At 48.2% G+C, this 365,186-nt stretch carries 363 protein-coding genes, 13 tRNA genes, 3 rRNA genes, 2 pseudogenes, 8 riboswitches and 1 other annotated feature (1 of these 390 running past the window's edge); of the genes and pseudogenes, 223 read left to right on the top strand and 158 right to left on the bottom strand.

Annotated features, from left to right (window positions below):
• The first annotated feature begins 321 nt into the window (after nucleotides 1-321).
• From rpmH to EXIG_RS15465, 8 genes are all read left to right on the top strand, one after another.
• Nucleotides 322-456 (top strand): 50S ribosomal protein L34, encoded by a 135-nt coding sequence (gene rpmH, locus EXIG_RS15500; protein ID WP_012371910.1) that lies wholly within the window; start codon nucleotides 322-324, stop codon nucleotides 454-456.
• Between the two features lie 167 nt (nucleotides 457-623).
• Nucleotides 624-974, top strand: coding sequence for a ribonuclease P protein component (gene rnpA, locus EXIG_RS15495; protein WP_012371909.1), 351 nt, complete (start codon nucleotides 624-626; stop codon nucleotides 972-974).
• Between the two features lie 102 nt (nucleotides 975-1,076).
• Complete coding sequence (gene yidC / locus EXIG_RS15490; protein ID WP_012371908.1) at nucleotides 1,077-1,931, top strand: membrane protein insertase YidC; 855 nt, start codon at nucleotides 1,077-1,079, stop codon at nucleotides 1,929-1,931.
• Nucleotides 1,932-2,078: 147 nt separating this feature from the next.
• Entirely contained in the window at nucleotides 2,079-3,461 is a 1,383-nt protein-coding gene (gene mnmE, locus EXIG_RS15485) for a tRNA uridine-5-carboxymethylaminomethyl(34) synthesis GTPase MnmE (RefSeq protein ID WP_012371907.1), read from the top strand.
• Between the two features lie 42 nt (nucleotides 3,462-3,503).
• Complete coding sequence (gene mnmG, locus EXIG_RS15480) at nucleotides 3,504-5,390, top strand: tRNA uridine-5-carboxymethylaminomethyl(34) synthesis enzyme MnmG (RefSeq protein WP_012371906.1); 1,887 nt, start codon at nucleotides 3,504-3,506, stop codon at nucleotides 5,388-5,390.
• 5 nt (nucleotides 5,391-5,395) lie between these two features.
• A complete protein-coding gene (gene rsmG / locus EXIG_RS15475) occupies nucleotides 5,396-6,112 on the top strand; it encodes a 16S rRNA (guanine(527)-N(7))-methyltransferase RsmG (RefSeq protein WP_012371905.1) in 717 nt (238 codons plus the stop codon).
• Between the two features lie 27 nt (nucleotides 6,113-6,139).
• The gene (noc, locus tag EXIG_RS15470) at nucleotides 6,140-6,997 is read left to right on the top strand and encodes a nucleoid occlusion protein (RefSeq protein ID WP_438940145.1); all 858 of its coding nucleotides are present in this window, start codon (nucleotides 6,140-6,142) and stop codon (nucleotides 6,995-6,997) included.
• Between the two features lie 41 nt (nucleotides 6,998-7,038).
• Nucleotides 7,039-7,803 carry a ParB/RepB/Spo0J family partition protein gene (locus tag EXIG_RS15465; protein WP_012371903.1) on the top strand — a complete coding sequence of 255 codons (765 nt, stop codon included), beginning with the start codon at nucleotides 7,039-7,041 and terminating at the stop codon, nucleotides 7,801-7,803.
• An 84-nt stretch (nucleotides 7,804-7,887) separates the two neighbouring features.
• Here EXIG_RS15465 and yyaC read toward each other — a convergent pair whose 3' ends face one another.
• On the bottom strand, nucleotides 7,888-8,505 hold the full coding sequence (gene yyaC, locus EXIG_RS15460) for a spore protease YyaC (RefSeq protein ID WP_041262072.1): 618 nt from the start codon (nucleotides 8,503-8,505) through the stop codon (nucleotides 7,888-7,890).
• Between the two features lie 184 nt (nucleotides 8,506-8,689).
• Between yyaC and EXIG_RS15455 the strand changes: the two genes are divergently transcribed.
• The 21 genes from EXIG_RS15455 to tnpB (EXIG_RS15360) all read left to right on the top strand — a co-directional run bounded on the left by EXIG_RS15455 (nucleotide 8,690) and on the right by tnpB (EXIG_RS15360) (nucleotide 28,593).
• Nucleotides 8,690-9,619, top strand: coding sequence for a mechanosensitive ion channel family protein (locus tag EXIG_RS15455; protein ID WP_012371901.1), 930 nt, complete (start codon nucleotides 8,690-8,692; stop codon nucleotides 9,617-9,619).
• Nucleotides 9,591-9,779: a DUF951 domain-containing protein gene (locus EXIG_RS15450; RefSeq protein WP_012371900.1), complete on the top strand. Its 189-nt coding sequence runs from the start codon at nucleotides 9,591-9,593 to the stop codon at nucleotides 9,777-9,779. The genes EXIG_RS15455 and EXIG_RS15450 overlap by 29 nt, the downstream gene beginning before the upstream one ends.
• A gap of 250 nt (nucleotides 9,780-10,029) precedes the next feature.
• Entirely contained in the window at nucleotides 10,030-11,130 is a 1,101-nt protein-coding gene (gene ychF, locus EXIG_RS15445; RefSeq protein WP_012371899.1) for a redox-regulated ATPase YchF, read from the top strand.
• 123 nt (nucleotides 11,131-11,253) lie between these two features.
• The gene (rpsF, locus tag EXIG_RS15440) at nucleotides 11,254-11,541 is read left to right on the top strand and encodes a 30S ribosomal protein S6 (RefSeq protein WP_012371898.1); all 288 of its coding nucleotides are present in this window, start codon (nucleotides 11,254-11,256) and stop codon (nucleotides 11,539-11,541) included.
• A 23-nt stretch (nucleotides 11,542-11,564) separates the two neighbouring features.
• Entirely contained in the window at nucleotides 11,565-12,092 is a 528-nt protein-coding gene (locus EXIG_RS15435; RefSeq protein ID WP_012371897.1) for a single-stranded DNA-binding protein, read from the top strand.
• Nucleotides 12,093-12,139: 47 nt separating this feature from the next.
• On the top strand, nucleotides 12,140-12,370 hold the full coding sequence (rpsR, locus tag EXIG_RS15430) for a 30S ribosomal protein S18 (protein ID WP_012371896.1): 231 nt from the start codon (nucleotides 12,140-12,142) through the stop codon (nucleotides 12,368-12,370).
• 137 nt (nucleotides 12,371-12,507) lie between these two features.
• Nucleotides 12,508-14,493: a DHH family phosphoesterase gene (locus EXIG_RS15425; protein ID WP_012371895.1), complete on the top strand. Its 1,986-nt coding sequence runs from the start codon at nucleotides 12,508-12,510 to the stop codon at nucleotides 14,491-14,493.
• Nucleotides 14,490-14,933 carry a 50S ribosomal protein L9 gene (gene rplI / locus EXIG_RS15420; RefSeq protein WP_012371894.1) on the top strand — a complete coding sequence of 148 codons (444 nt, stop codon included), beginning with the start codon at nucleotides 14,490-14,492 and terminating at the stop codon, nucleotides 14,931-14,933. The genes EXIG_RS15425 and rplI overlap by 4 nt, the downstream gene beginning before the upstream one ends.
• Nucleotides 14,934-14,952: 19 nt before the next feature.
• Nucleotides 14,953-16,305, top strand: coding sequence for a replicative DNA helicase (gene dnaB, locus EXIG_RS15415; protein ID WP_012371893.1), 1,353 nt, complete (start codon nucleotides 14,953-14,955; stop codon nucleotides 16,303-16,305).
• 218 nt (nucleotides 16,306-16,523) lie between these two features.
• Complete coding sequence (locus tag EXIG_RS15410; RefSeq protein ID WP_012371892.1) at nucleotides 16,524-17,816, top strand: adenylosuccinate synthase; 1,293 nt, start codon at nucleotides 16,524-16,526, stop codon at nucleotides 17,814-17,816.
• A 247-nt stretch (nucleotides 17,817-18,063) separates the two neighbouring features.
• On the top strand, nucleotides 18,064-18,774 hold the full coding sequence (gene yycF, locus EXIG_RS15405) for a response regulator YycF (RefSeq protein ID WP_012371891.1): 711 nt from the start codon (nucleotides 18,064-18,066) through the stop codon (nucleotides 18,772-18,774).
• Between the two features lie 2 nt (nucleotides 18,775-18,776).
• A complete protein-coding gene (gene walK, locus EXIG_RS15400; protein ID WP_012371890.1) occupies nucleotides 18,777-20,627 on the top strand; it encodes a cell wall metabolism sensor histidine kinase WalK in 1,851 nt (616 codons plus the stop codon).
• Nucleotides 20,624-21,940, top strand: a complete 1,317-nt coding sequence (locus EXIG_RS15395) for a YycH family regulatory protein (RefSeq protein WP_012371889.1) — start codon at nucleotides 20,624-20,626, stop codon at nucleotides 21,938-21,940. The genes walK and EXIG_RS15395 overlap by 4 nt, the downstream gene beginning before the upstream one ends.
• A gap of 6 nt (nucleotides 21,941-21,946) precedes the next feature.
• Entirely contained in the window at nucleotides 21,947-22,783 is an 837-nt protein-coding gene (locus EXIG_RS15390; protein WP_012371888.1) for a two-component system regulatory protein YycI, read from the top strand.
• A 10-nt stretch (nucleotides 22,784-22,793) separates the two neighbouring features.
• On the top strand, nucleotides 22,794-23,585 hold the full coding sequence (locus EXIG_RS15385) for an MBL fold metallo-hydrolase (protein ID WP_012371887.1): 792 nt from the start codon (nucleotides 22,794-22,796) through the stop codon (nucleotides 23,583-23,585).
• Nucleotides 23,586-23,691: 106 nt separating this feature from the next.
• A complete protein-coding gene (locus EXIG_RS15380) occupies nucleotides 23,692-24,984 on the top strand; it encodes a trypsin-like peptidase domain-containing protein (RefSeq protein ID WP_012371886.1) in 1,293 nt (430 codons plus the stop codon).
• 364 nt (nucleotides 24,985-25,348) lie between these two features.
• Nucleotides 25,349-25,510, top strand: coding sequence for a CxxH/CxxC protein (locus EXIG_RS15810; protein ID WP_012371885.1), 162 nt, complete (start codon nucleotides 25,349-25,351; stop codon nucleotides 25,508-25,510).
• Nucleotides 25,511-25,582: 72 nt separating this feature from the next.
• Nucleotides 25,583-26,062 carry a 23S rRNA (pseudouridine(1915)-N(3))-methyltransferase RlmH gene (gene rlmH, locus EXIG_RS15375; protein WP_012371884.1) on the top strand — a complete coding sequence of 160 codons (480 nt, stop codon included), beginning with the start codon at nucleotides 25,583-25,585 and terminating at the stop codon, nucleotides 26,060-26,062.
• A 116-nt stretch (nucleotides 26,063-26,178) separates the two neighbouring features.
• Nucleotides 26,179-26,622 carry a hypothetical protein gene (locus EXIG_RS15370; protein ID WP_012371883.1) on the top strand — a complete coding sequence of 148 codons (444 nt, stop codon included), beginning with the start codon at nucleotides 26,179-26,181 and terminating at the stop codon, nucleotides 26,620-26,622.
• A gap of 118 nt (nucleotides 26,623-26,740) precedes the next feature.
• Nucleotides 26,741-27,091, top strand: a complete 351-nt coding sequence (locus tag EXIG_RS15365) for a hypothetical protein (RefSeq protein ID WP_052294393.1) — start codon at nucleotides 26,741-26,743, stop codon at nucleotides 27,089-27,091.
• Between the two features lie 329 nt (nucleotides 27,092-27,420).
• Nucleotides 27,421-28,593 (top strand): IS200/IS605 family element RNA-guided endonuclease TnpB, encoded by a 1,173-nt coding sequence (tnpB, locus tag EXIG_RS15360; RefSeq protein ID WP_041262068.1) that lies wholly within the window; start codon nucleotides 27,421-27,423, stop codon nucleotides 28,591-28,593.
• A gap of 71 nt (nucleotides 28,594-28,664) precedes the next feature.
• Here the strand turns inward: tnpB (EXIG_RS15360) and EXIG_RS15355 are convergent, their stop codons facing one another.
• Both EXIG_RS15355 and EXIG_RS15350 read right to left on the bottom strand, forming a co-directional pair.
• Entirely contained in the window at nucleotides 28,665-28,907 is a 243-nt protein-coding gene (locus tag EXIG_RS15355) for a hypothetical protein (protein ID WP_012371879.1), read from the bottom strand.
• 15 nt (nucleotides 28,908-28,922) lie between these two features.
• Nucleotides 28,923-29,555, bottom strand: coding sequence for an HNH endonuclease family protein (locus EXIG_RS15350; RefSeq protein ID WP_012371878.1), 633 nt, complete (start codon nucleotides 29,553-29,555; stop codon nucleotides 28,923-28,925).
• A 690-nt stretch (nucleotides 29,556-30,245) separates the two neighbouring features.
• On the opposite strand from EXIG_RS15350, the gene EXIG_RS15340 reads away from it, so the two are divergent.
• From EXIG_RS15340 to EXIG_RS15315, 6 genes are all read left to right on the top strand, one after another.
• Complete coding sequence (locus tag EXIG_RS15340; protein WP_012371876.1) at nucleotides 30,246-30,464, top strand: hypothetical protein; 219 nt, start codon at nucleotides 30,246-30,248, stop codon at nucleotides 30,462-30,464.
• A 28-nt stretch (nucleotides 30,465-30,492) separates the two neighbouring features.
• Complete coding sequence (locus tag EXIG_RS15335) at nucleotides 30,493-30,672, top strand: hypothetical protein (protein ID WP_012371875.1); 180 nt, start codon at nucleotides 30,493-30,495, stop codon at nucleotides 30,670-30,672.
• Nucleotides 30,673-30,797: 125 nt separating this feature from the next.
• Complete coding sequence (locus tag EXIG_RS15330; RefSeq protein ID WP_012371874.1) at nucleotides 30,798-31,994, top strand: DUF4317 domain-containing protein; 1,197 nt, start codon at nucleotides 30,798-30,800, stop codon at nucleotides 31,992-31,994.
• 255 nt (nucleotides 31,995-32,249) lie between these two features.
• Nucleotides 32,250-33,356 carry an alpha/beta hydrolase gene (locus EXIG_RS15325; RefSeq protein ID WP_012371873.1) on the top strand — a complete coding sequence of 369 codons (1,107 nt, stop codon included), beginning with the start codon at nucleotides 32,250-32,252 and terminating at the stop codon, nucleotides 33,354-33,356.
• Nucleotides 33,357-33,360: 4 nt separating this feature from the next.
• Nucleotides 33,361-36,135, top strand: coding sequence for a glycoside hydrolase family 3 protein (locus tag EXIG_RS15320; protein ID WP_012371872.1), 2,775 nt, complete (start codon nucleotides 33,361-33,363; stop codon nucleotides 36,133-36,135).
• Nucleotides 36,136-36,195: 60 nt separating this feature from the next.
• Nucleotides 36,196-36,720, top strand: a complete 525-nt coding sequence (locus EXIG_RS15315) for an SF0329 family protein (protein WP_012371871.1) — start codon at nucleotides 36,196-36,198, stop codon at nucleotides 36,718-36,720.
• A gap of 58 nt (nucleotides 36,721-36,778) precedes the next feature.
• On the opposite strand, the gene EXIG_RS15310 is transcribed toward EXIG_RS15315, so the two are convergent.
• A complete protein-coding gene (locus EXIG_RS15310; RefSeq protein ID WP_012371870.1) occupies nucleotides 36,779-37,774 on the bottom strand; it encodes a tRNA dihydrouridine synthase in 996 nt (331 codons plus the stop codon).
• Between the two features lie 224 nt (nucleotides 37,775-37,998).
• Between EXIG_RS15310 and EXIG_RS15305 the strand changes: the two genes are divergently transcribed.
• Genes EXIG_RS15305 through EXIG_RS15295 form a run of 3 tightly spaced genes read left to right on the top strand, consistent with a single transcriptional unit; the run spans nucleotide 37,999 to nucleotide 39,530 of the window.
• Entirely contained in the window at nucleotides 37,999-38,484 is a 486-nt protein-coding gene (locus EXIG_RS15305; protein WP_012371869.1) for an LURP-one-related/scramblase family protein, read from the top strand.
• Between the two features lie 17 nt (nucleotides 38,485-38,501).
• On the top strand, nucleotides 38,502-39,011 hold the full coding sequence (locus tag EXIG_RS15300) for an LURP-one-related/scramblase family protein (RefSeq protein ID WP_012371868.1): 510 nt from the start codon (nucleotides 38,502-38,504) through the stop codon (nucleotides 39,009-39,011).
• Nucleotides 39,012-39,530 carry an NUDIX hydrolase gene (locus tag EXIG_RS15295; RefSeq protein WP_012371867.1) on the top strand — a complete coding sequence of 173 codons (519 nt, stop codon included), beginning with the start codon at nucleotides 39,012-39,014 and terminating at the stop codon, nucleotides 39,528-39,530. It begins immediately after the preceding gene.
• Nucleotides 39,531-39,632: 102 nt separating this feature from the next.
• Here EXIG_RS15295 and EXIG_RS15290 read toward each other — a convergent pair whose 3' ends face one another.
• Nucleotides 39,633-39,995, bottom strand: a complete 363-nt coding sequence (locus EXIG_RS15290; protein ID WP_012371866.1) for a hypothetical protein — start codon at nucleotides 39,993-39,995, stop codon at nucleotides 39,633-39,635.
• Between the two features lie 239 nt (nucleotides 39,996-40,234).
• Nucleotides 40,235-40,789, bottom strand: a complete 555-nt coding sequence (locus EXIG_RS15285) for a histidine phosphatase family protein (protein WP_012371865.1) — start codon at nucleotides 40,787-40,789, stop codon at nucleotides 40,235-40,237.
• A 218-nt stretch (nucleotides 40,790-41,007) separates the two neighbouring features.
• Nucleotides 41,008-41,083: riboswitch (glycine riboswitch) on the top strand.
• A gap of 162 nt (nucleotides 41,084-41,245) precedes the next feature.
• Here EXIG_RS15285 and EXIG_RS15280 point away from each other — a divergent pair.
• Nucleotides 41,246-42,613 carry an amino acid permease gene (locus EXIG_RS15280; protein ID WP_012371864.1) on the top strand — a complete coding sequence of 456 codons (1,368 nt, stop codon included), beginning with the start codon at nucleotides 41,246-41,248 and terminating at the stop codon, nucleotides 42,611-42,613.
• A 321-nt stretch (nucleotides 42,614-42,934) separates the two neighbouring features.
• Here EXIG_RS15280 and EXIG_RS16125 read toward each other — a convergent pair whose 3' ends face one another.
• Nucleotides 42,935-43,456: a cryptochrome/photolyase family protein gene (locus EXIG_RS16125; RefSeq protein WP_234944552.1), complete on the bottom strand. Its 522-nt coding sequence runs from the start codon at nucleotides 43,454-43,456 to the stop codon at nucleotides 42,935-42,937.
• 26 nt (nucleotides 43,457-43,482) lie between these two features.
• Nucleotides 43,483-44,205, bottom strand: coding sequence for a cryptochrome/photolyase family protein (locus EXIG_RS16120; protein WP_234944551.1), 723 nt, complete (start codon nucleotides 44,203-44,205; stop codon nucleotides 43,483-43,485).
• Nucleotides 44,206-44,442: 237 nt separating this feature from the next.
• On the opposite strand from EXIG_RS16120, the gene EXIG_RS15270 reads away from it, so the two are divergent.
• Nucleotides 44,443-45,936, top strand: a complete 1,494-nt coding sequence (locus EXIG_RS15270; protein WP_012371863.1) for a malate:quinone oxidoreductase — start codon at nucleotides 44,443-44,445, stop codon at nucleotides 45,934-45,936.
• Between the two features lie 62 nt (nucleotides 45,937-45,998).
• Here EXIG_RS15270 and EXIG_RS15265 read toward each other — a convergent pair whose 3' ends face one another.
• The 7 genes from EXIG_RS15265 to EXIG_RS15235 all read right to left on the bottom strand — a co-directional run bounded on the left by EXIG_RS15265 (nucleotide 45,999) and on the right by EXIG_RS15235 (nucleotide 54,187).
• On the bottom strand, nucleotides 45,999-46,541 hold the full coding sequence (locus EXIG_RS15265; RefSeq protein WP_012371862.1) for an ECF transporter S component: 543 nt from the start codon (nucleotides 46,539-46,541) through the stop codon (nucleotides 45,999-46,001).
• A gap of 277 nt (nucleotides 46,542-46,818) precedes the next feature.
• Entirely contained in the window at nucleotides 46,819-48,348 is a 1,530-nt protein-coding gene (ahpF, locus tag EXIG_RS15260; RefSeq protein ID WP_012371861.1) for an alkyl hydroperoxide reductase subunit F, read from the bottom strand.
• 14 nt (nucleotides 48,349-48,362) lie between these two features.
• Nucleotides 48,363-48,926, bottom strand: coding sequence for an alkyl hydroperoxide reductase subunit C (ahpC, locus tag EXIG_RS15255; protein ID WP_012371860.1), 564 nt, complete (start codon nucleotides 48,924-48,926; stop codon nucleotides 48,363-48,365).
• A 220-nt stretch (nucleotides 48,927-49,146) separates the two neighbouring features.
• Entirely contained in the window at nucleotides 49,147-50,547 is a 1,401-nt protein-coding gene (gene gnd, locus EXIG_RS15250; RefSeq protein WP_012371859.1) for a decarboxylating NADP(+)-dependent phosphogluconate dehydrogenase, read from the bottom strand.
• Between the two features lie 19 nt (nucleotides 50,548-50,566).
• Nucleotides 50,567-51,913, bottom strand: coding sequence for a GntP family permease (locus tag EXIG_RS15245; protein ID WP_012371858.1), 1,347 nt, complete (start codon nucleotides 51,911-51,913; stop codon nucleotides 50,567-50,569).
• A 23-nt stretch (nucleotides 51,914-51,936) separates the two neighbouring features.
• A complete protein-coding gene (gntK, locus tag EXIG_RS15240) occupies nucleotides 51,937-53,478 on the bottom strand; it encodes a gluconokinase (RefSeq protein WP_012371857.1) in 1,542 nt (513 codons plus the stop codon).
• Nucleotides 53,471-54,187, bottom strand: a complete 717-nt coding sequence (locus EXIG_RS15235) for a GntR family transcriptional regulator (protein ID WP_012371856.1) — start codon at nucleotides 54,185-54,187, stop codon at nucleotides 53,471-53,473. The genes gntK and EXIG_RS15235 overlap by 8 nt, the downstream gene beginning before the upstream one ends.
• A 182-nt stretch (nucleotides 54,188-54,369) precedes the next feature.
• On the opposite strand from EXIG_RS15235, the gene EXIG_RS15230 reads away from it, so the two are divergent.
• From EXIG_RS15230 to EXIG_RS15210, 5 genes are all read left to right on the top strand, one after another.
• Nucleotides 54,370-55,278, top strand: a complete 909-nt coding sequence (locus tag EXIG_RS15230; protein ID WP_012371855.1) for a ketopantoate reductase family protein — start codon at nucleotides 54,370-54,372, stop codon at nucleotides 55,276-55,278.
• 199 nt (nucleotides 55,279-55,477) lie between these two features.
• Nucleotides 55,478-56,896 carry a polysaccharide pyruvyl transferase family protein gene (locus EXIG_RS15225; protein WP_012371854.1) on the top strand — a complete coding sequence of 473 codons (1,419 nt, stop codon included), beginning with the start codon at nucleotides 55,478-55,480 and terminating at the stop codon, nucleotides 56,894-56,896.
• A 108-nt stretch (nucleotides 56,897-57,004) separates the two neighbouring features.
• A riboswitch (SAM riboswitch) is annotated at nucleotides 57,005-57,106 on the top strand.
• 85 nt (nucleotides 57,107-57,191) lie between these two features.
• Nucleotides 57,192-58,592: an amino acid permease gene (locus EXIG_RS15220; protein WP_012371853.1), complete on the top strand. Its 1,401-nt coding sequence runs from the start codon at nucleotides 57,192-57,194 to the stop codon at nucleotides 58,590-58,592.
• Nucleotides 58,567-59,499 carry a homocysteine S-methyltransferase gene (mmuM, locus tag EXIG_RS15215; protein WP_012371852.1) on the top strand — a complete coding sequence of 311 codons (933 nt, stop codon included), beginning with the start codon at nucleotides 58,567-58,569 and terminating at the stop codon, nucleotides 59,497-59,499. The genes EXIG_RS15220 and mmuM overlap by 26 nt, the downstream gene beginning before the upstream one ends.
• 67 nt (nucleotides 59,500-59,566) lie before the next feature.
• Nucleotides 59,567-60,286, top strand: coding sequence for a hypothetical protein (locus tag EXIG_RS15210; RefSeq protein WP_012371851.1), 720 nt, complete (start codon nucleotides 59,567-59,569; stop codon nucleotides 60,284-60,286).
• A gap of 143 nt (nucleotides 60,287-60,429) precedes the next feature.
• On the opposite strand, the gene EXIG_RS15205 is transcribed toward EXIG_RS15210, so the two are convergent.
• The gene (locus EXIG_RS15205) at nucleotides 60,430-60,852 is read right to left on the bottom strand and encodes a MarR family winged helix-turn-helix transcriptional regulator (protein ID WP_041261769.1); all 423 of its coding nucleotides are present in this window, start codon (nucleotides 60,850-60,852) and stop codon (nucleotides 60,430-60,432) included.
• A 199-nt stretch (nucleotides 60,853-61,051) separates the two neighbouring features.
• On the opposite strand from EXIG_RS15205, the gene EXIG_RS15200 reads away from it, so the two are divergent.
• Together EXIG_RS15200 and EXIG_RS15195 are read left to right on the top strand one after the other, a co-directional pair.
• A complete protein-coding gene (locus EXIG_RS15200; RefSeq protein WP_012371849.1) occupies nucleotides 61,052-61,507 on the top strand; it encodes a CBS domain-containing protein in 456 nt (151 codons plus the stop codon).
• Between the two features lie 15 nt (nucleotides 61,508-61,522).
• Nucleotides 61,523-62,761, top strand: coding sequence for an MFS transporter (locus tag EXIG_RS15195; RefSeq protein WP_012371848.1), 1,239 nt, complete (start codon nucleotides 61,523-61,525; stop codon nucleotides 62,759-62,761).
• A gap of 70 nt (nucleotides 62,762-62,831) precedes the next feature.
• Here EXIG_RS15195 and EXIG_RS15190 read toward each other — a convergent pair whose 3' ends face one another.
• Nucleotides 62,832-63,254 (bottom strand): DUF1801 domain-containing protein, encoded by a 423-nt coding sequence (locus EXIG_RS15190; protein WP_012371847.1) that lies wholly within the window; start codon nucleotides 63,252-63,254, stop codon nucleotides 62,832-62,834.
• 95 nt (nucleotides 63,255-63,349) lie between these two features.
• Between EXIG_RS15190 and EXIG_RS15185 the strand changes: the two genes are divergently transcribed.
• Nucleotides 63,350-63,706, top strand: a complete 357-nt coding sequence (locus tag EXIG_RS15185) for a hypothetical protein (protein WP_012371846.1) — start codon at nucleotides 63,350-63,352, stop codon at nucleotides 63,704-63,706.
• Between the two features lie 38 nt (nucleotides 63,707-63,744).
• On the opposite strand, the gene EXIG_RS15180 is transcribed toward EXIG_RS15185, so the two are convergent.
• Both EXIG_RS15180 and EXIG_RS15175 read right to left on the bottom strand, forming a co-directional pair.
• Entirely contained in the window at nucleotides 63,745-64,902 is a 1,158-nt protein-coding gene (locus tag EXIG_RS15180) for an ArgE/DapE family deacylase (protein WP_012371845.1), read from the bottom strand.
• 170 nt (nucleotides 64,903-65,072) lie between these two features.
• Complete coding sequence (locus EXIG_RS15175; protein ID WP_012371844.1) at nucleotides 65,073-65,894, bottom strand: SDR family oxidoreductase; 822 nt, start codon at nucleotides 65,892-65,894, stop codon at nucleotides 65,073-65,075.
• Between the two features lie 146 nt (nucleotides 65,895-66,040).
• Here EXIG_RS15175 and EXIG_RS15170 point away from each other — a divergent pair, with 146 nt between their 5' ends.
• Nucleotides 66,041-66,913, top strand: coding sequence for a hypothetical protein (locus tag EXIG_RS15170; RefSeq protein ID WP_012371843.1), 873 nt, complete (start codon nucleotides 66,041-66,043; stop codon nucleotides 66,911-66,913).
• A gap of 83 nt (nucleotides 66,914-66,996) precedes the next feature.
• Entirely contained in the window at nucleotides 66,997-68,862 is a 1,866-nt protein-coding gene (gene htpG, locus EXIG_RS15165; protein ID WP_012371842.1) for a molecular chaperone HtpG, read from the top strand.
• 80 nt (nucleotides 68,863-68,942) lie between these two features.
• On the opposite strand, the gene EXIG_RS15160 is transcribed toward htpG, so the two are convergent.
• The 3 genes from EXIG_RS15160 to EXIG_RS15150 all read right to left on the bottom strand — a co-directional run bounded on the left by EXIG_RS15160 (nucleotide 68,943) and on the right by EXIG_RS15150 (nucleotide 72,096).
• The gene (locus EXIG_RS15160; RefSeq protein ID WP_012371841.1) at nucleotides 68,943-70,526 is read right to left on the bottom strand and encodes a Na+/H+ antiporter NhaC family protein; all 1,584 of its coding nucleotides are present in this window, start codon (nucleotides 70,524-70,526) and stop codon (nucleotides 68,943-68,945) included.
• Nucleotides 70,527-70,631: 105 nt separating this feature from the next.
• A riboswitch (Lysine riboswitch) is annotated at nucleotides 70,632-70,807 on the bottom strand.
• 67 nt (nucleotides 70,808-70,874) lie between these two features.
• Complete coding sequence (locus tag EXIG_RS15155) at nucleotides 70,875-71,615, bottom strand: uracil-DNA glycosylase family protein (RefSeq protein ID WP_012371840.1); 741 nt, start codon at nucleotides 71,613-71,615, stop codon at nucleotides 70,875-70,877.
• Nucleotides 71,616-71,763: 148 nt separating this feature from the next.
• Nucleotides 71,764-72,096, bottom strand: coding sequence for a heme oxygenase (locus EXIG_RS15150; RefSeq protein WP_012371839.1), 333 nt, complete (start codon nucleotides 72,094-72,096; stop codon nucleotides 71,764-71,766).
• A gap of 84 nt (nucleotides 72,097-72,180) precedes the next feature.
• Between EXIG_RS15150 and EXIG_RS15145 the strand changes: the two genes are divergently transcribed.
• From EXIG_RS15145 to EXIG_RS15125, 5 genes are all read left to right on the top strand, one after another.
• Complete coding sequence (locus tag EXIG_RS15145; RefSeq protein WP_012371838.1) at nucleotides 72,181-72,813, top strand: methyltransferase; 633 nt, start codon at nucleotides 72,181-72,183, stop codon at nucleotides 72,811-72,813.
• 40 nt (nucleotides 72,814-72,853) lie between these two features.
• Entirely contained in the window at nucleotides 72,854-73,735 is an 882-nt protein-coding gene (locus EXIG_RS15140) for an ABC transporter ATP-binding protein (protein WP_012371837.1), read from the top strand.
• Nucleotides 73,732-74,538, top strand: a complete 807-nt coding sequence (locus EXIG_RS15135) for an ABC transporter permease subunit (RefSeq protein ID WP_012371836.1) — start codon at nucleotides 73,732-73,734, stop codon at nucleotides 74,536-74,538. The genes EXIG_RS15140 and EXIG_RS15135 overlap by 4 nt, the downstream gene beginning before the upstream one ends.
• A gap of 144 nt (nucleotides 74,539-74,682) precedes the next feature.
• Nucleotides 74,683-75,756 (top strand): dual-specificity RNA methyltransferase RlmN, encoded by a 1,074-nt coding sequence (gene rlmN, locus EXIG_RS15130; protein ID WP_012371835.1) that lies wholly within the window; start codon nucleotides 74,683-74,685, stop codon nucleotides 75,754-75,756.
• A gap of 133 nt (nucleotides 75,757-75,889) precedes the next feature.
• Nucleotides 75,890-77,335, top strand: a complete 1,446-nt coding sequence (locus EXIG_RS15125; protein ID WP_012371834.1) for a DEAD/DEAH box helicase — start codon at nucleotides 75,890-75,892, stop codon at nucleotides 77,333-77,335.
• Nucleotides 77,336-77,360: 25 nt separating this feature from the next.
• On the opposite strand, the gene EXIG_RS15120 is transcribed toward EXIG_RS15125, so the two are convergent.
• The 5 genes from EXIG_RS15120 to EXIG_RS15100 form a co-directional block, all read right to left on the bottom strand.
• Complete coding sequence (locus EXIG_RS15120) at nucleotides 77,361-78,680, bottom strand: NAD(P)/FAD-dependent oxidoreductase (RefSeq protein WP_012371833.1); 1,320 nt, start codon at nucleotides 78,678-78,680, stop codon at nucleotides 77,361-77,363.
• 75 nt (nucleotides 78,681-78,755) lie between these two features.
• Nucleotides 78,756-79,391, bottom strand: a complete 636-nt coding sequence (locus EXIG_RS15115) for a nitroreductase family protein (protein ID WP_012371832.1) — start codon at nucleotides 79,389-79,391, stop codon at nucleotides 78,756-78,758.
• A 55-nt stretch (nucleotides 79,392-79,446) separates the two neighbouring features.
• A complete protein-coding gene (locus EXIG_RS15110; protein WP_012371831.1) occupies nucleotides 79,447-80,082 on the bottom strand; it encodes a nitroreductase family protein in 636 nt (211 codons plus the stop codon).
• 15 nt (nucleotides 80,083-80,097) lie between these two features.
• Nucleotides 80,098-80,553 carry a MarR family winged helix-turn-helix transcriptional regulator gene (locus EXIG_RS15105; RefSeq protein WP_012371830.1) on the bottom strand — a complete coding sequence of 152 codons (456 nt, stop codon included), beginning with the start codon at nucleotides 80,551-80,553 and terminating at the stop codon, nucleotides 80,098-80,100.
• Between the two features lie 149 nt (nucleotides 80,554-80,702).
• Nucleotides 80,703-81,389, bottom strand: coding sequence for a YczE/YyaS/YitT family protein (locus EXIG_RS15100; protein ID WP_012371829.1), 687 nt, complete (start codon nucleotides 81,387-81,389; stop codon nucleotides 80,703-80,705).
• Between the two features lie 137 nt (nucleotides 81,390-81,526).
• Between EXIG_RS15100 and EXIG_RS15095 the strand changes: the two genes are divergently transcribed.
• From EXIG_RS15095 to EXIG_RS15070, 6 genes are all read left to right on the top strand, one after another.
• Entirely contained in the window at nucleotides 81,527-82,306 is a 780-nt protein-coding gene (locus EXIG_RS15095; RefSeq protein ID WP_012371828.1) for a DUF817 domain-containing protein, read from the top strand.
• A 90-nt stretch (nucleotides 82,307-82,396) separates the two neighbouring features.
• The gene (locus EXIG_RS15090; protein ID WP_012371827.1) at nucleotides 82,397-83,665 is read left to right on the top strand and encodes a DUF2325 domain-containing protein; all 1,269 of its coding nucleotides are present in this window, start codon (nucleotides 82,397-82,399) and stop codon (nucleotides 83,663-83,665) included.
• A 70-nt stretch (nucleotides 83,666-83,735) separates the two neighbouring features.
• Nucleotides 83,736-84,374 (top strand): DUF975 family protein, encoded by a 639-nt coding sequence (locus tag EXIG_RS15085; protein ID WP_012371826.1) that lies wholly within the window; start codon nucleotides 83,736-83,738, stop codon nucleotides 84,372-84,374.
• A gap of 108 nt (nucleotides 84,375-84,482) precedes the next feature.
• Nucleotides 84,483-84,588, top strand: a riboswitch (SAM riboswitch).
• A 71-nt stretch (nucleotides 84,589-84,659) separates the two neighbouring features.
• Nucleotides 84,660-85,718, top strand: coding sequence for an LLM class flavin-dependent oxidoreductase (locus tag EXIG_RS15080; RefSeq protein WP_012371825.1), 1,059 nt, complete (start codon nucleotides 84,660-84,662; stop codon nucleotides 85,716-85,718).
• Nucleotides 85,715-86,662: an ATP-grasp domain-containing protein gene (locus EXIG_RS15075; protein ID WP_012371824.1), complete on the top strand. Its 948-nt coding sequence runs from the start codon at nucleotides 85,715-85,717 to the stop codon at nucleotides 86,660-86,662. The genes EXIG_RS15080 and EXIG_RS15075 overlap by 4 nt, the downstream gene beginning before the upstream one ends.
• Nucleotides 86,663-86,764: 102 nt before the next feature.
• A complete protein-coding gene (locus tag EXIG_RS15070; RefSeq protein ID WP_012371823.1) occupies nucleotides 86,765-87,223 on the top strand; it encodes a hypothetical protein in 459 nt (152 codons plus the stop codon).
• Nucleotides 87,224-87,270: 47 nt separating this feature from the next.
• Here the strand turns inward: EXIG_RS15070 and EXIG_RS15645 are convergent, their stop codons facing one another.
• Together EXIG_RS15645 and EXIG_RS15060 are read right to left on the bottom strand one after the other, a co-directional pair.
• Nucleotides 87,271-87,669, bottom strand: coding sequence for an NUDIX domain-containing protein (locus EXIG_RS15645; protein ID WP_012371822.1), 399 nt, complete (start codon nucleotides 87,667-87,669; stop codon nucleotides 87,271-87,273).
• 86 nt (nucleotides 87,670-87,755) lie between these two features.
• A complete protein-coding gene (locus EXIG_RS15060) occupies nucleotides 87,756-89,381 on the bottom strand; it encodes an ABC-F family ATP-binding cassette domain-containing protein (RefSeq protein ID WP_012371821.1) in 1,626 nt (541 codons plus the stop codon).
• A 301-nt stretch (nucleotides 89,382-89,682) separates the two neighbouring features.
• Here EXIG_RS15060 and EXIG_RS15055 point away from each other — a divergent pair, with 301 nt between their 5' ends.
• Nucleotides 89,683-90,555, top strand: coding sequence for a prohibitin family protein (locus tag EXIG_RS15055; protein ID WP_012371819.1), 873 nt, complete (start codon nucleotides 89,683-89,685; stop codon nucleotides 90,553-90,555).
• A 102-nt stretch (nucleotides 90,556-90,657) separates the two neighbouring features.
• On the opposite strand, the gene pepT is transcribed toward EXIG_RS15055, so the two are convergent.
• Nucleotides 90,658-91,893, bottom strand: a complete 1,236-nt coding sequence (gene pepT / locus EXIG_RS15050; RefSeq protein WP_012371818.1) for a peptidase T — start codon at nucleotides 91,891-91,893, stop codon at nucleotides 90,658-90,660.
• Between the two features lie 107 nt (nucleotides 91,894-92,000).
• On the opposite strand from pepT, the gene EXIG_RS15045 reads away from it, so the two are divergent.
• Nucleotides 92,001-92,996, top strand: coding sequence for a zinc-binding dehydrogenase (locus EXIG_RS15045; protein WP_012371817.1), 996 nt, complete (start codon nucleotides 92,001-92,003; stop codon nucleotides 92,994-92,996).
• Between the two features lie 93 nt (nucleotides 92,997-93,089).
• Here EXIG_RS15045 and EXIG_RS15040 read toward each other — a convergent pair whose 3' ends face one another.
• Nucleotides 93,090-94,277, bottom strand: a complete 1,188-nt coding sequence (locus EXIG_RS15040) for a class I SAM-dependent rRNA methyltransferase (RefSeq protein ID WP_012371816.1) — start codon at nucleotides 94,275-94,277, stop codon at nucleotides 93,090-93,092.
• 340 nt (nucleotides 94,278-94,617) lie between these two features.
• Here EXIG_RS15040 and EXIG_RS15035 point away from each other — a divergent pair, with 340 nt between their 5' ends.
• Nucleotides 94,618-95,025: a (deoxy)nucleoside triphosphate pyrophosphohydrolase gene (locus EXIG_RS15035; RefSeq protein ID WP_012371815.1), complete on the top strand. Its 408-nt coding sequence runs from the start codon at nucleotides 94,618-94,620 to the stop codon at nucleotides 95,023-95,025.
• Here EXIG_RS15035 and EXIG_RS15030 read toward each other — a convergent pair.
• The 5 genes from EXIG_RS15030 to EXIG_RS15010 all read right to left on the bottom strand — a co-directional run bounded on the left by EXIG_RS15030 (nucleotide 95,000) and on the right by EXIG_RS15010 (nucleotide 101,271).
• A complete protein-coding gene (locus EXIG_RS15030; protein WP_012371814.1) occupies nucleotides 95,000-98,158 on the bottom strand; it encodes a DUF3427 domain-containing protein in 3,159 nt (1,052 codons plus the stop codon). The two genes, EXIG_RS15035 and EXIG_RS15030, sit on opposite strands and share 26 nt — an antisense overlap.
• 144 nt (nucleotides 98,159-98,302) lie before the next feature.
• Nucleotides 98,303-98,749, bottom strand: a complete 447-nt coding sequence (locus tag EXIG_RS15025; protein ID WP_012371813.1) for an OsmC family protein — start codon at nucleotides 98,747-98,749, stop codon at nucleotides 98,303-98,305.
• A gap of 105 nt (nucleotides 98,750-98,854) precedes the next feature.
• The gene (locus EXIG_RS15020) at nucleotides 98,855-99,787 is read right to left on the bottom strand and encodes an aldo/keto reductase (protein ID WP_012371812.1); all 933 of its coding nucleotides are present in this window, start codon (nucleotides 99,785-99,787) and stop codon (nucleotides 98,855-98,857) included.
• A 12-nt stretch (nucleotides 99,788-99,799) separates the two neighbouring features.
• On the bottom strand, nucleotides 99,800-100,690 hold the full coding sequence (locus tag EXIG_RS15015) for an aldo/keto reductase (RefSeq protein ID WP_012371811.1): 891 nt from the start codon (nucleotides 100,688-100,690) through the stop codon (nucleotides 99,800-99,802).
• Between the two features lie 95 nt (nucleotides 100,691-100,785).
• On the bottom strand, nucleotides 100,786-101,271 hold the full coding sequence (locus EXIG_RS15010) for a cupin domain-containing protein (RefSeq protein WP_012371810.1): 486 nt from the start codon (nucleotides 101,269-101,271) through the stop codon (nucleotides 100,786-100,788).
• Nucleotides 101,272-101,414: 143 nt separating this feature from the next.
• Here EXIG_RS15010 and EXIG_RS15005 point away from each other — a divergent pair, with 143 nt between their 5' ends.
• The 3 genes from EXIG_RS15005 to EXIG_RS14995 all read left to right on the top strand — a co-directional run bounded on the left by EXIG_RS15005 (nucleotide 101,415) and on the right by EXIG_RS14995 (nucleotide 104,199).
• Nucleotides 101,415-101,696 (top strand): putative quinol monooxygenase, encoded by a 282-nt coding sequence (locus tag EXIG_RS15005; protein WP_012371809.1) that lies wholly within the window; start codon nucleotides 101,415-101,417, stop codon nucleotides 101,694-101,696.
• A gap of 164 nt (nucleotides 101,697-101,860) precedes the next feature.
• Nucleotides 101,861-103,267, top strand: coding sequence for a YfcC family protein (locus EXIG_RS15000; RefSeq protein WP_012371808.1), 1,407 nt, complete (start codon nucleotides 101,861-101,863; stop codon nucleotides 103,265-103,267).
• Between the two features lie 110 nt (nucleotides 103,268-103,377).
• On the top strand, nucleotides 103,378-104,199 hold the full coding sequence (locus EXIG_RS14995; RefSeq protein ID WP_012371807.1) for a DUF1028 domain-containing protein: 822 nt from the start codon (nucleotides 103,378-103,380) through the stop codon (nucleotides 104,197-104,199).
• 46 nt (nucleotides 104,200-104,245) lie between these two features.
• Here the strand turns inward: EXIG_RS14995 and EXIG_RS14990 are convergent, their stop codons facing one another.
• Nucleotides 104,246-105,883 carry a glycosyl hydrolase family 28-related protein gene (locus EXIG_RS14990; protein ID WP_012371806.1) on the bottom strand — a complete coding sequence of 546 codons (1,638 nt, stop codon included), beginning with the start codon at nucleotides 105,881-105,883 and terminating at the stop codon, nucleotides 104,246-104,248.
• Nucleotides 105,884-106,029: 146 nt separating this feature from the next.
• On the opposite strand from EXIG_RS14990, the gene EXIG_RS14985 reads away from it, so the two are divergent.
• From EXIG_RS14985 to EXIG_RS14970, 4 genes are all read left to right on the top strand, one after another.
• A complete protein-coding gene (locus EXIG_RS14985; protein WP_012371805.1) occupies nucleotides 106,030-106,788 on the top strand; it encodes a hypothetical protein in 759 nt (252 codons plus the stop codon).
• 65 nt (nucleotides 106,789-106,853) lie between these two features.
• Nucleotides 106,854-107,360 (top strand): hypothetical protein, encoded by a 507-nt coding sequence (locus EXIG_RS14980; RefSeq protein ID WP_012371804.1) that lies wholly within the window; start codon nucleotides 106,854-106,856, stop codon nucleotides 107,358-107,360.
• Nucleotides 107,361-107,645: 285 nt separating this feature from the next.
• Entirely contained in the window at nucleotides 107,646-108,629 is a 984-nt protein-coding gene (locus EXIG_RS14975) for a YhdH/YhfP family quinone oxidoreductase (protein ID WP_012371803.1), read from the top strand.
• A gap of 71 nt (nucleotides 108,630-108,700) precedes the next feature.
• Nucleotides 108,701-109,567: a hypothetical protein gene (locus EXIG_RS14970; protein ID WP_012371802.1), complete on the top strand. Its 867-nt coding sequence runs from the start codon at nucleotides 108,701-108,703 to the stop codon at nucleotides 109,565-109,567.
• Nucleotides 109,568-109,665: 98 nt separating this feature from the next.
• Here the strand turns inward: EXIG_RS14970 and EXIG_RS14965 are convergent, their stop codons facing one another.
• Nucleotides 109,666-111,201 carry a M4 family metallopeptidase gene (locus EXIG_RS14965; protein ID WP_012371801.1) on the bottom strand — a complete coding sequence of 512 codons (1,536 nt, stop codon included), beginning with the start codon at nucleotides 111,199-111,201 and terminating at the stop codon, nucleotides 109,666-109,668.
• Between the two features lie 318 nt (nucleotides 111,202-111,519).
• Between EXIG_RS14965 and EXIG_RS14960 the strand changes: the two are divergent.
• A pseudogene (locus tag EXIG_RS14960) lies at nucleotides 111,520-113,070 on the top strand (IS1182 family transposase); the annotation flags it as partial.
• A 124-nt stretch (nucleotides 113,071-113,194) separates the two neighbouring features.
• On the opposite strand, the gene EXIG_RS14955 reads toward EXIG_RS14960, so the two are convergent.
• Together EXIG_RS14955 and EXIG_RS14950 are read right to left on the bottom strand one after the other, a co-directional pair.
• On the bottom strand, nucleotides 113,195-113,626 hold the full coding sequence (locus EXIG_RS14955; RefSeq protein WP_012371800.1) for a GyrI-like domain-containing protein: 432 nt from the start codon (nucleotides 113,624-113,626) through the stop codon (nucleotides 113,195-113,197).
• A 21-nt stretch (nucleotides 113,627-113,647) separates the two neighbouring features.
• The gene (locus EXIG_RS14950; RefSeq protein WP_012371799.1) at nucleotides 113,648-115,141 is read right to left on the bottom strand and encodes an HD-GYP domain-containing protein; all 1,494 of its coding nucleotides are present in this window, start codon (nucleotides 115,139-115,141) and stop codon (nucleotides 113,648-113,650) included.
• 282 nt (nucleotides 115,142-115,423) lie between these two features.
• Here EXIG_RS14950 and EXIG_RS14945 point away from each other — a divergent pair, with 282 nt between their 5' ends.
• The 5 genes from EXIG_RS14945 (at nucleotide 115,424) to EXIG_RS14925 (ending at nucleotide 121,078) form a co-directional block, all read left to right on the top strand.
• Complete coding sequence (locus EXIG_RS14945; RefSeq protein ID WP_012371798.1) at nucleotides 115,424-117,808, top strand: immune inhibitor A domain-containing protein; 2,385 nt, start codon at nucleotides 115,424-115,426, stop codon at nucleotides 117,806-117,808.
• 265 nt (nucleotides 117,809-118,073) lie between these two features.
• The gene (locus EXIG_RS14940) at nucleotides 118,074-118,274 is read left to right on the top strand and encodes a cold-shock protein (protein WP_012371797.1); all 201 of its coding nucleotides are present in this window, start codon (nucleotides 118,074-118,076) and stop codon (nucleotides 118,272-118,274) included.
• A gap of 126 nt (nucleotides 118,275-118,400) precedes the next feature.
• The gene (locus EXIG_RS14935; RefSeq protein WP_012371796.1) at nucleotides 118,401-119,366 is read left to right on the top strand and encodes a ring-cleaving dioxygenase; all 966 of its coding nucleotides are present in this window, start codon (nucleotides 118,401-118,403) and stop codon (nucleotides 119,364-119,366) included.
• Nucleotides 119,367-119,443: 77 nt separating this feature from the next.
• A complete protein-coding gene (locus EXIG_RS14930; RefSeq protein WP_012371795.1) occupies nucleotides 119,444-119,743 on the top strand; it encodes a DUF3817 domain-containing protein in 300 nt (99 codons plus the stop codon).
• 102 nt (nucleotides 119,744-119,845) lie between these two features.
• Entirely contained in the window at nucleotides 119,846-121,078 is a 1,233-nt protein-coding gene (locus EXIG_RS14925) for a DEAD/DEAH box helicase (RefSeq protein WP_012371794.1), read from the top strand.
• 52 nt (nucleotides 121,079-121,130) lie between these two features.
• Here EXIG_RS14925 and EXIG_RS14920 read toward each other — a convergent pair whose 3' ends face one another.
• The 3 genes from EXIG_RS14920 to EXIG_RS14910 form a co-directional block, all read right to left on the bottom strand.
• The gene (locus tag EXIG_RS14920) at nucleotides 121,131-121,544 is read right to left on the bottom strand and encodes a DUF2231 domain-containing protein (RefSeq protein ID WP_012371793.1); all 414 of its coding nucleotides are present in this window, start codon (nucleotides 121,542-121,544) and stop codon (nucleotides 121,131-121,133) included.
• A 74-nt stretch (nucleotides 121,545-121,618) separates the two neighbouring features.
• Nucleotides 121,619-122,791, bottom strand: a complete 1,173-nt coding sequence (locus EXIG_RS14915; RefSeq protein WP_012371792.1) for a sensor histidine kinase — start codon at nucleotides 122,789-122,791, stop codon at nucleotides 121,619-121,621.
• Entirely contained in the window at nucleotides 122,784-123,461 is a 678-nt protein-coding gene (locus tag EXIG_RS14910; RefSeq protein WP_012371791.1) for a response regulator transcription factor, read from the bottom strand. Before EXIG_RS14910 ends, EXIG_RS14915 begins: the two co-directional genes overlap by 8 nt.
• Before the next feature lie 110 nt (nucleotides 123,462-123,571).
• Between EXIG_RS14910 and EXIG_RS14905 the strand changes: the two genes are divergently transcribed.
• From EXIG_RS14905 to EXIG_RS14895, 3 genes are read left to right on the top strand one after another with little or no spacing between them, the layout of a single operon-like run.
• On the top strand, nucleotides 123,572-123,892 hold the full coding sequence (locus tag EXIG_RS14905; RefSeq protein ID WP_012371790.1) for a hypothetical protein: 321 nt from the start codon (nucleotides 123,572-123,574) through the stop codon (nucleotides 123,890-123,892).
• Between the two features lie 13 nt (nucleotides 123,893-123,905).
• The gene (locus EXIG_RS14900) at nucleotides 123,906-124,796 is read left to right on the top strand and encodes an FAD:protein FMN transferase (RefSeq protein ID WP_012371789.1); all 891 of its coding nucleotides are present in this window, start codon (nucleotides 123,906-123,908) and stop codon (nucleotides 124,794-124,796) included.
• Nucleotides 124,784-125,359, top strand: coding sequence for a ferric reductase-like transmembrane domain-containing protein (locus tag EXIG_RS14895; protein ID WP_012371788.1), 576 nt, complete (start codon nucleotides 124,784-124,786; stop codon nucleotides 125,357-125,359). Before EXIG_RS14900 ends, EXIG_RS14895 begins: the two co-directional genes overlap by 13 nt.
• Before the next feature lie 14 nt (nucleotides 125,360-125,373).
• On the opposite strand, the gene EXIG_RS14890 is transcribed toward EXIG_RS14895, so the two are convergent.
• The 4 genes from EXIG_RS14890 to EXIG_RS14880 all read right to left on the bottom strand — a co-directional run bounded on the left by EXIG_RS14890 (nucleotide 125,374) and on the right by EXIG_RS14880 (nucleotide 128,614).
• Nucleotides 125,374-126,159: an alpha/beta hydrolase family protein gene (locus EXIG_RS14890; protein ID WP_012371787.1), complete on the bottom strand. Its 786-nt coding sequence runs from the start codon at nucleotides 126,157-126,159 to the stop codon at nucleotides 125,374-125,376.
• Nucleotides 126,160-126,323: 164 nt separating this feature from the next.
• Nucleotides 126,324-127,880 (bottom strand): ABC-F family ATP-binding cassette domain-containing protein, encoded by a 1,557-nt coding sequence (locus tag EXIG_RS14885; protein WP_012371786.1) that lies wholly within the window; start codon nucleotides 127,878-127,880, stop codon nucleotides 126,324-126,326.
• Nucleotides 127,881-127,907: 27 nt separating this feature from the next.
• Nucleotides 127,908-128,081: a hypothetical protein gene (locus tag EXIG_RS15985; RefSeq protein WP_012371785.1), complete on the bottom strand. Its 174-nt coding sequence runs from the start codon at nucleotides 128,079-128,081 to the stop codon at nucleotides 127,908-127,910.
• Between the two features lie 86 nt (nucleotides 128,082-128,167).
• On the bottom strand, nucleotides 128,168-128,614 hold the full coding sequence (locus EXIG_RS14880; protein ID WP_012371784.1) for a hypothetical protein: 447 nt from the start codon (nucleotides 128,612-128,614) through the stop codon (nucleotides 128,168-128,170).
• Nucleotides 128,615-128,756: 142 nt separating this feature from the next.
• On the opposite strand from EXIG_RS14880, the gene EXIG_RS14875 reads away from it, so the two are divergent.
• From EXIG_RS14875 to EXIG_RS14860, 4 genes are all read left to right on the top strand, one after another.
• On the top strand, nucleotides 128,757-129,086 hold the full coding sequence (locus tag EXIG_RS14875) for a hypothetical protein (protein ID WP_012371783.1): 330 nt from the start codon (nucleotides 128,757-128,759) through the stop codon (nucleotides 129,084-129,086).
• On the top strand, nucleotides 129,083-130,309 hold the full coding sequence (locus EXIG_RS14870) for a glutathionylspermidine synthase family protein (protein WP_012371782.1): 1,227 nt from the start codon (nucleotides 129,083-129,085) through the stop codon (nucleotides 130,307-130,309). The genes EXIG_RS14875 and EXIG_RS14870 overlap by 4 nt, the downstream gene beginning before the upstream one ends.
• Entirely contained in the window at nucleotides 130,309-130,944 is a 636-nt protein-coding gene (locus EXIG_RS14865) for an NAD(P)H-binding protein (RefSeq protein ID WP_012371781.1), read from the top strand. Before EXIG_RS14870 ends, EXIG_RS14865 begins: the two co-directional genes overlap by 1 nt.
• A gap of 235 nt (nucleotides 130,945-131,179) precedes the next feature.
• Nucleotides 131,180-132,673 (top strand): peptide MFS transporter, encoded by a 1,494-nt coding sequence (locus EXIG_RS14860; protein WP_012371780.1) that lies wholly within the window; start codon nucleotides 131,180-131,182, stop codon nucleotides 132,671-132,673.
• 233 nt (nucleotides 132,674-132,906) lie between these two features.
• Here the strand turns inward: EXIG_RS14860 and EXIG_RS14855 are convergent, their stop codons facing one another.
• Nucleotides 132,907-133,416 (bottom strand): hypothetical protein, encoded by a 510-nt coding sequence (locus EXIG_RS14855; protein WP_012371779.1) that lies wholly within the window; start codon nucleotides 133,414-133,416, stop codon nucleotides 132,907-132,909.
• A 63-nt stretch (nucleotides 133,417-133,479) separates the two neighbouring features.
• On the bottom strand, nucleotides 133,480-134,751 hold the full coding sequence (locus EXIG_RS14850; RefSeq protein ID WP_012371778.1) for a purine/pyrimidine permease: 1,272 nt from the start codon (nucleotides 134,749-134,751) through the stop codon (nucleotides 133,480-133,482).
• Between the two features lie 159 nt (nucleotides 134,752-134,910).
• Here EXIG_RS14850 and EXIG_RS14845 point away from each other — a divergent pair, with 159 nt between their 5' ends.
• A complete protein-coding gene (locus EXIG_RS14845) occupies nucleotides 134,911-135,513 on the top strand; it encodes an alpha/beta hydrolase (protein WP_012371777.1) in 603 nt (200 codons plus the stop codon).
• A gap of 178 nt (nucleotides 135,514-135,691) precedes the next feature.
• On the opposite strand, the gene EXIG_RS14840 is transcribed toward EXIG_RS14845, so the two are convergent.
• The 5 genes from EXIG_RS14840 to EXIG_RS14820 form a co-directional block, all read right to left on the bottom strand.
• Nucleotides 135,692-136,627, bottom strand: a complete 936-nt coding sequence (locus EXIG_RS14840) for a carbohydrate kinase family protein (protein ID WP_012371776.1) — start codon at nucleotides 136,625-136,627, stop codon at nucleotides 135,692-135,694.
• On the bottom strand, nucleotides 136,624-137,466 hold the full coding sequence (locus tag EXIG_RS14835) for a PRD domain-containing protein (RefSeq protein ID WP_268741718.1): 843 nt from the start codon (nucleotides 137,464-137,466) through the stop codon (nucleotides 136,624-136,626). Before EXIG_RS14835 ends, EXIG_RS14840 begins: the two co-directional genes overlap by 4 nt.
• A gap of 108 nt (nucleotides 137,467-137,574) precedes the next feature.
• Entirely contained in the window at nucleotides 137,575-138,987 is a 1,413-nt protein-coding gene (locus EXIG_RS14830; RefSeq protein WP_012371774.1) for a sucrose-specific PTS transporter subunit IIBC, read from the bottom strand.
• Between the two features lie 173 nt (nucleotides 138,988-139,160).
• On the bottom strand, nucleotides 139,161-139,964 hold the full coding sequence (locus EXIG_RS14825) for an endonuclease/exonuclease/phosphatase family protein (RefSeq protein WP_012371773.1): 804 nt from the start codon (nucleotides 139,962-139,964) through the stop codon (nucleotides 139,161-139,163).
• Between the two features lie 84 nt (nucleotides 139,965-140,048).
• Nucleotides 140,049-141,704 (bottom strand): PTS transporter subunit IIBC, encoded by a 1,656-nt coding sequence (locus EXIG_RS14820; RefSeq protein WP_012371772.1) that lies wholly within the window; start codon nucleotides 141,702-141,704, stop codon nucleotides 140,049-140,051.
• Between the two features lie 253 nt (nucleotides 141,705-141,957).
• Between EXIG_RS14820 and EXIG_RS14815 the strand changes: the two genes are divergently transcribed.
• Nucleotides 141,958-142,242 carry a helix-turn-helix domain-containing protein gene (locus EXIG_RS14815; RefSeq protein ID WP_012371771.1) on the top strand — a complete coding sequence of 95 codons (285 nt, stop codon included), beginning with the start codon at nucleotides 141,958-141,960 and terminating at the stop codon, nucleotides 142,240-142,242.
• A 48-nt stretch (nucleotides 142,243-142,290) separates the two neighbouring features.
• On the opposite strand, the gene queF is transcribed toward EXIG_RS14815, so the two are convergent.
• From queF to EXIG_RS14770, 9 genes are all read right to left on the bottom strand, one after another.
• The gene (gene queF / locus EXIG_RS14810; protein ID WP_012371770.1) at nucleotides 142,291-142,779 is read right to left on the bottom strand and encodes a preQ(1) synthase; all 489 of its coding nucleotides are present in this window, start codon (nucleotides 142,777-142,779) and stop codon (nucleotides 142,291-142,293) included.
• A gap of 11 nt (nucleotides 142,780-142,790) precedes the next feature.
• Nucleotides 142,791-143,507, bottom strand: coding sequence for a 7-carboxy-7-deazaguanine synthase QueE (gene queE, locus EXIG_RS14805; protein WP_012371769.1), 717 nt, complete (start codon nucleotides 143,505-143,507; stop codon nucleotides 142,791-142,793).
• Nucleotides 143,504-143,959: a 6-carboxytetrahydropterin synthase QueD gene (gene queD, locus EXIG_RS14800; protein ID WP_012371768.1), complete on the bottom strand. Its 456-nt coding sequence runs from the start codon at nucleotides 143,957-143,959 to the stop codon at nucleotides 143,504-143,506. Before queD ends, queE begins: the two co-directional genes overlap by 4 nt.
• Complete coding sequence (gene queC / locus EXIG_RS14795; RefSeq protein ID WP_012371767.1) at nucleotides 143,956-144,612, bottom strand: 7-cyano-7-deazaguanine synthase QueC; 657 nt, start codon at nucleotides 144,610-144,612, stop codon at nucleotides 143,956-143,958. Before queC ends, queD begins: the two co-directional genes overlap by 4 nt.
• A gap of 168 nt (nucleotides 144,613-144,780) precedes the next feature.
• The gene (gene bshB2 / locus EXIG_RS14790; protein ID WP_012371766.1) at nucleotides 144,781-145,437 is read right to left on the bottom strand and encodes a bacillithiol biosynthesis deacetylase BshB2; all 657 of its coding nucleotides are present in this window, start codon (nucleotides 145,435-145,437) and stop codon (nucleotides 144,781-144,783) included.
• Nucleotides 145,437-145,802 (bottom strand): YojF family protein, encoded by a 366-nt coding sequence (locus EXIG_RS14785; RefSeq protein ID WP_012371765.1) that lies wholly within the window; start codon nucleotides 145,800-145,802, stop codon nucleotides 145,437-145,439. The genes bshB2 and EXIG_RS14785 overlap by 1 nt, the downstream gene beginning before the upstream one ends.
• Nucleotides 145,803-145,863: 61 nt before the next feature.
• Nucleotides 145,864-146,679 carry a bifunctional hydroxymethylpyrimidine kinase/phosphomethylpyrimidine kinase gene (locus EXIG_RS14780; RefSeq protein ID WP_012371764.1) on the bottom strand — a complete coding sequence of 272 codons (816 nt, stop codon included), beginning with the start codon at nucleotides 146,677-146,679 and terminating at the stop codon, nucleotides 145,864-145,866.
• A gap of 131 nt (nucleotides 146,680-146,810) precedes the next feature.
• Nucleotides 146,811-147,815, bottom strand: a complete 1,005-nt coding sequence (locus tag EXIG_RS14775) for an inorganic phosphate transporter (protein WP_012371763.1) — start codon at nucleotides 147,813-147,815, stop codon at nucleotides 146,811-146,813.
• Between the two features lie 16 nt (nucleotides 147,816-147,831).
• Nucleotides 147,832-148,449 carry a DUF47 domain-containing protein gene (locus EXIG_RS14770; RefSeq protein WP_012371762.1) on the bottom strand — a complete coding sequence of 206 codons (618 nt, stop codon included), beginning with the start codon at nucleotides 148,447-148,449 and terminating at the stop codon, nucleotides 147,832-147,834.
• Nucleotides 148,450-148,790: 341 nt separating this feature from the next.
• Between EXIG_RS14770 and cbpA the strand changes: the two genes are divergently transcribed.
• The 5 genes from cbpA to EXIG_RS14745 all read left to right on the top strand — a co-directional run bounded on the left by cbpA (nucleotide 148,791) and on the right by EXIG_RS14745 (nucleotide 155,097).
• Nucleotides 148,791-149,429, top strand: a complete 639-nt coding sequence (cbpA, locus tag EXIG_RS14765) for a cyclic di-AMP binding protein CbpA (RefSeq protein WP_012371761.1) — start codon at nucleotides 148,791-148,793, stop codon at nucleotides 149,427-149,429.
• A 57-nt stretch (nucleotides 149,430-149,486) separates the two neighbouring features.
• Complete coding sequence (locus tag EXIG_RS14760; RefSeq protein WP_012371760.1) at nucleotides 149,487-150,257, top strand: pyrroline-5-carboxylate reductase family protein; 771 nt, start codon at nucleotides 149,487-149,489, stop codon at nucleotides 150,255-150,257.
• A 190-nt stretch (nucleotides 150,258-150,447) separates the two neighbouring features.
• Nucleotides 150,448-151,005: a TetR/AcrR family transcriptional regulator gene (locus tag EXIG_RS14755; RefSeq protein WP_012371759.1), complete on the top strand. Its 558-nt coding sequence runs from the start codon at nucleotides 150,448-150,450 to the stop codon at nucleotides 151,003-151,005.
• 44 nt (nucleotides 151,006-151,049) lie between these two features.
• Nucleotides 151,050-154,217, top strand: coding sequence for an efflux RND transporter permease subunit (locus EXIG_RS14750; RefSeq protein WP_012371758.1), 3,168 nt, complete (start codon nucleotides 151,050-151,052; stop codon nucleotides 154,215-154,217).
• A gap of 217 nt (nucleotides 154,218-154,434) precedes the next feature.
• Nucleotides 154,435-155,097 (top strand): C40 family peptidase, encoded by a 663-nt coding sequence (locus EXIG_RS14745; protein ID WP_012371757.1) that lies wholly within the window; start codon nucleotides 154,435-154,437, stop codon nucleotides 155,095-155,097.
• Nucleotides 155,098-155,159: 62 nt separating this feature from the next.
• On the opposite strand, the gene EXIG_RS14740 is transcribed toward EXIG_RS14745, so the two are convergent.
• A complete protein-coding gene (locus tag EXIG_RS14740; RefSeq protein WP_012371756.1) occupies nucleotides 155,160-156,125 on the bottom strand; it encodes a LacI family DNA-binding transcriptional regulator in 966 nt (321 codons plus the stop codon).
• A gap of 12 nt (nucleotides 156,126-156,137) precedes the next feature.
• Nucleotides 156,138-156,395 carry a hypothetical protein gene (locus EXIG_RS14735; protein ID WP_012371755.1) on the bottom strand — a complete coding sequence of 86 codons (258 nt, stop codon included), beginning with the start codon at nucleotides 156,393-156,395 and terminating at the stop codon, nucleotides 156,138-156,140.
• Between the two features lie 172 nt (nucleotides 156,396-156,567).
• Between EXIG_RS14735 and EXIG_RS14730 the strand changes: the two genes are divergently transcribed.
• The gene (locus tag EXIG_RS14730; RefSeq protein ID WP_012371754.1) at nucleotides 156,568-157,026 is read left to right on the top strand and encodes a MarR family winged helix-turn-helix transcriptional regulator; all 459 of its coding nucleotides are present in this window, start codon (nucleotides 156,568-156,570) and stop codon (nucleotides 157,024-157,026) included.
• A 116-nt stretch (nucleotides 157,027-157,142) separates the two neighbouring features.
• On the top strand, nucleotides 157,143-157,775 hold the full coding sequence (locus EXIG_RS14725) for an NAD(P)H-dependent oxidoreductase (protein ID WP_012371753.1): 633 nt from the start codon (nucleotides 157,143-157,145) through the stop codon (nucleotides 157,773-157,775).
• A 50-nt stretch (nucleotides 157,776-157,825) separates the two neighbouring features.
• Here the strand turns inward: EXIG_RS14725 and EXIG_RS14720 are convergent, their stop codons facing one another.
• On the bottom strand, nucleotides 157,826-158,548 hold the full coding sequence (locus tag EXIG_RS14720; RefSeq protein ID WP_012371752.1) for a WecB/TagA/CpsF family glycosyltransferase: 723 nt from the start codon (nucleotides 158,546-158,548) through the stop codon (nucleotides 157,826-157,828).
• Nucleotides 158,549-158,628: 80 nt separating this feature from the next.
• On the opposite strand from EXIG_RS14720, the gene EXIG_RS14715 reads away from it, so the two are divergent.
• Nucleotides 158,629-159,288 carry a uracil-DNA glycosylase gene (locus EXIG_RS14715; RefSeq protein ID WP_012371751.1) on the top strand — a complete coding sequence of 220 codons (660 nt, stop codon included), beginning with the start codon at nucleotides 158,629-158,631 and terminating at the stop codon, nucleotides 159,286-159,288.
• A 54-nt stretch (nucleotides 159,289-159,342) separates the two neighbouring features.
• Here the strand turns inward: EXIG_RS14715 and EXIG_RS14710 are convergent, their stop codons facing one another.
• A complete protein-coding gene (locus EXIG_RS14710) occupies nucleotides 159,343-160,149 on the bottom strand; it encodes a Cof-type HAD-IIB family hydrolase (RefSeq protein ID WP_012371750.1) in 807 nt (268 codons plus the stop codon).
• A 125-nt stretch (nucleotides 160,150-160,274) separates the two neighbouring features.
• Here EXIG_RS14710 and EXIG_RS14705 point away from each other — a divergent pair, with 125 nt between their 5' ends.
• From EXIG_RS14705 to EXIG_RS14680, 6 genes are all read left to right on the top strand, one after another.
• Complete coding sequence (locus EXIG_RS14705) at nucleotides 160,275-161,537, top strand: hypothetical protein (protein WP_234944550.1); 1,263 nt, start codon at nucleotides 160,275-160,277, stop codon at nucleotides 161,535-161,537.
• Between the two features lie 24 nt (nucleotides 161,538-161,561).
• The gene (locus EXIG_RS14700) at nucleotides 161,562-162,254 is read left to right on the top strand and encodes a response regulator transcription factor (protein WP_012371748.1); all 693 of its coding nucleotides are present in this window, start codon (nucleotides 161,562-161,564) and stop codon (nucleotides 162,252-162,254) included.
• Nucleotides 162,251-163,636, top strand: a complete 1,386-nt coding sequence (locus EXIG_RS14695) for a sensor histidine kinase (protein ID WP_012371747.1) — start codon at nucleotides 162,251-162,253, stop codon at nucleotides 163,634-163,636. The genes EXIG_RS14700 and EXIG_RS14695 overlap by 4 nt, the downstream gene beginning before the upstream one ends.
• A gap of 97 nt (nucleotides 163,637-163,733) precedes the next feature.
• Complete coding sequence (locus tag EXIG_RS14690) at nucleotides 163,734-164,111, top strand: DUF1499 domain-containing protein (RefSeq protein ID WP_012371746.1); 378 nt, start codon at nucleotides 163,734-163,736, stop codon at nucleotides 164,109-164,111.
• Nucleotides 164,108-165,535: a dihydrolipoyl dehydrogenase family protein gene (locus EXIG_RS14685; protein WP_012371745.1), complete on the top strand. Its 1,428-nt coding sequence runs from the start codon at nucleotides 164,108-164,110 to the stop codon at nucleotides 165,533-165,535. The genes EXIG_RS14690 and EXIG_RS14685 overlap by 4 nt, the downstream gene beginning before the upstream one ends.
• 3 nt (nucleotides 165,536-165,538) lie before the next feature.
• Nucleotides 165,539-166,072, top strand: a complete 534-nt coding sequence (locus tag EXIG_RS14680) for a DUF420 domain-containing protein (RefSeq protein ID WP_012371744.1) — start codon at nucleotides 165,539-165,541, stop codon at nucleotides 166,070-166,072.
• 68 nt (nucleotides 166,073-166,140) lie between these two features.
• Here the strand turns inward: EXIG_RS14680 and EXIG_RS14675 are convergent, their stop codons facing one another.
• The 3 genes from EXIG_RS14675 to EXIG_RS14665 form a co-directional block, all read right to left on the bottom strand.
• Nucleotides 166,141-166,914, bottom strand: a complete 774-nt coding sequence (locus tag EXIG_RS14675; protein ID WP_012371743.1) for a flagellar motor protein MotB — start codon at nucleotides 166,912-166,914, stop codon at nucleotides 166,141-166,143.
• On the bottom strand, nucleotides 166,889-167,674 hold the full coding sequence (motA, locus tag EXIG_RS14670) for a flagellar motor stator protein MotA (protein ID WP_012371742.1): 786 nt from the start codon (nucleotides 167,672-167,674) through the stop codon (nucleotides 166,889-166,891). The genes EXIG_RS14675 and motA overlap by 26 nt, the downstream gene beginning before the upstream one ends.
• 98 nt (nucleotides 167,675-167,772) lie before the next feature.
• Entirely contained in the window at nucleotides 167,773-168,012 is a 240-nt protein-coding gene (locus tag EXIG_RS14665) for a hypothetical protein (RefSeq protein ID WP_012371741.1), read from the bottom strand.
• 160 nt (nucleotides 168,013-168,172) lie between these two features.
• Between EXIG_RS14665 and EXIG_RS14660 the strand changes: the two genes are divergently transcribed.
• On the top strand, nucleotides 168,173-169,564 hold the full coding sequence (locus tag EXIG_RS14660; protein WP_012371740.1) for a TrkH family potassium uptake protein: 1,392 nt from the start codon (nucleotides 168,173-168,175) through the stop codon (nucleotides 169,562-169,564).
• Nucleotides 169,565-169,627: 63 nt separating this feature from the next.
• Here the strand turns inward: EXIG_RS14660 and EXIG_RS14655 are convergent, their stop codons facing one another.
• From EXIG_RS14655 to EXIG_RS14645, 3 genes are read right to left on the bottom strand one after another with little or no spacing between them, the layout of a single operon-like run.
• The gene (locus EXIG_RS14655) at nucleotides 169,628-170,371 is read right to left on the bottom strand and encodes a sugar nucleotide-binding protein (RefSeq protein WP_012371739.1); all 744 of its coding nucleotides are present in this window, start codon (nucleotides 170,369-170,371) and stop codon (nucleotides 169,628-169,630) included.
• The gene (locus EXIG_RS14650) at nucleotides 170,368-171,453 is read right to left on the bottom strand and encodes an SDR family oxidoreductase (RefSeq protein ID WP_012371738.1); all 1,086 of its coding nucleotides are present in this window, start codon (nucleotides 171,451-171,453) and stop codon (nucleotides 170,368-170,370) included. The genes EXIG_RS14655 and EXIG_RS14650 overlap by 4 nt, the downstream gene beginning before the upstream one ends.
• Complete coding sequence (locus tag EXIG_RS14645; protein WP_012371737.1) at nucleotides 171,450-173,594, bottom strand: PAS domain-containing sensor histidine kinase; 2,145 nt, start codon at nucleotides 173,592-173,594, stop codon at nucleotides 171,450-171,452. The genes EXIG_RS14650 and EXIG_RS14645 overlap by 4 nt, the downstream gene beginning before the upstream one ends.
• 217 nt (nucleotides 173,595-173,811) lie before the next feature.
• On the opposite strand from EXIG_RS14645, the gene EXIG_RS14640 reads away from it, so the two are divergent.
• Together EXIG_RS14640 and EXIG_RS14635 are read left to right on the top strand one after the other, a co-directional pair.
• Nucleotides 173,812-174,336, top strand: coding sequence for a restriction endonuclease (locus EXIG_RS14640; RefSeq protein WP_012371736.1), 525 nt, complete (start codon nucleotides 173,812-173,814; stop codon nucleotides 174,334-174,336).
• 172 nt (nucleotides 174,337-174,508) lie between these two features.
• Nucleotides 174,509-174,985 (top strand): LURP-one-related family protein, encoded by a 477-nt coding sequence (locus EXIG_RS14635; RefSeq protein ID WP_012371735.1) that lies wholly within the window; start codon nucleotides 174,509-174,511, stop codon nucleotides 174,983-174,985.
• Nucleotides 174,986-175,033: 48 nt separating this feature from the next.
• Here the strand turns inward: EXIG_RS14635 and EXIG_RS14630 are convergent, their stop codons facing one another.
• Entirely contained in the window at nucleotides 175,034-175,654 is a 621-nt protein-coding gene (locus EXIG_RS14630) for a DUF1836 domain-containing protein (RefSeq protein WP_012371734.1), read from the bottom strand.
• A gap of 115 nt (nucleotides 175,655-175,769) precedes the next feature.
• On the opposite strand from EXIG_RS14630, the gene EXIG_RS14625 reads away from it, so the two are divergent.
• A complete protein-coding gene (locus tag EXIG_RS14625; RefSeq protein WP_012371733.1) occupies nucleotides 175,770-176,417 on the top strand; it encodes a diacylglycerol/polyprenol kinase family protein in 648 nt (215 codons plus the stop codon).
• A 1-nt stretch (nucleotide 176,418) separates the two neighbouring features.
• Here EXIG_RS14625 and EXIG_RS14620 read toward each other — a convergent pair whose 3' ends face one another.
• The 7 genes from EXIG_RS14620 to EXIG_RS14590 all read right to left on the bottom strand — a co-directional run bounded on the left by EXIG_RS14620 (nucleotide 176,419) and on the right by EXIG_RS14590 (nucleotide 183,837).
• Nucleotides 176,419-177,282, bottom strand: a complete 864-nt coding sequence (locus EXIG_RS14620; RefSeq protein WP_012371732.1) for a tetratricopeptide repeat protein — start codon at nucleotides 177,280-177,282, stop codon at nucleotides 176,419-176,421.
• 108 nt (nucleotides 177,283-177,390) lie between these two features.
• On the bottom strand, nucleotides 177,391-178,515 hold the full coding sequence (gene ald / locus EXIG_RS14615) for an alanine dehydrogenase (protein ID WP_012371731.1): 1,125 nt from the start codon (nucleotides 178,513-178,515) through the stop codon (nucleotides 177,391-177,393).
• 120 nt (nucleotides 178,516-178,635) lie between these two features.
• Nucleotides 178,636-179,853: a PucR family transcriptional regulator gene (locus EXIG_RS14610; protein ID WP_012371730.1), complete on the bottom strand. Its 1,218-nt coding sequence runs from the start codon at nucleotides 179,851-179,853 to the stop codon at nucleotides 178,636-178,638.
• A 204-nt stretch (nucleotides 179,854-180,057) separates the two neighbouring features.
• Complete coding sequence (locus EXIG_RS14605; protein ID WP_012371729.1) at nucleotides 180,058-180,912, bottom strand: sulfite exporter TauE/SafE family protein; 855 nt, start codon at nucleotides 180,910-180,912, stop codon at nucleotides 180,058-180,060.
• 107 nt (nucleotides 180,913-181,019) lie between these two features.
• A complete protein-coding gene (locus EXIG_RS14600; RefSeq protein ID WP_012371728.1) occupies nucleotides 181,020-182,576 on the bottom strand; it encodes a solute symporter family protein in 1,557 nt (518 codons plus the stop codon).
• Nucleotides 182,573-182,899: a DUF485 domain-containing protein gene (locus tag EXIG_RS14595; RefSeq protein ID WP_012371727.1), complete on the bottom strand. Its 327-nt coding sequence runs from the start codon at nucleotides 182,897-182,899 to the stop codon at nucleotides 182,573-182,575. Before EXIG_RS14595 ends, EXIG_RS14600 begins: the two co-directional genes overlap by 4 nt.
• 293 nt (nucleotides 182,900-183,192) lie before the next feature.
• A complete protein-coding gene (locus tag EXIG_RS14590) occupies nucleotides 183,193-183,837 on the bottom strand; it encodes a TVP38/TMEM64 family protein (RefSeq protein ID WP_012371726.1) in 645 nt (214 codons plus the stop codon).
• Between the two features lie 239 nt (nucleotides 183,838-184,076).
• On the opposite strand from EXIG_RS14590, the gene trhO reads away from it, so the two are divergent.
• The gene (gene trhO / locus EXIG_RS14585) at nucleotides 184,077-184,994 is read left to right on the top strand and encodes an oxygen-dependent tRNA uridine(34) hydroxylase TrhO (protein WP_012371725.1); all 918 of its coding nucleotides are present in this window, start codon (nucleotides 184,077-184,079) and stop codon (nucleotides 184,992-184,994) included.
• A gap of 60 nt (nucleotides 184,995-185,054) precedes the next feature.
• Here the strand turns inward: trhO and EXIG_RS14580 are convergent, their stop codons facing one another.
• Complete coding sequence (locus EXIG_RS14580; protein ID WP_234944549.1) at nucleotides 185,055-185,843, bottom strand: alpha/beta hydrolase; 789 nt, start codon at nucleotides 185,841-185,843, stop codon at nucleotides 185,055-185,057.
• A 6-nt stretch (nucleotides 185,844-185,849) separates the two neighbouring features.
• Nucleotides 185,850-187,526, bottom strand: a complete 1,677-nt coding sequence (locus tag EXIG_RS14575; protein WP_012371723.1) for a GGDEF domain-containing protein — start codon at nucleotides 187,524-187,526, stop codon at nucleotides 185,850-185,852.
• A gap of 125 nt (nucleotides 187,527-187,651) precedes the next feature.
• Nucleotides 187,652-187,873, top strand: a binding site (T-box leader).
• A 56-nt stretch (nucleotides 187,874-187,929) separates the two neighbouring features.
• Between EXIG_RS14575 and argS the strand changes: the two genes are divergently transcribed.
• Both argS and EXIG_RS14565 read left to right on the top strand, forming a co-directional pair.
• Nucleotides 187,930-189,612: an arginine--tRNA ligase gene (gene argS / locus EXIG_RS14570; RefSeq protein ID WP_012371722.1), complete on the top strand. Its 1,683-nt coding sequence runs from the start codon at nucleotides 187,930-187,932 to the stop codon at nucleotides 189,610-189,612.
• A gap of 30 nt (nucleotides 189,613-189,642) precedes the next feature.
• Nucleotides 189,643-190,248 carry a hypothetical protein gene (locus tag EXIG_RS14565; RefSeq protein ID WP_012371721.1) on the top strand — a complete coding sequence of 202 codons (606 nt, stop codon included), beginning with the start codon at nucleotides 189,643-189,645 and terminating at the stop codon, nucleotides 190,246-190,248.
• Nucleotides 190,249-190,319: 71 nt separating this feature from the next.
• On the opposite strand, the gene EXIG_RS14560 is transcribed toward EXIG_RS14565, so the two are convergent.
• The 3 genes from EXIG_RS14560 to EXIG_RS14550 form a co-directional block, all read right to left on the bottom strand.
• Nucleotides 190,320-190,913: a metallophosphoesterase family protein gene (locus tag EXIG_RS14560; RefSeq protein WP_012371720.1), complete on the bottom strand. Its 594-nt coding sequence runs from the start codon at nucleotides 190,911-190,913 to the stop codon at nucleotides 190,320-190,322.
• Between the two features lie 63 nt (nucleotides 190,914-190,976).
• Entirely contained in the window at nucleotides 190,977-191,390 is a 414-nt protein-coding gene (locus EXIG_RS14555; protein WP_012371719.1) for a carboxymuconolactone decarboxylase family protein, read from the bottom strand.
• 96 nt (nucleotides 191,391-191,486) lie between these two features.
• Nucleotides 191,487-192,362, bottom strand: a complete 876-nt coding sequence (locus EXIG_RS14550) for a LysR family transcriptional regulator (RefSeq protein WP_012371718.1) — start codon at nucleotides 192,360-192,362, stop codon at nucleotides 191,487-191,489.
• A gap of 114 nt (nucleotides 192,363-192,476) precedes the next feature.
• On the opposite strand from EXIG_RS14550, the gene EXIG_RS14545 reads away from it, so the two are divergent.
• Complete coding sequence (locus EXIG_RS14545; protein ID WP_012371717.1) at nucleotides 192,477-193,259, top strand: 3-hydroxybutyrate dehydrogenase; 783 nt, start codon at nucleotides 192,477-192,479, stop codon at nucleotides 193,257-193,259.
• Nucleotides 193,260-193,305: 46 nt separating this feature from the next.
• On the opposite strand, the gene EXIG_RS14540 is transcribed toward EXIG_RS14545, so the two are convergent.
• Entirely contained in the window at nucleotides 193,306-193,800 is a 495-nt protein-coding gene (locus tag EXIG_RS14540) for a YajQ family cyclic di-GMP-binding protein (RefSeq protein ID WP_012371716.1), read from the bottom strand.
• Nucleotides 193,801-193,960: 160 nt separating this feature from the next.
• On the opposite strand from EXIG_RS14540, the gene pulA reads away from it, so the two are divergent.
• On the top strand, nucleotides 193,961-195,973 hold the full coding sequence (gene pulA / locus EXIG_RS14535; RefSeq protein ID WP_012371715.1) for a type I pullulanase: 2,013 nt from the start codon (nucleotides 193,961-193,963) through the stop codon (nucleotides 195,971-195,973).
• A gap of 208 nt (nucleotides 195,974-196,181) precedes the next feature.
• Nucleotides 196,182-196,664: a hypothetical protein gene (locus tag EXIG_RS14530; RefSeq protein ID WP_012371714.1), complete on the top strand. Its 483-nt coding sequence runs from the start codon at nucleotides 196,182-196,184 to the stop codon at nucleotides 196,662-196,664.
• 62 nt (nucleotides 196,665-196,726) lie between these two features.
• On the opposite strand, the gene EXIG_RS15805 is transcribed toward EXIG_RS14530, so the two are convergent.
• Complete coding sequence (locus EXIG_RS15805) at nucleotides 196,727-196,903, bottom strand: YycC family protein (RefSeq protein ID WP_012371713.1); 177 nt, start codon at nucleotides 196,901-196,903, stop codon at nucleotides 196,727-196,729.
• 115 nt (nucleotides 196,904-197,018) lie between these two features.
• On the opposite strand from EXIG_RS15805, the gene EXIG_RS14525 reads away from it, so the two are divergent.
• The 3 genes from EXIG_RS14525 (at nucleotide 197,019) to EXIG_RS14515 (ending at nucleotide 201,200) form a co-directional block, all read left to right on the top strand.
• On the top strand, nucleotides 197,019-197,813 hold the full coding sequence (locus EXIG_RS14525) for a hypothetical protein (protein WP_148206650.1): 795 nt from the start codon (nucleotides 197,019-197,021) through the stop codon (nucleotides 197,811-197,813).
• Nucleotides 197,814-197,875: 62 nt separating this feature from the next.
• Nucleotides 197,876-199,981: an MMPL family transporter gene (locus EXIG_RS14520; RefSeq protein ID WP_012371711.1), complete on the top strand. Its 2,106-nt coding sequence runs from the start codon at nucleotides 197,876-197,878 to the stop codon at nucleotides 199,979-199,981.
• 103 nt (nucleotides 199,982-200,084) lie between these two features.
• A complete protein-coding gene (locus tag EXIG_RS14515; protein ID WP_012371710.1) occupies nucleotides 200,085-201,200 on the top strand; it encodes an NADH-dependent flavin oxidoreductase in 1,116 nt (371 codons plus the stop codon).
• Between the two features lie 50 nt (nucleotides 201,201-201,250).
• Here EXIG_RS14515 and EXIG_RS14510 read toward each other — a convergent pair whose 3' ends face one another.
• The 9 genes from EXIG_RS14510 to EXIG_RS14470 all read right to left on the bottom strand — a co-directional run bounded on the left by EXIG_RS14510 (nucleotide 201,251) and on the right by EXIG_RS14470 (nucleotide 210,742).
• Entirely contained in the window at nucleotides 201,251-201,823 is a 573-nt protein-coding gene (locus tag EXIG_RS14510) for a 3'-5' exonuclease (RefSeq protein ID WP_012371709.1), read from the bottom strand.
• Between the two features lie 110 nt (nucleotides 201,824-201,933).
• Nucleotides 201,934-203,331: an MATE family efflux transporter gene (locus EXIG_RS14505; RefSeq protein ID WP_012371708.1), complete on the bottom strand. Its 1,398-nt coding sequence runs from the start codon at nucleotides 203,329-203,331 to the stop codon at nucleotides 201,934-201,936.
• A gap of 159 nt (nucleotides 203,332-203,490) precedes the next feature.
• Complete coding sequence (locus tag EXIG_RS14500; protein ID WP_012371707.1) at nucleotides 203,491-204,570, bottom strand: site-2 protease family protein; 1,080 nt, start codon at nucleotides 204,568-204,570, stop codon at nucleotides 203,491-203,493.
• 79 nt (nucleotides 204,571-204,649) lie between these two features.
• A complete protein-coding gene (locus EXIG_RS14495) occupies nucleotides 204,650-205,915 on the bottom strand; it encodes a sensor histidine kinase (protein WP_012371706.1) in 1,266 nt (421 codons plus the stop codon).
• Nucleotides 205,912-206,595, bottom strand: a complete 684-nt coding sequence (locus EXIG_RS14490) for a response regulator transcription factor (protein WP_012371705.1) — start codon at nucleotides 206,593-206,595, stop codon at nucleotides 205,912-205,914. The genes EXIG_RS14495 and EXIG_RS14490 overlap by 4 nt, the downstream gene beginning before the upstream one ends.
• Before the next feature lie 11 nt (nucleotides 206,596-206,606).
• Nucleotides 206,607-207,503, bottom strand: coding sequence for a hypothetical protein (locus tag EXIG_RS14485; RefSeq protein WP_012371704.1), 897 nt, complete (start codon nucleotides 207,501-207,503; stop codon nucleotides 206,607-206,609).
• A gap of 99 nt (nucleotides 207,504-207,602) precedes the next feature.
• Nucleotides 207,603-208,154 carry a maltose acetyltransferase domain-containing protein gene (locus EXIG_RS14480; protein WP_012371703.1) on the bottom strand — a complete coding sequence of 184 codons (552 nt, stop codon included), beginning with the start codon at nucleotides 208,152-208,154 and terminating at the stop codon, nucleotides 207,603-207,605.
• A 123-nt stretch (nucleotides 208,155-208,277) separates the two neighbouring features.
• Nucleotides 208,278-209,162: an SDR family oxidoreductase gene (locus EXIG_RS14475; protein ID WP_012371702.1), complete on the bottom strand. Its 885-nt coding sequence runs from the start codon at nucleotides 209,160-209,162 to the stop codon at nucleotides 208,278-208,280.
• A 227-nt stretch (nucleotides 209,163-209,389) separates the two neighbouring features.
• A complete protein-coding gene (locus EXIG_RS14470) occupies nucleotides 209,390-210,742 on the bottom strand; it encodes an FAD-dependent oxidoreductase (RefSeq protein ID WP_012371701.1) in 1,353 nt (450 codons plus the stop codon).
• A 420-nt stretch (nucleotides 210,743-211,162) separates the two neighbouring features.
• On the opposite strand from EXIG_RS14470, the gene EXIG_RS14465 reads away from it, so the two are divergent.
• Entirely contained in the window at nucleotides 211,163-211,777 is a 615-nt protein-coding gene (locus tag EXIG_RS14465; protein WP_012371700.1) for a YitT family protein, read from the top strand.
• An 84-nt stretch (nucleotides 211,778-211,861) separates the two neighbouring features.
• Nucleotides 211,862-212,422, top strand: coding sequence for a GNAT family N-acetyltransferase (locus EXIG_RS14460; protein WP_012371699.1), 561 nt, complete (start codon nucleotides 211,862-211,864; stop codon nucleotides 212,420-212,422).
• A 361-nt stretch (nucleotides 212,423-212,783) separates the two neighbouring features.
• Here the strand turns inward: EXIG_RS14460 and EXIG_RS14455 are convergent, their stop codons facing one another.
• The 9 genes from EXIG_RS14455 to EXIG_RS14415 all read right to left on the bottom strand — a co-directional run bounded on the left by EXIG_RS14455 (nucleotide 212,784) and on the right by EXIG_RS14415 (nucleotide 221,639).
• Nucleotides 212,784-214,100 carry a hypothetical protein gene (locus tag EXIG_RS14455; protein WP_234944548.1) on the bottom strand — a complete coding sequence of 439 codons (1,317 nt, stop codon included), beginning with the start codon at nucleotides 214,098-214,100 and terminating at the stop codon, nucleotides 212,784-212,786.
• 62 nt (nucleotides 214,101-214,162) lie between these two features.
• On the bottom strand, nucleotides 214,163-215,080 hold the full coding sequence (locus EXIG_RS14450) for an FTR1 family iron permease (protein WP_012371697.1): 918 nt from the start codon (nucleotides 215,078-215,080) through the stop codon (nucleotides 214,163-214,165).
• 12 nt (nucleotides 215,081-215,092) lie between these two features.
• Nucleotides 215,093-215,830, bottom strand: coding sequence for a hypothetical protein (locus EXIG_RS14445; protein WP_012371696.1), 738 nt, complete (start codon nucleotides 215,828-215,830; stop codon nucleotides 215,093-215,095).
• Nucleotides 215,827-216,558 (bottom strand): glycosyltransferase family 2 protein, encoded by a 732-nt coding sequence (locus EXIG_RS14440; RefSeq protein WP_012371695.1) that lies wholly within the window; start codon nucleotides 216,556-216,558, stop codon nucleotides 215,827-215,829. The genes EXIG_RS14445 and EXIG_RS14440 overlap by 4 nt, the downstream gene beginning before the upstream one ends.
• Nucleotides 216,555-217,988, bottom strand: a complete 1,434-nt coding sequence (locus EXIG_RS14435) for an alkaline phosphatase family protein (RefSeq protein ID WP_012371694.1) — start codon at nucleotides 217,986-217,988, stop codon at nucleotides 216,555-216,557. Before EXIG_RS14435 ends, EXIG_RS14440 begins: the two co-directional genes overlap by 4 nt.
• A 5-nt stretch (nucleotides 217,989-217,993) precedes the next feature.
• Nucleotides 217,994-218,833, bottom strand: a complete 840-nt coding sequence (locus EXIG_RS14430; RefSeq protein WP_012371693.1) for a lysylphosphatidylglycerol synthase domain-containing protein — start codon at nucleotides 218,831-218,833, stop codon at nucleotides 217,994-217,996.
• Nucleotides 218,830-219,750 (bottom strand): NAD-dependent epimerase/dehydratase family protein, encoded by a 921-nt coding sequence (locus EXIG_RS14425; protein WP_012371692.1) that lies wholly within the window; start codon nucleotides 219,748-219,750, stop codon nucleotides 218,830-218,832. Before EXIG_RS14425 ends, EXIG_RS14430 begins: the two co-directional genes overlap by 4 nt.
• A gap of 25 nt (nucleotides 219,751-219,775) precedes the next feature.
• Nucleotides 219,776-220,960 carry a hypothetical protein gene (locus EXIG_RS14420; RefSeq protein WP_012371691.1) on the bottom strand — a complete coding sequence of 395 codons (1,185 nt, stop codon included), beginning with the start codon at nucleotides 220,958-220,960 and terminating at the stop codon, nucleotides 219,776-219,778.
• 151 nt (nucleotides 220,961-221,111) lie between these two features.
• Nucleotides 221,112-221,639, bottom strand: a complete 528-nt coding sequence (locus EXIG_RS14415) for a type III secretion system chaperone family protein (RefSeq protein ID WP_012371690.1) — start codon at nucleotides 221,637-221,639, stop codon at nucleotides 221,112-221,114.
• A gap of 198 nt (nucleotides 221,640-221,837) precedes the next feature.
• Between EXIG_RS14415 and EXIG_RS14410 the strand changes: the two genes are divergently transcribed.
• The 3 genes from EXIG_RS14410 to EXIG_RS14400 all read left to right on the top strand — a co-directional run bounded on the left by EXIG_RS14410 (nucleotide 221,838) and on the right by EXIG_RS14400 (nucleotide 226,536).
• A complete protein-coding gene (locus tag EXIG_RS14410; protein WP_012371689.1) occupies nucleotides 221,838-224,285 on the top strand; it encodes a CoA-disulfide reductase in 2,448 nt (815 codons plus the stop codon).
• A 225-nt stretch (nucleotides 224,286-224,510) separates the two neighbouring features.
• Nucleotides 224,511-225,956 carry an alanine/glycine:cation symporter family protein gene (locus EXIG_RS14405; RefSeq protein ID WP_012371688.1) on the top strand — a complete coding sequence of 482 codons (1,446 nt, stop codon included), beginning with the start codon at nucleotides 224,511-224,513 and terminating at the stop codon, nucleotides 225,954-225,956.
• Nucleotides 225,957-226,074: 118 nt separating this feature from the next.
• Nucleotides 226,075-226,536 carry a hypothetical protein gene (locus tag EXIG_RS14400; protein WP_012371687.1) on the top strand — a complete coding sequence of 154 codons (462 nt, stop codon included), beginning with the start codon at nucleotides 226,075-226,077 and terminating at the stop codon, nucleotides 226,534-226,536.
• Nucleotides 226,537-226,640: 104 nt separating this feature from the next.
• Here the strand turns inward: EXIG_RS14400 and EXIG_RS14395 are convergent, their stop codons facing one another.
• Nucleotides 226,641-227,453, bottom strand: a complete 813-nt coding sequence (locus EXIG_RS14395) for an aldo/keto reductase (protein WP_012371686.1) — start codon at nucleotides 227,451-227,453, stop codon at nucleotides 226,641-226,643.
• Nucleotides 227,454-227,610: 157 nt separating this feature from the next.
• Between EXIG_RS14395 and EXIG_RS14390 the strand changes: the two genes are divergently transcribed.
• Nucleotides 227,611-227,811 carry a hypothetical protein gene (locus EXIG_RS14390; protein ID WP_012371685.1) on the top strand — a complete coding sequence of 67 codons (201 nt, stop codon included), beginning with the start codon at nucleotides 227,611-227,613 and terminating at the stop codon, nucleotides 227,809-227,811.
• 41 nt (nucleotides 227,812-227,852) lie between these two features.
• On the opposite strand, the gene EXIG_RS14385 is transcribed toward EXIG_RS14390, so the two are convergent.
• On the bottom strand, nucleotides 227,853-229,160 hold the full coding sequence (locus tag EXIG_RS14385) for a Na+/H+ antiporter NhaC family protein (RefSeq protein WP_012371684.1): 1,308 nt from the start codon (nucleotides 229,158-229,160) through the stop codon (nucleotides 227,853-227,855).
• A 78-nt stretch (nucleotides 229,161-229,238) separates the two neighbouring features.
• A riboswitch (SAM riboswitch) is annotated at nucleotides 229,239-229,342 on the bottom strand.
• 68 nt (nucleotides 229,343-229,410) lie between these two features.
• Nucleotides 229,411-230,364 (bottom strand): metal ABC transporter solute-binding protein, Zn/Mn family, encoded by a 954-nt coding sequence (locus EXIG_RS14380; protein WP_012371683.1) that lies wholly within the window; start codon nucleotides 230,362-230,364, stop codon nucleotides 229,411-229,413.
• A 177-nt stretch (nucleotides 230,365-230,541) separates the two neighbouring features.
• Between EXIG_RS14380 and EXIG_RS14375 the strand changes: the two genes are divergently transcribed.
• Complete coding sequence (locus EXIG_RS14375) at nucleotides 230,542-231,501, top strand: alpha/beta hydrolase (protein ID WP_012371682.1); 960 nt, start codon at nucleotides 230,542-230,544, stop codon at nucleotides 231,499-231,501.
• Between the two features lie 51 nt (nucleotides 231,502-231,552).
• Nucleotides 231,553-232,143 carry a histidine phosphatase family protein gene (locus EXIG_RS14370; protein WP_012371681.1) on the top strand — a complete coding sequence of 197 codons (591 nt, stop codon included), beginning with the start codon at nucleotides 231,553-231,555 and terminating at the stop codon, nucleotides 232,141-232,143.
• Here EXIG_RS14370 and EXIG_RS14365 read toward each other — a convergent pair.
• A complete protein-coding gene (locus EXIG_RS14365; RefSeq protein ID WP_012371680.1) occupies nucleotides 232,140-232,625 on the bottom strand; it encodes a YwpF family protein in 486 nt (161 codons plus the stop codon). The genes EXIG_RS14370 and EXIG_RS14365 overlap by 4 nt on opposite strands.
• Before the next feature lie 142 nt (nucleotides 232,626-232,767).
• Between EXIG_RS14365 and EXIG_RS14360 the strand changes: the two genes are divergently transcribed.
• Entirely contained in the window at nucleotides 232,768-233,097 is a 330-nt protein-coding gene (locus tag EXIG_RS14360; RefSeq protein WP_012371679.1) for a hypothetical protein, read from the top strand.
• Nucleotides 233,098-233,117: 20 nt separating this feature from the next.
• On the opposite strand, the gene EXIG_RS14355 is transcribed toward EXIG_RS14360, so the two are convergent.
• On the bottom strand, nucleotides 233,118-234,569 hold the full coding sequence (locus tag EXIG_RS14355; RefSeq protein WP_012371678.1) for a nicotinate phosphoribosyltransferase: 1,452 nt from the start codon (nucleotides 234,567-234,569) through the stop codon (nucleotides 233,118-233,120).
• Nucleotides 234,570-234,585: 16 nt separating this feature from the next.
• The gene (locus EXIG_RS14350) at nucleotides 234,586-235,119 is read right to left on the bottom strand and encodes a cysteine hydrolase family protein (RefSeq protein WP_012371677.1); all 534 of its coding nucleotides are present in this window, start codon (nucleotides 235,117-235,119) and stop codon (nucleotides 234,586-234,588) included.
• Between the two features lie 164 nt (nucleotides 235,120-235,283).
• Here EXIG_RS14350 and EXIG_RS14345 point away from each other — a divergent pair, with 164 nt between their 5' ends.
• From EXIG_RS14345 to EXIG_RS14335, 3 genes are read left to right on the top strand one after another with little or no spacing between them, the layout of a single operon-like run.
• Nucleotides 235,284-235,559 carry a 4a-hydroxytetrahydrobiopterin dehydratase gene (locus tag EXIG_RS14345; RefSeq protein ID WP_012371676.1) on the top strand — a complete coding sequence of 92 codons (276 nt, stop codon included), beginning with the start codon at nucleotides 235,284-235,286 and terminating at the stop codon, nucleotides 235,557-235,559.
• Nucleotides 235,549-236,043, top strand: a complete 495-nt coding sequence (locus tag EXIG_RS14340) for a hypothetical protein (RefSeq protein WP_012371675.1) — start codon at nucleotides 235,549-235,551, stop codon at nucleotides 236,041-236,043. Before EXIG_RS14345 ends, EXIG_RS14340 begins: the two co-directional genes overlap by 11 nt.
• 33 nt (nucleotides 236,044-236,076) lie before the next feature.
• A complete protein-coding gene (locus tag EXIG_RS14335; protein ID WP_012371674.1) occupies nucleotides 236,077-236,340 on the top strand; it encodes a hypothetical protein in 264 nt (87 codons plus the stop codon).
• Nucleotides 236,341-236,403: 63 nt separating this feature from the next.
• Here the strand turns inward: EXIG_RS14335 and EXIG_RS14330 are convergent, their stop codons facing one another.
• Entirely contained in the window at nucleotides 236,404-237,150 is a 747-nt protein-coding gene (locus EXIG_RS14330; protein WP_012371673.1) for a rhomboid family intramembrane serine protease, read from the bottom strand.
• Nucleotides 237,151-237,218: 68 nt separating this feature from the next.
• Between EXIG_RS14330 and acpS the strand changes: the two genes are divergently transcribed.
• The 29 genes from acpS (at nucleotide 237,219) to EXIG_RS14190 (ending at nucleotide 253,392) form a co-directional block, all read left to right on the top strand.
• Entirely contained in the window at nucleotides 237,219-237,605 is a 387-nt protein-coding gene (gene acpS, locus EXIG_RS14325; RefSeq protein WP_012371672.1) for a holo-ACP synthase, read from the top strand.
• The gene (gene alr, locus EXIG_RS14320) at nucleotides 237,577-238,650 is read left to right on the top strand and encodes an alanine racemase (RefSeq protein ID WP_012371671.1); all 1,074 of its coding nucleotides are present in this window, start codon (nucleotides 237,577-237,579) and stop codon (nucleotides 238,648-238,650) included. Before acpS ends, alr begins: the two co-directional genes overlap by 29 nt.
• Before the next feature lie 140 nt (nucleotides 238,651-238,790).
• The gene (locus EXIG_RS14315; protein WP_012371670.1) at nucleotides 238,791-239,015 is read left to right on the top strand and encodes a hypothetical protein; all 225 of its coding nucleotides are present in this window, start codon (nucleotides 238,791-238,793) and stop codon (nucleotides 239,013-239,015) included.
• Nucleotides 239,016-239,018: 3 nt separating this feature from the next.
• Nucleotides 239,019-239,369 (top strand): type II toxin-antitoxin system PemK/MazF family toxin, encoded by a 351-nt coding sequence (locus EXIG_RS14310; protein WP_014971520.1) that lies wholly within the window; start codon nucleotides 239,019-239,021, stop codon nucleotides 239,367-239,369.
• Between the two features lie 189 nt (nucleotides 239,370-239,558).
• Nucleotides 239,559-239,885 (top strand): STAS domain-containing protein, encoded by a 327-nt coding sequence (locus tag EXIG_RS14305; protein ID WP_012371668.1) that lies wholly within the window; start codon nucleotides 239,559-239,561, stop codon nucleotides 239,883-239,885.
• The gene (gene rsbW, locus EXIG_RS14300) at nucleotides 239,882-240,364 is read left to right on the top strand and encodes an anti-sigma B factor RsbW (protein WP_012371667.1); all 483 of its coding nucleotides are present in this window, start codon (nucleotides 239,882-239,884) and stop codon (nucleotides 240,362-240,364) included. Before EXIG_RS14305 ends, rsbW begins: the two co-directional genes overlap by 4 nt.
• Nucleotides 240,330-241,127: an RNA polymerase sigma factor SigB gene (sigB, locus tag EXIG_RS14295; protein WP_012371666.1), complete on the top strand. Its 798-nt coding sequence runs from the start codon at nucleotides 240,330-240,332 to the stop codon at nucleotides 241,125-241,127. The genes rsbW and sigB overlap by 35 nt, the downstream gene beginning before the upstream one ends.
• 68 nt (nucleotides 241,128-241,195) lie before the next feature.
• Nucleotides 241,196-243,316, top strand: coding sequence for a Tex family protein (locus tag EXIG_RS14290; protein ID WP_012371665.1), 2,121 nt, complete (start codon nucleotides 241,196-241,198; stop codon nucleotides 243,314-243,316).
• Nucleotides 243,313-243,753 carry a SprT family protein gene (locus tag EXIG_RS15800; protein ID WP_012371664.1) on the top strand — a complete coding sequence of 147 codons (441 nt, stop codon included), beginning with the start codon at nucleotides 243,313-243,315 and terminating at the stop codon, nucleotides 243,751-243,753. Before EXIG_RS14290 ends, EXIG_RS15800 begins: the two co-directional genes overlap by 4 nt.
• Before the next feature lie 149 nt (nucleotides 243,754-243,902).
• Nucleotides 243,903-243,977: transfer RNA gene (locus tag EXIG_RS14285), tRNA-Asn, on the top strand.
• Between the two features lie 8 nt (nucleotides 243,978-243,985).
• Nucleotides 243,986-244,077: transfer RNA gene (locus tag EXIG_RS14280), tRNA-Ser, on the top strand.
• Nucleotides 244,078-244,125: 48 nt separating this feature from the next.
• A tRNA-Glu gene (locus EXIG_RS14275) sits at nucleotides 244,126-244,200 on the top strand.
• A gap of 4 nt (nucleotides 244,201-244,204) precedes the next feature.
• Nucleotides 244,205-244,280, top strand: a tRNA-Val gene (locus tag EXIG_RS14270).
• Between the two features lie 34 nt (nucleotides 244,281-244,314).
• Nucleotides 244,315-244,390, top strand: a tRNA-Asp gene (locus EXIG_RS14265).
• A gap of 4 nt (nucleotides 244,391-244,394) precedes the next feature.
• Nucleotides 244,395-244,466 (top strand) — tRNA-Gln (locus EXIG_RS14260).
• Between the two features lie 6 nt (nucleotides 244,467-244,472).
• Nucleotides 244,473-244,548 (top strand) — tRNA-Lys (locus tag EXIG_RS14255).
• A 29-nt stretch (nucleotides 244,549-244,577) separates the two neighbouring features.
• Nucleotides 244,578-244,663, top strand: a tRNA-Leu gene (locus EXIG_RS14250).
• Nucleotides 244,664-244,667: 4 nt separating this feature from the next.
• Nucleotides 244,668-244,744, top strand: a tRNA-Arg gene (locus EXIG_RS14245).
• A 19-nt stretch (nucleotides 244,745-244,763) separates the two neighbouring features.
• Nucleotides 244,764-244,840, top strand: a tRNA-Ile gene (locus EXIG_RS14240).
• A gap of 133 nt (nucleotides 244,841-244,973) precedes the next feature.
• Nucleotides 244,974-246,535, top strand: a 16S ribosomal RNA gene (locus EXIG_RS14235).
• Between the two features lie 168 nt (nucleotides 246,536-246,703).
• Nucleotides 246,704-249,618, top strand: a 23S ribosomal RNA gene (locus EXIG_RS14230).
• Between the two features lie 47 nt (nucleotides 249,619-249,665).
• Nucleotides 249,666-249,781: ribosomal RNA gene (gene rrf, locus EXIG_RS14225) — 5S ribosomal RNA — on the top strand.
• The 16S, 23S and 5S rRNA genes sit together here with 12 tRNA genes alongside, the layout of an rRNA operon.
• Before the next feature lie 166 nt (nucleotides 249,782-249,947).
• Nucleotides 249,948-250,024, top strand: a tRNA-Met gene (locus tag EXIG_RS14220).
• Between the two features lie 33 nt (nucleotides 250,025-250,057).
• Nucleotides 250,058-250,134 (top strand) — tRNA-Met (locus EXIG_RS14215).
• A 106-nt stretch (nucleotides 250,135-250,240) separates the two neighbouring features.
• Nucleotides 250,241-250,687 carry a tRNA (adenosine(37)-N6)-threonylcarbamoyltransferase complex ATPase subunit type 1 TsaE gene (gene tsaE / locus EXIG_RS14210; protein WP_012371663.1) on the top strand — a complete coding sequence of 149 codons (447 nt, stop codon included), beginning with the start codon at nucleotides 250,241-250,243 and terminating at the stop codon, nucleotides 250,685-250,687.
• Nucleotides 250,684-251,337 (top strand): tRNA (adenosine(37)-N6)-threonylcarbamoyltransferase complex dimerization subunit type 1 TsaB, encoded by a 654-nt coding sequence (gene tsaB, locus EXIG_RS14205; protein ID WP_012371662.1) that lies wholly within the window; start codon nucleotides 250,684-250,686, stop codon nucleotides 251,335-251,337. The genes tsaE and tsaB overlap by 4 nt, the downstream gene beginning before the upstream one ends.
• On the top strand, nucleotides 251,330-251,785 hold the full coding sequence (gene rimI / locus EXIG_RS14200) for a ribosomal protein S18-alanine N-acetyltransferase (RefSeq protein ID WP_012371661.1): 456 nt from the start codon (nucleotides 251,330-251,332) through the stop codon (nucleotides 251,783-251,785). Before tsaB ends, rimI begins: the two co-directional genes overlap by 8 nt.
• On the top strand, nucleotides 251,782-252,792 hold the full coding sequence (gene tsaD / locus EXIG_RS14195; protein ID WP_438940144.1) for a tRNA (adenosine(37)-N6)-threonylcarbamoyltransferase complex transferase subunit TsaD: 1,011 nt from the start codon (nucleotides 251,782-251,784) through the stop codon (nucleotides 252,790-252,792). Before rimI ends, tsaD begins: the two co-directional genes overlap by 4 nt.
• Before the next feature lie 30 nt (nucleotides 252,793-252,822).
• Nucleotides 252,823-253,392 carry a hypothetical protein gene (locus EXIG_RS14190; protein WP_012371659.1) on the top strand — a complete coding sequence of 190 codons (570 nt, stop codon included), beginning with the start codon at nucleotides 252,823-252,825 and terminating at the stop codon, nucleotides 253,390-253,392.
• Between the two features lie 47 nt (nucleotides 253,393-253,439).
• Here the strand turns inward: EXIG_RS14190 and EXIG_RS14185 are convergent, their stop codons facing one another.
• Nucleotides 253,440-254,105: a haloacid dehalogenase type II gene (locus EXIG_RS14185; RefSeq protein ID WP_012371658.1), complete on the bottom strand. Its 666-nt coding sequence runs from the start codon at nucleotides 254,103-254,105 to the stop codon at nucleotides 253,440-253,442.
• Between the two features lie 159 nt (nucleotides 254,106-254,264).
• Here EXIG_RS14185 and EXIG_RS14180 point away from each other — a divergent pair, with 159 nt between their 5' ends.
• Complete coding sequence (locus EXIG_RS14180) at nucleotides 254,265-254,918, top strand: TVP38/TMEM64 family protein (RefSeq protein WP_012371657.1); 654 nt, start codon at nucleotides 254,265-254,267, stop codon at nucleotides 254,916-254,918.
• A 166-nt stretch (nucleotides 254,919-255,084) separates the two neighbouring features.
• Nucleotides 255,085-256,176 (top strand): IS200/IS605 family element RNA-guided endonuclease TnpB, encoded by a 1,092-nt coding sequence (gene tnpB, locus EXIG_RS14175; RefSeq protein WP_012371656.1) that lies wholly within the window; start codon nucleotides 255,085-255,087, stop codon nucleotides 256,174-256,176.
• A gap of 117 nt (nucleotides 256,177-256,293) precedes the next feature.
• Here tnpB (EXIG_RS14175) and EXIG_RS14170 read toward each other — a convergent pair whose 3' ends face one another.
• Nucleotides 256,294-256,758, bottom strand: coding sequence for a flavodoxin (locus EXIG_RS14170; protein WP_012371655.1), 465 nt, complete (start codon nucleotides 256,756-256,758; stop codon nucleotides 256,294-256,296).
• A gap of 97 nt (nucleotides 256,759-256,855) precedes the next feature.
• A complete protein-coding gene (locus tag EXIG_RS14165; RefSeq protein ID WP_012371654.1) occupies nucleotides 256,856-257,176 on the bottom strand; it encodes a winged helix-turn-helix transcriptional regulator in 321 nt (106 codons plus the stop codon).
• A gap of 183 nt (nucleotides 257,177-257,359) precedes the next feature.
• Here EXIG_RS14165 and EXIG_RS14160 point away from each other — a divergent pair, with 183 nt between their 5' ends.
• Together EXIG_RS14160 and EXIG_RS14155 are read left to right on the top strand one after the other, a co-directional pair.
• Nucleotides 257,360-257,758, top strand: a complete 399-nt coding sequence (locus EXIG_RS14160) for a DoxX family protein (protein WP_012371653.1) — start codon at nucleotides 257,360-257,362, stop codon at nucleotides 257,756-257,758.
• 21 nt (nucleotides 257,759-257,779) lie between these two features.
• A complete protein-coding gene (locus tag EXIG_RS14155) occupies nucleotides 257,780-258,373 on the top strand; it encodes a flavin reductase family protein (protein WP_012371652.1) in 594 nt (197 codons plus the stop codon).
• A gap of 74 nt (nucleotides 258,374-258,447) precedes the next feature.
• On the opposite strand, the gene EXIG_RS15640 is transcribed toward EXIG_RS14155, so the two are convergent.
• Both EXIG_RS15640 and EXIG_RS14145 read right to left on the bottom strand, forming a co-directional pair.
• Complete coding sequence (locus EXIG_RS15640; protein WP_012371651.1) at nucleotides 258,448-258,840, bottom strand: hypothetical protein; 393 nt, start codon at nucleotides 258,838-258,840, stop codon at nucleotides 258,448-258,450.
• Nucleotides 258,840-260,741 (bottom strand): ABC-F family ATP-binding cassette domain-containing protein, encoded by a 1,902-nt coding sequence (locus tag EXIG_RS14145; RefSeq protein ID WP_012371650.1) that lies wholly within the window; start codon nucleotides 260,739-260,741, stop codon nucleotides 258,840-258,842. Before EXIG_RS14145 ends, EXIG_RS15640 begins: the two co-directional genes overlap by 1 nt.
• Nucleotides 260,742-260,897: 156 nt before the next feature.
• Here EXIG_RS14145 and EXIG_RS14140 point away from each other — a divergent pair, with 156 nt between their 5' ends.
• The 11 genes from EXIG_RS14140 (at nucleotide 260,898) to EXIG_RS14090 (ending at nucleotide 269,562) form a co-directional block, all read left to right on the top strand.
• Entirely contained in the window at nucleotides 260,898-261,557 is a 660-nt protein-coding gene (locus EXIG_RS14140; protein ID WP_012371649.1) for a redox-sensing transcriptional repressor Rex, read from the top strand.
• Complete coding sequence (locus EXIG_RS14135) at nucleotides 261,557-261,763, top strand: twin-arginine translocase TatA/TatE family subunit (protein WP_012371648.1); 207 nt, start codon at nucleotides 261,557-261,559, stop codon at nucleotides 261,761-261,763. The genes EXIG_RS14140 and EXIG_RS14135 overlap by 1 nt, the downstream gene beginning before the upstream one ends.
• Nucleotides 261,764-261,770: 7 nt before the next feature.
• Nucleotides 261,771-262,550, top strand: coding sequence for a twin-arginine translocase subunit TatC (tatC, locus tag EXIG_RS14130; protein ID WP_012371647.1), 780 nt, complete (start codon nucleotides 261,771-261,773; stop codon nucleotides 262,548-262,550).
• A gap of 107 nt (nucleotides 262,551-262,657) precedes the next feature.
• A tRNA-Ala gene (locus EXIG_RS14125) sits at nucleotides 262,658-262,730 on the top strand.
• 245 nt (nucleotides 262,731-262,975) lie between these two features.
• The gene (locus EXIG_RS14120) at nucleotides 262,976-266,719 is read left to right on the top strand and encodes a S8 family serine peptidase (RefSeq protein WP_012371646.1); all 3,744 of its coding nucleotides are present in this window, start codon (nucleotides 262,976-262,978) and stop codon (nucleotides 266,717-266,719) included.
• A gap of 168 nt (nucleotides 266,720-266,887) precedes the next feature.
• Nucleotides 266,888-267,046 (top strand): hypothetical protein, encoded by a 159-nt coding sequence (locus EXIG_RS15980; protein ID WP_012371645.1) that lies wholly within the window; start codon nucleotides 266,888-266,890, stop codon nucleotides 267,044-267,046.
• 92 nt (nucleotides 267,047-267,138) lie between these two features.
• On the top strand, nucleotides 267,139-267,588 hold the full coding sequence (locus tag EXIG_RS14110; protein WP_012371644.1) for a hypothetical protein: 450 nt from the start codon (nucleotides 267,139-267,141) through the stop codon (nucleotides 267,586-267,588).
• A gap of 14 nt (nucleotides 267,589-267,602) precedes the next feature.
• On the top strand, nucleotides 267,603-268,079 hold the full coding sequence (locus EXIG_RS14105) for a hypothetical protein (RefSeq protein WP_012371643.1): 477 nt from the start codon (nucleotides 267,603-267,605) through the stop codon (nucleotides 268,077-268,079).
• 20 nt (nucleotides 268,080-268,099) lie between these two features.
• Entirely contained in the window at nucleotides 268,100-268,561 is a 462-nt protein-coding gene (locus EXIG_RS14100; protein ID WP_012371642.1) for a hypothetical protein, read from the top strand.
• Between the two features lie 18 nt (nucleotides 268,562-268,579).
• A complete protein-coding gene (locus EXIG_RS14095) occupies nucleotides 268,580-269,053 on the top strand; it encodes a hypothetical protein (protein WP_012371641.1) in 474 nt (157 codons plus the stop codon).
• A gap of 23 nt (nucleotides 269,054-269,076) precedes the next feature.
• Entirely contained in the window at nucleotides 269,077-269,562 is a 486-nt protein-coding gene (locus EXIG_RS14090) for a hypothetical protein (protein ID WP_012371640.1), read from the top strand.
• A gap of 252 nt (nucleotides 269,563-269,814) precedes the next feature.
• Here EXIG_RS14090 and EXIG_RS14085 read toward each other — a convergent pair whose 3' ends face one another.
• The 4 genes from EXIG_RS14085 to EXIG_RS14070 form a co-directional block, all read right to left on the bottom strand.
• Nucleotides 269,815-270,822 (bottom strand): FecCD family ABC transporter permease, encoded by a 1,008-nt coding sequence (locus EXIG_RS14085; protein ID WP_012371639.1) that lies wholly within the window; start codon nucleotides 270,820-270,822, stop codon nucleotides 269,815-269,817.
• A complete protein-coding gene (locus EXIG_RS14080) occupies nucleotides 270,819-271,826 on the bottom strand; it encodes a FecCD family ABC transporter permease (protein ID WP_041262054.1) in 1,008 nt (335 codons plus the stop codon). The genes EXIG_RS14085 and EXIG_RS14080 overlap by 4 nt, the downstream gene beginning before the upstream one ends.
• A gap of 63 nt (nucleotides 271,827-271,889) precedes the next feature.
• On the bottom strand, nucleotides 271,890-272,801 hold the full coding sequence (locus tag EXIG_RS14075) for an iron-hydroxamate ABC transporter substrate-binding protein (RefSeq protein WP_012371637.1): 912 nt from the start codon (nucleotides 272,799-272,801) through the stop codon (nucleotides 271,890-271,892).
• Nucleotides 272,802-272,805: 4 nt separating this feature from the next.
• The gene (locus EXIG_RS14070; protein ID WP_012371636.1) at nucleotides 272,806-273,597 is read right to left on the bottom strand and encodes an ABC transporter ATP-binding protein; all 792 of its coding nucleotides are present in this window, start codon (nucleotides 273,595-273,597) and stop codon (nucleotides 272,806-272,808) included.
• A 184-nt stretch (nucleotides 273,598-273,781) separates the two neighbouring features.
• Between EXIG_RS14070 and EXIG_RS14065 the strand changes: the two genes are divergently transcribed.
• Both EXIG_RS14065 and EXIG_RS14060 read left to right on the top strand, forming a co-directional pair.
• A complete protein-coding gene (locus EXIG_RS14065; protein WP_012371635.1) occupies nucleotides 273,782-274,840 on the top strand; it encodes an NAD(P)/FAD-dependent oxidoreductase in 1,059 nt (352 codons plus the stop codon).
• Between the two features lie 155 nt (nucleotides 274,841-274,995).
• Nucleotides 274,996-276,291, top strand: a complete 1,296-nt coding sequence (locus tag EXIG_RS14060) for a cation:dicarboxylate symporter family transporter (RefSeq protein WP_012371634.1) — start codon at nucleotides 274,996-274,998, stop codon at nucleotides 276,289-276,291.
• 277 nt (nucleotides 276,292-276,568) lie between these two features.
• Here EXIG_RS14060 and EXIG_RS14055 read toward each other — a convergent pair whose 3' ends face one another.
• Both EXIG_RS14055 and EXIG_RS14050 read right to left on the bottom strand, forming a co-directional pair.
• The gene (locus tag EXIG_RS14055) at nucleotides 276,569-276,802 is read right to left on the bottom strand and encodes a DUF4305 domain-containing protein (RefSeq protein ID WP_012371633.1); all 234 of its coding nucleotides are present in this window, start codon (nucleotides 276,800-276,802) and stop codon (nucleotides 276,569-276,571) included.
• Nucleotides 276,803-276,823: 21 nt separating this feature from the next.
• The gene (locus tag EXIG_RS14050) at nucleotides 276,824-277,516 is read right to left on the bottom strand and encodes a CPBP family intramembrane glutamic endopeptidase (protein ID WP_012371632.1); all 693 of its coding nucleotides are present in this window, start codon (nucleotides 277,514-277,516) and stop codon (nucleotides 276,824-276,826) included.
• 220 nt (nucleotides 277,517-277,736) lie between these two features.
• Here EXIG_RS14050 and groES point away from each other — a divergent pair, with 220 nt between their 5' ends.
• The 3 genes and pseudogenes from groES to EXIG_RS14035 all read left to right on the top strand — a co-directional run bounded on the left by groES (nucleotide 277,737) and on the right by EXIG_RS14035 (nucleotide 280,537).
• Complete coding sequence (gene groES, locus EXIG_RS14045) at nucleotides 277,737-278,021, top strand: co-chaperone GroES (RefSeq protein WP_012371631.1); 285 nt, start codon at nucleotides 277,737-277,739, stop codon at nucleotides 278,019-278,021.
• Nucleotides 278,022-278,040: 19 nt separating this feature from the next.
• Nucleotides 278,041-279,678: a chaperonin GroEL gene (gene groL, locus EXIG_RS14040; RefSeq protein ID WP_012371630.1), complete on the top strand. Its 1,638-nt coding sequence runs from the start codon at nucleotides 278,041-278,043 to the stop codon at nucleotides 279,676-279,678.
• Between the two features lie 313 nt (nucleotides 279,679-279,991).
• A pseudogene (locus EXIG_RS14035) lies at nucleotides 279,992-280,537 on the top strand (ATP-binding protein).
• Between the two features lie 359 nt (nucleotides 280,538-280,896).
• Here the strand turns inward: EXIG_RS14035 and EXIG_RS14030 are convergent.
• Nucleotides 280,897-281,496 (bottom strand): hypothetical protein, encoded by a 600-nt coding sequence (locus EXIG_RS14030; protein WP_012371629.1) that lies wholly within the window; start codon nucleotides 281,494-281,496, stop codon nucleotides 280,897-280,899.
• A 123-nt stretch (nucleotides 281,497-281,619) separates the two neighbouring features.
• Between EXIG_RS14030 and EXIG_RS14025 the strand changes: the two genes are divergently transcribed.
• Nucleotides 281,620-282,195, top strand: a complete 576-nt coding sequence (locus EXIG_RS14025) for a GNAT family N-acetyltransferase (RefSeq protein WP_012371628.1) — start codon at nucleotides 281,620-281,622, stop codon at nucleotides 282,193-282,195.
• A complete protein-coding gene (locus tag EXIG_RS14020) occupies nucleotides 282,182-283,123 on the top strand; it encodes a HEAT repeat domain-containing protein (protein ID WP_012371627.1) in 942 nt (313 codons plus the stop codon). Before EXIG_RS14025 ends, EXIG_RS14020 begins: the two co-directional genes overlap by 14 nt.
• A 69-nt stretch (nucleotides 283,124-283,192) precedes the next feature.
• Here the strand turns inward: EXIG_RS14020 and EXIG_RS14015 are convergent, their stop codons facing one another.
• Nucleotides 283,193-284,992 (bottom strand): LTA synthase family protein, encoded by a 1,800-nt coding sequence (locus EXIG_RS14015; protein WP_012371626.1) that lies wholly within the window; start codon nucleotides 284,990-284,992, stop codon nucleotides 283,193-283,195.
• A 185-nt stretch (nucleotides 284,993-285,177) separates the two neighbouring features.
• On the opposite strand from EXIG_RS14015, the gene EXIG_RS14010 reads away from it, so the two are divergent.
• The 5 genes from EXIG_RS14010 (at nucleotide 285,178) to wrbA (ending at nucleotide 292,784) form a co-directional block, all read left to right on the top strand.
• A complete protein-coding gene (locus EXIG_RS14010) occupies nucleotides 285,178-287,337 on the top strand; it encodes a hypothetical protein (RefSeq protein ID WP_012371625.1) in 2,160 nt (719 codons plus the stop codon).
• 216 nt (nucleotides 287,338-287,553) lie between these two features.
• Nucleotides 287,554-288,645, top strand: a complete 1,092-nt coding sequence (gene tnpB / locus EXIG_RS14005; protein WP_041262052.1) for an IS200/IS605 family element RNA-guided endonuclease TnpB — start codon at nucleotides 287,554-287,556, stop codon at nucleotides 288,643-288,645.
• Nucleotides 288,646-288,893: 248 nt separating this feature from the next.
• Nucleotides 288,894-290,927: an acyltransferase family protein gene (locus EXIG_RS14000; RefSeq protein ID WP_012371623.1), complete on the top strand. Its 2,034-nt coding sequence runs from the start codon at nucleotides 288,894-288,896 to the stop codon at nucleotides 290,925-290,927.
• A gap of 114 nt (nucleotides 290,928-291,041) precedes the next feature.
• Nucleotides 291,042-292,076: a DUF2332 domain-containing protein gene (locus EXIG_RS13995; protein WP_012371622.1), complete on the top strand. Its 1,035-nt coding sequence runs from the start codon at nucleotides 291,042-291,044 to the stop codon at nucleotides 292,074-292,076.
• 105 nt (nucleotides 292,077-292,181) lie between these two features.
• Nucleotides 292,182-292,784 (top strand): NAD(P)H:quinone oxidoreductase, encoded by a 603-nt coding sequence (gene wrbA, locus EXIG_RS13990; protein WP_012371621.1) that lies wholly within the window; start codon nucleotides 292,182-292,184, stop codon nucleotides 292,782-292,784.
• A 57-nt stretch (nucleotides 292,785-292,841) separates the two neighbouring features.
• Here wrbA and EXIG_RS13985 read toward each other — a convergent pair whose 3' ends face one another.
• Together EXIG_RS13985 and EXIG_RS13980 are read right to left on the bottom strand one after the other, a co-directional pair.
• Complete coding sequence (locus tag EXIG_RS13985) at nucleotides 292,842-294,203, bottom strand: Ig-like domain-containing protein (protein ID WP_012371620.1); 1,362 nt, start codon at nucleotides 294,201-294,203, stop codon at nucleotides 292,842-292,844.
• Between the two features lie 227 nt (nucleotides 294,204-294,430).
• Nucleotides 294,431-296,869, bottom strand: a complete 2,439-nt coding sequence (locus EXIG_RS13980; protein WP_012371619.1) for an ATP-binding protein — start codon at nucleotides 296,867-296,869, stop codon at nucleotides 294,431-294,433.
• A gap of 250 nt (nucleotides 296,870-297,119) precedes the next feature.
• On the opposite strand from EXIG_RS13980, the gene EXIG_RS15975 reads away from it, so the two are divergent.
• Nucleotides 297,120-297,293 (top strand): hypothetical protein, encoded by a 174-nt coding sequence (locus tag EXIG_RS15975; RefSeq protein WP_012371618.1) that lies wholly within the window; start codon nucleotides 297,120-297,122, stop codon nucleotides 297,291-297,293.
• A 52-nt stretch (nucleotides 297,294-297,345) separates the two neighbouring features.
• Here the strand turns inward: EXIG_RS15975 and EXIG_RS13975 are convergent, their stop codons facing one another.
• Nucleotides 297,346-298,359 (bottom strand): zinc-binding alcohol dehydrogenase family protein, encoded by a 1,014-nt coding sequence (locus tag EXIG_RS13975; RefSeq protein ID WP_041262048.1) that lies wholly within the window; start codon nucleotides 298,357-298,359, stop codon nucleotides 297,346-297,348.
• A 180-nt stretch (nucleotides 298,360-298,539) separates the two neighbouring features.
• Between EXIG_RS13975 and EXIG_RS13970 the strand changes: the two genes are divergently transcribed.
• Entirely contained in the window at nucleotides 298,540-298,977 is a 438-nt protein-coding gene (locus EXIG_RS13970) for a hypothetical protein (RefSeq protein ID WP_012371616.1), read from the top strand.
• A 174-nt stretch (nucleotides 298,978-299,151) separates the two neighbouring features.
• Here EXIG_RS13970 and EXIG_RS13965 read toward each other — a convergent pair whose 3' ends face one another.
• From EXIG_RS13965 to EXIG_RS13950, 4 genes are all read right to left on the bottom strand, one after another.
• Complete coding sequence (locus EXIG_RS13965; RefSeq protein WP_012371615.1) at nucleotides 299,152-299,649, bottom strand: PCYCGC motif-containing (lipo)protein; 498 nt, start codon at nucleotides 299,647-299,649, stop codon at nucleotides 299,152-299,154.
• Nucleotides 299,650-299,742: 93 nt separating this feature from the next.
• Nucleotides 299,743-300,660 (bottom strand): metal ABC transporter substrate-binding protein, encoded by a 918-nt coding sequence (locus EXIG_RS13960; protein ID WP_012371614.1) that lies wholly within the window; start codon nucleotides 300,658-300,660, stop codon nucleotides 299,743-299,745.
• Nucleotides 300,657-301,517, bottom strand: a complete 861-nt coding sequence (locus EXIG_RS13955; protein WP_012371613.1) for a metal ABC transporter permease — start codon at nucleotides 301,515-301,517, stop codon at nucleotides 300,657-300,659. The genes EXIG_RS13960 and EXIG_RS13955 overlap by 4 nt, the downstream gene beginning before the upstream one ends.
• Nucleotides 301,514-302,257 carry a metal ABC transporter ATP-binding protein gene (locus EXIG_RS13950; protein ID WP_012371612.1) on the bottom strand — a complete coding sequence of 248 codons (744 nt, stop codon included), beginning with the start codon at nucleotides 302,255-302,257 and terminating at the stop codon, nucleotides 301,514-301,516. The genes EXIG_RS13955 and EXIG_RS13950 overlap by 4 nt, the downstream gene beginning before the upstream one ends.
• A gap of 233 nt (nucleotides 302,258-302,490) precedes the next feature.
• Between EXIG_RS13950 and mgtE the strand changes: the two genes are divergently transcribed.
• Nucleotides 302,491-303,843 (top strand): magnesium transporter, encoded by a 1,353-nt coding sequence (gene mgtE / locus EXIG_RS13945; protein WP_012371611.1) that lies wholly within the window; start codon nucleotides 302,491-302,493, stop codon nucleotides 303,841-303,843.
• An 87-nt stretch (nucleotides 303,844-303,930) separates the two neighbouring features.
• Here the strand turns inward: mgtE and EXIG_RS13940 are convergent, their stop codons facing one another.
• The 6 genes from EXIG_RS13940 to EXIG_RS13925 all read right to left on the bottom strand — a co-directional run bounded on the left by EXIG_RS13940 (nucleotide 303,931) and on the right by EXIG_RS13925 (nucleotide 307,360).
• Nucleotides 303,931-304,563: a hypothetical protein gene (locus EXIG_RS13940; RefSeq protein ID WP_012371610.1), complete on the bottom strand. Its 633-nt coding sequence runs from the start codon at nucleotides 304,561-304,563 to the stop codon at nucleotides 303,931-303,933.
• A gap of 14 nt (nucleotides 304,564-304,577) precedes the next feature.
• Nucleotides 304,578-304,904 (bottom strand): potassium channel family protein, encoded by a 327-nt coding sequence (locus tag EXIG_RS13935; RefSeq protein WP_012371609.1) that lies wholly within the window; start codon nucleotides 304,902-304,904, stop codon nucleotides 304,578-304,580.
• The gene (locus EXIG_RS16115) at nucleotides 304,901-305,398 is read right to left on the bottom strand and encodes a GGDEF domain-containing protein (RefSeq protein ID WP_234944619.1); all 498 of its coding nucleotides are present in this window, start codon (nucleotides 305,396-305,398) and stop codon (nucleotides 304,901-304,903) included. The genes EXIG_RS13935 and EXIG_RS16115 overlap by 4 nt, the downstream gene beginning before the upstream one ends.
• A 60-nt stretch (nucleotides 305,399-305,458) precedes the next feature.
• Nucleotides 305,459-306,160, bottom strand: a complete 702-nt coding sequence (locus tag EXIG_RS16110; RefSeq protein ID WP_234944547.1) for a PAS domain-containing protein — start codon at nucleotides 306,158-306,160, stop codon at nucleotides 305,459-305,461.
• Complete coding sequence (locus EXIG_RS16105) at nucleotides 306,099-306,428, bottom strand: hypothetical protein (RefSeq protein ID WP_012371608.1); 330 nt, start codon at nucleotides 306,426-306,428, stop codon at nucleotides 306,099-306,101. Before EXIG_RS16105 ends, EXIG_RS16110 begins: the two co-directional genes overlap by 62 nt.
• A gap of 92 nt (nucleotides 306,429-306,520) precedes the next feature.
• A complete protein-coding gene (locus EXIG_RS13925; RefSeq protein ID WP_012371607.1) occupies nucleotides 306,521-307,360 on the bottom strand; it encodes an SDR family NAD(P)-dependent oxidoreductase in 840 nt (279 codons plus the stop codon).
• 131 nt (nucleotides 307,361-307,491) lie between these two features.
• Between EXIG_RS13925 and EXIG_RS13920 the strand changes: the two genes are divergently transcribed.
• The 3 genes from EXIG_RS13920 to EXIG_RS13910 are packed head-to-tail and all read left to right on the top strand — an operon-like array spanning nucleotide 307,492 to nucleotide 309,751.
• Nucleotides 307,492-308,247 carry a DeoR/GlpR family DNA-binding transcription regulator gene (locus tag EXIG_RS13920; RefSeq protein WP_012371606.1) on the top strand — a complete coding sequence of 252 codons (756 nt, stop codon included), beginning with the start codon at nucleotides 307,492-307,494 and terminating at the stop codon, nucleotides 308,245-308,247.
• 2 nt (nucleotides 308,248-308,249) lie between these two features.
• Nucleotides 308,250-309,290 (top strand): Gfo/Idh/MocA family oxidoreductase, encoded by a 1,041-nt coding sequence (locus EXIG_RS13915; RefSeq protein ID WP_012371605.1) that lies wholly within the window; start codon nucleotides 308,250-308,252, stop codon nucleotides 309,288-309,290.
• Nucleotides 309,287-309,751: a heme-degrading domain-containing protein gene (locus EXIG_RS13910; RefSeq protein ID WP_012371604.1), complete on the top strand. Its 465-nt coding sequence runs from the start codon at nucleotides 309,287-309,289 to the stop codon at nucleotides 309,749-309,751. The genes EXIG_RS13915 and EXIG_RS13910 overlap by 4 nt, the downstream gene beginning before the upstream one ends.
• Nucleotides 309,752-310,002: 251 nt before the next feature.
• Here EXIG_RS13910 and EXIG_RS13905 read toward each other — a convergent pair whose 3' ends face one another.
• The 4 genes from EXIG_RS13905 to EXIG_RS13890 form a co-directional block, all read right to left on the bottom strand.
• Entirely contained in the window at nucleotides 310,003-310,482 is a 480-nt protein-coding gene (locus EXIG_RS13905; protein WP_012371603.1) for a DMT family transporter, read from the bottom strand.
• A gap of 15 nt (nucleotides 310,483-310,497) precedes the next feature.
• The gene (locus EXIG_RS13900; RefSeq protein ID WP_012371602.1) at nucleotides 310,498-310,926 is read right to left on the bottom strand and encodes a DMT family transporter; all 429 of its coding nucleotides are present in this window, start codon (nucleotides 310,924-310,926) and stop codon (nucleotides 310,498-310,500) included.
• Nucleotides 310,927-310,996: 70 nt separating this feature from the next.
• Nucleotides 310,997-311,314 carry an ArsR/SmtB family transcription factor gene (locus tag EXIG_RS13895; RefSeq protein WP_012371601.1) on the bottom strand — a complete coding sequence of 106 codons (318 nt, stop codon included), beginning with the start codon at nucleotides 311,312-311,314 and terminating at the stop codon, nucleotides 310,997-310,999.
• Between the two features lie 36 nt (nucleotides 311,315-311,350).
• Complete coding sequence (locus EXIG_RS13890; protein ID WP_012371600.1) at nucleotides 311,351-311,800, bottom strand: GNAT family N-acetyltransferase; 450 nt, start codon at nucleotides 311,798-311,800, stop codon at nucleotides 311,351-311,353.
• Nucleotides 311,801-311,958: 158 nt separating this feature from the next.
• Here EXIG_RS13890 and rpoE point away from each other — a divergent pair, with 158 nt between their 5' ends.
• Nucleotides 311,959-312,495, top strand: a complete 537-nt coding sequence (gene rpoE / locus EXIG_RS13885; protein ID WP_234944546.1) for a DNA-directed RNA polymerase subunit delta — start codon at nucleotides 311,959-311,961, stop codon at nucleotides 312,493-312,495.
• A gap of 254 nt (nucleotides 312,496-312,749) precedes the next feature.
• Complete coding sequence (pyrG, locus tag EXIG_RS13880) at nucleotides 312,750-314,345, top strand: CTP synthase (RefSeq protein ID WP_012371598.1); 1,596 nt, start codon at nucleotides 312,750-312,752, stop codon at nucleotides 314,343-314,345.
• 79 nt (nucleotides 314,346-314,424) lie between these two features.
• On the opposite strand, the gene EXIG_RS13875 is transcribed toward pyrG, so the two are convergent.
• Nucleotides 314,425-314,934: a DUF2529 family protein gene (locus tag EXIG_RS13875; RefSeq protein ID WP_012371597.1), complete on the bottom strand. Its 510-nt coding sequence runs from the start codon at nucleotides 314,932-314,934 to the stop codon at nucleotides 314,425-314,427.
• 93 nt (nucleotides 314,935-315,027) lie between these two features.
• Here EXIG_RS13875 and EXIG_RS13870 point away from each other — a divergent pair, with 93 nt between their 5' ends.
• From EXIG_RS13870 to glpX, 5 genes are all read left to right on the top strand, one after another.
• Nucleotides 315,028-315,402, top strand: a complete 375-nt coding sequence (locus EXIG_RS13870) for a response regulator (protein ID WP_012371596.1) — start codon at nucleotides 315,028-315,030, stop codon at nucleotides 315,400-315,402.
• A gap of 132 nt (nucleotides 315,403-315,534) precedes the next feature.
• A complete protein-coding gene (gene fba, locus EXIG_RS13865) occupies nucleotides 315,535-316,389 on the top strand; it encodes a class II fructose-1,6-bisphosphate aldolase (protein ID WP_012371595.1) in 855 nt (284 codons plus the stop codon).
• Between the two features lie 164 nt (nucleotides 316,390-316,553).
• Complete coding sequence (gene fsa, locus EXIG_RS13860) at nucleotides 316,554-317,201, top strand: fructose-6-phosphate aldolase (protein ID WP_012371594.1); 648 nt, start codon at nucleotides 316,554-316,556, stop codon at nucleotides 317,199-317,201.
• A 27-nt stretch (nucleotides 317,202-317,228) separates the two neighbouring features.
• Nucleotides 317,229-318,476 (top strand): UDP-N-acetylglucosamine 1-carboxyvinyltransferase, encoded by a 1,248-nt coding sequence (gene murA / locus EXIG_RS13855; RefSeq protein ID WP_012371593.1) that lies wholly within the window; start codon nucleotides 317,229-317,231, stop codon nucleotides 318,474-318,476.
• Nucleotides 318,477-318,507: 31 nt separating this feature from the next.
• Nucleotides 318,508-319,473, top strand: a complete 966-nt coding sequence (gene glpX, locus EXIG_RS13850) for a class II fructose-bisphosphatase (RefSeq protein ID WP_041261747.1) — start codon at nucleotides 318,508-318,510, stop codon at nucleotides 319,471-319,473.
• Between the two features lie 595 nt (nucleotides 319,474-320,068).
• On the opposite strand, the gene EXIG_RS13845 is transcribed toward glpX, so the two are convergent.
• Both EXIG_RS13845 and EXIG_RS15795 read right to left on the bottom strand, forming a co-directional pair.
• Nucleotides 320,069-320,839, bottom strand: a complete 771-nt coding sequence (locus EXIG_RS13845; RefSeq protein ID WP_012371591.1) for an SDR family NAD(P)-dependent oxidoreductase — start codon at nucleotides 320,837-320,839, stop codon at nucleotides 320,069-320,071.
• A 72-nt stretch (nucleotides 320,840-320,911) separates the two neighbouring features.
• A complete protein-coding gene (locus EXIG_RS15795; RefSeq protein ID WP_012371590.1) occupies nucleotides 320,912-321,595 on the bottom strand; it encodes a C40 family peptidase in 684 nt (227 codons plus the stop codon).
• A gap of 361 nt (nucleotides 321,596-321,956) precedes the next feature.
• Between EXIG_RS15795 and rho the strand changes: the two genes are divergently transcribed.
• Nucleotides 321,957-323,321 carry a transcription termination factor Rho gene (gene rho / locus EXIG_RS13840; RefSeq protein WP_012371589.1) on the top strand — a complete coding sequence of 455 codons (1,365 nt, stop codon included), beginning with the start codon at nucleotides 321,957-321,959 and terminating at the stop codon, nucleotides 323,319-323,321.
• 97 nt (nucleotides 323,322-323,418) lie between these two features.
• Nucleotides 323,419-323,664: a type B 50S ribosomal protein L31 gene (locus EXIG_RS13835; protein ID WP_012371588.1), complete on the top strand. Its 246-nt coding sequence runs from the start codon at nucleotides 323,419-323,421 to the stop codon at nucleotides 323,662-323,664.
• Between the two features lie 35 nt (nucleotides 323,665-323,699).
• Here EXIG_RS13835 and EXIG_RS13830 read toward each other — a convergent pair whose 3' ends face one another.
• The gene (locus tag EXIG_RS13830; protein ID WP_012371587.1) at nucleotides 323,700-324,350 is read right to left on the bottom strand and encodes a DedA family protein; all 651 of its coding nucleotides are present in this window, start codon (nucleotides 324,348-324,350) and stop codon (nucleotides 323,700-323,702) included.
• 177 nt (nucleotides 324,351-324,527) lie between these two features.
• On the opposite strand from EXIG_RS13830, the gene EXIG_RS13825 reads away from it, so the two are divergent.
• A complete protein-coding gene (locus tag EXIG_RS13825) occupies nucleotides 324,528-325,148 on the top strand; it encodes a thymidine kinase (protein ID WP_012371586.1) in 621 nt (206 codons plus the stop codon).
• A gap of 63 nt (nucleotides 325,149-325,211) precedes the next feature.
• On the opposite strand, the gene EXIG_RS13820 is transcribed toward EXIG_RS13825, so the two are convergent.
• Nucleotides 325,212-325,970, bottom strand: a complete 759-nt coding sequence (locus EXIG_RS13820) for an alpha/beta hydrolase (RefSeq protein ID WP_041261745.1) — start codon at nucleotides 325,968-325,970, stop codon at nucleotides 325,212-325,214.
• 62 nt (nucleotides 325,971-326,032) lie between these two features.
• Nucleotides 326,033-326,136: riboswitch (SAM riboswitch) on the bottom strand.
• A 248-nt stretch (nucleotides 326,137-326,384) separates the two neighbouring features.
• Nucleotides 326,385-326,488: riboswitch (SAM riboswitch) on the top strand.
• An 85-nt stretch (nucleotides 326,489-326,573) separates the two neighbouring features.
• On the opposite strand from EXIG_RS13820, the gene EXIG_RS13815 reads away from it, so the two are divergent.
• The 9 genes from EXIG_RS13815 (at nucleotide 326,574) to EXIG_RS13775 (ending at nucleotide 336,866) form a co-directional block, all read left to right on the top strand.
• Complete coding sequence (locus EXIG_RS13815; protein WP_012371584.1) at nucleotides 326,574-327,605, top strand: methionine ABC transporter ATP-binding protein; 1,032 nt, start codon at nucleotides 326,574-326,576, stop codon at nucleotides 327,603-327,605.
• Nucleotides 327,595-328,245 carry a methionine ABC transporter permease gene (locus EXIG_RS13810; protein WP_012371583.1) on the top strand — a complete coding sequence of 217 codons (651 nt, stop codon included), beginning with the start codon at nucleotides 327,595-327,597 and terminating at the stop codon, nucleotides 328,243-328,245. The genes EXIG_RS13815 and EXIG_RS13810 overlap by 11 nt, the downstream gene beginning before the upstream one ends.
• 36 nt (nucleotides 328,246-328,281) lie before the next feature.
• The gene (locus tag EXIG_RS13805; protein ID WP_012371582.1) at nucleotides 328,282-329,103 is read left to right on the top strand and encodes a MetQ/NlpA family ABC transporter substrate-binding protein; all 822 of its coding nucleotides are present in this window, start codon (nucleotides 328,282-328,284) and stop codon (nucleotides 329,101-329,103) included.
• 27 nt (nucleotides 329,104-329,130) lie between these two features.
• Nucleotides 329,131-330,342 (top strand): M20 family metallopeptidase, encoded by a 1,212-nt coding sequence (locus tag EXIG_RS13800; protein WP_012371581.1) that lies wholly within the window; start codon nucleotides 329,131-329,133, stop codon nucleotides 330,340-330,342.
• Nucleotides 330,343-330,499: 157 nt separating this feature from the next.
• A riboswitch (FMN riboswitch) is annotated at nucleotides 330,500-330,644 on the top strand.
• A 155-nt stretch (nucleotides 330,645-330,799) separates the two neighbouring features.
• A complete protein-coding gene (gene ribD, locus EXIG_RS13795; protein WP_012371580.1) occupies nucleotides 330,800-331,846 on the top strand; it encodes a bifunctional diaminohydroxyphosphoribosylaminopyrimidine deaminase/5-amino-6-(5-phosphoribosylamino)uracil reductase RibD in 1,047 nt (348 codons plus the stop codon).
• Nucleotides 331,831-332,460 carry a riboflavin synthase gene (gene ribE / locus EXIG_RS13790; RefSeq protein ID WP_012371579.1) on the top strand — a complete coding sequence of 210 codons (630 nt, stop codon included), beginning with the start codon at nucleotides 331,831-331,833 and terminating at the stop codon, nucleotides 332,458-332,460. The genes ribD and ribE overlap by 16 nt, the downstream gene beginning before the upstream one ends.
• The gene (locus EXIG_RS13785; RefSeq protein ID WP_012371578.1) at nucleotides 332,457-333,641 is read left to right on the top strand and encodes a bifunctional 3,4-dihydroxy-2-butanone-4-phosphate synthase/GTP cyclohydrolase II; all 1,185 of its coding nucleotides are present in this window, start codon (nucleotides 332,457-332,459) and stop codon (nucleotides 333,639-333,641) included. Before ribE ends, EXIG_RS13785 begins: the two co-directional genes overlap by 4 nt.
• Before the next feature lies 1 nt (nucleotide 333,642).
• Nucleotides 333,643-334,101 (top strand): 6,7-dimethyl-8-ribityllumazine synthase, encoded by a 459-nt coding sequence (gene ribH / locus EXIG_RS13780; RefSeq protein ID WP_012371577.1) that lies wholly within the window; start codon nucleotides 333,643-333,645, stop codon nucleotides 334,099-334,101.
• A 128-nt stretch (nucleotides 334,102-334,229) separates the two neighbouring features.
• Entirely contained in the window at nucleotides 334,230-336,866 is a 2,637-nt protein-coding gene (locus EXIG_RS13775; RefSeq protein WP_012371576.1) for a putative bifunctional diguanylate cyclase/phosphodiesterase, read from the top strand.
• Nucleotides 336,867-336,924: 58 nt separating this feature from the next.
• On the opposite strand, the gene EXIG_RS13770 is transcribed toward EXIG_RS13775, so the two are convergent.
• Together EXIG_RS13770 and EXIG_RS13765 are read right to left on the bottom strand one after the other, a co-directional pair.
• Nucleotides 336,925-337,563 carry a DUF4352 domain-containing protein gene (locus EXIG_RS13770; protein WP_012371575.1) on the bottom strand — a complete coding sequence of 213 codons (639 nt, stop codon included), beginning with the start codon at nucleotides 337,561-337,563 and terminating at the stop codon, nucleotides 336,925-336,927.
• A 10-nt stretch (nucleotides 337,564-337,573) separates the two neighbouring features.
• Nucleotides 337,574-338,875: an alkaline phosphatase gene (locus EXIG_RS13765; protein WP_376778101.1), complete on the bottom strand. Its 1,302-nt coding sequence runs from the start codon at nucleotides 338,873-338,875 to the stop codon at nucleotides 337,574-337,576.
• Between the two features lie 311 nt (nucleotides 338,876-339,186).
• Here EXIG_RS13765 and EXIG_RS13760 point away from each other — a divergent pair, with 311 nt between their 5' ends.
• A complete protein-coding gene (locus EXIG_RS13760) occupies nucleotides 339,187-339,996 on the top strand; it encodes a DUF6612 family protein (RefSeq protein ID WP_012371573.1) in 810 nt (269 codons plus the stop codon).
• 192 nt (nucleotides 339,997-340,188) lie between these two features.
• Nucleotides 340,189-341,547, top strand: a complete 1,359-nt coding sequence (locus EXIG_RS13755; RefSeq protein WP_012371572.1) for an alanine/glycine:cation symporter family protein — start codon at nucleotides 340,189-340,191, stop codon at nucleotides 341,545-341,547.
• A gap of 59 nt (nucleotides 341,548-341,606) precedes the next feature.
• Here the strand turns inward: EXIG_RS13755 and treC are convergent, their stop codons facing one another.
• The 7 genes from treC to EXIG_RS13720 all read right to left on the bottom strand — a co-directional run bounded on the left by treC (nucleotide 341,607) and on the right by EXIG_RS13720 (nucleotide 350,796).
• Nucleotides 341,607-343,250 carry an alpha,alpha-phosphotrehalase gene (gene treC / locus EXIG_RS13750; RefSeq protein ID WP_012371571.1) on the bottom strand — a complete coding sequence of 548 codons (1,644 nt, stop codon included), beginning with the start codon at nucleotides 343,248-343,250 and terminating at the stop codon, nucleotides 341,607-341,609.
• A 23-nt stretch (nucleotides 343,251-343,273) separates the two neighbouring features.
• Entirely contained in the window at nucleotides 343,274-344,713 is a 1,440-nt protein-coding gene (gene treP / locus EXIG_RS13745) for a PTS system trehalose-specific EIIBC component (protein ID WP_012371570.1), read from the bottom strand.
• 223 nt (nucleotides 344,714-344,936) lie between these two features.
• Nucleotides 344,937-347,651 (bottom strand): sensor domain-containing protein, encoded by a 2,715-nt coding sequence (locus EXIG_RS13740; protein WP_167315857.1) that lies wholly within the window; start codon nucleotides 347,649-347,651, stop codon nucleotides 344,937-344,939.
• Between the two features lie 204 nt (nucleotides 347,652-347,855).
• The gene (gene treR / locus EXIG_RS13735) at nucleotides 347,856-348,566 is read right to left on the bottom strand and encodes a trehalose operon repressor (protein ID WP_041261741.1); all 711 of its coding nucleotides are present in this window, start codon (nucleotides 348,564-348,566) and stop codon (nucleotides 347,856-347,858) included.
• A 46-nt stretch (nucleotides 348,567-348,612) separates the two neighbouring features.
• A complete protein-coding gene (locus EXIG_RS13730; RefSeq protein ID WP_012371567.1) occupies nucleotides 348,613-349,575 on the bottom strand; it encodes an ABC transporter permease subunit in 963 nt (320 codons plus the stop codon).
• On the bottom strand, nucleotides 349,568-350,434 hold the full coding sequence (locus EXIG_RS13725; RefSeq protein WP_012371566.1) for an ABC transporter ATP-binding protein: 867 nt from the start codon (nucleotides 350,432-350,434) through the stop codon (nucleotides 349,568-349,570). The genes EXIG_RS13730 and EXIG_RS13725 overlap by 8 nt, the downstream gene beginning before the upstream one ends.
• A complete protein-coding gene (locus EXIG_RS13720; protein ID WP_012371565.1) occupies nucleotides 350,428-350,796 on the bottom strand; it encodes a GntR family transcriptional regulator in 369 nt (122 codons plus the stop codon). The genes EXIG_RS13725 and EXIG_RS13720 overlap by 7 nt, the downstream gene beginning before the upstream one ends.
• Nucleotides 350,797-350,939: 143 nt before the next feature.
• On the opposite strand from EXIG_RS13720, the gene EXIG_RS13715 reads away from it, so the two are divergent.
• From EXIG_RS13715 to wecB, 15 genes are all read left to right on the top strand, one after another.
• Nucleotides 350,940-351,434 (top strand): P-loop nucleotide/nucleoside kinase family protein, encoded by a 495-nt coding sequence (locus EXIG_RS13715; RefSeq protein ID WP_012371564.1) that lies wholly within the window; start codon nucleotides 350,940-350,942, stop codon nucleotides 351,432-351,434.
• Between the two features lie 116 nt (nucleotides 351,435-351,550).
• Nucleotides 351,551-352,609, top strand: a complete 1,059-nt coding sequence (gene prfA, locus EXIG_RS13710) for a peptide chain release factor 1 (RefSeq protein WP_012371563.1) — start codon at nucleotides 351,551-351,553, stop codon at nucleotides 352,607-352,609.
• Nucleotides 352,609-353,457, top strand: coding sequence for a peptide chain release factor N(5)-glutamine methyltransferase (prmC, locus tag EXIG_RS13705; RefSeq protein WP_012371562.1), 849 nt, complete (start codon nucleotides 352,609-352,611; stop codon nucleotides 353,455-353,457). The genes prfA and prmC overlap by 1 nt, the downstream gene beginning before the upstream one ends.
• Entirely contained in the window at nucleotides 353,454-354,452 is a 999-nt protein-coding gene (locus tag EXIG_RS13700; RefSeq protein ID WP_012371561.1) for an L-threonylcarbamoyladenylate synthase, read from the top strand. The genes prmC and EXIG_RS13700 overlap by 4 nt, the downstream gene beginning before the upstream one ends.
• Nucleotides 354,453-354,469: 17 nt before the next feature.
• Nucleotides 354,470-354,985, top strand: a complete 516-nt coding sequence (locus EXIG_RS13695; RefSeq protein WP_012371560.1) for a low molecular weight protein arginine phosphatase — start codon at nucleotides 354,470-354,472, stop codon at nucleotides 354,983-354,985.
• 5 nt (nucleotides 354,986-354,990) lie between these two features.
• Nucleotides 354,991-355,431 (top strand): ribose 5-phosphate isomerase B, encoded by a 441-nt coding sequence (gene rpiB / locus EXIG_RS13690; RefSeq protein WP_012371559.1) that lies wholly within the window; start codon nucleotides 354,991-354,993, stop codon nucleotides 355,429-355,431.
• Nucleotides 355,432-355,971, top strand: coding sequence for a TIGR01440 family protein (locus EXIG_RS13685; protein ID WP_012371558.1), 540 nt, complete (start codon nucleotides 355,432-355,434; stop codon nucleotides 355,969-355,971).
• 110 nt (nucleotides 355,972-356,081) lie between these two features.
• The gene (gene glyA / locus EXIG_RS13680) at nucleotides 356,082-357,341 is read left to right on the top strand and encodes a serine hydroxymethyltransferase (RefSeq protein ID WP_012371557.1); all 1,260 of its coding nucleotides are present in this window, start codon (nucleotides 356,082-356,084) and stop codon (nucleotides 357,339-357,341) included.
• A gap of 101 nt (nucleotides 357,342-357,442) precedes the next feature.
• Complete coding sequence (locus tag EXIG_RS13675) at nucleotides 357,443-358,111, top strand: response regulator transcription factor (RefSeq protein WP_012371556.1); 669 nt, start codon at nucleotides 357,443-357,445, stop codon at nucleotides 358,109-358,111.
• Nucleotides 358,108-359,472, top strand: a complete 1,365-nt coding sequence (locus tag EXIG_RS13670; protein ID WP_012371555.1) for a sensor histidine kinase — start codon at nucleotides 358,108-358,110, stop codon at nucleotides 359,470-359,472. The genes EXIG_RS13675 and EXIG_RS13670 overlap by 4 nt, the downstream gene beginning before the upstream one ends.
• A gap of 76 nt (nucleotides 359,473-359,548) precedes the next feature.
• The gene (locus EXIG_RS13665; protein ID WP_012371554.1) at nucleotides 359,549-360,580 is read left to right on the top strand and encodes an ABC transporter permease; all 1,032 of its coding nucleotides are present in this window, start codon (nucleotides 359,549-359,551) and stop codon (nucleotides 360,578-360,580) included.
• Nucleotides 360,577-361,221 carry an ABC transporter ATP-binding protein gene (locus EXIG_RS13660; protein ID WP_012371553.1) on the top strand — a complete coding sequence of 215 codons (645 nt, stop codon included), beginning with the start codon at nucleotides 360,577-360,579 and terminating at the stop codon, nucleotides 361,219-361,221. The genes EXIG_RS13665 and EXIG_RS13660 overlap by 4 nt, the downstream gene beginning before the upstream one ends.
• A 158-nt stretch (nucleotides 361,222-361,379) precedes the next feature.
• On the top strand, nucleotides 361,380-362,324 hold the full coding sequence (locus EXIG_RS13655; protein ID WP_012371552.1) for a hypothetical protein: 945 nt from the start codon (nucleotides 361,380-361,382) through the stop codon (nucleotides 362,322-362,324).
• A gap of 70 nt (nucleotides 362,325-362,394) precedes the next feature.
• On the top strand, nucleotides 362,395-363,024 hold the full coding sequence (gene upp / locus EXIG_RS13650) for a uracil phosphoribosyltransferase (protein WP_012371551.1): 630 nt from the start codon (nucleotides 362,395-362,397) through the stop codon (nucleotides 363,022-363,024).
• A 128-nt stretch (nucleotides 363,025-363,152) separates the two neighbouring features.
• Nucleotides 363,153-364,289: a non-hydrolyzing UDP-N-acetylglucosamine 2-epimerase gene (gene wecB, locus EXIG_RS13645; protein WP_012371550.1), complete on the top strand. Its 1,137-nt coding sequence runs from the start codon at nucleotides 363,153-363,155 to the stop codon at nucleotides 364,287-364,289.
• A gap of 328 nt (nucleotides 364,290-364,617) precedes the next feature.
• Here wecB and EXIG_RS13640 read toward each other — a convergent pair whose 3' ends face one another.
• A protein-coding gene (locus tag EXIG_RS13640; protein WP_012371549.1) for a pentapeptide repeat-containing protein crosses the window boundary here: on the bottom strand, nucleotides 364,618-365,186 show its 3' portion. 223 nt of this gene lie beyond the right edge of the window; 569 of the gene's 792 nt are visible here — the last part of the coding sequence; its start codon lies beyond the right edge, outside the window — the gene reads right to left on this strand; it ends in the stop codon at nucleotides 364,618-364,620.

Raw genomic sequence — 365,186 nt, 5'->3', positions numbered from 1 at the left:
TTTAAAAAATACTATTGTAGACAAAGTGATGAGTTATCCACGGAAAGTGTGGATAGTGTGGATAAGTCTGTGGATAGTTTGAAAAAGGGATTGTTTGATTCGTTTTCCATTCCATCCGATCGATCAATCGTATCGTATGATATGAAACCGACTGGGGAATCCTATTTTCACGAATTCCGTTATGTGTTACTGAAAATGCTTGTGATAATTCTTATGAACTTTCATTGACAAGGTCACTTTTGCTTTATATAATGTACAAGACTGCCTTAAAGTAGAAAACGATGATTTTTATAGAGTAATTTTTAAAGGAGGTGCAGACTAATGAAACCAACTTTCAACCCAAACAACCGTAAGCGCAAAAAAGTTCACGGATTCCGTGCGCGCATGGCAACGAAGAGTGGCCGCCGGATCTTGGCTGCTCGCCGTCTTAAAGGCCGCAAAGCCTTGACTGTATAATCGAGCAATGAGGAGATCACTTCTGGCGCTGCCTGAGGTGATCTTTTTTTTGTAGTTTTGAAGGATGTTCGTGCTTTTGTCACAAGACCACTCTCGCAGAGCAGGTTTATTCTATGATATGATGAAAGACGACGAATTTCGTGATGACAGGATGGAGTGTGATCAAGGTGAAGAAGGAATACCGCGTCAAGAAAGACAAAGAGTTCCAAGCGGTGTTTACTCGAGGAGCCTCTGTCGCAAATCGACAATTTGTCGTATATGCACTAAAGAAAGAGCAGCAAACTCACTTTCGGATTGGTTTATCGGTGAGTAAGAAAATCGGGAATGCCGTGGTTCGCAACCAAGTCAAACGTTATGTCCGTGAAGCGTGTCAGCTTCATGAAGCCTCGCTTGCCCCGAATTATGATTTTGTGATCATCGCACGCAATCCGGCTGCGAAGATGACTGCTCAAGAAGTTGCTGACAGTTTACGCCATGTCTTTAAACGATCCGGTGTCTGGAAGCGACAGGTAAAATAAACGTGTAGTATATCCTGTTGATTTGTAGCGGCCACTCGCCTGCTTCTATATATAGATAGAACTTCGAGGACCGACCACGTGTAAACATTACTAGGAGGAATTATGAACAAAAGAACTAAGATTTGGCTGACTCTCGGATTGATGTCCGTACTCGCGGTCGTTCTATCCGGTTGTACACCTGGAACATATGGAACAGGTGAACCGATTACTGGTGACACAGAAGGTTTCTGGAAACATTATTTTGTTTGGCCGATGGCTTGGCTCATTCGTGAGATCTCGCATTTCTTTAATGGAGATTACGGAATCGGAATCATCGTTACGACGTTGCTTGTTCGTCTCGTCATCTTGCCGTTGATGATCAAACAGACGAAGAGCATGGGTGGAATGCAGGTCATTCAACCGGAAATGGTCAAGTTACGTGAAAAATACAGTTCGAAGGATCAGGAAACACAGCAAAAACTGCAACAGGAAATGATGAAGCTGTACCAAGAGCACAATGTCAATCCGCTTGCCGGCTGTTTACCGATCTTGATTCAAATGCCGATTTTGATTGCCTTCTATAACGCAATCATTTATACACCGGCGATTTTCCAACATACGTTCCTCTGGTTCGATCTTGGAAAACCGGATCCGTACTTCATCTTACCGATCCTGTCTGCTATCTTTACGTATCTGCAGCAGAAACTCTCGATGGCGGGACAAGATGACAATCCACAGATGAAAATCATGTTATACGTCTTCCCGATCATGATCTTCGTCATGGGTGTGACGTTACCATCTGCCCTGTCACTGTACTGGGTCGTCGGTTACATCTTCTCGATCATCGTGACGATTGCCATCATGAAGCCAATGCGTGAGAAAATCAAAGCGCAGACGGAAGCAACGATTGCTTCAAAACGTGAACAAGAAGCAGCAAACGCAACTCCTGCTCCGAAAAAACCGAAAAAGAAGCGTTAACAATAAGTGAGAGCGATACTCCGTTTTACAGAGTGTCGCTCTTTTTCTTTTGCGCTATTTCGTGTATAGTTGTCACGTTATACCCATTTATATATTCCTGAACATTCACTATAGAAAAGATTGCAGAAAACGAGGTGTGAACAACTGATGATGGAATTTGACACGATAGCCGCCATTTCGACGCCGATGGGTGAAGGCGCAATCGCAATTGTCCGTTTATCCGGTCCAAAAGCAGTCGAAACGGCCGATCGCGTCTACCGCGGCGCTAACCGGTTGACTGACGTCCCGACACATACGATTCATTATGGAAAATTGGTTGAACAGACGACAGAACAAGTCGTCGATGAAGTCATGGTCAGTGTCATGCGGGCACCAAAAACGTTTACGCGGGAAGATGTCGTCGAACTGAATTGTCACGGCGGAATCGTTGCCGTCAATCGCGTGCTCGAACTGATTCTCGAACAGCCGGACGTTCGTCTCGCAGAACCGGGTGAATTTACGAAACGGGCCTTTTTGAACGGTCGGATTGACCTGTCACAAGCAGAAGCCGTCATGGATTTGATTCGTGCGAAAACAGACCGAGCGATGACAGTCGCAGTCGGTCAAATCGAAGGACGGTTATCAAAACTGGTCCAGGATTTACGCGAACAATTGTTGCAGACGATTGCTTCGATTGAAGTCAACATCGATTATCCGGAATACGATGCGGAAGAAATGACGCAACAAATCGTCCAGAAAGATGCAGGCGAAGTCCGCCGGATTCTAACGGAACTTCTGGCGACGGCACGACAAGGGAAAATCCTCCGGGAAGGCTTGTCGACTGCCATTATCGGACGTCCGAACGTCGGAAAATCGTCTTTGCTCAACACATTGGTGCAAGAAGCAAAAGCAATCGTCACGGATATCGCCGGGACGACGCGGGATACGATCGAAGAATACGTCAATGTCCGCGGTGTGCCGCTGAAATTGATTGATACGGCCGGCATCCGGGAGACGGAAGATATCGTTGAACGGATGGGTGTTGAGAAATCGCGGCAAGCCTTAAACTCCGCCGATTTGATTTTACTCGTCTTAAACGGAAATGATGCATTGACGGAAGAAGATGTCCTGTTATTTGAAGCAATCCGGGGCATGAATGCAATCATCATCGTCAATAAAAGTGACTTAACACAAGCAATCGATCTGACGCGTGTCAGTGAGCTGGCGGACGGACGTCCCGTCGTGACAACCTCCCTGCTCGAAGAAGCGGGCGTCACGGATCTTGAAGCTGCGATTGCATCCCTCTTCTTTGAACAAGGTGTTGAAGGACAGGACATGACATACGTCTCGAATGCCCGTCATATTCAATTGATCAAACAGGCAAGTCAAATGATTGAAGATGCACTCGGAGCGGCGGAAGCGTCAATGCCGATCGATATGGTCCAAATCGATTTACGCCGGGCGTGGGATACACTCGGTGAAATCAACGGGGACACAGCGCAAGACAGTTTACTCGATAAATTATTCTCACAATTTTGTTTAGGGAAATAAACGTTGTCAGGTTGTTGATTTTTAAAAGGAGGAACCACAGTTATGGCTTATCAAGCAGGCGAATTCGATGTTATCGTCATCGGAGCCGGTCATGCAGGGATTGAAGCATCTCTTGCAGCCGCCCGTATGGGTTCAAAAACCGTCATGTTGACGATGAATCCGGACATGGTCGGATTCATGTATTGTAATCCGTCCATCGGCGGACCGGCAAAAGGAATCGTCGTCCGCGAAATCGATGCCCTCGGCGGAGAAATGGCACGGGCGATTGACGCGACGTACATTCAAATGAAAATGCTCAACACATCAAAAGGTCCAGCAGTTCGTGCACTTCGGGCACAGGCGGATAAATTCGAATACCAAAACCGGATGAAAAAAGCACTTGAAGATGAACCGAATCTGTTGTTACGTCAAGCACTCGTCGAGCGGTTAATCATCGAAGACGATACATGTGTCGGCGTCGTCACGAATACAGGAGCCGAGTACCGGGCAAAAGCGGTCATCATCACGACCGGAACTTTCATGCGCGGGAAAATCATCATCGGTGAATTGTCGTATGAGAGCGGTCCGAATAACCAGATGCCGTCAGTCAACTTGTCTAAACACCTGGAAGAACTCGGTTTCGAGCTCGCCCGTTTCAAAACCGGTACACCACCCCGGATCGACGGGAAAACGATTGATTATTCAAAAACGGAAATTCAACCGGGTGATGCTGTCGCATTGCCGTTCAGTCATGAAACAACACAGATGATTACGGAACAGATTCCGTGCTGGTTGACGTATACGACTGAATATACGCACCAATTGATCGACGCGAATCTCCATCGCTCTCCGATGTTCTCCGGAATGATTAAAGGAACGGGTCCGCGTTATTGCCCGTCGATCGAAGATAAGGTCGTCCGCTTCAGTGATAAACCGCGTCACCAGATTTTCCTTGAGCCGGAAGGCCGCGACACGGAAGAAGTCTACGTCCAAGGACTGTCAACAAGTCTGCCGGAAGACGTTCAACACGATATTTTACGGTCGATTCCAGGACTTGAAAAATCAGAAATGATGCGTCCCGGTTATGCGATTGAATACGATGCCGTCGTTCCGACACAGCTCTGGCCGACACTGGAAACAAAACGGATCGCCGGACTGTTCACAGCCGGACAAATCAACGGTACAAGCGGCTACGAAGAAGCAGCCGGACAAGGCATCATGGCCGGAATTAACGCGGCCCTGAAAGTCCAGGAACGAGATCCGCTCATTCTGTCCCGTTCACAAGGGTATATCGGTGTCATGATCGATGATCTCGTCACAAAAGGAACAAACGAACCGTACCGTTTGTTGACGTCACGTGCCGAATACCGGTTATTGTTGCGTCATGACAATGCTGATTTGCGTTTATCGGATATCGGATACGATCTCGGATTGATCAACGAGACACGCCATGCGAAACTGGCTGAGAAAAAAGAAGACATCCAACGGGAAATGAAACGACTCGAAAAAGTCGTCATTAAAGCAACGAGTGAAGTTAACGAGCGCTTGACGGAAATCGGTGTTTCGCCGTTGAAAGAGGCACTACATGCCATCACGTTACTGAAACGTCCGGAAATCACCTATGCGATGATTGCCGACATGACACCGCCGCCGGTCGCTTTGTCTGAGGAAGCAGCGGAGCAGGTCGAAATCCAGGTCAAATATGCCGGTTACATCGACAAACAGCTTGATCAAGTCGAACGGATGATGCGGATGGAGAAAAAACGGATTCCGGAACGTCTCGATTACGATGTCATCAGTGGTCTCGCAATTGAAGCCAAACAAAAACTAAACCAAGTGCGTCCGCTTTCGATCGGACAAGCATCACGGATTTCAGGTGTCAATCCATCTGATATCTCGATTTTGCTTGTTTATATCGAGCAAGGCCAATACGCATTGACTGCGGAGTGAAGAGAATGAACCAACAGCAATTCGTAACCGCATTAGCGGAGCAAGGATTAGAAGTCTCGGACCATCAATTGCAACAGTTCCGGAAGTATTATGAACTGCTTGTCGAGTGGAACGAAAAAATGAACTTGACGGCCATCACGGATGAGGAAGGTGTTTACCTGAAACACTTTTATGATTCAATCACGGCAGCATTCTATTTTGATTTTACAAAAGTCGAAACTGTTTGTGATGTCGGTGCCGGCGCCGGTTTCCCGAGTCTGCCGATCAAAATCATGTTCCCGCATCTGAAAGTGACGATTATTGACTCACTCAACAAACGAATCGGGTTCCTGAACATGCTCGCAACAGAGCTTGGACTCGAAGGTGTCGCTTTCCACCACGGACGTGCCGAAGAATTCGGGAAAAATAAACAGTTCCGGGAACATTTTGATGTCGTGACGGCGCGTGCCGTTGCCCGGATGTCCGTTCTTGCGGAATACTGTTTACCGCTTGCCCGGGTCGGCGGCCAATTCGTCGCGTTAAAAGCAGCGAAGCTCGGTGAAGAACTCGAAGAAGGCGCGACAGCCTTGAAGGTGTTAGGTGGAAATTTGCGGGAAAGTTTCCAATTCCAATTGCCAGGTGAAGAAAGTGAGCGTAATATCGTAATTGTCGATAAAAAACGATTAACACCCGGGAAATATCCGCGTAAAGCGGGGACACCGGCAAAAGATCCACTGGGTTAAACACCGTTTCACGTGAAACGATGACTGATGAAGGCGAGGTACACCAACGTGAAGAATGCAATTGCCAAACTGCTCGGTAAGGGAGGACAACCCGTTTCCCTAGAGCTAGATCCACAAGATACTGTCCGTGAGTTGAAGTTAACGGAACTGGTCGCCAACCGGTTCCAGCCGCGGACCGTCTTTGACGCGGAACGGATTACCGAACTAGCGACCACGATTGAAGAACATGGTTTACTGCAACCGATTGTCGTCCGAAAACAAGGCGAAGGATATGAAATCATCGCCGGCGAACGCCGTTTTCGGGCAGTTCAATCGCTCGGATGGGAGACAATTCCCGCTATCATTAAAAAGATGACAGACGAGACGACGGCTGCCCTCGCACTCATCGAAAATCTACAACGTGAAGAACTGACACCAATCGAAGAAGCGGAAGCGTACGCGCGGTTGCTTGCGATGCAGGAAATCACACAGGAAGTGCTGGCACGCAGACTCGGACGGAGCCAGTCAACGATTGCGAACAAGCTTCGTTTGCTGCGGTTACCGGAAACGGTCCGGGAAGCCCTGAAACAACGGAAAATCACGGAACGCCATGCCCGGGCTCTCCTGCCGTTAAAAGCAGCTGATTTACAGCTTCAGGTTTTGGTTGAAATCATCGAACGCGAATGGAATGTCAAAGAGACGGAACAACGTGTCGAACGGTTATTGACCCCAAAAGTTCCGAAAAAGCGTCACAAAAGTTTTGCCCGGGATACACGGATCGCTTTAAATACGATCCGTGATTCTGTCGATATGATTGAACGGACCGGTTTGACGGTCGAAAAAGAAGAAGTTGATTGTGAAGAATATGTCGAGGTGCGGATCCGCATCGTGAAGGCACGTCCGTAAACTAGCGGTCGTGCCTTCCGCTACGTTTAGGAGAGATACGTATGAATGAAATACCGATTGGAGCCATCCGGCCGAACCCGGGGCAGCCACGCAAACAGTTCCACGAGAAGGCACTGACTGAACTGGCCAATTCCTTGACGCGGCACGGAATGATTCAACCGATTGTCGTCCGCCCGCGCGAGGGATTTTATGAAATCATTGCCGGGGAGCGTCGTTATCAGGCAGCAAAACAAGCGGGATTCAGTCGTGTTCCGGTCTTGATTATTGAAGCGAACGAAACCCGTGTCATGGAACTGGCACTGATTGAAAACATTCAGCGTGCGGATTTGAGTGCAATTGAAGAAGCCATGGCCTATGCCGAGATGTTAGAGGAATTTAACATCACACAGGCAGAGCTTGCGAACCGTGTCGGAAAAAGCCGTTCCCATATTACGAACAGTCTCCGTTTATTACAGTTACCGGTTGAGGTCCAACAAGCCGTCATGGAAGAACGGTTATCGATGGGTCATGCCCGGGCCTTGTTGGCGTTAAAACATCCACTGAAGATCGAACGGATGGCGGAACGCGTCATGCGTGAAAACTGGAATGTCCGGCGCCTCGAGCAAGAGTTACGTGAAAAAAAACAAGTCCGTCCAGCCGTCAAACAGTCGACGGAGCTGGATTTCATCGAAGAAACGTTACGGGAACGAATCGGAGCGACTGTCCGGATCAAAACCACAAAACAAGCCGGGAAACTCGAAATTGATTTTACGGACGAGGCCGATCTGAATCGGATTCTCGAACTGCTTTTACCGGAAGAAGAGTAACAGCAAAGGATCCATTCCAGTGTCAGACTTGGAATGGATCCTTTTTTGACAGGTGCAAAATAAAAGAAAGGAAAAAAGTTGCCCTTAAATCGAGCGTGGTGTGAAGGAGATGGTCGTACGTGTCGTTTCAGCCGCAAGCTTCGTATCGAGCAAGGCAAAACTGTCGGCGACGAGTTCCGCCAACTCATAAACGAGGTGGAGCCGTGTATTTTGAAGAATCATCATTTCCATAAAGCCGCTGACGTTCACGACTGCTTTAATATTAAAATCACCGACAGCCGGTAATTCTTTTTGGACACCGGCACCAGGAGCAAGCGGACCTTCGGAGAAGAAGACATGACCGACACTAGACAGACGGCCGAGACAGGCGTCGATGGCGATGACAAGCGGACGGTAGTGTGTCGTTTGAATCGAATGGATCGTTTCCGCTAGATTCAAGGCATGAACTGGTTTGGCTAATGTCCCGTAGACATGCATGTTCGAGGGACGATTTTTTTCTAAAAAAGTCCCGACGAGCGGTCCGAGTGAGTCGCCGGTTGAGCGGTCGGAACCGATACAGACAAGGACGACAGGACGATTTTCTTTCATGGCACTGACTTGTTCATGCAACTGTTCAGCCAGCCGTTCCTTGGCGAATGGTTCCGTATATTCTAAAAAGAAAGAATAGGGCTTTTTTTCGTGAGAATGAAAACGGAAATTCATCTGGATCATCCTTTCTTCTCCTGGTGTCAGCATCCTGGTGTCATGGTGAGAGTGAAGGCATTCTGTAATGATTTTCCTTTCCCGGTTTTTGTGAAAATCTAACGTCGAAATTGGTTCTTTGGTTGAAAGTCATTTAAAATCACGTATACTGTCGTAATAGAGAGAAGTCGAAAGGATGGAGAGAATGGCTACCAATAAAGACATACAGGATTCAGTCGCTCAAGTGGATAGGATTTTTGCACAAGTCATGGACGCAGACATGTGGATCCGCTTTGGGCTCAAGCTGTTGATCGCCCTGATTATCATCGCCGGTTTTTATATACTGATGCGTATTTTAACGGGCGCGGTTTCACGACTATTTACGATTCGAAAGATTAATGAACACGATTCCCTGGCGCAACGCCAAAATGAAACGTTGCTGAAATTACTTCAAAATGCGATCCGTTACGTTCTTGGTATCGTCATGCTTCTGACGGTCCTCAGTCAGTTCGGGATCAACATTACGGGATTGGTCGCCAGTGCCGGTATCGCTGGTCTTGCCATCTCGTTTGGGGCAAAGAACCTGGTTCAGGATATCATTACCGGGGCCTTCATCATCTTTGAGCGTCAGTTCAAAGTCGGTGACTTCGTCCGTGTTGGTTTGATTGAGGGTGTCGTCACGGAACTCGGAATCCGGACGACGAAGTTAAAAGGATTGAATGGAGAAATCCATATCATTCCGAACGGACAAATCCTGCAGGTGACGAACTTCTCCGTCGACAACAGTTTTGCGTTGGTCGATGTGCAAGTTTCGTACGAAGAAGATTTGGAACGGGTCGAACAGGTCTTGCATCAAATCGCGAATGCGACGACTGAAAAATATACAGATATGTTTATCGAGCCGATTCAAATGCTTGGCGTTCAGACACTTGGACCTTCGGAAGTCGTCTATCGTCTGATGGCGGAAGTGCCGCCGATGCAACATTTCCAGGCCGGACGATTGATCCGGAAAGAACTCAAGCAAGGACTCGAACTGGAGGGAATTAAGATTCCGTATCCACGGATGGTCATGATGAATACAGAACAAGGGAATGGTGGTCAAGCCGATGATGCCAAAAACGTACAATCTTCATGATTATGTCGAAATGAAAAAACAACATCCTTGCGGAACGAACCGTTGGCAAATTATCCGTGTCGGGATGGATATCCGGATTAAATGTCAAGGATGTGGCGCCAGTATCCTGATGCCGCGCCGTGACTTCGATAAGCGTTTGAAAAAAGTTTTACCTGAGTGAATATAGACAAATCCCTGGCGACCGTTACCGGTTGCCGGGGATTTTTTACTAAAAATAAAACGATTGCGTTGAATTACGGCCAAACCTGCGTGAAACAATCTTGTCTGTAAAAAAAGAAGACGCATCTCCTTGCTTAAAAAAATTGAACTATCTATAATTGTGAAAGATGTGCTGACGTGGTGTAATCATTCTACCCACTGCGGCCGCTAGCACGGATTTCCTAGGAAATACCGAAAAGGAGGAATTCCAAGTGGGATTAACAGCCGGAATCGTTGGCTTACCAAACGTAGGAAAATCAACACTTTTTAACGCAATTACACAAGCAGGTGTCGAGGCGGCGAACTATCCGTTCGCAACGATCGACCCAAACGTCGGTGTCGTCGAGGTGCCGGACGCGCGTCTTCGTAAATTGACGGAACTCGTCAATCCGAAGAAAACAATCCCGACGGCATTCGAATTCACGGATATCGCCGGAATCGTCAAAGGCGCTTCAAAAGGAGAAGGGCTCGGAAATAAATTCTTGGCCAACATCCGTGAAGTGGATGCGATTTGTCAGGTCGTCCGTTGTTTCATCGATGAGAACATCACACACGTTTCAGGAAAAGTCTCACCGATCGATGATATCGAAACAATCAACCTTGAATTGATTCTTGCGGATCTCGAATTGGTTGAAAAACGAATCCAACGTGTTCAAAAACAAGTCAAGTCACGCGATAAAAATGCAGCGGGTGAACTCGAAGCACTTGAAATCGTTTTGGCATTACTGGAAGACGAAAAGCCGGCACGTCTTGCCGAGTTAACGGAAGATCAGGCAGCAATCGTCAAGCATTTCCAATTGTTGACGATGAAACCGATGCTGTATGTCGCAAACGTCGGCGAAGATGAAGTCGCAGACGCAGACAGTAACGAAAACGTCCGTCTCGTTCGTGAATTCGCAGCAAAAGAAGGCGCGGAAGTCATCATTATCTGTGCCCGGATTGAAGAAGAGATTGCTGAACTCGAGCCGGAAGAACGCCAAGAGTTCCTCGTTGACCTCGGAATCGAAGAATCGGGTCTTGATCAGTTGATCCACGCAGCATACAACACGCTTGGTCTTGCGACGTACTTCACAGCAGGCGAAAAAGAAGTCCGTGCCTGGACGTTCAAAAAAGGTATGAAAGCGCCGCAATGTGCCGGTGTCATTCATTCGGACTTCGAACGCGGATTCATCCGGGCGGAGGTTGTCGCTTACGAGGATTTGGCAGCAGCCGGAAACATGGCAACTGTTAAAGAACAAGGGCGCTACCGTTCTGAAGGAAAAGAATATGTCTTCCAAGACGGCGATGTCGTCACATTCCGCTTCAACGTTTAAGCGAAGCGAACGAATGGTTATTGCATAAACCAAAATACTTTGATAGTATTAACAAATGTGAGTAATGAATTATTGCTCCTTGCTCGATGAATCGAGCCGCCAGTCCAAGAGGAGGTGACAGATATGCGTAAATACGAAGTACTTTACATCATCCGTCCAGAAGTTGATGAGGAAGCACGAAAAGCTCTAGTTGAGCGTTTCAACAAAGTCCTCACTGACAACGGTGGTACAGTTGAAAAAACAACTGAAATGGGTAAACGTCGTTTTGCTTACGAAATCAATGATATGCGTGAAGGTTTCTACGTTCTTCTTAACGTGACTGCTGAACCAGCAGCTACTAAAGAACTTGACCGTCTCATGAAGATCAGTGACGATATCGTTCGCTTAATGATCACAAAAGATGAGAAATAAGCTGAAACAGGAGAGTGATTCTGATGATTAACCGCGTCGTTTTAGTCGGTCGGTTAACTCGTGACCCTGAAATGCGTTATACGCAGAGCGGGATTGCGGTAACGCGATTCACACTCGCTTGTGACCGTCCGTTTACAGGACAAGATGGGAAGCGAGAAGCTGACTTCATCGATTGCGTCGTATGGCGCAAGCAAGCAGAGAACGTTGCTCAGTATTTGAAAAAAGGGAGCCTTGCAGGAGTTGAGGGTCGCCTTCAGATTAGTAGCTATGACGATAAAGATGGTCAACGTCGTTATCGTGCAGAAGTCGTCGCGGATAGTGTTCGATTCCTTGAATCACGCAATGCAAGCCGTTCTTCCGATAGTGATAGCTACTCTTCGAATTCAAATACAGGTGGAAACGGAAATGCTGCAGGATGGGGTTCACAGCAACAGCAGAACAACTCTTCCTCGCCAGCACCCGCTTCATCTTCATCGAATTCGGGCTTCGGCGCTGATCCGTTCAGCGGCGGCAGTTCGATCGATCTTTCAGACGACGATCTTCCATTCTAATGGAAACGTCGGACTGAAAAATTTACTCTAAAAAGGAGGTTAATCACATGGCACGTCGTCCAGGTGGAAAACGTCGTCGTAAAGTATGTTACTTCACGTCGAACCACATCACTCATATCGATTATAAAGACGTAGAACTTCTCAAACGTTTCATTTCGGAACGCGGTAAGATTCTTCCACGTCGTGTGACTGGTACTTCAGCGAAATACCAACGTCCACTTACAATCGCAATCAAACGTTCACGTCAAATGGCTTTAATTCCATACGTAGCTGACTGATTACGGTCCAGCGCTTTTCCTTTTCGAAGGAAAGGCGCTTTTTTTCGCTTCGCTTTCAACCGGTCCGCCTTTTCGGTTATAATATACAAGTTACCGAATTTTTCATACGAGTATATTTAGTATACAAGGAGGACGCGATGGGGTTAGGTCAGCAAGTATCACCTGAGCGAGAACAGCGCTTTTTTCGCTTCGTTCCGTATCTGTTAATCGTGGCTCTACTTTTTGTCATTGCCGTCGATCACCCAATCATCGCAGCGGTTGGAGCCGTCTTGACGACGGCACTGTTTGTCCTTCATCTGCTGGAGGAACGACGTGGTCGGAAGTCTTGGGAAAGCTACGTCGCCGGTATATCGATTCAAGTCGAAGACACCGGTCAAGATGCTTTGACGAACATGCCGATTGGAATTTTACTTTATGATGAAGAAGCACGTGTCACCTGGTTCAATGATCCGATGCGTGAAATTTTCGGAGATCTGGCCATGGGACACGTTTTGACGGATCTTGATCCTTTGTTCGTGGAAATGATCGGTGTCGATGAAGATCAAGCGACACTTGAAATCGGCGAATCGGTTTACCGTGTCTTTTCAAACAGCGAAAACCGGACCTTCTACTTGTTCGACATGACAGAAGAAGCCCAGGTCGAGCAGCAACTGGTCGATAATCAAACGGTGATCGGCGTCATCTATCTCGATAACTATGACGAGATGACACAAGGGATTGAAGATCAGCTTCGCAGCGAATTGAACAGCCGCGTCACCCAATTGTTGAATCACTGGGCCGCGGATCACGGCACGTATATCAAACGGACTGCTTCCGACCGTTACTTCATTGTGACGACGGAAGAGAACTTACGGATTTTGGAACGGTCGAAATTTACGATTCTCGATACCGTCCGGGAAGAAACGAGCCAACGCGGTGTCCAGTTGACGCTCTCGATCGGAATCGGATGCGGCAGTGATCCGATTCCGGCACTTGGTTTGATGGCTCAATCGAGTCTCGATCTGGCCTTAGGTCGCGGGGGCGATCAGGTCGTCATCAAACGGGACGGGAAAGTTCGTTTTTACGGCGGAAAAACCAATCCGACCGAAAAACGGACCCGTGTCCGGGCCCGTGTCATTGCCAATTCCTTGCGTGATTTAATGCAGGAATCAAGCCGTGTCCTTATCATGGGACACCGGAATCCGGATATGGATTCCCTCGGCTCCTCGATTGGAATTTTAAAATTAGCCGAGATGAACGATAAAGAAGCTCATATCGTTCTACCGGAAGCCGATATCGGACAAGGGATCCGGCGGATGATGAATGAAATCAGCCAGGAACCAAAACTCGAGACCCGTTTCATCAATGCATTCCAGGCCGATCAGTTGATTGATGATCAGGCACTTCTGATTATCGTCGACACTCATAAACCGTCGCTCGTCGTCGTCCCGGCATTGCTGGAGCGTTTTGAACGCCTGGTCGTCATCGATCATCACCGGCGGGGCGAAGACTTTATTGAAGAACCGGTTCTCGTGTATCTCGAACCGTATGCGTCATCGACGTCAGAACTGGTCACGGAACTGATTGAATATCAGCCGACGAATCAGAAACTGGCGATGCTTGAAGCGACGGCCTTACTTGCCGGAATCATCGTCGATACGAAAGGCTTTACGTTACGGACCGGTTCCCGGACGTTCGATGCGGCATCGTATTTACGTTCGCAGGGCGCCGATACGGTCCTCGTGCAAGAGTTTCTCAGTCAGGACCTCGAGACGTACGTCGAGCAGTCGCATATCCTCGAGCGGACAGAAGTCTACGCTGCCGGGATGGCGATTGCGACGGCCGAGCCCGGTGTCATTCATGATCAGGTCCTGATTGCCCAAACGGCAGATCAGCTGTTATCGCTCCAAGGCATCCGTGCCGCGTTCGTCATTGCGGAATTACAGGACGGAAGGACGGCGATCAGTGCCCGTTCACTCGGTGAAGTGAACGTTCAATTGATTATGGAGACACTTGGCGGCGGCGGTCATTTAACGAATGCAGCGACACAGATGACCGAATCGGTCCTGACCGTCGCAACCGAATTAAGAAAAGCGATTGACCACTATTTAGAAGATGAGACAAAAGGAGAGGAAACAGAATGAAAGTTATTTTCTTACAAGATGTAAAAGGCCAAGGTAAAACAGGAGACGTCAAGGACGTCGCTGACGCATACGCAAACAACGTATTGTTCAAAAAGAAATTGGCACGTCCGGCTACAACGGGAAACCTCAAGCAGCATGAAGCACATGAGCGTAAAGCGGCAGAAGAAGCGAAACAAGCATTACAAGATGCGCAAGCATTAAAAGAAAAGATTGAAAAAGAAACGATCATCGTTTCAACAAAAACAGGTGAAGGCGGTCGTGTCTTCGGTTCTGTCACAAGCAAACAGATTGCAGATGAGTTGAAACAGATGGGGTACAAGATCGATAAACGTAAAATCGAACTCGAGCACCCGATCAAGACACTCGGCGTCACGAAAGTACCACTGAAACTGCACAATGAAGTCACAGCAACGTTAAATGTCCAGGTTAAAGAAGCGTGAGTAGAAAAGGGGACCGGTGATGAGTGATGTAATGCAAAATACGCCCCCCCAGAGCATTGAGGCGGAACAAGCCGTCCTTGGGGCGATCATGATCGATGCGGATCGACTGATCAGTGCGTCCGAACGATTATTGCCACAAGATTTTTATCGTGCGGCCCATCAACGGATTTTCGAAACGATGCTTGTGTTGTCGGATCGCGGAGAAGCCATCGATCTCGTAACCGTTACGGCGGAACTGAGTACGCTTGGCATCCTCGAGGAAGTCGGCGGTTTGCCGTATCTCGGTGAACTGGCGGAAGGAGTTCCGACTGCCGCAAACATCAATTATTACGTCAATGTCGTCGATCAAAAGTCGACCTTGCGCCGATTGATCCGGACCGCCAATGAAATCGTCACGGATGGTTATGAACGGCAAAATGAGGTCGACGTCCTGCTCAATGAAGCGGAACGGAAGATTCTCGAAGTATCACAAGGAAAAGGCAGTGCCAGTTTCATTCCGATTTCGGATGTCCTGACGAGTGCCTATGCGACGATTGATAAATTGCACAAACAGAGCGGCGAGACGACCGGAATTCCAACCGGCTTCCGTGATCTCGACAAAGTGACGGCCGGATTCCAGCGCAATGATTTAATCATCGTGGCCGCCCGTCCGTCTGTCGGGAAGACGGCGTTTGCCTTGAATATCTCGCAAAACGTCGCGACCCGTGCTGATGAGAATGTCGCCATCTTCAGCCTTGAGATGGGTGCGGAGCAGCTCGTCATGCGGATGCTCTGTGCAGAAGGCAATGTCGATGCCCAGCGTCTCCGGACCGGACAGCTTGAGGACGAGGATTGGGGCAAGTTATCGCTTGCGATGAGCAGTCTGTCACAAGCCGGCATCTACATCGACGATACACCGGGTATCCGTGTCAACGACATCCGGGCGAAATGCCGCCGTTTGAAGCAGGAACATGGTCTCGGGATGATCATGATTGATTACCTGCAGCTGATTCAAGGGAACGGCCGTTCAAGCGATAACCGGCAACAGGAAGTCTCTGAGATTTCCCGGTCCTTGAAGTCGCTCGCCCGTGAACTTGAAGTCCCCGTCATTGCGTTATCGCAGCTGTCACGGGGAGTTGAGAGCCGGCAGGATAAACGGCCGATGATGTCCGATATCCGGGAATCCGGAGCAATCGAGCAGGATGCCGATATCGTCGCTTTCTTATACCGCGATGATTATTACAACAAAGAAACGGAAGATGCGAACACGATTGAGATCATTATCGCGAAACAGCGGAATGGTCCGACCGGTACCGTCAAACTCGCTTTCCGGAAAGAGTTCAACAAGTTCGTTGACCTCGAACCGAATAATTCGTATGCCCCACCCGCCTAAACGGGTTCAAAACGCCTCTGTCTTCCGGGACAGAGGCGTTTTTTCAATCATTATGTTTGAATATCTTGAAGAGAAAGGAAAAAAACGAATTAAAAACGTCTTTTAAACGAACGAAAAAGAAATGTAACATTTAATTGTTCGGTATTTGGTTGACTTCTTTTTTTTTCCGCGTTACACTTAGTCGTGGTTTTGAATCGTACGTGGAGGTGGATGAGAATATGTCATCAGTAGTAGTAGTCGGAACACAATGGGGCGACGAAGGAAAAGGAAAGATTACCGATTTTCTTTCGAAAAAAGCCGATGTCGTTGCTCGTTATCAAGGTGGAGACAATGCCGGACATACAATCGTATTTAATAATGAGACGTATAAGTTACACCTGATTCCATCTGGAATTTTTTACTCGGACAAGAAATGTGTCATCGGGAACGGACTCGTCGTTAACCCGAAATCGCTCGTCAAAGAACTGAAGTATCTGCACGATCGTGGTGTTTCAACGGATAACTTACTGATTTCGAATCGTGCGCATGTCATCTTGCCGTACCACCAGTTGCAGGATCAGCTCGAAGAAGAAGCAAAAGGCGATGCAAAAGTCGGAACGACGCTCAAAGGAATCGGACCGTGCTACATGGATAAAGCAGCACGGATCGGAATCCGGATGGCTGATTTACTCGACAAAGAAACATTCGCTGAAAAATTAAAAATTGTCCTCGAACAGAAAAACCGGATGTTCACGAAGATGTATGACGCGGAAGCGATTGCGTTTGACGATATCTTCGAAGAATACTACGCGTACGGTCAAGAGTTCGCGAAGTATGTCTGCGATACATCGGTCGTCGTCAACGACAGCCTCGATAAAGGGGAAAAAGTCCTCTTTGAAGGCGCACAGGGCGTCCTGCTCGACCTCGACCACGGAACGTACCCGTTCGTCACGTCATCGAACGCATCAGCCGGTGGTGTCGCTTCAGGTGTCGGCGTCGGTCCAGCCCGGATCGATCACGTCGTCGGTGTCTGTAAAGCGTACACGTCACGTGTCGGTGATGGTCCTTTCCCGACAGAACTGTTTGACGAAATCGGTCATCAGATTCGTGAAGTCGGCCGTGAATACGGTACGACGACAGGCCGTCCGCGCCGTGTCGGCTGGTTTGACTCGGTTGTCGTGCGTCACTCACGCCGCACAAGCGGTTTGACGGATCTTTCACTCAACTCGATCGATGTCCTGACAGGAATCGAAACACTTAAAATCTGTACGTCGTACGAATTCAACGGCAAACAGATTGATGAGTATCCGGCAAGCTTCCGTGATCTCGAAGCATGTGTCCCGGTTTATGAAGAGTTACCGGGTTGGAAAGAAGACATCACGCATATCCGTAAGTTTGAAGATCTGCCGATCAATGCACAGAACTACGTCAAACGGATTGCAGATTTGACAGGGATCTCGCTTGTCACATTCTCTGTCGGACCGGGTCGTGAACAAACGGTCGTTCTCCGTGATTTATACGAAGAAGCTTAATGTTTTAAAGACGGCAACTCCGGATTTTTTGAATCTGGAGTTGCTTTTTTCATCTCTGATTAAGCGAAATCATTCACAAGATCGATGGAACGGGCGTATAATGAAGATAATGTTTCACGTGGAACGCATGACGTGAACGTATGATGAAGTCAACAGAGTGGCGTCGGGAGTTTCCGTCGCCACCTTTCTATATGCCTGAAAAACAGGTAAAATAGATTGAATAGAAATTATTAAGGGGGAACACCCAGTGACGGAACGTAAAATCCTCGTCGTCGATGACGAGCAACCGATTGCCGATATATTAAAATTTAAATTAGAAAAAGAAGGTTATAGTGTCGCCGTAGCAAATGATGGAGTGGAAGCACTCGAGAAAGTCGAAGAGTTCAATCCCGATTTGATTTTGCTGGATATCATGTTGCCCTTGATGGATGGCATGGAAGTTTGCCGGGAAGTCCGGAAAACTTCAAAAGTTCCGATCATCATGCTGACAGCAAAGGATTCCGAAATCGATACGGTCCTTGGCCTTGAGCTTGGTGCCAATGATTACGTCACGAAGCCATTCAGCTCACGCGAATTATTAGCACGCGTGAAGGCACATTTGCGGAACGTCAATACCGTCGAAGCGGCACCTGCCAATGCAGGACCGGGTCCGCTCAAAGTAGGAGAACTGTATATCGATACGAATTCTCATACCGTTACACGACAAGATCAAAAAATCGAGCTGACGCAACGTGAGTTTGAACTGTTGCATTACTTGGCAAAAAATATCGGGCAAGTCATGACCCGGGAACACTTGCTTCAAACAGTCTGGGGATACGACTACTTCGGTGATGTACGGACCGTCGACGTCACAGTGCGCCGTCTGCGTGAAAAAGTCGAAGACAACCCGAGTACACCAATCTATATCATGACCCGCCGCGGTGTCGGCTACTATCTCCAAGACGGGGAGAATGAATAACGATGTTAAAAGGAACGAACTTCTTTAAATCGATCCAGTGGAAGCTTGTCGTCATTTATGCGTTGTTGATTTTAGTCGCGATGCAAGTCATTGGGGTTTACTTCGTTCGTTCTCTTGAAAAACAGTACATTACGAACTTCTCAAAATCTGTTGAAGACCGGGCCGGACTTGTCGCGTACAATGTCGGGAAGGAATTCGATAAGACAGGCGATGATGAGGCCTCCAAACGGCAGTTGTCTGAATCTCTTGGACAGCTGCTGTCTGAGTTTAGTAGTGGCTCGACGTCAAGGAACGATATTCTCGAAGTACAAATCATTGATCAGGACTCGATCATTCAAGCGACATCCGACGAAGACAATCAGTCAGCGGTCGGACAACGGGCAACAAATTCACTGATAAAAAAAGCACAGGCCACGAGTTCGTCTCGTGTCGATACCGTCCTTGATCCGACGACGGAAGACAAGATCCGCATCTTTGCCGTCCCTGTCACCTCCGAGCGGACCGGGGCGACGACCGGCATGATTTATGTCCGGGCGTCGATGGAGTCGATCTATTCTCAAATGCAACAAGTCACACGGATCTTGGCAACGGGGACAGTGATTGCACTTGTCATCACCTCGATTCTCGGTGTCCTGTTATCGCGGACAATCACCCGTCCGATTTCGGACATGCGGCGTCAAGCGATCGAGATGCGGCGCGGGAACTTCTCGCGGAAGGTTAAAGTATATTCCGACGATGAAATCGGTCAGTTGGCACGTTCCTTCAACGAACTGACGGATGAATTGCTCGAAGCGAACGCGACGACGGAAGCCGAGAGGCGGAAATTGACGAGCGTCCTCGAAAATATGACGGATGGCGTGATTGCGACAGACCGGACATTACGGGTTATCCTGATGAACGACCAGGCGAAGGATATCGTCGGTGTCGATGAATCTGGTATCGTCGGGACGAACTTAAAGGATCTCCTCGCACTTGGAGACGACTTCATGATTCCGGAAGACGGAACGATGCCGCCCCGTCTGCTCGATTTCAGCAGTGAGGATGAACTGTTCCTTGTCCGGGCCTTCTTCTCGCCGGTCAAAAAGCACAGTGGTCCGATTACCGGGATGATCATCGTCCTGCATGACGTCACGGAGCAGGAACAGGTCGAGCAGGACCGACGCGAATTCGTCGCGAACGTCAGCCACGAACTCCGGACACCGCTGACGACGATGCGGAGTTATCTGGAAGCCCTGGCGGAAGGCGCATACCAGGATGAAGAACTGGCACCTCGTTTCCTTGAAACGACACAAAACGAAACGGAGCGGATGATCCGCCTCGTCACCGATCTGTTGCAACTGTCGAAAATGGACAGCAAGGAATATAAGATGAACAAAGTCCGCTTTGATTACATTCAATTCTTAAACGATATTCTGGACCGTCACGATATGACAAAACCGGAACGGATTCGGTTCCGGCGCAAGATCATGAAGCGGAAAGTCTACATCCGCGGGGACCAGGATAAATTGATCCAGGTCGCGGACAATATCCTGACGAATGCCATCAAGTATTCACCGGAAGGCGGTACGATTACCGTTCGGACGATGTTACGGGCAAAACGAATCGTCATCAGCATCAAAGATGAGGGTGTCGGGATTCCAAAAGCGAACTTACAGAAAATCTTTGAACGTTTCTACCGGGTCGATAAAGCACGGGCCCGGAAGATTGGCGGAACCGGACTCGGTCTCTCGATTGCCAAAGATGTCGTTTCGGCGCATGGCGGTGACATTTGGGCAGAAAGCGAATGGGGACGCGGCACGACGATTTACTTTACGCTTCCGTATGAGGTGATCGAAGAGGTGGATATCGGATGACGAAACAGCGACTGAAATCCATCGCGTTGATTGTTCTGGTCAGCGCTTCGATTGTCCAGACGGCGATGTTATGGACGTATCATCCGAGCAGTGAGTCGATTGAGCAGGAACAGGTGTCGTTCAATGAAATCGATGCCTCGAAGACGGTCGAAGGAAATCAGCTGATCAATCCGGAACTTGTCGTCTACTCGGACGGTGAAAGTGCCTATCAGACCCAGATCATCGGTCGGACGATTCTGAACCGGATCGGCGCCTCGTTTGATGTCGGTGTGCTAGTTTTGACCGATAAGGCATCCAACATTCCGGTCAGTAAGCGGAGCGTCGAGATGATTTTCCCGACGCCTATCAGTTCGAAGATGCTCGAGGAATTACTCGGAGAAAAACAAATTGCGATGTCTGAACCGATCAAACGGCTTTATCTGCTCGATTATGAAGGACCGATTCTTCGGCTGGAGTCGACGACCGGGCGATTTAAAGACTTTAAGTTAATCGGCGATGAAACGGTCTTAAAACGGTTATTCGCCTATGACAAGAAAAAACCGATGACGAAAGTCGAGCTCAAGGGCGGTGACTATACGTATGTCCCGAGCGGTGCAACAAAACTGGAAGAAGTCTTCGTCTACGATGACATCGCACAGGATCCGAAACCGCTGAGCCGGATCGAGAGCGCGTTCTTTACGGAAAACTCGAACGTGCAGCAAATCAAAAGCCGGGATGATCTCGACGTTCTGACGGACGGTGTCAGTGTCTCGACCTATGACCGGGATTACAATGCGTTCCGTTTCAATACGTTGTCGCCGAACACCCAGACCTCGTCCATCGATTACAGTACGATCGTGAGTTATATCAACATCCATGGCGGATGGCTCGATCCTGTAACGCAACGCAGCGGCTTCCGGTATTACTTTGATCAGATGTCGAAAACGGATGAAGAACAGGCGGCGACGTTCCGCTTGTATTTGAACCGGTATCCGATCTTCGGTGAAACAGGACCGTTGCTCGAACAACCGGACTTCGATCTCGCGACCATCAAGGTCACGTTCGAAGAAAATCAAATCCGTTCGCTCAGCCGCAGCATGATTCGGGCGGATCGGAAGTTGTTGCTTCGGGAAACGACCTTGCCGTCGATTGATCAAATCGAAAAGCAGCTTCAATCCGCTGATCTGTTGGATGAGATTTCCGGCATCCGGATGGGGTATGAGATGACGTACGAAATTGAAACGAGTCGTTATGCCTTGTTTAAGCCGGCCTGGTTCGTCAAACACAACGGGAAATGGACGACGGTCGATCAAGCTATCGGAAAAGAGGGGTAAGGATTCATGGATTGGAGTAAAGCAAAAACGTTACTGATTTTGACGTTCCTGATCCTGAACGCCTATCTTGCCGTTCAGTTGATGGACCGAATGATCGATCCCCGAATCGTCACGACGAACGCGGACGGGAAAACTGTTTTGAAAGAACGAAAAATTGATGAAAAGAAACTGCAGACCGTCTCGAAAGACATCGGTTATTTGACGGCGGAAGTCGATACGAGTTCATTGGCGCCGAAATCAGGTTCACCGATCCAGGATGCCGTCACGTCTGTCAAAAATCAAATCGAGTGGTCGGTTCGTCTGACGAAACCGTTCCCGCTCGAAGCGAAAGCGATGCGTGATTCGGCGACATCGTTTGTCCAGTCATCGGCTGCGTACGGGACCGACTATACGTTTTGGAAATATGACAGTAAACATAACGAGATGACGTTCGTTCAGACATACAAGGAGCAACCGTTGTACTCGACACCGCAACAGTCGCGAGAAGATGACGCGATGATCGGTCCGTCCCTGCTCGTACTGCAGTTGAACGAGCAGAAGGAAATCATCAGTTACAAACAACGTCACTTAAACAAAGTCGTCCGTCAGGCACAGGATGTCACGTTATTATCGGCGAGTGAATCCGTCATCCAACTGTCGGAGCAGGGTCTGTTCCCGGCTTCGAAACGAATGACGAGCCAAAAACTCGGGTACTTCTGTCTCGTGACGGAAGGGACGAAATCGGTACAGATTTTACCGCCGACGTGGCAGATTGAACTGAACGGAGAAGAACTGTATTTCGTCAATGCAATCGACGGCGGAGTCCAGACCATCGAACGGCTTGATACCGTTTCAGAGAAATGAGGAATGCACGATGAGCCTACACTACAGCGTCCTTGCCAGTGGCTCGACGGGGAATGCCCTCTATATCGAAAGTGAACAGACCCGCCTGCTCGTTGACGCCGGCCTGACCGGGAAAGCGATGCTCGCGCTGTTTGACCAGATTCACCGGTCACCGGAAAAAATCGACGGCTTGTTCGTCACACACGAACATTCCGATCATATTAAAGGTGTCGGCATCATGGCCCGGAAGTACAACATTCCGCTCTACGCGAATGAAAAAACGTGGGCGGCGATGGAAGCGAAGATCGGCAAAATCGATCCCGCACTGAAGTTCCTGTGGGAAGTCGGCGAGGTCAAACAGTTCGGTGACATCGAGGTCGAATCGTTTAACGTCAGTCATGACGCGGCCGATCCGATGTTTTTCCAGTTCGCCCATGAGGGAAAACGGCTGGCTCACATCACGGATACAGGTTACGTCTCGGACCGGATGAAAGGTGTCATCCGCGGCGCCGATGCCTATATTTTTGAAGCGAACCACGATATCGGGATGCTTCAGATGGGGCATTACCCGTGGAGCGTCAAACGGCGAATCCTCGGCGATTACGGTCACGTCTCGAACGAAGACGCAGCGATCGCGATGAGCGAAGTGCTCGACGACCGGACGAAACGGATCCATATGGCCCACTTGAGTAAGGACAACAACATGAAGGAGCTGGCCCGGATGAGTGTCTCCCAGACGCTCGCGAGCCGCGATGTCGACCTCAGCAAGATCCAGTTGCTCGACACCGATCCCGTCATTCCGACGCCGCTTTTGAAGCTCTGATTATGGGAAATTACTGAATATGCTCAAAAGACCCCCACATTTGGCTAACTCGCCACGTGATGGGGGTATACTTGTGTAAAGAGAGTTTAGAAGGAGGCGTGTGTCGATGGATCGACCAGAAGAACCACGGAACGAATCAGATCAGCCTTACGCATCGACCGATGAGACAAACGGCTTTCCGCCGCGACGACCAAGTGAAGACGAGCCGGTCAGTCCTTATCGTGAATCATATGAAGAAGAACCACCTGCACCAAAACGCCGCGGCGGCGGGAAAGCCTTTTTTGTAGGCCTGATCGGCGGAATCATCGGTGCGCTGTTGATTGCCCTGATTGCTTGGCCGTTCGTGCGTGACGAAATGACAAGTCCGACGCCGGTCTCAAATGCGACGCCGGAACAGGCGGCAACGAAAGCAACGGAATCGGAAAACGATATCGTCAGTGCCGTCGGTCAGACGAAGGAAGCGGTCGTCAGCGTGACGAACCTGCAAAGCTCGTTCCAGGGTGCCGATCAGGAGACCGGAGCCGGATCGGGTGTCATCTATAAAAAAGACGGCAACAAAGCGTATGTCGTGACGAACTATCACGTCGTCGAAGGTGCAAGCCGGTTGTCGGTCACATTGTCTGACGGAACGGCACTCGAAGCGAAAGTGCTCGGGGAAGATCCAACATACGATTTAGCCGTGTTGTCGATTGATGCATCAAAAGTGACACAAGTCGTCAAACTCGGGGATTCGGATACGTTACGTGCCGGGGAGACGGTTCTTGCGATTGGGAATCCGCTCGGCATCTTTGCGAACTCGGTCACACGTGGTGTCATCAGTGCCCAGGAACGGACAGTGCCGGTTGATACGAACAAGGACGGGCAGCAGGACTTCAACACCGAAGTCATTCAGACCGATGCCGCAATCAATCCGGGTAACTCAGGCGGAGCGCTCATCAATACGTCCGGTCAATTGATCGGCATCAACTCGATGAAGATTGCCGAAGCAAGCGTCGAAGGGGTCGGTTTTGCGATTCCGATCAACGAAGCGTTGCCGATCATGCGTGATCTCGAACAAAACGGTGAAGTGATTCGTCCGCAACTCGGGATTCAGATCCGGGATGTTCAGGAATTCCCAAGCGGGTTCCGGGAAGATCGTCTGAAACTGCCGAGTGACGTCAACCGCGGAATTGTTGTCGTCGGTTTGACGAAAAACAGCGGAGCGGCAAAAGCCGGGATGAAAGAAAATGATGTCATCGTTGAGATCAACGGCAAAGACATCCGATCGTTTGCCGATCTAAAAAGTGTCCTCTATCGTGACGCTAAAGTCGGCGACAACGTCAAAGTGACGTTCTACCGGGGCGGCGAGAAACAGACACTTGATGTCAAACTGTCGGCGCAAGCAGCGACGGTACAATAACAGATTCAGATCAACTACTCGTATACGTGCGGGTAGTTTTTTTTGCGTAGAAAAGATAGTGTTTCCGGTTCTCATCGTATCTTGCTGGCACGCGCTTTCCTCAGACGAGGAACAAGCCGCGGGCTTCTTGCCTGTCGGCGTCGAGTCCCTGGTCTCGTTTTCCTCTGACAGCGCGGGCGAGCCGTGCTTTTTCCTGTAGGAGTCGCGTGCAGCGGATACGATGAAGGAATTGGTGGTGAAGGGAAGCGGATCAAGGAAGTAACTCCAAAGAGGAGCTGTGGATAACTTTTTTCGGCCGGAGAAGTCAATTTTTGTTATACTGGTAGCGGATAAATGTGGATAACTTAAAAGGAGGAAAAGACCTGTGGATAAATATGTCTGTTTAGAACACGTCGAGTTAGCGCTCGACGAAGTAGTCGATGAAACGGAAGAGTACCCGATTTTGGAAGAGGTACCGGCAGAGAAAAACGTCACATGTGAGTACTGTGACCAGCCCGCGACATATCTTGTGTCAAGCAAAAAATAATTATCAACATGTGGACATGTGGATAACTCTGTGGATAACTCCTGAATTTTCTGTCAGAAAGCGAGAACAATGATGCAAATTACCATTATCACGGTCGGAAAGTTAAAAGAGAAGTACTTGAAGCAAGGGATTGCCGAATATACGAAACGTCTTGGCGCCTATTGTTCGATTCAGGAAATCGAGGTACCGGACGAAAAAGCACCGGAACAATTAAGTGACGCCGAGATGCAGCAAGTGAAGAAAAAAGAGGGCGAACGGATTTTAGCGAAGATTGGACCGGACGTTCACGTCTACGCACTTGCTATCGAAGGAAAGCAACGGACGAGTGAACAGTTTGCGACAGAACTCGACCGACTGGCGACGTACGGCAAAAGTAAAATCGCGTTTGTTATCGGCGGATCGCTTGGTCTCGCACCGGAAGTCATGCAACGGGCAAACGATACGATTTCCTTCTCGAAGATGACATTTCCCCATCAATTGATGAAGATGATTCTCTGTGAACAGATTTATCGGGCGTATCGGATTAATCGGAATGAGCCGTATCATAAGTAAGTTCAGTCAATACAAAAGACCATGTCAAATGCTGTTACGCAATTGAGATGGTCTTTTGTATAGCATAGCTTTTCTGACAAGAAGAGATGATCAAAAAAATGCAAAGGAGGTAACCTATGAACTGGAATGAACTAAAAGAGGAATCAGAAATCGTGGAGTTACTTGAGGACTTTGGTTATTTTCATGATGGCTGTTTGAAGGAGATGCATATGTGGACCGAAACGTATATTGATGAGAATCTGACGATGGCTGCTCCAAGCGGATTAGATACAAACGTCAAACTGTTATTTCAACGTCAGTTTAAAAACCCGTCTGCGATTGAATTATGGTTTGAAGGTGTAACAGCAATTTATATCCTTCCGACAGCAGAAAATTTCGCCTCGATACTTTTTGAGGCTGTCATTTTAAAACAGAATGATACTTATTATTGGTCAGATGATATTGATTTTGATCCGAGCAATATCGAACATAACGTAAGTTGGATATCAGCTAAAAAACTTAGATGGAGAGAAAGAAATGATTGGATGGGAAAACAGCATCGATATGAGAGTAAGGAATAAAAATGAAGAACCTTTTGTTTTAGGATTTCATCAATTACATTTAGGTCATATTCAAAATCAATATCAATACCAAATAAAAGTATGCTTGAAAAAATAACCGGTGAGGTGAGAAGACATCATGTCATGGAAACACCAGATGTATTTACATATTTATGCTCAGCATACCAATCATCAAGAATCCTTTATTGTTGGAAATAAACAAGCATTATTGAAATTAAGAGATTTGATTGATGAAGCGCTGGTTGAAACTACGGCTGCTGAAGGCGGATTTTTCTCATCAGATGATGAAGGGTACGAAGTTTACATTGGTCTGGTCAAAAATGAGGAAGTGTTTCAGTCATTGGAAATGCCCTATACGGAGCAGTTTGGGGATTGGAATGATCAAAGACATTTTATCAATTTGAAAAATGATCCTAATGCACCTTATGATCCGATGATACTTTTTAATGAAACAAAACAAAAAAAATAGTATCGATTCTGCTAATTTGATTATTAAAGTAGGATTAGTTTTTCTACGTTTTTCTTTTTAGTTGATAGCGCTACGATCCATCTAAATGTGGAGACAATGAAAAAGATGGACAATTGCGGTATATGTCCAACAGAATGTCTTATTCAATCCAAAACACATGTAAGACTGACAGCGAGGTCAATTCTACATGTGTTTTTTATAGGACATTCAATTTTTTATCAAAATTAGGCGATCTATCTCCCACTTTCACTTCTAAACGAAGTGAAAGTGGGAGAGGAATCGCCAGCCTGCTTTTCGGGTATATTTTCCTTTAAAGGAGGTGAAAAATGGTGTTGAAGCACAAGGCCTACAAATTCAGAATCTACCCCACAAAAGAGCAGGAAATCCTGATCGCGAAGACGATCGGGTGTTCACGCTTCATCTTCAACCACTTCTTGGCGAAGTGGGATGAAATGTACAAGACCACTGGAAAAGGACTGTCCTACGGTTCTTGTTCCAAAGAAATTCCTTTGTTAAAGCAGGAGTTCGACTGGTTGAAAGAAGTGGATAGTACCTCTGTTCAGATCAGCGTCAAACATCTTGCTGATGCGTTTGACCGCTTCTTCAAGAAGCAGAACGAACGCCCTCGATTCAAGTCGAAGCGCAATCCCATCCAGTCGTACAAGACCAACATCCAAGGCAAAAACCAGCTTCCTGAAGTCTCGATTGGATGCAACAAACTCAAACTTCCGAAGCTGAAATGGGTACGTTTCGCCCATTCGAAACACATCACAGGCCGTATCTTGAACGCCACGATTCGACGTAACGCTTCAGGCAAATATTTCGTCTCCCTGCTCGTCGAGCAGGAGATCAACGAATTGCCGAAGACCGGTTCATCTGTCGGCGTCGACGTTGGACTCAAGAACTTCGCCATCCTGTCGGACGGCACGGTATATAAGAACGACCGTTACTTCCGTTCGCTTGAGAAGAAACTGGCGCGCGAACAGCGTAAGCTCTCCTGTCGTCAACGCATCGCCCTGAACAAGAAAATCACGCTTTCTGAGGCGAGAAACTATCAGAAGCAGAAGCGGAAGGTCGCCCGTATCTATGAGAAGATCGCCAACAAGCGCACTGACTTCCTGCACAAGGTATCGACCGAGATCGTCCAAAACCACGACGTCATCGGGATCGAGACCTTGCAGGTGAAGAACATGCAGAAGAATCGCAAGTTAAGCAAGGCCATCTCGGACGTCAGCTGGTCCGAGTTCTTCTGCATGTTGGAGTACAAGGCGAAATGGTACGGGAAGACCGTCGTAAAAGTCGGCAAGACCTTTGCTTCCAGTCAACTGTGCTCCAGTTGCGGACATCAACACAAAGACGTGAAACATCTTGGCTTACGGGAATGGACATGCCCGAGTTGCGGCATCCATCACGACCGGGATGTGAACGCAGGACTGAATCTCAAACAAGAAGCCGAACGTATCTTAGCTTCTTCAACCGTCGGGACGACGGGGTTAGCCTGATAAATTTTCGACCGTTAGGTCGGATAACTCAGGAATCCTTCACCTCTAAGTGAAGCGTAGGTGGAGGTAGTTCAAGTTCGTTCTAACACAGTCGCTAACATCCGGTGCACGACTTCGTGATCGCGGACATCATGCAGCTGATAATCCTTGCCGGGTAATGTGTAAACGTCGGTTGAGCCAACATAGGAGATGGCGAGTTCGAGTGTGCCGTCTTCCTGGCAGGTCGTCCGTAATTCCAGTTCGCCGCTGATGACGCCGACTTCATTCGTCATCACACCGTGCGTGGCGGTAAACGTAGAGGTTTTCGTTTCCATCGAATCGACTCCTTCTTAGTATGTACAGGTGTTCAGCATCGTTTGCAGTGCTGTTTTTTCAGAGGATTGGAGACTTAAGCCCCAACGACTTTTTGTATTAATCCACATCTTCGAGTAGGCACAGCTTGCGCCGGCACGAGTTGGTTTCCATGTCGATGGATCCTGGTCACCCTTCGAACGGTTTGAGCTTGCGGAGACGGCAATCAATTGCGGACCGTTGAGGTCGTTTGCGAATGCCTGACGTGTCGTTGTCGTCCAGCTGCTTGCACCTGAACGCCATGCTTCCGCGAGCGGCACGACATGATCGATGTCGAGATCGGACGGGTTCGTGAATGTCAGTCCATCATAATAACTGTACCATGAGCCGGACGTGACCGGACAACTGCCGACGTAAGAATCCGCATCGCGTTTCAAAACGACTTGACGGGTGTCACAGCCGCTTCCTTGGCTGCTCCAATGCGGGAAGAGATCACGGGAGTAACCGGTCATTGTACTTTCGGTCTTGACTGTCAGTGCGTTGAGCTCAGATTGAGCCGTCGCTTTTGACGGGATGCCGGACGGGAGTGCGGAAACGGGTGAGAGGTCGAACTGAAACGCAGTGAGAAGCAAAACAAACGATACGGCGAGTAGCTTGATTTTCTGGAACATGAATTGCCTCCTCTTATGTAAGTGTGATGAGAGAATCCTCTCAACTCACTCAGTATGCCATCGAATATTTTGGATAGGGTTAAAATAATGTAAACATTACAAAAGTTGAATACTTTTTACCGGAAATATTTTTTTGGAATTAAGCCTAAAGTAATGGAGAAAGGAATTATAAAAAAAATTAAAATCAATATCAGATAAAACATGGAGTGCATACATTAAAATTGCGAAGACTTTTAACGTGAAAAAAGCACCCGCTACTGGGATGCTTTGGTTACAGACTTTTATCGTGCGCTGATCGTTTTTTGAAAAAATGGACGACTAGAAAAACCAGAACAATGTTTGATAAAAAACCAAACGAATCAAAGAAAGCATCTAAGAGCGGCATTTTTTCCAGGAAAATTCGTATAAAAAACAAAACAATTGAGCTTACGAACACTACCAGAAGGATGGTCAGAAGAGAACGATTGGTAAAAATCAAGCCGAGAACCAGGAAGACTGACACGAGACCGATGATTTGAGTCACCATGAGACACCTGCTTTCTGTTACATGATCTGTATGTATGATTTTTTCCTTAGTTGAACTTTTCTTAAACAAATTTCCATCAAACCTGTGTCATTTAAGAAGGACAATAGGGAAATCTGGAACTTTACATAAGAAAAAGCGTATGAATGAAGGAAGGAGCTGAGGGGATGAAAAAAGGATTACATACGTCCATTATACCAAATTTTATTTTAGCAGGACTGCTCGTCTTGATGATCATTACACTTGTTTTCGTTCAACGTCATCTCAACTCGATTCAGATTGAATCCATTGTTGAGCAGGCAGACGAACGAGGTTTTGGCTACGAATTGGTGATCCATGAACCAATCACGAACTCCTACAGTTTTAGAGCATTCGAACAGGAGTAACAAGAACCAAATCGAAAGGAGAAGTCCGTTGAAAGCCATCAGTCAATTTTTACTGTTCTACGCCGTCACGGTGATGATTATTTATGTCGTGTCGATCTTTCTGCCGGTCGCGCTAAATTTCATCGTCTACTTTTCCATCGCGTTGCTGATTGTTCTGGTCGGTTATCTGATTCGACATTATTTATTCAGTTCCCGGGCAAAGAATTGAACTCTGTCAGCGAATCTGATTCAAATCTTGTATAGTAAAGGGGTACCTCTGTTCGATTTGGACAGGAGGCACTCCTTTTTTAGGAGCAACGAGGAATTCAAACGCCAAGGAGCTGAGACCGTACCATGAACAAACAAGACATCAGTGATATCCGTCGCCATTTTAAGGTCGACTCGGAACTACTTAAAATCAACGAAATTTATAATGTATATATCCGCAAAGAAACGAGTGAAATCTTCTATGAGGAAAGCCGACCGTTTGCCTTTCTTGAACTCGAGCAACAGGAACTGTTCCTCGCGAACTTCAAGAAAGTCCTGACCGGGAAACTCGACATCAAGCTGTTTGAGGTCAAGTTCCAGCAGCCGGAAGAAGGCGCGACCGGACATACGCAACAACTGTTGTACGAAGGGCTGTACACGGAAGAGACGGAAGACTGGACGGAGCAGATGCAACAGATCGCGCTGAAGATGGTCCAGGACGTGCAGTACGAAAACGATATCGTCGTCACGTTCATCCGGGGACAGTATTACAAAACAACGAAACGTCAGGCGGATGAGACGGAAGTGGATAAGAACGATGAAGTCTATACGACACCGTTTATTCTCAGCAGTCTCAACCAGACGGAACTGCCGAAACAGTCGCTTGTCTTCGACTATGTCGATCTCGAGTTCAAGTCGAACCTGCTGATCAATCCGGTCATCAAACTGGCGTCACCAATTGGCGGCTTTTTATTTCCATGCTTCACGGACAATGCGGCGGACGTCAACCGTGTCCTTTACACAGCAAGCAAACCGAATAAACCAGACCTGCTGTTCATCGAAAATGTCCTGAACGGTGATCAGATCGTGACGGCGGAAGAAGACAAAGCGGTATTTGAAGAGATCGTCAAACTGGTCATCGGCGAATCAGTCGATTCAAAAACGCTCGCGGGTGTCTATGAGGAAGTCAATCACTTGCTCGTCGTAGAAGACGAAAAGGAAGACGAGCCGGAAGATACTCCGATGCTGGACGTCAAAGAAGTCGAACGGGTCTTAAAAGCGAGCGGCATCGAAGACGTCAGTACGGAACAGGTCGAACGTGCCTTTAAGACGGTCATCGATGATACGGCGTACGAAATGAAGGCGAGTAACATCGTCCCGAACTATGAAGCGAAATCGATTAAAATCAATACGAAAGTTGCAAATATCTCCGTCAGTGCTCAAGACTTGAAGTACATTAAGCAGGTCAATTACAACGGCAAACAATGTCTGTTGATCGAAGTCGAGGAAGACACGGTCATCGACGGATTCACGCTCGTTTCAGAAGAAAATATCTTAAGCTAATTTAAAAAAGCCACTCGTTTCACGTCATTCCGACAAGGAAAACACGTGAAAGACAAGTGGCTTTTTTTGAATCATCCAGAATGATTGATTAATCGGATAAAGATGCGTATGATTGGTTTTGTAAGCGGTATCTTTTAAGAAAAAGAGATATCGGACATTTTTTTAATTATTTACGAAAGCGGTTTCGATACTTATTTTTACAAATGAATGATTTCTTATAAACAAGTGAACGATTCGGTTAAAGGAGGAATAAGCATGGGACAGGATTATCAGCAATGGGTCGACCGGTTAGCACAAAAAAAGACCGGTGAACGGCAGGATGGTGTTGAAGTCGTGATCAAGCCGGTACCGGACCGGACGGAAAGCGGCGTACTTGATCCGCGCGTCTTGGAAGTCATGATGCAGCAACAGCAGGACAGTTCACCGGTCGGCCCTTTTTCACTCGAAGCAGCGCGGGCCGGGATGGGGTGGATCAATACCGACCTGACGACGACAGACATCACGACGGAAGACATCATGATTCCAAGTGCCGAACAACCGATCCCGGCGCGGATCTATCGTCCCCGGTCGACGGAACCGTTACCGGCGGTTGTCTATTTTCACGGCGGCGGCTTTTTCGGCGGAACGCTTGAACCGGTTGAACATCCTTGCCGGTTGTTGGCGGAGCGGGCGAACGTCGTCGTGATTTCGATCGATTACCGACTCGCACCGGAACATCCATTTCCAGCCGGTCTGAACGACTGTTTTACGGCCGTCAAATGGGTTTATGAACAGGGGGAAGAACTCGGGATTAACCGTGAACAATTGGCTGTAGCCGGTGATAGTGCCGGCGGGAACTTAGCGACGGTCTGTGCCCTGCTTGACCGCGAACAACAGACAGAGATGATCCAGTACCAAGTCCTGCTCTATCCGGTCGTCAATCTCGCGGCTCTGCCGACGGATGATTTCAACTGGCGTCTTGACGCATACGAGATGAACGAGAATCGGGAGTTACTTGAAGGAATCGTCACAGCTCTGGAAGACTCGGATGGATTGTTGAACCGGTTGTACCTGCAAGGGACGACGGACGTCCAGGATCCACATGTCTCTCCGCTCTTCAGCGACAAGTTGACAGGACTGCCTGACGCATTGATCATCACGGCGGAATACGATTATCTTCGTCTCGAAGGCGAAGCGTACGGACGAAAACTCGCGCGGTCAGGCGTCAAAACAAAACGCATTCAATACAACGGCATGGATCATGCCTTTATCGAAAAGCTCGGGCAGTATCCGCAAGCGGAAGACTGCATCACGGAAATTGCAAACGGTCTTCAGAACCGGTTTGCGGTAATGAAATCTGATACGAACACCATAGGGGGATAAGCAGATGACGACTTATACATTAGATTGGAACGCCTATACGGCACTGGCGAGACAGACGGTCGCAGAAGGGGCGGTCCTGCTGAAGAATGACAAGCAGACGTTGCCGCTGTCAGCGGGGACAACAGTCTCGGTGTTCGGACGCAATCAGTTCAACTATTACAAAAGCGGAACGGGATCGGGAGGGATGGTGAACGTCACACACGTGACAAGTCCGCTCGAAGCGTTGCAAGACCATCCGGATGTGACGGTAAACCAATCGTTGCTCGACGTGTATGAAGTCTGGCTGAAAGATCATCCATTTGATAAAGGCGAAGGCTGGGCGGCGGAACCCTGGTCGCAAGAGGAAATGCCGGTCACGGACGAAGTCGTCGCTCAAGCGGCGGTGCAGTCGGATGTCGCCATCGTCATGATCGGTCGGACGGCCGGTGAAGACCGTGACAATACGGCAGACCCGGGCAGTTACCTGCTGACGGACGTCGAATTAACCTTGATTGAAAAAGTCTCACAGGCGTTCCCGAAGACCGTTGTCTTGTTAAACGTCGGCAATGTCATCGACATGCAGTGGGCGCTTGATTTTGATCCAAGTGCGATTTTGTATGCGTGGCAAGGCGGGATGGAGGGCGGAAATGCCCTAGTCGATCTCTTGACGGGAGCGGTCACACCATCCGGGAAACTGCCGGATACGATTGCCCGTTCACTCGACGCGTATCCGTCGACGCCATACTTCGGTCACGAAGACCGGGCGATCTACAAGGAAGACATCTACGTCGGGTACCGCTACTTCGAGACGTTTGCGAAAGACGACGTCCTGTATCCGTTTGGGTTTGGTTTATCCTATACGACGTTTGACGCCGTAACAGAAAGGGTCGACATGACGGAGCAACAGGTCACATTGACAGTCACCGTCACGAATACAGGGACACGCAGCGGGAAAGAAGTCGTCCAGGTGTATCTCGAGAAACCACAGGGACAACTCGGCAATCCGGCACGCGGACTCGTAGCCTTTGCGAAGACGCAACAGCTGGAACCGGGTCAACAGGAGACGGTAACGTTGACGGTACCGCTGACGGAATACGCGAGCTACGATGATGCCGGTATGACGGGGCATAAATCCTCTTACGTCATTGAAGCAGGAGCGTATCATCTGTACGTCGGCACGGACGTCCGGACCGCGGCGCACGTGGCGACACAAACGATTGACACGTTACGTGTCACCGAGACGTTAAGCGAAAACATGGCTCCGGTCACGGCATTCGACCGGCTGAAGCCATGCAAGACGGAAACCGGTTATGACGTCACGTACGAAGCGACACCGCTGCGGACAATCGATCCGGAAGCCCGCCGTCTCGCCGAACGACCGGCAGCACGCACGTATTCGGAAGATCAAGGTCTGACACTGAAGGATGTCTATGAAGAGAAGACGTCCCTCGACGTGTTCCTCGATCAATTGACGGATGAGGATCTGGCAGCGATCGTCCGCGGCGAAGGGATGAACTCACCGCGCGTCACACCGGGAACAGCGGCTGCTTTTGGCGGTGTGACCGACCGGCTGACGGCATTCGGGATTCCGGCGGCCTGCTGTGCCGACGGTCCGTCCGGAATCCGGATGGATATCGGAACTAAAGCCTTCTCACTACCGAACGGAACGCTTGTCGCGTCGACGTTCAACGTCGAGTTGGTGGCGGACTTATTTGAGATGACTGGGCTCGAACTCCGGAAAAACGGCATCGATACGTTGCTTGGACCGGGGATGAACATCCATCATCATCCGCTCAACGGTCGGAACTTCGAGTACTTCTCGGAAGATCCGCATCTGACGGGGATGATGGCTGTCGCCCAGCTCGACGGGATGCACCGGGTCGGGGTGACTGGAACGCTGAAGCATTTAAGTGCCAATAACCAGGAATTCCATCGCCATGATCTCGATTCGATCGTCTCGGAGCGGGCCTTGCGGGAGATTTATTTAAAAGGATTTGAACATGCCGTCAAACGGGGACAGGCATATGCGATCATGACGACATACGGTGCCGTCAATGGTCTGTGGACCGCCGGCCTGTATGATCAGAACACCCGGATTCTCCGTGATGAGTGGGGCTTTGACGGTGTCGTCATGACCGACTGGTGGGCGAAAATCAATACCGAAGAAACGGAAGCCAACCGGCAACAGACGGCGACGATGGTCCGTTCGCAAAACGATCTCTACATGGTCGTCGGAGAACCGGGTGCGAATCCGTTTGAGGATGATACGCTGTCGTCGCTTGCAGACGGGACGTTGACACGGGCGGAATTGTTACGGAGTGCGGCGAATATCTGTCAGTTCATCCTGCGGTCACCGGTCATGGAGCGGACACTTGGTCAGGAATCAACAGTCGACGTCACCGGATTACCGGAAGAAACGGATGATCTGAACGAACAGGCCGTAACGCATCAGCAACTCCAGAGCGGCGTTCCGATTGTCTTCGACGAACTCGACACGTCGACCGGAAGCAGTCATGTCTTCGCCGTGACGGCGGAAGAAACCGGGATGTACCACGTCATGTTTGAAGCCCGGTCGTATGCCGGGGAACTCGCGCAGATGCCGGTGACATTGTTTGCGAACAACATGCCGGTCGCGACGTTTACGTTTAACGGAACAAACGGCGAATGGGTGACGCAGACAAAAGATGTCTTTGTCTTTAATCCACACAACTACTTCAAGCTGTATTTTGCACTTGGCGGGCTTGAGCTCAAAAACATCACCTTTACGTTAACGGAATCGTTCCATATGAAAAACGGGTAAACTTAAACACCAGGCAGTCAGTTGCTGCCTGGTGTTTAACGCGTTTTAAAGGAGGACCCGATGCAATTCTCAAAAATGAAAAAGCAGATATTATCGTTCGTCGCGCCGTCACTTCGACCGCGTCTCGATTTGTATGCCACAGTTGACCGGCATTTTCATGACGGCGAAGCCCGAGTCTGGATGACACTGGACGGGGAAGAAATTTTCCGGGCGGAGGATTTGCGGTTTACGTTCGAAGCGGACCGTCGTTATGCGTTGGCGAAGAAGCGCTTGCCGGAAAAACCGGAGCGAATTACACTGGAGATTTTTCAATCGGATTGGTTCAACACATCACGTGTATTATATGAGCAGATTGAACGTGAGTTGGAGGAAGAGGGATGGCATGCCAGTTACGACGTACAAAAGGATTTGTTGCTGTATCCGACGCTCGCGATTGAAGAGGCGTTGACGCATCCCCATGCCTTCATCCGCGGTTTTGCGTTGCTCGACCGGCGCGTCGGAAAACGGCGTTTGGAGCGATTGACATGCGATACACCGTTTGAATTCACCTGTTTAAAGATTCGACTTGAAGCGGAATCCAACTAACGACAAAGAAAAGAGCAAGGCGCGATGCCTTGCTCTTTTGCATGTTCAATTCAAATCTTTAAATCGAAAACGAATTAACAGCGTGAATGCCTTCTTGTTCGACGAATTCGTCAAGCAAAGCACGAACATCGTCCGTTGAATTCGTATCCATCAGACGGGCGCGTAATTCGCTCGCCCCGCGGAAACCGCGGACATAAATCTTGAAGAACCGGCGGAGCGGTTTGAAAAGACGCGGTTCGAATTCAGATGAATACTGATCATGTAAGTCGAGTTGCAGACGCAACAGATCCAGTAATTCTTCGCTCGAATGGTCTTTCTTTTCAACTTCGAACGCGAACGGGTTATGGAAAATCCCGCGTCCGATCATGACACCGTCGACACCGTACTGCTCGACGAGTTCAAGACCGTGTTGACGGTCGTTGATGTCGCCGTTGATCGTCAAGAGTGTCTGTGGTGCCACTTCATCGCGGAGCTTCTTGATTTCCGGAATCAGTTCGAAATGGGCCGGGACCGCACTCATTTCTTTACGCGTCCGCAGGTGAATCGACAGGTTGGCGATGTCCTGTTCAAGAATGTGGCGTAACCAGTCATGCCATTCTTCGACTTTGGAATAACCGAGGCGTGTCTTGACGCTGACCGGCAGACCGCCGGCTTTCGCTGCTTGAATCAGTTCAGCGGCGACGTCGGGGCGGTTGATCAGTCCCGATCCCTTTCCGTTGACGGCGACGTTCTGAACCGGGCAACCCATGTTGATGTCGATTCCCTTAAAGCCCATTTCCGCCATCCCGATACTCATTTCACGGAAATATTCCGGTTTGTCGCCCCAAATATGGGCGACCATCGGCTGTTCATCTTCCGTGAACTCAAGGCGTCCGCGGACACTCTGTTTGCCTTTTGGATGACAGTAACTTTCCGTATTCGTAAATTCAGTGAAGAAGACATCCGGACGTGCCGCTTTCGCGACGACGTGACGGAAGACGACGTCCGTGACATCTTCCATTGGAGCAAGTACAAAAAATGGTCGTGGCAGGTCCTGCCAAAAGTTGTTTTTCATCGTATATAAAACCCTTTCCTTAAGGTAATTCGTTTTGCTCAATTAAAATTTCATCAACTATATACTTTAAGCGTATTGGACAAAAAGTGCAAGGAGACAAGCTTTGCAGGCGGGAATGTTGAAGCCGTTTGGCGAAACCACATAAAGGAAAGCAGAAATGAATCTTTTAGTCCGGTTATGTCGTAATAGGTGTAACACAGTCGCCAGGAAAGGATGAGTTCTCCATGCATACACTGTACATGAAACAAAAAGCACTCAGTTTACGAGGCCGTTTTTCGATCAAGAATGAACAGGAGCAGGATCAGTATCTCGTCGAAGGCAGCTTCATGAAAATTCCGAAGTCGTTTTCGATTACGACGACGGACGGGAAAGAAATTGCAACGATCACGAAAAAAACGCTCAGTCTCCGACCGAAGTTTTTTGTTGAGGTTGATGGACAAACGATGACGATTGAAAAGGAATTTTCGTTGTTCAAAGCCCGTTATACGATTGACGCAGCCGGAATCGAGATTGACGGAAACTGGTGGGACATGGATTTCCAGGTCAAGCGGCAAGGGGAAGTCGTTGGACAGGTTGAGAAAAAGTGGTTGTCGTTTGGCGACAGCTATGAAATTCAGGTAATCGATGCCGCGATGGAGACGATTCTGATTGCACTCGTCGTTGCAATTGATTGTGTGAAGGCAGATGATGCGGCAAACGCATCATCTTAACAGAACAGGAGAGAAGCATGAAATCACTTTTGATGAAGCAGACGATGGAGTTGAAACGACGTTTTACAATCCAAGACGAAGCCGGACACGTCACGCATGAAGTGACCGGACAGTTGTTGCAAATGCAGAAAAACTGGCAACTCGTACAGGAAGAAGCCGAGGTCGGCCGCGTAACGAAACAGACATTCAGCATGTTGCCGCATATCCTTGTGGAAGTCGACGGGCGTGTCGTTGCGACCATTCAAAAAACAGGATTTTTGATGTTTGCGGATTATCGGATTGACAGTCGGGACCTGCAAATCGACATCAACTGGGCGACGATGACGTTTAGTGTCACGTATCAGGGAAATAAAATCGGGCAAGGCAAAAGACGGTGGGTCCGTTTCGGAAAACAGTACGAACTGACACTGTTTGATGAGGCGGCGGAGACACTGTTTTTAAGTGTCGTCCTCGGACTCGATCGGGCGAAAGCAGACAAAACTGTCGCGACGCTGTTTGCGGACAATTGGGCAGGGGGGAAGAAGTAAATGGAACGATGGGATATTTATACGGCAGACCGCGAGAAAACAGGACGGACCTGGCCGCGTGGAACAGAATTAAAAGATGGCGATTACCATCTTACTGTCCACATCTGCTTGTTCAACAAACAGGGACAGATGTTGATTCAGCACCGTCAGCCGTTCAAAGAGGGCTGGCCGAACATGTGGGATCTCAGCGTCGGCGGCAGTGCGACAGCAGGCGATACGAGTCAAACAGCGGCGGAACGTGAATTGTTTGAGGAACTCGGATTGTCCCTGTCGTTCGCCGGACGGCGTCCACAGTTGACGGTTCCGTTTGAGGTCGGGTTTGACGACTATTACTTAATCGAAACAGACGTTGATTTGGCGACACTGACGTTACAGGAAGAAGAAGTCCAAGCCGTCAAGTGGGCGACGGAAGACGACATCATTGCCGGCATACGGGAAGGAACGTTCATTTCGTACCATGAACCGTTGATCCGGTTGTTATTCATACTGCGCTATCAATACGGCGCCCACCAAAAATAAACGATCCCCAGGTCGCGTGCGACACTGGGGATCGTTTGCAATCAGGCTGTTTTTTTCGAAGCCGGAACCGATTGTTTCGGTTTGGTTTCCGGTAAAAAGAAACTAAAGATCAGGTACGTCGAACAGCTGAGGAAAACGACGACCATCGAGCCCCCAAGTCCGATGATCATCCGGGCTGCCGTATACGCCCAGTAGTTTAGAAGATAGGTGGCGATGATTGACATCATCAGGCACAACAGGGCCAGCATCGGTGCTTTTTTTTGGTCCGAGCTTCATCAGGATGAGTGCCGCCAAGATGTTCGCGAAGACACGTGCCGTCGTAATCGAATAGTTGACGAGTTGCGAAATCAACGGATTGACGGTCCGGTCATCGAAAAAATGGACCGTGATCTGTGGTGTCAAGGAAGACCCGGCGACCCAATTCATGGTGAACGTCGCATAAGCGAACCAGAGAACGGCCATCATCAAATACCCTTTTCGTGCATGATTAGATTGTGTAGACTAATGTACGCCTTCTTTTCTTAAGATAAATCCCTGTCTGACAGGGATTCGAACTACTTCACTTTGTTATCAATTCGTTAAATGTAGTCGAGTTCGAAGGGGAAGTAAAATAGATAATTCTTATGTTTTCCATAAGTTAAAAGAATAGATCAAAAGTAATTGTATGCGTTTATCGAATACTTGAAAAAATGTCTGTCACTTGTTTACGTTTTGGTTTGATGAAGCGTCATCTGTTCACAGGTCATCCCGTCGGCAGTCTGAACGAGACGGTACACATCAGGGTTCTGCAATTGCTGCCAGTCATCGTAGCCAAAGGTTGAATCGATGGTGTGCAACAATAAAGCCATTGCGTTTCCATGTGTCACAAGCACCGTATGACGGGCCGGATGCAACGATGCTTCTTTCAGAACAGACGTCATCCGCTCCATCACTTCACGACTCGATTCACCGCCGGGAAAGCGGAGATCGAAATCGACGAACGTTTCTTGTAAAGCGGAACACCAATCGCTTAATGGCGAGGTGCTGAGGATTCGTTCTTGGAGCTGATCCTCGATTTCAACCGGACAATCCTGGAGAGCGGCGACAGGTAAAATCGTTTCCTGTGCCCGGCGGAACGGACTGGATAAAATCCGGTCGACTGGGATGGTTTTGAAAAAACCGGTGAGTGCGTCTGCTTGTTTGTAACCTTGTTTCGTCAACGGAGCATCATGTGCTTGTCCGGTTGCTTCGCAATGGCGGATGACATAATATGTCTTCACGATCAGTTCCTCCTCCTGCTGTAGTCTTTGTAGGAGACTTCTGGAAAACGTACGCAAAGTCCTGTTTCACGTTATGAAAGAAGAAATGAAAAAATAAAATAAAACGGTTGACAAACAATCATAAGATTACTAGTATTAGAAACAATTCAGGTGATTATGTCACCTCAGTAACCGAATAAAAAGAGAAAGCTATGATTGTCATGGGTCACACTATGGCAGGAGCAGCTTCTGGAGAGACCGTGTAAACGGCGCCGAAGGGTTCACAATCTCAGGCAAAAGGACAGAAGAGTACTAAATCTTTATTTTTTGTGTTGGCTTTGCCGACCGGAAAATGATTATTTGTTATTCTGATGATTTTTTTGAGATTGGACACCCGTCCAGTCTCTTTTTTTGTTGGACTGACAGAACAGTCTGACCGGGGGAAAACAGAGAGATCATCAAAGGAGGAGTTCAGGTTTGGAACAGCAAGGATTAAAGCGGGATTTATCGAATCGTCATGTCCAATTGATTGCGATTGGTGGAACGATTGGAACAGGGTTGTTTTTAGGGTCTGGGAAAGCGATTCAGTTGGCGGGACCGTCAATCGTATTTGCTTATCTGCTTGTCGGGATTGCGATTTTCTTCGTCATGCGGGCACTCGGAGAGTTACTGTTGTCAAAAGCCGGTTATCAGTCCCTGACGGATATCGCGGAAGATTATCTCGGACCGCGCGCCGCGTTCGTAACCGGCTGGACGTATTGGTTCTGCTGGATCATGACAGCGATGGCCGACGTGATCGCCGTTGGTGTTTACGTCAAATACTGGTTTGATATCCCGCAATGGATTCCGGCCGTTATCGCCCTGTTGATCTTACTCGGCTTTAATCTCCTGACGGTCAAACTGTTTGGAGAACTCGAGTTTTGGTTCGCCTTGATCAAAGTCGTCACGATTTTGGCTTTGATCGGTGTCGGAATCGTCTTGCTCGTGATCGGCTTTAATACGGATGCAGGACCGGTCACGGTCAAGAACTTGTGGCAGCACGGCGGGATGTTCCCGAACGGTGTCACCGGATTCCTGTTGTCGTTCCAAATGGTCGTCTTCGCTTATGTCGGAGTGGAACTGGTCGGTGTCTCGGCCGCCGAAACGGCTGATCCGAAAAAGAACATTCCGTCCGCAATCAATAAAATTCCGCTACGGATTTTGTTCTTCTACGTCGGTGCCTTGCTTGTCCTCTTGATGATCAATCCGTGGACCGGACTGAACGCAACGGAAAGCCCGTTCGTCAAAACGTTTAGTCTGATCGGGATTCCGGTCGCGGCCGGAATCATCAACTTCGTCGTTCTGACATCAGCCGCATCTGCTTGTAACAGCGGAATGTTCTCAACGAGCCGGATTCTCTATAATCTCGGGAATCAAAAACAGGCACCTCAATCATTTTCAAAGCTCAATAAAAATCATGTGCCGGCGAATGCGTTGTTCGTCTCGACGCTGGTCGTCTCGGGTGGGGCTCTGTTGAGTAAATTACTTCCGGGACAAGCGTTCAGCATCGTCACAACGATCAGTGCAATCTGTTTCATTTGGGTCTGGGGTGTCATTCTCGTCTGTCACTTGAAATACAAGAAAACACAGCCGGAATTGCATGCCGCCTCAACATTCAAAGCGCCGTTGACACCGTTCGTCAACTACCTCGTGCTCGGTCTGTTTACACTGATTTTAATCGTCATGCTCGTCGCGGACGAAACACGTCCGGCCTTGCTCCTGACACCGGTCTGGTTCATCGGATTGTTTATCCTGTATCAGCTGCGGACGAAAAAACATCAAAAAGCAGAGCGTCACAGTGCGTAATGCATCAAGGAAATAAACAAAGACCCGATTCCCCGCCAAGTAAGGCAGGGAACCGGGTCTTATTTGTTGAGACGATACTCAGCTGTGAAATTTGCCATCCGCCAGCTGTTTCTTCAAGGAGGTCGCTTTTTTGCGAATCGCCTGCTGATCGCTTTTATCCCGTTTTGCCCACTGCCGGTACATCATCGACATCCGTTGGTTACCGGCGAAACGTTCCTCGTGCCGGGCGAGAAGTCCCAGTATAAGGCGTTGAAGGGACAGGCATTGTCGCCAAGCGCATCCTTCTGGTTAAAGGGACAGTTCCCGCAGTAATCGCTCATCTTATGGATATAGTTCGCCGAGGCTCGTCGACAGGAGACCACCGTCGGCATGCAAGGCCATGCCAAGGACATTCGGCAGGACGACCCAATCATAGGCATCGATATACATTTCGTTGAACCAGTCTGCTGTCTGTTGCGGGGAAATCTCAAACAGATTAGCAAAGTTCCCGAGCACCATCAGCCGCTGGATGTGATGATTGTGCGCCGTTTCGATGACAGGTCGCAGCGACTCCGCGACACACGTCATCTTTGTTTCGCCATCCCAGAAGAAGTCCGGCAAGTCACGGTTGTGTTTGAGGACATTGACCTGTTCGTACCCCGGCATTTCACTTAAATAAACCGCCCGCATGTATTCGCGCCAACCGAGAATTTGCCGGATGAATCCTTCAACAGCGTTGAGCGGTGCGTTCTGTTCTTCCAGTGCGGCGGCCGCGGCTTTAATGACTTCGTCCGGTGACAGTAAGCCGATATTGATCGACGAGGAGAGCAAGGAGTGCGATAACGTATCCTCTCCGGTCAGCATCGCATCCTGATAAGTGCCGAATGTCTCTAGCTGTTCTTCAATGAACCGGGCGAGCGCGCGCTGGGCTTCTGTTCGGGTGACCGGCCAGTGGAACGTCTCAAGCTGACTGGATGATCGGCAAACGTCGTCTCGACTTTGTGGATGACATCACGCGTGATCTGATCCGGTCGGAATCGGATCGGTGCTTTAAAATCCACATCGTCCTTCGCCGGCTTTCGATTCTCTGCATCAAACGACCATTTTCCTCCAATCGGTTTGTTTCCGTTCATCAACAAGCGGCGATGTTTTCGGAGCTGCCGGTAAAAGCGGTCCATCTTCCACGGTTTATCCCCTAGCAGTGCGATGGCTTCGTCCTGCGTCAATAAAAAGAGCGGAACGTCGGAACAGACGTCGACGGTGATCGTTTTCGCGAGAGTATCCTGAAATTTTTGCAGGGCACGGCGCATCGGTTCGTCTGTGATAGCTGTATACAGGAGATGCGTCGGTTGGTACGTCTTTTGGTGCTGCTTCCACGCTTCGTCAAACGAGTCCGCTTCCCGGTAATCGACCGTAAATCCTTTGTCCCGAAGTTCGTCTGCGAAATGACGCATCGCTGAAAAAATCAGCACCAGTTTTTGTTTATGATACGCTTTCCAGGTCGAGCGGGACGTTGCTTCGACCATCAGGATGATGTCCTCTTTCGGATCGGCTTCCGTCAGAAGCGGTAAGCTGTGACTGAGTTGATTGCCGAAAATCCAGCGTGTCGCCATGAATCGTTCCCCCTTTTTCTTCTATAAGAGTATATATCCGCTTTCCCTGAAAGTATGTCTCAGGATGTGCGTATTCAATTCAGGGAAAGCAGATTTATTTTTAGTGGGAAACACCCGATATTTTAATTTATGAACGACCTGTGATAGGGTTATACTGGAAAGGTAAGTTGTCGTCATACGAGCGCTTTCAACTGGTATGACAGGTCCATAATATCAAACGGGGATAGGAAGGATATCATGAGCAGTATGCCTAAACAAACAGATGTTATTTTAATTGGTGCCGGAGTCATGAGCGCAACACTAGGGGTCTTATTAAAAGAGCTTGCGCCAGACATGAAGATTAAAGTATTCGAGAAGTTAGCGAGTGCTGGGGAAGAAAGTTCAAATGAATGGAATAACGCGGGGACAGGTCACGCAGCACTTTGCGAACTGAACTATACGACGGAAAATGCCGACGGAACGATCGACATCAGCAAGGCAGTCAAGGTCAACGAACAGTTCCAGCTGTCGCGCCAATTCTGGTCGCACCTCGTCAAAGAACAAGTCTTGCCGAATCCGAAAGAATTCATCATGCCGATTCCACATATGAGTATGGTCGAAGGCGCGGAAAACGTCACGTTCCTGAAAAAACGATTGGAAGCGCTATCAGCTAATCCGTTGTTTAAAGGGATGGAATTTTCGGAAGATCCGGAGCAACTGAAAGAATGGATTCCATTGATTATGGAAGGCCGGACATCACCGGAGCCGATCGCAGCAACTAAAATCGATTCGGGAACGGACGTCAATTTCGGAGCACTGACACGGATTCTGTTTGATCACTTGAAACAACTCGATGTCGAAATCAACTACGGTCACGGTGTCGAAGACTTGAAACGGGTCGACGGCGGCTGGGAAATCAAAGTCAAAAACGAACGCGACAACCGGATTGAACATCATACCGCGAAGTTCGTCTTTATCGGCGGTGGTGGCGGCAGTCTGCCATTACTTCAAAAAACAGGTATTCCGGAGTCGAAACAGATTGGCGGATTCCCGGTCAGCGGCTTATTCCTCGTCTGTAAAAACCCGGAAATCGCCGAGCGTCACCATGCGAAAGTCTACGGGAAAGCCAAAGTCGGCGCACCGCCGATGTCTGTCCCGCACTTGGATACACGTTACATCGACGGTCAAAAGTCATTGTTATTCGGACCGTTCGCCGGCTTCTCGCCGAAGTTCCTCAAAACCGGATCGAATCTTGATTTGATCACATCGGTTAAACCGAACAATGTCTTGACGATGCTTGCGGCAGGAGCAAAAGAGATGGGACTGACGAAGTACTTGATCGAGCAGGTCTTACTGTCGACGGAACAACGGATGAACGAACTGCGTGAGTTCATCCCGAATGCGAAGACGGAAGACTGGGATGTCGTCGTTGCCGGACAACGGGTTCAGGTCATCAAAGATACACCGCAAGGCAAGGGGGCACTTCAGTTCGGAACGGAAGTCGTCAGTGCGGCAGACGGTTCGGTTGCAGCGTTGCTCGGTGCGTCACCAGGCGCTTCAACAGCTGTACCGGTCATGCTGGAAGTGCTGGCCAAGTGTTTCCCGGATCAACTGCCTAGCTGGGAAGCGAAAATCAAAGAAATGATTCCGTCGTACGGCACGTCACTCGTCGCGAATCCGGAACTCTTTGATCAAATCCACGCCGAAACAACAAAAACACTCGAATTGACGGAAGCACAGCCGATTCGTTAAACACATTATATAAAATAACAAAACCCCGTTCTCTTGAAGAGAGCGGGGTTGTTTGTGTGAAGTCAGCCTCGTTGACGGAAGAAACGTGTTTTCTTTAGGGCAATCCCGACTGGAATCGCGACAAGAATTCCGACGACGTTTTGTGTGATGTTACCTGGAATCGATAATGCTGGAGCTACCCAGTTACTGTACAAAATCCCTTCGCAGATATAATAGACAGCGAGCATGGCGGGAACCGATGCAATCATAGCAAGCAGATTGACACCGGGCTTTGTTCCGTTACGTCCATATGTCCAAGCAATCCAACCGACGATGAATCCTTGTAAACCGCGACCGACAAAGGAGAAAGGCGCCCAAAGTGCCCAACCAGACATGATATCGAAAAGTCCCATCCCAACTGCACCGGCAATCATTGCTGTCCGGGGTCCGAAGAGAATTGCGATCAGGAACAGCATCGCTGTACCCATATGGACGAGTCCACCGTTTGCCGCGATCGGCAATTTAATATTAATGAAAAATGTAGCAACAAAAACAAGTGCAATCGACATTGAAGTGATGACGAGTTGCCGGGTACGAGTGCTTGAATACGGTGCTGCTTTTTGCATGTGTCAGACCTTCTTTATGATAGATTTTGAATACTCTCAATCTATCAGATAGCTGGACTAGCTGAAAGTGTCAATTTTGAACAATTTATAGGGGTCAGTTCGAATCTGAATCTTTACTAATTAAAGCATCGACTTAAAAGAGGATTTCCCGTGACTTCTACGGGAAAAACCCGGGTCTCGCCTGCCCGAGAAAAGCACGGGAAGAATCATCTTTTATAACGCACGTCTCATCTTCAACTCAAAAAAAACGCCTTGCCGAAGCAAGACGTTTCCATGATCAGTTCCGAATCATATAATCGAAGGCACCGAGTGCTGCAGTAGCACCTGATCCCATCGAGATGATGATCTGTTTGTAAGCACTGTCCGTACAGTCGCCGGCTGCAAAGACACCCGGGATGTTCGTTGCGCCATGACGGTCAACAAGGATTTCACCGAACTTGTTGCGTTCGATAGTTTCGCCGAGCCAGTCTGTGTTTGGCACAAGACCAATCTGGACGAAAACACCTTCGAGCTCGACATGGTGCTCAGCACCTGTTTCGCGTTCGACATACGTGATGCCGTTCACTTTATCCGTACCCGTGATTTCTTTCGTTTGGGCGTTGGCAACGACCGTGACGTTCGGAAGACTCGCGAGACGGTCTTGTAAGACCGCGTCCGCTTTCAGTTCCGGTGCAAATTCAAGCACCGTCACATGTTTGACAAGACCGGCAAGATCGATGGCCGCTTCGACACCGGAATTCCCGCCGCCGATGACAGCGACACGTTTTCCTTCGAAGAGTGGACCGTCACAGTGAGGACAGTACGCAACCCCTTTATTCTTGAATTCAAGTTCGCCCGGCACACCGATGTTGCGCCAGCGTGCTCCTGTTGAGAGAATCAAACTCTTTGTTTTCAAGACCGCACCGTTTTCAAGCTCCAGCTCAACGAGGTCTTTTTTCTCAAGACGTGTCGCCCGTTGAAGGTTCATGACATCGATCCCGTACTCTTTGACGTGTTCTTCAAGACTCGCCACGAGTTTCGGACCTTCCGTATACTTCATGCTGATGAAGTTCTCGATGCTCATCGTATCCATGACCTGACCGCCAAAGCGTTCTGCGACGATTCCTGTCCGGATGCCTTTACGTGCGGCATAAATCGCAGCACTGGCACCGGCAGGACCGCCACCGACGACAAGAACGTCGTACGGGTCTTTATCCGCGAAGTCTGAAGCATCGACACCTGTGCCGAGTTTCGCAAGAATCTCTTCGAGCGACATCCGACCGTTTCCGAATGCTTCGCCGTTGACGAAGACAGTCGGGACAGCCATGATTTCTTTTGCTTCGACTTCCTGTTTAAAGGCACCGCCGTCAATCATCGTGTGGCTGATGTTCGGGTTCAGGACACTCATGACGTTTAGGGCTTGAACGACATCCGGACAGTTGTGGCAGCTGAGACTGATGTACGATTCGAAATGATACGTTTCTTTGATACCTTTGATCTGTTCGATCAGTGCGGCGTCGATTTTCGGCGCGCGACCGCTGACTTGGAGTAACGCCAAGACGAGGGACGTGAACTCGTGACCGAGTGGAATCCCGGCAAATGTAATGCCGCTCTCTTCCCCGACACGGTTGACGCTGAAGCTTGGTGTCCGCGGCAAGGCAGCCTGTTCGATGCTGATGCGTGTTGACATGCTCGCGATTTCTTCGACGAGCTCGCTCATCTCAAGAGAAACGGAGTCTGTCCCGGCGCTGACCGCGAGGACAAGATCTCCTTCCAATAAATCGAGGTATTGAGCGAGTTGTGCTTTAATATCTGCTGCTAAAGCCATCTCAAATCCGCTCCTTAAATTTTTCCGACGAGGTCAAGGCTCGGTGTAAGTGTTGCAGAACCTTCTTCCCATTTCGCTGGGCAAACTTCGCCTGGGTTGTTGCGTACGTATTGTGCTGCTTTGATTTTGTTGACGAGTGTGCTTGCGTCACGGCCGATTCCGCCAGCGTTGATTTCAACTGTTTGGATGACACCGTCTGGATCGATGATGAACGTCCCGCGGTCTGCAAGTCCGTCTTGCTCGTTTAAGACTTCGAAGTTACGTGAGATGACGTGTGACGGGTCACCAATCATGACGTACTCGATTTTACCGATTGTTTCTGAAGTTTCGTGCCATGCTTTATGTGTAAAGTGCGTATCTGTTGAAACCGAGTAAACTTCAACGTCAAGCGCTTTGAGTGTTGCGTATTGGTTTTGAAGATCTTCGAGCTCAGTCGGGCAAACGAATGTAAAGTCTGCTGGGTAGAAACAAACGACACTCCATTTTCCACGAAGGTTGGCATCTGTAAGATCGACGAACTCTCCGTTGTGGAATGCTGATGCACTGAATGGTTTTACTTCACTTCCGATTAAAGACATGATAAAAATCCTCCTGTTGGGTTCTATTTAAGAATCTGTTCTAGTAGAAAGAAAAAACTGTATCTATCACACTAGAATAATTCTAATCTAATACTAATTTCATATAACCGCTCTGTTTTGTCAAGGTATAACCTGCAATTTCCTATTCTGATAAACAAAGTGTGAACAAAAAAAGAACTCCTATTTCCCTAAATGAAACAGGAAATAGGAGCTGTATAAGTTATTGCCATTCCGTATGGAACGTTCCTTCGCGATCGGTCCGGGCATACGTATGGGCGCCGAAATAATCACGTTGGGCTTGCAGGATGTTAGCGTTGGAATTAGCCGTCCGGTAGCTGTCGTAATACGTCAGCGATGTGCTGAGACACGGAGCAGCGAGTCCGGATAATGAACTTTCAGCGACCACCTGACGCAGTGCTGTTTGATAATCTTGCACCTTGTCCGCGAAGTACGGTGCAAGCATTAAGTTCGCAAGCGACTCGTCTTTCGCAAACGCCTCACTGATGACATTGAGGAAATCAGCACGGATGATGCAGCCGCCGCGGAAAATCAAGGCGATTTCTTCAAGACGTAAGTTCCAGTCGTATAGTTCGGATGACGTCCGGTACTGTGTGAACCCTTGCGCGTATGCGGCGATTTTCCCCATGTAAAGGGCTTGGCGGATCCGTTCGATCCAAACGTCTTTGTCGAGCGTCTCGCGGGCTTCCGGTCCACCGAGGACGGTAGCTGCTGCGACACGTTCTTCTTTGACGGCTGAGAGATAGCGGGCGAAAAGGGCTTCTGTAATGATGGACGAAGCAATCCCGTTATCAATCGATTGCATGCTTGTCCATTTTCCTGTCCCTTTTTGACCGGCTTGGTCCAAGATGACATCGATCAACGGAAGACCGGTTTCATCATCCTTTTTGCGGAGAATATCGGCTGTAATCTCGATCAGATAACTTTTCAGCTCGCCTTCATTCCAAGACGCGAAGACATCCGCGATTTCTTCCACGTCAAGGCCGAGACGGACCCGGAGAAAACTGTACGCTTCCGCGATCAGCTGCATGTCGGCGTATTCGATCCCGTTATGGACCATCTTGACGAAATGGCCGGCACCTTTTGGTCCGATGTAGACGCAACATGGATCACCGTTCACTTGTGCCGCAATCTTCGTCAAAATCGGCGCGACTTGTTCGTAGGCTTCTTTTGTACCGCCCGGCATGATGGCAGGGCCGGTCCGTGCACCGACTTCACCGCCGGAGACACCGACACCGATGTATTCGATTCCGTGTTGTTGCAACTGATCGAAACGGCGTTCCGTATCATGGAAATGCGAGTTTCCACCGTCCATGATGATGTCGCCTGTTTCGAGGTGTGGAATCAGTGACTCGATGACTGAATCAATTGCACTTCCCGCCGTGACCATGACGAAAATTTTTCGAGGACGGGCTAGGGATTGAACAAAATCAGCCACCTCGTAATAAGGATGAACCGGCAATCCTTCGTTATGTGCCATTAAGTCATCCGTTAAATCACGTGTGTAGTTATAGACAGCGACGTCTTCCTGACGGCTTGCCATGTTCAAGGCGATGTTGCGCCCCATGACACCGAGCCCGATGACTCCGATTGAATGTAGCATATAAGATCGACTCCTTTTTTTAGACGACGAGACTGAGCAGAAGGACGAATCCAAGTCCGAAGACGGAAATGATTGTCTCAAGCAAGGTCCACGTCGCAAAAGTTTCTTTCATGGTTAATCCGAAATACTCTTTAAACATCCAGAATCCGGCGTCGTTGACGTGTGAAGCGATCAAACTGCCGGCTCCTGTTGCGAGAACGACGAGCGCCAGATTGACATCCGATTGACCGAGCAACGGAATGACGAGACCGGCTGTCGTCAGTGAAGCGACGGTTGCCGAACCAAGTGAAATCCGTAAGATGGCTGCGATGATCCACGCCAGTAAAATCGGTGATAATGTCGTATCTTCAAACATCTGAGCGACGAATTTACCGACACCACCGTCAATCAGGACCTGCTTAAAGGCACCGCCGCCGCCGATGATCAGTAGCATCATTCCGATTTGTGTGATGGCCGTCGTACAAGAATCCATGACGGTTTTAATGGGAATCTGACGCGCCAGTCCCATCGTGTAGATAGCGAAAAGCAAGGAAATCAGCATCGCCGTCGATGCGTTTCCGATGAATTGAACGGCAGATAAAACACTGTTACTTTCCCAACCAAGCGTTTTTTGCAATAACGTTAAAATCGTCGCGATCGACATCAGGAGGACAGGCAGCATCGCTGTGAAGACACTGATACCGAATCCTGGTGTCTCGTCGAGATTAAATTCTTTTTGTTCCCCGAGTGAAGCGATGTTGCCGGTTTTCTTGAATGAATCCGGAACGATTCGTTTCGCGATTTTCGTAAAGATCGGACCGGCGATGATGACGGTCGGTACGGCTACAATAAAGCCGTATAAGAGAACTTGACCAAGGTCAGCTCCGTATTCTCCGGCAATAACGGTCGGGCCCGGGTGAGGCGGAAGAAAGCCGTGTGTGACGGAAAGGGCAGCAACCATCGGAATCCCGAGATACAAGATCGAGACGCGTAACTGACGTGAGATGGCGAAGACGATTGGAATCAACAACACCAAGCCGACTTCAAAGAATAACGCAATCCCGATGATGAATGAGGCGACAACGACAGCCCATTGGATGTTCTTTTCCCCAAACTTCGCGACAAGCGTCATCGCGATCCGTTGCGCACCGCCTGCATCGGCAATCAATTTCCCGAGCATGGCACCAAGTCCGAAGATTAAGGCGAGGTGACCAAGCGTGCCGCCGAGACCGGCTTCAATCGTCGTGACGATTTGATCAAGCGGCATTCCAAGCAGTAAAGCGACGACGAACGAGACGATGATTAAAGAAACGAACGTGTTTAATTTTAACCCCATAATTAAAACGAGTAACAGAATAATCCCGATAGCAACAATGACTAATGGCATGTGACTTCCCCCAAAAACTTAAATTAAATTTCTTTTTGAATCAGACCCCGTTGATACGTAGCGATGCGTCGATAATCCGTTTCCAGGACACGTGCCAAACTGATGAAGATCGGCAGTAACTGACGGTATTCGTGCATTGCTTCCTCATTTGGCACATGGCGATGTGTATCGCCGATCATGTCTGCTGCCACCTCGAACGAATCGACTTCCCCTGTCGCATACAATCCGAGAATACAGGCTCCAAGACATGAACTTTCAAAACTTTCCGGAATGACGACTTCCGACTCGAAGATATCTGCCATCATTTGACGCCACACTTCAGAACGGGCAAACCCCCCGGTTGCCTGAATCCGTGTGACCGGACCATCCATACATTCGATTAACGCCAGGAAGACAGTGTACAAGTTATAAATGACACCTTCCAGGGCGGCCCGAATCATATGTTCTTTTTTATGCGACAGCGTCAATCCGAAGAACGAACCACTGACATCCGGATTCCAAAGCGGAGCCCGTTCGCCTGACAAATACGGGTGGAACAGTAAACCGTCTGATCCCGGACGGACGCGTTCGGCGATTTTCGTCAGGACGGCATATGGATCAATACCAAGACGTTTCGCGGTCTCGACTTCCGCCGAGGCCAGTTCGTCACGAATCCAGCGTAAGACCATGCCGCCGTTATTGACCGGTCCACCGATGACCCAATGGTTCTCGGTTAAGGCGTAACAGAAGATCCGGCCTTTTTCATCCGTTTGCGGACGGTCGATGATCGTCCGGATTGCGCCGCTCGTTCCGATCGTAATGGCGATTTCGCCTTTCCGGATCGCGTTAACCCCGAGATTCGACAGGACGCCGTCGCTTGCCCCGATCAGGAACGGTGTAGAAGGATCTAGGCCAATTTGTTTGGCGTATTCCGGTGCTAAATCGGTAAAGGACGTTGTCGTCGAAACCGGTCGCGACAATTTGGTTGCATCGATGCCTGCGACCTGTAACGCTTCCGCATCCCAGTCGAGATCATGGATGTTGAATAAACCGGTCGCTGAAGCGAGAGAATGGTCGATGACATATTGTCCGAACAGACGGTGGAAAACAAATTCCTTGATCCCGATATATTTTTTCGTCCGTGCCGCAATGTCCGGATGCTCTTCGACGAGCCAACAAATCTTGCTGAGCGGCGACATCGGGTGAACCGGAGTTCCGGTGCGGTGATAAATCGAGTAACCGTACTGTTCCTTGATCCGGTTCGACCAGACTTCGCTCCGGCTGTCGGCCCACGTGATGCAGGCGGTCAACGGTTGATCGTGTTCATCTATCGCAATCAAGCTGTGCATCGCACTGCTGAAGGCGACGAACTTCGGTTGCTCGGTCGGATGTTGTTTCGTCATCAACCGGATGCTTTCGAGCACGGCATGGAAGATCTCTTCCGGATCCTGCTCCGCCGTCGAGCGATTCGGCGTGTGGAGCGGATAGCCGACGTTCGTTTGTCCGACGACTTCTCCTTTTGTCGTAAAGAGTACGGCTTTGGTGCTCGTCGTCCCAATATCAATCCCTAACATGTGTTCAGTCATGTGGTTCGACTCCCTTCGTCATCAGTTGTTGCGATTTCCATAAATCTTCGACTTCCTGCACATCATCAAAATTCTGATGCAGCGAGGCAATCATTCGTTTGCGGTCGCCGGTCTCAATCGCTTCGATGTAGAGGGCATGGTTCTCGAGAATCCGCTCGAAATCTTCGATGTCCTCATCGAGACGCTGACGCATCGACAATAAGATGAAGCTTTCCATGACGGGCTTGAGATTCTGCCACATCATGCTGACATATCCGTGATCAATCGACCGGATGATCGTTTCGTGAAACAGGACGTCTTGATACGAAAATTCATCCGCATCCTTATACTTGATGGCAATCTTCATCATCTCGAGAACTTTGCTCAGTTCACGGACCAGATCTTGACGATCCATCTTGACGATCCGTTCAAAAACGAACGTTTCGATTAACAGTCGGACGTCATAAATTTCCTGAATGTCTTTTTTGGACAGCCCGACGACGACGGCACCCATCCGTTCCAACCGGATAATCCGTTCTGACGCCAATACTTTCAGGGCATCCCGGACAGGAGACCGGCTGACGGAAAAATCAGCAGCCAGTTTGTTTTCGGATAGGACGGTACCGCTCTCGATCTTGCCGGAAATGATCCGCATCCGCAGTTCATGGGCGACACGATCACCGGCGGATGCTTTTGATAACCATTTAATCGGGTATAAAAGATCAGACATAAAAAACACCCTCTTTGTCGAATAAGTATACTTGTATACAAGTAGTATAAACGAGGAAAACTAAAATGCAAGCGCTTTAATTAAATTGTCATCTTTATCAAAATTACGGCTTTTCGATGCGATAGGCTAGAGAACGAAAGCGTAGAACAGATCGGAAGACATCAGTCAGATGGAGGGATAAAATGAAAATTTTAGTAGTCGGTGCCGGTGCCGTCGGTGGTTATTTCGGGGCACGATTGGCGGAAAAAGGGGAAGACGTCACATTTTTAGTCCGTGAACGCCGGTTTGAGGAATTGCGTGCGGGACTTCAGGTCAAGAGTCTGCATGGAGATATTACCTGTTCTCCGCGTCTGATCCGGACCGGAGAAAAAGGAACGTTTGATGTCATTCTTTTATCGACCAAGGCCTATCATCTGGAGCAGGTGTTAGAGGACATCGAACCGTTCGTCGCAACCGATACATATATTTTGCCGTTGCTAAACGGAATGGCCCATTTAAAGCAACTGGAGCAACACTTCGGAGCGGAACGTGTGCTGGGCGGACTCTGTTTCATCGAATCAACGCTTGATGGAAAAGGACACATCGTACAGACGAGTCCGTCCCACCATCTGTTATTTGGTCCATTGCCGGGAACGCGGACAGACCGCTTGGAAGAATTGAAACAGCATTTGACCGGAACAGCGGCTCCGATCAACTATTCAGATACGATTACCCGCGATATGTGGAATAAGTATCTGTTCATCACGACGTTTTCCGGTGTGACGTCGCTTTTCCGTTCAGCAATCGGTCCGATTCGTTCGCAGGAAGAAGGAATGATGATGATCCGCCGCCTGGCAACGGAAGCCAAAGAAGCGATGGAACGCCAAGGTGCTGTGTTCAGTGATGGGATTGAACAGATTCAACAGCAACAGATCGCACAAATGGATGAAACGATGAAGTCGTCCTTACAACGTGACATGGAGAAAGGTAATGAAGTCGAGTCAGCTCATTTGTTCGGCACACTTCTTTCGAAAGATGAAGCGACGCAAGTGATGTTGCCGGCGATTTATGCAAATCTCAAAATTTATCGTATGTCGAGAAAAGATGTTTAACTAGTTGTTATATAGGGAACATTTTTTAGTTTGTATTGAGCCTATATTTTTCATAATCCACAATAATGTGTAATTTTCAGCTATTCGTTGACTTGCTGAATTGCATTCAACTATCCTTGAAAAGACAAGATGGTTAAAAAAGCAAAATATATTTTATATTTTTTAAATGAAAACAGAAGTGAGAGGGGAATTATTTTACATGAAACGTATTATTATCCGTGCGGGTATGACACCGTTTGAACAGTTCGACGCAGAATATTTGATGAAGCATAACTCAATCGGAGGGAACGTCGGAAACCTGATTTATCAATACAGTATTTTCCGCACCTTGATGACAGAGGGCACGACGATCACACCGGATTACTACTACTATGAAGAAGAGCGTGCAGATGAAATCAATGCGAACTTCGATTTATATGTCATTCCACTCGCTGATGCATTCCGTAAAGAATTCGTCCCGACACTTCGTAAATATACAAAATTGATTAAAAAACTAAAGATTCCGGTCGTCGTCATCGGTGTCGGTTTACGCGCACCGTTTGAAGCGAATTTAAACGACGGTTTTTCATTTGATGAAGACGTTAAAGCGTTTGTCAGCGCAGTTCTTGAGCGCTCAAGCATGCTTGGACTTCGCGGCGAAATCACATCAAAATATTTGACGCGTCTTGGTTTCCGCGAAGGAATCGATCACAAAGTCATCGGTTGCCCATCGATGTATGCGTTTGGTCGTGATTTGAAAATTCGTGAAACGAATATCACAAAAGATTCAATGATCGGTGTCAACTCGTCACGTCTTGCACCGCAAAACGTCCTTAACTTCATCACACGCGGAATGGAAGAGTACCCGAACCACTACTTCATCCCGCAATGGATGAAAGAGTTGCGTTTGACGTACACAGGAACACATCCGATTGCTGACTTATCCGTCACGAACTATCCGGTCAAGATGTCGGATCCGACTTACATGAACGACCGTGTCCGCTTCTTCTTGAACGCGCAGACATGGATCAACTTCTTGAAAGAAGCTGACTTCAGCTTCGGAGCACGTCTTCACGGTAACATCACGGCAACACTTGCCGGAACGCCAAGTATCCTGATTCCGAAAGATGCACGGATGCGCGAATTAACGGATTATCACCAATTGACACACATTTGGGCAAATGACATCACAGACAGCACACGCTTGTCGGATGTGATTGAGTCGGCTGACTTCCAAAGTCCGACACGTGTTCAAGCACGTAACTTTGATAACTTCGTGGAATTCCTGAATACAAATGATCTAGAACACATCTACAAAGAAACGAACTATCCGGAGAACGTTCCGTTTGATCGTGAAATGGCCAAAGCAGAGTTGCTTCCGGTCGTTAAACCGATCACAGGAATCAGTATCGAAGAAGCCGTTTCACGTTTTGAATCATATTTCCCAGCCGAAGAACAAAAAATCGTGGCAGCTCAAAAACGCGATAAAGCGAAAATGGCTGAAAAAGATAAGAAAATCAAATCACTTCAAGGCAAGTTGAACAGTCAAACAAAAGAAATGAAGCATCAACAAGGCACATTGAACCGGAAAGCGGTTCGGATGGCATTGAAGACAGCTGATTTGTTTGCGAAGAAATAAGCGACAGACGTCTTATACCGTTTTGGTGTAAGGCGTTTTTTTTACATGATAAATTCTGAATTGTGTTGACAATTCAGAACAGGGTTGGTACTGTTATGAAAAATTACATTCTTATCCAGAGAGGTGGAGGGACTGGCCCTTTGAAGCCTCAGCAACAGGTCGAAAGACACTGTGCTAATTCCTGCGGGTGTTGTACCCGATCGATAAGCTTCCTTTGATTGTCGACCGACGCACCCATGCATGTGGGTGCGTTTTTTTTTTAGTTTAACGAGAAAAAGAGGAGTGTGGAGGAGTAATGAAAGAAGGAACGTTTCGGCGGAAAATGGAATCCCGGCATATCGTCATGTTGTCACTCGGCGGTGTCATCGGGACCGGATTATTTTTAAGTACAGGCTATACGCTCGAGCAGGCCGGTCGGGTCGGCACGATTTTATCTTACCTGGTCGGAGCGCTGGCGATTTATCTGGTAATGCTTTGTCTAGGGGAGCTGGCGGTACATATGCCGGAGACGGGTGCCTTTCACAGCTACGCGACGAAATATATTGGATCCGGAACAGGCTATACCGTCGCCTGGCTTTACTGGCTGACTTGGACGGTCGCGCTCGGTTCGGAATTTACGGCAGCCGGTTTATTGATGCAACGCTGGTTTACGGATGTTCCGGTCTGGCTGTTCAGTGCTTTATTCGTCGTCATGATTTTAGGCATCAATGTCTTGACGGTCCGCTTGTTCGCGGAAGTTGAATTTTGGTTTTCTGCCGTCAAGGTGCTGACGATTTTAGTGTTCATCGTCTTAGGAACAGCAGCAATCGTCGGATTCTTGCCCCTCGCGGACGGCTCACAAGCACCGCTTCTCGCTCCGTTGACGGAGGGGGGCCTGTTTCCGAACGGAGCGTTCGCGATCTTGATGACGATGCTTGCCGTTAACTTTGCCTATTCCGGAACAGAGTTAATCGGGATTGCAGCAGGTGAGGCGGTCGATCCGAAACGGACGGTTCCTCTCGCCATTCGAACAACAGTCTTCCGGCTCGTCTTATTTTTTGTCGGGACGATCATTGTTCTTGCGATTCTGTTACCAAATGATTCAAAAGGAGTGCTTGAAAGTCCATTCGTTGCTGTGTTTGAACGGATCGGTCTTCCGTTTGCAGCAGACATCATGAACTTCGTCATTCTGACCGCGATTTTGTCAGCAGCGAACTCGGGTCTGTACGCCGCATCACGGATGTTGTGGTCTTTATCCGATCAACGGATGATTACGCCGTACTTTTCTAAATTAAATGCGAGCGGAGTGCCGACACGTGCCGTTCTCTTCAGTATGCTCGGTGGTCTGCTTGCCCTGTTCTCCAGCGTCTATGCACCGGGTTCCGTCTACATTGCGCTTGTCTCGATCTCGGGACTGGCAGTCGTCGTTGTCTGGATGAGTATCAGCGCCTCACAGTTCATGTTCCGCAAGCGCTATCTGCAAGAGGGGCATGATCTAAACGATTTGGTTTACCGGACGCCCTGGTATCTGTTTGTACCGATTCTGTCGTTTTTAATGTGTTTGGCTTCATTGATCGGAATCGCCTTTGATCCGACGCAACGGGTCGCCCTCTATTTCGGGGTTCCGTTTATCGCGGTCTGTTACATCGTTCATCATCTGACAAAAACATCATGGAAACGGAGTGTGGAAGATGTCAAAGAACAACAATCCAGTTGAACAACTGTTAAAAGAAAAACCCTATATTTTATTGGACGGAGCACTGGCGACGGAACTTGAACGCCATGGGAGAAATCTCGATGATCCGCTTTGGTCGGCCCGGGTACTGCTTGAAGAACCGGAACAGATTCACCGCGTCCATGCGAATTATTTTAAAATCGGGGCGGATTGCGCCATCACGTCCAGCTACCAAGCGAGTGTCGCCGGCTTCAGCAGCCGGGGGATTAAAGAAGAGGAAGCGATCGAGCTGATGAAACAAACGGTCTATCTGGCACAGCAGGCACGTGCGGAAACCGGACCGGCAGCGGATCACGCTTTGATTGCGGGATCGATTGGTCCTTACGGTGCCTATCTCTCGGACGGATCCGAATACATCGGTCATTACGGAGTCGACGATGCGCAACTTGAAGCTTTCCACCGTCCTCGTCTGGAAGCGTTAATCGCGGCAGGGGCGGACGTGTTGGCATTTGAGACGATTCCCTCCTTGCAGGAAGCGAAAATGCTGTTCCGGCTGCTCGAGGAGTTTCCGGAACAATCGGCCTGGCTTGCCTTTTCCCTGCGTGACGCAACACACATCAGTGAAGGAACACCGTTGAGTGAATGTATCGAAGCGTTAGGAGATCATCCGCAACTGGCGGCGATCGGCGCGAACTGTTTTCCGGCATCGATTGCGACAGAGTTCATCACGACATTAAAACAACTGACCGATGTCCCGATTATCGTCTATCCGAATTCCGGTGAGCAGTATGATCCGGTCAGCAAGACCTGGTCCGGTGAAACAGTGCGTACAGCGTTTGAAGACATTGCTCCGGAATGGTATGCCGCAGGTGCCCGGTTAATCGGCGGATGTTGTCGGACGACACCGGAGCAGATCGGAGAAATTAGGAAGATAGTACATGCACAATAATGAATAGAGAAGGAAAACTTGCTGACTAGCTAGAATGTCTAGACTGGTAAAGTGAGGGGAAGAAAAAGTGAATCAGCGAGTTAAACAAATTGAAAAACTGTTACAAGGTGTCGCGCCTCATAGAGTTGACACACGAAATGTATTTTATCGACCGTTTACACCACGACCCAAAAGTGAAAGGAACTTTGATATTTATTTAATGGGTATCAATCCTGCAACACCAATCTCAGTTCAACAATATCCATTGGATTGTTATATGGAGGCCTTAAGTTGTCCTGAGAAATATATAGAAATGTATTCATATGTCAGGAGTAAGGGAGGAAATCCTTCAAGAACACGTTTAGGAATTACGAGTTTTTCCGAAGAACTTCGTAATAGGAGCGGGTTGAATGTTTTAGAAACAAACGTTATTCCATATCCGACGCGTAACTTAAAAGAATTAAAGTATTACGAGCGAAAATTTCCACAAGTCATTCAACAAGCCGAATCGTTATTTTATGAATTACTACTGATTGATCGCCCTAAAGTACTTATTGTTTATAGTAAAGCGAGTCTTCTGTACTTGTTGAATATTTTGCTGGGGAAAAATATTGTAATTTCTAATTCTGAGCTCAGTGCTCTTAAGAAAAAATCCATTCGCTTATTAGAAAAAGAAAGCACTATAAAATTTGTATATCCAACTGGAGAAGAAGCGGAGATATTTAGTTGCCGACACCTTATGTACTACGGTTATCATGGAAATAGTTTTATTAATTTTAAATCGAGAATATTTAAATCCTTACTTTAATTAAGATTGGAGTTCTATTAGGCAGAAATCTTAAAAGACGGATATTAAATAGTTCGCATTTTAAAATTTGTATCACAAAAGATAGAGAGAAGGATCTTAGCGTCCCTCTCTCTATCTTTTTTATAGGTATGATGATCAGAAACTCACCGTTCCCGTAATGCCTGATTAAACTGTTTTAGCAGTCGGCCAAATGACTCGGTATCCTCATCCGGCCAGTTGGTTAACAACCGTTCGATGCTCGTCAGACGGGCTGTCCGGTAAATCTCGAGCTCCTGTTGACCGTAATCGGTGATGTTGTAAAAGAAGGCACGGCCGTCTGTCGGGTCTTTTATTTTTTCGACTAATTTTTTCTGATCGAGCGCAGCAGCTTGCCGGCTGACGGTCGAGACATCAAGTTGTAACTCACGGGCAAGGGTTTTGACACCGACTTGGCCAGAATGTAATAACTGGCGCAAAAGCAGGTAGGAAGCACGGTCCAAGTTCCGATTATCCGCCGTTGCCGTCGTTAAACGGCGAATGAGAATCGCCAGTTCCAGTTCGATTGTTTCCAGGGATTTATTCGACATGTTGTCACCTCTCATTAGCATTCATTGCCCTCATCATTACGCACGAGCTGTCCTCTGTCAATCAAAGGCAGGCTTCTTGACAAGGTTATAGTTGTATTATACAATCATAAATATTATTTAATTGTATCGTGAAACTTATTGTTATGAACTTATTTTAATTACATCTTTTAATTACAGCATCTGATGAAGGAGAATTCCGATGAAAGCTTATCAATCGATGAAAGAAACAGTCATTACCGTCAACGAACAGGATACGATCCGCACGGTGGTTGAACGTTTTATCACGTCCGGTATCAGTGGGGTTCCGGTCGTCAACGGAGAGCAGGAAGTCGTCGGCTATATCAGCGACGGCGATATCATGCGGGCCATCGGCAAACATAAAGACATCATTGTCGATACGTTTTTGTACGTCGATGTCATCAAAGGTGATGACGAAAATTACGAAGAACGGGTCCGTCACATCTTGACGCGACCGGTCATGGAGATGGCACGCCGGAAAGTCGTGACGGCTACGACAGAAACGGAAATGGAAGAAATTGCGGCGACACTCGGCGCAAAACGAATTAAAAAATTACCGATTCTCAAAGACGGAAAGCTCGTCGGAATCATCAGTCGCGGTGACGTCATCCGTCACTCCTTTAAACAGTTTATTTAAGAAAGAAGGATTTATATGACTCTTGCTGAAAAAACAACAACACTTGCGCCTGAAACAGTCTTAGCGGAAAGTAAACACGGTTTGCTGCATCAACCGATTGCTGTTTGGGCCGTATTTTTTGCCAGTATCACGGCATTCATGGGAATGGGGCTCGTCAATCCGGTTTTACCGACGATTGCTGAAAACCTCGAAGCTTCCAAAAGTGAAGTCACACTCTTATTTACAAGCTATAACGCCGTCATGGCGTTTGCGATGCTGATCACCGGTGCGATTTCTTCGCGGATCGGTCAAAAAGGAACACTGATGCTCGGGATTGCCGTCATCGCTACGGTTGCCGGTTTTGCATCACAAGCCGACAGCATCTGGACACTCGTCGCGTTACGCGGTGGTTGGGGACTCGGGAATGCACTGTTCGTTGCAACAGCACTTGCAGCAATCGTCTCGCTGTCATCCGGCGGAACGGCGAAAGCAATCATCTTATATGAAGCAGCAGTCGGTCTCGGGATTTCAATCGGTCCACTGCTCGGCGGAACACTCGGTTCAATCACATGGCGCGCACCTTTCATGGGTGTTGCGACGATCATGGTCATCGCGTTCCTCGTCTTGTTATTCCTGATGCCGAAACCGGTCGCAACCGCAACACCGGCGAAAAAGATTTCGTTGATTGCGCCGTTCCAGGCCATGAAACACCGGTCTTTACTGACGCTCGGAATCGTCGCCGCCTTATATAACGTCGGATTCTTCACGATCATGGCCTATGCACCGTTCGTCATGAAATTACCGGCAAAAGGACTCGGTTTCGTCTTCCTCGGTTGGGGAATGTTGCTTGCGTTGACATCCGTGTTAACAGCACCAAAATTAAAACAATGGCTCGGCACAATTAAAGCAATGGTACTGATGCTTCTCCTGTTTGCTGTCTTGTTATTGTTAATGGGGATCTTTACGGAAACACCAGCTGTCGTCATCGTCTGTGTCATTCTTGCCGGGGCAGTTCTCGGGAATAACAACACCTTGATTACGACAGCCGTCATGGATGCAGCACCGGTCGAACGTTCGACAGCATCCGCTGCATACAGTTTCTTACGTTTTCTCGGGGCAGCCATCGCGCCATTCATGGCCGGTAAATTGGCTGAAATCTACAATGCTAACTTGCCGTTTTATGTCGGCAGTGCGTTCGTCTTACTGTCTGTCGTCATCATCGGGGTTAATCTCAAACATATTCGTCATATCGACACAGCAGATAGCGGGCATTAAATTGAAACAGTAAACGAAACGTCCTTTCTTTCGCCAAATCAGCGGAAGCAGGGACGTTTTTTTGGGGAGCTTAGTATTTCGGATAGGTTGTTTCGAGAAAAGCGACCGAATGGACAATCAGTTCTCTTAAGACAAGCAGGTCGACATCTGCTAATTTAGTGATAGAGATGCAGCTTTTACCGCTCGTGTGTTTGCCGAGGCGCGCGAGGTACTGGTCCCGCTCAATACCAGTCGCAAGATAAAGGCTGATATTCGTCTTGCGCGGCGAAAACCCGACGAGAAACGATTCGCCTTCGTGACCGGACGCATAATGGTAATGGTAATGTCCGCATCCGACGATGTTTTCTCCCCACATGACGGCCGGTTGCCCCGTCATTTCTTCGAAAATCTGGCGTAACTGTTCGCAGTCCGTTCGTTTCGTGACAGGTGTAATCTGACTTAAAAAGGCATCAACACTCTGATCTGTTGGCAACGTCTTTTGTGATGTACTCATCGGAAGTCTCCTTTCGTAAGAGGACAAACTATACCGGATTCGATATAAAACCATTCCCTGTCTGGCAGGCATTCATTCAAAAAGAGGTGATTTCGTTGAAACATATTATCCCGTTTACAGGATATAACGAAACGTTGGCGTGGCACATCGTCGAAGTCGACCCGGCACGCGCTGCGCTGAAAATCGACGTCTGGTATCAAGCGGAAAAAGTACATCAGATGACGGTAAGCTTTCCGGAGTATGACCGGTTTGCCCATGAATTTCTTAAGGTACATGGACAGTTTCCGGGAATCGTCTCGTTCGAAAAAGGAGACTTTACCTTGGAGCTGATATACGACCGTCTGGGGCACGTCCGGATTAAATGGAGTCTTGCCGGTGAAGGGGCACACGTTCTGGCGTCTGATCAAAGTTATGTCGGACAGGCCCTGGCTTCGATCGGCGTTTATATGTAGAAATCCTCCATCTGTCCGGGAACAGATGGAGGATTTTTTCAGGAATAGGAGTGGAGCGCAAGACGCATACACAACTCAATCGTTTCCGCATATTCCGACAGGGGAATCGACTCATCAATTTGATGCGCCAGCCGGAAATCGTGGAACGAAGCGACCGCAATCGGGAAGTTCCGGGCCGCCGGGCTGAACATGGCACCGTCTGTCCCACCCGGAATCGCGACGCGTTTTGTCGGCTGCTGCCGGATGAATTCCATCGTATCCGCGACAATCTGTAAGAACGGATCATCACGTTCCGTTTCGCAGGACGGAATGTCTTTAATGACTGTCACCTTCATCGAGAAAGTATCGTCCTGTTGACGCAGACGTTGGTTGACTTCTTCCAGTGCCTGTAAGACCTGCTCCCGTCCGAATCCCGGAATCGTCCGGATGTCCATATAAAACGCAGCCCGGCTCGGAATGACGTTCGGACCTTCACCGCCTGTGATTGACGTGATGGAAGCGACGACCGGACCAAGATCCGGGTGACGTTGATCGGTCATCGTAAACCGGTCGGATTTGATTTCGCGGATGACACGATACAAATCATCGATGGCGTTTTTACCAAGCTGTGGTGAAGAGCTGTGTGCACTTTTTCCGACGCAGGATATTTCGACGCCGACGACCCCTTTTTGTGAATAGCCGAGAAAACCGCTTGTCGGTTCCGTAATCAACAGAGCGTCTAAATCATCGGCGTCACCACGTGCCGTTAAATGACGGGCTCCGGTCATCCCGTTTTCTTCATCCGATGTAATCAGTAATTTCAGACGGTTCGGTAAGTCATCACGTTGATTCAATTCGATCATTGTACTGACCATCGCCATCACACCGGACTTCATGTCAGAAGCACCGCGTCCGTAGATCCGTCCGTCCTCGATTGCACCGCCGAACGGATCTTTTGTCCATTCACTGATTTTGACCGGTACCGTATCGAGGTGACCGGAGAAGCCGATTGTTTTCGGATGAACGGCCGCAGCACCGGCCTCGATTGTGGCGACAAGACAAATCCGTTTCGGAGAGACTTCAATCCAGTCTGTCTTGATACCGTGAGAGGTCAGCAACTCATAGATATAGGTTGCGACGTTCTCTTCCCCGTCGAGTGGATTGGTACTTGGAATTTGTAAACAGCGTTGCAAATAAGTAATCGGTTCTGTAAGCATAATTTCTCCTCCTTTATGGTCCTGTTCCCGTTTCCAGGCAGTTGCGTGAGGTGAACGAATACCCAAAATATTTAAAAGAACTGAATTTCTTAAACTTCAATCGTTTGAAAATGAACAAAAAAACACGATTCCTGAATCAGGAACCGTGCTGAACAGAAAACCGAAGCCGTTTATTCAGCCTCTGTTTTCCATTTGTCGTCGATTAACATTTCGCCCGGCCATGTGTATGCCATGATTCCGCCGTCGGCTGTGATGTCTTCGCCGGTGACGTAAGAGCTGTCATCTGACGCCAGGAACAGGGCGACCGTCGCCATCTCACGCGGTTTTCCGAGCCGGCCGAGCGGTGTGATCCAGGCGTTGGCGTCGCGGAACTGTTTGCCTTGTTCTTCTTCTTTTCCGCCAACAAGTGTATCGATGAGCGGTGTTTCAATCGTCCCCGGTGAAAGCGAATTGACGCGGATACCGTCGCGGGCATAATCAATCGCCATCGCCCGTGTAAAGTTGGCAATGCCGCCTTTCGCGGCATTGTAGCCGGAACGGTTCAAGTCGGCTGCACGTCCCGACATCGATGACGTATTGATGATTGATCCGCCGTTCTTCAGCATCAATGGAATGACGAATTTACTCGTTAAGAACGTTCCGCGTAAATCGACGGCGATGATTTGATCAAACAGTTCGATCGGATATTCATGCACCTTCCCGCCCTGTTGATCAATCCCGGCATTGTTGAACAGAACATCAACCGTTCCATATGTAGATTGTAAATGGTCTGCGAGTTGCTTCACGCTGTCTACTTGTGAGACATCGACATGAACAGCCTCTGCTTTCCCGCCGGCTTCTTTAATTTTTTCAACCGTTACTTGTGCTTTTTCAAGCTCGACGTCCGCGCAGACGACTGTCGCTCCCTGCTCGGCAAAGACAAGTGCCGTTGCCTGCCCGATTCCTGTCGCTGAGCCGGTAATGACGGCCACTTTGTTTTCAAGTCGTTTCATCAAAAATCTCCTCCTAAAAAATAATATCCGATGGTGTAGCTTACCTTACGAATCATTCCCTGCATCAATCGGGCTAAACCCATCGAACTGTCTAACGTTTTTAAGGAACGGGAACAACTCAAACAAGAAAGCGCAACACGAAAGGAATGAGAACGCTGACATCAGAACAACGGAAAGCAGCAAAAAAACTCTTAACCGAAGCCGTTCAGCATCAGATCGAGTTGAAGAATGGACGGATGAAAGAGGAACTGATTGAGGGAACGACGCCGGTCTTATGGTTTGGTGATGCGGCGAAAAAAAGCTGGCTGACGGTCGCGACGAATCCGTCCGCCGGACAGTTTTTAACCAAAGACGGTACTTTGCGTTTTGATTCGACCGGACCGTTCTTTTTACTGGAGCCGGACATGTCTTTAGAGACATATCTGACTGACGACAATCTGGAACAAAGCATCAGTAAGTTTAATGACTACTTTAAACAAAAAGATGTCTACAAAACCTGGTTCGGGAAGGAGCAGGGTGGAAAACTGGAAGGATTCTTAAACGGACTGGGGGCGTCGCTGTACGATTCCTCTCTCCAGTCTGTCATCCATACCGATTTTTTCCCGCTTCCGACGAAACGGTACATGGGGACGATTTCGATGCGGCAGGAACTGGAGCAAACCGTTTTTGGACAAACCTTTTTCATGAAACTACTGCCGTTGTTTTCTCTGCACGGCATCATTTTACTCGGTCGGGAACATACGGACCGGTTTCAGAAACTGGATTCAAGTACCGTCTGGGAAGATCCCGTTCCTTTACCCGATTATCCGGATGCCGTCGTTGAATTCGGGTATTCGGTTGGACTTGATTTGCCTGTCATCGGACTTCATTTTAAACCGGGCGAACAATTCCTTGGTCTCGGTAGCCGTGTCGATGAAAATGGGCGGAGTCATGGGTCGTACGGCTCGGCGAACGGGCTGCGGGAGATCGGACAACATGTCCGCGAAAAACTCGAGGCATTCTATGAGGCAGAGGATTGACAGTCGTTTTCGTATCCGTAATAATGGAAATGAATTAGCACTCTTGTTGATAGAGTGCTAAAAACAAACAGGAGGTATCGAAAATGGAAACGAAACAATTTAAAGCCGAATCGAAACGATTGCTCGAAATGATGATTCATTCCATCTACACGCATAAGGAAATTTTTTTACGTGAGTTGATTTCGAATGCCAGTGACGCCATGGATAAGATTTATTATAAAGCGTTGACGGACGAGACGATCACGTTCGACAAGGATGCCTATAAAATTACGATTGAACCGAATAAAGAAACACGTCAGCTGATTTTGCGCGATACGGGAATCGGGATGACAAAAGACGAGCTCGAAGAAAACCTCGGAACGATTGCCAAAAGCGGATCGCTCGCTTTTAAAGCGGAAAATGAGTCAAAAGACGGCCATGACATCATCGGGCAGTTCGGTGTCGGTTTTTATTCCGCCTTTATGGTCGCAGATACGGTGACGGTCGTGACGAAACCGTTCGGCAGTGACGTCGCCTACAAGTGGGAGTCGCATGGTGTCGACGGCTATACGATTGAAGAGGTCGAAAAAGAGATGGTCGGAACCGACATCACCCTTCACATCAAAGCAAACGAAGAGGACGAGAACTACGATGAATACTTAGAACCGTACCGTCTCCGGAGCATCATCAAGAAATACTCCGACTTCATCCGCTATCCGATTGAGATGGAGGAGACGGAACAGCGTCCGGTCGAAGGATCGGATGAAACAGAGTCAGTGACAGTCATGAAGACGGTCAACAGTATGGTCCCGATCTGGCGCAAGAACAAACGGGAGCTGACGGATGAAGATTACCGCAACTTCTACCAGGAAAAACGCTACGGATTTGACGCACCGATTAAACACATTCATATCAGTGCCGACGGAGCCGTCCGTTATCAGTCCATTTTATTTATTCCGGAGCAACCGTCATTTGATTATTATTCGAAAGAGTTCGAGAAAGGACTCGAACTGTATGCGAACGGCGTCTTGATCATGGAAAAATGCAGCGATCTCTTACCGGATCACTTCAGCTTCGTCAAAGGAATGGTCGATTCGGAAGACTTATCGCTCAATATTTCGCGTGAAATGTTGCAACACGACCGGCAGTTGAAATTGATTGCGAAGAACATCCAAAGCAAAATCAAGACACAACTCGAAGCGTTGCTGCGTGATGACCGTGAAAAATACGAGACGTTTTATCAAGCGTTCGGTCGTCAGCTGAAGTTTGGTATCTACAACGACTACGGCATGCAAAAAGATACGGTGAAAGATCTTGTTCTGTTCCATTCAGCGAAGGAGAAAAAGCTGGTGACGCTCGCTGAATACGTCGCCGCGATGCCGGAAGAACAGAAGTATATCTATTACGCATCGGGCGAAAGCACGGACCGGTTGGATAAACTGCCGCAATCCGAGCTTGTCAAAGACAAAGGATTTGATATCCTGTACTTCACGGAAGAAATCGATGAGTTTGCGATTCAAATGCTCCTCAACTATGACGGAAAAGAATTTAAGTCCGTCACGAGCAGTGATCTCGGAATCGAACAGACAGAGCAGGCAGAAACGACAGAGACACAAGCCGAGATGTTTAAAGCGATGCAGGAAGTACTCGCGGGGCATGTTAAAGAAGTCAAAGCCTCGACCCGCTTAAAGTCGCATCCGGTCTGCTTTGCGACGGATGGGGCGGTATCGATCGAAATGGAAAAAATCCTGAAGGCGATGCCGAATAATCAGGATGTCGCAGCGGTCAAAATCCTGGAGTTGAACACGTCGCATGATGTCTTCCGGGCGATTGAGACAGCGTATGCGGAAGACCGTCCGAAATTTGAACGGTACACGAAGCTGATGTATCAACAGGCGTTGTTGATGGAAGGATTACCGATTGAAGATCCGGTTGCCTTTGCAAATGAAGTCTGCGCCTTGATGATCTGACATAAGAAGATCGTATAAAGAAAGCCGGACCCGATGAATTCATCAGGTCCGGCTTTTTTGGATGGCTTGTTTACTTCGTCTTACTCCGAGCGAAGTTGCGACGGCACTTCACCGCGGCGTGACAGAACATTCAACATGACGAGGAAAATCACGAAGGCGACGAGTGCACCGAGGAAGCCGAATACGGATGAACCGGTGACACCAAGAATGAGGTAACCGACAGCGGATACTGCTGCGCCGATCAACGCATACGGTAGCTGTGTCGTGACATGGTCAATATGATGTGAACCGGCACCGGTCGAGCTGAGAATCGTCGTATCGGAAATCGGTGAACAGTGGTCACCGAAAACGGATCCGGCAAGAACAGCTGCAAGTGTCGGTAACAATAGACTTGGATCAACTGCCATGATCAAATCGGCTCCGATCGGTAACATGATCCCGAACGTTCCCCAGCTCGTTCCGGTGGAGAACGCCATGACACTGGCAATCAAGAACAATAAGAACGGCAGGTAAGAAGCAGGAATCGATTTGCTGACGAAACTGGCTAAATAATCCCCGGTTTTCATATCGCCGATAACTGCGATGATCGTCCAGGCAAATAACAGAATGACGACAGCGGGCCACATCGATTTTAGCCCTGCCCAGATGCTGATACGGTAATCGCGTGCCGGAATTTTTCGACCGATCAGCATCAGGAACGCAACGATTAAACTGATGACGACACCGGAAACAAGAGAACGTGTCACGTCCGTCGCTTCAAAAGCGCCAATCAATGTAAAGGGACGGTCGTCAGCCGCAAGTGCCTGAGCACCTGTCCAAAGGAGTGCTGTGACAGTCGCGATGACTAGGACGATAATCGGAACAACCAGGTCGCGGACTTTCCCGCCATCGTGCTCCTTGACTTCTTCCGCCATTCCCATCGGTGTCCCTTTGTTGGAATCAAACAATTCGCCTTGTAAAGCCCGCAACTCGTGCGTCCGCATCGGTCCGACAGCAATTCCCGTATAGGCAATGTAGAGCGTCAGTAACAAAGCAAAGATAGCATAAAAGTTCAATGGCACAATCATCATGAAGGCACTGAACGCCGAGTAATCCGTAATCGAATGCGTCGTTAAAATACCGGCAATGATTGAGATGATGAAGGCACCCCAACTTGACAACGGACTGATGACACAGACCGGTGCAGCGGTCGAGTCGATGATATACGCCAGCTTCGCACGTGAGACGCCACGACGGTCCGTTAACGGACGACTGACGTTTCCGACAGCAAGACTGTTGAAGTAATCATCGATGAAAATCAAAATCCCTAACCCGAAAGCAGCGAGTCTTGCACCACGTGCCGTCTTGACATGCGTCGTCGCCCATTCACCGAAGGCATGGGCACCGCCGGATGTTTGAATCAGTGTCGATAAGACACCGAGTAATAGTAAGAAAACAAGTAATAAGACATTCCATTCATTTAACGCACCGTCTGCCCAAAACAGGCTGAAGATGTTTTTCCCGAGATAAACTGCAGTATCCAAGGGATTGAAGCTGTGAAGCAGCAAGGCACCAATCAAAATCCCGACACCGAGTGAGATGACGACTTTGCGTGTAACGATCGCTAAAACGATGGCGACAAGTGCTGGTACGAGTGCGACGATAGAATCTGAATAATTGACCATGGTTGTGGTTTCTCCTCCTTTTTTAGAAGATGAGACCCGTTGCACAGAAAAAAGCAAGGGCACCGGCAACAAAGCCGACACCCTTGCTGGATGCGTCTTTCTTAGCCGAATTGGAGTGCTCCATACAATACGCGTATGGCAATCGAACGGGTCTTTCCCGGTTCGACCAGCATCGTCATGTCTGACACATGACGATGCTTCGGCGGTCTCACCTTTCTTCGATCGTCTTTGTTGTCATCCTCAGACCAAATACTAATCAAGACCGCGCCTCTACCTCATCGATAAAATAGTCATATTCTTTTCATAATAAAATTTTATCGCATTCCAAAAAAAAATTAAGGATGTTTGTTAGGTATTGAAATAAGAATTCAATTGCTTCATCAAATAGTCTTTATTTTCTTCAAACTGTCGCTTCCGATGTCCGTTTGCTCCGGAAGGATGGGGGAAACCGAACAAAACAGTATGTTTTTTGATTCGTCCCTGATGAAGCAATGTCCGGACCGTCGATTCGACGACGCGTCCGAACGGGACCAAAATGACAGGGTCGGGTAACTGATTTAATTCCGCCGCAAAATGCTCATAAGCGTAATGTTGCAACAGCGGTGTCCGGTCAATTTTTGGTTGATGTCCCGTATAGTTTTTATCCCGGTAAAAAACAGGATGTCTCAGAATTGAAGTGGTGTGCAACAGTTCCTGATTTGTATGAAATAACGTGGCGGTTGAAGCAATATTCAGCAGACGATGTAGTTCAAGTTCATCTAACATCGCTGTCAAATTACGCCGCATGGGACCGGCGAAACTGGCACTGTATTTGACGAGTTTTGATGTTTCTTCGATTGTGGCACCATGGTGGAAGGCATCAGCCGCTTCTTCATAAGCAAGCCGCATCTGTTCAAATCCTGGTGTGATACCAATGAAGACTATTTTGGCAGAGCGATTGATATATTCTCCGATCGGTGAATAGTAAACGGATAATTCCTGCTCCTGTTGTAATAGGAAACCGTCTATGAACAAGTCCTGGCGCGTCAAGGATCGATCAATCGGTAAGGCCCGGATGGCCTGTTCAAAAATCGATAATGAATTCAGCATGATAAGTCCTCTCTCTTTCTGTATTGGACCTATGATAACAAATAATGGTATTATATACAATTTCAACCCATATCAATATAGTAAGGGGTCTCTTAAGGTTTAAAAAAACCTTGCGACCAAATTGGAGGCAAGGCTGTTCTAAAATGAGTTATGAAGAAGTGCGTTCTTTGACAGAAGCTACTTCATACGTGATGATTTCACTGCCGAGCATCGGTGATTCCTCTTGTTTACCGTCTTTTTGTTCCGGACGTTTGTGAGAAGCTTTAAAGTCATCGCTGTTGCGCCAAGCTTCAAAATGCTTCATGTCTTCCCAGTACATGTTGACGTTCATTTCATCATGTTCGTCGAGTCCTTGCGTCAAGAGAACCTCGACACGGACAAACCCCTCCATCGTATCAAGACCACTTGGACGAGTGAAACGTGGTGCGAGTGCTGCTGCCATTCCTTTTTTGACTTTAATCCGATTCGTAACGACGATCATTGGATAGTCCCCCTTTAGAATGAAATGCGTACATCCATAGTATAGTACGATGAAACCAACAATGCTTGAAAGAAGGAATCAAATATGAATGAAAAAGAGTACGAAGAACGGTTACGCATCGAGACGATTGATATTCAGCACCTTTACAATGCGTTCAGCCATTACAACCGGTATGAACCGACACCTTATGCGGCGCTAGAGGAATTGTGTGCTGTCTATCCATTCGATTATACGGATACGGTAATTGATTTTGGATGCGGAAAAGGCCGGTTGAACTTTTATCTGCATGACCGGTTTGATTGTTCCGTCATCGGTGTTGAGATGAACGGACAATTTTATGAAGATGCCCTTATGAATCAAGTCACCTACATGAAAAAGATGAAGAGACGGCGGGGAAGTATCCGTTTTGAACATACGTATGCGGAAGCCTATCCGATTCCAGATGATGTCACGAAATGTTACTTTTTTAATCCGTTTTCCGTCCAGATCTTTATGAAGGTCGTTGATCAAATCTTAGCATCCGTTGAACGGCATCCGCGTCCGGTGGATTTGATTCTCTATTACCCGGCAGACGAATACCGATATTATTTAGAGAATCAAACGATTTTTGAACAGGTGGAAGAAGTCCGTCTGAAAGAACTTTTTGAAAAAAATCATGACGAACGATTCGTGATTTATCGGGTGAATCTGTCCCAAGAAGTACCAAAACGGGTATAAGGTACTAACGGCAAGCACCCCAAAAAGTGAGGCGATTCGGATGATTCATTTACAGCACGTGACGAAAGAATTTGCGCCGAAACGAGGTTTATTTGATGTCAGTTTCACGGTCGAACCGGGTATGGTGTTTGGTTTTATCGGACCGAACGGAGCCGGGAAATCAACGGCAATCCGTCAATTGATGGGCCTGATTCAAGCAGATTCCGGTCATGCGACCATCGGTGGATATGACTGTTGGAACCAATCACAGGATGTAAAACGAATTGTCGGCTATTTACCGGGGGAGATTAATTTGCCGGGTGATTTTACAGGCGAACAGGTCCTGCATTTGATGCAACAACTCCATCAAAGCAAACCGGAACGTCAGTCGGAGTTACTCGAGCAGTTTCCTTTTGAAACGAAAACGAAAATCCGGAAGATGTCGAAAGGGATGAAGCAAAAATTGGCATTGGTCGGCTGTTTCATGAAGGATGCTCCCGTTTATCTGCTCGATGAACCGACGAGCGGACTTGATCCGTTGATGCAGGAACGCTTTTTAAGTCTGGTCGACAAGGAACGGCAGCGCGGAAAAGCGATTTTAATGAGTTCACACCATTTTCCGGAGATGGAAAAATCGTGTGACCGGGCAGCGCTGATTAAAGAAGGACGGATCATCATCGAAGCAGACATTCATGAATTGGTCCGGTCGAGCCGAAAACAGTACACGATTGAATTTGGGCTCGAAGCACAAGCTGAACAGTTTGCGCTTCAGATCGGAAGTCAACGGTTTCAGAATCATGTTTCCTTTTTTACGAGCAACGAACGGACATTAAATCAAATCATTCGTCTGTTGACCGAATACGATGTCCGGGCGATTCAAACTTCAGCAGATGATTTGGAACACGTCTTCTTACATTATTATAGTGAGGAGGAACCATCATGATGACGATCGTTTGGTCTTTGCTCAAGCATAACGGCAAACCGATCACAGCTTATGCGGTCGGGACAAGTCTGTATCTCTTGATGCTTGCGGCACTTTATCCGTCGATGATGAAGACGGGGTTACTCGAAGCGAAACTGCAGGCACTGCCGCCGGAAGTCTTGAAAGCTTTCCAGTACGATAAGATCACCGGTTTTGATAATGTGCTTGATTTACTGGGCGGCAATTATTATGGGCTGATTTTTCAAATCATCGCGTCTTTATTTTTATTGTCACTTGCTGCGCGTTTACTGGCACGGCCGATTGATAACGGTGAACTGATTTTATACTTGGCAGCTCCGATTACGCGTCATCAATATACAGCATCGGCGATGATTGTCATGTTTCTTGCCAGTACATGCCTGGTAGTATGTAATACCTTCGTTTTATTGATGGCCGACTGGTTTGTTTCCGGAGTTTCGATTGACGGGATGACGCTCGTCCGCTTTCAAGTAAACGCGCTGTTCTTGCTGTATGCGATCGGTGGATTTACCTTATGCATTGCGACGCTATTTGATGATGAACGACGCGCCTTTTCGATTGCCGGCGGTGTGCTTGTGCTGTCAATCGTCCTGACGATCGGCTCCGGTCTCAGCGAAAAAACGGAATGGATGCGTTACGGATCGATTTTCAGTTTGTTCAACACCCAACAACTATTGGAAGGAACCCACCACTTCTTTTTGCATCTCCTGCTGCTGGCGAGTATCAGTTTGTTATTCCATCTCGGTGCCTTTGTCAGTTTCCGTAAGCGCAGTTTGTCGATTTGACACGACTAGACCAAAAAACAAGCCAAAGTGAACGTGAAAATTTACAGAAAGTGAACATTTAGGATTTGAACGTTGCGTAAGCGGCTGATTTTTACTAAGATAAAGGAATGTTATAGTTCTGGAAAAAGAAATGAGGTCTCACTAATGAATAAACCATCCATTTATGGATTAACACTTGAGCAGATGACTGAATGGTTATCGCATCAAGGTCACAAACCGTTCCGAGCAAAACAAGTCTGGGATTGGTTGTATCGTAAACGTGTCACTACTTTCGCAGAAATGACGAATGTCAACAAGGATTGCCTTGAGTTGTTAGATCAGAGTTTTGCGATTGATTCAATGACGCAAGCCGTTAAACAAGAATCAGCAGACGGAACGATCAAGTTCCTCTTCAAATTATATGACGGCAGCCTGATCGAAACGGTTCTGATGCGTCATAAGTACGGTCTGTCTGTCTGTGTCACGACGCAAGTCGGCTGTAACATCGGCTGTAGCTTCTGCGCAAGTGGCTTGATTAAGAAGAGCCGTGATCTCTCTGCTGGAGAAATCGTCGAGCAAATCATGAACGTTCAGCATCACCTCGATGCTGTCGGTAAAGAAGAGCGTGTCAGCCACGTCGTCGTCATGGGTATCGGTGAGCCGTTTGATAACTTCGACAACATGGTCGATTTCCTGAACGTCATCAAGGATCATAACGGTCTTGCAATCGGTGCGCGTCACATCACGGTATCGACAAGTGGACTCGCAGACAAAATCTACAAATTCGCAGATTTAAAACTCCAAGTTAACTTGGCGATTTCATTACACGCGCCAAACAACGAACTCCGGACACAAATCATGAAAATCAACCGTGCGATTCCGCTCGAGAAATTGATGCCTGCCATCGATTACTACGTCAAGACGACGAACCGGAAAATCACGATCGAGTACATTCTCTTGCGTGGCGTCAACGACCAAAAAGCCCAAGCGATCGAGCTTGCGAAATTGTTCGAAGACAAACGTCATTTGACGTACGTCAACTTGATTCCGTACAACCCGGTCGACGAGCACGGTCAATACCAACGCAGTACGTCGGAAGACATTTCAACGTTCTACGACACATTGAAAAAGAACGGTCTGAACTGTGGTGTCCGTCTTGAGCACGGTACGGATATCGATGCTGCATGTGGTCAGCTCCGTAGTAAACAAATCAAAAAAGATACAGTCGCAGCAAAATAAGCAAGTGGAGCTTCCCGTCACTCTGACGGGAAGCTCTTTTGACGTTCTGTTGAAAGTAGCGCATAATGAGAGGTCACGTCTGATTAACAAATCCAACTTAAACATAAACTATAAAAATAAATGAGGTATTCTTATGTCTAAAAAACCATTCACTGATTTTCAACTCAGTACGCCGATTCTAGAAGCGATTGAACAGCTCGGTTATCATACGCCGACCGATGTCCAACAAGCAGTCATTCCGGTCGCTTTATCGGAAAAAGATATCATCGTCAAATCACGGACCGGCAGCGGGAAGACGGCATCGTTCGGAATTCCCCTTTGCGAACTCGTTGAGTGGGAAGAAAACAAACCCCAGGCGTTAATTTTAACACCAACGCGTGAGCTGGCCCTGCAAGTCACGGAAGATGTCATGAACATCGGTCGTTATAAACGAATCAAAGCGACAGCTGTGTTTGGGAAACAACCATTCCGCGGACAAGTCGCAGAACTGAAACAGAAGACACATATCGTCGTCGGGACACCGGGTCGTGTGCTCGATCACTTGGAGCGCGGCACGTTATCACTTGAAAAAGTGAAATACCTGGTTCTTGACGAGGCGGACGAGATGCTCAACATGGGCTTCCTCGATCAAGTGGATACGATTTTAAAACAATTGCCGAAACAACGGACGACGATGCTGTTCTCAGCGACGTTCCCGCAAGATATTCATCAGTTGAGCGACCGTTACATGCAGTCACCGAAACAAGTTGAAATCACGACGAAGGCAACGGAAATCGCAGAAATCGAACACAGCTATATCAAGGTCACGGATAAAACGAAGTTTGCTGTCCTCAAAGACGTTACTGTCGTTGAAAACCCGGACCGGTGCATGATTTTCTGCCGGACAAAAGAACATGTTGATTTCGTCGCCCAAGGACTGGCATCGATGGATTATCCGGTTGAAAAAATTCACGGTGGAATGGAACAGGACGAGCGTCTCGCCGTCATGAAAGCCTTCCGGGCCGGTGAGTTCCGTTATCTCGTCGCGACGGACGTCGCAGCCCGCGGGATTGATATTGAAAACATCACACACGTCATCCAATACGATATGCCGGTTGAAAAAGAAAGTTACGTCCACCGGACAGGTCGGACAGGACGTGCCGGAGCACTCGGAAAAGCTATCAGTTTGGTGACGGAGTCGGATATGCGTCGTCTCCGTGAAGTCGAACAGTACCGCGGTGAGGCCATCGAAAGACGCCAAGCACCGACTGAACGGGAACTGATCCGGACAGCTGATGCATTTGAAGAGAAAATCACGACAGCTGATGTCCGGGCTTCAAAAACGGAGCAGCTCAACGCCGATATCATGAAACTGTACTTTAACGGCGGCAAGAAAAAGAAACTGCGTGCCGTTGATTTCGTCGGAACGATTGCGAAAATCGAAGGCATGACTGCGCAGGATATCGGAATCATCACGATTCAGGATACGGTCACGTACGTGGAAATCCTGAACGGAAAAGGTCCGCTCGTCCTGCGGGCGATGAAGACAACAAAAGTTAAAGGCAAACAGCTGAAAGTATACGAAGCGTTTAAAAAATAAGCGCAAGCAGCCGTCTTAAGAGATCTTATTCTCTTAAGACGGCTGTTTTTTGTGTCAGGTGTTGTCCGAGATAAAGTCCGCTCGCAGCTGCTTGCGACAATGAGTGGGTCACGCCGGAGCAATCGCCGATGGCATAGAGCCCATTGATATCTGTTTCGAAGACTCGGGACGTCGACAGCACCGGGGCATAAAACTTTCCGTCCATCCCGTACAGCAGCGTATCGGGAGAAATCGGTGTTTCGAGAAGTAGCTCGAGCCGATTGAGGAATTCCAACAGAACGGTAATATCGGTTTCCGGTACTTCCTCCATCAGGTGGCCGGCAGTCGCTTCCAAAGTCGGTCTGATTTTGTTTTCGGCAAGATCAGTTGAGGAAGTAGGACAGGCTGCACGCAAATCCTCAAGCCGTTGCACGACAATCCGGTCTGTTCCCTGATTGATCCGTCCGATGACGGAAGCAGCAAACTGATTTGCTTCGGCAAGTGTTGCAAAATAGCGGGGTAAAAACAGCGTAAAGTTCAAGTTGGTCGTTCCGGACGCCTGTTCCCGGAAATTCTGACCGTCCGGCATCACAAGACCTTCCTGATGCTTGCGGATGATTCGTCCTTTCGGATTCATACAGTACGTGACTGCCGTTCCGGCGGTTGAGGCATAGGCGAGCTTCGTTTCAAACGTGTCCTGTAACAACGTTCGAAAGGCGGTTTCCTTCAGCTCAATCCGGATCCCGAGATCAAGGCGGGTTTTGTCTTGAGTGAGTCCAAGCATTCGCAGTTGTGTCTGCATCCAGTCCGTACCGGAACGCCCAGTTGCGAAGACGACGCGCTGACTTAAAAATGTTTCGCGGGCCGTTGTCAGCTGAAATCCGTGTGGCTGTTTTTCAATCCGTTCAATGAGCGTCTCGTAACGAAAGGTGACCTCTTTCTGAAGAGCGGCTTCGAAGCGCTGTAAGATACGTTCTGATAATCCGGTTCCCAAATGACGGACCGTCGTTTCGATCGTATCAAGACCGGCAGCACGCGCCTGAGCTGCTAGCTCTGGATTGGAGGTCGAATAGGTACCGGCCTCGTCCGCGCCGTAACGGCAAAGGACATCGTCCACTTGTTGCATCAGACGAAGCGTCGTCTCTGTTCCCAGCTTCTCAGCGAGTTCACCACCGAATCCGGCAGAATAGTTGTATTTTCCTTCCGATTTTCCGAGCCCGCCAAAGCCGAGATAGGCTTCATTTTTGGTCCGTTGTTCAAGCGACTTTCCGGCGTCGATCAACAGGACCGTCTGACCTTGTGCCATCAGTTCGTGTGCCAGAAAGATTCCGGCGACACCGGCACCGATAATCGTCACATCATACATCGTTGGATCAGCTCCTTTTTGTCAGTATACAAAAAAACCGGATTCCTGAAGTAGGAATCCGGAGCTTTTAAACGATTATTTCCAGTCTGTGATGTCGTTGATCGGCAGACGAACAGATGGGTACCCGGCGTCAACTGCTTTCCCGATAGAAAGGAGCATGACAGGAAGGTAACGGTCTTTATCCATACCGAAAGCTTCAGCGATTTGATCTTTTTCGTAGCCGCCGATCGGGTTTGTATCGTAACCGTGGGCACGGGCGACGAGCATCAATTGCATCGAGACGAGACCTGAGTCGATCAAGATGCTGTCACGAAGCGTATCCGTATCTTCCGGGCTGTAGAAGCCTTTGATGGCAGGTACTTGGCGATCGCGGACTTCTTGCGGCATTAATCCTTTTTCAACAGCCATGTCGTAGATTGTTTCGATGCTGTCGACAGCATTCATGTCTCCGAAGACGGCGATGACAGCAGATGATGTCTCGACTTGCACCTGGTTGAATTTAGCGAGTGGAGCAAGCGTCGCTTTTCCTTCTGCACTGTCGATGACGAGGAAACGCCACGGTTGCATGTTGACCGAAGATGGAGCAAGTGTTGCTTCTTCAAGAATTTGTGTCATTTCTTCTTTTGAGATTTTAACGTTTGTGTCATAGTTGCGGATCGAGCGGCGTCCTTTAACGATTTCCATAAAGTCTGTAGTTGTTTGAGTTGTCATAGTAATAATCTCCCTTTTCTTTGTTCTCTATTTTTTGGATGGATACGGGTACTGCTTATTTCCAGTCTGCGATATCGTTGATCGGCAGACGAACTGACGGATAACCAGCGTCGACGGCTTTCCCGATTGAAAGAAGCATAACCGGTACGTAACGATCTTTTTCCATGCCGAACGCTTCAGCGATTTGGTCTTTTTCATAACCGCCAATCGGATTTGTATCGTAACCGTGTGCACGAGCAACGAGCATCAATTGCATCGAGACGAGACCTGAGTCGATCAAAATGCTGTCTTTCAGTGCACTTGCCGGTACATTTTCATACATTCCTTGAATAGCAGGTACTTGACGATCGCGGACTTCTTGCGGCATCAGTCCTTTTTCAACGGCTGTATCATAGATGTTTTCAAGTTGATCGATTGCTTTCATGTCACCAAAGACAGCGATGACAGCAGATGATGTCTCGACTTGCACCTGGTTGAATTTAGCGAGCGGGGCGAGTGTTGCTTTTCCTTCTTCGCTGTCGATGACGAGGAAACGCCACGGTTGCATGTTGACAGAAGACGGAGCAAGCGTCGCTTCTTCAAGAATTTGTGTCATTTCTTCTTTTGAGATTTTGACGTTTGTGTCGTAGTTGCGGATCGAGCGGCGTCCTTTAACGATCTCCATAAAATCAGTTGCAGTTTGTGTAGTCATTTGAAAGTCTCCTTTTTAAGTAACAGTTGTTTTAGGTAAGGTAAGGGCATTTGTTTCTATCCGTTGAATCATTTGTGTCAGCTGGTGCTGTTCGTCTGCCGTGAATCCTTCAAGCAGTTGTTCAAGGAATTCATCTTTTTGCTGACGTAACCGGGTGATTCGTGTGGCGCCTTCTGCCGTCAACGAAACGAGAATGACACGGTTATCGGTTGCGGAACGGACACGTTCAATCATGCCCTTCGTTTCCAGGTGTTTTAAATGTCGTGTCACGGCTGCATTATCAACATTGACGCGTTGTTGCAACTCTTTTTGACTGATGGTCGTGTCGACCTCGAGTTGCGCTAATAAGTCCATCCGGGTTTGGCTGAAGCCGTCCGTACAGAGATCGAATTTTTGAGCAATCGTCTTATTGACGGAGACGAGCGCATAAATCAGTCGTCCTTTTTCAGTACAGGAAATACTCAAGTTCATCACATCCTTCCCTTCGTTCGAAAAATCCTTGACGTATCAAAGATTGATATGTAAACGAATATAACGTGTCTGCTTTCATGCCGCAACTAATATGCTTCATCCACAAAAAAAGATACCATTTCAGGTGAAATGGTATCGAGTCAGACGACTTAACTAATTTTTTGTTGCTTGCGGGGAATCGTACCGGCATCAATCGCTGCAATCATCCGGCGGAAATGTCCCAACCAAAACTGCAGGAACGGACCAATCAGGAAAATCGATAAAATCGTTCCGAAGAACACGGGTCCCCCGAGCAGCCAACCGATACCGCAAGCGGTGATTTCCATGAATGTCCGCATCATCCGGATGGACGTACCGAACCGCTCGGCGAGCGTCAGTGTCAGTCCGTCCCGTGGTCCAGCGCCGTACCCGACAGCAACATACAGTCCCGCGCCCATCCCGATGATGAAGATACCGGCAATCAGCCACAGTGTATTCTGCCACAGAGAAGAAAAGGAGGGCAGGAGGCCTGAACCGAGAACCAGATTCATGAACACGCCGACAAAAATCGCGTTGACGAGTGTGCCGACCTGCGGTGTAATCCGGTCGAGCAAGTATTTGACGAACACCAACAACAGACCGACGAGAAGGATAATCGTCCCGACGGAAAACGGCGTTTTATTTTGCAGACCAAGGTGAAGAACGTCCCAAGTCGAGACGCCGAGTTGTGCCGTGATCATCATTGATGAACCGACAGCGAGTAAAAAAAGACCGAATAAGAATAATGCCCATTTCAGAACGGAACGGAACGGAACAGCCAAGACGTTTGAATGGTCTGCTTCATAGATGAGAGACACCTCGCTTCAAAATAAAATTGATTCATTAACTGTACCATGTTTGAGGAAAGAAACTAAAGCGAATCCGATATTTTCCATCTTGAGATGGAGGGAATCCGTTCTTCTGATCCGTATACTAATAAAAAGGAGGTCCGTCCATGCAAAAAATCCGCCATTTTTTTCGTTTTACATATCTTGAGGCCATCTGTTGTGTGTTTCCGGTCGCGATTTTCCTGGCACTTGCTGCATCCCGTTATCTACCGGCGGAACCGATTGCCCGTTACGATTTGCTATTGATCTGGTGCCTCATCGTTCAAATCGTCTTACTCGTCACGCGTTATGAAACGAAAGAAGAGTTTAAGCTGATTTTGATTTTTCATGTGATCGGACTCGGACTGGAGTTATTCAAAGTCCAATTCGGATCCTGGAGTTATCCGGAAGATGCTTTCAGTAAGGTGTTGGGTGTGCCGCTTTATGCCGGTTTCATGTACGCGAGCGTCGCCAGTTACATCTGTCAGGCCTTCCGCCGGTTTGATCTCCGCATCACACAGTTTCCCCGGCCTCTGTTTGCTCTAGCGACCGGTCTGCTCGTGTACGCGAATTTTTTTACCCATCATTGGTTGTTTGATTTCCGTTGGATTTTGATGGGACTTGTTGCTCTCGTCTTTTATAAGTCCTGGGTCTATTTCCGCCTGGATGAAACGGTCTACCGGATGCCGCTTACCCTCTCGTTTGGATTGATTGCCTGGTTCATCTGGCTGGCGGAAAACATCGTGACCTTTTTTAAAGGATGGGTGTATCCGAATCAGCAGGATGGATGGGAACTGGTCGACTTCGGGAAGTTATCGTCCTGGTTTTTACTTGTCATCATCACGATTCTGATTGTCTCCGTCGAAAAATACCGGCTCGGTGATCCTTCAATCGAAATAAAATCCTAACCATATACAAAAAATAACCTGGTCTTTTTTTGAGCAACCTAACCGACAGCCCCTTGCTATATTGGAAAAAAAGCAAAGGGGTTGTCGAAGATGATGCAACAAATCGTAGAGCAGGCGAAAACATTGATTGCCGGTAAAATGAATATTGTCGAAACGGTGGAGGAATGGGATTTACTGCTCGAAGAAATTCGGGGAATTGACGAATGGGTTCAACTATCGCGTTATTATACGCCGGCTGTAAAGCCCGATATCGTCCGGAGCGAACCGGACGAAGACGTGACCGTCGACCAACCGATTGTTCCTCCGGTACAGATCAGCTCTGTCCTCAAACCGCGTTACGCGTATACGTTTGTCCGTGAGCTGAAGGGTGGTTCCGTACGGGAATGGCCGAACAGCCATATTTCTGAAAGTGAAATCCGGCAATGGAACCTTGAACATGGAATGGAAATCCGTGTTCAAATCATGCATCAGGATACCCGCCGGACGACACTCGAAGTACTGGCTGTTGTTGCGACTGACCGGATGAAGCCTTTGGCGGAACGAATCGTTTTTGAAAAATGTATCGTCAAGAACCATGGCATCATCGAATCGACAATCGAGGGTCCGTTAACGGATGAGACAGGGAAACCCTTTTACTATGCAACACCGGTTGACGATATGCGCTTTTTCCATTTGAAAGAAGGCCAGCTCGTTGATCTCGTCATGTGGAAAGGGCATCCGGAAACACTGACGATTGCCTGGAAATATCCGTTTCAATACGAAGAGCCGGCGGTACAGCTGTTGGATGTTTCAAACGATGCGTCAAAACCGGTGACGTCGGCAGTTCAAACGACTGAAGGGGCAACCGTCAAGAAAAGGCCGGAACGCTATCTGAAACAAATGAAACGCAAGGCAAAAATCAAACAGGAACGGAAAATACGCCGGATTCGTGAAAAGAAATCCGAATCGTTGACACCGCTTGTAACTACGTCGGTACCGGGACAACCGATCGACTTCGTTGATAAGGAACCGCTCGATTTTGCATCGTTCGAAGGCATGCGGCTCGTCATTGTCGGAAATGAAAAGCAAGCTCCGGTCTACCGGACGTTTTTCGAAAAAACTGGAATCGAACTGATTCATCTGTCGGGTGACGCTCAATCTGCGAAGAAAATCGCCAGTCTTGCCAAAGAGACCGATGCGATCGTCGTCGTGACAAGCCGGGTATCCCATGCGGCTTCTGCACACGTCATCGCCCAGGCGAAAAAACATGACATCCCGTTTGCGATGGAACGACTGGATGGGCGGCGTTCTTTGTATACGGCATGCCAGCGCCAACTTGAAAAAGCCCGCTTAAATCAGTTGAAAACAGGAAAATCCTGAAAAAAGATGAAACTCCTCTCCTAATTAGCCGTAAATAGAGATAGAACTTATTTTGAGGAGGATCTTATTTATGTCATCACAATTAAAAAAATCAGCAAAGGAAGCATTAAGCGGTCGTTGGGGCTTTACGGTCTTGATGTTTTTATTATTCGCAATTCTGCAAGTCATTCCGGAACTGCTGTCGTCTGATTATGACGAACCTTTCCAAACGATTGACTTCCTCGGATTGATTGCAACGGTCTTATTAATCCCACTTAGTGCAGGATGGGTCTGGTTCTCACTTTCTATCGCACGGGGAGAACAAACAAAAATCAGTGATTTATTTGAGCCCTATAAATATTTCATAAAAGTCGTCCTGCTTTCAATCGTCCAATTTATATTCTTGTTCCTATGGGCATTGTTATTGGTTGTACCGGCCATTATCAAATCATTTTCGTATATGTTGACTTACTACATTTTGCGGGATGAACCTTCGATTGGTGTATTGGAAGCAATCACCCGGTCACGTCAAATGATGGATGGACATAAGATGGAAGCCTTCATGCTTGTTCTTTCATTCATCGGCTGGTTCCTGCTTGGTTTAATTACAATCGGAATCGCCTTCTTATGGGTCGGACCTTATTTCAGCGTCACGCTTGCGAAATTCTACGACCGGATCCGCGGAGAAGAAGCACCTGGTGAACAATCAACGTTTGTAGCACCATATTAATGTGAGAAGAGGATGGGAGCCAAGCTCTCGTCCTTTTTTAATTCCGATTGGAAAACAAGGTTTAATGGTTGCTTTACTCTGCTAAAAAGTGTACGATAATTCCAATAATTCTTATCAAGAGAAGTCGAGGGAACGGCCCGAAGACACTTCAGCAACCCCGCGCGTAGCGGAAGGTGCTACTTCCTAAAAGGAATTTTTCCTTTGAAGATAAGAGCAGACATGATCAATCCGTCGCTCTTTTCGATTTTCGAGAAGCGCGATTTTTTTATAAGGGGGACATAACGGATGGAGTATGGATTTTGGTTACCGATTTTTGGCGGATGGTTACGAAATGTCGAAGACGAACAGATGCCGGCGACGTTCGACTATGCGAAACAGGTCGCGCAAACGGCAGAACGAATCGGGTTTTCGACGACACTGATTGCGGAATTAAACTTAAATGACATCAAAGGGCTTGAAGCACCAAGTCTCGAAGCCTGGACGACAGCAGCGGCGATTGCCGCAACGACGGAGCGTCTGGAAATCATGACAGCCGTCCGTCCGGGATTCCATAATCCGGCGACGACCGCGAAGATGGCAGCAAACATCGATCAGCTCAGCAACGGACGCTTTACGTTAAACGTCGTCTCGGCCTGGTGGGAAGAAGAAGCCCGGCAGTACAACGGGATCTTCACGGCCCACGACGAACGCTACGCACGGACGGAAGAGTTTGTCACGATCATGAAAGGATTATGGGCAGACGCTTCCCCGTACAGCTTTGACGGCAACTACTATACGCTTGAGAAGACACAACTGCATCCAAAACCGGTGCAACGCCCGGGTATCAAATTGTATGCAGGTGGAGAAAGTGAAGCCGGCAAACAAACCATCGTCAATCATTGTGACGCTTATGTCATGCACGGCGGAACAGTGGAAGAAGTGTCCGTTAAGATTGAGGATATGAAGGCGCGCCGACAAGCGACAGGGCAACCGCCGCTTGAAAGTTTTGGACTGGCTGCTTATATCATCTGCCGCGATACGGAAGAAGAGGCGGTGCAAGAGTGGCAACGGATTACGGACGTCAAGGAAGATGGTGCCGGGTACGCCGGATACGACGATTTCGTCAGCAAATCACAACTCGAACAACAGGTAAAGCGGAATGACTATTCGGTCTCAAACCGCGGACTTCGTCCTGATTTAATTGGGACACCGGAACAGATTGCCGAACGGATTCTTGCCTTTGAAGACGTCGGCGTTACTCTGTTGCTCCTTCAATTCTCACCGCAACTGGAAGAAATGGAACGCTTCGCGCGCGACGTCATGCCGCTTGTCGAAGAAAAACGAAAGGTAGGTCAAACCAAATGACAAAAATTCATATCTTACACGAAAACCAGGAATGGACGGACCATTTAATTAAACGACTCGAGGAACTGGAGTTGCCGTATGAACAGTGGCATCTCGATGAAGGACAGGTACCGCTTGATGAAATCCCGCCAGAAGGCGTCTTCTACAGCCGGATGAGTGCGTCTTCGCATACGCGCGGGCACCGCTACGCGCCGGAACTGACGGAAGGGGTGCTCTCGTGGCTCGAGGAACACGACCGGACGGTCTTCAACGGAACACGTGCGTTGCGACTGGAAGTCAGTAAAATCAATCAGTATACGGCTCTTCGAAAAGCCGGTATCCGGGTTCCGAAAACGACGGCTGCCGTCGGACGTGATCAAATTGTTGAAGCGGCGAAAAATATCGGCGTATCTTCGTTCATCACAAAACACAACCGTGCCGGAAAAGGGCTCGGCGTCCAGTTGTTCCACTCGATTGAAGCACTCGAGACGTATCTTGACGGTCCGACGTTTGACGAACCGGTCGACGGAATCACGCTGATTCAAGAATATATCCAGGCACCGGAGCCATACATCACACGCTGTGAATTCGTCGGTGGAAAATTCGTTTACGCTGTCCAAGTTGATACATCAGAAGGCTTTGAACTGTGCCCGGCGGATGCGTGTGTGATCGATGACTTATTCTGCCCGGTCGGGGAAGAAGCACCGCAAACACCGATGAAATTTAAAGTCGTTGACGGATTTGATGATCCAATCATTCAAAAGTACGAAGCATTCCTACAAGCGAATCAGATTGCCGTCGCCGGCATCGAGTTCATCAAGGATGCGGATGGAACGATTTATACGTATGACGTCAACACGAATACGAACTACAACTCGGATGCGGAAGCGGCCGCCGGTAAGTTCGGAATGCTCGAACTGGCGAAGTTCCTTGGTGCGGCCCTCGAACGTCAGACCGTAAAATAATCATCACGGACCGATTAAAATAGGCCAAATACCCTGCATGTGTGCAGTCTGAAGTTAGAACTGCACGCATCAGGGTATTTTTCAGTAAAGGGAGGTGTTCGGATGGTAACGTGGCATGAAGAAAAGCGACTGGATGTTCCAATCGAGGAAGCCTGGCATATCTTTGATCGCGATCGGTTACAACGCCTGATTCCAGGTGTCGTCCAGCACGAGGTGATCGAACGGAAACCGGGTGTCGTCGGTTCGACATACCGGCAAACGTATATGCAAGGGAATCGCCTCGAGACATATATCGTGACGGATCTTGCCTATACAAATCAACCGGATTTCAAACAAAATACGATTGGTTTTACGCTTGCCAAAATCTTTAAACTCGAGATGACCTTTACGTTGAAGCGGCTCGACGAAAAAAGTTGTCAGCTGATTTATACGGGGAAAAACGAAGGGGCGAATTTCGTCGGACGAAGCCTGCTGTCACTCGGAGGCGAACGGGAAACGGAAAAAATCGTGCAAGAATTACTCCGACGTGTGGAAGAAGAGGCAAGTCAACTGCGTACATGATCAATAATGGCATCTACTCGACTGGAGCAGATGCCTTTCGTTTGGTTTTACAAAAAGAGTATGTCATATCCCGAAGCCGTTAAAATTTTTGCGACTTGTCGATCGGCGGTCATCTCCGAAAGTGGCGTCCATCTCACTCCGGTCAGAACTTGATTTCCCTCTAAACGTTCTGGATCATATCCTAAAATCGGTTCGCGTGAATCAATCTGTCTGACTAAAAAGCAGATCTCTTGTCCGTTTGCGTGAGTTTCTGAGTAAAGAGGTTTGATGATGCGGATGGCGAGATTCACTTCCTCTTGCACCTCCCGAATGACCGCTTGTTCGAAGGGTTCATTTTCCTCGAGCCCCCCTCCGGGTAATGTCCAGAAACTTCGATCGTTTGTCTCAAGACGGACCATCAAAATCTGATTGTTCTTAATCAAAGCTGCGCAGGCACGGTGACGCACATGATTTCCTCCTCTGTTCCAATTCATACCTTCAGTGTACAAAAAAAGAGACCCAATCCGTTAGGACAGGTCTCTTGTAGACTGCATTAGTTTGTTGCGTACAACGTAGACAATTGTTGTTGAACAGACTCGTTGTTGAGGTATTCATCGTATGTCGTTTCTTTATCGACGATACCGTTTGGTGTCAATTCGATGATCCGGTTTGCAATCGTTTCAACGAACTGATGGTCATGCGAACTGAAGAGCATCGCGCCTTTGTAAGCGATCAAACCATCGTTGAGTGCCGTGATCGATTCGAGATCCAAGTGGTTCGTCGGATCGTCGAGGACAAGAACGTTTGAGCCGCTGAGCATCGCTTTTGATAACATGCAACGGACTTTTTCTCCCCCGGATAAGACAGACGCTTTTTTCATGACTTCTTCACCGGAGAAGAGCATCCGGCCGAGGAAACCACGGAGGAACGTATCGCTCTCGTCAGCCGGCGAATACTGGCGCAACCAATCGAGAATCGTTTTGTCCGAACCTTCGAAGAAAGCGGAGTTATCTTTTGGCAGATAAGATTGTGACGTCGTGACGCCCCATTTGAATGTTCCGCTGTCCGCTTCCATCTCACCCATCAGAATTTTGAAGAGTGTCGTGATCGCGATGTCATTTTGGCTGATAAAGACGGCTTTATCCGTTTTGTTTAACGAGAAACGGACATTATCAAGGACTTTGACACCATCGATTGTTTTCGAAATGCCGTCGACGATCAACAGATCGTTTCCGATTTCACGTTCCGGTGTGAAGCCGACGAACGGATAACGGCGTGACGACGGACGGATGTCGTCGAGTGTAATTTTATCAAGCAACTTTTTCCGTGATGTCGCCTGTTTCGCTTTGGAAGCGTTCGAGCTGAAACGGGCGATGAAGGCTTGAAGTTCTTTGATTTTTTCTTCTTTTTTCTTGTTTTGGTCGCCTGCCATACGTGAAGCAAGCTGACTTGATTCGTACCAGAAATCATAGTTTCCAATATACAGTTGGATTTTCCCGTAATCGAGATCGGCCATATGCGTACAAACGTTGTTGAGGAAGTGACGGTCGTGGGAAATGACGATGACCGTATTTTCAAACCCGATCAAGAATTCTTCAAGCCATTTAACGGCTTTCAAATCAAGACCGTTGGTAGGCTCATCAAGCAACAGAATGTCTGGTTTACCAAACAAGGCTTGGGCAAGCAGGACTTTAACTTTCTCTCCGCCTGTCAGTTCAGCCATTGTTTTCGTATGCAGATTCTCTTTAATGCCGAGACCTTGTAAAAGCATTGCCGCTTCCGACTCCGCTTCCCATCCGTTCATTTCTGCGAACTCACCTTCGAGCTCGGCAGCACGCATGCCGTCTTCGTCCGAGAAGTTTTCTTTCATATAGATAGCATCTTTTTCTTTCATGACTTCATAAAGGCGCTTATGACCCATCATGACAGTTTCGATGACTTGGAACTCTTCATATTCATAGTGGTTTTGGCGAAGGACACCAAGGCGTTCGCCCGGCGTGATGATGACGTCTCCTTGTTGGGCTTCGATATCACCGGCAAGAATTTTAAGGAATGTTGATTTACCGGCACCGTTTGCACCGATGAGACCGTAGCAGTTGCCCGGTGTGAACTTGATGTTGACGTCTTCGAATAATTTACGGTCCGCAAAGCGGAGACCGACGTTTTGTACTGTAATCATATAGAGATGAACCCTCGTTTCTAGTGTGTGATGTGCTGTTACGAGTGTACCACAAAATGATACGCTTCGTTTCAAGGACAAAGTTCTTTACATCTTAGACCGGATTGCACAATTTAGCAACCGTGGTTTTAAACAAAATGAAACATTTTCCAATCTGAAGCGTAAGAGTAGGTACAACATTCATGAAGGAGGAGGACGGCGTGGCAACACTTTTTACGTTGTTATTTTTTGCACTGATCGTCTTGCTGGCCATTGAACTGTATAAGTATATCCAAGATAAAATTGATAAAGGAGACTCAAAATGAGAGAAATCAAACCGAAAAAACGTATCAGGCCGTCGATGATCATCGCAGGTGTGATCGTCGTCGCCCTGCTTGCGATGACACCATTCATCGTCGAACAAATTGAACCCGGACAGGTCGGGGTCGTCTATAAACCGTCAAGCGGTGTCCAGGACGAGACCCTGTCGCAAGGCTGGCATATCGTTTCGCCGATCACACGTGTCACTGAATATCCGATCCGGACACAGACGAAATCGCTCGACAACATGACACTCGCAACAAAGGACGGGAAAAACATCGTCGTCGACTTTACGTACAGTTTTTCGGTTTCACCGGATCAGGTGACGGAAGTCTTTAATAAGTTTGGTCCGATTGAAATTGATGAGATTGCAGCCGGTTACTTAAAACAACGCCTTTATGATGCGTCCCGTGAACAGATTTCGAAAGTCACCGTCCTTGAGTTATTCGGGGAACAGTCTGGAAATGTCTCGACGAGTATTCAGACACAGTTTGCCGAAGATGTGAAAAAGATTGGTTTCATCATCGAAGACGTGGCACTTGGAGCACCGAAACCGGATGCGAAAACCCAGGAAGCGATTGATGCGCGTGTCAAAGCGTCACAAGAGCTGGATAAAAAGAAGACAGATCTTGCGATTGCGAAAGCAGAAGCAGAACGATTGCGCGTAGAAGCAAAGGGAGCAGCGGATGCCCGACTCATTGAAGCGCAGGGTCTCGCGAAAGCGCAAAAAGAACTACAAAAAACGTTGACGGAAGAGATGATTCAGTACGAAGCCGTCAAGAAGTGGGATGGAAAATCACCACTCGTCAGCGGATCCGGCAGCATGGTTCAACTACCGATTCCGGATCAGCAAACAACAACAGAAGAAAAGTAAATCCATTTGGTTTCAGAACGCGTATCTATCGTCTAGAGAAACCATATAGACCATGAAAAAAAGCAGATTCTCATGTCGAGAATCTGCTTTCGTTATACCGTCTTATTTAGCTGACTGAGCGAATCGTTCAGCAATTGCCACAACGACTTCCGTTGCCTTCACCATATTATCAACAGAGATGAACTCAAACTTTCCGTGGTAATTTTCGCCACCGGTGAAGATATTCGGTGTCGGGAGTCCCATGTACGACAGTTGCGAACCGTCCGTCCCGCCACGAATTGGTTTGATGATTGGTGTGACACCACGTGATTCCATCGCCGCATGGGCGATATCAACGATTTCCATGTGTGGTTCGATTTTTTCACGCATGTTGTAGTATTGATCATTTAGTTTGATTTCGACACTGCCTGCCCCGTATTTCTTGTTCCATTCTTCGACCAAAGCTGTCAGGAAGTGTTTCCGGGCTTCGAATTTAGAACGGTCAAAATCACGGATGATGTACTGGACCGTCGTTTTTTCGACCGAACCTTCAAACGAAATCAAGTGGTAGAATCCTTCGAATCCATCCGTGAATTCAGGGGCTTCGTCGCCCGGCAACCGGTTCTGGAAAGCCATCGCGTGTTTTTGCGAATTGACCATCTTATCTTTTGCCGTACCCGGGTGGACGTTCGTGCCATGGAAAATGATTTCGGCAGCAGCGGCATTAAAACTCTCATACTCGAGTTCACCGAGCGGACCTCCATCGACCGTATAGGCGAATTTTGCATCAAAAGCAGCGACGTCAAAATGATGCGGGCCGCGCCCGATTTCTTCATCCGGTGTGAAGGCGACACGAATCCGGCCGTGTTTGATTTCCGGATGGGTGATAAGGTGATGCATCGCTGTCATGATTTCAGCGATGCCGGCCTTATTATCTGCACCGAGTAATGTCGTACCATCTGTTGTCATCAACGTATGTCCGACGTAGTTTTTAAGTGCTGGGAAATCCTTTGGTGACAGGATGACAGGAAGTGTCGCATTGAGGACCAAGTCTTCTCCATCATAAGCTTCGACGATTTGCGGATTGACGTTTGTTCCCGTGAAATCAGTTGCCGTATCCAAGTGGGCTAAAAATCCGATTGTCGGAATATCCGCATCGGTATTGGCAGGAAGAGTCGCCATGACATATCCGTTTGCATCAACGGTCACATCACTCATGCCAATTTCCTTCAGTTCGTCAACAAGCAGACGAGCGAGCGTCCATTGTCCGTCTGTTGTCGGAACGGTCGTACTTGCGTAGTCAGACTGTGTATCGATTTTCGCATATGTAGTCAAACGACGAATCAAATCATGTTTCAAAGAAAAAACGTCCTTTCTGAGTTAAGGTAGCTTCATCATAGCATGAAGTACGAATGTTAGAGTATTCTGAAACAGGATAAACTGATTTGAAAAAAGGGGGATTTTTTATGAAAGCTTATGTCGTCGAACAGTACGGAAAAGACGCTGCACTAACAGAAAGAGACGTCACACTTAATCAAACGGGGAACTACGATTTAAAGATTAAAGTGGAGGGTACGAGCCTAAATCCACTGGACACAAAAATGTTTTTTGGTCATGTGGCAGCAGCTCCGTCAACTGGAATTCTCCAGGGCGATGTTACGGGGAAAATCATTGAAATCGGAGAGAGTGTGACGTCTTTTTCCGTCGGCGATCACGTCATCGCATTTGGCGGTGGACTCGGCAACCGGTCCGGCGCACTAGCGGAGGAAATGCTGGTTCCTGAACAGATGGCTGTACTCAGACCGGAGAATCTAGATATTGCTGCAGCAGGTTGTCTGCCGGTCATCAGTCTGACAGCGATGGAAGTGTTGAAGGAACGGGCAGCTGTTCAATCCGGTATGCGATTATATGTAGCAGGTGGAACGGGTGGAGTCGGACACCTTGTCGGACAACTGGCTAAACATTATGGATGTGACGTGACAGCGAGTGCTTCAAATGATGAGAAAGCAACGTGGTTAGAACAACACGGTATTCGTCCGCACCGGTACCGGGATGAATCAGCCGAACAATTATTAGCGCGTCTCGGTCATGATGGATTCGATGTCATCGTTGATACCGTCGGCGGAGATCATTTGCAGGAGTCGTTCATCCTTGCGAAGGAACGCGGGAAAATTATTTCAATCGCCACCCGGACGACACAGGATTTGACACCGATGCACAGTAAAGCACTGACGCTCGAAGCCGTCTTTGTTGCTCTTCCATTACTGAAAGGGAAAAAGGAAGAAATGGTACGTCAACAGCAGCATCTGGCGGAAGTCGCACAACTCGTCGCGGATGGAGTCATCGATCTTGTCATCGAAGAGCAGGTGCCGCGTCAGCTTGATGCATTGAATGCGGCCTATCAAACCTTTGATCAGCGGTCACATTTTGGAAAAATCAGCATCGTAACTGATTTTTCCTAAGAATAATGATTCGATATTCATTTTACTTTTCCTTTTAATCCAAAAAAAATTCTGCTGATGGTTTTTTCATCAGCAGAATCATGAATCATATGCTTATTTACGACGGACTAAGACGGATTTTGAAGCTGTTTCTTTTAAAGAAGTATGTTCCGGGAAGTCTTCTAAAGGAGTACTTTCCCAAACGATTTCATACGTTTGACGTAGCTTTTTAAATGCTTGATCGACCATCTTCATAAAGCGGGCTTGGTCGAATAAGGGACAGTCTGTCGTAATCAGCAATAAACCGCCGCGATGTGTCATGTGGATCGTTTGTTGAATCAAAGCAGGTAAATCGACTTCCGCCCGGAAATGACGGGCTTGTGTTTTGACGAATGTCGGCGGATGCACGATGACGAAATCAAAGCGTGTTTTCTTATCGGCTTGATCGATATAGTCAAACGCGTCCTGTACAAGAATCGTCTGTGTCGTTGCATCCAGCTGATGCAATTCAAGTTGTTCGATCGTTTTGTTGCGGCTTCGTGTCGAGAAATCGACGCTTGTCGTCTCGGTTGCACCACCGAGCAGGGCAGCCGCTGTTAACGTACCGGTGTCAGAAAACAGATTCAGGACACGCCGGTCTGCAGCATGTTCTTTGACGACGGAACGGAGTTCACGCTGCTGAATATCAAGACCGGTGCGCATGCCGGCATCGAGATGATACAGCAGAGGGATTCCGTTTTCCTGCAAGACTTCCGGGAAATCACCGCGTTCACCGGCTAAGAAATCGTCACCTTTGACCGGTTGTCCATCGATCTGGAAAGCCCGTTTTTCATAAATGCTCTTAAAATGGATAAGTGATTCGAGCGCCGATACGATATCGGCTTTAAACGAGTAGATACCTTCGTTTTCAAACGTAATCAGATAATGGTGATCAAAACAATCGATCGTCAGACCGCCGATTCCGTCTCCTGAACCGTTGAACACACGGAACGTATCAATTAAATCATTCTCAAAAAAATCATTTCGACGATCGAGGGCAGCCTCGATTTTTTCTTTGAAGAAAGTTTCATCAATGTCCTGCAGTTCATCAGTCGACAGTAACCAACCGATCCCTTTTTCCTGCTTGCCAAAATAACCGGTTGCAAGGTATTCTTTATCTTCTGTTGTCAACCGGAGCAAGGCACCGGCTTCTTTAAGATGGTTGGTTTTTTGAAACAATTCTTTAGACAGAAGCGGTTGTCCGTCTTTAATTTGTTCGATGGCTGTCGCTTTGACGACGACCGGATAAATTTCACGTGGCACACGAGTTCCTCATTTCTAGTTGTGGATAAGTAGTAAAAGTATAGCATATTGAAAGTTATCCACATGTGGATAATTTGAATAAAAAATGATTGAGGCAAATAGCTGTTGGTGTGGATAACTTTTGTAAAAAAAGAGTCACCTCTTTTCCATGCGCTTTCCTCAGGCGAGACATAAGCCAGAATGCTCAATTCCATGGAATCGAGCATCGGGTCTTATTTGTCTCTGACAGCGCAGATTCCTGCGCTTTTTCCTGTAGGAGTCGTATGAAAGAAGTGATCCTTTTTCATGAGTCGTAGTTTAGGATAAACATAAATGATTGACTAAAGAGAGGATGAACAGCATGTCAAAAAAGACAATTTCCGTTGTAGGTGCAGTAGTGAATAATTCAAAAAACGAAATTCTGTGTGCTCTTCGCAGTCCTGTCATGTCATTACCGAACTTATGGGAGTTTCCGGGCGGGAAAATCGAACCGGGTGAACGTCCGGAAGAGTCTCTCCGCCGCGAAATTCTGGAAGAGTTAAATTGTACGATTCAAGTAGGTAATCACATCGAAACGACGCGGTATGAATACGACAAAGTAATTGTTGAGTTATCGACTTTTCAATCGACGGTTGTATCAGGTGAACCTCAAGCACTGGAACATGCCGAATTACGATGGGTACCCGTCAAACAGTTGGATTCTTTAGACTGGGCTCCGGCAGACATTCCGGCTGTTAAAAAAATCATGAAAGCTTTTTCCACGAAATAAATTCTTCGCTTGTTAAAGGTTCTTTTAAAATCCACTCCACATTAATCGGTTTTGATCCGTGACTGCTTTTGTGAATCAGTTCACCGAAGTATGTAAAGGGCAGGGAGCGACCTTGTTCCTTGTCAGCTTTTCGAATAAAGAGATGAATTTTGATTCCGCGTGCTTCATGTTGGCGGTAAAGTTCACCAGATTTCCCGGTTGCTGTAGCGATACTTTGCGATTGCCAGTGGAAATGGTCTTTATCGATAAAGTAGTCTTGGTAATTTAATTGATCTTCAATCGATTCATTTTTGTGTAAGTTGACGAATAATACATAATCATTCCCGGCTTGAGCGACTCCTTCGCGCCAGGATCCTTCCTGGCTTGGAGATTGTAATAACCGTTGGATGACAGCCCGGCTGTACGTCATTCTCGAAATAAACGATTGAGAACCGGTCAACCAGTTTTCTCCTCCAGAAAGTTGCTCAAAGGAGTGAAGCCCAGCGTGCATCAGCTCCTGTAAATAGTCGACTAGTGTTGGCGACGAAGCTAAAATACGTGTCACTTCTTCCGAGAATGTGTATTCACCGGCAACAGATTCAACAAGCAATACAATCCGGTCATGTGTTAAAGACGTAGACCAGCGATTAAATAGATGCTGAATCAAAGATAAACGATGTGCCAAGACCTCTGGTGAAACGGCAAAGCGAGTGGCAGTCGCTTGAATGACATCATCAGCTGAAATCGTTTGTTGATTGAGAAGTAATTGAATCATCAATAAGCTGAACGGTTCGCGAATCGGGAACCAACTTTCGATATGTTGGAGCACACGTCGTGTATCCGGATTAAGCAACAGAGCCAGTTCTTCATCAGTCGCCACTTTCTCCAGCTGTTTTAACCGCAGGACACTTTTCCACTGTTGAATAATCGTTTCGATTGCGGGGGCGTCCGGATGCGTCACCAAATCGTTTAAGGATGGAGTGTCGCCAATCATAGTTATCAGACGCTGGTAGCTTTCACGTAACTGTTTACTGGCCGAAAACTCGATTTTTTTCATTTGTTCAATGATAAAGGACTCTGTCACACGATCCAAAATTGCCAAGGAACCTTCAGGCAAAATCGGGAAATGGTTTTGAACCGCGTTTGCGACATGATAACGGTCAATCGAATGGAAAGATTGTTGGCCGGATAACACAAGCGGTGCCACAAAAGCGCGTTGACTGTTGCCGATGAAATCTAAAATCGTGACGTACTCTTTTGATTTATGTTTCCGTAGACCGCGACCGAGTTGCTGGATAAAAATCGTCGGCGACTCCGTAGGACGCAAAAACAGCATGACGTTGATTTTAGGAATATCGACACCTTCATTAAAGAGATCGACTGTAAAGATAAACGATAGCGGATCCTGATCATCTTCCAATCGTTGAATGGCGTGTTCCCGTTCTGCTTCCGTTTGTTTGCTCGTGATGGCCAGTGACTCGATCTGGTGCTTATTAAACTCAGCAGCCATGTATTCGGCATGATCAATATTGACACAAAACCCGAGTCCGACCCGAGCTGTACCGCTGTGACCAAATTTAGTCATCATCTCAAGAATATATTCCGTCCGGGAAGAACGTTCGAGTGCTTCCACTAAATCTTTTTCAATGTACAATCCATTTTTTTGCGGAATGACTTCGTAATCAATCGCTTCATCATCTTGAATACCAAAGTAATGGAACGGTGTTAACAAGTCTTGGGCCAAAGCATCATATAATCGAATTTCATACGCGATATTGTGGTCCACCAACTTAAAGATGTTGAGACCGTCCATTCGTTCCGGCGTTGCCGTAATCCCGAGTAAAAACTGTGGCGTAAAGTAGTTGAGAATTTTTTGATACGATTCTGAAGCGGCATGATGGAACTCATCAATGATGATGTAATCAAATGTGTTTGGATCGAACTGCTCCAAATGAATTTCTTTTGAAAACGTTTGAATGGTCGCAAAGATAAATTGTTTATCAAGATCTTTTTGATTTGCTTGATAACGACCAAAAGTAGCATCGCCATCTGTGAAAATCTTTTTGAATGTTTCTTCAGCTTGAGATAACAGTTTTCCACGATGGGCAACGAATAGAACACGTTTGGCATCAAACTGTTTCACATCAAAGGCAGCCAAATAAGTTTTTCCTGTTCCCGTTGCTGCAATGACCATGGCTTTTGTTTGTTGCTTTAACCGTAAACGGTGTAATTGTTCCAAAGCCGGAAGCTGCATCTCATTTGGCTGAATTACTTCGTATTCAACAGGAGGCTCTGCAACGCGGTCATTGACGATAAACTGTTTGATTTTCGGAGCGTCTAAATGGTGTTGTTCATATTGATCTAAAATTGCTGAGGTGCAGGGAATGGCTTCGTTACTGTTCCAGAGATTATTAAACAGAGTTTGCGCTTGAGAAACTAAAGACGTGAGAGGAGAATGGGGAATTCGAACATTCCACTCCAGTCCGTTGGTTAAAGCAGACTTTGATAAATTGGATGAACCGATAATCGCACTATGTAAATTAGTTTCCCGCGTAAATAAATAAGCTTTTGGATGGAAAGCCTGATTTTTTTTGATCGGTTCGTAAATTTTAATCTCGATATTTTTAAACTGCATCAGGGTACGTAATGCTTTGGCTTCCGTAATGTTCATATAAAATGAAGTTAAGATACGAATCGGTTTATTGATCCGTTCCGCTTCTTGAAATGAAGGGACGAGTGTTTGAATTCCGGAATGGCGTGTAAAGCTGACCATCCAGTCGGCAGATTGGGCTGTTGATAATTCATCAATCAAGTAATGTAACAGTTTTTCCTGATTTTCCTGTCCCGGTGCAATTAAATCCCATGCTCTTAATGATTTTTCATAATGTACAGGTGTCGCAGTAGAAGATATTAATTCACGATGCAAGGGCGTAGCCAAAAGCGGTTCATCTAATGCAGAGAGCCAACGGTTTGTGGTTTCAATCATTTCCCCGGTCAGTTGATTGTGTTGAAGTTCAACAATCGATTTATAGAAGAGTTCATTTAAGTGTGTTAGTAATTCGGCGGTATAATCTGCCGGTTGAATCGGAGAGCTTTTTTCAAAAGGATGAGATTCAGTATTTTGACTGCGTAATTTTTCTTGAAACGATGACATCTGATGACCTCCAATAAATTCCAAACTAAGTTCAGTATACGAAGGAACTGAAAATTGTGCAGCAAGAATCTAATCAAAAATAAAAGACCTCATTTCAATAAAGAAATGAAGTCGTACTGTATCAGCATACATCGAAAAGAATCCTCAGCCTTCCAACTCCACGACCGCCTCTAACGAAACCTTCACATTACCGGCCAGTGCCCGCGTAATCATACACGATCCTTCTGCTTTTTCAGCCAGCCGGCGTGCTTTTGTCAGGTTCGCTTCGGTGGTCTCTGCCGGCAGAATCAGTGTCGGGCGGTGAATGATCGCATCATACGTAAAGACCCCGTTCGTGACGTCGACGATTCCTTCCGATTCCATCGTCAGGGATACTTTCGGAATGTCATTCCGTTCCAGCATCGCAGCAAGTGTGATGATGTAACAGGTTGCTGCTGCACCGAGCAACATCTCGTCCGGATTGGTACCGACACCGGGGCCGTCCATTGCGTCCGGAATCGAAATCTTTGTTTTCAATTCGCCGGTCTCGATTTGACCGACATCATTGCGGTTGCCGGGCCAGTCTGCTGTCAGGTGAAAATGGTGTTTCATAGTAATCGCCTCCTGTTTCTTCATCATACGAGCCATTCTTCAATTTTTCGCCTAATCTGCTCAAAGCAAAACCACGCCAAGTCGAACTGGCGTGGTTTTGTTGTGTCAGCTGAAGATGTGATCGATTTGACGAATCTCGTCTTCCGTTAATTCGACATCAAGTGTCCGGATCGTATCCGTGACTTGATCAGCCCGTTTCGCACCCGGGATGATGGCGTCGATGCCGTCCTGTGCCAAGTACCAGGCAAGGACGATATGTGCGACTTCGGCATCTTTTGCTTCTGCAATCGGACGCAACAAGTCGACTTTTGCCAGGTTATCTTTAAAGACATCCTCCTGGAAGAGCGGATCATTTTTCCGAAGGTCATCAAATTTCGTTTCGGCATCATATTTTCCGGCAAGCAGACCGGCAGCAAGCGGGAAGTACGGTACGAATGAAATGCCATGTTCGCGGATATACGGTAAAATCTCTTTTTCGGCGTCACGTTTAAATAGATTGTACTCGCCTTGATAGACGTCGACATGACCGTCCTTATTGGCTTCTTTTAATTGCTCGAGCGAGAAGTTTGAGACACCGATTGCCCGGATTTTCCCTTCTGCTTTCAGCTCAGCAAGCGCCGCGACGGCTTCATCTTTTGGTGTATCTTCATCCGGGAAGTGAATGTAATACAAATCGATGTAATCTGTCCGCAGACGTTTCAGACTGTCTTCGACCGCTTGTTTCAAAAATTCGGGTGAGTTGTTCATGACAACTTTTCCGTCAACCAGTTGGTGGGCTCCTTTTGTCGCGAGAATGACTTCTTCACGTTCCACGGTTTCGCTCCACACTTCGCCGACCAATTCTTCCGAACGTTCCGGACCATAAATATAAGCCGTGTCGAGGAAGTTAATGCCGTTCATCAAAGCGACACGGACGAGATCACGACCGGCTTGCTCATCGAGGTTCGGGTACAGGTTGTGTCCACCGACCGCATTCGTTCCGAGACCGATTGGATTGACCGTTAAATTGGATTTTCCAAGTTTGACTGATTTGTTCATGACTGTTCCTCCTTAGACGATATCAAGTGGTTCTTTTTTAGTGGGTGCCGGGAATGCTTCATCGAGTGCTGCGTATTCTTCGTCCGTTAACTCGACTAATGCGGCTTTTCCGTTTTCTTCGACATGCTTAGCCTGTCCGGCTTTCGGGATGGCGATGACGTCACCGCTGCGAATCGCCCAGGCCAGAAGAATTTGTGCCGGTTTGACGCCATGTTCTTCAGCAAGACGTTCGACAGTCGGATGATCCAGCAACTGGTCCCGTAAGCTGCCGCCTTCTGCGAGCGGGCAATAGGCCATGACCGGAATGCCGTGTTGCTTAAGAAGCGGCATCAACTCATATTCGATGCCACGCGAACCGAGATGATACAGTACCTGGTTGACGGCACACTGATCGCCGTTACGAAGTGACAACAGTTCCTTCATATCAGAGACGTCGAAGTTTGAGACTCCCCAGCGGCGGATTTTACCTTCTGCCTTTAACTGCTCGAGCCCGTCGACCGTCTCCTGAAGCGGAATGCTGCCGCGCCAGTGCAAGAGGTAGAGATCAAGGTAATCCGTTCCGAGATTTTTGAGCGACTGTTCGCATGCAGCCCGTAATTTTTCGCCGCCAGCATTATGCGGGTAGACTTTCGAGACGAGAAACACATCGTCACGTCGTTCTTTCAGTACCTCGCGAATCAGTTGTTCGGAAGCTCCTTCCCCGTACATTTCCGCTGTATCGATCAATTCCATCCCACTGTCGAGTCCGACATGCAACGCTTCGATTTCAGCTTGGCGTTTACTTTGATCTTCTCCCATTCGCCATGTTCCTTGGCCAAGTGCACGAACATGCGTCTGATCCGGAAGTGTTACGGTCTTTTGTTTCAGTGCCGCCAGTATGACGGTTCGTTCTGTCTCATTCATCTCAGTTCCTCCTTTAAAAAGCACAATAGTAGGGTTTACCACTGATGTGACAGAAAAAAACGTCTGCTTTCCAAATGAAAGGAAAGCAGACGCCATTACCAATGCTCGAGTAACGGTCCTTGTTGTCCATAAACAGGATCTGTCTGAGGACGTTCGACCTGGGCGATTCGCTTCAAGTTATCCGGGCGTTCACATGGATCACCGATCAAGGTGTCATAGTCTTGCCCATTTGGATAGGCACTAACGACTTGAAACTTACGGCTTATGTGTAAAGCCTTATGACCTGTACCGGCAGGAAGGATAACGACATCGCCGGCAGTCAACGTAAAGGTTTTTCCAAGGGGCCCGCCGAGCTGAATGCTGGCGTGTCCTTCAAGAATGCCGATGACTTCGTGGGCGACACTGTGATAATGGTGAAAATCAAAAATCCCATCCACCCAGCTGTTTTTCCAGTTGTGCATATTAAAAGTCTCTTCAATAGAAGAAGGATCGTCAAAAGCATGTCGATAAATAAGTACAGGTAAATTAGGATTATTGGGGATTTCGCCATCATCCTCAAAATAAAAAGTCTCGACGTTCATAGATGAACTCCTCTCTGATGTCAAAATGATACATTTTTTTACCCGGAATATAACTTCCTTAATCGTCCAAGCATCTTAATGGAGAATGGGAAAGGAAGGTGCTACGATACTTGAGTTAATGAAATTTTAGAGGAGGCCTTCCAATGATCGCCATTGAAGCAAAATTAGAAGTACAACCTGCAAAACGTCAAGAGTTTTTAGAAGCTACAAAAACATTGATTGAAGGGTCACGGTTAGAAGCAGGTAACATCAGTTATGATTTATTCCAAAGCATCGAAGACGAGAATGTCTTCATGATGATTGAGAAATGGGAAGATCAAGCAGCAATCGAAACGCACAACACAAGTGCCCATTTCGGTCAGTTCGTGGCATTTGCCCAAACAGCACTTGCGAAACCATTAGACGTTCAATCATTTAATGCGTGAGTAAGACTCGAAAAACCTGACTACGGTCGGGTTTTTTTATTTTTCTTACAGTTTTAATATATTACAAAAAAATTAAATGACGAAATAGACTGTTATTTTTTCCATAAATAGGGCATTATCTCTTAAGAGAGTCAAAATTTAAAGGTAGGTCAGGAGGCAAATGGATGAATGAACGGAAACCACAGGCAGATGCTTCGGAGCGCTCCTTCTTCAAGATGCCTCACACGTACGCGATTATCATGGGAATTTTACTGATTGCAGTCATCTTGACGTATACATTACCGGCCGGTCAGTTTGATCGCGAAAAGCAGGACGGACAAACGGTCGTCATTGATGGGACGTATCGTGCAGTTGAATCTGCACCCGTCAATTTCTTCGGTTTGTTTGAAGCCATTCCAAAAGGGATGGAGGCAGGTGCCGCCATTATCTTTTACATCTTTTTGGTCGGTGGTGTGTTTGGAATCATCCGGCAAACGGGCGCGATTGAATCCGGCATCAATCAATTGATTAATCGGTTCGGTCAAAAAGGGCATATCATGATCCCGATGACGATGTTCGTCTTTTCCGTTGCCGGTGCGACAATTGGAATGGCGGAAGAAACCATTATCTTCGTCCCAATCGGCATCATGTTGGCACGTGCCCTTGGTTATGACGCGATGACGGGAGCGGCGATCGTCAGTCTCGGTGCCGCCGTCGGTTTTGCCGGAGGGATGCTGAATCCGTTTACGGTTGGAGTCGCGCAGTCGATTGCGGAAGTTCCGTTGTTCAGCGGACTCGGTTACCGGACGGCGGTCTATCTTGTCTTTTTAGTCGTGACGATTCTTTACGTCATGAACTATGCGCAGAAAGTCAAAAAAAATCCGGAACAGAGTCTTGTGCATGACCTTGAGAAACATCGGAAACAAGAAACAACAGCAACTTTTTCTCAATTCTCGAAAAAACATCTGTTTGTTTTGGTTGTGCTTGTTGGCGGAATCACGCTAAACGTCATCGGCATCTTTGAGTGGGGCTGGTATTTGACGGAACTGACGGCTTCGTTCCTGATTATCGGCTTGCTCGCAGGAATCGTGACGATGGGTGTCAACCGGACATTCGAAAGTTTAATCGACGGAGCCAAGGCCGTTACGTTTGGTGCCTTGATCGTTGGTTTTGCCCGGGCAATCGTCGTCATTTTAGAAGATGGTCGGGTCATCGATACCGTGATTTACGGTTTGTCGAATGCCGTCGGTCAGTTACCGACGTCCCTTGCCGTCATCGGGATGTACGTCGTCCAATTGATTACGAACTTCTTTATCCCGTCCGGAAGCGGTCAAGCAGCAACGACGATGCCAATCATGGCGCCGCTTGCCGACTTGCTCGGAATTGAGCGGCAAGTCGCAGTCCTCGCCTTTCAGTACGGCGACGGTTTGACGAATATGATTTTCCCGACGAGTGCGCACTTGATGGCATTCTTGGCGATTGCCGGTATTCCGTACGAAAAATGGTTACGATTCGTCTGGAAACTGTTTGCGATTTGGATTGTCCTGGCATGTGGTGCATTACTGCTTGCAGTTGTCCTCGGAATTCAATAAGTACATCCCAAACCTTTCGTTCGAAATGAACGGAAGGTTTTTCACATGCAGGAAACGGGAATTCCTACGACGAACGGATACGTATGACAATCGAGGGGGATTTTAGACAGATGACATATTCAATCGTTGGGTATTGTGAAAAAGAACAGGCTTGGGGTGTAGCGGTTCAGTCCAAATTTTTAGCAGTCGGCAGTGCCGTACCGTTTGCGAAAGCCGGTGTCGGAGTGATTGCGACTCAGTCGTTTGCCAATACGACATATGGTCCGGAGGGGTTGCGGATGATTGAAGAAGGTAAGTCGGCGGACGAAGTCTTAAAACGGTTAACGGAAGCGGACGAAGGACGGGCGGACCGTCAAGTTGGTATCGTGGATGCATCGGGGAAAAGTGCGACGTTCACGGGAGAAGGCTGTAATGATTGGGCCGGCGGCATCGCTGGAAAACACTTTGCGGCACAAGGGAATATTCTCGTCGACGGCAATACGGTCAAGGAAATGGCGCGTGTGTTTGAGACGACAGAAGGACCACTGGCAGAACGGTTGCTTCGGGCACTTGCGGCCGGTCAGGCAGCAGGCGGAGATTCACGGGGCATGCAGTCTGCAGCATTGTTAGTCGTCAAAGAAGGCGGCGGTTACGGTGGTTTTAATGACCGGTACATTGATTTGCGTGTCGATGATCATGCGAGTCCGATTCAGGAACTGGAGCGGATTTATCAGTTGCATACACTCTATTTACAACCAAGTAAGCCGGAAGAAATTAAACCGATTGATGATGCGCTCGAATCGGAGTTGATGGATAAGCTGCTTGAACTCGGATACCGCGGTTCGTTTGCAGAAGCGTTCCGGACGTATCTGCATACGGAAAACTTCGAGATGCGGGAACAGACGGATCGGTCGATTGATACGCGGGTCCTCGCCTATTTACGGGCACAATGAAATAAGGCTGTTTCGACACGAGTCGAAGCAGCCTTATTTTCGTGAATCAACTTAATGTAGCGTGTGTCCGGACCGGTACTTTGTAGCCGGTCGCAATAAACCGTTCCAGTTCCGGCTCAGACTTGGCGTTCAGACCGACTGTTCCATCGCCCTTAATGGCGACATTTGTCAACCGGACGTGTTCGATGTTCGGACCAATCGTGATGCCGTGTTTGGCTGAATCTTCAATCCGGACATCAATCAGCCGGACGTCTTCTGCCCGGTTGTCTCCGCCGAAGACCTGGATATCCGTTTTCGCCTGACGGAAGCCGCTCATCTTGACCTGACTCAATGTGACGTTTCGGGCTTTGTATTGAATCCCGATCATCGGCTGTTCCTGATAATCATAATACGGATCACCGAGCACCGTGAAATCGTGAATGACGACATTTCGATAGGCAGAGACGATAAGAGCACGCGGCTTCGAGTTTTGATACAGCGGCGTATACAGCGGTGTCTGGGCAATCAGCCGGGTCGCAATGATGTTGTATGCCGTTTGGGACGTCGGATCCGTTGCTTGATGATGACCGATATGACGGAAGTTAAATGACCGGTGATCATCGACAGACAGATGCCCGACGATTTTAACGGTCGATGCGGCAGATGACGTCGCGTGCGCCTTGATTTCAAGACCGCCGAAGCAGCGGGTCGTCGCATTGTTAAATAACCAGACATCCCGGGAACCGTCATCGATCTCAATCCCGTTTGAGTTCGAGAAGCCGGCCGCATGGGCGCGTCCGCTCGGATCATGCATGAAACAGTTCGAGATGAACAGATGGTCACTGTGATGGGTCGTAATCCCGTCATCACCAAATCCGGATCCGGTCAGACCGTCGAACCAGATGAACGAACTGCTGAGATTGGCCCGTGCCCCGTCACCGTTATAGTTGTAGTACGGAGTTGAAATATCAAAGCAGTGTAATCCCGGATTGACCGCATCGACGTCAAAGACCCACCCGTACGTCACGTGCGCATAGGTCAAGCAACTCGAATGATTGCCCCACGTGCTACTTTTTTTGGCGTTACCGATCCGCTCGATGTTCCAATCCAGTGTCATCCGTTCAACGAGCAGATGATGATTGCCGAGTAAGTAATTTTGATTCGTAATCAACCGGCGTCCTTTCGGTGCCGCGTCATGCAGTTTTAAAATTGTCTGTCCTTTTCCGTCCCCGGTCAAAATCGTGTAACTCGGCAGGCGGATGCCGCGGACCAGATACGTGCCGGCCGGAACGTGGACTTGCCGGTGCCCGTCCGCGAGTGCTTCCTTAAAAGCGAGCGTATCGTCGGTCACGCCGTCACCGACCGCCCCATAGTCTTTGACATCGACTTTTTCGACGTTACTGATCAATTGCTCGAATTCATACGTCAGCCGTCCGAACCAGCTGGGCCGGACTTCATCTTGTTCACTGACGAACGCTTTCGTCAACGGAAGGATGTGTTTATCCCGATCCGTCAAAAAGAGCGGTGAAATCAAGGACCGGAGATACCGGCTCGGGTGAGGTGTACGGCGCGGCGCGACGAATGAGCTGTCTTTCATCAGTTGCTCCGCCCGGAAGACGGCCTCTTGATTTGATTTCGTTTCGGTATATTCTGCAATCAGTTGTCCGTTTTGATATGGATCATGTGTATGATCTAAGTTCAACATACTTGAAACCCCTCTCTAAAAATCACTTCTTTCCTTTTCCCGTCCCACTCCGGATTCAAGCTCTTTTCTTTAAAAAACAAAAAATTCCGATAATTAGGGTCGGACTCATATATAATGGATAAAAATGACATTAACGAGGTGAGGATATGCGCTTTCGAAGTCGATTGCTTATTTTGATAGGTGTGGTCATTTTAGGACTTGGCATCATAAAACCGTTGGCTGAGGCAGGGTACAGTGCTGTGCAAAAGGTCGAAGTGTTTCCAGGTGGCGGTCAGCCGAGTTGTGTAAGCAACTGTGAATCTGAACCATTGACGTTTTGGTGGTCATACTTATTTAAGAAAAAAGAATTACCGCCCGGACAAGTTAAATATGGATATGAGACGGATGAAAAAGGTGATGGTGGGGGGGAACCACGAAAAGAAAAATTCATTTCACTTGGATTTCATTCGTTTTCAAAAGGCGAAGGCAAAGAAGGCGAAAGTGGCTTTCCCTATCTATTGATCGCGATTAGTCTCGCCGGTTTGACCGGACTATTTCTGATTGTTCGGCGTTTCCGAAAACGAAAGAAATGGGACAATACTGAAAACGAGTTAGTACCACGTTCGGTTCGAATAAAAAAACGCCTGGGAGAAACGGAACCAAAAGACGAACTGCCGCCATTACCGGTTGAACAGGTCCGGCAACAGGTCGTCCTGTTCAACCGTCATCTCCCGCAAAAACTGAAACGCCGGGAAACGGAGTCGTTCCGGGAATGGTTTGCCCGGATCGGTTTTCAGCCGTCGCCTGAATTGCAACAGCTGTACGAGACGGTCCGCTATGATCCGAATCGATCGTCTGAGATGACAAAAACGGTACTGACCGACATTGAGCAAGACTTTTCCGCCTATCTCGGACAATTGAAGTGAAACTTTTCCGACCGGTAAGGCGTACTGGTTAGAAGAACGGTATCAAGAAATGGGGGACTGAAGAGATGTACTTAGCAGATGCTGTGAAGCTAAAAAGTATCTTACGGAAGCAACTCGAACAGCTGGTCGAGGAAGTAGACCGGATTGCGTTTGTGGATCTCGAAAAAGGTGAGGCTTTGCCGACCGCTCAGGAACGCACGCTGCCGGATGTCGAGTCAGCGATGGATGAAGTCCGACGGGATATGCGGACACTCGATCGGTTAGTGTACGCAGCGAATTTGTCGACCATGATCGAGACGACGGAAGGTGAAATGCCTCTCGTCGAAGCGATTGAATTGGCAACGCAACTTCGGGCAAAGGCAACACAGTTCCAAGAACTTGCGGCCCGTCCGAAACGTGAATTCCAATACGGATTTGAAGGAACGACGGTCATTCGGCATGCCCTGTACGATCCGGATGCGTATCGGATTAAAGCGCAGGAAATCGAGCGGTCGGCACACCGGATTTCCAATGCGATCAACGCCGCCAATTACCGGACGGAGATTGATTTTGACGGGACACGTTATATGTGATCCTTGATCAGGTGAGACTCCTGATCAAGGACGGCGCTTTGACACAAACCTCTTCCAATCGGGAATTACGACGGCCACGGCACACCTATGACCACTGACCGATGACATGTTTACCTGTCACTCGTGACTACCTGCGGAAAACCAGTTTCCTTTCGTCAGACGCCAAAAACCGTGAATGCTTCGGCATTCGCGGTTTTTTTCATGGCGATCCGATCAGAACAGGTATGCCCGGGACAGTGTTTGGGTATAACTTACTGGAAGTCATTCATGAAGGAGGACTGGAAGATGAAAGAGACATTTAAAGCATTCGTCGTTCGGGAACAGGACGAGGAATTTACGGGAGCACTGGAAACGAAGCACATTGCCGACTTGCCCGAAGGAGATGTCATGATCCGCGTCGACTATTCCTGCATCAATTATAAGGATGCGCTGTCGGTTACGGGCAACCGGGGAGTGACGAAAGAATATCCGCATACACCGGGAGTGGATGCAGCAGGGCATGTCGTCGCGTCAACTGATCCGCGATTTCAAGAAGGCGAAGCGGTTGTCGTCAACGGGTTCGATTTTGGAATGAATACGTCCGGTGGTTTTCAAGAGTACATACGCGTTCCGGGAGACTGGATCACACCATTGCCGGACGGATTCACGACCTTTGAAGCAATGGCTTATGGTACAGCAGGATTAACGGCTGCTCAATCCGTCGACGAACTTTTGCAACGGGTCAAGCCGGAGGACGGACCGGTTCTCGTGACCGGTGCGACCGGGGGTGTCGGCAGCATTGCCGTTGCGCTTCTGCTGAAACTGGGATTCGTCGTCCATGCCGTCACCGGCAAAGAAGCGGAAGTCGATCGGTTGAAACAGGAAGGCGTGACAGAAGTCTTATCCCGGCAATCGTTTTTGGATGAGACGGCCCGTCCATTGAAAAAAGGTATATATGCCGGCATCATCGATACGGTCGGAGGACCGTTGCTTGCCTCCGTCATTCGCTCTGTTCAATACGGTGGACTGGTTACGACATGCGGGAATGTCGGAGGCGCCGAGATGACGTTGACGGTGTATCCGTTTATCTTACGGGGGGTTCGGTTGATCGGGATTGATGCTGTTCAACTTCCGATTGCTGAACGGGTGCGTCTGTGGCATCAACTGGCGAATGACTGGAAACTGCCGATTCAAGAGTGGGTCGATACAAAAAGCCTGAGTGAGATTTCAAACGTCGTCGCGTCACTTCTTGACGGAACCCATCAAGGCAGAACTGTCATCGAAATTTAACCACTGCCGGCACAGCATTCGGTGGTATAGTGATTAAAAAAGTGTCTAGGTCAATTCAGGAGGAACAATAGATGAGTCAAAATGAACAACAGAAAGAACAAGAACGGTTATCCCGGAAAGAACGCCGGAAGCAGAAGCGGAATCGCCGGAGCGTTGCGTTGGGCGGTATTTTGGCGACTGTCCTGATTGTCGGCGGATGGGGTTATATGGTGTCGACGAATGATGCCAGCCAAGCGACGTCGACCGTCGAGTCACCGAAAACGACCGGAGGCGAACAAGAGAAAGAAGCGAAAGATACGAAAAAATCAGCGTCGGCTGAGCAAAAGAAAAAAGAGAAGAAAGCCAAGAAAAAGACGGATCAACCAGAAATCAGCCAAGCTGCATGGGTCACGCGTCCTTTTGCGGATGTCTATCAGGATGCCAATCGGAGTAGCGTTATCTATAAAGCTGATTTAGGGGATGTCTATGAAATTTTAGATGTGGAGAACGGGATGGTTCACTTGAAATTGAGTGATGCTGTCGAAGGTTATATTCCGGAAACAGATGTCCGGATGGATGTTCCGTCGTCCGTCAAAGACAAGACATTGCTTGAGACATTATCACAAGTCGTTGCCAATCAACCAATCGAGAAGCCGGAACAATACCTCGGGCAGCCGCTCGAAAAATTCGAAGCGAAGTACGGTAAGCTCGGGAATACGCAAAAAGATGCCGTCAACACGTATCACTTCTCAAATGCGGGTTATCTGCTTGTCGTATCCGACGGAATCGTCGAAGCGATCGACTGGACGAATGCATCAGCCTCCGGTCTGTCGGCTTTAGGGGAACCTGTCGTTGAAACGAGTTACGGTACATGGTACCAGGGTGAGAAATTACAATTGAAAGCTTTCCCGGACAATGGATCAACGCGACTTCGTCTCGCGCGTGACTCAGGGAAATAAACCGGAACGGTCTGTTTTTGACAGATCGTTTTTTTTCGTAAAAAAAACCTCCCGAGTCATGGACTCAGGAGGTCGAAAATCCTTGGGAGGAAGTTTTCTTAGTAGACGCCGACAGCATCAAATGATTTCGCTGCTGCTGTTGCTTCTGCACTTGTCGAACCGTAAAGGTCTTTCGCTGATTGAACGACTGCTGCGCGGAGCGAGCTGAAGTTCGAGTTCGGAGTCAAGTAAACGCTGAGGGCACGGTAGTAGATTGCGCCGAGTTTCGGTACGCCGACACCAGTGACTGTGACACCAGTGTGTGTTCCACCGTTACCGAGAAGGTAAGCGGCTTTGTTGACGATACCGGAGTTCGTGTGGACACCACCGTTATCCTGTGTACCTGTGTAGCGTTTTGAGTAGTGGTCCGGATCGCCGTAAGCAGCCGGGTTAGACATCGAACGGAGTGCGTCGCCGCTGACACCAGGTGTATAGATGTCTTCTCCTACAAGCCAATCGAAGTTCGATCCGACTGAGTATTCAGCAACTGTTCCCATGATATCGGAAACCGCTTCGTTGATGGCACCCGACTCATTTTGATAGACGAGTCCAGCTGTGTATTCTGTGACGGCATGCGTCAATTCGTGGGCAACAACGTCAAGTGCGCCAGAGAGGTATGTGAATGTTGAACCGTCTCCATCACCATAGACCATCTTCGTTCCATCCCAAAACGCATTGTTGTAGCTCGTTGAATAGTGGACTGAAGAGTTAAGTGCAGCACCTGCGTTGTCATAACTGTTGCGGCCGTATGTGTTTTTGTAGAAATCATACGTTTTTACTGCATTAACTTGCGCGCTGACAGCGGCACGGTCGTATGTTGTATTGAATTGGTTATCAAGATCCGCCCAAAGCGAACCTGGAAGCGTGTTACGTTTTTTTGCATCGTACGTGTAGATCCCTTTACCGCGTGTCGAATCTTGTAAGTAGTAGTAAGAACCGCTCTTCACTGTGTTGAAAGTGGCAGTAGTTCCGAGAACCGTAGTACCTGTACCGACAGAAGTCGTTCCGGTAACTGTGTTGACCGGTTTTGCGTGAGCGAGTTGGTCGTATTTATTAAGAACTTTACCTGAATTCGCATCGATGAAGTAAGTCCAGCGTGACGGCTCTTTGCCGGCGAGGACAGTTGATGTGACTTTGTAAGCATAGACCGCGTCGTCTTTGACTGGATAGATGACGAGTTCTGCTTTAGGAGCCACTTCGAATTCTGTTGCTTTGATGGCTTTTTGATAAAGTTTAAGTGCTTTTTTCTCAGAGAGTGATGCTTTTTTAGCGAGACCAGGTTTCCCTTTGACGTTGATTGCATCATTTACGACTGCTTTCAAAGTACCGTCTTTCGCAACGTTACCGACGACGACACTACCGAAGACCGGGACGCCATCCACTTCTTGTTGGAGACGTACGATGTTAGATGATCCATCTTTTTGGACATCTTGGACAGAGAAATCACCTTTTTTGTTGACGTACTCTTTAACGATTGATGCAGCTGGTTCTGATGATGCTTTCGTCAGTTTACCGGCTTGAAGACCTTCTGCTCCGACGACTGTAGGAACGACAAGTACACTTGCGACAAGCGATGTAGCGAGAAACTTTTTCAAAATAAATCGCCTCCTTGTTTGGGTTGAGTCTAACTATGCCAAAGAAAGGATGAAACGAGAATAAGCCGTTCGTATTAATTAGAATTTTCTGAATATAGTACTTAATACCCGGACTGAATAGTTAAGTGACAGAAAAAAATAAGGAATGACAGAAAAAGAGGCTGGGACATAACTCAGTTTTATAAATGAGAAGGCCCTCGAAACGTTTTTCGTTTCAAGGGCCTTCTTCTATGATGAAAAACCGATTTTAAGTAAACAAATAAGGACTGCCTCTGATAAAGTTAAAGTGACCAAACCATAACTATCGGAGGTGTCCTTATGTTTAAAAATTATACCATGAACCAGCTGGTTCTACCTTTAGATTTAGAAATTCGTCTTCAAGAAAACGATATCGCATTCGCCGTTCATCATCTTGTCGAGTCCATTCCCGACGATGCCTTTGAACCTTTTACTCGAACGACAGGCTGCCCCGCCTATCATCCACGCATGATGATGAAGATCATTTTATGCGCCTATACGCAATCGGTCTTCTCTGGTCGGAAGATCGAAGGACTCCTTCAAGACAGCCTGCGTATGATGTGGCTCGCTCAAGGGAATGAACCGAGCTATCGTACTATCAATCGCTTTCGAGTGCACCCGGCAGTCACACCTATCCTTAAGCAGGCGTTCGTCACCTTCCGTTGCCATCTCGTCGAGATGGGAGAAATTAAGGAAGAAGCGATCTTCATTGATGGTACGAAACTAGAAGCGAATGCGAATCGATATACGTTCGTCTGGCGAAAATCCGTCGAGCGATATAGTGCGTCGCTCGTTGAAAAGTCTAATCTTCTCTATGAAGAACTCGTCGCACAAGAAATCTTACCGGAGATTGAACGAGAAAGTCCAGACGAACTGACCCTTCCTGAACTCGAGCACATCGGTGATGTTTTGGAGGGACGAATCGCTTCTATCAATCAAGAAATCGAGGCAAGTTCAGATACGCAGGAGAGAAAACGGCTTCGTTCCGAACGAAAGCAACCCCATCTTTTCCGAAAAAAGTTCGCTGAGTTCGTGGAAAGAAAAAGGAAGTATGCCGTCCAAAAGGAAACGTTCGATGGACGGAACAGCTATTCGAAAACGGATACGGATGCGACGTTTATGCGGATGAAGGAAGATCATATGCAAAATGGACAACTCAAGCCGGGGTACAACGTGCAGATTGCGACCGAAGGTCAATATACCCTCGCTTATGATGTCTATCCCAATCCGACCGATGCCCGCACGTTAATCCCATTTTTAGATGAGGTTTCCTCGTATCTTACTTTACCGAAACATATCGTTGCGGACGCCGGCTATGGAAGCCAAGAAAATTATCAGGAGATTCTGATGCGCCGAGGGCGCATTCCGCTCGTTCCCTATACGATGTTTCAAAAAGAGAAGACGCGAAAATGGCGTGATGATCCTTTTAATCTCGTCAACTGGTCCTACGATGAAACGACCGATCACTTTGTATGCCCGAACGGGCAGAACGTGACGTTCCGTTACATGTCTAAGAGAACGGATCGATATGGTTTTACCCGCGATTTCAAGGTGTACGAAAGTGAGAGTTGTGATGACTGCCCGCTTCGATCCCTCTGTACCAAGGCAGAGAAGGGTCGTCATCGCCAAGTCCGAGTAAACGTTTCGTGGGAAGAGCAAAAGGAACAGGTAAAGGACCTGCTTTCAGATCAAAAAACCGGGAAAATCTACGCGAAACGTAAGATAGACGTAGAACCAGTTTTTGGGAATCTGAAGGCTAATTTGCGTTTCACTCGTTTTTCCGTAAGAGGAAAAGCAAAGGTGAAACGTGAGCTTGGCTTCATCCTTATGGCAGTAAATCTGAGAAAGTGGCTCACCCAAAGTATTGCCCGAGGGGCATTTTAACAAGAGGTGATGAAAAAAAATAAGGGATTGCCATCGTGACGATGGCAATCCCTTATTTTCTTTAAAAGCCAGCTAGTTATGTCCCAGCCTCTTAAAGGATACGTTGATAGAGATGATGTGTATTGTCACGTGTCTCGTCAATTTTAAAATTCAGCGGATCCAGTGTAATACCTTGCTTCTGCGCAAAGCGCTGCATCTTCTCGAACGATTTCCAAATCTCAATGTCAGGCCCTTCATGTTTCCAAAAAATATAACGGGCAGGAGGAATGTGATGTCCTTTCATCCCTTTAGGAATATGCTCAAGCGATTCTACCGGAAGACCGATACACTGCATATGTTTTGTCCCGCGTTGTCCAAGTGACAAATCAAGTGGATAACTTCCCGGTTCAGCGGGAATTTCATGCGAGCGTCGTGAAAATTCACGCCACAGTTCCGGCATGAGTGTATGCAATTCATTTTCTTCGCATGTCAAACCAAGTCCGACAACATACAATTCGTGACGATCGACAATTTTAGGGTGCATAAGAAACTCCTTTCATGAAAATCAAGAGGCAGTGATGACAGGAGGTCTCTTCAAATCAAGAAACAGTTGTGTAAAGGAAGCATCCCATTGTGTCCCGCTACCTTCTTCCAAAATGGCGAGTGCTTTTGCAACGGGCATTCCTTTCCGGTAAGGTCGATCGGATGTCATCGCGTCATAGGCATCAGCAATCGCCATGATCCGTCCGAAGACAGGAATCGATTCTCCCGCCAAACCTTCTGGATAACCTTTCCCATCGTAACGCTCGTGATGGTACTTTACCCCAGGAAGAATCGGTTGTAACTTCTCCGGGAGATGAACTTGCGATAAAATATGCACGCCGATGACGGGGTGTTGTTTGATTTTATCGAATTCCTCACCAGTTAAGCGTCCTTCCTTCAAGAGAACATCATCCCGGATTCCGATTTTTCCAATGTCGTGTAAAAGAGCAGATTTACGCAACAGCTCGACTTGATCGTCGGCCAAGCCGGCGGCCCGGGCAATCTCAACCGAATATTCCGCAACACGTAAGGAATGTCCGGCGGTATAAGGATCCCGGGCATCCAGTGTCGCAGCAAACAAGGTAAACAAACTATCGAGTAACTGCTCATTTTCCTGATCACGTCCTTGGATACCTTCGACCATCAGGTTAAAGCCGCCAACCAATTGAGAGAATTCATCGGAAAAAGGATTGTTGATCGTATTCAGCTGACCCGACTCAATCTGGGCAACTCCTTCTTGCAAAGCCAAAATCGGTTTTTGGATATTTTCATATAGAAGCAAACTGCAAAATGTCGCAAGACAAAGGATGACGATTAAGATTAAGGTCGACCAACTCCAGTAGGAGCGCAGGCTCTCGTTCTCTGTCAGCTGGACGGCAGAAGCGAGAACGAACAATAAAATCGGGAAGACACCAATGATCAGTGTACTGATTAACATTTTTTTCCGGAGGCTGATGAAGTCCTTTTTGGTCAGGATAAGCTCACCATGACCATATTGTTGCGATTGAACCGTTAATTCTGCCAACATGGATTCCGTGACACGATACGTTAAGAAAAATTCGATCAAAGCATGCAAGATGGCAACGAGAATGGCACCGAAGCAAGCAAGACCGATCAGATAATACGGCATTTCGAGCCATTGGAAATGAATGGCGAGTGCCGTTAAGGAAGAAGAAGGAATCGATAATCCCAGGAAATGAGGTCCGAGTATCCGTTTGATGGTCAGTAACGGAAAACGGTGAGTCGTCCGAAAAGCAGCAGTAAGTTGTGCTTGGCTTGGAGTCGATGTCTGGAAGAACTGATAGAGCGGACGCATATGTTTTCGATAGATCGTATATTCGAAGCTGAACATTAAAACAACAGAGAGAAACATGATTGTCAGCAAAGTTACACGTTCTCGTGCATCGAATGTCAACGTTTCGAAAATAAATAGACAGCCGACGCCGAAAACAGCGACAAAGGATCCAATCAAGTAATTTTTCAAAAGTTGTCGTTCGAATTTTTGGAGATGTGTCATGAGTTGCCTCCTTTTTGAATTAAGTCATGTATGTAGCGTATCGCGATACGTAACCGACAATCTGTTCTCTTTTAAAAAATGAGGGGAACGATTGATGAACGGTTTATTATTAATATCGGTCAATTTCCGTAAAAATGAACTAAATTCCAAAAATAGGTATAGTTACAAAGTACTAATTGTTCTAAAAGTAATTGATTAAGCAACTAAAACAATATATGATTTGAATATTCAGAAAAGTTATCTCAGTCATGCTTTTCACTACTACATAGGGGGTCAGTTCACGTGGGAAAAAAGAAACAGCTTAGCTTAGCCGTCTTATCCGGAATCACGGCAGCCGCATTTGCCGTTGGTCCAGTTTTACCTGGTGGGAAGGTAAAATCTGTTGAAGCTGCTGAAAAAGCAGTAGCCGGTGCACCGATGGATTTAAACACGGTTGATCAGGAACGTCTATTGAAAGTGCTTGAAAAACGTGGGGTCGTCTCAAAAGCAGCATCTGCAGCAGAAAAACAAAAAGCCGTTCAAAAGTATCTTGATAAAAAAGCAAACGGGAAACCGGAAGCCGATCATGATCATGAGACGGAAAAAGAAGCGAAATTTGATCAAAAAACAAAGGATTTCTTGACGAAACAGAAAGATCAACTGGCGAAACAACTCGCTAAAAATCACAATAACTACAAAAAAGGTAAAAAAGATGGGTTTGTCAAAGTCGATAAAGCCAAACAAGCAGCTTACAATGGTGCTACCCGCACAGACAAAGTACTCGTCTTACTTGTCGAATACAGCGACTTCAAGCATAACAACGTCGTTCAAGAACCGGGATACATGTATTCGAACGACTTTAACCAAAAACATTATCAAGACCTGATGTTCGGGGATAAAGAATTCGAGCTGTTCAACGGCGATAAGGTCAAGACGTTCAAACAATATTACGAAGAACAATCCGGCGGCAGCTACTCAGTCGACGGGAAAGTATCGAACTGGTTAACAGTACCGGGGACGGCAAAAGATTATGGTTCAGACAATCCGAAAGGCGGCAATGATAACCTTCCGGGGGCAAAAGGACCACGCGGTCTCGTTAAAGATTCGTTGAATGCAGCTGTAAAATCCGGCATTAACCTGGCAGAGTATGATCAATTTGATCAGTACGATTTAGACGGTGACGGCAACCAGAATGAGCCGGACGGTCTCGTCGATCACTTGATGATTCTTCATGCCGGAACAGGACAAGAAGCAGGCGGCGGTACACTCGGCGACGACGCAATCTGGTCGCACCGTTGGACACTTGATGGAGTTTATCCTGTTGCGAATACAACTTCAAATTCTACAAACTGGGGCGGCAAGATGGCAGCCTTCGATTATACGGTTCAACCGGAAGACGGTGCAGTCGGCGTCTTCGCTCACGAATTCGGACACGATCTTGGACTTCCGGATGAGTATGATACACAGTATACAGGTCAAGGTGAGCCGGTTGCTTCATGGTCGATCATGAGTGGCGGTAGCTGGAACGGTAGAATTGCCGGAGCAGAACCGACAAGCTTCTCACCACAAAATAAAGAGTTCTTCCAAAACGTCATGGGCGGGAACTGGGCGAACATCCAGAACGTTGATTTCGATTCACTTTCAAAAGCGGGAACGGCTTCATACCTCGATCAAAGTGTCACGAAATCAAAAAATCCTGGAATCATCAAAGTGAACTTACCGAAAAAGCCGGTTAAAGGAATCGCTCCAGCTTTCGGTAAAAAGTATTACTACAGCACAAAAGGGAATGATCTCCACACGTCAATGACGTCACCGGAGTTTGATTTGACGGCTGCGACATCTGCGAAGTTTGACTACAAAGCATACTTCGATGTCGAATTCGATTATGACTTCTTGAAAGTCACAGCAACAGCTGGCGGCGTATCAAAAGTAATCGATGTCATCGGTGACGAGGATACGGACGGCGATCAACGCGCTGAATCTTCAAAAGGTGCATGGGTCGACAAATCATATGACCTCAGCGAATTTGCCGGTAAAAAGGTTACATTGACGTTCGACTACACAGGGGATGCCGGTCTTGCCCTCGATGGTTTTGCGCTTGATAACGCAAAACTGACAGTCGACGGAAAAGTCGTCTTTGAAGACGATGCAGAAGGTACTCCGAAATTTAAATTGGACGGTTTCGTGGCTTCGGATGGTTTCAGCTATGCGGACAACGCATACTACCTCGAATGGCGGAACTATGCAGGCTCAGATAAAGCACTTGAGCATGCACGTGGCGTGAAATACAACACGGGTCTCGTCGTTTGGTATGCCGATAGCAGCTTCACAGACAACTGGGTTGGCGTTCACCCGGGTGAAGGATTCCTCGGTGTCGTCGATTCGCATCCAAAAGCAATCGTTGGAACACTCAAAGGACAACCAGTCGTCACAGGAAGCACACGTTACCAAATCGCGGATGCGGCTTTCAGCTTCGACAAAGCACCAGCATGGCTCATCGATTCGCCATCACGTGGTCTTTACGATTACAAAGGACTTGCGGGCGTAACGAAGTTTGATGATTCTAAATCGTATATCGATCAATTGATTCCGGATGCAGGAAAACTGCTCCCGAACAACGGTCTTAAAGTACAAGTCATCGGTGAAGCGAAAGATAACTCTGCTGGAGCAGTCTGGATCCACCGTTAAGAAAAAGGAGCAGGTTCGGAGCAATCCGAATCTGTTTTTTTTAGTTCGAAAAGTGGAATCAATTGGTAAAATATTGGTCAGACAACTTGACTTTTAAAGCGCAATCATTTTATACTGACGTTAGCTTAATATTGTTATTGTCACTACTGATTCACATTGCGTCACGAACAATCTTTTCGTCGCTCCATGTATTTCGGGACAATAATGAATTTCTTTCATATGCGCGGCATATGTATTAAGTAATTTATTTTTGGAGGTTGTTCCCATGAACACAGGTAAAGTAAAATGGTTTAACGCAGAAAAAGGTTTCGGTTTCATCGAAGTTGAAGGCGGAGAAGACGTATTCGTACATTTCTCAGCAATCACTGGTGAAGGTTTCAAATCACTTGACGAAGGTCAAGAAGTTGAATTCGAAATCACTGAAGGCGCACGTGGAGCACAAGCTGCTAACGTCGTAAAACTTTAATCTTAACTTTTCAATCGTCCTTTTTCGAAAGGGCGATTTTTTTAATGAGTTAATATCTTTAATTCAAGATATATGTGCGCTATACTGACGATACAAACTATTCATTCAGAAAAGGACGTGGCAAACATGGAATTACTCGGTATTCATCATGTATCCATTTTAACGGGGATGGCAGAACGCAACTATCAATTTTATACACAGGTTCTCGGGATGCGTCTGATCAAAAAAACGGTCAATCAGGATGATACGACGTCATATCATCTCTTTTACGGAGATGCGGAAGGCAATCCGGGAACGGATCTGACGTTTTTTGATATCCCGCATTTAGGGACCGGTGTACCCGGTGCGTCAAGCATTTCGTCGACATCACTCCGTGTCAAAACAACAGCGTCCCTTCAGTTTTGGAGAGACCGCTTTATACAACAAAGCGTGGACCATGATGCGATTGTCGAACGGGCGGGGCGTCAGACGCTGGCGTTCCGTGATCAGGAAGGAACCCGGTTGATTCTTGTCGCAGAAGACGGCGAACAGGGGGTCGCAGGAGGTGTGCCATGGAAACACGATGAGATTCCGGCTGAACATGCCATCGTCGGCTTAGGTGCCGTGACGCTGACCGTCAATGATCCGGAACCGACGGCTCTTGTCTTAACGGAAGTCCTCGGCTTTAAGAAAATCGGCAGTTATCCATCGCTGGCCGGTGATTTTGCGGAGATTGATGTCTACTCGACGGGACAAGGCGGAATCGGGGCAGAAGTGCATCTCGAAGCTCGTCCGGATCTCGACCGGGAACGTCTCGGACGTGGCGGCGTCCACCATGTAGCGTTCCGTGTCCCGAACAGTGAAGAGTATGACTTATGGGTGAAACGATTGAAAGAATACCGTCTGCCAAACTCAGGGAAAGTCGACCGTCACTATTTCCAGGCGCTCTATTTCCGCGAACCGAATCATATTTTGTTTGAATTATCGACGGATACACCGGGATTCGCAACGGATGAATCGGTCGAAACGCTCGGCGAGACATTGGCACTTCCACCGTTCCTTGAGCCAAAGCGCCAAGAGATTGAAGCCCGTCTTCGCCCACTCGAAATCTGACAATCCTGTGACACAGGTCACAGACTGACGGGCGTCCCGTATACTAAAGACAGGAACTAGAAAAAAGGAGTGACGGGATGTTAGGAACTACGTTAGGTCAATTTCGATTGATTGCGATTTTAGAAGGTATTTCATTTTTAGTCTTACTGTTGATTGCCATGCCCTTAAAGTATATGGCAGGCATTCCGGAAGCCGTTTCCGTCGTCGGAGCCATGCACGGTGTTTTATTCGTCATGTATGCGCTATGGCTTGCTGTCGTTAAATTCAAATACCGTTGGTCGTTTGTAAAAGCAGGGATCGCCTTTATCGCTTCGTTCATTCCATTCGGGACATTTGTACTCGATCGAAAGTTAAAACAGGAAGCAACAAACGCGTAAATTGTGTATACTAGAAAAAGCACGGCTGTGGATAACTGTTTTTGTCGATTCGAAGCAGGTTATCCACAGCTTTTTTCTGTGGATAATTTTTAGGAGGATACTATGTCAACATTTGAAGCACTACACATTCAAGAACAATGGGTCAAGAAATTACAAAAACAAGGCATCAAACAACCAACGCCGATTCAAGAACAGGCGATTCCGCATTTGCTCGCCGGTCGTGATTTAATAGGAAAAGCGCAAACCGGAACAGGGAAGACACTGGCGTTTCTTCTGCCGATTCTCGAACAAATCGATTTAGAGAGCAAAACGGTTCAAGCGTTGATCGTCGCACCGACACGTGAACTCGCACGTCAGATTGCAGATGAAACACACAAGTTAATCCGGAACATGGAAGATATCCGTGCGCTGGCTGTATACGGTGGACAGGATGTCTTCAAACAAATCCAACGTCTCGGTCGCATGCCACAAATCATCATCGGGACACCGGGTCGGATTTTGGATCACGTCGGTCGTGGAACACTTGATTTGAGTGAATTGAAGACGCTTGTCCTGGATGAAGCGGATCAGATGCTGCAAATCGGATTCTTACCGGAAATCGAAGATATCATCGCAGCAGCACCGGTTGATCGTCAGTTCGTCATGTTATCAGCAACGATGCCGGAAAAAGTCGAGCAACTCGCGAAAACGTATTTGCGTGATCCGATTGAAGTCCAAGTCGAGGCAGAAAAAGTAACAGTCGACGCCATCGAACAGTTCGTCGTCGAAACGACGGATCGCCGGAAACAGGCGACACTCCGGACGATGCTTGACGAGATGCGTCCGTATGCCGCAATCATCTTCTGCCGGACACAACGCCGTGTCAGCAAGCTGAATGAAGAATTACAGATGCAAGGGTATCCGACGGATGAATTGCACGGTGGTTTGACACAAGGGAAACGTGAAAAAGCGATGGCGAAGTTCTATCAAGGAAAAACACCATTCCTGATTGCAACAGACGTTGCATCACGTGGTCTTGACGTGACGGGTGTCACGCACGTCTTCAACTACGATTTACCGGACGATGCGGAAAGTTATGTTCACCGGATTGGTCGGACAGGCCGTGCCGGAAACGACGGCGTAGCGATTTCAATCGTTACCCCACGCGACGGCCGCAGTTTCCGTGATATGGAACGCGAACTGGGTGTCGAAGTGACACCGATTGTCGTCGAACTTTCGGATGAAATGATTCGTGCACAGCACGATCAAAGCAAAGGAACGAAAAAACCGGCGGAAGGCCGCGGTAACACACGCCGCTCGAGCAACCGCCGTCCGGGCCGTGATCATCATAAATAAGTAAGTGAAAATCCCCTTTTCTCCATGGATTATTTGGAGGAAAGGGGATTTTTTATTTGGCGTATACCATCTGTCCGCCGAGATGACCGGTATAAGCGAGTAAACCGCTTCCGACGATTGCGACGAGCAGGCTTAGCATAAGCATTGTTTTTTTGTTGGAACGGTAGCCGAGCAACAGGAGGACAAAGGCAATTCCAAAGGCAACGAGGCTGAACAAGGCGAAATTTTCATGATTCGAGATGGCCGCGTGTGTTGCACTGCTCAGATTGGTTTCTGCATATTCTTCAGCCCCGTCACCCGATAAATACGCTGCGACGCCGGACAGCAGACCGGCAAATAACGTGATGAGGACAAATAATTTTAACTGGACCCATTTGAAACTGAACAGTAATAAGAGTGTTGCGAACAGTAAAAGAGCAATCGGTGCATGAACGAGCAGGGGATGAAGCGGTACGCCACCTAACATAAGATAACCTCCTTGATAAGTAATGGAACATACTGTTACTTTAACCGGATTATCTGACAGTTAGCTGACGGTCATTAAGAAATTGGAAAAAGAATCGTGAAGCGTGTTCCGGTTTCGGGTGTGGATTCAACAAAGATAGTGGCTTGATGTGCATCGGCAATCGATTTGGCGATGGCGAGCCCGAGCCCGGTTCCCGTACCATGGCGAGAGTGATCACCGCGGAAGAACCGTTCAAATATCTTATCGTAATTTTCCGGTGGAATGCCGATTCCGTGATCAGCGATGGTTAATCGAACATCGGTTGACGTCTGTTGCAGGTAAACTTCAATATTAGCATCGCTGTAGGCAGCGGCATTTTCTAGAAAGATCGTCAACAGACGGATCAACTGGTTAGGATCGCCCTTGATCAACAAATTGGGCGCGACAGATAAGGCCAATGTCCGGTCGACTAACGTATGTTTAAACCGTTCAGAAGTCTGTGTGACGAGTGTACTTAAATCAATCGGGCTCATGGATCCGGGTTGACCTTCCCGGGCCAACAACAGTAAGTCGGAAACTAAATACTGCATCGAGGCCGTCTCTGCCTTCAAATCCGATAAGATTGTTTTTCCTTCCGTGCTGAGCGGCTCGGTCTCGAGTAACTCGATGCCGCTGTATAAAATCGTCAGCGGCGTCCTTAGTTCATGAGAAGCGTCTGATGTAAAACGGCGCTGTCGGTCAAAGGCTTGCTGAACGGGAACGACGGAACGACCGGCGAGTACGTAACTGAGACCCATCAAGACAAGGGTCGACAAAATCGTGATGCCAGCTAACATGGCGATCAGGCGCTGGAGTGTATCCTGTGTGGCAGAGATGTCTTTCATCAGAACAATCATACCCTGTTCATCATTATCCCGTTGATAAAGCAGATAGTGCCGGTCGTCGAATTCGACTTTTTGAGTTTCTTCATCTGCGGTCATAAAGCGCTGAAGGGTCTTCGCCGGTAAGTCGTCAGGAAGCGATGTGAAGCGGACTGAACCGTCCGGATTCATAATCTGAAAGTAAATCGGATTGCGGATTAACCGGTCTTCGCCGTGCTCGATCCGTTCGAACAGATCGCGGTCGGACACTGACTTTAATTGGTTCAGCTCGGTTTGATCGAGCAGCCGGGCGGTCGTGAAGTAAACACCGACTAAAATCAGAATCAACAACAGTAAAAACGTTCCGCTGAATAGTAGCGTCAGCCGTTTTCGAATGGTTTCAAGCATGAGGACCTCCGAGCCGATAACCGAATCCGCGAACCGTTTGAATCAAAGCCGGTGCACCGGCAGCATCGAGCTTTTTCCGGACGAGCCGAACGAGTGCGTCGAGTGCATTATCGGTGATATCTGCGCCGATTCCCCAAACGACTTCAATGATCAGCTCACGTCCCATGACCTGCTCCGGGCGGCGGAGCAACAGCGAAAGAAATTCGAATTCACGACGTGTCAGCTCAAGTAACTGTCCGGCATAGGAAATCGTCTGAGTCGTGATATCAAGTTCGAGTTCCTGATACGAAACAGTCGAGACGAATGCCTTTTTCTGACGCCGGCTCAAGGCGCGGAGGCGTGCTAACAGTTCGTTTGCCTGAAAGGGTTTCACGAGATAATCATCGGCACCACTGTCGAGTCCGTGTACCAAATCGATTTCCGTATCACGGGCCGTCAACATCAGAATCCCGCCTTCAAAGCGTTCCCCGCGCAATTCAGTTGCTACTTCAATCCCGCTTTTATGTGGCATCATCCAGTCGAGGACCAATAAATCATAACGAAAAGTCTGGCATTGCTCGATGGCTTCGAGTCCGTCATGAGCCACATCGACCTGATAGCCGGCACGTTCCAAATGGAGCCGCAACATTTTGGCAAGCCGCTTGTCATCTTCTGCAATCAAAATCCGCATCCTTGTTCCTCCCGGTTTGTTTTTTCTTATTATCCCACAGTTGTCATCAGCTAGTTGTCAGTTTTTATCGATACAGTAAAGATAACAGGAAACGAGAGGAGAGGAAAAATGTGAAACCGAAACCGTTCGCGAAATGGATTGTGGGACTGAGCAGCAGTGTCTTTTTAGGACTTGCGATTGGTCAGTTGACCGTTGCGACAAACGATCAGCCGGCGAATACCATCAATACAGGAGATTCTTATTCGAACGAGACGACAATCCCGAGTCAGCCGTCTAACGGTGATGACGATGAATGGGGAGAGTCAGATGAAGACAACGGATATTACTACGAAGAGGATGACGACGATGACGGTAATTGGCAAAGCAACGATTCTTCCGGATTTAATCAACCGAGCGGCGGAAGTGACGGTCAGTCCAGTCATTCGAAATAGGAGGTGAAACGAAATGGAGCGGCAACTCTATTCGATGCATAATAACATTCGTTTTATCACGAACCAAAGGATCGAAGAAAAGGAATGGCAGGACATCGAGCAGTTCTTTCATTATGTGGACCGGCAATGGTCACGATTCAGTTCGTCCAGCGAAGTCAGTCAGTTGAATCAACTGCTGATTGGGCAGACGCTGACGGTATCGTTACCGCTTGCACGACTGTTGCAGCGGGCAATCCATTATTTTGAACAGACCGAACATTACTTTTCGCCCTTCCTACTTGAACAGCAGCGCGCAAACGGTTACGACCGATCATTTCCCTTCCGCCGGGCGGTTGAATCAGAAATGAATCTGCCGCCTGAAATCAGTCCATTTTTAGTGGAAGGATGCGAAGTGACGCGGGTCGGGGGAGGAACGATTGACTTAGGTGGAATCGGCAAGGGAGCGGCTGCGATGATGGCAGCCCAGCGTTTACGTAAGAATCAGTCGCGCGGGTTAATTGAAGCGGGCGGGGATGTCATCGCCTGGTCTGATGACGAGCCGTGGAAAATTGCCGTCACAGATCCGAAGACAGAAACTGAGATTGCAGAAATCCGGTTACGGCAAGGAGCTGTCGCGACCTCGAGCCGGATGTATCGTTCCTGGAAAGTGGGCGACAGGACGAACCATCATTTGTTAAGTGGTAAGACAGGGCGTCCGATTGAAAGCCGATTCGTCCAAATCACGGCGTCTGCGCCACAACTTTATGAGGCAGAAGTGATGACGAAACTCGCTTTTCAGATGACAGAATCCGAGCGACAGAACAAACTGTTCAAGTGGTTTCCGAACGGACGATTACTATTGATGGATGAGTCAGGAAAAATGGTAGCGGAAGAGAAAGGAGGACAAGCCATATGGACTGGATAAAGTGGTTATTTTCAACGTGGACGATGATTCGTTTGAGCGGGTTGGGCGGACATTTCTTTTTGACACTATCGGTGTTAGCCGGTCTACTCGGTTCATTCCCGGCATTGAGAAAACAAAAGGCACGTCTGCATAACATTCACCTGTACAGTGGCTGGGCCGGATTATTGGCGATTGTGCTTCATGCGACGCTGATCGTCGTCGATACGTATGCTCCTCTGAGTTTGCTTGAAATTCTGATTCCGGGAACGGCATCCTATGAGCCGCTTTGGAATGCCTTTGGAACGATCAGTCTGTACCTGTTTGGTTTTGTCTTGGTTACTTCTGATTTCTTGAAAGAGGCGCTCGGAAAAACATTATGGAAATTAACGCACTGGCTTGTCCTGCCGGCCTGGCTCTTGATGACACTTCACGGGATTTTCATCGGAACGGATACAGGAACACTTTTCACGACCATTTGGTATGCCTGTTCCACATTAACGCTGTTCACGCTGATTTTGTACCGGATGCAGGTCCGTCCGAAAACAGCAACACCTAAAAAGCAAGCGTCCTCACTGATAAAATGAGGACGCTCGTTTTTTTAACGTCGTCTTAACCATGTGGTCCAAGCCCGGAAGGCATCTTCCCGATTTTCGATATAATTGTGGTCACTGTCCACGATGATTTGTTCAAAGGCACTGGCATCCTGAAGCAAGTCATGATGAAGTGATTTGATGGACGTCTCATCACGTTCCGACGTCACAAGCAAGGCGGAACGTGTTCCGAGTTGTTCTTTCAGTGACAGCAGGTTCCACGTCGCATGATGTCGTTTTAGTTCGTCGAGCAGTATGTCGCCGTCGGTATGGGACAGGAACTGAGCTCCGCGGCTCAAGACACCTTGTAATGCCTCTTCATGTTCCGGATAATCGAGTACCAGTTGACCAATCAAACCGAAGTTAAACGGAGAGATTCCAATGTAATGGGCAATGTCCGGAACATCAATGAAGGCGTGGAGTCCGGCAAAGCCGCCCATACTGTGACCGACGATTGAAATCTGATCGGCTGAGATATCATGTGCCTGCGTAAATTCAGGAGAAACGACATGTTGCATGATGGCGGTCGCGTCTTCAAGAACATGCCGGAAACGGAATGCACCAGGACTGCCGATCGTTCCGCGGTAAGACGTCACGAGGACATGAAAACTAAGGTTTTGTAATTGAACGGCCCAATCCATGTTCAATTGTTTCCCGGGGAATCCATGGAACAGAACGATGAGTGGAGCGGGACCGGCGAGTGCCGGGGAATAAAGCCGGCAAAATAAAGACTCCTCTCCGCCGCTCGGCAGTTCGAGTAATGATAAGTTGGCTTTTTTAGTAATGGTTTCCATGACATCCACTCCTTCAGAAAAAGTTGCATCTGCCATTTAGTTTGATACAAATCGATGAACAAGGCAATGATTAAGTCTATGAATTAAATGAGAACACAAAAAAAGACGGAACGCGGAACTCGATGCAAAATCGGGTTCCGTCTTCCGTCCAATCGTTTTTGCCTTTAGAATACTTTAGTCGTCCATGATTCACAATTCCATAAATCCGTTGCGACGGCTTCATAAAATTCAGGTTCATGTGAAATCAACAGAACGGTTCCCTTGTATTCCTGTAACGCACGTTTGAGTTCTTCTTTTGCTTCGACGTCCAAGTGGTTAGTCGGCTCATCGAGAACCAGAATGTTGGATTCCGTGTTCATCAATTTACAAAGGCGGACCTTCGCTTTTTCGCCACCACTGAGCACTTCGATTTTCGATTCGATGTGTTTCGTCATCAGACCACATTTCGCGAGCATGGCCCGGACCTGTTGCTGTGTCAGAGACGGGAATGTACCCCAGATCTCTTCGATACACGTATTCGAATTTTTTTCTTTAATTTCCTGTTCGAAGTAGCCGATGTGAAGATTTTCCCCGCGTTCGACTGTACCGGAAACCGAAGGAATCTCTCCGAGCAGACTTTTCAGCAAAGTCGACTTCCCGATACCGTTCGCTCCGTGCAACGCGATTTTTTGACCGCGCTCGATCATCAAATCAAGCGGACGGGAAAGCGGCTCATCGTATCCGATGACAAGTCCTTTTGCTTCGAACATCAACTTACTTGGTGTCCGGGCTGTCTGGAAATGAAACTCAGGTTTTGGACGTTCCTGCGCGAGTTCGATGACGTCCATCTTATCAAGCTTCTTCTGACGCGACATCGCCATGTTACGTGTCGAGACACGGGCCTTATTGCGGGCGACGAAATCTTTCAGCTCGGAAATTTCCTGCTGTTGACGTTTAAAGGCTGACTCATGTTGCTTCTTCTTCGCCTCATGGACAGTCAGGAAGTTGTCGTAATCACCGACGTAACGGTTAAGTCCTTGGTTCTCCATATGGTAGATCAAGTTGATGACACTGTTCAGGAATGGAATGTCGTGTGAAATCAAGATGAACGCATTTTCGTAATCATTAAGGTAACGTTTCAACCATTCGATATGTTGCACATCCAGGTAGTTGGTCGGCTCATCGAGTAAAAGGATATCCGGTTTTTCAAGCAACAGTTTGGCAAGCAGAATTTTTGTCCGCTGTCCGCCGCTGAGTTCCTGGACATCACGATCGAGACCGATCTCATCAAGACCTAGACCGCGTGCAATTTCTTCGACTTTCGCATCGATCGTATAAAAATCATTGTTCGTCAAGATGTCTTGCAAGACACCGACTTCTTCTAACATTTTTTCGAGTTCGTCTGGTTCGACTTCGCCCATTTTTGTATACAGATCATTGATTTCCTGTTCGATGTCGAACAGATATTGGAATGCTCCCTTTAAGGCATCACGAATCGTGAGTCCTTTGGAAAGAACAGCGTGCTGATCCAGATAGCCGACCCGAACGTGTTTTGCCCATTCGACTTTTCCTTCGTCTGGTTCAAGCTGCGAAGTAATGATGTTCATGAACGTCGATTTTCCTTCGCCGTTCGCTCCGACGAGACCGATGTGTTCCCCTTTTAACAGACGGAACGAGACATCTTCGAAAATCGCACGATCGCCAAAACCATGGCTTAAGTTTGATACCGTTAAAATACTCATAGTTACTCCCTTATTTCACGAATTCAATTAGACGCCTGTCCGTTTTTTCTGGTTGTTCGTTTTTTTCGTTTTTTGGCTTGTCATTTGTTTTGTTTCTGTTCCGCGCAAACCGGTCGGACGTTTTGTCTGTGATTGTTTTTTTGCTTTTAATTGTTCGATCATTGCTTCTTGAAGAGACAATTTTTTTGGTTGTTCGCTCATGTGTGTTCACCTCGATTAATTCGTTCTTATCCTCTAGTATGCCAAAAAAAACGTGTCTTGAAAACGAACTATACTTAATTCTTTCATTAAATGATTTCTTCACCTAAATAAATCACGTAACAGTTTCGGTCTAAATCGACTTCACAGCTGTCCCGCTCAAAGACCCCGTGATCCGGTACACTCAGTTTATCTTTGACCAAAAAGCGCATGGCCTGAATATGATTCGGGACTGTCACTGTCTTGATGACGGGATGTGAACCGCCTGCCTGGAAGCGCCGGAACTCGAGATGAATCTGGTGCGGCGGATAGACACGGTCCGCTGGATCACGGGGGGAAGCCTCGACATGATCGACAATCAACTGGTCATATTCCCCGTCCATTTCATTGGACCGCAACTCGTATAAGTGCCCTTCGATGAGATGGAATTCGCAGAGTTGATGCGCAATGATTTCTTCCGGATCAATGGCGAAACGGCTGTATTGATAAATGGATTTAAATTCATTTTGATCTTCGACATAATAGGCAAGTGACATTTGAATTCCTCCTCAAGTCTTCTTCGTTATTCTACTGGCATTAACGAAAAAAGTTCCGGAACGACTTAGAAACTTTTTTGCTGGAAAAAGCGTATACTTAGAATAACAAATTGTGATGAAAGGGGTATGCGATGTGAGTTGGATGAAACAGGCGACACTTGCAGCTACATTGTTGGTCGGAACGACGCTCAGCGGGTGTGGATCGGATAATGCAAAAGCGGAGCGTCCGGATGATCCGGATTGTGACGATTATGAATATGATAATGATGAAGGTGTTTGGTATTGCGATGATTCAAGCTCGACACACTCCGGGTTCTTTTACTGGGGAGGAAGTTATTTTGCTTCACGTGCCTTGATGCATAGTGCGATGCGGACGAAAGGGTATACACCCCGGTCAAAAGACGTCAAAAGTTATAACAGCAAGACAAAAGGATTTGGGACGGGATCATCGTCCGGCTTCTTCGGCGGATGAGGACACGGCAGGAACTCTACGGGGATATTGACGCTTTTTGGGATGTGCTCGACGGTGAAACGTATGCCTTGGCAGAAGTGATGCCTGTTCCGAAAGAAACGATCGAAGCCTTGCGCACGGCGGCTCGGGAAGCCTATACCATCTTTGAAAAAGTGATTCCGATTCTTTGGACAATGGATGACGACGGATTGATTGAACTCGGTTTTCCGAAAGCTGCCCTGTCCTTTTTACGGTTACAGACGATGCGGCCTTTATCGGTCATCAGCCGTTTTGATTTCATTGTCACAGGCAATCGGATATCGGTCATGGAATGGAATGCGGATACGCCGACGTTCATCAAGGAATGTTTTGAAGTCAACGACCGGATTGCACGGAAAGTGGGATTGGGATCGTACAATGACGGGCAGGCGAAACAGTTGGCGGACAGCGTTGATCGTGCGGTGAAGGCGGCAAGCCACCGGATCCATCACGAAAATCCGCATGTCGTGTTTACTTCACACGGAGACAACATCGAAGACCGGTGGACGACAGAGTATCTGCAACAATTTGTTGCCGGTGCTACATACTGTCCTCTTGACGAACTTGAGATACGGGCAGAAGATGGATTGTATGACCAGCAGGGACGACGAATCGATATTCTTTACAGGCAGACGTTTCCGATCGAGATGGCTTTACTCGACCGTGATGAAGACGGAACAGAGCTCGGACGTTTATTGCTTCAGCTCGTCGAGATGGGACTGCTTGAAATCATCAATCCACCATCGGCTTTCCTGATGCAGGCGAAGTCGGTCCTGGCATTGATTTGGCTCCTGCATGAAACCGATCATCCTTATTTGACCGGACACGATCATGAGGTCATTGCGGCATATTTCCTGCCGACCTATTTGAGTCCAGAGCCGTTTTTACGTCAGCACCAGGCTTTCGTCGAAAAACCGATCTTCGGACGGGAAGGGGATACCGTGACCGTCCGTCAAGGGGACGGGACGGTTCTGTTCAGTAACGAACAACGTTCATTCAGCAATCAGTCGGCCGTGTATCAACGGTATCAGGAATTACCGATGTGGTCATTAGAAGATGGAACAGAAGTCGCATACATGTTTGGCGTGTTTGTGCTTGGCGGGCGACCAAGTGCTGTCGGGGTGCGGGCAGGTGAACGGATCACGGGGAATCGATCTTATTTCTTACCGATCGGGCAACGTGAAAATCAAGAGGAGGATGGATGATGAAAGCAGCTATTTTAGGCGCGACCGGCTTAGTGGGGCAAGAACTGGTCGATCAACTATTGGCGCATGATGCGTATCAGGAAGTACATGTTCTCGTACGTCGTCCGATGAATCGATTTCATCAAAAACTCGAAGAATGGGTAATTGATTTTGATCATGTGACGGAAATCGAATTACCGGAAGTAGATCACGTCTACTGTGCGCTGGGGACGACGATTAAACAGGCCGGATCGCAAGAAGCGTTTCGTCTCGTGGATTACACGTATCCGATTGAAGTAGGGCGGGAATTGCTTGATCTGGGAGCCACTCGATTCGCCCTGATTTCAGCACTTGGTGCGCATCCGAATGCGAAAACATTTTATAACCGTGTCAAAGGCGATGCGGAAAACGGATTACGTGTGCTCGGCTATGATGCCTTGCTGATCTTCCGACCTTCATTGTTATTAGGAGATCGGGACGAATTCCGCTTCGGTGAACAGGCGGCGGCCCGGGTGTCGACCGTATTACGCCCCTTGTTGCGGCGCAGTCCGTATGCACCGATTGAAGCGGCAAAGGTCGCACAGGCAATGATTCATCATACCTTGCATGAACCGCCGGGCGTGACGATTGTGGAATCAAAAGAGATGCAGACCTGAGTGAACGGATTTTTCGTGTCACTCTTTTTTTGTGGGCGGAAATTAATATTTGACTCGTCAAATGATTTACGGTTGAATGATATAGTGCTGTCTCATATATAAAAAGAAGTGAGACAATTCAGTCAAAATGGTGCAAATCTTTTAATCGGTTAAGTGACGCTTATCATTTGGGGAAAGCGGGAAAAAGATTTTAGACCATGCACGAATTCAACGGTAGACGAAAGGAGCCTTCATTATGGCAGATTTTGATCGCGATCAGGTCTACAAGACTGTTCCGCAGAAAGGGTTCTTCGGAAACCCGAAAGGATTGTTCACGCTCTTCTTCACAGAGTTCTGGGAACGGTTCTCCTACTACGGGATGCGCGCCATCCTCATTTATTATATGTACTACTCTGTAAAAGATGGTGGTCTTGGAATCGACGAGAAAATGGCGTCTTCCATAATGGCGATCTACGGATCACTAGTTTACATGTCTGGTGTCATCGGCGGATGGATAGCAGACCGTTTGCTCGGAACATCACGGACCGTATTTTACGGCGGTGTATTGATTATGACCGGACATATTGTTCTGTCTTTACCAGCAGGTGCTACAGCACTGTTCTTCTCAATGGGCTTAATCGTAATTGGGACAGGGTTATTGAAACCAAACGTTTCGAATATTGTAGGTGATCTGTACAGTAAAACGGATAATCGACGTGATGCCGGTTTTAGTATTTTTTATACAGGAATCAATGCAGGTGCATTCTTATCTCCAATTATCGTAGACGGAGTACGTTTGCAGGCAGGTTTCCACGCTGGATTTGCTGTTGCGGCAGTAGGTATGTTTTTGGGATTAGTTGTTTTTGTATTGACGAAGAAAAAAAATCTCGGACAAGCTGGTCAGTATGTATTAAATCCGATGTCTAAAGAAGAAAGAGTACGTTTTTATAAAGTAGCTTCTTTTTCCTTAGTTGGTATTGTAGTTCTTGGCTGGATTGCTTCAACAATTGGTTGGTTGACAATCAATACGTTTTCGTTTATTGTAACGATTCTTGGAGTCATCATTCCGATCTTTTATTTCTATTTCATGTTGCGTAGTCCTAAAATTACCTCTGACGAAAAATCAAGATTGTATGCATACATTCCATTGTTTTTGGCGGCTGTTATTTTTTGGGCCATTCAAGAACAAGGAACGTATGTGTTATCTAAATTTGCCGATCAACGCACTGAGTTAAGTTTCTTCGGATATGAATTCAGTCCGGCACTTTTCCAATCGGTCAATCCGCTGTTTATTATTGCACTGGCACCAGTCTTTGCAAGTATATGGATTAAGCTTGGGGATCGTCAGCCGACAACGCTTCAAAAGTTTTCGTTTGGTTTAGTATTTGCCGGCTTATCCTTCATCGTCATGATGGTTCCAGGTCTATTGTTCGGAACGGAAGGGTTGGTCAGTCCCCTTTGGTTAGTATTTAGTTTTCTGTTAGTCGTGATTGGTGAACTTCTCCTTTCTCCGGTCGGTTTATCTGCGACGACAAAACTTGCTCCATCTGCATTTTCGGCACAGACCATGAGTTTATGGTTCATGACAAATGCTACTGGACAGGCTGTCAATGCCCAAATCGTTAAGTTTTATGATCGTGATACGGAAGTAATGTATTTTGGTATCACGGGCTTAGTTGCCGTTTTCTTCGGATTATTACTGCTTGTTTTTTCGAAAAAGCTCCAAGTACTTATGAAAGGAATCCGTTGATCCTATACTGATAAGGTATGGAAAACCGTCTGTTTTCATTATGAGAATCAATCGAACAAATAAAAAAAGTAGCGCTGTATAACGCCTACTATGACAGACAGTTGAAACAATCAAACTGTCTGTCATAGTAGGTATTTTTTATTTTTCGTGATGAATAGTTTACTTCCAAAATAGATAAAAAAACAACTCCATATTCATACTGGAGTTGTTTTATAAGTTTTCTGTGTAAACTGTTATTTCGTAATACTGATTTTACCTTCTACATTATATTTTTTCTTGATTTTAATTGTTTTTGTTTTGCCTGTTTTGCTACGATGACCATCTGTGGTAAACCATTGATTGTATTTCTGTGTATAGTTTTTGTACACAACACGCGTCTTAAAAGTACCTTTTTTACCTTTTGGAATGTATTCTTCAGACTTCACCGTTATAGTTTTATCTTTACCGAAGAACCCTTCTAAAGACCCCTTAATAGAACCCCTTGAAATTTCACCTGCTCCAGTAACACTCCAGCTAGTTTTTACTTTCTCGGATATACTCATTTTTTGTGGACCGTGCATTGTCTTGGATTCTGCTTTCCATGCACCATAACTTTTTGATTTATAAACAGGAGATGCTGCAGGAGTATAATAGAAATAAGTACCTTCATTTCCACTTAAGGCCTGGGTATCTTTAGGGCTTATTAGTGAAAGGGAAGTTGATAAAAGTAAAGTTGCACCTAAAATTTTTGTGAATTTCTTCATCATAAACCTCCAAATGTTTATTTCTAACTGTTTCAATATAACATTTAAGGGTTTTTTTTCAATTCAATCATTCGTCCGAATATGGCGTAAAGATTCTGCGAGCAGGGCGACGAGTGTTCCGAGTACGAGACCGTTCGACATCAATGTCGTGACGAGCGGAGGTAAATCGGAAGTGGCGCCTTTCGGAAGGAGCAGGGCACCGATTCCGACGAGAACCGGCAGTCCGACCGTAATCATCGCGGTCTGACGGTTCAACTCCCGCGAAGCTTCCGTCACACCGATGATGGCCATACCGGCAACGATCGGAGCGACCATCGCGTATCCGACAGCGACCGGGATCTTGGCAATCAGTCCGACGAACGGCGTGACCACGCTGAGGAACAGACAAACAACGTTAGCGATCGCAAAGGCTTTCCGGTCCGTATTATCCGTCGAGGCGATGAAACCGGCTGTCCCGGAAATCGCAACAGGACCGACTGTTCCGAACATTCCTGCGAAGATTTGTCCGATTCCGGCAGTCACACCGGCAGTCGCAACTTGTCCTTTGACCTTCTCTCCACGTTTTGCGCTGATGATTCGTTCAATGACTTTGATGTTCGCCAAGACGTTTGTCATCAGTAATAACGAGATGATAAGTGCTGTCGGAAGTAAACTCCAATCGAGCTGAATGCCACCGAACGGCATCAAATCAGGGAAGGTAAAGAATGGACCGTCAAACGCCGGCATCTCGGCACGCCCGATCAAAGCAAACATACTCCAACCGACGAGCAGGGTAATCAATAAAGCATACTGCCGTAACCGGTCGCTGCGTTCCAAGTAGAGTGAGATGATGACAGTTAAGACAGAAATGACGGCAGGAAGCACCTGAATCTTTCCATCTTCAATATTCAGCAGTCCTTTCATGACCGAACCGGATAATTGAGCCGATAACAGTAACATATAAACACCGATGACCTGTGGTGTGAACAAAGGAACGAGGCGGCGAAGTACCCCGGTCAGGGTCAAGATGATACAGATAATCCCGCTTAGGATCAGGAGAAAACCAAGAGACTGTAACGTATTGGAGTAACTGCCGTACAATGTGATCCCGATGGAAGAATAAAGCGCGAATACTCCCCACCAAATACCGGCAGGACCTTCCATGATCGGCAGACGATGACCGAATAAAACCTGAACCAGACTCAAAATCGCAAAAACAAATAAACAACGAGAGAGGAAAGCGAGGGTATCTGCACTTGATAGTTCAAATGAGGCGGCAATCGCGAGTGGTGGGGCAATGTTAGTACAGATAATAAACAAAAACCACTGAATCGTGGAAACAACAGTACGTGGCAAAACAAATGATTCCCCTTTCGAATAACGGATGCTTTTTTCATCTTAAACCAAATATTGAAAAAGAGATAGATATGCTTACATTAACTGAAAATTCTAAACAATGTTTTCATATGTGATTTAGCACATTATAATGGGTATCCTAAAAGAGGAGGGATGAACATGAAAAAATGGTTAAAACGCATCAGTGTCAGTTTGCTGATCATAGTTGGTATCTTAGTAGCGGCATTCATGATTTGGGCTCAGTTTGATTACATGCCGACAAAAGAAGCGCAGCAATACCTTGGTGAACCGGTCGGTCAAGGCTATCAATTCGGAGATGACACAAGTGAAACAGGGTTCATTTTTTATCAAGGTGCAAAAGTGGATCCTGCCGCGTACAGTTATCTCGGTCATCAATTAGCGAAAGAAGGATATTACGTAGCGCTTCCGAAATTACCTTTTAATATTGCGCTGCTTGACTCTAAAAAAGGATTATCGATCATCGAAGATCATCCGAAAATCAAACGTTGGTATTTGATCGGACATTCGTTAGGCGGAAGCGCAGCCTCAACGATTTTGGAAGACAGTCCGAAAATCAAAGGCATGATTTTTTTGGCTTCTTATCCGATTGATGCCATCAATACCCCATCGCTAACCGTTTACGGTGGACGGGATGGGGTGTTACCGGTCAAGGATATTGAGGACAGCAAACAGGATGTCCGCTCCGATGCGGTCTTTCATCTGATAAAAGAGGGGAACCATGCAAACTTCGGGATGTATTGAAAACAAAAAGGAGACAACAACAGTCCGTTGACGTCAAAAGCACAACAGGATGAAACGTTGAAGGTAATTCAGAAATTTGTATCTGGACAATAACAAAAGCCCGCTCTTCTGTCTGACCGGACAGGGGAGCGGGCTTGATGTTGTGTGAAATATCGTGTTTCCTCTGCTTGTATCACGGTTATGTTAATCTTCGGGAGACCTCGTCAAGCGTCGGTAAGGCGGCCATCGCGCCTTTCACCGAGGCAGCCAATCCGCCGGAAATCGCGGCAAATCGACCGATATCCTGTAATTCTGTTTCATCCCAGTCAAACGAAAACGAGCGGATCGCGCATTGATGCAAGAGACCGGACATGAAGGCGTCGCCTGCTCCCGTCGTATCGATTGCATCTACCGAAATCGCTTGGATTTCAGCCATCGAGCGGTCGGTATAAAGCAGAGAACCTTCTGCGCCACGTGTTACAGCGAGCAAACGGATCGGATATTCTGCGAGCAGCTCGGCAGCCCCTTCATCCAGATTCGTCTGTCCCGTTAAAAAGGTCAGTTCCTCCTCCGCCAATTTCACGATTTGAGCATCCGGTAAGACGGAACGAATCGTGGAACGGGCGGCGTCCAAGTCCGACCATAACGATTCACGTAAGTTTGGATCGTAAGAGATGGGCACATTATTCGACTTTGCGACTTCAATCGCCCGCCGTGTTGCTTCGACCGCATCTCCGGAAATCAAGGAAATCGATCCGATGTGCAAAAGATCCGCTTCTGCAAGGGAATCTGGAATGTCTTTTTCATGAAAACTCATATCCGCCCGGTAACTGTTGATGAATTCAAACGACCGTTCACCGTCGGCGGCATTCGTGACAAGGACAAGACCGGTTTTATGCTCTGGATCAAAGACGAGATGATCCGTCTTCACCCCGTAATGGTGGAGTGTATCTTTCAAAAAGTGTCCCATCGAATCATCACCGACGGAACCGAGGAAATAACTGTCGGCACCGAGCCGTGCTAATCCGACGGCGACATTGGCCGGAGCACCACCCGGATTTTTTTGGAATGTTACATTATCGGCATCGAGTGGAATTAAATCAATCAGTGCTTCACCAAGACTATAAATTTTCATGTTGATTTACTCCTTTCAAAATCTGGCCGGATCCGTTCTACATGAAGGGCCATATAGCCGACTTCGGATTGCGGCACAGTCGTCTGCAGTTCCTGTTCCAACCAAGCAGCCATATTTTCCGCACAGCGGAAAGCGTCCGTATACCGCGTTTTGACGGCAGACAAGATGACATTATCCATATCATGCAACGTTTGCCCTTGTTCGATCCGGGCTAAAACGAGTTTCATATGGGTGAAGAACCGGTAATAGGTCATCGACGTCGTTTCGATCGTCTGACCGAAAAAGGCTTCGATTTGTTCCCGCAACTCGTTTAGTAACGTCGCCGTTTGGAGGGCGGTTGCCATGTTGGGATGCCGTTGCCGCGCATTGTACAGGTGAAGGGCGATATTCGCAGCCTCTTCTTTTGGTAAGGAAACAGCTAACTTTTGTTCGATATGGGCGACGGCCCATTCGCCGATCTGATATTCGGCAGTATACAGCAATCGGATTTCTTCCGCCAACCGGTTGTGGACGACCAGTTGTTCCCGGGCCAGCCGGACGGCGTGGGCGAGGTGATCGGTCAGACTGACATGAATGTAGTCATGAAAAGGTGTTTTCAGTTCGCCTTCGGCATAAGAAATGATCTGTTCCGACAAATCGATGATATCGAGTGGTGTCGTCGTCAGGATTTCCTTGAACTGTTCAGCATTCTCAAAAGACGGGATGAACATTTTTTCGATTTTCGTCGGATCAACGGGATCCTTCTTTTTCTTGCCGAAAGCAATGCCCGGTCCCATGATGATCCGTTCCTGACCTTGTTCTTTTGTGACGATCGCGTTGTTATTGAGTACTTTATGAATGATCAGTCTGACTACCTCCTTTCTACTTCTATTATACGGGTTATCGGCAATCTAGGAAAACTGACAAATGCGACCCGAAGAGGATTCTCAAGGGGTCGCATTTTTTAATTAAGCAGCCAAATCCGTCTGTTTTTGTTTGCGTACATCGAGACGCATCAAGATGACGGTAGAAACGAAGGCTGTTGCGACAGCAATCGCAAAACCAACGAGGTAGTTGATTAAATTCGAAGCGCCAAGCGGTGCGACGATGGCGATCATCGGGATACCCGTCAATCCGTAAGCATTCGCTGCGACTTGCGTTAAGACGACGTATCCACCGCCGATTGCACCGCCGATTGCGCCACCGATAAACGGTTTACCGAGTCGGAGGTTGACCCCGTAGATGACCGGTTCCGTGATTCCGAGAAACGCCGAAAAAGCGGACGGAAGAGCGAGTGCTTTGAGTTTAACGTTTTTCGTCATGAAGTAAACCGCAAGGCCAGCTCCGCCTTGAGCGACGTTCGCCATCGACCAGATCGGGAGCAGGAAGTTTTTGCCGATACTCTTGTCGGCAAGGAGTCCTGCTTCAATCGCATGGAAACTGTGGTGCATCCCTGTAATGACGATCGTCGAGTACAGACCGCCGAACAGAAGGCCGGCGACGACCGAGAATTGCTCATAGAAGAAGACGAGAACAAACGAGATCCCTTTTCCGAGCAACGTTCCGATCGGGCCGATGACGATCAGGGCGAGGAATCCCGTTACGAGGATCGTTACGAACGGTGTGACGAGAAGATCGAGTGTTTCCGGTGTCCGTTTACGGACCTGCTGTTCGATTTTAGCCATGACCCAAACTGTCAGAAGGACCGGGAAAACTGTTCCTTGATAGCCGATCAATTCAATGTTCATGCCGAGGAAATGCATCACTTCCGGTTCGCTGTTTCCGAGTGTCCACGGATTCAACAACGACGGATGGGTCATGATGCCGCCGATGACGGCACCGAGATACGGATTCGCTCCGAATTCACGGGCCGCCGAGAAACCAATCAGAATCGGTAAGATGATGAAGGCAGAGGACGAGAACATATCGAGCAACTGAACGATGGCCGAGTCACCACTGACCCAACCGAAGGCTTTAATCATGCCGAGCAGTCCCATTAACAGACCGGCAGCGACGATGGCCGGAATCAACGGTACGAAGACGTTGGATAACGAGCGGGCGAGACGGGCAAACGGATTTAATTTTTGCGAAGCGGCTTTTTTGACATCAAGCGGTTCTTCACCGTCCAGTTTCACACCGGCAAGCGGGGCGAATTCAGCGAAGACTTTGTTGACTGTGCCTGTTCCGAAGATGATTTGGTATTGACCGGAACTTGAAAATGCACCGCTGACACCGTCTAAATCTTCGAGTGCAGCTTGATCGACTTTCGATTCATCGTGTAAGACAAGACGAAGGCGTGTCGCGCAATGGGCGGCGGTAATGATGTTTTCCCGACCTCCGACGAGTTCAAGGACACGGGCTGCAGTTTGTTTGTAATCCATCTTGAGTTCCTCCTTTAGGAAAGGCGTGCGGCAAACAAGGCACAAAAAAAGGCAAGACCGAACAGCATCTCCACGAACGAGATGCTGAATCGGTCTTGCCAGCCGTACTGTCACAATCCGCACTATTGACTTGTTGTTCTCATCATAAAAAGAAAAGAAAGCGTTGTCAACCGTTAAATGGGTTCTTTTTGAATCGAGATATCGACTTCGACTCCGAAGTGGTCCGAAACGACCGGTGCGAAAACACCGTCAAAGACGACTCCGACACGATCGACATCAATTTTTCGATTCGATAAGACCAAGTCGAGACGTAATCCTTTTTGATTTTCTTCCCAACCATCGATTTTTCCTTCGACCGTCTCGATGCCGACGGTTTCCTGCGCCAGCAAAAAGACATCATGAAGGCCGCGTTGCATCATATAGTCATAACCGGTCTCACGTTCCAATGCATCATTGTTGAAGTCTCCCATGAACATCGTCCATTCCAAAGGATCCATGCGGGCAATCAGATTGTTGAACTGTTCGCTGAACGGCTCATCCGCATCTTCCCACCAGCCGAGATGGCAGGAATTAAAGGTGATTGGTGTCCCGTCGAGGTCAATCGTCGCCCGGACGATTTTGCGGGACTTCCAGTCCATCGTATCCTGACTGCGGCTGATGTAATAACTGTCCGACTTTAAAATAGGATGTTTCGTCAAGAGGGCAAGACCTTCTTCATACGCATCATATCCGATATGCGAGAAGTCCCAGACAAACGAATAATCGAAACCTTGTTTAGCCAAAGCTTGTTGAATCAGATAGACAAAATTATCTTCACGGATGTTGTTATACAGAACAGGCGTGTCCATCAGTTGACTGACTTCCTGTAAGGCGATGACATCATAATCCTGTTGAATGATTTGCGTAACGATTTGATCAAGTTTCTCGAGTTGATCAGTTTCTTGCCAAGAGTGGCAGTTTAATGTGAGTAATCGCATGGGTTGATCCTCCTGTTTTTCAATAAAGAAAGGTGAAACTCAACAAGAGCTTCACCTTTTCTTATTTACCCTAAATCATCTGGTTTATGCGCCGATTCGATCTTGGATATCTGATTTTAAGACATCTGCTTTAGGACCGTAAATGGCTTGCACGCCATTATTTTTTAGGATTAATCCGAGTGCACCGTTGGATTTCCAATCCGATTCTGGGGCAACGAGGCTTGGATCTTTGACCGTGACACGTAACCGTGTCATGCAGGCATCGACTTCCTCGATGTTCGATTGACCGCCGAGTAATCCAATAATCCGTGATGCCTGTGATTGATCGGTTGTTGCAGCCGCTTCATTCGAAGCTTGAGCATTGTCCGAAACGACGACATCATCCAAGTAGTTTCCGTTACGGCCTGGTGTCGCATAGTTGAACTTTTTAATGACGAAACGGAATGTAAAGAAGTTCAAGAAGAAGAAGAAGACACAGACACCGATGAAGCGGATTAAATCACCAATCAGTCCTGCTTTGGCAATCAGCGGAATCCGTGTCAGCAATTCAATGGCGCCGAACGCATGAATCCGAAGATGCATGACGTCAGCCAAAGCAAAGGCGACACCTGTTAAGACGGCATAGATGACGTAAAGTACAGGTGCGATGAACATGAACATGAATTCGATCGGCTCTGTGACTCCTGTTAAGAAGACGGCAAGACCAGCAGATAAGAAGACCGGTTTGTACGCTTTCTTTTTGTCTTCGTCAACCGACATGTACATGGCAACCGCGACACCGATTAAAGAAGCAAGAGAAGTGACAACTTGTCCTTCTTTGAAACGTGCCGGGACGACATTGTTGATTAAATCGTTGTATCCTTGGGTATTACCTGCTTGTTTTAAGTTGACGAGATCGGTAATCCAAGCGAGCCATAACGGGTCTTGACCTGCGACGGTCGAACCTTGGGCCGCACCTGTTAAAATCTTATACGTTCCTCCGAGCTCCGTGTAGTTCATCGGAACCGTCAGCATGTGGTGAAGACCAAACGGTAAGAGCAGACGTTCCAGTGTTCCGTAGACAAACGGAGCAAGGATCGGTGCCGTATCGCGTGACGTCGCGATCCAGCGTCCGAAGTCATTGAGTAATCCTTGAACGAACGGCCAAACGAGTGATAAAACGAACGCGGCAACGACGGATCCACCGATGACGACGAATGGCACAAATCGTTTACCGTTGAAGAACGCAAGTGCATCAGGCAGCTTGCTGAAGTTATAAAATTTATTGAAGAGTACGGCTCCGAGGAAACCGGAAATAATTCCGACGAATACGCCCATGTTGAGTGCCGGAGCACCAAGGACAGAAGTGAAATAATCTTTCACGATTAAATCAGAACCAAGTAAAGATGTGACAGTTGCTTTTGGATCTGCCAGCATCGCCGAATTGACACCGAAGATGGCACCTGTAACGCGGTTGACCAAAATAAACGCAAGCAATGCGGCGAATGCGCCGCCGGCCCGTTCTTTTGCCCACGATCCACCGATCGCAACGGCGAACAGGACGTGGAGATTAGTAATGATGGCCCAACCTAAATCTTCAACGATTCTTGCAACCGTTTGCATAAATACGATGTCACCACCGTACATCCCAATCAACTTCCCGATCGAGATCATGATTCCGGCAGCTGGCATGACTGCGATGACTACCATTAACGCTTTTCCTAGCTTTTGCCAGAAATCAAATGAAATCTTGTTTTTCATGTGGTCTCACTCCTCTATGTATCTGTTATCTGTGTAATTAGTGCAAAAAATGTAAGCGATTAATGCAACCGCTTGCACCTAGAATTGTAAGCGATAACTTTTTAAAAAGCTAGTTCTTTTTTATGATTTTTTTGAAATTATATTTTAGATAATGAATATTATGAATAGAAGGAGTGTTGAAAAATGAAAATCGGGAATAAGTTAACAGGAATGAAAGCGGAGCGTCAGGTGCTTGGAAAAAGGAGACGAAATCATGAGTGAATCGATCAGTCCTCTGACAAACTATGGGGAACGAATTCGAACGTTACGGAACCGGCAAGGCATGGAGCTGGAACAGCTTGCTGAACTGACGGAAACGACACCGGAAATGATGAATCGGATTGAACGAAGCCTGGCTCATCCGTCCTTTTCGATGATTGAACGGATGGCAAGGGTTCTAGGTGTTCCGTACGAACATTTACTACGTGACATTTGGCCGGCGCAAATGATTTTTCAACAAGAAGAAGATCAAAAAATCATCGATTTACCATCCAGTTAACAACGGGAAAATCCTCTTTCACCGACAAGTGGAAGAGGATTTTTGGTATTACCGGTTATCGATTGTTTCTGGATATAAATCATGATTGAAGAGACGGTGTTCGGCCATCTGTTCATATTTCGTTCCCGGTTTACCGTAATTGTAGTACGGGTCGATCGAAATTCCGCCGCGTGGCGTGAATTTTCCCCATACTTCAAGGTAACGGGGTTCCATCAGTTTGACGAGATCTTTCCCGATGACATTGATACAGTTTTCATGGAAGTCACCGTGATTGCGGAAACTGAACAAGTAGAGTTTTAATGATTTGGATTCGACTAATTTTTCATCCGGGATATACGAGATATAGATCGTCGCAAAATCCGGTTGATTCGTAATCGGGCAAAGACTTGTAAATTCAGGGGCATTGAATTTAACAAAGTAATCATTTTCCGGATGACGGTTCGGGAAGGCTTCGAGCACTTCCGGTTGATATTCAAAAATATAAGGAACAGACTTTTGACCAAGTAAGGACAAATCGTTTAAATCTTCTGGACGCATAATTAATCTCCTTAAACGCCGCGGTCGTTTGCGAAAACGAGGGCATGTAGTTGTGGAAGGACACGTGCGTGATTAAATCGTTCGTCAGCTGCAACGCGTTCCCATAAAGTTTTTAAATCAGATAACATCCGCGGAGCAATCGTGCCTTCTTCCGCGGGATCCGGATTACCGAGTGACAGGTAAAGCGTTTTTAAGGCATACCGGTCAGAGATGGCAGCCGCAAAATCAAGATCGGCCTCATCAAAGATGACGATCTTCACAGCCCGTTGCTGCTCAGGTAATCGTTTGAAAAAGACATCAAGACGGTCGTAATCAACCGTCATACCACTCGACGGTGGTTTCGGACTGATGGTGACGTCTTCAATATCAAGAACCCAGTTCTGCCAGTAAGAACCTTGTGTTTCGACCGACATCGTGATGCCGCGGCTCTTCAGCGCATCGACGAGGGTTCCGATCGAGGCGTGCAACAATGGATTACCACCGGAAATCGTGACATGTCCGTATGAGCCAAGGGCATCGAGTTGTGCCAGGATTTCATCTGCTGTCAGTAAATCCGGCTTCTCCGATCCGTCCCAAGTAAATGCCGAGTCACACCAGGCGCAGGAATAATCGCAGCCGCCGGTCCGGACGAACATCGTTTTTTGACCGATTGAACGTCCTTCGCCTTGGAAGGTCGGACCGAAGATTTCAAGTACAGGAATCTTCGGTGTTTTCTTCAGTTGACTCATGACTCAAGCATCCATTCCCGGCGGACTTCTGCAAATGCCGTCGGTGTTTCATACAGTTTGACGAACTCGACACGGAGACCCCGTTCGTCCGGCAGGTGTTTGCCGAGTGTCTCAAAAATCCAGGCCGACATGTTTTCAGCCGTTGTATTCATGTAGGGAAGAGACTCGTTCAAGTACCGGTGGTCGAGCAACGGTTCGAGATGCTCTTTGAAAATTTTCTTCAAATCACCAAAGTCGAGTGTCATTCCGCGATGATCAAGGAATCCGCTGATGCCGAGATCCACGTGATACGTATGCCCGTGCAGAGCACGGCATTTGCCGTCATAGTCATACAGGTGATGCGCTGCGTCAAACGTCAATTTTTTAACGATCATGACACGTGATTTTGTATAAATAAGCGAGTCACCGGTCGGGCGCTCGACAGTTTCGGGTGCTTCATAATTGAATTTCATGTGTGTTGGACCTCCTCGATGTAGGCATCTAAGCCTTTTTTCCGTAATTCACAAGCCGGGCAATCGCCGCAGCCGTCTCCGATGATGCCGTTGTAGCACGTCAATGTCCGCTTGCGGACAAAATCAAACGCGCCGAGCGAATCAGCCAGTGCCCATGTCTCTTTTTTATCGAGCCACATAAGCGGAGTATGAATCACGAATGGATAGTCCATCGCGAGGTTAAGTGTCACATTCAGTGACTTGATGAAGGAATCACGGCAATCGGGATAACCGGAAAAGTCTGTTTCGCATACGCCGGTAATGATATGGCGGATACCGCGTCCTTTCGCGAGGACGGCTGCGAAGGACAGGAACAGATGATTTCGGCCGTCTACAAAGGTAGAAGGAAGTCCGTCTTCGTTTGTCGTGATCGATTGTGAGTGGTCAGTCAGAGAGTTGCTTGTCAATTGACTGAGGAGTGAGAGATCGAGTTCGTGATGCTTCACACCGAGTTCAGATGTGATTTCGCGAGCGACATCGAGTTCTGCGGCATGACGTTGTCCGTAGTTGAAGGTAACGACTTCAACTTCTGAATAGTCGGCGAGTGCCTGAAACAGGCAGGTCGTCGAATCTTGACCGCCACTGAAGACGACAAGAGCACGTTCATTTTTCATTGGATACACTTCCATTCCTAGTTTTTGTGACGGAGGAGGTTACGAACTCCGGAGACACAGTCTCAACTATTCACACTAGCAGAAGGTGGCTGAAAAGTCGACTGACAATCAAGGATTTCACGAGACAAAAAACACCCTTGAACGACAGTGCGCTCAAGGGTGAAAAAATCATAACGGATAATGATAATACCGCTCTTTGACGAGCAGATCACGGATATTCGAGTCTTCTGAGATGACTTTCATCAGGCCGCCGGTTTGGGAAGCATGTGCCTGAAGGGCAGCGATTTTTTGATCGGTATAAGCGCTGACATCATGAACAAACGTTCCTTCACCGAGTTCGTCACGCGTATTGTTAGCGAAAGCGACGGCTAAAAATTCAGGCCGCTCGTTTTCGTCCATCGCGCGAAGTGCCCGGACGACGGCACGGGCTGTTGCTTCGTGATCCGGATGGACGGCGTAACCGGGATAAAACGAAATCACACGTGTCGGTTGTGTTTTCGCAATCAATTCGCCGATCCGCTCAGCAAGCATCGCTTCGTCTTCGAATTCGACCGTCTTGTCGCGAAGTCCCCACATTTGTAAGTCGGAGATCTTCATCTTTTCCGAAGCGGCAATCAGTTCACGTTTGCGGATCGTCGCGAGCTCTTCACGATTCGTAAAGACAGGACGTCCCATATTGCGTCCCATTTCACCGAGTGTCAGGCAGGCATACGTGACAGGTCCGCGATTCTCTGCATGTTCAATAATCGTTCCAGCCGAGCTGAATGCTTCATCGTCCGGGTGAGGGAAGATGACGAGAAGATGATCTTGTTCGTTGTACGCCATTATTCTACCTCCTCTGCGCCTTGCGCGAATGGAGTCGGACTGAGTTCGAAGGCAATCGCAAGGCGTCCTTCAACGTCGTGTCCGGCAATCAACAGTTGATCACCTGCAAATTCATAATCAGTTAATCCTTCACCATACAACCAGCCGTGGGCCAGTTTCAGACCAATCCGGTAAGGACCGTTTCCGGTGATCAGTCCACGTTCATACGTAATCTCGGCATTACGGAAAAACATACCGGCACTGTGGAATGTCGGATCCTGGTGTGTCGCATATGCCCCGTTCGTCGTTTCGACGTGTACGTAAAGTGGTGTATTGGCATGCTTATCGATATAGTCTTGTACAGCAGTTAAATCCAGTGCTTGCATGATAAATCCCCTTTCCTATACAGAAAGAAGTCCGCGAGCATTGCGCGGACTTCCTGAACGATCAAGACGTTACTGTTCGATGAGCAGCGTGGTCAGTCGGGCCGACATATTCATTCAACCGGAATGAATGACGAATCGCAGAAGTGATAAACGATTTCGCTGTACGGACCGCTTGTTCCACGGAAGCTCCTTTTGCGAGTTCAGCTGTGATGGCGGCAGAGTAGGTGCATCCTGCTCCGTGCGTATACGGTGTCTCAATACGTTCGTCCTCAATTAGGATAAACTCTTTTCCGTCATAAAGCACGTCAACTGCTTGCGGGTGGTCGATCTTGCTGCCGCCTTTAACAAGGACGTATTGCGCGCCTTTTTCATGAATCCGGGCAGCTGCGAGCTTCATTTCATCGATTGTCGAAGGGGTTTTTCCAAGCCCCGATAATTGACCTGCTTCAAAGACGTTAGGAGTCACGACTGTTGCGAGCGGTGTCAGGATATCACGTAAAGCGTTCGCCGTATCCGGATTCAGGACCTCATCTTCGCCTTTACATACCATGACCGGATCGATGACGACATTTTTGACACCAGATGACTTGATTTTTTCAGCAACGACTTCAATGATTTCGACAGTCGGGAGCATACCCGTCTTCATCGCATCTACACCAATTCCTCCAAGGACCGTATGGATTTGTGTCCGGACGAGTTCGGCATCGATTGGATAAACCGCATGGTGCCAAGAATGATCAGGATCTTGAGCAACGATGACCGTCAATGCGTTCATCCCGTAGACTTCAAGTTCCTGGAACGTCTTCAAATCAGCTTGAATACCAGCGCCGCCACTCGTGTCAGAGCCGGCAATCGTTAAAGCTTTACGTTTTGTCATGTGGAATTCCTCCTAAATAAAATAAGCATATCTTCTTGCCATCAATCATAGCGAATTCTAGTCCAAGCGACAACTGCAGGGGCTTAATCAAGACAGAAAATCCCCACCTAGCTGACTAGATGGGGAATGAATCATTTAATGAATAAGAAATCGAGAATGTAGTAGATGAGCGCCGCCACTGCCATTGAAATCGGCAATGTGATGACCCATGTAATCACCATTCGTTGTGCTGTTCCCCATTTAACGCCTTTTTTCCGGTGTGATGTACCTACACCGAGAATGGCAGAAGAGATGACGTGTGTCGTTGAAACCGGTAAGTGGATTGCTGTCGCACCAAAGATGATGGCAGCAGACGTCAAGTCAGCCGCAACCCCGTTGACGGGACGGATTTTCATGATTTGTCCACCAACCGTCTTGATGATCCGCCATCCACCGACGGATGTTCCGAGACCCATGGCAATCGCACACGATAATTTAACCCAAAGTGCGACTTCGTGATCGGTTTGGAAACCGGACGAGATGAGGGCAAGTGTGATGATACCCATCGCTTTTTGCGCATCGTTCGTCCCGTGTGTATACGATTGAAGCGCAGCTGTTGCGATTTGCATATGACGGAAACGACGATTCGTCTTCGCCAAATTCCCTTTTTTGAATACAACTTTGAAAATACCATAAACGATAAAACCAAGCGTAAAGGCAAGAATCGGTGAAATGATCAGAGCCTGAACGATTTTTAAAATCCCTTTAGCTTCAATTCCGCCAAAACCGACGGATGCAACGGCTGCACCGGCGATTGAACCGATCAACGTATGCGAAGAACTAGACGGAATACCGAAATACCACGTCAAGAGGTTCCAGGCAATAGCAGAGAGTAAAGCAGCAATGACGACATAACTTCCGTGCTGTAGCGTCGACGGATCGACGATATCGCTGGAAATTGTTTTAGCAACGCCAGTAAACGTGATTGCACCTAAAAAATTCATCGTCGCCGCAAGAATGATAGCGTGACGCGGTTTCAAAGCACGAGTCGACACCGAAGTCGCAATCGAGTTCGCTGTATCGTGGAAACCGTTAATGAAGTCGAAGCTAAGTGCGAGAATGACGATTATGGCGGTGATGATAAACAGACTATCCATCTCGTTAGCTCCTCACTTATGCATTTTTCATGATGATCGTTTCAATGACGTTTGCTGCATCTTGGCAGTAATCGGCGATTGATTCGAGCGACTCATAAATTTCTTTGTATTGAATGATTTTGATTGGATCTGTTTCTGTTGCGAACAATGCTTTGATTGATTTACGACGCAAGTTGTCACAGATTGTTTCTTGTTCTTTTACTTTGATGACGTGTTCGCGCATCGGCTGAAGTTTGCGTGCGACTAACAAATCCATTGATAAAGCGAGCTCATTAACGGCAATGTGGATCTCATCCACAAAACGGATCATATGCTCGTCTGCTTGGACGATGTTGTAAATTTCAAAAATAGCAGAACATTCTTCAAAACCGTCAAGGACGTCGTCAAGTGAATTAGCAAGTGCTAATAAATCTTCACGGTCGATCGGTGTGATGAACGCGTTGTTCAAATCGATGATCAATTGGTGCATCAGATCGTCACCGGCTGTTTCAAAATCTTTTACTTTATGGGCGAATTCTTTGACATCGGCAATACCATTAATTTTAAAATCAACGAAAAATTGTGACGTTCGTTGCAAGTGTCCTGCAATCTCAGATAATTTAACCGCGAATGGATCTTGTTTTTTACTGAACATTTCTTCTGCCTCCATATTAAGAACAAGAATAGAATAGTGAAGTGACTTCACGAGTTCGATTGTATCAGACGCTATTGTAAAAGAATACAACTATGTCCCGTCTTTACGAAATCTTAATAAATCTTAATACTAATGGGATTGCTGATTTAACAAAGAATTAAAAATTGAAACAATAAGATGGATTCGCTTATTAATCTTGGGGAAACTTGTGTTTTCCGTTGCCCTTTGTAAGGGAATAGAAGAAAAGCAGGAGAAGGAAGAGCGGAAGCGAATAAGAAATTAAGTTAGAGCGCCATGTAAATCAGGTATAATCATGTAAAGGAAAGAGGAGGACGTTTTGTATGCTCGTTCAAAGTTTGTGTATTCCGAAACACCAGTGTGTCAAGATTTCAGAGACGGCTACCCTGCGAGAAGCGTTACAGACGCTGGAAGAGACAGGATACCGCTGTGTCCCGGTTCTTGATCAAACCGGTCAGTTGTTCAAAGGAAACATCTATAAAATGCATATTTACCGTCACGGAATGAACGGCGGAAGTTTAGACGACAACGTTATGACACTGATCAAAAACACGACGAAGTTCATCTACACAGGCAGTAACTTCTTTGAAGTCTTTTTCTCCATCAAAGAATTGCCTTACATTGCTGTTCTGAACGATGATGGACAATTTTTCGGGATTTTACCCCACGGAAAAATGCTGGGTATGCTCGAAGAAGCGTGGAACCGTGATTCAGGCAGTTATGTCCTGACGGTTGCCCTCAGTGAACAAAAAGGGGCGCTTGAAAAGATCGCGAAAATCATTAACAAATACTCAACGGTTGCGAGTCTGATGACATTGGATGCAAAAAGCAGTGTCATGCGCCGTGTCTTGATCACATTACCAACGGATTGTGATGAGAAGACGAAAAAGAAAATCGTCAAGAAATTAAACGAAAAAGGACTCCGCGTCGTTGCTGTCGAGGACTTGGCAGTTCGTGTATAATGACTAGGAAATCCGAAGGACCAGCAATTGGTCCTTTTTTTGTTGGGAGGCAATGAAATGAATATTTTAATGGTAGGGGCAGGTTCGATGAGTGAGTCGTTAGTCAAAGGCTGGCTGGATTCCGGGATATCTCCTCAAATGATTACGATGACCAATCGAGCGGACCGGTCGCGTCTGTTTGCTCTGGCGGAGCAGTACGGTGTCCGGACGACGGCTGAGGAACAGGTGGATCAATTTGATGTCGTCGTTTTGGCAATGCAGCCGGACGGAGTGCTCGACTACATCAAACAGCAGACTTGGAGGACGGATCAATTGGTCGTGTCCGTCGCCGCGCACATTACACCGGCAGAAATCGAAGCACATATTTCATGTGGTGCCGTCTGCGCGATGCCGAATACACCCGTCGCATTTCGGACAGGGATGACCGGACTTTGGTTTGGTGACCTTGTATCGGACGAGAAAAGACAACAGGCGACGGCATTATTTGGACGCGTGGGTGAGACGGTCGAAACGAATGCGGCGACGATGCCGTATCTGATGGCAGCAGCAGGGTGCAGTCCCGCATTTTTCTATGAAATCGTCGGCGCGATGACACCTGTGTTGACGAAAGCCGGTTTCGATGCTTCTTCTGCCCGGAGAATCATTGCCCAGGCGATGAAAGGATCAGCGGAACTGCTGTTGCATGAAGAACGTCCGACAGAAGAACTGATCAAGGATGTGGCAGCACCGGGTGGCCCGACGGATCGTGGAGTCCGTGTGTTGCGTGAACATGACTTGGCACAAGCGATGTATGAGGCTTTGATGGAGAGCGCTCGCGAAAAAAATTAAAAAATCATCCGAAACGCCCGCCGCTTCTTGATTAAAAGAGAAACGGCGGGCGCTTTTAAATAGAGTTGCTTCGAGTGAAATAAAGCGTTTCACGTGAAACATGGATTTAATCTTGCAAAGCGTAACAGAACTTCGTATATTTAAAAAAGAAACCGTCCAGACGGTACAGTAAAATGAAGGGAGAAAGGTTATGGTCAGTACAAAAGCGTTGGAAACACGACGTCGGATTACGGATGCGACCGTTCAAGTCATGCTGACCCAAGGATTTCCGCAACTGACACTTGAAGAAGTGGCGAAACAGGCGAATGTCTCGAAAGGCGGGCTATTGTATCATTTTTCTTCAAAAGAAGAATTGTTGATGGGTGTGATCGAAGAACAGGAACGGCGTCAGTTCCAGCAGTATCAGACGTATCTCGGACAAGGGTTTGGTCCGATGGAAGCTTTCGTCATGCTGCAGGCACAGCGAGATGAAGAGTTTTGTCTCGATATTGACACGGTATTGTTTTTATTGTCCCTGTTAAAGGAAAATGCCGCTTTCGTGGAAGAACGAAAAAAGCAGGTCCATCAATTTTTTGATCACTTGATGGAACAGGCAGATCCTGTCGAAGCGATGATGATCCGTTTTACACTGGACGGATTGAAGATGTCGGAACATTTTCAGTTTGGTCAGCCCGCATCTGACGTACGGCAAGCCTTGATTGAACGTTTATTAAAACAAGCACGTAAGATTGATCAAGCAGCGAAGTAACAAGATGGAATTGAAAAAGAAGAGAGAGAAGGCGGATTTTTACCATGAAGCGTATCATTCAATTTTCAGTCAATAATAAGTTTGCTCTTTGGTTACTGACGATTATCATCACAGTTGCCGGAATTTATGCCGGAACGACGATGAAACTCGAGACGTTGCCCGACATCACGACACCAACTGTGTCTGTGACGACGATTTATCCGGGTGCAACACCGGAACAAGTACTCGATGAGGTCAGTCGTGAACTTGAAAGTAAGGTCGAGAATCTTGGCGGAGTCGAAACCGTCCGCTCGTCCTCTTTCCAGAATGCTTCAAATCTACAAATCGACTACAGCTTCAGTACAGACATGGACGAAGCGGAACAAAAAGTCAAAGAAGCATTGGCTAATGTGGAATTGCCGGAAGGCGCACAGGAACCTCAAGTTTCACGTATTTCATTTGATGCCTTCCCGATCATCGGCTTTGCTGTATCGGATGAAAACCGCTCCTTATCCGATTTGACGAAACTGGTCGAAAACGAGCTCCAACCGAAACTTGAAGGAATCGAAGGAGCACAGACGGTTCAAATCGCCGGTCAGGAAATCCGCCGAATCGAGATTCGATTCGATGAGAAGAAACTGCAACAGTACGGATTGACGGAAGAGAACGTCAAACAGCTGATTCAAGCGAATGATTCCCGCTTGGCTCTCGGGTTATATGAATTAGGTGATAAAGAACAGGCGGTCGTACTCGATGGGAAGGCCACGACGGTCAACGCGTTAAAAAATATCCGTTTGCCTTACACGCCACAAGCCACACCAGGTGCAGGACAAGGACAGACGCAAACACCTGCATCAGGATCAGATGCAACACAAGGTCAGACGCAAGCACCTGCATCATCTGCACCGGCAGGACAAACGCCGGTTGCAGCAGCACCGACGCAGGTTCCGACCGTCAAATTGTCGCAACTGGCGAAGATTGAAGACAAAGGAATCGAAGAATCGATTTCCCGGTCGAACGGGGAACGTTCAATCGGCGTCCAGGTAACGAAATCACAGGATGCCAATACCGTCGAAGTCGTCAATGCGGTGAAAGAGACGATTAAAGACTTTGAGAAAGACAACGACGGCGTCAAAGCATCGGTCACGCTTGACCAAGGGAAGCCGATTGAGGAATCTGTCTCGACGATGATCAGCAAAGCATTGATTGGTGCCTTGTTCGCGGTCGTCATCATTCTCTTGTTCTTACGGAACTTCAAATCAACAATCATTGCAGTCATTTCGATTCCCTTATCCCTGCTGATGGCGATTTTGGTCTTGAAACAGTTGGACATCTCACTCAACATCATGACGCTTGGGGCGATGACAGTTGCGATTGGTCGAGTCGTGGATGATTCGATTGTCGTCATTGAAAACATTTACCGTCGATTGACGGATCCGACTGAACCATTAAAAGGGAAGGCGCTCATCATTGAGGCAACACGTGAAGTCTTCATTCCGGTCGCTTCATCGACAATCGTCACGATTGCCGTCTTCCTGCCGCTCGGATTCGTTACAGGATTTGTTGGTGAACTGTTCCTTCCGTTCGCCTTGACGGTCGTCTTTGCACTCTTTGCCTCATTGATCGTAGCTGTAACGGTTGTTCCGATGTTTGCTGATTCACTCTTTAAACGCGGGAAGGCACCAAAACCGGAAAAAGAAGACGGTGGCAAACTTGCCAACTGGTACCGTGGTGTACTGAATTGGTCGTTGAACCATAAATTTGTCGTCTTTGGTCTCGCTGTACTGTTGCTGATCGGCAGTTTCGCGCTTGTTCCGACCATCGGTGTCAACTTCTTGAATCAAGAGAGTGAAAAAACATTTTACGTGACGTATAATCCAAAACCGGGTCAAACGTTAGATGATTCATTGAAGGCTGCCGACCTGGCAGAAGGATATTTTGAAAAGCAACGTGATATGGATAATCTTCAATTTACAGTCGGTGGAGAAAATCCATTGAATCCCGGAAATACAAAGCAAGCTGTTTTCATTGCCCAGTATGATCCGGATACAGCTGATTTTGCAGATGTAAAACAACAGGCAATCAAACAATTGAATAAAGAGATTCCGACCGGCGAATGGAAAGAACAGGACTTCAGCGGAGGAGCGGCCTCTTCCGGTGTCTCGTATTCGGTTTATGCCAATTCGATTGAGGATCTGCAAAAGATTACACCTGAATTCGTGAAAGCGATTGAAGGCGAATCGAAATACGTGCGTAAAGTAACGACTGATTTAAAGGAGTCGTATACACAGTACACATTTGAAGTCGACCAACAAAAAGCCGCTGAATTCGGTATCTCGACAGCGCAATTGGCTCAAGGTATTGCTAATGTGCAAGGTGAAGAAAAACCACTTTCTACTATAAAAGTAGACGGTAAGGAACTCGATGTCATCGTTCCGAACGAACAGACGACATATGATTCCATCAACGATCTACAAAAAACAGATGTGACGACGCCGCTTGGTGTCCGGAAACTGTCGGATTTCGTCTCGGTCAAAAAAGGGACGACACCGGATTCACTCAGTGAGCGGGACGGTAAGCTGGTCGCGACAGTCACAGCAGAATTAAAAACAGACAAAGCAACAGAAGCTTCACAAGCAATCGATAAAACGGTCAAAAAGATTAATCTTCCGACAGGTGTCTCCTATAAAGCAGGCGGTGTGACGGAACAAATTCAGGAATCGTTCACGCAACTCGGACTTGCAATGGCAGCAGCCGTCGCGATTGTCTATCTGGTTCTTGTCGTCACATTCGGAGGCGCGTTGACACCACTTGTCATCTTATTCTCGCTTCCGTTTGCGATCATCGGCGGGTTACTTGCCCTGTTGATTACAGGCGAAACGATTTCCGTTTCTTCGTTGATCGGTGCATTGATGCTGATCGGAATCGTCGTAACAAACGCGATTGTATTGATCGACCGTGTCATTCATAAGGAAAAAGAAGGACTCGATACGCGGGAAGCCTTGTTGGACGCGGCAGGAACACGACTTCGTCCGATCTTGATGACAGCTCTCGCGACGATTGGTGCCTTGTCACCACTGGCACTCGGTCTTGAAGGCGGCGCCTTGATTTCGAAAGGACTTGGGGTAACGGTCATCGGTGGGCTAACGAGTTCGACACTCTTGACGTTGCTGATTGTTCCGATCGTCTACGAATTCTTTGCACGCTTTCGGAAAAATAAGTCAATGGATTAAGCAGACTTAAGGTTTAATCATTTGAACAGGTTTCTTGAAACGGCTCTAAACTGCCGTTTCAAGACCTGTTTTTTTATTTGTTACAGAAGTGTTACGGGAAACTAACCCTGTTAATAAACTGTAACGCGATGGAAGAAATCAGCATGATAGGATAAAAACAGTAATTATCTGATAATTTAGTTTTTTGCATAAACATATTTATAAAGGAGACAGACGGATGAAAAGTTCATTTTTAGTGCGGATCGTTGTATTGGCAACATTACTCATCAGCAGCTTCGCGGCTGTTCCACAACAAACGAAAGCCAGTACATCGAAAAAAGTTGTCGTAGCGGTCGATGTGTTGAATGTCCGGTCCAAAGCGACGACGATGGGACAAAAACTGGGTCAACTGAAACTAGGGCAAACGGTAACGGTCCTCGGTAAAACAGCAAACAATTGGTATCAACTCCGGTATGCGGGAAAAAATGCGTACATAGCGGCTACATATACAAAAGCATTTAATGCCAAAGCGACAACAGGATTAACTAAAAATGGAGCAGCCGTCGTATCGGTCGCAGAAGGCTTAAAAGGACGTCCGTACGTATTCGGTGCGACGGGGCCTGTCAGTTTCGACTGTTCCGGCTTCACACGTTATGTTTACAACGCGTTAGGCAAGTCGTTACCGCGGACGGCAGCGGCACAATACGGCGCGACGAAACGAACGGCTCCCGTTGCCGGAGATCTCGTCTTCTTCACGCACGGAAGCGGAATTCAGCATGTCGGGATTGCGGTTGATGGATCGACGATGATCAATGCCAATTCCTATTACGGACAGGTCGTCAAAGAATCATTCCGGAGCGGCTACTGGGGATCGCGTTACATTGCGGCAGGTTCTCTATAAAACAGCAAATCATTCAAAAAACCCGCTCTTGACGCATTTGCGAGACAAGAGCGGGTTTTCATCTATTCTTTGACTTTAACAGCCGTTAATCCACTCAGCAGAGCAGTCGGGATTTCGATTTGAGGATGGTCGCGCCAATTGTCGCTGATCGCGATGAAAAAGGCTTGGCGGCCGATCGTCTCATAAGGGACGGCAACCGTCGTCAGATTCAGGACGACAGCCAAATCACTGCCGTCGAATCCGATCACGGCTAAATCTTCCGGAATCCGGTAACCTTGTTTGCGAAGCTCGAGAATGATACCCGCGGCCACATGGTCACTGGCGGTTAACAAAGCACTTGGGCGACAGGATTGATTGGACCACTGCCGGGCGATGTCGGCTCCGTCCTCAATCGTCAACGCCTGTTGATAAATCCATGACGTATCTTCCGGTGACACGGTATCCTGATAGGCCTGCTTTCGGGCACGGCTGTTTGTGCTGTCAGGGCGACCAAGACAAATCCCGATCTGAGTATGCCCGAAAGACTGAAGGGTCTTTAACCCGCTTTGAAACGCGGTATAATGATTGATATAGACGGAAGAGACATCTTCATGATGCTCACAAAACACAATCGGACCGTACTGCTCGTATCGTAAAATCTCATCGACCGGCAGACTGTGGGACACGACAATCAGTCCGTCAACTTCACGTTGGGCGAGGGCTTGAAGAACCGTCTGTTCATGTGACGCAATATAGTTCGTCTGCCACGTCAAAAAACGATAGCCTTCCTCAAAAGCGCACTGGGCAATCCCGTGCAGGATGGCAGCGTGGTAGGGATGATCGACGTAAGGTAGCATGACACCGATCGTTTTCGTTTGACCGGTCGACAACTGGACAGCGGTTTGATTACGGATATAACCGAGCTTTGTGATGGCGTCCTGGACGGCCCGGCGTTTATCTTCCGCGACGTACGGATGATCATTGAGGACACGCGAGACTGTCGTCACTGAAACCTCTGCTTCACGTGCTAAGTCACGAATGTTGGTCATCAAAGGTTCCTCCTAGCTGTTGGATAATTGTTGATGGATCTTAATCCAGTCCTGTCTCGTGATCGGGCCTTCCAGCCAAGCCGAACGATCGAGTTGTTCCGAAATTCTTTGAAGCAGTTCGACCTGATGAGCTGGCGGCAAGTCCGGGAATTGATCGACCAACGTATGCTTACACAAATAGTAACCGGTCGATGTGTGCAACTGTTCAATCGCTAATTCGTAAGCAACATTTTTCTGAACGAGACGAGACAAGAATGTTTGAACTGACATGAGAAGACCTCCCTTGTAGTGTATATCAAGACCGTAAACTATGAAACGCGTTTCACGGCAAGCAAAAACTGAGAGGTCCGTCATAAAAGTGGAAAATCCGGACTGGAATTGACCAATGGAAAAAAGAGGTCTATGATTGGTTCGAATCAAGATAAAGAGGGGCGAACGTAAAATGGAATCGACAGACTCGAAGCTGGCATTAAAAATGCTCGTTGTTCTATCTCGCACAATGCATGCAGTAGCGGAACAAGTGAAAGTAGACATCAAGACCCATCAGCTGAATTTATCGGAATTTGGTGTACTGGAATTGTTGTACCACAAAGGCGATACACCACTTCAACAAATCGGCGATAAAATCTTATTAACGAGTGGCAGTGTCACGTACGTCGTGGATAAATTAGAGAACCGGGGTCTCCTGGCCCGACGATCATGCCCGACGGATCGTCGTGTAACGTTCGGAACACTGACGGAGGCGGGAAGAGAATTAATGGAAGAAACGTTCCCGAAGCACGAAGCGTTCCTCACAGACTTGTTCAGTGACCTTTCGATTCCAGAAAAAGAACAGTTGATCGATCAGCTCAAACGGATCGGTCATCGTGCAGACCATTATACACATTCAAAAAAAGCCTAATCATCCTGATTAAGCTTTTTTTGTTGCTTTCTTTGAAATCAAACTAATTGACAAAAGAAAATGGTGTTGGTATATTTACTTACAGAATTTACTTTAAATAAAAGGGAGAAATAAAAATGACTAAATTACTTTATGTAACTGTAAACCCGAAATCAACAGAACATTCATTCAGCCTTCAAGCTGGTGAAGCTTTCCTCGAAAGCTACAAAGCAGCTAACCCGAACGCTGAAGTCCAAGTTCTTGATCTATATAAAGAAGATGTCCAAGAAATCGATACAGACGTACTCAGCGCATGGGGCAAATTCGCTACAGGCGAAGAGCTTTCAGAAGTAGAAATCGCTAAAGTCGGTACAATGACGAAACACCTTGAGCAGTACATGGAAGCGGACGAATACGTATTCGTGACGCCAATGTGGAACTTCTCATTCCCAGCACGTCTTAAAATGTACATCGACAGCGTTCTTCTTGCAGGTAAAACATTTGCTTACACGGCAGAAGGTCCTAAAGGATTGATGGAAGGCAAAAAAGCGCTCCACATCCAGGCAACAGGCGGTGTCTACACTGGTTCTGGCCTCAACTTCGGTGATGACTACCTCCGTCAAGCACTTGCTTTCACTGGTGTAACAGACTACAACTCATTGTTCATCGAAGGTATGGCAATGAACCCAGAAAAAGCAGAAGAAATTAAAGAAGAAGCAATCGCAAAAGCAAAAGAACTTGGCCGTTCATTCTCAACAGTCAACGCATAAGAAACGAAAATACCCGCTGTCCGTTCAACCGGACAGCGGGTATTTTTTGTTTACAGATGCGTTTTTTTCCGTAAGACGAGAGACGCAAACAGGAGTAAATCCTTCAATTTCTCGAGTCCGCGCGGATGACTCGAAATCCGGTACAGCCATTCCAACTTTAACTGCCGGAATAATTTGGGCGCCCGTTTACTGTGACCCGACCAGACATCAAAGGCACCACCGACACCGATGAAAAGTCCGCGGTCGACCTGATCGTAAACAGAGGCAATCCATTCTTCCTGTTTCGGTGCCCCGAGAGCGACCAAAATCAAATCCGCTTCGACCGACCGGATTGCTTTTGCGGCTTCTTCTTCCTTGCCGAATCCGTGAAAGGTTCCGACGAACTGGATATCAGGAAAACGAATCGATAATTGCTGAATCAGCGACTTCATGACTTCCGGACGACCGCCGAGCAGAAAGACACGTTTTTTTAAAGCATCGGCAGTCCGGAGCAGTTCACGGGCCGTCTCGATGCCGGGTAATGTCGCAGTGAGCGGTTTCCCCATCCGTTTACTGGCTGCCGTCACGCCGATTCCGTCAGGCGTGATGAACGTCGCTTGTTGTAAAATATGCTTGTACGCGGGATCACGCAAAGACCGTAAAACGAGTTCCGGATTAGCGGTGACGAGAAAAGCCTTTTCGTTATTGTGTAAAATCGTTTTAATATGGGTATACCAATGCGACGGTGTTGCATCGACAAAAGGCAACCCGAACAACTGAATTGTTTGAATCATCTTTATTCCACCTCATATACCATCATAGCAGAATCAGGCCGGACGAACAGGGGCTTGAGACTGAAAAAGGAGCGAACGGGATGCATACAGCCTGGCAAGAGATTTTAAAAGAAGAGAAAGAAAAAGACTACTTTATCCGGCTCTGGGATTTCGTCAAGACTGCTTACCGGGAAACGACGGTTTATCCGCCGAAGGATCGGATTTTCCATGCCTTTGACGCGGTGGCACCGCAGGATGTCCGTTGCGTCATCTTGGGGCAGGATCCGTACCACGGACCGAATCAGGCGAATGGACTGAGTTTTTCCGTCAATGACGGGGTTGCAATTCCGCCGTCCTTACGTAACATGTACAAGGAATTAATGTCCGATCTCGGATGTCCTGCACCGACGACGGGTAATCTGGAAGCCTGGTCGAACCAAGGTGTGTTTTTACTGAATACGTCCTTGACAGTCGAAGCAGGAAAAGCGGGTTCTCACGCCAAAAAAGGTTGGGAATCGTTTACGGATCGCGTCATCGAAGTGCTTGGACAACAGGAACAACCGATTGTATTCATTCTTTGGGGAAACCATGCGAAAAGTAAAAAGAGTTTGATTGATACGAATCGGCACCTTGTTCTCGAATCCGTTCATCCGAGTCCGCTTTCGGCGAGCCGCGGGTTTTTCGGCAGCCGGCCGTACTCGCAAACGAACGACTGGTTGCAGCAACAAAATCGAACACCGATCGACTGGTGTATCTCCTGACATCCCAAAAAACCAATCTACTCCGACAACAATGGAGTGGATTGGTTTTTTTGTTCAGTCCATCATGAATTTTTCGATGACGAGGGCAATGCCGTCTTCATCATTAGAGGCAGTCATGTACTGGGCTTTTTCTTTGACGGTATCGGCAGCATTTGCCATGGCAACACCAAGACCGGCCCATTCAATCATCGATAAATCATTGTTGCCGTCTCCGCACGCGATGACATCTGCCTGTTTGATCCCGAGGCGTTCAGCCAGCAACGCGAGACTTGTTCCTTTCGTCACGCCGGCCTCCGTAAATTCGAGGAAAAACGGTTTGGAGCGGGCGACGGCGAGCTCACCGGCTAACTCAAGCTGAAGTTTCAGCTCGACTTCCGCCAAACGATTTTCTTCCGCAAGCATCAAACACTTGACGACCGGTTCTGTAATGGCTGCCTTGAAGTCCGGAACCGTGATGACATCCATTCCTGTCAGTTCGCCTTCAATCGTCGAAAATTCGTTAGCCCGTTCCGTAAAAATCTCGTGCCCGACATATGTGTGGATATCGATATTTTCACGTTTACTTAAATCGTAAAGGCGATGTACGGTTTCCGGAAGAAGGGTACTGGAGAACAGGGACTCGTTTGTTTTACAGTCGATGATCGAAGCCCCGTTGAAACTCAGAATATAACTGCCGTAGCGGGCAAGTTCGAGCTCTTTTGCCAAATCAATCATCGCGTAAGTCGGACGGCCGCTCGCGAGCACGACTTTTTTTCCGCGACGCTGTGCATCGAGTAACGATTGTTTTGTTTTTGGAGAAATCGTGTGGTCGCTCGTCAATAATGTATCGTCAAGATCAAGTACAATCATTTCGTAAGCCATAAATATAAACCCCTTTCGAATATCTGTTACATCTTAACAAGTTGACTCTTATTCCACAATATACTCTCGCTTGAAAGAGTGTGATAAAGTTTGAGAAGAGCATGTATGGAAAGGATTTAAGTCTGATGAAATATTTTATAATTTTCTTATCGACCCTATATTTGGCCGGATGTGGTCTTACACTGCCTCATCCTGCTTCCTTGCTGGAGCACCCGGCTTTACCGGAATGGGAAAAGTCATTAAAAGCAAGAATTGATACCGATTTGCCGACAGAGGCGGAAATCGTGGCGCCGCGTAATCAATCCATTTCCAGGCTGTATGAATTGATTGATTTAAACCGGGATGGGCGGGACGAAGCCATTACGTTTTACCGGATTGAACATCAGGGAGCATTTCAAATCAGAGTGTTGGTACATGAACGCCTGAAAAAGAAGTGGGTGTTGCGTGTCAGCCAGCCGATTGCGACAGGCCGATCGATTGACCAGCTCCATGTCATCCTGGATGAATCCCAAAAGTCGAATCAACTGATGATTGGTGTGACGAGTCTTGAAAAGAATACCGTTTATCTCCTGAAAGATTTGATGAAGCCATCGATTCACGTTACGAAAATCGATACATATGATCGATTGACGATTGCCGATTTGAATCAGGATCGACGTCAGGATATGGTGTTGCTCAAAAAAGAACAGACGACAGAACTCATATATTATGAAGAAGCCTTAAATCCGACCAACCGGCAAGACATCACACTGCCGGTCAAAGACGGTGATTTGTTTGCGGATCATGACCTGTTTGAAATCGATACCGTCAATCCGGCCAAGAAAAAAGGGGTATTCGTCTCCTTTACCCGTGAAGCCAAGATGCATCTGCTGGTCTTTCAGCTTGAAGAAACCCGGCTGACACCCATCCGTTGGGGTGAGACATCAGAAATCGTCGAGCCGATGTATACGTTCCCGAAAGATGTCGATCAGGACGGTGTCATCGAATTTGCGCATCAATATACGCCTGACGGAAGCATCGGACGCGCGGCCGAAGAAAAACCGCGGATTACGGCATATTACGCTTGGAATGGCGCCGACGTGCAACCATTTCTCGAAAGCGGCTTTGAACTTCGGGAAGAGCAATACATCGATCTCGAATACAATTTCGTGATGCGTTTCCCGGCAAACTGGGCGACGCGTGAAACGATTGAGAAAAAGGACAACCGGGTCCGGTTCATCAACCGGGATACCGGGACGATTGATTTTGAGCTCGAAATCATTCCGAAGACGCAATACATCGCCAGTCATCGCAAGAAAAAAATCAAAGAAGGCATTGATTACGTGTATGTCATCTCGACCAATCAATCCTATGAAGAGTACGCTGCCAACGTAGCACTCGTGGAATAAAGGAAAAAGCAGGAGGAAAATAAGATGACTAAAATATTAGTGGCCGAGGATGAACATGCGATTCGCAGTTTCATCGTCATTAATTTAAAACGTGCAGGATATGAAGTGATTGAAGCGGAGAACGGACGGGAAGCACTGGACTATTTTGAACAGCAGACGTTCGATATCCTGCTGCTCGACATCATGATGCCCGAAGTCGACGGATTCGCGGTCTGCGAACAGGCCCGCTCGAAAGATGAAGTTGTCGGCATCATCATGCTGACTGCGCGAACGCGCGAAGAAGATAAAGTCATGGGACTCAGCGTCGGGGCGGATGATTATATTGCGAAGCCGTTCAGTCCGGCTGAACTGTTGGCACGTATTCAATCCCTGCTCCGCCGGGTCGAGACGCTCCGCCGCCGGAAACAACCGCGTGAACTGGTCTCCGGACCATTTCGGATTGATCTCGGAGCGAAGCGGGTGCAAAAAGCAGGAGTCGATGTCGAAGTCACACCGACGGAATATGATTTGTTGTGCCATTTCATCAAAAATGAAGATCAAGTCATGTCGCGGGATGAGTTGCTCGATGCGGTGTGGGGCGAAAATTATTTCGGAGATCGTAAGACGGTCGACGTCAACATTCGCCGGTTGCGTCAGAAAATCGAAGAAAATCCAGCGGAACCCCAATTCATCGAGACGTTGTGGGGTCATGGCTATAAGTGGCGTAACGAAAAATGAAACGACAGATTTTGATGCGGTTCATGACGATCATCACGGTGACGGTGCTGCTCGTCATCGGAATCTTATCCTTCGTGACGTATAACTATTATTATGTGACGGCGACCGATGTCTTGAAACGACATGCGAATGCCAGTGCCGTCTTATTTGCGAACAGCGGTCTTGCCTATGATTTTCAAGATTCAGAGGCGACGATTCATGACGTACTCGATTCCTATGCCTACACGGATGCAGAAATCGAAGTCCTAGATGCGAAGGGGATTCCCCGCTATTCGTCGACGGGATTCGTCTCAAAACGAAACATGACGAAACAGGAAGTGACCCGTCTGTTGAGCGGGGGAACAATCACGAAACGTTATGATGATCCGACGACAGGGGAACATCTGCTTGAAGTGACGGAACCGATTGTTTCTTTCGGACAGACGACGGGAGCACTGCGTTATACGACGTCGCTTGCGAAAATCGATCAGCGGGTCATTGAAATTTGTTTGGCGATTCTCCTGTTAGGTGTCGTCATTTGGGGACTGGCCTACATTTATTCGTCCCGTCTCGTATCGTCGATCGTTCGTCCGATTCAGGAAGTCATCGGTGCGTCCGATCAAATTGCCAAACAGCATTATGATGTCAAAGTCAATGAAGAGTATACGTTTGAACTGGGGGAGCTGGCCCGGACGATCAACTATATGGGACAACAGATCAAACAACAGGAAACGTTAAAAGATGAGTTCATTTCCGGTATTTCGCATGAGTTGCGAACACCTTTGACCTCGATCAAAGGGTGGAGTGAAACGTTGCTCGCAGAGCCGGAACGATTGCCGGAAGAAGCCTCGCTCGGAATGGGGATCATCCATTCCGAAACCGAACGCCTGATTTCCCTCGTCGAACAGTTACTGGATTTTTCAAAGCTCGAAACGAGTCGTTTAGTTCTGTACCGGCAGGAAGTGAATCTGACGGAAGTCATCGAGACGGTGACGGCGCAACTCCGGCAAAAGCTGGAGGAGAAAAACATCCGGATCATCCGGAAATTACCGGCACAGGTCGTCGGTTTATATGATGAGAACCGTTTGAAACAGGTCTTTTTGAATTTGCTCGACAATGCAATCCGCTTTTCGCCGGTTGACGGTGAAATTACGATCCGTCTTGTCCGTTCGGAACGTGTCCTCTTTTTATCCTTCAGCGATGAAGGTCCCGGGATTCCGAAAAATCATCTCCGCCACGTGACGGAGAAGTTTTATCAGGTCCAAAAAGGGAAAGGTGGAACAGGACTCGGACTGGCGATTTGCCGGGAACTGGTGGAAGCCCATGAAGGGAAATTGTTCATCGATAACCAACCGGAAGGCGGAGCCATTGCGACCATCCTGTTGCCGGTCACGAAAGCATAACGGAAAAGTCAAATGAGAAGCGCTTTCGAAACTGAACTGGTAAAGTAAAATCAGAATCATGATTCACAGCAAGACGAAACGAATGGAGGAATCAGTCATGGCACTTGGCGTATCGAACGGCAAATTAAGTCCGCTCACAGGGAAACCGAACGCGGTATCGACACAGACGGATAAAGAAGCGTTGAAGATGACACCTTTACCTTTTCACGGAAATCTAGCAGAATCAAAATTTCAAATCATGCGGATTCTTCAAAGTCTTGAGCGGGTGAAAGTAGTCAAAGAAGATTCGACGTACATTCATTCCATCTTCTCGAGTAAAGTGTTTCGTTTTAAAGATGATGTTGAATTTTACTTCGACGAGTCTTCTCAACAAATCCATTTCCGTTCAGCTTCCCGCGTCGGCTATTCCGACTGGGGCGTCAACCGCAAACGAATGGAAGACATCTCGGCACGCTATAAGGAGGCTTCCCGATGAAAAGTTATCAGTTGGTCGTAATCGGCGGCGGAGCAGCTGGAATGACGATTGCAGCAGGGGCTGCCAGTCTCGGCGCACACGTCGCATTAATTGAAAAACATACGCATCTCGGCGGTGATTGCCTGCATTACGGTTGTGTCCCGTCAAAAGCATTGATTGAAGCGGCACACGATGTTCATGTCATGAAGCAGACAGCCGCCAAATACAATGTGACGTTGAACGGGGAAGCGGTCTACAGCAAGACGAAAGCAAGCGTTGACCGTGCCCGGAACATCATCCAGTCGCATGACGGAACAAAACGGTTTAAGGATTTAGGCGTGGATGTCTATATCGGTGAAGCCAGTTTCTTGAGTGCCAATGAAGTGGAAGTGGCGGGGCAGTTGGTCGTCGGAGAGAAATTCGCGATTTCGACCGGATCACAGCCGATTATTCCACCGATTGAGGGTCTCGATACGATTCCGTACTTAACGAATGAGACGATTTTTGAACAAACGGAACGTCCGGAACGATTACTCGTTATCGGCGGCGGTGCGATTGGCCTTGAATTATCGCAAGCTTATGCGCATCTCGGAACGGAAGTAACCGTGATTGAAGGTGCCAAATCACTGATGCCGAAAGAAGACCGCAGTATGGTCGAAGTGTTACAACGGCAAATTGAACAGGAATTGACGCTCCATTTGGATACGACGGTGACAAGTGTCCGTAAAGCGGCAAAAGGAATCGAAGTTACGGTCAAAACCGGTGAAGAGTCCCGTGTCATTGAAACAGATGCCGTCCTCGTTGCGGTCGGTCGCAAGCCGCGGATTGATGCGTTACGTCTCGACCGTGCCGGCGTCCATGTTGAAAAAGGTTATGTTCAAGTTGACGGTTCACTTCGGACGAATCAACGTCATATCTTTGCGGTCGGTGATACGATTCAATCGTTACCGTTTACGCATGTCGCAGGTCTTGAAGGAAAAACCGTCGTCACAAACGCTCTGTTCGGTTTACGGACCAAACCGGATTACCGTGCCGTTCCGTGGGTGACGTTTACGACACCGGAACTGTTCCACCTCGGACTGACGGAAGAAGAAGCCCGTCAAAAGTACAGCGACATCAAAGTCTACGAAACCGGACTGGATGAAGTCGACCGGTTTGTCATCAACGGCCGGACAGAAGGGCATGTCAAACTGATTGCCGATAAACGCGGGAAATTGATTGGTGCCCATGCCATCGGCGAACAGGCCGGTGAATGGATGCAGGAAGTCGTGTATGCGATGGCTCGCAAAGATAAAGTCGGTCAGCTGTCACGTGTCGTGCATCCGTACCCGATCCGGGGAGCAGCCGTCCAGCGTGCCGCCGATCTTTACTGGCGTGAACGTCTGTTTGACGGTCCATTGCCAAAATGGTTAAAACGATACTTTGATTGGAAACAAGGAGAATAATACATGCAACAATCTGCTAAAAAACGTAATTTCGTTCCGGTCGTCATCCTCTTGACGCTCGTCATCAATCTGTTGGTCGCACTGTTGTTTTTTGCACCGCCTGTTCAGGTCGGTGACGGGTTTGACTGGACGCTGCTTCCTTTTTTAAACGCGATCTTTAACAGCTTTACCTTTATGCTGTTGCTCGGTGCCTGGATTTCGATCCGCCGGGGCAACCGGATCAATCACCGTCGTTTCATCGGCGGTGCCATCACGACGACGACGTTATTCTTGATTTCGTACGTGACGTATCATGCGGTCAGTGAATCAACGAAATTCGGCGGCGAAGGATTTGTCCGTCCCGTCTACTTCTTTATTCTCATTTCGCATATCATTTTGGCGGCGATTATCGTCCCGCTCGTCTTGATGTCACTCGCTCATGCCTTGAATCAAAACTTTGAGAAACATAAAAAGTGGACCCGTTTTACAATGCCGCTTTGGTTATATGTCAGTCTGACGGGTGTCATCGTGTATGTGATGATTCGTCCATATTATTAAACAGCACGTTAAAACAGGCCCATTCCGATTTTTTTCGGAGTGGGCCTGTTTTGATTAGTAAGTGGATATTATGGTTTGACCTTTGTCTCATCGAGGACATTTTGTGCCTTGATATCAATCAGCGGACGGATCAAGACTTCGACCCGGCGATTTTGACTGCGGCCGCTTTCCGTATCATTCGAAGCAATCGGTTGATACTCGCCGTAGCCGCTGACTGTAAATCGTTTAGGGGTCAGTTTTGGATTCCGCTGAAGAGCACGCATGAAACTGATGGCGCGTTCTGCACTGAGTTCCCAGTTCGATGGATATTGAACGGTATTGATCGGAATATTATCGGTATGACCCGACACCTGAATTTGACGCTGTCCCGCTTTGACGAGCAGATTACTCATGCCTTGGGCAATTTGAATCGCGTCACCTTTGACATCTGCTTGGGCAGGGGAGAAGAGAGCCCGGTCGCGAATGTTGAAGACAAGCCCTTCATTCGTAACCTCGACTTTGATGTCCTTCTCAAGCTTCTGTTGTTTGATGTAGTCATTGGCTTCTTCCTTGATTTTTTCAAGTTCAGCAATTTCATAGCTTTGTGCTTTCGTCCGGGCATCCGTCTTTTTCGAGTCCTCTTCTTCTTGTGAGGTCGATAAGGAACTGTTCGTAATCATGCCGGAGCCGCCGTTAAAGACGGAGCTGAACGATTGGGACATCGCTTTCAGCTTGACGGCATCGACGTTACTCGAAGCGAACAGGACAATGAATAAGGCCAATAACAGCGTCAGGAGATCGGCGTAAGGAATCAGCCAGCCTTCGGAAATGTGTTCGTCATGCGGCTTCTTTTTCCGTTTCATACGTCGCACGCTCCTTCGGTGTCAGATAGACAAGTAACTTATCCTCCAGGTTTTTAGGCGATTCTCCGTTCTGGATCGATAAAATCCCTTCAATCATCATTTCATACAGTTGAATTTCAGTCGCTGATTTTTGCTTTAATTTTGTCGCGAACGGGAACCAGAGGACGTATCCTGTAAAAATCCCGAACAGCGTTGCGATGAAGGCACCGGAAATCGCATGTCCGAGCTTTTCGATATCGGATAAATCAGACAGCGCGGCGACAAGTCCGACGACGGCTCCGAGTACACCGAGCGTTGGGGCATATGTACCGGCCTGCGTGAAGATATTGGCATTTGCATGATGTCGTTCGGTCATGTTTTCAAGGTCACGCGTCATGACATCTTCGACATATTCCGACGGCTGACCGTCGATGACCATCATGACACCACGTCGCATGAACGCATTATCGACTTCTTCGAGTGCCGTCTCAAGCGACAGCAAACCTTCTTTTCGGGCTTGTGTCGAAAGGGTCAGGAATTGTTGGAGCAATGTTTGTTTCGTCATCAGTTGTTGCTCAAAGAAAATGACTTTAAACAAAGCCGGGATGATCTTTAAACGTTCTTTTGGAAATGAGATCATGATTGCTGCCGCTGTACCGACAAAAATGATGACAAGTGCTGCAGGGTTCAGCAATGCAATCGGGGAGGCCCCTTTTAAAATCATTCCTCCGACTAAGGTGATGAGCCCCAGTATAATACCAATAATCGACACGATATCCATTTCAGTTGTGCCACCTTTCCTCATGTTGTCCAATCGTGAACGAAAAATAAAAAGAGCAGAAGAGGGCGTCTTCTGCTCGGAAATCCAAAAACCGAGAATCACGCGCCGTTTTCGTCGATCAGCAATTGAATGCTTTCGTTTCGTTCGTCACGCTCTATATCGGTTAATACATCGTATTTTTTTAATGCAATATACAATTCGTTTAGAATTGATTGATCCACATGCAGCGATAATAACTCCTCGAATTGATAATATAACTGTGCGGGCATCCATTGCGATTGGCGTTCAAGCCTTCGCGAGACATCTTCAATCGAATGGTCAGCCGTCCTAGGGTCCACTGTTTCCCTCAACCTCCTTTTATGATTAAACGTCGACTTTTATCTATTTTACCAAAAAAAAACGAAAACGTTTAGCAGATTCAAAATTTAAATAGAACAAATGTTTTTGGGGGAGTATGATAGATGCAATTGGGTCATTTCATCTAGGAGGAGTACGAATATGTTTTCTCATAAAAGACGTTCGCGGCTCGCGAAGTTCGGACGGTTCGGGGAACTGATTTATCATCAGTTATTCGATAAACCGGCCCGTTTTATCGCGACCGGTTTTACGTTGACCATCTTATTGGGTGGATTTTTACTGTGGTTACCGATTGCTCAACAGGACGGTCAGGACATACCGTTCATCGACTGTTTGTTTGTCGCGACTTCGGCCGGGACGGTCACCGGTCTTTCGACGGTCAATATCGCCGAATCCTTTAATCTGTTGGGACAAATCATTATGATGCTGCTGATTCAGGTCGGGGGACTCGGATTCATGACGATTGCGCTTGTCCTGTTGAGCGTAACAGGACGGAAGATCGGAATCCGGCAACGCATCATCATTCAAGAGATGTTTAATCTCGACAGTCCGGGCGGTACGATCCGTCTGGCCCGGAACATTATTCTGACGACTGTCGTCGTCGAATTGATCGGGATGCTGTTGATTGCGCTTGATCTGTTCATTCAATATAAGTACACGTTCGGTAAGTCCTTGTATTACGGATTGTTCCATGCTGTATCGGCCTTCAATAATGCGGGCTTTGCGTTATGGGGCGATAATCTGGTCGGTTTTCAACAGGATACGACGTTCATCCTGACGATTTCAGCATTACTGATGATCGGTGGACTCGGTTTTACCGTCATCGCGGATATATCGGCTAAACGGAATTTCAAGAAGATCTCCTTACATTCGAAATTGATGCTCTTATCACTTGTCGTCATCAACGGTCTTGGGGTTCTTGCGATGATGATTTATGAGTGGGTATCACATCTCGGATCGCTTCACGATAAATCTTTTTTTGCAGCATTGCACATCGTCTTCTTCCAAGTCGTTACGACGCGGACGGCAGGGTTCCAAACGATCGATTTAACGACGATGGTCCCGTTATCAATCGGCTTGATGATGGTCTTGATGTATATCGGGGCAGGTTCTGCTTCGACAGGATCCGGAATCAAGGTCACGACGGCAGCGGTCATCTTGAAAAACGTCTGGACGTACCTGCGCGGACAACGGGAAACCGTCTTGATGCGGCGAACTGTCCGGCCGCAGGCAATTCAAAAAGCTTACGCCATCGCCGTGTTCAGTCTGTTGTTCATCGCTCTCGTGACGACGTTGCTTGCTTTGTCCCAACCGAATCTCTCCTTTGTCGGTCTGTTTTTCGAGACGGTGTCCGCATTCGGGACAGTTGGTCTGTCGTTGAATGTCACGGCGGAATTAAACGACTTCGGGAAAGCCTTGATCATGTTTATGATGTTACTCGGACGTGTCGGATCGTTAACGATTCTGTTTACGTTTGCCGCTCAACACGATCGTTTGATTCGTTATCCGAAAGAAAATATGCTGATTGGCTGATTTTCCGGGAATGGTTAAAAAAGTGTCGTCTCTCCCATTTTTTATGGGACGGACGACACTTTTTTAATGAACGAAGGACAGGTGTTCTGAAATTGGTCGGATGACAACCCGTGAGTCGGTCATCCGATCGTCGCGCGTCATACTGTTATCTTCAGTAATGTGCCACTTCGACCCATGTAGGATGTTCAAAGCGGTCACGATGTCAAAAAAGGAATGACTTGCATTTCCGTTTGCCAAATAGAGACCGGGAGTATACGTCGTGACGATCGTATAAAGCGTCTGGGCCGTATCCTCTAGAAAAGCACAGGAAGGATACCACTGTGTGCTGGCGGGAATTGGACCTGCGATAGCATGGCGTTCCAAATAATCAATCATATTATTGGAGCCGGCTGCCTGCCCAATCTGCCAACCAATCCGGACGATGTAGGCATCGGGATTGACCGCTTGAATCAGCCGTTCGCACGTTCGTTTGTAAGCTCCGTACTCATCCGTTGCTGCAGGGACGATTGCAGGATCATGAGGTCCTTTTTGTTCGTCGGAATAGACGGAAGCCGTGCTTGTAAAAAGAAACGGAATGTTTCGTTCGAAGGACAGTCGTGCAAGTGTTTCGGCGAATTCAGCCGGACCCATCCCGATATGCAGCAAGAGGTCGGGTTGAACACGATCGATGAACGCTTCCATGACGGCAGAATCAGTCGTAGAGACGACGGACCGGTCCCAGGCGGTGATATCGTAGTGATGGGAACGGAAGACGTCTGCGAGAACGGGCGCGACCGTTCCGTTCATACCTGTTATTAAAACATTCATACGGGTTCTCCTGTCTGCGGATGTTTTGTTTTGTAATAGGTGACAAGGCGGGGAATCAGTTCCGCTAAATCCGGACAGATGATACCCGTTCCGTCCAAATCACGTAAGGCGTTACTCGTATCATATCGGGCCGGATGGACGAAGTAATCGAGTGTCTGCCGTTGCATCTGCAGGCGTTTCGCGATCCGCGGTGTGAGAAGAGACGTGACCAGTCGAAACGGAACAGTACCTCTCGGATATGAACCGTAATAGACGACGTGCAGCATCTCGTAAATCGCGCGGGCACCATGCGGGAACGGATCGGTCAGGTGATACGTCGTCCGGATGCCGGCTGGCGCATGACTGAGATACGTCGTCGCATTGACGACGTAATCATACGGAACAAGATTGACGAGTGCGTTTGCTCGTCCGGCATACGGTAACGGGGCAAAAGGACGGAGCAGCCGTAGCGCATTCAGAACAAAATACACACCATCCCACTTCGGGGTTTCACCGGTCTGGGAATGTCCGACGACGATTCCGGGCCGGATGATCGTATAGGGTAACGTTCCGACTTCTTCACGGAATCGTACTTCTGCCAAATATTTCGTTTCTTCATAGGCATTTTTAAAGTCGACCTGATGTGTTAACTCGTTTTCAGAAATCGTTCCGATCCGGAGACCGGAAACATAAGCCGTACTGAAATAGACATAACGTTCCAGGTGGACGAATGTATGGGCAAGGCGCGTCACATTCGAGGTGCCGGTGACGTTAATCCGAAAGGCAGCAGCGTAAGCAGTCGCCAAGTCATAAAGAGCAGCCAGATGGAAGAGATGAGTGACGCGACTTACCAGCTCCTTCCGGATGGACTCGGGCAAACCCAACCCCTCTTTCGTAATGTCGCCTTCAATTAAAATCAGCTGTTCTTCCTTGAGCGACGTCGTCCGTAAAAACTGTTCCTTCTGCGAGACGGCGCTCGCGTATTCATGTTTAAGATGCAACAGATAAAAGCAGTCGATTTGTTCAGGAACCAAAGCTAAACGTTCGATCAGCTTCGTTGCCAAAAATCCGGGGAATCCTGTCATCAGATAAGTTCGCGTCATTTTTTCTCAAAATCCTTTCGTGGATCCAGCTCCAATACAATCGTGAACGTCGATCCTTGATTTAACTCCGATTCGACGGAGATGGCGCCTCCGTGAGATTCGATGATTTCTTTACAAATAGCTAGTCCTAAGCCGGTTCCGCCGATTTTTCGGACGGCGGAGTTATCGACGCGATAAAATTTCGTGAATAATTTATCAAAAGCGGTGGGCGGAATGCCGATGCCGTAATCTGTCACGCTTAAGATGGCCTGATCTGCTGTTTTTTCCAAACGGACATCAATATGATCAGCGGCAGGGGAATACTTAATGGCATTGGACAACAGATTGATGATGACTTGTTTGACCTTGTCTTCATCGGCAAAAATAAGGATCGGGTCATCGTCCGTCACAGCATGGATCGTATGAGTCTCTGCTGTCTCCCCGAAGGTTTCGATCGTTTCTTCCAACAATTGGCGTAACGAAAATGGTTTAAAGGCATAATCCTGTTTGCCGCCTTCCATGCGTTGGATGTCTAAGAAATCATTGAGAAGATTCGTCAGGCGCTTCGCTTCTTCATGGACGATTTCCACATACCGCGTCGTTTTTTCAGGTGTCGGTTGCCGGTAACGCAACAGTTCCATGAAACCAAGGATAGATGAGAGCGGTGTCCGTAATTCATGGGAGACGGTGCTGATCAGTTCATCTTTGACGTGATCCATTTTCTGTTCTTCCGTCCGGTCACGGAAGACGAACAGGAAGCCGTGTCGTGAAAAGCGGCTCCGTTCTTTTTTGATCGAGGTCGCATAAAATTCAAAGTAATGATGACCGGATTCATCCGGTTGCTGCAAGGTGAAGCGGAAGGAGATCTCGGAATGTTTCCCTGCCAACAATTCCTCGACCTGCTGCAGCATGGCGTACCGTGTCGCTAAATCGAGATTCGGAATCATGCTAATCCGTTCCTGGATTTTACTTGGCGCGATACCCGGTACATCCAGCAGCTTGCGTGCTTTGACGTTCATATAGGTAAAACTGCCGTCTTCCCCGGTCAGTAAAAAACCTTCATTGGAAGCTTGGAGAATCGACTGTGTGATATCGCGTTGGCGCATGATGGCATTTTTTTCACGTTCTAACATCTTTTCGATTTTCTTTTGTTCGGTCATGTCGCGAACAACGTCGACGCGCATCCGGGTCTTTTCGTAGGTTATTTCACGGGGAAAGACTTCAATTTCGACAGAAGTGCCGTCCGCCCGCCGCCCGATGACTTCATACGGTTCTTCATGATGCTTCATGATTCGCTGAGTGACGGAGTTCTGAAACTCGGGTTGGATAAAGTCGAGAATCTGATGACCTTTCATCAGTTCGAGTCGGGTCCGGAAAATAATTTCCGCCGCCCGGTTCGCATCGAGAATGACGCCGTTATCATGAAAGATGACGGCTTCAAGAACCGATTCGGCAATCAGACGGAAACGCCGTTCACTTTTCGCGAGATGCAGCTCGACTTGCTTTTGAGAACTGATATCCGTGATGAATAAAAAGAAACCGCCATTTTGGAGACGCGTCATATACAGGCGGCCGTAGAAATAAGAACCGTCTGTCCGGTGATATGTCCAGTCATTTTCTGTATCCCGTCCGTGTAACAAGAGAATATCTTCATCGGACAAGTTTTTTAGATTTAACTGTTCAAGATGTTGTTTCCGGAGTTGGAATTCTTCCGGATCATGAATCGAGATCGGTGTCATCTCCTGAGGCAGCGCAGCGGGATCGACGCCGAACATCGTGCCGGCTGTCTCATTGATGGCGGTGATGCGGAAATCCGGATCTGTCACGAGAATCGCGGCATCAATCGTTGAATTCAATAGTTGGTGGAGATCAAGTGACTTGATCGTGACTAAAAAGAAATCCGTCTGCTCGACCGGAGAAATCGTCAACGTGTATGGAAGCGAGACGACTTGAATCCGGCTTGAAATCGGGAAAAGTGTATCCTCCAGTAAGAAGAATGAAGAAAGCGATGTATCAGCTGATGACAGCTGGAACTGATTATGAAATGCAGGGTTCGCAAAGTCGATGATACCAAGTCGATCCACTAACACGATAGGCTCTTCGAGAGCGCGCAACGTTGCATGGATGACTCTGCTGGAAGAAGGAGATGAATGTTCTGCCATGAGCTGCCTCCTTAAAAGAAATGAGCGGTAGACGAATGTGTACAAAAAAGTCAGTAAGGTGACGTATTCTCTATATATTCTCCATCCCATGACGTCGTTCCTATCACTTACGCAAGACAGGCACGAATTTAGTATGATGAATATAGAGAACGAATCCGACTACGGACGGGTGTGACACGTAAACCGACGAGCGGACTCGGAAGGGCGGAACAAAACGATGCAAACACATACGAAACGAAGAATGATTGCCTTCTTATTTGCAGGAGGCGGGGGAGCCGCTGCTTATTTTTTTTCGAGTTCTTGGGAACCTTTAATCTTGATTGTCAGTATAGTAGGGTGTACACTCTTTTTAATCCTTTCCTTCCTGACACCGTCACTCGCCAATCGGCTGGACCGGATGGAAGGACGAGAGTTTGAGGAATGGTTGGTCGAGCTTTTTGAAAAAGCCGGGTATCGTGTCGAGTTGACACCGGCCTCACGTGATTTCGGAGCAGATTTATTGATTGAAGACGCACAAGGGTATAGGATTGCGATTCAAGCGAAACGATATGGTTCGGTCGTAGGACTCGAAGCCGTTCAACAAGTGGCGGCGGCCGTCCCGTTTTACGGTATGGATGAAGGATGGGTCGTGACGAACTCGACCTATACGGAAGCCGCGTATCGTCTGGCAGAACCGAATCAGGTTCGGTTGATTGATCGGAACGAATTACTGGAATTTGCTCATGAAATTGGCTTTCGCTAATGTTGTCGAATGATTGTCGACAAAAGGGGGTTGTCAATTTGTTCAAACGGTGCAATAATCATTTTCGTTAACGAAATATCAGTCAGATAAAGAAAATCAAAATTATACGGAATGTCTAAATATACTGGGGACGAAATACCAGCACTTTTTAGCAGTGAGAGGAGAATTTCTGTTGCGCAAAGTTGTCTATGTGCAGGGTTGCGTTTTTTCGCAAGGTCATGCCGCGATTTATGATGAATCCCACCAAATGATTGGGGCGGTTCAACACGACGATACAGGTCGTGTTCAAGTAATGAATGGTGAAGGTAGAGGGGTAGCGTTTGGTAAGTTCATCCCGACATGCAAGAAATGGGTCGTGATGAACCACGATGGTCAAGAAGTAGGTCAAATGCGTGAGAAATTTTCACTCTTCTCGAAGAAATGTGAGTACAACGTTTACGAACGAGGTACGTACACCATTTCCTTCGACCTGACAAAAGGAAAATTCTCAGTACGGAGTTCAGCGGGAGAAGTCGTCGCAGAATTGCTGCAAGACGGCGATGAATACCGTCTCGTCAAAGATGCGGATAAGCTTTCGATGTACGAATTACTCTCGGTTCTAAAGAGCCTGACGAATAACGTCAACTACAAGTCACTTACAGCAGTCTAAAATAAAAAAGATGTCTGGCCATCGATGATGACCGGACATCTTTTTTTATTAAGTTTGTAAGACATGTTGAAGACGTTGCTTCGCTTCGTGCGTCAGATGCGATATACGGCGCGCATAGAGGCACAGTTGGAGAACGTGGACAGTTTCAGGGCGGTAGGCGTTGATGCGCTCTAAGGACCGTCTCAAGCGTTTTTCCGTCAACTCGATCGGACCGCTTGTTTCCGCATGTTGTGTATACACAAGATAGAAGTCAAGCGGACTGATTAAATCATCTTCATCAATGTTTGGATTTTTGAAGACAATCGTCAATAATTCACGTGTTTCCTCCAGTGAAAACAAATGCTTTAAATCATCCAGTAAGTAAATGATGGCAGCCTGGTTAATGGAATACTTCTTACCCCGGTGCGGAACGCCGATGATGTCACGGACTTCGCGCTTCGTCCAATTTTGAATCGTCGTTGCCGACATATGTTCCCCGATCAATGCATTGGCAAGGTGAACGATTTCATTAATGGATAAACCGTTTTTGGAAGGATCGAACTGTTTGAGACGGGTCATTACTTTCGGCAGATCGGCTTCATCTTCTGACACAAGTGTCCCGATTCCTTTGCCTTCTTTCAAACGAAGCAGGCAACTGGATAACGTTTGTACTGCTTGAGCATCATACATGCAGAATACTTCCTCTCTAGAACGTCATTTGACCTTATGTTAACAAATGAAGGTTCGAAAGAGCAAACGCCAATTGAACGAAGTACAATGAAACTATCAAAAAAGGGGGATTCGTATGGAGTGGATTGCTGCAGTCGGAACAATCGTCATCGTTGGAATCGTCTTAGCCCTTCTCGAATGGACGGGAAAAAAATTGCAGATGCAACCCGAGACGATACGGAAGTGGATTCATATCGCGGTCGGGCACTGGGTGTTTTTAGCCCTCGCTTGGATGGAGCATTGGTATGTCGCCATCACACCGCTGCTTTTTTTCACACTGATCAATTGGATTACATTGAAACGAGGGACCGGGCGGATGAATCAGGTGGAACGGGTTTCGTATGGAACAGTGTATTACCCGATGGCCTTGGCCCTGCTGGTTCTGTTCTTTTTCGAACAGGAACCGATGGCGCTTGTCGCAGGAAGTATGGTCCTTGCCTGGGGAGACGGATTAGCCGCCCTCGTCGGAAAACGCTTTGGGAAAACATTCTACACCCGCGGAAAAATCCGTCGTTCGTTCGAAGGTAGCATCACGATGTTTCTCGCCTCGTTTCTCGTGTTGACAGTGACCTTCCTATTGTATGAAGAACCGGCTTGGCTTGCCGTCAGTTACGGTTTTTTACTGGCCAACATTGCGGCCTTGATTGAAGCGGTCTCTTACCGGGATACCGATAACCTGTTGATTCCGCTGACGATCGGAGCTCTTGTCGCATTCGCCCTGTGAATTACGAACGGTGCAACAGACAACGCATGAAATACCGGGACCGGATCGTCAGGTAGAGCGGAATGGACCGGATTCCGGCATGGCGATACGTCAAGTCACGGCAAAGCGTATCAAAAACGGTCCGACACATCCGGTCTTTCGTCTGATCGTAGACGGCTGCCCACATGCTGTGTTCGACCATCAGGGAAAGCATGGAATCGAGCCGAAAGACGGTTGCTTCATCCGGTTCGCCGTCCAGTGCCTGATGGAATAACTCATAACGCATTTCCGCATTGTTGGCGGCAATCGAATGGAACACCATATCGTGGTGATGTTCCGGAATTTCGAACAGCAATGAGTAAAGAGACTCCAGCACATGTTCATCATGCCCCGGCATCGACTGCATCATATCGATGGTCATCAAGGTCCCTTCTCCACCGGGACCGATTTTTTTCAGGTATTGGAGTGCATGAGACGCGGCCTCGCCGAAAAATTCCCGTTCGTGATAATGAACGGCTAAATGACGATGCACACTCGGCTCCTCCGGAAAAAGCGACAACGCATCCAGGAAATGCCGTTCGGCCTCATGTTGAAAATTTTCGACTTCACTCATCAAACCGAGCAGCAGGTGCGCCCGGACATGATCACCGGTTTCGGAACGTGCCTGTTCAAGTTGTCGACGTGCGGCTGAAAAGTTTTGTTCGTGAAAGAAAGCATAGGCTTTGGCAATCCCGGGAAGCGGATGCCCAGGGTCCAACTGGTGCAGGCGTTCAATTTTTTGCTGAAACAGCTTGGGTTCAAATTCAGACGTCAAATGCGACAACAGATCAAGCTCTGCGAAAGGGATTGTAATCTCATTTGATTGTGCTTGTAACGTATGGATCATGTGAAGACCACCTTATGTCATGTGATATCTTCATGATAATGGAAAGAGAAGACAAGAAACAGCCCATTGCTTCAGCAACGGGCTGTTTCTTATCTTTATCAGATAGGCTTAAGCGTGTAGATGAAGCACATCTTCCACCGATTTGTACGTGTATCCAAGATCGCGTGCAACTGCTTCGTACGTGACGAATCCTTGGACAACGTTCAGACCTTTTTCAAGAGCGGCGTTTTCAGCCAGCGCGCGATGCGTGCCTTTGTTCGCAAGCTCTAATACATAAGGAAGTGTCGCGTTCGTCAAAGCGAGTGTCGATGTGCGTGGAACCGCACCTGGCATGTTGGCGACCGCATAGTGAACGACACCGAACTTCTCATATGTCGGATCATCGTGTGTCGAAATACGATCGACTGTTTCGAAGATTCCACCTTGGTCGATCGCTACGTCAACGATGACAGAACCCGGTTTCATCCGCTCGACCATTTCAGCCGTGACAAGTTTCGGAGCTTTTGCTCCAGGAATCAAGACGGCACCGACAACGAGATCACTTTCAGCGACAGCTTCTGCGATCGTATACGGGTTTGAAATCAATGTGTTGATGGAATTACCGAAAATATCATCGAGTTGACGAAGGCGTTCCGGACTGACATCGATGATTGTTACGTCTGCACCGAGACCAACCGCAAGTTTCGCTGCGTTTGTTCCAACGACACCACCGCCGATAACCGTTACTTTACCGCGACGCACACCCGGAACACCTGCGAGCAGGATTCCCATGCCGCCGTGTGGTTTTTCGAGGAACTGCGCTCCGATTTGTGATGCCATCCGACCAGCGACTTCGCTCATTGGTGTCAAGAGTGGTAATGTCCGGTTTTTTTCGACCGTTTCGTATGCGATAGCTGTAATTTTTGAATCGACGAGTGCGCGTGTCAATTCAGGTTCTGCAGCCAGGTGAAGATATGTGAACAGTGTCAGTTCCGGACGGAAGTATTGATATTCTGAAGCAACCGGTTCTTTCACTTTCAGTGCGAGTTCTGCAGTCGCCCAAACTTCAGCCGCTGTCTCGATGATTTGTGCCCCTGCTTGCGTGTACTCTTCGTTTGTAAAGCCGCTCCCCATACCAGCAGTTGTTTCGACGATGACCGTATGTCCTTGACCCATTAATGCTGCTACCCCAGCAGGCGTTAACGCGACACGGTTTTCATTGTTTTTGATTTCCTTTAATACTCCGATGATCATAAATGCGATCCCCTTTCGCGAATAAACAAACAGTGTGTCACTTCTTCTTCAGTATACGAGAAATGAAAGCGTTCTACTTTATCGGCGATTTCAAAAATACAAGCAATCCTTTGTGAAAAATCACAAAGGATAACGGTCTGCTTTTAGGTATAGGTAGAGAAGGGCCCGTTCCGGAAGCGACTCCATCCGAATACCGGCTTCTTCTTCGATTCTTCGCATCCGGTACAAAATCGTATTCGGGTGAACATGGAGATGAGAAGCGACCTGTTTGACGTTTCCGTCATAATGAAGGAACCATTCCAACGTCTCGCAAAGGGAAGCGGCATGCTTCTCGTCATAGGAACGCAAGCGTTCGATTTCTTCCAAGCGGACAGTTCTTCTGCGCAACCGTTCAGAAAAAATCGGCAAGAGTTGAAACAGACCAAGACGTTCATATCGTGTAACCGTACTGAGTTCAAACGGAAAAGCATCTTTTAACCGCAGAACGATGCCGGTTTCCTCGTACCGTTCCGGAATCGATTGGACGCCGGTAAACACTTCGCTGCTGGCAGAGATGAAGTTCGTATAATTAAACCGTTCCGCGAGCATCTGTCGGAATGACTGGATGAACGCATCGAACTGGAGTCGTTCATGATGGGCATCTTGATCGTTTGTGCTGATCCACAAAATAAAATCAGTTTCATCATATGCGTACAAAAGCGGTCGGACGGTTTGCTGGATAGTCAGCAAATAGCGTAAACGATCCGCGAGTCGCGGCGTGATGGCTTCTGAAAACCGGATCACCATCAGACGGCTGATTCCGGGTGGCGCAACATGTAACTTAGAGAAGGTCTTTAAAATTTCCGATTCGGGCATGTCTTCATGCAGTAGTTCAAAAAAGAATTGTTCCGTTTTTTCTTCCTGGCGTTTCTTTTGCATGTCGATCGCGAGCAACTGGCGCTGGGCAAGCAACGCTCCTTTTTTAAAATCGGATAACTCCGTTTCCGAAAAGGGAGTGCTGCGGGCAATCGACCAAATATACCCTAAAATTTCTGTGTCCTGTTTGATTGCAATCGCGACGCGGTCATTCAATCCGACACCCGTCCGGGCTGAAATGATTAAAGGTTCGTCTTGCGCAGCAAGATTCTGGATGACTTCGTCTTTCCACAGTTGATCGATGACCGATTCGGGGACGCGCCGCCCAATAATTGTTGCAATCCGGGCCGGATCCGTATCAGCTGTGTGTGTGCTGTAGGCAAGTAACCGGTGATTCCGGTCCTCGATCGTAATGGGAGCACTCAGTGCGACACCAATCGCTTCGGCTAAATCCTCAAGGGAATGATACGTCGCTTCCAACATAAAAATCAGACCTTCTTTCTCTATTTAAAAAATCCTATTGAAGTAAGTATATCTTTGGTTGTGTACAAGCACAAAGAAATTCCTGTAAGTTGTAAATTTTAACAAAATATAAAACGACTCCACGTCAAAATCAGACACAAAAAACCTCCCGACAGTTAACCGGATTTACCGGGGAACTGTCGGGAGGCGAGATTATACAAAGAATCAGCGGCGGACAGAGCGTTTACGACTGTAGACGACAAGTGTCAGCAAGAAGACAAGACTGAGGGCAATCAAGACAATCAGTGAAGCCGTATTGAAATGAAGGACCTCAAGAAGAACGCTTGTTGCAACGGTCAGATAAAAAATACCGAGATATTTTTTGACGAACGGGCTGTCGAAATGCGCCAATTGTTTGGCCCCGATCGGTGCACCGAGTAACGCTCCGATGATCAACATCACTCCGACGAGCAGATCGACATCGGTACTTGCGACCGTATAGTTGACGAGCCCGGACAAGACGATCAATAAGGCAGAAGCAATACTTGTTCCGACTGCGCGCTTCAACTCATATCCGGCAATACCGACCAGGAGCGGCGTGATGATAAAACCACCGCTGACACCGAGCAACGACGAGATGAATCCGGCAAACAGTCCGATGAATCCAAGCGCCAGGTAACGGTTTTTCCAACCGGTCTGTGATCCGGTCGTTGTTTTGGGACGTAAAAATTTATTGGCGAAATACAGCAGCAAACCAATATAGACGATCGAGATGACGAGATGGGCACCGTTCACTTCTTCCAAGCGGAGAACGATCGGCGTTGCGATGGTAGAACCGATGATCCCGACGAGACCGACGACCAGACTGTCACGCCAGACCACGTTTTTAAGGCGCAAGTGTGAGAGCGTACCAGATACGGTCGAGCCGAGCGTCAACATTAAGCTGGTCGCGATGGCGACGCTCGGGGCAAAACCGAGAATCAGCAAAAGCGGTGTTAAGATGATGCCGCCGCCGATTCCGAAGAAACCGGAGATGATACCAATGAAAAAGCCGAGCGGTAAAAAATAATAAAATTCCATTTGAGACATTCCTTTCACGTTCTTTCATACGGTTAGTATGGCAATCCCTTCGCAAAATGTAAAAGGGAACGGCTCCTTCAAGGGGGTTGAAGGAGCCGTTAAGGGGATTATTCTTTTGATGCCGCAACTTCAGTTGCTGTATCAATACCGGTATTGGCTTTGACAAGAATACGTTCGAAGTTACCGGCCACTTCGTCCGATTTCGTAACAAGTGTTCCGATGATCGCACCTAGAAAACCAAGTGGAATCGAAACAATTCCTGGATTCGACAGTGGGAATAACGCTTCCCCGACGAATAAGGCTGAACCGTCGACTGCCCAGATGTTAGGACTGAGCGCGACGAGAAGCAGTGAAGAGAAAAGACCGACGACCATACCTGTGACAGCTCCGCCAGTATTGAAACGGCGCCAGAAAATCGTCAGCAAAATGACGGGCAGGTTAGCACTGGCTGCAACTGCAAAGGCCAGTGAAACGAGGAAAGCGACATTCATCGATTGCGCGAATAACGCCAGTACCATCGAAACGAGTGCGACGGCAATGGAAGCGAGACGGGCAGCCGTCATTTGTTCTTTTTCCGTCGCTTGTCCTTTGCGCAGGATGTGACTGTAGAAATCATGGGCAAAGGCGGAAGCAGCCGATAAAACGAGTCCGGCGACGACGGCAAGGATTGTCGCAAAAGCAACAGCTGCAACAAAGGCGAACAGTAAGTCTCCACCAAGCGCCTGCGCAAGGAGAGGGGCCGCCATGTTACCGGCAGCATTCGCAGCAATGATGTCATCTGCTCCGACGAAAGCCGCGGCTCCAAAGCCGAGGAAAATCGTTAAGATATAAAACGCACCGATGATCCAGGTCGCATACACTACTGATTTCCGGGCAGTCGGTGCATCTTTAACCGTAAAGAAGCGGATTAAGATATGCGGCAAGCCGGCTGTTCCGAGAACAAGTGCCAAGTTTAAGGAAATCGTATCGAGCGGCAACTTAAACTTATTACCGGGGTTCAGGAATGAATCACCGAGCGGCGTTGCTTGTTTCACTTCCGAAAACATCTTCATGACTGAGAAGTCGAATTTAGCAAATACCATAAAGGAAATAACAGCTGTTCCGGCCATCAACAGAATGGCTTTAATGATTTGCACCCAGGAAGTGGCCGTCATCCCGCCGAACACAACGTACACCGTCATCAAAATACCGACGATGATGACACTTGTCGTATAAGGAATCCCGAGTAATAACTCAATCAGGGCACCGGCTCCTACCAACTGGGCAATCATATAGAAAATGGAGATGACGATGGAGTTCATCGCTGCGACACCCCGAACTTTCGAGGCATTAAAGCGGGCGGCAATCATATCTGCCATCGTATATTTTCCTAAATTACGCAACGGTTCGGCGACAAGGTAAAGAACGACGAGGTAGGCGACCAGGAAACCGATCGAATAAAAGAATCCGTCAAATCCGGCCAAGGCAATCATTCCGGCAATTCCAAGGAAAGAAGCAGCTGACATATAGTCGCCGGCAATGGCAATTCCGTTTTGGGCACCGGTCAAACCACCGTCCGCGGTATAAAAATCGTTTGCCGTCTTCGTTTTACGGGCGGCGAAGTATGTAATGACGAGTGTCAACCCGACAATCGCGGCGAATAGGGCGACAGCTGTATAGTTCATTTCGATTCCCCCTTGATTTGTTCGACCAACCGATCAAACGAACGCGCTTTTTTGCTGTAAAGGGTACAGAACGTCCACGTCATGATGAACTGCAGGAAAGCGAATAGCCAAGCTCCTGTAATATCACCAAGCAACGGCCGATTCAAGAAGGTAAAATAGCTGGTCATGATAGGCAACGTAAAATAAAAAATGAGACAAAATAGAATAGCAGGTAAGATGAATGCCTTTTTTTCTCGCATCAATTGTTTAAATGATGGACTTTCGACAATCGCTTCAGCAGAGCGTGTTGTTTCCGTCTTAGCTGTTTCGGATACCTGATGCATGGGACGCCTCCTTTGAAAATGAATTTAAATTCATTATAGAGACACTTACTTTGGAAAATCTATCCTAATTTAGAAGGGGGAAACAGAGATATTATACTAGTATTGGTCTTACCAATTAATTGTAAGCGTTTTCAATAGTGAACAAAATGTGAACGTTATTTTAATAACATATTGATTTCAAAAAATGATTCAAAAGTCCTGCTCTGGAAAATGGATTCAAACCTTAGAAAAGCGTGATGAAACAGCATAATTAAAAGACACACCCTTCATCAGGATGTATCTTTAGAGGTAAATCATTTGTTATTGTGCTCGATTTCTTGTTTAAGCTCACGTAATGACTTCGAACGTCGTGCCAAGGCACGGCGCTTGATGATTTCTTCGACGCCGCGACTGACTCCCCAGATGGCGAGTAAAATCAGGAACAGAAAAACAAGCCGGATCGGCCGTTCCAAAAATGTCGACCATTCTTTACCGATTAAGGAGAAGATGATGACGACGATCAGTCGTCCTGCTCCGGCAGCAATCAAATACGTCCGAAGCGACAGTTGAATCATGGCGGAGATGGCTGTAATGATAAACGCCGGCATGAACGGAAGGGAAAAGAAAAAACCGAGCGAAATCGGACTCATATGGCGAACCCGTTCAATCCACTGTTGAGCGGCTTTATGTTGTTCAAGCCACCTCGTGACAGGGCGACGGAATAAATAACGGATACAGGCAAAGACAACAAGTGAGCCGAGCATGCTTCCGACCCAAGAGACGAGCACACCCATCCAAAATCCATAAGTGGCGGCATTGGCGGAAATGATCAGAACAAGTGGGAGGAACGGAAAAAGTGATTCCAAAAAGGGTGCGATCAATCCGGTCGCAGCACCACCCGGAAGATCCTGGAGAAACGTAATCATCTGTTCAATCCACTGACGGACGGTTTGGAGCATTCGGAATCCTCCTTACAATATAAACTGCTAATTTCTATTTTAACTCTTTCCCCGCCAGAAAGGGAGAAAGTTTGTCCGGAGCTTCTTCTGAAACTAGTAATTGTGCATTTCAAATGAAGTTGGTATTATACTTAAATGGGTGCGTTTTGCAGGCGTTCCCAGCTAGCTTATAGCTATGACGCTTCGTTCGCCAACGTTCGTTTTACTGCAAAAAACTGACATGGGGGCCAATGAGGATTATGAAACCTTATCGGGTACTATTATTTTATAAGTATGTTCCGATTGACAATGCGGAACAATTAACAAAAGAGCACCTTGCTTATTGCAAAGAGCTCGGCATCAAAGGAAGAATCTTGATTGCTCCGGAAGGAATCAACGGTACTTTATCCGGAACAGTCGAACAAACCGATCAATACATGCAAGACCTGCTTGCCGACCCACGGTTTAATGATATCGAATTTAAAATCGATGAGGTCGACGAACATGCCTTCAAAAAAATCTTCGTTCGTTATAAAAGCGAACTGGTCACATGGCGTTTTGAAGACGAGTTCAACGTCCCGGAAGAACATGCCGCGTATCTTGAACCGGCCGAATGGAAAAACATGATGCAAAATGAAGATGTCGTCATTCTCGATGTTCGGAACAACTACGAATACGATCTCGGTCATTTTAAAAATGCCGTCAAGGTCGATGTCGATGCGTCACGTGAGTTTCCGCAATGGCTCGATGAAAATGAACACTTGTTTGAAGGAAAAAAAGTCCTGACGTACTGCACGGGTGGTGTTCGTTGTGAAAAATTCACAGCGTATTTCCGTAAACGTCAAAACAGTGACGACATCTTCCACCTTAAAGGCGGCGTCGTCATGTACGGGAAAGATGAAGCGACACGCGGAGAAGACTGGGAAGGGGAATTGTATGTGTTCGACGAACGCATCCAAGTACCGGTCAACGAAGTGAATCCAACCGTTGTCTCAACATGCTATTACTGTGGGAAAGACGAAACACGTTACGTGAATTGTGCAAATCCGGAATGTAATCGTCAACACTTCTGCTGTGAAGAGTGTGAACCGAAAGTCATGCGTTCTTGTTCAGACGAATGCCGGGAACACCCGCGCAACCGTTATGTCAAAGAGCAGATGGAAGAATTGGTAAAGTGACGGCGTATAAATAAAACAGGCTGACAAAATCCGGATTCTGGATTTTGTCAGCCTGTTTTTTTAGGATGAAAATAAGAAGCGGAGAATATCCGGCATCCGTTTTGCCCATTCGGTTTCATGATGGACGGCACCCGGAATGATTTCATAAGCCGCTTGTTGAACTTTTTTCTGCACCGCTTTCGCCAAAACCTCGTTCGTATGCAGATAGTCATTTTCTGTCATCGGTCCGCTGACTTCCTTCGTACCGACGTCCATGTAACAACGATGGTCCTCTGATAAACCCGGACTGCGCTCGATGAATTCCAGTAAAGAAGAAAAATTCGCCCAACCGGCCGTCGATAAAGCAGCCACACGTGTGAAGACTTCCGGATAAGCAAATAGGCCGTACAGTGAAATGACACCTCCCATGGAACTGCCGATCATGGTCGTATCCGTCGGAATCGTCGCATACTGCGCATCGATATACGGTTTTAATTCATGAACAATCCAGTGCATGTATTGTTTTCCGTTACCGCCGATCGTCTTGCGATGAGACGGATATGCAGTGCGCATCAAAAGGGCTTCATCTGTCCAGGGGGCATATTCATCGTAACGGTCCATCCCGTCATCCGGACTGTCGATGGCGACGATCATCGCGTGTAACTGAACGGTGTGTAAAGCATGATGGACTTCCCAGCCTTTTCCGAAAGAGGCGGTTTCACCGCTGAATACATTTTGTCCATCGTGCATATAGATGACCGGGAGTGCTTCATCGGCCGGGAGTTCAGTCGGACGATAAATTCGGATCGTTCGGGGCATTTCAAGTGTAGGAACCAATCGTTCAATTTCAGTAATCGACAAGATAGTCACGACCTTTCAAAGATTAGCGTAATGAGCAGTACAATTGCGACCGTTGTGTTTGCCTCCGACATAAAGGGCATGATCCGCTTGACGAAGCGATTCTTCAAACGATCGTTCCGACTGATATTCGACGGTATCGACGCCGAGGCTGATGGTGATGGATAAACGATGTCCGTCGACGACGAACGGTCGATCGAGTACAGCATGCCGGACCTCTTCTGCGACATCGATAGCCTGATTCTGTGGAGACTGATGAAGTAACAGGACAAATTCCTCCCCGCCGTACCGTGCTGCGAAGACATTGTGCTTTTTCTGCTGGATGGACCGGATTCTGCGACCGAGTTCACGCAGGACGAGGTCACCGACCTTATGCCCGTACGTATCGTTGACATACTTAAAGTGGTCGATATCAAATAAAACAATCGACAACGGATAACGGTCGGAAGCAAACTGTTGCGCCCCTTCCTCGTAAAAAGCACGGCTGTTGGCGAGTTCCGTCAAGGCATCCGTCCGGCTTTCGGCGTACAGTTGATACGTTTCCCGTGAACGGTGCACCACCCGGCAAAAAATGCGTAACAAACGCGAAAGCTCGTCTGCACTTGTCGCATCATAGGCATCGGCAATTTGATGGAACAGAACGATCGATACATCGACATCTTCGTTCGTAATCGACGGAATGGCAATCATCGAATGACGGTCAACGGGTAAATCGATTTGAATATCCGAGCCCCAATCGCATCGGAGACCGTGGATGATTGGGGTGTGTAACTGTTCGGCCGACAGGGAATGGAATAGAGGCAACACGTCAATGATTGTCTTCGTTCGTATGTTGTAGATCGTTTGCTTACGCTGTTGCTGAATCGATATCCATCCTTCTGAGAAATCAATCAGATGTGGCAAGTCGCATAATAAGGAATCAATCGTTTCTTTTTCAAACCGGGAAATCAGCAGGTGTTCTTTTGCGTCATCAAACCGTTTGGCTTTCTCATTCGCTTCAATCGTCTCCACGCGTTGTTGGAGCAAACGTTTGAATAAAAATAAAATCAGTGTCGAGACAGATGCGGCGATGAGCGGATTCTCATCGTAAAACCAGATTCCGAGCAGGGCACATAAGATGCTGATACCGTAGACCAGCGTCTGCAGGCGGACAAGGCGGACCCAATCATATTTTAAGTAGAGGATCCGGTTGACGAACCGGCACTGGAGATAGGAAACGAGCATCACGGTCGTTAAATATCCGAGAAGCGGAAGGAGCGCTTTCGAGTAAGTAAAACCGGTCCCAATTGGTCCACCGAGTGCTAAATAGACAAGGGATGGACAGGCGAGATAAACCAAATCAAACAGAACGTTGATTGGATACAAGTATAAAAAGCGTTGACGGCGAATTTCTTTTTTGTGAGAAAAATATTGAAAAATGATGATACCAATCTGACTGAGAAAGATGGACGGCCCTAATCCGTAGTTAAGGAAGATGAATAAGATGATTCCTTCCTGAAACGTATAATAAATGCCTCCCCGCCGGATGTTGTCGAACTGAAACAGGATGATGAGTGCGAGAAGGTAGGCGGCATTGCCAAGTGAGAGTGGGAAGTCAATGAGTGTCGGATGTGTAAGTAAAGTGAAGGTAAGCAGGCTGGCGACGAGACACAAGACGAGCCAACTGTTTCGTGCCACTTTTTGATAGTAGACCATGGTGCGTCCCCCTCCTTTAACAGTCCTTCCCTACTTATACCCGTTTTGTGGAAATTATGATAAGGGATTTACAAAAAAATAAGGTTGAGAGAATGGGGTGAATTGCGTATAATGTGAAAGATATCAGACAATCGATGACGAAGAAAGTAACGATAGGATGTAATCGACCAGCGAATCAGGGAATGGTGGAAGCCTGAACAGATTAGACCATCGTGAAACGCACTTCCGAGATGCTATCCGAATCCATGTGATCAGGCCTAGCCGGGGGAACCCCGTTATCCCCGTTAAAGTGGGTGTCGTACCGTCGACACCAAGAAGAGTGGTACCGCGGTCTTTCCGTCTCTTTGCGTGTTGCGCAAAGGGCGTTTTTTATTGGAAAAAATAATTGTTTGGAGGAAATAAAATGAGTTACAAGCAACAGTATGCCCAAGTATTACACGATGTGATCGGTGACGCCCTGTCACAAGAAGAGATTGAACAACTGATCGAACAGCCGAAGCACGAGGATCACGGAGACCTGGCTTTCCCATGTTTCCAACTCGCAAAAGCCTTCCGCAAAGCTCCAATGATGATTGCGACGGAACTGGCTGAAAAAATCGATAACCCGCTGTTTTCAAACGTCCAGGCAGCCGGACCGTATGTAAACGTCTTTCTGAACCGGGAAGTGGTTTCGCGTGAAATTATTAAACGTGTCTTAGAAGAACAACAGGCATACGGATCAAGCGAGCTGAACGGAAAAACGATCGTCACGGATTTCTCATCTCCGAACATCGCAAAACCATTCTCGATGGGACATTTGCGTTCGACGGTCATCGGAAATGCATTGAACCAGATTTCACGAAAAAAAGGATATGAGGTCGTCGGCATCAACCATTTAGGAGACTGGGGAACTCAGTTCGGTAAATTGATGGTTGCCTACAATATGTGGGGGAAAGAAGAAGATGTCCGCTCTGAGCCGATCAAAGAATTGCTGAAACTGTACGTTCGTTTCCACGAAGAAGCGGAAGAAAACCCAGGCTTAGAAGACGAAGGTCGGGCTTGGTTTAAAAAACTCGAGCAGGGGGACGAACAGGCGACAGCACTTTGGACATGGTTCCGTGAAGTCTCACTCGTCGAGTTCAGCCGTGTATATGAAATGCTTGGTGTCAGCTTTGACAGCTTAAACGGAGAAGCCTTCTATAATGATAAGATGCAACACGTCATCGACTTATTGGAAGAAAAAGATTTGCTCGTCGAGTCGGAAGGCGCAATGGTCGTCGACCTTGAAGCAGAAGGCATGCCTCCTGCCTTGATCAAGAAAAAAGACGGTGCGACACTGTATGCGACACGTGATTTGGCGGCTGCCGTGTATCGTCTTGAGACTTACGGCTTCGAACAGGCGTTTTATGTTGTCGGCGGCGAACAAGCCCTTCACTTCAAACAACTGTTTGCTGTCCTGAAGAAACTCGGATTTGAAAATGTTGACGGCATGCACCATGTTCCGTTTGGTTTAATCATGAAAGACGGGAAAAAGATGTCGACACGTAAAGGACGGATTGTTCTGCTTGAAGAAGTGCTTCAAGATGCAATTAACGTTGCCAAACAAAACATCGCTGAAAAAAATCCGAACCTTGCCAATGCAGAACAGACAGCACGCGAAGTCGGTGTCGGCGCCGTCATTTTCCATGATTTAAAAAATGAACGCATGAACAACATTGAGTTTGATCTCGAGCAGATGTTGAAATTTGAAGGAGAAACCGGTCCATACGTCCAATATACGAATGCACGGGCAAATTCACTGCTTCGTAAAGGTGCTTATGACGGATCAGCGTTCAACGGAAGTGCGGATGATTATTCATGGGGTGTCGTATCGATGCTGAACCAGTTCTCGGCTGTCATTGACCGGGCGTTTACACGCCGCGAACCGTCGATCATCAGCCGTTATGTCCTTGATTTGGCTCAAAGCTTCAATAAATACTACGGACAAGTTCGTGTCCTCGAAGACGATGCGGAAAAACAATCTCGCCTCGCACTCGTAAAATCGGTTACGATTGTATTGACGGAAGGATTACGCCTGCTTGGCGTCGGCGCTCCGGAAGAAATGTAAAATAAATCAGATTAAAGATGGGGTTATCATATGAACAAAGAGACAATGGAACGGTTACAGCACGCATCTACACAAATGAACCAGGAAGACTCAGCTGCATCGATCGCTTTTATTGCTGACTTTCACGGAAAAGTCGCTGCATGGCTTCCGGGCGAATCAGTTGATTTCGTATTCGATTTCGTGACAGCACCAGGAGCTGATCAAATTGCTCCAATCAGCGGTGACGCACTCGATACGAAAACCAACTTTGAGTTCTTCATGACGAAAAAGCAGACACGCAAAAAACTCGGTGAGTTGCTGGCGTTATGGAAAGCACCCCGTACAAAAGAGACGTTGAACCAGATTGATGCGATCGGTTTGAAGAAATGGTTGGCCCGCAATGAATTTCGTTCGGAAGACAAGCCGTGGGACTATTTGAACCGTCTCCATGTCCTGTTATTCCTTGATCAGATGACGACGGTCATCGATGATCATCAGTTGACGACGTTATACGAACAATTGGTCCGTAAAACACCGGTTCCGACAAGCTTCGTCCGTCGTCAAGGTGAAGTCCGTCACGTCGTCAATCAGTTTGCCGATAAGACAGAGTTCACACAAGTGGATTTAGTTCGTGCTTCTCTTGTCCGTTATCTGTAACAGCGGATAACTCAAAATCCCCCGTTCCTTCACGAATTGTGAAGGAACGGGGGATTTTTCATGTCAGGCAGTCATTTGGCTCGATAAAACGTGATGGTTTCGGTCGTCGTATCGTACAGCAACCATTCCCGTTCGACCAGAACCGGTCCGACGTTGATGGCGTAACGGCCGCGTTTGATCGAAATCGGAATATCATGATGAACGGTTAATCGTTTGCCCTCTTTAAACAATCCGCGTACATGACTGTGACCGAAAAATAAGAGCCGGTCCGGATAAGAAGAGGTGTCGGGCGTCAAATCATAACTCCATTTCAATTGATCACCATGAATGAACAAAGCAGAATCCGTTTGTTTTGTCCGATCCGATGAGCGCAGCTGATCGAGATAATGGGATACGCCTGTCGGAATCAATGAAAACAACCGTTCTTCCTGATTTCCGAGCAACGTTTCAAAAAACAGCAACTTCAAAAAATCCGGATCAAGCGTCACGACTTGTTCGATTTCTTCAAACGTATACCGCTTGGCCCGTTTTTTTCCGATATGACATTCGTGGACGTCTCCGAGCGAAAAAACAATTGCTTGCGGAGCCGTCCGTTGAATAGCTGTCAACACAGCACGTGTATCGGATAATGAACTGTGCAGATCGGTGATGAGTGCATACTGCATGTGGCATCGCTCCCTTGTACTAAGAGTATACCCCGCGTTTCATGCGGCTCATCCTGTTTTTAATTAAGCCGGGTTGACGGTCACGCCGCGTTCAGAGAAAACAACTTTTGCGACTTCGAGTGCGTTAAGGACACGCGGGAAGCCGGTATAAGGAACAAGGTGCATGATGGCTTCGACGATTTCGTTTCCTGTTAATCCGGCCGTTAATCCGGTATTAATATGAAGCGCGAGTTGTGGTTCAGTTCCTTGGGTGACAAGTGTTGCGATCGTGACGATCGCGCGGTCGCGATTGACGAGCCCGTTGCGGCTGTAAACTTCCCCGTAAGCAAAATCGGTGATCCATTCACCAACTGCCGGAGCGATATCTTTTAACGATTCGGCGATTTTTTCGTGTGTTGATTGCGCAGAATTCGTATCGGTAAATTCGTTTAATTTTTTAAGTCCTACTTCGTGTCGGTTGTTTAAGTGTGTAGCCATGATGAATAACTTCCTTTCTGTTATGAACGATACGGTTTATCTTAAAGGAAGAATACTCATGCTACAAATACATGGTTTTTATATGTGTCATTCATTTTAAGAATGATTTTCTTGAATGAAGCGAATCCATTCACGTGTCACATAAGACTGATAGCGTCCGGTCGGGACAGCGACACCGATCTGCCACGGTACACGGACATCGAGCGGAATGGTTTTCACACCTTTGATCGTCATTTGCTGTGCCAAAGACCGCGGAAGAACAGTCACGGCATTTCCTTCCGCAACGAGCAGGCACAAGAAGTCCCACTGCGAACTGACATGGGCGACGGCCGGGCGGAACCCTGCTGTCTCACAGGCCTGTAAAACGACGTCGTGAAGTGAAAAGGTTTCATTAAACAGAACGAACGGCATCTCGGCGACATTTTCCAAGGCAATGGACGGCTGATCCGCGAGAGGATGTTGCTCCGGTAAAAACAGATGCAGCTCCTCTTCAATGAAGGGATAGACCGTCAAATGTTCATCGGCCGGAAAGACAGTCGCGATTAAATCGACTTCTCCGGCAACGACAGCCTTCTCAAGCGCGTGTCCGCCGGCTTCCGTAATCTCGATTGTCACCATCGGATACCGTTCACGGAACAAACGGAGCAGACGCGGGAAAAACAATGAACCGATCAAAGGCGGAACACCAATCCGGATTGTCCCTTTCGTCAAGTGCATGACGTCATAGAGATGAGACGGCAGATCGGCAAGCTGATTCAGAATTTTTTCGCCTTCGACAAGTAAAGTTTCCCCGGCATCCGTTAAGACGATTTGCCGTTTACTCCGATCAAACAGTTCGATATCCAATTCTTCTTCTAAATGGCGGACCATCTTACTGAGGGTCGGCTGAGTGACATGCAGGTGATCCGCCGCCTTTGTAAAGCTTTTGAAGCGGGCGACTTCCGTGAAATATTCCAACTGGCGAAAATCCATCTGATTCACTCCTATTCGTTTTTGTTATATCTATCATAACAAGTATTCATTTTTATTATTCATTGCCTAAGCGTACAGTAAAAGAAACAAACGAGTAAAAAGGAGTAGATGAAGATGAAACAACTTGAAGGAAAAGTCGCATTGATTACCGGAGCAGCAAGCGGAATCGGTCTCGAAATTGCGGAAGAATTTGCACAGGAAGGTGCAAAAGTCGTCATCGTTGATTTACAGGAGAATGCAGCCAAACAGGCGGCGGAAACACTTCAAAGTAAAGGATTCGAAGCCTTTGCTGTCGCAGGGGACGTCACAAGTGAAACGGCGATTCAGTCAAGCATTGAACAAACGATGAATCACTACGGACGGATCGATATCGTCATCAACAATGCCGGCATGCAACATGTTTCACCAATCGAAGAGTTCTCGACTGAAAAATTTGATTTACTTCAAAGCATCATGTTACGGGCACCGTTCCTCTATACGAAATACGTGTTCCCGATCATGAAAAAACAAGGATTCGGTCGTATCCTGAACATGTCATCCATTAACGGTTTGATCGGATTTGCCGGTAAAGCCGCTTACAACAGTGCGAAACACGGTGTCATCGGTTTGACGAAAGTTGCCGCACTAGAAGGGGCAACGTCCGGTATTACCGTCAATGCGATTTGTCCGGGTTATGTTGATACACCGCTCGTCCAAAAACAATTGTCTTCGCTTGCCGAAACACGGAATGTGCCGCTCGACCGGGTACTTGAAGAAGTCATCTACCCGCTCGTTCCGCAACATCGCTTACTGCAAGTCAAAGAGATTGCCGACTACGCGATCTTCCTCGCAAGTGACAAAGCAGCCGGTGTCACCGGTCAAGCTGTCGTTCTTGACGGCGGATATACCGCTCAATAAGCATAAAAAATCCCTTGCTCCAACCGGAGCAAGGGATTTTTTATGCTTAACGGAAATTAATGAACTGGACGTCGACCGATAACGGTAACTCACGGACGATTTGCATAACTTGCTGTAAGTCATCGCGTGATTTTCCCGTAACACGGATTTGATCGTCTTGAATCTGAGTTTTCACCTTGAGTTTTGATTCCTTGACGGCGTTATTGATTTTTTTAGCATCATCACGATCGATTCCGCTTTTGAGAATAACGCGTTGACGGACAGTATTTCCGGCTGCCTGCTCGACTTTTTCGTATTGCAGGTTTTTCGTCGGGACTTCCCGTTTGATGAGTTTAGCTGTCAGGACATCTTTGACTTGATCGAGTTTGAAGTCGTCATCTGAGATCAGAATCAAATCTTCTTTCTCGAGTTTCATGTCGCTTTTTGATCCTTTGAAATCAAAGCGGTTCGTAATTTCCTTTAGTGCAACCTGCATCGCGTTTTTAACTTCTTCGATGTTGATTTGTGACACGATATCAAATGAATTGTCTTTTGCTGCCATAAGAATCTCCCCTTTCGTTCCACAACCATTTTAGCATATTTGCCCGGAAATGCTTTGACTTCAGGTTGAATTTTCGGCAAAGAAAAAGCAAGGAACAGAGTCGAATCGTTCATCCGGATGAAATTTTGTTATAATGAAAACCATGAAATGAAAGGGGTGCATGGCTTTGAAACAAACAGCAGATATGTTGACGCTCACACCGGAAGAGTTGGATGAGCGCTATGCCTATAAAGGATCGGATTTAGGAGCGACGTTTGATGAGCATACGATACGTGTCCGTTTATGGGCACCGACGGCGGAACGTGTCGTAATTCGTTTGTACCGGACATTGCGGGCAAGGAAAGTTGAAGAACTTGAATTGACGGCAGATCAGCAGGGGACATTCGTCGTCGAACTGGATCGCGCTGTGTATGAAGGTTACTTTTATACGTTTCAAGCCAGCATCAACGGACAGAAAGTCGAAGCAGTCGATCCGTACGCGAAAGCAGTCGGGACCAACGGCAAACGGGGGGCATTAATCGATCCGTCGGCGATTCACCCGGAACGTTGGATTGAGGAACGTCCTTTGTTCCATTCGTCACAAGACGCTGTCATCTATGAATTGCATGTTCGAGACGCGACGAGCCATCCGGCGAGTGGGGTCATCGAGCGGGGCACATTCCGCGGATTAACGGAAGCGGGAACACGGACACCGGCAGGCGGATTGACGGGTCTTGATTATCTGACGGACCTAGGTGTGACGCATGTCCAACTTCTTCCGATTTATGATTTCGGTTCAGTCAATGAAGCGGCACCAAATGATCCGGATAACTACAACTGGGGATATGATCCCGTCAATTACTTTGCGCCGGAAGGATCCTATTCGTCGAATCCGGATGATCCGGCAGCACGGATCCGGGAATTAAAAGCCTTGATTCAAGCCTTGCACGATCGAGGCATTCGCGTTGTAATGGACGTCGTTTTTAATCATGTCTATGATGCGGAAACGGCACCACTTGGACAATTCGTTCCGGGTTACTTTTTCCGGCAGGCAGCGGACGGAACACTTTCAAACGGAAGTTTCTGCGGGAACGACACAGCATCAGAACGCTTTATGATGCGGAAATTCATTCTTGATTGTGTGACCTATTGGGCGAAAGAGTATCATCTGGACGGATTCCGGTTCGATTTGATGGGCTTACATGACGTCGAAACGATGATTCAGGTTCGTCATGCCCTTGACCGGATTGACCCGTCGATTTTGATTATCGGGGAAGGGTGGGATCTTGACACACCACTCGCAGCCGATCAAAAAGCCAACTACTTTAATGCGCCGCAGATGCCGGGAATCGCTCATTTCAACAACGGATTACGTGACGGTGTCAAAGGTGACGTTCAGACACCGGCTGACCGGGGATTCATCAGCGGGGCTTTCGAGCGGACGAATGAAGTCAAACGGGGAATCGCCGGAAACGTCTCTTCGCAAGGCTTTGCGGATGAACCGAATCAGGTCGTTTCGTATGTTGAAGCCCATGATGATTTAACGATTTGGGACAAATTGTCCGTGTCAAAACCGGAAGATACGGATGAAATCCGTCGAAAGCGGCAAATGCTAGCGAATGCGATTATCTTAACCGGCCAAGGTATTCCGTTTTTACATGCAGGGCAGGAGTTTTTCCGGACGAAAAACGGGATTCGGGACAGTTTTAATTCCGGAGAAGTCGTGAATCAATTGGATTATGAGCGCGCGGAACAATTCCGTGCCGGCGTCGAATATGTCAAAGGATTGATTGCCCTGCGGCGCCAGTATCCGATGTTCCGTCTGGAAAATACAGCAATGATTCGGAAACATCTCCGCTTCCTGGAAGAAGGGGAAGGTATCATTGCGTATGAATTGAAGCGGACGTACGAAGGATATGTGGAGCGTCAGCGGGTATATCACAATGCGACGGACCATGATGTGACAATCGAGTTACCGAGCGGCGAGTTCGAAATTCTCGTCGAAGAAGGGGTCGTAAAAATCCACGCCCCCCGTCTACACGAAGAAAAACAACTTGTCGTGAAAGCCTTATCGACGACGGTGATTGCCGAACGAAAAGCAGACTATAAGAAATATGCAGTGGCAGGCGGTGCCGCACTGACGATTCTTGGTTTGCTCTATGCAGCGAACAAACGACGTAAAAATAATAAATGATGGATAAGACGCTTGTAAGAATCGGGGTTCGCTGATGTGGACTCCGATTTTTTTTTTGATTTAGCCGTAGTGCATGACGTGACAGTCGTGTTGCGGTGTCATCAGAATGACTTAATGAATTTCTAAGTTTACTGTTTTAATTCATGACTTCCGGGAACATACTATAAGTAGTATTTAGAGTGCTGGTTTTTTTGAAAGGATGTATCGTATGTTTGGTTTCAATGATATCTGGAAATTTTTCTTCTCGTTTTTTTTACTCTTACCAATCGTCACGTTAATTCATGAGATGGGTCATTACTTTTTTGCACGTCTGTTTGGCGGTAACATGGAAATCAATATCGGATCGGGAAAATCCTTGTTACGCGTCGGTCCCATCCGCTTGAACCGCGTTTATTTTTGGGACGGGTGGTGTCAGTACGAGGCGCTTCGTCACGAAAATAAGTTTACGAACATCATGGTTTACGCCGGTGGAGCCATCTTCAATCTGGCGAGTATCCTGATCGTAAACGGTTTGATTTATGCGGGTGTCTTCGAGGCTTCGATCTTTACGTATCAATTCGCCTATTTCTCGTTCTATTTCATTTTCTTCTCGTTGTTTCCGATCGATCATCCGAACGGTTATCCGAGTGATGGAAAAGCGATTGTTAATGTATTCCGTTATGGAAAGTCTGAATATAATCCACAATCTTAATTTTATAAAGAACAATGCCCTTCTTTTATGCGGCCAGCGCACGAAAGAAGGGCATATTTGTATCATTTGTCTTCTGAAGATGTATCATCCGCAGAAGAAGAGTCGGATTGTTCCGCTTCTAATTCGACCAGTTTTTGTATTAAAATATGCCGCGGCATATGCATTAACTGTTCGAGCGGCACATTGAGACGTTTCGAAAGTTCAACAGCTGTATCAGCAGACAGTTGTAGGGGTTTCATTGTGTGTAGACCTCCTTTTTGTTTCCTTTAAGTATACAGGACATGCTCTTCGAGCGCATCGACAGTAGCTAGAAATGAAGAAGGTTGATACCGTAGGGAGTAGGAAGTGATGCGTATGTATAAACCAGCCGCTGAGCTGTTGTTCCATGAATCTGTTTCACTTTTTGACCGATTCGGTGATGATCTGGTTTTATACCGGGATCAAGGCGGATTTACAAAATGTGATTTGGATTTGAGAATACGGTGGGAGACAGCATGTGCGTATGTTCCGTTTACCTGGTTCTTTGAACCGGACGGATACCGTGTGTTCATCGTTTTTGAAGAAACTTCATTGTTTGGTTTACTCGATTTAAGAGACGGACGTCTCCAATATATGAATCGTCCCAGCCACTTTGCGGACGCTTGGTTCAGTAATCTTTATGAATGGCGAGGCGAACAAATTTTTATGTATTCGGCTGAAACCGATGTCGTACGTTATGATTTTGAAAAACAGGAAGGAACTTTTTCGGATTATGACGAAGCTCCTTTATTAGGACGTTTGATTGAACGGGGGTATGACCCGCAGTATGCGTTTGAACGTCTGCTGGCACCGGGAACGATGATTTCCTATGATGTGAATCAAGCGCGTTATGTCATTTGGGATGCGTTTACGGAACAGGAACAATTGATTCCGTTTTCCGAGTACGATGATTATTTGCTGGTCGACAGCCGGGAACATCTGTTTTCTGTAACGGATGCCAATCGATTTTATCTGTACGAAAAAGAGCAACTGAAATTTAAATTTGATGGATGCCAGTCATCTATCCTGTTAAAGACGATCTTACTGGATGAATCGGCGCAACGACTGGCCATCGTCTCGACGTCGGCAAATTTCGGAAATACGTGGCTCCAAATTTTTCAGAAGACGTAAACACATCCTTTGTCGCAGCAGGCGAAGGATGTGTTTCTTGTATACAGGGAGGAAGATGACAGATGGAACGTTTTGGTCGATACGTAGTCCGTTTTCGAAAAGGCATCAGCGTGACTTGGGTGGTATTGTTGCTGATCCTCGGTTATTTTGCAGTGCAGCTGCCGGATCAGCTGAAAGGAAACGGCTTTACGCGGGACGGGGAATTTCAACAAGTCGAACGCACGTTAGAAAAGGAATTTAAGCAGGATCCTCACCAAATTATCGTGTTGTTTGAAGGGGAAAAAGAAAGCATCCGGCAGGAAATGGAACGCCACGTCAAAGCGTTTCGGACGATTCAAGGTGTCGGACAGGTCGTCGGTCCGCAGGAAAATCCAGAAGCATTCAAAGACGGGAAAGGATATGTCTCGATCGGGATACCGGACATTGATTCCTCTTGGGTCAAGACAGTACAACAAAAACTCGATCCACAGGACGGCAGTACGATTCGACTGACAGGGGAGCCGTTGATCGTTGACGATTTGAATACAGCGTCCAAAAATGATTTGGTCCGTGCTGAATTGATTGGCGTCCCGGCAGCCTTACTGGTCCTGTTTCTCGTTTTCGGTACACCGCTCGCGGCTATCTTGCCGCTCATCATGGGACTCGTCACATTCATCTTCGGGGCCGGAACACTGTATTTCATCGCCGGACAACAGGAATTATCCATCTTTGTCTTAAATGCCGTAGCGATGATTTCACTTGCCCTCGGAATTGATTTTTCCCTGCTGTATGTCAATCGGTTCCGGGAAGAACGGACAGCCGGACGATCGATTACGGAAGCGGCGGAAGTTTCGGTGGCGACGGCCGGACGATCCATTTTATTTTCCGGAATTTGTGTTTTTGTCGGATTGGCGGGATTACTTGTCATTGACGTCGACGTCTTTCAAGCAGTTGCGCTCGGAACATTGGTCTCGGTGCTTGGTGCTGTCATCAGCGCCGTAACCTTACTTCCGGCTTTGCTGGCATTACTGGGCGGGAGTTTGGAAAAGGGCCGGATTTTCAAAGCGGATTCGGACCAGGGAGAAGTCAGGTGGCGTAAGCTCGCCCGGTTCGTCATGAAACGTCCGGTCGCCATTACCATCTTTTCACTTCTATTGCTGTTGCCGTGTTTAATTCCGTTGCGTGATTTGGAACTGAACATTCCGCAAGCGAGTGCTTTGCCGGAAGATTATGAATCGCGCCTTGCCTTTGAAGCGTGGGAAAAAACCTTCGGGGACGACGGAACGGATGCCGTTGTCTTGCTGAAAGCTGATTTTCAAACAGAACAGGGTGTCGAAAAACTGGAAGCATTGACGACACGTCTCGAAGCAGATGCCGGAGTCAGCAGCGTCATCTCAGCGACGTCACTGGCGGAAGCGAACGGACAGAGCGTGACTCAGATTGCCGCAAGTGAACAAGGGAAACAACAGTTAGCATCGTTGATTGCGTTTGATTCAGGAATTGCACGGGTTAACGTCAAGTTGACGGGAGATCCGGGAGACAAGAGTTCACAAAAATGGGTCCGTGAAGTACGGGACCAGGGCTATCAGGTCGGAGGACCGGCGGCCTTCAATCAGGAAATTTATGATGAAATCTACTCGAAGATGCCGCTCGCGTTAGGTCTTGTCTTACTTGCCACATTCATCATCCTGTTGTTTGCATTCCAGTCGATCTTGATTCCGATCAAAGCGATTTTGATGAATCTGCTCAGCCTCGGTGCCACATTCGGGTTGCTTGTCATTTTGTTTGAGTCCGGTTGGGTGTTCCCGGCCGAGACAATTGGTATTTTAACACCGGTCTTCATCTTCTCGCTGGTGTTTGGTCTGTCGATGGATTACGAAGTGTTTCTCGTCTCACGGATGGAAGAATACTACGATGAGACCGGAGATAATGATCTCGCGACGGAAATGGGACTGGCGAAGACAAGTAAAATCATCACTTCAGCCGCCTTAATCATGATTGTCGTCACCGGGGCCTTTGCCTTTACCGGCGTCAGTCCGATCAAGCAACTTGGTGTCGGAATTGCGCTTGCGATCTTCATTGATGCGACGATCGTTCGCATGTTCCTCGTTCCGGCGCTGATGAAGCTGTTCGGACACTGGAACTGGTGGTGGCCGGGCGGGCGGCGAAAACGGAAGTACCGGATCTGATCAGCGTTCAGAACATCAGTGAAGCACATCATTAGTCATTTAAAGCAGAGCGGGCGTATACTGACGATATTCAAGTTAAGATTTCAGAGGAGGATATGCTTCAATGGCTAATGAAAAGATGTTTGATACGTTTACACTTCCAAACGGAGTGACCCTTAAAAACCGGATTATGATGGCGCCGATGACGAACTACGCGGCAGAAGAAAACGGTGAAGTTTCAGAAGCGGAGCTTGCCTATTACGCAGCACGTTCAGGTGGAGTCGGTGCAGTCATCACAGCATGTGCTAACGTCACAGCAGACGGTCAAGGATTCCCGAATGAGTTTGGCGCGGAGCGCGACGAATTGGTTCCGAGCCTGAAACGTCTCGCGACAACAATCCAAGATCAAGGCGCAAAAGCGATTCTGCAAATTTTCCACGCGGGTCGTATGGCACCACCGGAACTCGTCGGCGGACAAACCGTCAGCGCAAGTGCAGTAGCACCAGAACGTGAAGGCGCAATGACACCACGTGCACTGGAAGCAGCAGAAGTCGAAGCGATCATCGAAGCGTTCGGTCAAGCGACACGCCGGGCAATGGAAGCCGGATTTGATGGAGTGGAGATTCATGGTGCGAACACGTACTTAATTCAACAATTCGTTTCTCCGCATTCGAACCGTCGTGAGGACAAATGGGGCGGCAGTCTTGAAAAACGTCTTGCTTTCCCACTAGCCGTCGTCGATGCGGTCGAAGCCGTTGCAAAACAAGATCCTTCGTTCATCGTCGGTTACCGTTTCTCACCGGAAGAAGTTGAAAATCCGGGAATTACACTCGACGATACGATGCAACTCGTTGATGCACTTGCGAAAAAAGATCTCGACTACCTGCACGTTTCTGTGATGGACTTCTTTGCCGGATCAATTCGTGATCAAAACGAAACACGTTCGCCAATCAGCTTAGTTCAAGAGCGTGTCGGTCAACAGGTTCCAGTTATCGGTGTCGGTTCACTCCATACACCGGAAGAAGTCGAGCGTTCGCTTGAAGTCGTGCCACTCGTCGCCCTGGGCCGTGAGTTAATCATGGAACCGAAATGGGTCGAAAAAGTCGAAGCTGGTGAAACGGAATCAATCCGGACAGAACTCGATCCGTCGGCACAGGCGGAACTCGTCGTACCGGATGCACTATGGCAGGGAATCACGAGCCGTCCAGGCTGGTTCCCGATTAAACAAACAACGAAATAAGAAATACGAAAAGGAGCCACTCAGAATTTTGAGTGGCTCCTTTTTTAGCATCAGTAAGCGACTTCACCCATCCGAACGCCACAAAAACGGTGTAGTTCGACCGGATGTTCGATATTCGTCCGGTCAAACATATCCTGCAGTAATAAAGCACAGATGTAGGCATCTTCTTTCGCATCATGGTGCTTAAACGAAACATTTAAAAATTCCGCCATCGTATTTAACTTATGGTTCGGTAACCATGGATACAGCTTGCGTGACAGTTTAACCGTACAGCCATATTGAAACGTCGGCATTTGATATAAGTCATATTTTTGAACGGCTTTTTGGAGCGCTCCCATATCAAAAGCCGCATTATGGGCAATGACAAGTTCGGCCTTCTCGATTAACTTAAACAATCCGTGTGCTTCCATTGCTTCCGGTAAGGCCGGTGCATCCCAAACGTCACTCGGGCGAATGCCGTGGACACGGATGTTGCCGGCATCAAAATCTTCTTCCGGATTAATCAGAACCTGCTCGCTCGTCACGACGCGTCCTTCGGATAAAACAGACCAGCCGAAGGCACAGATGCTGCGGCTGTTTCGGTTCGCGGTTTCAAAATCAATCGCTAAGGTATAAGGTGGCATGTCATCTCTCCTTTTTAAACAGCATACCGTATTTTGATTTAGAATGCATGTTCGTCTTTTTATTTTAACCAAAAAGTCCGTCTGCCTTTAAGACAGAACGGACTTTTTGGTTATTTGGCTTGTGCCGCTTTTTCCTGTTCTTCCGGTGCTGCATACTCATCCGGCTTAAAGAGCATGATCCGGTCACGGTAGGCAAAGACAACTGCCGTTAAAACCGCCATCAAATCGGCGATCGGAAAGGCGAACCAAACTCCTTGTACGCCGAAGAACATCGGTAAGATCAGAACGAGTGGAATCGTATATAAGGTCTGCCGTGAGAGCGACAGGAACAGGGCGATCCGTGCCTTGGCGAGCGATTGATACATACCGTTGACAATCATCTGAATGCCATACACGAATGAAATGGCGAATAAAATCCGCATCGCAGTCGAACCTTCGTTAAGTAACGTCGCGTCTTCCGTAAACATCCCGACCCAAAAACGGGGAAACAGCTGAATCAACAGCCATAGGGTGATGGATAACGTCAAGCCGTAACGAATGGCCAGTTTGATGGCTTGTGACATCCGGTCAAACTGTTTCGATCCGAAATTATACCCGACAATCGGTTGCATGCCTTGGACGATGCCCATGATCGGCATTCCGACGAGTGCCATGAACTTATTGATGACGGCAAAGGTTGCGAGTTCTGTCGTACCACCGTAACGGACGAGCATATGATTGACGGTGATGAACAAAATCGACTGTGATACTTGCATGATAAAAGAAGAAGAGCCGATTTGTCCTATCCGGCCGACCAGTTTCGGATCAAACCGGAACGCTTCCCGGTCAAGGACTAGACTCGTCTTTTTTGATTTCGTAAAAAAGAATCGGAAAATCAGGACGGATCCGACGATTTGCGCAACAACTGTCCCGAGAGCGGCACCTTGAATGCCCCAGTCGAGTCCGAAAATAAACAGCGGAGTCAGGACGATGTTGATCGCGACCGTCGTCAGCATGACCCGCATTTGATAACTGGCCCGTCCTTCTGCCCGAAGCATGGCACTGGAAGCCATCGTCAACATGAAGAACGGGGAACCGAGTAACAGGACCCGGAGGAAATCAATGCTGTACGGCGTGATTTCCGGCGTCGCACCGAACACTCGTAACAACGGTTCGACGAAGATGAAGGCCGTGATAATCGCAAGCATACTGACGACGAAGACGGTCATCAGGACATTCGCATAGGCTCTGCTGGCACCGGCCAGATTTTTTTGACCGAGCCGCTGAGAAGCAATGGCTGCACCGCCGATACCAACCGAATTCGAAATCGCCATCAAGACAAGCTGGACGGGAAAAGCGATACCGACAGCAGCGACGGCAACCGTTCCGATTCCCTGGGCGACAAAAATCGTGTCGACGATATTGTACAGGGCGGTCACGAGCATCCCGATCATCGCCGGGAGCGACAGGCCGATCAGGAGTTTATTGATGGGTGCTTCTCCCAAACGTGCCGTATTTTTATTCATCATCAGGAGAGCCTCCTTTTTTTCAAAACAGGGACATAGATTTTCATTCAGATTAGTCGCTTCCCCGGACGGATGCAAGTAATCGAATCAAGCAATGTGCAAAACGATTAAAAGACACTCCGGATATGAACGACGGAGTGTCTGTTTAAATGTCGCGACCGCTTAGGATGGCGTCGGAAGATATCCTTTTGAGTATTCAAATGCAATGAAGAGAATCGCACCGAGAGCCAGGTAAGCAAACAGCGTAATCGTCTGTTGTTTCTTTGGCATCTGATGGTATTCAACTGATTTTTCAGCCTCGAGTAACGGTTCAATCCGTTGGTCAAGTCGACGGATCAAAGCATCATAATCATTGGCCGAGTCATATTGATAGCGGAGCAACTCATCGGCGGCACTTTTTGCGTCTTCCGGACTGGCGCTCCGTAAATCCTGGAGGTCGTGCCGGAGTGACCAGGCAATCGGATCATAAGTGGAAACCGTTGTGTCGTCCGTTTCATCAATCATTTCGTCCGAACCGGTTTCTGTTGCGGTCGCGTGTTCCTGCTCGACTTTCGCCTGCAGAACACGGCTGCGGGCTGCCCGGTATAACATCAGAACCGATTTGTTGTTCTCATATTGTTTAGCGAACTGATATCGTTTCCAGACTGCACTTCCGCCAAGGAAAGCAATCAACAACAGAATAATGCTGAAATGGGTGATACCGTAGGCAATCAAGGCCGCGAGACCGGCGATCCAGACGACAATCGGCAGACCGGCTAAAATCCGTCCGCCGTCAAGCGGGCTGACCGGCAGCAGATTAAACAGGTTCAGCAAGGCACCCAAGTGGAAGATGACAAGCCAAAAATCGTTTCCGGTCACCGCATATCCGATTAAAAGCGGAATGAGGGAAAGTAATCCGGCAAACGGTCCACCGTAAGCCAAAATCGCTTCTTGTTTCGGTGTCCGGAATGTATCCTTGATTCCGATGACAGCTCCCATGAACGGCACAAAGATGGCCGGTCCTGTCTTGAAGCCTAGCCGTTTGGCGGCTGCGAGATGCCCCATTTCGTGAATGAACAACAGATACAATAAGCCGACGCCAAACCAGACGCCGAAAATTTGTGCGTAAAACAATAACGAAATTCCGAACGAGATTAACGTTCCGCCAAATTTAGAGAATTTTAAGAGAGCGAGCAGCACTTTACCTTTTGAGAGCAGAAATGCTCCGGCGACGGCTAAGCCTCCCCAACGTTTTTTAGCCATTGTTCATAACCTTCTTTCCTCATCTGACTCTTGTCTCTAGTGTACGCCAAAAGACGAGGGAAGGTTTCATTCCGAGTGTTCAGCGACAGGTGATGTAAAAACAGCTGCCGCCGTCCGGGCGGGCCTCACTGCCGACCGACAGCTGATGATGTTCCGCCAAAGCGGCCGCAATCGACAGACCCAGACCGCTGCCGGACCGGTCACGTGCTTCATCGAGCCGGTAAAACCGATCAAACAAACGAGCGCGCTGCGCGTCAGATAAGTGGGTGCCGCGGTCCAGGACCTCAAGCCGGTCCGGTCGGAGACGGATTTCCGGATCTTTAGCGTATTTGATCGCATTATCGATGAAAATCGTCAAAATCCGGACGAGTGCCTCGTGATTGGCCGTAACGGTACCGGTCGCATCCACGGGAATCGTGATGGCATAGGCATGGTGCATTCGGTCCGCGACCTCGGCGCCGAGCTGTTTCAAATCGATGGTTTCTGTCGTCGTTTCGCCGTAGCCGAGCCGTGATAATTCGAGCATCGGTTCAATCAGTCCACTCCGCATCGTATGCGTTTCGTTCAGAATATTGCTGATGGATTCTTCAAGGACGTCAGGATTTGTTTTACCCCAGCGTTTCAGGAGCTTTGCATACCCTTCGATGACGGTCAGTGGTGTCTTCATCTCATGTGAAACATCGGCGACGAACTGCCGTTGCTGTTCCATTGTTTGATCGACACGGCCGATCATCCGGTTAAAGACTTTTCCGAGTTGTCCGATTTCATCATTTTGCTGTTCCGGAACAGTTTCAAGTGTGCCGGAGTCGGAAATCCGTTCCATCGTCTGACCGAGTTGACGGAGTGGACGCAACGTTTGATAGGCGATGAAAAAACTGCTGAGAAAGGCAATGATGACGGCGGCGATCAGGACGATCGAAAAGGCGAAAATCAGCGTCGAGACCGTATCATCCACCGTATCGTCTTCAAACAGATACGCCTGATCTTGATGGACGACGCCAAACCAGTCACCGGATTTGAACGGTTCGTCGCGGGTCGTCGGGATACCGGGAAGATCGCGTGCCCGGACATCACCGTTGATAGTAGCGGAATCATCCTCCTCTTCATCGTTCGCGATGACCCAGCGTCCGTCACTCCGCGACAGGACGACGGAATCTTCATGAAGTGTCAATAACGCCCGGGTCGTCGAATCATCCTCCATCAGTTCTTCCGCTTGTTCGAGTTGCGTGAAGCGGGATTCGATCAAATGATCACGGACGACATACGTGACGACTAAAAAAGACAACAGCAATAAAAGGGTCGTGAACAATGTGACGGATAAGGCGAGTTTCGTCCGTAACTTCATCCTTTCTCCTCCCTTAAGACATAACCGATGCCACGAACGGTCTGAATGAGGGGAGACTGGCTACGGTCCATTTTTTTGCGTAAATACCGGATGTAGACATCGACGATATTCGTTTCTCCGAAATAATCATAACCCCAAACCCGATTGAGGATTTGCTCACGGGTCAAAACGTGCTCCTTGTTTTCCATCAGATAAGACAACAAATCAAATTCGCGTGGTGTCAAATCAAGCGGGACGTCGTTACGAAATGCTTCATGCCGGTCTAAATCCAGTAAGACATCGGCATAATGAAGTTGATTGGTTTCGACCGCAGCCTGTGTCGTCAAGCGGAGTAAGCCCCGGATTCGGGCCAACAATTCTTCGATTTCAAACGGTTTCGTCACATAATCATTGGCTCCGAGATCAAGACCGGCAACCTTGTCATACACTTCGCCCCGTGCCGTCAATAAGATGACGGGAACCGGATTACCTTTTCCGCGAAGCCGCCGAAGCACCTCGAAGCCGCTGAGCTCCGGCATCATCACGTCAAGTAAGACGAGATCGATGTCGTTCTCAGCAGCTACTAAGCCATCTTTACCGTTGAAGGCGACCTGCGTCGCGTATCCAGCGTGGTTTAATTCCAGTTCAAGTAGGCGGGCGATTTTCGAATCGTCCTCGACGATTAAGATGGTCGGTGCCATAGACTTCCTCCTTACGACTGTTCGTCGATTTCTGTCACTTGCTTAGATCCGTTCAACTCCAGTTCGACTTGTGAACCAACCTGTACATCATTATCCTGTTCCATGTTTTGCGCACGTTCAAACGTCACGTTTTTATCGTTTTGTTCAATGACGACTTGTGAGTCGGTCACACGAACCAATGAACCGCGGATATCTCGGTCATGCGTCGCATCGTCTTGACGGTCATCGCTTCGAGCGTCCTGGTCATCCGCATCTTCCCGGTCGAGTTCCCGGACGAGACCGTCCGCGTTCAATTCCAGTTTCACGCGGTCCCCGGCTTGCGCCTGTTCAAGTTCTGCCTGCTCGATGAAGCGGTACATTTGATCGGAACCGTTTTGCGTCAAAACGATTTGTTCATTCGATAATTCTTTGACGACACCGTTCACTTCATTTCGGTCATCGGCGGAATCATTATCTCGACCATCTCGGTCGTTGCGGTCATCTTCGCGTTCGAGTTCCCGGACAAGACCGTCCTGATTGAGTTCGATTTTAATCCAGTCGCCGGCTTGTGCCTGTTCGATTTCAGCGGATGAAGCGAACGAATAAGATTGATCCGATCCGTTGCGGGTAATCGTAACAGAATTGTCGGTTACTTCTTTTAACGTTCCTTCCATTTCCTGATCATCATCCTGGAATGAGCTTGGAAGCGACTGTTTGACGTTACTTGATACTTTTGTTGAAGCGGCTTCGACTTTTTGTTCCACTTGTTCTGACGTCGTAACCGTTGAATTGATAAGCGAATGTCCTGGACCGGTGAACAGCAAGAAGGCGCCTGCGCCTGTCAAAACGGTCCCTGTGATAGCAATCGAAGCGAGTCCTCGTTTTACAATGTTCTTTTTAGGTTTGTCCGTACGTTTTTCGTTTGTCATGATAATTCCTCCTCCGTAGTGGTAGCTGCTTTTCTTATTCTTAGAATAGCGCCCGTACGTGAGAGGAGACTGAGGATTAGATTAAAATTTGATGAGAAATTAAATCGATTTGATGAAGCGGGCCGGATTTCCTCCGACCACCGTATTCGGAGCAACATCTTTGACGACGACACTTCCGGCTGCGATGACAGCATTGTCACCGATCGTTATACCCGGTGCGATGACGGCACGTCCACCGATCCAGACGTTATCCCCGATGACGACCGGTTTTCCGAATTCGTAACCGCTGTTGCGTTCGACCGGATCGAGCGGATGCGTCGCTGTATAGATGTGGACACCTGGAGCGAGCATACAGTTGTCGCCGATCGTAATCGGACAAATGTCGAGCAGCACACAATCGTAATTGGCATAAAACCGTGCGCCGAATGTAATGTTGTAGCCGTAATCACATTTAAAAGACGGTTCGATGTAAAAATCGGTCTGCTCGATTTGGAACAGTTCCTGCAGGAGCGACTTTCGGGCAGGTAACTCGTTGATGCTGAGTTGATTAAATTGATGACAAAGCATCTGAGCCCGCTTTCGATCAGCGACCAGTTCCGCATCTCCGGCTAAATACAATTGACCTTGAATCATTTTTTCTTTTTCCGTCATGTGAATCATCTCCTGTCATATGTATACCTTCATTAGACTAAACCGGGCAGGGAGAAGCAACTCATAACCAAAAAAGGCAGCTTTGATGTCGCCATCAAAGCTGCCTGGTTGAAAAAAATTGAATTAAGCGAGTTCGATTCCGCCTGTGACACCATAAATTTGAGCTGTTACATAACTGGCGTCATCCGAAGCGAGGAAGACATAGACGCTCGAGAGTTCGACCGGTTGACCGCTTCGTTTAAGCGGTGTTTCCTGTCCGAATTCTGGAATGTTTTCGCTTGGTTGTCCTCCTGAAATCTGAAGCGGTGTCCAGATTGGACCCGGTGCAACCGAGTTGACGCGGATGCCTTTTGGCGCGACTTGTTTCGCAAGTCCGCGTGTGAAACCATTGATGGCAAATTTTGTTGACGCGTAATCGAGTAAGTTCGCACTTGGGTTGTATCCTTGAACCGAAGTCGTTGTGATGATGGAAGCTCCTTCTTTTAACAGCGGAAGAGCGGCTTTAACGACCCAGAACAATGAAAAGACGTTGATTTCATATGTTTTGCGGAGTTGTTCCGTCGATAGGTCCATGATGTCCTCGACAGCTTGTTGTTTACCGGCGACGAGTGCCAAAATATCAATTCCGCCTAGTGAATCATGTGCTTTTTTGACGAGTTGTTGACAGAACGTTTCGTCACTGAGGTCACCGGCAAGTAAGTATGCCTTTTGTCCGGCTGCTTCGACGAGTGCTTTGACTTCTTCCGCGTCTTGCTGCTCTTCCGGAAGATAATTGAGGAACACATCGGCACCTTCACGGGCATAAGCGATGGCAGCGGCGCGACCGATTCCGGAATCGCCTCCTGTGATCAAAGCTTTTTTGCCTTTTAATTTACCGGATCCTTTGTAGCTTTCTTCACCACAATCGGGAACGGGTTCCATTTTTGCCTGGACAGCCGGCGCCTCCTGATATTGTTTCGGGAAGTCATCATTGAAATATTGTGTAAGTGGATTGTTAGACTGTGACATGAACTGATTCCTCCTGTGATAGTGGTTTCGTTTGCATAAGAAGTATGTTCCCTGTCACTTCACGTCTAAACGTCAATTGATTAACCGAGTGAAGTTTTTAGCAGCTGTGGAAGGAGACTGGGCAAAGCAGCCGCAACAGATTATCGGAATTGATTAGATGAAAAACAAAAAAATCGGAATCCACGGATGTGGACTCCGATTTGAAGAGAGAAGGGGAAGGTGATGTATTAAACGCGTTCCGATGTCAGCTCATTCATGCCTTGTAAAGCTGCTTGGTTCAGCAGGTTCCATGGTTTGTTGTAATGCGGTTGGAAGAAGAAGTCGACAAACGCCAATTCTTCGAGCGTCATGTCGTTTTGAATGGCCACCGATAATGTATTCATGGCTTGTGTCAAATCAACTTTTGAGATGATTTGCGCTCCGACAAGACGGTGAGTCGTTGTTTCATAAACGAGTTTTAATTGGACATTTTCAGCTGTCGGCATAAACTCAGGACGGTAGGCATCCTGAACCGTCGTGCTCGTTACTTCCAAACCGAAGAATGGCGCGGCATCTTCCGTCAGACCGGTTGACGCGATATTCAAGTCGTATAACCGCAGACCGGATGTTCCTTGCGTTCCTTGATAACGGATTGTCGGAGCAAGCAGGTTTTTCCCGACGAGTGTTCCCATACGGACGGCATTCGTCGCGAGCGGAATATACGCATGTGTCCGGGCCGGATTGTAGTAGACGGCGCAGCTGTCGCCGGCGGCAAAGATGTTCGGATTACTTGTCCGCATAAAGTCGTCGACGATGATGGCACCGTTCGGTAACATGTCGATTTGTCCTTTTAACAGTTCCGTGCTTGGTCGGAAACCAACACAGAGAATGACGAGATCTGTTTCAAACGTTCCTTTATCCGTGACGACTTGTGTGACGTTTCCGTCAACACCGGTAAAGCTTTGAACAGTCTGGTTCAGTTCTAAACGAATGCCGCGATCCGTCAATTCGTTTTCAATGATGTCGGTGAAGGAACGATCCAGGTATTTATTTAAAATTCGGTCAGCGCTGTCGATGAACGTGACTTCTTTACCGTAGGCTTCAAACGCTTCGACCAGTTCAGCACCGATGTAGCCGGCACCGACGACTGTAATCCGCTTTGCATCTGTCGCTTTTTTAATGATTGTTTGTGCATGGTGATAGTTTTTACAGAGCTCGATTTGATTGAGTTCAATCCCCGGTAACATCGGGATGATCGGCCATGAACCCGTCGTCATGATCAATTTATCGTACGTATCATAAACGGTTTCACCCGTTACGAGGTTTTTGGCAACAATCGTTTGATTCGTGCTGTCGATTTCGAGAACATCATGTTTTAAGCGCATGTTTGCACCAAGCTCAGCCAGTTCATCCGGTGAAGAATAAAACAGCGACTCAGCATGCTCGACGACGCCACCGACGTGAAGCGCGATGCCGCAAGAGAGGAAAGAGACGTTATCGTTTCGTTCGTAAACGGTGATATCCAATTGCTCGTGCTGTGAAGTTAATTCTTTAACTGCTGCTGTTCCTGCGTGTGTACAACCGATGACTGCTACTTTCATGAGTAAAGTCCCCTTTTTGTTTTGTTTGTGATAAAAATCACATTCATTTGATATCCTTAGTGTATTACTTCACAAAGTCGTTTTCAAGTACTTTGTTCACTATTGAGCATAGATTTGTCTAAAATGTGAAATGGTAAACAAAAGACAAGTCTCCTGTATCGTTTATGTTAAAAACGTGTAAAACTGTTTCAGTTTCTGAAGTTCGGGTTATAATAAGAAAGGACAAAACGTGAAAGGGTGGAAACCGATGGATACCGAGAGGACCGATCATCTATTCAGCTTACCTGATTTTTAGCAGCGCCAATCTTCATTGAACAGGAAGGTAATGGCTTGAAAAAAATCAGGGAGAGCGAAAATAGATGAATACCCAAACGGGACAATTACATCCTCTCCCATGGAAGATACGGGAGAGGACAACACATGAAACGAATTATGACCATCTTGGCCGGAACGCTGCTTATGGCGTTCGGCTACTATACCTTGAATGAACAGTTTGGTTTGGCGGAAGGCGGATTTATCGGCTTATCGTTGCTCGGACGCTACTTTTTTGACATCAATCCATCGATTTCGATGATTGTGCTCGATATTCCGTTTTTTATCGGAGCACTCTATTTTAAAGGCAAACGCTTTGTCGGTGAAGCATTGATCTCAGCCGGCGCGTTGTCGCTATTTTATGAAATGTGGTACCGGTTGGATCTGTTTCATTTTCCGGAGCAGGCTTGGCCGGCAACCTTGATTGCAGCAATCGCAAGCGGGATCGTGACCGGATACGGTCTCGGACTTGTCTTAAAAAGCGGTGCTGCAACAGGCGGCGACGATCTGTTGTCGATGGGACTCAGTAAGCTGACCGGCTTATCAATCGGGACGATTTTATTTGGTCTTGACGCTATCGTCATTCTGATTTCACTCGTCTACTTGCCGTTGAGCTTAACATTGTATACCTTACTTGCCGTCGCGATTGCAGGACGTGTCGTCTCGGTCATGACACGTGAACCGGTGACTGCACCGGCTGCTGCGGTAGCTGAACTGAAATGAAATGAACAAAATCTCTTCTGATATCAGAAGGGATTTTGTTTTACGATAAAGTAGAGTAAGAGGCAGAAGAAGGGAGAGTAATCAATGATCAGACAAGCAACGGAAAAGGATGCGGAACAAATCGCACCGTTAATTGAACAGGCGATTCATGAAATTGCGGAGACGTTGACCGGAACACAGGAGAAGGAAATGATTTTGGAGAGGCTCGCGTGGTTTGTCACGCAAACGGGAAACCGGTTAAGCCACGAAAACATTCTCGTCAAGGAACTGGACGGACGTGTCGTTGGTATTGTCATCACCTATGCGGGATTTGACGCGGCACGGTTGGATGAGCCGATCAAACGTCAGCTTCGCGAGTGGACAGGACGGGATGTGCAGATTGACCAGGAAACGGAAGGGGATGTCTATTATCTCGACACCTTATCCGTTGATGCAGCGTACGGGGGAAAAGGGATCGGATCCGAACTGTTACAGGCAGCGGCGGACGAAGGTGAACGGTGTGGGTTACGGGCCTTTACGTTAAATGCCGACCAGACAAATGCTGGTGCACAACGTTTATACCGACGTCTCGGGTTCGTCCCGGTTAAGACACTCGCAATCAGCGGCGGGCAATTTGATTATATGGAAAGACCGTATTCAACTTGAATGACGAAGGAAGTACTTGGAATTCGTTTGAAGAATCGTTGATACGCAGACAAGACTTCGCTTTCCGCGGGCGAAACGTGAGCCTGCGCGACTTACGGGTCTCACCTGTTCCGCTTTTCCCGCAGGAGACTTCGTCTTGTCTGCTTCTCAACGATGGTGTCTTTTAAAGCAGTATGATTTTAAATAGAATATCTTAAAACAGATGAAGATTCTTTGACCGTGACTCCTACGGGAAAAGTGCGTTTTAGCGCACGTCAGAGTCAAGCAAGACCCGGCTCCTTGACCACAAGTCAAGAAGTCGCGGCTTGCGACTCGCCCGAGGAAAGCACGGAAAAAAAGAATCTTTTATCTCTGGCTATTTTTAATTAAATGAAGTTTTATACAACCTTGCCTCTGCATCCTCCGGTTCAAATCGGGGATCACTCGTAAAACGGAAAACTTCCGTTGCTTCAATCGATACGTTCGCTGCCTGTAACCGGTCGAGCAAGCGTCCGGTCAGATAGACCTCCCGTGATTTTGGTTCAGCCCGCCATTTGCTGACGGATCCGATCGGAACGATAGTGGCGGCAGGTCGTTTCATTAAAAATTGCCGGTCTTCTTCATCCGTAAAGACCGTTGCTGACGCCGGTAAATCAGTGACGGCTTCTGCCAGCTGAAGTGTTGCCGGCTCAGTATGGGCTTGTCGATACAAAGCCATACTACCGATTATAAGCTGAAGACATAAAAACGGAACAAGCCAACGGACTGACAGTCGGCGGACGAGCAGAATGACGAGCAGCAGGATAAGCGGTAATGTATGCCGCGGCTTATCGATGTTTTGTGCGAACCAGACCCACAGGAAATAACCGGTTCCGGTCACGGACCACCAAAGTGGAAGCGGACGGATCCGCTGAGCGCACAAGAATAAAACAGAAGCGAGACCGAGCCATGTCGCCAATCCGAATCCGTGCCAGAAGATTTGTTTCAGTGTTAACCCAAGCCGTTCGAGCAGCGAGGCATCATCCGTTTGTGCTGTACCGCCCCAAACTGAAAAGTGTCCGCTCACGAAACTGAGCGATAACTGGGCGAAGGACGCCGGTCCGCCGACGGAGAATGCCACCGGTAACAACCAGGCGAGTTGAGCCAGCAACAATACGGCGATTTCTGACACCCATTGCCACGGATCGCGCCGGACCTGCCAGAGTAAAAACAATAGAATGATGCCGAACGGTGCATAGGACAGCCTGGTTGCCATTAACAGTCCGAACAGGAGGTACGGCAAAAGGCGGAAACGATTGTACCGGGCCTGTTCGACACTCCACATGAACCAGCAGAGGACACCAAGCGCGAGACCATCCGACATACCGGTCGCAGCCAAGGTAACGAGCGAAGCCGTCGAGACGACCGTAAACGCACCGAGCAACCGGACGGTATCAAAAGAATACCGTTTGAATACGAGATAAAGCGGTATTACACCGCTTGCGAGTCCGAGTGTCGAGAGCATGCCGAGTGCCCGGACCGGATCGAGACCGAGCCGGGCCAGACCGGTCGCAAGCAAAATGAAAAACGGATATCCGGGGAAGTGCGGTTGCAGATTGGCTAAATCATATTGTCCGACAGCAAGCGTGAAGTTCGCGATATCGTAACTTGCGACATAAGGGCTGACGAATGCGAGACGGATGCCGATAAAGCCAAGCATCAGCAAGCAAACGATGAAAAAAAGCGATCGTCCACGTCGTTGTGGATGACCGCTCTGAACCGTCAAGAAACCTCCTGCAGTTTCTTGGCGGTTTTTGACGTCCGATTTTGACGCGTCAGCATGAAACCAGCGAAAGCAAAGTATCCCCACCAGGCGATGACTTGTTCCAGGGATGGATTGTGGCTGTAGCCGAACATCGCGCCCATGAACGTCCCGATTTGTCCGCTGATCAAGGTCGTATTGCCCGTGTCCCGCAAATACTGGACTTGATCGATGTAGTGTTCCGGCATGAAAGCGACGATATTGTAAAGTGCAGCCGGTGTTCCGTCCGCATTCGTCAACAGACTGCCGAGCAAACCAAGATCCTGGAACCGGCCGATCGTTTGCACAAGCATTCCGGCCGCGATGAACAAAATCAAGACGCCGGTCACTTGGAAAAAGCGTTTGACGGGAATCTTCATCGTCCCGGAAACGAACAGGTAACCGAAAATCAAGGCGAGCAGAAGACCGGAGACAGCACCGTAGCTCGTCAGGACTTTTTCGATTTCACCGCCGGAAATCGCGGCGAAAAAGAATACCGTTTCGATCCCTTCCCGGACGATGACGAGGAAGGAATGGACGATCATCGTGATCGCACTGCCGGTTGAAACAGCGGCTGCGACCTTCGCCTGGGAGGCCTGCTGATTTTCTTTCGCTTCCTTGCCCATCCACAGGACCATGTGCGTCAGGAGGAAGACGGAGATAATCATGATACCGAGACGCAGATACGTATCGCTGCCGAAGCTTGCGAAGCTCGTAAAGACGACCTGGAACAAGAAGGCGACACCCAGACTCGCGAGTAGCGCAAGACCGACGCCGGCATAAACCCATTTTTTATATTGTGGTGCATTGAGCCGATCGAGATAACCGAGAATCAAGCCGACGATCAGGACGGCTTCAAGACATTCGCGAAGGGTGATTAAAAACGCCTGAAAATCCATATGTCTTCCTCCTTATTGAGCGCGTCGTTTCTTACGCTGACCGATGATGACGATGACGATTAAGATGATGACAAGACTGATGGCGACCGTTTTCCAAATATCGTCCGTTCCGAAGGACTGACCGAATATCGAGTCTTCTTCATCGAAGACACCGGTCTTTTCCTCGCCGGGTAAAACGAATAACGGGGTGATCGTATCTTCAATCTGTTTGATGTTTTGATCAAATGCTTCACGGTCGCTGGCTTTCTTCCCGACGCCGAACAATCCGGGATTCCCGAGAGCGGCAAGCGATTCATCAAATGCAGTATACAAGGAATCGCTCGTCTTTGCATCCTCACTTTCCTTGACGTAAGGAGCGAGGACGTCATATGTGCCGCGTGCTTTTGCGAGCAGCAGCTTGGCCTGACCGAAATCATCGAATTGTTCCTGTGCGAAATGCAGACGACGTTCGATATTTTGACGTAACGCCACGCGATAGGCCTGTTTGGCAGCATCTGTATCTTGATCTGCTAAAGCAGCATCGATTTTTTCTTTAGCTTCCGGGAAGTAGAGGGTGAACTCTTTATCATAGGCATCAATCGTTTCCCGGGCCAGTTTGTAATCCTTTTGATCGAGTTGTTCTTCAAACTGTTTATAAGCTTCCGCAAACGCCTCTTTTCCCGGATCCCCGTAACTGTACGCGGATGCCGACAGCGGTGCGGTCAGCAGGAAGAGGAAGGCGATGATGGTCAATACAAGTGGTTTTCTCATCCAAGGTGCTCCTTTCGTTCAAAACGTTCTTCAGCGGATAAGCGGCTGATGGGACGACGCCATTCCCGGTAAATCGCAGGCAGGACGCGCTGGACATAATTCAAACGGATAAAGGACTTGCCGGCTTCCCGCACGCGGTAACGAATCGGCACTTCGTGCAACCGGAATCCCTTCCGGACAAGATTCAAGGTCAGGACTTGGGCATAGTTATAGTCGTGGATGATCTCCGCATGTTTACAGGCGGCACGGGAGAAGGCCCGCATTCCGCTTTGACCGTCGTGAATCCGTTGTTTCAGCAACAGACACTGCAACCACGTAAAAACATGATTTCCAATATAGCGGTACAAACGCATTCCGTCAACGGTGCCTAAGAAACGGGAACCGAAGACATAATCCGCTTCATCTGCAAGAATCGGCCGGACGATATCTGGAATCTGATCGGCCGGATACTCATTGTCCGCATCAATCATGACAGCCACCGTTGCTCCGTGCTCGTAAGATCGAAGCAACCCTTCGCGGACAGCGGCACCAAGCCCTTGATTTTTAGAGAAGCGATAGACATGTGCGCCGTGGCGTTTTGCAATGTCCGAAGTCGCATCGGTCGATCCGTCATCAATGACAATCGTCTCGACGGGAAGTCCGTCAATTTCAGCCGGAATCCGTTTTAAGACGAGTGGTAAGGATACTTCTTCGTTATGGGCCGGCAGAAAAACGACGACTTTTTTCATGACGATTCCTCCTTGAACGCTTCAGTCAATAAGACACCTCGGCTGTCCTGCGGAATTGCAGCCCCGAGCTGCTTCGCAACGGTTGGTCCGAGTGAAAGAATATGACGGTGTGTGTCGACTTTCCGTCCGGCATGGATCTGTTTCCCGTACATCCAGAACGGGACGAACCGTTCGCCTTCATCGAGATGTCCGTGACCGCCGATGCCGTCGGCCTGACCGTGATCGGCCATGACGATCAGTGTCGCATCATCGAGTTTCCCGAGGCGATCAAGCTCATCACAAAATTCAGCCAGCAAAGCGTCCGCCTCTTCGATTTTTTGAACATATTCGGAGTAGAGCGTCCCGCGGCTGTGACCGGTCTGATCGGTTCCGATCAGCTGAATCGCCAGTAAGTCAGGATCCTCGTCCTGGACGATTTGTTTGGCCCGGTCGATGATGTTCCGATCGGCGACATCATTGTGCATGACCGCCGTCACGGTATGAACATCTTTTGCACCGAAGGCGTCGACAAGATGGGCGATCCCGAGAATCTTGCCGGTTTTGCCGACATCACGCAACCGGTCGAAAATGGTGTCTGTTTTAACACCGGTCGTGTTCCAGACCATGTTCGAATGGATGCCGTGTTCTTCCGGACGTGCACCTGTGAACATCGAGCTGAAGCAGACGACCGTTCGGGCCGGATACACCGTCTCCATGTTTGTGTACTCTGTTCCTTCTTGGCGCAATCGCTCAAGGAAAGGAGTATTTGCCGCCATATAACGGTCTTTCCGCATGCCATCGACAATCAGGACGTAGACTTTTCTGGACGTCGGAATCGGTGCGTCGACGGTCTGTTCCGTTGGCAGTTTTGGTTTCCAGTCAAACAGGTAATGATGTAGGATCCAGGCGAACAGGAGCAGTCCGAGCGGGAACCAGAGATAAGACCAGTCGAGTGTCTGCTCGATGGAAGCCGTTTGCCAGTAGGCGAGCAACAGCCCGACTTTCGGCAGTTGTTCCTGCGCATTTCCACTCGTCGAGTCACTGTTCTTCAGCACGAGTTTCCAAAAACGCGTGAAGTTAAGCCAGTCCGTTCCGATTCGGAGATGGTAATAAATCGTCCCCCAAAAAAAGACGGTAAAGAAGAAGTACAGTCCGGCTCCGTAAGCGAACAACGGTAACAGGCGGGAATCGGTTCCTTCTATAAAGAACCAGACAATCAACGGAAGCCACAGATAGTTCCGCAAAAACAGCGGAAAGTCGAATTTCCAATATAAAACGAACAGCGGCACGGTCATCAGGAACCCGAACCCGGCACCGCTGAACGAGCTTTGGGTCAAGAGGAGATAACTCAGGAAAACGCCGACGGTAAAAATCGGTGTGAAGGGTTTGCCTTCATTCAATAGGTTCCACATCCGTGCGGCGATTTTCTCAAAACGGGAAGCACTTTTCATGATTGTCATCCTTTCGTGTTGTGCTTCTTGAACTGAGTGAACAGTAAGTGAACGATTGCAAAGTGCCGGAGGAGCACATAAACCGGTGATAAGAAGGCAAAAGCGTATTTAAAGAGATGTGTCATCAAGGCGAGTTCATACGGGTTCGGAACACCCGAAAGTTGCAGGACCGTCCCCATGGCGAGTTCGTACGTTCCGAGCCCGCCCGGTGTGAACTGGGCGATGCCGGATAAGACCCCGGCACTCATCGCGATTAGAATGACCGGGAAAGCGACCGTCACGTCTGCTCCGAGAAAGAGACAGGTGACAGCTCCGGCCTCAAACAGCCAGGCCAGCAGCCCGTATCCGATCAAGACCGGTATCGTCCGGATGAACCGACGGACGAGCAGTAGCAGAACGAGACCCACCCCGAAGGCCAAAGCGGCGACCCATATGGTTTGACCTAATAATAACCCCGCTGTCACGAAAAGACCGAGGATGGATAGGTCGATCCCGCGCTGGGCGACTAAGATGGCAGTCGTCCGTTTAAGCGGACTGCCAATCGCGCGGGCTGTCAACAAGCGGATTGCTTCGCCGAGCTTGACCGGAGACAGGTGGTTAACAGCCAGTCCGATATACAGACTCGTCAGATAGACGGCGGTCGGAGCCGTGTTTTCATCGGCTGTCCGCCAAGCGACGGCCCGGATATAAAAAGCCAGAGCATAGCTGACCGTTGCGGCCAAGGTCCAATAGGAAGTCGTCAATGTTTTGACATACTGATAGGCAGTCGGCAGTTCCAAGCCAAAACGTAGAAGTAAAAAAAGAGTTGCCAACGTCAAGAAGACGCTCGCAACTCCACGGATCACCGACGCTCGAGATGCCATCTGATCATCTGTTCGATTCCATCAGCGAGCGTAAAGGAAGGAACGTAACCGAACGTCTGCCGGGCCGCATCGGTGTTACTCCAAGTCATCGAGACGTCACCTATCCGAGCGGGAGCCGAACGGACAGGGACATTGAACCGTTCACTGAGCATCGCGGCAAGATCACGGACGGATTCCGGGCGGTTGGCACCGAGATTGAAGATGCCCGTCGCTTTTGCTTCGAGAGCCTGTTCCATTCCGCGGGTGATGTCGTCGATATAGGTGAAGTCGCGAACCGGATCACCGAACACGGTCAGCGGTTGACCGTCCAGCGCCTGTTCGATGAAACGGAACAACGCCATATCCGGCCGGCCGGAAGGACCGTATACCGTAAAAAAGCGAAAAATCGTCACGTTCATGTCATACAGGTTGTGATACGTCCGGCAAAACGTTTCCGCGCTGTACTTAGCTGCCGCGTAAGGACTCATCACATTTCCTGTCGCTTGCTGCTCCAGTAGGGCACCGGTCTGTTCGCCGTAAACGGAAGAAGAGGAAGCAAAAAATACATGCGGAATACCGTGTGTCCGGGCTGCTTCGAGAACGGTCACCGTCATCGCGATATCATCCTCGATATAGCGATGGGGTTCAGTTAAAGAACCCGGGACACCCGGCAATGCTGCTAAATGAAACAGGGCGGCAAACGAGTGGTTGGCACACCACGTTGCCAAATCTTCGTGGACGTTGCCGTCAAAGACGTCAATTCCGTTAGCCTGTAACTGTTTTGCCCTTGTCAGCTTCAATTCGACATCATAATAGTCGGTAAACGCATCGATGACATGGACGGTGTGACCGCTTGCTTGAAGCCGTAGTGCAAGCGCCGCCCCGATAAAGCCGGCTCCTCCTGTAATTCCGATTTGCATAGCGCATTCCTCCGATTTTAAAGGATTAGTTGAGCGGCTCTAACGCGTCAGTGATCTGATCACCTGTTTTTTCTGCCTTCAGATCACCTTTTTCGACAAGAGCATACCAAGCACTCGCATCTGCCAAAACTGTTTGTGCTGTTTCTTTGCCTAAACGATTTTCGAGTGTCGGTTTCATGGCAATGACGAACATGTTCGCTTCCATCGCTTCGACGCGTGCTGTATCGATATCTTTTTTCTCGAGTGCTTCTTGTGTTTCTTCGTGGTAGCCGTCAATCTTTTCCGTTAGTGCTTTGGCGAACAAGCTCTCGATTTCCTTGAACTTAACGTCTGCCGGTTTTGTTTTTGAAAAATCATAGCGTTCTTTTAATGTAGCGACGGCTTCTTCATCGCCGCCGGCAAGTGATTCTTCGATGGCCAGCAGGAATCCGTATCCTTCAGCTTGTTCCATCTGCAATTCTTTTTCGTCTGTGCCGGCTTTGACACCGTCTTCGATTTTTTGAGCGTAACCGAGAGCAGCGAGATAGAACGACCGGTAAATCGATTTATCCGTCAATTGTTTCGCGACATTGAAGTCGGCCGCTTTCTTCGCCGTGATGGCTTCTTTCTGTGCCGTCAGACCGGAATTGATGGCTTGAGCAATGGAGTCTTCATTTTTAAAACCGTAACTCGCATCCCGCTTTTCCGCCGTCGGAATGAAGACGGTCTTCGACATCTCTTTAATATCGTTCAGTGCAGCTGTCGCTTCATCTGTTTTTCCAGCGACGACCGCTTCTTCGGCTGTTGCTTGTGTTGATTTCTGAAGTTTATAGAAATAAGACTGAATGCCTTTGTCTACGAGCTGACGGGCAACATTCTCATTAAGATCTTTTGATTCGACACCGGCTAATGCGGAACTGATGACCTCGTCGATTTCAGGAGCAGCTGTCGTGACACCGCCCTTTAATTTGGAGTCGTAACTTGTCGTGACCATCTTCCAGTCAATGGTTTGACCTTCTTTTGCTTTATCGAGTTCCGCTTTGATCGAGCTGAAGATGGTCAGTTCATCTTTTAAGGTCGTCGCGGCGATCCCAGCATTTGTGTTCGTTTCAGATGTTTGCTCCGTTTTCTCTTTTTTCGGAGCCGTTGTGGTTTCTTCATTACTATTCCCGCACGCAGCAAGCAGTCCTGCTGTGATGAAGAGTGATGCTACTTTTAAGCGTTTTTTCATAATCTATTCCCCCAGAATAAGATAAATGTATTTAAAATGATGTCGTTTTCACAAATCTAACTATAGCGAGAATAATTCTCATTGTCAATTGAACTTGAAAATGAAAAAAATGGCTCCCGAGTTGTCTCGAGAGCCATTTTTAAGTGATATTTTACTGAACTTGGTCATATAATTTCGTGAGATAAGCGAATACTTCATCCGAAGCTTGGAACATCATGACAGAGTGTCCGAAGATCGCTGCCGGATTAAAGCCGTGATCGAGGTCAATCGTTGAAGCAATCGTGACATCACGGTCGCTGTCGAGGACAACACGGAAGTATTTAAATTCTTGGTTGAAATCATTGATTGCATTTAAGATTGGAAGATCTTCGACACCGTCCGGTACGTGTGTAATCGTACGTGCGAATAACTCGACGTCTGTCGCCGTCTTGCTGAAGACAATCATCATCATCGGTTCAGCGCCTGATGGTGTTTTTTCCTGTGTCATGAAGAAGACGTGTGTTTCATTTTCGCGTGCTTCCATCGGAATGCCTTTTTCTACTAAGAAAGCTTGGAATTCTTCAAGGTATTGTTGTTGCACAGCCGTTACCCCGTTTTCATTTGTTTCCGGCTGACTGTTTTGGTTGATCGGCGTGACTTTGTTATCGTTCGTGTCTTTCGAGTTACGATCCTGATCCATTATAAAATCCCCCTTATAAATACTGTAATCTCAGTTTCAAGCATTTTAGATGGAATTGCAACTAATGTCCGTTATCATCGAAGGAACAATTTCATTATGAAGTTCCGACAAGTTTGTGAATCAACGAACAGATAACTTGAAAAGCCATACCTGAATGGGTATATTGGTACACATGAAACATTGGAGGAGGAAGCCGGAATGAAAACGATCATTGTAGGTGGAGTAGCAGGTGGAGCAACGGCGGCAGCACGATTACGCCGATTGGATGAAACAGCAGAAATCATTCTTTTGGAACGTGGAAAAGAAATTTCTTTTGCAAACTGTGGACTTCCATACTATATCGGGGACGTTATCAAAGATCGCAATAAACTGTTGGTGCAAACTCCGGAAGGTATGAACGCACGTTTCAATCTCGACGTTCGAAATCTGTCGGAAGCGATCCGGATCAACCGTCAACAAAAAACGGTGACGACTCGTAAAGTGGATACGGGTGAAGAGTACGAGGAATCATACGATCAGTTGATTTTGTCACCGGGTGCAAAACCGATCCGTCCTGGAATTCCCGGTCTGGCGGAAGCAACGAATGTCTTTACATTACGTAATATCCCGGATACCGATAAAATGCGCCAGTATGTCGATGAATCACGTCCGGCACACGCGACGGTCATCGGCGGCGGATTCATCGGTCTTGAAATGGCGGAAAACTTAGTCGAACGCGGAGCACGCGTGACGTTGATCGAAATGTCGGATCAAGTCATGGCACCGGTCGATCCGGAAATGGCAGCCATCGTCCATGAACATTTACGGGCGAAAGGCGTCGAGTTGATTTTAGCGGACGGTGTGTCACGCTTTGAAGAAGCGGGGACGCGCGTTGTCTTGACGAGTGGAAAAACGATTCAAACCGAGATGAACATTCTATCGATCGGTGTCATGCCGGAAAGCAACTTGGCTTCAGAAGCGGGACTTAAACTCGGAATCAAACAGACGATTCAGGTCGATGAGACATTACGGACATCGGATCCTGCCATCTTTGCGATTGGTGATGCGATTGAAGTGAAGGATTACATTACAGGTGAACCGGTTCACGTTCCGTTGGCTTGGCCGGCAAATCGCCAAGGCCGTCTCGTCGCCGACATCATTGCCGGACGAGATGTCCGTTACACAGGAACACTCGGAACAGCAGTCGCAAAAGTATTTGATTTGACGGTCGCTTCGACCGGAAACAATGAAAAACGTCTTCGTCAATCGGGCCGTCGTTATGAAGCGATTCATCTTCATCCCGGCTCGCATGCCGGTTATTATCCGGGTGCCAGCCCGATTTCGATGAAACTGTTGTTTGATCCGGTGGACGGAACGATTTTTGGCGCACAAGCGATTGGGATGACAGGTGTCGAGAAACGAATCGATGTGTTGGCAACAGCCATTAAAGGCGGATTGACTGTCCTTGATCTTCCCGATTTGGAACTGTCGTATGCACCTCCGTACAGTTCGGCAAAAGATCCAGTCAATATGGCAGGCTATATCGCCTCGAATATCGTACTTGGGGACAGCGAAAACGTCCATTGGCACGAGATTGACCAGATTGTCACGGACGGCGGACTGTTGCTTGATGTCCGGGAACCTTCCGAAAATGAACTCGGATCGATTCCGGGATCCGTCAACATCTCTTTACCGACATTACGTCAGTCACTCGATGAATTACCGAAAGATCAGCCGATTTACGTGACATGTCAGGTCGGACTCCGGGGTTATGTCGCAAGTCAATTGCTCAAGCAAAACGGATTCGACGTCAAAAATCTAAGCGGCGGATATAAAACATGGGCGACGGTCAACCGTGACCGTGAAGCGAGAAGCCAAGTACGGGAGGAAACAGCTGTGACGACAATCAAAAGCGAACCGAAACAAGTAACGAAAGAACAGATTACGTTACTGGATACGTGTGGTTTACAGTGCCCGGGACCGATTTTGGAGCTGAAAACGAAAATCGATCAATTGCAGGATGGAGATCAAGTCTTCGTTAAAGCATCCGATCCCGGATTCCTGCCGGATGTTCAAGCATGGGCCAAAAAACTCGGTCATACCGTTCACACGGCGGAAATGAACAAAGGAGTCGTTGAAGTCCTGCTTGAAAAAGGGAATGCGACGAACCAACCGGTACAGTCGGCTGCTGCCACTGCCGATGATGCGACGATGGTCGTCTTCAGCGGTGATTTGGATAAAGCACTGGCATCGTTCGTCATTGCTCAAGGCGCACAGGCAATGGGGAAACAAGTGACGATGTTCTTTACGTTCTGGGGACTCAACGTCATCCGTAAACCGGATGCACCTGCTGTCGATAAGGCACCGATGGAGCGGATGATGGGGATGATGATGCCGAAACATGCCGGTGAATTACCGCTCTCGAACATGAACATGGCCGGAGCCGGTCAAAAAATGATGAAAAAAGTCATGAAGGATAAACAGGTTGACGCTCTGGAGACAATGATGGCGAAGGCACAAGCAGCCGGCGTCCGGATGATTGCCTGCACGATGTCGATGGACATCATGGGCATTAAAAAAGAGGAGTTGCTCGATGATATTGATTATGGTGGTGTCGCAAGTTATCTCGGAGCGACGGACGGTTCGAACCTGAATCTGTTCATCTGATCGTGTTCAGTGGTTAAATCAATTCTTAACAAGGGACTGACCCAAAAGTCAGTCCCTTGTTTTTTATGATGAACCTGACATCACATGTGAGGTTTGTGAGGGTTTTATAGATTGTGATGACTTAAAAGAAGAAAATGAATTTGATTTTCTAAAATTATTTACGTATTATAGAACACATGTGAAAAAAGGTTACATAAGCGAACGCTTAACTAAGGGGGAACACCTGTGGAAAAACAACTGATGGATGTTATCGGTAGTATCAACGACTTGTTATGGTCGAGTGTCTTGATTATCTTATTGGTCGGTTTAGGAATTTATTTTACGATTCGCATGGGATTCGTCCAGTTTCGGATGATTCCGGAAATGTTGCGGCTATTGTTCCAAGGAACGGATAAAGGAAAAGACGGTGTTTCGCCTTTCCAAGCTTTTGCCATCAGTACAGCGGCACGTGTCGGGACCGGCAACATCGCCGGCGTCGCGACAGCCATTGCGCTCGGTGGACCGGGTGCAGTCTTCTGGATGTGGTTGATCGCCTTAATCGGTTCAGCTTCGGCATTCGTCGAGAGTACGCTGGCTCAGATTTATAAAGTACGTGATGAAAAAGCATGGCGCGGTGGTCCGGCGTATTATATGGAAAAGGCGCTTGGACAGCGGTGGTTAGGGGTCGTTTTCAGTATTCTGATTACAATCTCGTTCGGATTCGTTTTTAACTCGGTTCAGTCCAATACGATTTCACTGTCGCTTCAAAGCCAGTACGGGGTTGATAAGACGTGGATTACGGTCGGACTTGTTCTGTTGACGGCACTTGTCATCTTCGGCGGTGTCCGGAGTATTGCAACGGTGTCGGCGTTCCTCGTCCCGATCATGGCAGGCGGCTATATTTTGATTGCCCTCTATATCATGGTGACGAATTTAGAAGCGTTGCCGAACGTCTTCGGTCTGATCTTCCAAGAAGGTTTACTTGAGTTCAAAACACTGGCCGGCGGAGCAATCGGAGCCGCGGTCTTAAACGGAATCCGTCGTGGTCTTTTCTCGAATGAAGCCGGTATGGGTTCAGCTCCGAATGCCGCTGCGACGGCAGAAGTATCGCATCCCGTCAAACAGGGATTGATCCAGTCGTTTGCCGTTTTTGTCGACACACTGCTCGTCTGTTCTTCGACAGCGATGATTGTTTTAGTCAGTGGGGTTGCGACGCAGGATGCGAGTGGAGCACCGGTCGCCGGAATCGATTTGGCGCAAGGGGCGCTGGCATCTCAAGTGGGTCCGTTTGCCACAGCATTTATGGCGCTTGCGATTTTCTTGTTTGCCTTCAGTTCGATTGTCGGAAACTACTACTACGGTGAATCGAATATCAGCTTCATCAACGATAATAAGAAAATCATGATTGCGTACAGGATCATCGTCCTCGGTATGATTGTGTTTGGTTCACTCGTTCAAACGGCTGGACTTGTCTGGGCACTTGCCGATATCTTCATGGGCTTGATGGCGATTGTTAACTTATATGCGATTTTCCGCTTATCCAAAATTGCAAAGCTCGCACTGGATGATTATTTAGTGCAACGGAAAAAGGGACAAGATCCCCGTTTCCATAAAAATTCAATTCCGAATCTTCCGGGTCAAGAACTGCTTGAAGCATGGCAGGACGAAGACCAAAAAGAAAAAGCGATTTAATATGAAAAGGATCAGAGTCATCTGGTCCTTTTTTTGTCTGGAGAGATTTTAATAATCGTCATTAAAGCAGTGTGAAAATGGGAATACTAAAAAAAACGACCGGAAAGGAGGGGGAAGGATGGAAAACGTACACTATGTACGTGTCGCGGATGCCGTTTGGGATTCGTTTGGAGATGATCCCCATATCATCATGGACTGGATTTTATTTATCCATGAAACACAACCCGATCATGAACAATTGTTTGCACTCGAAGAAACGACTCCGTTGTATCAGTTGATGAGTCAAATCGATATCTTCATTGATCAAGAGACCCATTATAATCTGGGACGGGCGATTGTCGGAGAGGAACTGATCGTCAATGAAGAGCATGCAGCAATCGTCGGTATCCTTCCCTTACCGTTGCTCATCATTTCTTCGGAGGTCATGCGAAATTTTGATCGCCAAGCACTTGAAGTGATTTATCAGGAAGCCGGCCGACAAGGTGATTTTGATGAGGTCTGGGAACAGTTCGGAAATTTATGCGCTTATTTTCACCAGGCGGAAGAGGCGCAGGATACGATTCTCGTCTATTATGTCTGACGGTCCATCACTCATATAGGAAAAAGGGGAGGTGGATGTGAATATCCGCCTCCCCTTCGTCTATAGAAAAACCATTTTTCTTTAAACCGATTGTGTATGTGTACTTAAAAATCGATTTCGTCCGGATCCGGTCCGAGACGGACATCGGTTGCCAAACGGTCAATTTTCTCGAGATCATCTGCATCGAGTTGGAAGTCAAAGACGTCAAAGTTTTCCGCAATGCGTTCGGGTGTGACCGATTTTGGAAGCGCCACGATGCCGTTGTCTAAATGCCAACGCAAGACGACTTGTGAAGGGGATTTGCCGTGTTTTTCGGCAATTTCCTTGAAGTCATTGATTTCGAGGAATTTTCCTTGCATGAGTGGGCTCCACGCCTCGACTTGAATGCTGTGGTCCTGTAAATATTCATGCAACTCATGTTGCGGAAGTTGCGGATGAAGTTCAACCTGATTGATCATCGGTGTCATTAATCCTTCTTCAGCAAGTGTATCGAGATGATGTTCTTTGAAGTTCGAAACACCGATTGCCTTAATTTTGCCGGCTTCGTAAAGTTCGACCATGGCTTTCCATGCTTCGATATACCCTTCAACCGGCCAGTGGATCAGATAAAGATCAAGGTAGTCGGTTTCGAGGCGTTCAAGTGACTCAGCGAAAGCTTCTTTCGTGCGTCCGGCACGAATGTCATCGTTCCATACTTTAGACGTTAAGAAGAGATCTTCACGGTTCACGCCGCTTTCTTTAATTCCTTTGGCGACACCACGTTCGTTTTTGTAAACGGCAGCCGTATCAATATGACGGTAACCGACACGAAGGGCTTCTGCGACGGCAGCCGGTGCTTCCGTCTCTTCATCGACTTGCCAGACACCAAATCCGATTTGTGGAATCGTGACACCATTTGAAAGTTTTGCGTATTGCATGTGTATACTCCTCCTTCAATGAAACGAGAATATGGAATTGCTCGTTTAGTTTAGCATGAACAAGCAAGAACGTCTGTTTCAACGCTCAAGGGAGGAAAAAGACGGTTAGAAAGCGAAATGAGGAGGGTAAAACTATAAAGGAAACGAGGTGTATTTTATGAAACGATCTGTTAAAAACGTACCAAAAGGTGTGTGGGCCGGCCTTGCAGCCTTATTAGGGACACAAGCGGCATGCTTGTTCCTCGGTGCCCGGAAGACAGGGCGGAATCCATGGGTCTGGGGAGGCGCAGGACTGATTCAGTTTCCGCTTCCAGCGATTGCTTACTTCATTCTCAACCGCCAAGACCGGAAAAAATAAGACAAACACAAGACCCGTCGCTGTTGCGACGGGTCTGTTTGTTATGAAACATTTTTTTGACGTGCGTCCGATGTTTTCCGACGCGGGAAGCCGAAAAGAATCGCAAGAGATCCGCAAACGAACAGCAGGAACGGATAAAACAGATAAGGAATCAGTTCCGGAGAGGCCGTTTTCGTCAATTCCGCGGCAATCAGCAACTGGGCGCCGTAGGGAATGATACCTTGGATGCCGCAAGAGAAGATGTCAAGAATACTGGCTGACTTTTTTCGGTCGATGTCATACGTATCGGCGATTTCTGCTGCCAGTGGACCGGCGACAAGAATCGAAATCGTATTGTTCGCTGTTGCGAGGTTCGTCGCACTGACGAGTGCTGCCATGCTGAATTCCGCGCCGCGACGTTGAGAGATTTTTTGCGTCAGCGTTTCTTTCAGGTAAGCAATCCCACCGTTAAAGGTGATCAGACTGACGAGACCACCCATCAGTAATGTCAAAATCGAGATTTCCGCCATTCCCATCAGGCCGTCAGACATGGATAGGACAAAACCGCTTAAGCCGAAGCTGCCGTCAATCATCCCGATGATACCTGTTAAAACGGTTCCACCAATCAAAACAAGAATGACGTTGACGCCAAACAAGGCGAGGATGATGACGGACAGATACGGAATCAGTTTATAAAACTCAAACGCCTTCGCTTCGACGACATTTCCTGTGCTTGAGACAAAAGCCAGGATGATGATAGTCAGAATAGCTGCCGGCAAAACAATCAGGAAATTGGTTCGGAATTTATCACGCATGTTGGTTTTTTGTGTCCGGACGGCTGCAATCGTCGTATCGGAAATGAACGATAAGTTGTCGCCGAACATTGCGCCACCAACGACAGCGGCGGCCGCAATCGCAACATTGACACCGGTTGCTTCATGGATTCCAAGGGCAATCGGAGCGAGTGCCGCAATCGTACCGGTGGAAGTCCCCATCGCCATCGAGATGAAGGCGGCGATGATGAACAGTCCGCTCATCAGGAGGGACGGAGGTAAAAATGTTAATGACGCATTGACGGTTGCTTCGATCGCGCCGATTGCATCGGCCGTTCCGGAAAAGGCACCGGCAAGCAAGAAGATAAAGACCATAATCATGATGTCCGGATTTCCTGCACCTGCTGCAATCCGTTCCACGGTCTGATTAATACCGCCTTTTGTTGTGACCGCCGCAAAAATCAAGGCAATCAAAGCCGCAATCAGAATCGGAAACTTGTAAAAGTCATCGTAAAAAATACCGGCACCGATAAAAAGAACTAAAAAGACAAGTAACGGTAGAAGTGCCCATTTATTCGGTGTAATCGTTTCGTTCATCAAACCACTCCTTTTCTACAAGTACAAAAAAAGACTCCTTCGCAAGAAAGAAGGAGGTCTTTACTGAAAAAGACGCTCTTCTTATCTCTCAAGCCGCAGCTTGCTGGATTTGGCACAGTACGATTTAATCGTCCGCTGCCGAAACATCATCGGGCCAGTCCCTCCGTCTCTCGCGATAAAAAGAAGTCATTTAATTGTCTGAAATACGTTTTCTACCGTAACGCATCTTTTACTGCACGTCAACACTACTTCACTGAAGTGCTTGTTTGAGAGTCGCGACATTTTCATTCATCAACTCAAAATACGATGCCTTCTGCTGTGCTTTCGTGACGGACTCGAGGTTGTGGATCGTAATGGCCTCCGCTCCGATTTCCTGTTGAATGACACGGGCAACTTTCGGTGAAACCGTCTCTTCGAAAGCGATATACTTCAAGTCGTGAAGTTGGGCTTCCTTGACGATCGCCGCCAGTTGTTTTTGCGAAGGCTCGTCCGACGGAGAGATACCGGCAATCGGCAATTGCGAGAATCCGTAGCGTTCTGCTAAATATCCGTAAGCGGCATGGGTGACGAGCAATTCTTTTTTGGATCCTTCATCAACAGCCTGTTGCAAGTTTTGATCAAGCTTATCGGCCTTGCTATTAAAAGCGGTGAGATTTTTCTCAAACGTTGCTTTTTTAGCAGGTACTTCTTTAGCGAGTGCCGTCGTAATTGATTGAGCCATCACTTTGGCATTGTTCGGATCGAGCCAGACATGCGGATCAAATTTGCCGTGATCATGTTCTTCTGCCGCATGTTCGTCGGTGTGTCCTTCATGTTCATGAAGCGTGGCATTCGCTTCGAGCAGATCGATGCCTTTACTCGTCTCGACGAAACGAACATCGTTGCCTTTAAGACTGGCTTTGATTTTTTTGGAGTACGGTTCAAGCATCGTACCCGTTAAAAGGAACAGATCACCTTGTGCGATTTCAGTCAGTTGTTTAGACGTCGGTTCGTATGAATGCGGATCGGCCCCCGGAGGTACGATCATCTGGACGTCGATGTCCGTGCCGCCAATTTCCCTGGCGATTGCTGCAGTGGCGAACGTTGATGTATAGACACGGAGATTTTGGTCGGCCGCATCCTGAGTGGATTCGGAAGAACCGCAGGCAGCAAGAAAAGCAGCTCCTGCAAAGGCGACCGTGAAAGCTGAAAGTAATTTTTTCATATGAATAAACCCTCCAAAAAAATATTAAAACGTAATTATTCCGATTTGAACCTTTTCACTATAACGAATCCGAAACCAAGCGTCAAGTACCAGTCAGGGAAGACGTTCGACTTCTAAATAAATCGGGTAAAAGACTAATAAGATTAGAAATCGAGAGGAAATTTCGGAGGTGATGAGGTGAAACGGGAAACCGCTTGGCTGATGGGAGGGGCAGCGATTTTAACGACGGCTGCGGCCGGAGCAAGCATTTGGAACAACTACGGTGCGTTATTACGATGGACAGAACCGGCTCTTCCGCTGTCAGAAGTCCAACTCGCGCCGCGGACGGTTGTGTATAAAACCGTTCACACCCAAGAATTGAAGCTGGATTTATACTATCCTCCAGGGGACGGTCCTTTCCCGGTCGCGATTTATGCGCATGGGGGAGCCTTCGTCAGGGGAAACCGGGATGATGTCTTTTGTTTTACACCAATCATGGAACGTTTCCTCGAGCTCGGTATCGCCGTTTGCAGCATCGATTACCGCTTATTCGAAGACGGCAGCTATTTTCCGGATAATCTGGAGGACGTACGGGACGCACTCTGTTTCTTGAATCAAGAGGCGGATGATTTACAAATCATGCGCGGACGGATGGTGCTGTGGGGAGATTCAGCCGGAGCCGCCTTGATGCTGACGACGGCACTCGCTCCGACGGAATTTGTCGGCGAACAAAAAATGGAACGCCTGCCGTTGATCAGCGGTGTCATTGCCTTGTATCCTCCAACGAATTTCCTGCTGTTCAAGTTCATTCAAACCTGGATTGCCCATATCAAGTTTTACGGGGGTGGCAGGGAAGAATGGCGGGAACTTATGACACGGGTCTCGCCGGTGACGCACTTACGAGCGGACTCGCCGCCGATCATGCTGCTGCACGGGAAAAAAGATCCGATTGTCCCGTTTACGCAAGCATTGCATTTCGTGGAAAAAGGAGCGGATGTTGGAGCGGATGTCCGACTGTTTTCCTTCCCGAACGGCACACATTCACTGGCGAGTTTTGCCCAAACGGAAAACCCGCTCAAAATCGAGCGGTTGCTGGAACGGATTGAAGCGTTCAGCTGTCAAGTCCTGGCGTTGCCGCCCCGGGAGACCCTTCATTAAAAAAGAAAACATGATACAATCAGTCATATTTCTTTTGAAGGAGACAGTGAAATGACAGAAATTTGTTTAGTGCGTCATGGTCAGACGGATTGGAATTTAAACGAACGGATTCAAGGACGGGAGGATATTCCGCTGAATGAAACCGGACGGTGGCAGGCTGAAATGAGTGCTGCGTATCTGGCGGAAGAACAATGGGACGTCTTGATTTCGAGCCCCTTATCGCGGGCAGTCGAGACGGCAGAAATCATCGGACGTTCCGTCGGACTGGATGTGACGGAGACGGATGACCGGTTGGTCGAACGGGAATTCGGTTTGGCATCAGGTCAGCCTGTCGCCGGAATTTATGAGGCGGTCCAAGCGAACGATAATGTTCGTGTACCGGGACTTGAAACCGAACAGGAAATTCAACAGCGGGTATTTTCGGCCATTGAAGAACTGACAGAAAAATATCGGGGACAACGCCTGTTGATCGTCTGTCATTCGCATACGATCAAAGCGGCGTTATCCTCGATTGATGAAAGCTTCAGTTACCGGACACCGCTTAAAAATGCATGTGCCAACTATATTCGTTTCTCCGACCGGTACGAAATCGACCGGATCAATGTCGCGGATCATATCGTAGATCAAACGAAACGTCCTTAAGAAACAGACGGGTTTTCGTGCAGATACTGTTTAAACGTTTCTTTCGCGATACTCGTAATATGTGCGCCGCGTTTCGAACGGCGGTCTTTGTACTCTTGAATCAGCGCTTCGCCGGTAAAGTGATCCTCAACGACTTCGCGTAAGATGGATTCTGACAAGTCATTTTTCATCATGACCATCTTTCCTTTGAACAGATAGGACACACCTTCGCTCAATCGCGTCGATTCAAGCGGTGTCACAATCATCGCAGCAGGATCGTTATCGGGGCGGGAAATCGTGATTTCAATCAGGGCCCGCAGATTTTTAGTAAATAACTCGTCGATGATCGGTTGATCGTTTTCAAGGACGACAATTTCAGCGACCCACTGTGCCGTCTGATCCGTACTGACAGTCAGTCCGTCTTTGATCGTGAGGGGAATCGTCGTATCCCGACCAGATTCATCCATGAGAATACGTAAGGTGCACAATTTAAAGGTTTTCAAGAAAACGCCTCCTTGTTGAATGGACAACAGATTTTCTTCAGTATACCGTGACCGGGCAAACGGTGGGAAAGTTTTAGCGAGGATTTTTTAGTGAACTATGTTTAAATGGAAGTAGAAATTAGAAACAGGAGGACCGTTCATTATGCCGCAAGCATTGATAGGAGTATTAGGAATCATTGGCATCATCTTACTTGCCCATAACGTCATCTCGTATTGGCATGCTGAACCAGCCGATCGTCCGACACTTGCTTATCGTATAGCGCTCCTGATTGCCTGTTTGCTTCTCATCAGTGGAAGCGACCACTTAATCAGTATTTTTTATGCGGATTCCTTGGCAGAGTTCGGTCAGCGGATTACGTATATCGTCTTTATCGGAGGTGCGCTTGGTTTCGCTTGGTACTTTCGTCAACAAATGGAACAAGCGGCAATCCAAATAACAGCTGCACCAAATGAAACAGCCCACTTCAGCTGAAGTGGGCTGTTTTTGTCTGTTTATTTAAGACCGCTCGCAGTCCGTGTATCACGAATCATATCAAGCTTCAGTTTCCAGAGACGGTCGCTGAATGTGATTGCGTAGACTTCCGGCAGACGGAGACGTTTGTATTCCTCCCAGAGACGACCGATCTGCTGCTCATGGAAATGACGGCTTTCTTCAATGGTCGGAACGGTATATACGAGCTCACCCTCAACGAAAATCGGCGTCAGCAACCGTTCGACGTTAAAGTTCTCGATGCGGTTTCGGAAGGACGGATCGCGGACGTCGATTAAATCGATTGCCTCAAGATCAGTCGGATCCTCATCGAGTAACGTCACGTAATCCCCTTTGAACTTATTCGTCACGCGGTCGACAATCCGGTACACTTCTTTGATATGCGGTGTCGTCGTCTTCGCTTTTGAGGAAGAGACTTTAATGACCGGAATGAGTTCGCCGTCGACTTCACGTGCGACCAGCTTGTAGACCATACCGAGTGCCGGCTGTTCGTATGCCGTGATCCCGCGTGTTCCGACGAGGAAGGTATTCGCCTGTGCCCCTTGAATCCGTAAATCTTGAATGACGTACTCATCGAGATCACCGGATAAGACGATGTCGACATCCGGGAAACCGGCTTCGTCGAGCATTGTCCGCGCCCGTTTCGATAAGTACGATAAATCACCGGAATCAATCCGGATACCGCGCAATTTATGTCCTTTTGCTTCAAGTTCCTTCGCAACGGTAATGGCATTCGGGAGTCCGCTTTTTAATGTGTCATACGTATCGACGAGCAATGTCGCTTGATCAGGATAATACGCGGCAAATGTCCGGAACGCCGTTAATTCGTCATCATGGAATTGAATATCGGCATGTTCCATCGTTCCGCCGCACGGAATACCGAAGTCACGTCCGGCTGAAGCAAGGCTCGTCACATCAAATCCAGCCAAGTACGACGCACGGGTTCCGAAGTAGGCGGCATCGATGCCTTGGGCACGACGCGCACCGGCTTCGAGGAATTTTGCTCCCGGTGCCGATTGACGGATCCGTGCATATTTCGTAGCAATCAAGGACTCATGGTTGGCGATATTCAAAATCGCGGTCTGCAGTAATTTGGCTTCGAAAATCCGGGCTTCGATCCGCACGAGCGGTTCGTTCGGGAAAACGATTTCGCCTTCTTTGACACTTGAGATGGAACCGGAAAATTTAAAGTTTCGCAATTCATCTTTGAACTCGTCCGGGAAATCAATCATTTTTTGGAGATACGTGATGTCTTCTTCCGTAAAACGAAGGGTCTGGACGTATTCGATGATATTTTCAAGTCCGGCGAATACGACATAGCCGCCTTCGAACGGGTTTGAACGGTAATAGACATCAAAGACAGCCCGTTCATTGTGCCGTCCTTCTTTCCAATAAATATACATCCACCGCGGCAGATAAAGGTCAGTATGAAGTGCAAGATTACGTTGTAACATGAAGACAGATCCCTTCTTATTCGCCGACGACATCTGCGCCGATCGATTGTTTGAAATGTGTAAGTGCCCAGTCGTGTCCGGCCGCATTGAAACTTGCGACGGCGTCGGCATGGACGACGATTTTATATCCCAGATTGTAGGCATCGACTGCTGTATGCAGAACACAGATGTCCGTGCATACGCCGACGAGATGGACTTCCTGAATCGAACGTTCGCGTAACCGTAAATCAAGATCCGTCCCGGCAAAAGCACTGTAACGTGTTTTATCGATGACATGATCTGCGACACGTGCCATTTCGGCTACTTGTCCAAAAAGATCCCGGCCGTGCGTGCCCCGGATGTTGTGGGGTGGGAAGAGGACGGTTTCCGGATGGAACGTGTCTCCTTCTTCATGGATATCGTTTGCGATGACGACGTAATCCTCAGATGAGAACTCATCCATCAGTGAAGCGATGCGTCCTTCAATGGTCTGTCCTGGTTTTCCGCACGTCAACTTTCCTTCATCGGCTACAAAATCAACCGTATAGTCAATCACGATTAGCGCACGCATGAGCGTCTGCCCCTTTCTTTTTTGAGAGATAGTGTTCTCCTTCACATTGTACTCTATCTGTGCCGGAAGACAAAAGGAAGAAATCCATCCGCTGGAGGTATAAGAAACCGGAAAAGTAGGGTATAAGGTATAGGACGAAAATAATGGTGGAGGAGGAAAATGGCATGAAAAGGTTGAATGAGTACGAAGTGGAAGAACGTCTAGAAGGATTGGCAGAATGGCGTGTCGTCGATGACGAAATCGTCCGTGTCTATACACTGGATTCATTCCCGGCAGCACTTGATTTTGTACAGGAGGTTGGTTCGATAGCGGAACATCTCAACCATCATCCGAGAATCATCATTGACCATAAGAACGTTACGCTTGCTGCGACGACCCACGATTCAGGCGGTCTGACTAGCAAAGACTTCGAACTCGCGGAGGCCTGTGATGCCATCTAAACTTTCCATAACATTCGGTAGCGGCAGTTTTGTTGATCAAATTCGATCTCGTGATCCTCAGATCCGGGCGGCAAGTGGAAGCGGGGAAGCTCTTTTATTTATCGAAACAGAAGGGAAGTCACCGTTCCAAAGCGGCAACACGTATACGTTGCTCGAAACACGGGGTAATTTTGATGAACAAGGCAGTCTATTTTATTGGTCGATTCCGGCAGATCAGAACAGCGGTGATCTATTTGTTCATCATGTCATGTCGGATCCGAAAGTACTGGGAGCCGAATACGACAGTTTCCAGGCCGTCCGGATTGCCCGTGTCGAGCGGGGGACGGATCTGGTCCTGTTAATTCAGTTCAACAATGACGGGGATGCTTCGCGTTATGCGAAATCAGTTGAACGACTGACCGTCGACCAGTATGCTGAAGAGGCAGGGAAGTCGTTTTCGCCTTCCCCGGTCATGAAACGGTATCAGCTTTTGCAACCGCTGTAATCAACAGTTAAATTAGTCTAGGGGGAAAAACAGATGAAAAAGAATTACTTTTTAGCAGCAACGCTTGGTGGAGCGCTTGTAGGTGCCACTTTATCAATGCTTCATAAAGATACACGTCAATCGCAACTGGCTGCGTTCAAACGCACATTTGGCGGAGCAGGGACACAAATTTCAGCCGTCAAACAGGATCCGAAAGGCCGTTTTGAAGAACTTCGTGCCTTATATACAGATAACCAGGAAACGATCCATAACTTGATCGATGATATTAAAGATCTTGCGGAATCATTACGTAAATAAGCCATCATAAAAAGGAGCCCGTCTGAATTTTTAAGTTCAGCGGGCTCCTTTTTGGATTGTGTTTCAAATGAACCGGGCCAGCAGGCCAAACATGGCGAAGGCGACGATGACATAAAAGATGATCCGTCCGAGTTGTCCGGAACCGCTCGTATGAATGATGCGACCACCTGATGCAGGACGTCTTCCGGTATTGAACGGACGTGTAAACGGCACTGTTCCTTTTCCGAAGATGAAGCCGGCAAGGAACCCGAGCACGAAACCGTATAAGTGACCAAAGACAGAGACATTCGAACCGAGTAAGGTGAAGATGGCTGTGATGGCACTGAAGATATACACGAGACGCGCGTCATCAGCTGAAATGACAGTCCGTTTAAAACGACCGAGATAGACGTAAAAACCAAGCAGTCCTAAAATTGCGCCCGAAGCCCCGGCTTGACCGTAAAACGGTTCATTGATTTTCGTAAAATACGTCAAGACGTTGGCGAGCGTTCCGACTAAAAGATAGAAGGAAGCAAACTTCGCGTGACCGATCATCCGCTCCAAGGCAGGTGCGAAAATGATTAGGGCAAACGTGTTGAAGGCGATATGCCAAAAATCATAATGCAGGAATGTCGCGGTTACGACACGCCACCATTCCCCGTTCCCGATGAACAAGTTGATGGCTGCCCCGTAATTGAGCGGCGAAAAGCCAAAGTTGAAAAAGGCGTTTAACTGTTCGATGACAAACAGGGCAACTTGGATTAAAATGAACAACGAAACGACCGGATAAGAACGTGTGAACGTTTGTAAGTTTTCCGTTCGACTAAACATGACAACACCTCGCTTCATCTTCATTCTATATGAAGATGGCGAAGAATAGAACTGTGGAGGCGTCAGGAATGATTTTCGGAATAGGACTCGATCTCGTAGAACTGGAACAAATCCGACAGACGCTCGAGCGTCAGCCGCGAATCGTTAAACGGGTGTTAACGGCAGAAGAACAGAATCGTTTTTACACCTTGTCTGATAAGCGGCAACTTGAGTATCTCGCAGGAAGGTTCGCGGCAAAGGAAGCGTTTGTCAAAGCATTCGGGACCGGCATCGGTGCCGACGTATCCTGGCTTGATCTCGAAGTGTTGAACGAAGCATCGGGACGACCGGTCATGACCGGTCCGTTTGAAGGGACGATTCACCTTTCCATTACCCATTCCGACCATTATGCGGCTGCACAAGTCTTATTAGAAAAGAGGAGTTCAGATGTATCGACCAACTTGGATAGAAATTGACCGCGAAGCCATCGCGCACAATGTACGGGAAATCAAGGCCCGAATCGGTCATCAAACGATGATGGCCGTCGTGAAGGCGGACGGATACGGACATGGTGCCGTGACGGTCGCGGAAATCGCGTTGGCGAACGGGGCGGATTTACTGGCTGTCGCCCTGCTTGAAGAAGCAATCGAATTACGGGAAGCCGGGATTCAGGCACCGATTTTAATGCTCGAAACGCTTTTGCCGGAACATGCACCGATCGCCTCGAACTATGACGTCGCCGTGCCGGTGTTTTCAGCCGACTGGTTGCGGGAAGCAAAACAGCATTTAACGGATGTCGATCATTTACGACTCCACATCAAGGTTGACAGCGGGATGGGCCGTCTTGGACTGCAGACACCGGAAGAGTTGGATGCCGTCTTACAAGAGTTGGATTCGGATGTCATGGAACTCGAAGGAATCTATACGCATTTTGCGACAGCCGACGAATTAAACAGCCGGTTGTTTGACGAGCAACAGACCGTTTTCCTGCATTTCGTCGAACGCGTGCCGGATATTCGATACATCCATGCGGCCAACTCAGCGGGCGCCATCCGTTTGATCGGTCAGGATCCTTTTAATGTCGTCCGGATCGGGATTGCCTTATACGGGGCGATGCCGTCAGACGAAATGATTCCATATTACGAATTCTTACGACCGGCGTTCACGCTGAAAAGTCGTCTGATGCAGGTCAAGCAGGTTGAACCCGGTCAAACGATCAGTTACGGTGCGACCTACACGGCGCCGACAGATGAGTGGATTGGAACGGTGCCGATCGGATACGCGGACGGCTGGTCCCGCAAGTTCCAGGGGTATTCATTACTTGTCGACGGTTATCCGTGCGAAATCGTCGGTCGGGTCTGTATGGACCGGTTGATGATCCGCTTGCCGCGCAATTACCCGGTTGGAACAGAAGTCACGTTGATTGGACAAGGTGTCCCGATTGATGAAGCAGCGCACTGGCTGGGGACGATCAACTATGAGGTATTGTGTCAGTTCTCGAAACGGGTCCCGCGCATCTAGTTTTTTAAAAGACATCAATATGATGGTAAAAAAATGTTATTTGTTTGAATTTTGATTGTATTTTCTGAATTTGACTGATATATTGAAGTAGAAAGTGAGTCGTTCGTTAAGGTTTCAGTGAATCTGGAGGTGCCATTATCTTGGTCCAACAACGGGAAAAGCAATTTGTTGAGCGAAATGTAGCGAAGGAGACGATTGGGATGAAGTCGAACCATACGACCGAAGAACGCAAGCGTCAGCTACGTGAGGAATTGAAACGTGGTTACGAAGAAATGGCAGCGATCAATTTATCCATCGTTGGCGAAATGTTCCAGATTGAAACGGAGGCGGAGTTCTCGCTCCTACGTCAAGTAAGCGGGGTGTAAGCTTTGATAGTCAAACGTGGCGACGTGTTTTATGCAAATTTGTCACCTGTGGTCGGATCGGAACAAGGAGGCGTTCGTCCTGTCCTTGTCCTACAAAATGATATTGGTAACCGATTCAGCCCAACTGTAATCGTGGCTGCGATCACGGCACAGATCGACAAAGCCAAACTACCGACCCATGTGGAAGTATATCGAGAGCGACACGGATTAGAACGTGATTCGGTCATCCTACTTGAGCAGGTCCGTACAATCGATAAACGCCGTCTGACGGATAAAGTCACGCATCTAGATCCGGACACGATGATGAAAGTAAATAGTGCCGTCGCGATCAGCTTAGGGTTGATTGATTTTTAGGCACTTACATAGATCAGAGAGAAGAGTCGATACATCTGTATGCGACTTTTTTTGAACACTTTTTTAAAAAGTGGTTTAAGAATTAGCAAATCCGGGAATTATTTCAGAGTGAACTTTTTTTATTATGAGATAATAGAGATAGAGATAGAAAAAACACATAGCAGATTTTCCTTGAGGAGGAACTTGAAGATGGATTTAACAATTAAAACAGAACAATTAGATGGTCAGACGCATCTCTATATCGCAGGAGAGATTGATACGTATACAGCACCAAAACTTCGCCAGGAACTTGTACCGGCAGTCGAAACAAATGACGTTGTCGTGCACCTGGATGAAATTCACTATATGGATTCAACAGGCCTTGGTGTATTTGTCGGGGCGCTTAAAGCATCAAAGAAAAACGGCACATCATTTACACTTGTCGGCGTTTCTGAACGCATCCGCCGTTTGTTTGAAATCACAGGTCTTTCAAGCATCATTACAATCGATAGTGGTGTACGAGGTGGGACACAATGAAGAACGAACAACTTGAAATGACACTTCCGGCAAAACCGGAATATGTTGCAATTGCTCGATTGACAGTTTCGGGTGTCGCGAATCGGATGGGTTACACGTACGACGATATCGAAGACATCAAAATTGCGGTCTCTGAAGCATGTGCGAATGCAGTTCAACATGCATATGAAGGAGAACAGGACGGATCAATGGCTTTAACGTGTAACGTCTATCCGGACGATCGTCTTGAAATCATTGTCAAAGACAATGGTGTGACTTTCGATAAAGACAGCGTGAAGCGTCAAAGTGAACCAATTACGGAATCTCATGATTTAGACTCTCTGCACGAGGGGGGACTAGGGATCTTAATGATCGAAGCACTCATGGATCAAGTCACGATCGAGAAAGCAAACGGCGTCACTGTCCATATGACAAAATATATGAATAGAGATGAGGTGGGTCAAAGTGCCAGCAAAGTCTCAACAACGCCATCACAGTGATGATGAAGTCCTTCGTCTAATTGACCTGTATCAACAAGATGATCAAGATGAAGAAGTTCATGCTGCTTTACTTGCTCGGTATTCCGACCTCGTTGAGGCGCTTGCCCGTAAGTTCTCACGTGGCCGTCCGATTCATGATGACCTCGTTCAAGTCGGGATGATTGGTTTGCTTGCCGCTCTTCGTCGTTTTGATAAAGAATTTGGCCGGAGTTTTGAATCCTTTGCCGTTCCGACCATCATCGGTGAAATCAAACGTTTCATCCGTGATAAGACATGGAGCGTTCACGTCCCGCGTCGAATCAAGGAACTCGGACCGAAAATCAAGAAAGCCGTCGAAGAACTGACGACAGAACTGCAACGTTCACCGCGTATCGATGAAATTGCCGCTCGGTTGGAAGTATCGGAAGAGGAAGTTCTTGAAACCCTTGAGATGGGTAAAAGTTATCAGGCTTTATCTGTTGATAGTTCAATTGAAGCCGATCAGGAAGGCAGTACGGTCACACTACTGGATCTCGTTGGTAACCAGGAAAACGGATATGATTCAGTGGATCAAAAGCTGATTCTTGAAAAAGCATTTGCTGTTTTGACTGACCGCGAACGTTCGATTTTAGAATGTGCGTACTACCGGAACATGAGTCAAAAGGAAACAGGAGAACTTCTTGGTATTTCGCAAATGCATGTGTCGCGTCTTCAGCGCCGTGCGTTGCAAAAATTACGAGAAGCAATCAAAGTAGAACCGAACGAAGTATTTTCAAAAGACTGATGCGGAAGCATCGGTCTTTTTTTTGTGTCCTGTTGATTCTTCGGTATAATGAAACAGAGGTGAGGAAAATGGAGAAGAGAATCGCAACAGAATTGAACATCAGACCGGCGCAAGTCAAGGCTGTCTTACAATTGACGGAAGACGGGGGAACGATTCCGTTCATCGCGAGATACCGTAAAGAGCAAACCGGCGAACTCGATGAGGTCGAGATCAAAGCGATCCTCGACCGCCATAAAAGCATCACACAACTGGAATCAAAACGAGAAGATGTTTTGCGGAAAATCGAAGAACAAGCTGTCTTGACGCCTGACTTGAAACAAAGCTTGAATGAAGCAACGACGTTACAGCAAATCGAAGACCTGTACTTACCGTTTCGTCCTAAACGGAGAACAAAAGCCGAGATTGCCCGAGAAGCAGGATTGACACCATTCGCCAACTTTTTGCGGTCACCGAAATCATACGATGAACAACAATTTCATCAGTATGTCGCGGCACATGGCGAAGGAGAAGCCGTAGCCGGAGCACAAGCCATCATTGCCGAAGAGTGGGGCGAACAGGCGAGTGTCCGCGAACATATTCGAAAGACGGCTTACCGGTTTGCGGATATCGTCACGAAACTAAAAAAAGACGCAGTCGATGAAAAACGTGTCTTTGCCCAGTATTACGAGTACAGTGAACGGATCCGTCAAATCGTGCCACACCGGATTTTGGCGATCAATCGTGCTGAGGCGTTAAAAATCGTTTCCGTCAAAATCGTTCTGGAAGAGCAACACGTTTTACCGAACTTGTTACGGCCGTTTAACCGATTGCCGGAGCAAAAACGCAAGTTGGTCGAGGAAGCTGTTCAAACGGGATATAAAAAATCGGTTTTCCCGGCAATTGAACGGGAACTTCGGAACGAGTTGACCGACAAAGCGGAAAATCAGGCGATTGAAGTGTTCGGAAAAAACTTGCGGCAACTCTACATGCAACCGCCGATAAAAGGGAAAGTCATGCTGGGTCTTGATCCTGCCTACCGGACGGGATGTAAGTGGGCCGTGATTGATCCGACGGGGGAAATGAAGGAAGTCGGCGTCGTGTATCTGACGATGTCGGAACAAAAAGCGCAAGAAGCACGTCAAGTCTTAACGAAACTGGTAAAACGGTACGGAATTGAATTGATTGCGATTGGAAACGGGACGGCTTCCCGTGAGACGGAATCCTTTGTCGCAGACTGGATCAAAGAGCATGATCAAATTGCCTTTACGATTGTGGATGAGGCAGGAGCAAGTATCTATTCGGCGTCGGAAATTGCCCGCACTGAGTTTCCGGACTTACAAGTCGAGCAACGGTCCGCCATCTCAATCGCCCGGCGTCTGCAGGATCCGTTGGCGGAACTTGTCAAAGTGGATCCGCAATCCGTTGGGGTCGGACAGTACCAACATGATGTCACACAGGCGAAGTTAAAAGAGACGCTCGATTTCGTCGTCGAGACGGTTGTAAACCAGGTCGGTGTCGACGTCAACACAGCTTCGGAATCATTACTCGGTTACGTCGCCGGGATTACGAAAGCAACGGCTAAAAAGATTGTGGAACGTCGCTCGGAACTCGGGGCCTTTGAATCCCGGAAAGAATTGTTGAAAGTTCCGCGTTTAGGAGCAAAAGCATATGAACAGGCGGCCGGTTTCTTACGCATTCCGGAAGGCAGTCATCCGCTTGACCGGACACCGATTCACCCGGAACAATATAAAACCGTGGAATCCTTGTTTAAGCAACTGGATTTGCCGTTGCAGAGCGTTGGAACGGACAGTTTACGGACTCGACTCGGAGAGTTATCCGTACCGGACACTGCTCGATTGCTCGAAGTCGGTGAACCGACACTACGGGATATCATTGAAGCATTACAACGCCCGGAACGTGATCCGCGGGAAGCACTCGATAAGCCGTTGCTGCGCCAGGATGTGTTATCCCTTGATATGATCCAAGTCGGGATGGAATTCCAGGGGACGGTCCGAAATGTGCTCGATTTCGGTGCCTTCGTGGATATCGGTGTGAAAGAAAGCGGTCTTGTTCATATTTCAAAACTCAGTAAAAAACGGGTCAAACATCCGCTTGATGTCATTGCCGTCGGCGATATCGTGACCGTCTGGGTGACGAGTGTCGAGCCGGAGCGCGGACGGATCGGTCTGACGATGGTCAGTCCGTCATGACGAACGAAGAGTTGCAGCAATACGTCGAGCAACTCTCGCTCGACGTGTTTGCTTTACCGTTTAGACATGTTGCACTCTTTAACGAACGCTTACGGACGACAGGGGGCCGTTATTTTCTGACCGATCATCATCTGGATTTCAATCGGAGTCATTTGGGAGACCTTAATACCTTCCGTGGAATCGTCATTCATGAACTGTGCCACTATCATTTACATCTGCGTGGAATGGGGCACCGGCATCAAGATCAGGATTTTAAAGAGTGGTTGCAACGATACGGGGGGCTGCGTTACAGTCCGCGTCTAGAAGAAGCAGAAAAAAAGAATCACTTTTACGAGTGTGAGAAATGTGGGACATTATATAGAAGGAAAAGAAAGATGAATCCGGAGCGGTACCGTTGCGGAAGATGTCGTGGAAAGATTTTTTACAAAAGTAGTTGACGTTCATTTCGGAGCATGATAAATTATAGAAGTCGTCAAAACGACAGCAACTAAACAACTTCTCGTCACTAAAAACTTTTTTAAAAAAGCATTGACGAAGAGAAATAAAGTTGCTAATATAGAAAAGTGTTCTGAAACGAACGTCACGTTCCGCAATAGCTCAGTGGTAGAGCAACCGGCTGTTAACCGGTAGGTCGTAGGTTCAAATCCTACTTGCGGAGCCATTATCTTTGGAGATGTACCCAAGTGGCTATAAGGGGCGCCCCTGCTAAGGGTGTAGGCCGGGAAACTGGTGCGAGGGTTCGAATCCCTCCATCTCCGCCAGACCTCTTATGTGAATTTGTTACTTGAGAATAATTATTGTTTTAAAATGGCCCGTTGGTCAAGCGGTTAAGACACCGCCCTTTCACGGCGGTATCACGGGTTCGATTCCCGTACGGGTCACCATTTTGGAGGATTAGCTCAGCTGGGAGAGCATCTGCCTTACAAGCAGAGGGTCGGCGGTTCGATCCCGTCATCCTCCACCATTTTTAATTTCATACTTAATTTTCACAAAAATGTGGTCCTGTGGTGTAGCGGTTAACATGCCTGCCTGTCACGCAGGAGATCGCGGGTTCGAATCCCGTCAGGACCGCCATTTTTGGGCTGTGGCCAAGTGGTAAGGCACTGGATTTTGATTCCAGCATGCGAAGGTTCGATCCCTTCCAGCCCAGTTTTTCGTGTCATTAGCTCAGTTGGTAGAGCATCTGACTTTTAATCAGAGGGTCGCAGGTTCGAATCCTGCATGACACACCATTTTATTTTTAATTCCTAATTTTATATTTGCGGTCGTGGCGGAATGGTAGACGCGCTAGGTTGAGGGCCTAGTGGTGGCAACACTGTGGAGGTTCAAGTCCTCTCGACCGCACCATATCGCACCCTTAGCTCAGCTGGATAGAGTACTTGACTACGAATCAAGGGGTCGGGAGTTCGAATCTCTCAGGGTGCACCATATTTTGTTTGCTTTTGACGGGCCTATAGCTCAGCTGGTTAGAGCGCACGCCTGATAAGCGTGAGGTCGGTGGTTCGAGTCCACTTAGGCCCACCATTTTCAAAACAAACGATGACGAACTTTGAAAACTGAACGATGAGGCAAAAAACGTATCTTCGGATACAAACAATGAATGAAGCGCAAGCTTCGTCAACGTGACTCCGGTCACAACAACGAGCAAGTCAAACACTTTATGGAGAGTTTGATCCTGGCTCAGGACGAACGCTGGCGGCGTGCCTAATACATGCAAGTCGAGCGCAGGAAGCTCACGGAACTCTTCGGAGGGAAGTGAAGGGAATGAGCGGCGGACGGGTGAGTAACACGTAAGGAACCTGCCCCAAGGATTGGGATAACTCCGAGAAATCGGAGCTAATACCGAATAGTTCTTCAGACCGCATGGTCTGATGATGAAAGGCGCTCCGGCGTCACCTTGGGATGGCCTTGCGGTGCATTAGCTAGTTGGTGGGGTAATGGCCCACCAAGGCGACGATGCATAGCCGACCTGAGAGGGTGATCGGCCACACTGGGACTGAGACACGGCCCAGACTCCTACGGGAGGCAGCAGTAGGGAATCTTCCACAATGGACGAAAGTCTGATGGAGCAACGCCGCGTGAGTGATGAAGGTTTTCGGATCGTAAAACTCTGTTGTAAGGGAAGAACAAGTACGAGAGGGAATGCTCGTACCTTGACGGTACCTTGCGAGAAAGCCACGGCTAACTACGTGCCAGCAGCCGCGGTAATACGTAGGTGGCAAGCGTTGTCCGGAATTATTGGGCGTAAAGCGCGCGCAGGCGGCCTTTTAAGTCTGATGTGAAAGCCCCCGGCTCAACCGGGGAGGGTCATTGGAAACTGGAAGGCTTGAGTACAGAAGAGAAGAGTGGAATTCCATGTGTAGCGGTGAAATGCGTAGAGATGTGGAGGAACACCAGTGGCGAAGGCGACTCTTTGGTCTGTAACTGACGCTGAGGCGCGAAAGCGTGGGGAGCAAACAGGATTAGATACCCTGGTAGTCCACGCCGTAAACGATGAGTGCTAGGTGTTGGGGGGTTTCCGCCCCTCAGTGCTGAAGCTAACGCATTAAGCACTCCGCCTGGGGAGTACGGCCGCAAGGCTGAAACTCAAAGGAATTGACGGGGACCCGCACAAGCGGTGGAGCATGTGGTTTAATTCGAAGCAACGCGAAGAACCTTACCAACTCTTGACATCCCCTTGACCGCTTGAGAGATCAAGTTTTCCCTTCGGGGACAAGGGTGACAGGTGGTGCATGGTTGTCGTCAGCTCGTGTCGTGAGATGTTGGGTTAAGTCCCGCAACGAGCGCAACCCCTATCCTTAGTTGCCAGCATTTAGTTGGGCACTCTAGGGAGACTGCCGGTGACAAACCGGAGGAAGGTGGGGATGACGTCAAATCATCATGCCCCTTATGAGTTGGGCTACACACGTGCTACAATGGACGGTACAAAGGGCAGCGAGACCGCGAGGTGGAGCCAATCCCAGAAAGCCGTTCCCAGTTCGGATTGCAGGCTGCAACTCGCCTGCATGAAGTCGGAATCGCTAGTAATCGCAGGTCAGCATACTGCGGTGAATACGTTCCCGGGTCTTGTACACACCGCCCGTCACACCACGAGAGTTTGCAACACCCGAAGCCGGTGAGGTAACCGCAAGGAGCCAGCCGTCGAAGGTGGGGTAGATGATTGGGGTGAAGTCGTAACAAGGTAGCCGTATCGGAAGGTGCGGCTGGATCACCTCCTTTCTAAGGAAAACGTCCCTTACGGGACATGCCCATCGTTCAGTTTTGAGAGCTCGTCTCTCAACGTCTCGATAGAGACACTCGCACCTTGAAAACTGAAGACATCAACAAGACATCAAACTTTTTATAACCATGTCATTAGACGTGTGTTCTTAGAATACCAAAATGCTAGATCAAGGTATGAAGGGCGTACGGTGGATGCCTTGGCACTAGGAGCCGATGAAGGACGCGACGAACAGCGATATGCTTCGGGGAGCAGTAAGTATGCTTTGATCCGAGGATTTCCGAATGGGGGAACCCACCATCCGTAATGGGATGGGACATGTTACATGAATACATAGTGTAGCGTGAGGCAGACCCGGGGAACTGAAACATCTAAGTACCCGGAGGAAGAGAAAGCAAATGCGATTCCCTGAGTAGCGGCGAGCGAAACGGGAACAGCCCAAACCGGAGAGCATGCTCTCCGGGGTTGTAGGACACTCTATACGGAGTCAAAAAGGAAGACAGTAGGTGAACGACCTGGAAAGGTCGGCCGAAGAAGGTGACAGCCCTGTAGCTGAAACTGTTTTCCCTCCAGAGTGGATCCTGAGTACGGCGGGACACGTGAAACCCCGTCGGAATCCGGGAGGACCATCTCCCAAGGCTAAATACTCCCTAGTGACCGATAGTGAACCAGTACCGTGAGGGAAAGGTGAAAAGCACCCCGGAAGGGGAGTGAAATAGATCCTGAAACCGTATGCCTACAAGTAGTCAGAGCCCGTTAACGGGTGATGGCGTGCCTTTTGTAGAATGAACCGGCGAGTTACGATAGCGCGCGAGGTTAAGCTGATGAGGCGGAGCCGTAGCGAAAGCGAGTCTGAATAGGGCGCCATAGTGCGTTGTCGTAGACCCGAAACCAGGTGATCTACCCATGTCCAGGATGAAGGTCAGGTAACACTGACTGGAGGTCCGAACCCACGCACGTTGAAAAGTGCGGGGATGAGGTGTGGGTAGCGGTGAAATGCCAATCGAACCTGGAGATAGCTGGTTCTCCCCGAAATAGCTTTAGGGCTAGCCTCGAGGTTGAGAGTTCCGGAGGTAGAGCACTGATTGGACTAGGGGCCCCCACAGGGTTACCGAATTCAGTTAAACTCCGAATGCCGGCAACTTATACTCGGGAGTCAGACTGCGAGTGATAAGATCCGTAGTCAAGAGGGAAACAGCCCAGACCGCCAGCTAAGGTCCCAAAGTGTATGTTAAGTGGAAAAGGATGTGGCGCTGCCTAGACAGCTAGGATGTTGGCTTAGAAGCAGCCACCATTCAAAGAGTGCGTAATAGCTCACTAGTCGAGTGGCGCCGCGCCGAAAATGTAACGGGGCTAAACATACCACCGAAGCTGCGGATTCCGTAAGGAATGGTAGGGGAGCGTTCCAAACCGCTGTGAAGCTGTACCGGAAGGAGCAGTGGAGCGTTTGGAAGTGAGAATGCCGGTGTGAGTAGCGAAAAGAGGGGTGAGAATCCCCTCCGTCGAAAGCCCAAGGTTTCCTGAGGAAGGCTCGTCCGCTCAGGGTTAGTCTGGACCTAAGCCGAGGCCGAAAGGCGTAGGCGATGGATAACAGGTTGATATTCCTGTACCACCGATCCACCGTTTGAACAATGGGGGGACGCAGGAGGATAGTGACGCATGCGGATGGAAGTGCATGTGTAAGTTTCGAGACCGTCTGATTGGCAAATCCGTCAGGCATCAAAGTCGAGGAACGATGCGGAGTCCCGTAGGGACGAAGGTCACGATTTCACACTGCCAAGAAAAGCCTCTAGTGAGGTGGAAGGTGCCAGTACCGTAAACCGACACAGGTAGGCGGGATGAGAATTCTAAGACGCGCGGGATAACTCTCGTTAAGGAACTCGGCAAAATGGTCCCGTAACTTCGGGAGAAGGGACGCTCTACATGAGTAGAGCCGCAGTGAATAGGCCCAAACGACTGTTTAGCAAAAACACAGGTCTCTGCTAAATCGCAAGATGACGTATAGGGGCTGACGCCTGCCCGGTGCTGGAAGGTTAAGGGGATGGGTTAGCGCAAGCGAAGCTTTGAACCGAAGCCCCAGTAAACGGCGGCCGTAACTATAACGGTCCTAAGGTAGCGAAATTCCTTGTCGGGTAAGTTCCGACCCGCACGAAAGGCGTAACGATTTGGGCACTGTCTCAACGAGAGACCCGGTGAAATCATAGTACCTGTGAAGATGCAGGTTACCCGCGACAGGACGGAAAGACCCCATGGAGCTTTACTACAGCCTGATATTGAGGCTTTGTGCATGATGTACAGGATAGGCGGGAGACGTCGAGACCGGAGCGCCAGCTTCGGAGGAGTCACCCTTGGGATACCGCCCTTCATGCATAGAGTCTCTAACTCGCAGCCGTCATCCGGCTGGAGGACCGTGTCAGGCGGGTAGTTTGACTGGGGCGGTCGCCTCCTAAACAGTAACGGAGGCGCCCAAAGGTTCCCTCAGAATGGTTGGAAATCATTCGTAGAGCGCAAAGGCAGAAGGGAGCTTGACTGCGAGACCTACAAGTCGAGCAGGGACGAAAGTCGGGCTTAGTGATCCGGTGGTTCCGCATGGAAGGGCCATCGCTCAACGGATAAAAGCTACCCTGGGGATAACAGGCTGATCTCCCCCAAGAGTCCACATCGACGGGGAGGTTTGGCACCTCGATGTCGGCTCATCGCATCCTGGGGCTGGAGTAGGTCCCAAGGGTTGGGCTGTTCGCCCATTAAAGCGGTACGCGAGCTGGGTTCAGAACGTCGTGAGACAGTTCGGTCCCTATCCGTCGTGGGCGCAGGAAATTTGAGGAGAGCTGTCCTTAGTACGAGAGGACCGGGATGGACGCACCGCTGGTGTACCAGTTGTTCCGCCAGGAGCATCGCTGGGTAGCTACGTGCGGACGGGATAAATGCTGAAAGCATCTAAGCATGAAGCCCCCTCCAAGATGAGATTTCCCTTTGAGTAATCAAGAAAGACCCCTCAGAGACGATGAGGTAGATAGGTCACGGGTGGAAGCATGGCGACATGCGGAGCTGAGTGATACTAATCGGTCGAGGCCTTGTTCTAGCAGATGCATTGTTGATGACTTCAGTTTTGAGGGCGCGAGCCCGTCGTCTGGTGACGATAGCCAAGTGGTCACACCCGTTCCCATGCCGAACACGGAAGTTAAGCACTTGAACGCCGAAAGTAGTTGGGGGCTTCCCCCTGTGAGGATAGGACGTTGCCAGGCCAGTAAGAGACCGATCTGCATTTTGCAGGTCGGTTTTTCTTTTAAAAGTACTGAAAGAAATGATGTCAGTATAAGTTCTTTTGAAAAAAAGGATCAAAAAATGAAATAAGACTTGTCTTTTTTTAAAGTACATGTTATATTAATATCTGTCGAAACGTTATATCATCGCGGGGTGGAGCAGTCTGGTAGCTCGTTGGGCTCATAACCCAAAGGTCGTCGGTTCAAATCCGGCCCCCGCAACCAATTTTTATAATTCAAATCCGAAACGTTTATCGTCGCGGGGTGGAGCAGTCTGGTAGCTCGTTGGGCTCATAACCCAAAGGTCGTCGGTTCAAATCCGGCCCCCGCAACCAATTTTAAACTTAACTTCAACTTTACTACGAAACGTTCAGCGTTTCGTATTTTTTTTTGTCTTTTTTGTTCGGTACAATGGAGTAAGAGAAAAGGAGGAGGACACCGATGATGGAACTTGAAATGACGAGTCTCGAACAGACGACGACACTTGCCGTTACACTTGGCCACCGTGCCTTTGAAGGAATGGTTATCACGCTTGATGGTGACCTGGGAGCTGGAAAGACGACGTTTACACAAGGATTTGCGAAAGGTCTTGGGGTGACACGTAATGTCAACAGTCCGACGTTTACGATCATGAAAGTCTATGCCGGACGACTGCCGCTCTATCATATGGACGTGTATCGTCTGGAAGGCGGTGATGATATCGGTCTTGAAGAATATTTAAATGGAGACGGTGTCGCTGTCGTTGAATGGTCGGAATTAATTGCCGATGTCCTTCCACCAGAACGTCTTGCGATTACGATTGAACGGACGGGTGATGATTCACGCCGCTTTCGTCTGGAACCGATCGGTGAGAAGTATATCCAACTATGTGAGGGGTTAAAGCAATGAAAATCGTAGCGATTGATACATCGACGAAACAACTGTCTGTTGCGTTATCGGACGGACAACAGATTTTGGCGGAAGCCTCTTATGTGACTTCTTTGAATCATGCGACAAAACTGATGCCTTTACTGGAACGGATGATGCAGGAAGTTAATTGGTCGCCACGTGATTTAACACGGATTGTCATCGCTGATGGCCCGGGTTCATATACCGGTCTTCGGATTGGTGCAACGACAGCGAAGACACTGGCCTATACGCTGGGTATTGATTTAGTCCCGGTTTCGACGCTTGAATTGATGGCAGCATCGGCCGGATCAACCGGACGAATCGTTGCGATTCAGGATGCCCGTCGTGGAACAGGTTTCGTCGGTTTCTATGAAGAGGGTCAACTGGTGGGGGAAGAACAGCATACGGTCATAGCTGACTTCGTCAAGACACTGCCGACCGACACGAAAATCACAGGTGATACAGACAAGTTCACGACGGAACTTCAATCCTTCACTATCGTTGATCCCGCATTCCGTGCACCACGGGCCGGTGTCCTCGCCTTACTCGGTGCTAAACGTGAACCGGTTGAGACCCACGCGTTCGAACCGCGTTATCTGCGTCTCGCCGAAGCAGAAGCCAAGTGGATTGAGGCACAACGCCATGACTAAGGTTACGATTCGAAAAATGACGGTCGTTGATGCACCGGGTGTGCATGCCGTGGAGCTGGAGTCGTTTGCGACCCCGTGGACTTTGGAATCGTTCATCGCGGAGATGACACAAAATCCAAATGCGTATTATCTGGTCGCCGAAACAGAAGAAATCATTGGATTCGCGGGACTATGGCATATTGCTGATGAAGGACATATCACGAACGTCGCCGTTAAACAAAAGGCGCGCGGTACGGGAATCGGAGAAGCACTGCTCGTTGCTTTGATCGAACAGGCGAGACAATTAGGGTTACGGGCAATGACGCTTGAAGTACGGGTGTCGAATACGCCGGCACGAACGTTGTATGAAAAGCTGGGCTTTTTATATGCCGGAACGAGAAAACGATATTATCAAGATAATAATGAAGATGCAGCCATCTATTGGTTGGAACTGGAAGGAGACGAGTGATGACACAGCCGTTGATATTAGCGATTGAATCAAGTTGTGACGAGACAGCTGCGGCTGTCGTCCGCGGAGGGACAGACGTCTTATCGAACGTCGTATCCTCTCAAATTGAAAGCCACAAACGTTTTGGAGGAGTAGTTCCGGAAGTCGCGTCCCGTCATCACGTGGAACGGATCACGTATGTCATCGATGACGCGTTAACGGAAGCCGGTGTCAGAATCGATGAGATCGATGCGATTGCCGTGACGGAAGGTCCGGGACTTGTCGGAGCGTTACTCGTCGGTGTCAGTGCGGCAAAAGCATTGGCATTTGCCCACGGTAAGCCACTTCTTGGTGTCCACCACATCGCCGGTCACATCTATGCCAACCGTTTGGAACAAGAACTTCGCTTTCCACTCGTCTGTTTGATTGCATCCGGCGGACACACGGAACTGATTTACATGCCGGAAGACGGCGTGTATGAAGTCATCGGTGAAACGCGCGATGATGCAGCGGGCGAAGCCTATGATAAAGTAGCACGGACCTTGAAACTTCCTTATCCGGGTGGTCCGCGGATTGATCAATTGGCGCAAACCGGTCAGGATACATTCCATTTCCCACGAATTTGGCTCGAAAAAGAGTCGTATGACTTCAGCTTCAGCGGACTCAAATCGTCTGTCATCAATGCCGTTCATAACGCGGAACAACGCGGCGAAGTCATCATTCCGGAAGACCTGGCTGCCAGTTTTCAGGCAAGCGTCGTCGAAGTGCTCGTCACAAAAGCGATCCGTGCCGTCAAAGAAAAGGGCGGCAAACAGTTGCTTATTGCGGGTGGCGTCGCGGCCAACCGCGGACTGCGGGCAGGATTGACGGAAGCCTGTTCACGTGAAGGCATCGAACTGGTCATTCCGCCGATGCACTTATGCGGTGATAATGCCGCGATGATTGGAGCGGCAGCGATTCACCCTTACCGGGCAGGCCGCCAATCGACACTTGCCATGAATGCCGAACCTGGGCTAGATTTAAAGTAAGGAATTCGAAAGACATGGGGGAAAAATGGAATGAAAAAAGTCATCATCGTGTTATTAGGTGTACTTGTCATTGTCGCAATCGGCTTACAGATTCGTGAAATCGTCAATGCCTATCAAATCGCCTACAAAGAAGAGCTCGTCCCTGATAAAAAAGCCGTCGAGACGAATACGAAGCAGAAGCCGCTGTACGAAATCGGTCGAGCGGAAGGTGAGCAGACACGGATTCAAAAACTGTACGCCTTTGATCAGACGGTTGATGGCAAACTGAAAAATGTGGTGATCGTCGATCGGAAGTATGGTCTGACGAACAAAGCGAGTGATGACTTCTTTACGATTGCACCGGGTAAACCGGCAACTGAACAAGAGAAAAAATCATTCCAACCAATGATTGATCGTCTGGATGGAGAGCAAGTCCAGGCAGAGGTCATTTCGAAACACCAGGTCGTTGCCAGTGAAAACAACAAAAAACAGACGTTAACGCTGTATAAAGTATTTTATAAAGATACCGATCAAAAAGAATATCTGTTCTTTATCGAAAAAGACGGTGGACTGAAGCTTGATCTCTTTAAAAAAGGCTACTCCCGTCTGGCCAATTATTAAACAAAAAGCGATGTTTGCCTGGATGATCAGGCAAACATCGCTTTTGTTCATTTCCATTCCAGCAGACCCGTTAAGTCATCATAAATACTGTCCGGATCGAGATTCAGCTCTTCGACGGGCAGACCCGACCGGTTAATCCAGGCTGTTCGGAAACCGAAACTTTTCGCACCGGTGATGTCCCAACCGTTCGATGACATGAACAGCACGTCCTCCCGTTTGAGACCGAGCGTATTGAGCGCATGCATATAGGAAGCGGGTGTCGGTTTATACTGCTTGATGTCATCGACACTGATGATCTGGTCAAACCATCCGGCGAGACCGGATTGTTCGATCAGGGGATCAAGCATGTCGTGTGAACCGTTCGAGAAGACAGCGATTTGTTTATCACCCATCTGCTGTAAGACATCATCGACTTCCGGATAATGATCGAGCTTCAAATAGACTTCCATCAGGTCTGCAATATTTTCTTCCGTGACGTGGAGCTTCAGTTGCAGTAAGGCGTAACGGAGCGCATCACGTGTCACTTGGCTGAACGGGACGTACTGACCGTTCAACTGACGTAAAAAGGAATATTCGAGCTGTTTTTGACGCCAGGCCTGACTGATGGCTTCCCCGTGTTCCGGATAGAGTTCCTCTGCTTTCACTTTGACGGAATGGACATCAAACAATGTACCGTAGACATCAAAGACCAGTGCTTTAATCGGTTGTGTCATGATAATCACCTTTCTTAAGTTACATGGTATCTCTATGTAGTTCCCGAAAACGGTCTGAGCTGAAACACACATTGCGAAAGCGGTGAAACGCGTAAAACGGAGCGAATTCGGGAAATGCATAAAGAGAGAGCGTTTATTGCTAAAGACAGGAGATATGTTATGACACGCCAGCAACAATTCATCAGGATTCTAGTGCTTGTTCTTTTGATCGGCGGACTGATCTGGTTTAGCCGTTCCTATCTCAACCTCAGTCCGACCGACATCAAGGACTGGATCTTATCGTTCGGGATGTGGGCGCCGATTCTGTATATCTTACTCTATACGATTCGTCCGTTGATTTTTTTCCCGGCATCCGTTTTGTCGATTACTGGCGGTTTGGCGTTTGGTGCCTGTCTCGGAACACTTTACACCGTCATCGGAGCGACACTTGGTGCAGTCGTCGCTTTTTTAGTTGCCCAAAAGCTTGGAAATGGGTTGATCAAGAAAAAGGAACAGGCAGGAAAAATCCATCAGATTCAGCAGCAACTCGAGAAAAATGGATTTATCTATGTCCTGATTTTCCGGCTGTTGCCGATCTTCAACTTCGATTTGATCAGTTATGCCGCCGGACTGTCAAAAGTCCGCTTGTTATCCTTTTTCCTCGCGACGTTGATTGGAATTATCCCCGGGACATTTGCCTATAACTTTTTAGGGAGCAGTATCGTCTCGAAGGATCCGCAACTCATCATCGGAGCAATCATCGTCTTCCTCGTATTGACGATTGTCCCGTGGTACATCCAAAAACGCTGGAAAGCAAAAAAAGACCTCGGCTGACAGCAGCCGGGGTTTTTCGTTTAACTAAATTTAGCGAGAATTCTTCCACCTCTAAGCATCTTAGGGCGGAACCCGGCGTAGGTGGGAGATGAATCGCCTGACTTTGCAAGACTCCAATCGTTCGATAAAATGAGTATAACGAATCAAAAGGAAAGGAGTGATTGCTTTGCTGAAGGCGTATAAGTTTCGACTTTATCCGACGAAACCCCAACGAGAATATTTCATGAAGACGTTCAGTTGTGTCCGTTTCGTCTACAATAAGATGCTCGAAGAGCGAATCCGACTGTATGAAGACTCGAAACTGAACCCTGGCGTAAAGCAAAAGCTCCCAACCCCAGCGAAGTACAAGCCTGAATTCCCTTTCCTCAAAGAAGTCGATAGTCTTTCCCTTGCGAACGCTCAGATGGACTTGAACAGAGCGTACCAAAACTTTTTTCGGGATCAGTCTGTCGGATTTCCGAAATTCAAATCAAAGCATAACGACCGAGCCTCTTACACGACCAACAATCTGAAGGGTAGCATACGAATCGAAGATCGTAAGGTGAAGCTTCCTAAAATCGGTTTTGTGAAGTTGAAGCAGCACCGTCCGTTCGTTGGCGTCATCAAGTCCGCGACGGTCTCGATGACGAAGACCCGGAAATTCTTCATCTCGATCCTAGTCGATCAGACCGAAGAGCAATGGGTTCCCGCTAAGAATAAAGTAGGAATTGACCTTGGTCTGGAGCACTTCGCCATCCTGACAAACGATGAGTGGACTTCTGAGAAAGTTGCCAATCCTCGTTTCCTTCGAAAGTCCGAAGAGAAGATTAAGAAGGCACAACGCGCCTTGTCCCGCAAGAAAACCGGGAGTAAAAATCGAGATAAGGCGAGGATGATCCTCGCCAAGAAGCATGAGAAGATTGTAAATCAACGTCAAGATTTTCTTCATAAGCTGTCGAAACGGATCGTTGACGAGAACCAAGTCATCGTCGTCGAGACACTGAAGTTGAAGAACATGATGAAGAACCATACGATCGCCAAATCGATCGGAGACGTCAGTTGGTATGAGTTCGTCCGGCAGTTGGCCTATAAATGCACCTTCTACGGACGAACACTGATCAAAGCGGACCAATGGTACGCCTCAACCCAAATCTGTTCTTCTTGCGGAAGGAAAGGTGAGAAGAAAACGTTGGATGTGCGCGAGTGGACATGTACTTGCGGTGCGCATCATGATCGAGATATCAACGCAAGTATCAACTTGTTGCTGTTAGCAGACTGAAACCCCTTCAGGGTGGGAACCACCCGATGAGCTTGGTCAATAACCGTAGCTCGTAAAAGTACGGTCTTCCCAAGAAGCACCCACTTCAATTTGCGAAGCAAATAAGTGGTGAGTAGTTCACGCATACAATCGTTGTGCCCGTTCAAAAAATTCTTCAGCAAACAGACGACAGGCAGTTTGTTTCTCCGGGGTATCCGGATCAAACTCGATCTTCAGACCAGGAGCGGTGATTGTCGCACCGGCTGATTGTAACGTCTGTTCGAGCAGATCGACAGCGGCGCAGTATTTCGGATAATCACGGTCCCCCGAACCAAAGGAGGCAGCTGCCAAGCCGTTCAAGTCACTGTCGGCAAGATCTTCAAGGAAATCTTCCGCTTCATACGGCAAATCGCCGTCTCCCCATGTATAGGAGCCGAGCAATACGGCATCATACTGAGAGAAGTCGGACGGATATAACCGGTCAAGTTCCTGTATATGAACAATGCAGCCTTTTTGTTCGAGTTCCGACTGCAGGAGATGTACGATATCTTCGGTATTTCCGGACATACTGACAAAGCCGATCATGACATTCATCTGAATCATCCTTTCTCCAAAATGTGAATACTTTCAGTTTAATTGATAATCGTTCTCAATACAATTGAAAATAAAAAGCCTCTCCGGAGTAGAGAGACTTTTTATGTCAGTCTTGGAGCTCGGCCCATTCTTCGATTGAACGAATGACAGGTTCAAGCTGACGACCTTTGTCAGTCAAACTGTATTGAATTTTAATCGGACGTTCCGGAATGACGGTCCGGATCACAATACCTTCCGCCTCAAGTTCCTTCATGCGCTCCGTTAACATACGACCAGACAACTCCGGAATCGCATCTTGAATTTCGTTGAAACGACAGGTCTTTGTCATGAGATGACGTAAAATCAAGCCCGTCCACTTCTTGCCCAAAATTTCAAAGGCATGTTCGACTTTCGGACAAAGGGCAGTCGGAATCAATGTCTCTTCCATCAGCACTCATCCTTTCTATATTTGTAGTATACCCGCTTCTACTAAAAAAATCGAATCATTTTACTTAATGTAACAAAAAGAACAAAAACAAATCTATTTACTTTTAGTAAGTGATAGTTTATAGTCTTATTTAGGTTACTAAAAGTAATTAAAAAACATTAAGTAAAAGGGAGTTTGAGAAAGATGATGGATTTAGGATTATTTTTAATTCGCTTGGTGATTGGCTTAACATTTGCAGCACACGGCGCACAAAAATTGTTTGGCTGGTTCGGTGGACACGGGATTGAGGGGACAGGCGGCTGGTTTGAGTCGATCGGCATGAAACCGGGTAAAACACTTGCACTTGCGGCAGGACTTGCGGAACTAGTCGGTGGCGTACTGTTTGCCGGTGGTCTCTTCTTATGGTTTGCAGCAGCACTGATTATCGGATCGATGCTCGTTGCGATCATCAAGGTGCACGGTCAAAATGGTTACTGGGTGACACAGAACGGGTACGAATACAACATGGCACTGATCGTCATCGCTCTTGGCGTCGCCTTGATTGGTGCTGGAGACTATTCACTCGCAGCCATGCTCGGGTAAACAGAGAAAGAGGTTATAACAATGAAGTTTGATGCGCGGTCACTCAGTCCAAAAGAAAACTATAAATTGTTGATCGGGAGTATCATCCCGCGACCGATTGCTTTCGTCACGACAAAAGGAGCGGATGGAACAATCAATGCTGCCCCGTTTTCGTTCTTTACCGTCGCCTCAAGTCATCCGCCTCAACTGTTGATTGCCGTTCAAAAGACGGATCAAGGGGAGAAGGATACGGCTAAAAATATCTTGTTAACGAAAGAATATGTCATCCATATTGTCAGTGAAGAGATTGTCGAAGCGGTCAACGAGACGGCAGCACCGCTTGCCTACGGCGAAAGTGAACTGGAGCGGACGAATCTGACACTGATTGACAGTGATTTGATCAATGTTCCCGCGGTCGCAGAAGCAAAAATCCGGTTTGAGCTGAAGCTGACGCAACACATCGAACTTGAAACAGCCGATTTATTGATTGGCGAAGTCATCCGCTATCATGTCGCCGATGAACTGGAAGAGTCCTTCCGGATTGATGCAGACGGATTAAACGCGATTGCCCGTCTTGCCGGCAATGACTACGCGAAAATCGGTGAAATATTTACGATTGCCCGTCCGACAAAATAAACGGCAGCGAATATCACGCAAAAAAAGACGAGGAAAGCAGATGCGCTATCTGCTTCTCTCGTCTTTTTTGTGACTTACTCCATTTTATGGCGTTTGCTGTACTGAAAACCGTCGAGCAAATAAAACAGGACGGCAAGTGCCCAGATTCCGACACAGCTGATCAAAAAAGCGACCAGTGGTGAAACAGCGCCGTAATACATGATGATCATTGGATCATTCAGTTCGACGAACGACTGAATCGTCAACAACGTACAAATCAGACCGGACAATAAACTGATGAACAGTCCGCTCCACGTTTGGATGACAAGTCCGATCATGCAGGAAATCAGGATGAACAACGGGTACACGGCATTAAACGCATCCGGACGAATGAAAGCCGAGACATAGTCCGCATACATCGGGACGAAGTAGAGGACACCGGACAATAATCCTTGGATCAGATTGATCAGATAACTTTTCGATCGCATCAGTGGAACGACTCCCACTGTTCCATCAGCTCAAGCAGATCGACGTCGATCTGATCACGTTCTGCCGACAGGGCGGTCGCTTTCGGAATATCATTAAAGACTTCCGGTTCACACAACAGCTGTTCGATTTCAACCGACCGGTTCTCCAACCGTTCGATCTCTTGCTCGAGCTGTTCAAGTTGCTGTTTTTTCTTACGTGCTTCTTTTTGGGCTTCCTTGTCAATCGTCTTCGTCGACGCGACTTTGATTGCTTTCGCTTCTTCCGCTTCAAGACGGGCGATTTCTTCTTTCTCGGCTTTTTTCTCCATGTAATACGAGTAGTCACCGAGGTAATCGGTCACACCGTCTGAACTCATTTCAATGACACGCGTCGCGACGCGGTCAATGAAGTAGCGGTCGTGGGAAACGAACAGCAGAGTCCCTTCGTAGTCGACGAGGGCATTCTCGAGGACCATCTTCGAATCAAGATCCAAGTGGTTCGTCGGCTCATCGAGGACCAGCAGATTCGTTTTGCGTAACTTCAGTTTTGCGAGCGCCAGGCGTCCGCGTTCTCCGCCGGATAATTCATGGACGAGCTTAAAGACGTCGTCTCCGCTGAAGAGGAACTGACCAAGCACAGACCGGACTTCCTGTTCGCGCATCAACGGCCATTCATTCCAAATTTCATCGATGACCCGGTTGCGGTCATTCAGTTCCGCCTGCTCCTGATCGTAGTAACCGATTGAGACACCGGTTCCGAACCGGTAGTCTCCGAATAACGGTTTCAGACGGCCGACGAGCACTTTCAGTAGTGTCGACTTGCCGATTCCGTTTGGTCCGACGAGCGCCAGTGATTCCGCGCGTTGCAGACGGAACGTGATGTTTTTCGAGACGGCTTCTTCATAGCCGACTGCGAGTTGGTTGACCTGCAGCACATCATTGCCGCTCTGCTTTTCAATCGGGAATGACAGAACCGTACTACGTTCGTCACCGTCCGGCCGGTCGATCCGGTCGACCTTTTCAAGACGTTTGCGGACGCTTTGCGCCCGTTTTGTTGTCGTTGCCCGGGCGATGTTGCGCTGGATGAAATCCTGCATCTTCGCGATATCTTCCTGTTGCTGTTCGAACTGTTTCATTTCCTGTTCGTAGAGCGCCGCTTTTTGTTCGAGATACTTCGTATAATTACCGGTAAACTTCCGGGAGACGTTCCGGGACAATTCATAGACGACGTTGACGACTTGATCGAGGAAATACCGGTCATGGGAAACGATCAGGACAGCGCCGCGGTAACCGGACAAGTAACTTTCAAGCCAGGACAGTGTATCGATGTCCAAGTGGTTGGTCGGCTCATCGAGAATCAGCAGTTCCGGTGCCTGCAGCAACATCTTCGCGAGGGCGAGCCGGGTCCGCTGTCCACCGGAAAGCGTCTGAATCCGTCGGGAATAATCGTCCGGATAAAAGCGCATCCCGTGTAAGACGGAGCGGATATTGGCTTCGAACTGATAGCCGCCGGCTTCCGAGAAGTCGTGTTGTGCCTGGTCGTACGTTTTAAGGAGACGGTCATAAGCGGCCGGATCATTTAAAATGTGTTCCATGCCCATTTCAATTTCCATCCGGCGAAGTGCCCGTTCCTGATCCTGCAGATGCTCAAAAACAGTCAGCATCTCGTTCCAAATTGATTCGTTCGACTCGAGTCCGCTGTCCTGCGCGAGATAACCGATCCGGACTTCCTTGCTTTTCATGATCTCGCCCGAGTCATGTGACAGCTCCCCGGCGATGATTTTTAAAAGTGTCGATTTTCCGGCACCATTTCGTCCGACGAGGGCAATCCGGTCCCGTTCCTGTACTTCGAGTTTAATATTGTCTAAAATCGGCTCGACGCCGAATGATTTTGAGAGTTGGTTTACTTGTAAGAGAATCATATCCATCCATCCTTCCACCCTTTAGTCTATCACGAAAAATCCTGCCGAATATAATATTTGTTACTCTATGTGAAGTGGTTTACAATCAAGGGGAGTAGAATTCTTTGCATTGATTTGGGTGCCACGTCAGAACGTGGCCGAAGGGGGAACTGCAGTATGAATGGGCCAGACACAAAAATACCACAAGCAACGGCGAAACGGCTGCCGTTATATTATCGTTTTATCCAGAGTCTTTATAATTCCGGCAAGTTGCGCGTCTCGTCAGCAGAGCTCAGCGAAGCGGTCAAAGTCGACTCCGCGACGATCCGTCGTGACTTTTCCTACTTTGGGGCGTTAGGGAAAAAAGGGTACGGTTATAATGTTCAACATTTGTTAACATTTTTCCGAAAGACACTCAACCAAGACGAGGTCACGAATGTCGCCTTAATCGGGGTCGGACATCTCGGAACAGCGTTTGCAAATTATAACTTTTTAAAGAATAATAGTACTCGTATCGTCATCGCGTTTGACGCCGATGAGGACAAGGTCGGAACAACGACGCAGGACGTTCCGATTTATCATGTGTCAGATATGAAAGAACAAATCAAAGCGAACCATGTCGATGTCGCCATCTTGACGGTACCGTCCCAGTTCGCCCAGTCAGTGGCGGATGAGTTAGTTGAGTACGGTGTGACCGGCATTCTGAACTTTACACCGGCCCGGTTGAATGTACCGGCCCATGTCCGGGTGCATCACATCGATCTGTCAATCGAGCTGCAGTCGCTCGTCTATTTCATGAAGCATTATTCGCAATCAGCTGAAGGAGTGAAATCATAATGGAAAACCTTATTCCGTTAACGGTCGGATTCATTGGACCAGGAAGCATCGCCTTGATCGGTGTCGTCGCCCTCATCATCTTCGGACCGAAGAAATTACCGGAACTCGGCCGCGCTGCCGGACAGACGTTAAAAGAGTTCAAGAGTGCGACACACGGCATCATGGATGATGATAAAGACAAAAAGGACGAAACGAAAGAGAAGTGAGTGAATCATGGCGATCGATCAAGAACAGAGTGTGACATCGCACTTAGATGAACTGCGTAAGCGGATCGTCTGGTCGCTCATCATTGTAGTGGTCATGTTTATCGCAGCCTTTCCGCTCGTCCGGCCGCTCGTCCGTTTCTTACAGGCCGACTTAAAGGAACTCGGAATTGGGCTGAATGCGTTTAACGTTGTTGATCCACTGATGTTATATCTGAATCTTGCGTTCATCATCGCAATCGTCTTGGCATCCCCGTTTTGGATGTATCAGCTTTGGGCATTCATCCGTCCCGGTCTGCACGACCAAGAACAAAAAGCGACGTTGACGTATATTCCCGTGACGTTTTTCTTATTCCTTGCGGGTGTTTCATTTTCTTATTTTTGGCTGTTGCCGTTTTTACTCGAAGTATCGACAGAACTCGGACAAGAGCTCGGAATCGAACAGGTCATCGGAGTCGAGAATTATTTCAGCTTTCTGATCCGGTTGACGATTCCGTTCGGTCTGTTGTTCCAGTTACCGGTCGTGACGATGTTTTTGACACGGCTCGGACTCGTGACGCCGTTCTTCATGCGGAAGAATCGGAAGTATGCGTATTTTGCGTTGTTCGTGATTGCGGCGTTGATCTCACCGCCCGACATTACGTCGCATTTGATGATTTCTGTTCCGTTGTTCGTTTTATATGAAATCAGTATCCTGATTTCAGCACGGACCTATAAAAAAGTCCTGATTCTCGAGCAGGAAGCTGAACTCGAACGACAGGCGGATATGATGCGTGAGCTGAACAAATAACGGAAGATTCTCCTTTGCCGGTAAGGTGAGGGAGATTTTTTTGTAAGCGGTCTAATTTTATATTGAAAAAATGAACAGCAATGGGTATACTCATTATAGAAACACACGGGGGCTTAGCTCAGCTGGGAGAGCGTTTGGCTGGCAGCCAAAAGGTCGTCGGTTCGAGCCCGATAGTCTCCATATTGCTTTACCTGCCGAAACCTTGGGAAACCAAGGTTTTTTTTGTGTCTTCAGAAAAACGGTCTCTTTTGATAAAAAGGTAAATGAAGGATGTTAACTGATTGATATACCATAAACCAACAATTATTTTTAAAATACTCCAAATTTAAATTGTATATTAAGCAAAAGTTGATTAAACTAAAAATACAGAATTTTCGTTTAATATGTTTTGTGCCACATTACATTTTTGGAAAAGAGGAAAAAGAATGAAGAAAAAGAAGATTGCTCTTATGGCGGCAGCCCTCATGACATCTTCCAGCCTAGTTCATGCTGAGGGACACGTGTCATCACAAAAAGTGGATGTACAAAAGCCACAAGCACTCTCACTGAAAAAAGCGGGTCAGGAAAAGTCATACAGCCAAAACGAAAAAGTACGGATTGTCGTCGAACTCGATCAAAAAGCCGCGATTGAACATGCGCAGGCACAAAATAAACGTTACAGCACGTTGAGCAATACGGAAAAAATCATTCTCAAGAATCAAATCGTCAATAAACAAAAAGAAGTCAAAGCAGCAATTGCCCAAAAAGACATTGCTGTTTCCTATAAAGAAAGCTTCACGACCGTCCTGAACGGGTTCAGCGGTGAAGTTAAATACGGTGAAATCAAAGAGTTGAAAAAGTTAAGCGGCATCAAGGCCGTACATATCGCACATGAGTATGCGCGTCCGGAAGTCGAAAAAGGCGCGACACCAAACATGTTGCACAGTAAAGACATGGTCAATGCAAAAGAAACATGGCAGGACTATGGCTATAAAGGGGAAGGCACCATCGTTGCCGTCATCGATACGGGAATCGATCCGACGCACAAGGACATGGTCCTCAGTCCGGAGACAAAAGTTGATTTGACGTCGTCAAAAGTCGAAGGCTTCAAAGCTTCAAAGGGATTAAAAGGAAACTACTTTACGGAAAAAGTCCCGTACGGTTATAACTATGCCGATCATGACAGTGAAATCCGTGACCTCGGACCAGGTGCTTCGATGCACGGAATGCACGTTGCCGGTACGGTTGGTGCCAACGGCGATGAAACGAACGGCGGGATCAAAGGGGTGGCACCGGAGACACAACTGCTTGCGATGAAAGTATTCGGCAATGATCCGGGGATGCCGTCGACATTCAGTGATATCTACATCAAAGCGATCGATGATGCGATTGCGCTCGGCGCAGATGTCATCAACATGAGTCTTGGTTCAACGGCCTCGTTCGTCCAAAAAGATGATCCGGAACAAAAAGCGATCGTTAATGCGATGAACAACGGGATTTTATGTGCGATTTCGGCCGGAAACTCGGCATTTGCCGGAAGCGGTGCCGGAAATCCATATGCATCGAATCCGGATGTCGGTGTCGTCGGTTCGCCGGGACTAATCAGCGAATCGCTGCAAGTCGCGTCTGTTGAAAACACACAGCTGACACTCGAAGGTATGGCATTAACGGTTGACGGACAGGATGCCGGTTACCTGGCCTACCAAAAACAAGATTCACCAAATCCGATTGCTGTTTTTGATAAAGAGAAGATGGATGTCGTGTATGTTGGTGACGGCAGTGAATCCAACTATGCGGACAAAGACGTCAAAGATAAAGTCGTCTTCGTCGTCCGAAACGGTAACTTTAACTACGCGATGATTCAAGCGGAAGCTGAAAAACAAGGAGCAGCCGGCGTCATCGTTCGCGGTCGTGTCGAACACGGCGATTACGTCAGCATGGCGCTCAATAAACCGACGATTCCACTCGTCTCGTTAAGCATTGCCGACGGAAACGAGCTCGAAGCGAAAGCAAAAGCAGGTAAAGCGTTGACAGTTACGTTTGACGGGAAAGCGGTCTCGACACCAAACCCGGTCGCCGGAGAAATGTCTGATTTCACATCATGGGGTGTGACACCGAACCTTGATTTTAAACCGGAAATCACGGCACCGGGCGGAAAAATCTACTCCACTCTCAACGCCAACGAATATGGCGTCATGAGCGGGACTTCGATGGCAGCACCACACGTTGCCGGCGGAACAGCACTCGTCATGCAACGGATCGATAAGGACTTTAAAGTCAGCGGGGCGACACGTGTTAAACTCGCGAAGACCATTTTGATGAACACGTCTCGTCCGCAACTCGATAAAGGAAAATACAATGCGGAAGCAAAAACCGGTAACTATTACTCTCCGCGTCGTGAAGGAGCGGGTCTGATGGACTTGCGTGCGGCGATGAAAACACCGGTCGTCGTAACGGAAACAAAATCGGGCGAAGGAAAAGCCGCCTTGAAACAAGTCGGCGACAAGTTCAGCTTTACGCTCGACTTGAAGAACTACAGCAATGAAAAACTGACGTACAAACTGGCTGGAACGGTCCAATCGGATCTCGCCGTCCAAGGTCAAAATTTCCTGGAAGCGAACGGTATCTTTAAAAAAGGAACAGTTGATGCGGTCGATGCCAATAAAGGCACGTTCCCGATTTCCTTCACGGTCGGCTCGAAGAAAGCAAGTTCAGTCGCGATTAACGCGAAGAGCACGACAAAAGTCAACGTTACGGTTGATTTAAAAGATACAGTCGATTGGGCAAACGGTGTACCGCTTGAAACCATCTTCGAAAACGGCTACTTTGTCGAAGGATTCGTCCGTCTGATCGATACAAAGAGCAAAAATCCTGAGTTGACAGTTCCGTATGTCGGCTTCAAAGGAGCATGGGACAAAGCACCAATCGTCGATGCACCGGTGTATGATGAAAACACGTTCTACGGCGTCACAGGTCTTGCGACAGAAGTGAAGGATAACTTCAACTTCCTCGGAACGAATGCTGCAGGCGACGTCGTTAAAGAAAAAGTCTCGTTCTCACCGAACGGGGACGGCAGTGCCGATGAGGCCTTCCCGGTCCTGTCGTTCTTACGGAACGCGAAAAAGGTCGAGTACTCGATTCTTGACCGCAACAAAACAACACTCCGTAAACTGGAAACGCAGTCAGACGTCATCAAAAACTATTATGACGGCGGATCGGAAGACGGTTATACACCGGTGACGAATGCGGCGTGGGATGGAACGGTCAACGGTGCAAAAGCCAAAGATGGTCTGTACTACTATCAGGTCAAATCAGTCGTCGATTATCCGAATGCGAAATGGCAGACGGCGTTATTCCCGATCTACATTGATACAAAAGTTCCGGCAGCAACCGTTAAATGGGATGCTGACAAAAAAGCAGTTTCTTGGACAGCCGGTGACCAAGGAACAGGTGTCGCTTCATTCGATATCCTGGTCGACGGAAAAAGTGTCTTGAAACAGCCGCTTGCGCCATCTGCTAAAAACTACACGCTGACGGATCTGCCAAGCCGTGCAAAAGTCACGTTCGTCGTAACGGATTATGCGGGCAACAGCGTGAAGAAAAACGTCAACACTTCAGGTGTCGATAAAGCCGTTCCGAGTGTCCAGATCGATACACCGGAAGCACTCGGCTTAACGACATCACAACAAGTGACGGTTTCAGGAAACGTCGCGGATGAGTCCGGCATCAAATCATTCAAAATCAACGGAAAAGCCGTTAAATTACGCTGGGATGCGGTTCAACAACACTATGCATTCAACCATGACATCACGTATACGACAGATGGTGTGAAGTCGTTTAAAGTCGAAGCCTATGATGGAAAAGGCAATCGTGTTGCCTTCAGCCGTCAAGTCATCATCGACTCGGAGCGTCCGACAATCCGCGTGACAGCACCAAAAACGGTTTCAAGCAAAACGAAAACAGCGAAGATGACGATTGTCCTGCGCGATAACTACGATGAGTTACGCTTTGATCTGAACGGTAACGCCGAATACCGCCGTTCGTTCAAAGAACCGTACGAAATGCGTGCGTTCAAGAAAACGATCAATAAGACTATTACCTTGAAAAAAGGTAAAAACGTCTACAACTTGAAATTAAAAGACCTCGGTGGCCATGTCGTCGAGAAGCAAGTCGTCATCACGAAGAAATAAGAAGTGGAAGACAGTGTTGGTTCCGGTGGATGTCTGCCGGAAGCGACACTGTTTTTTGTTTTGTCACAGAATGAATGAATCGGAACGTCTTCCGAAACGGTTTCCGTGTTTATCAAGTTGAGGGAAGGGGAAATTTCTTTATAGGTTATTTTTTGAGGGGGAACTCGTATGAATCCATTTACTACACTCATTGCTTTCATCGTCGGCTGTCTGGTTCTGTATCTCGGAATTCGCGATAAGAACGGTTGGTTGATCGGTGTCGCGATGATTCCGTTAGCCATCGTTGCATACAGTGTCATCTATCTAATCATTCAGGTCTCGGTCTAGAAACTTCTTTTTAGAAGTTTCTTTTTTTTGAAACATAATTGGTAAAATGTAAGTATATTACATTAAGAAATGATGGAGAGGAACGTGTTGCAATGAATGCTGTGACAGGACAACAGACGGAATTACAGGAACTTTATCAACACATGCATCAACGGACGACCGCTAAACTGTGGGGCGTCTTGGCACTCTTCTTGTTTGCCAGTAACCTGATGGAACAACCTGTCCTTGCTTTGATCATTCCGATTTTATATTTCGCTTATGACATAATCATGCAACGGCGACGTTTTCAAATCGTTGCCCGTCACACCTCCCAAAGATCAGCAGACCGTCTGTTCCGTCTTCATGTCGGCGTCGGCCTGCTTCAATACGGAGCGCTGGCTGCGTTGATTGTTCTCACGGCTAATCGTTCGAGCACGGTCTTTTTGCTCGGACTGTGTCTTGGCGTCATCCCGTTTTACTGGCTTTGCCGGCGTTTCTTGACGTACCGTTCCAAACAGATTGATCCGACTTATATCAGTGAAACAGAAATCCAGCAGGGATGAAGGAGGAAAGTCAGATGCAAACGGCAAAGGACGAACGGTTACATGAACTGACACTTGCCTATATCGACAAGAGTCAGCTTCAAAAAAACGGCTGGCTGATGGCTGCCGTGGCGGCGACGCTCGGCATTTTGTCGGAAACGATGGATTCCGCCCTTTATTTGGGTCTGTTGCCGCTTGTCTATCTGATTTTTGAACTTCCGTTTCAGCTAGAAAAACGCAGGATTTTAGAACGGTATCTCTCTAAAGATCAGATTATGACACAATCGATGCTGTGGCTCGGCATTCAGATTGTGTTATACGGCTCATTGCTCATGGTGATACTTGAAACGAGTGATCTGTCCTTATGGAAAATGACGTTTTGGGTCATACTGATTCTCGCTTCGATTTATTTTGCGACTGATTGGTTGTTTAAAAAAATGGCCCGGTCAGGCGATCCCGACTTCGTCAGTGATCAGGAAGTGCATAAGCACGTGAAGTACTTGGAAGAATGACAGCTAAAGGAGAGAACATCATGCGTACGGCACGGGACGAACGGTTACATGAATTGACGCTGGCTTATATGGAAAAGGACTTCTTAGGAAAAAAATGGGTGTGGACGTTCTTATTGTTGATGCTTGTCGGAATTTTAATAACTGTGTTTGACTCGGTTTTGTTCAGTCTATTATTTCCGGCAGCTTTTCTCGCCTCGAATCTTCGTTATCAATTCAAAAAACGTCAGATTCTTGAATCGTATATCGGAGAAGAGTTGGCAACCAAACAGTGGCGTTTTGGGATCATCTATCAAGTGATTCTGTATACGATTTTCGTCGTCCTAATGGTAGCGACGATGGAACGCCCATTTTGGCAGATGTGGCTTAGCCTGATGCTCATTCTGATTCCGCTGTATGCAGTGTGTGAATGGACATTCAAGAAACTGCAACTACGTGATGATCCGGATTTTGTCAGTGATCAGGAAGTATACAAAAATGTATGAAATAGGAGCTAACATCAAATGAATACACTGCTTGAAAAAAATACACGGTTAAATTTGCTTGGACCGCCGCTTAAAAAACTTCAACATCTGATTCCGGTTCCGGTTTTAGTATTTGCCTTAATCGGCTGGTTCATTCCAGATTTTTGGAAAACGGGACTGTTTACGTTATTTGCAGTTACGGTACTTTGTCTCGCAGGCGTCGTCCGCGAAATCATGCGTCTGCGGATTTTAAAGCGACGTTTGGAAACTGATTTATATGAACAGACCGTTTTAAAGATCGGTCGGGCTTCAATGATTGGGTATTTTGTGCCGATGTTTTTAATGTATTCTGGTTATGTTTTCCCAGGATATTCAGGTATTTCTTTCGCCCTGATTCTGTTCTGGGTGTTCGCAATTACGGTATACGTCTCTCGATTGAACACGATAGCAAAACAGCTTGATCCTGCTTTCGTGACGATGCGGGAAATCGAACAGTACCGGAAAAGAGGTTGATTCGGTAGAGAGGGGAGCATGTTATGGAAGAGAGTACACAGCAACGAACACTTGATTATTTGCGCTTCACGAAACGTGCCCGGCGTGTTCAAACGGTATTTTTTCTACTCGTCTTGGTCGTCTTTTTGTTTCTGGCAGATGATCTAAACTTCGCCGAAACCTCAATGCATTACTTTTTACTGCTTCCTGTCCTCGGCTACCAATGGACGGTCCGCTTGTTGAAGTACCGTTATTTCACGAAACGATTTGACCGGATGGAAGTCTGGGATCATCTCGGGTTGCCGTACATCGTCATTACGATTACGGAGCTTCTACTTGTCGTGGCGTCCCAGTTCTTGATTCCGTATGTGTCGCGACCAACGCTGATTGGACCGATTCTGGTCTTTTTACTATCTGTCTTGTCACTCGACCGTCTCGTCGATTCCCGGATCAAACGACTCGATCCGACGCATTTATCAGAACGCGAGCTGATTCTCGCGGAAAGAGAAGCGCGGCGGGTAAAATATTGAATGATCTAATAAAACGATACGTAAAACACAATAGCAGCGAGGGGAAGTTGAAATCCCTCTCGCTGCTATTGTGTTTTTAAAGAAATGATTTGATTCACGAGACTCCTGCAAGAGAAAGCGCAAGGTAACTTGCGCTGTCAGAGACAAACAAGACCCGCTTTCCTGCTCAAATGGGCAGGAAAACTGGCTTGTGTCTCGCCTGAGGAAAGCGAGTGAAACCAAAAATCATTTCTTATTGGTTGATCAGTGTTCTTACTTTTTCAGAAGGAGATAGATAAAGTACGGAGCGCCGATCAGCGCAACGACGATTCCGGCAGGCACGCCGTCCGGACCGGCAATGTTGCGTCCAATCGTATCCGCCAAGACAAGCAGCCAACCGCCGATCAATAAAGCAATCGGCAGGAACCATTGATGGCGGGGACCGACGAGCGCCCGTGCGATGTGCGGCGCCATCAAACCGATGAAGGAAATCCCGCCGGTGACAGAGACGGCGGATGCCGCGAGTGCGACAGCCGTCAGCAACAGCTGAATCCGTTCCTTTTCAATCGATACGCCGACGCCGATCGCAACCGGTTCGTTTAAGGCGAGCAGATTGAGCTTATTCGCTTTATAGAGCGTAAACGGAATCAGGACGATCAACCAAGGCAGTAAAGCATAGACGAACGTCCAGTCCGTTCCCCAAATGTTACCGGCGAGCCATTTGGCGATGAAGTCGACCTTTTCGCGTTTCGTCGATGAAATTAGAATGACCATGATGCCGGACAACGCCATTGAGAAGCCGACACCGGTCAAAATCAACCGGATTGGTTGCAAGCCGCGATTCCGGTCATACGACAGCGCATAAATGGCCACGGCCGTCACTAAAGCACCTAAGAATGCAGCAACCGGCAATCCGTAGATGAATGAGCCGACATCTACCGGAAAGTAGAGGAAGAAAATCGCAACCGCGACCCCGGCTCCCGTATTGATGCCGATGATTCCGGGGTCGGCCAGTTCATTTCGGGTGATGCCCTGCAAAATCGAACCGGACAAGGCGAGTGCCATTCCGGCAAGTAACGTGATGATAATCCGCGGCAGACGGAGCGAGAACAGGACAAAGTCTTCTTTAAAGGAGCCCTGACCAAACAGTGTCGGTAACAGACGGTCGTAGGAGACGGACGCCGGACCAAGACCGATGCTGACAACAATCGTGCCGAGCAGTAACAGACTTAATAATAAAAAGATCAAGCGTTGACGACGGCGTAAACGGGTTTCCATCATGAGAATGCGTGGCCTCCTTTACGGACAATCAATAAGAAGAACGGCAGTCCGAGCATCGAGACGATGGCAATGACCGGTGTCTCGTACGGTGCGAACAGCGTCCGGCCGATCGTATCGGCGAGCAGCATGAACGTCGCTCCGAAGACAGCCGTCATCGGCAGAATAAACCGGTAATCGGTGCCGACGATGGCGCGGACGATATGCGGAATCATCAGACCGATGAAGGCCATGTTGCCGACCAACGCGACGGCGGCCCCGGCCAGGAGAATGATAACTACGTAAAGGACGGCTTTAATCCGGATGATATTCTGACCAAGACCAAGAGCCACTTCTTCCGACAGACTGAGAATCGTCAACTGGCGTGAGAAAATCAGGGCAATGACGGTTCCGATCAGGATGACCGGCGTGATGGCCTGCAACTGTCCCCACGTCGTCCCGACGAGACCGCCTGACGTCCACTGCGAAACATCCTGGGCAATCTTAAAGTAAATCCCGATACCTTCCGCGATCGCATACAGGAAAGCGGAAATCGCAGATCCGGCGAGAACGATCCGGAGCGGGGAGAAGCCGCCTTTTCGGGAAGCACCGATCGCGAAGACAAGTGCCGCACCAAGAGCTGCCCCGAGGAAACAAGCAAGCATGATGCCGTAGTAGTTAATGCCGGGCAGGAGAACGATGGCTAAGGCGAGTGCCGCGTTGGCACCGGCCGTCAAACCGAGCAGGCCGGGGTCAGCGAGCGGATTACGGGTCATTGCCTGCATGATTGCTCCTGAGATGCCGAGGGCGGCACCGACGAGAATCGCTGCCAGTTCACGCGGCAGACGGATTTCCTGAATGATTTTTGCTTTATCGTTAAGCGGACCGAACGTCAAGGCGTTCCAGACTTCACGGACGGTCGTATCGGCCGCACCAAAGGTCATCGACAGCCAGAACATGATGACGAACAAAATCAGTCCGAATGAAATTTTTAAGCCAAAAGGCAGTCGAGCGGATGACACGGGTATCGCCTCCAGTTGGTATGAATCCAAAAAAGGAGGGAGCGATGAGGCTCCCTCCTTTAGTATACGTTATGCGCCAAGAAAACTTTTCTTGAAGAACTCCAGTTGACGTTCCAACGTGAGTGGATCGTTGAAGTAGAATTCTTTTGAATCAACTTCAAAGACATGGTTGTTTTTGACGGCAGGGATGTTTTTATACGTGTCTGTTTCTGTGAATGAATTATCGGCTTCCGCTGTTTTGCTGAAGATCAGGTAGTCGCCTGCATACTCCGGTAAGACTTCAGGTGATAACGCGTAGTAGCCGTCTTTTAATGCCATCTCGGTGACTTTTTTCGGCATTTTCAGCTTCATCTCTTGGTAGAGAATTTCTGTGCCGCGGCCCCAGTTGTCGCCGAAGACGTAGAGTTGTTTGTCGAAGCTTTCGATGACGGAAACGGTTTTGTCTTCCCCGATCTTGGCTTTAATTTCTTTTCCGGCATCCGCAGCGCGTGTTTTAAAGTCTTTGACCCAGTCGCGTGCTTCCTGCTCTTTGTTGAGCAATTTTCCGATTTCGATGTGTTGCGTCAAGTAGTCGACTTTTCCGTATGTGTATGTGACGGTCGGTGCGATTTTTTTGAATTTATCGATGTTTTTCGTCGTGTTGTAGCCGATGATGAGATCCGGCTCGAGTTCGATGACTTTCTCAACGTTCTCTTCGGAGACTTCTTTGACGTTTTTCAAATCAAACTTCGGATTTGATTTAGACCATGAGTCGACGCCGACGAGCGGGACGTCAAGCGCCATGACATTTCCGGCAAAACCGGCGAGGACGACAACACGTTTCGGATTCGCCGGTACTTCGACGTCTCCCGTTTCGGATTTATAGGTAATCGTTTCTTTTTTGGTATCGGCCGACGAGGTGTCTTCCTTTTTATCCGTGTTGCCGCAGGCGGCAATGACAAGCGTTAACAATAAAAGAACCGGTAATAACAGTTTTTTCATGACTTCAATCTCCCTTAATTAAGTTGTAGGTGACGCACATCGGTTTGTTCGTGCGCGGATCACGACCGATTTCGGCATCGATATGGAATACATCTTTCAGGACGTCTTTTGAGATGACTTCCTCACACGTTCCGGCTTTAACGACTTCACCGTCTTTCATGGCGATGATGTAGTCAGCGAAACGCGCCGCTTGATTCAAATCGTGTAACACCATCACGATAGTCCGGCCTTGCGTCCGGTTAAGCTGTTCGAGCAGCTCGAGGACTTCGAGCTGGTGGGCGAGATCAAGATAGGTGGTCGGTTCGTCGAGAAAAATGATGTCCGTTTCCTGGGCGAGGGCCATCGCGATCCAGACCCGTTGCCGTTGACCGCCGGATAAAGCGTCGACCGGACGATGTTTGAATGCCATCGTGTCGGTTGCTTCGAGTGCCCAGTCGATGATTTCGTAATCATGTTTCGTCAGACGTCCGAATCCTTTCTGATAGGGAAAGCGACCGTATGAGACAAGCTCTGCGACCGTCAGACCACTTGCGCTTTCCGGTGTCTGTGGCAGGATAGCCATTTTCCGGGCAAGCAGTTTTGTACTTTCCTTCGCGATATCGAGACCATCGAGTAACGCACGCCCCGATTGATGGGGGATGATCCGGGTCATCGCCTTCAGTAACGTTGATTTTCCGCAACCGTTCGCCCCGATGATCGTCGTGATTTGCCGATCGGGAATCTGAACCGTCAAGTCTTTGACGATGGTACGATCTCCGTAACCGATGCTGATTTCTTCTGTTGCTAGACGTACCATATGCACAGACTCCTTTTCGTTTAAAACTGTTTTCATTGATAATGATTATCACTATCGTCAAACTAACCATACCAGTTCCATAAAAACGCTGTCAACATTTTTTCTTGTCTTCAAGACATGTTCACGTTATCATTGGGAATGAGAATGATAATCAGTCGTATCGAATCGTGAGGGAGTGAGCGAGATGGAACAGCAGGAATTGTTCGATGTAACGGTAATTGGTGGAGGCCCGGCCGGGTTATACTCTACTTTCTATAGTGGGCTACGCGGAATGAAGACGAAATTGATCGAATATCAGGCAGAACTGGGTGGAAAGATTCACGTCTATCCGGAGAAGATGATTTGGGACGTTGGGGGTCAGCCGCCCATTACCGGTGCAAAGCTGATGGAACAGCTGGTCGAACAAGGATTGACGTTCAATCCGACCGTTCATTTAAACGAAAAAATCATTTCCATCACGAAGGATGTTTTTGGCAACTTCGTGCTCGAAGCAGAATCTGGGATGATTCACTATTCGAAAACAGTCATCGTTGCCGTTGGCGGCGGAATCCTCAATCCGCAGAAGCTGAAAATCGAGGGCGCTGAACGGTATGAAGTGTCGAACTTGAACTACACCGTCAAATCGATTGAACGCTTTAAGGATAAGACGGTCATCATTTCCGGCGGCGGGAACTCGGCCATCGACTGGGCGAATGAACTGGAACCTGTCGCGAAAAAAGTTTACGTCACGTACCGGAAAGACTGCTTCACAGGGCATGAAGCCCAGGTCGAACAGCTTGTCAACAGCTCCGCCGTTTGTCTGTTAAACACGACGATCCATAAGCTGATTGCGAGCGACGATCACCACCGGATTGCCTCGGTCGAACTGATCGATTGCACGACGAACGAGACGGTGGCTCTTGAAATTGATGAAGTCATCATCAACCACGGTTATGAGCAGGATGCCGAGCTGCTGGCGAACTGTGATCTCGATTTACAACAGGTTGATGATTTTTATATTGCTGGAACAGCATCAAGTGAATCGAGTGTACCTGGTCTCTACGCGGCAGGGGATATCCTGTCGCACGAAGGAAAAGTCCATCTCATCTCCGGTGCTTTTCAGGATGCGGCAAACGCCGTCAACCGGGCGAAGAAATATATTGAACCGGAGGCACCAAAAGTCGCGATGGTGTCGTCCCATAATGAAGTCTTTAAAAAACGAAACCGGGAATTGATTCAGGAAATGGTCAATCAAAACCGTTGAAAATAACGAAATAGTAAAGAGACGGCTTCTGTTTTTTAAACGGAAGCTGTCTCTTTGTTTGTATTGTACTATAACAGAACGGTTTGACAACGGTCTGTATTTAGGACAAAATGCTCTTATGTGTTTTTAAATGTGTGAAATTAAGGAGGAAAATTATGGCAGTAACGAAACGTAAGCCACTTGGTTTGGCTTGGCAGATTTTAATCGGATTGATTCTCGGGATTACCGTCGGTGGTATCTTTTACGGGAATCCACATGTCGCGGAGTGGCTGAAGCCAATCGGTGATATTTTTATCCGGATGATGAAAATGATCGTCGTCCCAATTGTCTTTACAACCATCGTTCTCGGTGTCTCGTCAGTCGGAAGTCCAAAAAGTCTCGGACGCCTTGGCGCAAAGACGCTTGGTTACTTTACGATCGTCACGATGATTGCGATCTTTACCGGGTTATTCGCAGCAAACCTTGTTGAGCCGGGAGCCGGTATCAATATGGCGACGCTCCAAAAGACAGACATCTCAACGTACGTCGCAACGGAAGAAACAACGAAAGATCAAGGTCTTGTCGAGAAAATCGTCAGCATCGTACCGACGAACATCTTGGACGCGATGGTGCGTGGCGATATGCTGGCCATCATCTTCTTCTCCGTTCTGTTCGGACTCGGTGTCGGATTCGCGGGTGAAAAGGGCTTACCGGTCGTCCGCTTCTTCGAAGGGGTCGCAGCAGCGATGTTCAACCTGGTTAACATCGTCATGAAGTTCGCCCCAATCGGTGTCTTCGCCCTGATTGGTGTTACCGTCTCGACGTTCGGAATCGAATCACTCGGATCGCTCTTTAAATTGATTGGAACATTGTATGTCACGGCGCTTCTGTTCATGGTCATCGTCTTCGGATCGATCATGAAATGGGTCGGGGTCCGTGTCTCGGATTTCGTCCGTGTCTTCAAAGATGAATTACTTCTGACGTATTCGACGGCATCGTCGGAAACGGTGTTACCGCGTGTCATGGAAAAACTCGAAAAAATGGGTGTTCCAAAGTCAATCGTCAGTTTCGTCGTTCCGACGGGTTACTCGTTTAACCTCGATGGATCAGCACTTTACCAAGCGATGGCTGCGTTATTCATCGCTCAGATGTACAACATTGATTTATCGATCGGGACACAGTTGACGCTTGTCTTTGTCTTGATGTTGACATCAAAAGGGATGGCTGCTGTACCGGGCGTCTCGTTCGTTGTTTTACTCGCGACACTTGGAACGGTCGGAATTCCGCCAGAAGGTCTTGCCTTCATCGCCGGGATTGACCGGATTATGGATATGATGCGTTCTGTCGTCAACGTAACAGGAAACACGCTTGCTTCACTCGTCATCGCGAAATGGGAAGGTGTCCTTGACTCCGACCAGCTCGACGAGTTCATGTCGACGGAAGGTAAGCAGGATAAAGTGAAAAGTGCATAATAGGTACGACAGCAGACCAGATGAATCGTCATCTGGTCTTTTTTGCTGTTCGCCGGATGCTGTATCGTGTTTGTCACGCCCGCTTTTCTCGGACGGAACGCAAGCCGCGGTCATCTGTTCGATGACCGGGTCTCGCCTGTTCCTGACGGAAGCGATGCTTCCTTTTCCCGTAGAAGTCGGGCGAAACACACGATACCTTCCTTTTGTCGCATCGTTACATCGTTTGATAGGATTAGAAAAAATGAGATCACCGATTCCTCGGCGATCTCATTTTGCATTATTTCTTGTCGTCCTTCTTTTCCTGTTCTTTTTTGATCATCTTCTTGGCTGCCATGCGGAAGCGGAAGATGAGGTACAGACGGTAAAAGTCGACGGCTGCGAACAGCGTCAAGAGGATCGTCCAGAAGTTAAAGACGGTTCCTGCCTCGATTGAGTTGCTATACGCGAGGTACATGAACAGAATACCGAAGATGGCATAAAACAATGCCATGAAATTTGAACCTTGTCGCATGAAAACACTACCTTTCGTTGATTAAGTCGTTGCGTAGAGGGCAAGCACGACGATGCCGTTATTAAAAACGTGAATGGCGATCGGTGCGATGATGCGGCGGGTCTTGACGAAGACGAGCGAGAAAACGAAGCTCATCGCGACGTAAATCAAAAATTTATTATCTCCGTGAATCAAACCGAAGATGACACCGCTGAGGACGAAACTGAAGATGAAGTTCAGTTTGGTCGACAAATTTCCGAACATGATATGGCGGAATAAAAACTCCTCCATGATCGGACCAAGCAGGACGACCATGACCTGAAGAATCGGAATGACCTGGATGGCTTTTATGATTCCATCCGTGTTCTGTGATCTCGCAATGTTCTCGATACCACCGGACAGCCAAGCATCCACTAGATTGACGCTGATCAGCGAGACATACAGTAAGACAATTCCGATCCCGATCCACTTTAACGTATCCATCGTATCGGTCTGATTACCTTCAGCTTTCCACTTTTGCCAGTCGGGACGCAGACAATAGAAGGAAACGATCACGGCGACAGTAAAACCAATCGCGAGCCACCAACCGACTACACCTGAAATTTGATCTTTTGGTATGAAATATTTGAACGAGCCTGGGACAAGTTGCACGATTAAATAAATCACGATCGGAATGACGTGACGTATTTGCCACTTCTCAGCCATGTTAAACGGCAGATTGACGGAATTTTTCATTGTTCGGGACACAACTCCTTTGTAATGAAGGTACTGTCCCGATTGTAACAAACAAACCGACCGGGCGCACGAATGGTGATGGTTCAAAGATGGCGATTTCGGGAAAACGCATAAGGGTTCGGGCTTGAATTCTAACTGAAAACCGTTTAAGATAAAAATATGTTAGCACTCCAATTAAGTGAGTGCTAAAAAACAGTCATGTTCAAGGAGGATGTTTCGCATGTTAAAACCACTTGGTGATCGCATCGTGATCGAAGTCGTTAAAAAAGAAGAAACAACACTCGGAGGAATCGTTCTTCCTGGGTCAGCGAAAGAAAAGCCGCAAGAGGGTAAAGTCGTCGCTGTCGGTACAGGCCGTGTGACGGAACAAGGTGTCCGTGTACCACTTGAAGTGAATGTCGGGGACCACGTCATCTATGCGCAATACGCAGGGTCAGAAGTCAAAGTCGATGGCAACGAATACTTAATCTTACGCGAAAGCGATATTTTAGCAGTAGCAAACTAATCAAAGGGGGATTTCAGTCATGGCAAAAGATATCTTATTCAGTGAAGAAGCACGCCGGGCGATGCTTCGCGGAGTAGACGCATTGGCGGACGCAGTCAAAGTGACGATCGGACCAAAAGGACGTAACGTCGTTCTCGAACGGAAATTCGGTTCACCACTCATCACGAATGACGGTGTGACGATTGCAAAAGAAATCGAACTCGAAGATCACTTCGAAAACATGGGCGCGAAGCTCGTCGCAGAAGTGGCATCAAAAACGAACGAAATCGCAGGGGATGGTACGACAACAGCGACAGTCCTCGCACAAGCGATGATTCGTGAAGGACTTAAAAACGTCACAGCGGGCGCAAACCCGATGGTCATCCGTAAAGGGATCGAAAAAGCAGTTCGTCGTGCAGTCGAAGAACTCCACGCCATCGCAAAACCAATCGAAGGCAAAGAAGCGATCGCGCAAGTAGCGGCGATTTCAGCAGCTGACGAAGAAGTCGGTCAATTGATCGCGGAAGCAATGGAACGTGTCGGTCAGGACGGCGTCATCACAATCGAAGAATCACGCGGCTTCACGACGGAACTCGATGTCGTTGAAGGAATGCAGTTCGACCGTGGATACGCATCACCGTACATGATTACGGATTCCGATAAGATGGAAGCGGTTCTTGAGAACCCGTACATCCTGATCACGGACAAAAAGATTTCGAACATTCAGGAAATCCTGCCGGTACTTGAGCAGGTCGTTCAACAAAACAAACCGCTCTTGATCATCGCAGAAGATGTCGAAGGCGAAGCACTTGCGACACTCGTCGTCAACAAACTCCGTGGAACGTTCAACGCGGTTGCGGTTAAAGCACCTGGTTTCGGAGACCGTCGGAAAGCGATGCTCGAAGACATCTCGATCGTGACCGGCGCAGAACTGATCACAGAAGAATTGGGTCTTGATCTCAAAGAAACACAAATCACACAACTCGGCCGTGCGTCGAAAGTCGTCGTCTCAAAAGACAATACGACAATCGTCGAAGGAAACGGACACAGTGATTCAATCACAGCGCGTGTCGGAGCCATCCGTTCACAAATCGAAGAAACGACAAGTGACTTCGATCGTGAAAAACTCCAAGAGCGTCTTGCGAAACTCGCAGGCGGCGTAGCTGTCGTCAAAGTCGGCGCGGCAACGGAAACGGAACTGAAAGAACGGAAGCTCCGAATTGAAGATGCGCTCAACGCGACACGCGCAGCCGTCGAAGAAGGAATCGTTGCCGGTGGGGGAACAGCCTTCATTCACGTCACGAAAGCCGTTGAATCGATTTTGGCTGTCACAACTGGCGACGAAGCGACAGGTGTCAACATCGTCCTTCGTGCCCTCGAAGCACCGCTCCGTCAAATCGCGGAAAACGCCGGTCAAGAAGGTTCAGTCATCGTCGAGCGTCTCAAACATGAAGCGCAAGGCATGGGTTACAACGCGGCAACGGACGAGTATGTCGACATGATCGAAACAGGAATCGTCGATCCGGCAAAAGTCACGCGTTCAGCCCTTCAAAACGCAGCGTCTGTATCAGCGATGTTCCTGACGACAGAAGCCGTCATCGCCGACAAACCGGAACCAGCCGGTGCACCTGCAATGCCTGATATGGGCGGCATGGGTGGAATGGGCGGAATGATGTAATCTAGCTATAAAATGGCGCTGATTAGTATAGGTTTGTAGTTGTACTGTATTAGGAAACGCCATTTTATAATTAACTTTCGGGGAGACCCTTTGTAAGTTCTTTGAACTTATAGAGGGTCTTCTTTTTTACTCTGTTAGTACAAAACTTCTTTCGCAGTTTATCTTATGCATGATAATTTCTATTGAGTATGAAAGAATATTTTTTGAATTCTTTAAAAAGAATAGTAAATATTTTTCAGAAAATGCAATTGTAAATCAGGAAAACTATATAATTAAAATCTAATAAACGGCAACGCTTTAAGGGGGATGAAGAATGAAGAATAGGATTCATATAATGGGTGCTTCGGGATCCGGAACATCCACACTGGGCAAAGCTTTAGCAGAAGTTCTTCCACATAATTCTTTAGATACAGATGATTATTTTTAGATATCTAAGTTTACTAAACAACGTTCCATACCTGACAGAATAGAAATGCTGAAAAATGACTTGTCGTGTTCCAAACAATGGGTTTTATCTGGAGCAGTTGTAAAGTGGGGAGAATGCTTAGAGTCTTATTTTGATCTCGTTATTTTCTTATGGGTTCCACCAAAAATAAGACTTGAAAGACTACAGCAACGGGAAATAAATCGGTATGGGGAAAAAGTATTACCCGGTGGTAGCAAATATGAACAATCACAAGCCTTTTTGGAATGGGCTGCTCTATATGACAATGCTGGTGTGGAAGTTAGAAGTAAAGTTTTGCACGAAAAGTGGATGGCTGGATTATCTTGTCCGATATTGAGAATTGAAGGAGATTATTCAATTGAAGAATGTTTGTCGATGGTTAAAGCATACTTGAGTGAGGATCATTCGAATTAATTTTGTAATTCATAAGAAATCTTTAATATTTTTACGTGAAGTATTATTTTAAAGATTACATAGTGTAGTGTGATTGAAACGGAGAAACTAAAGAAATCGTGATTCAGTTATTAAAAGATCAGTTTATAGCTATCTTTAACGTAGTCCACGAATCTTTTCCGATTATTAGAAAGTTCTCCCTGTCTCATTGACAGTATTTGATCTTACACAGAAACGTTATACGAAAATTCATTGGAGAGTCGTCTTCCGTATGAAATTCTGAGGCTGGATTTTTAAAAGGATTCCCGAATCAAATGCTTGAGTTAAGTTCGAGAATCCTATTTTTGTTCTCTATTAATTACTGTGTTCGAGATTAAGATTTAACTTAAAGTAGTAAAATAAAAATCTTTTTGTACTTCATTATTGTTCTTTCCTGTATGGCTTGTAATGAAGTTAGATAACTCTTCAATATTTGATGTAGAAATTAAGTTCTTGAAATGATCAATAATGAAATCATAATCTTCAAAGTAAATACTTTTATAACTAGGATTATTAAAAATTAATAAGTATTCTTCATAGTCTCTAGATTTCATCTTATCAATAACTTGGATGAGAATTTCGTTCCAATTTTTCGATCTTTTAGAGTGTACAACATTTTTTACTTTAGATTCATTTTGACTCTCATTATTAATTTGCTGAATATATTGCTCGATTTCAAGTTTTGCGCTTATAAGTTCTTTGCGCTTCATGATATTTAATCGTGGCAGAATTTCTTTCTTATATCGATTATGTTGGTTTTTTCGATGATGCATTTTTATTTTATTTTTTTCTTTATTGTTAGTATGTAGTTTATTTATTTCTTGTATGGCAGAAGGAGCAAGTGCTGCTACACTTCCCCAATTCTCCTTGAGAAATTTTGCTGTTGGAGGAGCTGTTTTTTTCAACAAGTCTAAGACTGGTTTTGCTGGTATTTTCGCCATTTCAATTCTCTCCATTCTTTTTTTATCTTATCATTATTATGACATATTTTAATGGTGCTCAATCTTTTGAAATCATAGATTCTTAAAAATGAAATTTCATTCTAAAACGAGAAGGTGAAAATTATGAGAAGAAATAATGAAATCAAAATTAATTCTTTAAAGAAATACTCGATAAAGTTTGTTAACGATGCAAACGATCCATTTTCAATCATCGGAAAGATTCGCCCAAGTTTTTCGAACGGCGTCTGGTCCTACGAAGAAGAGTTATATGATACTCCCTCTGAAATCCGTTTTCCGGATGACAAACTGGATTGGTCTGCTTATATCGACAGCAATGAAAAAATCGTCTTGTTGGCCTTCTATGAAGACGCGTGCATTGGACAGATCCGCCTCGTTAAAGACTGGAACCGGTTTACCTATATTGAAAACATCGCCGTCAAAAAGGAGTTCCGGAAAAGCGGTGTCGGTCACTTGCTGCTTGAAGCAGCTGAAACCTGGGCGAAGGAACAGTCGTTGATCGGCTTATCGCTTGAAGCGCAAAATGATAACTTGATTGCCTGCCGTTTTTACGTCAAAGAAGGATTTGTCCTTGGTGGCGTGGATACGCTGAAACAGTCGTCTAATCCTCATATTGATCTGACACTATACTGGTACAAAATTTTTCCCGAAACTGAAGGATCTGCCGATGAACAAGGATGAATTAATCGCATTAGCGGAACAGATGTCGATCGATGAATATGTGTACGATGAAGAACTTGGTCACTACACGAGTGAAGGGTCGCCGTCTGACTTGGCATATGAAACAGCACGTCGCTTTCAGAATGTTCAAATGCTTCCTGTGTTAATGGACCTGCTTGAACAGACTAAGCGACTAGAAATGAAACAGCATTTCTACTTTATGCTGGGGACGATTGGGATGAACACAGGTGACGTCCGTGTTGCTGATTTATTGTTAGAACGGCTGGCGCAAGAGACGAAGCCAACACTGATTACCAGTATCCTTGATGAACTGGAGAAACAGGAACGGGTAGACGATGTGACGGATATCATCAAGTATATCGAGGATTCACGTTCGGCTGTTCGTAATTCGGCGATTGATGCACTCGGCTCCTGTCGGGGGGCTTTAGCAGAAGAGGCGTTAATTCGATTTATTACGACCTCGACCGATTCGTTTGAGATCATGAGTGCGAATTTTGTGTTGGCAACCATCGGGACGAATCGGGTGATTCCGCATCTGTTACCGCTCCTCGATCATCCGACAGGTGATGTCCGGCACTCGGTACTCCATGCGCTAAGTGAACTCGGAGACGACTCGTTCCTGCCACTGTTTATAAAAGGTTTGGAGGATCGGTCGGTCGACGTCAAAGCGTATGCCTTGCTCGGAATTGTGAAACACGGAGATGCATCCGCCATTCAGCCGGTCATTAAACGAGTGAAAACGATGCTCAAGCGAAAGCGACAGATTCAAAGTAACGAGATCCTGACCGCATTCCGTTTTTTGAATCGTTATCGACAATTGGACAAGACGATCCCGGAGTTATTTTACTGGATCATCACGAAAAGATGGGATGTCCTGTTTGACGACGAGCAGCAGTGGTTGCAGGAGCATCTCGAAGGTAACAGGTGATTGGCATAATCGAGATGCATCAACAATCAAAAAAAGACGAAACCGGATTAAAGTCCGGCTTCGTCTTTTTTACTTCAACCCGTTCTTTTCAATGATCGCGTCCGACAGACGCAAATCGTTTCGGACCTGTTTCGTCTGCGGTCGGCACATGTCGCGCGCGACCGCTTCTTTTGTCGAGACGTCATAACACGTGCCGTTGCCCGCTTTCCCGGTCAGCTTCGCTTGGTAATAGTAACTTTTATAGCGGAATGAACCGTCGCGGAAAGCGGTCAGATTCGGTTCGTCATCGAGTAACGAGTGTCCTGCCATATACGGGGCATCGAGATTGAGTAAATCGACGATCGTCGGGGCAATATCGATTTGCCCGCCGTTTTCTTGAATCGTTTCACCCGTGTCCTGATTCGGTTTTTTGATGAACAGCGGGACTTGGCGATCGAGTTCAAAGGCATCGACGGCATTGTTGATCCGCGCTTTTTGCTGCATCTCCCCGTCTTTGTTCGTCAGACCGCTGTCATGGTCACCGTAAAAGATGACGAGTGTGTCATCCCACATGTCTTTTTTCTTCAATTCCTTGACCATCTGTCCGACGGCCCCGTCGACATAACGGATCGTTTGATAATACCGTTTCAGCATCGGATCCTTGTAACTCGACAAATCCAGTTGCTGTTCGTCCTTTGGAATTTCATATGGCGTGTGACTCGTCAAAGCGACGAGGAAGGAAAAGTACGGTTCTTTTAACGTTTCCATGTGTTCAATCGATTTTTGGAAAAATTGTTTATCATTTAATGCCATACCGATTTTCTTTTGTTTCGGATAATCATCCTGGCTGAAAAAATGTTTGAAGCCGATATTTTGATAGACTTGATCGCGGTTCCAAAAGCCTTTTTCATAGGCATGCATGGCAGCCGTGTCATACCCGTTCGTACGCAACAGATCCGGCAGCGCGTCAAACTCGTTATCCGGGAACCGGGTGTAGACGGAACCGGATTTCAACGGATAAAGCGACGTGTTCGTAATGAATTCGGCGTCCGAAGTCCGTCCTTCGTGTGTCTGGTGATAAAACGACGGGAAATACAGCGATTCTTTTTTCAATTTGTTTAAGTTCGGCGTCAATGTCTGACCGTTGATCTGTTGATCGATGACGGAAGCCTGGAACGATTCGAGCTGGACGAGAATGATATTCGGTTTTTTCGTGGCCCCACCTGTATCGGAAGTCGTATTTTTATCGACTTGCTGTTGTTGTGCGTTCGTCAAATCGTCTGTTGGACCAACTGCACTTTGAATTCCCCGAAACAGATCGACTCCATGGTAACCCCAAAAACCGAGCTGGTAATAGTCGCGCATATCGGAAACGGACCGGCTGAGCCGCTGGTCTTCTTTGACGACGCTGTAGGTGACTGGCGCAGCAAACAGGACGATACCGGTCAGGAACGTAAGACCGGCCATCTTTTGCCGTTTGCTTTTCGTGACGGCAAACGTCTTTTTACGTGTAAAGAAGAGAATCCCTAAGAAAATCAAACTGTCCGCAAACAACAGGAAGTCGGACGGCAGGATCAGGGCGGCGAAGCCGCTGCTGACATCGCCCATTTGCAACATCTGCGACATCAACGAGACTGATAGGAAATCGTTAAAATAGCGGTAATACCACATGTCCGATATCAGTAACAGGCTGTGGGCGAGCAGCAGACCAAGCCAGATCCAGCGGCGTTTGCGCCATTCAATCAACAAGGTCCAGCTCGACAGCAACAACATGCCCCCAAGGTTCATCAAAAAGAGGGAGGTCGGAAAAGCCGTATCGGTATAAAAGCTGAACAGTACGAATTTTAACGTGCCTAACAATAAGTAGAGGGCGTAACCAAATACGATCATAATATTCTCCTAACGTTCGTCATTGTCGTGAAATAGTCTATACCCTCAACTAAATGAGAACGAACGTTTGAATCGGTTAGGATGTGTTTGTCATTGACCTGATATATTAAAAAACATCTGAATAGACAGAAAAAATGGAATAAAATAGAATTAATCACTGGATTTTGAAAGGATGTTCTACATACATGAACTGGAAACATTGGATAGGAAGTGTCGCACTGGTCTGCGGAACCTGGTTGACGCTGACGACATTAACTGAAGCGGCACCGTATGACATAAAAAAGAATGATCAAACAATCATCGGTTTTTATGATTTGGAAACGAAGCAAACGATACCGTACCCGAGCGATGTGTCACCGTATGCGTTTTTGCGGGCAAAGTCTGCGGATCAGACATTGTTCTTATTCCAGGACGATTATTTTGACGAAAGCTTCCAGCCATACTATTTGATGAACGCCAAAACCGGTACATCGGAAGAAGTGAAGCTTCCGGCCAACCTGGAATACTTACGAGTTCTTGATCAAAATCACTTTGTGGCGCGCGGAATCTCGGATGCGTTTCATGTGGTAGAGCGGCAGGGAAACGAATTCGTCATCAGCGATACACTAAGGGATGGACGCATTCCGTCCGTTCAGTGGATCAGTCCGAATCGTTTCTCCCTCATCCGTGATGGAATTGCCGACTGGTACGATGTGAAGACAGACGGGACGTTTGAAAAAGTCCAGACCGTCGAAGTCAACAGCTTTTCTCCATTGACTGGCGACTGGATTCTTGATGTCAGCAAAACAGCGGTGATTCGGAATGTGGAAACGAATCAGACGTATGGCTTGCCGAATAAACGGACCGACCACTTCGTTCGTGGCGCCTATGAGACGGCAGACGGTTTGTACCTGCAGCTGACAGAAGATGATGAGACGAAAGACGATAACCGTTCGTCTTCCTTATATTATCTAGATAAGCAAACGGGACAACTCAAGACACTGGTCGACTATTCCGACGGTCTGGCACAGGAAGTCCTGACGGATGGACGTGCCGTTTACCGGGTGAACGGTCAAACAACGCTGCTCGACTTTAAAGAGTATTTACGTCAACCGGTTGCGATTGACGATCGGACGAAAGCGGATACGGCATTTCTTGAGAAGACAGTATTGACGCCGGATGTCCAACTGATGCGAATTGACGGAACAACGGAGCCGCTTGCGCTTCGAGATGTTACATTTACGGGAGACATAGACCAGGAAAACGGTGTCCGGATTCCGACAAGCCAAAAGCGGATTTATAATACGGTCTATACCGTCGCTTATACGGCGGAAACAGGTGTCGTACTGAAAGACACGACACGTTATCAACACAAACGCTATTTGACGGCGACGCTCGATCAACTGAAGGAAGTCAAAGAAGGGGTTTATACGTACCGGTTTGATCTTGGGCAGGCTGATGTACCGGTCAATGTTTTCCGTAAGGACGGAACACGTCTCAACAGTGCAGTATCGGACGATAAGGGGATGCTGACCATCGGACTCGGCACGACCGGATTGCTCGGGCAGCCAATTTCGTTTGAAATCGGTGCTGAAAATACGTTCGATCAGAAAAAAACGGTACAACGGACGATTGCCGGATACGAAGCACCGCGTGTGACCCAGTCGACGAATACGAATTTCAAAACCTTTACGTACCGGTTGGAGAGTAAAAATGACGGCGGAACGTATACCGTCTATCATGGAAAGGAAAAAATCACAGCCGTTCCGGCAACAAAGAAGACGGAAGTGACGATTCCGTATACAGATCAACTGGCCGAGTACCGGATTGTCCGTTCCGGCAGTTACGTCTCGAAATCACTGGCGTTAAAAGACAGCGTGATGTTGTACAGTACGTTAAACAACCCGTTAAATGACGAACAGACGACAATTGACGGTGTACTCGATGCGGATGCTTCTTACGGAAAACTCTACATTGACGGTAAGTACACGGCATACATCGATCGGAAGAAAACGCGGATCTTCGCCATCCCGACGAAACCGTTAAAAGCCGGTCAGATCGTTAAGCTCGTGGCGCGGAAAGGAATGCAACTGCAGGTATCCGAGCAACGGGTCGTCGCAGCCGGTAATCCGACGCTGAAGTCTTATACGACGACACTAAGTCCGACAAGTACAGCCTGGAAAGTCAAAGCGACAAAAGGAAAAACGATTGTCGTGACGATCAACCAGAAGCGGTATACAAAAATCGCGACCGGTAAAACACAGACGATGACGTTCCCGAAACAAAAACGCGGCACACGGGTGACGGTTCATGCGGAATCAATCAAATTACGCAAGAGTAAAATCTTTACGCTGATTGTTAAATAAGCCGGATATAATACGACTCTTCCACTCTGGAGGAGTCGTATTTGTTATGGGAAAAAATAAATTGTAAAATTTAACTAAATTTAGCGAGAATTCTCCCGCCTCTAAGCGTCTCAGCGCGAAGCCCAGCATAGGTGGGAGATGAATCGCCCTGTTTTTCAAGACTGAGATTGTTTGATAAAATCAGTGTAACGAATCAAAAGGAAAGGTGTGATTGCGTTGCTGAAGGCGTACAAGTTTCGACTCTATCCGACGAAACCCCAACAAGAATATTTCGTGAAGACGTTCGGTTGTGTCCGTTTCGTCTACAATAAGATGCTCGAAGAGCGGATCCGATTGTATGAAGATTCGAAACTGAACCCTAATGCGAAACAGAAGCTCCCGACACCCGCAAAGTATAAGCCCGAATTCCCTTTCCTCAAAGAAGTCGACAGCCTGTCTCTGTCGAACGCTCAGATGGATTTGAACAAAGCGTATAACAACTTTTTTCGAGATCCGTCTGTTGGATTTCCGAAGTTCAAATCGAAGCACAACGCCCGTGCCTCTTACACAACAAATAATCTGAAGGGTAGCATACGAATCGAAGATCGTAAGGTGAAGCTTCCTAAAATCGGTTTCGTAAAGTTGAAGCAACATCGTCCGTTCGATGGTGTGATCAAGTCCGCGACGGTCTCGATGACGAAGACCTCAAGATTCTTCATCTCCATTCTTGTCGATCAATCCGAAGAGCAATGGGTTCCCGCTAAGAATAAAGTAGGAATTGACCTTGGTCTGGAACACTTCGCCATCATGACAAACGACGAGTGGACTTCTGAGAAAGTTGCAAATCCTCGTTTCCTTCGAAAGTCTGAAGAGAAGATTAAGAGAGCACAACGTGCCTTGTCCCGCAAAAAAAAGGGGAGTAAGAATCGAGACAAGGCGAGGATCATCCTCGCCAAGAAGCATGAAAAGATTGTAAATCAACGTCAAGGTTTTCTTCATAAGCTGTCGAAACGGATGGTTGACGATAACCAAGTCATCGTCGTCGAGACACTGAAGTCGAAGAACATGATGAAGAACCATACGATCGCCAAATCGATCGGAGACGTCAGTTGGTATGAGTTCGTTCGGCAGTTGGCATATAAATGCATATTCTACGGACGAACACTGATTAAAGCGGACCAATGGTACGCCTCAACGCAAATCTGTTCTTCTTGTGGAACGAAAGGCGAGAAGAAGACGTTGGATATGCGAGAGTGGACATGCACTTGCGGTGCGCATCATGATCGAGATATCAACGCAAGTATCAACTTGTTGCTGTTAGCAGACTGAAACCCCTTGAGGGTGGGAACCACCCGATGAGCTTGATCAATAACCGTAGCTCGTAAAAGTACGGTCTTCCCAAGAAACTCCCACTTCAATTTGCGAAGCAAATAAGTGGTGAGCAGTTCACTTTCTAAATGTTGTGGATTTTATGAGTATTTTACTTTAGGATGGATTGGTGCGTGTTTAACGATGAAGGGAAAAATTTCAATTCAATTTTTTCTGCATGAGAAAAAAAGTATAGGAGCTAATACAAAATGAATCAACTGAATCAAAAAGAAGCACCGCCTCAAAAACTCATTAACACCAAAAGTCAGTTCCGGCCTGAAATCGAGGGGTTGCGCGTTGTCGCCGCCTTGCTCGTCGCGGTCTATCATATCTGGTTCAATCGTGTCTCAGGTGGCGTCGATGTGTTCTTCGTCATCTCCGGATTCCTGATCACGACATCGATTATCTCGACTATCAACCGGACGGGTGAATTCCGCTTTTTGCAGTATGTCACGAAACTGATTAAACGATTGTTGCCGTCGGTCCTGTTCATTTTAGCCGTCGTTCTCGTTCTCAGTTCGTTTTTACTGCCGCAATCGATTTTAGAAAAGACGATTCGTGAAGTCGTCGCCTCGATGTTCTTTTATCAAAACTGGCAACTCGCCATCTCAAGTACGGATTATCTGGATGCAAGCCAAATGAAATCACCGGTCGAACACTTCTGGGCACTGTCGATTCAAGGGCAGTTCTATATGATCTGGTTCGTCCTGTTCTCATTCATCTTGTGGATGGTCAAGAAGTACACGATTCAAAATGCAAAACCGATGATTAACACGATTTTAGGTGTATTGTTCGTGACGTCGTTAAGTTATTCAATCTATTTAACGGAAGTCAATCAGCCCTGGGCGTATTTCATCACGATGACGCGTGTTTGGGAGTTTGCCTTGGGCAGTCTGCTTTGCATTAACCTGTCTTCGATCCATATTCCGAAATGGATGGCAACCTTGATGGGCTGGCTCGGACTGATTGGTCTGGTCCTGACCGGTATTCTTTTTAACGTCTCGCAAATGTTCCCGGGCTATATTGCCTTGTGGCCGATGACGTGCGCGCTGTTTATCGTCCTGTCCGGAACACGCGACACGACGTTCGGCATTAAACGTTTTCTTGGATCAAAGCCGATGGTCAGACTCGGAGGAATCGCCTTCGGAATTTATCTCTGGCACTGGGTTCTGCTCGAATTTTATCGTTACAACGTCCAGCAGACACCGGGCTTCCTCATGGGAACGGCCATCATCCTGTCAGCGATTCTGTTGTCATACCTGATGACGGAATTCATTGAAAAACCAATCCGCAGTGCGAAAGTTGACCGGTCCGCTTTCAAGAAGCTCGGGATCATGATGAGCATCAATGTTCTGTTGATCGGGTCACTCTTCGGACTGAAGTATTTCGAAGAACAGAAATTGAAGAACGGCGTCAGCGCAAGCGATTACCCGGGCGCAATGGCGGTCAAGAATCCGGCGGACACACCGGAGCACGATCCGTTCCCGTCCTATGCCAACGTCTTTGATGACTTGCCGCTCGTCCATGTCGACGGTACCAACCAGGTACTGAGTAAGAGTGACGTCAAAGTCGGCGAATACGGTGAGACAAAAGACTATATCGCGACGATTGCCCTTGTTGGCAGCTCGCACTCGGAGCAATGGTTCGGAGCGATTCATGAAGCCGCAAAAGGTGAAAAATACCGTATCTTGAACATCACCCGTTCCGGGACACGTTTCTCGACCGGTTATGACGATAATGTCTTAAAAGGCATCTGGAATCAAAACGTCCTCGACTATTTGAAGGATGCTGATGTCGATCTGATCATCTCGCACGTCACGGCGGCGGATGCGACGAAAGATAAGATTCACCAGCAGATGGTTGATCAAATGCAGTACGTCAAGGATGAGTACGGCATCGATGGTCTCGCACTCCGAGACAACCCGCGTTACAGCTTCAATGTCCTTGAGTCGCTTGAAACGTCGAGCATCAAAGAAACAACGAAGAAAATGAACGCCGAAGTTAACCAACGCGATGAAGCGTACTGGAAAAACTTCGAACAAACGAATAAGTCGCTCTACAAACTCGACTTGACGGGTTACTTCCGTGTCGACGGCGAATTCCGTCCCGTAATCGGGAACGTCGTCATCTATCGTGACGTCAGTCATATGACGAACTCGTATGCGGAAAGCTTCGGACCAGTCTTCAAGCAGAAACTGAATGAAGTCGTGACGGATATTCTGAAGAAAAAACAATCGGATTAATCATCAATCAAGCTCTTCCCCTATTTCAGGCGGAAGAGTTTTTTTGCCGGTGAAAACAGGTCTTTGGAATAATTTAGGGAATACAACAGAGATCGTACAAAGGGGGAACTAGACATGACAGAAACAGAACTCGCACAACGTTTTCAGACGTTTGCCGAACGGGAGTGCCACAACTCCAGTCCGTTATATGAATACTTATCATTCGAAATTGCCAAGGAACCAGGGATTCTTAGACTATGCCAGCATGCCCGCGACGGTCAGCCGGTGCCGAACCTTCTGTTCGGAGCAGTTCATTACCTGTTGTTAAAAGGCGTCAATCATCCGCTTGCCGCTTATTATCCGAGCGTGTCGAAACAGCCGAAGCCGTTTCATGATGCGTTTGCCGATTTTAAGTCATTTTGTACGACATATGAAGCCGAGTTGATTCCGCTCCTTGCGCAACGTCTCGTCCAAACGAATGAAGTCCGGCGTTGCACCTATCTGTATCCGGTCTTCAGCCAAATCCATGAGCAGACACAACAACCGCTTGCGTTGCTTGAAATCGGGACGAGTGCCGGATTACAGCTGCTGTTTGATCAATACGGTTATGAATACGGGAACGGGGAGACGGTCGGGAATCCGGCATCACGTCTTCAGCTGACATCGGTCATCGAGGGGAACGACACACCGGTCATCCCGCAGACACCGCCACCGGTTACGATGCGGACGGGACTCGATCTGAATATCGTCGACTTGAATGATACAGACGAACAGTTATGGCTGAAAGCATTAATCTGGACGGAACACCGGGAGCGGCTCGCGATGTTCGAGGCGGCAGCCGGTTATGTTGAAGAATTACCGTTGAAGCTGGTCGAAGGGGACGGAGTCCGTTTATTGCCGCACTATGCAGCACAGACACCGGACGACAGTATCCTTTGTATTTTCCATACGCATGTCGCGAATCAGATGCCGCTTGCGGTCAAAAAAGAACTGTTGCAGGTCGTCGGGGAAATCGGGCGGACACGCAATCTCTATCACGTCTACAACAATGTCCAGGACCGTTACCTGCATCTGGATGCCTACATCGACGGTGTGTTGACGGAACAGACGATTGCCGAGACGGACGGACATGGTCGCTGGTTCAAATGGCTCGTGACACAAGAAGTATAAAATTATCTTGAATTCAAAGGAAAGGCGTTACTTTATCCAAAAATCGGGAAAAGACGACATGTACATCCATCGTCTGTCACTGTTTTTGAAAAAAGGAGCGAAGTCATGTCTAATGTGAAACTGGCTGTCATCTATTACAGTTCGACCGGAACCAATCATCAACTCGCCACGTGGGCGAAAGAAGCAGGAGAAGCGGCCGGCGCTGAAGTCCGCCTTGCGAAAATCAAGGAGACGGCACCGGCAGAAGCAATTGCCTCGAATCCACTCTGGCAAAAACATACCGATGCGACACGCGACGTCGAGGAAGCGACGCCGGATCTGCTCGACTGGGCGGACGCGATCATCTTCAGTGTGCCGACCCGTTACGGACATGTCCCGGGACAATTCCAACAGTTCCTCGATACAACAGGCGGACTTTGGGGACAAGGAAAACTCGTCAATAAAGTCGTCAGTGCGATGTCGTCTGCACAAAATCCGCACGGCGGACAGGAAGCAACCGTCCTTGCCGTCTATACATCAATGTTCCACTGGGGTGCGATTGTCGCAGCTCCGGGCTATTCGGATCCGGTTCTGTTCGCAGCAGGCGGAAACCCGTACGGTACGACCGTCACTGTCGACCAGGACGGAAACATGGTCGAGTCAGTCGAACCGGCCGTTCGTCATCAGGCGAAACGGACCGTCGATATTGCAAGCCGCATCAAAGGGTAATACAAAACCGCACCATTCCGAAAAGGGATTGGTGCGGTTTTTTAGAATGATAAAATTTTACTTTGTGACTTTTGTTGTTTTGGATGTTGTTCCATATCGGTTCGTAGAATACGTTTTAATTAGCGTGCCGGCTTTTTGTTTGCTGATTTTAATTTTAAACTGTCCTTTTGTATTGGCTTTGGTTTTATATGTCTTTTTACCGATTTTAGTAGTCACAGAAGCATTCTTTTCGGTTGTTCCGCTGACGGTCGTTGAACTTGTTTTGACCGGCTTAACTGATAACGTCGGCAGTAAGTGACTGGATTTAACTTGGAACTGATAGATGCCGTTATAGTGATCGTTATGAACATGGAGATAATAAGTCCCTTTATTCAAAGACCAGGTCTGAATCAATCGTCCGGGTGAATTGATTTTTCCCCAGACATCTTTATAAAATAGATTCTCGTTCTTGGCGTTTAGCAATTCAACGGTAGCATATAAATCAACATAGGATGAAAAATCCAATGTGACGTTGCTCTTTTTCGGAACGGTGATTTTGTAGTAGTCATCCGTGTCACTCCATGAGAGTAAGCCTGTTACTTTTTTATAGAATGCGAGATTTTTAGCTTCGATGCTTCCGTTATTCGGCTCTTTCTCGTTGTTATTTGCGGCTTTGAAAGTCGCATTCACTTCATACATGCCGGTATAGTCATGATAGCCACGATCAATGAAGAAATAGTAATCTCCTTTTTCCAAATAGATGGAGTGATTCTCTTTTCCGGGAGTCAACTCAGTGCTTCTTAAGTAGTTATTCCAAATTTCTTCATTGTAAGCATCCTGTAAAGTAAGATCTGCGCCTTCTTTGATATAGGAAGAAATATCTAAAGTCAATCTTCCTGCGCTCGGTACGCTAATTTTATATACATCACGGTCATCCTGTTCGGAAATAAAACCGCGTGCTTTTTTTCCGAGCGTCAGCAATTGAGCTTCACTTGTGCCATTGTTCGGTTCGATGTCGCTTGCGTTAGATTCTTTAAAAGTCGTTGTAATAGAAAAGGTTCCCGTGCGACCTGAATAGGATTCATCTTTAATGAATAGACGGTATTTGCGTGGTTCCAAATGATAATTCTTCAATTCCCGTGTCGCTGTTTTCCCATCGCTTTGAAGGGTCAAATCCATGATTTTGTTTTCTTGATCATCAATCAATTGAAAGTCTGCTTCTTCACTGAATGATTTCAGATCGAGTGTCAATTTTCCGGATTTCGATAAGGTAAGTGTGTAAACCAGTTCTTGATGTGCTGTGAGTTTTCCGTTCGTAGTTCCGTTCAATGGTAATTTACTTTCTGCATGAACAACTGAATTTGACGGCAAAACGAATCCGATTACTAGTAAACAGATTAGTGCCGTTATTTTCATCATGTGGTGAAAGGGCATCTTCATGGTCATATCCTCCTTTATTTTCTATCGTGTTTAAGTATAACGAAAAGAAAAATATCTTTTTGTCGGTTTTACAGATAAAGGGAATTGGTTTTTGAGATAATTTGCTTTTTAATAACAATTTTCGTTTTTGTTAATGCAAAATGTGATTTTTTATTATGGAGACTTCATAAAGAAAGGTAGCTACAAAAAAACGCACCATTCCGAAAAGGAATTGGTGCGGTTTGTTGTTATAACGGTGGAGTCGGATTGAGCGGTAAGTCGACCGTAAACGTCGAACCTTGTCCTTCGATCGATTCGACATGAATCTCCCCGTCGTGGGCACGGGCGATTTCGCGGCAGATCGATAAGCCAAGCCCGGTTCCGCCGATTTGACGGGTATCGGAATTGTCGACCCGGTAGAATTTCTGGAACAGTTCACTCATCGCAGACGACGGAATTCCGATGCCGTAATCGGTCAAGGCGACCGTGACACGGTTGTTGTGTTCGGTCACACGGATTTCAATCGGTCCCCCATCCGGTGAATACTTGATAGCATTGTTGACCAAGTTTCCGAACAGTTGACGGATTTTCTTCGAATCACCGTTGATGATCTGGACGGTCTCCTCGGAGAAGATCCGGATGTCATGCGACGAAGAGGACAGACTGTGCAACTGCTTTAAGTCCTTCATCATCGCCAGTAAATCAAACGGCTCGAACGTATACTCCTGTCGATTTGCTTCCATCCGTTGAAGATCGAGGAAGTCGTTAATTAACAGCGACAGCCGTTCGGTTTCCGAATGGACGGCGGCCAGATATTTCTTTTGACGGTGTGGCGGCAAGTCCCGTTGAATCATCAGTTCCGTAAAGCCGTAGATGGAAGACAACGGAGTCCGTAATTCATGTGAAATTGTCGAGACAAGTTCGTTTTTGATCCGGTCGATTTCGACTTCATTGGTTACGTCACGCAGGACAAGCAAAATCCCGCGGAATTTTCCGCCGTAATGGATTTCTTCCGAGTATGTCTTGATGAAACGTTTTTCACGATCGATCGAAAAGGTAATACCTTCTCCGGTTTCACGATTAATGAAGGTTTGGTGCAGATATCGTTCGAATTCAGAGAGCTGATCCACGCGATTTTTCAGATAGGTGATCGAGTCATCGATTTCAATCAACCATTCTGCTTTCGAGTCGACGGCAGATGGGTGATCGAATAAATCGAGTAACGGACGATTGATTAATTGAATCGGTCCGTCGGGTTCGATGTAGACAATCGATTCGCGGATCGAGTTCAACAAGCGGGCCGTTTTTTCCCGTTCCCGTCCAATCTCGTCAAACGTCCGCATCCGGAGTAACGATAAGGCCAGCTGACGTGCAAAGGCAGCAAGCTCTTCTTGTTCCTGCGGGTCAAATGGATGATGGAGACGCATCAGGTAGATATAGGCGATGATCTCATCGGTGCTGGCATCAAGAACCGGTGTGATGGCAACCGCGCGTTGGGCAAACTGAGCGATGTGCGGCACTTTATCCTTTCGTGCGCGGCGGATGACAGGTTCGATCGTCGCAATTAAATCATCTTGTTCTTGTTCCGTCAGGCCGTAGGAAATGATATTCGTCACCGTTGTTCCTTCTTTGAAGATCAAGGAACCGTTCGTTGAATCGGTAATCTCGACCATCTTTTCGATGACGGCCGGATAAGCGGTGACTGTGTCACGGGAAGCAAGCGTTTCCGTCAGCTGATTCCGGATTTTCAAGTGTGCTTCGTTCCGTAAGGTGAGTCGCAGCGCTTGTTCTAAATTATCATTGGATGACATCAATCGGTGTTTATTGTCAGTCAGGGCCGTCGCCATTTGATGGAACGATTTACTGAGCTCACCGATTTCATCGGTCCGATTCATTGGAATCAACGGTGCGGTATGTTGTCCTTGCGCAAGCAATTTACTTTCTTTGCTAAGGAGTTGAATTTGACGTGTCGTCCGTGCAATAAACGGTCGGATGATCAACAGGATGACGAGGAACAGGACCAACAGATTGATGAGCCAGATCCATTCTGCGTATTTCGTTTGTTTGATCAGTTTCTCTTTCGCCATTTCTTCCTTCGCCTGCAGACTCGTCCGGTAACTGGTGAAGACACTTTCCATCGTATTGACACTTTTGCGCATCGTTTCACTGTTCGATGCATTCATCTTGAATTTCCGGTTCTGATCCCGCTTGATCTGCGGCATCATCGATTTTAAACTCGGCATCTGTAAAAACGTTTCATCGACAGTGCCGTCCTGTTTGGCTTTGACGTATTTAATGAGGCTCGGCATGACGAATGTCGTGTAAGACGTATAGAGGGAGCGGACATCCGACGCATAAATCTGATCGGCTTTATATTTTCCGTTTTTCTCGAACCATTCGGTTTGCTGTTCAAGAGATGATTTTTTTTCATTAATGGTTTCAAGAACGGCGTCATCACCGAAGACGATATATCCGCGCATTTCATATTGTAAGGATTGCCAATCGTCCCATAAGGACGTCGCCCGTTCCTGCCGTTCACTGATGGCATCGAGACTTGTCTTGGCGCTCATCACCTGATGATTCGTATAAAAGTAAGCGGCAATCGAAGACACTGATAACGTGATCAGGATAAGGTAAAAAGCAGACATGATTTGCCGGCTGATTTTTTGATTGAACCATTTTTTCATATGATTGTGGATGCCCCTTTGCTTCAGCGTTCCGTATTGAACATAGATGTAATTACTATACCTATTTCTTACCGTAATCGTACATTTTTTAGACTCAGAAATACAGTGTTATTAGAAAATTATCTTAAATACAAGAAATTCATACCAGAAAGTGCTAAATCAAGGGTAAGGATTAAGTTGAAGGGCAGATGTCCTTTGGCAGGGAGAATGCAGAAGTACTAACAGTTTGAAATGAAAGGGGAGAAGAAGGATGAATTATCGATTTTTAGCGGTGCTGTTCGCAGCGGATGCTGCCATCCTCATTATCGGAGGAATGTTGCTGCGCGATACATTTCAGTACGCACCGGTCATCGGCTGGGCGGGAGGACTCCTGTCATTGTTTGCGGCCATCGTCTTTTCAATGAAACGTCAAAAAAGCAGATAATCGAAAAACAGGATGTTCTTTCTCTTTTGAGAAGAACGTCCTGTTTTTTAGCTTAATGCTGTTCGACGACAATTTTACCAATCGTCTTGCCACTTTCGACGAGGCGGTGGGCTTCTTTTAAATTCTCTGCATTCAGTCCGATCAACGTCTGAGTGACGGTCGTCTCAAGTGTTTCTTCCTCGAGCCAAGTCGCGATGCGGGTCAGAATTTCATGTTGGCGAATCATGTCCGGTGTCTCGAACAGGGAGCGGGTGAACATGAACTCCCAGGCGAAAGTGGCACTCTTTTGTTGCAAAGCGCTGAGATTGAGTGCCTGGTCCGTCTCGACGATACTGCAGATAGTCCCTTGCGGTGTGATGACATCGACCATCGCATCAAAATGCTGATCGGTCGCATTCAGACAAAAAACGTAGTCGACATACGAATAACCGAGTTGTTCAAGTTGTTCCCGGAAATCTTCGTGATGGTTAATCGTATGATGGGCGCCGTGTGCTTTCGCCCAGTCGATCGTTTCCGGACGGGAAGCGGTCCCGATGACGGTCAGGCCGGCATGGTTCGCAAGTTGTGTCGCAATCGATCCGACACCGCCTGCTGCACCGATGATTAGAATCGTCTTCTCGAGATTTGATTTGGCATCAAACGTGATATGCATTCGGTCAGTTAAAGCTTCATAAGCTGTCAAGGCAGTGAGGGGAAGCGCCGCCGCCTCGCTGAACGTCAAACGTTCCGGCTTCTTCGCAACGATTCGTTCGTCGACGAGCTGGAATTCACTGTTGGAACCCGGACGGTTGATGGCGCCCGCGTAGTAAACTTCATCCCCGACGGAAAAGAGGGAGGCGTGATCACCGACTTCAACGACGACGCCGGCTGCATCATAGCCGATGATTTTCGGTTCCTGTTCGTCCGTGCCCTTAGCCCGGACTTTTGTATCGACCGGATTGACGGAAACGGCTTTAATTTCGACTAGCACATCGTGTCCTTTTGCGACGGGACGTTCCAGTTCAAGATCAATCAGACTGTCGGCTTCCGTAATCGGTAAATGTTTGTGGAATCCAATGGCTTTCATCTGTTGCATGACAAAACATCCTTTCAGAGATAAGTATCTTTTGAACTTTTCCACGCGTCATGAAAAACGAAACCCGTCTGAAATTAGAAAACCTGTTTCCATCCTGTGTGGTCCATGCGTTGAATTGGGAATTTGTAGTAGAATGCAGAGTGTAGATCTTATTAAAAGGAGTCGAATCGTATGCATGATGTCATTTCTTTTCCGGCTGCCCCGACACAATCAATCATTGAACAGTATTTAGTCCATGCGCATCCCTATCCCCGTTCGTATCAACCGGCGAAATTGATTGCGCTTCGACGGGAACGAGGGGTCATGAACCGGTTGTACCGGACAGAACGGGAACTGATTCTCTGTCCGGGCGAATCGATTGCTCCGCAAGTGCAACGTCTGTCGCTTGAGCAACAACAGCGTTTGCTCGGCTATATCGAAGCGCGGCAAAACAGTTTCGGATTTGAAGAAGCCGAGACGTACAAGTTTTATCTGCTGGAAGTCGCTTATGAATTACGTCATCTCCCGCGGACGAGTCAGCCGCTTCGGGCCCATACGTATTATCAGCTGGAGGAATTGCTGTCCGGCAAACCCTTTGTTCTCCATGCGACGGCTCGCCGGCGACGGTAAGTTTTCCTTTTCAAAAAGAGGATGACGCAAAAAAGAATCACTCGTTTTTTCACGCCCTTTCTTGTAGGAGGCGCGTGAAGCGAGTGATTCTTTTTTTTCGGAAGAAGGGTGGTAGAATTGTACGCTGTTCCAATTATCTTTGGAGACTGATTACTGAGTCAGCCGATGTTTGATTTAGAGGGCCGGAGTCGGAGTCGGTTTGGCACCGGTCTTCGCATAGGCCGCATCAATGTCAGAGCGGATTTTTTTGAACGGAGTGCCTTGTTGGTAAGCAACAATCGATTGGGCGGCGATATCGAGACACGTTCCGCACGTAATCCCGTGTGTCGTCCAAGTCGTTTTTCCGTCTGCTGTTTGATCGGCAATGAAGCAATCATAGTTACTCGTGTGTCCGGCGGATTCCCCGCACCCGCAATAACACGGCATCTTTTCAAGCAGATCCCGATGTTTGGCGACAGACAGGTAAATCGTCTGAATCGAAGAATCCGTTTCTTTTAGGAACGCCGGTGCAACGCCTGGCGACGTCGTCTGTTCCAGTTGATCGGCACTTGTGTGCGTCTCATGGGCCTCATGATTAGCATGCGAGTCGGTCTTTTGTTCCGTCTGTCCGCAGGCACCGAGGGCAAGCGTCGCCGACAGTGTCATGATCATCCATCCGGGTTTTTTAGGCATCTTCATTCCTCCATCACTCATTGATTCTTTCCTTAGTATACGGTGGAAGAATCCACGAAGGGAAAGACAGGGATGGCGATTCGATGACAGTTCTTATCGCGTTAATTGTTGTTCGATCGTATCAAAGTTCGCTTCCATCATCGTCAAGTACGTTGAACCGTCTTTTCCTTTTGCGCCGAGAGAATCGGTGTAGAGGGTTCCACCGATCGGAACACCGGTTTCGCGGGAGACGGTCTCCATACTGCGCCGGTCGACACTCGTTTCGACGAACAGCACCGGAATGTCCCGTTGCTTGATCAAATCAACGATCCGCCGGACTTGATCGGGCGTCCCTTGATTATCGGAATTAATTTCCCAAATGTAGTCGGCTTGAAAATCGTACGCGTCGCTAAAGTATTTAAAGGCGCCTTCACTTGTGAGCAGATGGCGCTTGGCTTCCGGAATCGCAGCAAACCGTTCCTTCGATTTTGTGTCGAGCGTCTTCAATTCTTTGATATAAGCCGAAGCATTTTTCTCATAATCGGCTTTATTTGCCGGATCTTCTTTAATTAATCCAGCTTTGACGTTTTCAACGTATTGAATACCGTTGCTGAGGTCAAGCCAGGCATGAGGGTCAGTTTCCTGTTCTTTTCTGGCGGCCGTCAAATACTTTGGTTCGACGCCTTTACTTAAGGCGTAGACCGGAGCATCCTTGCCGTCCTTATTTGTACTGGAGCGGAGTTTATTAAACCAGGAACCGCCGGCTTCAAGATTCAGACCGTTGTAAAAGACGACATCAGCGTCCGCCATCTTCCGGACATCGGTCGGCGACGGATCGTATTCGTGCGGATTTTTGCCGACCTTGACCATGCTGTGGACGTCGACATGTTCACCGCCGACGACACGGGTCATGTCTTCTAAAATCGAATAGGTCGTAACGACCTGCAGTTTACCCTCGTCGGCAGAATCGGGAGAACAGCCGGCCAGTAAAACAGCGAGACCGGTTAAAGGGATTAATCGTTTGAACATCATGTCGTCAGCTCCTTTTTCGCAGATTTCCATTTTCGCAGTAATCCGTGGCGCGGTGAGAAAATGAACACCAGCGCAAACAAAGCGGTCGCGACCAGGACGATCGAGGCTCCGGACGACAGATTATAGGTGAAGCTGAAATAGAGACCGACGACGGAAGAAATTGTCCCGAGACCGGCAGACAGGAAAATCATCCGCGACAACCGGTTCGTTAACAGATAGGCGGTCGCAGCCGGGGTAATCAGCATCGCGACGACGAGGATGATACCGACTGTCTGGAGAGATGCGACCGTGACGAGGGTCAGCATCGTCATCAGCAGGTAATGGATCAATCGTGTTGACAGACCGTAAGCAGCAGCCATCGTCGGATCAAATGACGTCACGAGCAGTTCTTTATAGAATAGGAAAATTGCAGCGAGCACAATCAGACCGATGGCAAGCGTCATCCACATATCGCTTGGACGGACGGCAAGGACGTTTCCGAACAGAATATGATAGAGATCACTGCTGCTGCGTAAAAAAGAAATCAGGATGATACCGAGTGCGAAGGCTGACGTAAATAAAATGCCGATCGCCGTATCATTTTTGATCCGGCTGTTTTGACTGACGAAACCGATTCCGAGTGCGGTCAAAAGACCGGTTGCGACAGCACCGATGAAGAAATTGATTCCGAGCAGATACGAGATGGCGACACCGGGCAGGACTGCATGGGAGATGGCGTCACCCATCAGCGACATCCCGCGTAAAATGATGAAACAACCGATGACCCCGCAGATGATGCCGACCATGACGGATGTCACGAGGGATTTCTGGAGAAAATCGTATTCCGTCAGAGCGTGGATGAAATCGATGATCGTCATGACGAAACCTCCACTTTCTGCAGGAAGGCAAGCGGATTGCCGTAAGCTGCTTCGATGAGATCAGCATGCAGGACGTCTTGTGGCGGACCGACCGAAATGATCCGTCGATTGAGAAGCAGCAACGTGTCGAAATAGTCGGCTGCTTTACTTAAATCGTGGTGGACGACGAGGATCGTCTTGCCTTCATCGCGCAACACTCGCAATAAATCGATGATGACTCCTTCACTGCCGGCATCGACCCCGACGAACGGTTCGTCGAGTAATAACAGGTCGGCTTCCTGCGCTAAGGCGCGGGCCAAAAAGACACGTTGTTGTTGACCGCCGGACAGTTCACCGATTTGACGGTCGGCGTAATCGAGCATTCCGACCCGGTCGAGACAGGCGCGCGCCCGCATCCGGTGCTGTTTCGTCGGCCGCTTGAACAAACCGAGCTGCGGATAACAGCCGATCAGGACAGCATCGATGACCCGAATCGGAAAATCCCAGTCAATCGCACTGCGTTGGGGAACGTAAGCAACCTGTGTCCGCGCCTGTTTCGCGGATTGACCAAGCAGACGGATTGAAGTCGCTTCTGCCGGAATCAATCCCATGATGGCTTTGATGAAAGTCGATTTGCCGGCACCATTCGGACCAATGATTCCAATGAGTTGACCGGATGTCAAGCGGACGGACAGACGTTCAAGTGCAGTCGTCTCGAAATAGGAGACGGATAATTGGTCGACTTCTACTGCATGTAGCATAAAAAAACTCCTTTCCGGTTCATGAACTTTGATTAGGTAATGAATGTTTCCTTAGAGCAACAAAAAGTGTAAAAAAAGATTTTGTTTATTGCAGTTATTATTCTTTAGACTAATAATGTTTCCTTAAGGCAAATTTTAAGGTGCGACGAAAGAAATGTCAACTGCTTTCATCAATCGCTCTTTTTGAAAGCATCGTGCTAAGATGAGAGAGGAGAAAAAGTGGGGGTGAGAGGATGAGTCAGCCGGAGGAACAGCAGTGGAAGCTGCTGTTACTGGAAGCATTGGTGAAAGAACGACGGGAAGAAGCACAGCAGGTAATCGAAGAAGTCTATCCATACGACTTAGCGAACTGGTATGGTGAACTCGGAAAAACGGAACAGGAACGGCTCCTCCGTTACCTGGATCATGAACGGTTGGCCGACGTCATTGAGGAACTGGAGATCGATGAGCAGCTTGAGGTCATACGGCGTTTAGATGTCGATCACGCGGGACACGTCATGGATTTAATGGAAAATGATGATGTGGCAGACATCCTGGAAGAACTGCCGGACGATGAAGTCGATCGTTTATTATCCGGCATGCGTCCGGATGAGGCACTTGTCGTCCGCAACTTATTGACGTATCCGGCCGAGACGGCAGGACGCCTGATGACGAACCGGTTCATTTGGGTGACGGATGAGTCGACGGTTGGCGAAACGATTGAAAAGATGCGCGATTACATCGAATACTCGGAGACGATCAATTACGTTTATGTCGTCAATCAACTGAGTCAGCTCGTAGGTGTCATTTCCTACCGTGATTTAATCCTCGCAAGTAACGACGAACGGATTGCGGACGTCATGGACCGGAAAGTCATCAGCGTCTCGTCCGAGACCGATCAGGAAGACGTCGCGAAGATGTTTGAACGCTACGATCTGGTCTCGTTACCGGTCGTCGAAGGGGATGTCCTCGTCGGATTGATTACGGTCGATGATGCCCTTGACGTCTTACGGGAAGAAGCAAATGAAGACATCGAAAAGTTGTCGGCGTCCGGGAAATCGATTGATTTTGATACGAAACCGTGGGTGGCCGCAACCCGGCGTCTGCCGTGGTTGATTTTGTTATTATTTATCGGACTCGTGTCCGGATCGATTATCAGTCAGTTTGAAGAAACGTTATCCAAAGTGGTCGCGTTGGCATTTTTCATGCCGATGATTGCCGGAATGACGGGAAATACCGGAACGCAGTCGCTGGCTGTCGTAGTCCGTGGTCTGATTACGCGTGAAGTCGACAAACGGGTCGTCACGCGGCTGATCATTCGGGAATTACGGGTCGGTCTGATCATTGGTGTGACGTGTGGGATTTTGATTGCCATCATCGCCTACGTCTGGCAGGGGGATCCGATTCTTGGTCTCGTCGTCGGCAGTTCACTGATCATTACATTGATTTTTGGAACATTAGCCGGAACGATTATTCCATTGATCTTGCACCGTCTGAATATCGACCCGGCCATCGCATCCGGCCCGCTTATCACGACGCTGAACGATATCCTGTCGCTGCTCGTCTATTTCGGGATTGCGACGGCCTTCATCAGCCGTTTGATGTAACACAAAAAAGTATCGTTCTGCCGAATCTGTCGAGATCCGGTAAAACGATACTTTTTTTGACTTTCATTTAGAAAAGAAGTTCTCGGTTCAGCGGATCCAGACGGCAAGTGGTCCAATATCATCGAAGCCGGCTTCAAGTGCCGTGATCAATTGATCGCCATACTCATAGCCGACGAGAGGCTGTCCCGGGAAGTGAGCCGAACTGAGCCGGATGATATCATCCCAGAGTCGTTCATCGAGATAATCGGACGTCAAATGCGACAGTCCGGTCGTTTGACCGTTGGAATAGGCGATAAATCCGGTCTGTTGCGCATCCGAAAAGAACAGCCGGACATCGGTCCGTTCGAACAACGTATCCGGCAAGTCGTGCGTCTCGATGAAGGCGAAGAAACGTGCCGCTTCCTCGGAAGTCGTCACGACAGTCCAGTCTGGCGGCAGCGCGCGCCGGTCAAGAATCGGCGGACGGACAATCCATTCCGCCGTGAACAGGTGTGTCAGTCCGGCAAGTGAAAAATCGTAGCTGGCGGTGCAATCCTTGATACTGTTGACACCGGTCAGATCGAGTTGCTGTTGATGCGCCCGGACCATCATTTCCGGATAGAGCGGCGGGACGTCGCCGGTCGCTTTCCAGTGATCTTCTGTTTCCGTGACGGTACATCCGTTCAGCTCGCAAATCAGACGACACCAGTCGAAGTTATTTTGAATGGCTGCTTGCCGCATGAAGGCATCTCCTTTCAGTCTTCCTGTTCCTTAATCAAGACATAGGCGAGTGTAGCAATCAATGTAAGGAACAAACCGCATCCGATCGTAATATAGGCCATCGTGAAGACTTTGCCGAGTGTCGTGACCGGAGCGAACGTCGGATGCCCGACCGTGCTCAGCGTCGTGATACAGAAATACAGCGCGTCGACGACGCTCAAATTTTCCTGGGTACTGTAAAAAATCGTTCCGGACAGCAGGGTCAACAGACACAGCATCAATAGACCGCGGAAGTAGGATAACTGAAAAGCATGGCGTAATCCTTTAAATAATCGTGAAAAAATCGCAAGCATGGAAATCATCGTGTGCCTCCTTCGGACGGTCGTTGAATCGAGTCGAGTGTATCATGAATCCGGTATCCGTTTTTACCATTGTATTTGATGTGATACATGGCCTGATCGGCATGATGAATCAAAGTATCCAAGCTGATGCCGTGATCGGGTGAATAGCTCAGTCCGATACTCGTTCGAATCTCGATCAACTCTTCCGCGAGTATAAACGGATTTTCCTGGAAGGTCTCTAAGAGCGAAGCTGCGAACCGGTGCAGCTGGTCCGGTGTCTGATTCGGCAACAGTAAAAAGAATTCATCGCCGCCGACCCGGGCAGCGAAACCGGGCGGCTTAACGGTCCGTTCAAGCAGCTGAGCCAAGTGAATCAAAAAGGCATCGCCGATTTGATGACCGTACGTATCGTTGATGCTTTTAAAGCCGTCGAGGTCAACGACGACGACCGTGACACTGTCCTGCTCGAGAATGGCTTGCCCGGCTCGTTCGTAAAAGTTACGCCGGTTGGGGATTTTCGTTAACGGGTCATGATAGGCGAAAAAGCGGATCGTCTGCTCGGCTTCCTTAAAGGACTAGATATCCCGAATCAGCAACATCCCGTGTAACTCCTGTTCGATGAAGACAAAGTCGGCGTCCATGACGACATACCGTTCCTGTTGTTCGAGCGTCAGGACCTTTGTTTCGTATTCGTTGAATTTACGTTGAGAAGCAAAGTGGACCTCATAATGCTGAAGCCAACCCTGTTGTTTTTTCTCCGGCAGGTAGTCGGCGAACGGCTGACCGGACAGTTTGTGTTCTTTCAACAATGTATGAGCCGCGGGATTCGCACTCTCGATTCGGCCGTGACGGTCGAGCAACAGAATCGCCGAAGGATTCAGATTGTACAGCGTCGCAAACCGTTTCTGGTAAGAGGCGAGATAATCGAACCGGCGCATGGCGATCGTCAGAGCACCGGCCCAAAACAGTCCGCCGTACATATAGGCGTAGGGCGGCATGACACCATAAAACGAGTTGTATCCGAAGACGATATCCCAGACGAGAACAAGGAGCGCAACACTCAACAGGACATTGATGATTCCCCGGGGCGCATCCCGCAACTGGGTCCGTGCATAAAACAGTAAACCGATCACGAGAAGGTGGAAGACGTTCCCGACAGTCATCGTGATTAAGTACGAGGCATTAAACTCCGGATAGATGAAGGCGCCGATCCGTTCAAATTGCTGACTGTTGATGACGTTCGTCTGAAAGGCATACGTGATCAGAACAATGACCATTGACACGGAAGATAAAGTGGAGCGATGTACTGAAGACGAGTAGTCCGGCATTCCCAAACCAATACGTCACGAAAGCCGGACTCATCGAGACGGGCGCAGCGTTTCGGAAAAATTCACCGAGAAACAACATTCCGTAGGCGAAAGTAAAAAGACTCAGCAGCCGGTGCTGCGAACGTTTTGGATTGCGTAACAGGATATCGACGGCCATATAGAACATGATGAACGTCGGAATCAAATAGACGGCCGTATACAAAAATAAGGGAGTCATGAAAAACCGTCCTTCTGAATGAATTTAAAGTGTTTCTTTCATTATAAAAAGAAGAAAAGGACGAATCTGATATGTTTTGAACAAAAGGGGAATCAGTCTAAATTTAGTGTCAGTTGCCGGGTTTTGAGTGTCCCGACGAGACCGGACGGATCGTTTGCCGTTTTATGGGCGACGAAGGCTTCGTCTTCCGGAGCGGTCCGGACACGCAACGGCTTCTCATCGGCATGGACGAGTTTAAAGATCAACTCGGCGATCGTTTCCGGCGACTGGCGCTCGGCGTGCCGGACGCGGTACGTCCGTAAATAACTTTCGATGATCGGTTTGAAATCATCTTCGTGCAATCCGCCTGTCTGCTCAAGACGGTCGAGGACGCTTGCTGTGAAGTTCGTCTCGACGGCAGCCGGTTCGATCAACGTGACATCGATCGAGAAAAACGGTTTGTAATAAGTAGCTAAGCTTTCGAACAACCCTTCCAGTGCAAACTTGCTGGCACAATAGATTTCGTTCATCGGCTGACCGACCAGTCCGCTGATGCTCGAGGTGGCTAATAAATGACTGCCGTTCGGAGCGGCTTTCAGGAGCGGCAGACAACATTCAATCGTCCGCATGACACCAAACACGTTGATATCAAACAGCTGAGTGATTTCATAACTCGTCGCTTGTCCGAGTGCGCGTAACAAGCCTTGTCCGGCGTTGCAGAATAAAGCATTCAAATGACCAACTTCTTGCTCAATGACGGAGACGGCCTGTTTTAAACTCATCAGGTCCGTGACATCGACTTCAAGGAAATGCAAATGCGGTAAGGCGGCTTTTTCCAGTGCCGGAGTCAGTTCACGGGTTCCGGCATATACCGTCCATCCTTCTTCAGCAAAACGTGTCGCCGTCGCGAGACCGATCCCGGACGAAGCACCGGTAATGAAAATCGTACGCATGCGTCATTCCTCCTCTTGAATTCCAGGTTATACCATTCTTTACCCGAATTGAGCGAAGTTATTTTAAGTAAAAATTGCATTATGTAATGTAAAAACTTAAAATGAAGAAAAAGAGCAGGAGGAAAAGGAAGATGGCTCAACAGGATCGACTTCAACAAATGCGCGAATGGATCAAGACGACACCTGAAATTTCACTTGATCAGCTGATGGGAGAGTACCGGATTTCCCGGGACACAGCCCGGCGTGATTTGATTCAGCTCGAGCGGGAAGGGAAAATCATCCGGGTCAAAAACGGTTTGATCCGTGTCGGGACAAATACGACCATTCAGTATGACCGGCGGACCGAACAGCCGGAAAAGAACCGGATTGCGAAACACGCCGTCCGGTACGTTCAGCCGGACCAAACAATCATCCTCGATGCAGCTTCGACGGTCGCCCGGATGACGGTTCATCTGCCGGCGCAACCGATCCAAATCATTACGAATGCACTAGCTGTCGTCGAACAACTGGAGGCCCGTCCGGAAATTGATTTGTATGTGACCGGAGGAAAATGGGACCGGCATGCACGCAGTTTAGTCGGGATTAAGACAGCGGATGATATTTTGAACTATCAGGTCGACCGTGTATTTCTTGGAGCGTGCGGACTGACGGAACAGGGGGTATTCGCTGAAAATCTGGAAGAAGCCATCGTGAAAAAGGCGATGATCCGCAGTAGCGCGGAAGTGATCGTACTGGCGGACCATACGAAGTTCGAGAAACGTTTTCTGCACAAAGTCTGTGATCTTGATCAGATCGACATCCTGATTACGGATGAACGCCCGACCGAACAATGGCAAAAGTGGCTGCAAGAAGCCGATATCTTGCTCGAAACAGCAGAGGAGGAATAAACATGACGACGATTCAAACGACATTAGTCGGATTCGGATTTTCAGCCGTAACGTTTCATGCACCGCTGATTCAAGCATTGCCCGAATATACGGTCCGGCAAGTCGTATCCAGCCAAGCCGATAAAGTGGCGGCTGTTTTTCCGGAAGCCGCTGTAATCGGAACACTCGAAGAGGCCTTACAGGATGAACAGACGGAACTTGTCATCATCACAACACCGACAGCTTTACATTTTGAGATGGCGAAACAAGCCATCGAAGCTAAAAAACATGTCCTGCTCGAAAAACCGGCCGTCGTGACGATGGAAGAGGCAATCGAACTGCAACGTCTCGCGACGCAACACGGCGTCTCTGTCGCCGTCTATCAAAACCGCCGTTACGACGGCGATTTCCTGACGGTCGAACAATTGGTCGAGATGAATGAAATCGGAGATTGGCAATTAGTCGAATCACGGTTTGACCGCTATCGTCCGGTTGTACGGGATCGCTGGCGGGAAAAAGCAGGACCGGGTTCCGGTATTTTATTTGACCTCGGTTCACACTTGATTGATCAGGCACTCGCTTTGTTCGGGGAACCGGATGCAGTCGTCGGAGATGTCTTATCCCAGCGCGACGGAGCGGAGACGGATGATGGATTCCACATTACGTTATTTTACGGAAAGCGTCGCGTCATCCTGCGGTCCAATTCCTTTATCCAAGGGGCAACGCCGCGGTTTGAATTGCATGCGACACGCGGAAGTTATCTCAAATACGGAATGGATCCGCAGGAAGCGCGCCTTGCGTCCGGACAGACGGTTGATGCTGCAATTGGTCAGGAGGAAACCGTGAATTACGGATATCTGCAAATTGCGGATCATCCGGCGGAACGATTAGCGACACTTCCGGGGAATTATCTTGGTTTTTACAAAGCACTTGCTGAAGGTTTGAAGACGGGTGACGTGCCGGTCGATTTGACGGATGCACTCAAGACGATGCAAATTATCGAAGCCGTTCGCTTGAGCAGCGAGACGGGACGGAAGATTTTCCGGAAGGAGTGGGAGCAATGAATCTGACGGAATTATTGGCGCAGGAAGAGACACTGACGTTACGTCATTTTACGAATCACGATGCATTGCGGGCCGGACAATACGTCATCGACCGGGCTTTGCGGGAGCAACTTAGCGTCGCCGTCGAATTGAAACGGAACGGACAACGGCTGTTTTATGCGGCACTCGACGGAACGGCACCGGATCAGGAAGAATGGATCCGGCGGAAATCGAACGTCGTCCTTCGTCACGGACACAGTTCGCTTTACATGCGACTGTATAACGAAAGTAAAAACCGGTCGTATTATAAGATGTATGCGGTCGATCCGGCCGACTATGCCGACGCCGGCGGATCGTTTCCGGTCCGGGTCGCGGGTGTCGGTGTCATCGGAACGATTACCGTATCGGGCTTATCGCAGGAAGCGGATCATCAGCTCGCGGTGGAAGCGCTGACGTATTTAAACGAAAGCAGGGCGGACTGAAAAGTGGATGTTATACAAATCAGGGGGTGACAGATTTCAAGTCTGTCACCCCCATGGGCGTGTTCAAAAGGAATCACTCTTTCATGCGACTCCTACAGGAAAAAGCGCAGGTTGTCTTGCGCTGTCAGAGACAGACAAGACCCACTTTCACGCCTCATTGAGGCGGAGAAGTTGGCTTGTGTCTCGCCTGAGGAAAGCGCGTGAAAGGAGTAGTGATTCCTTTTAGATTAGTCATGTTTTGGATATCATAATCAAGAAGCCATCGAGTCGGAAGCAGGCGCTTCGACCCGGCGCTTGTTGCCGCGGTAAATAAAGAACAAGGCGGCGAGCATAAACAACAGACCGGCAAAACGTTTCAAATCAAACGCGACTTCGACGCCGCCGAATGTTCCGAAGTGGTCAAGCACCATTCCGGCCGACAACTGTCCGATGACGGTTGCGATACTGGCTGCCGTCACCCCGATTTTCGGGACGGAGAGAATGGTCAGGAACAGATAACTGACACCGAACCAGACGGCACTGAGCTGCCACCGGGGTGCATCAAGAATTAACAGGACATCTCCTTGTCCGAAAAAGAGGACGGCGAGTGCAAGCAGGAGCATGCCGGTGAAAAAAGTTAAAAATGTACTTTCCAGTGCGCCGGCTTTTTGACCGAAGGCACCGTTGATTGAAGACTGGGCACTGAGGAGAATTCCTCCGAGCAGTGTCATGCCGAGTAATGCGATATTCATCAAGTTTCCTCCTTCTTAGAAAATCAAAAATAGCGCGACGACCATCAGGCCGGATGCGATTAATTTGTCTTTGTTGATGGCGACGCGGGGACTTCCGAGCCATCCTTTATGTTCAATGACCATGCTGGCGATCATCTGACCGATGATGACGCTGATCATGGCGAGACCGACACCGACGAGCGGGATGCTGATGATCAGGATCGTCAAATAAATACTTCCGAGTAATCCGCCGAGCAACGTCCATTTCGGAGCTTTGAATGTATAGCCAAGCGAACCTTTTCCAAAGAAAAGGGTGATGATGCCGATGATGATTGTACCGGCAAAGAAATTATAAAAGCTGCTTTCGAGTTTACCGATACTGTTACCAAGCTCCCCGTAGATGGCGCCTTCGATACTGAGCGCAATCCCGGCAAGTAAAGCCAACAGGTAATAAATGAATTTCACAATCCGTTCCTTCTTTCTTTTCCAAATCTACATATCGAGAATTGTCGATATATGAACAAAGGAAAACCCCTTAGAGTTCTCCTTTTAGATACTCTGCCAACTCGTTAATCTTTTCTTCATTTCGACGGTAATACGTCCACTTGCCGTGACGTTCGGATTCGAGCAATCCGACTTTTTGTAACATCGCCAAGTACTGGGATACCGTGGATTGGGACAGGTTGGCCTTCTCCTGGATATCACCGACACAGACGCCTCCTTTTTCAGCGAGATTCGTTGACAAGTGAGCAGCCGGTTTGTTGAAATGAGTCTCTGGATCCTTGAGCCAGCGTAAGATGTCGAGACGGACTTCGTTCGACAACGCTTTAAAAAGATCTACTTGTTGTGTCATGCCATCAATCTAATCGATACTTTCCGATATGTCAATTCATCGGTTTGAGTCGGCAAAAGCGGTTTTATCCAAAGTGTGCGTGATTTTTTCACCGGAAACGAGTTGAAATCCGAGACCTTGATAAAACGGATCGGCCTGTTCGCTGTATAAGACGAGTCGGTCATACGTCAAAAAGGCTTCAGACATGATTTTTTCAAGCAATGCCGTCCCGATTCCATGTGACCGGGCTTCCGGCAAGACATAGACATGACGGATCCGGCCGGTTCGGGCTTGACCGGATTGTTTCATATATCCGCCGCACGCGAGGACTTGATTGGTTGTCGACAGGGCGACGAACATCGCTTCCCCGTCTTCTTGAAACGATTCCTCCCGGCGGTTGCGTAACATTCGCTCGACGAGTTGGAATCCTTCCTGCGAACTTTTAGCGAGCAACGGAAGCCAGTTGTATCCATCAAAGTCGTTTACCCGTTCAATTGTCACATCCATCCGTGATTCCTCCTTCTTTTCTCTTGGATTATTCCTTTTTCAGGCCCCTCAAAAACCCAATTTTCTTTTTCGATGAATCTTTTTTTACGAGAGACTGGATTTTTAAAAGCCCTTTTGCGTATAATGAGAAGTAATGGATTGAACGCAAATGAAAGGAAGTGGCCGTCACAATGAGCCTCAGCCGTTTAAGTAAAGAAGAAATTACTGATCTTTCACTGATTAACTTCGTCAATGAAATGCTGCAAGAAGCGGGCGAACAGCCTATTACTTTCGATGACATCACAAAAGAAATCGAAAAATATCATACGTTTAAAAATGAAGAGGATAAGTTCGAGAAACTTGCCCAACTTTATACGGACATGAACATCGACGGAAACTTCGTTAACGTCGGAGCTAACCGTTGGTCGCTTCGTGCATGGTATCCGTTCGATAAATCGGACGAGGACTTGGTCATCGAAGCGCGTCAACGCGGTGAACTCGATGAGTTCGAAGAAGAGTTTAACTACGATGCAGAAGAAGATGAGTTCGAGACGATCGAAGATGATCTCGATACATTCGCGAAAACTGCTGATTATGATGCAGCAGATGACAGCGAAGAAGATACATTCAAAAAAGTTGCGGTCATTGATGACCTCGAAGACGATTTGGATGAAGAAGACCTCGAAGATTTCGAGGAAGATGACGAAGAAGTTTAACAACCGCAACCTGCCATTTTTGAACATGAAAATGGTAGTTTTTTCGTTGACGGCTGACACAGGTACGTGTGATTTTTGTCTTTAAAAAATCTGCTTGACGAAGTTTTCGGAATGACGTAAGTTAGTCATGGGCTTCTTTAAGCAACGTGCTTAATTTCAGCAAAAGTGTCTCCTGTGAATGGGGGCACTTTTGCTTTTTTATTTTTTAACGACCTCTGACAGATTTCTGGACTCGAGAAGGGAGCAATTTAATCATGACAAAGTATATTTTCGTAACCGGTGGGGTAGTATCTTCGCTCGGTAAAGGGATCACGGCAGCATCACTCGCTCGTCTCTTGAAAAACCGTGGCCTGAACGTCACGATCCAAAAATTCGACCCGTACATCAACATCGACCCGGGAACGATGAGCCCGTACCAGCACGGCGAAGTGTTCGTCACGGATGACGGTGCTGAAACGGACCTTGACCTTGGTCACTACGAACGGTTCATCGACATTAACCTCAGCCAAAATGCAAACGTGACATCCGGCCGGATCTACTCGACGGTTCTGAAAAAAGAACGTCGCGGGGATTACAACGGTGGAACGGTTCAGGTCATTCCGCACATCACGAATGAAATCAAAGACCGTGTCTTCCGTGCCGGAAAAGAAACGGGCGCAGATGTCGTCATCACAGAGATTGGTGGAACAGTAGGGGATATCGAATCGCTTCCGTTCATCGAAGCCATTCGTCAGGTGAAAAACGATATTGGGAAAGAAAACGTCATGTACGTTCACTGTACACTCGTTCCGTATCTTGCCGCTGCAGGCGAGCTGAAGACGAAACCGACACAACACAGTGTTAAAGAACTCCGCAGCTACGGTATTCAGCCGGATATCATCGTGCTTCGTGCCGAGCATGATGTACCACAAGAAATGAAAGATAAAATTGCTCTCTTCTGTGATACACGTCCGGAAGCCGTCATCGAAGCGAAGGATGCATCGACACTCTATGAAGTACCGCTTAATCTGCAACGTCAAGGCATGGACCAACTCGTCTGTGACTACTTCAAATTCGATACACCGGCTGCTGACATGACTGCTTGGAAGCAACTTGTCCACACCGTGACACACCTCGAGAAGAAAACGAAAATCGCTCTCGTCGGGAAATATGTCGAACTCCGTGATGCGTACATCTCGGTTGCAGAAGCTTTGAAACACGCCGGTTTCGCCTTTAACAGCGACATCGAAATCGACTGGATCAATGCAGAAGACGTCACGCGTGACAACGTTCAGGAATTACTCGGTTCAGCAAATGGAATCCTTGTCCCGGGCGGATTCGGAGAACGTGGAATCGAAGGGAAAATCGAAGCGACACGTTTTGCCCGTGAAAACAACGTCCCGTTCTTCGGAATTTGCCTCGGTATGCAACTGGCGACAGTTGAGTTCGCCCGTAACGTCTTGAATCTTGAAGGTGCCCACTCGGCGGAAATCGATCCGGCGACACCGTATCCGATCATCGATTTGTTGCCGGAACAAAAAGACATCGAAGATCTCGGCGGAACACTTCGTCTTGGTCTGTATCCGTGTAAGCTTGAAGACGGTTCAAAAGCGCGTGCTGCTTATTCGAGTGAACTCGTTTACGAACGTCACCGTCACCGTTATGAGTTCGGCAACGAATTCCGTGAACAGTTCGAAGCGAACGGCATGATCTTCTCTGGTACGAGCCCGGATGGCCGTCTCGTTGAAATCATCGAAATCCCGGAACACAAATGGTTCGTCGCTTGTCAGTTCCACCCGGAATTGATTTCGCGTCCGGAACGTCCGCAAGCCTTGTTCCATGACTTCATCCAGGCATCACTTGGTGAGTAAGAATTAAAGTGAATGACCAACAACCCTGTTTCCAAATCGGAGACAGGGTTGTTTAGTTTATTACTATAGAAGAAAAGCGTCATTCCCACTCTTCCGTCATCTCTTGTAACTGTGTCAAAATATGCGTCAACAGGAAGGCACCCAGTGCCAGACTCGGCAAACCATGACGGGAACCGTCCTCAGCCGGAAGCAATCCTTTATCGAATTTCAGAGCGAGCGGTGCAATCGACCGTTCGAGTGTTTCCGTCACATCACCAAGTGTGATGATTGAATACGGCGTATGCCATGCATCATAGCGGGCAAGTGACGCGAGTAGATCGGACCGTTCCGTATCCGGTGTGAAAATCAACACCCGGTCGACGGCATGCAACGTTTTATGATCCTTAATTTTCGTGACACGCTTCATCTGGTCCGGACCGTCGGACAGCATCGGATACAGTCCTTCAAACTCGCCGTAGGCATCGAGATAGACTTTTCCTTGACCGACGAGTGCCTGCGCAAGCAGACGGACGACATCGAATAATTCGTCTTCCTGTTTTGTAAGCGTTTGTAGTTTTCCATTGAATTGTGTCGCTAAAATTTTCAGCATTTCTAACATCCTTTCTAAATTTCTCTCACACACAGTATATAGCAAGTTTTGCTTTCATGTAGAATGGAAATAACTAGAGGAGGAGTGTGGGAGATGAAAGGAAGATTACTCATCGCGGAAGATGAACCGGGGATTCGGAATTTACTGGCACAATTGTTTCAGGCGCAAGGATATACGATCGATGTCGCCGTCGATGGTCTTGAGACGATTGAACGGCTCAAGGAGACGGAATACGATTTGTTATTGATGGATGTCAACATGCCGGGGCGGACCGGTCTTGAAGTCCTGCGTCATCAGGATGAGGTCGGACGACGGATCCGCACGATTCTGATGACCGCTTTAGACGAAAAAGAAGCGATGGATGAAGCGAAACGACTCGGTGTCGTTGCCTTCTTCGGCAAACCGTTCGACATCTTTGAATTAAAAAAAGAAGTGACTGTGCAAATTTCGAACGATGTAAGCGGTTAATCCTTCACGTCGTCGTCACAATCCTAAATTCGGAGTGAAATGCTGTACGTTCTGGTGAATCAGTGTGTTATAATCAGTCTGAAAATGCACGTTTACGTGTAAGTAGCGATCAAAACAGAGGAGGATGTCATTATGCCATTAGTATCTATGACAGACATGTTAAACAAAGCTCTCGAAGGTAAGTACGCAGTAGGTCAATTCAACATCAACAACCTCGAGTGGACTCAAGCAGTACTCGGTGCAGCTCAAGAAGAGCAGTCACCAGTTATTCTTGGAGTATCTGAAGGTGCAGCACGTCACATGGGCGGATTCTACACTGTTGTTAAAATGGTAGAAGGTCTCGTTCACGACATGAAAGTAACAGTTCCTGTTGCAATCCACCTCGACCACGGTTCGAGCGTTGAAAAATGTAAAGAAGCGATCGACGCTGGATTTACATCTGTAATGATCGACGATTCACATAGCCCGATCGACACAAACATCGAAACAACAAAAGCTGTTGTTGAGTATGCGCATTCGAAAGGTGTTTCAGTAGAAGCGGAAGTTGGTACAGTTGGCGGACAAGAAGACGACGTCATCGGTGATGTCATGTACGCGAAACTTGACGACTGCGTTCGTATCGTCAAAGAAACTGGTATCGATACGCTTGCTCCTGCACTCGGTTCTGTTCACGGACCATACAAAGGTGAACCAAACCTTGGTTTCACTGAAATGGAAGAAATCCGTAACGCAACAAACCTTCCACTCGTTCTTCACGGTGGAACAGGAATCCCGACACACGATATCGAAAAAGCAATTTCGCTTGGTACTTCGAAAATCAACGTCAACACGGAAAACCAAATTTCGTTCGCGAAAGTGGTTCGTGAAGTCTTGGCTGAGAAACCAGAAGCATATGACCCACGCGTATTCATCGCACCAGGTCGCGAAGCAATCAAACAAACTGTCATCGGTAAGATGCGTGAGTTCGGTTCAAGCAACAAAGCTTAATTTTCCATGCCTAAAGCACGATAGACACTCGTCTATCGTGCTTTTTTTCATCTAAATCAGCAGATTGTTTTGGAAAACGTTAGGACTTCTCACCGAAAAAATTTATAATGGAGGAGTAAGCGATTTCAAGTGATACTTTAAGGGATGAAAGGGGAAAGAGAGAGATGAGATTTTTTATCGACACAGCAAACGTAGAGGATATTAAAAAAGCACATAAAATGGGGATTTTAGATGGGGTTACGACAAACCCGTCACTCGTCGCAAAAGAAGGCGTCGATTTCCATACACGACTGCGCGAAATCTGTGAGATCGTCGGAGACGTCTCAGTCAGCGCTGAAGTCATTGCCCTCGATGCAGAAGGAATGATTCGGGAAGGGAAGGAACTTGCTCAGATTGCACCGAACATTACGGTAAAGGTTCCGATGACACCGGCAGGACTTGAGGCTGTTGCAGCACTTTCAAAAGAAAACATCACGACGAACGTCACGTTGATCTTCAATCCGAACCAGGCCTTGCTTGCGGCACGTGCCGGCGCGACATACGTATCGCCGTTCCTCGGTCGTCTGGATGATATCGGGCAAGACGGAATGGGGCTTGTCGAAACGATTGCCCAAATCTTCGTCATTCATGATATTCCGACACAAATCATCGCGGCTTCTGTTCGTAATCCGGTTCACGTCACGAATGCGGCGCTCGCTGGAGCAGACATTGCGACGATTCCGCTTAATGTCATTGAATCACTGACGCAACACCCGTTAACGACGCAGGGAATCGAACGTTTCCTGGCTGACTGGGAAAAAGCGCAGCAATAACAGATTGTAGAGAAAGGTTGATGGAATGTGGACATTTTGCATATCGTAGGACAACAACGTCTTGAAGGAACCGTCATGATCAGTGGATCGAAACAGAGTGCGATTCCGTGTCTCGCGGCAGCACTGCTGACCAATCAACAGGTCATTCTTGAGGGGGTACCGGACATTGGCGATGTCGCGACGATGATCCAAATCATTGAGATGCTTGGAGCTGTCGTAACACGTCAAGGCGATATGGTGACGATTGACCCGAGTCATGTCGAACCGATGCCGCTCACCGGGACGGATACACGAAAATTACGTGGATCCATTTACCTGATGAGTGTTCTCGCGGCGCGATTCAAACAGGGGGTCGTCGGTCTGCCCGGTGGTTATGCCATCGGTCCTCGACCGATTGATTTACACATCAAGGCACTGGAACGACTCGGTGTCGAGATGCGAAATGAACAAGGGGTTTACTACATGAACGTCGAAGAGTTGAAGGGAAACCGGATTTATCTGGACCTTCCTTCATTCGGTGCGACCATTAGTGCCTTGCTGGTCGCTGTCATGGCGGAAGGAACGACGGTCATTGAAAATGCAGCGTGTGATCCGGAAGTCATCGACGTGAGTACGATGTTGACGAACATGGGTGCGAGTGTCAAAGGTGCAGGGACCGATGAGATTCGAATCAAAGGCGTCGAGACGCTTCAAGGATGCCGTCATACGTTAATTCCGGACCGGATGGAAGCAGGGACGTTCCTGGCAATGGGAGCCGTCCTCGGCCGCGTGACGGTTGATAACGTCATTCCGTTACATCTTGAAAGCATCATTCAAAAGTTGGAACGGTTCGGGGCTAAAATCGAGTTGGCGGATGATTCGGTCACAGCGTCCATCGATATGGCGAAACCGATTGATATTCGTGTCTTTCATTACGGAGGATTTCCGAGTGATCTGCAACCGGTCATTTCGGCTGTCCTGTTGAAACCGAAAGGCGCAAGTGTCGTCGTCGACAAGCTGTATCCGCAACGTTTCCGGCATGTCCAGGAAATGCGGCGCCTGAATGCACGGATTACCCACGAAGACGCTTCAATCATCATCCGCGGCGGTGAAGCATTGCGCGGCACTGAAATTGAAGCCCATGATCCACGTGGTGCCGCGGCACTCGTGTTAAGTGGAATGCTTGCTTCCGGTGAAACGTTATTACACCATGCAGAAGTACTTGATCAAAGCTACGAACGGTTTGACGAGAAGTTAAAAGGACTCGGCGCTCTTGTTTGGCGCGAAACGGTTTAAGGTTTTCAGTTAGGGAGAGGGGATTATACACATGGAGAGAAGTTTATCGATGGAACTCGTACGCGTAACAGAGGCAGCAGCACTGGCTTCGGCACGCTGGATGGGGAAGGGCTTGAAAAACGAGGCGGATGATGCAGCAACCAGCGCCATGCGTGATGTATTTGATACGATCCCGATGAAAGGAACAGTCGTCATCGGCGAAGGGGAAATGGATGAGGCACCGATGCTGTATATCGGTGAGAAACTCGGAAATGGATACGGACCGCGTCTTGATGTCGCAGTTGATCCGCTTGAGGGGACGAACATCGTCGCCAAAGGAACATGGGGTGCACTCGCAGTTCTTGCAGTCGCAGATGCCGGTGATTTGTTACACGCACCGGATATGTACATGGATAAAATTGCGGTCGGACCGGAAGCAGCGGGACATATCAGCTTAGATGCGACAATCGAAGAAAACATCGCTGCAGTCGCAAAAGCGAAAAACAAAGAAATCGAAGACGTCGTCGTCTCGATTCTTGACCGGGAACGCCATGAAGAAATCATTCAACGTATTCGCGCAACAGGGGCCCGGATTCGTTTGATTGGTGACGGAGATGTCGCGGCAGCCATCAATACAGCTTTCCCGCACACCGGGATTGATATTCTGCTCGGTTCAGGCGGGGCGCCGGAAGGTGTTCTTGCAGCCGTTGCCTTAAAATGTCTCGGCGGAGAACTTCAAGGCCGTCTCTTGCCGGCGGATGAAGCAGAAGTCGCACGATGCAAGAAGATGGGCATCGAAGATCCGTCGAAAATCCTTATGATGGATGATCTTGTCACGGGAGATGACTGCATCTTCGCAGCAACCGGTGTCACAGACAGCGAGTTGATGAAAGGTGTTCAGTTCACGGCACAAGGCGGTCAAACGCACTCGGTCGTCATGCGGGCGAAGTCGGGAACGGTTCGTTTCGTTGAAGGTATTCACTCGTTCAAGAAAAAACCGAAGCTTGTGATTAAGTAATCGTTTCGATGGTCTTATCAAAAGAATCTACGTTTTCTTCACCTGCTTTCCTCGGGCGAGACACAAGCTGCGCCTACTTTGTCCAAATGGACAAGTAGTCGGGTCTCGTTTGTCTCTGACAGCGCGGAAAAACTGCGCTTTTTCCCGTAGGAGTCGCGTGAAGAACGTCATTCTTTTTAAATCGATGATGTATTGCACAAGGGAGATGGATTTTCGTAAATTCGAAAATCCACCTCCCTTTTTGCATGCAGAGAGTAAAAGATTTCGTTTGAAATGCTTGGTGGTGCATTGAACTTCCCTGTCCGAGAAAACAGAGCTGACTCAAACGTCAGTCTTTACAAAGATGAGGGTGGCAGATTATTATTCTGCCACCCTCATTCCGTTTAAACAGGGATCACTTACTTCACGCCACTTCTACAAGAAAAAGCAGCGAGCTTGCGCTGTCAGAGACAAACAAGACCCGGTTTCCTGCCTGGATGAGGCAGGCTGGCTTGTGTCTCGCCTGAGGAAAGGGCGTGAAAAGACGAGGGATCTCTGTTTGAGTCAACCTTGTTTGATTATTGTATGCCGGAACTGTTTGTCGCAAGAAACTCTATTAATGATTGGCCGGAGCCTGCAACTGATGTGTCATCTGAACGAGTTTCCGGCGGGAGAAGAAACGGGTCATGAAGACATAAACCGTATTACTGCGACCCGGAATGACAAGTGTTTTTCCGTTCATGTATCCGTCGAAGGAAAGTTGCGCGACGGTTGGCGCGTCCATGATGCCGGGACGCTTAAACAATCCGGACGTTGCTAAATCGGCCGTTTTGGCGAAATCCGTATGCGTCGCTCCCGGACAAACCGCTGTCACTTGAATGTTGTAGGGGGCGAGCTCGTCTGCCAAAGCTTCCGAAAAACTGAGGACGTACGCTTTTGTCGCATAATAGACGCTCATCAAAGGACCGCCGTGAAAAGACGAGGTCGAAGCAATCTGAATGATCCGTCCGCCACCCTGTATTTTCATTCGCCGGGCAAAAGCTTTCGTCAAATGTGTCAGTGCCCGGATATTGACGTCAATCATATTGAGTTCGCGTGCTAAATCCGTCTCGATGAATTCCCCGTACAGACCAAACCCGGCATTGTTGATTAAAATATCGACCGGAGTGTTCTCTGTCGCACGTAACAGGGCTTTAATTTGAAGCGATTGCCCGATATCATATGGAAGCACGACGGCAGATCCACCGCGTTGTTCGACAAAGTGTTTCGTTTCGAAAAGTTGTTCGGCGTTCCGTCCGACCAGTAACAGATGATCTCCCTGTTCCGCATGCAGATAAGCCAGTTCGCGACCGATTCCGGCAGATGCGCCGGTGATTAATACGTTCATGACATGTCCTCCTTAGATAATCGGGTAGAAAAAAAGCGATCGAGCCGATGCTCAACCGCTTGGTAATTTCAATTATAGGTATGAACCCGCGCCGACAAGGCGTGAACCCCAGTAACCTGATTTGAAGCTAGAGTATTTAACGCCGCCTGTTTCTGAGTTAACCATGCTTGTTTTGCTTGTTGCCATACCGACGTGCTGAATGCCGCTACCGTGTGAGAAGAAAACAAGATCTCCAGGTTGAACGTTTGAAACACTTACTTTTCTAGAAGAAGCATATTGTGAAGAAGACGTACGTGGTAATGTTTTGCCTGCTGCTTTTTTGTAGACGTAGCTTGTGAAACCAGAGCAGTCAAATCCACGAGTTGTCGTTCCGCCCCATACATAAGGAGTTCCTTTATGTTTTGCTGCTTCGCTTAGAAGGCGTGTACGTGTTGAAGATGAAGTTGTTGATTTTTTAGCCGTTGAAGTAGAAGACTTATATGTTTTCGTATACTGTGTCGAAACGTAACGTGTTTTCCCACCGTATGAAATTTTAGTCCAGCTGCCTGATTTACCTTTGTATGTAAATGTTTGGCCTGCGTTTACTTTACCAACGATGCTTGCTTTTGTAGAAGGGCCCGTACGAACACGTAATCCGCTGTCTGTGATCTTAACTTTAGTTACTGTAGAAGCTGCTTCAACCTTACCTGTTCCCACTGATGCAAATCCTGAAACCACTAATGCTGCTGTCGCGACCGATGCTAGAAAACGTTTCATATGTGAAATCCTCCATGTCATTTTAAAGTAGTTTTGAAAACCGAGTTATATGATGTATCTTATTAAGTGTTTGTTTAAGCAGTATGCCTTACAACTGTGTAAGTTTTTCTCTGCACGATTATCTTAGCATGCGGATACATGAAAACGTTTTTTCAGTTCCGCTACAAAACATGACGTTTTTGTAACATAATTGCAATAATATACTCGAATATTACAAAGAAGAAATTCCCATTTCTTAAATCACGACGAAATGGATGAAATGTGATACCTTTAATTCACGAAGAATCTGCAACATGATCCTTTGCACCATGAAGAAGACATCCTTTGCTCCTGAATTTATACGAAGAATAGGTGAATGCATATGCCAACTGAAAAAACTGACAAACCAGAACGTTCCTATACACTTGCTCAATTAAGTAACCTGACATTAAAAGATTTATATGAAATCGCCAAAACAAAAAACGTACCACAGTACCGTGAGGCTCGTAAGCGCGAATTGATGTTCAAGATTCTTAAAGCGCAGGCAGAATCCACCGGTCTTTATTTCCTCGAGGGGGTACTCGAAGTCATCCCCGGAAACCCACAAATGCAAAATGACGGCGGCTTCGGCTTCCTTCGTCCTATCAACTACTCGCAATCCTCTGAAGACATCTATATCGCCGCTTCACAAATCCGCCGCTTTAATCTCCGTAACGGAGACGTCGTGACTGGGAAAGTTCGTCCGCCAAAAGAAAATGAACGGTTCCAAGGCTTATTAAGTGTGGAAGCCGTCAATGGAGAAGCGCCGGATACAGCCCGGAACCGTCTGTTCTTCCCGGCATTGACACCAATCTATCCGGATCGTTTGATGCGCCTTGAGACAGAACCACGCCATTTGTCGGTCCGGGTGATGGATATGATTGCGCCGGTCGGCTTTGGTCAGCGCGGTCTGATCGTCGCGCCGCCAAAAGCAGGTAAGACTTCTCTATTAAAAGAAATCGCGAACTCAATCCAAGTTAACCATCCGGATGTTGAACTGATTATTCTATTGATCGACGAACGGCCGGAAGAAGTGACGGATATCGAACGTTCCGTCCCGGGCGCAGATGTCGTCAGTTCGACATTTGACGAAACACCGGACAATCACGTCCGGATTTCAGAACTTGTGTTGGAACGGGCAATGCGTCTCGTCGAACATAAAAAAGATGTCGTCATTTTAATGGATTCGATTACGCGTTTGACACGGGCTTATAACCTTACTGTGCCGCAAAGTGGACGAACATTGTCCGGCGGGATTGACCCGGCAGCTTTCCACAAGCCGAAACGCTTTTTCGGTGCCGCACGGAACATCGAACACGGCGGCAGCCTGACGATTCTTGCGACTGCTCTTGTCGAGACCGGTTCACGGATGGATGATGTCATCTATGAAGAGTTTAAAGGGACGGGGAACATGGAACTGCATCTGGACCGGAAATTATCCGAGCGCCGGATCTTCCCGGCGATTGATATTCGGAAATCCGGAACACGGAAAGAAGAGTTGCTGTTACCGAAGGAACAACTGGATGCCTTATGGACGATCCGCCGGACGATGAACGAGTCCAATGAGTTCGTCGACAGCTTTTTACGCAAGATCCGGGATACAAAAAATAACGAAGAATTTTTCGTTGAACTGGAGAAAGAAAAGAAGAAACCCGTCCGGCGTGCGCCTGTGAAGCCACGTGTGACGAAAACCGACACAACGACTTGAAAATAGGTATTGCGGGGCATGAAAAAATCGTTTAGTATAGGAAGGTAACTTACTCTGGCTCAGCAAATGAACCAGGGCGGAAGGAGAGAAAACAACCATGAAACAAGGAATTCACCCAAACTACAACAAAGTTGTATTTATGGACTCAACTACTGAGTACAAATTCTTGACTGGTTCTACACGTTCTTCGAACGAGACAATCACTTGGGAAGATGGAAACGAGTACCCACTCATCCGTGTGGATGTGTCTTCGGACTCGCACCCATTCTACACTGGTCGTCAAAAGTTCAACGCTGCAGACGGTCGTGTCGATCGCTTCAACAAAAAATACGGCCGCAAGTAATTGCGACTTCAGTATTAAAAAACAGCCTGTCTCCATCACTGGAGCAGGCTGTTTTTGTATAGGCTGAATTTTGCACGATACGTCAGGTACGTTTTCAGAACGAAAGACAGGCCGATTGCACCGGCAGCACCGACCAGGTAAGGGAGTGTATCCGGATTGTTCGCGAAATGTTCGAGCAGTAGACTGAAGGAAAAATGACGCCCTAAAAAATATCCGGCTCCTAAAAAAACACTGATCCAAATGAGAGCACCTGTATACGCATAGGTGGCGAAGATCCGGAACGGCATTTTCGAGACACCGGCAAAAAAGGCGGACAACTGCCGAAGACCCGGTATGTAGTAACCGATGATTAGAACGGTTTTTCCGTAACGTAAAAATCCGGCTTCGGCTTTAAAGATATGTTTTTCAGAAATCCGTAATTTCGGAGCCATTCGATGCAGTAACGGCATTCCGAGCTTCAAACCGAGCACGTAGCTGATCGTCATACCGATACAACTGCCGGCATAGGCGGCAAGAATCGTTCCGACGAGCGGTAAATCACCGTGATGCATCCAAAATCCTGACATGACGAGTAACGTCTCGTCCGGAACCGGAAGACCGACGATTCCACCGGCCAGAAGAATTGCGAGTCCGAACGCTCCATATTGGTGGAGGACTTCGTGTAATATGTGATGAATCGGAGTCACCTTCCTTCAAAGAAACTTCTCTTTCAGTGTACAGGAAATACATACCAGTTGAAATGAGAAGATGAAGAAAGTGGCGAATTTGGCAAGGGTTTTTGATTTTTAGAAGTCAATCCTTTTTCTCAATTTAGATTCGGGCTATACTCGTTAAAGTGACTAATTTAGAGGACGGTGTTTACGATGATGCATGTGATCAATCAATATGGTTGGATTGAAGTGATTTGCGGAAGTATGTTTTCCGGCAAGTCGGAAGAACTGATCCGTCGTGTCAGACGGGCACAGTATGGAAAGTTACCGGTTCAAGTGTTCAAGCCGGCAATCGATGACCGGTATCATGAGGAACACGTCGTGTCGCACGTCGGCAATTCGGTCATCGCGATTCCGATGGCGACGAGCCGTGATGTCTATGCAGCAGTGGCGGAAGAGACGCAAATCGTCGCAATTGACGAAGTTCAATTTTTTGACGATGAGATTGTCGCCGTCATCGAAGCACTGGCTCAAGATGGCAAACGCGTCATTTGTGCAGGCCTCGATCAAGATTTTCGGGCAGAACCATTCGGCAAGATGCCTGAATTATTGGCACGCGCAGAATTCGTGACAAAACTTCAGGCGATTTGTCTGTCGTGCGGCGATCCGGCATCGCGGACCCAACGATTGATTGACGGAAAACCGGCCAACTACAATGATCCGATCATTCTGGTCGGGGCATCTGAGTCCTATGAACCACGTTGCCGCCATTGCCATCAAGTACCGGGAAAACCACAACCGTTGCAGGAATGGAAAAAGCAGCAGCACAATTAAGAAATGTAAAAAAGCGAACGATTCCCGGCAGTCAGACCGAAGAATCGTTCGCTTTTTTTGAAATCAACCGGTCTGTGTCAACCGGCTGAACTGTTCGACGAACTGAAGTGTTTCGCGGACGATCGTCTTTTGGTCGTGATCAAGCGTTGCGACGTGATAGGAGTCAAGCAGACAGTAACTGCGCTTATCCGCCGCACCGATCGTCCGGTACAAATAATCGGAACAGACCGGCGGCACGACATGATCCTCGGCAGAATATAAAATAAGTGTCGGAATTTGAATTGCCGCAAGGGCTGACCGTGTCTCCTTAATCAGTCGTAACAGTTCCGAAGCGCAGACAGCGGGGACGAAATCATAGATGATTTCAAAAGCCGACTGTTTAATATCAGGCGCACTTTCCGGCAGATAGACCGGACAATCGGTGAACGATAAGGCTTCATAGGCAGGGACGGACAAGGCGGCATTGATGGTGATGATTCCTGCGACCGGGAGACCTTCAGCGGCAAGTGACAGGGCAAGTGTCGCCCCCATCGATTGGCCGACGATGAAGACGGATTCGCACCGACCAGCCAATTGTTCGAAGCCGTCACGGACACTCTGCTTCCAGTCATCGGCCGTCGTTGCTTCGAATTCCCGCAGATCCGTCCCGTGCCCGTGCAGGCGGGGCGCATAGACGGAAAAACCGTGTGCGGCGAACTGTTCTCCTACAGCCCGAACACTTTGCGGCGTTGCATTAAAACCGTGACAGAGCAAAATGCCGACGGATCCGCGTCCTAGGGAAAAGGCTTCGGCACCCGGTATAACAGGATAAATCATACTCATCATCTCGTCCTCCATTTCAAAAATAAAAACCCGTTTGGCTTTGGACGCAAACGAGTTTCTCGTGTGTATCATCCAAAGCAACTGCTTTGCTGGTCGGAGCACCTTGCCGATCGGCAGGTTGCCGTGGAGTCCTAGAGCCAGGTCTCTCGTCCACTCTTGATATATCGTATAGGAATTGTCGGATTAATCATTGAGAAGATGATAGCATTGACGGAAAGGGATTGTCAAACTCTCTTTAATGGCATCAAAACTTATGCAAGGATCCGGTTTGTCCCGGGAAAGCAATCGATATGGGTCATATGGTTTATTTTTGAAAATATGGTTGACCTTTAAAAGATCTTTCTGTAGTGTAAAAATTAGTTTTACGACATAAGTTCAATCGGCAACAACACACATATGAATTTCATACCGCAACACTTATCCAGAGAGGTGGAGGGACTGGCCCTACGAAACCTCGGCAACAGACTCATTATGAGCACTGTGCCAATTCCATCAGACAATTGTCTGAGAGATGAGTCGAGTGGATTCTGCCATTGTGCGGATCCAGGTCTCTTCTTGTTTCTTAAGAAGAGACCTTTTTTGTATTTTGAAGGGGGAAAAGTGGTGATTACATTCAAAAATGTAAAAAAAATCTATGAAACAAATGATCAATCGATCGCTGCGCTGAATGGAGTGGATCTTGAAATCCGAAAAGGCGAAATCTTCGGCGTCATCGGTTTCAGCGGAGCCGGGAAAAGTTCCTTATTACGTTGCGTCAACCTGCTTGAACGGCCGACATCCGGCAGTGTGACGGTCGATGGACAAGATTTGACGACACTGTCGGCGAAGCAATTACGGGAAGCGAAGCAACACATCGGGATGATCTTTCAGCACTTCAACCTGCTGGATTCGAATACAGTGTTTGCGAATGTCGCAAAACCCCTTGTCTTAAAAGGTGTCAAAAAAGACGAGGTCGAGCGGCGGGTCACGGAACTGCTCGAGTTCGTCGACCTGGCAGATAAAGCCGATCATTATCCGGATCAGTTATCGGGCGGTCAGAAACAACGGGTCGGCATCGCCCGGGCACTCGCCACCCAGCCGTCGGTCCTGTTGTGTGACGAAGCGACTTCCGCCCTCGATCCGCAGACGACCCAACACATACTGCGTCTGCTGAAGCAAATCAATCAGGAATACGGCATCACAATTTTACTGATTACCCATGAGATGGGGGTCATCCGCGAGATTTGTGACCGGGTCGCCGTCATCGAAGCCGGTCAGCTGATTGAATCGGGGACCGTGTTCGACGTCTTCTCAAATCCGCAGACGGCGACGGCGAAAAACTTCGTCCGCTCCGTCATGCAGGATGAGATTCCGGCCTCGGTTCAAAAAGTCATCGACCAACGGGATGCCGGCCATCACATCTACAAAATCAACTTCCTCGGGGCAGGGACGGGACAACCGCTCTTATCGCAGGTCGCAAAACGCTTTGATGTCGATCTCAACATCCTGCACGGCAGCATTACGGAACTGCAAAACATCCCGTTCGGCAGTCTGCTCGTTGAACTGATTGGGGACGCGGCAGAAATCAAGCGGGCACTACAATATATCGATCAATCGGATGTCATCGTCGAGGAGGTGCTCGCAGATGCTAGTTAATTACACGGACATCTGGACTGCTTTTCTGCAGACGTTGACGATGGTTGGACTGTCATTACTCTTTTCGACATTGATTGGTTTACCGCTCGGGATTCTGCTTGTCGTGACACGCAAAGGAGCGTTGCTCGAACAAATTCCGTTCTTCAATGTCCTAAGCGGCATCGTCAATATCTTCCGGTCCGTTCCGTTCATCATTCTGCTCGTGGCAATCATTCCGCTGACCCGTTTAATTGTCGGATCGTCAATCGGAACACAGGCGGCAATCGTTCCGCTCGTCTTTTACGCGGCACCGTACATTGCCCGCCTGATCGAAAGTTCGTTGCTTGAAGTCGATACCGGTGTCCTTGAGGCAGCGGAAGCGATGGGGGCGACACCGTTGCAGACGATTTTCCGTTTTCTGTTGCCGGAAGCGTTCAGCTCGCTTGTTCTGAACCTGACGATTGCGACGATTGGTTTGATCGGCGCATCAGCAATGGCCGGGGCGATTGGTGGCGGTGGACTTGGTGACTTGGCGATTACTTACGGTTACCAACGGTTTGATACGACGGTCATGATCATCACGGTCGGAATTCTCGTCATCTTGGTTCAAGGGTTACAGACGACAGGCAATCTGTTAGCACGAAAAATTCGGAGACACTAAACAACTACAAATAGAGAAAAAAGGGAGAGATGAAAGATGAAAAAAGGTTTAGCGATTGGTGCAGCATTAACGACGGTATTGTTTGCGGGATGTGCCGCTTCCGGAGAAGAAGATCAAAAGACGGTCAAGCTCGGAGTCAGCGGTTCTGATACACAAGTCTGGGAATACGTCGCGAAAAAAGCGAAGAAAGAGGGCATCACGATTGAACTCGTCAAGTTCTCCGACTACGTCCAGCCGAACCTCGCCCTGGCGGAAGGGGAGATTGATGCGAACTCCTTCCAGACGGTCTCTTACTTTAACGCCTTCAAAAAAGAACATAAGTTAAAACTGTCGCCGATTGCGACGACGGTCATCGCGCCGATGGGGATTTATTCGGATAAGGTCAAGGACGTCAAAGACATTCCGGTTGGCGGAAAGATTGCCGTTCCGAACGAAGCGACGAACATGGGTCGGGCATTGCTGTTGCTGCAGGAAGCCGGCTTGATTAAATTGCCGGACGACTTTGACGGCAACGGCTCCGTCGATAAAATCGTCGAGAATCCGAAAAAACTGAAGATTGTCCCGGTCGTGGCCGGTCAGACACCACGCGTGCTGCCGGATGTCTCAGCCTCGATCATCAATAATGGAATCGCCGTCGATGCCGGCTTTAACCCGATCAAGGATTCGATTTTCCATGAAAACGAGACGGCCAAACCCTACATCAACATCATCGCGACCCGGACAGAAGACAAAGATAAAAAGACGCTCAAGAAAATCGCCTCGCTGTACCAGCAGGATGACGTCGCCGCCTTCATCAAAAAAGAGTACAAAGGCAGCACGATTCCAACGTTCGTCCCTCTCAGCGATATCGGAGAATAACCAAAAACCAAAAGGAGCGTGACCCAAATGACGATTCAGACGATACGGGAAAACCTGACACAAACGATTGAACAGGATATTGAACAAAAACGCGAGTCGTATCTCGAGACAAGCCACCGGATTCATGCGACACCCGAGATTGGGAACGAGGAATATTTTGCGTCACGTCATCATGCGGAACGGCTGACGGCGGAAGGATTTACAGTCGAACTTGGTGTCGCGGGACATGAGACGGCATTCCTCGCCCGGAAAGTTTCGGATAAACCGGGAGCGACGATCGCTTTTCTCGCTGAATATGACGCGTTACCGGGGATTGGTCATGCGTGCGGGCACAACATCATCGGCACGACGAGTGTCGCGGCAGCGATTGCGCTCAGCAAGGTCATTGATGAGGTCGGCGGCAGTGTCGTCGTCCTCGGGACACCGGCGGAAGAGGGCGGACCAAACGGCAGTGCGAAGGGCAGTTTCGTCAAACATGATCTGCTGACAGGGATTGACGCGGCTTTGATGGTTCATCCATCTGGACAGACCCGGATCACCGGTTCGTCGCTTGCCGTCGATCCGCTCGATTTTGCCTTCACCGGCAAACCGGCACACGCGGCGGCTTCACCGGAAGAAGGGATCAATGCGCTTGACGCCGTCATTCAATTGTTTAACGGGATCAACGCGTTACGGCAACAGTTGCCGAGTGATATCCGGATTCACGGCATCATTACGGATGGCGGAGATGCGCCGAACATCATTCCCGAGTACGCGAAGGCCCGCTTCTTTATCCGGGCGACGACACGCGAACGGCTGAACGCGGTGACGAAGAAAGTCAAAGCGGTTGCCGAAGGGGCGGCCCTTGCGACCGGAGCGACGCTTGAGGTCATTGCCTTCCAAAATGAGGTCGATAACCTCCTGTTCAACCGGACGTTTGACGAGATTTTCCGGGAAGAAGCGACGGCACTTGGAGAAGATGTCAAGACCGATGAACGACCGGGACTCGGCTCGACCGATGCCGGAAATATCAGTCAAGTCCTGCCGACGATTCATCCGTATATCAAGATCGGAGCTGATGATTTAGTGGCGCATACCGAAAGTTTCCGGGAGGCGGCAAAATCGGAACAGGGCGACGAAGCCTTGATTACGGGAGCCAAAATTCTGGCGCGGACGGGATTACGTCTGCTGACGGATGATTCGTTGCTTGGCACGGTCAAACAGGAGTTTCACGACCGGAAAAACGGATACTTGGCGTAACCGGAACAGATAGAAGTATGGACTTCCCCACCGGATCTTTTCATGATGACAGGTCGGGGAATCCATACTTTTTTTTTCGGCCTCGCGAAAAAGAATACAAGTTCTTTTTTGTATTTTAAAATAACCTGTGCTAGTCTTGACCTGTACAACTGAATAACCAGTTCTTCGGGGTAGGGTGAAAATCCCAACCGGCGGTGATGCGATTTTTAAATCGACGAGCCCGCGACCCATAGTGTACGCACTATGGCTGACTTGGTGTGATTCCAGGGCCGACGGTAAAGTCCGGATGGGAGAAGAACGAAAAAATGTGCTTGAAACCATTTTCTGAAAAAATCTGTTCGGAAAAAGGTCTATTTCTGTATGCTTTTAACAGAAAACAAGACGTTTCTTTCGTGACCCTTCAATCATGACGCCCTGCAAATGCAGCGGCGTCTTTTCTTTTGAAAGGAGCGAAAATATGAATAATCGAATGCATCAGGCGATGCAATTGGCACGGATGTTAGACGGACAAACCAGTCCGAATCCGAGTGTCGGTTGTGTCATTACGAAACATGGAAAAGTGTTTGGCTTCGGCGCCCACCGGTTTGCGGGTGGGCCGCATGCGGAAGTCGAAGCGTTAAACATGGCAGGAGAGGCGGCGCGTGGTGCCGATCTCTACGTGACGCTCGAGCCGTGTAACCATCATGGAAAGACACCCCCCTGTACGGAAGCGATTTTAGCTGCCGGCATCAAGCGGGTGTTCGTCGCGACCGAAGACCGTCATGCGATCGTCGCCGGACAAGGCATCAAGCGCCTGCGCGACGCGGGACTGACGGTCGAAGTCGGACTGCTCGAAGACGAAGCCGTTCGCTTTTATACACCGTTTTGGCAAAGTCTCAAGCGTAACCGCCCTAACGTCACCGTCAAAGTCGCACAAAGTTTAAACGGAATCGTCACGACAGGTGAACAACGCTTTATCACGTCACTTGCAGCACGAGAAGCTGGACGTGAGCTGCGGGCGACACACGATGCCATTCTCGTCGGAAGTGAGACGGTATTGGTCGATGATCCCGCGTTGACATTACGGACGGAAGCAGGACCGGAACCGATCCGGATCGTCGTCGACCGGCGCGGACGTTTGCCGGAAACGGCCCAAATTTTCCGCGACGGCCTCAATACGACATACTGGCTGACGGAACAACCGCGTGTCTCCGCTCAATCGAACGTCACGGCTCTCGTCGGCACGTATGCGACGCCGGAGCAGATTTTAGAGACGCTCTATGCACAAGGCATTCACAGTGTATTGATTGAAGGCGGACCGACGATTCAGTCGGCGTTTTTAGAAGCCGACCTTGTCGACCGTCTTGAGGTCTATCAAGCGCCATCCGTTCTAAAGGGAATGCCGGGATTAGCAAGTGCTGTCGAAATCGAAGACCGGTTTGACTTAACGGCTGTCGCACCAATCGGGCAGGATGTGCATCTGCGCTACGCGCGGAAAGGAGACGGATCATGTTCACAGGATTGATTGAAGAAGTCGGAACGCTCAAACGAAAAGTTCCGCGACCGAATGGTCTGGCGCTTGAAATTGAAGCGCGACATGTACTCGAAGGAACAAAAATCGGTGACAGTATCGCGGTTGACGGGATTTGTTTGACGGTCACGGCGATGACTTCGACGGCTTTTACGGCAGATGCCGTGCACGAAACGATTCGGGCGACGTCTCTTCAGACCTTACGGGTCGGCACACCGGTTCAACTCGAACGGGCGATGCCGGCAGACGGACGGTTTGGCGGTCATTTCGTCAGCGGACATATCGACGGAACGGCTCGGTTCTTAAGCCGGCGCCCGGACGGTGAAGCGATGGAATACCGGTTTGAGACCGGTGACTGGCGTAAGTATTGTATTCCGAAAGGTTCGATTGCGATTAACGGAACGAGCCTGACGATTCAGCACATCGAGACAAACAGTCTGACCATCTCGTTGATTCCGCATTCGCGGCAGGTGACGACGTTTGACCGGTTGCAAAGCGGATCGCTCGTCAATATCGAGTGTGATTTAATGGCAAAACATCTGTATCACTTTACGCAGCAGGAACAAAAGACGGATTGGTCGGCATTTTTAGGAGGCGGAGCAGGATGAACGGATTTGATCTTGTAGAAGAAGCGGTGGAAGACTTAAAACACGGACGTCCGATCATCGTCTGTGATGATGAAAATCGGGAAAATGAAGGAGATCTGATCCTCCTCGCGGAACATGCGACACCGGAACAGATCAACTTTATGATCACGTACGGGAAAGGACTTGTCTGTGTCCCGGTCAGCCCGCAACTTGCAGCACGCCTTGAGCTGAACCCGATGACGGATGTCAATACCGATCCGCACGGGACGGCATTTACGATCAGCATTGATCATGAAGACGCGATGACCGGCATCAGTGCCGCGGAACGTGCTTTGACGATTCAACGGATGCTGACGGACGGGCCTAAACAATTCAAACGTCCCGGTCATATCTTCCCTTTGATTGCAAAAGAGGGCGGCGTTCGCGAACGACGCGGTCATACGGAAGCCGGTGTCGATTTGGCCCGTCTTGCGGGAAGTGCTGAAGCAACCGTCATTTGCGAAATTATTCTCGAGGACGGAACGATGGCCCGTGTGGATGATTTGCTGACGTATAAAGAAGTCCACGGGCTGAAGATGATTACGATCGATGCGCTTGTTGCCTATCTTGAACGTCCGGTCCGACGGGAAGCGGACGTCCTGCTTCCGGCGGTGCATGGCGCATTCCGGATGCTCGGTTATACGACGCCCGATCAAAAAGAGCATGTGACCGTTTTATCAGGAGAGCCGGAAGACGGGATGCTCGTTCGGCTGCATTCCGAGTGTCTGACGGGAGATGTCTTCGGTTCTAAACGGTGTGATTGCGGTCCACAACTCGACGCGGCACTGGAACGGATTGGTCAGGAAGGCGGAGCCGTTCTTTACTTGCGGCAGGAAGGACGCGGCATCGGTTTGATGGCAAAACTGAAAGCCTATGAGTTGCAGGAACAGGGGCTCGATACGGTCGAAGCAAATCATGCGCTCGGCTATGCGACAGACTTACGCAATTATTCCGTTGCCGCCGCTATGTTGCACGATTTGGGAGTCACGAAAATCCGTCTGATGACAAATAATCCTGAAAAACAGCAGGCGTTGGAAAACGAAGGGATCACAGTGCTTGAACGGGTTCCGCTTGAAATTGCGGCGGTTCCGGAAAACAAACAGTATCTGCAGACGAAACAAACGAAACTCGGGCATTTGCTCGACATCCAAGGAGGAAACTAACATGGTATTCGAAGGATTTTTAACAGGTGAAGGACTGCGCGTCGCGATCGTCGCAGCACGATTCAATGAATTGATCACATCAAAATTAGTCGGTGGAGCGAACGATGCGTTCCGTCGCCACGGCGTCGCGGCGGACGCTGTCGACACGGCGTGGGTACCGGGAGCGTTCGAGATTCCACTCGTCGCGGAAAAGCTTGCGAAAAGCGGGAACTATGACGCTGTCATCACACTCGGGGCCGTCATCCGCGGCGCGACATCACATTATGATTATGTTTGCAACGAAGTCGCGAAAGGGGTCGCCGGCGCCTCACGGGAAACAGGCGTGCCGATTATCTTTGGTGTTCTGACGACGGATTCGATCGAGCAGGCTGTCGAACGTGCGGGAACAAAAGCCGGTAACAAAGGATATGAAGCGGCGGTTTCTGCGATTGAAATGGCCAACTTACTGCGCACCATTTAATGAGATAACTGAGTCTTGAGACCTGTTTCTTCACGGAACAGGTCTCTTTTTTCTTGATGGCGCAGGACTTCGCTGACATCATCCCTAATCAAAAGAGAAAGACTGTTCGCAAAGGGAGGAAACAATCCATGGGTGGTGTGAATAAATCGTATTATCTGCCTGGAATCGTCGGATTCATTGCGGGATATTATATTTGGCTCCTTGTTTTTAATCAGCAATCAGAATGGGTGTCTTGGGGAAGTAACTTATTCTCGATTTTCGGCTGTCTGTTCGCGACCATCCTGTTGGTTCGGGCGCAACGAGATCCGAATCAGCAGGAAGGGCGGTTTTTTCTGTACCTGGCCTGCGGGATTGGCAGTTATCTGATTGCGGAAATCATCTGGTTGACCTATGAAAACATCCTGCAAGTCGACGTACCGTTTCCCGGTGTATCAGATATTTTTTATGTTTTGCAGTCTGTTTTCTTTTTAATCGCCTTCATTCATTTAATTCACCGGCACGTTACGAAAAATCGGTTGCTCAGCTTTATTTTTGATATTGCCATCGTCATGACGGTGGCGGTCACGTACAGTTGGTATTTCCTGATCCGGCCGTTGTTTGATACACCGTTCGCATCGAACGCCGAGGTGATGTTAGCCTTTGCTTATCCGTTGTGCGACATCGTTTTGTTATTTTGTATGATCAGTATTTATTATCTGTTCGAGAAAAAAGAGTGGTACGAACGGCGGCGCTTGTTTCAGTTTCTATTTGCCGGACTGTTACTTCAGGTTGGAGCGGACACGTTATTTGTCTATATGACGACCGTCAGTGGAGACAATGCGATCCGGTTGATTGACCCGTTATTCATCCTTGGATTACTGATGATCGGTGTCTCGGGGCATATCGTTAGTCCGGTAGATTCAAAAGAAGACAGACAGTCGAAACAACGGATAAAAGTGCAGGTCGGAAAGTTATTTTTACCGTATTTACTGGTTATTCTGCTGTTTTTGACGATGGCTTTCTATGCGCGTCGGGACGAAGCCTTAAACGGGTTGATGATTGGTTGTGCTGTCACGATTCTTCTGATTTTAGTCCGCCAGATTCTGATGATTTTAAGTCACCAGGAACTGATTCAGGAAATTCATGAAAAGGCGGATGAGCTGGAAGTCAGTGAAGAACGCTACAAGTCGTTGTTCACGTACCATCCGGATGCCGTCTATTCCCTTGATCTGAAAGGACGGATTGAGAGCGCGAATCCGTCTTTTGAAAAATTAACGGAGCAGCATGCGGAAGAGTTAGTCGGTAAAACGTATCGTCAGTTCACGACATGGCAACAGACGTCGACAGACAAGGCGACAGCACAGCAATTTGAAACTATTTTCCAAAAATCCGGCGGTCCGGATGTGTTGCTGAACGTAACCAACATTCCGATTCGCGTCCGGGACCGGTTCGTCGGAATGTACGGGATTGGTCAGGATATCACGACAATTAGGGAAAATGAATTAAAGATTCGCCGGCTTGCCTATTATGATCATTTGACCGGTGCCATCAACCGGACTTACTTTGAAGAAGTGTTGCACCATTTAATCGAAACGGAACAAGCCGATGAGACGATCGTCCTCTGTTTCATTGATCTCGACGACTTTAAACTCGTCAATGATTCGTTTGGTCACCATGTCGGGGATCAGTTACTGATTCAAGTGGCAAAACGCCTCCAAGAAGCCGCCGAACCGGACGATCTCGTTGCCCGGCAAGGAGGAGACGAGTTTACTGTCATCCTGCGGAATGTCACGTCGGATGATCAGGCGAGATGCCGTACGGCCCGTCTGCTGGATGATTTAAAACGAACGTATGCGATTGAAGGAATCGAATTGATTTCCAATCCAAGTATTGGAGCGGTCAGCTGCCGGCGGACGTCGGAAAAACATGTCGTGACGTTATTGAAGCAGGCCGATCTTGCGATGTATCAGGCGAAAACGGGTGGCGGCAAATCTATTATCTTCTTTGAAGATATTGCCGAAAAAGCGTCCTACCGCTTGCGACTCGAGTCGGAGCTGCCGATTGCTATCGAAACCAATCAGTTGATTTTACATTATCAGCCGCAAGTCGATACGGTCACGTACAAGATGGTCGGCGTTGAAGGACTGATCCGCTGGAATCATCCGGAACTCGGAATGATTACACCAAACGATTTTATTCCGATGGCGGAAGAAGCCGGGATGATTATCCGGCTCGGGGAATGGGTCTTGCGCGAAGGATTTTTACAGGCAAAACAGTGGCAGGATGACGGTCTGAACTTAAAAGTCGGACTCAATGTTTCGATGCAACAGTTTCATCATCCGACGTTCGTCCTGACGTTGATTCGGCTGATCGAAGAAACAAAAGTCGATCCGACCCGGATTGATCTTGAAATCACGGAAGTCTCAGCCGTTGAAGACATCGAAGAGACCGTCTTGACGATGAATCGTCTGAAGGACCTCGGCTTCACGATTTCGATTGATGATTTCGGAACCGGTTACTCGTCCTTATCGCGGTTGGCGGATTTCCCGATCGACACATTAAAGATTCCGCGTGAGTTCGTCGAAAAAATCCAGCCGGCAACGACCGGTTACTCGATGATTTCGTCCATCATTCACTTAGCGAAGTCGCTTCATCTTGAAGTCATCGCCGAAGGTGTCGAGACACTTGAACAGGTCAACGTCCTGAACCGGTTGGAATGCTCGCGGATGCAAGGGTATTACTTTGGCCGGCCGATGCCGGCAGAACAAATCCCGGCTCTTTACTAAAAAAGAAGACGATCCTTTCCGGTAAAACAGGAAGGGATCGTCTTTTGGTCTTTTAGCATTATAAGCGCAAAGAAAGGGACGAACCTTTTCCAAGGACATCACGTTTCGTACTCAGGACGTCACTCGTCAACCAGTCGACGTAGGAGAGCGGTTGTTCGAGGATGAATCCGAAGTTTCCGCTCCGTGTTTCATCCGGAGCATAGGTTGCAGCGAGCGACTCAAGATAGATATCATCCTCGATCGTCTTCTCGATCTTGGTATCGAGTTTAAAGTGAGCGACGGGATTAAATGTGACCGGCTCATTACCCGTATTCGTAATCGTTACCCGTGTCTTGACGAGATCAAAGGATTCGTCATGGGTGAAACCGTGAAAGAAGTCAATCATCCCGTAACTCGGACGGGCATGGAATACTTTGACTTCTTCGACTTTCATCCTGATCGGTCCGATCGTACGTGTTACATCCGGACGGACAAACTGTTTTAATGTCAATTCACCTTTGTCATCGGCAATTGATGCGTCGACTTTCGTCAGTTTCCGGTCATCCGGTAATTGCGGATTCGGGACGTAAGCGGCTGTTTTTTCAATCGATACCTGCTCCTGTTTTGGAAGGGACACCGGTTGTTTTGCCTCTTGGACCGGATTCCCGCAACCGGAAAGAATCGTTCCGAGCGTCAGGAGAACAACTAATTGTTTCATGAAAGACTCCTTATTTCTTTGACTTCAGCAAGTCGAATATGATTTTGGCGTGATCCGTATTATCGACTTGTCCGGCGAATCGTTCCTTCGCGGGACCGAAGGCATAGACCGGAACATCCTCCCCGGTATGTCCGCCTGTCGTCCAGCCGGTATGTGACCGTTCATTAAAGATCGCTTCGATGGCATTATCGATATCAAGCAGTTTCTGCGACTCCGCTGCACGAATGACGGATCCGATTTCGTCTTCCGTCAAGGCAAGTTTCTTTTGGTCGATATACGTCGTCAACGTCTGACGGACATCCGCTCCGTTGATAATTTTTTCCGCCATGAAGTCCGGTGTCTTTTTCGCCGCTTTGATAGGCTCGGCGAACCAGTTATAAATTCCGTCCGCGCCGATTGAATAACCGCCGGTCGAATGATCGGCCGTCGCGACGACGAGTGTATGCTTGTCTTTTTTCGCGAAAGCAATTGCCGCTTTAAAGGCGCGTTCGAAGTCTTCCATTTCGCTCATCGCTCCGACGATGTCATTGTCATGACCGGCCCAGTCGATCTGACTGCCTTCGACCATCAGGAAAAAGCCTTTTTTGTTGGAATCAAGACGTTTGATGGCGGAGTTCGTCATCTTCTCAAGGGACGGAACCGTGTTTTCACGGTCGATGCGCTTCGGCAGTCCGCCGTCTGCAAACAGACCGAGGACCTGCTTGTTTTGATCTGTCTGCAGTTGATCCAGATTCGTGACGTAACTGTAGCCGTCTTTTTTAAACGACTTCGTCAAGTCGACGTCCGGTCGGACGAAGTTGGATTTTCCGCCACCGAGGAGGACATCAATCTTATGATTACCGTTGACCCGTTCCTTAAAGTAATCGTCGGCAATTGCATTCATATTTTTCCGGTTCTCATCGTGTGCGCCGAACGAAGCCGGCGTTGCGTGCGTGATTTCCGATGTTGCGACGAGACCCGTGGATTTTCCGCGTTCTTTCGCTGCTTCGAGAACCGTCTTAACTTCCGATTTATCATTGTCGACCGCAATCGCCGCATTGTATGTTTTGACGCCGGATGACATCGCCGTCGCGGCAGAAGCGGAGTCCGTGACGTTTTGTTGCGGATCTTCCGGATACGTCATCTGTTGTCCGACGAGATACTGATCGAACGCCGTTTTTTCGGCCAGTGGCGTCGAAGGGTCATTCTTTAAGTAACGATGGGCTGATGTATACGAGACGCCCATCCCGTCTCCGATCAGGAAGATGACGTTCCGGATTTCCGGTGATTTCGCGTGCTTCGTTTTTGCTTCGGCATCGTTCATCGAGACCATCGTGCTTAAGGAAAGGGTCGATAAAGCTAGGACAGGAATGATTCGTTTCAAGGTCATGAATGGTTCCTCCTTCAGGAAAATGAGTACGGTTCAGATCTACAGGACTAACTCTAGCGTTGGAGTGTAAAACGCACATTTGACCGATGTAAAGTTTTGTTAAGAATCATCAAAGAAACTTTACGTTTGGCAAAGGGACGTTCAGTTTGATGAGTAAAAAAGAGTCAGAACGGTAATAGTATAAGAAATGGTTTTGAAACATTTTCCAGTGATAAGTCGTAAATAAAGATAATCAATTTCAAGGAGGAATGACGATGAAGAAGACAAGGTGGATGACAGTCGGTCTCCTCACGGCGACAATTGGGCTGGCAGGATGTAATGACCAGACGATAGAAGATGGTCAAGGAGAGACTGGATCGAAACAGCTTTCGAATACGGAGTTGCTGAAAAAAGCATCCAGTGCCCAAGAGAACATCAAGTCGTTTCATATGGACAGTGACATGACGTCTGAAATTGGCGGAATGCCGATGAGTCAGAAGGTTTCGGCAGACATTATCCAAAAACCAATAACGATGTATCAGAAAATGACGATGAAAAATGCTGAAGATGGCACTGACGTAGACACAGAATTGTATTTAGTCGATGACAAAATGTATATATCACAAGCCGGGCAATGGTTAGTTCAAGATACAGCAGAACTAGGGGATATGTTGAAAAACATGGAGACATCAGCCTCAACTGAACAAAGCCTGAAGTTGCTCAAAAAATATAAAGATAATTGGACGATGAAAAAAGAGGGCGATGTCTATCAAATTGATGTTGATCTAAAGGGCGATCAACTAAAAGCGTTCATGAAGGATTCGCTCGAACAGTCGGGACAACTTGCGCAGATGAAAGATGTCATGGATCAAGTCGATTATAAAAAGATGGAATACTCGATGACGTATGATGCGAAAACGTATTATCCAAAAACATTGGATATGGAAATGGCGTTCGAGATTCAAGAAGGAACAGAGTTTACAATGAAAAACGAATCAACGTTCTCGAAATTCAATGATATTAAATCAATTGAGTTGCCGAAAGAAGCTAAAAATGCACAGGAATTGCCGAACGGTAATCAATAAAAAATCTGATTTACCTAAAGAAGCAATCGTCTCCCGGATTACTCCGGACGGATGATTGCTTTTTAATGAGCAGTAAAAAAAATATAAGAATATAAGAGAACAATCGTCTGCACAAAAAATTAATCATTGACAGTTATCTGTAAATTCTGAAAAAATAGAAAAGTACATAATAGATTGAAGGAGGGGATTAGAATGGGAACATCGTTCAGTGATTGGATTGGTGCGGTATCGGATTTCGTCTGGGGTCCGCCGTTGCTCATCTTTTTGGTCGGTACGGGGATTTACTTGACGATACGACTCGGATTCATTCAGATCACCAAACTTCCGTATGCCTTGAAACTGGCATTCTCGAAACATCAGGACGATACGTCGGAAGGGGACATCAGCCATTTTCAAGCTTTAATGACGGCACTCGCAGCGACGGTCGGTACGGGGAATATCGTCGGAGTTGCGACAGCCGTCGTCCTCGGGGGACCGGGCGCGATCGTCTGGATGTGGTTATCCGGATTGTTCGGGATGGCGACGAAATATGCCGAGGCGATTCTTGCCGTCAAGTACCGGGTCGTTGATGAGAAAGGACAGATGGCCGGGGGGCCGATGTACTATCTCGAGCGGGGATTAAAACAAAAATGGCTCGGCGTGTTGTTTGCCGCGTTCGCGTCGCTCGCCGCCTTCGGAATCGGAAACGGTGTTCAGACCAACTCGGTTGCGCTGGCGATGAAATCAACGTTCGACGTGCCGTTGTATGTAACGGGGATTGTCCTGATGGTGGCGACGGGGGTCGTCATTCTCGGTGGGGTCAAATCAATCGGGAGAGTCGTCAGTTACTTTGTACCGTTCATGATTTTCTTTTATGTCGGAAGCGGACTCCTCATCATGGTCATGAACTTTGATCTGATTCCTGGAGCACTCGCGACGATCTTCAGCAGTACGTTCTCGAACGAAGCGATTACGGGTGGTGCCATTGGTGCCGCAATTCGTTACGGGGTCGCCCGCGGAGTCTTCTCGAATGAAGCGGGTCTCGGTTCTGCACCTATTGCCGCCGCTGCTGCGAAAACGGATTTTCCGGGACGGCAGGCACTCGTCTCGATGACACAGGTTTTCCTTGATACACTTGTCGTCTGTTCGATGACCGGATTGACGCTCGTCATGGGTGGTCAACTTGATAAAAAGCTCGAAGGGGTCGAATTGACGACCGCCAGCTTTGAAGTGTTCCTTGGACCGGCCGGGAAGTATATCGTGACAATTGGTCTTGTCATGTTCGCCTTCTCGACCGTCCTCGGATGGTCCTACTACGGAGAAAAATCGATCTATTACCTGTTTGGTCAAAAGTCGATTTTACCGTACCGGGTTCTGTTTGTTCTCGTCGCGGGACTTGGGGCGATGACGACGAACTTGAATATGGTCTGGGCGATTTCCGATGTTTTCAACGGACTGATGGCCATTCCGAACTTGATCGGTTTGATTGGTCTGTCCGGTGTCGTCATTGCGGAAACAAGGCTGTTCCGCGAACAGCTGAAACGGGAGGAAGCTAACCGGCGCGTATCCTAAAGATCACTGCATGTAAGAAAAACCCCGCATTCTCATTGAGAGTGCGGGGTTTTGTGTAGTCAGACCGTCCGGTACAGCATGACGGATTCGTATGGCCGTAAGATAAGCTGTCCGGATTTCTCTGAAACCTCCGGATAGTTCTGAATCAATACCTGATAGTCGAGCCACTCGTCCGGTAACGTGAACGGACGGTCCGTGCCGTAAAAGTTCGACAGGACGAGAAGTTGTTCGTCGTCGGTCGCCCGTTCGTACGCCCAAAGCGAGAGATCGTCCGGTGTCAGAAGCCGGTAACTTCCGTTCGTCAAGACGTCATACTGTTTGCGCAGGTGAATCAGCTGCTTGTAATGATAGAAGACCGAGTCCGGGTCGGCGAGAGCCGCTTCGACATTGATCGAGGTATGGTTTTCAGGAACCGGAATCCACGGTGTCGCTGTCGAGAAACCGGCGTGCGGTGAAGCGTCCCACTGCATCGGTGTCCGGGCATTATCGCGGGATTTCTGACGGATGGCTGCCAAAATGTCTGCTTCCGTCTCCCTAAGCGCCGCTTTTTCGGTATACGCGTTCAGTGTCTCGACATCCCGGTAATCGGTCAGATCCGTGAAGTCCGGATTCGGTGTACCGATTTCCTCGCCCTGATAGATGTACGGTGTTCCTTGCAAACCGTGCAACGTCGTCGCGAGCATCTTCGCACTTTCGACCCGGTAAACCGTATCGTCCCCAAACCGGCTGACGACACGGGGCTGATCATGATTACACCAGAAAATCGCATTCCAGGCATTTCCCTGCATTCCGACCTGCCAGTCGGAGATAATCCGTTTCAGTTCCAGGAAATCGAACGGCGCCGCCGTCCATTTCTCCCCGTTCGGATAATCGACTTTCAGATGATGGAAGTTGAACGTCATCTTCAGCTCCTGCTCATTCAGATTCGAATAACGGAGGCAATGATCGAGTGTCGTCGACGACATCTCGCCGACGGTCATTAAATCATGACCGGCAAAGACGCGTTGATTCATCTCCTGCAGATAGTCATGGACACGTGGACCGTCCGTGTAGTGTTTCCGTCCGTCACCGGTCGGGTCATTGGCGAAACTGTCGTCTTTTGAAATCAAGTTGATGACATCGAGCCGGAAACCGCGGACACCTTTATCACGCCAGAAGCACATCATCTGATAGACAGCTTCCCGGAGTGCCGGGTTTTCCCAGTTGAGATCGGCCTGAGTTTCGTCAAACAGATGCAGGTAATACTTGCCGGCCACCTCGTCAAACGACCAGGCAGGTCCGCCGAATTTCGATACCCAATCCGTCGGTTCGTCCCGCCAGATGAAGTAGTCGTGGTAGGGGCTGTCCGGATGTCGTCCTTGCCGGAACCACTCGTGATCGGTCGAACAGTGATTGACGACGATATCCATCATGACGGATAACTGGCGTTTACCGGCTTCCGCAATCAATTGATCGAAGTCTGTCATCGTGCCGTAAGACGGATCAATCGCATAATAGTCACTGACGTCATAGCCGTTGTCGCGCTGTGGTGACGCGTAGACCGGCGTCAGCCAAAGATAATCGACGCCGAGCTCCGCCAAGTAATCGAGTTTTGCGGTCACGCCGCGTAAAGTGCCGGTCGGTTTGCCTTCCGGACTGTAAAAACTTTTTGGATAGATTTGATAGACGGCGGATTTACGCCAGTCGGTTGTCATAAGGGTCATATCAGGTCACACCTTTCTAAAACTTAAGCTGCCTCTTTGAGTGCCGCTTTGCGGGCACGTTTGGTCGAGACATAATGGAACAGGAACGTACAGACGATCGGAACGATGATCGCGATAACCATTCCGATGATGAACGACAGAATCGATCCCGGAACAATCGAGATGAACGCCGGAAGACCACCGACACCGATCGCCGGTGCGAGTACACCGCTGACTGCGATGAACGAGGAAGCAATCGCGGATCCGACAAGTGCCGCATAAAACGGATACTTGAACCGGAGATTGACCCCGAACATGGCAGGTTCTGTAATCCCGAAGTAAGCCGAGATGGCAGAAGTTGATGCCATGTTTTTATCGTTGACGTTTTTCGCAAGGAACAACATCGCAAGTGTCGCTGATCCTTGGGCGATATTCGAAATCGCAATCATCGGCCAGATGAATGTTGTCCCGCTTTGACCGATCAATTGCAGATCGACCGCGATGAACATATGGTGCATCCCCGTAATGACGAGTGGGGCGTAAAGCGCACCAAACAATAGAGCGCCGAGCAATGGAACAGCTTCAAATGTATTAACGACGCCGATCGTAATCCAGTCCCCGATTTGGCGCGTGACCGGACCGATGACGGCAAGGGCAAGAAAACCTGTTAACGTAATCGTCGTAATCGGAACGACAAGGAGTTGAATCGCATTTGGAACACGATTTTTCAACCAACGTTCGATTGTACTTAAGACGTAAGCGGCAGCGAGGACAGGTAAAATCTGTCCTTGATAGCCGACTTTTTCGATTTCGAATAAGCCGAGGATATTGAATGTCGGAATGTCGCCTTTGAGGGCACTTTGTCCATAATTCCAGGCATTGAGAAGATCCGGATGGACGAGCATCAGTCCCATGACAATCCCGAGGATTTCACTGCCACCAAAGCGTTTCGTAGCGGACCAGCCGACCAGGGCCGGCAGGAAGACGAAGGCTGTGTTCGCCATCATGTTGATGAGATCCCATAAGCCCTGCAGGTTCGGATACCGTTCGATCATCGTCTTGCCGCCAAACTCGATGCCGAAAAGATTGTTAATTCCCATTAACAGTCCGGCGACGATGATGGCCGGGATGATCGGCATGAAGACATCAGAAAAGACTTTGATCAATTTTTGGAACGGATTCATTTTCGAAGCACCGGACGATTTAACGTCGGCGATCGTCGTTGCCTGTAAGCCGGTCAATTGAATGAATTCAGCGTACACACGGTCGACGTCACCTGCGCCGATGACGATTTGATAGACACCCGCATTCAGGAAAGCGCCTTTGACGAGCGGGACTTCAAGCAATGCTTCCTGCTCGACGAGACTTTGATCTTTCAGTGTTAAACGAAGGCGGGTGACACAGTGGGCTGCCTGCTCGACGTTATCTTTGCCACCGATTCGTTCGATAATCTGTTCTGCAATTTGCCGATAGTTGGGTTTCATCTCACATTCTCCTTTTGGATTGAACTGAAGACTTCTTTTGAAATGAAAACGTTTTCTTATATGCGCACACTCATCTTAACTTATCTATATAAGTTAAGTCAACAACTTATATAGATAAGTTGGAGAGCGGTTTAATTCCATTAAAAAAGACCGACTCGAAAGCCGGTCCTTTTTAATCATATGATTTTGCAGCTTAACAGTAAGATCGTCGGTAACAGTGTCTTTAGGAAGATTGCAGCGCCTCAAAGACGAAGTGGGACTGCTTCACATCCAAGTACTGACATTCATATTCGATCTGACCGTTATCCAGTTCGATCGCCTGAAGCGGTCGGACCGGAATCGGCTGTTGCTTCAAAATCAAAACGAGTTCAATCCCTTCATGAACAGGCAGATGTAGCGGGGAATAGAAGGAGACACTATGCATGGTCCCTTTGGAGACTGCGATATTTGTTCGACCGACGTGGATATCCTGTCCGTTCAACCGTTGAATCGTAATCGAAGCATCGATTGTCCGGGTGCTGATCGGAGAAGTCATCGCTTCCGTCGCTGCAATTTGCCGCCTACGCATCGCCTGTTCGAAATCTGCTTTTGGCAGGGGTTTACTGAACAGGTAGCCTTGAATAGTTGTACATTCGAGTCCCCGTAGGAAGTGAAGTTGTCCCATCGTCTCGACGCCTTCTGCGACGACATCCATTCCGAATTCCTTGGCCATGAAGAGGACACTCCGGACGACGGATTGCGTTTTTTTATCTTGGACCAACGTCGTCGCGAACTGCCGGTCAATCTTAATCGTGTCGATTGGATACTGTTGCAGGTAAGAAATCGACGAGTATCCTTTTCCGAAGTCATCGAGGGCGATCTTGATCCCCATTTGGCTGAGCATCTGAAGCGACTGTTGAATTTTACTGTTATCAAACAGGACATCGGTCTCGAGAATCTCGATTTCAAGCATGCTTGGGGAAACACCGAAGCGTTGGAGTGTCTCCTGGCAGGTCTCGGCAAAGTTTCCGTGAATCAGACGTTTGGGAGAAACATTGATCGAGACCGGAACGATCGGTAAGTCGGCAAGAATCCATTGGTTGATGTTCCGGCATGTTTCTTCGAGCACCCAGTCGGCGATCAGGATATGCATCTCGCTTTCCTCGGACAACGGGATGAAATCGTTTGGCGGAATCCGGCCCCAGTCCGGATGTTGCCAGCGGATCAATGCCTCGGCTCCGACGATCGTTCCGGACCAGGCGTTAACCTTCGGCTGGTACTCGAGGAACAGTTCATTCCGGCGGATAGCTGTCCGGATACTTTTTTGAAGCTGATGACGCCGGTAAGTCTCGATATTGAACGTCGAGGAATAGACGCTGTATTCATTCACACGGGCCCGACCGAGAGCGATGCTCGCTGTTTTGACAAGGTCTTCCGCCGAATCCGCATCTTCCGGAAAACGGCTCACACCGATGCCGATTGACGGGTACCATTCATAGGAATCGATGACGATCTTTTGTTTGGACAGTTCAATCAATTGTTCACAAATCTTGTTGATCGAACATTCTTCGACGACGTTCGGGAACAGGACGATGTATTCGTCTCCGTAGAGGTGACCAAAGTAAGAAGCAGTCGGCAGGTGGTGTAACAATTGTGTTGCTGTTTTTGACAACCACTTATCCCCAATCGGATAACCGAAATCATGATTGATGTCCTGTAAGGCATTGTAACTGACCGTCAAGACGCTGAACGTGGGATAAGTAGCAATCCATTGGTTCATTTGTTCAAGAACCAGTGTCCGGTTCGGCAGTCCCGTCACCCGGTCATGCATCGCCAGTTGAAAAATTTTCTCTTCCTGTTGTTTTAACTGTGTGATGTCCTGAATGACACTTTGGAAAGCGGAGACGACACCGTCTGCGCCACGGATCGGTGTCCGGTTTTCTAAAATCCAATGAATCATCTCATCGTGACGGATCCGATAGGAGACTTCGGACTCATGATTGGCGAGAACCCGGTGATAACTCGCTTCGACTTTTGATCGATCTTCGGGAAGAATCAAATCCTCGATCCAGAGCCCATCGACCTGTTGGTGCCGGTGCAACAATCCTTCAAAGATATTTTCAAATCCCCGTGTGTGAAAATCAATCTTTTTTTGATCAATATCGTATCGGTAAATCGCACTCGTCGACACTTGTTGGAACGTTAAAAACTTTTCTTTTTCATCATGAAGTTGTTTATCTAATGATTTGTGTTCCGAAAGATTGTAGATAACACAAGCGAGCTCTGCCTGTTGTTGCCGGTCATCTTGCCGGAACGCACATCGGCAGAAGATATCCTGATAACCATGCTGTGGATGAAGGACACGTGTTTCGATGTCGAGTGAAGGCAAACAACGGTTTGTTTTCAACAGATCGAGATATTCACGAAACTCCTGTTGGTCAGCAGGATGAATCCGTTGTAAAAACTCTTGTTTAGACAAATGTTTGAGCTGTTCGGGCCGAACTCCGAATAATTCCGCGAACGAGTCGGAGGAGCGCAACAAGTTACCGTGCTCATTGAATGCGGCCAGGGCGATTCCCGGAAGTGTTTCGACCAATTGCTGATCAAACTGAATCGAGTCCATCTGCTGTCTCATCAGTCGGTTTGTTGTTAAATCGCGAGCAATTCCATAAGCTCCAACAATCAGACCATTGGCGAAGATCGGAATATTGACAATCATCATTTCCAGATAATGACCTTTCGAATGCCGGATGCGTACCGTATACGTCTCGCTTTTTCCCTGCATGACCTGTTGAAAATGGAACACTGTGCTGTCTTGATCGTCCGGATGAACAAAATGTTTGAAGTGGTTCATTAAAGCGTCTCTCGTATAGCCCAGTAATAGGGATGTTTTATCGTTTAGACGCGTAACACGTCCTAATATGTCGAGCGTATAAATCGCATCTGGATGGTTTTCCATGAAGTGTTCATCAATGGTGGATACGTCCTGACCGCGTTTTAGTAAAGTATGTAGTCCTTTCATAAATGGCAATGGCAAAACCTCCAGTTAAAAAATATAAAAAGAAACCTAAAATTTGGTTCACATTTTTATAATATAACATTCAAATGGAAGAATGAACGTTTCGTTCAAAAAAACAAAAAAAGGACTCTGAGTTTAGAGTCCTTAGCGGCGGGCAATATCCGTGAATTGAAACTTATCGAGCCGGTGACGCGACTGTGTCCGTTCAAAATGCTGACCCTCGTAATAATACGTATCATTCGTAATGACGATGACATGGGAGGTGCCCTCGAGATCCAGATACTGCTGATCTTCCGCCGTCGCGGGTTGGGCCTCGATTTTTCGTTTGGCATAACTGATCTGCCGTCCGAGTGTCTGTTCGATATACGCATAAATCGACGCACCGGCAATTTCTTTCGTCAAACCGGGGACGAGGGACGTCATGAACAGGTTGATATCAAAGATGACCCGCTCCCCGTCAATCGACCGGACCCGTTTGACCTGCGTGAGCGACGTACCGGGCGTGACATGGAACAACTGGGCAAGTTCCTCGGTCGCTTCGAGCAGCTCACAGGAAATGACATCGGTCTTGACGTCATGTTCGCCGATTTGCCGGTTTGCTTCCGAAAAGCTGACGATGCCGTTGAACTGAAAGGCAATCGCATCCTGACTGAGTACGAAGACTCCTTTTCCCTGGTGTTTGCGGACGAAGCCCTTGTCCTGCAGGGCATCGATGGCTTTTCGGACTGTTCCGCGGCTGGCGCCGAATTCCTGCATCAGTTCCGTTTCGGAAGGGAGTTTTGTTTCGGCCGGTAACGTTCCGTTCTGGATCCGGTCGACCAATTGTTGATAGATCTGAAGATATTTGGGCATGATCGATTCCGTCCTTTATCTGAAGTATTGGGGATAGTGTAGCACGGAATTAACGTTTCCACCCAATCATCCGGCGATAGGAACTGAAAGCGGGCCAGGCGAGAATCGCGACGGCAAGCCAGTAGAGAAATTGATTTTCAGACGAGATGATGCCGATGACGGCAGCGAGTAAAACAGTCGTATAGACAGAAAACACGATGATCAACAACGGATGAATCTTCGGGAAAACCGTGAAACGACCAAGACGTTCGTTTTCGCTTTTGACATACAGCAGACTGCCGCAACTGATTAAGATGACCAGTAAGACCAGGTTGAATATCAAGGCGCTGATCAACTGTTCGTCCTGGAACAACAAGGTGAACGGGGAAGCCGTCGTTGTCAGGAAATCAAACGACGAATTTCCCTCTTCTGCGAGACCGAATCCGAGCGTCGTGATGGCAACGACCGCCAAAAAGGTCAAATAGTTTAAAAACAGGAAGAACAGACCGAGCAGTAACTGCCCGATGACGTCACCGGCAATCGTTCCCGCGAGCAAAAAGATGCTGAAGACGACGAGGTCGAACAGGAAATAGGACACGAAGTCGAGTGCCAGGTCGGACAAACTGACATAGTCGAAAGGATTGATTCCGCCGAGTCCTTGCAAAATCAGCCAGCTGACGAAGAAACCGATGATCGGCAGAATCAGCAGGACGGCGACACCGAGACTCCACTTGATCCAGTAGAGCGTTTTTTTATTGACCGGCAGTGCATGGAGCATTAGACTCCGGCCGCTGCCCCGTTCTTTACCGAGGAGCAGGATTGCGAAAACAGCGATTAAAATCGCACCGAACCCGGCAAAACTTGGACTGATGAGAACGGATTGGATGATTTCGGACTCTGCGCCGCCGTATGTACCGAAGTTGTCGATGACTGTGTAACTGCCGAAGCCGTAACTGAAAACGGCGAGCAGGAACAGTGAAGCGAGCGGCCAGATGCCTTGCTTGATATGATAACGGATCAGTTGTTTATACATGTTGATCGCCTCCGAACGTTCCTAAAAAGTAATCTTCGAGTTGGACAGGTAAGGCATCTTTCAATAACGGATTCGTCTTGTCAACGTAAGCGGCACCGGCTTCCGAACGGACGATCAGCGTGACGACCCGTCCGGTTTGGGACAGGACGTGGACGTCGTGGTGTTGGAACTCCGGAACGGTCTCATAGGCGAGCTGCCATTTCTGCATGCTGGATTTCGCATCTTCGAGTGTTTGCGGTTCTTTGACGAGATGCTGTTCGATCGTCATGATCCGGTCGGCCAGTGAATCGAGTTCCTCTAACTGATGTGACGCGATCAGGACGGCGGTTTGACGTTCGGCAAGCAGGGTCACGAGCTGTTTTAAGTAATTCCGTTTATTGATCCGGTCCAGTCCATCCGTCGGTTCGTCGAGCAACAGGACCGGGGCATTCGTCGCAAACGCCAGCTGCAGTAAAAACAGTTGGGCCTGACCTTTCGAGAGCGAAGTGACACGTCGTCCGCGATCGAGGTTCAAGGACCGGCAATAGTTTTCGATGAAGGTTCGTTCGAAATTCGGATAAAAGGCATGGTAAAAACCGATCAGCTCGCCGAGTGTCATCTGACGGTAGACCCCGAGCGAATCCGGGACTAAAAACAGATGCTGCCGGGCTGCCGGAACGTGATGGATCGACTGTTGGTTCCATTCGACTTTTCCGCGCGACGGCTCCAGTGCTCCGACGAGTGTCTTCAGTAAGGTTGTCTTCCCGGCGCCGTTTCGTCCGATCAATGCTGTAATCGTTCCGGCGGGTAGTGTGAACGATGCATTTTCATAAATCATTTTGGAATCAATCTGTTTGGTCAGGTGAGACACGGTCAACATGAGGAATCCTCCCTTGTTTGGATAAGTAGTTGATAGAGATCTGCATTCGAGATCGATAGTTCGTTCGCTACGGTACAAAGTGTCTGCACATGCGGCAGGATTGCAGCCTGTTTGACGTGTTCAATGGGCAGGTCGGAAATGAACGAGCCTTTGCCGCGCATCGTGACGATGAAGTTCCGGCTTTCGAGTTCCTGATAGGCACGGGACACCGTATTCGGATTGACGAGCAACGTGCTCGCCAGTTCCCGAACAGACGGCATCTGTTCACCGGACCGAAGCAAGCCGCGGGCAATTGCACGGATGATTTGGGCGACCAGCTGCTCATAAATCGGCAGTGAACTTTTGGGATCAACCGTAAACATTCGCTTACCTCCTTAAGTGTATTAATTCAATTAGTACACTAATTATAGGAAAAACCTGTCAGAAAGTCAATACAGGGCATATTCGTCAGTACGTACTCGTTTCATTCCGGTAAAATGAAGGAAACGTGATCGGAGGAAAAAAGATGAAATCAACGGGAACACTTTATTTTTTCTGCGGAAAAATGGGTGCAGGAAAATCGACTGCCGCCAAACAGATTGCCGAAGAACAACGGGCCGTTCTTCTATCAGAAGATGAATGGCTAAACGCACTGTATCCGGATCAAATTAAAACGTTTGACGACTATCTCGAACATGCAACGCAGATGAGACTACTTGTGAAACAACATGTCCAACACCTTCTGGCTGTTGGCGTTGATGTCGTGATGGATTTTCCAGCGAATACGAAAAAACAGCGGAAATGGTTTTTGGACCTGGTATCAGAAATCGATGCCCACCATCAATTGATATTCTTGAATCGGACGAATGAGCAGTGTTTGCGTCAAATTGCTCAGCGGCGTCAGGAACAACCGGAACGAGCCGCTTTTGATACGGAAGCGATATTTCTTCAAGTCACAGATTACTTTGAAGTTCCGATTGCTTCTGAAGGCATCAGGATCGTCGAATGGAAAGGCATGTGACCTTTCTCGAACGTTGAAGTGTTCTCTGCTTCTGTTACACATCATCGGTCGTTTCGTAAAGGCTGGAATATTTGCTATACTGACGACAGAAGAATCATCAGGAAGGATGACCGAGAATGTTAGATCGATTGAGTGCGTTAGAGGACCGATATGAAAAGTTGAACGACCTGTTGGCAGACCCAGCCATCATTAAAGATACAAATCAATTGCGTGAGGTGTCGAAGGAGCAGTCACAACTCGCACCGACCGTTGAGGTCTACCGTGTTTACCGTGACAAGATGGAGGCGTACCAAGAGGCGCGTCACATGTTGACAGACCCGGAGATGCGCGATCTCGCAAAAGAAGAAGTGGCCGTCCTCGAGCCGGAAATCAAGGACCTCGAGACGAAGCTGAAAGCTCTTCTCTTACCAAAAGATCCGAACGATGATAAAAACGTCATCGTCGAAATCCGCGGCGCAGCAGGCGGCGACGAAGCGGCTTTATTTGCTGGTGATCTCTTTAAGATGTACTCCAAGTTCGCCGAGAAACAAAACTGGAAGATTGAGATCATCGATGCCAGTTATACCGAGCTTGGCGGATACAAGGAAATCATCTTCATCGTCAAAGGCAGCGGGGCCTATTCGAAATTGAAATACGAAAATGGGGCGCACCGGGTGCAACGTGTTCCGTCAACCGAGTCGGGCGGACGGATTCATACGTCGACCGCGACTGTTGCCGTTCTGCCGGAAGCAGAAGATGTCGAAGTCGAGATTCACGATAAGGACGTCCGCGTCGATACGTTCACTTCAAGCGGACCGGGCGGACAGTCGGTCAACACGACTCAGTCGGCAGTCCGGGTCACACACGTGCCGACGGGAATCGTCGCCAGCTGTCAGGATGAAAAGTCACAGATTAAAAATAAAGAAAAAGCAATGAAGGTCTTGCGGGCCCGTGTTTACGACAAGATTCAGCGCGAGCAACAGGCCGAGTACGATGAAAAACGGAAATCAGCGGTCGGAACAGGCGACCGTTCCGAGCGAATCCGGACGTATAACTTCGCCCAAAACCGTGTCACCGATCACCGGATCGGTCTGACGATTCAAAAACTCGACCGGATTCTCCAGGGCGAGATGGATGAAGTCATCGATACCCTTGTGATGGAGTATCAGGCCCGAGCATCGGAGGCGGCGAACTGATGCGGATTGCAAAACGTCTCAATCAAGCACAAACGATGCTCGTGACGGCAGGACGCGAGGCCTCGAGTGCCGAATGGTTACTTATGCACGTTTTACAGATCGACCGGACCGGATTATTGATCCGCCTGTCGGACGAACTCGAGCCGGAACAGGACCTGTTGTTCAGTGAATATTTATTGGCGCATTTAAATGGTGTCCCGGTTCAGCATTTGATCGGATATCAACCGTTTTACGGACGAAATTTCCGTGTGTCACCGGCCGTTCTCATTCCGCGCCCGGAGACGGAGGAATTGATTGAATTCGTGACGGGACGCCTGCAGGGCGAAACGTTCCAACCGGGGGAAATCGTCGATATCGGCACCGGCAGCGGCGCAATTTGTCTGACGCTTGCGCTTGAACTCGGACAACCGGTCACGACGGTCGATATTTCACCGGAAGCCATTGCGGTGGCAAAGGAAAATCAACAGACGCTTGGAGGAGAGGTCACCTTTTTGGAAGGTGACTTACTGGCACCGCTTGCTGACCATTCGGTCCGGGTGCTTGTCTCGAATCCCCCTTATATTGAAGAAGATGAATTGCTCAGTGACGTCGTGTTTGATCATGAACCGCACCTTGCTTTATTTGGCGGGAAAGACGGACTTGTATTCTACCGCCGCCTGCTTGAAGATAGCGCACGTGTCTTACGCGATGATTTTCGTCTGATTGCGTTCGAAATCGGACACAATCAGGGACAAGAAGTGCAAATGATGTTAAAAAAACGTTATCCAACTGTAGAAACGGGTATTTTAAAAGATATAAACGGTAAAGACCGTATCGTGTATGCGGAACGAAAGGATTGTCCAGAGTGAAGACGGAAATGATTCAGCAGGAGACATTAAAGGAAGCGGTACGACTATTACAGGAAGGTGAGGTCGTCGCGATTCCGACGGAGACCGTCTATGGTCTTGCGGGAGATGCGACGAGCGAAACGGCCGTTCGGCGAATTTTCGCCGCGAAGGGTCGACCTTCCGACAATCCGTTGATTGTCCATGTCGCATCCGTCGAACAGGCAAAGCAGTTCGTCACTCATATTCCGGATGTCGCGGCGCAATTGATGGATACGTTTTGGCCGGGTGCCTTGACGATCATTTTAGAATCAAACGGGCGTGCATCCTCACTCGTCACCGCAGGACTGGATACGATCGGATTACGGATGCCGGACCATCCGCTGGCGCTTCAGTTGATTGAAGCGACCGGACTGGGTCTAGCAGCACCAAGTGCCAACCGTTCCGGAAAACCCTCACCGACGTCATCTGCGCACGTCGCACATGACCTCTCGGGCCGCATCGCCGCAATCGTCGATGGCGGGGAGACCGGAATTGGTGTGGAATCGACGGTCATCGACTGTACCACGAATCCACCGGTGATTTTACGACCGGGCGGTGTGACGCGGGAACAGATTGAATCTGTCATCGGGAACACGGCACTTGATCCTGCCTTATCGATGAAGGATCAGACACCGAAGGCACCAGGGATGAAGTACACGCATTATGCACCGGAAGCCACTTTATCCGTTGTCGCGGGTGACCTCTCATTCCTGCAGCAACTCATCGATGAAGCACGCCAAAATGGACAAAAGACAGGCGTCATTCTCTTTGACGGAGAAGACATCGAAGCCGATGTCCGTTGTTTCCTCGGAACAACGATGGAAACAGCTGCGCAACGTCTTTACGATTGTTTACGGCGATTTGATCAGACAACAGTAGATCAGATTTTTGTACGGGACCTATCAGAAGAAGGGGTTGGGCTAGCAGTCCGGAATCGGCTCCACAAGGCAGCAGGTGGTCGGATCATTCGCCCGTAAAGAAGGAGGATACTGAGATGAGCACACGTCGTGTATTGTTTATCTGTACAGGAAACACATGCCGCAGCCCGATGGCAATGGCATTATTACGCTCAAAAGTGGCCGATCAAGAATTCGATGTCCGCTCTGCCGGTCTGCGTTCGATGCAAGGGTTTGATGCTTCCGAAAACGCCTTACAGGTCTTACGGGAGCGCGGAATCGAACTCGAGCACTATACGCAAGTCTTTGACGACGTCCTCGGGCGTTGGTCGGATATCATATTGACGATGACACGCAGTCATAAACAGGAAGTCGGCGAACGGTACCCGGAACTGAAAGACCGGACGTTTACGCTGTACGAGTATGTGACCGGCCTTGAACGGGATATTAATGATCCGTACGGCGGATCGATGAACGTCTACCGGCAGGTCCGAAATGAACTCGAACCCCTCGTCAACCGTCTTGTGTTAAAATTGACGCAGAACGGAAACGGAAGAAAAGCACCGGACAACCGGAAACTTCCGAAAAAACAACCTAAACAAACGGGGGAATAGTAACGATGAAAGTAGCAATTGGAGCAGACCATGGTGGTTTTAAGTTAAAAGCAGAACTGAATGAACTCTTACAGGAGCTCGGAATTGATTATACGGACTTCGGCACGTATTCATCCGAATCAATTGATTATCCGGACGTCGCGATTCCGGTCGCAGAAGCAGTTGCGAACGGTGAATTCGACCGCGGGATTTTAATTTGCGGAACCGGAATCGGAATCGGAATCGCGGCGAACAAAGTCAAAGGTATCCGCGCGGCGCTTGTCCATGACACGTTCAGCGCAAAAGCGACACGTCAGCATAACAACTCGAATATCCTGACGATGGGCGAACGTGTCATCGGACCGGGCCTTGCGCGTGACATCGCGAAAATCTGGCTCGAGACGGAATTCGAAGGCGGACGTCATGAAAACCGTGTCTGCAAAATCTCAGATTATGAGGTGAAGTAAATGGATTTGGAACAAATCAAACAGGATCTCGAAGCCTCGTTGACGGAACTGAACGAACGTTTCCCGTTGAAAGGGAAGTTACTTGTCATCGGCTGTTCGACAAGTGAAGTCATCGGGAAACAAATCGGAAAAGCGGGTTCACCCGAAGTCGCAGAAGCGTTGTTCGATGTCTTTGATACGTTCCGCCGTTCGCATCAGGTCGATCTGGCGTTTCAAGGCTGTGAGCACATCAACCGTGCTTTGACTTTGGAGCGGCAGATCGTCGAACGGCTCGGTCTCGAAGCCGTGACGGTCGTTCCGGTTCCGGAAGCCGGCGGTTCGATGGCGAGCGTCGCGTATCAGCGTTTTTCGGCACCGGTCGTCGTCGAAGCGATCCAGGCCGATGCCGGAATCGATATCGGCGATACGTTCATCGGGATGCACTTGAAACATGTTGCGATTCCCGTCCGTCTGCCGCACCGCGAAATCGGTGAGGCACATGTGACGGCTGCCGTGACGCGACCGAAACTGATTGGTGGCGCGCGCGCTAAATACGAATGATTTGCGCAAGGGGTTGCACTCCCCTTGCTTTTTTAATGGATTTTTAGAGGGTGCCCGCAAGAGATTATTCGTGTTAAGATAGGTTTATCGAAATGAATGGGGGAATTCAGATGGAACAAACACCACTAACGTATCTGAAACAGCAAGATGAGGAACTCTTTTCGGCTATGCGCAAGGAACTAAAACGTCAACGCGATAACATCGAGTTGATTGCGTCAGAAAACTTTGTCTCACAAGCGGTCATGGAAGCTCAAGGCAGCGTGCTGACGAACAAATACGCTGAAGGTTACCCGGGTCGTCGTTATTACGGCGGTTGTGAGTTCGTCGATTTAGCGGAAAACTTGGCACGTGATCGTGCGAAGGCCATCTTTGGAGCAGAACACGTTAATGTTCAGCCGCACTCAGGTGCCCAGGCCAACATGGCCGTCTACTTCACAATTCTCAATCAAGGCGACACGGTCCTCGGGATGAACCTCTCCCATGGTGGTCACCTGACACACGGCAGTCCTGTGAATTTCTCCGGTGTTCAATACAACTTCGTCGAGTACGGCGTCGATCCAGAAACAGAGATGATCGATTACGATGTCGTCGCGAAGCTTGCGGAAGAACACAAACCAAAACTGATCGTTGCGGGAGCATCGGCTTATCCGCGCGTGATTGACTTCAAACGATTCCGTGAAATCGCGGACAGTGTCGGTGCCTACTTGATGGTCGACATGGCCCACATCGCGGGACTCGTTGCAGCAGGTCTGCATCCGAACCCGGTCGAACATGCCCACTTCGTCACGACGACGACGCACAAGACGCTTCGTGGACCGCGCGGTGGAATGATTCTTTGTAAAGAAGAGCATGCCAAAGCGATCGATAAATCGATCTTCCCGGGTATTCAAGGCGGACCGCTTATGCACGTCATCGCAGCGAAAGCCGTTGCCTTTGCGGAAGCATTAGCACCTGAATTCAAGGATTACATCGAGCAAGTCGTAGCGAATGCGAAAGTCCTCGGTGAAGAATTGACGGCACGCGGACTGCGGATTGTCTCCGGCGGTACCGACAACCACTTGCTGCTCGTCGACCTGCAGCCGCTCGGCATCACAGGAAAACTGGCAGAGCATGCACTGGACGAAGCCGGTATCACGGTCAACAAAAACACGATTCCATTTGATCCGGCAAGTCCGTTCGTCACGAGTGGAATCCGGATCGGAACAGCGGCGATGACATCACGCGGTTTCAAAGAAGCAGAAATGAAACAAATCGCGGAACTGATCGAACTCGTTCTGAAAAATCCGGAAGATCAAGAAACACTGACAAGTGCCCATAAGCAAGTTCTCGCTTTGACAGGCCGTTTCCCGCTTTACCCGGAACGCGGTTAAGAGTTACCCGTACGAGCACCACCTCGACCTTTTCGATTGATGAGAAGTGCGGGGTGGTTTTTTGATGACCTGTAGGCAGAACAAAAAGGATGTGAGAGGAAATGAAGATTTTAGTCGTCGAAGATGATTTGCATATTCAGCGGCTGATCCGCGAGACACTCGAGGCGGACGGGCACCGGGTGACAGCGACGGCTGACGGGAACGAAGCGGCCGCTTGGATAGACGGGCACCTGTTTGAGGCGGCCGTGCTTGATGTGATGGTGCCGGGACGAACCGGTTTCGAGTTATGTGCCTTGTTGCGTTCGAATCAGGAAATTCCGATTCTGATGCTGACGGCACTTGGGGAACTGACTGATAAGCGCGACGGTTTTTCAGCAGGCGCCGACGATTACATCACGAAACCGTTTGATCCGGAAGAACTGGTTTTCCGGCTGCATGCGGTCGCCCGGCGGTATCAAAAAGCTGCCGTACCGACGATGCAGTTCGGTGAAGTTACGATTGATAAACGGAGCCAGCAGCTGACGATTGGAACGACACGTTTGACGATTCCCCGCCGTGAATTTGAATTGTTACATCAACTGGCGAGCTTCCCGGGACGGGTCTTCAGCCGTGAAGAACTGATCGAACATGTCTGGGGACTCGACTTCATGGGCGACGATCGTACGGTCGATGTCCATATCAAACGGTTGCGAACCCGGTTACACCAGACGGAGGCGATCACGATCGAGACCGTCCGTGGTCTCGGATACCGGTTGGAGGTAAAATCATGAAGTCGTTATATGTCAAAATCGTCGGTCTTGTCTGCCTGGTCCTGCTCGTGTCCGCATTGATCGCCCTGTTAATCAGTAACGTTCTGTATTACACGGTCTGGCAAGCATCCTACAGTCAAAAGGTCGAAGAGGCGGTCGAGACGTCTTTTGCGTATTATGAGCGGCACGGGGACCGGCGGGTCGATTCGTTTTACGAGATGCTTAGTGCGACCGGCTTTCAGCTGTATGTCGTTTCGGAATCCGGCCAGGTCAAGCGGTACGGGAATCCGTTCCGTAATGAGACAATCACACCTGAGGTCGTTCAAGCGGTGCAGGACGGACAGGTCTATCAGGGCATGCGGGACTACCCGTTTCACCTGTTTCTGCTCGGATTGTTCGATAACGAAGTCATCAATACGTACGGGACATCCCTGCAAACGGACACCGGAACGGACGCTGTCTTCATTCGTCCGGACTTAAGCCGGCAGATTCGGGAACTGCATCTGTTCGTCGGTGCATTCCTGGCGTTACTCGTCCTGCTGAGTTTTCTGTTGCTCGTCTTTTCGATCCGTTATCTCGTTCGTCCGATCAAACGCTTGACGACGGCGACGGAACGGATGACGGCAGGCGATTATTCCGTCTCGGTCGCGATGGCCGGGCAGGACGAAATCGGAGAACTGTCACGCCGGTTCGACGAGATGGCGCAAGCCGTCGCGAAGTCGGACGCGGAACGAAAAGCATTTGTTGCGAATGTTTCACATGAATTCCAGTCACCGCTGACGACGATCCGGGGATACGCGGAGCAGCTCGAACGGTCTGCCGAAACGAAAGAGCGTCTGAAGTTACAGACGATCGGACAGGAAGCGACACGGATGGCCGAGTTGACACGTCAATTGCTGACCTTGGCCCGGCTCGACGAAGGGCGACCGCTTCGGCGCCAGCCGATTCCGCTCGTCCAGTCGATTCAGACGACTCTTGAGACACTGAGTTATCAGTTGGATGAACGCGGAGTCGCCGTCGCGCTGGAAGCCTCGGACGATCCGGTGATTTTGGCGGACGAGTTGGCACTGGAACAGATTTTTCAAAACCTGATTCGAAATGCCTTACATGTCTCGGCGGAAGGTGATCTGATTACGATTCAAGTCGACACAGAAGCCGATTCCGTCATCGTTCGGATCAAGGATCAGGGACCGGGCATGACGGAGGAAGTCATCGCCCATGCCTTCGAACGCTTTTATCAAGGGGATGCCTCACGCGGAACAAGCGGGACCGGCCTTGGACTGGCAATCGTCAAAGAGACGATGAACCAGTTGGAAGGACAGATTCGGATCGAGTCGGTTCCCGGTACGGGGACGACGATGGTCCTGACTTTTTTAAAGTAAGACGGAGTCGTTCATATTCCGTTCATCTTCGCCCGCTACAATCAAACCTGTAACGTACAAACAGGAGGGATGAAAGATGAAGATGGGATGGCGTGAATTGATTCGGATGCGACAACGCTTCTTCTTGATGGCAATCGTGACGACATTGATCGTCTTGTTGATTTTGATGATTTCCGGACTCGCGGACGGACTGGCCTATGACAATGGAGCAGTCGTCCGTAACTTGCCGATTGAGCAGGTCGCCTTGAGCAAAGATGCGGAAGGACAACTGACACGATCGTTTTTAGAGCGGACAGATCAACCGGCGGCGACGGAAGCACTAGGTGTACAAAACATGGTACTCGAAAAGCAGAATGGAACAAAAGAAGATGTGACGGTGTTCGCTTCTCCGGGCGACACGCGTTACGGACCGCGTCAACTGGCAAAGTTGAAAGATGGACAAGTCTTGGTCGACACACAGTACGCAAAACAGAACGGGACGAAAGTCGGTGATTCATTCACGGACTTCCGGACGAAACAGACGTTCGAAATCGTCGGCACGGTCACCGATGGGCGTTACAGTCATGCACCGGTCGTCTGGATGACGCTTTCGACATGGGACGACTGGCAACAGAAGATGGGGACGGATTATGTCTCGGCATTCATCAGCGGGAAACCGATCAAAACTACGCTTGCGACATATACGAAACAGCAAATCGTCGAACAAGTGCCGGGTTACGCCGCGGAACAAAATTCATTCCAGATGATGCGGGTCGCGCTCATCGTCATTGGTTCGTTGATTCTGACTGCTTTTTTCTACATCCTGACGATGCAAAAGATGAAACAGCTCGGTATCCTGAAAGCAATCGGGATTCGGACGCGGACGATTGGACAAGGACTCGTCCTGCAAGTCTTTCTGCTGACGGTTGTTTCGTTTTCAGTCAGTCTGTTGTTGACATGGACAGTCGGACAATTGTTACCGGACGACTTACCATTTCGTTTTGAATGGACGACCAGTCTGCTGTACGGCGGATTGATCATCGTGACGGCGTTGCTCGGCGGACTGATTCCGTTACGTGCCTTGAAAAAACTGGAACCGGCGGATGCGATGGGAGGAATGACGGGATGATTAAGCTGACAGATGTCGAACAAACGTATGGCGCGATGAAAGTGCTGGAACACGTTTCGTTCGAAGCAAAAGAAGGAGAGTTGATTGCTCTCGTCGGACCAAGCGGCAGCGGGAAAAGTACGTTACTCCAGTTGCTTGGTCTGTTGCAGACACCGTCCGGAGGGCGGATTCAGTTTGATGACCGGCTTTTGCAGGACACGTCGGACGAACAAAGACGACGGATGCGGTTACTTGAGATTGGATTCATCTTTCAGGAATCGCATCTCGTGCCTTTCTTAACGGCGGCGGAACAGTTGGAGCTCGTCGCGGAAGAAGCCGGTCAGACCATCGATGCGGCGGCGCATCTTGAAACGTTTGGCTTACGTGACCGGGCCGACCATCTTCCGCAAGCCTTATCCGGCGGGGAGCGGCAACGGGTCGCGATTGCCCGGGCTCTCGTCAATGATCCGCGTCTCGTCTTAGCGGACGAACCGACCGCGAGCCTCGACTACACGAATGCCCGGCAGGTGATGGACCTGTTACGGCAACAGGCCCATGAGCACGGGAAGACTGTCATCGTCATCACACATGATGAACGGATGTTATCCTACTGTGACCGTGTCTTGCGGATGGAAGATGGGATGTTAACAGAACAGTCGTGAACAAGATGCAGTCGTCTTTCTGTAAAGGAAGATGGCTGCTTTTTCTGCTTTTCATTTAATTAATCTGACAATATAAGTTTCTTGTTCAATATTTTGTATTCATTTTTACTTTTTTTGTTATACTGAACTAAATTATTAAATGAAGGTGGAACGATTTCATGAAACTTGAAGAATTTGCTCAAGAAGAAATTGAGCGGGTAGATATTAACCAACTGACAATGTGGTTAGAAAAACAAAGTCTGTCCAAACGAAATTATAAAAAACTACTCGAAGACTTTCAGGCGATTGTCGTCATGCAACAGGCAGGATTTTACGAACAAGCGGATGAGCGGTTTGCCCAGTGGAAAAATAATCCCGTCCCGATTGAGATGTACCGGTACCGGATGGCGATTGCCGCGCGTGCCGGCGGGAAGATGCTCGCCAAAAAACGATTCATGATGTTGCCGGATATGGCAAAAAATCATAACTATATGAAGCCGTGGAAAAAGCAACTCCAGTTCAGTCCATGGATGATGGCGGGAGCAGCCGCTGTCGTTGCGTTGGTCATCGGGCTGACACAAATTGATTTTTCGGGTGATACGCAGGCAGAAGCAGTGAAACAAAAAAAGAATGAACAAAAAATCACGGCACTCTCAAAAGAAGTCAAAATGTTAAAGCAGGATAACGGGCAGTTGACGGGGGAAGTGAAAAAACAAAAAGCCGAGGTCGTCAAAGCAAAACAATCCGCACCGTTGAAACTGGAATTGAAGGAAGCGAAAGCGGCCCTCGATGCCAAACGCTACAGCGACGTGGATCAACTGTTGTCGAAGGAAGTCCTGCGTAATCCGGAGACGGCATCGACCGCAGCGTTTTATCAACTCAAGGCGAAACACCGGAGCTACAAGTCGATTCCGAAAAATTATACCGCCTATATCGAAGCCTATCCGAAATCCTCGCATGTTCCCGCGGTCCTCTGGATGAAAGCCTTCCGTGAACAGGCACTCGGTCAGGTGGCGTACAAAGAGACGCTGAAAAAACTGGCGAGCTTGAAAAAAGATCCGGCAGCGACTGCGGCGCAAGATGTCTTGTCCGGAAAACGGACGTTAAACGATCAGGACTTCTGAGAAAACAGTTCCCAAGCAGTCGCTTTTTAGAGTACAATGCGAAAAGAGAATGGAGAGGAGATGCAAAACAATGAGTAAAGTACATGTATTTGATCACCCATTGATTCAGCACAAGATGACGATCATGCGTAAAGTCGAAACAGGAACGAAACAATTCCGGGAGCTTGTCGACGAAGTGGCTTCATTGATGGCATATGAACTCACGCGCGATCTTCCGCTTACTGACGTTGAAATCGAGACACCGGTCACGAAAACGACGCAAAAGATGATCGAGGGTAAGAAACTGGGAATCGTTCCGATTCTTCGTGCCGGTCTTGGGATGGTGGACGGTATGCTTCGTATGATGCCGAACGTCAAAGTAGGACACATCGGTCTTTACCGTGATCCGGAAACACTTGAGCCGACAGAATACTATCTCAAATTACCGACAGACGTCGCAGAACGTGATTTCGTCGTCGTTGATCCAATGCTTGCGACAGGCGGTTCAGCTGCTGACGCAATCTCCTCTTTGAAAAAACAGGGTGCGCAAAGCATTAAGCTGGCTTGCCTCTGTGCAGCACCTGAAGGCGTCAAACGCATTCAGGAAGAACATCCGGATGTCGATATCTATCTTGCGGCACTTGATGAGAAATTAAACGACCATGGTTATATCGTTCCCGGACTCGGGGATGCGGGTGACCGTCTGTTTGGTACAAAGTAACCGGCAGAATGAAAGGCGCTTCCTGCGAAGGGAGCGTCTTTTTTTTGTAAACTCGTCACGGGTGTGCCCTGCGCACGTGACATGGAATATGTTTTAATGAAAACAGAAGCAAGAAGGAGGAAGTCCGTATGCCCATCAAAGTCATGCCGATTTTCGGCACACGACCGGAAGCTGTCAAAATGGCACCGCTCGTCAACGTCTTAAAAAACAATCCTGCGTTTGAGGTCCATGTCACGATCACGGCCCAGCACCGGGAGATGCTTGATCAAGTCTTGGCGCTGTTCGAGATTACGCCCGATCATGACTTGAACATCATGAAAGCACGACAGACGCTGGTCGATATCACGACACGCGGTCTCGAGGGACTCGATGCCGTCATGAAGGAAGTTAAACCGGATCTCGTCCTAGTCCACGGTGACACGACGACGACATTCGTCGGCAGTCTCGCCGCCTACTATAATCAAATCGCCGTGGGACATGTCGAAGCGGGACTCCGGACATACAATAAGTACTCACCATTTCCGGAAGAGGTGAACCGGCAACTGACCTCGACGCTGGCCGATCTGCATTTTGCACCGACCGATCAGGCGGCTGCGAATCTGGCATCGGAAAACCGACATACAGGCGTCTTCGTAACGGGGAACACGGCGATCGATGCCCTGCAAACGACGGTCCAACCGGATTACGTCCATCCTGTTCTTGAACAGATCGGTTCGAAACGACTTGTTCTGATGACGGCGCACCGGCGGGAAAATTTAGGTGCAAAGATGCATCAGATGTTCCGGGCGATCCGGCGTCTCGTCGACGATCATCCGGATATTCATGTCGTCTATCCCGTCCACTTGAATCCTGTCGTTCAGGAAGCTGCGAACGAGGTTTTTGGAGGACACGATCGAATCACCTTGATTCCGCCGCTCGATGTCTTTGACTTCCATAACTTTGCGAGCCGGGCGCACCTTATCTTGACGGATTCCGGCGGCGTTCAGGAAGAAGCTCCGTCACTCGGTGTGCCGGTTCTCGTCTTACGCGATACGACCGAACGTCCGGAAGGCGTTAAAGCGGGAACGTTGAAGCTGGCCGGAACGGATGAAGAAACGATTTACCGTCTCGCGAGCGAATTGCTCGAAGATGAAGCGGCGTATAAGGAAATGGCGCAAGCTTCGAATCCATACGGAGACGGTCATGCTTCCGAACGGATTGCGGCGGCGATTCTGGAACACTTTAATCAGGATGCGGCGTTTGAGCCGTTTAAAGTCGAGAACTGACGAAAGTGTAGACATACAGTAAAAGGACCGGTCCTACCGTTAAAAACGGCGGCACCGGTCCTTTTATGGACTACAGCAGATACCTTTTTAAATACCGTGAACGTCCTCGTTTCATGCGACTCCTGCAGGAAAAAGCGCGTTTTTTTGCGCTGTCAGAGACAAACGAGACCCGGTTTCCTGACCACAGGGGCAGGAAAACTGGCTTGTGTCTCGCCTGCGGAAAGCGCATGAGGAAGAGGACGGAACACCTGTCACGATAGAATGACGCATTATCTTTGGGAAAGAGACGGCACTTCTTTTGGACAATAATTAATACGCCATTGTTCCCTTATGCCCAGTGCGACGGGCGGAGCAACCGTTCCGGCAAACGTGTCTTCGCGTCACCTTGTGCCGCATTGACCTGCGCCTGTGTCAAAAACAACGCGTCGGTCAAATCAGCTCCCGCCAACTGACAGTCCCGCAGGTCGGCACCGAGGAAGTTGACGCCGCGTAATCGGCTGTTCGATAAGTTCGTCGCAAGCAAAAACTGGCCACGGACACTAACGCCGGAGAAGTCCTGTCCGGCAAGATTTTTCCCGATCCAGTCGCGGGGAAGCGTACGTCTGGCTTTTCCGGCAAATGGCGTTTGAACCAGTTCTTCGATTTGAGCGAGGAGCGGTAGCAAGGTTGCCCTTACATGATCGAGATCAAGTGCCGCCAGTTCTTCCGGAGAAGAGTGGGTCAGGGCATCGAGTTCGGCCAGCTTGTCCTCGAGCAACGGATGAATCGTCCGGGTGACCGGTCGGATGCCGTCCGTCAGGTACCACATCATTTCCTGCAGATGGACCATCTTCGGATAGAGGGCGTACATGACAGGTTTCGTCGTTTCATCGTAGACCCCTTGGAATGTCACCTGCG

The sequence above is a fragment of the Exiguobacterium artemiae 255-15 genome, from assembly GCF_000019905.1.
Taxonomy (GTDB): domain Bacteria; phylum Bacillota; class Bacilli; order Exiguobacteriales; family Exiguobacteriaceae; genus Exiguobacterium_A; species Exiguobacterium_A artemiae.
The sequence above is the reverse complement of the archived record's forward strand: the minus strand, read 5'-3'. Positions and strand labels throughout refer to the sequence as shown.

Coding starts and splice junctions, on each gene's coding strand:
- EXIG_RS14555 (WP_012371719.1), bottom strand. CDS start 191,390: ATGGCTACACACTTAAACAACCGACACGAAGTAGGACTTAAAAAATTA.
- EXIG_RS15355 (WP_012371879.1), bottom strand. CDS start 28,907: ATGGAAACGAAAACCTCTACGTTTACCGCCACGCACGGTGTGATGACG.
- EXIG_RS14655 (WP_012371739.1), bottom strand. CDS start 170,371: ATGAATGTTTTAATAACAGGTATGAACGGAACGGTCGCGCCCGTTCTC.
- EXIG_RS14990 (WP_012371806.1), bottom strand. CDS start 105,883: ATGTTGAACTTAGATCATACACATGATCCATATCAAAACGGACAACTG.
- EXIG_RS13655 (WP_012371552.1), top strand. CDS start 361,380: ATGAAACTTGAAGAATTTGCTCAAGAAGAAATTGAGCGGGTAGATATT.
- pulA (WP_012371715.1), top strand. CDS start 193,961: ATGGCTTTGAAACAAACAGCAGATATGTTGACGCTCACACCGGAAGAG.
- EXIG_RS14000 (WP_012371623.1), top strand. CDS start 288,894: ATGAATCAACTGAATCAAAAAGAAGCACCGCCTCAAAAACTCATTAAC.
- EXIG_RS15095 (WP_012371828.1), top strand. CDS start 81,527: ATGCAAAAAATCCGCCATTTTTTTCGTTTTACATATCTTGAGGCCATC.
- EXIG_RS15155 (WP_012371840.1), bottom strand. CDS start 71,615: ATGCTGAATTCATTATCGATTTTTGAACAGGCCATCCGGGCCTTACCG.
- EXIG_RS15170 (WP_012371843.1), top strand. CDS start 66,041: ATGAGAACGCTGACATCAGAACAACGGAAAGCAGCAAAAAAACTCTTA.
- EXIG_RS14725 (WP_012371753.1), top strand. CDS start 157,143: ATGACTAAATTACTTTATGTAACTGTAAACCCGAAATCAACAGAACAT.
- EXIG_RS15160 (WP_012371841.1), bottom strand. CDS start 70,526: ATGGTCAATTATTCAGATTCTATCGTCGCACTCGTACCAGCACTTGTC.
- EXIG_RS13800 (WP_012371581.1), top strand. CDS start 329,131: ATGACGATTCAGACGATACGGGAAAACCTGACACAAACGATTGAACAG.
- EXIG_RS14970 (WP_012371802.1), top strand. CDS start 108,701: ATGAGTCAAAATGAACAACAGAAAGAACAAGAACGGTTATCCCGGAAA.
- EXIG_RS14030 (WP_012371629.1), bottom strand. CDS start 281,496: ATGGCGAAAATACCAGCAAAACCAGTCTTAGACTTGTTGAAAAAAACA.
- EXIG_RS15085 (WP_012371826.1), top strand. CDS start 83,736: ATGTCATCACAATTAAAAAAATCAGCAAAGGAAGCATTAAGCGGTCGT.
- EXIG_RS13875 (WP_012371597.1), bottom strand. CDS start 314,934: ATGCTGAAAATTTTAGCGACACAATTCAATGGAAAACTACAAACGCTT.
- EXIG_RS13980 (WP_012371619.1), bottom strand. CDS start 296,869: ATGAAAAAATGGTTCAATCAAAAAATCAGCCGGCAAATCATGTCTGCT.
- EXIG_RS14980 (WP_012371804.1), top strand. CDS start 106,854: ATGTACTTAGCAGATGCTGTGAAGCTAAAAAGTATCTTACGGAAGCAA.
- queC (WP_012371767.1), bottom strand. CDS start 144,612: ATGAAAAATGAACGTGCTCTTGTCGTCTTCAGTGGCGGTCAAGATTCG.
- EXIG_RS14880 (WP_012371784.1), bottom strand. CDS start 128,614: ATGTCACTTGCCTATTATGTCGAAGATCAAAATGAATTTAAATCCATT.
- EXIG_RS15110 (WP_012371831.1), bottom strand. CDS start 80,082: ATGACTACACAAACTGCAACTGATTTTATGGAGATCGTTAAAGGACGC.
- EXIG_RS13715 (WP_012371564.1), top strand. CDS start 350,940: ATGAAATCAACGGGAACACTTTATTTTTTCTGCGGAAAAATGGGTGCA.
- EXIG_RS13845 (WP_012371591.1), bottom strand. CDS start 320,839: ATGAACGTATTAATCACCGGCGCATCTGCCGGAATCGGTCGCGAACTG.
- EXIG_RS14455 (WP_234944548.1), bottom strand. CDS start 214,100: ATGCTTGGCTTTATCGGCATCCGTCTCGCATTCGTCAGCCCTTATGTC.
- EXIG_RS15080 (WP_012371825.1), top strand. CDS start 84,660: ATGGAGTATGGATTTTGGTTACCGATTTTTGGCGGATGGTTACGAAAT.
- EXIG_RS15115 (WP_012371832.1), bottom strand. CDS start 79,391: ATGACAACTCAAACAACTACAGACTTTATGGAAATCGTTAAAGGACGC.
- EXIG_RS14360 (WP_012371679.1), top strand. CDS start 232,768: ATGCCGCAAGCATTGATAGGAGTATTAGGAATCATTGGCATCATCTTA.
- EXIG_RS14545 (WP_012371717.1), top strand. CDS start 192,477: ATGAAACAACTTGAAGGAAAAGTCGCATTGATTACCGGAGCAGCAAGC.
- EXIG_RS15310 (WP_012371870.1), bottom strand. CDS start 37,774: ATGAAAAACAACTTTTGGCAGGACCTGCCACGACCATTTTTTGTACTT.
- EXIG_RS14385 (WP_012371684.1), bottom strand. CDS start 229,160: ATGAACGAAACGATTACACCGAATAAATGGGCACTTCTACCGTTACTT.
- EXIG_RS15230 (WP_012371855.1), top strand. CDS start 54,370: ATGAAAATTTTAGTAGTCGGTGCCGGTGCCGTCGGTGGTTATTTCGGG.
- EXIG_RS14610 (WP_012371730.1), bottom strand. CDS start 179,853: ATGTTGGAAGCGACGTATCATTCCCTTGAGGATTTAGCCGAAGCGATT.
- EXIG_RS13675 (WP_012371556.1), top strand. CDS start 357,443: ATGAAGATTTTAGTCGTCGAAGATGATTTGCATATTCAGCGGCTGATC.
- EXIG_RS13730 (WP_012371567.1), bottom strand. CDS start 349,575: ATGTATAAACAACTGATCCGTTATCATATCAAGCAAGGCATCTGGCCG.
- EXIG_RS15410 (WP_012371892.1), top strand. CDS start 16,524: ATGTCATCAGTAGTAGTAGTCGGAACACAATGGGGCGACGAAGGAAAA.
- EXIG_RS14095 (WP_012371641.1), top strand. CDS start 268,580: ATGAATACACTGCTTGAAAAAAATACACGGTTAAATTTGCTTGGACCG.
- EXIG_RS14865 (WP_012371781.1), top strand. CDS start 130,309: ATGAAAGCAGCTATTTTAGGCGCGACCGGCTTAGTGGGGCAAGAACTG.
- EXIG_RS15120 (WP_012371833.1), bottom strand. CDS start 78,680: ATGTATGATGTGACGATTATCGGTGCCGGTGTCGCCGGAATCTTTCTG.
- EXIG_RS14100 (WP_012371642.1), top strand. CDS start 268,100: ATGCGTACGGCACGGGACGAACGGTTACATGAATTGACGCTGGCTTAT.
- EXIG_RS14060 (WP_012371634.1), top strand. CDS start 274,996: ATGGCAGTAACGAAACGTAAGCCACTTGGTTTGGCTTGGCAGATTTTA.
- rpsF (WP_012371898.1), top strand. CDS start 11,254: ATGCGTAAATACGAAGTACTTTACATCATCCGTCCAGAAGTTGATGAG.
- EXIG_RS13970 (WP_012371616.1), top strand. CDS start 298,540: ATGCATGATGTCATTTCTTTTCCGGCTGCCCCGACACAATCAATCATT.
- EXIG_RS15370 (WP_012371883.1), top strand. CDS start 26,179: ATGAACTGGAATGAACTAAAAGAGGAATCAGAAATCGTGGAGTTACTT.
- EXIG_RS14855 (WP_012371779.1), bottom strand. CDS start 133,416: ATGAAGAAATTCACAAAAATTTTAGGTGCAACTTTACTTTTATCAACT.
- EXIG_RS14640 (WP_012371736.1), top strand. CDS start 173,812: ATGCAAACACATACGAAACGAAGAATGATTGCCTTCTTATTTGCAGGA.
- EXIG_RS14825 (WP_012371773.1), bottom strand. CDS start 139,964: ATGCGATTACTCACATTAAACTGCCACTCTTGGCAAGAAACTGATCAA.
- EXIG_RS14985 (WP_012371805.1), top strand. CDS start 106,030: ATGCGCTTTCGAAGTCGATTGCTTATTTTGATAGGTGTGGTCATTTTA.
- EXIG_RS14505 (WP_012371708.1), bottom strand. CDS start 203,331: ATGATGAATAAAAATACGGCACGTTTGGGAGAAGCACCCATCAATAAA.
- EXIG_RS15045 (WP_012371817.1), top strand. CDS start 92,001: ATGAAAGCTTATGTCGTCGAACAGTACGGAAAAGACGCTGCACTAACA.
- EXIG_RS15075 (WP_012371824.1), top strand. CDS start 85,715: ATGACAAAAATTCATATCTTACACGAAAACCAGGAATGGACGGACCAT.
- EXIG_RS14515 (WP_012371710.1), top strand. CDS start 200,085: ATGGCTAATGAAAAGATGTTTGATACGTTTACACTTCCAAACGGAGTG.
- rho (WP_012371589.1), top strand. CDS start 321,957: ATGCCAACTGAAAAAACTGACAAACCAGAACGTTCCTATACACTTGCT.
- EXIG_RS14845 (WP_012371777.1), top strand. CDS start 134,911: ATGAAAAAATGGTTAAAACGCATCAGTGTCAGTTTGCTGATCATAGTT.
- EXIG_RS16105 (WP_012371608.1), bottom strand. CDS start 306,428: ATGACTCCCTTATTTTTGTATACGGCCGTCTATTTGATTCCGACGTTC.
- EXIG_RS15035 (WP_012371815.1), top strand. CDS start 94,618: ATGTCAAAAAAGACAATTTCCGTTGTAGGTGCAGTAGTGAATAATTCA.
- EXIG_RS15435 (WP_012371897.1), top strand. CDS start 11,565: ATGATTAACCGCGTCGTTTTAGTCGGTCGGTTAACTCGTGACCCTGAA.
- EXIG_RS14330 (WP_012371673.1), bottom strand. CDS start 237,150: ATGTTTAGTCGAACGGAAAACTTACAAACGTTCACACGTTCTTATCCG.
- EXIG_RS14015 (WP_012371626.1), bottom strand. CDS start 284,992: ATGATCGTATTTGGTTACGCCCTCTACTTATTGTTAGGCACGTTAAAA.
- EXIG_RS13955 (WP_012371613.1), bottom strand. CDS start 301,517: ATGACGATCATCGATTTCATCCACGCTCTGACGGAATACGATTTTCTC.
- EXIG_RS14650 (WP_012371738.1), bottom strand. CDS start 171,453: ATGACGCGAACTTATCTGATGACAGGATTCCCCGGATTTTTGGCAACG.
- EXIG_RS14860 (WP_012371780.1), top strand. CDS start 131,180: ATGGCAGATTTTGATCGCGATCAGGTCTACAAGACTGTTCCGCAGAAA.
- EXIG_RS13775 (WP_012371576.1), top strand. CDS start 334,230: ATGGGTGGTGTGAATAAATCGTATTATCTGCCTGGAATCGTCGGATTC.
- EXIG_RS14135 (WP_012371648.1), top strand. CDS start 261,557: ATGGAAAACCTTATTCCGTTAACGGTCGGATTCATTGGACCAGGAAGC.
- yyaC (WP_041262072.1), bottom strand. CDS start 8,505: ATGAATTTCCGTTTTCATTCTCACGAAAAAAAGCCCTATTCTTTCTTT.
- EXIG_RS13950 (WP_012371612.1), bottom strand. CDS start 302,257: ATGCTACATGCAGTAGAAGTCGACCAATTATCCGTCTCCTATTTCGAG.
- EXIG_RS14675 (WP_012371743.1), bottom strand. CDS start 166,914: ATGAAACGGAAAAAGAAGCCGCATGACGAACACATTTCCGAAGGCTGG.
- EXIG_RS13935 (WP_012371609.1), bottom strand. CDS start 304,904: ATGATTTCCATGCTTGCGATTTTTTCACGATTATTTAAAGGATTACGC.
- EXIG_RS14730 (WP_012371754.1), top strand. CDS start 156,568: ATGGAATCGACAGACTCGAAGCTGGCATTAAAAATGCTCGTTGTTCTA.
- EXIG_RS14185 (WP_012371658.1), bottom strand. CDS start 254,105: ATGACACAACCGATTAAAGCACTGGTCTTTGATGTCTACGGTACATTG.
- EXIG_RS14685 (WP_012371745.1), top strand. CDS start 164,108: ATGAAAAGTTATCAGTTGGTCGTAATCGGCGGCGGAGCAGCTGGAATG.
- EXIG_RS15385 (WP_012371887.1), top strand. CDS start 22,794: ATGAGCCTACACTACAGCGTCCTTGCCAGTGGCTCGACGGGGAATGCC.
- wrbA (WP_012371621.1), top strand. CDS start 292,182: ATGTCTAATGTGAAACTGGCTGTCATCTATTACAGTTCGACCGGAACC.
- EXIG_RS15140 (WP_012371837.1), top strand. CDS start 72,854: ATGATTCATTTACAGCACGTGACGAAAGAATTTGCGCCGAAACGAGGT.
- EXIG_RS14065 (WP_012371635.1), top strand. CDS start 273,782: ATGGAACAGCAGGAATTGTTCGATGTAACGGTAATTGGTGGAGGCCCG.
- EXIG_RS15090 (WP_012371827.1), top strand. CDS start 82,397: ATGATGCAACAAATCGTAGAGCAGGCGAAAACATTGATTGCCGGTAAA.
- EXIG_RS14700 (WP_012371748.1), top strand. CDS start 161,562: ATGACTAAAATATTAGTGGCCGAGGATGAACATGCGATTCGCAGTTTC.
- pyrG (WP_012371598.1), top strand. CDS start 312,750: ATGACAAAGTATATTTTCGTAACCGGTGGGGTAGTATCTTCGCTCGGT.
- treP (WP_012371570.1), bottom strand. CDS start 344,713: ATGAAACCCAACTATCGGCAAATTGCAGAACAGATTATCGAACGAATC.
- queE (WP_012371769.1), bottom strand. CDS start 143,507: ATGAGTCAACTGAAGAAAACACCGAAGATTCCTGTACTTGAAATCTTC.
- EXIG_RS14450 (WP_012371697.1), bottom strand. CDS start 215,080: ATGGATTTTCAGGCGTTTTTAATCACCCTTCGCGAATGTCTTGAAGCC.
- EXIG_RS14745 (WP_012371757.1), top strand. CDS start 154,435: ATGAAAAGTTCATTTTTAGTGCGGATCGTTGTATTGGCAACATTACTC.
- EXIG_RS14470 (WP_012371701.1), bottom strand. CDS start 210,742: ATGAAAGTAGCAGTCATCGGTTGTACACACGCAGGAACAGCAGCAGTT.
- treC (WP_012371571.1), bottom strand. CDS start 343,250: ATGACCCTTATGACAACCGACTGGCGTAAATCCGCCGTCTATCAAATC.
- EXIG_RS14480 (WP_012371703.1), bottom strand. CDS start 208,154: ATGACGGAAAAAGAAAAAATGATTCAAGGTCAATTGTATTTAGCCGGA.
- EXIG_RS13915 (WP_012371605.1), top strand. CDS start 308,250: ATGACGACGATTCAAACGACATTAGTCGGATTCGGATTTTCAGCCGTA.
- mgtE (WP_012371611.1), top strand. CDS start 302,491: ATGAGTCAGCCGGAGGAACAGCAGTGGAAGCTGCTGTTACTGGAAGCA.
- EXIG_RS14705 (WP_234944550.1), top strand. CDS start 160,275: ATGAAATATTTTATAATTTTCTTATCGACCCTATATTTGGCCGGATGT.
- EXIG_RS14975 (WP_012371803.1), top strand. CDS start 107,646: ATGAAAGAGACATTTAAAGCATTCGTCGTTCGGGAACAGGACGAGGAA.
- EXIG_RS13975 (WP_041262048.1), bottom strand. CDS start 298,359: ATGAAAGCCATTGGATTCCACAAACATTTACCGATTACGGAAGCCGAC.
- EXIG_RS14170 (WP_012371655.1), bottom strand. CDS start 256,758: ATGATTCAGATGAATGTCATGATCGGCTTTGTCAGTATGTCCGGAAAT.
- EXIG_RS14165 (WP_012371654.1), bottom strand. CDS start 257,176: ATGGAAGAGACATTGATTCCGACTGCCCTTTGTCCGAAAGTCGAACAT.
- EXIG_RS15145 (WP_012371838.1), top strand. CDS start 72,181: ATGAATGAAAAAGAGTACGAAGAACGGTTACGCATCGAGACGATTGAT.
- EXIG_RS15805 (WP_012371713.1), bottom strand. CDS start 196,903: ATGAAACCCCTACAACTGTCTGCTGATACAGCTGTTGAACTTTCGAAA.
- EXIG_RS15020 (WP_012371812.1), bottom strand. CDS start 99,787: ATGAACAAATCAGTCAAACTTGGAAAATCCAATTTAACGGTCAATCCA.
- queD (WP_012371768.1), bottom strand. CDS start 143,959: ATGAAATTCAATTATGAAGCACCCGAAACTGTCGAGCGCCCGACCGGT.
- EXIG_RS13825 (WP_012371586.1), top strand. CDS start 324,528: ATGATGCATGTGATCAATCAATATGGTTGGATTGAAGTGATTTGCGGA.
- htpG (WP_012371842.1), top strand. CDS start 66,997: ATGGAAACGAAACAATTTAAAGCCGAATCGAAACGATTGCTCGAAATG.
- EXIG_RS15010 (WP_012371810.1), bottom strand. CDS start 101,271: ATGAACGTCGAGACTTTTTATTTTGAGGATGATGGCGAAATCCCCAAT.
- EXIG_RS15300 (WP_012371868.1), top strand. CDS start 38,502: ATGAAATCACTTTTGATGAAGCAGACGATGGAGTTGAAACGACGTTTT.
- dnaB (WP_012371893.1), top strand. CDS start 14,953: ATGAGTGATGTAATGCAAAATACGCCCCCCCAGAGCATTGAGGCGGAA.
- EXIG_RS14110 (WP_012371644.1), top strand. CDS start 267,139: ATGAATGCTGTGACAGGACAACAGACGGAATTACAGGAACTTTATCAA.
- rimI (WP_012371661.1), top strand. CDS start 251,330: ATGACTAAGGTTACGATTCGAAAAATGACGGTCGTTGATGCACCGGGT.
- EXIG_RS13685 (WP_012371558.1), top strand. CDS start 355,432: ATGGATTTGGAACAAATCAAACAGGATCTCGAAGCCTCGTTGACGGAA.
- EXIG_RS14415 (WP_012371690.1), bottom strand. CDS start 221,639: ATGGATCAGGATCGTAACTCGAAAGACACGAACGATAACAAAGTCACG.
- ribD (WP_012371580.1), top strand. CDS start 330,800: ATGAATAATCGAATGCATCAGGCGATGCAATTGGCACGGATGTTAGAC.
- EXIG_RS15235 (WP_012371856.1), bottom strand. CDS start 54,187: ATGTCTGATCTTTTATACCCGATTAAATGGTTATCAAAAGCATCCGCC.
- EXIG_RS13660 (WP_012371553.1), top strand. CDS start 360,577: ATGATTAAGCTGACAGATGTCGAACAAACGTATGGCGCGATGAAAGTG.
- EXIG_RS13820 (WP_041261745.1), bottom strand. CDS start 325,970: ATGAGTATGATTTATCCTGTTATACCGGGTGCCGAAGCCTTTTCCCTA.
- EXIG_RS13740 (WP_167315857.1), bottom strand. CDS start 347,651: ATGGAAAACCATCCAGATGCGATTTATACGCTCGACATATTAGGACGT.
- EXIG_RS14830 (WP_012371774.1), bottom strand. CDS start 138,987: ATGGATTACAAACAAACTGCAGCCCGTGTCCTTGAACTCGTCGGAGGT.
- EXIG_RS14335 (WP_012371674.1), top strand. CDS start 236,077: ATGAAAAAGAATTACTTTTTAGCAGCAACGCTTGGTGGAGCGCTTGTA.
- EXIG_RS15305 (WP_012371869.1), top strand. CDS start 37,999: ATGCATACACTGTACATGAAACAAAAAGCACTCAGTTTACGAGGCCGT.
- EXIG_RS14520 (WP_012371711.1), top strand. CDS start 197,876: ATGGAACGTTTTGGTCGATACGTAGTCCGTTTTCGAAAAGGCATCAGC.
- EXIG_RS13920 (WP_012371606.1), top strand. CDS start 307,492: ATGGCTCAACAGGATCGACTTCAACAAATGCGCGAATGGATCAAGACG.
- EXIG_RS14625 (WP_012371733.1), top strand. CDS start 175,770: ATGGAGTGGATTGCTGCAGTCGGAACAATCGTCATCGTTGGAATCGTC.
- EXIG_RS15455 (WP_012371901.1), top strand. CDS start 8,690: ATGGCTACCAATAAAGACATACAGGATTCAGTCGCTCAAGTGGATAGG.
- EXIG_RS13940 (WP_012371610.1), bottom strand. CDS start 304,563: ATGCGGCAAGCAGCCATTCAAAATAACTTCGACTGGTGTCGTCTGATT.
- EXIG_RS14590 (WP_012371726.1), bottom strand. CDS start 183,837: ATGCTCCAAACCGTCCGTCAGTGGATTGAACAGATGATTACGTTTCTC.
- EXIG_RS14390 (WP_012371685.1), top strand. CDS start 227,611: ATGAAACGATCTGTTAAAAACGTACCAAAAGGTGTGTGGGCCGGCCTT.
- EXIG_RS13695 (WP_012371560.1), top strand. CDS start 354,470: ATGAGCACACGTCGTGTATTGTTTATCTGTACAGGAAACACATGCCGC.
- bshB2 (WP_012371766.1), bottom strand. CDS start 145,437: ATGGCGTACAACGAACAAGATCATCTTCTCGTCATCTTCCCTCACCCG.
- EXIG_RS15450 (WP_012371900.1), top strand. CDS start 9,591: ATGATGCCAAAAACGTACAATCTTCATGATTATGTCGAAATGAAAAAA.
- EXIG_RS14925 (WP_012371794.1), top strand. CDS start 119,846: ATGTCAACATTTGAAGCACTACACATTCAAGAACAATGGGTCAAGAAA.
- EXIG_RS14090 (WP_012371640.1), top strand. CDS start 269,077: ATGGAAGAGAGTACACAGCAACGAACACTTGATTATTTGCGCTTCACG.
- EXIG_RS13755 (WP_012371572.1), top strand. CDS start 340,189: ATGGGAACATCGTTCAGTGATTGGATTGGTGCGGTATCGGATTTCGTC.
- EXIG_RS14550 (WP_012371718.1), bottom strand. CDS start 192,362: ATGGATTTTCGCCAGTTGGAATATTTCACGGAAGTCGCCCGCTTCAAA.
- EXIG_RS15150 (WP_012371839.1), bottom strand. CDS start 72,096: ATGATCGTCGTTACGAATCGGATTAAAGTCAAAAAAGGAATGGCAGCA.
- EXIG_RS13760 (WP_012371573.1), top strand. CDS start 339,187: ATGAAGAAGACAAGGTGGATGACAGTCGGTCTCCTCACGGCGACAATT.
- EXIG_RS14780 (WP_012371764.1), bottom strand. CDS start 146,679: ATGACAAAACGTAAAGCTTTAACGATTGCCGGCTCTGACACGAGTGGC.
- noc (WP_438940145.1), top strand. CDS start 6,140: ATGAAGGCGAGGTACACCAACGTGAAGAATGCAATTGCCAAACTGCTC.
- EXIG_RS14395 (WP_012371686.1), bottom strand. CDS start 227,453: ATGCAATACGCAAAACTTTCAAATGGTGTCACGATTCCACAAATCGGA.
- EXIG_RS14020 (WP_012371627.1), top strand. CDS start 282,182: ATGAACAAGGATGAATTAATCGCATTAGCGGAACAGATGTCGATCGAT.
- EXIG_RS15030 (WP_012371814.1), bottom strand. CDS start 98,158: ATGTCATCGTTTCAAGAAAAATTACGCAGTCAAAATACTGAATCTCAT.
- EXIG_RS14710 (WP_012371750.1), bottom strand. CDS start 160,149: ATGGCTTACGAAATGATTGTACTTGATCTTGACGATACATTATTGACG.
- EXIG_RS15135 (WP_012371836.1), top strand. CDS start 73,732: ATGATGACGATCGTTTGGTCTTTGCTCAAGCATAACGGCAAACCGATC.
- EXIG_RS13765 (WP_376778101.1), bottom strand. CDS start 338,875: ATGGTCTCGATGAACGATGCCGAAGCAAAAACGAAGCACGCGAAATCA.
- gntK (WP_012371857.1), bottom strand. CDS start 53,478: ATGACTGAACACATGTTAGGGATTGATATTGGGACGACGAGCACCAAA.
- EXIG_RS14410 (WP_012371689.1), top strand. CDS start 221,838: ATGAAAACGATCATTGTAGGTGGAGTAGCAGGTGGAGCAACGGCGGCA.
- EXIG_RS14355 (WP_012371678.1), bottom strand. CDS start 234,569: ATGTTACAACGTAATCTTGCACTTCATACTGACCTTTATCTGCCGCGG.
- EXIG_RS15315 (WP_012371871.1), top strand. CDS start 36,196: ATGCAATTCTCAAAAATGAAAAAGCAGATATTATCGTTCGTCGCGCCG.
- EXIG_RS14475 (WP_012371702.1), bottom strand. CDS start 209,162: ATGTCACAGTCTAACAATCCACTTACACAATATTTCAATGATGACTTC.
- EXIG_RS15265 (WP_012371862.1), bottom strand. CDS start 46,541: ATGCAAAAAGCAGCACCGTATTCAAGCACTCGTACCCGGCAACTCGTC.
- EXIG_RS13910 (WP_012371604.1), top strand. CDS start 309,287: ATGAATCTGACGGAATTATTGGCGCAGGAAGAGACACTGACGTTACGT.
- EXIG_RS15465 (WP_012371903.1), top strand. CDS start 7,039: ATGAATGAAATACCGATTGGAGCCATCCGGCCGAACCCGGGGCAGCCA.
- rpmH (WP_012371910.1), top strand. CDS start 322: ATGAAACCAACTTTCAACCCAAACAACCGTAAGCGCAAAAAAGTTCAC.
- EXIG_RS14600 (WP_012371728.1), bottom strand. CDS start 182,576: ATGAACTATACAGCTGTCGCCCTATTCGCCGCGATTGTCGGGTTGACA.
- queF (WP_012371770.1), bottom strand. CDS start 142,779: ATGCGTCCAGAAGATTTAAACGATTTGTCCTTACTTGGTCAAAAGTCT.
- EXIG_RS14690 (WP_012371746.1), top strand. CDS start 163,734: ATGGCACTTGGCGTATCGAACGGCAAATTAAGTCCGCTCACAGGGAAA.
- EXIG_RS14885 (WP_012371786.1), bottom strand. CDS start 127,880: ATGAGTATTTTAACGGTATCAAACTTAAGCCATGGTTTTGGCGATCGT.
- EXIG_RS15270 (WP_012371863.1), top strand. CDS start 44,443: ATGAGCAGTATGCCTAAACAAACAGATGTTATTTTAATTGGTGCCGGA.
- EXIG_RS13665 (WP_012371554.1), top strand. CDS start 359,549: ATGAAGATGGGATGGCGTGAATTGATTCGGATGCGACAACGCTTCTTC.
- EXIG_RS14105 (WP_012371643.1), top strand. CDS start 267,603: ATGCAAACGGCAAAGGACGAACGGTTACATGAACTGACACTTGCCTAT.
- EXIG_RS14775 (WP_012371763.1), bottom strand. CDS start 147,815: ATGGATAGTCTGTTTATCATCACCGCCATAATCGTCATTCTCGCACTT.
- EXIG_RS14305 (WP_012371668.1), top strand. CDS start 239,559: ATGGATTTAACAATTAAAACAGAACAATTAGATGGTCAGACGCATCTC.
- EXIG_RS14500 (WP_012371707.1), bottom strand. CDS start 204,570: ATGGCTAAAAAACGTTGGGGAGGCTTAGCCGTCGCCGGAGCATTTCTG.
- EXIG_RS15015 (WP_012371811.1), bottom strand. CDS start 100,690: ATGAATGAGACAGAACGAACCGTCATACTGGCGGCACTGAAACAAAAG.
- EXIG_RS13895 (WP_012371601.1), bottom strand. CDS start 311,314: ATGACACAACAAGTAGATCTTTTTAAAGCGTTGTCGAACGAAGTCCGT.
- EXIG_RS13810 (WP_012371583.1), top strand. CDS start 327,595: ATGCTAGTTAATTACACGGACATCTGGACTGCTTTTCTGCAGACGTTG.
- EXIG_RS14190 (WP_012371659.1), top strand. CDS start 252,823: ATGAAAAAAGTCATCATCGTGTTATTAGGTGTACTTGTCATTGTCGCA.
- EXIG_RS15245 (WP_012371858.1), bottom strand. CDS start 51,913: ATGCCATTAGTCATTGTTGCTATCGGGATTATTCTGTTACTCGTTTTA.
- rpsR (WP_012371896.1), top strand. CDS start 12,140: ATGGCACGTCGTCCAGGTGGAAAACGTCGTCGTAAAGTATGTTACTTC.
- EXIG_RS14010 (WP_012371625.1), top strand. CDS start 285,178: ATGAACTGGAAACATTGGATAGGAAGTGTCGCACTGGTCTGCGGAACC.
- EXIG_RS14025 (WP_012371628.1), top strand. CDS start 281,620: ATGAGAAGAAATAATGAAATCAAAATTAATTCTTTAAAGAAATACTCG.
- ribH (WP_012371577.1), top strand. CDS start 333,643: ATGGTATTCGAAGGATTTTTAACAGGTGAAGGACTGCGCGTCGCGATC.
- EXIG_RS15055 (WP_012371819.1), top strand. CDS start 89,683: ATGAGAGAAATCAAACCGAAAAAACGTATCAGGCCGTCGATGATCATC.
- EXIG_RS14155 (WP_012371652.1), top strand. CDS start 257,780: ATGAAGTTTGATGCGCGGTCACTCAGTCCAAAAGAAAACTATAAATTG.
- fba (WP_012371595.1), top strand. CDS start 315,535: ATGCCATTAGTATCTATGACAGACATGTTAAACAAAGCTCTCGAAGGT.
- wecB (WP_012371550.1), top strand. CDS start 363,153: ATGCCCATCAAAGTCATGCCGATTTTCGGCACACGACCGGAAGCTGTC.
- EXIG_RS14955 (WP_012371800.1), bottom strand. CDS start 113,626: ATGCACCCTAAAATTGTCGATCGTCACGAATTGTATGTTGTCGGACTT.
- EXIG_RS13670 (WP_012371555.1), top strand. CDS start 358,108: ATGAAGTCGTTATATGTCAAAATCGTCGGTCTTGTCTGCCTGGTCCTG.
- EXIG_RS14160 (WP_012371653.1), top strand. CDS start 257,360: ATGATGGATTTAGGATTATTTTTAATTCGCTTGGTGATTGGCTTAACA.
- EXIG_RS14565 (WP_012371721.1), top strand. CDS start 189,643: ATGAACAAAGAGACAATGGAACGGTTACAGCACGCATCTACACAAATG.
- EXIG_RS14085 (WP_012371639.1), bottom strand. CDS start 270,822: ATGATGGAAACCCGTTTACGCCGTCGTCAACGCTTGATCTTTTTATTA.
- EXIG_RS15800 (WP_012371664.1), top strand. CDS start 243,313: ATGACGAACGAAGAGTTGCAGCAATACGTCGAGCAACTCTCGCTCGAC.
- trhO (WP_012371725.1), top strand. CDS start 184,077: ATGAAACCTTATCGGGTACTATTATTTTATAAGTATGTTCCGATTGAC.
- EXIG_RS14895 (WP_012371788.1), top strand. CDS start 124,784: ATGGACTGGATAAAGTGGTTATTTTCAACGTGGACGATGATTCGTTTG.
- EXIG_RS14660 (WP_012371740.1), top strand. CDS start 168,173: ATGTTTTCTCATAAAAGACGTTCGCGGCTCGCGAAGTTCGGACGGTTC.
- EXIG_RS14815 (WP_012371771.1), top strand. CDS start 141,958: ATGAGTGAATCGATCAGTCCTCTGACAAACTATGGGGAACGAATTCGA.
- EXIG_RS16110 (WP_234944547.1), bottom strand. CDS start 306,160: ATGGTCATTGTTCTGATCACGTATGCCTTTCAGACGAACGTCATCAAC.
- EXIG_RS15350 (WP_012371878.1), bottom strand. CDS start 29,555: ATGTTCCAGAAAATCAAGCTACTCGCCGTATCGTTTGTTTTGCTTCTC.
- EXIG_RS15105 (WP_012371830.1), bottom strand. CDS start 80,553: ATGAACTTGAGTATTTCCTGTACTGAAAAAGGACGACTGATTTATGCG.
- EXIG_RS14875 (WP_012371783.1), top strand. CDS start 128,757: ATGAAACAGGCGACACTTGCAGCTACATTGTTGGTCGGAACGACGCTC.
- EXIG_RS14755 (WP_012371759.1), top strand. CDS start 150,448: ATGGTCAGTACAAAAGCGTTGGAAACACGACGTCGGATTACGGATGCG.
- EXIG_RS15205 (WP_041261769.1), bottom strand. CDS start 60,852: ATGTCGAATAAATCCCTGGAAACAATCGAACTGGAACTGGCGATTCTC.
- EXIG_RS14715 (WP_012371751.1), top strand. CDS start 158,629: ATGCATACAGCCTGGCAAGAGATTTTAAAAGAAGAGAAAGAAAAAGAC.
- EXIG_RS15125 (WP_012371834.1), top strand. CDS start 75,890: ATGTCTAAAAAACCATTCACTGATTTTCAACTCAGTACGCCGATTCTA.
- EXIG_RS14720 (WP_012371752.1), bottom strand. CDS start 158,548: ATGATTCAAACAATTCAGTTGTTCGGGTTGCCTTTTGTCGATGCAACA.
- EXIG_RS15220 (WP_012371853.1), top strand. CDS start 57,192: ATGAAAGAAGGAACGTTTCGGCGGAAAATGGAATCCCGGCATATCGTC.
- rsbW (WP_012371667.1), top strand. CDS start 239,882: ATGAAGAACGAACAACTTGAAATGACACTTCCGGCAAAACCGGAATAT.
- EXIG_RS13770 (WP_012371575.1), bottom strand. CDS start 337,563: ATGAAACAATTAGTTGTTCTCCTGACGCTCGGAACGATTCTTTCCGGT.
- EXIG_RS14575 (WP_012371723.1), bottom strand. CDS start 187,526: ATGGTCTACTATCAAAAAGTGGCACGAAACAGTTGGCTCGTCTTGTGT.
- EXIG_RS14935 (WP_012371796.1), top strand. CDS start 118,401: ATGGAATTACTCGGTATTCATCATGTATCCATTTTAACGGGGATGGCA.
- EXIG_RS14680 (WP_012371744.1), top strand. CDS start 165,539: ATGCAACAATCTGCTAAAAAACGTAATTTCGTTCCGGTCGTCATCCTC.
- EXIG_RS14370 (WP_012371681.1), top strand. CDS start 231,553: ATGACAGAAATTTGTTTAGTGCGTCATGGTCAGACGGATTGGAATTTA.
- EXIG_RS15380 (WP_012371886.1), top strand. CDS start 23,692: ATGGATCGACCAGAAGAACCACGGAACGAATCAGATCAGCCTTACGCA.
- EXIG_RS13870 (WP_012371596.1), top strand. CDS start 315,028: ATGAAAGGAAGATTACTCATCGCGGAAGATGAACCGGGGATTCGGAAT.
- EXIG_RS15640 (WP_012371651.1), bottom strand. CDS start 258,840: ATGCGATCGAAAAGTTATCTGATCAATCTGATCCAAGGATTATTGTCC.
- EXIG_RS14425 (WP_012371692.1), bottom strand. CDS start 219,750: ATGCAAATCGGAATTACAGGAGGAGCCGGCTTTATCGGGGCGGCGCTT.
- EXIG_RS15225 (WP_012371854.1), top strand. CDS start 55,478: ATGAAACGTATTATTATCCGTGCGGGTATGACACCGTTTGAACAGTTC.
- EXIG_RS14445 (WP_012371696.1), bottom strand. CDS start 215,830: ATGAGAAAACCACTTGTATTGACCATCATCGCCTTCCTCTTCCTGCTG.
- tatC (WP_012371647.1), top strand. CDS start 261,771: ATGGCGATCGATCAAGAACAGAGTGTGACATCGCACTTAGATGAACTG.
- EXIG_RS14735 (WP_012371755.1), bottom strand. CDS start 156,395: ATGTCAGTTCAAACATTCTTGTCTCGTCTCGTTCAGAAAAATGTTGCT.
- EXIG_RS14055 (WP_012371633.1), bottom strand. CDS start 276,802: ATGCGACAAGGTTCAAATTTCATGGCATTGTTTTATGCCATCTTCGGT.
- glyA (WP_012371557.1), top strand. CDS start 356,082: ATGGAACAAACACCACTAACGTATCTGAAACAGCAAGATGAGGAACTC.
- EXIG_RS14495 (WP_012371706.1), bottom strand. CDS start 205,915: ATGAAGTTACGGACGAAACTCGCCTTATCCGTCACATTGTTCACGACC.
- EXIG_RS14695 (WP_012371747.1), top strand. CDS start 162,251: ATGAAACGACAGATTTTGATGCGGTTCATGACGATCATCACGGTGACG.
- EXIG_RS14345 (WP_012371676.1), top strand. CDS start 235,284: ATGAAAAGGTTGAATGAGTACGAAGTGGAAGAACGTCTAGAAGGATTG.
- EXIG_RS15060 (WP_012371821.1), bottom strand. CDS start 89,381: ATGATTACAGTACAAAACGTCGGTCTCCGCTTTGCGGACCGTAAATTA.
- EXIG_RS14995 (WP_012371807.1), top strand. CDS start 103,378: ATGACATATTCAATCGTTGGGTATTGTGAAAAAGAACAGGCTTGGGGT.
- EXIG_RS13985 (WP_012371620.1), bottom strand. CDS start 294,203: ATGAAGATGCCCTTTCACCACATGATGAAAATAACGGCACTAATCTGT.
- upp (WP_012371551.1), top strand. CDS start 362,395: ATGAGTAAAGTACATGTATTTGATCACCCATTGATTCAGCACAAGATG.
- EXIG_RS14930 (WP_012371795.1), top strand. CDS start 119,444: ATGTTAGGAACTACGTTAGGTCAATTTCGATTGATTGCGATTTTAGAA.
- EXIG_RS14525 (WP_148206650.1), top strand. CDS start 197,019: ATGTATAAACCAGCCGCTGAGCTGTTGTTCCATGAATCTGTTTCACTT.
- rlmH (WP_012371884.1), top strand. CDS start 25,583: ATGCAAATTACCATTATCACGGTCGGAAAGTTAAAAGAGAAGTACTTG.
- walK (WP_012371890.1), top strand. CDS start 18,777: ATGTTAAAAGGAACGAACTTCTTTAAATCGATCCAGTGGAAGCTTGTC.
- prmC (WP_012371562.1), top strand. CDS start 352,609: ATGCGGATTGCAAAACGTCTCAATCAAGCACAAACGATGCTCGTGACG.
- EXIG_RS13785 (WP_012371578.1), top strand. CDS start 332,457: ATGAACGGATTTGATCTTGTAGAAGAAGCGGTGGAAGACTTAAAACAC.
- EXIG_RS14870 (WP_012371782.1), top strand. CDS start 129,083: ATGAGGACACGGCAGGAACTCTACGGGGATATTGACGCTTTTTGGGAT.
- EXIG_RS14940 (WP_012371797.1), top strand. CDS start 118,074: ATGAACACAGGTAAAGTAAAATGGTTTAACGCAGAAAAAGGTTTCGGT.
- EXIG_RS15005 (WP_012371809.1), top strand. CDS start 101,415: ATGATCGCCATTGAAGCAAAATTAGAAGTACAACCTGCAAAACGTCAA.
- EXIG_RS15395 (WP_012371889.1), top strand. CDS start 20,624: ATGACGAAACAGCGACTGAAATCCATCGCGTTGATTGTTCTGGTCAGC.
- EXIG_RS14460 (WP_012371699.1), top strand. CDS start 211,862: ATGATCAGACAAGCAACGGAAAAGGATGCGGAACAAATCGCACCGTTA.
- EXIG_RS14290 (WP_012371665.1), top strand. CDS start 241,196: ATGGAGAAGAGAATCGCAACAGAATTGAACATCAGACCGGCGCAAGTC.
- EXIG_RS14490 (WP_012371705.1), bottom strand. CDS start 206,595: ATGGCACCGACCATCTTAATCGTCGAGGACGATTCGAAAATCGCCCGC.
- EXIG_RS13965 (WP_012371615.1), bottom strand. CDS start 299,649: ATGCCTAAAAAACCCGGATGGATGATCATGACACTGTCGGCGACGCTT.
- EXIG_RS14140 (WP_012371649.1), top strand. CDS start 260,898: ATGAATGGGCCAGACACAAAAATACCACAAGCAACGGCGAAACGGCTG.
- ahpF (WP_012371861.1), bottom strand. CDS start 48,348: ATGGCTTTAGCAGCAGATATTAAAGCACAACTCGCTCAATACCTCGAT.
- EXIG_RS14750 (WP_012371758.1), top strand. CDS start 151,050: ATGAAGCGTATCATTCAATTTTCAGTCAATAATAAGTTTGCTCTTTGG.
- EXIG_RS14070 (WP_012371636.1), bottom strand. CDS start 273,597: ATGGTACGTCTAGCAACAGAAGAAATCAGCATCGGTTACGGAGATCGT.
- EXIG_RS15425 (WP_012371895.1), top strand. CDS start 12,508: ATGGGGTTAGGTCAGCAAGTATCACCTGAGCGAGAACAGCGCTTTTTT.
- gnd (WP_012371859.1), bottom strand. CDS start 50,547: ATGCTACATTCAATCGGAGTCATCGGGCTCGGTGTCATGGGGCGCAAC.
- mnmE (WP_012371907.1), top strand. CDS start 2,079: ATGATGGAATTTGACACGATAGCCGCCATTTCGACGCCGATGGGTGAA.
- EXIG_RS15025 (WP_012371813.1), bottom strand. CDS start 98,749: ATGAAACACCATTTTCACCTGACAGCAGACTGGCCCGGCAACCGCAAT.
- EXIG_RS14350 (WP_012371677.1), bottom strand. CDS start 235,119: ATGCGTGCGCTAATCGTGATTGACTATACGGTTGATTTTGTAGCCGAT.
- EXIG_RS14920 (WP_012371793.1), bottom strand. CDS start 121,544: ATGTTAGGTGGCGTACCGCTTCATCCCCTGCTCGTTCATGCACCGATT.
- EXIG_RS14145 (WP_012371650.1), bottom strand. CDS start 260,741: ATGATTCTCTTACAAGTAAACCAACTCTCAAAATCATTCGGCGTCGAG.
- tsaB (WP_012371662.1), top strand. CDS start 250,684: ATGAAAATCGTAGCGATTGATACATCGACGAAACAACTGTCTGTTGCG.
- EXIG_RS15190 (WP_012371847.1), bottom strand. CDS start 63,254: ATGAGTACATCACAAAAGACGTTGCCAACAGATCAGAGTGTTGATGCC.
- yidC (WP_012371908.1), top strand. CDS start 1,077: ATGAACAAAAGAACTAAGATTTGGCTGACTCTCGGATTGATGTCCGTA.
- EXIG_RS15325 (WP_012371873.1), top strand. CDS start 32,250: ATGGGACAGGATTATCAGCAATGGGTCGACCGGTTAGCACAAAAAAAG.
- EXIG_RS14820 (WP_012371772.1), bottom strand. CDS start 141,704: ATGAAAAACAAGATTTCATTTGATTTCTGGCAAAAGCTAGGAAAAGCG.
- fsa (WP_012371594.1), top strand. CDS start 316,554: ATGAGATTTTTTATCGACACAGCAAACGTAGAGGATATTAAAAAAGCA.
- EXIG_RS13835 (WP_012371588.1), top strand. CDS start 323,419: ATGAAACAAGGAATTCACCCAAACTACAACAAAGTTGTATTTATGGAC.
- argS (WP_012371722.1), top strand. CDS start 187,930: ATGAGTTACAAGCAACAGTATGCCCAAGTATTACACGATGTGATCGGT.
- groL (WP_012371630.1), top strand. CDS start 278,041: ATGGCAAAAGATATCTTATTCAGTGAAGAAGCACGCCGGGCGATGCTT.
- EXIG_RS14340 (WP_012371675.1), top strand. CDS start 235,549: ATGCCATCTAAACTTTCCATAACATTCGGTAGCGGCAGTTTTGTTGAT.
- EXIG_RS14740 (WP_012371756.1), bottom strand. CDS start 156,125: ATGACCAACATTCGTGACTTAGCACGTGAAGCAGAGGTTTCAGTGACG.
- acpS (WP_012371672.1), top strand. CDS start 237,219: ATGATTTTCGGAATAGGACTCGATCTCGTAGAACTGGAACAAATCCGA.
- EXIG_RS15985 (WP_012371785.1), bottom strand. CDS start 128,081: ATGAGCGAACAACCAAAAAAATTGTCTCTTCAAGAAGCAATGATCGAA.
- EXIG_RS13725 (WP_012371566.1), bottom strand. CDS start 350,434: ATGTTGACCGTGTCTCACCTGACCAAACAGATTGATTCCAAAATGATT.
- EXIG_RS15340 (WP_012371876.1), top strand. CDS start 30,246: ATGAAAAAAGGATTACATACGTCCATTATACCAAATTTTATTTTAGCA.
- EXIG_RS15795 (WP_012371590.1), bottom strand. CDS start 321,595: ATGAAACGTTTTCTAGCATCGGTCGCGACAGCAGCATTAGTGGTTTCA.
- alr (WP_012371671.1), top strand. CDS start 237,577: ATGTATCGACCAACTTGGATAGAAATTGACCGCGAAGCCATCGCGCAC.
- EXIG_RS14380 (WP_012371683.1), bottom strand. CDS start 230,364: ATGAAAAAATTACTTTCAGCTTTCACGGTCGCCTTTGCAGGAGCTGCT.
- EXIG_RS15070 (WP_012371823.1), top strand. CDS start 86,765: ATGGTAACGTGGCATGAAGAAAAGCGACTGGATGTTCCAATCGAGGAA.
- EXIG_RS15200 (WP_012371849.1), top strand. CDS start 61,052: ATGAAAGCTTATCAATCGATGAAAGAAACAGTCATTACCGTCAACGAA.
- EXIG_RS14760 (WP_012371760.1), top strand. CDS start 149,487: ATGAATATTTTAATGGTAGGGGCAGGTTCGATGAGTGAGTCGTTAGTC.
- EXIG_RS14440 (WP_012371695.1), bottom strand. CDS start 216,558: ATGAAAAAAGTCGTCGTTTTTCTGCCGGCCCATAACGAAGAAGTATCC.
- EXIG_RS13995 (WP_012371622.1), top strand. CDS start 291,042: ATGACAGAAACAGAACTCGCACAACGTTTTCAGACGTTTGCCGAACGG.
- rsmG (WP_012371905.1), top strand. CDS start 5,396: ATGAACCAACAGCAATTCGTAACCGCATTAGCGGAGCAAGGATTAGAA.
- EXIG_RS14785 (WP_012371765.1), bottom strand. CDS start 145,802: ATGCAAGCACTGGATTTAACTGCTGTACAAGACTATATCGATAAGCAT.
- EXIG_RS14770 (WP_012371762.1), bottom strand. CDS start 148,449: ATGTTCAGTAAAAAACAAGATCCATTCGCGGTTAAATTATCTGAGATT.
- prfA (WP_012371563.1), top strand. CDS start 351,551: ATGTTAGATCGATTGAGTGCGTTAGAGGACCGATATGAAAAGTTGAAC.
- EXIG_RS16125 (WP_234944552.1), bottom strand. CDS start 43,456: ATGCTGACCGGAGAGGATACGTTATCGCACTCCTTGCTCTCCTCGTCG.
- mnmG (WP_012371906.1), top strand. CDS start 3,504: ATGGCTTATCAAGCAGGCGAATTCGATGTTATCGTCATCGGAGCCGGT.
- rlmN (WP_012371835.1), top strand. CDS start 74,683: ATGAATAAACCATCCATTTATGGATTAACACTTGAGCAGATGACTGAA.
- EXIG_RS13960 (WP_012371614.1), bottom strand. CDS start 300,660: ATGATGTTCAAACGATTAATCCCTTTAACCGGTCTCGCTGTTTTACTG.
- EXIG_RS15195 (WP_012371848.1), top strand. CDS start 61,523: ATGACTCTTGCTGAAAAAACAACAACACTTGCGCCTGAAACAGTCTTA.
- EXIG_RS13805 (WP_012371582.1), top strand. CDS start 328,282: ATGAAAAAAGGTTTAGCGATTGGTGCAGCATTAACGACGGTATTGTTT.
- EXIG_RS14400 (WP_012371687.1), top strand. CDS start 226,075: ATGGAAAACGTACACTATGTACGTGTCGCGGATGCCGTTTGGGATTCG.
- EXIG_RS13720 (WP_012371565.1), bottom strand. CDS start 350,796: ATGTTTACGGTTGATCCCAAAAGTTCACTGCCGATTTATGAGCAGCTG.
- EXIG_RS14950 (WP_012371799.1), bottom strand. CDS start 115,141: ATGACACATCTCCAAAAATTCGAACGACAACTTTTGAAAAATTACTTG.
- EXIG_RS14645 (WP_012371737.1), bottom strand. CDS start 173,594: ATGGCAGAACATTCATCTCCTTCTTCCAGCAGAGTCATCCATGCAACG.
- ribE (WP_012371579.1), top strand. CDS start 331,831: ATGTTCACAGGATTGATTGAAGAAGTCGGAACGCTCAAACGAAAAGTT.
- EXIG_RS15290 (WP_012371866.1), bottom strand. CDS start 39,995: ATGATGGCCGTTCTCTGGTTCGCTTATGCGACGTTCACCATGAATTGG.
- EXIG_RS15320 (WP_012371872.1), top strand. CDS start 33,361: ATGACGACTTATACATTAGATTGGAACGCCTATACGGCACTGGCGAGA.
- EXIG_RS15000 (WP_012371808.1), top strand. CDS start 101,861: ATGAATGAACGGAAACCACAGGCAGATGCTTCGGAGCGCTCCTTCTTC.
- EXIG_RS13905 (WP_012371603.1), bottom strand. CDS start 310,482: ATGAATATCGCATTACTCGGCATGACACTGCTCGGAGGAATTCTCCTC.
- EXIG_RS14050 (WP_012371632.1), bottom strand. CDS start 277,516: ATGAAAAATTCCGTCAATCTGCCGTTTAACATGGCTGAGAAGTGGCAA.
- EXIG_RS14465 (WP_012371700.1), top strand. CDS start 211,163: ATGAAACGAATTATGACCATCTTGGCCGGAACGCTGCTTATGGCGTTC.
- EXIG_RS14485 (WP_012371704.1), bottom strand. CDS start 207,503: ATGACAAACGAAAAACGTACGGACAAACCTAAAAAGAACATTGTAAAA.
- EXIG_RS15330 (WP_012371874.1), top strand. CDS start 30,798: ATGAACAAACAAGACATCAGTGATATCCGTCGCCATTTTAAGGTCGAC.
- EXIG_RS14075 (WP_012371637.1), bottom strand. CDS start 272,801: ATGAAAAAACTGTTATTACCGGTTCTTTTATTGTTAACGCTTGTCATT.
- EXIG_RS14910 (WP_012371791.1), bottom strand. CDS start 123,461: ATGCGGATTTTGATTGCAGAAGATGACAAGCGGCTTGCCAAAATGTTG.
- groES (WP_012371631.1), top strand. CDS start 277,737: ATGTTAAAACCACTTGGTGATCGCATCGTGATCGAAGTCGTTAAAAAA.
- EXIG_RS14620 (WP_012371732.1), bottom strand. CDS start 177,282: ATGATCCATACGTTACAAGCACAATCAAATGAGATTACAATCCCTTTC.
- EXIG_RS14420 (WP_012371691.1), bottom strand. CDS start 220,960: ATGAAAAAACGCTTAAAAGTAGCATCACTCTTCATCACAGCAGGACTG.
- EXIG_RS14915 (WP_012371792.1), bottom strand. CDS start 122,791: ATGCTTGAAACCATTCGAAAACGGCTGACGCTACTATTCAGCGGAACG.
- EXIG_RS13925 (WP_012371607.1), bottom strand. CDS start 307,360: ATGCGTACGATTTTCATTACCGGTGCTTCGTCCGGGATCGGTCTCGCG.
- EXIG_RS14510 (WP_012371709.1), bottom strand. CDS start 201,823: ATGCCACCTTATACCTTAGCGATTGATTTTGAAACCGCGAACCGAAAC.
- EXIG_RS14540 (WP_012371716.1), bottom strand. CDS start 193,800: ATGGCAGCAAAAGACAATTCATTTGATATCGTGTCACAAATCAACATC.
- EXIG_RS14180 (WP_012371657.1), top strand. CDS start 254,265: ATGACACGCCAGCAACAATTCATCAGGATTCTAGTGCTTGTTCTTTTG.
- EXIG_RS14605 (WP_012371729.1), bottom strand. CDS start 180,912: ATGGAATTTTATTATTTTTTACCGCTCGGCTTTTTCATTGGTATCATC.
- glpX (WP_041261747.1), top strand. CDS start 318,508: ATGGAGAGAAGTTTATCGATGGAACTCGTACGCGTAACAGAGGCAGCA.
- tsaE (WP_012371663.1), top strand. CDS start 250,241: ATGATGGAACTTGAAATGACGAGTCTCGAACAGACGACGACACTTGCC.
- rplI (WP_012371894.1), top strand. CDS start 14,490: ATGAAAGTTATTTTCTTACAAGATGTAAAAGGCCAAGGTAAAACAGGA.
- cbpA (WP_012371761.1), top strand. CDS start 148,791: ATGCTCGTTCAAAGTTTGTGTATTCCGAAACACCAGTGTGTCAAGATT.
- EXIG_RS15975 (WP_012371618.1), top strand. CDS start 297,120: ATGAATTATCGATTTTTAGCGGTGCTGTTCGCAGCGGATGCTGCCATC.
- EXIG_RS14840 (WP_012371776.1), bottom strand. CDS start 136,627: ATGAAAATTTATAGTCTTGGTGAAGCACTGATTGATTTAATTCCACTC.
- ald (WP_012371731.1), bottom strand. CDS start 178,515: ATGATCATCGGAGTATTAAAGGAAATCAAAAACAATGAAAACCGTGTC.
- EXIG_RS13890 (WP_012371600.1), bottom strand. CDS start 311,800: ATGGATGTGACAATTGAACGGGTAAACGACTTTGATGGATACAACTGG.
- EXIG_RS14435 (WP_012371694.1), bottom strand. CDS start 217,988: ATGAAAAGTGCTTCCCGTTTTGAGAAAATCGCCGCACGGATGTGGAAC.
- rpiB (WP_012371559.1), top strand. CDS start 354,991: ATGAAAGTAGCAATTGGAGCAGACCATGGTGGTTTTAAGTTAAAAGCA.
- mmuM (WP_012371852.1), top strand. CDS start 58,567: ATGTCAAAGAACAACAATCCAGTTGAACAACTGTTAAAAGAAAAACCC.
- EXIG_RS15980 (WP_012371645.1), top strand. CDS start 266,888: ATGAATCCATTTACTACACTCATTGCTTTCATCGTCGGCTGTCTGGTT.
- EXIG_RS15295 (WP_012371867.1), top strand. CDS start 39,012: ATGGAACGATGGGATATTTATACGGCAGACCGCGAGAAAACAGGACGG.
- EXIG_RS15365 (WP_052294393.1), top strand. CDS start 26,741: ATGTCATGGAAACACCAGATGTATTTACATATTTATGCTCAGCATACC.
- EXIG_RS16120 (WP_234944551.1), bottom strand. CDS start 44,205: ATGGCGACACGCTGGATTTTCGGCAATCAACTCAGTCACAGCTTACCG.
- EXIG_RS14595 (WP_012371727.1), bottom strand. CDS start 182,899: ATGCATCAGGTATCCGAAACAGCTAAGACGGAAACAACACGCTCTGCT.
- EXIG_RS14890 (WP_012371787.1), bottom strand. CDS start 126,159: ATGGAAACCATTACTAAAAAAGCCAACTTATCATTACTCGAACTGCCG.
- EXIG_RS14900 (WP_012371789.1), top strand. CDS start 123,906: ATGGAGCGGCAACTCTATTCGATGCATAATAACATTCGTTTTATCACG.
- EXIG_RS15390 (WP_012371888.1), top strand. CDS start 21,947: ATGGATTGGAGTAAAGCAAAAACGTTACTGATTTTGACGTTCCTGATC.
- ahpC (WP_012371860.1), bottom strand. CDS start 48,926: ATGTCTTTAATCGGAAGTGAAGTAAAACCATTCAGTGCATCAGCATTC.
- EXIG_RS15180 (WP_012371845.1), bottom strand. CDS start 64,902: ATGCTTACAGAACCGATTACTTATTTGCAACGCTGTTTACAAATTCCA.
- motA (WP_012371742.1), bottom strand. CDS start 167,674: ATGGATATCGTGTCGATTATTGGTATTATACTGGGGCTCATCACCTTA.
- EXIG_RS14120 (WP_012371646.1), top strand. CDS start 262,976: ATGAAGAAAAAGAAGATTGCTCTTATGGCGGCAGCCCTCATGACATCT.
- EXIG_RS14560 (WP_012371720.1), bottom strand. CDS start 190,913: ATGCAGTATGCACTCATCACCGATCTGCACAGTTCATTATCCGATACA.
- EXIG_RS14630 (WP_012371734.1), bottom strand. CDS start 175,654: ATGTATGATGCTCAAGCAGTACAAACGTTATCCAGTTGCCTGCTTCGT.
- EXIG_RS14530 (WP_012371714.1), top strand. CDS start 196,182: ATGTTTGGTTTCAATGATATCTGGAAATTTTTCTTCTCGTTTTTTTTA.
- EXIG_RS15175 (WP_012371844.1), bottom strand. CDS start 65,894: ATGAAACGACTTGAAAACAAAGTGGCCGTCATTACCGGCTCAGCGACA.